This window comes from Tessaracoccus flavescens, from assembly GCF_001998865.1.
Classification (GTDB): Bacteria; Actinomycetota; Actinomycetes; order Propionibacteriales; family Propionibacteriaceae; genus Arachnia; species Arachnia flavescens.
Window position 1 is genome coordinate 1,424,844 of sequence record NZ_CP019607.1, and the last position, 461,373, is coordinate 1,886,216.

At 68.1% G+C, this 461,373-nt stretch carries 392 protein-coding genes, 4 tRNA genes, 29 pseudogenes, 4 CRISPR repeat arrays, 1 riboswitch and 1 other annotated feature (1 of these 431 cut by a window edge); of the genes and pseudogenes, 205 read left to right on the plus strand and 220 right to left on the minus strand.

Annotation, left to right across the window (positions count from 1 at the left end; translation table 11 throughout):
• Positions 1-230 precede the first annotated feature (230 nt).
• Positions 231-1,115 carry a pyruvate, water dikinase regulatory protein gene (locus tag BW733_RS06915; RefSeq protein ID WP_077349131.1) on the minus strand — a complete coding sequence of 295 codons (885 nt, stop codon included), beginning with the start codon at positions 1,113-1,115 and terminating at the stop codon, positions 231-233.
• 55 nt (positions 1,116-1,170) lie between these two features.
• On the minus strand, positions 1,171-1,305 hold the full coding sequence (locus BW733_RS19765) for a hypothetical protein (RefSeq protein ID WP_257787460.1): 135 nt from the start codon (positions 1,303-1,305) through the stop codon (positions 1,171-1,173).
• A 57-nt stretch (positions 1,306-1,362) separates the two neighbouring features.
• Between BW733_RS19765 and BW733_RS06920 the strand changes: the two genes are divergently transcribed.
• Positions 1,363-1,794 (plus strand): MFS transporter, encoded by a 432-nt coding sequence (locus BW733_RS06920; RefSeq protein WP_237268328.1) that lies wholly within the window; start codon positions 1,363-1,365, stop codon positions 1,792-1,794.
• A 54-nt stretch (positions 1,795-1,848) separates the two neighbouring features.
• Positions 1,849-2,247 carry an SRPBCC family protein gene (locus BW733_RS06925; RefSeq protein WP_077349134.1) on the plus strand — a complete coding sequence of 133 codons (399 nt, stop codon included), beginning with the start codon at positions 1,849-1,851 and terminating at the stop codon, positions 2,245-2,247.
• Positions 2,248-2,250: 3 nt separating this feature from the next.
• Here the strand turns inward: BW733_RS06925 and BW733_RS06930 are convergent, their stop codons facing one another.
• The 8 genes from BW733_RS06930 to BW733_RS06970 form a co-directional block, all read right to left on the minus strand.
• A complete protein-coding gene (locus BW733_RS06930) occupies positions 2,251-3,624 on the minus strand; it encodes an outer membrane protein assembly factor BamB family protein (RefSeq protein ID WP_077349136.1) in 1,374 nt (457 codons plus the stop codon).
• A 107-nt stretch (positions 3,625-3,731) separates the two neighbouring features.
• Positions 3,732-5,054, minus strand: coding sequence for an outer membrane protein assembly factor BamB family protein (locus BW733_RS06935; RefSeq protein WP_077349138.1), 1,323 nt, complete (start codon positions 5,052-5,054; stop codon positions 3,732-3,734).
• Positions 5,047-6,423: an outer membrane protein assembly factor BamB family protein gene (locus BW733_RS06940; protein ID WP_077349140.1), complete on the minus strand. Its 1,377-nt coding sequence runs from the start codon at positions 6,421-6,423 to the stop codon at positions 5,047-5,049. Before BW733_RS06940 ends, BW733_RS06935 begins: the two co-directional genes overlap by 8 nt.
• A gap of 22 nt (positions 6,424-6,445) precedes the next feature.
• Complete coding sequence (locus tag BW733_RS06945; RefSeq protein WP_161490163.1) at positions 6,446-7,063, minus strand: outer membrane protein assembly factor BamB family protein; 618 nt, start codon at positions 7,061-7,063, stop codon at positions 6,446-6,448.
• A gap of 842 nt (positions 7,064-7,905) precedes the next feature.
• Entirely contained in the window at positions 7,906-9,246 is a 1,341-nt protein-coding gene (locus tag BW733_RS06955) for an outer membrane protein assembly factor BamB family protein (RefSeq protein WP_077349146.1), read from the minus strand.
• 43 nt (positions 9,247-9,289) lie between these two features.
• Positions 9,290-10,504: a multiple monosaccharide ABC transporter permease gene (gene mmsB, locus BW733_RS06960; protein ID WP_077349148.1), complete on the minus strand. Its 1,215-nt coding sequence runs from the start codon at positions 10,502-10,504 to the stop codon at positions 9,290-9,292.
• Positions 10,501-12,252, minus strand: coding sequence for an ATP-binding cassette domain-containing protein (locus BW733_RS19285; protein WP_237268329.1), 1,752 nt, complete (start codon positions 12,250-12,252; stop codon positions 10,501-10,503). The genes mmsB and BW733_RS19285 overlap by 4 nt, the downstream gene beginning before the upstream one ends.
• Positions 12,253-12,284: 32 nt before the next feature.
• The gene (locus BW733_RS06970; RefSeq protein ID WP_077349150.1) at positions 12,285-13,445 is read right to left on the minus strand and encodes a substrate-binding domain-containing protein; all 1,161 of its coding nucleotides are present in this window, start codon (positions 13,443-13,445) and stop codon (positions 12,285-12,287) included.
• Between the two features lie 309 nt (positions 13,446-13,754).
• Here BW733_RS06970 and BW733_RS06975 point away from each other — a divergent pair, with 309 nt between their 5' ends.
• Positions 13,755-16,220 (plus strand): sodium-translocating pyrophosphatase, encoded by a 2,466-nt coding sequence (locus tag BW733_RS06975; RefSeq protein WP_077349152.1) that lies wholly within the window; start codon positions 13,755-13,757, stop codon positions 16,218-16,220.
• 117 nt (positions 16,221-16,337) lie between these two features.
• Here BW733_RS06975 and BW733_RS06980 read toward each other — a convergent pair whose 3' ends face one another.
• The 4 genes from BW733_RS06980 to BW733_RS06995 form a co-directional block, all read right to left on the minus strand.
• On the minus strand, positions 16,338-17,519 hold the full coding sequence (locus BW733_RS06980; protein WP_077349154.1) for a M23 family metallopeptidase: 1,182 nt from the start codon (positions 17,517-17,519) through the stop codon (positions 16,338-16,340).
• Between the two features lie 223 nt (positions 17,520-17,742).
• Positions 17,743-18,114: an FKBP-type peptidyl-prolyl cis-trans isomerase gene (locus tag BW733_RS06985; RefSeq protein WP_077352799.1), complete on the minus strand. Its 372-nt coding sequence runs from the start codon at positions 18,112-18,114 to the stop codon at positions 17,743-17,745.
• Between the two features lie 19 nt (positions 18,115-18,133).
• Positions 18,134-19,426 (minus strand): glycosyltransferase 87 family protein, encoded by a 1,293-nt coding sequence (locus BW733_RS06990; RefSeq protein WP_161490164.1) that lies wholly within the window; start codon positions 19,424-19,426, stop codon positions 18,134-18,136.
• A gap of 84 nt (positions 19,427-19,510) precedes the next feature.
• The gene (locus BW733_RS06995; RefSeq protein WP_161490165.1) at positions 19,511-20,050 is read right to left on the minus strand and encodes a P-loop nucleotide/nucleoside kinase family protein; all 540 of its coding nucleotides are present in this window, start codon (positions 20,048-20,050) and stop codon (positions 19,511-19,513) included.
• Between the two features lie 75 nt (positions 20,051-20,125).
• Here BW733_RS06995 and BW733_RS07000 point away from each other — a divergent pair, with 75 nt between their 5' ends.
• Positions 20,126-21,253, plus strand: coding sequence for a lipid II:glycine glycyltransferase FemX (locus BW733_RS07000; RefSeq protein WP_077349158.1), 1,128 nt, complete (start codon positions 20,126-20,128; stop codon positions 21,251-21,253).
• 4 nt (positions 21,254-21,257) lie between these two features.
• Positions 21,258-22,280 carry an alanine racemase gene (locus BW733_RS07005; RefSeq protein ID WP_077349159.1) on the plus strand — a complete coding sequence of 341 codons (1,023 nt, stop codon included), beginning with the start codon at positions 21,258-21,260 and terminating at the stop codon, positions 22,278-22,280.
• A gap of 161 nt (positions 22,281-22,441) precedes the next feature.
• Here BW733_RS07005 and BW733_RS07010 read toward each other — a convergent pair whose 3' ends face one another.
• From BW733_RS07010 to BW733_RS07030, 5 genes are all read right to left on the minus strand, one after another.
• Entirely contained in the window at positions 22,442-22,984 is a 543-nt protein-coding gene (locus BW733_RS07010) for a DinB family protein (RefSeq protein ID WP_077349161.1), read from the minus strand.
• Between the two features lie 71 nt (positions 22,985-23,055).
• Entirely contained in the window at positions 23,056-23,412 is a 357-nt protein-coding gene (locus tag BW733_RS07015) for a hypothetical protein (RefSeq protein WP_077349163.1), read from the minus strand.
• Between the two features lie 10 nt (positions 23,413-23,422).
• Positions 23,423-24,832 carry a glycosyltransferase family 87 protein gene (locus tag BW733_RS07020; RefSeq protein WP_077349165.1) on the minus strand — a complete coding sequence of 470 codons (1,410 nt, stop codon included), beginning with the start codon at positions 24,830-24,832 and terminating at the stop codon, positions 23,423-23,425.
• A gap of 60 nt (positions 24,833-24,892) precedes the next feature.
• Complete coding sequence (locus BW733_RS07025; RefSeq protein WP_077349167.1) at positions 24,893-27,265, minus strand: transglycosylase domain-containing protein; 2,373 nt, start codon at positions 27,263-27,265, stop codon at positions 24,893-24,895.
• Between the two features lie 503 nt (positions 27,266-27,768).
• Positions 27,769-28,158 (minus strand): nuclear transport factor 2 family protein, encoded by a 390-nt coding sequence (locus tag BW733_RS07030; protein ID WP_077349169.1) that lies wholly within the window; start codon positions 28,156-28,158, stop codon positions 27,769-27,771.
• Between the two features lie 216 nt (positions 28,159-28,374).
• On the opposite strand from BW733_RS07030, the gene BW733_RS07035 reads away from it, so the two are divergent.
• Positions 28,375-28,671, plus strand: a complete 297-nt coding sequence (locus BW733_RS07035; protein ID WP_202970302.1) for a winged helix-turn-helix transcriptional regulator — start codon at positions 28,375-28,377, stop codon at positions 28,669-28,671.
• Positions 28,672-28,678: 7 nt separating this feature from the next.
• Here BW733_RS07035 and BW733_RS07040 read toward each other — a convergent pair whose 3' ends face one another.
• A complete protein-coding gene (locus BW733_RS07040) occupies positions 28,679-29,554 on the minus strand; it encodes a mechanosensitive ion channel family protein (RefSeq protein ID WP_077349172.1) in 876 nt (291 codons plus the stop codon).
• Between the two features lie 187 nt (positions 29,555-29,741).
• Here BW733_RS07040 and BW733_RS07045 point away from each other — a divergent pair, with 187 nt between their 5' ends.
• Positions 29,742-31,148 (plus strand): CCA tRNA nucleotidyltransferase, encoded by a 1,407-nt coding sequence (locus BW733_RS07045; RefSeq protein ID WP_077352803.1) that lies wholly within the window; start codon positions 29,742-29,744, stop codon positions 31,146-31,148.
• A gap of 194 nt (positions 31,149-31,342) precedes the next feature.
• Here BW733_RS07045 and BW733_RS07050 read toward each other — a convergent pair.
• Together BW733_RS07050 and BW733_RS07055 are read right to left on the minus strand one after the other, a co-directional pair.
• A pseudogene (locus BW733_RS07050) lies at positions 31,343-32,973 on the minus strand (IS1182 family transposase).
• Positions 32,974-33,080: 107 nt separating this feature from the next.
• Complete coding sequence (locus BW733_RS07055; protein WP_161490166.1) at positions 33,081-34,715, minus strand: serine/threonine-protein kinase; 1,635 nt, start codon at positions 34,713-34,715, stop codon at positions 33,081-33,083.
• 107 nt (positions 34,716-34,822) lie between these two features.
• Here BW733_RS07055 and BW733_RS07060 point away from each other — a divergent pair, with 107 nt between their 5' ends.
• The 3 genes from BW733_RS07060 (at position 34,823) to BW733_RS07070 (ending at position 38,383) form a co-directional block, all read left to right on the plus strand.
• Positions 34,823-35,269, plus strand: coding sequence for a MarR family winged helix-turn-helix transcriptional regulator (locus BW733_RS07060; protein ID WP_077349176.1), 447 nt, complete (start codon positions 34,823-34,825; stop codon positions 35,267-35,269).
• Positions 35,270-37,339, plus strand: coding sequence for an MDR family MFS transporter (locus tag BW733_RS07065; RefSeq protein WP_077349178.1), 2,070 nt, complete (start codon positions 35,270-35,272; stop codon positions 37,337-37,339).
• A gap of 99 nt (positions 37,340-37,438) precedes the next feature.
• Entirely contained in the window at positions 37,439-38,383 is a 945-nt protein-coding gene (locus tag BW733_RS07070) for a 1-phosphofructokinase family hexose kinase (RefSeq protein ID WP_077349180.1), read from the plus strand.
• A 30-nt stretch (positions 38,384-38,413) separates the two neighbouring features.
• Here the strand turns inward: BW733_RS07070 and BW733_RS07075 are convergent, their stop codons facing one another.
• Positions 38,414-39,517 (minus strand): VanZ family protein, encoded by a 1,104-nt coding sequence (locus BW733_RS07075; protein ID WP_077349182.1) that lies wholly within the window; start codon positions 39,515-39,517, stop codon positions 38,414-38,416.
• A gap of 282 nt (positions 39,518-39,799) precedes the next feature.
• Here BW733_RS07075 and BW733_RS07080 point away from each other — a divergent pair, with 282 nt between their 5' ends.
• Positions 39,800-40,246, plus strand: coding sequence for a hypothetical protein (locus BW733_RS07080; RefSeq protein ID WP_152024600.1), 447 nt, complete (start codon positions 39,800-39,802; stop codon positions 40,244-40,246).
• Here the strand turns inward: BW733_RS07080 and BW733_RS19290 are convergent.
• The 4 genes and pseudogenes from BW733_RS19290 to BW733_RS20065 form a co-directional block, all read right to left on the minus strand.
• Positions 40,233-40,799 carry a Dyp-type peroxidase gene (locus BW733_RS19290; RefSeq protein ID WP_237268330.1) on the minus strand — a complete coding sequence of 189 codons (567 nt, stop codon included), beginning with the start codon at positions 40,797-40,799 and terminating at the stop codon, positions 40,233-40,235. The genes BW733_RS07080 and BW733_RS19290 overlap by 14 nt on opposite strands.
• A 128-nt stretch (positions 40,800-40,927) precedes the next feature.
• Positions 40,928-41,500, minus strand: a pseudogene (locus BW733_RS19295) (Dyp-type peroxidase); the annotation flags it as partial.
• Positions 41,497-41,880 (minus strand): imelysin family protein, encoded by a 384-nt coding sequence (locus tag BW733_RS20060; protein WP_152024823.1) that lies wholly within the window; start codon positions 41,878-41,880, stop codon positions 41,497-41,499. The pseudogene BW733_RS19295 and the gene BW733_RS20060, both read right to left, overlap by 4 nt.
• A pseudogene (locus BW733_RS20065) lies at positions 41,847-42,211 on the minus strand (FTR1 family protein); the annotation flags it as partial. The pseudogene BW733_RS20065 and the gene BW733_RS20060, both read right to left, overlap by 34 nt.
• 236 nt (positions 42,212-42,447) lie before the next feature.
• Here BW733_RS20065 and BW733_RS07100 point away from each other — a divergent pair.
• Together BW733_RS07100 and murJ are read left to right on the plus strand one after the other, a co-directional pair.
• Complete coding sequence (locus tag BW733_RS07100; RefSeq protein ID WP_077349186.1) at positions 42,448-44,352, plus strand: DUF6049 family protein; 1,905 nt, start codon at positions 42,448-42,450, stop codon at positions 44,350-44,352.
• Positions 44,333-47,962, plus strand: a complete 3,630-nt coding sequence (gene murJ / locus BW733_RS07105; protein WP_152024601.1) for a murein biosynthesis integral membrane protein MurJ — start codon at positions 44,333-44,335, stop codon at positions 47,960-47,962. Before BW733_RS07100 ends, murJ begins: the two co-directional genes overlap by 20 nt.
• 46 nt (positions 47,963-48,008) lie before the next feature.
• On the opposite strand, the gene BW733_RS07110 is transcribed toward murJ, so the two are convergent.
• On the minus strand, positions 48,009-48,404 hold the full coding sequence (locus BW733_RS07110; RefSeq protein WP_077349190.1) for an NINE protein: 396 nt from the start codon (positions 48,402-48,404) through the stop codon (positions 48,009-48,011).
• 83 nt (positions 48,405-48,487) lie between these two features.
• Between BW733_RS07110 and BW733_RS07115 the strand changes: the two genes are divergently transcribed.
• Both BW733_RS07115 and BW733_RS07120 read left to right on the plus strand, forming a co-directional pair.
• Entirely contained in the window at positions 48,488-49,219 is a 732-nt protein-coding gene (locus BW733_RS07115; protein WP_161490167.1) for an FMN-binding negative transcriptional regulator, read from the plus strand.
• Positions 49,219-49,461: a hypothetical protein gene (locus BW733_RS07120; RefSeq protein ID WP_077349194.1), complete on the plus strand. Its 243-nt coding sequence runs from the start codon at positions 49,219-49,221 to the stop codon at positions 49,459-49,461. Before BW733_RS07115 ends, BW733_RS07120 begins: the two co-directional genes overlap by 1 nt.
• 3 nt (positions 49,462-49,464) lie before the next feature.
• Here BW733_RS07120 and BW733_RS19870 read toward each other — a convergent pair whose 3' ends face one another.
• Positions 49,465-51,630, minus strand: a complete 2,166-nt coding sequence (locus BW733_RS19870; RefSeq protein WP_077349196.1) for an ATP-dependent DNA ligase — start codon at positions 51,628-51,630, stop codon at positions 49,465-49,467.
• A gap of 79 nt (positions 51,631-51,709) precedes the next feature.
• Between BW733_RS19870 and BW733_RS07130 the strand changes: the two genes are divergently transcribed.
• A complete protein-coding gene (locus BW733_RS07130) occupies positions 51,710-52,249 on the plus strand; it encodes a putative immunity protein (protein WP_077352807.1) in 540 nt (179 codons plus the stop codon).
• Here the strand turns inward: BW733_RS07130 and BW733_RS07135 are convergent.
• Entirely contained in the window at positions 52,226-52,822 is a 597-nt protein-coding gene (locus tag BW733_RS07135) for a TetR/AcrR family transcriptional regulator (protein ID WP_077349198.1), read from the minus strand. The genes BW733_RS07130 and BW733_RS07135 overlap by 24 nt on opposite strands.
• 55 nt (positions 52,823-52,877) lie before the next feature.
• On the opposite strand from BW733_RS07135, the gene BW733_RS07140 reads away from it, so the two are divergent.
• Together BW733_RS07140 and BW733_RS07145 are read left to right on the plus strand one after the other, a co-directional pair.
• Entirely contained in the window at positions 52,878-53,558 is a 681-nt protein-coding gene (locus BW733_RS07140; protein WP_161490168.1) for an ATP-binding cassette domain-containing protein, read from the plus strand.
• Positions 53,551-55,695: a YhgE/Pip domain-containing protein gene (locus BW733_RS07145; RefSeq protein WP_077349202.1), complete on the plus strand. Its 2,145-nt coding sequence runs from the start codon at positions 53,551-53,553 to the stop codon at positions 55,693-55,695. The genes BW733_RS07140 and BW733_RS07145 overlap by 8 nt, the downstream gene beginning before the upstream one ends.
• A gap of 346 nt (positions 55,696-56,041) precedes the next feature.
• Here the strand turns inward: BW733_RS07145 and glpK are convergent, their stop codons facing one another.
• From glpK to BW733_RS07160, 4 genes are all read right to left on the minus strand, one after another.
• Entirely contained in the window at positions 56,042-57,562 is a 1,521-nt protein-coding gene (gene glpK / locus BW733_RS07150) for a glycerol kinase GlpK (RefSeq protein WP_077349204.1), read from the minus strand.
• Positions 57,563-57,598: 36 nt separating this feature from the next.
• Positions 57,599-58,360 (minus strand): MIP/aquaporin family protein, encoded by a 762-nt coding sequence (locus tag BW733_RS07155; RefSeq protein ID WP_077349206.1) that lies wholly within the window; start codon positions 58,358-58,360, stop codon positions 57,599-57,601.
• A gap of 483 nt (positions 58,361-58,843) precedes the next feature.
• Positions 58,844-58,915 (minus strand) — tRNA-Arg (locus BW733_RS17805).
• Positions 58,916-58,941: 26 nt separating this feature from the next.
• Positions 58,942-59,014 (minus strand) — tRNA-Thr (locus BW733_RS07160).
• Between the two features lie 154 nt (positions 59,015-59,168).
• Here BW733_RS07160 and BW733_RS19770 point away from each other — a divergent pair.
• From BW733_RS19770 to istB (BW733_RS07185), 6 genes are all read left to right on the plus strand, one after another.
• Complete coding sequence (locus tag BW733_RS19770; protein ID WP_257787461.1) at positions 59,169-59,294, plus strand: hypothetical protein; 126 nt, start codon at positions 59,169-59,171, stop codon at positions 59,292-59,294.
• Positions 59,295-59,485: 191 nt separating this feature from the next.
• Positions 59,486-59,770 carry a hypothetical protein gene (locus BW733_RS07165; protein ID WP_077349207.1) on the plus strand — a complete coding sequence of 95 codons (285 nt, stop codon included), beginning with the start codon at positions 59,486-59,488 and terminating at the stop codon, positions 59,768-59,770.
• The gene (locus BW733_RS07170; protein WP_077349209.1) at positions 59,767-60,180 is read left to right on the plus strand and encodes a hypothetical protein; all 414 of its coding nucleotides are present in this window, start codon (positions 59,767-59,769) and stop codon (positions 60,178-60,180) included. The genes BW733_RS07165 and BW733_RS07170 overlap by 4 nt, the downstream gene beginning before the upstream one ends.
• Before the next feature lie 13 nt (positions 60,181-60,193).
• Positions 60,194-60,919 (plus strand): CPBP family intramembrane glutamic endopeptidase, encoded by a 726-nt coding sequence (locus tag BW733_RS07175; RefSeq protein ID WP_152024603.1) that lies wholly within the window; start codon positions 60,194-60,196, stop codon positions 60,917-60,919.
• 538 nt (positions 60,920-61,457) lie between these two features.
• Positions 61,458-62,765 carry an IS21 family transposase gene (istA, locus tag BW733_RS07180; RefSeq protein WP_202970152.1) on the plus strand — a complete coding sequence of 436 codons (1,308 nt, stop codon included), beginning with the start codon at positions 61,458-61,460 and terminating at the stop codon, positions 62,763-62,765.
• Positions 62,762-63,568 carry an IS21-like element helper ATPase IstB gene (istB, locus tag BW733_RS07185; RefSeq protein ID WP_077348793.1) on the plus strand — a complete coding sequence of 269 codons (807 nt, stop codon included), beginning with the start codon at positions 62,762-62,764 and terminating at the stop codon, positions 63,566-63,568. The genes istA (BW733_RS07180) and istB (BW733_RS07185) overlap by 4 nt, the downstream gene beginning before the upstream one ends.
• A 205-nt stretch (positions 63,569-63,773) precedes the next feature.
• On the opposite strand, the gene BW733_RS07190 is transcribed toward istB (BW733_RS07185), so the two are convergent.
• From BW733_RS07190 to BW733_RS07200, 3 genes are read right to left on the minus strand one after another with little or no spacing between them, the layout of a single operon-like run.
• Complete coding sequence (locus BW733_RS07190; RefSeq protein ID WP_152024604.1) at positions 63,774-64,655, minus strand: hypothetical protein; 882 nt, start codon at positions 64,653-64,655, stop codon at positions 63,774-63,776.
• Positions 64,655-65,884 carry a hypothetical protein gene (locus BW733_RS18570; RefSeq protein ID WP_077349215.1) on the minus strand — a complete coding sequence of 410 codons (1,230 nt, stop codon included), beginning with the start codon at positions 65,882-65,884 and terminating at the stop codon, positions 64,655-64,657. The genes BW733_RS07190 and BW733_RS18570 overlap by 1 nt, the downstream gene beginning before the upstream one ends.
• Positions 65,881-66,654 carry a hypothetical protein gene (locus tag BW733_RS07200; RefSeq protein ID WP_077349217.1) on the minus strand — a complete coding sequence of 258 codons (774 nt, stop codon included), beginning with the start codon at positions 66,652-66,654 and terminating at the stop codon, positions 65,881-65,883. Before BW733_RS07200 ends, BW733_RS18570 begins: the two co-directional genes overlap by 4 nt.
• Before the next feature lie 213 nt (positions 66,655-66,867).
• Between BW733_RS07200 and BW733_RS07205 the strand changes: the two genes are divergently transcribed.
• Both BW733_RS07205 and BW733_RS07210 read left to right on the plus strand, forming a co-directional pair.
• Positions 66,868-67,566: a hypothetical protein gene (locus BW733_RS07205; protein WP_152024605.1), complete on the plus strand. Its 699-nt coding sequence runs from the start codon at positions 66,868-66,870 to the stop codon at positions 67,564-67,566.
• 68 nt (positions 67,567-67,634) lie between these two features.
• On the plus strand, positions 67,635-68,333 hold the full coding sequence (locus tag BW733_RS07210) for a hypothetical protein (RefSeq protein ID WP_152024606.1): 699 nt from the start codon (positions 67,635-67,637) through the stop codon (positions 68,331-68,333).
• 4 nt (positions 68,334-68,337) lie between these two features.
• Here BW733_RS07210 and BW733_RS07215 read toward each other — a convergent pair whose 3' ends face one another.
• The 5 genes from BW733_RS07215 to BW733_RS07235 form a co-directional block, all read right to left on the minus strand.
• Entirely contained in the window at positions 68,338-69,129 is a 792-nt protein-coding gene (locus BW733_RS07215; RefSeq protein ID WP_077349223.1) for a hypothetical protein, read from the minus strand.
• Positions 69,130-69,131: 2 nt separating this feature from the next.
• Positions 69,132-70,466 (minus strand): hypothetical protein, encoded by a 1,335-nt coding sequence (locus BW733_RS18575; protein ID WP_077349225.1) that lies wholly within the window; start codon positions 70,464-70,466, stop codon positions 69,132-69,134.
• The gene (locus BW733_RS07225; RefSeq protein ID WP_077349227.1) at positions 70,463-71,284 is read right to left on the minus strand and encodes a hypothetical protein; all 822 of its coding nucleotides are present in this window, start codon (positions 71,282-71,284) and stop codon (positions 70,463-70,465) included. Before BW733_RS07225 ends, BW733_RS18575 begins: the two co-directional genes overlap by 4 nt.
• A gap of 77 nt (positions 71,285-71,361) precedes the next feature.
• Positions 71,362-73,890, minus strand: a complete 2,529-nt coding sequence (locus BW733_RS07230) for a YhgE/Pip domain-containing protein (RefSeq protein ID WP_077349229.1) — start codon at positions 73,888-73,890, stop codon at positions 71,362-71,364.
• Entirely contained in the window at positions 73,887-76,562 is a 2,676-nt protein-coding gene (locus BW733_RS07235) for an MMPL family transporter (protein WP_237268332.1), read from the minus strand. Before BW733_RS07235 ends, BW733_RS07230 begins: the two co-directional genes overlap by 4 nt.
• Before the next feature lie 119 nt (positions 76,563-76,681).
• On the opposite strand from BW733_RS07235, the gene BW733_RS07240 reads away from it, so the two are divergent.
• Positions 76,682-77,278 carry a TetR/AcrR family transcriptional regulator gene (locus BW733_RS07240; protein ID WP_161490169.1) on the plus strand — a complete coding sequence of 199 codons (597 nt, stop codon included), beginning with the start codon at positions 76,682-76,684 and terminating at the stop codon, positions 77,276-77,278.
• Positions 77,279-77,314: 36 nt separating this feature from the next.
• On the opposite strand, the gene BW733_RS07245 is transcribed toward BW733_RS07240, so the two are convergent.
• Positions 77,315-77,938 carry an MBL fold metallo-hydrolase gene (locus BW733_RS07245; RefSeq protein ID WP_077349235.1) on the minus strand — a complete coding sequence of 208 codons (624 nt, stop codon included), beginning with the start codon at positions 77,936-77,938 and terminating at the stop codon, positions 77,315-77,317.
• Positions 77,939-78,059: 121 nt separating this feature from the next.
• On the opposite strand from BW733_RS07245, the gene galE reads away from it, so the two are divergent.
• The 3 genes from galE to BW733_RS07260 all read left to right on the plus strand — a co-directional run bounded on the left by galE (position 78,060) and on the right by BW733_RS07260 (position 81,438).
• Positions 78,060-79,049, plus strand: coding sequence for a UDP-glucose 4-epimerase GalE (gene galE / locus BW733_RS07250; RefSeq protein ID WP_077349236.1), 990 nt, complete (start codon positions 78,060-78,062; stop codon positions 79,047-79,049).
• Between the two features lie 530 nt (positions 79,050-79,579).
• A complete protein-coding gene (locus tag BW733_RS07255) occupies positions 79,580-80,791 on the plus strand; it encodes a sensor histidine kinase (protein ID WP_077349238.1) in 1,212 nt (403 codons plus the stop codon).
• Complete coding sequence (locus tag BW733_RS07260) at positions 80,788-81,438, plus strand: response regulator transcription factor (protein WP_077349240.1); 651 nt, start codon at positions 80,788-80,790, stop codon at positions 81,436-81,438. The genes BW733_RS07255 and BW733_RS07260 overlap by 4 nt, the downstream gene beginning before the upstream one ends.
• Before the next feature lie 94 nt (positions 81,439-81,532).
• Here the strand turns inward: BW733_RS07260 and BW733_RS07265 are convergent, their stop codons facing one another.
• Entirely contained in the window at positions 81,533-82,903 is a 1,371-nt protein-coding gene (locus tag BW733_RS07265) for an MFS transporter (protein WP_077349242.1), read from the minus strand.
• Positions 82,904-82,906: 3 nt separating this feature from the next.
• On the minus strand, positions 82,907-84,124 hold the full coding sequence (locus tag BW733_RS07270) for a TerC family protein (RefSeq protein WP_237268333.1): 1,218 nt from the start codon (positions 84,122-84,124) through the stop codon (positions 82,907-82,909).
• A 179-nt stretch (positions 84,125-84,303) separates the two neighbouring features.
• Here BW733_RS07270 and BW733_RS07275 point away from each other — a divergent pair, with 179 nt between their 5' ends.
• Positions 84,304-86,184, plus strand: a complete 1,881-nt coding sequence (locus BW733_RS07275; protein ID WP_077349244.1) for a penicillin-binding transpeptidase domain-containing protein — start codon at positions 84,304-84,306, stop codon at positions 86,182-86,184.
• A gap of 9 nt (positions 86,185-86,193) precedes the next feature.
• Here the strand turns inward: BW733_RS07275 and BW733_RS07280 are convergent, their stop codons facing one another.
• The 9 genes from BW733_RS07280 to BW733_RS07320 all read right to left on the minus strand — a co-directional run bounded on the left by BW733_RS07280 (position 86,194) and on the right by BW733_RS07320 (position 92,958).
• The gene (locus BW733_RS07280) at positions 86,194-86,961 is read right to left on the minus strand and encodes a polyphosphate polymerase domain-containing protein (RefSeq protein ID WP_077349246.1); all 768 of its coding nucleotides are present in this window, start codon (positions 86,959-86,961) and stop codon (positions 86,194-86,196) included.
• Positions 86,958-87,605, minus strand: a complete 648-nt coding sequence (locus BW733_RS07285) for a DUF4956 domain-containing protein (RefSeq protein WP_077349247.1) — start codon at positions 87,603-87,605, stop codon at positions 86,958-86,960. The genes BW733_RS07280 and BW733_RS07285 overlap by 4 nt, the downstream gene beginning before the upstream one ends.
• 88 nt (positions 87,606-87,693) lie before the next feature.
• Positions 87,694-88,281, minus strand: coding sequence for a TetR/AcrR family transcriptional regulator (locus tag BW733_RS07290; RefSeq protein ID WP_077349249.1), 588 nt, complete (start codon positions 88,279-88,281; stop codon positions 87,694-87,696).
• A complete protein-coding gene (locus tag BW733_RS07295) occupies positions 88,278-89,927 on the minus strand; it encodes an ATP-binding cassette domain-containing protein (protein ID WP_077349251.1) in 1,650 nt (549 codons plus the stop codon). Before BW733_RS07295 ends, BW733_RS07290 begins: the two co-directional genes overlap by 4 nt.
• Entirely contained in the window at positions 89,927-90,964 is a 1,038-nt protein-coding gene (locus BW733_RS07300) for an ABC transporter permease (protein ID WP_077349253.1), read from the minus strand. The genes BW733_RS07295 and BW733_RS07300 overlap by 1 nt, the downstream gene beginning before the upstream one ends.
• Before the next feature lie 271 nt (positions 90,965-91,235).
• Entirely contained in the window at positions 91,236-91,601 is a 366-nt protein-coding gene (locus BW733_RS07305) for a hypothetical protein (RefSeq protein ID WP_077349255.1), read from the minus strand.
• Positions 91,602-91,788: 187 nt separating this feature from the next.
• Positions 91,789-92,226, minus strand: a complete 438-nt coding sequence (locus BW733_RS07310; RefSeq protein WP_077349257.1) for a hypothetical protein — start codon at positions 92,224-92,226, stop codon at positions 91,789-91,791.
• Positions 92,227-92,252: 26 nt separating this feature from the next.
• Entirely contained in the window at positions 92,253-92,648 is a 396-nt protein-coding gene (locus BW733_RS07315; protein ID WP_077349259.1) for a DMT family transporter, read from the minus strand.
• Between the two features lie 85 nt (positions 92,649-92,733).
• Positions 92,734-92,958: a DMT family transporter gene (locus BW733_RS07320; RefSeq protein ID WP_237268334.1), complete on the minus strand. Its 225-nt coding sequence runs from the start codon at positions 92,956-92,958 to the stop codon at positions 92,734-92,736.
• 26 nt (positions 92,959-92,984) lie between these two features.
• Positions 92,985-93,043, minus strand: a riboswitch (guanidine-III (ykkC-III) riboswitch).
• A 78-nt stretch (positions 93,044-93,121) separates the two neighbouring features.
• On the opposite strand from BW733_RS07320, the gene BW733_RS07325 reads away from it, so the two are divergent.
• The 4 genes from BW733_RS07325 to BW733_RS07340 all read left to right on the plus strand — a co-directional run bounded on the left by BW733_RS07325 (position 93,122) and on the right by BW733_RS07340 (position 97,337).
• Positions 93,122-94,153, plus strand: coding sequence for an LLM class flavin-dependent oxidoreductase (locus BW733_RS07325; RefSeq protein ID WP_077349261.1), 1,032 nt, complete (start codon positions 93,122-93,124; stop codon positions 94,151-94,153).
• A gap of 157 nt (positions 94,154-94,310) precedes the next feature.
• Positions 94,311-95,981, plus strand: coding sequence for a DUF885 domain-containing protein (locus tag BW733_RS07330; RefSeq protein ID WP_077349262.1), 1,671 nt, complete (start codon positions 94,311-94,313; stop codon positions 95,979-95,981).
• A 251-nt stretch (positions 95,982-96,232) separates the two neighbouring features.
• Positions 96,233-96,463 (plus strand): hypothetical protein, encoded by a 231-nt coding sequence (locus BW733_RS07335; RefSeq protein ID WP_152024609.1) that lies wholly within the window; start codon positions 96,233-96,235, stop codon positions 96,461-96,463.
• 115 nt (positions 96,464-96,578) lie between these two features.
• A complete protein-coding gene (locus BW733_RS07340) occupies positions 96,579-97,337 on the plus strand; it encodes an extensin family protein (RefSeq protein ID WP_077349266.1) in 759 nt (252 codons plus the stop codon).
• Positions 97,338-97,667: 330 nt separating this feature from the next.
• Here BW733_RS07340 and BW733_RS07345 read toward each other — a convergent pair whose 3' ends face one another.
• The 6 genes from BW733_RS07345 to BW733_RS07370 form a co-directional block, all read right to left on the minus strand.
• Positions 97,668-98,504 (minus strand): acyltransferase domain-containing protein, encoded by an 837-nt coding sequence (locus BW733_RS07345; RefSeq protein ID WP_077349268.1) that lies wholly within the window; start codon positions 98,502-98,504, stop codon positions 97,668-97,670.
• Between the two features lie 121 nt (positions 98,505-98,625).
• The gene (locus BW733_RS07350; protein ID WP_077349270.1) at positions 98,626-99,129 is read right to left on the minus strand and encodes a flavodoxin domain-containing protein; all 504 of its coding nucleotides are present in this window, start codon (positions 99,127-99,129) and stop codon (positions 98,626-98,628) included.
• Between the two features lie 315 nt (positions 99,130-99,444).
• On the minus strand, positions 99,445-100,047 hold the full coding sequence (locus BW733_RS07355) for a DsbA family protein (RefSeq protein WP_077349271.1): 603 nt from the start codon (positions 100,045-100,047) through the stop codon (positions 99,445-99,447).
• 268 nt (positions 100,048-100,315) lie between these two features.
• The gene (locus tag BW733_RS07360; protein ID WP_077348636.1) at positions 100,316-101,947 is read right to left on the minus strand and encodes an IS1182 family transposase; all 1,632 of its coding nucleotides are present in this window, start codon (positions 101,945-101,947) and stop codon (positions 100,316-100,318) included.
• Between the two features lie 64 nt (positions 101,948-102,011).
• Positions 102,012-103,253 (minus strand): dicarboxylate/amino acid:cation symporter, encoded by a 1,242-nt coding sequence (locus tag BW733_RS07365; protein WP_077349273.1) that lies wholly within the window; start codon positions 103,251-103,253, stop codon positions 102,012-102,014.
• Positions 103,254-103,885: 632 nt separating this feature from the next.
• Positions 103,886-104,674 carry a fructosamine kinase family protein gene (locus BW733_RS07370; protein WP_077349275.1) on the minus strand — a complete coding sequence of 263 codons (789 nt, stop codon included), beginning with the start codon at positions 104,672-104,674 and terminating at the stop codon, positions 103,886-103,888.
• Positions 104,675-104,790: 116 nt separating this feature from the next.
• On the opposite strand from BW733_RS07370, the gene BW733_RS07375 reads away from it, so the two are divergent.
• The 3 genes from BW733_RS07375 (at position 104,791) to BW733_RS07385 (ending at position 107,729) form a co-directional block, all read left to right on the plus strand.
• Entirely contained in the window at positions 104,791-105,735 is a 945-nt protein-coding gene (locus tag BW733_RS07375) for a Sir2 family NAD-dependent protein deacetylase (protein ID WP_077349277.1), read from the plus strand.
• 159 nt (positions 105,736-105,894) lie between these two features.
• Complete coding sequence (locus tag BW733_RS07380) at positions 105,895-107,046, plus strand: DUF808 domain-containing protein (protein ID WP_077349279.1); 1,152 nt, start codon at positions 105,895-105,897, stop codon at positions 107,044-107,046.
• Between the two features lie 113 nt (positions 107,047-107,159).
• Entirely contained in the window at positions 107,160-107,729 is a 570-nt protein-coding gene (locus BW733_RS07385) for a hypothetical protein (RefSeq protein ID WP_152024610.1), read from the plus strand.
• Positions 107,730-107,789: 60 nt separating this feature from the next.
• On the opposite strand, the gene BW733_RS07390 is transcribed toward BW733_RS07385, so the two are convergent.
• On the minus strand, positions 107,790-108,365 hold the full coding sequence (locus BW733_RS07390) for an NADPH-dependent F420 reductase (protein WP_077349283.1): 576 nt from the start codon (positions 108,363-108,365) through the stop codon (positions 107,790-107,792).
• Positions 108,366-108,443: 78 nt separating this feature from the next.
• On the opposite strand from BW733_RS07390, the gene BW733_RS07395 reads away from it, so the two are divergent.
• Positions 108,444-108,938 (plus strand): MarR family winged helix-turn-helix transcriptional regulator, encoded by a 495-nt coding sequence (locus BW733_RS07395; RefSeq protein ID WP_202970303.1) that lies wholly within the window; start codon positions 108,444-108,446, stop codon positions 108,936-108,938.
• Between the two features lie 145 nt (positions 108,939-109,083).
• Here the strand turns inward: BW733_RS07395 and BW733_RS07400 are convergent, their stop codons facing one another.
• The 3 genes from BW733_RS07400 to BW733_RS07410 are packed head-to-tail and all read right to left on the minus strand — an operon-like array spanning position 109,084 to position 110,662.
• On the minus strand, positions 109,084-109,398 hold the full coding sequence (locus tag BW733_RS07400; protein ID WP_077349285.1) for an AzlD domain-containing protein: 315 nt from the start codon (positions 109,396-109,398) through the stop codon (positions 109,084-109,086).
• On the minus strand, positions 109,395-110,096 hold the full coding sequence (locus tag BW733_RS07405; protein WP_077349287.1) for an AzlC family ABC transporter permease: 702 nt from the start codon (positions 110,094-110,096) through the stop codon (positions 109,395-109,397). Before BW733_RS07405 ends, BW733_RS07400 begins: the two co-directional genes overlap by 4 nt.
• Positions 110,093-110,662 (minus strand): helix-turn-helix domain-containing protein, encoded by a 570-nt coding sequence (locus BW733_RS07410; protein ID WP_077349289.1) that lies wholly within the window; start codon positions 110,660-110,662, stop codon positions 110,093-110,095. Before BW733_RS07410 ends, BW733_RS07405 begins: the two co-directional genes overlap by 4 nt.
• A gap of 185 nt (positions 110,663-110,847) precedes the next feature.
• Between BW733_RS07410 and BW733_RS07415 the strand changes: the two genes are divergently transcribed.
• Complete coding sequence (locus BW733_RS07415) at positions 110,848-111,186, plus strand: MazG-like family protein (RefSeq protein WP_077349291.1); 339 nt, start codon at positions 110,848-110,850, stop codon at positions 111,184-111,186.
• A gap of 262 nt (positions 111,187-111,448) precedes the next feature.
• Positions 111,449-112,026: a CRISPR direct-repeat array (repeat unit 29 nt; unit sequence GGGCTCACCCCCGCGTGGCGGGGACGGAC).
• Positions 112,027-112,117: 91 nt separating this feature from the next.
• Positions 112,118-112,939: a CRISPR direct-repeat array (repeat unit 29 nt; unit sequence GGGCTCACCCCCGCGTGGCGGGGACGGAC).
• A 96-nt stretch (positions 112,940-113,035) separates the two neighbouring features.
• Here the strand turns inward: BW733_RS07415 and istB (BW733_RS20070) are convergent.
• The 10 genes and pseudogenes from istB (BW733_RS20070) to cas3 all read right to left on the minus strand — a co-directional run bounded on the left by istB (BW733_RS20070) (position 113,036) and on the right by cas3 (position 131,729).
• A pseudogene (gene istB / locus BW733_RS20070) lies at positions 113,036-113,805 on the minus strand (IS21-like element helper ATPase IstB).
• Positions 113,805-115,058: an IS21 family transposase gene (gene istA / locus BW733_RS07425; RefSeq protein WP_077349293.1), complete on the minus strand. Its 1,254-nt coding sequence runs from the start codon at positions 115,056-115,058 to the stop codon at positions 113,805-113,807. Before istA (BW733_RS07425) ends, istB (BW733_RS20070) begins: the two are co-directional and overlap by 1 nt.
• 64 nt (positions 115,059-115,122) lie before the next feature.
• Positions 115,123-117,530: direct repeats of the CRISPR family, unit length 29 nt; unit sequence GGGCTCACCCCCGCGTGGCGGGGACGGAC.
• Positions 117,531-117,614: 84 nt separating this feature from the next.
• Positions 117,615-122,892: a CRISPR direct-repeat array (repeat unit 29 nt; unit sequence GGGCTCACCCCCGCGTGGCGGGGACGGAC).
• Between the two features lie 56 nt (positions 122,893-122,948).
• The gene (cas2e, locus tag BW733_RS07430; RefSeq protein WP_077349295.1) at positions 122,949-123,287 is read right to left on the minus strand and encodes a type I-E CRISPR-associated endoribonuclease Cas2e; all 339 of its coding nucleotides are present in this window, start codon (positions 123,285-123,287) and stop codon (positions 122,949-122,951) included.
• The gene (cas1e, locus tag BW733_RS07435; protein ID WP_077349297.1) at positions 123,281-124,228 is read right to left on the minus strand and encodes a type I-E CRISPR-associated endonuclease Cas1e; all 948 of its coding nucleotides are present in this window, start codon (positions 124,226-124,228) and stop codon (positions 123,281-123,283) included. Before cas1e ends, cas2e begins: the two co-directional genes overlap by 7 nt.
• 4 nt (positions 124,229-124,232) lie before the next feature.
• Positions 124,233-124,907, minus strand: coding sequence for a type I-E CRISPR-associated protein Cas6/Cse3/CasE (gene cas6e, locus BW733_RS07440; protein WP_077349299.1), 675 nt, complete (start codon positions 124,905-124,907; stop codon positions 124,233-124,235).
• Positions 124,907-125,593, minus strand: a complete 687-nt coding sequence (gene cas5e, locus BW733_RS07445) for a type I-E CRISPR-associated protein Cas5/CasD (protein ID WP_077349301.1) — start codon at positions 125,591-125,593, stop codon at positions 124,907-124,909. The genes cas6e and cas5e overlap by 1 nt, the downstream gene beginning before the upstream one ends.
• On the minus strand, positions 125,590-126,714 hold the full coding sequence (cas7e, locus tag BW733_RS07450) for a type I-E CRISPR-associated protein Cas7/Cse4/CasC (RefSeq protein ID WP_077349303.1): 1,125 nt from the start codon (positions 126,712-126,714) through the stop codon (positions 125,590-125,592). Before cas7e ends, cas5e begins: the two co-directional genes overlap by 4 nt.
• Entirely contained in the window at positions 126,711-127,355 is a 645-nt protein-coding gene (gene casB, locus BW733_RS07455; RefSeq protein WP_237268335.1) for a type I-E CRISPR-associated protein Cse2/CasB, read from the minus strand. Before casB ends, cas7e begins: the two co-directional genes overlap by 4 nt.
• Complete coding sequence (casA, locus tag BW733_RS07460; RefSeq protein ID WP_077349305.1) at positions 127,348-128,967, minus strand: type I-E CRISPR-associated protein Cse1/CasA; 1,620 nt, start codon at positions 128,965-128,967, stop codon at positions 127,348-127,350. The genes casB and casA overlap by 8 nt, the downstream gene beginning before the upstream one ends.
• A complete protein-coding gene (gene cas3 / locus BW733_RS07465) occupies positions 128,964-131,729 on the minus strand; it encodes a CRISPR-associated helicase Cas3' (RefSeq protein ID WP_335755091.1) in 2,766 nt (921 codons plus the stop codon). The genes casA and cas3 overlap by 4 nt, the downstream gene beginning before the upstream one ends.
• Before the next feature lie 335 nt (positions 131,730-132,064).
• On the opposite strand from cas3, the gene BW733_RS19305 reads away from it, so the two are divergent.
• From BW733_RS19305 to BW733_RS07485, 5 genes and pseudogenes are all read left to right on the plus strand, one after another.
• On the plus strand, positions 132,065-132,289 hold the full coding sequence (locus BW733_RS19305; protein WP_237268336.1) for a succinate dehydrogenase/fumarate reductase transmembrane subunit: 225 nt from the start codon (positions 132,065-132,067) through the stop codon (positions 132,287-132,289).
• 6 nt (positions 132,290-132,295) lie between these two features.
• A complete protein-coding gene (locus BW733_RS07470; RefSeq protein ID WP_237268337.1) occupies positions 132,296-132,817 on the plus strand; it encodes a succinate dehydrogenase/fumarate reductase transmembrane subunit in 522 nt (173 codons plus the stop codon).
• Positions 132,814-134,864 (plus strand): annotated as a pseudogene (locus BW733_RS07475) (fumarate reductase/succinate dehydrogenase flavoprotein subunit). The gene BW733_RS07470 and the pseudogene BW733_RS07475 overlap by 4 nt, the downstream one beginning before the upstream one ends.
• Entirely contained in the window at positions 134,861-135,607 is a 747-nt protein-coding gene (locus BW733_RS07480) for a succinate dehydrogenase/fumarate reductase iron-sulfur subunit (protein WP_077349307.1), read from the plus strand. Before BW733_RS07475 ends, BW733_RS07480 begins: the two are co-directional and overlap by 4 nt.
• 115 nt (positions 135,608-135,722) lie before the next feature.
• Complete coding sequence (locus BW733_RS07485) at positions 135,723-136,544, plus strand: hypothetical protein (protein ID WP_152024611.1); 822 nt, start codon at positions 135,723-135,725, stop codon at positions 136,542-136,544.
• Between the two features lie 803 nt (positions 136,545-137,347).
• Here the strand turns inward: BW733_RS07485 and BW733_RS07490 are convergent.
• A complete protein-coding gene (locus tag BW733_RS07490; RefSeq protein ID WP_161490170.1) occupies positions 137,348-137,686 on the minus strand; it encodes a hypothetical protein in 339 nt (112 codons plus the stop codon).
• Between the two features lie 42 nt (positions 137,687-137,728).
• Between BW733_RS07490 and BW733_RS07495 the strand changes: the two genes are divergently transcribed.
• A complete protein-coding gene (locus BW733_RS07495) occupies positions 137,729-138,238 on the plus strand; it encodes a flavin reductase family protein (protein ID WP_161490171.1) in 510 nt (169 codons plus the stop codon).
• Here the strand turns inward: BW733_RS07495 and BW733_RS07500 are convergent.
• The 3 genes from BW733_RS07500 to BW733_RS07510 all read right to left on the minus strand — a co-directional run bounded on the left by BW733_RS07500 (position 138,210) and on the right by BW733_RS07510 (position 146,557).
• Positions 138,210-139,100 (minus strand): class C sortase, encoded by an 891-nt coding sequence (locus BW733_RS07500; RefSeq protein ID WP_237268338.1) that lies wholly within the window; start codon positions 139,098-139,100, stop codon positions 138,210-138,212. The genes BW733_RS07495 and BW733_RS07500 overlap by 29 nt on opposite strands.
• A gap of 129 nt (positions 139,101-139,229) precedes the next feature.
• On the minus strand, positions 139,230-140,660 hold the full coding sequence (locus BW733_RS07505) for a SpaH/EbpB family LPXTG-anchored major pilin (protein WP_077349317.1): 1,431 nt from the start codon (positions 140,658-140,660) through the stop codon (positions 139,230-139,232).
• A 68-nt stretch (positions 140,661-140,728) separates the two neighbouring features.
• Positions 140,729-146,557 carry a SpaA isopeptide-forming pilin-related protein gene (locus BW733_RS07510; RefSeq protein WP_077349319.1) on the minus strand — a complete coding sequence of 1,943 codons (5,829 nt, stop codon included), beginning with the start codon at positions 146,555-146,557 and terminating at the stop codon, positions 140,729-140,731.
• Between the two features lie 602 nt (positions 146,558-147,159).
• Here BW733_RS07510 and BW733_RS07515 point away from each other — a divergent pair.
• Positions 147,160-148,677, plus strand: a complete 1,518-nt coding sequence (locus tag BW733_RS07515; RefSeq protein ID WP_152024613.1) for an IS1634 family transposase — start codon at positions 147,160-147,162, stop codon at positions 148,675-148,677.
• Between the two features lie 210 nt (positions 148,678-148,887).
• Here BW733_RS07515 and BW733_RS17820 read toward each other — a convergent pair whose 3' ends face one another.
• The 5 genes and pseudogenes from BW733_RS17820 to BW733_RS07535 form a co-directional block, all read right to left on the minus strand.
• Positions 148,888-149,712: a hypothetical protein gene (locus tag BW733_RS17820; protein ID WP_152024614.1), complete on the minus strand. Its 825-nt coding sequence runs from the start codon at positions 149,710-149,712 to the stop codon at positions 148,888-148,890.
• 33 nt (positions 149,713-149,745) lie between these two features.
• The gene (locus BW733_RS07520; RefSeq protein ID WP_077349321.1) at positions 149,746-149,925 is read right to left on the minus strand and encodes a hypothetical protein; all 180 of its coding nucleotides are present in this window, start codon (positions 149,923-149,925) and stop codon (positions 149,746-149,748) included.
• Between the two features lie 454 nt (positions 149,926-150,379).
• Positions 150,380-151,630 (minus strand): ISL3 family transposase, encoded by a 1,251-nt coding sequence (locus BW733_RS07525; protein WP_202970304.1) that lies wholly within the window; start codon positions 151,628-151,630, stop codon positions 150,380-150,382.
• Between the two features lie 222 nt (positions 151,631-151,852).
• Positions 151,853-152,023, minus strand: a pseudogene (locus BW733_RS07530) (IS1380 family transposase); the annotation flags it as partial.
• Positions 152,024-152,217: 194 nt separating this feature from the next.
• Positions 152,218-152,294 (minus strand) — tRNA-Ile (locus tag BW733_RS07535).
• Positions 152,295-152,456: 162 nt separating this feature from the next.
• On the opposite strand from BW733_RS07535, the gene BW733_RS07540 reads away from it, so the two are divergent.
• Complete coding sequence (locus tag BW733_RS07540; RefSeq protein ID WP_152024495.1) at positions 152,457-153,713, plus strand: integrase catalytic domain-containing protein; 1,257 nt, start codon at positions 152,457-152,459, stop codon at positions 153,711-153,713.
• 121 nt (positions 153,714-153,834) lie between these two features.
• Here the strand turns inward: BW733_RS07540 and BW733_RS18580 are convergent, their stop codons facing one another.
• From BW733_RS18580 to gyrB, 5 genes are all read right to left on the minus strand, one after another.
• Positions 153,835-156,579: a hypothetical protein gene (locus BW733_RS18580; protein ID WP_077349325.1), complete on the minus strand. Its 2,745-nt coding sequence runs from the start codon at positions 156,577-156,579 to the stop codon at positions 153,835-153,837.
• On the minus strand, positions 156,576-157,445 hold the full coding sequence (locus BW733_RS07550; protein ID WP_077349327.1) for a hypothetical protein: 870 nt from the start codon (positions 157,443-157,445) through the stop codon (positions 156,576-156,578). Before BW733_RS07550 ends, BW733_RS18580 begins: the two co-directional genes overlap by 4 nt.
• Positions 157,446-157,613: 168 nt before the next feature.
• Positions 157,614-158,405 carry a DUF3566 domain-containing protein gene (locus BW733_RS07555; protein ID WP_077349329.1) on the minus strand — a complete coding sequence of 264 codons (792 nt, stop codon included), beginning with the start codon at positions 158,403-158,405 and terminating at the stop codon, positions 157,614-157,616.
• Positions 158,398-161,028: a DNA gyrase subunit A gene (gyrA, locus tag BW733_RS07560; protein ID WP_077349331.1), complete on the minus strand. Its 2,631-nt coding sequence runs from the start codon at positions 161,026-161,028 to the stop codon at positions 158,398-158,400. The genes BW733_RS07555 and gyrA overlap by 8 nt, the downstream gene beginning before the upstream one ends.
• Before the next feature lie 52 nt (positions 161,029-161,080).
• Positions 161,081-163,087 (minus strand): DNA topoisomerase (ATP-hydrolyzing) subunit B, encoded by a 2,007-nt coding sequence (gene gyrB, locus BW733_RS07565; RefSeq protein WP_237268383.1) that lies wholly within the window; start codon positions 163,085-163,087, stop codon positions 161,081-161,083.
• A 323-nt stretch (positions 163,088-163,410) separates the two neighbouring features.
• Here gyrB and BW733_RS07570 point away from each other — a divergent pair, with 323 nt between their 5' ends.
• Entirely contained in the window at positions 163,411-163,881 is a 471-nt protein-coding gene (locus BW733_RS07570) for a hypothetical protein (protein WP_152024616.1), read from the plus strand.
• 57 nt (positions 163,882-163,938) lie between these two features.
• On the plus strand, positions 163,939-164,670 hold the full coding sequence (locus BW733_RS07575) for a sulfite exporter TauE/SafE family protein (RefSeq protein ID WP_077349337.1): 732 nt from the start codon (positions 163,939-163,941) through the stop codon (positions 164,668-164,670).
• 183 nt (positions 164,671-164,853) lie between these two features.
• Here the strand turns inward: BW733_RS07575 and BW733_RS07580 are convergent, their stop codons facing one another.
• Positions 164,854-165,090, minus strand: coding sequence for a hypothetical protein (locus BW733_RS07580; protein ID WP_152024617.1), 237 nt, complete (start codon positions 165,088-165,090; stop codon positions 164,854-164,856).
• A 413-nt stretch (positions 165,091-165,503) separates the two neighbouring features.
• On the opposite strand from BW733_RS07580, the gene BW733_RS07585 reads away from it, so the two are divergent.
• Positions 165,504-166,154, plus strand: a complete 651-nt coding sequence (locus BW733_RS07585; protein WP_202970305.1) for a DUF2461 domain-containing protein — start codon at positions 165,504-165,506, stop codon at positions 166,152-166,154.
• A 3-nt stretch (positions 166,155-166,157) separates the two neighbouring features.
• On the opposite strand, the gene BW733_RS18900 is transcribed toward BW733_RS07585, so the two are convergent.
• The 12 genes and pseudogenes from BW733_RS18900 to BW733_RS07645 all read right to left on the minus strand — a co-directional run bounded on the left by BW733_RS18900 (position 166,158) and on the right by BW733_RS07645 (position 180,543).
• Positions 166,158-167,309, minus strand: a complete 1,152-nt coding sequence (locus BW733_RS18900) for a M23 family metallopeptidase (protein ID WP_202970306.1) — start codon at positions 167,307-167,309, stop codon at positions 166,158-166,160.
• 146 nt (positions 167,310-167,455) lie between these two features.
• Positions 167,456-168,085 (minus strand): SIMPL domain-containing protein, encoded by a 630-nt coding sequence (locus BW733_RS07595; protein WP_077349341.1) that lies wholly within the window; start codon positions 168,083-168,085, stop codon positions 167,456-167,458.
• Between the two features lie 441 nt (positions 168,086-168,526).
• Positions 168,527-169,057 (minus strand): DciA family protein, encoded by a 531-nt coding sequence (locus BW733_RS07600; protein WP_077349343.1) that lies wholly within the window; start codon positions 169,055-169,057, stop codon positions 168,527-168,529.
• A gap of 608 nt (positions 169,058-169,665) precedes the next feature.
• Positions 169,666-170,814, minus strand: a complete 1,149-nt coding sequence (recF, locus tag BW733_RS07605; RefSeq protein ID WP_077349345.1) for a DNA replication/repair protein RecF — start codon at positions 170,812-170,814, stop codon at positions 169,666-169,668.
• Positions 170,815-170,820: 6 nt separating this feature from the next.
• Positions 170,821-171,699, minus strand: a complete 879-nt coding sequence (gnd, locus tag BW733_RS07610; protein ID WP_077349347.1) for a phosphogluconate dehydrogenase (NAD(+)-dependent, decarboxylating) — start codon at positions 171,697-171,699, stop codon at positions 170,821-170,823.
• 78 nt (positions 171,700-171,777) lie between these two features.
• Positions 171,778-172,938: a DNA polymerase III subunit beta gene (dnaN, locus tag BW733_RS07615; RefSeq protein WP_077349349.1), complete on the minus strand. Its 1,161-nt coding sequence runs from the start codon at positions 172,936-172,938 to the stop codon at positions 171,778-171,780.
• Between the two features lie 400 nt (positions 172,939-173,338).
• Positions 173,339-175,903 (minus strand): ABC transporter permease, encoded by a 2,565-nt coding sequence (locus BW733_RS07620; RefSeq protein ID WP_077349351.1) that lies wholly within the window; start codon positions 175,901-175,903, stop codon positions 173,339-173,341.
• Between the two features lie 267 nt (positions 175,904-176,170).
• Positions 176,171-176,905 (minus strand): annotated as a pseudogene (locus tag BW733_RS17835) (ABC transporter ATP-binding protein); the annotation flags it as partial.
• Positions 176,906-176,937: 32 nt separating this feature from the next.
• The gene (locus BW733_RS07630; RefSeq protein WP_077349353.1) at positions 176,938-178,635 is read right to left on the minus strand and encodes a glycosyltransferase family protein; all 1,698 of its coding nucleotides are present in this window, start codon (positions 178,633-178,635) and stop codon (positions 176,938-176,940) included.
• Positions 178,632-179,780 (minus strand): glycosyltransferase family 4 protein, encoded by a 1,149-nt coding sequence (locus BW733_RS07635; protein WP_077349355.1) that lies wholly within the window; start codon positions 179,778-179,780, stop codon positions 178,632-178,634. The genes BW733_RS07630 and BW733_RS07635 overlap by 4 nt, the downstream gene beginning before the upstream one ends.
• Entirely contained in the window at positions 179,777-180,124 is a 348-nt protein-coding gene (locus BW733_RS07640; RefSeq protein WP_077349357.1) for a hypothetical protein, read from the minus strand. Before BW733_RS07640 ends, BW733_RS07635 begins: the two co-directional genes overlap by 4 nt.
• A 23-nt stretch (positions 180,125-180,147) precedes the next feature.
• Positions 180,148-180,543 (minus strand): VOC family protein, encoded by a 396-nt coding sequence (locus BW733_RS07645; protein ID WP_077349359.1) that lies wholly within the window; start codon positions 180,541-180,543, stop codon positions 180,148-180,150.
• Positions 180,544-180,862: 319 nt separating this feature from the next.
• Between BW733_RS07645 and BW733_RS07650 the strand changes: the two genes are divergently transcribed.
• Positions 180,863-181,636 (plus strand): hypothetical protein, encoded by a 774-nt coding sequence (locus tag BW733_RS07650; protein WP_077349361.1) that lies wholly within the window; start codon positions 180,863-180,865, stop codon positions 181,634-181,636.
• The gene (locus BW733_RS07655; protein ID WP_077349363.1) at positions 181,633-182,013 is read left to right on the plus strand and encodes a methyltransferase domain-containing protein; all 381 of its coding nucleotides are present in this window, start codon (positions 181,633-181,635) and stop codon (positions 182,011-182,013) included. The genes BW733_RS07650 and BW733_RS07655 overlap by 4 nt, the downstream gene beginning before the upstream one ends.
• 220 nt (positions 182,014-182,233) lie before the next feature.
• Here the strand turns inward: BW733_RS07655 and dnaA are convergent, their stop codons facing one another.
• Positions 182,234-183,604, minus strand: coding sequence for a chromosomal replication initiator protein DnaA (gene dnaA, locus BW733_RS07660; protein WP_077349365.1), 1,371 nt, complete (start codon positions 183,602-183,604; stop codon positions 182,234-182,236).
• A 345-nt stretch (positions 183,605-183,949) separates the two neighbouring features.
• Between dnaA and rpmH the strand changes: the two genes are divergently transcribed.
• Genes rpmH through rsmG form a run of 6 tightly spaced genes read left to right on the plus strand, consistent with a single transcriptional unit; the run spans position 183,950 to position 187,000 of the window.
• Complete coding sequence (gene rpmH, locus BW733_RS07665) at positions 183,950-184,087, plus strand: 50S ribosomal protein L34 (protein WP_077349367.1); 138 nt, start codon at positions 183,950-183,952, stop codon at positions 184,085-184,087.
• Between the two features lie 14 nt (positions 184,088-184,101).
• The gene (rnpA, locus tag BW733_RS07670; RefSeq protein WP_077349369.1) at positions 184,102-184,449 is read left to right on the plus strand and encodes a ribonuclease P protein component; all 348 of its coding nucleotides are present in this window, start codon (positions 184,102-184,104) and stop codon (positions 184,447-184,449) included.
• A 1-nt stretch (position 184,450) separates the two neighbouring features.
• Entirely contained in the window at positions 184,451-184,744 is a 294-nt protein-coding gene (gene yidD, locus BW733_RS07675) for a membrane protein insertion efficiency factor YidD (protein WP_077349371.1), read from the plus strand.
• A complete protein-coding gene (yidC, locus tag BW733_RS07680) occupies positions 184,745-185,869 on the plus strand; it encodes a membrane protein insertase YidC (protein ID WP_077349373.1) in 1,125 nt (374 codons plus the stop codon).
• A gap of 34 nt (positions 185,870-185,903) precedes the next feature.
• Entirely contained in the window at positions 185,904-186,374 is a 471-nt protein-coding gene (locus BW733_RS07685; RefSeq protein WP_077349375.1) for a Jag family protein, read from the plus strand.
• A gap of 35 nt (positions 186,375-186,409) precedes the next feature.
• Entirely contained in the window at positions 186,410-187,000 is a 591-nt protein-coding gene (gene rsmG, locus BW733_RS07690; protein ID WP_077352827.1) for a 16S rRNA (guanine(527)-N(7))-methyltransferase RsmG, read from the plus strand.
• A gap of 224 nt (positions 187,001-187,224) precedes the next feature.
• On the opposite strand, the gene BW733_RS07695 is transcribed toward rsmG, so the two are convergent.
• On the minus strand, positions 187,225-187,869 hold the full coding sequence (locus BW733_RS07695) for a winged helix-turn-helix transcriptional regulator (RefSeq protein ID WP_077349377.1): 645 nt from the start codon (positions 187,867-187,869) through the stop codon (positions 187,225-187,227).
• A gap of 110 nt (positions 187,870-187,979) precedes the next feature.
• Between BW733_RS07695 and BW733_RS18240 the strand changes: the two genes are divergently transcribed.
• A complete protein-coding gene (locus BW733_RS18240) occupies positions 187,980-188,153 on the plus strand; it encodes a hypothetical protein (RefSeq protein WP_161490173.1) in 174 nt (57 codons plus the stop codon).
• Between the two features lie 238 nt (positions 188,154-188,391).
• On the opposite strand, the gene BW733_RS07700 is transcribed toward BW733_RS18240, so the two are convergent.
• Together BW733_RS07700 and istA (BW733_RS07705) are read right to left on the minus strand one after the other, a co-directional pair.
• Positions 188,392-189,135, minus strand: coding sequence for an ATP-binding protein (locus BW733_RS07700; RefSeq protein ID WP_077347044.1), 744 nt, complete (start codon positions 189,133-189,135; stop codon positions 188,392-188,394).
• Positions 189,132-190,682, minus strand: a complete 1,551-nt coding sequence (gene istA / locus BW733_RS07705; RefSeq protein WP_077349379.1) for an IS21 family transposase — start codon at positions 190,680-190,682, stop codon at positions 189,132-189,134. Before istA (BW733_RS07705) ends, BW733_RS07700 begins: the two co-directional genes overlap by 4 nt.
• A gap of 213 nt (positions 190,683-190,895) precedes the next feature.
• Between istA (BW733_RS07705) and BW733_RS18905 the strand changes: the two genes are divergently transcribed.
• Together BW733_RS18905 and BW733_RS07710 are read left to right on the plus strand one after the other, a co-directional pair.
• Positions 190,896-191,189: a transposase gene (locus tag BW733_RS18905; RefSeq protein WP_202970307.1), complete on the plus strand. Its 294-nt coding sequence runs from the start codon at positions 190,896-190,898 to the stop codon at positions 191,187-191,189.
• A gap of 43 nt (positions 191,190-191,232) precedes the next feature.
• Positions 191,233-191,691 carry an IS5 family transposase gene (locus BW733_RS07710; protein WP_237268339.1) on the plus strand — a complete coding sequence of 153 codons (459 nt, stop codon included), beginning with the start codon at positions 191,233-191,235 and terminating at the stop codon, positions 191,689-191,691.
• 7 nt (positions 191,692-191,698) lie between these two features.
• Here BW733_RS07710 and BW733_RS20075 read toward each other — a convergent pair whose 3' ends face one another.
• On the minus strand, positions 191,699-192,037 hold the full coding sequence (locus BW733_RS20075; RefSeq protein WP_077349381.1) for an SH3 domain-containing protein: 339 nt from the start codon (positions 192,035-192,037) through the stop codon (positions 191,699-191,701).
• Between the two features lie 111 nt (positions 192,038-192,148).
• On the opposite strand from BW733_RS20075, the gene BW733_RS07720 reads away from it, so the two are divergent.
• From BW733_RS07720 to BW733_RS07735, 4 genes are all read left to right on the plus strand, one after another.
• A complete protein-coding gene (locus tag BW733_RS07720) occupies positions 192,149-192,463 on the plus strand; it encodes a dihydrofolate reductase family protein (RefSeq protein WP_161490174.1) in 315 nt (104 codons plus the stop codon).
• Between the two features lie 1,388 nt (positions 192,464-193,851).
• Positions 193,852-194,613, plus strand: coding sequence for a ParA family protein (locus BW733_RS07725; protein WP_418361332.1), 762 nt, complete (start codon positions 193,852-193,854; stop codon positions 194,611-194,613).
• Positions 194,610-195,503 carry a ParB/RepB/Spo0J family partition protein gene (locus tag BW733_RS07730; protein ID WP_237268385.1) on the plus strand — a complete coding sequence of 298 codons (894 nt, stop codon included), beginning with the start codon at positions 194,610-194,612 and terminating at the stop codon, positions 195,501-195,503. Before BW733_RS07725 ends, BW733_RS07730 begins: the two co-directional genes overlap by 4 nt.
• Before the next feature lie 64 nt (positions 195,504-195,567).
• On the plus strand, positions 195,568-195,954 hold the full coding sequence (locus BW733_RS07735) for a DUF3817 domain-containing protein (protein WP_418361333.1): 387 nt from the start codon (positions 195,568-195,570) through the stop codon (positions 195,952-195,954).
• Between the two features lie 354 nt (positions 195,955-196,308).
• On the opposite strand, the gene BW733_RS07740 is transcribed toward BW733_RS07735, so the two are convergent.
• The 10 genes from BW733_RS07740 to BW733_RS07785 form a co-directional block, all read right to left on the minus strand.
• Positions 196,309-197,091 carry an SURF1 family protein gene (locus BW733_RS07740; RefSeq protein WP_161490175.1) on the minus strand — a complete coding sequence of 261 codons (783 nt, stop codon included), beginning with the start codon at positions 197,089-197,091 and terminating at the stop codon, positions 196,309-196,311.
• A gap of 2 nt (positions 197,092-197,093) precedes the next feature.
• On the minus strand, positions 197,094-198,029 hold the full coding sequence (locus tag BW733_RS07745) for a D-alanine--D-alanine ligase family protein (protein ID WP_179947145.1): 936 nt from the start codon (positions 198,027-198,029) through the stop codon (positions 197,094-197,096).
• 16 nt (positions 198,030-198,045) lie between these two features.
• Positions 198,046-199,347 (minus strand): aminotransferase-like domain-containing protein, encoded by a 1,302-nt coding sequence (locus BW733_RS07750; RefSeq protein ID WP_237268340.1) that lies wholly within the window; start codon positions 199,345-199,347, stop codon positions 198,046-198,048.
• A 55-nt stretch (positions 199,348-199,402) separates the two neighbouring features.
• Positions 199,403-200,062 carry a hypothetical protein gene (locus BW733_RS07755; RefSeq protein ID WP_077349392.1) on the minus strand — a complete coding sequence of 220 codons (660 nt, stop codon included), beginning with the start codon at positions 200,060-200,062 and terminating at the stop codon, positions 199,403-199,405.
• Positions 200,062-200,331 carry a thioredoxin gene (trxA, locus tag BW733_RS07760; RefSeq protein WP_237268386.1) on the minus strand — a complete coding sequence of 90 codons (270 nt, stop codon included), beginning with the start codon at positions 200,329-200,331 and terminating at the stop codon, positions 200,062-200,064. The genes BW733_RS07755 and trxA overlap by 1 nt, the downstream gene beginning before the upstream one ends.
• A 142-nt stretch (positions 200,332-200,473) precedes the next feature.
• Positions 200,474-201,409, minus strand: a complete 936-nt coding sequence (gene trxB / locus BW733_RS07765) for a thioredoxin-disulfide reductase (RefSeq protein ID WP_077349396.1) — start codon at positions 201,407-201,409, stop codon at positions 200,474-200,476.
• Positions 201,410-201,745: 336 nt separating this feature from the next.
• Positions 201,746-202,690, minus strand: coding sequence for an enoyl-CoA hydratase/isomerase family protein (locus tag BW733_RS07770; RefSeq protein WP_202970309.1), 945 nt, complete (start codon positions 202,688-202,690; stop codon positions 201,746-201,748).
• A 180-nt stretch (positions 202,691-202,870) separates the two neighbouring features.
• Positions 202,871-206,737: a phosphodiester glycosidase family protein gene (locus BW733_RS07775; RefSeq protein WP_077349400.1), complete on the minus strand. Its 3,867-nt coding sequence runs from the start codon at positions 206,735-206,737 to the stop codon at positions 202,871-202,873.
• 172 nt (positions 206,738-206,909) lie between these two features.
• A complete protein-coding gene (locus BW733_RS07780; protein ID WP_077349402.1) occupies positions 206,910-207,884 on the minus strand; it encodes a sugar-binding transcriptional regulator in 975 nt (324 codons plus the stop codon).
• A gap of 106 nt (positions 207,885-207,990) precedes the next feature.
• Positions 207,991-208,626 carry a cysteine hydrolase family protein gene (locus BW733_RS07785; RefSeq protein ID WP_077349404.1) on the minus strand — a complete coding sequence of 212 codons (636 nt, stop codon included), beginning with the start codon at positions 208,624-208,626 and terminating at the stop codon, positions 207,991-207,993.
• 23 nt (positions 208,627-208,649) lie between these two features.
• On the opposite strand from BW733_RS07785, the gene BW733_RS07790 reads away from it, so the two are divergent.
• Positions 208,650-209,234, plus strand: a complete 585-nt coding sequence (locus tag BW733_RS07790; RefSeq protein ID WP_077349406.1) for a TetR/AcrR family transcriptional regulator — start codon at positions 208,650-208,652, stop codon at positions 209,232-209,234.
• A 499-nt stretch (positions 209,235-209,733) separates the two neighbouring features.
• Positions 209,734-211,452 carry a glycerol-3-phosphate dehydrogenase/oxidase gene (locus BW733_RS07795; RefSeq protein ID WP_077349408.1) on the plus strand — a complete coding sequence of 573 codons (1,719 nt, stop codon included), beginning with the start codon at positions 209,734-209,736 and terminating at the stop codon, positions 211,450-211,452.
• A 139-nt stretch (positions 211,453-211,591) separates the two neighbouring features.
• On the opposite strand, the gene BW733_RS07800 is transcribed toward BW733_RS07795, so the two are convergent.
• Both BW733_RS07800 and BW733_RS19775 read right to left on the minus strand, forming a co-directional pair.
• Positions 211,592-212,584 carry a hypothetical protein gene (locus BW733_RS07800; RefSeq protein WP_152024619.1) on the minus strand — a complete coding sequence of 331 codons (993 nt, stop codon included), beginning with the start codon at positions 212,582-212,584 and terminating at the stop codon, positions 211,592-211,594.
• Positions 212,577-212,705 (minus strand): hypothetical protein, encoded by a 129-nt coding sequence (locus tag BW733_RS19775; RefSeq protein ID WP_257787462.1) that lies wholly within the window; start codon positions 212,703-212,705, stop codon positions 212,577-212,579. The genes BW733_RS07800 and BW733_RS19775 overlap by 8 nt, the downstream gene beginning before the upstream one ends.
• Before the next feature lie 56 nt (positions 212,706-212,761).
• Here BW733_RS19775 and BW733_RS07805 point away from each other — a divergent pair, with 56 nt between their 5' ends.
• Positions 212,762-213,130 (plus strand): hypothetical protein, encoded by a 369-nt coding sequence (locus BW733_RS07805; protein WP_077349412.1) that lies wholly within the window; start codon positions 212,762-212,764, stop codon positions 213,128-213,130.
• Between the two features lie 7 nt (positions 213,131-213,137).
• Here the strand turns inward: BW733_RS07805 and BW733_RS07810 are convergent, their stop codons facing one another.
• The 5 genes from BW733_RS07810 to BW733_RS07830 form a co-directional block, all read right to left on the minus strand.
• Positions 213,138-213,863 carry a hypothetical protein gene (locus BW733_RS07810; protein WP_077349414.1) on the minus strand — a complete coding sequence of 242 codons (726 nt, stop codon included), beginning with the start codon at positions 213,861-213,863 and terminating at the stop codon, positions 213,138-213,140.
• Between the two features lie 129 nt (positions 213,864-213,992).
• Positions 213,993-214,322, minus strand: a complete 330-nt coding sequence (locus BW733_RS07815) for a type III secretion system chaperone family protein (protein WP_077349416.1) — start codon at positions 214,320-214,322, stop codon at positions 213,993-213,995.
• Positions 214,323-214,361: 39 nt separating this feature from the next.
• Positions 214,362-216,137, minus strand: coding sequence for a hypothetical protein (locus BW733_RS07820; protein WP_077349418.1), 1,776 nt, complete (start codon positions 216,135-216,137; stop codon positions 214,362-214,364).
• Positions 216,138-216,175: 38 nt separating this feature from the next.
• Entirely contained in the window at positions 216,176-216,619 is a 444-nt protein-coding gene (locus BW733_RS07825) for a type III secretion system chaperone family protein (RefSeq protein WP_077349420.1), read from the minus strand.
• 85 nt (positions 216,620-216,704) lie between these two features.
• Positions 216,705-217,283 carry an LURP-one-related/scramblase family protein gene (locus BW733_RS07830; RefSeq protein ID WP_077349422.1) on the minus strand — a complete coding sequence of 193 codons (579 nt, stop codon included), beginning with the start codon at positions 217,281-217,283 and terminating at the stop codon, positions 216,705-216,707.
• 139 nt (positions 217,284-217,422) lie between these two features.
• Between BW733_RS07830 and BW733_RS07835 the strand changes: the two genes are divergently transcribed.
• A tRNA-Ala gene (locus BW733_RS07835) sits at positions 217,423-217,495 on the plus strand.
• A gap of 176 nt (positions 217,496-217,671) precedes the next feature.
• Here BW733_RS07835 and BW733_RS07840 read toward each other — a convergent pair.
• Both BW733_RS07840 and BW733_RS07845 read right to left on the minus strand, forming a co-directional pair.
• On the minus strand, positions 217,672-219,417 hold the full coding sequence (locus tag BW733_RS07840) for a transposase (protein ID WP_077349424.1): 1,746 nt from the start codon (positions 219,415-219,417) through the stop codon (positions 217,672-217,674).
• A complete protein-coding gene (locus tag BW733_RS07845; RefSeq protein ID WP_077349426.1) occupies positions 219,414-220,373 on the minus strand; it encodes a hypothetical protein in 960 nt (319 codons plus the stop codon). The genes BW733_RS07840 and BW733_RS07845 overlap by 4 nt, the downstream gene beginning before the upstream one ends.
• Positions 220,374-220,480: 107 nt before the next feature.
• On the opposite strand from BW733_RS07845, the gene BW733_RS07850 reads away from it, so the two are divergent.
• The gene (locus BW733_RS07850; protein ID WP_077349428.1) at positions 220,481-220,813 is read left to right on the plus strand and encodes a hypothetical protein; all 333 of its coding nucleotides are present in this window, start codon (positions 220,481-220,483) and stop codon (positions 220,811-220,813) included.
• Positions 220,814-220,863: 50 nt separating this feature from the next.
• On the opposite strand, the gene BW733_RS07855 is transcribed toward BW733_RS07850, so the two are convergent.
• The 3 genes and pseudogenes from BW733_RS07855 to BW733_RS07865 form a co-directional block, all read right to left on the minus strand.
• Positions 220,864-221,109, minus strand: coding sequence for a type IV toxin-antitoxin system AbiEi family antitoxin domain-containing protein (locus BW733_RS07855; RefSeq protein WP_077349430.1), 246 nt, complete (start codon positions 221,107-221,109; stop codon positions 220,864-220,866).
• Positions 221,106-221,672 (minus strand): hypothetical protein, encoded by a 567-nt coding sequence (locus BW733_RS07860; protein ID WP_077349432.1) that lies wholly within the window; start codon positions 221,670-221,672, stop codon positions 221,106-221,108. Before BW733_RS07860 ends, BW733_RS07855 begins: the two co-directional genes overlap by 4 nt.
• Before the next feature lie 275 nt (positions 221,673-221,947).
• Positions 221,948-223,259 (minus strand): annotated as a pseudogene (locus tag BW733_RS07865) (ISL3 family transposase).
• Between the two features lie 295 nt (positions 223,260-223,554).
• Here BW733_RS07865 and BW733_RS07870 point away from each other — a divergent pair.
• On the plus strand, positions 223,555-223,743 hold the full coding sequence (locus BW733_RS07870; RefSeq protein ID WP_077349434.1) for a hypothetical protein: 189 nt from the start codon (positions 223,555-223,557) through the stop codon (positions 223,741-223,743).
• Between the two features lie 18 nt (positions 223,744-223,761).
• Here BW733_RS07870 and BW733_RS18480 read toward each other — a convergent pair whose 3' ends face one another.
• Both BW733_RS18480 and BW733_RS07875 read right to left on the minus strand, forming a co-directional pair.
• Positions 223,762-223,923, minus strand: coding sequence for a hypothetical protein (locus BW733_RS18480; RefSeq protein ID WP_169836072.1), 162 nt, complete (start codon positions 223,921-223,923; stop codon positions 223,762-223,764).
• Positions 223,924-224,010: 87 nt separating this feature from the next.
• Positions 224,011-225,171 carry a hypothetical protein gene (locus tag BW733_RS07875; protein WP_077349436.1) on the minus strand — a complete coding sequence of 387 codons (1,161 nt, stop codon included), beginning with the start codon at positions 225,169-225,171 and terminating at the stop codon, positions 224,011-224,013.
• Between the two features lie 412 nt (positions 225,172-225,583).
• Between BW733_RS07875 and BW733_RS20235 the strand changes: the two genes are divergently transcribed.
• The 3 genes from BW733_RS20235 (at position 225,584) to BW733_RS07885 (ending at position 226,779) form a co-directional block, all read left to right on the plus strand.
• Entirely contained in the window at positions 225,584-225,748 is a 165-nt protein-coding gene (locus tag BW733_RS20235) for a hypothetical protein (protein ID WP_503487616.1), read from the plus strand.
• Positions 225,741-226,484, plus strand: a complete 744-nt coding sequence (locus BW733_RS07880; protein ID WP_077349438.1) for a site-specific integrase — start codon at positions 225,741-225,743, stop codon at positions 226,482-226,484. Before BW733_RS20235 ends, BW733_RS07880 begins: the two co-directional genes overlap by 8 nt.
• Positions 226,485-226,557: 73 nt before the next feature.
• Positions 226,558-226,779 carry a tyrosine-type recombinase/integrase gene (locus BW733_RS07885; protein WP_161490176.1) on the plus strand — a complete coding sequence of 74 codons (222 nt, stop codon included), beginning with the start codon at positions 226,558-226,560 and terminating at the stop codon, positions 226,777-226,779.
• A gap of 279 nt (positions 226,780-227,058) precedes the next feature.
• On the opposite strand, the gene BW733_RS07890 is transcribed toward BW733_RS07885, so the two are convergent.
• On the minus strand, positions 227,059-228,309 hold the full coding sequence (locus BW733_RS07890; protein WP_077349442.1) for an ATP-binding protein: 1,251 nt from the start codon (positions 228,307-228,309) through the stop codon (positions 227,059-227,061).
• A gap of 193 nt (positions 228,310-228,502) precedes the next feature.
• On the opposite strand from BW733_RS07890, the gene BW733_RS20080 reads away from it, so the two are divergent.
• The gene (locus tag BW733_RS20080; protein WP_077349444.1) at positions 228,503-228,733 is read left to right on the plus strand and encodes a helix-turn-helix domain-containing protein; all 231 of its coding nucleotides are present in this window, start codon (positions 228,503-228,505) and stop codon (positions 228,731-228,733) included.
• A gap of 125 nt (positions 228,734-228,858) precedes the next feature.
• Here BW733_RS20080 and BW733_RS07900 read toward each other — a convergent pair whose 3' ends face one another.
• Positions 228,859-229,416: a type IV toxin-antitoxin system AbiEi family antitoxin domain-containing protein gene (locus BW733_RS07900; RefSeq protein WP_077349446.1), complete on the minus strand. Its 558-nt coding sequence runs from the start codon at positions 229,414-229,416 to the stop codon at positions 228,859-228,861.
• Between the two features lie 124 nt (positions 229,417-229,540).
• Positions 229,541-230,296 carry a hypothetical protein gene (locus BW733_RS17840; RefSeq protein ID WP_152024620.1) on the minus strand — a complete coding sequence of 252 codons (756 nt, stop codon included), beginning with the start codon at positions 230,294-230,296 and terminating at the stop codon, positions 229,541-229,543.
• Between the two features lie 104 nt (positions 230,297-230,400).
• Between BW733_RS17840 and BW733_RS07910 the strand changes: the two genes are divergently transcribed.
• From BW733_RS07910 to BW733_RS07930, 5 genes and pseudogenes are all read left to right on the plus strand, one after another.
• A complete protein-coding gene (locus BW733_RS07910; RefSeq protein WP_077352833.1) occupies positions 230,401-231,390 on the plus strand; it encodes an IS481 family transposase in 990 nt (329 codons plus the stop codon).
• Between the two features lie 439 nt (positions 231,391-231,829).
• On the plus strand, positions 231,830-233,188 hold the full coding sequence (locus BW733_RS07915) for an IS256 family transposase (protein ID WP_152024621.1): 1,359 nt from the start codon (positions 231,830-231,832) through the stop codon (positions 233,186-233,188).
• Positions 233,189-233,292: 104 nt separating this feature from the next.
• Positions 233,293-233,493 (plus strand): annotated as a pseudogene (locus tag BW733_RS07920) (transposase); the annotation flags it as partial.
• Positions 233,490-233,681, plus strand: a complete 192-nt coding sequence (locus BW733_RS07925; protein ID WP_077349454.1) for a hypothetical protein — start codon at positions 233,490-233,492, stop codon at positions 233,679-233,681. The pseudogene BW733_RS07920 and the gene BW733_RS07925, both read left to right, overlap by 4 nt.
• 181 nt (positions 233,682-233,862) lie before the next feature.
• Positions 233,863-234,477 (plus strand): sulfatase/phosphatase domain-containing protein, encoded by a 615-nt coding sequence (locus BW733_RS07930; RefSeq protein ID WP_077349456.1) that lies wholly within the window; start codon positions 233,863-233,865, stop codon positions 234,475-234,477.
• 11 nt (positions 234,478-234,488) lie between these two features.
• Here the strand turns inward: BW733_RS07930 and BW733_RS07935 are convergent, their stop codons facing one another.
• A complete protein-coding gene (locus BW733_RS07935) occupies positions 234,489-236,978 on the minus strand; it encodes an alpha-L-fucosidase (protein ID WP_077349458.1) in 2,490 nt (829 codons plus the stop codon).
• 196 nt (positions 236,979-237,174) lie between these two features.
• Here BW733_RS07935 and BW733_RS07940 point away from each other — a divergent pair, with 196 nt between their 5' ends.
• The 4 genes from BW733_RS07940 to BW733_RS07955 all read left to right on the plus strand — a co-directional run bounded on the left by BW733_RS07940 (position 237,175) and on the right by BW733_RS07955 (position 242,459).
• Complete coding sequence (locus BW733_RS07940) at positions 237,175-238,092, plus strand: carbohydrate ABC transporter permease (RefSeq protein WP_077349460.1); 918 nt, start codon at positions 237,175-237,177, stop codon at positions 238,090-238,092.
• Complete coding sequence (locus BW733_RS07945) at positions 238,089-239,096, plus strand: ABC transporter permease (RefSeq protein ID WP_237268341.1); 1,008 nt, start codon at positions 238,089-238,091, stop codon at positions 239,094-239,096. Before BW733_RS07940 ends, BW733_RS07945 begins: the two co-directional genes overlap by 4 nt.
• 55 nt (positions 239,097-239,151) lie before the next feature.
• Positions 239,152-240,906 carry an extracellular solute-binding protein gene (locus BW733_RS07950; protein WP_161490177.1) on the plus strand — a complete coding sequence of 585 codons (1,755 nt, stop codon included), beginning with the start codon at positions 239,152-239,154 and terminating at the stop codon, positions 240,904-240,906.
• Between the two features lie 92 nt (positions 240,907-240,998).
• Positions 240,999-242,459, plus strand: coding sequence for a sulfatase family protein (locus BW733_RS07955; protein ID WP_077349464.1), 1,461 nt, complete (start codon positions 240,999-241,001; stop codon positions 242,457-242,459).
• 12 nt (positions 242,460-242,471) lie between these two features.
• Here BW733_RS07955 and BW733_RS07960 read toward each other — a convergent pair whose 3' ends face one another.
• The 5 genes and pseudogenes from BW733_RS07960 to BW733_RS07985 form a co-directional block, all read right to left on the minus strand.
• Positions 242,472-244,670, minus strand: coding sequence for an alpha-1,3-galactosidase-related protein (locus BW733_RS07960; protein WP_077349466.1), 2,199 nt, complete (start codon positions 244,668-244,670; stop codon positions 242,472-242,474).
• Positions 244,667-247,354 carry a glycosyl hydrolase family 95 catalytic domain-containing protein gene (locus tag BW733_RS07965; RefSeq protein WP_077349468.1) on the minus strand — a complete coding sequence of 896 codons (2,688 nt, stop codon included), beginning with the start codon at positions 247,352-247,354 and terminating at the stop codon, positions 244,667-244,669. The genes BW733_RS07960 and BW733_RS07965 overlap by 4 nt, the downstream gene beginning before the upstream one ends.
• Positions 247,355-247,380: 26 nt before the next feature.
• Complete coding sequence (locus tag BW733_RS07970; RefSeq protein WP_237268342.1) at positions 247,381-250,224, minus strand: glycoside hydrolase family 2 TIM barrel-domain containing protein; 2,844 nt, start codon at positions 250,222-250,224, stop codon at positions 247,381-247,383.
• Positions 250,225-250,599: 375 nt separating this feature from the next.
• Positions 250,600-252,390 carry a beta-N-acetylhexosaminidase gene (locus BW733_RS07975; RefSeq protein ID WP_077349472.1) on the minus strand — a complete coding sequence of 597 codons (1,791 nt, stop codon included), beginning with the start codon at positions 252,388-252,390 and terminating at the stop codon, positions 250,600-250,602.
• A 510-nt stretch (positions 252,391-252,900) separates the two neighbouring features.
• Positions 252,901-254,091: pseudogene (locus tag BW733_RS07985) on the minus strand (Gfo/Idh/MocA family protein); the annotation flags it as partial.
• A 391-nt stretch (positions 254,092-254,482) separates the two neighbouring features.
• Here BW733_RS07985 and BW733_RS07990 point away from each other — a divergent pair.
• Complete coding sequence (locus tag BW733_RS07990; RefSeq protein WP_077349478.1) at positions 254,483-254,728, plus strand: helix-turn-helix domain-containing protein; 246 nt, start codon at positions 254,483-254,485, stop codon at positions 254,726-254,728.
• Positions 254,729-254,785: 57 nt separating this feature from the next.
• On the opposite strand, the gene BW733_RS07995 is transcribed toward BW733_RS07990, so the two are convergent.
• Both BW733_RS07995 and BW733_RS08000 read right to left on the minus strand, forming a co-directional pair.
• Positions 254,786-256,636 carry a tyrosine-type recombinase/integrase gene (locus tag BW733_RS07995; RefSeq protein WP_077349480.1) on the minus strand — a complete coding sequence of 617 codons (1,851 nt, stop codon included), beginning with the start codon at positions 256,634-256,636 and terminating at the stop codon, positions 254,786-254,788.
• Positions 256,633-257,721: a tyrosine-type recombinase/integrase gene (locus tag BW733_RS08000; protein ID WP_202970311.1), complete on the minus strand. Its 1,089-nt coding sequence runs from the start codon at positions 257,719-257,721 to the stop codon at positions 256,633-256,635. The genes BW733_RS07995 and BW733_RS08000 overlap by 4 nt, the downstream gene beginning before the upstream one ends.
• Positions 257,722-257,746: 25 nt before the next feature.
• Positions 257,747-257,876: a sequence feature (AL1L pseudoknot), on the plus strand.
• Here BW733_RS08000 and BW733_RS08005 point away from each other — a divergent pair.
• Positions 257,787-258,218: an IS3 family transposase gene (locus BW733_RS08005; protein ID WP_152024623.1), complete on the plus strand. Its 432-nt coding sequence runs from the start codon at positions 257,787-257,789 to the stop codon at positions 258,216-258,218. It overlaps the preceding feature by 90 nt.
• Before the next feature lie 21 nt (positions 258,219-258,239).
• Here BW733_RS08005 and BW733_RS08010 read toward each other — a convergent pair.
• The 6 genes and pseudogenes from BW733_RS08010 to BW733_RS08025 form a co-directional block, all read right to left on the minus strand.
• Positions 258,240-258,455, minus strand: a pseudogene (locus tag BW733_RS08010) (IS3 family transposase); the annotation flags it as partial.
• Between the two features lie 48 nt (positions 258,456-258,503).
• Positions 258,504-258,785, minus strand: coding sequence for a hypothetical protein (locus tag BW733_RS18910; protein ID WP_202970312.1), 282 nt, complete (start codon positions 258,783-258,785; stop codon positions 258,504-258,506).
• Complete coding sequence (locus BW733_RS08015) at positions 258,782-260,371, minus strand: tyrosine-type recombinase/integrase (protein WP_202970313.1); 1,590 nt, start codon at positions 260,369-260,371, stop codon at positions 258,782-258,784. The genes BW733_RS18910 and BW733_RS08015 overlap by 4 nt, the downstream gene beginning before the upstream one ends.
• A 22-nt stretch (positions 260,372-260,393) precedes the next feature.
• Positions 260,394-261,152 (minus strand): tyrosine-type recombinase/integrase, encoded by a 759-nt coding sequence (locus BW733_RS08020; protein WP_237268343.1) that lies wholly within the window; start codon positions 261,150-261,152, stop codon positions 260,394-260,396.
• Between the two features lie 6 nt (positions 261,153-261,158).
• Positions 261,159-261,485, minus strand: a pseudogene (locus BW733_RS20085) (site-specific integrase); the annotation flags it as partial.
• A 98-nt stretch (positions 261,486-261,583) separates the two neighbouring features.
• Positions 261,584-261,871, minus strand: a pseudogene (locus BW733_RS08025) (DDE-type integrase/transposase/recombinase); the annotation flags it as partial.
• 106 nt (positions 261,872-261,977) lie between these two features.
• Here BW733_RS08025 and BW733_RS08030 point away from each other — a divergent pair.
• The 8 genes and pseudogenes from BW733_RS08030 to BW733_RS08055 all read left to right on the plus strand — a co-directional run bounded on the left by BW733_RS08030 (position 261,978) and on the right by BW733_RS08055 (position 268,828).
• Positions 261,978-263,222, plus strand: coding sequence for an IS256 family transposase (locus tag BW733_RS08030; RefSeq protein WP_077349486.1), 1,245 nt, complete (start codon positions 261,978-261,980; stop codon positions 263,220-263,222).
• Positions 263,219-263,410, plus strand: coding sequence for a hypothetical protein (locus tag BW733_RS08035; protein ID WP_077349454.1), 192 nt, complete (start codon positions 263,219-263,221; stop codon positions 263,408-263,410). Before BW733_RS08030 ends, BW733_RS08035 begins: the two co-directional genes overlap by 4 nt.
• A 750-nt stretch (positions 263,411-264,160) precedes the next feature.
• Positions 264,161-265,081: a reverse transcriptase domain-containing protein gene (locus tag BW733_RS19700; protein ID WP_202970315.1), complete on the plus strand. Its 921-nt coding sequence runs from the start codon at positions 264,161-264,163 to the stop codon at positions 265,079-265,081.
• Positions 265,035-265,673, plus strand: a complete 639-nt coding sequence (locus tag BW733_RS19705; protein ID WP_202970316.1) for a group II intron maturase-specific domain-containing protein — start codon at positions 265,035-265,037, stop codon at positions 265,671-265,673. Before BW733_RS19700 ends, BW733_RS19705 begins: the two co-directional genes overlap by 47 nt.
• Before the next feature lie 152 nt (positions 265,674-265,825).
• Positions 265,826-266,475: pseudogene (locus BW733_RS08045) on the plus strand (transposase); the annotation flags it as partial.
• Positions 266,476-266,672: 197 nt separating this feature from the next.
• Positions 266,673-267,506: pseudogene (locus BW733_RS20090) on the plus strand (IS110 family RNA-guided transposase); the annotation flags it as partial.
• Between the two features lie 122 nt (positions 267,507-267,628).
• On the plus strand, positions 267,629-267,934 hold the full coding sequence (locus BW733_RS19325; RefSeq protein ID WP_237268135.1) for a helix-turn-helix domain-containing protein: 306 nt from the start codon (positions 267,629-267,631) through the stop codon (positions 267,932-267,934).
• Positions 267,935-268,333: 399 nt separating this feature from the next.
• Positions 268,334-268,828 carry a TetR/AcrR family transcriptional regulator gene (locus BW733_RS08055; RefSeq protein WP_237268345.1) on the plus strand — a complete coding sequence of 165 codons (495 nt, stop codon included), beginning with the start codon at positions 268,334-268,336 and terminating at the stop codon, positions 268,826-268,828.
• 93 nt (positions 268,829-268,921) lie between these two features.
• Here BW733_RS08055 and BW733_RS08060 read toward each other — a convergent pair whose 3' ends face one another.
• Positions 268,922-269,512: a dihydrofolate reductase family protein gene (locus BW733_RS08060; RefSeq protein ID WP_077349490.1), complete on the minus strand. Its 591-nt coding sequence runs from the start codon at positions 269,510-269,512 to the stop codon at positions 268,922-268,924.
• A 49-nt stretch (positions 269,513-269,561) separates the two neighbouring features.
• Between BW733_RS08060 and BW733_RS08065 the strand changes: the two genes are divergently transcribed.
• From BW733_RS08065 to BW733_RS08115, 11 genes are all read left to right on the plus strand, one after another.
• The gene (locus BW733_RS08065) at positions 269,562-270,476 is read left to right on the plus strand and encodes an AraC family transcriptional regulator (RefSeq protein ID WP_152024624.1); all 915 of its coding nucleotides are present in this window, start codon (positions 269,562-269,564) and stop codon (positions 270,474-270,476) included.
• Positions 270,477-270,901: 425 nt separating this feature from the next.
• Positions 270,902-271,375 (plus strand): hypothetical protein, encoded by a 474-nt coding sequence (locus tag BW733_RS08070; protein WP_077349494.1) that lies wholly within the window; start codon positions 270,902-270,904, stop codon positions 271,373-271,375.
• Positions 271,368-272,048 carry a hypothetical protein gene (locus tag BW733_RS08075; protein ID WP_077349496.1) on the plus strand — a complete coding sequence of 227 codons (681 nt, stop codon included), beginning with the start codon at positions 271,368-271,370 and terminating at the stop codon, positions 272,046-272,048. Before BW733_RS08070 ends, BW733_RS08075 begins: the two co-directional genes overlap by 8 nt.
• A complete protein-coding gene (locus BW733_RS08080; protein WP_077349498.1) occupies positions 272,045-272,845 on the plus strand; it encodes an ABC transporter ATP-binding protein in 801 nt (266 codons plus the stop codon). Before BW733_RS08075 ends, BW733_RS08080 begins: the two co-directional genes overlap by 4 nt.
• On the plus strand, positions 272,842-273,597 hold the full coding sequence (locus tag BW733_RS08085) for an ABC transporter permease (protein ID WP_077349500.1): 756 nt from the start codon (positions 272,842-272,844) through the stop codon (positions 273,595-273,597). The genes BW733_RS08080 and BW733_RS08085 overlap by 4 nt, the downstream gene beginning before the upstream one ends.
• A 147-nt stretch (positions 273,598-273,744) precedes the next feature.
• Positions 273,745-274,815 carry a sensor histidine kinase gene (locus BW733_RS08090; protein WP_077349502.1) on the plus strand — a complete coding sequence of 357 codons (1,071 nt, stop codon included), beginning with the start codon at positions 273,745-273,747 and terminating at the stop codon, positions 274,813-274,815.
• On the plus strand, positions 274,812-275,426 hold the full coding sequence (locus tag BW733_RS08095; RefSeq protein ID WP_077349504.1) for a response regulator transcription factor: 615 nt from the start codon (positions 274,812-274,814) through the stop codon (positions 275,424-275,426). The genes BW733_RS08090 and BW733_RS08095 overlap by 4 nt, the downstream gene beginning before the upstream one ends.
• Positions 275,427-275,575: 149 nt before the next feature.
• Positions 275,576-276,109: a hypothetical protein gene (locus BW733_RS08100; RefSeq protein ID WP_152024625.1), complete on the plus strand. Its 534-nt coding sequence runs from the start codon at positions 275,576-275,578 to the stop codon at positions 276,107-276,109.
• A gap of 201 nt (positions 276,110-276,310) precedes the next feature.
• Complete coding sequence (locus tag BW733_RS08105) at positions 276,311-276,877, plus strand: class I SAM-dependent methyltransferase (protein WP_237268347.1); 567 nt, start codon at positions 276,311-276,313, stop codon at positions 276,875-276,877.
• Positions 276,878-276,885: 8 nt separating this feature from the next.
• Entirely contained in the window at positions 276,886-277,320 is a 435-nt protein-coding gene (locus BW733_RS08110) for an NUDIX hydrolase (RefSeq protein WP_161490179.1), read from the plus strand.
• 120 nt (positions 277,321-277,440) lie between these two features.
• Positions 277,441-277,863 (plus strand): CYTH domain-containing protein, encoded by a 423-nt coding sequence (locus tag BW733_RS08115; RefSeq protein ID WP_152024626.1) that lies wholly within the window; start codon positions 277,441-277,443, stop codon positions 277,861-277,863.
• Between the two features lie 294 nt (positions 277,864-278,157).
• Here BW733_RS08115 and BW733_RS08120 read toward each other — a convergent pair whose 3' ends face one another.
• On the minus strand, positions 278,158-279,078 hold the full coding sequence (locus BW733_RS08120; RefSeq protein WP_077349514.1) for a phosphotransferase enzyme family protein: 921 nt from the start codon (positions 279,076-279,078) through the stop codon (positions 278,158-278,160).
• A 186-nt stretch (positions 279,079-279,264) separates the two neighbouring features.
• On the opposite strand from BW733_RS08120, the gene BW733_RS08125 reads away from it, so the two are divergent.
• Positions 279,265-279,651 (plus strand): hypothetical protein, encoded by a 387-nt coding sequence (locus tag BW733_RS08125; protein ID WP_077349516.1) that lies wholly within the window; start codon positions 279,265-279,267, stop codon positions 279,649-279,651.
• A 111-nt stretch (positions 279,652-279,762) separates the two neighbouring features.
• Here the strand turns inward: BW733_RS08125 and BW733_RS08130 are convergent, their stop codons facing one another.
• The 3 genes and pseudogenes from BW733_RS08130 to BW733_RS08135 form a co-directional block, all read right to left on the minus strand.
• Positions 279,763-280,509, minus strand: coding sequence for a tetratricopeptide repeat protein (locus BW733_RS08130; RefSeq protein ID WP_237268348.1), 747 nt, complete (start codon positions 280,507-280,509; stop codon positions 279,763-279,765).
• A gap of 147 nt (positions 280,510-280,656) precedes the next feature.
• Positions 280,657-280,767 (minus strand): annotated as a pseudogene (locus BW733_RS20095) (DUF4236 domain-containing protein); the annotation flags it as partial.
• A gap of 41 nt (positions 280,768-280,808) precedes the next feature.
• Positions 280,809-281,093: a helix-turn-helix domain-containing protein gene (locus tag BW733_RS08135; RefSeq protein WP_077349520.1), complete on the minus strand. Its 285-nt coding sequence runs from the start codon at positions 281,091-281,093 to the stop codon at positions 280,809-280,811.
• Between the two features lie 186 nt (positions 281,094-281,279).
• On the opposite strand from BW733_RS08135, the gene BW733_RS08140 reads away from it, so the two are divergent.
• Entirely contained in the window at positions 281,280-283,391 is a 2,112-nt protein-coding gene (locus BW733_RS08140) for a hypothetical protein (RefSeq protein ID WP_161490180.1), read from the plus strand.
• Between the two features lie 449 nt (positions 283,392-283,840).
• Here the strand turns inward: BW733_RS08140 and BW733_RS08145 are convergent, their stop codons facing one another.
• Positions 283,841-284,608, minus strand: coding sequence for a hypothetical protein (locus BW733_RS08145; protein ID WP_077349524.1), 768 nt, complete (start codon positions 284,606-284,608; stop codon positions 283,841-283,843).
• A 149-nt stretch (positions 284,609-284,757) separates the two neighbouring features.
• Here BW733_RS08145 and BW733_RS08150 point away from each other — a divergent pair, with 149 nt between their 5' ends.
• The 6 genes from BW733_RS08150 to BW733_RS08175 all read left to right on the plus strand — a co-directional run bounded on the left by BW733_RS08150 (position 284,758) and on the right by BW733_RS08175 (position 295,020).
• Complete coding sequence (locus BW733_RS08150; RefSeq protein WP_077349526.1) at positions 284,758-286,236, plus strand: DUF3375 domain-containing protein; 1,479 nt, start codon at positions 284,758-284,760, stop codon at positions 286,234-286,236.
• Entirely contained in the window at positions 286,229-287,110 is an 882-nt protein-coding gene (locus BW733_RS08155) for a DUF4194 domain-containing protein (protein ID WP_077349528.1), read from the plus strand. Before BW733_RS08150 ends, BW733_RS08155 begins: the two co-directional genes overlap by 8 nt.
• A gap of 2 nt (positions 287,111-287,112) precedes the next feature.
• Positions 287,113-290,460, plus strand: coding sequence for an ATP-binding protein (locus BW733_RS08160; RefSeq protein WP_237268389.1), 3,348 nt, complete (start codon positions 287,113-287,115; stop codon positions 290,458-290,460).
• Positions 290,461-290,709: 249 nt separating this feature from the next.
• Positions 290,710-290,934 (plus strand): hypothetical protein, encoded by a 225-nt coding sequence (locus BW733_RS08165; RefSeq protein ID WP_077349532.1) that lies wholly within the window; start codon positions 290,710-290,712, stop codon positions 290,932-290,934.
• A 226-nt stretch (positions 290,935-291,160) separates the two neighbouring features.
• The gene (locus BW733_RS08170; protein ID WP_077349534.1) at positions 291,161-291,676 is read left to right on the plus strand and encodes a P-loop nucleotide/nucleoside kinase family protein; all 516 of its coding nucleotides are present in this window, start codon (positions 291,161-291,163) and stop codon (positions 291,674-291,676) included.
• A gap of 104 nt (positions 291,677-291,780) precedes the next feature.
• Positions 291,781-295,020 (plus strand): hypothetical protein, encoded by a 3,240-nt coding sequence (locus tag BW733_RS08175; protein WP_077349536.1) that lies wholly within the window; start codon positions 291,781-291,783, stop codon positions 295,018-295,020.
• A gap of 262 nt (positions 295,021-295,282) precedes the next feature.
• On the opposite strand, the gene iolG is transcribed toward BW733_RS08175, so the two are convergent.
• The 3 genes from iolG to BW733_RS08190 all read right to left on the minus strand — a co-directional run bounded on the left by iolG (position 295,283) and on the right by BW733_RS08190 (position 298,597).
• Positions 295,283-296,278: an inositol 2-dehydrogenase gene (gene iolG / locus BW733_RS08180; protein WP_077349538.1), complete on the minus strand. Its 996-nt coding sequence runs from the start codon at positions 296,276-296,278 to the stop codon at positions 295,283-295,285.
• A gap of 35 nt (positions 296,279-296,313) precedes the next feature.
• Positions 296,314-297,393, minus strand: coding sequence for a transaldolase family protein (locus tag BW733_RS08185; RefSeq protein WP_077349540.1), 1,080 nt, complete (start codon positions 297,391-297,393; stop codon positions 296,314-296,316).
• Positions 297,394-297,853: 460 nt separating this feature from the next.
• The gene (locus BW733_RS08190; protein WP_077349542.1) at positions 297,854-298,597 is read right to left on the minus strand and encodes a GntR family transcriptional regulator; all 744 of its coding nucleotides are present in this window, start codon (positions 298,595-298,597) and stop codon (positions 297,854-297,856) included.
• A 161-nt stretch (positions 298,598-298,758) separates the two neighbouring features.
• Between BW733_RS08190 and iolC the strand changes: the two genes are divergently transcribed.
• From iolC to BW733_RS08240, 10 genes are all read left to right on the plus strand, one after another.
• Positions 298,759-299,763: a 5-dehydro-2-deoxygluconokinase gene (gene iolC / locus BW733_RS08195; protein ID WP_077349544.1), complete on the plus strand. Its 1,005-nt coding sequence runs from the start codon at positions 298,759-298,761 to the stop codon at positions 299,761-299,763.
• Positions 299,760-300,626, plus strand: a complete 867-nt coding sequence (locus BW733_RS08200; protein ID WP_077349546.1) for a Cgl0159 family (beta/alpha)8-fold protein — start codon at positions 299,760-299,762, stop codon at positions 300,624-300,626. Before iolC ends, BW733_RS08200 begins: the two co-directional genes overlap by 4 nt.
• A complete protein-coding gene (iolB, locus tag BW733_RS08205) occupies positions 300,623-301,525 on the plus strand; it encodes a 5-deoxy-glucuronate isomerase (RefSeq protein WP_077349548.1) in 903 nt (300 codons plus the stop codon). Before BW733_RS08200 ends, iolB begins: the two co-directional genes overlap by 4 nt.
• Complete coding sequence (gene iolD, locus BW733_RS08210) at positions 301,509-303,389, plus strand: 3D-(3,5/4)-trihydroxycyclohexane-1,2-dione acylhydrolase (decyclizing) (RefSeq protein WP_418361334.1); 1,881 nt, start codon at positions 301,509-301,511, stop codon at positions 303,387-303,389. Before iolB ends, iolD begins: the two co-directional genes overlap by 17 nt.
• A 50-nt stretch (positions 303,390-303,439) precedes the next feature.
• A complete protein-coding gene (locus BW733_RS08215) occupies positions 303,440-304,300 on the plus strand; it encodes a sugar phosphate isomerase/epimerase family protein (RefSeq protein ID WP_077349552.1) in 861 nt (286 codons plus the stop codon).
• Between the two features lie 733 nt (positions 304,301-305,033).
• Positions 305,034-306,014, plus strand: a complete 981-nt coding sequence (locus tag BW733_RS08220) for a sugar ABC transporter substrate-binding protein (RefSeq protein WP_161490181.1) — start codon at positions 305,034-305,036, stop codon at positions 306,012-306,014.
• Positions 306,015-306,094: 80 nt separating this feature from the next.
• Complete coding sequence (locus BW733_RS08225) at positions 306,095-307,597, plus strand: sugar ABC transporter ATP-binding protein (protein WP_077349556.1); 1,503 nt, start codon at positions 306,095-306,097, stop codon at positions 307,595-307,597.
• The gene (locus BW733_RS08230; RefSeq protein WP_077349558.1) at positions 307,591-308,595 is read left to right on the plus strand and encodes an ABC transporter permease; all 1,005 of its coding nucleotides are present in this window, start codon (positions 307,591-307,593) and stop codon (positions 308,593-308,595) included. Before BW733_RS08225 ends, BW733_RS08230 begins: the two co-directional genes overlap by 7 nt.
• 61 nt (positions 308,596-308,656) lie before the next feature.
• The gene (locus tag BW733_RS08235; RefSeq protein ID WP_077349560.1) at positions 308,657-309,667 is read left to right on the plus strand and encodes a Gfo/Idh/MocA family protein; all 1,011 of its coding nucleotides are present in this window, start codon (positions 308,657-308,659) and stop codon (positions 309,665-309,667) included.
• A gap of 20 nt (positions 309,668-309,687) precedes the next feature.
• Positions 309,688-310,653: a sugar phosphate isomerase/epimerase family protein gene (locus tag BW733_RS08240; protein WP_077349562.1), complete on the plus strand. Its 966-nt coding sequence runs from the start codon at positions 309,688-309,690 to the stop codon at positions 310,651-310,653.
• A gap of 56 nt (positions 310,654-310,709) precedes the next feature.
• Here BW733_RS08240 and BW733_RS08245 read toward each other — a convergent pair whose 3' ends face one another.
• Positions 310,710-311,738 (minus strand): Gfo/Idh/MocA family protein, encoded by a 1,029-nt coding sequence (locus tag BW733_RS08245; protein ID WP_077349564.1) that lies wholly within the window; start codon positions 311,736-311,738, stop codon positions 310,710-310,712.
• A gap of 71 nt (positions 311,739-311,809) precedes the next feature.
• On the opposite strand from BW733_RS08245, the gene BW733_RS08250 reads away from it, so the two are divergent.
• Both BW733_RS08250 and BW733_RS08255 read left to right on the plus strand, forming a co-directional pair.
• Positions 311,810-312,481: an MFS transporter gene (locus BW733_RS08250; protein WP_077349566.1), complete on the plus strand. Its 672-nt coding sequence runs from the start codon at positions 311,810-311,812 to the stop codon at positions 312,479-312,481.
• A gap of 113 nt (positions 312,482-312,594) precedes the next feature.
• Positions 312,595-314,094 (plus strand): CoA-acylating methylmalonate-semialdehyde dehydrogenase, encoded by a 1,500-nt coding sequence (locus BW733_RS08255; protein WP_077349568.1) that lies wholly within the window; start codon positions 312,595-312,597, stop codon positions 314,092-314,094.
• A 109-nt stretch (positions 314,095-314,203) separates the two neighbouring features.
• Here BW733_RS08255 and BW733_RS08260 read toward each other — a convergent pair whose 3' ends face one another.
• Together BW733_RS08260 and BW733_RS08265 are read right to left on the minus strand one after the other, a co-directional pair.
• Positions 314,204-314,998, minus strand: a complete 795-nt coding sequence (locus BW733_RS08260) for a hypothetical protein (protein ID WP_077349570.1) — start codon at positions 314,996-314,998, stop codon at positions 314,204-314,206.
• The gene (locus BW733_RS08265) at positions 314,995-315,717 is read right to left on the minus strand and encodes an ABC transporter ATP-binding protein (RefSeq protein WP_077349572.1); all 723 of its coding nucleotides are present in this window, start codon (positions 315,715-315,717) and stop codon (positions 314,995-314,997) included. The genes BW733_RS08260 and BW733_RS08265 overlap by 4 nt, the downstream gene beginning before the upstream one ends.
• 161 nt (positions 315,718-315,878) lie before the next feature.
• Here BW733_RS08265 and BW733_RS08270 point away from each other — a divergent pair, with 161 nt between their 5' ends.
• Positions 315,879-317,078, plus strand: a complete 1,200-nt coding sequence (locus tag BW733_RS08270; protein ID WP_077349574.1) for a sensor histidine kinase — start codon at positions 315,879-315,881, stop codon at positions 317,076-317,078.
• Positions 317,072-317,725 (plus strand): response regulator, encoded by a 654-nt coding sequence (locus BW733_RS08275; protein WP_335755092.1) that lies wholly within the window; start codon positions 317,072-317,074, stop codon positions 317,723-317,725. The genes BW733_RS08270 and BW733_RS08275 overlap by 7 nt, the downstream gene beginning before the upstream one ends.
• Positions 317,726-317,734: 9 nt before the next feature.
• Here the strand turns inward: BW733_RS08275 and BW733_RS08280 are convergent, their stop codons facing one another.
• From BW733_RS08280 to BW733_RS08290, 3 genes are all read right to left on the minus strand, one after another.
• Entirely contained in the window at positions 317,735-317,914 is a 180-nt protein-coding gene (locus BW733_RS08280) for a hypothetical protein (RefSeq protein WP_152024628.1), read from the minus strand.
• A 95-nt stretch (positions 317,915-318,009) separates the two neighbouring features.
• Positions 318,010-318,324: a hypothetical protein gene (locus tag BW733_RS08285; protein ID WP_077349578.1), complete on the minus strand. Its 315-nt coding sequence runs from the start codon at positions 318,322-318,324 to the stop codon at positions 318,010-318,012.
• A 45-nt stretch (positions 318,325-318,369) separates the two neighbouring features.
• Positions 318,370-318,597, minus strand: a complete 228-nt coding sequence (locus BW733_RS08290) for a hypothetical protein (RefSeq protein WP_152024629.1) — start codon at positions 318,595-318,597, stop codon at positions 318,370-318,372.
• Between the two features lie 12 nt (positions 318,598-318,609).
• On the opposite strand from BW733_RS08290, the gene BW733_RS18245 reads away from it, so the two are divergent.
• The 4 genes from BW733_RS18245 (at position 318,610) to BW733_RS08305 (ending at position 320,980) form a co-directional block, all read left to right on the plus strand.
• A complete protein-coding gene (locus tag BW733_RS18245) occupies positions 318,610-318,771 on the plus strand; it encodes a hypothetical protein (protein ID WP_161490182.1) in 162 nt (53 codons plus the stop codon).
• Positions 318,772-318,842: 71 nt separating this feature from the next.
• Positions 318,843-319,457: a DUF998 domain-containing protein gene (locus BW733_RS08295; RefSeq protein ID WP_077349582.1), complete on the plus strand. Its 615-nt coding sequence runs from the start codon at positions 318,843-318,845 to the stop codon at positions 319,455-319,457.
• 23 nt (positions 319,458-319,480) lie between these two features.
• Complete coding sequence (lgt, locus tag BW733_RS08300) at positions 319,481-320,476, plus strand: prolipoprotein diacylglyceryl transferase (RefSeq protein WP_237268349.1); 996 nt, start codon at positions 319,481-319,483, stop codon at positions 320,474-320,476.
• A gap of 33 nt (positions 320,477-320,509) precedes the next feature.
• Complete coding sequence (locus tag BW733_RS08305) at positions 320,510-320,980, plus strand: thiol-disulfide oxidoreductase DCC family protein (RefSeq protein ID WP_077349584.1); 471 nt, start codon at positions 320,510-320,512, stop codon at positions 320,978-320,980.
• 2 nt (positions 320,981-320,982) lie between these two features.
• Here the strand turns inward: BW733_RS08305 and BW733_RS08310 are convergent, their stop codons facing one another.
• Positions 320,983-322,173, minus strand: coding sequence for an ROK family protein (locus BW733_RS08310; protein WP_077349586.1), 1,191 nt, complete (start codon positions 322,171-322,173; stop codon positions 320,983-320,985).
• A 110-nt stretch (positions 322,174-322,283) separates the two neighbouring features.
• Here BW733_RS08310 and xylA point away from each other — a divergent pair, with 110 nt between their 5' ends.
• A complete protein-coding gene (xylA, locus tag BW733_RS08315; protein ID WP_077349588.1) occupies positions 322,284-323,459 on the plus strand; it encodes a xylose isomerase in 1,176 nt (391 codons plus the stop codon).
• A gap of 107 nt (positions 323,460-323,566) precedes the next feature.
• Positions 323,567-324,256 (plus strand): hypothetical protein, encoded by a 690-nt coding sequence (locus BW733_RS08320; protein ID WP_077349590.1) that lies wholly within the window; start codon positions 323,567-323,569, stop codon positions 324,254-324,256.
• A gap of 13 nt (positions 324,257-324,269) precedes the next feature.
• Here the strand turns inward: BW733_RS08320 and BW733_RS08325 are convergent, their stop codons facing one another.
• The 3 genes from BW733_RS08325 to BW733_RS08335 all read right to left on the minus strand — a co-directional run bounded on the left by BW733_RS08325 (position 324,270) and on the right by BW733_RS08335 (position 326,469).
• Positions 324,270-324,623 carry an MGMT family protein gene (locus BW733_RS08325; RefSeq protein WP_077349592.1) on the minus strand — a complete coding sequence of 118 codons (354 nt, stop codon included), beginning with the start codon at positions 324,621-324,623 and terminating at the stop codon, positions 324,270-324,272.
• Positions 324,624-324,626: 3 nt separating this feature from the next.
• On the minus strand, positions 324,627-325,370 hold the full coding sequence (locus BW733_RS08330) for an SIR2 family NAD-dependent protein deacylase (protein ID WP_077349594.1): 744 nt from the start codon (positions 325,368-325,370) through the stop codon (positions 324,627-324,629).
• A gap of 133 nt (positions 325,371-325,503) precedes the next feature.
• Positions 325,504-326,469 carry a cation diffusion facilitator family transporter gene (locus BW733_RS08335; protein WP_077349596.1) on the minus strand — a complete coding sequence of 322 codons (966 nt, stop codon included), beginning with the start codon at positions 326,467-326,469 and terminating at the stop codon, positions 325,504-325,506.
• Between the two features lie 150 nt (positions 326,470-326,619).
• On the opposite strand from BW733_RS08335, the gene BW733_RS08340 reads away from it, so the two are divergent.
• From BW733_RS08340 to BW733_RS08350, 3 genes are read left to right on the plus strand one after another with little or no spacing between them, the layout of a single operon-like run.
• A complete protein-coding gene (locus tag BW733_RS08340) occupies positions 326,620-326,910 on the plus strand; it encodes a FeoA family protein (RefSeq protein WP_077349598.1) in 291 nt (96 codons plus the stop codon).
• Complete coding sequence (gene feoB, locus BW733_RS08345; protein ID WP_077349600.1) at positions 326,907-328,832, plus strand: ferrous iron transporter B; 1,926 nt, start codon at positions 326,907-326,909, stop codon at positions 328,830-328,832. The genes BW733_RS08340 and feoB overlap by 4 nt, the downstream gene beginning before the upstream one ends.
• On the plus strand, positions 328,829-329,380 hold the full coding sequence (locus tag BW733_RS08350) for a NifU family protein (protein WP_161490183.1): 552 nt from the start codon (positions 328,829-328,831) through the stop codon (positions 329,378-329,380). Before feoB ends, BW733_RS08350 begins: the two co-directional genes overlap by 4 nt.
• 435 nt (positions 329,381-329,815) lie before the next feature.
• On the opposite strand, the pseudogene BW733_RS08355 reads toward BW733_RS08350, so the two are convergent.
• The 7 genes and pseudogenes from BW733_RS08355 to BW733_RS08385 all read right to left on the minus strand — a co-directional run bounded on the left by BW733_RS08355 (position 329,816) and on the right by BW733_RS08385 (position 340,711).
• A pseudogene (locus tag BW733_RS08355) lies at positions 329,816-331,071 on the minus strand (IS3 family transposase).
• A gap of 69 nt (positions 331,072-331,140) precedes the next feature.
• Positions 331,141-331,305: pseudogene (locus BW733_RS08360) on the minus strand (transposase); the annotation flags it as partial.
• Between the two features lie 3 nt (positions 331,306-331,308).
• Positions 331,309-332,646: an ISL3 family transposase gene (locus BW733_RS08365; protein WP_202970205.1), complete on the minus strand. Its 1,338-nt coding sequence runs from the start codon at positions 332,644-332,646 to the stop codon at positions 331,309-331,311.
• A gap of 121 nt (positions 332,647-332,767) precedes the next feature.
• Positions 332,768-333,025: pseudogene (locus BW733_RS17850) on the minus strand (IS256 family transposase); the annotation flags it as partial.
• Between the two features lie 166 nt (positions 333,026-333,191).
• Complete coding sequence (locus BW733_RS08375; protein ID WP_161490184.1) at positions 333,192-333,512, minus strand: transposase; 321 nt, start codon at positions 333,510-333,512, stop codon at positions 333,192-333,194.
• 172 nt (positions 333,513-333,684) lie between these two features.
• Entirely contained in the window at positions 333,685-334,509 is an 825-nt protein-coding gene (locus tag BW733_RS08380) for a hypothetical protein (RefSeq protein ID WP_152024630.1), read from the minus strand.
• Positions 334,510-334,516: 7 nt separating this feature from the next.
• Positions 334,517-340,711, minus strand: a complete 6,195-nt coding sequence (locus BW733_RS08385) for an RHS repeat domain-containing protein (protein ID WP_077349612.1) — start codon at positions 340,709-340,711, stop codon at positions 334,517-334,519.
• 159 nt (positions 340,712-340,870) lie between these two features.
• On the opposite strand from BW733_RS08385, the gene BW733_RS08390 reads away from it, so the two are divergent.
• Complete coding sequence (locus BW733_RS08390; RefSeq protein WP_077349614.1) at positions 340,871-343,510, plus strand: hypothetical protein; 2,640 nt, start codon at positions 340,871-340,873, stop codon at positions 343,508-343,510.
• Between the two features lie 137 nt (positions 343,511-343,647).
• Here BW733_RS08390 and BW733_RS08395 read toward each other — a convergent pair.
• Positions 343,648-344,959: pseudogene (locus BW733_RS08395) on the minus strand (ISL3 family transposase).
• Between the two features lie 170 nt (positions 344,960-345,129).
• Here BW733_RS08395 and BW733_RS08400 point away from each other — a divergent pair.
• The gene (locus BW733_RS08400; protein WP_077349616.1) at positions 345,130-345,432 is read left to right on the plus strand and encodes a hypothetical protein; all 303 of its coding nucleotides are present in this window, start codon (positions 345,130-345,132) and stop codon (positions 345,430-345,432) included.
• 335 nt (positions 345,433-345,767) lie between these two features.
• Here BW733_RS08400 and BW733_RS19710 read toward each other — a convergent pair whose 3' ends face one another.
• From BW733_RS19710 to BW733_RS08410, 3 genes and pseudogenes are all read right to left on the minus strand, one after another.
• Entirely contained in the window at positions 345,768-346,445 is a 678-nt protein-coding gene (locus tag BW733_RS19710) for an MFS transporter (protein WP_202970320.1), read from the minus strand.
• A gap of 136 nt (positions 346,446-346,581) precedes the next feature.
• Positions 346,582-346,842: pseudogene (locus tag BW733_RS20100) on the minus strand (MFS transporter); the annotation flags it as partial.
• A gap of 118 nt (positions 346,843-346,960) precedes the next feature.
• Positions 346,961-348,205 carry a YibE/F family protein gene (locus BW733_RS08410; RefSeq protein WP_077349618.1) on the minus strand — a complete coding sequence of 415 codons (1,245 nt, stop codon included), beginning with the start codon at positions 348,203-348,205 and terminating at the stop codon, positions 346,961-346,963.
• A 96-nt stretch (positions 348,206-348,301) separates the two neighbouring features.
• On the opposite strand from BW733_RS08410, the gene BW733_RS08415 reads away from it, so the two are divergent.
• Both BW733_RS08415 and BW733_RS08420 read left to right on the plus strand, forming a co-directional pair.
• The gene (locus BW733_RS08415; RefSeq protein WP_077349620.1) at positions 348,302-348,490 is read left to right on the plus strand and encodes a DUF6767 domain-containing protein; all 189 of its coding nucleotides are present in this window, start codon (positions 348,302-348,304) and stop codon (positions 348,488-348,490) included.
• A 29-nt stretch (positions 348,491-348,519) separates the two neighbouring features.
• Entirely contained in the window at positions 348,520-349,413 is an 894-nt protein-coding gene (locus tag BW733_RS08420; protein ID WP_152024631.1) for a rhomboid family intramembrane serine protease, read from the plus strand.
• Between the two features lie 2 nt (positions 349,414-349,415).
• Here the strand turns inward: BW733_RS08420 and BW733_RS08425 are convergent, their stop codons facing one another.
• Complete coding sequence (locus tag BW733_RS08425; RefSeq protein WP_077349622.1) at positions 349,416-350,807, minus strand: TIGR01777 family oxidoreductase; 1,392 nt, start codon at positions 350,805-350,807, stop codon at positions 349,416-349,418.
• 250 nt (positions 350,808-351,057) lie between these two features.
• On the opposite strand from BW733_RS08425, the gene BW733_RS08430 reads away from it, so the two are divergent.
• The 12 genes from BW733_RS08430 (at position 351,058) to BW733_RS08485 (ending at position 369,538) form a co-directional block, all read left to right on the plus strand.
• Positions 351,058-352,176 (plus strand): M23 family metallopeptidase, encoded by a 1,119-nt coding sequence (locus BW733_RS08430; protein WP_152024632.1) that lies wholly within the window; start codon positions 351,058-351,060, stop codon positions 352,174-352,176.
• Positions 352,177-352,251: 75 nt separating this feature from the next.
• Positions 352,252-352,698 carry a hypothetical protein gene (locus tag BW733_RS08435; RefSeq protein WP_077349626.1) on the plus strand — a complete coding sequence of 149 codons (447 nt, stop codon included), beginning with the start codon at positions 352,252-352,254 and terminating at the stop codon, positions 352,696-352,698.
• Positions 352,695-355,415, plus strand: coding sequence for a vWA domain-containing protein (locus BW733_RS08440; RefSeq protein WP_161490185.1), 2,721 nt, complete (start codon positions 352,695-352,697; stop codon positions 355,413-355,415). Before BW733_RS08435 ends, BW733_RS08440 begins: the two co-directional genes overlap by 4 nt.
• A gap of 33 nt (positions 355,416-355,448) precedes the next feature.
• Positions 355,449-358,931, plus strand: a complete 3,483-nt coding sequence (locus BW733_RS08445) for a tubulin-like doman-containing protein (protein ID WP_077349630.1) — start codon at positions 355,449-355,451, stop codon at positions 358,929-358,931.
• Positions 358,912-361,542, plus strand: a complete 2,631-nt coding sequence (locus BW733_RS08450; protein WP_077349631.1) for a hypothetical protein — start codon at positions 358,912-358,914, stop codon at positions 361,540-361,542. The genes BW733_RS08445 and BW733_RS08450 overlap by 20 nt, the downstream gene beginning before the upstream one ends.
• Positions 361,543-361,551: 9 nt before the next feature.
• Positions 361,552-362,334 (plus strand): hypothetical protein, encoded by a 783-nt coding sequence (locus BW733_RS08455; protein WP_077349633.1) that lies wholly within the window; start codon positions 361,552-361,554, stop codon positions 362,332-362,334.
• Positions 362,331-364,523: a SaeA-related protein gene (locus BW733_RS08460; protein WP_152024634.1), complete on the plus strand. Its 2,193-nt coding sequence runs from the start codon at positions 362,331-362,333 to the stop codon at positions 364,521-364,523. Before BW733_RS08455 ends, BW733_RS08460 begins: the two co-directional genes overlap by 4 nt.
• Complete coding sequence (locus BW733_RS08465; RefSeq protein WP_077349637.1) at positions 364,523-365,893, plus strand: GAP1-N2 domain-containing protein; 1,371 nt, start codon at positions 364,523-364,525, stop codon at positions 365,891-365,893. Before BW733_RS08460 ends, BW733_RS08465 begins: the two co-directional genes overlap by 1 nt.
• Positions 365,893-366,912, plus strand: a complete 1,020-nt coding sequence (locus BW733_RS08470) for a hypothetical protein (protein ID WP_077349639.1) — start codon at positions 365,893-365,895, stop codon at positions 366,910-366,912. Before BW733_RS08465 ends, BW733_RS08470 begins: the two co-directional genes overlap by 1 nt.
• Positions 366,909-367,880, plus strand: coding sequence for a TRAFAC clade GTPase domain-containing protein (locus BW733_RS08475; RefSeq protein WP_077349641.1), 972 nt, complete (start codon positions 366,909-366,911; stop codon positions 367,878-367,880). The genes BW733_RS08470 and BW733_RS08475 overlap by 4 nt, the downstream gene beginning before the upstream one ends.
• Entirely contained in the window at positions 367,880-368,449 is a 570-nt protein-coding gene (locus BW733_RS08480; protein ID WP_077349643.1) for a TerD family protein, read from the plus strand. Before BW733_RS08475 ends, BW733_RS08480 begins: the two co-directional genes overlap by 1 nt.
• Before the next feature lie 69 nt (positions 368,450-368,518).
• A complete protein-coding gene (locus tag BW733_RS08485) occupies positions 368,519-369,538 on the plus strand; it encodes a lactonase family protein (protein WP_161490186.1) in 1,020 nt (339 codons plus the stop codon).
• Between the two features lie 188 nt (positions 369,539-369,726).
• Here the strand turns inward: BW733_RS08485 and BW733_RS08490 are convergent, their stop codons facing one another.
• The 5 genes from BW733_RS08490 to arsD form a co-directional block, all read right to left on the minus strand.
• The gene (locus BW733_RS08490) at positions 369,727-372,063 is read right to left on the minus strand and encodes a hypothetical protein (protein WP_077349647.1); all 2,337 of its coding nucleotides are present in this window, start codon (positions 372,061-372,063) and stop codon (positions 369,727-369,729) included.
• Positions 372,064-372,278: 215 nt separating this feature from the next.
• Complete coding sequence (locus BW733_RS08495; protein ID WP_077349649.1) at positions 372,279-372,677, minus strand: hypothetical protein; 399 nt, start codon at positions 372,675-372,677, stop codon at positions 372,279-372,281.
• Between the two features lie 37 nt (positions 372,678-372,714).
• Positions 372,715-373,110, minus strand: a complete 396-nt coding sequence (locus BW733_RS08500) for a VOC family protein (RefSeq protein WP_077349651.1) — start codon at positions 373,108-373,110, stop codon at positions 372,715-372,717.
• A 465-nt stretch (positions 373,111-373,575) separates the two neighbouring features.
• Positions 373,576-375,318, minus strand: a complete 1,743-nt coding sequence (gene arsA / locus BW733_RS08505) for an arsenical pump-driving ATPase (RefSeq protein ID WP_269466376.1) — start codon at positions 375,316-375,318, stop codon at positions 373,576-373,578.
• A gap of 18 nt (positions 375,319-375,336) precedes the next feature.
• The gene (arsD, locus tag BW733_RS18935) at positions 375,337-376,263 is read right to left on the minus strand and encodes an arsenite efflux transporter metallochaperone ArsD (RefSeq protein WP_202970321.1); all 927 of its coding nucleotides are present in this window, start codon (positions 376,261-376,263) and stop codon (positions 375,337-375,339) included.
• Between the two features lie 6 nt (positions 376,264-376,269).
• Between arsD and BW733_RS08515 the strand changes: the two genes are divergently transcribed.
• The 9 genes from BW733_RS08515 (at position 376,270) to BW733_RS08550 (ending at position 383,433) form a co-directional block, all read left to right on the plus strand.
• Positions 376,270-376,641 (plus strand): ArsR/SmtB family transcription factor, encoded by a 372-nt coding sequence (locus tag BW733_RS08515; RefSeq protein ID WP_077352847.1) that lies wholly within the window; start codon positions 376,270-376,272, stop codon positions 376,639-376,641.
• 62 nt (positions 376,642-376,703) lie between these two features.
• Positions 376,704-377,363: an arsenate reductase/protein-tyrosine-phosphatase family protein gene (locus BW733_RS08520; RefSeq protein WP_077349657.1), complete on the plus strand. Its 660-nt coding sequence runs from the start codon at positions 376,704-376,706 to the stop codon at positions 377,361-377,363.
• Positions 377,360-377,515 (plus strand): hypothetical protein, encoded by a 156-nt coding sequence (locus BW733_RS18250; protein ID WP_161490187.1) that lies wholly within the window; start codon positions 377,360-377,362, stop codon positions 377,513-377,515. The genes BW733_RS08520 and BW733_RS18250 overlap by 4 nt, the downstream gene beginning before the upstream one ends.
• A 47-nt stretch (positions 377,516-377,562) precedes the next feature.
• Positions 377,563-378,816: an IS21 family transposase gene (istA, locus tag BW733_RS08525; RefSeq protein WP_077349659.1), complete on the plus strand. Its 1,254-nt coding sequence runs from the start codon at positions 377,563-377,565 to the stop codon at positions 378,814-378,816.
• On the plus strand, positions 378,816-379,586 hold the full coding sequence (istB, locus tag BW733_RS08530; RefSeq protein ID WP_077349661.1) for an IS21-like element helper ATPase IstB: 771 nt from the start codon (positions 378,816-378,818) through the stop codon (positions 379,584-379,586). Before istA (BW733_RS08525) ends, istB (BW733_RS08530) begins: the two co-directional genes overlap by 1 nt.
• 71 nt (positions 379,587-379,657) lie before the next feature.
• Positions 379,658-380,182: an arsenate reductase ArsC gene (locus tag BW733_RS18940; protein WP_237268122.1), complete on the plus strand. Its 525-nt coding sequence runs from the start codon at positions 379,658-379,660 to the stop codon at positions 380,180-380,182.
• A 395-nt stretch (positions 380,183-380,577) separates the two neighbouring features.
• Positions 380,578-381,516, plus strand: coding sequence for a tyrosine-type recombinase/integrase (locus BW733_RS08540; RefSeq protein ID WP_077347052.1), 939 nt, complete (start codon positions 380,578-380,580; stop codon positions 381,514-381,516).
• Positions 381,513-382,448, plus strand: coding sequence for a tyrosine-type recombinase/integrase (locus BW733_RS08545; protein WP_152024508.1), 936 nt, complete (start codon positions 381,513-381,515; stop codon positions 382,446-382,448). The genes BW733_RS08540 and BW733_RS08545 overlap by 4 nt, the downstream gene beginning before the upstream one ends.
• On the plus strand, positions 382,441-383,433 hold the full coding sequence (locus BW733_RS08550; RefSeq protein WP_077348568.1) for a tyrosine-type recombinase/integrase: 993 nt from the start codon (positions 382,441-382,443) through the stop codon (positions 383,431-383,433). Before BW733_RS08545 ends, BW733_RS08550 begins: the two co-directional genes overlap by 8 nt.
• A 68-nt stretch (positions 383,434-383,501) precedes the next feature.
• Here BW733_RS08550 and BW733_RS08555 read toward each other — a convergent pair.
• Positions 383,502-384,810, minus strand: a pseudogene (locus tag BW733_RS08555) (ISL3 family transposase).
• A 156-nt stretch (positions 384,811-384,966) separates the two neighbouring features.
• Between BW733_RS08555 and BW733_RS08560 the strand changes: the two are divergent.
• From BW733_RS08560 to BW733_RS19335, 5 genes and pseudogenes are all read left to right on the plus strand, one after another.
• Positions 384,967-385,359 (plus strand): DUF6578 domain-containing protein, encoded by a 393-nt coding sequence (locus BW733_RS08560; protein ID WP_077349665.1) that lies wholly within the window; start codon positions 384,967-384,969, stop codon positions 385,357-385,359.
• Between the two features lie 221 nt (positions 385,360-385,580).
• A complete protein-coding gene (locus BW733_RS08565; RefSeq protein ID WP_077349667.1) occupies positions 385,581-387,431 on the plus strand; it encodes an ABC transporter transmembrane domain-containing protein in 1,851 nt (616 codons plus the stop codon).
• Entirely contained in the window at positions 387,428-389,356 is a 1,929-nt protein-coding gene (locus BW733_RS08570) for an ABC transporter ATP-binding protein (RefSeq protein ID WP_077349669.1), read from the plus strand. The genes BW733_RS08565 and BW733_RS08570 overlap by 4 nt, the downstream gene beginning before the upstream one ends.
• An 81-nt stretch (positions 389,357-389,437) precedes the next feature.
• Positions 389,438-389,827: pseudogene (locus BW733_RS20105) on the plus strand (ThuA domain-containing protein); the annotation flags it as partial.
• 160 nt (positions 389,828-389,987) lie between these two features.
• Positions 389,988-390,428 carry a Gfo/Idh/MocA family protein gene (locus tag BW733_RS19335; protein WP_237268123.1) on the plus strand — a complete coding sequence of 147 codons (441 nt, stop codon included), beginning with the start codon at positions 389,988-389,990 and terminating at the stop codon, positions 390,426-390,428.
• Between the two features lie 124 nt (positions 390,429-390,552).
• Here the strand turns inward: BW733_RS19335 and BW733_RS08580 are convergent, their stop codons facing one another.
• Positions 390,553-390,978, minus strand: coding sequence for a CBS domain-containing protein (locus BW733_RS08580; RefSeq protein ID WP_202970147.1), 426 nt, complete (start codon positions 390,976-390,978; stop codon positions 390,553-390,555).
• Positions 390,979-391,121: 143 nt separating this feature from the next.
• On the opposite strand from BW733_RS08580, the gene BW733_RS08585 reads away from it, so the two are divergent.
• The gene (locus BW733_RS08585; protein WP_077349676.1) at positions 391,122-391,694 is read left to right on the plus strand and encodes a hypothetical protein; all 573 of its coding nucleotides are present in this window, start codon (positions 391,122-391,124) and stop codon (positions 391,692-391,694) included.
• Between the two features lie 10 nt (positions 391,695-391,704).
• On the opposite strand, the gene BW733_RS08590 is transcribed toward BW733_RS08585, so the two are convergent.
• A complete protein-coding gene (locus BW733_RS08590; protein ID WP_077352848.1) occupies positions 391,705-392,064 on the minus strand; it encodes a VOC family protein in 360 nt (119 codons plus the stop codon).
• 280 nt (positions 392,065-392,344) lie between these two features.
• On the opposite strand from BW733_RS08590, the gene BW733_RS08595 reads away from it, so the two are divergent.
• The 5 genes from BW733_RS08595 to BW733_RS08615 all read left to right on the plus strand — a co-directional run bounded on the left by BW733_RS08595 (position 392,345) and on the right by BW733_RS08615 (position 395,299).
• Positions 392,345-392,623: a hypothetical protein gene (locus BW733_RS08595; RefSeq protein WP_077349678.1), complete on the plus strand. Its 279-nt coding sequence runs from the start codon at positions 392,345-392,347 to the stop codon at positions 392,621-392,623.
• A 121-nt stretch (positions 392,624-392,744) separates the two neighbouring features.
• A complete protein-coding gene (locus tag BW733_RS08600) occupies positions 392,745-393,356 on the plus strand; it encodes a hypothetical protein (protein WP_077349680.1) in 612 nt (203 codons plus the stop codon).
• A 6-nt stretch (positions 393,357-393,362) separates the two neighbouring features.
• On the plus strand, positions 393,363-393,815 hold the full coding sequence (locus BW733_RS08605) for an ATP-binding protein (protein ID WP_077349682.1): 453 nt from the start codon (positions 393,363-393,365) through the stop codon (positions 393,813-393,815).
• On the plus strand, positions 393,812-394,591 hold the full coding sequence (locus tag BW733_RS08610; RefSeq protein WP_077349684.1) for a hypothetical protein: 780 nt from the start codon (positions 393,812-393,814) through the stop codon (positions 394,589-394,591). The genes BW733_RS08605 and BW733_RS08610 overlap by 4 nt, the downstream gene beginning before the upstream one ends.
• A gap of 21 nt (positions 394,592-394,612) precedes the next feature.
• The gene (locus BW733_RS08615) at positions 394,613-395,299 is read left to right on the plus strand and encodes a class I SAM-dependent methyltransferase (RefSeq protein WP_077349686.1); all 687 of its coding nucleotides are present in this window, start codon (positions 394,613-394,615) and stop codon (positions 395,297-395,299) included.
• A 75-nt stretch (positions 395,300-395,374) separates the two neighbouring features.
• Here BW733_RS08615 and BW733_RS19340 read toward each other — a convergent pair whose 3' ends face one another.
• The gene (locus BW733_RS19340) at positions 395,375-395,542 is read right to left on the minus strand and encodes a hypothetical protein (RefSeq protein ID WP_237268124.1); all 168 of its coding nucleotides are present in this window, start codon (positions 395,540-395,542) and stop codon (positions 395,375-395,377) included.
• Here BW733_RS19340 and BW733_RS19875 point away from each other — a divergent pair.
• A pseudogene (locus tag BW733_RS19875) lies at positions 395,513-395,623 on the plus strand (SAM-dependent methyltransferase); the annotation flags it as partial. The gene BW733_RS19340 and the pseudogene BW733_RS19875 sit on opposite strands and share 30 nt — an antisense overlap.
• A 118-nt stretch (positions 395,624-395,741) precedes the next feature.
• Complete coding sequence (locus tag BW733_RS19345) at positions 395,742-396,068, plus strand: hypothetical protein (RefSeq protein WP_237268125.1); 327 nt, start codon at positions 395,742-395,744, stop codon at positions 396,066-396,068.
• Between the two features lie 124 nt (positions 396,069-396,192).
• On the opposite strand, the gene srmL is transcribed toward BW733_RS19345, so the two are convergent.
• Positions 396,193-397,311 (minus strand): PheS-related mystery ligase SrmL, encoded by a 1,119-nt coding sequence (srmL, locus tag BW733_RS08625; RefSeq protein WP_077349688.1) that lies wholly within the window; start codon positions 397,309-397,311, stop codon positions 396,193-396,195.
• A 208-nt stretch (positions 397,312-397,519) separates the two neighbouring features.
• Between srmL and BW733_RS08635 the strand changes: the two genes are divergently transcribed.
• Positions 397,520-398,089, plus strand: coding sequence for a hypothetical protein (locus BW733_RS08635; protein WP_152024635.1), 570 nt, complete (start codon positions 397,520-397,522; stop codon positions 398,087-398,089).
• Here BW733_RS08635 and BW733_RS08640 read toward each other — a convergent pair.
• The 3 genes from BW733_RS08640 to BW733_RS08650 are packed head-to-tail and all read right to left on the minus strand — an operon-like array spanning position 398,053 to position 401,345.
• The gene (locus BW733_RS08640) at positions 398,053-398,538 is read right to left on the minus strand and encodes a dihydrofolate reductase family protein (RefSeq protein WP_077349694.1); all 486 of its coding nucleotides are present in this window, start codon (positions 398,536-398,538) and stop codon (positions 398,053-398,055) included. The two genes, BW733_RS08635 and BW733_RS08640, sit on opposite strands and share 37 nt — an antisense overlap.
• The gene (locus BW733_RS08645; RefSeq protein ID WP_077349696.1) at positions 398,474-398,815 is read right to left on the minus strand and encodes a hypothetical protein; all 342 of its coding nucleotides are present in this window, start codon (positions 398,813-398,815) and stop codon (positions 398,474-398,476) included. Before BW733_RS08645 ends, BW733_RS08640 begins: the two co-directional genes overlap by 65 nt.
• 52 nt (positions 398,816-398,867) lie before the next feature.
• Entirely contained in the window at positions 398,868-401,345 is a 2,478-nt protein-coding gene (locus BW733_RS08650) for a phosphoketolase family protein (protein ID WP_152024636.1), read from the minus strand.
• A 199-nt stretch (positions 401,346-401,544) separates the two neighbouring features.
• Here BW733_RS08650 and BW733_RS08655 point away from each other — a divergent pair, with 199 nt between their 5' ends.
• Positions 401,545-402,270 (plus strand): hypothetical protein, encoded by a 726-nt coding sequence (locus BW733_RS08655; RefSeq protein ID WP_077349699.1) that lies wholly within the window; start codon positions 401,545-401,547, stop codon positions 402,268-402,270.
• A 20-nt stretch (positions 402,271-402,290) separates the two neighbouring features.
• On the opposite strand, the gene BW733_RS08660 is transcribed toward BW733_RS08655, so the two are convergent.
• On the minus strand, positions 402,291-403,205 hold the full coding sequence (locus tag BW733_RS08660) for an Ltp family lipoprotein (RefSeq protein ID WP_077349701.1): 915 nt from the start codon (positions 403,203-403,205) through the stop codon (positions 402,291-402,293).
• 315 nt (positions 403,206-403,520) lie between these two features.
• Here BW733_RS08660 and BW733_RS08665 point away from each other — a divergent pair, with 315 nt between their 5' ends.
• The 10 genes from BW733_RS08665 to BW733_RS08710 all read left to right on the plus strand — a co-directional run bounded on the left by BW733_RS08665 (position 403,521) and on the right by BW733_RS08710 (position 411,769).
• Complete coding sequence (locus tag BW733_RS08665) at positions 403,521-404,729, plus strand: IS110 family RNA-guided transposase (protein ID WP_202970148.1); 1,209 nt, start codon at positions 403,521-403,523, stop codon at positions 404,727-404,729.
• 59 nt (positions 404,730-404,788) lie between these two features.
• Positions 404,789-405,676, plus strand: a complete 888-nt coding sequence (locus BW733_RS08670; RefSeq protein ID WP_077349703.1) for a GNAT family N-acetyltransferase — start codon at positions 404,789-404,791, stop codon at positions 405,674-405,676.
• A gap of 268 nt (positions 405,677-405,944) precedes the next feature.
• Positions 405,945-406,148, plus strand: coding sequence for a cold-shock protein (locus tag BW733_RS08675; RefSeq protein ID WP_077349705.1), 204 nt, complete (start codon positions 405,945-405,947; stop codon positions 406,146-406,148).
• A 179-nt stretch (positions 406,149-406,327) separates the two neighbouring features.
• The gene (locus tag BW733_RS08680) at positions 406,328-407,422 is read left to right on the plus strand and encodes a fatty acid desaturase family protein (RefSeq protein WP_077349707.1); all 1,095 of its coding nucleotides are present in this window, start codon (positions 406,328-406,330) and stop codon (positions 407,420-407,422) included.
• A gap of 43 nt (positions 407,423-407,465) precedes the next feature.
• Positions 407,466-408,173, plus strand: a complete 708-nt coding sequence (locus BW733_RS08685; RefSeq protein WP_077349709.1) for a methyltransferase domain-containing protein — start codon at positions 407,466-407,468, stop codon at positions 408,171-408,173.
• A 79-nt stretch (positions 408,174-408,252) separates the two neighbouring features.
• On the plus strand, positions 408,253-408,771 hold the full coding sequence (locus BW733_RS08690) for a hypothetical protein (protein WP_077349711.1): 519 nt from the start codon (positions 408,253-408,255) through the stop codon (positions 408,769-408,771).
• Complete coding sequence (locus tag BW733_RS08695; RefSeq protein ID WP_077349713.1) at positions 408,768-409,322, plus strand: hypothetical protein; 555 nt, start codon at positions 408,768-408,770, stop codon at positions 409,320-409,322. The genes BW733_RS08690 and BW733_RS08695 overlap by 4 nt, the downstream gene beginning before the upstream one ends.
• On the plus strand, positions 409,319-409,624 hold the full coding sequence (locus tag BW733_RS08700) for a hypothetical protein (protein WP_077349715.1): 306 nt from the start codon (positions 409,319-409,321) through the stop codon (positions 409,622-409,624). Before BW733_RS08695 ends, BW733_RS08700 begins: the two co-directional genes overlap by 4 nt.
• 1 nt (position 409,625) lies before the next feature.
• Entirely contained in the window at positions 409,626-410,717 is a 1,092-nt protein-coding gene (locus BW733_RS08705) for a hypothetical protein (RefSeq protein WP_077349717.1), read from the plus strand.
• A 146-nt stretch (positions 410,718-410,863) separates the two neighbouring features.
• A complete protein-coding gene (locus tag BW733_RS08710) occupies positions 410,864-411,769 on the plus strand; it encodes a hypothetical protein (RefSeq protein ID WP_077349719.1) in 906 nt (301 codons plus the stop codon).
• A 389-nt stretch (positions 411,770-412,158) separates the two neighbouring features.
• On the opposite strand, the gene BW733_RS08720 is transcribed toward BW733_RS08710, so the two are convergent.
• Entirely contained in the window at positions 412,159-413,277 is a 1,119-nt protein-coding gene (locus BW733_RS08720) for an alpha/beta hydrolase (RefSeq protein ID WP_202970149.1), read from the minus strand.
• Positions 413,274-414,956, minus strand: a complete 1,683-nt coding sequence (locus tag BW733_RS08725) for a nuclease-related domain-containing DEAD/DEAH box helicase (RefSeq protein WP_077349721.1) — start codon at positions 414,954-414,956, stop codon at positions 413,274-413,276. The genes BW733_RS08720 and BW733_RS08725 overlap by 4 nt, the downstream gene beginning before the upstream one ends.
• A 287-nt stretch (positions 414,957-415,243) precedes the next feature.
• On the opposite strand from BW733_RS08725, the gene BW733_RS08730 reads away from it, so the two are divergent.
• Positions 415,244-415,669, plus strand: coding sequence for an OsmC family peroxiredoxin (locus BW733_RS08730; RefSeq protein WP_077349723.1), 426 nt, complete (start codon positions 415,244-415,246; stop codon positions 415,667-415,669).
• Positions 415,670-415,745: 76 nt separating this feature from the next.
• On the opposite strand, the gene BW733_RS08735 is transcribed toward BW733_RS08730, so the two are convergent.
• Positions 415,746-416,738 carry a hypothetical protein gene (locus BW733_RS08735; RefSeq protein ID WP_152024637.1) on the minus strand — a complete coding sequence of 331 codons (993 nt, stop codon included), beginning with the start codon at positions 416,736-416,738 and terminating at the stop codon, positions 415,746-415,748.
• A gap of 103 nt (positions 416,739-416,841) precedes the next feature.
• Between BW733_RS08735 and rpmG the strand changes: the two genes are divergently transcribed.
• Both rpmG and rpsN read left to right on the plus strand, forming a co-directional pair.
• Positions 416,842-416,979, plus strand: a complete 138-nt coding sequence (gene rpmG, locus BW733_RS08740) for a 50S ribosomal protein L33 (protein ID WP_077349727.1) — start codon at positions 416,842-416,844, stop codon at positions 416,977-416,979.
• Positions 416,979-417,278: a 30S ribosomal protein S14 gene (gene rpsN / locus BW733_RS08745; RefSeq protein WP_077349729.1), complete on the plus strand. Its 300-nt coding sequence runs from the start codon at positions 416,979-416,981 to the stop codon at positions 417,276-417,278. The genes rpmG and rpsN overlap by 1 nt, the downstream gene beginning before the upstream one ends.
• 15 nt (positions 417,279-417,293) lie before the next feature.
• Here rpsN and BW733_RS08750 read toward each other — a convergent pair whose 3' ends face one another.
• The 5 genes from BW733_RS08750 to BW733_RS08770 all read right to left on the minus strand — a co-directional run bounded on the left by BW733_RS08750 (position 417,294) and on the right by BW733_RS08770 (position 425,868).
• Entirely contained in the window at positions 417,294-418,247 is a 954-nt protein-coding gene (locus tag BW733_RS08750; protein ID WP_077349731.1) for a DNA double-strand break repair nuclease NurA, read from the minus strand.
• A complete protein-coding gene (locus BW733_RS08755) occupies positions 418,247-421,540 on the minus strand; it encodes an AAA family ATPase (RefSeq protein WP_077349733.1) in 3,294 nt (1,097 codons plus the stop codon). The genes BW733_RS08750 and BW733_RS08755 overlap by 1 nt, the downstream gene beginning before the upstream one ends.
• Positions 421,540-422,694 (minus strand): exonuclease SbcCD subunit D, encoded by a 1,155-nt coding sequence (locus BW733_RS08760; RefSeq protein ID WP_077349735.1) that lies wholly within the window; start codon positions 422,692-422,694, stop codon positions 421,540-421,542. The genes BW733_RS08755 and BW733_RS08760 overlap by 1 nt, the downstream gene beginning before the upstream one ends.
• Positions 422,695-422,702: 8 nt before the next feature.
• Complete coding sequence (locus BW733_RS08765; protein WP_077349737.1) at positions 422,703-424,412, minus strand: ATP-binding protein; 1,710 nt, start codon at positions 424,410-424,412, stop codon at positions 422,703-422,705.
• 88 nt (positions 424,413-424,500) lie between these two features.
• Complete coding sequence (locus BW733_RS08770) at positions 424,501-425,868, minus strand: restriction endonuclease (RefSeq protein WP_237268126.1); 1,368 nt, start codon at positions 425,866-425,868, stop codon at positions 424,501-424,503.
• A gap of 63 nt (positions 425,869-425,931) precedes the next feature.
• On the opposite strand from BW733_RS08770, the gene BW733_RS19350 reads away from it, so the two are divergent.
• On the plus strand, positions 425,932-426,309 hold the full coding sequence (locus BW733_RS19350) for a response regulator transcription factor (RefSeq protein WP_237268127.1): 378 nt from the start codon (positions 425,932-425,934) through the stop codon (positions 426,307-426,309).
• A gap of 442 nt (positions 426,310-426,751) precedes the next feature.
• On the opposite strand, the gene BW733_RS18255 is transcribed toward BW733_RS19350, so the two are convergent.
• On the minus strand, positions 426,752-427,738 hold the full coding sequence (locus tag BW733_RS18255) for a CAP domain-containing protein (RefSeq protein WP_161490189.1): 987 nt from the start codon (positions 427,736-427,738) through the stop codon (positions 426,752-426,754).
• 771 nt (positions 427,739-428,509) lie between these two features.
• Between BW733_RS18255 and BW733_RS08785 the strand changes: the two genes are divergently transcribed.
• The 4 genes from BW733_RS08785 to BW733_RS08800 all read left to right on the plus strand — a co-directional run bounded on the left by BW733_RS08785 (position 428,510) and on the right by BW733_RS08800 (position 431,394).
• Complete coding sequence (locus BW733_RS08785; protein ID WP_077349745.1) at positions 428,510-428,689, plus strand: hypothetical protein; 180 nt, start codon at positions 428,510-428,512, stop codon at positions 428,687-428,689.
• A 326-nt stretch (positions 428,690-429,015) separates the two neighbouring features.
• Positions 429,016-429,927: a hypothetical protein gene (locus BW733_RS08790; RefSeq protein ID WP_077349747.1), complete on the plus strand. Its 912-nt coding sequence runs from the start codon at positions 429,016-429,018 to the stop codon at positions 429,925-429,927.
• The gene (locus BW733_RS08795) at positions 429,911-430,699 is read left to right on the plus strand and encodes a ferritin family protein (protein WP_077349749.1); all 789 of its coding nucleotides are present in this window, start codon (positions 429,911-429,913) and stop codon (positions 430,697-430,699) included. The genes BW733_RS08790 and BW733_RS08795 overlap by 17 nt, the downstream gene beginning before the upstream one ends.
• Positions 430,700-430,833: 134 nt before the next feature.
• Positions 430,834-431,394, plus strand: a complete 561-nt coding sequence (locus BW733_RS08800) for an LURP-one-related family protein (RefSeq protein WP_077349751.1) — start codon at positions 430,834-430,836, stop codon at positions 431,392-431,394.
• 71 nt (positions 431,395-431,465) lie between these two features.
• Here BW733_RS08800 and BW733_RS18945 read toward each other — a convergent pair whose 3' ends face one another.
• From BW733_RS18945 to BW733_RS08810, 4 genes and pseudogenes are all read right to left on the minus strand, one after another.
• A complete protein-coding gene (locus BW733_RS18945) occupies positions 431,466-431,636 on the minus strand; it encodes an HAD family hydrolase (RefSeq protein ID WP_202970151.1) in 171 nt (56 codons plus the stop codon).
• Between the two features lie 67 nt (positions 431,637-431,703).
• Positions 431,704-431,970, minus strand: a pseudogene (locus tag BW733_RS19720) (HAD family hydrolase); the annotation flags it as partial.
• The gene (locus BW733_RS19725; protein ID WP_250638005.1) at positions 431,886-432,137 is read right to left on the minus strand and encodes an HAD family hydrolase; all 252 of its coding nucleotides are present in this window, start codon (positions 432,135-432,137) and stop codon (positions 431,886-431,888) included. The pseudogene BW733_RS19720 and the gene BW733_RS19725, both read right to left, overlap by 85 nt.
• 35 nt (positions 432,138-432,172) lie before the next feature.
• The gene (locus BW733_RS08810; protein WP_077349753.1) at positions 432,173-432,817 is read right to left on the minus strand and encodes a DUF1707 domain-containing protein; all 645 of its coding nucleotides are present in this window, start codon (positions 432,815-432,817) and stop codon (positions 432,173-432,175) included.
• Positions 432,818-432,915: 98 nt separating this feature from the next.
• Here BW733_RS08810 and BW733_RS08815 point away from each other — a divergent pair, with 98 nt between their 5' ends.
• Together BW733_RS08815 and BW733_RS08820 are read left to right on the plus strand one after the other, a co-directional pair.
• The gene (locus BW733_RS08815; protein ID WP_077349755.1) at positions 432,916-434,256 is read left to right on the plus strand and encodes a threonine/serine exporter family protein; all 1,341 of its coding nucleotides are present in this window, start codon (positions 432,916-432,918) and stop codon (positions 434,254-434,256) included.
• Between the two features lie 198 nt (positions 434,257-434,454).
• A pseudogene (locus BW733_RS08820) lies at positions 434,455-435,000 on the plus strand (helix-turn-helix domain-containing protein); the annotation flags it as partial.
• Positions 435,001-435,059: 59 nt separating this feature from the next.
• Here BW733_RS08820 and BW733_RS08825 read toward each other — a convergent pair.
• Positions 435,060-436,418 carry an IS256 family transposase gene (locus BW733_RS08825; protein WP_152024621.1) on the minus strand — a complete coding sequence of 453 codons (1,359 nt, stop codon included), beginning with the start codon at positions 436,416-436,418 and terminating at the stop codon, positions 435,060-435,062.
• 39 nt (positions 436,419-436,457) lie between these two features.
• Between BW733_RS08825 and BW733_RS08830 the strand changes: the two are divergent.
• Positions 436,458-437,174, plus strand: a pseudogene (locus BW733_RS08830) (ISL3 family transposase); the annotation flags it as partial.
• Positions 437,175-437,276: 102 nt separating this feature from the next.
• On the opposite strand, the gene BW733_RS08835 reads toward BW733_RS08830, so the two are convergent.
• From BW733_RS08835 to BW733_RS08860, 6 genes are all read right to left on the minus strand, one after another.
• Positions 437,277-439,541, minus strand: coding sequence for an exo-beta-d-1,3/1,6-glucosidase (locus BW733_RS08835; RefSeq protein WP_237268128.1), 2,265 nt, complete (start codon positions 439,539-439,541; stop codon positions 437,277-437,279).
• Positions 439,538-440,554 (minus strand): ABC transporter permease, encoded by a 1,017-nt coding sequence (locus BW733_RS08840; RefSeq protein WP_077349761.1) that lies wholly within the window; start codon positions 440,552-440,554, stop codon positions 439,538-439,540. Before BW733_RS08840 ends, BW733_RS08835 begins: the two co-directional genes overlap by 4 nt.
• 3 nt (positions 440,555-440,557) lie before the next feature.
• Entirely contained in the window at positions 440,558-441,637 is a 1,080-nt protein-coding gene (locus tag BW733_RS08845; RefSeq protein WP_077349763.1) for an ABC transporter permease, read from the minus strand.
• On the minus strand, positions 441,634-442,440 hold the full coding sequence (locus tag BW733_RS08850) for an ABC transporter ATP-binding protein (RefSeq protein ID WP_077349765.1): 807 nt from the start codon (positions 442,438-442,440) through the stop codon (positions 441,634-441,636). Before BW733_RS08850 ends, BW733_RS08845 begins: the two co-directional genes overlap by 4 nt.
• Positions 442,437-443,261 (minus strand): ABC transporter ATP-binding protein, encoded by an 825-nt coding sequence (locus BW733_RS08855; RefSeq protein WP_077352852.1) that lies wholly within the window; start codon positions 443,259-443,261, stop codon positions 442,437-442,439. Before BW733_RS08855 ends, BW733_RS08850 begins: the two co-directional genes overlap by 4 nt.
• Before the next feature lie 87 nt (positions 443,262-443,348).
• On the minus strand, positions 443,349-445,028 hold the full coding sequence (locus BW733_RS08860) for an ABC transporter substrate-binding protein (protein ID WP_202970359.1): 1,680 nt from the start codon (positions 445,026-445,028) through the stop codon (positions 443,349-443,351).
• Between the two features lie 225 nt (positions 445,029-445,253).
• Between BW733_RS08860 and BW733_RS08865 the strand changes: the two genes are divergently transcribed.
• On the plus strand, positions 445,254-445,880 hold the full coding sequence (locus tag BW733_RS08865; RefSeq protein WP_077349769.1) for a TetR/AcrR family transcriptional regulator: 627 nt from the start codon (positions 445,254-445,256) through the stop codon (positions 445,878-445,880).
• Between the two features lies 1 nt (position 445,881).
• Here BW733_RS08865 and BW733_RS18595 read toward each other — a convergent pair whose 3' ends face one another.
• Entirely contained in the window at positions 445,882-446,100 is a 219-nt protein-coding gene (locus BW733_RS18595) for a hypothetical protein (protein WP_179947108.1), read from the minus strand.
• A 108-nt stretch (positions 446,101-446,208) separates the two neighbouring features.
• Between BW733_RS18595 and istA (BW733_RS08875) the strand changes: the two genes are divergently transcribed.
• Entirely contained in the window at positions 446,209-447,516 is a 1,308-nt protein-coding gene (istA, locus tag BW733_RS08875) for an IS21 family transposase (RefSeq protein WP_202970152.1), read from the plus strand.
• The gene (gene istB / locus BW733_RS08880; RefSeq protein WP_077348793.1) at positions 447,513-448,319 is read left to right on the plus strand and encodes an IS21-like element helper ATPase IstB; all 807 of its coding nucleotides are present in this window, start codon (positions 447,513-447,515) and stop codon (positions 448,317-448,319) included. Before istA (BW733_RS08875) ends, istB (BW733_RS08880) begins: the two co-directional genes overlap by 4 nt.
• On the opposite strand, the gene BW733_RS08885 is transcribed toward istB (BW733_RS08880), so the two are convergent.
• The 6 genes from BW733_RS08885 to BW733_RS08910 form a co-directional block, all read right to left on the minus strand.
• The gene (locus BW733_RS08885) at positions 448,316-448,876 is read right to left on the minus strand and encodes a DUF6596 domain-containing protein (protein WP_152024640.1); all 561 of its coding nucleotides are present in this window, start codon (positions 448,874-448,876) and stop codon (positions 448,316-448,318) included. The two genes, istB (BW733_RS08880) and BW733_RS08885, sit on opposite strands and share 4 nt — an antisense overlap.
• 121 nt (positions 448,877-448,997) lie before the next feature.
• Positions 448,998-451,466, minus strand: a complete 2,469-nt coding sequence (locus BW733_RS08890; protein ID WP_237268391.1) for a mannosyltransferase family protein — start codon at positions 451,464-451,466, stop codon at positions 448,998-449,000.
• A gap of 50 nt (positions 451,467-451,516) precedes the next feature.
• Positions 451,517-452,047 carry a hypothetical protein gene (locus BW733_RS08895; RefSeq protein WP_077349775.1) on the minus strand — a complete coding sequence of 177 codons (531 nt, stop codon included), beginning with the start codon at positions 452,045-452,047 and terminating at the stop codon, positions 451,517-451,519.
• 136 nt (positions 452,048-452,183) lie between these two features.
• Positions 452,184-453,101 carry a C40 family peptidase gene (locus BW733_RS08900; RefSeq protein ID WP_077349777.1) on the minus strand — a complete coding sequence of 306 codons (918 nt, stop codon included), beginning with the start codon at positions 453,099-453,101 and terminating at the stop codon, positions 452,184-452,186.
• A gap of 371 nt (positions 453,102-453,472) precedes the next feature.
• Positions 453,473-454,960, minus strand: a complete 1,488-nt coding sequence (locus BW733_RS08905; protein ID WP_077349779.1) for a DEAD/DEAH box helicase — start codon at positions 454,958-454,960, stop codon at positions 453,473-453,475.
• A 343-nt stretch (positions 454,961-455,303) separates the two neighbouring features.
• The gene (locus tag BW733_RS08910; protein ID WP_077349781.1) at positions 455,304-456,530 is read right to left on the minus strand and encodes an alpha/beta fold hydrolase; all 1,227 of its coding nucleotides are present in this window, start codon (positions 456,528-456,530) and stop codon (positions 455,304-455,306) included.
• A 195-nt stretch (positions 456,531-456,725) separates the two neighbouring features.
• Between BW733_RS08910 and BW733_RS08915 the strand changes: the two genes are divergently transcribed.
• Positions 456,726-458,756: a S9 family peptidase gene (locus tag BW733_RS08915; protein WP_077349783.1), complete on the plus strand. Its 2,031-nt coding sequence runs from the start codon at positions 456,726-456,728 to the stop codon at positions 458,754-458,756.
• 87 nt (positions 458,757-458,843) lie between these two features.
• Here BW733_RS08915 and BW733_RS08920 read toward each other — a convergent pair whose 3' ends face one another.
• Positions 458,844-459,170, minus strand: coding sequence for a YciI family protein (locus tag BW733_RS08920; protein ID WP_077349785.1), 327 nt, complete (start codon positions 459,168-459,170; stop codon positions 458,844-458,846).
• A gap of 219 nt (positions 459,171-459,389) precedes the next feature.
• Between BW733_RS08920 and BW733_RS19355 the strand changes: the two are divergent.
• The 3 genes and pseudogenes from BW733_RS19355 to BW733_RS08930 all read left to right on the plus strand — a co-directional run.
• Positions 459,390-460,208 (plus strand): annotated as a pseudogene (locus BW733_RS19355) (FAD-binding protein); the annotation flags it as partial.
• Positions 460,121-461,065, plus strand: a pseudogene (locus BW733_RS19360) (FAD-binding protein); the annotation flags it as partial. The pseudogenes BW733_RS19355 and BW733_RS19360, both read left to right, overlap by 88 nt.
• Positions 461,066-461,096: 31 nt before the next feature.
• On the plus strand, positions 461,097-461,373 hold the start of the coding sequence (locus BW733_RS08930; protein ID WP_077349787.1) for a TSUP family transporter. 551 nt of this gene lie beyond the right edge of the window; 277 of the gene's 828 nt are visible here — the first part of the coding sequence; the start codon lies at positions 461,097-461,099; its stop codon lies off the right edge, out of view.

Here is a 461,373-nt window from a genome sequence, read left to right on the forward strand (position 1 = left end):
AGGCCCACGTCGTCGAGCACTGACGCCCGTTGACGGTGCGCTTGCCCGGGGTGATGTAGACATCGACCTGGGCGTCTGCGGTCTGGGTCAGCGGACCCGTCGTAGCCACCGCGCGAGCGCCGTTGCCGCGGCCAGTTTGGCAAAGAGTTTCTTCCTGGCCGCATGCTAGGGGAAACACCACTTCCCCGGGCGACAAACTTTCGTTAATGTCCATTGTCAGCGGGCGTTTTTCAGCGCGGGCTCCAGGCATCGCCGGGCCGTACGACGCCGGGTGGCCTGCGCAGCCGCGCTCCGACGTTCTTGGCCCGCTCGTCGACGATGTCGATGATCCGCGCGGCGGCCTCTTCGAGGGCGACCCCAGTGGTGTCGATGATGGGCGCCTTGAGCCGCCGCTGGATCCTCGCCACCTCGTCCAGTTCGTCATAGATCTTGACCAGGTCGGCATACCCGTCCTTTGTGCCGAATCCGCCCATGCCCCGCACCCGCTCGCCGCGGATCCGCAGCAGTCGCTCGGCGTCCATGGTGAGCCCGACGATGCGCCACTGGTCGATGGCGAACAGTTCCTCTGGCGGGGCGATGCCCGGCACGAGCGGCACGTTGACCGCCTTGTACCCGAGATAGCCCAGGTAGATCGACAGTGGGGTCTTGCCCGAGCGCGACGGCCCGACCAGGCAGATGTCAGCCTCGTGCAGCGCTCCGGGCATGGCCCCGTCGTCGTTGCGCACGGCGAAGTCGATGGCCGACATCCGCACGAAGTACTCGGCCTCCACGCCCAGCGGTCGCATGGGGACCTGGTCGGACTCGAGCCCGCTGATCTGCTCGAGGGCGTGCATCGCGTCGGTCATCAGGTCGGCGAACGGGATCTGCTCGTCGCGGCAGAAGTTCTTGACCAGGTCTGCGAGTTCCTCGTTGACCAGCGTGAAGAACACCGCGATGGGGGCCTCCGAGTCGCGCACCGCCTCGAGGGCCTGGATCAGCGCCGTTGTCGTGTTCATCTTGCGGTGCCGGATGATGGTGAACTCGCGGGTCGGGAACTGCGTGACGGCGGCGCGGGCGATGCGCGCTGCCGTCTCACCTGTCGAGTCGGCGATGACGTGGATCTCCAGGGCGGACATGGCCCAACTGTAGGCGGGCGCGACCCCGGCCGTCTGGGCGCCTCGGATCGACGACTCAGAGCGGAGCGGCCACGAGCAGCACCTCGGTGATCTCGATGTCGATCGGTTCGATCCTCGCCGCCGCGGCAGGCGCACCCGTCACCCGGCGGTTCGGGGCCAGGACGACGGCAGCCGTCGGGTCGCTGATCATCGCCGCAGCACCGAGGCGGGCGCGGCCCTCGGCGCCGCAGGACTTGGCTACACCCTCGTGCTGCTCAGCCAGTTCATCGGACGGATACTCGGCGACCCGATGACGGACCGCTGGGGCCGGGGTCCGGTCGCCCGGCTCGGTGGAGTCCTGATCGCCGTCGCCGCATTGTGCGTCGTGCTCGTCCCCGGGATGGTGGCGCCCTTCATCGGCTTCGCCCTGATGGGTTGCGGCAGCGCGACCCTCGTGCCTGCCGCCTTCGCGGCAGCCGGCCGGCTGCCGGGGCTCGCGCACGGCTCGGGGATCGCGCTGGTCGGCTGGCTGATGCGGCTCGGGTTCCTCTTCACCTCACCCCTGATCGGGGTCACCTCCGACGCGTTCGGCCTGCGCACCGCAATGCTCTTGCCTGTGTTCAGCGGGCTGGCTGCGGCCGTCATCGCGCACCTCGTCTGGAGGGTCAAAACACCTTCGACGGTCGCCGTCGAAGGCTAGGCTGGAGCCCAGGGCCCAACGATGTCGCCCGCAGTACCCAGGAGGTGCACAAGCATGGAAGCAACCATGGAGGAGACCGGGGAAACCACAGGCTTGGAGGTGTCGCTCACAGTCCACAAGCAACTCAGAGACGTGTGGGCGGCGCTCATGACACCGGAGGGCAACGAGGCCCTGCTCGGTGAGGGAGGACGGCTGGGGTCGAAGGGTGACGACTGGCGCTCGGCCGACGGCGCCTACGGCGTCACCCGAAGCTTCCATCCGATGGAACAGATCCGGTTCTCCTGGCATGCCGATGACGACTCGCCACGCACGGTCGTCGATCTCCAACTCCACGACGAGGACGGTCGTACCAGGCTCGACCTCAGCCAGGACCATCTGCCGACGGAAGCCGATCTGGACGCGCTCTCTTCCCACTGGGAGGACGTGCTCGCACGGATCGCCGACCTGGGCTGAGCCTCATCCCCAGACGGTGAGCGTTCCGTCCGGGCCGTAGGTGGCGAGCCTCGGCCCCAGCCGCATCAGGCTCCAGGAGTCCTGCTGGTCGTGCCACTGCCAGACCAGCTCTCCACTGCCAGGGTCGATGCCCGCCACCTCGAACGTCGGGTCCGGGTCGGTCGGCTCGTACATCCGCGTCACGAGCAGGTCGGTCGCGACCATGACGTCGAGGACGGGCGCCGGGGTGCGGGTGTGCCACAACTCGCGCCCGGTGGTGAGGTCGATTCCGGCGAGCCAGGCGTCCGCATAGTCGGCGGTCGTGGTGCCGAGCTCCGGGAAGATCGTCTGGGCGCCCTGGTACAGGATGAGGTGGTTGTCCCGGATGATCAGGTCGGTGTAGACCATCCGGATCTGCGCCGACCACTGCGTGCGCCCTGTGTACGGGTCGAGCCGGTACAGCTGACCCATCGACTCGGCCAGCAGCACCTCGAGGCTTCCGATGACGTAGGCCGCCCCCGGCGCGACCCGCCAGAGCCGCCTACCCGTCTCCAGGTCGTGTCCGACCATCTCCTTCTCGGAGGTGTAGATGGCGACGTCACGGGCGATCACGAACCGGTCGGTCTGCGTCGACCATGCTGGCCGCTCACCGGTCCAGGCGTCGAGCGCGAGCGCGTAACTGGCCGAGCCGCGCCACCCGTCGGAGGTCCGCGCGAGCAGCAGACCGTCGCGCTCAACCACCTCGGCCTCGCGCAGCGCGAGGGAGACTGCGGCGGTGAACGGCACCTCTGTGGTCCAGGTGACGGCGCCCGGGTCGGGACGCGACAGCCGGCTGATGCGCAGCCGGTCGCCGTCCGGCACCGCGAGGATCAGCGTCCCGCGGCTGCTTGAACCGAACCACGCGCGCTGATCCGGGAGGGTGAACCGGTGGCGCTCCTCCCCTGAAAGTCGGTCGAGCACCCTGACGCTTGCACCGACCTTGAGGCTCACCCAGGGTGTGCCCGGCAGGTCGCACACCTCCACCTGGCCGACCTCGCCGTCGACGCTCTTTCGCCACAGTTCGCGGCCGCCCGCGGCGGAGAGTGCGCGCACCCTCGCCCGACCCGTCACGGCCTGGCGGGTGGAGATCAGGATCAGGGAGTCGCCGACCGCCGTGGCCGATTCGTCGCTGCGGAGCTCGACGCTCCACGCGGCGTCGGGTGCGGCACCGAGTCCGACGAGATCGGTGCCCGCCTCGGAGGTGGGGGCAGTGACCACAAGGTACCCGGCGAAGAAGGCGGCGAGGAGGGTGACGGCCGTGACGATGAGCCCGGTGTGACGCTCAAGCCAGCCGGGTTCGGGAACCCGCCTCGTCGGTTCCGCGAGTTCCAGCACCTCATCATCGAACGTGCCACCCATAGTTCAGGCTACGACTTTTGGCCGCCTGACAGAAGGGTTCGGGCTCAGCGGTACACGCGCAACCCGCCGTCGGCGACCGCGACCAATCGGCCACCGACCACGGACGGCTAGCCATCGGGCTCAAGGTCCCACCTGATCGAGCCCGTCATCAGATCGAGCGCGGAGACGCTCGACCGGCCGAACCCCTCGTCGAGAAACCTGCTGAGCAGGACCTGCTCCTCACCAAATGCGCTCCAGGTGAGCTGCCCGGTACCGAGGGATGCCGTCCACAGGACGGCGCCGTCTGCCGGATCGATCCGGGAGAGCTGCAGGTCGATGGTCATCCGGTTCGACGGCGACTGGCTAAGGGCGAGCACGACGTCGCCGAAGGTCCGCACCTCCGCGACGGGGTGCGGGGTCTCGCCCGTCCACAGCTCACGGCCCGTCCTCGGATCCAGCCGGGTGATCGGCGAGACGAGGTCGCCCTCCCCGGGGTCAAGGAAGGCGAAGTCCGGGTCGGGCACCGCGTAGAGGGCGTCGCCGCTTGTCACGACGAGTTCGCGCTCGACCTGCCTTGTCCACAGCCGCCTGCCACTGCCGAGATCGACGCCAGCGACATCGCTGCCGTCACGACCAACGGCGACATTGCCGACGAAGTTCATCTGCCGCAGCGAGGTCGACCATTCGGGGCGGGTGCCGTCATCGAACTCGAGCACGAAACCGAAGCCTCCTGCGGCGTCGGGATACCAGAGGAGGCCGCGGTACTCGATGAGGGGGTTGCCGGTCGGAATGGCCGGCACGTCGTCCTCGCGGAGTTCTGCGGTCCAGACCCGATCGAAGACGTCCCCGCCGCGCAGCCGGCTGATGCTGGTCGTGCGCCCGTCGGGGGTGCCCTCCGGTGCGGCGAGGAAGAGGTCTCCCGCGTCCGAGCTGAGGAGCCGGGCCTGGGTCACGGTGTCTCCCGTGGAGGGGGGCAGGTCCAACGTCGCGACGCTCACCCCATCGCCGCGGTCCACCAGGCGGGCGCTCGTGTCGTCGGTGAACAGCAGGAAGTCGGTCCCGGGGAGGTCCTCGACCCATGCCCACGGCTCCGTGGCGAGATCACTGCGCCACACCTCCGTGCCGTCGTGGAGGCTCAGACAGCGCACCGACAGATCGACGTCCTCCCGCTCGAAGGCGACGATCCGTCCCTCCCCGCACCGCTCGAACGACAGGCGGGGTACGCCCGGGGCACTGTCGAGCCGCCAGGCGACTGTCGGCTCCTCCGGCAGCCCGACGACCTCCGGCTCGGGCTGCCGCTCGGGCCAGACAAAGACGGCGACGAGGGCTGCGGCGACCGCGAGCACGATGGCGGCCAGCCACCCGGACTGGCGCCGTCCCCATCCGCCCCCAGCCGGGGGCTGTTCCCCGGAGTCGAGGTCGACGGCGTCCAAGGGCGCGAGTTCAGCCATAGATCTCCAGCCCTTCCTCGGCGATACCCACCAGGTGGCCGAGCCAGACGAACAGGTAGCTCTGCGACCCCGCGAGGCGCCACCGCTCGGCACCGGTGCGCGGGTCGAGGGCCGTGGCCGTCGAGGCCCCGATACCGTCCTCCTCGTCACCCGGAGGGCCGACCATCGTGACGACGACCTGGCCTTCCCCCAGGTAGGCGCCCGTCACCGCACCGCCAACCTCGGCCTGACGCGTCCACAGCGCCCTCCCGTCGGCCGGGTCGACCGCGGTGACCGCCGACAGTCGACCGTCAGGCCACAGGTTGGCTCCCTCGTGGCTGAACGCGAGGATGACGTCGTCGAAGATCTTCAGCTGGGCGGCGACGTGCGGAAGCTCGACGCTCCACACCTCGCGACCGGAGCGGGGGTCGAGCCGGGTCAGCGAGCCAGGGGTGTCGCTGTCGATGGCGCCGGCGATCGCGTCGTGCAGGTAGAGGCCGTCGTCGCTGCCAACCGCAGCCTGACCTGAGGACGGCCGGTTCCAGAGCTCGCGACCACTTCCCAGGTCGTGGGCGCGCAGGCCGTCCGGTGAACCCCCGGCGACGACGTTTCCCGCGAAGGTCATGTTGCGCAACTGCCGGGCCCATTCGGGGATCTCGGCGTCGGAGTCGCGGACCGCAAGGCCGAAACCGCCGCCGTAGCCCGTCTCGGACAGCCGCAGATACCCGCGATGTTCGACGATCTCCGACGGCAGGGCGTCCAGGTCGACGTCGGCGCCCTCCAGCATCGTGGTCCACTTCACGTCGGCTGTGTCGTGGTCGGTGAGCCGACTGAGTTCGACGATCTGCCCGTCAGAACCCGGCCGCCTCGTCCCGATCATCAGCACTCCTGAGTCCGCGGCGAGGATGGCGGGCGGCTGGCCAGAGGCGTCGAACGGTAACGAGATCAGCCGCTCTCCCGAGCCGGCGTCCAGAAGTGTGATCCGGTCGGCCACCACGCGCACGTGGCTGCGTCCGACCGGCTCGACGAAGGCCTCCACGCCGGGCAGAGTCTCGACGGTGGCCTCCCAGCCGCGCGCGTCACCGAGGAGCGGGCTGCATTCGAGCCGCACTGCCAGGTGCTCGGTGTGCTGGGTCAACAGGCCGTCTTCGCCGCAGCCGGCGACCATCGAACCTACGGGCATGACGCGCTCCACGACGCTCGGCCTGGTCAGGAGGCCTTCGACCTCGGGCGAGACAGCCGGCTTCGGCCAGACGAGGACCGCGATCAGCGCCGCGAGGACGATCAGCGCCGCGCAACTGACGAGCAGGGTGTGGCGGACGCTCCAACCCCGGGCGCGCGCCGGTTCCGCGTCCTGCGCGGCGTCCAGATCGACGAAGTCGTCACCCATGACCGAATGCTAGGCCGACCGGTCATCCGTACACCGTGAAAGCGCCTTCACCGCTCACCACGAGACGGTGCCCGACGACCGTCGGCTCGCCAGGAAGCCTGGTGTCCCAGAGGCTCTTCCCGGTCTCAAGGTCCAGCCCCGCGAGGCGCGTCCCCCCTCCATCGGCGGGGTTGTACACGACAAGCACCTGTCCCTCACCGAACAGCAGCTCGCTGAGGGAACCCCCGATCTCGCTCGTCCACCGCACGGCACCGTCGCCGCGCTCAAGGAGCGTGAGGACCGGGGACGAGCCCTCGGCCTGGCCGGCGACCAGGACGCAGTCGTCGAACGGCTCGACCGTGCCGACGGGCTGAGGAAGGGTGACGCTCCACACCTCCCGGCCGGAGCGCGGATCGAGGCGGGTGACGACCCCACCGGGTTCGGGTTCCGCGGGCTGCGGCTCGGCCGTGAGATAGAGCGTCTTCGAGTCGGGCACGATCCCCTGCGTCCGCGCGTCGCGCTCCCACAGGGTCCGGCCCGAGGTGAGGTCGACGGCGCGCACCCCGGTCCCGGAGTGGCCGACCGCGACCCCGTCCACGTGGACCAGGTTCCGGAGCCCTCGGCTCCATCCGGGAACCTGCCCGTCGGTCGCGCGCACCACGTCGGAGGCCCCTGTGCTCCAGGCTCCATCCGGCTCGGGGATCCACAGGAGCCGCCATACTCGCTGATGGCCGCACCGTCGAGCAGCGAGCCGCCGCGTTCAAGCTCGGCCGTCCATTCGGCATCGGCGGGGTCGGTGCCCCGCAGCCTGCTCAACCGGACCGGGCCGGGACGGTCCTTATCCCCGATCTCTGCCCAGAACAGGGTGCCGGTGTCGGACGCGACCAGCGCAGGCAGCGGCGGCGGCTCGCTCTTCTGACCGGGTGGAACGCACGGCCACGACTCCGCGGGGCAGCGTTCGAAGTTGCTGACCAGGTCGCCGGTGCCCCGGTCGAGGAGCCGGTCGGGTCTGCCGTCAGCAACGCGGATGTAGGGGGTGCCGACCAGCTCCGTGACCGTCGGGTCCTGGGGCAGTTTCTCCGTCGCCCACACCACGTGCCCGTCCTCCAGGTCCAGGCAGCCGACCCAGTTGCTGCGCAGCGTGTGGGCGCACCAACACGCCCGCGTTCCCGCAACCGCCAGCCGCCCAGAGGTCCTCGTCCGTGGTCGGCAACTGCCAGGCGACGACCGGCCCACCCTGCAGGCCTACGACCTCGGCGACCGGGGCGGCCTTCGGCCGGAGGACGAGGTAGGCGCCCGCCACGGCGAGGACGACCGCCACACCCACCACCGCGAGGCTCTGCCAACGCGGCCACGACCGCAAAGGCCTACCCGACGGTGGTGCGTCGAGATCGACGACTGCGTCGTCGCCGGTTGCGTGTCCGCCCATGTCACCAGGGTATTGCCTGACTTCGCGCAGGGCTCTCCGGGCCGGCATCCAGCGGCGGCCATGCGGCCCGGGACCTACCTGTAGACCACGAACCCGTCGTTGTCGTCGGTCACGAGCCGACCCCCGATGACGAACGGGTAGCCCTCGGGGTCGAGCTCCCATCTCGTCTCACCGGTCGCGAGATCGAGCGCGATCACACGCATGTCCTCGCCCCAGTCACCTCCGGTCGGCATCATGACGAGGACCTGCTCCTCGCCCCATTTCAGATCGGAGAGCCACTCCCCCTCGAACTCGCGGGTCCAGCGCGCCGCACCCGTTCCGGGATCGACCGCGGTGAGGTGGAAGGGGACGTGGGTCGTCTCCCGGCCCGCCTGATCGATCGCCAGCACGACATCTAGGAAGGTCTCGACTGCGCCAACGGGGTGCGGGAACGTGGCGTTCCAGATCTCCCTCCCGGTGTGCGAGTCGAGCCGGACCAGCTTTCCCTCGACCGGGCCCCATCGCGGGTCCACCTCGCTGCTGTCCGGGCTCTGGGTCGCGAAGAGGGCGTCTCCGGAGGCCACCGGCTCCTCCCGCCACTCGTCACGCTCCCACAGGGTGCGGCCGCTGCCCACACTGACCGCCCTGAGGCCGGTACCCGAGCTGCCGATGACGACGCCGTCCAACAGGACCATGTCGTGCAGTTGCCTTGACCACTCGGGGATCGTCCCGTCCTCGAGATCGACTGCGAGGGAGAATCCCTGCGCGAGGGGGATACTCGCCCCGCAGAACCAGGCGAGGCCATGGCTCTCGATCGGGCTCCCTACGGCGAGCCAGCCCGCGACCACGTTGCCGAACTGGACGTCCCAGACGCGGTCGTCGGGGTCGGTCCCATTGAGTCTGCTGAGGTGCCACTCAGGCTCCAGCTCGCCCCAGGTGGGCTCGGCGTAGAAGAGTGTCCCCTTGTCGGAGGCGACAAGGACCGGGCGGTCGTCCCCCAGCGGATCGAAGTCGATGCGATCGACGAGCTCTCCATTCCGGGCGTCGAGCAGCCGGACGGTGCGCTCGCCCTGCAGCGTCAGATATCTGGTTCCGGGCAGCGTCGCGACCCATCCGAACCCTCCATCGAGCTCATAGGTCGACTCCCACCTCATCCTCCCGTCCTCAAGCCCGAGGCAGGCGACCACGACGAAGCCCTCGCCGCTCTCGTCGCTCGTGAGCAGGCCCCGATCTCCGCACGTCCCTGCCGGGTAGGCGGCACCGGCCAGAGTCCAGGCCGGCACGGGCGTCTGCCGCAGGCCGAAAACCTCCGGCACGGGACGGGGTTCCGGCCAGGCGAGGACGGCGACGACGAGCGTCAGGCTGTTGCGCCGGCTCCACCCCTTGAACGGGGCAGATGACGGCGCGGCATCGAGGTCGATGAGCCGCTCGCCCATGGCCGCATGCTATCTACGACATCCACCCCGACGGGTGCGATGCTCAGCTGCCTGCAGAGCGGTTCTTGTTCATCAGGTCGAAGGCCACGGCCAGCACGAGGACGAGGCCCTTGATGATGAACTGCCAGGACGGATCGACGCCCATGATCGACAGGCCCATGTTGAGCACGCCCATGATCAACGCGCCGATGATGGCCCCCGACACCCGCCCGATGCCGCCCGTGACCGCCGCGCCGCCGATGAAACAGGCGGCGATCGCGTCGAGCTCGTAGTTCTGTCCGGCCGCCGCCGTCGCGGCACCGGCACGCGAGGTGACGACGATCGCGGCGAGCGCGCACAGCACGCCCATGTTCACGAACAGCCAGAAGTTGACCTTGCGGGTGTTGATGCCCGAGAGCTTCGCCGCGGCGAGGTTGCCGCCGATCGCGTAGATGTGGCGGCCGAAGACCGTGTTGCCCATCAGCCAGGCGTACAGGAAGATGATCAGCCCCACGATGACCAGCACGTAGGGAAGGCCGAGCGCGCTGCGGGCGATCCAGTAGGTCGCCAGACCGATCAGCACGGTCAGGCCGATCAGCTTGACCAGCAGCAGCGGAAACGGTTCGACCTCGAGGCCGCGCCTGTGGTTCCTCGCGCGCCGCGTGAGGGTGCTGAGGATCAGGCCGGCAATGCCGACGATGCCGACGATCAGGGTGAAGGCGTCCAGGTCACCGACGAACCCGGTGAGGCCCGCCACGCCGCCGTTGGAGATCGACAGGAACTGCGAGTCGAAGCCGGCGCGCGTGTAGCCGACCAGCACGAGTGCGACACCGCGGAAGATCAACATGCCACCGAGGGTCACGATGAATGCGGGTACCCCGACGAAGGCGACCCAGAACCCCTGCCAGGCGCCGATCAGGGCGCCGACGGCGAGGCCGACCAGGATGGCCAGCCACGGGTTGAGCCCGAAGTCTGCCATCAGCACGCCGATCACGCCGCCGACAGCAGCGACGACCGAGCCGACCGACAGGTCGATGTGCCCGGCCACGATGATCATCAGCATGCCGACGGCGAGGATGAGCACGTAGGCGTTCTGCTGGACGAGGCTCGTCACGTTGTTCGGCTGCAGCAGCCGCCCACCGGTCATGATCTGGAACAGCAGCACGATCAGGACGAGCGCGCCCATGATGCCGTACTGGCGCATCCCCGAGCCGAGCCCGCTCCAGACCCTCGGGCCCTTCGTCTCGGCGACCGCCTCCGGAGTCGTGGTGGTAGTCATGCGCGCGGTGCCTCCAAAGTCATAAGTTCCATGAGCGACTCCTGTGTCGCCTCTTCTCGCGGCAGCTGGCCGGTGATCCGTCCCTCGCTCAGCGCGTAGATCCGGTCACACACCCCCAGGAGCTCTGGCAGCTCCGAGGAGATGACGATGACGCCGCGGCCGCTCGCGGCGAGTTCGTTGATGATCTGGTAGATCTCGTACTTGGCGCCGACGTCGATGCCGCGGGTGGGCTCGTCGAGGATCAGCACCTCAGGGTCGGAGAACATCCACTTGCTCAGCACGACCTTCTGCTGGTTGCCGCCCGACAGGTTGCGCGCCGGCTGCTGGATCGATGACGAGCGGATCCGCATCTTGTCGCGGTACTCGTGGGCGACGACGTCCTCGCGGTTCTTGTCGATCACGCCCTTGTTGCTCAACTTGCCGAGCGCGGCGGCAGAGATGTTGTGCCGGATCTCCGCGATCAGGTTGAGCCCGAACTTCTTGCGGTCCTCGCTCACGTAGGCGACGCCGTTGGCGATCGCCTTCTGAACGGTTCCGGTGTCGATCTCGACGCCGTTCTTGAGCACGCGACCCGTGATCCGCGAGCCGTACTGGTGGCCGAAGACGCTCATGGCGAGCTCGGTGCGTCCTGCGCCCATCAGCCCTGCGATGCCGACGACCTCGCCGGCGCTGACGGTGAGCGAGGCGTCGTCGACGATCACCCGGTGGGTGTCCTCGGGGTGGTGGACCGTCCAGTTCTCGATCCGCAGCAGCTCTTCGCCGATGTGCGGGTCGCGCGGCGGGAACCGGTGGTCGAGCGGTCGGCCGACCATGGAGCGGATGAGCCGCTGTTCCGTGACGGGTTCGTCTGGTGCGGCGACACTGGCGCCTGGCGCATCGGAGATCGCCTCGAGCTCCTCGTCGACCGAGTCGAGGACGCTGCCGATCCGGCCGAGTTCCTCTCCCCCATCCACGACGCCGTCTTGACCCGCTTCCGGCTCCGGTTCGGCCCTCGTCGGCTCGGGAGAGGCGACCGGGGTAGCGACGGGTTCGGGGATCGGGGCAGCCTCGCGGCGGGCACCCGGCTGGTTGTCGAGCGTCTCGACGACGGAGCCGTCGCGGATGACGGTGATCGCGTCCGCGATGGCCATGATCTCGTTGAGCTTGTGGGAGATGATGATCTGCGTCACCCCCTCGGCCTTGAGCGATCGCATCAGGCCGAGCAGGTGGGCGGAGTCCTCGTCGTTGAGGGCGGCGGTCGGCTCGTCGAGGATGAGCAGGTGCACGTTCTTCGAGAGCGCCTTGGCGATCTCGACCAGTTGCTGCTTGCCGACGCCGATGTCGAGCACCCTGGTCTCCGGGCGTTCCCTCAGGCCGACGCGCTGCAGCAGGGCCTTCGCCTCGGACATGGTGGTGCGCCAGTCGATCACGCCACCCTTTGACCGCTCGTTGCCGAGGAAGATGTTCTCCCCGATGGAGAGGTACGGGGAGAGGCCCAGTTCCTGGTGGATGATCACGATGCCGTCCGCCTCGCTGTCACGAAGCGACCTGAACCGTGCCTCCCTCCCCTCGTAGACGATCTCGCCCTCATAGGTGCCGTGCGGGTAGAGCCCGGAGAGGACATTCATGAGCGTTGACTTGCCTGCGCCGTTCTCGCCGCAGATGGCATGGATCTCCCCGGGCATGACCGTCATGGTCACGTCGCTGAGAGCGCGCACCGGGCCGAACGTCTTTCCGATGCCGCGCATCTCCAGGATGGGTTCGCTCACGTGTTGCTCCTGTCCTCTCCGGGCTCAGTGACTCAGAGGCCGAGGTCTTCTGCCTTGTAGAAGCCCGAGTCGACGAGCGCGGTCTTGACGGTGTCCTTGGTGACGACCTCCGGCTCGACCAGGTAGGTGGGCACGACGAGCTTGCCGTTGTCGTAGGTCTCGGTGTCGTTGACCTCGACCTCTTCACCCTTGATGATCTGCTCGACCATCTTGGCCACCTGCTCGCCTAGCTTGCGGGTGTCCTTCCACACCGTCATCGACTGCTTGCCCTCGAGCATGGCCTTGGTGTTGGCGAGGTCGGCGTCCTGGCCGGTGAGCAGCGGCCAGTCGGTGCCGACCTTGTAGCCCGCACCGTCGAGGGCCTGCTGGATGCCGAGCGCGAGCGAGTCGTTGGGCGACAGGACGATGTTGACCTTCTTGCCGCTGTAGAACGAGTTGAGTCGGTTCTCCATCTCGGCCTGCGCCTTGGCGGACTCCCAGCCGGGGATGCCGATCGACTGCCACTCCTCGTTCGACTTGGGCGCCTTGCCCGACGGCACGGTGAACTCGCCGCTGGTGACCTTCTCGCCGATCTTGTCCCACGCACCGGAGAAGAAGAACTTGGCGTTGTTATCGTCGGGAGACCCGGCGAAGGGCTCGAGGTTGATCGAGCCGTCTGCGCCCTTGTACTGGTCGATGTTGTCGAGGATGAACTGCCCCTGGAGCTGGCCGACCTTGTAGTTGTCGAAGGTGGCGTAGTAGTTGACGTTCTCGGAGCCGTTGATCAGGCGGTCGTAGGCGATGACGGTCGCGCCCTGCGACTTGGCCTGGTCGAGGACGGGGCCGAGCGCCGTGCCGTCGATCGAGGCGATGACGAGCACCTTCGCGCCGTCATTGAGCATGTTCTGCAGCTGGTTGTTCTGCTGGTCCTGCTTGTTGTCCGCGTACTGCAGGCTCGTCTTGAAGCCTGCGGCGGTCAGCAGTTCGACGAGGTGCGAGCCGTCGCGGTTCCAACGCTCGAGGCTCTTGGTCGGCATCGCGATGCCGATCAGTTCCCCACCCGTGGCGGCGCTCTCGGTGGAGGCGGGCTCGGTGCCGGCGTCCGTTGCGGCCGCAGTGGTGGCCGTCTCACGCTCGGCGCTGCAGGCGCTGAGCATGCCGACGGCGGCTGCAGCAGAGGAGAACGCGAGCAGGCTACGACGCGAAATATCCATGACGAAGGTCCCTTCTGTGCGGCTCCATCGCCGCACCCTTTGGCACGAGCCGCGCACCGTTGCGGGGCCCGCCAGGTTTTGTTGTCTACTAATACTTAGCCCTCTTCGCGGGCCCACGTCAAGTTCATGGGCCCCCTGGGAGATAACGATTTCGACACAATGTGCCGACAAGCACCGGGGTTGGACCAGCCACGGCGGGTCGCGCGAGGGATGCCCGACCCCCCCGGACTTGCTCAATACGACGACGCGTAGTATGACGAGCGACGGCAACGACGCCGTCGTGACCTGATTTCAGGAGAAGTGGTCGCCATGGACGCAACGCGCTCCCGACGCATCAACCCAGGCGCCGCCATCGGTGCGGTCGCCCTGCTACTGCTCACAGGCTGCTCGGGAGGGGGTGGCGGCACGTCGCACGTGGGCGGCGAAGCCAACCTCCAACTGCCCGATCTCGGCAGCGTCACCTTCCTCGGCATGCCAGGTGACGTACTGCTCGGCCTCGGCCTGATCGTCTGTGCGCTCGGCCTCGGCTTCGGCATGATGACCTACACCCAGCTCCGCAGGATGCCCGCACACGCCGCGATGCGCGAGATCTCCGAACTCATCTACACCACCTGCAAGGCCTACCTGAAGCAGCAGGGCCGGTTCCTCCTCGTCCTCTGGGGCTTCATCGCGGCGATCATCGTCCTGTACTACCTGTCGCTTGGCTTCGGGGTCGGCAAGACCGCCGTCGTGATCGGCTTCTCCCTGATCGGCATGGCCGGTTCCTACGCGGTCGCCTGGTACGGCATCCGCGTCAACACCCTCGCCAACTCCCGCACCGCGCACGCAGCGATCGGCGGGAAGCCGTATCCCCTCCATGACATTCCGCTGCGCTCCGGGATGAGCATTGGCATGGTGCTGATCTCCGTCGAGCTGGCGATGATGCTGATCATCATGGTGTTCCTGCCCGGCGAGATCGCCGGTGCCTGCTTCATCGGCTTCGCGATCGGTGAGTCGCTCGGTGCCTCCGCACTGCGCATCGCGGGCGGCATCTTCACCAAGATCGCCGACATCGGCGCCGACCTGATGAAGATCGTCTTCCACATCAAGGAGGACGACGCGCGCAACCCGGGCGTCATCGCCGACTGCACCGGCGACAACGCGGGCGACTCGGTCGGCCCCTCGGCCGACGGTTTCGAGACCTATGGCGTCACCGGCGTCGCGCTGATCACCTTCATCCTGCTCGGAGTGCCCGAGCAGACGATGCAGATCCAGCTGCTCGTGTGGCTCTTCGTGATCCGCGCCGTCATGGTGATCGCCTCCGGGATCTCCTACTTCGTCAACTCCGCCATCACCCGGTCGCGGTTCAGCTCCGCCGACGACATGGACTTCGAGAAGCCCCTCACCTCGCTGGTGTGGATCACCTCCGTCGTGTGCATCGCGTCCACGTTCCTGACCTCCGCCCTGCTGATCAGCGACATGCCCGACGGCATGTGGTGGAAGCTCTCGCTGATCGTGTCCTGCGGCACCCTCGCCGGTGCCCTCATCCCCGAACTGGTGAAGGTCTTCACCTCGGTGAAGTCGCGCCACACGCGCGAGGTCGTCGTCTCGTCGAACAAGGGCGGACCGTCGCTCGACATCCTTTCCGGCCTCGTCGCGGGCAACTTCTCGGCTTACTGGCTCGGCATGGCGATCACCGCCCTGATGGCGGTCGCGTACTGGATGTCGACGCGGGGGCTCGGCGAGTTCATGCTCGCCCCCGCCGTCTTCGCGTTCGGCCTTGTCGCCTTCGGCTTCCTCGGCATGGGTCCGGTGACGATCGCCGTCGACAGCTACGGGCCGGTCACGGACAACGCCCAGTCGGTGTTCGAGCTCTCGACCATCGAGGAGGCGGGCGCCGAGGACGAGCTGGAGCAGGAGTTCGGCCACAAGCCCGACTTCGAGAAGGCCAAGTACCTCCTCGAGGCCAACGACGGCGCGGGCAACACCTTCAAGGCCACCGCGAAGCCGGTGCTGATCGGCACCGCAGTCGTCGGCGCCACCACGATGATCTTCTCGATCATGATGGGGCTGACCGGCGGCCTCCAGCACGACGTGGAGAACCTGTCGCTCCTGCACGCCCCGTTCCTGCTCGGCCTGCTTGTCGGCGGCGCGGTGATCTACTGGTTCACCGGGGCGTCCATCCAGGCCGTGACCACGGGCGCCTACCGGGCGGTCGAGTTCATCGGCGAGAACATCGATCTGAACAGCGACGCCAAGCGGGCGAGCGACGCCGACTCGTCGAAGGTGGTCGAGATCTGCACGCGCTACGCGCAGAAGGGCATGTTCAACATCTTCCTCGGTGTGTTCTTCGCCACCCTCGCGTTCGCCTTCGTGGAGCCGTTCTTCTTCATCGGCTACCTGATCGCGATGGCGCTGTTCGGCCTGTACCAGGCGATCTTCATGGCCAACGCGGGAGGCGCGTGGGACAACGCCAAGAAGCTGGTCGAGGTCGATCTGGCCGCGAAGTCGACGCCGCTGCACGAGGCGACGATCGTCGGCGACACGGTCGGCGATCCCTACAAGGACACCTCCTCGGTGGCGCTGAACCCCGTGATCAAGTTCACCACCCTGTTTGGCCTGCTCGCCGTCGAGTTGGCAGTGCTCCTGCAGAGCGAGGTCGGCGGTTGGCTGACCGGAAGCCTCGCCGCGGTCTTCCTGATCGCCTCGATGGTGTTCGTCTACCGCTCGTTCTACTCGATGCGCATCGACGAGAAGCTCGAGGACATCACGATCGAGGTCGTGAAGGCCTCCTGACCCTTGACGCCGGCGCCCCACAGACCCGTGGGGCGCCGGTTCCATGTCTGGGCATGGAGACGCCCCGCGACCCAGGGGGAGAGGTGGTCGCGGGGCGTCGGTCCTGCCGGGCCGGACTCAGAGAGTCAGCCCGAGGCTGTTCAGGAACGCGGCCGGGTTGGACGCCGAGTAGACGTCACCGGGACGCACGCCCGGCTTGTAGTACTCGAAGTGCAGGTGGGCGCCGAAGGCGCGGCCGGTCTCACCGACCTTGCCGATCTGCTGTCCTGCGGTGACCTTCGTCCCTGGCGCGACGGTCTTGGCGCTGAGGTGCGCGTAGAGCGTGTGCGAACCGTCCTCGGCCTGGATGACGACGTGCGTGCCTGCCCAACCGCCTGCGCTCGAGGCGACGATGGTTCCCGAGACGACCGCGTAGACGGGGGTTCCGGTGGGGGCGGAGAAGTCGAGCCCGGTGTGGTAGCGCGACCAGGATCCGGTGGCTCCGAAGCCTGCGCTGTTGCGGTAGGTCCCCTTCGCGAGCGGGAGCGAGGCCCCGTCGACCGCGAGGTTGCTGGAGGTCGCCGCGACCGTCTGGTCGGCAGCCGCATCGGAGGCAGCGCGACGCGGGGTCGAGTCCGACGACCCGGAGGAGTCACCGTCGTAGTTGCGCGAGGAGCGCTTGGGCGTGTAGTCCGACGAGTCATAGGAGCGGTCGGAGTCGCCGGAGTACCTGTGGGAGCTCTTCTTCGTGGAGCTCTTCTTGGTGGAGGTCGACTTCTCGGGGGTCGACTTCTCGGAGGTCGAGCTCGTGGTGGTTTCCTTCGACGAGGTGGCCTGCTCGGTGGAGGTGCTCTCCTGCGTAGGCGCGGGGGTCGGGGTGGGCTCAGGGGTTGCCTCGACGGTGAGCTCGTCGACCGAACCGATGGGCTCGTCCGGGGTCGAGGGCTGCTCGTACTCCCAGTCGCCGTCGGAACCCGAATCGCCGGACCCCTCGTCAGAACCGTTGTCCGAGCCCGAGCCATTGTCCGAACCGGAACCGTTGTCCGAACCGGAACCGTTGTCCGAGCCGGAGCCGTTGTTCCCGGAGTCCGAACCCGAACCGGAGTCGGAGCCCGAGTCGTTGGAGTCGCCCGATGAGCTGCCGGTCTGGACAGTCGTGACGGGGGCGGTGTCGTCCGCCGAGGCGGTTCCGACGCCGAGTCCGGCCAGACCGATGGTGGCTGCAGCCAGGCTCACAGTTGCCTTGCGCCACCAGGTGCCCTGCTCGTTCGGCGCGGTGTAGCCGAGAGCACGACGGGGGTGGATGGAGTGGTTCTTCACTGTGGTCTCCTTGGATTGAGTGCTCCTACAGTCTGAGAGTTTCTCAGGGAAAACTCAAACTTCTTGAGCGCTTCCCACAGGATTCCACCCACAGCAGACGACCACTATCGCTCAGAACACGCTCACCTTTACCTGAAATCCTCTCAGGTTCCTCACAGGTTCACCGTCGACTGGAGGGCATGGAAAAGGGCCGTGCCCTCAGGCACGGCCCTTGAGTCTCGGCTCAGTTGAGGCCGACGAGGTCACACACGAAGATCAGGGTCTCGCCGGGGCCGATGACGCCACCGGCACCGCGATCGCCGTAGGCGAGGTGGGACGGGATGGTGAGCTGACGGCGACCGCCGACCTTCATCCCCTGGATTCCCTGGTCCCAGCCCTGGATGACCCGGCCGCCGCCGAGCGGGAAGGACAGCGGTGCGCCACGGTTCCAGGAGGAATCGAACTCCTCGCCGGAGCTGAAGGCCACACCCACGTAGTGGACGTGCGCGACGTCGCCGGCCTTGGCCTCTGCGCCGTCGCCCTCGACGATGTCGGTGATGACAAGGTCAGCCGGGGGCTCGCCGCCCGGGAAGTCGACCTCTGGCTTCTCGTTCATGTTGGTCATGGTGCCGAGCCTACCCGGCCGCGACCTCCGGGTCAGGCCGACGTCGGGGCCAGCACGCCGCCAGGAACAGCGTGGCGAGCGCGAGCAGGGCCCACAGCGTCTGAGCGTTACCGAGCACCTGCTGCCACGGTGTCCACTGGACCACGCCGTCGTCGACGATCGGCTGTTCCCAGATGATCCGCGAGTAGAAGACCCACACGCCGAGCGCTGCGACCGCTCCCCCGACCCAGGCGACAGGGGCCGGTTCCGTGCGCCACAGGAACGCGAGCACGAGGATGGCGGGGACGCACCAGACCCAGTGGTGCGACCAGGACACCGGCGAGGCGAGCAGCGAGTACAGGCCCATCGTCACGATGGCCGCCGCCTCGAGGCCAACGGCGGAGAGTCGCCACATCAGCCAGAGCAGGCTGAGCCCGAGCACTGCGCAGGAGGCGAACCAGACGATGCTCGCGGTGGTGTCGTCGAGGATCAGGCGCTGGACGAGGCCGTTGATGGACTGGTTGGCAAGGTAGGCCAGGTTGCCGATCCGGTCGGTCGAGACGATGGTCTCGGTCCAGTAGGTGACCGAGTCACGCCACGTGACGGCGAACCCGATCGCGGTGTAGACGAGTGCTGAGGCGATCCCGACGAGCATCGCCCGCCACTGCTTCCGGACCAGGAAGTAGGCGAGGAACACCGCCGGGGTGAGCTTGATCGCCAGCGCGAGGCCGACGAGGCAGCCCTGCCATTTCCGGCCACGCAGGGCGATCAGATCGATCACCACGAGGGCCATCAGCACGTTGTTGATCTGCCCGAACCAGATGGTCTCGCGCATCGGTCCGATCCACATCGTCGCGCCGGTGAGCGCGACGGCGAACCAGGCGGCGCGGCTCCCGGTGAGCCCGCTCACCTCCTTCGACACCACCCACACCCCTACCGCGAAGGCGACGATCGAGACGACGGTGAACAGCGCGGAGGCGACCTTGAGCGGCATCAGCGCGAGCGGCGCAAACAGAATCGCGGCGATCGGCGGATAGGTGAACGGCAGGTTGGCGCCCAGCTCGATGTCGGGCAGTCGTCCATAGAGGTCGCCGCCCTGCAGCAGCACCTGTCCTCCGAGCCGGTAGACGTCGAGGTCGGTGCGGTAGACGTTGGCACCCCGCTTCGCCATCCAGAACTCCTCGAGTCCCGGCACCCCGTAGAGCAGCAGGAACGCCCCCACCCCGACCGAGGCGAGCGCGAGGATCCGGAAGGCCCAGTTGTCCAGGACCCGTCCCGCGATCTCGGCGACACGGGCCCGGGCCGGGTGCGGCGAGGTCTCCATGGCGGCCATTGTGTCACTGCCAGGAGGGGCACCGCTTCTGCGATCAGACCGCGTCAAACCGCCCGGTGGACACCGAGGCCCGATTCACGCGGCGGTCGGGGGCTCAGCCGGGTCCAGCGCGGCAAGCGCCGCAGCCAGGACATCCACCGGCGCCGCCGAGGTGTCCAGCACGGCGTGCTGGCCCTCCCATGGCTCGAAGGCCCGGGCCCTGGCCTCCACCTCGGTCCAGTCGGGCTCCGGCACGTGGGCCAGACCGCGGTCGCGGCCGTTGAGTCGCTCCCGATGTTCGTCGAGGTCGGCGAGGACGAGCAGGAGCGTGATCAGCTGCGCCCCGGTCGCCTCGGCTGCCCGCTGCCAGGTCTCACGCGCGGGCGACGAGTCGTTGACCGCGTCCACCACGACGGTGTGCCCCAGCGCCAGGTTCTCCTCCGCCACCGCCCGAGCGGCCTCGTAGGCCGCGACGCCCGTCGTCCAGTCGGCGGGGAGCCCGGCGCCGAGGAGGGCGTCCTCGACGAGGTCGACGCTGACCCGAACCGCCCGCAGAGTCGACCCGAGACCGTCCGCGAGCGTCGTCTTCCCCACGCCCGGCAGCCCGGACACCACGATCAGCCTCGACCCGTCCATCCCCGAGACGCTACGACATCGCGGTCGCACACGCCGAAATGATCCCCGGCCGGGCCCGCCCGGTAGCCTGTTGCTGTGAGCATCACCTGTCGTCCCATCTCCGCCGAGGAACATCTCGGCTTCATCGACCAGCGCGGATCGGCCTCGTTCCTGCAGACGCCGGCCTGGGCGCGCGTGAAGTCCGAATGGCGTGGTAAGTCCGTCGGCTTCTTCGACGGCGACCAGCTGACCGGCGTCGGTCTCGTGCTCTACCGGCAGCTGCCGAAGCTGAAGCGCTACCTGGCCTACCTTCCAGAGGGGCCGGTGCTCGACTGGTCCCGCAGTGACCTCGGCGAGCACCTCTCCGCCCTTGTCGCCCACGCGAAGAAGCGGCGCGCCTTCGCGGTCCGGATCGGACCGGCCATCGTCCAGCGGCGGTGGTCGCCCGCCACCATCAAGGCCGCGATCGCCGATGAGAGCATCACGCGTCTCTCCGAGATGACGCCGGATGAGACCGTCCTGGTCGCCACGCGTGCCCGCAACGAGCTGATCCATGCCGGCTGGGTGACCGACGAGACGGGCCACGGCTTCGCGGCCGGCCAGCCGATGTTCAACTTCCAGCTCCCGCTGCGCCACCCCGACGGCACGCAGAAGTCCGAGGATGAGCTCCTCAAGGGCATGAACCAGCTGTGGCGGCGCAACATCAAGAAGGCCACCAAGGAGGGCGTCACCGTCCGAACGGGCACGCGCGCCGAGCTGGCCGACTTCCATCGGATCTATCTCGAGACGGCCGAGCGCGACGGCTTCACCGGCCGTTCGCTTGGGTACTTCGAGAAGATGTGGGACGAGCTGAACGCCGAGCGCCCCGACCGGATGAAGCTGTACCTCTCCGAACACGAGGGCGATCTGGTGGCGGCCACGACGATGGTGCAGGTCGGTGAGCATGCCTGGTACTCCTATGGCGCCTCCACCAACGCCAAGCGTGAGGTTCGCGGCTCGAACGCCATCCAGTGGCAGATGATCCGCGACGCGAACGCGGCGGGCTGCGCCGTCTACGACCTGCGCGGCATCACGGAAGGGGTCGGGGCCGACGACCCGGAGATCGGGCTGATCCAGTTCAAGGTCGGCACGGGAGGCGAGGCTGTCGCCTACCTCGGCGAATGGGACTACGCGATCAACAAGCCCCTGCACTTCGCCTTCAACCTCTACCTGAAGCGGCGGTGACCCGATGCCCCTCACGCTGACCATCGACCGCGAACGCTGGACCTCGCACCAGAGGGATCTGCTGGGCGAGGTGCCCGGACTTGTCCCCGTCGCGAAGGGCAACGGCTACGGCTTCGGCCTCGCGCAGCTCGCCGGGCAGGCCCAGGTGCTCGGTCTCGGCACGATCGCCGTCGGCATCGCCCAGGAGGTCGACCTCGTCCGCGCAGGGGGCTGGACCGGCGACGTCGTCGTCCTGAACCCGTGGCGTCCGTTCGACGAGCTCGCCACCGCGCAGCTGGTCGACCCGTCCGTCATCGTGACCATCTCGCGGGTGGAGGACCTGAAGGCGTTGGCCGAGCAGCATCCGGGCACGCGGGTGATCGTCGAGATCGAGACGTCGATGCACCGTCACGGCCTCGAACCGGGTCAGATCAACCCCGACGACCTCGACCGCCTGCGCTTCGAGGGCTGGACGATCCACCTTCCCGCGACGGGTTCGCTCGCCGAGGCGCGTCGGCTCGCGCGGGCCGGCCTCGCCGTGCGGCCCGGACCGATCTGGGTGTCCCACCTGAGCGTCGCCGACTACAGGGCCCTCCACGACGAGCTCGATGTCGAGACCCACATGCGGGTGGGCACCCGGCTGTGGCTCGGCGACAAGGGCGCCTACCGGACCACCGCGACGGTGCTCGACGTGCACCCGATCGCCAAGGGCGCCGCTCTCGGCTACCACCAGCACAAGGCACCGAAGGACGGCCACCTCCTGATCGTCTCCGGCGGCACGGCGCACGGGGTCGCGATGGCGGCCCCCGTCCCGCAGCGGTCGCTGCGCCAGCGAGGCGTGACGATCGCCCAGGGCGTGCTCGACGCGGTCGGCCGGACGTTGTCGCCCTACGAGGTGGCAGGCAGGAAGCGCGACTTCGCGGAGCCCCCGCACATGCACTCGTCGATGATCTTCATGCCGGGCGAGGCCCGAGTGAAGGTGGGCGACGAGATCCCGGTGACCACACGGATGACGACGGTCACCACCGACGAGATCCGCTGGGCCTGACCCACCGTTCCTCGTGCGGTCCGCCCTGAAGCAGCGGCGCCGCCGTCCGCGATCCCGGCCACAGCCCTCAGGCGGGTCTGCGGTCGTGGCCAGAACCTTTCGACGAGGCCTCGCGTGACTGCGTCGAGCGGAGGCTGCTCAAGGAACACAGAGGGGTCGCCTCACTCCCCCGTGAGGCCGTCGATGCTCTCGCGCAGCAGGTCGGCGTGGCCGGCGTGACGGGCGTACTCCTCGACCATGTGGGTGAGGATCCAGCGCAGGCTGTAACGACGACCCTCAGGCCCGTGGACGGCCTCCATGGCGCCCGGCTGGTACTCGATCAGCCCATTGACGAGGGTGCGTGAGCGGTCCATCGCCGTGCGCCACAGCGCGCGCAGTTCGTCGCCGCCGTCGTGGGCGGCGCTGTTCCAGTCGAAGTCCTCATCAGCGTCCCAGTCGGCGCTGTTGAACGGCTCGATCGGCTCGCCGCGGCCGATGGTGTGGTTGAACCAGTAGTCCTCCACGAAGGCGAGGTGCTTGAGCATCCCGCCGAGCGTCATCGAGGTAGGGGGAAGGCTGTGGCGAAGCTGGGCGTCGGTCAGGCCGTCGGTCTTCCAGGCGATGGTCCCGCGCAGCCACTCAAGGAACCCGAGCAGCGTCGCCGCCTCTCCTGCCGAGGCAGGGGGCTCGGGTCGGCCCTGTTCGTCAATCATGATCTCGGACATGTTCCGACGCTAGCGCCACCGCAGCCGCGCGCGCAGGACCTGCGTGGGAATCCCGACGAAGCCAGCAGACTTCAGCGGACGAAGCGTCCCCAGCGCACGGAACCGTGCGCGAAGACCACCCGTCGTTGGCCTGCCTGCCACAGACCTGCCCAGTCGAACCGTGGCTCCGCCTCACCGAGCTCGTCGATGTCTGGCCACTCCAATTCCCCGCAGTCGGTGTCGCCGCAACCGCACCCACCCCACACCACGAGCGCGCCCGACTCCACCTCGCTCCGGGCCACCTCGGGGTCGATCTCGTCGAACAGCAGCTCCATGGCGGTGCCGTCCGGGGTGCTGATGATGTCGTCGGCGTTGCGCTGTCCGGGGACGAGGGCTGCCCGCCACTGCACGTACGGGTTGGCACGCGCGTCGGCGACGAGCTCGGCCATCGTGCGGCGGCTAGCCGGTCGCCTGCGGTGCGACGCCATGGTCCGTTAGGAGGTCGGTCTCGGCCGGCGCGGCCACCGGCGCCAGCACGTCGCCGTCATTGAGCACTCCGCCGAGCGGATCGGGCGCGTCGGGTGAGCGGAGGGCATCGCGGGCGGGACGGACGATGTCCAGCATGGACTCGACGAGGATCCAGGCCTGGACTCCTGCCCGCAGCGCAATGGCAAGCCAGTACAGCAGGTACGGGCCCGACTGGTTGGTGGTCAGCGCCCCTCCGAGCCAGCCCCAGATCGCCAGGTAGTAGCCGACCTCGGCGACGGTCAGCGCGATCAGTTCAGGCGGGAACGGACGCGCGAGGATGGCCGCGACCAGCACCCACAGCGACGCCTGAGGCGGATAGGCGGGGCCGAGGATGGTGGCGGCGAGGATCACGACGGCGACCAACGACCCGATCCTCGGGCGCTTGCCAGAGACGTACAGCCAGGCGATCAGGATGCCGAGGAAGGCGACGAGCAGGAGAAACGCTAGCGAGCCCGTGTCGCGGGTCGGCGCCCCCAGCAGCGAGGCGAGGTACCAGATGGAGCCGTACCCCGTCTGCTTGTTGATCTCCTGGTGGTAGAAGGCGTAGACGGCGTCGAAGTTGTCGATCAGCAGCGGGAGGTGGACGAGCGTGAAGGTGGCCACGGAGGTGAGCCCGAACCTGAGCGCCGTCCGCCACCCGGAACGCAGCCCGCAGGCGACGGTGATGGCGAGCACGACGGCGATCGGCATGGTGCCCGCACTCGCGGCGAGGCCGAGGATGATCGCCGACTCGAAGACGCGGCCGCGGGCGAACTGGACGAGGCCGAGCAGGGTGAACGCGATCGGCACCAGGTCCCAGGAGATCAGCCCGGACGCGAGCACGATCGGCGAGGCGGCGAGCAGCATGCCGTCCCACGATGGCCTGCCCACTCGCGCGTCGCGGCCCAGGTAGGACATGGCGAGGGAGGCGATCACGAAGCAGATGAACAGCCCGACGGTGGTGAGGGCCAGGAAGGTGAGGCTCGAGTCGATCTGGGCCTGCAGGTCGGCGCTGCGCGTGACCGGCGCGTTGAAGATGCCGGAGGAGACCTTCCTCGTGAGCAGGATGATGACGGCGATGAGGGGCGAGAACAGCAGCGAGTCCGCGCCGAGGGGCGAGCGGCCCTGGCCGAACCCCTGGCTGAGGAAGGTCGTCTGGATGTCCGAGTAGCAGACCCGGATGTAGGCGTTGACCGCGTTGGCTGCGTCGGTCTGGACGCAGGGGATGTGGCGCAGGAAGAGGATGACGAACAGCACGCTCGCCGCGAGCACGATCGTGGGTCGCGGGTCGAACCAGGCGCCCCGAGGGCGCGCATGTCGGCCCATGGGGCCGCCGAGGCGGGGCAGCATCGCGTTGTCCACGCGCCTCACTGTAGCCGCAGCCACGGCGAAACCCGTCGTGGCTGCCACCACTGTGAGCGACTACGGAGCAGCCGTCTCTCCGCCGGAGGAGTCCCCACCGTTGCCCTGGTTGCCTCCGCCGCTGTTGCCACCCCCGGAGGTATTGCCACCCCCGGAGTTGTCGCCCTGCTCAGGGGGCGGTGCCTGGGTGGTCGGGGCCTTCGTCGGCTCGACCGGTTCGGAGGTGTTGGGCGGAGGCGTGGTCGCCTCCTTGGTGGGTTCCTTGGATGGCTGCTTCGACGGCTGCTTTGAGGGCTCCTTCGTCGGCTCGGTCGACTCCTGCGTGGGAGGCGGTGTCGATGCAGGAGCGCTCGTCGGCGCCTCGGTTGCCGTCGGCGAACTGGAGGGCTCGGGGCTCGGCTCGTCGGACTTCTCCGGGTCCTCGGTCTCGTCGCGAGCAGGACGCTGGCTCTCGTCGGTGGTGTCGCCCTTGTCCGCCTTGATCGGCTTCGGCTCGTCGAACTCCTCGACCGGCATGCCTGCAGAGGCGAGCTCCATGAAGTCGACCCAGGTCATGAGTGGGTAGGTCGATCCGAAGAAGGTGGAGTCCTGCGGCCGCTTGTAGTCCTCAAGGTCCTCGGTACCGCCATCGCCTGCGACGAACATCACGGCCGTTGAGATCTGCTTGGTGTAGCCGACGAACCAGGCCGACGTGATGGCGCCGTTGAAGTCGTTGGTGCCGGTCTTTCCTGCGACGGGACGCTCGAGCCGTTCGGCGCGGCGTCCGGTGCCCTCCTCGACCACCGAGGTGAGCGAGTCGGTGACGTTCGCGGCGACATTGCTGTCGATGGTCTGCTCGTTGGCAGGCTTGGCCTCGTAGAGCACCTCGCCCTTCGAGTTCAGCACCTGCTTGACGATGTGCACCTCGTTGCGCTGGCCGGAGTTGGCGAGCGTCGCGTAGGAGTTGGCCATGTTGTTGGGGCTGACCTCCGCGAAGCCGAGGGCGACGCGGTTGATCGGGTCCCATGCCTTGTCCTTCAGCGTCGGGGCGCCTGCGTCGTTCGCGGCCTTCATCACCTGGTTGGGGCCGTCCTCCATCTGCTGGGTCATGTCCACGAAAGCAGTGTTGATCGAGTCGGCGGTCGCCTTGCGCAGGGTGACTGCGCCGTACTGGCGCCGGAACTCGTTGCGGATAGGGGTGTCGTCGCCCTCAGGGGTGAACGTGTTTCCGTTGAACACCGACTTGAGGGAGAACCCGTTGCGCAGGCCTGCGATGGTGGCGAACGTCTTGAACGTGGAGGCAGCGGGGCGCGGGGTCGTCGCCCAGTTGCGGCTGTTGGCGACGTAGTCGGCGCCTCCGTACTGGGCGAGCACGCCTCCGGTTGCGGTGTCGACGGAGGAGATCGCGACGTGCAGGTCGGCCGGGTCGGGATTACCCTCGGCGTTCTCCGCCGCCTCCGCGGTGTACTTCTGCGCCGTCTGGATCGCGGCGGTCTGCATGTTCTTGTCGAGAGTGGTGACGACCTTGAGCCCGCCACCGTGGATCTCGGCCTCGGTGAACCCCTTTGCGGCCAGTTCGTCCTCGATCTGCTTGATCAGGTAGCCCTTCGGGCCGCCGTAACGGTTGTTGATCGGCACCTCGGGGAACTCCGGCAGCTGCGGCTTCGCCTCGTCGTACTGGGCCTGGGTGATGGCCCCCATCTCGAGCATGCCCGACAGCACGTAGGTGTAGCGGCCGTAGAGGCGGTCGAGCTTCTCCTGGCCACCGGACGGGTTGAACCCGGCCGGGTTGTTGAGGATGGCTGCGAGCGCGGCCGTCTCGGCGACGGTGAGCTCGCTGGCAGGCTTCAGGAAGTACGACTTCGCAGCGGCCTGGATGCCGTAGGCACCGCGGCCGAAGTAGATCGTGTTCAGGTAGCCCTCGAGGATCTGCTCCTTGCTCATCTCACGACCCATCTTGGTGGCGAGGAGGAGCTCCTTGATCTTGCGCTGCATGGTCTGGTCGGACTCGAGGTACAGGATCTTGATGTACTGCTGGGTGATGGTCGAGCCGCCCTGGACCTCACCGCCGGTGGCGATGGACCAGGCGCTTCGCGCGATTCCCGTCACGGAGAACCCGGGGTCCTCCCAGAAGCTGCGGTTCTCGGCCGCGATGACGGCGTCCTTCGCAAGCTGCGGCATCTCGTCGTAGGTGAGGCTGACGCGGTTCTGCACGGCGAGCGAGCCGAGCTGGTTGTTGCCGTCCTGGTAGTAGAGGAACGTCGTGTTCGTCTGGAAGTCGCTGTGCGCGTCCGGCAGTCGGGTGTCGTTGTAGAGGTACAGCATGGTGCCTGCACCGCCCAGCCCGAGCACGATGAACAGGATGAGGAGGGTGACGCCTATGCGTCTCCAGATCCTGCGGGCGCGCGACTTCGTCTTCTTGCCGCGTTTCGCCTTTGCGCCAGATTTAGCCATGTTCTACCTCGACCGTCTTCGACCCTCGTTCCGGGTGGGGCCCGGGACCGACGGGTGCCTTCTTCGTGTGGTCTTCCCCACCTGCCGCCGATTGGCGTGCCGTCGGCACCGCATGAGCCGGGTCGGGGCGGAGGTTTCCGCCGGGGCGACGCGGATCGAGTGGCTCGACCGGGGTTCCTGAGTCGCGGGATGAACACCCGTGGGACGCCGCGAACCGCCGGAGTTCACCCGGGGGTGCAGCGCGCCGACGACCGTCCCGCGCTCGGACCACATGCATCCAGACTACGATGCGACGTCAAAAAACCTGTCCTCCGCGGTCGTGCGGGGGTCGGCCCCGGTCGTCAACGAGGCCGGTCGCCGTCCCGCCGTGGTCGCTGATCGCCATCGTCTGGGCCCTGCCGCGGAGGGGGGTGGATCCCGAAGGTCGCGGCGCTGACCGGGTGGCTCCCGTTCCAGGCGCGCACGAGCAGGAACCCGAAGAGAGCAAGACCGGCGCGGCCCACTCAGGCAGCGTTCCAGAAGCCGTCCTCGGCCGCCTGGTCCTCGCTGATCAGCCAGATCTTGCGGATCAGGCCGTCCTCCACATTGAAGATGTCAGCGCCGTGCTGATCGAGGGGCTCCACGCCCGGGCGCTGGGCGCTGAACCGGATGGTCGTGACAACCAGGTCCCCCGCCGGGGCGACGTTGTCGGTCGCGAGCGCGAAGGGGCCCCGCTGAGCTCCATGAAGCGGCCGAGGTGGGCAAGGATCGCGTCCGGGCCGACGTGGTCCCCGGAGGACGTTGGCGCCCGGCTGGTGCCACACCGCATCCTCCGCGAGGACCGCGCGCACGCCTTCCAGGTCGCCTGTCGCCATCGCAGCGCCGTAGCTGGCCACCGTGTCCATCGCAGTCATCTGGTTTCCCCTGTCTGGTAGTTGTGCTTGCCCTTCGAAGCTATCCGGGGGCAGGGTGGTTACCTCAACGTGACCTGGGGTGAAGCCGGCTTCCGCACCTTCGGCAGACACCACGGAAGGTGGGCGCGTGGCCGACTTCAACGTGTTTCAGCGAGCTGCCCTTCGCGCGCCTCGCCTGCCCGGATCGCGAACCAGCGGACGGCGATGCTCGTCGTCATGCCTAATGACGGACCGCGCAGGTTCGGCGAGGTGCACCGCGCGGTAGAGGGGATCAGCAAGAAGGTGCTGACCGACACCTTGCGGGCGCTGGAACGCGACGGGATGGTCGAACGCTCGACCGATGGTGAAGGCGTCGTGCGCCATGGGCTCACCGACCTGGGACGCACCCTGCATGAGCCCCTGCAGGCGCTGCGGGTGTGGGCCGAGTCGCACGTCGAGGACGTGCACGCGGCACAGGACCGCTACGACGAGCCGGTCGACGATGCGATCCTGCGATCCGTCCAGACCACCTGAGGTCCGGTCAGAGCGTTGGCGCACCTCCGGGGAGGATCGGACCGCGGATGCCCGCCTCCGCGAGCGCCCGCTGGGCGCGCTCGCGGACCGCGCGGGTCGGCCCCCACTGCTGATCCGGCCCGGTCTTGAGGCTGATCTGCATGGTCATCGTCCCGCCCGACGTGGAGCCGACGCCGAGCACGTTCGGGTTCTCGAGCAGCTTGGTCGACCATTCGGGCTCCTCGGCCATGCTGCCGACCGCCTTGCGCAGCACCGCCTGCACCTTCTCCGGGTCCTCGTCGATGGCGACGGGGATGTCGATCGTCGCGGTGGAGAAGCCCTGCGAGACGTTGCCGAGGGTGAGCACCTCTCCGTTGCGGACGTACCAGACGGTTCCCGTCGGATCGCGCAGCTTCGTGACCCGCAGGGTGACCTCCTGGACGGTGCCGGTGAGGTCGCCGACCTTGATCAGGTCGCCCACCCCGAACTGGTCCTCGGTGAGCATGAAGATGCCGGAGAGGTAGTCCTTCACCAGCGACTGGGCCCCGAAGCCGAGGGCGACGCCGCCGACACCCGCCGACGCGATGAGCGGGCCCATCGGGACGCCGAAGATGGCGAGCACCGTGAGCAGCGTGATCACGACGAGCACGACATCGACGACGTTGCGCAGCAGCGAGCCGAGCGTCGCGATTCGCTGCTTCTGCCGCTGCGAGGCCAATCCGCCCGCCCGGGTGAGGATCTGCCTGGCCCGTGAGCCGAGCTCAGCGTCAGGCTCGCGGGTGTTCTGCTTGGCCGTGAGCACGCGCACCGACCGCTTGATCACGAAGACGAGCACGAGGCGCAGCACCAGCGCGACCAGCACCACGATCCCCGCCATCAGGAGCTTCTCCCAGAGATCTTCCATGGGCCAAGCCTGCCAGCCCCGACCTCCGCCGCGCTGGAGGGCCCGCGCGTGAGGCTCGGTGGGCGGACGAAGGCGACCTCCGCACCGGGGCGGGCGTCGACCCGCAGCCGGAGCGAGTCGGTCGATCGCACCGCTCCCGGTAGACTTGTCCCCCGTGCCAAGCCTGACCCAAGCCCAGACCAACGCGATGCAGGAACTCCTGCGCATCGCGCCAGTCATCGACGACCTTGGCAACCTCTTCTCCGACGCCGGGCACGAGATCTACCTGGTGGGCGGTTCCGTGCGCGACGCCCTGCTCGGCGTCCTCGGGCACGATCTCGACTTCACCACCTCGGCCTCGCCCGATCAGACCGAGGCCCTGCTGAAGCAGTTCACCCCGACCACCTGGGCGATCGGCAAGGAGTTCGGCACCATCGGGGCGCTCAAGCGCTCCGAGGGCAACGACTGGCAGATCGAGGTCACCACCTTCCGCGCCGACGTCTACCGCAGCGAGTCCCGCAAGCCGGAGGTCGCCTTCGGCGACAACATCGACGGCGACCTGGTGCGTCGCGACTTCACGGTCAACGCGATGGCCATCAACATCGCCACGCGCGCCTTCGTCGACCCCTACGGCGGCCTCGACGACCTGGCCGACGGCATCCTGCGCACGCCGTCGACGCCCGAGATCAGCTTTTCCGACGATCCCCTGCGCATGCTGCGCGCCGCCCGCTTCGCCGCCCGGCTCGGCTTCTCGGTCGAACCCGGCGTCGTCCAGGCGATGAAGGAGATGGCCGAGCGGATCGACATCGTCTCCGTCGAGCGGATCCAGGCCGAACTGACCGGCCTGCTGCTGACCGACTCGCCGCGCGAGGGTATCGACCTGCTCGTGCGCACCGGGCTGGCCGACCGGTTCCTCCCCGAGCTGCCCGCGCTGCAGCTCGAGGTCGACGAGCACGCCCGCCACAAGGACGTCTACGAGCACTCCCTGACCGTGCTCGACCAGGCCATCGAGCTGGAGAAGGCACGCGGCCACGAGCCGGACATCGTCAACCGGCTCGCGGCCCTGCTGCACGACATCGGCAAGCCGGCCACGAGGCGCTTCGAGGGTCCGAAGGTGACGTTCCACCACCATGACGTGGTCGGCGCGAAGCTGGTCACCAAGCGGCTCAAGGCCCTCTCGTACCCGACTCACGTCGTGAAGTCGGTGGCGAAGCTGATCGATCTGCACCTGCGCTTCCACGGCTACTCCGACGGCGGGTGGAGCGACGCGGCCGTCCGTCGCTACGTGCGCGACGCGGGCGACGAACTCGAGCGGCTGCACATCCTGACGCGTGCCGACTGCACCACGCGCAACCGTCAGCGCGCGACGCGGCTGCGTCGCGCCTACGAGGAGCTGGAGTGGCGGATCGACGAGCTCGCCGCCCAGGAGGAGCTCAACTCGCTTCGCCCCCATCTGGACGGGACCCAGATCATGGAGGTGCTCGACCTCAAGCCGGGCCGAGAGGTGGGCCAGGCTTACGCCTTCCTGCTCGAACACCGCACCGAACACGGCCCGATCCCCGAGGACGAGGCGGTCGACCTGCTGCGCGCCTGGTGGGCCGAGCGCAACGGCTAGGAGGGCGCTGAACAAGGTGTGATCTGAGGCGGGTATGGCGTGAGGGGGGCGGGCGGAGCGCCGCCAAGGCCGTCTTTGCGGCAGTGAGGTCAGCACCCTGGGGTGCGACAGTCGGGGTCGTTCCGCCCGCCTGAGGCCATCCTGCGCTCGATCGGGGCGGCGTGGCAAGGGCCCAGCGGCCCCCGGTCCCACCCTCAGGCGATGGCCCAGGTCCCGTCCTGGACGGTGAGCCCGAGGTTGAGGAGGCGTCGCAGGTTGAGACCGGCGGCGCGGTGGTGCAGCCAGGCGTCGTTCTTGGCCACGCCCCGGTAGGGCACGCGGCGTGCTCCGCGCGTGAGCCAGGCGATGGAGCGTTCGACCATCGGCCGGTGCCGTCGGTAGACGGCCTGGAAGTCCGGGTCGGTGGCTCGTTCGCGGTGCTGTCGTTGGAGCTGGTGGTGCTCACCCAGGGTGACCTTGCGGCCACGTTCGGCGGTGGTGCACCGCTGCCGCAGCGGACAGCCGGCGCACGCGGCGCCGAAGGTCACCTTGCCCTTGGCACTGACGCCGCGGGTGAGCCCGGCCGGGCAGGTCAACGTCCCGGCGACCGGGTCGTGGATGAAGTCGTCCAGGGTGAACCCGCCCTCGACAGCCGGCCGCAGCGGCCAGGGTTTGAGGACCGGTTCCCACTTGCGGGCATCGAGCGTGGCCAGCATGTCACCGGAGGCGTAGGCGGAGTCGCCGAGCACCTGCACCGGCGCGTCAGGGGTGGCGGTGAGGGTGGAGTCGGTGGTGACCAGGTCGGCACCCACCGCGGCGTCGGAGTGCTCGGCCCCGTTGGTCTTCGTCAGCTTCACATCGTCATCAGCCCGGTGTCCGGCTCGACGACGACATGGGCCTTGAACCCGTCCTGACGCCGTTCGCGGGTCTTGTGCGCGTGCCGGGCATCGGGGTCGACGGTGGAGATCATCCGGTCCGGCGCGGTCTTGCGGGCGATGCGCCACCGCCCGTCGGTGCCGTCGGAACCCTCCGCCGGCTCGACGTCCTGCCCGGCGACCAACGCCAGCAGCGCGAGGGCCTCGGCCGGTTTCCCACCCGCCTCGGACAGCAGCGCCAGGCCGTCCGGGTCGCCGTGCTCGTCGTGGTGGGCGGCGTCGAGAGCGGCCAGCAGGGCCAGGGCGTCGCCCACCAGTGCGCTCACCAGCTCGGTCCGGGCGGCCTCGTCCTCCCAGGCGATCCGCGGCTTGCCAGCGACCGTGTAGTCACCGCCGGTGACCTCGGCCAACCGGGTGCACTCCTGGACCACCAGTGCGTGCGCGCCCGGCACGTCGCGGCCGACCCGGCGGATCGAGGCGATCAGCTGGGTGACCGTGTCCTGCCGGGCGACCGCGTCGTCGAGCACCGTGGAGTCCAACGCCCGCCGCGTCTTGCCCGACAGGACACCGGTAGCCATGACGACCTCGCGGACCGCCTCGAAGATCCGGTCCGGACGTTCGCTGGCGGCCAGCCGCTTACGCCAGTACGTCAACGTCGAAGGGTGGAACCCGGCCCCGTCGACCGCGTACCCGCACGCGGCCTTCCAGCGCAGGTCGAACGTGAGCGCCTCGACCGCTTCCCTGTCAGAGTGCCCGTACAAGGACTGCAGCACCAGCACCGAGGCGATGACCTCTGGCGGGATCGAGGGCCGACCCCGCCCCGAGGGAAACAGGTCGGCGAACAGCTCCGGCGGGAACAACCGCAACCGGTGCTCGGCCAGGAACGCGAACACGCTCCCCGGCACCAACAGATGTCCCGCCAACGCCTCCACGTCCAACAGCTCCCGCTGCCGATCAGCCTCACCCTGCATGAAACAAGGATCGCAAGCCCACCCCGATCAGCACCCCGCGACGCGCGGGTTATTCAGCACCGTCCTAGGGCCACACCGCGTCCTTGCCGTGACCCACCGATGCGGGCTCAGCGGCGGAAGGACCCCGTCGTGGTCGACTCCGGGGTCGACGCAAGGCAGTGGAACAACCGGCTTCCGCCCTCGAAGGAGGCCTCGCTCGGAGGCAGCACCTGAATGTCGAAAGTGTCGGCAGGCAGGCCGGTGTAGGTCCCGAGGTTGGCGTAGGTGCACGCCTCGATGACCGCCGGGTCGTTGGCCACGTCGTCGATGTTTGCCGAGGCGATGTCGTCGTCGAGCGAGCCGTACGCGAACGCCTCCCAGGCGTGTTCCTCCGAGCAGTCGACCTGGTTCGCGGTGTAGAACCCGCTGATCGTGACGAGGCCACCGAAACAGGTCGGGGTGGACGGTACGAGCACCCCCTCTGGGAGGCTCGGGTCCAGCGGGCTCGGCTCCGACTCGGTCGGCGCCGGGGGCTCGAGCTCAGACTCCTCGGGCGAGAGTTCGGGCGACTTGGGCGTGCTGTCGACCGGCGTGGTGTCCGAGACGGGTGGCGTGTCGGCGGCGTTGGTGCCTCCGAGGAGCTGCGCGGTGGCGAAGACGCCACCACCGACGGCGACGAGCGCAAGGGCCCCGACGACGACCGGCCACGCCCGACGTGGGCGGGTCGCGCCGTCGATCGAGGCGGCGAATGGCTGCGGAGCACTCCCCGGCGAACTCAGCGGGGCGTTGGGCGTCGGAGGGAGCGGCGGACCGCCACCGGAGCCGGGGGTCGGCGTCGCCGCGGGAAACTTCTGCCTCTGCAGCTGCCCGGGGGTGAGGCGGGTCACCTCCGAACCGGCAAGCACGTTGTGCGGCCGCCCCAACTGGCCGCGCAGCTCGAGCAGTGCGGAGTTGAGTTCGGAGCCGTCCGCGAAACGCAGCTCGGCCTGCGGCGCGGTGGCCCGCCAGATGATGCTGAGCAGCGGGTCGGAGCCCTGGATGTGCGGGGCGGCAGGCAGCGGGCGGTACAGCGTCTGGATGATCTCGGCGACGGTCTGCGGAGAGCCGTCCTCCTGATGCCGTGGCGCGACGCCGGTCAGCACCGAGTAGAGGGTGGCGCCGAGCGCCCAGACGTCGGCGCGCTTGGACGGCTTGGCCTGCTCGAAGGCCTCGGGCGCGGCGTAGGCAGGGGTGAGGGCCTCGAGCGTGACGGAGACCTCCCCCTCGGCGGGGAGGGCGGCGAGGCCGAAGTCTCCGAGGCGTGGGGTGCCGTACGGGTCGATCAGGATGTTCGACGGCTTGATGTCGCGGTGCAGGATGCCCTTCTCATGGGCCGCGGCGAGGGCGCTGGAGATGGCGATGCCCAGCTCGACCACATCGGGGGCTGGCATCGGGCCGCTCCGCTTCACCAGTTGCCCCACCGACCCGTTGTCGCACAGTTCCATCACGAGATAGGGGCGGTTGTCGCGCGTCGTGCCCGCATCGATCAGCGAGACGACGTGCGGATGAGAGGAGATCAGCGCCGAGGCGGTGGACTCCCGCAGGAAGCGTCGCTGGTTGCGTTCGTCGTCGAGGACCCGGGAGTCGATCTTGATCGCGACCTCACGGTCGAGCGAGATCTGCCGTGCGCGATAGACGGTGGCGAACCCGCCCTTGCCGATCGCGGCGCCCAACTCGAAGCCAGGAACGAGGCCCTCGGGCCCGTGCTGAACTCGGTTGGACATGGTGCTCCTGAGGCGTCGGTGTTGTGAGGCGAGTGTATCGGCCGCCCAGTCCTCCACCATCTGGTTGAGTCTTCATCAAACCCGGTGAAGAGATATATGCTTGCACCATGCAAATAAACCAGGGTCTGTCTGAAGAGCTGTTCCGGCTCTTCTCCAACCTCGGTCAGGCGGCACACCAGACGTCGGCGAAGGCCCTCGCGAGCCCCATCCAGTTCACGCTCATGGTCACCCTCGCCGACCGGCCCCGCCGCGGAAGCGATCTCGTCGAGGTCGTCGGACTCGACCAGTCGACGATCTCGCGCCGGATCGCCGGACTGTGCGACGCCGGCCTCGCGGAACGGATCCCCGACCCGGTCGACGGCCGTGCCCAGTTGACGCGGCTCACCCCGGCGGGCCTTCAGCTCATCGAGGCCGAACGCGCCCGCCGCGTCCGCACCGTCACCGACGCACTCGACGACTGGTCGGACGGTGACCGCGCCGACCTCTCCCGCCTGCTTTCACAGCTCAATTCCTCGCTCGAGGCTCGCCGCGGCCTCGGCCTCCAAGGAGACTAGATGTCTGAACCAACCGAGACCTTTCGTCTCTCACCCGAGTCGAAACGCGTCTTCATCGGCCTGATCATCGGCATGTTCGCGGCGTCGATCAGCCAGACGATCGTCGGCCCGGCGATGCCCCGCATCGTCGCCGAACTGGGCGGCATGGAGCACTACTCGTGGGTCGCGACCGCGGCAATGCTCATGTCGGCCGTGGTCGTCCCCATCGCGGGAAAGCTCTCCGACCAGTACGGGCGCCGTCCGTTCTTCCTCGCCGGCCTGATCATCTTCATGATCGGGTCGCTGCTTTCGGGTCTTTCCGCGAACTTCTGGATGCTCGTCGCCGGGCGCGCCATCCAGGGCATGGGCATGGGCACGATCATGCCGCTGTCGCAGACCATCATCGGCGACATCATTCCGGCCCGTCAGCGCGGCAAGTACCAGGGCATCATGGGCGCCGTCTTCGGCCTGACCTCGGTCGCCGGCCCGCTCGCAGGCGGCGTGATCACCGACAACCTCGGTTGGCGCTGGCTGTTCTTCATCGCTCTGCCGGTCGGCATCGCAGCGTTCATCCTGGTCGCCCTGTTCCTGCACCCGCCGCACACCCCACGCGACGCGAAGGTCGACGTCGCAGGCATGGTGACGCTCAGCGCCGCGCTCGTCGCGATCCTGCTGGCCACCAGCTGGGGAGGCACCACCTACCCGTGGGCCTCGCCGATGATCATCGGCCTGTACGTCGTGGGTGCGTTGCTGCTCGCGCTGTTCATCTTCATCGAGACGAGAGCCGAGGAGCCGGTGCTCCCGCTGCGTCTGTTCCGCTCGTCGATCTTCACCCTCACCAACATCGCGGTGTTCGCCTTCGCGATGCTGATGTTCGGCGCCATCATTTACATCCCCGTCTACGCGCAGGGTGCGCTCGGCGTCAACGCGACCAGCTCGGGCCTGATCCTGATGCCGCTGATGATCACGTTCGTGGTGCTCGGCATCGTGACCGGCCAGGTCGTGACCCGCACCGGCCGCTACAAGGAACTGATGCTCGCCGGCATCGTGATCATGGGCGTCGGCGTGGCCTTCCTGACCCGGCTCAACCACACCTCGACCCCGTGGCAGCTGTCGCTCGCGATGGTGATCCTCGGCACCGGCATGGGCATGGTCTCGCAGCAGTACGTCCTGGTGATCCAGAACGCCTCCACCAGGCGGGACCTCGGGGTGGCGACGGCGTCGACCCAGTTCTTCCGCAACGTCGGTTCGACCGTCGGCGTTGCGCTGATGGGCACCGTGATGAACTCCGGTCTGCAGCAGGCGATCGCCTCCCATCTCCCCGAGGGCGCGGGCTGGGCGCGGCCGGAGGGCGGGCTCGACGCCGGCTCCGTGCTCGACCCGACGGCGCTCAGCGGGCTGCCTCCCGTGGTGGCCGACGCGGTGCGTCAAGGCATCGCCGACCAGCTGCACTGGGTGTTCCTGCTCCTGTACCCGCTGCTGGCGATCCAGTTCATCGCGACGTTCTTCATCAAGGTCCTTCCCCTGCGCGAGACGCTCGACGACCCCGGGCGCGAGATGCTCGACTCGATGGCCCAGACCGCCGCCCATGAGGGCGACGTGGTGCCGGTGTTCCACTCCTCCAGCACCACAGGCGCCAGGTCACGCGAGCGCGTCATGGGCTACCGGTTCCATCTGATGGCGGAGCAGTCCGAACAGCCGCAGCACACCATGCTTCGCCGCGCCGTCGAGGAGATCGGCTCCGGCGACCTGGTCCGCGGGCAACGGCTGCTCCACATCGCGGGCGACATGCTCGTCACGGAGGATCCGGAGATCGCAGCCGACCGCGAGAAGTACGCGGCCGAGGTCGCCTCGAGGGTCAAGGGCGGATCGATCCTGTCGCCCGACCTGCGGATCGACCTCGCCACCGTCTTGTCCGACGTCGACCGCAGCGCCGTCGTGGGGAGCGTCGAGCCGACGGTGGCCGAGCAGCACGTGGCGGTCGACGTGAGCCGCCTCCAGGAGGCCGCGACCGACCTCGCGGTCGCGTTCCTCGCCGACATCTCAGGCCGGAGCGGTCGGCTCAACCGCACGGACGACGAGCGGGTCTGATCGACCACCCGAGGCCATGATGGCGGCATCGCGCTCAGGCGCGGTGCCGCCGTCGGCGTCCCCCGTCCGCTGCCGAAGCGCCACGGATAGGGTTGCCTCATGCGAACCCTGCGGACCGTGACCATGAACACCGGCTACGACGACTACTACAGCGTCAGCGGCCTCAGCTGGGGCGGCCGCGGCACCCAGCACAGGTTCGTGAGCGTCTGCTCGGGCAAGGGGATCAGCTGCGCGAGGACCGCGACCGCGCTGGCCATCCCCCACGTGGCCTACGGACTGATCGGGGAGCACGACCACGACGACTTCTCCAGGCGGCTCGCGGACGAGCACATCGAGCACCGCCTGTTCCGCGTTCCGGGCACCGCGCGCCACAACCTCACCCTCGTCGACGCCACGGGCGAGAAGGTGGCGGCCCACTTCATGGCGTCCGGTTACAGCTTCGACTCGCCCATGGTGGTCGCCCCCATGGTCGAGACGGTGCTCGCCGAGACCCGCCCGGGCGACATCGTGACGTTGAACGGTTCGACGTCAAAGGGGCTCGCGTCGCAGACCTGGGCCGCGCTCGCCGCCGGCCTGATCGAGCGAGGCGCAGACGTCATCGTCGACGCCCAGAACGAGGCCCTCATGGATGCGCTGGAGGTGCGTGGCGTGCTCGCCTTCAAGCCGAACGACGACGAGATCATGGCGATCCCCGCCGTCGCGGAGGCATACGACCATGTCGGCGCGGCCCTCGACCTGTTCCGCTCCGCCGGGGTGAGGATCCCGCTGGTGTCGCTGGGCGCGGACGGCGTGCAGTACCTCGACGAGTCCGGGAAGCGGATCCATGCGACGTGCCGCGTCGAGGCACCGATCCAGTCGGTGATGGCCGGCGACGCGTTCGTCGCGGGCTTCGTGTGGGGCGTGATGAGCAGCCAGGACCAGCAGGAGTGGGTGCGCCACGGGCTCGCCGCCGCAGCCGCCCACGTCGCAGGTCTCACCGGTGACGGCCTCCTCGCCCGCGCGAAGGCCAACCTCTCCGAGGTGCGGTTCGAGCCGGTGGGCTGACCCGGTAGGCCGGAGGGCACGGTTGGGGCTTCAGTCGCGCTCCGACGCCGAGCGGGAATCGATCAGCTCGCCTCCGGAGGACCACAGCGAGAGTCCCTTGGCCGAGCGCTCCACGAGGACGCCGACGACGCAGGCGATCGCCAGGCCGGTCCCGCTGAAGTCGACCATCCGGTCGAGGGTTCCGGTCCCCGGCAGCTCGGATAGCAGGACGAGCACGCCCCAGCCCCCGAAGCCGAGCAGGAACCGCGGGACGATGCCCCATCCGATCCCTCCCGGCCAGGTCGGGCGGAGCCAGACCGCACGCTGGCCGAGCGACTCGCGGCCCCTACGGAACGCGAGCAGGGCCGCGAGGACAACGGCGGTCGCGATGAAGCGGTCCCACGCACCCTCGGTCTGCGTCTCGTCGCTGAACACGAACGTCGAGATCACGCGCCAGATGGTCAGGCACAGCGAGGGGAGCACGATGAGAAGGCTCGCGTCGATCACCATCCCGACCAGTCGGCGGGTCCGGGTCACGGGGCGCGGACGGCGGCGGGTGCGGGCCGACTCATCCGGGTCGGGAAGGAAGAACAGCACGACGGGGGCGGCGACCGCGCCGATCAACGCCCCGGCCGAGTTCAGGATCAGGTCGTCGACGTCGCCCACGCGGTAGCGACAGGGGAACAGTCCGAAGCCGCCCGTGGTCTGGGTCGCCTCGATGAAGGCGGAAAGGGCGACGCCGCTGAGGAAGGAGAACACGATCCCGCGCCCGAAGAAGCGACGCATGAGGGCTCCCCAGGGGATGAAGAGCAGCACGTTGAACGCCACCTGCAGGAAGACGAAGCTCGTCAGCAGGGCCCGCGCCCCGTGCTGGGCGTGGTACTCGATCAGGTCGCCGACGAAGGCGAACGGTGTGAGGTTCCGGCCTGGCACGGGGTGGGTCGAGCACCACTCCTGCGTGGGGATCGGCAGCAGCGTGTAGGCGATCAACGCCACGCCGTAGACGGAGACCATGGCCGCGCCGATCAGGCGGATGAAGCGGATCTGACCGTGACTGCGCGACTCCCACACGAGGATGGGCACGATGAGCGCCGCGAAGGCCAACACCCCGAACAGCACCCCCACGAAGGCGGGCCAGGTCCACGCATCAATCACGCCACCCGAGTATTCCGTCTCCGGAGCACCCGCTCAATGCCGGGTGCGACACGCGCCCGCACCGGACACCCTCGTCGCAGAGGGTAGCGACCCGGGTCGCAGGCAGCCTGTGCAAGGCTGTGACCAGGCACGATGCCCAGGAGGTGCACGATGGACGGATCGCCGCCCACCCGCGATGGGTGGCGCTCGACACCGCGTGACGGTGCGAGGCTTGGCGCGACCGGGCATGGCCGGTGGGGGGTGGCTGCCGTCTTGGGGGCGTCAGCGGTCGTCTGCTGGTCCGTGCTGGCGATGCTGCAGGTGCTGATTCTGAACCCCCTCGCCGCCATGCCGGGCTGGACCCTCGCCGAGATCGGCGACGGGGTCCGCGCCGCAGGCGACTCCATGGGGACGCCGGCGAGCGTCGTCATGCTCGGCTTGCCGATCGTGGCGGCGCTCGTCGTGTGCTGCGTGTTCGCCGCCGGGCGGATCAGCGTCCGCCAGATGGTGAACTCGCTGCTCGGCGTGCTAGCGGCATCCGGCCTGATCTACCTCTGGGCGTCGGCCGGGCCGGCCATCGCGATGGCGGACGCCTTCGGGATCAGCGGCGGCGACCACACGGGCTGGGGCTGGACGCTGCCGGCCGTCAGCGCGGCGGCCCTCCTCATGCTGATCGCAGGCGAGGTGAGGTGGTGGCGGGGTTCAGCGGTGCGGACCCGCCGCCCCGGACGACCGGCTACCGCCCGCTGAAGAGCGCCTGCCCGACGTACTCGCCCTCGGCGACGCCGGGTGGTACAGCCCAGAGCCCTGAGCCGACGTGCTGCAGGTACTCCATCATCAGGTCGTTGCGGCTGAGCTTGGACTGCATCGGGATGTAATGGGTGCGCGGGTCGGTGACGAACGCGATGAAGAACAGTCCGGCAGAGAGCCGGCCGAGCGAGTCGTTGCCGTCGACGTAGTTGTAGCCGCGTCTGAGCAGGTGCACGCCGTCGTTGTGGTCGGGGTGGGCGATGGCGACGTGCGAGGCGGCGTCGACGATGGGCACACCGCCGCGGCCCTCGAGCCGGAAGTCGGGCTGGTCGAACTCAGTGCCGCCCGACAGGGGAGCACCCTCGCGCTTGGTGCGCCCGACGATGTTCTCCTGCTCGCGCATCGGGGCGCGGTCCCAGGTCTCGACCTGCATCCTGATCTTGCGGGCGACCAGGTACGACCCACCGGTGAGCCAAGCGGCGTTCGGGTCGGCGCCTTCGGGCACCCACACGTGCCTGTCGACCAACTCCGTCTGTTCGCCCCGCACCCCCATGGTCCCGTCCTTGAAGTGAACAGGTTGCGCGGGGTCGACTGGCTGACGCTCGTCGAGGACGTGCGGCCGAAGCCGAGCTGCGACCAGCGCAGGCTTGCGCGCCCGAACGCGATCCGCGTGAGGTTGCGCACCGCGTGCACTGCGACCTGCGGGTCGTTGGCGCAGGCCTGGATGCAGAGATCACCGTCGGAGAGGGCCGGATCGAGGTTGTCTGCGACGAAGTGCGGCAGCCGCTCGAGCGCCGCCGGACGCCTCGAGGCGATCCCGAACCGGTCGTTGCCTGAGGCGTCCTCGAAGAGCGTCGGCCCGAAGCCGAACGTGATGGTCAGGCCCGTAGGCGGAAGGTCATAGGCCTCCCCCGTGTCCTCGGGCGGGGCGTCGTAGCTGCCGGACATGGCGTCCAGCTCTCCTGCCGATCCGCCCTGGGTCATTCGCGCGGCGGCGACGGTCCACTCGGTGAGCAGGCCGATCAGGCCTTCGCGGTCGAGCCCGTCCGCGACGTCGAGGGCGGCGAAGTGCATCCGGTCCTGGGCAGGCGTGACGATCCCCGCCTGGTGCGGGCCGTGGTAGGGGTAGGCGTCGGAGGCCTCGGGCTCCGCGTCCTCTTGCCGCGAGCCGGCCGTGGCGAGGACGAGCGCGCCCGCTGCGGCGCCGCCCACCCCTCCCGCTCCGAACAGCCCGCGGCGGCTGAGGTCGCTCATGACAGGATCGCGCCGGACATCTTCGACAGAGGCTCGGAGAGCGCGTTGACTGCGTCGGCGAGCTGCTTGACATCCTCGTCGCTGAGCTTGTCGTAGGTGACGAAGCCCTCGCCTTCGCGGTGCTTGTCCAGCAGGCTCTGCAGCTTCGTGAACGCCTCCTCGATCTGCTTGTCCAGCGCCTCGTCCTTGCGCTGCAGGAGCGGACGAAAGCCCTCCCACTCGACCTTGGCGCCGTCGACGTTCGCCTGGAAGTCCCACAGGTCGGCTGGGCGGTCGCGCCCGAGTCGCGGGCGGCCGCCTTGGACGCTGCCCAGATGAACAGTGCGGTCTCGAGCCCTTCGCGGCCGACGGCGAGGAGGGCGACGACGACGAGCGGCCAGGGTCGCGTGGCCTCGTCGAGGCGCCGCGCAGGCTCCTGCTGAGGCCGCGGGCCGCGGTCGCCATCCAGAGGATCATCCAGGTGACGAACGCGACCGCGACGATCGAGAGAGTGCCGCCGATGAACTCCTGGGCCTCGAAGGTGAGGCCCTTGGGGCCGTAGGTCAGGACCGCCCCGAAGAGCAGGGAGATGCCGACGGCGACGCCGACCCCGGTCCAGATGTAGCGCAGGTCGCTGTGGCGGTCGGACTTCACCAGGTAGGCGATGAGGATACTGACGATCGGCGCGGCTTCCAGACCTTCTCGGAGCCCAATCAGAAAATTAGCCAACATCGGTATTGCCTTTATTCATCGGTAAGGTGCACCTAAAGACCTCCGACGGGGTGCAAAGTCAATCCGTGGCGCTCACGAGTCCGTTCCGCGGTCGGTTTCGCCGTGACCAGGGACGTCGTCGCTCCGGGGTCGGGCTTCAGGGCCGAACCGGCTCGACCGGCACACACCATCGCTTCCGCCGGCCCGCTGAAGCCCACGGAAACGCGGCCATTATCCGGGCCGTCTACGATGGGAGGGTGATCGTCCGACGGGTGCTGCGCGCCATGCTTGCGGCGCTGCTGGTGGCGCTGGTGGCCGTGACGACCCCTCTCACCGCCTCCGCCAAGCAGGAGTACCTGGACGTCAGGATCACGTCTGTCTCCACTCCCGTGCTTGATCTCAGCGATCCCGACCAGGTGATCGAGCTCAAGGGAACGTTGACCAACACCTCCACGGTCCCAATCAGCTATCTGGTCGTCCACTTCTGGCGCGACGCGAGCGAGATCAGGTCCACGGAGCAGTTGGCGGAGGCGAATGAGAACGTCCCGCTCGGGGCCCGGCTCTTCAACGAGTCGCTCGGCAACCTCGACATCATCACGCGGGAGGAGGCCTTCGGCCCGGGCGAGCGCGCCGACTTCACCGTCCGCACGACCGTCGCCCAACTCGCCGACGAGTCACCCGAGCTGACCCGCGACCAGGCGGCGTACCTCCTCGGCGTGCATGTGCGCGGCATCCCCCAGGACGGCCCCAACCAGGTGGTCGGCCGCGACCAGCTCGCCCTGGCCGCCACGACGGATCCCGTCACCTCGTCCGCGGTCGTCGCCCTGACGGCCACCCCCACGTGGCTTGCGGACGGCAGCTTCGTCGATGACTCGTTGGCCGGTGAACTCGACGGCCGCCTCGACACCCTGCTGACCAGCGCGGAACGGCCGTCGGTCCAGTCGGCGATCGACCCGGCCCTCTACGCGGCGGCCAGACGGCTCGCCGAGCCACACACGGTCGCGGGCGAGGACAGGCCGGGCAACGGCATCGCGCTGCGCTGGGTCGCCCGGGTAGACAAGCTCGCCTCGGAGGGCCGCCTGTGGCGCCTGCCCTTCGGCAACCCCGACCTTGCCCGGGCCGACGCGACCGGACAACTGCAGCAGGCGCTAGCGTGGAGCCGCGACGCGCGCGGCGACATCCTCGACGACCTCGACTCGGTGGTCATCCTCAACCCGGGCGTCAGCGAGTCGCTCGTCGCGAAGCTCGGCGAGTTCGACACGGTCATCGTCCGCGACGCGACGGGCGCGAAGCCGGGCCCGCCCCGGCTCCTTGGTGCCGCTCCGGAGGATCCGCTCGCCGCGGAGCCCGCCGGGATCCGGCTCGCGGGCCGCATCGCGGACGAGTTCCTCGCCGCCAGGGCGCCGCTCTACGTGATCGAGTCGGCCGATGACGCCGAGATCGACGCCGAGCTGGGCGCGTGGCGCACCCACGTCGTCCCGACGGCCACCCCGGCCGAGCCCGTCCGCTGGGAGCCTGGCAAGGAGCCGGCCGCCTGGAACGAGGTCTCGGCGGCCCTGCGCAGGGCGGCGGAGGACGCTGAACTGCTGGGCGACCTGACCGGAGGTGAAGTCGCCAGCCTCAGCCCGGTGGCCGCCTACGCCTTCTCCATGGGCTTCCCCACCCAGTCGGCCGCGGTGTCCTACATCACGCAGGCCTCCCCCGCTCACGTCGACCTGGACAAGATCACCCTCAAGGCCGTGTCGTCGGTGGTGATGGGTGACAGGGCGAACCAGTTCCCCGCCACGCTGACCAACGGGCTCACGGTTCCGGTCACCGTCGGCGTCCGGTTCACCTCGGACGCCCCGCAGCGAATCCGCGTGCCAGACCTCGAGCCGCAGGTGATCCCCCCGGGCGAGTCGATCACCGTGAACATCACCCCGGAAGCCACGGCCAACGGCGTCGCGCTCGTGCAGGCCCAACCCGTGACCGCCGGAGGGGTCGCCCTCGGAAAGAGCACCACAATCGAGATCACTGCGACCGACTTTGGGCGCGTCGGCTGGATCATCATCCTCGTCTCGGGTGCAGTACTCCTAGGAGGGACGGCGTGGCGGATCCGCGCAGTGCGGCGCGAACGCGGCAAGGCCTCCGAGAAGGAAGACATTGAGCGAGCAAGTCAGTAGTACCCGCAAACTCGTCTCCGCGAGCGCCCTGATGGCCTCGGGGACGCTGATCTCGCGAGTCCTCGGCATGGTCCGCGTCGTCCTGATCGTCATCATCCTCGGCTCGTCCACCCGGCAGGCCGACATGTTCGAGCTGGCCAACACCGTCCCGAACGCCATCTACATCCTGTTCGCGGGCGGCGCCCTCAACACGGTCCTCGTGCCCCAGATCGTGCGGGCGATCAAGAAGGATCCGGACGGCGGCGAGGCCTACACCAACCGGATCATGACGGCCTTCATGCTGATCGTGGCCGCGGTAGCGGTGCTCATCACCGCGGCCGCCCCGATCGTGACGTCGATCTACTCGTCGAGCGCGTGGCGGACCCCGGAGCTCAGCTCCCAGTACGCCTCCCTCGTCGCGCTCGCCTACCTGACGCTTCCGCAGATCTTCTTCTACGGGGCCTTCTTCCTGCTCGGCCAGGTCCTCAACGCGCGCGACAAGTTCGGCCCCATGATGTGGGCCCCCATCGCCAACAACGTGGTCTCGATCCTCGTGCTCGGCCTCTACTTCGTCATCTGGGGCAACGACGGCGACACCTCACTCGCCTTCACAACGGGCCAGATCTGGGTGCTCGGCGCCGGCTCGACGCTCGGCATCGCCGTCCAGACGGCCATGCTGTTCCCCTATCTGCGCAAGGTCGGCTTCACGTTCCGGCCCCGGTTCGACCTGAAGGGGACCGGCCTCGGCAAGACGTTCAAGCTGGCGATCTGGACCATCGGCTTCGTCGCCGTCAACCAGCTGGCCCTGATCGTCGTCCAGCGGCTTGCGACCTCCGCGACGGCCGGCGGATCCGGTGCAGGCCTGCAGGTCTACAACAACGCCCACCTGTTGTGGATCCTTCCGCACTCGCTGATCACGGTGTCGCTCGCGACCGCGATGCTGCCGAACGCCTCACGCCTGGCGGCGGCAGGCGACCGGGAGGGCGTGGCGGCCGAGTTCACCAAGACGACGCGGCTCGCGCTGATCATCATCGTCCCCGCGACCGTCGTCTTCCTCGCGCTCGCCGGCCCGATCTCGGGCATCCTCTTCGGCCACGGGCCCAACGGGCAGGCAGACGCCGCACTCATCGCGTGGACGCTGATGGCCTTCGCCGTCGGACTGATCCCGTTCACGGTGCAGTTCGTCTGCCTGCGCACCTACTACGCGCTCGAGGACACCCGCACCCCGTTCCTGCTGCAGGTGCTGATCGCCGGGCTCAACGCGCTGGGCGCCGTCCTGCTCGTCCAGTTCGTCGACTCGCCCCGCTGGGTGGCCCCAGCGCTCGGCCTTGCCTACTCGTTCGCCTACCTGGTCGGCGTTCTCGTCTCCTGGCAGCTGCTGCGCCGTCGAGTCCCCGGCCTCAACGGCGGAAGACTGATCCTGCACATCGTGCGTCTCGCGATCGGCTCGGCGGCGGGAGGCGTGGCGGCCTACCACCTCGCGAAGTGGCTGACCGCGCTGATCCCGAACCAGTTCCTCGGCGAGATCGTGGCGTGCGTCGTTGGCGGCCTCGTCGTCCTCGGCGCCTACCTCTTCGTCGGCAAACTGCTGAAGGTCCGTGAGCTGAACAGCCTTGGCGACCTCGTCCGCAGCAGGCTCGGCCGCGGGAAGGGCACCCCTGCGGTCGCGGCGGCCGAGTCCGCAGACGACCAGGTCACGATGATGCTTCCCGCGATCTACGACGACCGGCCCACGCGCATCTCGCCCGTCGTCGACGACATCGGCCCCCTGGACGACGGCGGCCCGGCGACGATCATCCGCAACCGCCCGCCGATCAGCAGACACACCTTCGATGAGCCAGCCCAGGAGGCCAGCATGGACGACGACATCTTCCGCCGCCCGAGCAGGGCCGAGGAGACCGAAGACGAGGAGGTCGAGGACAGCCTCGCCGATGCCGCCGACGGCGTCGAAGACTCCGGCTGGCAGGACGAGCCGACCTCTGCGGAGCAGACCACCGGTCGCATCGATCTCGACTCCCTGTTCCGGGAGGAGGCGAGCCGCGGCATCGCCACGGTCGGCACGCTGCTCAGCACCCGCTACGAACTGATCCAACTGCTGGCGGGGCGGCATGGGACCGAGACCTGGCGCGCCCACGACCAGGTGCTCTCCCGCGACGTCGTCGTCCACGTGATCGCCCCCGGCGATGAGCGCATCTCCGAGTTGATGATGGCAGCCCGCAAGGGTGCGGTCGCCACGGACTCGCGCTTCCTCAGGGTGCTCGACGCCGACGAGATCACCGATCCCGATCAGGGAATCGGGGCCTACGTCGTCGCGGAGTACACCACGGGCCGCTCGCTCTCCGCGCTGCTCGCGAAGGGCCCGTTGAGTGCCATCGAGGCGGCATACGTCGTGCGCGAACTGGCGGACGCGCTGGTCGGGGTGCACGCTCAGGGCCTCTTCCACGAGCAGCTCAATCCCGAGAACGTGATCATCACCAGCTCCGGGGCCGTGCGACTCGTCGGCTTCGGCGTCGAGGCGACGCTTGCCGGGCACGAGGAGGGCGGCAACGCCTGGGCCTGGCGGGAACGCGCAGACGTCGTCGGTCTCGGCAAGCTGTTGTACGCCGCCCTTGTCAGGCATTGGCCCGACGGCGCAGCCTACGGCCTGCCAGCCGCCCCGATCGTCGCTGGGGAGCCCGCGGCCCCCTACACGGTGCAGGCGGGCATCTCGCCCGCCCTCGACCGGATCTGCGTGACCACGATCACCGAGCGTGGGGCCATGTCCGAGCGTCGGATCACGACCGCCTCGCAGCTCGTCAACGAGCTGACCCAGGTGCTCGGCACCGCCGACGCCTCGGCCGATCTCGAGCAGCGCGTCCGCTCGCGGCGCACCGACGAGGACCAGCCTGTAGCCCGCGTCGCCCCGGCGGCGGTGACGGCGACCCAGCCCGCGCGCGCCATGGATCTGGAACCAGAGACGGTGGTCGTCGAGCCGAGGCCGCAGCCCTCGCCCGGGCAGCCGCCCGCCGAGCGGGCGCAGCGTTCCCGCCCGGTGCTGTGGGTGCTGCTCGCGCTCGCGGTGATCGCCCTGGTGGTGTCGCTGATCATCGTCGGCGTCAACAGCGCGCGGGAGAACAGCGCTCAGGAGCCGCCGACCCCGGCCAACGGCCCCAGCACGACGGCCAGCCCCACCGCGTCCGCGATCACCATCGTCGGGGCCCGGGACTTCGACCCGGAGACCGACGGAGGCAACGGCGAGGAACTGCCCGAGCTGGTCGGCAACGTCTTCGACGGGGATCCGGCGACGTCGTGGAAGACGATGTCGTACAAGAACCGGCCGAACCTCGGCGGGCTGAAGCCCGGCGTCGGCGTCATCCTCGACCTGGGTGAGCCGCGCACCGTCACGGCGGCCGAGCTGACCCTCACCGGCGGGGCGACGAGCATCGAACTGCGCGTCCCGAGCGGGGACGAGCCGTCGATGCGCACGGAGGCGGACTGGATGCTGGTGGGCGCGAACGAGGCCGCCACCGGCACCGTCTCCGTCCCGCTGACGGCACCGACCGAGACCCGCTACCTGATGGTGTACTTCACGAACCTGCCGCCGGTCGGCGACCGGTTCATCGGCGAACTCAACGAGGTAAAGCTCAGCTGACGCGACGACGCCGCCGTGGCTGGCACGGCGGCGTCGAGGGTATGGTTCAGCGGAGCGCGCGGCCCTCGGCGTCCGGCAGCTTGCGCGTGGCGATCAGGATGATGTCGATCAGTGCCCAGACCCCGAAGCCACCCATGGTGATCAGCTTCAGGAAGCCGAGGCCGATCTGGCCGAGGTAGAACCTGTCGACGCCCAGCGTGCCGAGCACGATGCTCAGCACGAGCGCCACCGTCCAGTCGCGCGTGGAGAACAGCCCCGGCATCTGGCCTGCGGGGAAGTAGTTGCCTCCGTTGACGTCGCGGATCATCGTGTCGGCGCGCAGCGCCCCGCTGTTGGCCATGCCGGCGAGCGCCTGTACCGGGTAGGGACCGTGCTCCTGCCCGTAGGCGGCAACATAGAACATTCCAGGGACCGGCACCTGACCGTACATGTCGTAAGTCATGGATCGATTTTACGGCGTGGCCCCCGAGCAGACATCGGCGCCCGGTCGTATCCGACCCTGACTCCCGGCCTAAGGTGAGGGGCGTGAACGACCCGTTGAGCTACGTCTACTGTCCGCCGAGCCAGAGGGTGGACGCCGACGCGTGTCGCGGGCTGCTCGACCGGGTCGGGGCAGCACTGTGGATCACCCCGATGCCGGACGGCGTGCCGAGCGCGACACACCTGCCGACCCTCTGGCGCGGAGACCGTCTGATCGCCCACGCCTCCGACCACAACCAGCAGTTCGCCACGCTCACCGACGGGGTCGCCTGTCGGGTCGTGGTGCAGGGAGACGGGGCCTATGTCAGCCCGCGGTGGTACCCGAGCATCCAGCCGAGGAGCGAGGGCGGCGCCGCGCGGGGGCGGGCTGAGGGACGCGCCGTCGGCACGTGGAACTACGAGCAGGCCCAGTTCGCTGGGGTGCTGCGCGTCCACCACGACCGCGACCGGTTGCGCGAGGAGGTCACCCAGCTCGGCCACACGCACGACGACCGGCGCATCGCTGAGGGCTGCCCCGCCGATGCCGGGCGAGGAGCCTGGCGCACCGACGAGCTGCCGCCGGACTTCTTCGACGCCATGCTGCGCGGCATCGTCGGGCTCGAACTGGAGATCACCGACGTCGTCGGACGCTTCAAGCTGGCCCAGAACAGGACCCAACTGGACCGCGACGGCGTCATCGACGGCCTCACCGAGCGGGGACGCCCCAACGACCTGTCGGTCGCCGGATCGATGCGTGCCGCCACCCCGCTGTACGACCCGTCGGACACATCCGACTGATGTCGGGTCCGAGCGAGTGGGAGACGCGCACCCACGTCTGGGCCCATCCAGTTGACACTGATCATCTGGCCGAGGTTCGCTCGTGCACTCCCCCGTCGGCGCTGCACGCCGTGCTGGAGGTGCTGGCCCATGCGGACGAGGAGGCCGCCTCCCGCGGAGCCCGAGGCTCCGTCGTGGTGACGCTGGCGGAGGCGGCAGCGGGGTTCGCGCACCTGGGCGTGGAGATCCTCGACCGGCCGTGAGGATCAGTCGAGACCCGCGACCAGGACCTTCGAGAGGTCGTAGCTGACCGGTTCCTCCAACTGTTCGTAGGTGCAGGAACCGGGCTCGCGGTCGTCGCGCCAACGCACGAACTGGGCCGTGTGACGGAACCGGTCGCCCTCCATGTGGTCGTAGCGCACCTCGACGACACGCTCCGGGCGGAGGGGAACGAAGGAGAGGTCCTTCTTCGCGTTCCAGCGGGAGTGCGCCGCCGACGTCGGGGTACGCGGGATCGACTGGTCGCGGTTGTCGGGCAGCGTCTCCTCGGGTTTCGCCCAAGCCCACGGATGTCCGTCGAAGTCGGTGACGAGCGGCTGCAGTTCCTCGAAGAGCTCCCGACGCCTCGCCATCGGGAAGGCGCCGATGACACCGACGGAGTTGAGCGAGCCGTCCTCGGTGTAGAGGCCGAGCAGGAGCGAACCGATGGCGTCCGTCTCGTCCTTGTACAGCCGGTAGCCGGCCACGACGCAGTCGGCCGTGCGTTCGTGCTTGAGCTTGTACATCACGCGCTTGTCCTCAACGTACGGCTCGTCGAGCGGCTTGGCGATGACGCCGTCGAGTCCCGCCCCCTCGAACTGGCTGAACCAGTCCATCGCGACGTCCTCGTCGTGGGTGGCCTGTGTGAGGTAGATCGGCGGCCTGGCGTCGCGCAGGGCGAGTTCGAGCGCACCGCGTCGTTCGCGGAAGGGCTTCTCAGTGAAGTTGTCCTGCCCGAGCGCGAGCAGGTCGAAGGCGACGAAGCTGGCCGGCGTCGCCTCGCTGAGCTTCTTGATCCGGGACGCGGCGGGGTGGATCCGTTGCTGCAGCGCGTCGAAGTTGAGCCGGTCGCCCGTCTCGGGGTCGATCATGATGATCTCGCCGTCGATGACGCTGTGGTCGGGGAAGTTCGCGATCACGGCCTCGACCAGCTCGGGGAAGTACCTGGTCATCGGGCGCGAGTTGCGCGACCCGATCTCCACCATGTCACCGGAGCGCCAGATGATGGAGCGGAAGCCGTCCCATTTCGGCTCAAACAAGAAGTCGCCCTCAGGCAGCTTCTTGACCGGCTTGGCCAGCATCGGACCGTACGGCGGCGCGATGGCGGTGCCCCACTCCGCGTCGCGCTCGGCCTTGGGAGCCATGTAGTCCTCGTCGGCCCGATCGGCCTTGCGCTTGCTCGGTGGCACGCGCGGCGGCTCTCCCGGCATCTTGGGGTAGTCGGGCGGGAAGTTCAGTTCGCCGAGGCCTCGGTCGAGATCGGCCTGCCACAGCGCGAGCGCGCCCGCGATGTCGCCCACATGCTCGTCCATGTCCGCCCAGGGGCAGGGTCGGCTCTCCAGGAGGGCGGGCACCGTGCGGACGGTGAACTCGCGCGGGTCCGCGTCGGGCAGTTCGTCCCAGGTGAGCGGGGTCGACACGGGTGCCCCTGGGAGCGGGCGGGGCGAGTAGGCGCCGGCGATCGTCCGGTCGCGGTTCGCCTGGTTGAAGTCGACGAAGACGCGCTCGCCGCGTTCCTCCTTCCACCACGACGTGGTGACGAGGTCCGGCATCCGGCGCTCCAGTTCGCGGGCGATGCCGATCACCGCGTGCCGCACGTCCTGGAACTCGTGGTCGGGCCGGATCCTCGCGTAGACGTGGATCCCACGGTTGCCGGAGGTCTTCGCGTAGGCGGTCAACCCGTTCTCGGCCATCACCTTCCGGAGCTCGAGCGCGGCAGTGACGGCATCGCGGAAGTCGCGTCCGGGCTGCGGGTCGAGGTCGATGCGGAACTCGTCCGGGTTGTCGAGGTTGGCGGTGCGCACGGGCCAGGGATGGAACGTGATGGTGCCCATCTGCGCGGCCCAGGCCAGCTCCGCCGGTTCGTCGAAGACGAGCTGCTCGTGGCGCCTGCGCGACGGGTAGGTGCACATCACGGCCCGCAGATAGTCCGGGGCACCGCGCGGTGGACGCTTGGAGAAGAACTCCTCGCCCTCGATCCCGTCGGGGAACCGCTGCAGAGTCATGGGGCGGTCACCGTTGATGGCGAGGAACGGGTCGGCGACCGACAGCAGATATTCGGCGAGGCCCTGTTTCGTGATCGGGTCGTCGCCTGGCCACAGGACCTTGTCGGGGCTGCTGAGTTTCACGGAGCGCGGTTCGGGTCCGGGCACCTCGAGGATCAGATCGGCCATGAGAGCAAACGTAACCGGAACCGGGTACCAGGTGAGCAGGAATGCCCCGCGCCGCGCCGTGCGTGGCAGTGTGTCGTCCATGGCGACACATCCACCGATCGAGCTCAGCATCGCCGAACTGCGCGGCGTCAGCGCGTTCGCCTTGCGGTGCGCCGAGGGCGTGCTGCCCATTTTCGCGGAGGCCTTTCCCGACGATGAGCGTCCGGCGCTTGCGATCCTCGCGGGCCACCGCTTCGCCGACGGCGGCACCCGCGACACGGCACTGCGCAAGGCCGCGATGGATGCGTGGAGGGCGGGCACCGCCGCGAAGGACGAGCCTCGGGCATCGCATGCGGGGTTCTCGGCGTCGATGGCGGCGTCGGCCGCGTTCCTGCACCCCTACGCCGAGGCACATCAGGTGCGTCACATCCTCGGTTCGGGTGGACACGCCGTCGCGGCCCTTGAGCTGGACGGCGCTGTGGTCGACGAGTCGATCGACTGGGTCGTCTCGCTCGCAGACGACGTGATGCGCAGCGTGCTCTCACGCCAGCCTCCCGCACCGGAGAAGGGCGGTCGGGTCGGCGAGCTGATCCGGCGGCTGGACTCGGCGCTGCGCTCAGCTGACGCCGAGGCCCCTTAGCAGGACGCGGACCCGGGCGCTGAGCGCGGCCTGACGGTCGCCGGTGCCCCTTCCCACGACGTCGCGCAGCAGTTCGCTGACCAGCGCCGAGAAGACCCACCTGGCCGCCTCATCGAGGCCCATGCCCTCTAGCCTCGCCTCGTGGGGCCGCAGCGTCTCCGCGATCCGGTCCACCACCTGGTCCACGAGTTCGAGCGACTCGCGTCGCTGCGGCCCGTCGTCACCGAAGAGCACCTCGCGCAGGAACGGCGCCGCGTTGTCGGGTTGGCTCTCTGCCAGCTCGACGATCGGCTTGAGCAGGTGCAGCACCTTGTCCTCCAGCGCCGGGCCGACATCGTCCTGGGATTCGGCGACGAGAGGGCGGAGGTGTTCGTTGATCACCATCAGGAGCAGCTCCGGCTTGCTGCTGGCGTAGCGGAAGAGCGTCCCCTCGGCGACGTCTGCGGAGCGCGCGACCTGCTGGGTGGTCGTCCCGGCATAGCCGTTGGCCGCGAAGAGTTCGGCCGCGGCTCGAGAGATGGCGAGGCGTTTTGCGGCCTTGTTCCGGTCGCGCCTGCCCATGGGCGGTTGCATGGCAACATCATAGCTTCTTTTTTGAGGACACTCAGTTTTGAGTAGACTCAGCTTTGTGGACGAACCTCAGCACGCACAACCAACCCCCGTCGAGGAGCCTCTCGCGACCGCGAGGGGGCTCAGCCTGCAGGGCCCGAAGGGTCCCGTCTTCGGCCCGCTCGACCTGGACCTCCCCCGCGGCGCGGCCATTGCCCTCGCGGGGAAGGCGGGGTCGGGCAAGTCCGCCCTGCTGCTCGCCCTCACCGGTCGGATGCGGGGCGTGACCGGAGAACTGAGCGTCGACGGGCACGACGCGATCCGCCACTCGAGGCAGGTCAGGAAGATCACCTCGGTGGCGCGGATCGACGATCTGGTCGAGCCCGAGGACTCGTTGTCGCTCGAGGACTGCATCACCGAGCGCACTCTCGCCGATGCGGCGCCCGCACGTGCACGGCTGGCCAACTATCTGCACGTCGCTCTGTTGCTCGGCCTGGATGAGCCCCGCTCGACCGCCTATGGTCAGTTGTCGCCGTCCGACCAGGTCCGCGCGGCGGTGGCCCTCGCGTCGATCCGGCCGGCCCCGATGATCGTGCTCGACGACATCGACCGCGAGACCACGCTCGCCGAGCAGGAGATCCTCTGGAACGGGTTGGTCAAGCTCGCGGCCGAGGGCGTGACCGTCATCGCGTCCACCTCTGAGCGGGCCGCCGTCCCGCTGGAGGTCACCACGATCGAGATGGAGGCCCTCCATGCCTAGCCCGAGCAACCCGTTGGCCCTCGCCCGCTACGAGCTCAAGCGCTTCAGGGGCCCGCTCCCGCGCCTGGCGCTGGTGTTCATCCTCCTGATCCCGCTGCTGTACGGCTGCATCTACCTCGCGGGCAACTGGGACCCGTACGGCAGGCTCGACAACGTTCCGGTCGCCGTCGTCAACCATGACGTGCCCACGACGGTCAACGACGAGGAGGTGCATGCGGGACAGGACTTCGTCGACAGCCTTCACCGCACCGGCACCTTCGACTTCATCGACACCGACTCCGACGACGCGCAGCAGGGCCTTGAGGAGGGGCGCTACTACCTGGTGATCTCTGTGCCGGAGTCGTTCTCCACCGACCTGGTCAGCGGCCAGGGGGACGACCCGACCCGCGCGCAGATCATGCTGCAGCGCAACGACGCCAACGGCTTCGTGATCGGCACGATCACGAACTCGGCACAGACGTCGATCGCGAAGGCCATCGATGAGACCGCGGTCAGCAGCTACTTCGAGGCCGTGTTCGCCAATCTGGCCAAGATCAGGGAGGGCCTGGTCGATGCCTCAGACGGCGCGGCCCAGCTCGACGCCGGCCTGAAGGACGCCCATGAAGGGAGCAAGCAGCTGCGTTCCGGCGCCGCAGATGCGCGGGCAGGCGCTGACAAGCTGGCCACCGGTGCGGAGAAGCTCGCCACTGGCGCGGCGAACGCGGCGGACGGCAGCGGGCAGCTGGTCGACGGGCTGGGACAGCTCGACGACGGGGCGGCAAGGCTGGCCGACGGCTCACGCCAGGTGGCCGACGGGACCCAGCAGCTCGCAGACACCCTCGATCCGGTCCTCACGGTGGCCGCCGAGCGTCTCCCGGAGGCCCAGCAGAGGCTGACCGCCGCGGCAGATGCCACGGCCGACCTGACCGCCATCGCGGCTGACGGGACGGGCACCGTCGCCACGACCAGCGCGTCGATCTCCTCCGAGGTGGACGCACTGCTCGCCGCCCACCCGGAGCTGGCCGACGATCCGGCGTTCACCCGGATCCAGACGCACACCACCAACCTCGCCGAGGCGACCGGGACGATCGCTGATCGGGCAGGCACCATCGCAGGCGCCGTCGCCGACGCGGACGAGGCGATTCGCAACACGGGCGATCTCTCGACGAAGGCCACCGAGGCGAAGACGAAGATCGACGCGCTCAACGACGGAGCCCAGCAGGTCGCCTCCGGCGCCGCCGATCTGAGCGAAGGCACCGGCGACGCGCTGAGCGGGGCGACCACGCTCGACAAGGGGCTCGGCGAGTTGTCCTCGGGCGCGGCCGAACTCTCCACCGGCGCGGGGACCCTGGCCACCGGCCTGCACACGCTGTCCGACGGCACCGTCACCCTCGACGACGGGATCGCCCAGCTCTCCGAGGGCGCCACGCAACTGTCGGCCGGGCTCGCCGACGGCGTCAAGCAGATCCCGGTACTCACCGAGGATCAGGAGGCGGAGGCGGTGCACGTCCTGTCGGCGCCGGTGGATGTGTCGATGGAGGTCGACAACCCGGCGCACGTCTACGGCCGCGGCCTCGCCCCGATGTTCTTCTCGATCGCCCTGTGGGTGCTCGGCATCTCGGCGTTCTTCATCGTCCGCCCGATCACCGGCCGGATGCTTGCCGCGCGTGGCAGCGACCTGCGGATCGGGGTGACGGCATGGGCCCCGCTGGGCTTCATCTCGGTCGTGGCCGGTTGGCTGATGCTCGCCGCGGCCTGGATCGGGCTGGGGCTCGACCCGGTGCACCCGTGGCTGATCATCCTGCTGGTGACGGTCGTCGCGCTCGCCTTCTCGGCGGTGGCGCATCTGATGCGGACCTGGCTCGGGTTTGTGGCGACGGCCGCGATGCTTGTGCTGCTGATCATCCAGCTCACCTCGGCAGGCGGAACGTATCCGCCGGAGTTGCTGCCGCCCTTCTTCTCCGCGATCAGCCACTTCGTCCCGATGAGCTACTCGATCGACGCGTTCCGGATCGCGATCTCGGGCGGCCTGATGTCGAAGTTCACGCGCGACCTCTCGCTCCTGCTGATCCTGTTCGTCTCGTGCATGGCCCTGCTCGTGCTCGTGGTGAACCGCAAGCGCCGGTTCGGCGTCAAGGACCTGCACCCGCCGCTATGACCCGACACGGGCGGCTCCGCGTCACTCGGCCGCCCGCCGCGGCGCCTACCCCGTTCCTTGGGCAGGGCCGGACCTGCGCCGCCCGTTCCCTGAGCAGCCGCCCCGCGAAACGGCGGCGCCCGTCGTCGAAAGGCCCCGACGGTCGTCCGCTGTCATGGCCACAACCCTTCACATCGTCTGCGGCCGTGGCCAGAACCTTTCAACGACGCCTCGCACGACTACGTCGGGCAGAGGCTGCTCAAGGAACGGGAGGAGTCGGCCGCAGGCAGCGTCAACCAGCCCAGGGCGAAAAGGGCGCCGGCACAAAGCCGACGCCCCTTCCGGAAACGAACTCAGAGGATGAACCTCACTCGACGACGTCTTCGTCGACCCAGTCGAAGGTCCGCGTGACGGCCTTCTTCCAGTTCCTGAACAGACGATCGGCCTCGGCGCGGTCCATGTCCGGGGTCCAACGCTTCGACTCTGCCCAGTTGTCGATGACGTCCTGCTCGCCCTCCCAGTAGCCGACTGCGATGCCGGCTGCGTAGGCGGCGCCCAGGGCGGTCGTCTCGGCGACGACGGGGCGAACCACGTCGACGTCCAGCACATCAGCCTGGAACTGCATCAGCAGGTTGTTGGCGGTCATGCCGCCGTCGACCTTGAGCTCTGCCAGCTTCACGCCCGAGTCGGCCTCCATGGCTTCCAGCACCTCGCGCGTCTGGTAGGCGGTGGCCTCCAGGACGGCGCGGGCGATGTGGCCACGGTTGACGTAACGGGTGAGGCCGACGAGCGCGCCACGGGCGTCGGAGCGCCAGTAGGGAGCGAAGAGGCCGGAGAACGCGGGCACGAAGTACGCGCCACCGTTGTCCTCGACCGTCGCGGCGAGCTGCTCGACCTCGGGAGCCGAGGAGATCATCTTCAGGTTGTCGCGCAGCCACTGAACCAGCGAGCCGGTGACGGCGATCGAGCCCTCGAGGGCGTAGATGGCCGGCTTGTCGCCGATCTTGTAGCAGACGGTGGTGAGCAGGCCGTTCTTCGAGGGAACGATGTCCTCGCCGGTGTTCATCAGCATGAAGTTGCCGGTGCCGTAGGTGTTCTTCGCCATGCCCGACTCGAAGCAGGCCTGGCCGAAGGTCGCGGCCTGCTGGTCGCCGAGGATGCCTGCGATCGGGACGCCGGGGAGCATGCCCTGGGCGCGGCCCTCACCGTAGACCTCTGCCGAGCTCTTGATCTCGGGGAGCATCGACATCGGGATGGTCATGTCGGCGGCGATCTCAGGATCCCAGTCCAGGGTCTTGAGGTCCATCAGCATGGTGCGCGACGCGTTGGTCACGTCGGTGATGTGGATGCCACCGCTGACGCCACCGGTCATGTTCCACACGACCCAGGTGTCCATGGTGCCCATGACGAGATTGCCTGCGTCGGCCTTCTCGCGTGCGCCCTCGACGTTGTCGAGGATCCACTTGACCTTCGGGCCACAGAAGTAGGTCGCCAGCGGGAGGCCGACGCGGTCCTTGTAGCGGTCCTGGCCGATCTCGCCGCCGAGTTCCTCGACGATCTTGCCGGTGCGGGTGTCCTGCCAGACGATGGCGTTGTAGACGGGCTCACCGGTCGTCTTGTCCCACACGACGGTGGTCTCGCGCTGGTTGGTGATGCCGACCGCTGCGATGTCGTTGTGGTTCAGTTCGGCTGCGCTGAGGGCTTCGGCCACGACGTTGCGGACGTTCGCCCACACCTCGACCGGGTCGTGCTCGACCCAGCCTGCACGCGGGAAGATCTGCTCGTGCTCCTTCTGGCCGGTGGCGACGATGGTGCCCTTGTGATCGAAGATGATCGCACGAGAGCTGGTCGTGCCCTGGTCAACTGCGAGTACGTACTTGTCAGACATGTACTAACACTTCCTTGGGTGTTTGATTTGTGCGGGTCAGGGGAGAAGGACGTTGGACAGGAGACCGGCGAGAACGCCACCGATGATCGGGCCGACGACCGGAACCCACGAGTAGCCCCAGTCGGAGCCGCCCTTGCCCTTGATGGGAAGGATGAAGTGGGCGATGCGGGGGCCGAGGTCACGCGCGGGGTTGATGGCGTAACCGGTGGGGCCACCGAGGCTGGCGCCGATGCCGACGATCAGCAGGGCGACGCCCAGGGCGCCGAGCCAGCCAAGGTTCGCGGGCTCGACCGTGGTGTTGCCTGCGAATTTGCCGGAGGAGAGGACGACGAAGACCAGCACGAAGGTGGCGATGATCTCAGTGACGAGGTTCCACGCGTAGCTGCGGATGGCGGGGCCGGTGGCGAAGACGCCCAGCTTGGTGGCCTGGTCCTGCTCCACATCGAAGTGGTCCTTGTAGGCCAGCCAGCAGAGCGCAGCGCCGATGATGGCGCCGAGCATCTGGGCGGCGATGTAGACGAGGATCGAGGCGACACCGACGGCGATGCCGGGCACGAACTCCTTGGCGCCGGACGAGGCGATGCCGATCGTCACGGCGGGGTTCAGGTGACCGCCGGACTTGTAGGACACCAGGACGCCTGCGAAGACCGCGAGACCCCAGCCCCAGTTAACGAAGAGGAATCCGGTGCCGTTGCCCTTGGTCTTAGCGAGTGCGGTGTTAGCGACGACACCACAGCCCAAGAGGATAAGCATCGCGGTGCCCACGACCTCCGAGAGGAAGATGACTCCCAACGACATAGTTGAAGCTCCATTCCTGACAGCTTTGTCAGCTCAGCGCCGAAGAGACGCGTGTGCGGACGACCTTCTGTCGCCCTGCCTCCAAGAGAACCGCTACTGTGCACGTCCTTGCAAGTGTGCTGCACGTTCGTGCAGGCGCCATCTGCAACGGTGCACCTTGACCCGCGGGTCAATTCGCTTCAACTACCCGGGCCGGGCAATGCTCATCGGTGAAGGTCCCAGTCAGAGCCGCGTCGCCGTCGCAGATCGCGGCGGGCCAGGCCTGACGAGCGAAAGCACCCGAGGAGGGCCCTTGCGGCGGCAGCACAGGATGCTCGGCGAAGACGCCCGCAATCGGCCCCATCGAGCCCGTGCCGACAGGCGCCACCCCGGTCAACGGAAGGCAGCCTCCTGACGGGGGTTGGACGCGCACCACCGCATCGACGACCAAGGCTCGGCCACAGAGAACTCCGGCAAGGGGCAGCTCCGCATGTCGTCGTCGAGCACCCTGGGCCGGACTCGAACCGGCACCCGACCGCATAGAAGGCGGCTACACATCCTTCGTGCTTCCAGGGCATAGGAGAGCCGCAACTCTTCCTACGAACCCTCGACCGGGTTCGAACCGGTTACCTGCCGCTTACAAGGCGGCTGCTCTGCCAAGTGAGCTACGAGGGCGGGGTCCCCCGCCACCGGGTGTGGGTGACGAGGGTCCTCGGTGTGTGACTAAGGAGACCGAGGACACCTTCATGGTGTGCGGCACGGCAGGGACTGATCCGAGCCCTGCACCACCGACGAGGACCTCGGGCGTACCGATCCCACCACCCCGGTGGTGTGGCACTACGGCGGCCAGGGAGCCGAACTGGCCTGGAAGAACGGCGAACCGTTCCTCCGTGACGTGGACGACCCGCCGTGCGAATGCACCGACGACGAGTACGAGGCACGATTCTTCGGCTGATCCTAGTATCGCTCATTGTCAGTGGGCATTTGAGAGTTTCTCCACCTTCTTGTTGGCTGTGGCTAGAGGCTGGGCCCATGAGAACACGAACCAGGCTCGCAGTAGCCCTCATCACCCCGTTCCTTCTAGCCGCCAGCGCATGCTCCTCAGTCGAAGTGGCCCCACCCATCACCAGCTGTAAGGATTACCGCGTGAACTCGTCCTACGGCCGGTTCGCCATCCAGCAGGCAGGCAAGGGGCAGGCCATTCAGTGGGGTGCGTACCCCAACGCCACCTACAGCGGCACCTACTACACGGCCGTCGTTCGTGCCGACGGCACCAAGATCGATTCCAAGTCACAGAACTACGCCCCACACGGCAGCGTCGGCGCAGACAAGGCCAAGAAGTACAGCGGTAAGATCCTGCAAATCAGCGGCAACGTCACGAAGGGCAAAGACACGGTGCTCGTCTACAACATGCAGTGCAGAATCCTGTGAACGAACCTCGAAGGGGGATTGAGCTCGGGCGGGTGATTGAACTCGCCCGAGCCGATCTCGCGCGCCACCACATGAGCCTCGAAATTGGGCTGTTCGACCTGCGTTCCCGCCGATGGCTTACCGGAGGTGGGGCCGATCCGGAGGGCTTCCCGACAGACGGGTACGTTCTCGCCTTGGGAGCCAACGAGACGCTGCTCTTGGCCTCCACGCCCGCTGATGTGCTCACCGAGGAAATTGTCTCCCTGATCCAGGACCGGGTTATTGACGAGACCGGCCGGCCATGGCCGACAGTGCAGGTGGACGGAGAGACACCAGCAGTGCTCGAGCCACGTCTGGTCGACGGTACACTCGTGTGGATGAGCCACGGCACACCTGTAGCGCGGCTGGGTCAACTTGCACCGGAGGCCTGACCAAAAGGCAGCCTTGGCTGCGAGAGGCTGGATCACCGGCGTCTTTCTGGCGCTGATGATCGTCGCGGTTCACCACGGCTGGTATCTCACCCTCGCAGCCGCGCTTGTGGCGATCATTGCCGCGCGGGAGCGTGCCACTCGCATAGGCCTTGGTGTCCTGGGCATGCTCCTCATCTTCGGGGTGCCGTGGATCATCGCTCCGTGTCTGGCCGGCGCGGTCTGGGTTATCTGGTGGGTTCGGTCTAGTCCCGTGAAGGTGTCAGCTTTGCGTCCCCGCTGGCGGAGCGGGACGATTCTGCTGATTCTCTGCTGTGGCGCGATTTCCGGCGTCCTGGCAGCGCAGGTCTCCCTGGTTCAGTATCGGGACAATCCGATCCAAATCGATACGGTCCAGCCCAGCCCGGTAGCCCTCTGGCTAGGGATCGTCGTGCTGTCGTTGGCCAACGCCTTCGGTGAAGAAGTGCTCTGGCGCGAGATGCTGGCCCGCGAGATTCGTGGCCTTCGAGCGGTTTCGGCAGCGCTGCTGATGTTCGTTTCATTCGGTCTGGCTCACTGGTACGGGCTCCCCGCAGGGCTGATCGGGGCGGTCCTCTCTGGCGTGTACTCCGTAGCCTTGTTCTGGCTTCGCTCGAAACACGGGCCGTTCGCCAGCATGCTCGCGCACTTCGTGACTGACACAGTGCTGTTTGCGGGCATGGCTCCCGCCCTTCTGTTCACGGGCTGGTACTCGGGCACCTAGCCTTCCGCGCCTTCTCAGGACGCCCCTGTGTTGGTTCCGGTCGAAGCAGACGGGCTTCCAGGTGCGACGGGCAATCCTGGGTGATGGTGGCGGCACCTGCTGTTCGGCCAGGGTGGCCGGATCGGTGGCGAGGTCAGCGCGGAGCGCGTGAGCCTGCATCGGTCCGCTCCCCGTTTCGTCGTAGCGGGTCCGTAGCTCCAGTGCTCCTCTCCTGGGAGTCGTCTGAGCCTGCGAAGTGCTCCCATCCTGGGAGTCGTCTGAGCCTGCGAAGTACTCCCATCCTGGGAGTCGTCTGAGCCTGCGAAGTACTCCCATCCTGGGAGTCGTCTGAGCCTGCGAAGTACTCCCACAGGGGCTCGAACCCTGGACCCGCTGGTTAAGTGACGGCGCTCACTGAAATTCCCCAGTTCTGCTCATCGAAATTCCTCACCCTGGGTCGCTCCGCCGCATGAGGCGGGCCCTCCCCGAGACTGGTGGTCTCTGACCACACACCACCTCGAGGAAGGCCCTTGTTCTTATGCTCTCAGAAAGGAGCAGCGTGGATATCCACGCTCTGAAACGGCAGGGGATGACGATCAGCGAGATCGCCCGCCGCACCAACCATGACCGCAAGACGATCCGCGCGTACTTGAACGGGGACCGGGTCCCGGGGCGGCGGCAACGCGCCGTGCCGGACTCGTTCGAGGCGTTCGTCGACTACGTTAGCGCGCGCCTATCGGAGGACCCGCATTTGTGGGCGGCGACGTTGCTCGACGAGCTGCGCCCGCTGGGCTACGCGGGGTCGTATCCGACGTTGACCCGACAGATCCGTGACCGCGGGCTGCGGCCGGCCTGCGCCGCCTGCGCGCACGTCACGAAGCGTCCGAACGCGGTCATCGAGCATCCGCCGGGTGAGGAGACCCAGTTCGACTGGCTCGAGCTGCCCGATGCGCCCACGCACTGGGGGTTCCCGACGAAGAAGGCGTTCCTGCTGGTCGGCTCGCTGGCCCACTCGGGGGTTTGGCGGGCGGTGCTCGCCCCGTCGATGGATCTGCCGCACCTGTTGGCCGCGATGAGCACCTTGCTGCGTCTGCTGGGTGGGCTCACTCGCGTGTGGCGCTTCGATCGGATGCGCACCGTGCTGGACCCGGTCACGGGGGATCTGACGGCGATGTTCGCCGGGTTCGCGAAGCACCACGGCGTCCAGGTGGTCGCCTGCCGGCCCCGCTCCGGCAACCGCAAGGGCGTGGTCGAGAAGAATAACCACACCGCCGCGCAACGCTGGTGGCGGACTCTGCCCGACGAACTCACCCTCGAGCAGGCCCAGGCCGGTGTCGAGGCGTTCGCCCGCCGACAAGACCAGCGACGCCGGGAAGACGTGTCCGGGTGGAGCACCGCGAAGGCGATGTTCGCCGCCGAACGGCTCCGAGCGTTGCCACCGACGGTGTTCCCGGTGATCCTCACCGAGGAACGCACCGCCACCCGGCAGGCGCTGATCGACTGGCGCGGCAACCGGTATTCCGTCCCACCCGAACTCGCTGCCGGGAAGGTCGTCGTCCATCACCGCCACGGCAGCGACACCATCGACATCGCCACCCTCTCCGGCGCGGTCCTCGCCCGACACCGAGTCGCCGAACCGGGCCTGGGGGTCACGATCCGCGACACCGGACACGTCACCGCCCTCGAAACGATCGCCCTCGCCTCGGCACCGCCGGGACGCTCCCACCGCCGCAAGGAACGCATCCCACCCGGCGCCACCGCCCTGCGCGCCGCCGCCGTGCTCACCGGCGCCGCGGAACCGCTCTCGACCGTGATCAGCCTGGCCGCCTACGAGCAGGCCGCGAAGAACAGGAACACCCTCCCATGACCACCACCACGAACACCGCCGCCAGCGTCTACCAACAGCTGCGCAACCACCTCACCGACCTGAAACTCGCCGACGCCGCCGACGCCCTCCCGAAGGTGCTCGACCAAGCCCAAACCGAGGGCTGGAGCCTCACCCACACCCTCGAGCACCTACTGCGCATCGAGGTCACCGCCACCGAAGCCCGACGCCTCGCCGGCCGGTTCCGTTTCGCGAACCTCCCCACCGGCGCCACCCTCGACGACTTCGACCTCGACCACGCCTCCGGCATCGACCGAAACCTGCTCACCGAACTCGGCACCTGCCGCTACCTCGACACCGCCACCAACATCCTCCTCATCGGCTCACCCGGCGTCGGGAAGACCCACATCGCCACCGGCCTCGGGCACGCCGCCGTCACCGCCGGCTACCGCGTCTACTTCACCTCCGCCGCCGACCTCGCCGCCCGCTGCCACCGCGCCGCGATCGAAGGCAAGTGGTCCACCATGATGCGTTTCTTCGCCGGTCCGACCCTGCTCATCATCGACGAGCTTGGCTACCTCCCGCTGCCCGGCGAGGCCGCCTCAGCCTTGTTCCAGGTCATCAACCAGCGCTACCTGAAGACCTCGATCGTGATCACCACGAACCGGCCGGTCGGAGCCTGGGGCGAGATCCTCGGCGACACCACCGTCGCCGCCGCCATGCTCGACCGGCTCCTCCACCGCTCCGTCGTCATCACCCTCGACGGCCCCTCCTACCGACTCCGCAACCACCACGCCGCAGCCGACGAACTACGCCGCGCCACAACCGGCACCAACCTGCGCTAACCTAACCCCGCGACCTGAGGAACTTCGACGAGCAACTCTGGGGAAATTCGCTGAGCACCGTCAGGTTAAGAGCCAGGTGCTCTACCGACTGAGCTATAGGGGCTCTTCGGAATCAAGGGTGTACCTGTCGCTCAGTTCACCGGTCCACGGGGGATCGCGCCTGCGGATCCGCGAGCCGCCCCACCGTGCAAGACTCTGGGACCCGTCAGCGGGGGGCGCCGCCTCCTCCTGCGCCGGGCACATTGTTCGTCTGGCTGGGATTAACCCCATGTTGCGACCCGCCGGAAGGCCACCCTTCGGGAGTCAGCAGCGCGGGCGAGTTGCGGGTCGCGGCGATCTGCGACTGCAACTCGTCCGAGGCGGCCGCGAGGTCGGGGTTGTTCGTGGCCTTCGCAATCTCGTCGAGCAGCCGCGCGAGGATCTTCGTGGCCTTTACGGTGCGGGAGTACAGGCCGCCCCCCGTGGCCGTCGCGGCCATGGTGTCCACCGTCGCGCGACGGATGGCCTGCCTGCACTCGAGGAAGATGGCGCGGTTGAAGCAGGCGATCGCTCCGAGGGCGTTGGCCACGGCAGAGGCCACACCCGAGAGCTCAGTGCTCGCCCCGGCCTGCACCTTGCTCGCGTTGCCGTAGCTCTCGGCCGACTTGCCGGTCCAGCCCTCGAGCTTCGAGACGCCGTTGATCTCGACGGTGAAGCCACCGATGGTCGACGAGGCCGACTCCCAGGTGGCCGCATCCCGCTCGAGCGCCGCCGGCACGTGTGCCGCCTTGTCACCCAACTGGTTGATCGCCTCCGCGATCTCCCGCAGCGCCTTGTCGCAGGCGGCCTTGATCATCGCGCCGGAGTCGAAGAAGGGCTTGAACATCTGTTCGACGATGGTGCCCGAGAGCTTGGCCTGGAGGAAGTGGAGCCTGCGCCGCTCGGCGTCCTTCTTGTCGAGGCGGTAGGCCGTCCCGACGGCCTCCATCAGTCCGGAGAGTTGATCGACCACCTCCTCGAACTCCGTGGTGGCCCGGAGGTCGAGCTCCGCCTTTGCCGCATACTGCTTGATCGCTCCTACGACCGCGTCGGCCTGCATGGCAAGCATCACTGCACCTCCTGGACGAAGAAGACGTTCTGCTCTTCCACATAGTTGTAGTCCTTGGCCGCACTCGTCAGCCGATCACCGACGGCGGTGAACTCGGTGCCGGCCTTCGACGACCATTCGGCGCTCATGGTCGACAACTCGGTGACCCCGAGATCCGGGATGAGCCCGTAGTCCTGGGCGACGGGGGCGGCAGATGAGGTCTTCGTGGCCTCCCCGCTCAGCGCGTACCAGGTCTGTGCCGCCTTGGTGAGTTGCTCGGGTGTGACTTCGTAGTCGCCGGGCGGCTCCGGCTTCTCGCCGGGGGGTTCCTGCTTCTCGCCAGGAGGTTCCGTGGGTGGCTCGCCCGGAGGGTCGCTCTGTTCGCCCGGAGGATCCGCGGGTCCCGGCGGATCGGTGGGTCCAGGGGGATCCGTGGGACCAGGGGGGTCCGTGGGTCCAGGGGGATCGGTCGGTTCGCCCGGAGGATCCGTGGGGATCGTCGGGGGTTCCGTGGGGGTCGTCGGAGGCTGCACCGGGTTGATCGGGTCGAGAGGATCGCCAGGATTGGTCGGGTCACCCGGATTGGTCGGATCGCCAGGATTGGTCGGGCCACCCGGATTGCCGCCCTTGTCACCACCGGCCCCGTTGATCTCGTCCCAGTCGGAGATGCCGTCACCGTCCGAGTCGCGGTTGCGCAACTCCTCCTCGCTGCCAGGTACGTAATCGGGGACGCCGTCGCCGTCGAGATCGGTGCCCGAGCCGGACGTCGCGGTGCCCAGTCCCGCCGCGGCGGGGCCACCGAGCCCTCCGCCGCCGAGGCCACCACCAAGGCCACCACCGCCCAGTCCGCCGCCGAGCCCGGCGGGGACGCCTGCTCCAGCTCCAGTCGGCACCGCCGGGGCACCTCCCGCCGGAGCCATCGGTGCTGCGCCGAGCGGCATGCCTCCCCCGATGCCTGCTGCCGCCGGACCACCCGGACCGCCAGCAGCCGCACCGGCCCCGAGGCCGCCTCCCGCGCCCGCGCCTGCGGAGCCGCCACCCTGGCCGCCGCCCATGCCCATCATCGGAGGCATCATGCCTCCCTGACCTGCGCCGGCGCCGCCCTTACCGCCCGAGGCGTTGGGGTTGATCATCGCCTCGCGCAGGTCGGCGTCGCCCAACTCGTCCTCGCTGTCCTCGCGGATTCCGCTGAAGCGGCTCTCGGCCGCCCGGCGCTCCAGTTCGGCCCAGGCCTGTTCTGACTCGCTCATCGGTAGTCCCTCCGTGGGTTGATCATCGCCCGGTAGGCGGCGTGCAGCAGGGCACGCTCCTCCATCAGGTCATCGAGTTCTGCGTTGGTGCGGTCGACGGGGAGGTGGCGCGCGTAGGCGTCTGCCGCCGCCGCGACCACGTGGGTGGAGATCGCGCCGACGTGGTTGTCGTCGAGCCAGTCCTCGTCGAAGTCGACCGACTCGGCAAGGCCCTCGTCGTTCAGCGTGACGGTGACTCCTTGGGAACGGCCGGTGGCGAGGGGCCGAGACTCCGGGTCGTCGTGCTCGGCGCGCGCGATGGCGCGTTCGATCCGCCCGTTCTGTTCGTCGAAGAGCTGGGAGAACGCGATCAGGGTGCGGTTGGACAGTCGAGGGAGCTGGTTGAACTCCACCAGGGCCTCGCGGTCGAGCGTACGCAGCGTCTCGGCCACATCGGGCCCGGTGTCGACCGGGTCGTCGAGCGAGGCGAGCCGCACCGTCGACGGCGCCAGCGCCTCACGGAAGTGATTCTCAAGGGTGTCCTCGCCCGTGATCTTGTGGAACCAGACCGGGCTCACCCTGACCCTTGTGATGCGGTCGTTCTCGACCCACACCCGAACGATCCGGTCGCTGTCCGCGAAACCGCCCGCGTGTTCGTCAGCCGCCTCATCGCCGGCCTCTTCCGCGCTGTACCTGGGCGCGGCGAGCGGATCGAACTCGTCGGCATCTGCCGCGACGTGCCCAGCGGGCGGTACCGACTCGTCGTCGATGTCGAATGCTCCGTGCGTCATGATCACCCTTCGCCGACCAACAGTTAAGCAAACGGAAGGGTCAGCCTCCCCATGCCTGGCGATCGTTATCCACAGTCAGAGGCGATCCCATGTCCTGAAGCCGGTCGAGCGCCTACGCTGTCACGGGGAAGCGGCAGATCCGTCCGTCCGGCCTTGCGAGCCGGTAGCGGTCGGCACGTATCCGCGAGCTGACAGCGGAAGAAAGAGGTGACCATGACGAACCAACCATGGAGCAGCGGCCAGCCTCAGGGGCAACCCGGCTGGCGGCAGGGCCAGTCTCCCAACCCCGGCCCTCCGCAGCCCCGCTGGCAGCAGGCCCCCGGCCAAACCCAGGGATTCTCCGGCCCGGGCGGGCAGCCGCCTCGCGGAGGCAGCAAGCTTCCACTTGTCATCGGCGCCATCGTCCTGCTGGCCGCCATCGTGGCCGTCGCCGCATTCTTCCTCACCAGGCCCGGTGAGGGGCCGACGGCCAGCGTATCCCCGTCCACGTCGGCCACAGCTGCGTCTCCCGAGGAGTCGACGGGCCCGACAGATGAGCCGAACGGCGGCGACATCAGGGAGTTCACCTTCGACGACGCCCCGCAAGAGGTCAACGGCTGGGCTGCCCAATCTGTGCCAGAGGGCCACTCGGGCATGTTCTACGCGAAGGACGGGGCGATGGACGAGGCCGGGCTGGACCTCATGATCAACGTCATCAATGCTGACCTCCCGTTCGATGTGGCCGTCTCGGACCTCGAGGCTGTCAGGGAGTCGGCAGCGGGCCGGGTCAGGTGCGGAGTCGAGGGGGTCCTCGGCCAGGTGTGTTACGTGGAGACCAACCAGTTCGGGGTCCTGGCCGTCTCGCCGACCGCTGAGGCACCGGACGAGGACGTGTCAGCTGTCGCAGAGGCCATCGCGGAGCTTCACCCGTAGCCGCCAGCGGTGAACTCGCTGCAGGTCGGCCGTAGTCTCGTAAGCTGACCACGAAGAAAGAGGTGACCATGACGAACCAACCGTGGAACAGCGGCCAGCCTCAGGGGCAGCCCGGCTGGCAGCAGAGCCAGCCTCAGAGCCCCGGCCCTCCGCAGCCCGGCTGGCAGCAGCACCCCGTTCAACCGCAGGGATTCTCCGGCCCGGGCGGGCAGCCGCCTCAGGGAGGCAGCAAGCTTCCACTTGTCATCGGCGCCATCATCCTGGTGGTCGCCATCGTGGCCGTCGCCGCATTCTTCCTCACCAGGCCCGGTGACGAGCCGACTGCAAGCGGGACACCCACCACCTCGGCCACAGCGTCCTCGCCGGACGAGTCGACCGGCCCGACAGACGAGCCGAACGGCGGCGACATCAGGGAGTTCACCTTCGACGACGCCCCACAAGACGTCAACGGGTGGAAGGCCCAGCCGGTCCTCGAAGGCATGAAGGGCACCTACTACCTCAGGGACGGCGTGGCCTCGGGAGGAAGAGCACAGATCGGTGTCAGACCCTTCTCGACGAGCCTCGAGCTCGCGGCCAGCGAGTTCACCGACCCACACGAATCCTCCGACGGACGGGTCATCTGCGGCGAGAGCGAACTCACCGGCAAGGCCTGCTACGTGGACACCGCAGACTTCGGAGTCCTGTCCGCCTCGACCGCGGACGGGGACGTGGTCACACTTGAGGACATTCAGGCCATCGCCGACGCCATCGCCTCCGCACACCCGTGACAGATCAGGAGTGCGGCCAGGACTCGCTCACCCGGTTCCTGGCAGCCTGAACGTTGGCCTCCAGCGAGTCGATCGCAGCCTGGGAAGTCTGCAGGTTCAGGTGTTCGTTCATCACCTTGGTCAGCGCGGCGAGTTCGTGCGCCGCCCTGAAGGTGCAGGCATAGGACCCGGGCAGACCGATCGGGGCACCCTTGATCCGCAGCCTGGTGGTGAGGATCTCTTCGGCCAACTGTTCCATGATCTGCTCGTTCAGGTCGGCCACCAACCGGATCGATCCGGGCATAGATTCGGTGCCAGAGCTGAGCTTGGTCGCGGCGGACGTCTGCACCTGGGTCATGGAGCCGTAGCCTGACGAGGCCTGCCCGGACCAGCCCGGGATGGCCTTCAACTGGCTGATGAGTTCCGGGACCTGGGACACGGCCGACTTGACCTCGACCCACGTCCCCTCGCCTGCCTCCAACTCGGGAACGGCCCGGCTCGCGGTCTGCTCGGCTTCGGTCAGGGTGCTCGCCTGGGCCTGGAGCGTCTTGAGGTTGTGCTCACGCGCCTGCTCGCCGACCACCTCGGCCATCTGCAGCGCGGCCTTGAGCGCCGGAGTGACGGTCGCGATGGCGGGCGCCAGCTTCATCGCGGCGGCATCCTTCTGGTACGCCTTGTGCACGGCGTCCTGCAGCGCGTAGTGCAGGTGCATCACCTTGTACTCGCTCCGGCTGGCCTTCTGTCGCGCCTTGCTTGCCGCCTTGACCTTTGCGACGATCTGCTTCGCCATCGCGATGATGGCCTCGATCGGGTTCATCGTCATACCTTCCTGGCTTCGGCGGTACTGAAGTCTTCGGCAGCGGTGTAGCCGTCGGCGATGCTGTAGAGCTTGTCCGAGATGACCCCGAACTCGCTGCTGGCCGACGTGGACTGGCTGGTCACGTCACCGCCGAGGCTCGCGACCGAGTTGGTCTTGATCAGACCCATGTCCGTTGGCACCTGGGTGGTGGACACCTTGCCGACCGAGTCACTGAGCGATGCCCACTGCTTGGCGATCTCACGGAGCTGGTCAGGGGTGACGGTGTAGCCGACCTTTTCTCCACCACCCGTTCCGCCGGTGTCGGTGTCACTGCCGCCGGTGCGGTCCCCGCCCGTGTTACCTGTGTCCCTGCCACCAGGGTCCCTGGAGCCGTCGTCACCGATCGGGTTTGTCGTCGGGTCCTGGGGAAGCCAAGGCTGGGTGGGAGTGTCCTTGGGTGGGTTCGTCGGCGGGTACGTGGGCGGATTGGTCGGCGGATTGGTGGGTGGGTTCGTCGGCGGGTACGTGGGCGGATTGGTCGGCGGATACGTGGGCGGATTCGTCGGCGGATACGTGGGCGGATTCGCCGGCGGATACGTGGGCGGATTCGTCGGCGGATACGTGGGAGGGGTCCACGGATTGGTCGGCGGCTCCGCCGGGGGGTACCCCGGGGGAATCTCGGGGCCGTCGTTGTCCCACGGCAGCGGATCCGTGCCGTAGCGACCGTTGTCGTCGCCGCCGGGACCGCCCCCGTTGTCCCCCCCGGGGTCGCTTCCTAGGCGGCCGCCGTTGTCGCGGAGCCACTCGTCGTAGTCGGAGATCCCGTCTCCGTCAGAGTCGACGTCCTTGCGCATGTAGGTGTCGGGGATACCGTCACCGTCTGTGTCGACCATCGGCAGATCCGATCCACCTGCAGCCATCGGACCGCCGCCAAGGCCACCGAGCCCACCGAGCCCGCCAGTCGACCCTCCCGGGCCGCCGGTCCCGAGACCGTTCGGCCCACCGAGCGCCCCGGTCGTGCCGAGCGCAGCGGTATTGGCAGCGGCCGGGGCCGCGCCCGACCGCAGGGCCGACCCACCGAGGGCAGATGCCGCATTCGGGTCAACGCCGGGTGCCATGCCGCCAGCGACCCCTGGCTTCCCGGCGGCGCCTCCTGCGCCACCCATCATCGGAGGCATCATGCCTCCCTGGCCGCCCTTGTTGCCGCCCTTGGATCCGGAGGCGTTCGGCTGGATGGCCGCCTCACGCAGCGCGTTCGGATCCACCTCGTCGTCGCTGTCTGCGCGGATGCCGCTGAAGGTGCTCTCCGCGGCTCGGCGTTGAAGTTCTTCCCATGCCGATTCGGCGTCGTTCATCGCTGGTCCTTCCTCGGGTTAAGGATTGCTGTCAAGACTGTCGAGAGGAGCCTCTGCTCCTGGTCGAGGCTTTCGAGGGCCTCGTTCGGCTGCCTGGGCACGTACTTCTCATGCGCGCGATCGGCAGCGTGCTGGACGTGGGTGACGAGGGAGCCGACCTGGGCCTGGTCGAGCCACTGCTCGTCGAAGTCGACCTCCGACGTGTTTCCCCACTCGTCGACGGTGACCGTGACGCCCTGGGAGCGACCGGAGAAACTCCGCGGCGCCCATGCGCTCTGCTCTGCCTCGACCGCCGCCTCGTACTGCTGGCCCAACTCTTCTGCCACCGCCCCGACAGCCTCGATCGTGTCGAGGGTGAACGGTAGCGACTCGAAGATGGCGCGCACCTCGTCTGGGAGCGCGGCCAGGTCCTCCATCGGACCAGCCGGTTCCGACTGTTCGGCATCACGCTCCTGCGCCGCCCGGTCGAGGCTCGCCATCATCAGGGCCTCGCGGAAGTGGTTATGCAGGCTGTCCTTCGGGCCGAGTTTGGTGAACCAGACCGGGCTGATCCGGTTCTTCACCAGTCGGCCGTCCTCGAGCCAGACGCGGACGAGCCGGTCCTCGTCGGAGAAACCGCCGTCGCCCTCATCCTCTTCCTCGGGCTCCTCGGTCTGCCCGGAGGAGTAGGCCGGAGCGGCGAGGGGATCCTCTTCCTCGGCGGCGGGCTCGGCGGAACGACGCGGCGGCGCAGGCGCGATCTCCTCGACCTCGTCGCCTTCAGCGAAGGACGCGGCAGGCACCGCCTCGTCGTCCGGATCGAACGCTCCGTGCGACATCAACACCCCCTGGAGTGGAACAGCATTCCCGGCCATTAAATCAGCCGATGGGGTCCCTTCCAGGGGTGTTGCGTCGTCTAGGCGGCCGTCGTGACGGCGCGGCGGAACTGGTCGGCCGTGATCCGGCGGCGAAGCGCGATCGACAGATACGACGCTGTCGCGGCGATCACGAACATCAGCACCGACACCGTCGCGATGCCGACCTCACCGCTTCCGCCCGCCAGCCAGGTGCGCACGAGGGTGAACCCGTTCTGCAGTGGCGACACCACGCCGAGCGGGGCGAGCCAGCCGAGCGCGGACGAGAGGCCGAGCGCGACGGTGACCACGAGCAGGAGCATGGAGATCCCGCGACCCACGTTTCCGAGCCAGCCTGCGAGCGCGTGGTTGGCCAGGACGAACGATGTGGCGAAGGCCACGAGCAGCGCGATCAACGCGATGGTCTGGCCGACCCCGAGGTCAAGCACGATGCCCCCGACGAGCCCGAGCACGAGGCCCTGGCCTGCGACGATCGCGGCGGGCAGCCACACCGTCCGCGCCCACATCGCGAGGCTCGAGGCCCGCGAGGTGACGATGTCGCGCGGGACGGGGTGGGCGAAGATGAAGCTCGCGAGGGCACCGAGCCACAGTCCGGCAACCAGCAGCAGTGACACCAGCGGGATCTGGCCGGACGAGATCAGCGAGTCAGAGCGCTCGATCGGCGAGGAGACGACCTTCGACAGTTTCTCGCGGTCGTCCTGTGTGTAGGTCGGCACCTGGTCGGCACCCTTGGACAGTTCCGAGGCGAAGGTGCTGACGCCGTCATCGAGCTTGTCGACGCCGGCCGAGAGCTCGACGAGCCCGTCGGTGAGTTCCAAGGTGCCGTCGGCGGCGGTCCCAACGCCTTCGACGTACTGTCCGACGCCGTCGACGTAGGTCTGGGCGCCTTCACGCAGTTCGCCGACACCGGAGTCCAGCTCGACGGTGCCGTCGGCCAGTTCACCGACGCCGGAGTTGAGCTCGCTGACGCCGTCGGCCAGCTGCCGGGCTCCAGTGGAGAGCTGGTTCACGCCGGCAGGAAGCGCGGTGATCTGGTCGTTGAACTGGTTGACGCCGTCGAGCAGCTGGGTGGCGCCGTCCGCGAGGGCGGGTGCGCCCTCGACGAGCGGGGCCGCCTGCGTCTCGAGTTTCTCGACGCCCGTCCGCAGCTCCTGCAGGCCGGCCACGAGCTCGCCCTTCTGTGTCTCGGCCTCCTTGGCGATGGCCGTCTCGAGGGTCCCGACCCCGGCGGCAAGCTGCTCTGCTCCGCCGAGGAGCGTCACGCCGTTCCGCTCGGTGTTGATGGCAGCGCTCGCTGTGCCCGTCCCGGCCTTGAAGCCCTCCGCGAAGGCGACGTCACCCGTGGCCTGTGCACCTGCCTCGAAGCCGGCCCGCATGGCGTCGCAGATGTCGTCTGGTTTCTGCTCTGGGCACGAGAACTCGGCGATGACGCCCTGCGCGACGGCAGCTCCGCCTCCCGCGGCCTCACCTGGGAGCGGGGTTGTGCCGCTCGCGTATCCCTGCATCGCCTTGTCAATGCCCGCGATGCCGTCTCGGAGACCCTCGGCCCCCTTGGTGAGCTGGTCCAGTCCCCCGAGGTCCTGACCCTCTGCGGGTGCCTGGACCCTTGCGATGAACTGGTCGATCCCGCCCTTGACCTGGCTCACTGCGCCGATGGCCTGTGCAGCACCGTCCGCGAAGGCCGGCACCTGGCTGAGCAACTGGTCGGCACCGTCGGCGAGCTGGCCGACGCCCGCGACGAGCTGAGGCGTCTGGTCGGCAAACTGCTGCACGCCGTCTGCCAACTGGTCGGCGCCGGTGTTCAGCTGCGACACGCCGGTGCGCAACTCCGCCGTACCCGATGCCAGTTCCGAGGTGCCTGCCTTGAGTTCGGTGATCCCGTCGACGAGTTGGGTTCCGCCCTCGGCCAGCTTGGGGCCGTTCTCCTTCAGCTTGGCCATGCCGTCGCTCAGCTGCGTCGCGCCCTGGGTGGCCTCCTTCGTCCCCTCGGCGAGCTGCCCGGACCCGTCGCTGAGCTGGTTGGCTCCGTCGACGATGGTGCTGAACTGGTCACCGACGGTGTTGAACCCGACGTAGATGCCGTCCAGGTAGGAGCCGGTGAGGGTCGAGTTGATGGTGTCGACCGCGATGTTGGAGATCTGCTGGGCCAGTTGGGCATCGGTCACCGGCGAGTTGTCGCTGACCTGGACGTTGATCGTCGCCTGCTCGGCGGTGGCGGCGTCGTTGGCCGAGAAGGAGGTGGCCGCGGCCGAGAAGCCCTTCGGGATGGTGACGACGGCGGAGTACTGGCCGGACTTGAGCCCCGCGGCGGCGCTCGGCGCATCAGCGAGGGTCCAGGAGATGTTCTCTCCGTCCTTGTCGATCATGGCTGCCGCCAGCTGGCGACCCATGGGCACCAGCTGTCCCTCGACCGTGACCGCCTCGTCGAGGTTGACCACGGCGGCCTTGACGTCCGACTCGGACGACCAGGCGAGGCCGATCAGCGCGGCGACGGCGAGCAGCGGGACAAGGGCGAGGGCCACGAGGCTGGCCCACCCGAACTTGCGGCGGGGGCTTGCTGTGGGGTTCATGCGTTGCTCTCCTCGAAGGTCGGGGCGGCGTAGACGCCGTCCACCTGGAAGCTGCCCAGATGCTCCTCGCTGACGGCGCACAGGACGACGGCGCCGGAGCCGGTGGTGCGGGCGATGAGGTCGTCGAGGGCCTCGCGGGCCTCGTCGGTGTCGATCCGTTCGATGGTGTCGACGAACACGACGGTGCCCGCCTGCGTGGCGCGCAGGGCGGCGACGGGGTCGTCGACCGTCGCGAGGTCGACGTAGCTGACGCGGCGGCGGACCCGGCTCGCGCCCTCAGGGAGGAGGGCGCCTGCGACGCGGGCCTTTCCTCCGGTGGTCTCGAGTCGGCCGGACAGCGCGAGCGCCGTGCCGGTGCGGGCCCCGATGGGGCCGACCAGGCCGACGACATTGCCCGGAACGAGCCGCAGGTTGATGGGCGCAACCACGTCCTCGACCTCGAGTCCGTCGGCGAAGACCACCGAGTCATCGCCCGGCCAGTCACGCAGCGACACCTCCCGGGTCAGGACCTCGCCCTCGACGTCGAACGTCGGCAGCAGCTTGTCGAGCCAACGCGGCAGCCACCAGGCACGCTCCCCGAGCAGCGTCATGACGGCGGGAACCAGCGTCATCCGCACCAGGAACGCGTCGACGGCGACGCCGACCGCGAGGGCAAGGGCAATGGCCTTGATGGCGCCCATCCCCTCCGGGACGAAGAACGCGAACACCGAGAACATGATGATGGCGGCGGCGGCAACGACGGGGCCGGAGGCGACGAAGCCGGTACGGATCGCCTCGACCGGCGACTTCCCGTGCACGTACTCCTCACGGATCCGGCTGACCAGGAACACCTCGTAGTCCATCGCGAGCCCGAAGAGGATGCCCATCAGCAGGATCGGAAGGAAGGAGATCACCGGCATCGGCTTCTCCAGGTTCGCAATCTCCTTGAACCAGCCGTAGTTGAACACCAGCGTCGTCACACCGAAGGCGGAGCCGACGCTGAGCAGATAGCCGAGCGTCGCCTTAACCGGCACCCACACCGATCTGAACACGGCGGCGAGCAGCACGAGCGACAGCCCTACGACCAGCAGGCCGAACGGCAGCAGGGCTGCGGTGAGCCGCTCAGAGACGTCGATCTGGATCGGGGTCGAGCCGGTGACGTTGGTCGACACGCCATACTTCTCGACCCACTCGTCGTGCTTGTCGTTGAGCGCGCGCACGAGGTCGGCTGTGGCGGGATCGTCAGGGCCCGTGGTCGGCGTGAGCTGGATCATGCCCGTGTCGGCGTTGGGGTTGGGCACCGCGACGGGGACCATGGCCACGCCCGGCATCTCCTCGATGTCGGTCTTCAGCGACTCGAGCAGCCCGAGCGGATCGGTCGAGCCGATGATGTCGGCCGTGACGATGATCGGGCCGTTCATGCCTGGCCCGAACTCCTCGGCGAGGAGGTCGTAGGCGACCCGCGCAGGGGTGCCCTGGTGCTGCTGGCCGGCGTTGGGCAGCGCGACCTGGAGGCCGAGCGTCGGGATGGTCAGCCCGACGAGCGCGGCGACGACGACCACGATCGTGATGATGGGGTGGGTAGTGGTGACCCCCACCCACCAGGCGAAGATGCCCTTGCGTTCCTTCTTCTGCGCGCCATCCTCGGAGTCGGCCCTGGCCTTGCGCGGCTTGCGGGGCTTCGGACGCATCCGTTCGCCGAGCAGGCCCATCAGGGCGGGCAGGAAGGTGAGCGCGATGATGACGGCCAAGGCGACGGTGATCGCCGCGAAGAGGCCCATCACCGTCAGGAACGGGATGTTGGCAACGCCGAGCCCGATCAGGGCGATGAACACGGTCAGGCCGGCGAAGACGACCGCCGAGCCCGACGTACCGACGGCGCGGCCCGCGGACTCCTCCGGGTCGAGCCCGTCGCGGAGCTGGTCGCGGTGGCGCGACAGGATGAACAGCGCGTAGTCGATGCCGACGGCGAGCCCGAGCATCACCGAGAGCAGCGGCGTCGTTGAGTTGATGTCGAACAGCCGCGTCATCAGCAGCATGAGCGCCATGGCGATGCCGACGCCGGTGATCGCCGTCAGGAGAGGCAGTCCCGCGGCGACGAGCGATCCGAGCAGCACGGCGAGCACGATCAGGGCGACCACCAGGCCGATCGCCTCGATGATGGTGAGGGCAGGCAGTTCGATGTTGTAGGCCTCACCGCCCATGCTGACCTGCGCGCCTTCCGGCAACCGCTCCTCGAGGTCCTCAGCGACCTGCGTCAGCGGGGCGAGGTCGTCCATGGTCGGCGTCTCCTCGAAGTCGAGGGAAAGCTGCACGATGGCCGCCTCCCCCGAGTCGGAGATGAGCCCGCTCACGTACTCGTTCCACGGGGACGTGGCCGCCAACACCATGTCGAGGTCGTCGAATTCGGCGATCGCGTCCTCCACCTCGGGGCGGAACTCCTCGATGTCCTGCCCGTCGGGTGCGACGACGATCGCCATGGCCGAGAGGGCGGCTCCCTCGGGGAAGGTCATGCGCAGGCGATCGAGCGCCTCCTGCGAGCGGGAGGCCGGGATCTCGAAGGCATTGTTGAACGAGCCCATGAAAGCGACTGCCGCGCCGCCGAGACCGATCAGGAGCGCAAGCCAGATACCGATGACGGTCTTCCTGCGTCGGTAACACCAGCGCCCGAGGGCGTAGAGCCATGCTGACATGCGGGTCGGATCCTCCCGGTAATGCACTGATTTCAGTCCAAGGCTAAACCAATACAGTGATGTATCCAAACCAATCATGTATCGGATACACTGGCGCATCAAATCTCTTGGAGGGTGGCATGGCACGGACGGTGCGCGAGACGGCTCGACGGCGAGCGACGCGGGCGAAGATCGTCGAAGCGGCGCTCGAGGAGTTCGGCCGCAACGGCATCGACGCCACGTCGGTCGAGCAGCTCTGCGAGGCGGCGGGCTTCACCCGCGGAGCCTTCTACTCCAACTTCGACACCAAGAATGACGTCTGCGCAGCGGTCGCCCGCTACATCGCAGATGAGTATGTCGAGGCCTGTCGCTCCGCGTTGGCCTCCGCGACGAACGACACCGACATCGGCGAGCTGCTCGGCAGGCTGTTCAGTGCGGGCGCGTTCAGCCCCGAGCGTCAGCGGACCATGGTCGAGCTCCAGCTCCGGGCCAGCCGCGAGCCTGCGCTCAGCGAGCGGCTCGCCCTCGCCCGTGAGGAGACCTGGCCGCTGATTGTCGAGGTCGTCGATCACGGCGCCGCGCAGGCCGACTGCACCTTCGCGATGGACACCCACGACCTGCTGCGCCTGTGCGAGGCCCTGTTCTTCTCCCCGCTGCTGACCGCCGACGGATCGAACCTGCGCCTGATGTCGCGGGTGCTCGAGGCGCTCGCCGTCGAGAACCACCCCGTCGGCTGACACGTGGGCGGCCGGCGCGCCGTCGACCGCCCGCGACTACCAGCCTCGGGCGATCCACTCGTCGAGGTGCGGCGCCTCCGCACCGATGGTGGTCGACGGGCCGTGCCCGGTGTTGACGACTGTCTCCGGCGGGAGGGTGAGCAGGCGCGTCCGGATCGACTCGACGATCCGCGGGAAGTCGGAGTAGTCCCAGCGCGTGGCGCCGGGACCGCCCTCGAAGAGGGTGTCTCCGCTGAAGACCGCGCCGAGGTCGGGGCCTACGAACACTGTCGAACCCGGCGTGTGGCCAGGGGTGTGGCGCACCTCGAGCCTCGCTCCCCCGGCCTCGAAGACCTGGCCGTCCGCCAACGGCCCGAAACCAACCCCTGGGTGGCTCTGCTCCCACAGGAACGCATCGGCCGGGTTGAGCAGGAACGGGGCGTCGACGAGGCGGGCGAAGTCGATCACCGCACGGACGTGGTCCCAGTGGCCGTGGGTGAGCAGGATCTGGCGGACCTTCCGGTTCCCCACCGCCTCCGCCACCGCCTCGGCGTCGTGTGCGGGATCGATCACGATCACCTCGCGGTCGTCGCCGACGATCCACACGTTGTTCTGGTGCACCGGGGGCCCGTCCGGGTCCGAGTTCCCGGCCGTGACGAGGTGATCGATGCGCGCTTCCATGGGTGTCTCCCTTGCTCGGTTCCGTCCCAGCTTGCCATGCGCGCTCGCACGGACCGCACACCGCTGCGAAGGCGGGTGTCACCGGTTCTAGGATGGTGCCTCAACCTCAGGAAGGATGCACATGCTCATCTTGATCACGGGCGGCGCCGGCTACATCGGTAGCACCGTCGCGTCTGCCTGCGAGGATGCGGGACACCAGGTCGTCATTCTCGACGACTTCTCCACAGGCCGTCGCGAGTTCATCGGCGATCGCAAGCTGTACGAGGGCGACATCGCCGACGCGGCACTGCTGGACAGGATTTTCACCGAGCAGAAGATCGACGCGGTCGTGCACTGCGCCGCGAAGATCGTCGTCCCCGAGTCGGTCGAGGACCCGCTCGGCTACTACGAGAACAACGTCGCCAAGACGGTGACGCTGCTCGAGGGCCTGAAGCGCAACGGCGTTGAGCGCTTCCTGTTCTCCTCCTCCGCGTCGATCTACGCCCCCGACGAGAACTTCGTGGTCACCGAGCAGTCGCCGCTGAGCCCCGGCTCCCCCTACGCGCGCACCAAGTTCATGTCCGAGATGGTGCTCGAGGACTTCACGAAGGCCTCCGACGTGCGCGTCCTGTCGCTTCGCTACTTCAACCCGATCGGCACCGACCCGAAGCTGCGCTCCGGCCAGCAGCTCGAGCACCCCACCCACGTGCTCGCCAAGCTGCTCGAGGCCTGGTCGAAGGGCGAGACCTTCACGGTCACCGGCGTCGACTGGCCGACGCGCGACGGCTCGGGCATCCGTGACTTCATCCACGTCTGGGACCTGGCCCGCGCACATGTCGCGGCGCTCGAGGGCTTCGACAAGGCGACCGCCGAGGACCATTACCAGGTGTTCAACATCGGCACCGGCACCGGCGTCACCGTCAAGGAACTCGCCGCATCCTTCGAGGCGATCACCGGCGACCCGCTGAAGGTGCAGTTCGGCCCCGCCCGCCCGGGCGACGTGGCCGGCGTCTACACAGTCTCGTCCAAGGCGAAGGACATCCTCGGCTGGGAGGCACAGCTCTCCGAGCAGGACGCCGTCCGCGACGCGATCGCGTGGCTGCCGGTCCGCAAGGAGATGCTGGGCTACTGACCCGGATAACGACGTACGGCCGCTCCTCATGGGGCGGCCGTTTTCGTGTGCGCGCCTCGGCGGGACTGCCGAGACAGGCTCATCGTCGGATCGGGGCGCCCCGGACGTGGTGCCGGGGCCGCCTTCGGGTCGACGAAAGGTCAGTCGGTCGCCTCGGACCACAGCTCGCGACGGCGGGAGGCCCTGCTGCGATCGACAAGGCTGGTCGCCGTGAAGACCAGCGTCAACAACGTCATGCACCAGAACAGTTTGCGGATCATGCCTGCAATCTAGGAGACGGGAAGGTCGATGCGGAAGGCGGGGCGCGAAGGATCAGACTTTGGTGCACAACATCTGGTCAATGGTTGCCCCGGGTCTGACCGGGTGATCCAGGAAACCCACCTAGTCTCGGACCCGTGCAACGAGTGATGGGTGGTGTCCCTGTGGGTGGATCAGGTTGGCGACGGTGTCCTCGTGCTTGGTCGTTCGACGACCGGCGGGCATCGGCTCGACGCCGCGCCACGGGGACCCGGGGCTAGGCTGACGCCATCATGAAGGAGACTCGCTGGTCGCGGGAGAGCCGCACCCTGCTGCATGACGCCGCCCTCGCAGGCGTCATGGCCGTCGCGACCCTCACCCCCGTCGCATTCATCCCCGAACAGGGCTACATGACGGCCGCAAGCTGGTGGTCGCTGCTGATGTGCGCGGCGCTGATCCTGCGCCGCATCGCCCCCCTCGTCTCGCTCGGCGTGGTCACCGTCGCCGGCGCAGGCATGGTGTTCATGCTCACCGCCCCCATGCCCGCGCTGCTCTGCGTACCCATCGTCGTCTACAGCGTCGGGCGCTACCGGCGCATCTCCGGCCTGCTCCCCGTGATCCCCTTCGGCATCGTCGGCTCGCTCGCCGGCCCCATCTCCTGGACGAGGGACCTCGCGGCCGACTACCGGTTCCTCGGCACCTCGGTGCTGGTGCTGCTGTGCGCGGCGGTCGTGGCGCTCGCCTATCTCAGCGGCCGCTACATGCGCGAGCGGGTTCTCAACGCGACCCTCGACCGGGAGATCGTCACGGAACGGTTCACCGCAGCGCAGCGGCAGAGCGAGCAGGAGTCGCAGTTGGCGATGGGCCGCGCACGTGCGGAGGTCGCGCAGGAGCTGCACGACGTGCTCGCCCACTCCCTCTCGGTGATCGTCGTCCAGGCCGAGGGCGCGAAGGCGCTGACCGCGAAGCGGCCGGAGGCTGCGACGCAGGCGCTCGGCGTCATCGCCGACACCGGTCGCAAGTCGATCGACGAGGTACGTCGGATCGTTGCCCTGATGCGCGGCGACACGGAGAGCCCACGGTTCGGCCCCGCCCCGACCCTCAGCCAGATCCCCGAGCTGGTCGCGGCCGCCGACGACCGAATCAGCCTCGACATCGCAGGCGAGACGCCGATCGTCCCCGAGTCGCTCGGCCTGACGGCCTACCGCATCGTGCAGGAGGCGACCACCAACTTCCTCAAGCACGCGGGCCCGACCGCCACCGCCACCGTGAGCGTCCGGTATCTCGCAGACGAGATCGATATCGTGGTGCGCGACGACGGCATCGGCGCCCTGTCGAACTGCGACGGGCGGGGCTCCGGGCTCGCAGGCATGCGGGAGCGCGTCGCCGCGATGGGTGGCACCCTGCACGCAGGGCCGCGCGCCGGCGGCGGATACGAAGTCAAGGCTCAGCTTCCGATGCCGAGCCGCCTGGGTAAGAGCTGGCTGAAGGAGGCCTCACGATGATCAAGGTGTTGCTGGCGGACGACCAGTCGCTGGTGCGCAGCGGGTTCCGCATGTTGATCGACTCCGCGGACGACATGGAGACGGTCGGCGAGGTCGACAACGGCCGCGACGCCGTCGCCGTCGTGAAGACGCGGCCGGTCGACGTCGTGTTGATGGACATCCGGATGCCTGTGATGGACGGCACGGAGGCCACCCGCATGATCGCCGAACTGGGCATCGACACGAAGGTCCTGGTGCTGACCACCTTCGACCTCGACGAGTACGTCTTCGCCGCGCTGCGCAACGGCGCAAGCGGGTTCCTGTTGAAGGACGCCCTCCCCGACGAGCTGCTCGGCGCGATCCGCTCGGTCGCGGCCGGCGACGCGGTGGTCGCGCCGTCGACCACCAAGCGGCTGCTGACCCACTTCGCCGACCTGCTGCCGAAGGCGACGCAGGAGCGGGGCAAGCGACTGGAGGCGCTCACCGAGCGGGAGCGTGAGGTGCTGGAGGAGGTCGCGCGGGGCGCGAACAACCAGGAGATCTCGCAGCGCCTCTACATGGCAGAGGGCACAGTGAAGACTCACATCGGCCGCCTGCTCAGCAAGCTGGACGCGCGCGACCGGGTCGGCCTCGTGCTGATCGCGCTCGAGGAGGGCGTCGGCGACTGAGCCTGGCGTGCAGAAACCTACGGTGAGCGCGATCGGTGCCTATAGTGGCACGAGTCTCGCTCACCATAGATCTGTGCACGGAACCGGCTGCTGATCAGGCCGGCAGTGGGGAGTCTCCTGCCCCGGCAGGGGCGGTGAGGCTCTCGGTCCCCTCCTCGAATGTCGAGGCCCCGAGGCGACGGCGGGCCGATGCCATGGCGAAGGCGCAGGCCGCGTAGGCGACAGCGATGCCGATGAAGGCTGCGACCGAGAGGCCGGAGGCAGGAAGCACGAAGGCCGCCACGACGCCCGCGAGGACGAAGGCCCCGTTGAAGGCCATGTCGTAGAAGGTGAAGACGCGACCCTTGTACTGGTCGTCGACGTGCGCCTGGACGATGGTGTCGACGCAGATCTTGAACGACTGCACCGCGAGCCCGATCAGGAAGCTGATCACGAACAGGCCGAGCTTCCAGGTCGTGAAGGCCGACACGAGCGACACGACGGCGGCGCCGATCTGCAGGCCGACGGCGGTTCGGCCGAGGCCGAAGCGTCGGGCGAGCACGGGCACGAGCGGCGCGGCGAGGATGAAGCCCGCGCCGGTGGCCACGCCCCAGATGCTGAGGTCCGCGAGGGCCGCGTCAGGATCGCTGACCGGGTGCCACAGGTGCCGGGCGGCGAGGATGACGGCGACGCTCAGCAGGCCGAACAGCAGCCTGGTCACCCCCATCAGCGCCAGCGCGACGATCGCCGTCGGCCGGGTGCGAAGGTGACGGCCAGCCTCAGCGAGGCCGCGCGCGACGTCTCGGGCACCGGTCGGCTCCGCCTCGTCCGCCTCGTCTGCAGAGGGGCCGAGCGCGTCGCGGGAGAACCCGCGGCAGATCAGCACCGAGCCGACGAAGCCGGCGGCGGCGATCAGGAAGACGAGCGAGTTGGCCTTGTCCGCGCCGAGCAGGTCGCCGAAGCCGAACCGGACGGCGAAGCCGATCACGGCACCGAGCACGACTCCGAGCGGTCCGACCGTCGGGACGATCGAGGACGCCGTCAGAAACTCGTCCCGCTCGACGGTGTGCTGCAGCCCCGCGGAGAGGCCGGCCAGCATGAAGCGGTTGATGCTCATCGCGACCAGCAGCGCCCCGAAGAGCACGATGGCCCAGGCTCCGGTGGTGAGCCCGGAGAAGATGATCACGCCGATGATCGTCGCAAGCACCGCGCGGGCGATGTCCGAGTACAGGGCGACGTCGCGCCTCGACCACCGGTCAAGCAGCGGCGAGACGAACGGCCCGATGACGGTGAACGGCAGCAGCGTCAGCGCGAGCACTCCCGCGATGGCCCAGGCGTCGGGTTGAGACTGGGGTGAGAAGAGGATGTAGGAGGCCATCCCCACCTGGAGGGTGCCGTCGGCGGCCTGGCTGAGGACGCGCAGCGTCAGCAGGCGCCGGAAGGGCGCGTGCCGCCAGAGCCGCCGGACGGCGGAGATGACCCCCATGGATCAGTCGTTGCTCTCGATGGACTCCTTGTGGGCGCGGCGGGCCTGCTCGACCTCCCAGGTCGTGCCCGTCTCGTCCATGAGCTCGGAGATCTTCTTCTCGTCGAACTTCATCAGCGCCGTCTCCGCGGCCTCCATCTTCTCGTAGTGGTGCTCACGGTCGGCCGCCTCGCCGTGGTACTCCACGTTGTTGTAGGCGTGCGCGTGACGGTGCAGCGTCTTGACCGCGGAGAGCATCTTGCCCTTCGGCGAGACGAGCGAGGCGATGACGGTGATCGCGAGCACACCGACGATGACACCGAGCGAGGTGTACGGGTCGAAGGTGTAGACGTTGATCGGCTCGCCGCCGTTGATCCACGAGAACTGGTTGGTGTGCATGGCCTCGAGGATCAGCTTGACGCCGATGAAGCCGAGGATGATGGCAAGGCCGTACTTGAGGTAGATCAGGCGGTCGAGGAGGCCGTCGATCAGGAAGAACAGCTGGCGCAGGCCCATCAGCGAGAACGCCGTCGCGGTGAACACGATGTACACGTTGTCTGTGACGCCGTAGATGGCGGGGATGGAGTCGAGCGCGAAGAGGATGTCGGTGCCGCCGATGGCGATCATGACCAGCAGCATCGGGGTGAGGACGCGCTTGCCGTTCTCGACCGTGAACAGCTTGTCGCCGTCGTAGTGGTCGGTGGTGCGGAGGAAGCGCTTCGCGAGCTTGATGACGAAGTTGTTCGCCTCGTCGTCGTCTTCCTTCTCCGGGGCGAGCAGGCGGCCGGCCGTGATGATCAGGATCAGGCCGAACACGTAGAAGGCCCACGTGAAGTTGTCGATGATGGCCATGCCGAGGAAGATGAACCCGGCGCGGGCGAACAGCGCGAAGACGATGCCGAAGAGCAGCACCTTCTGCTGGTCGGCACGGGGCACGGCGAAGCTCGACATGATCACGACGAACACGAAGAGGTTGTCGACGGAGAGGGCCTTCTCGAGGATGTAGCCCTGGAAGTAGTCGACGCCCATGCCGTGGCCGCCGACGACCCACAAGCCGATGCCGAAGACGATCGCGAGACCGACGTAGATGCCCGACCAGATGGCGGCCTCGCGCAGGGTCGGCTCGTGCGCCTTGCGCACATGGAAGAAGAAGTCGAACGCGAGAAGGCCTCCGATCACCACGATGGTGATCAGCCACACATTCAGCGAGACGTTCGTCGTCAGAAGGGCAGACGTGAACAAGGATTGCTCCTGTCAGGGCGGGGATAACGGGGTGTCTGCCACCGGTACCCTTCAGGGCCAACGTCGATGACCCGATCCAGAATACCTTTCAGAACTGGGTTCACCAATCCCGCCGAGCCTCTCCGCGGGGCCGTCAGGGCTGGCGGGTACCCTGTTGCGCAGGACCTGAGGAGGCTTCCATGCGACGGATTCTGGCCGCAATCTTCGCCGCGACACTGCTCGTGGTGGGCTGCACCCCAGACGGTGACGCGCCGACACCATCGCCGTCCGTTTCACCGAAAACCGATCTGCCGCCGGTCGACGCCGACCTGAAGCAGGTCGTCGACGCGCTCAACGCGAAGGACCTCTCGAAGCTGGCCAACGTCGCCGACCCGAAGGCCGCACAGGAGGACTTCACCACCATCTTCGCCGGGATGGACGACATCTATCCCGAGGTCAAGAGCGACGCCGTCACCTACGGGGAGAACGAGGCCGTCGCGAAGCTGAACTACACCTACAAGTTCGGCATGCACGGGTGGACCTACACGACGGAGGCGAAGTTCACCTACGCCGACGACAAGTGGAGCTTCGCCTGGGCGCCGAGCGCCGTCCATCCCGAGCTGACCGAGCAGACGCGCCTGCGGCACATCCAGCAGGAGGCCAAGCGCGGCTCCATCAACGACAACACCGGGCTCGCCATCGTCGAGGAACGTTCCCTCTTCGAGGTCGGCCTCGACAAGGCGTCGATCCCGGAGGCCGAATGGGCAGGCGCCGCGAAGGCGCTCGCCACCGCCCTGAAGATCGACGAGCCCGCCTTCCAGAAGAAGGTCGCAGACAACGGCCCGAAGGCGTTCGTGGTGGGCGCGACCGTCCGCCAGGAGGCCATCCCCGCCGCGGTGGTCGACATCAAGGGGGCACACGTCAACGAGGTGAGCGCCGTCGTCGGCCCAACCGACACCTTCGCGGCACCGCTGCTCGGCACGGTCGGCCAGCCGACCCAGAAGATGATCGACGAGTCGAAGGGCGAGCTGTCCTCCATCGACCGGGTCGGGCTGAGCGGGCTGCAGTCGCGCTACGACAAGGACCTGCGCGGAGTCCCCGGGGCACGGATCGAACTGGTCGGCCGCAAGGGCGTCGAGCCCGCGCCCCAGGTGAAGGTGCTCGCCCAGCAGGATCCGAGCATCGGCAAGGAGATCACGCTCAGCCTCGACCGCGATCTCCAGACGAAGGCCGAGTCGGTGCTTGCCGGGCAGGCGGGCATCGCGACGCTCGTCGTGCTCGACGTCAAGACCGGCGGCCTCCTTGCGGCCGCCCAGTCGCCAGCTGCGGGCAGCTTCCCGCACGCCACCTACGGCAAGTACGCGCCAGGCTCCACCTTCAAGGCCGTCTCTGCGCTCGCGATGCTGCGCGCCGGCTCGACGGCCTCGACCACGGTGCAGTGCCCGGCCAACCTCAAGGTCGGCAGCTACACCTTCGGCAACTACTCCGGCTACCCGTCCAACGGGCTGGGCTCCGTGAGCCTCACCGATGCCTTCAAGTACTCCTGCAACACCGCCTTCGTCGGCGCCGCGGGCACCGTGACGGGCGAGTCCCTGAAGGCGTCCGGCGGTTCGCTCGGCGTCGGCACCGACTACGACGCGGGCTTCACGTCCTACTTCGGCACCATCGAGCCCGGCAACTCGATCGATCTGGCCGCCTCGATGATCGGCCAGGGGCAGGTGACCATGTCGCCGCTCGCCATGGCCTCGGTCGCCGGTTCGGTCGCCTCCGGCAAGACGATGATCCCCTGGCTCGTCGAGGGCAAGCAGGCCACCTCGACGGCGGCCCCCCTCGCCGCGGCGGAGGCCCAGCAGCTCCAGACGATGATGAAGGCCACCGTCGATTCCGGAACCGGCAAGTCTCTCCAGTCGATCATGACCGGCGCGAAGTCGGGCACCGCCGAGTGGGGCAAGACCGGCGCCCAGCAGACGCACGCCTGGATGATCGCCTATAACGAGAACTACGCGGTCTCTGCCTTCGTCGAGGTCGGCGACTCGGGCGGCACGACGGCCGCGCCGCTCATCGTCCAGCTGTTCAGCTGAACCTGGCCCTCACGCGACGGGGCGCAGGTAGCGGTTCAGCACCCGGTGCCACCGGTTTGCAGGCGCACCGTGGGTCAGCGCGATCCCTGCGCAGTACTTGCTGACGGCGATGTCGCGCTGGGCGTAGCGATGCAGGATGTGGTCGGCCACGCTCGGGGTGCCCGCCGCCTTGGTCTCCACGAGCACCCTCCCCCGCGGGACTGAGGTGGTCGTGTGACGTGACTCGAAGCCGAGATCGACGTCGCAGGTGAGCCGGAGTCCCGCGTCGGCGTGCACGAAGGTCACCCTCCAGTAGCGGCTGACCAGGCTGGGGCGCAGCGAGGCCGCGTCGGGTTCGCCGTCGAGCAGGTCGTCGATGAACATCCGGCCGCCCGAACCGAGCCGGAACAGCTCGGTGGGTGACCAGTCGGTGCGGTGCTTGACCGTCTCGCCCCGTCCTCCCTTCTCCTTGACCTCCAGCATGGTGAGGTCGCTGTCCACGTAGCGGCGGGTCCGCACCTTGTGCCGGAGCCTGCGGCCCTGCACGTGGTCGCGGTAGAACTGGAGCCGAGGCGTGTCGAAGTAGACCGACTCGTAGCCGAACACCCGCAGGCCGTCGATCTCCAACGCCCTGAGCCCGGTGCCCAGGTCGTCCAGCACGTGGCCGAGCAGGCCGATGGGGAGCAGGTACTTCTTGTCGATGCGGGTCTGCAGAGCCGCCTGGTCGGTGGTCTCGGCGAGGCTGATCGGCTCGAAACGCGAGGCGAGCTCGGCAAGCACGGTCCTGTCGCAGCTCATCGGATCGCCATCGTCGGGGAGGGGACCGGCGAGGGCATCGGCTGATGCTGCATCGGCGGGAAGGGCTGCTGGGGTCCGAACGGCTGCGGACGGTCGGTCGGCCGGTACCAGACCTCGAGCACCGTCAGGTCACGGACCAGGTCGAGCTCACGGACGTCGAGTCGGCGCACCTGGCCCCCCACGCGTTCTGCGACGACCCGCTCGAGCTCGTCACGGTCGAGGATGGCGACGTCCAACGTCATGATGAGCGAGCGGCTGCCGCGGGTGAAGTGGGGCGAGTCGGCGACGGCGATGACGGCGAGCAGCACCGCGCTGAACGTGGGCGTCACCCACCAGGCTCCCGGGGCGAGGCCACCGATGAGGCCGAGCGCGAGGGCGCCGAAGTAGTAGGCCACCTCAGCCTGGCTGATCGGGTCGGACCGGAGCCGGATGATCGACAACACCCCGAACAGTCCCAGCCCGAGTCCTGCGCCCGCTCCCGCGGAGCCCAGCGCGGCGGCGACCACCATCACGCCGACGTTGAGCGTCAGGAACGCGAACATCAGGTCGCGGCGACGATGGCGTCGGTAGTAGAGCGGGATCGCGAGGATCGCGATGGCGATCAGGTCGGTTGCGATGGCGATGAGGCTGGTCGTGGTGAACATCGGGAAACTCCTTCTTCTATGCCGAAGAAGCTTGTCGCCCGCGCGTTGAGTGCCGATGAGGCTCAGATGAGAGACCTCTTACCCGGCTTCAGCGCCCGGGAAGCCCGAGGTCGCCGTGCAGATAGTGCTCGAGCACCAGGGCCAGGACGCGGATGAGTTCGTCCCGGCTGGCGTTCTTCGCCCCCGGCAGCTGCAGCCGGTGGCGGGTGATGACAAGGCCGACGATCTGGGAGGCGATCAGCGCGACGCGCAGGTCGTGGTGGTCATCGCGGGCCGAGGCCGTCACCCAGCGCAGGATCGTCCTGCCGAGCAGCTCGCGCAGCAGGGCAGCCGCCTGATCGTTGTTGAGCGCGGCACGGATCGCGCCGAGCCCGAGGGTCCGCCGCTGCCTGCTCTCCCACAGGTCGAGCGCGAGGGTGATCACCTCGCGACCGTCGCGCACCGGCCGGTCCACGGGGATCACCGCGCCGAACTCGCGCCTGACGACCTCGTCAAAGAGGGCATCCTTGCTCGCGAAGAAGCGGTAGATCAGCGCGGGGTCGACCCCGGCACGCTGGGCGATCCTGCGCATCGAGGCGTGTTCGAGCTGCCCATCGAGGAAGGTCTCGGTTGCGGCGTCGAGGATGTCCTCGCGGGTCGTCGTCGGGCCGGGCCTGCGCCCGGTGTGGCCGGTCATCGGAGCATCGCCATCCTCTCGTCAAGGGTGGCGGCGGCGCTGCCGACCCGTGCCTGCAGGTCCCCGAGCGCCGCCCGCACCGCAGGCTCGTCATCGACGAGCACCCGGGCGGTCGTGCCTGCCAGGCTGACCGGGAGGCCGGCGGCCGAGAGCCGGTCGAAAGCCGCCTGCCAGTCGCCAGTCTCGACCATGACGACCTGTGCACCGCCCAGGATGTCGGCCATCGACCCCTGTGCCGCGACCAGACCGTCGACCATGAGGACGAGCCTGTCACACTGGGCCGCCTCGCTCATGTTGTGGGTGGTCACCAGCACGCCGACGCCCCGTTCCGCCTGGGCGCCTACCGCGTCCCACAGGCTGGCGGCCTCGGTGGCGGAGACGCCGGAGGTCGGTTCGTCGAGGATCAGGAGCTCGGGTCGGTGCGCGGTGGCGATGTCGAACGCGACGCGCCGCTGCTCACCGAGGGGTACCCGCTCGATCAGGCGGTCGTCGTCGAGGTCAGGAGGGGTCGACCCGTAAGCGGCGGCCGAGAAGGCGGCGTTCTCGTCGACGGTCAGGTCGCGGTAGAGCCCCATGCCCTGCGGCACATAGCCGAGCCTGGCGCGGTTCCGGCGGGACGGCGAATCGCCGAAGAGTTCGGTGGTCCCGGATGTCGGGGAGACGATGCCGAGCAGACAGCGCATCAGCGTCGTCTTGCCCGCCCCGTTCGCGCCGAGCAGGCCGACGATCTCCCCCGGCCGGACTTCCAGGTCGACCCCGGACACGGCGTCGACGTCGCCGAACCGCTTCCCCACAGAGCGGGCCTCCACCAGTGGTGGCGCTCCGGTCGCGGGCCTGACCGGCCCGCTCTCGGCCGTCGAGGATGTCGACCGGGGCGAGGCGGCGATCACGACATCGTGCAGATCGGGGCGGATCGTTGCGGCGCCGGGCGGTGCCGTCTCGGCCCAGTGGTGGAAGCGCCGCCCGCGCCGCCAGGTACGTGCCTCCGAGGGGGCGGCGTCGACCCAGAACCGACCCGGTGCCGCGTCGATGAGTTCTGCGGGTGCACCGGCGAGCAGCACCCGTCCCTCGTGCAGGACGGTGACCGTCGCGGCCCGCTCCGCCTCGTCCAGGTAGGTCGTGGCCGTCAGCACGGCCGCTCCCTCGGCCGCCGCGTGCGAGATCAGCGACCAGAGCTCGACCCTGCTGACCGGATCGACGCCGGTGGTGGGCTCGTCGAGGAGCAGCAGCTCGGGCTGTGCGAGCAGCGCCATGATCACCCCGAGCTTGCGCCGCATGCCCCCGGAAAGCTGGGAGGCGAGTCGATCCCGGGCGGCCGTGAGGTCGGCCCGCTCGATCAGCTCCGTGATCCTGCCCGGGGCCTTCACCTTCGCGACCCGCGCGGCGAAGTCGAGGTTCTGCGTGACGGTGAGGTTCGTCCAGGAACCCGCGGTCGCGGGCAGCAGCGCGCGGCCCCTCCCGCTCGGCGCGTTGACGGTGCCGGAGGTTGGACGCACGAGTCCTGCGAGGCTGCGGAGCAGGGTGGACTTCCCGGCGCCGTCGCCACCGACCACCGTCGTCACGACCCCGGGAGGCACCCCGATCGAGACGCCGTCGAGGGCGGTCACCCCGTCAAGCACGACCGTCAGGTCTTCTGCCCCGAACATCAGGCGGCCTTCGCATGCCGCGGACTCCGGGCGCGGGTTCTGCGGGGCGCGATCATCGCGCGGAAGCGCAGCGTCGACGCGGTCAGCACGAACAGGGCCATCGCCGCGAGGACGACGATGCTCGGCCACGCCTGTGCGATCCCGGCCCCGCGGAGCAGGACCCCGTGCGAGACATTGATGAAATAGGTCAGCGGAAGCAGTTGCCCGATCCAGCGGATCGCCCATGGCATGGCCTCGAGCGGGAAGATCATCCCCGAAAGCAGGATCTGCGGGAGCATGAAGAACAGGGCGGTCTGCATGGCCTGGCCGGCGGTCGAGGAGATCGTCGAGGAGAGGATGCCGAGGCCGAGCACGACGCACAGGAATGCGACGGCGCCCAGCGCGAACACCCAGATCGGCCCGTTGAACGGGACCCCGAACAGCCAGATGCCAAGCAGGGTGATGATCGTGATGTCGATCAGGGCGATCGTGAAGTACGGGGCGATCTTGCCGAGGATGACCGCCGAAGGCCGGATCGGCATCACGGCCAACTGTTCGAGCGTGCCGGACTCCTTCTCCCGGACCAGTCCGAGCGAGGTGATCATGGTGCCGATCAGGGCCATGACCAGCCCGATGATGGCCGGGACGATCACCCAGGAGGTCTCGAGGTCAGGGTTGAACAGCACCTCCGACTCGAGCGCCCCTCCGCTGCGTCCGATCGCGAGCTGCGCCGACTGGGAGACGAACAGTGCCGAGCCGTCGAGATAGACCTTCACGGGCCGCTGCGAGCTGTCGACCACGGCGTCCACGCGGTTCTCGCGCAGCATGGTCTCCGGGTCGTCGCCCTCGACGTCGTCGCGCACGTCGAACAGTTCGGGCAGCGTGTCCGAGACCTGCTGGGCGTGCTCGCCGATGACCGCCGTGGGGATGTCGTCGACCTGGAAGTTCGCGGCGTACCCGAAGAGCAACAGCAGGACGATCGGCATCATCACCGCCATCGCAAGCGTGCGGCGGTCGCGTCCCAGCTCCCGGAACTCCTTGATGATCATGGCTCGCATGGCACTCAGGGTCCACCCGCTTCCACAACAAGTCAACGACCGTTGACTTCTGGCTCAGGGCGCGCAGGCCAGGCCCGCTCCGCGGGTCAACGGTGTTGACTTCCCCGGCTGGCCTCCTGGTGACCACGGCATCCGACGGGTCTCGCTGTCCCGGAGAGTTCTTGCGATGACGCCCGGGGGCATCCCGTCGGCGCCCGAAGGGCCGGAGCGCGTCCGTTGAGTCAGCTCGGGGTGCAGGCCCGCGGTCCAGTGGTGGTAACGCGGCCTCCGCTCAGTAAGGCTGGCCGGGGTTACCGGGGTAGCCGGCGGGAGGATAGGGCTGGCCCGGGTAGGCGGGCCGATCGTCCTCGCCGCGGTAGCCGGGTCGGCCGATGATGAGCACGAGGCCGAGCAGGACGGCGTTGACCATGCCGAGGAGCCCCAACACGAACGAGGGGCCTGCGTACCCGAGGCTCGCGAACAGCTGCGGCGCGAAGATGCCCAGGAACGTGCCGACGGTCGAGGTGATCGTCCAGATCGCGAGCAGAACCCGCGCCACCCCACGGCTGCGGACGATCGCGACGACGAAGAGGGCAACGAACACCACCTTGGTGAGGATCGTCGGCAGCAGGTTCAGCCATTCCGTGTTCAGGTGCATGGAGGCAACCTAACACCGGGTGCGGCCACCATCGCCCGCCAATGGAGGGCAGGTCGACGCGGTCAGGCTCGGGTGTCTGCGAAAGCTTTGGTTGCCTCATGCGTCTGGACGGCCGCGGCCAGTGGCTGGACGGCGGCCAGCAGGCACAACGGCCCCGCAGCGATCTGCGGGGCCGAAGAGGCGGGGTTCAGGGGCGGACGTCGCCTCGATCATCGGGGACGCCGTACGGATCGCCCGCCGAGCCGAAGGAGCGTGGCTGTTCGTAGAAGCCGTAGGGCTGGTCCCCGTACCGACCGGGCTGCGCGAGGCCGGGGTGGTTCTGCTGCCCGTACACCGTCGGCGCTCCCGGGTAGCGCGGCCGGTCGTCCTCCCCGTGGTACCCGGGACGCCCGAGGATCAGGGCCATCGCCAGCAGGACGGTGCCGATGAAGTTGACGCCGAAGCTGATGATCCCGAAGCCGGAGATGCCGATTCCGCCGACCAGTTGCGGGGCGAGGATGTTGATCACCGTTGCGATCGCCGAGACGACGACCCAGACCGCGAGCAGGATCCGCGAGATGCCCCGGCTCCGGATCACCCCGACTACGAAGAGCGCGAGATAGACGACCTGCAGAACGATGAACATGCCCGTGAACCTAGCACCCGATCCGCTCAGGCGGACGGCTCCTCGCCCGCAGCCGGCTCGGGGTCGGGCTCCTTTGAGTCGAGCTGTTTGAGCCCGATCACACAGCCGAGGATGCCGGCCAGGAACAGGGCCCTGAGCCAGGACATGCCCTCGGCGCGGATCGCCACGGAGTACCCGACGGTGAGCACCGTGCCGACGCTGGTCCAGACGGCATAGGCCGTTCCGGTCGGGATGTGCGCCATGGCGAGCGACAGGCCGGCGAGCGAGGCGATCGTCGCCACGAGGAAGATCACGGTGGGCACCGGCTCGGAGAAGCTCTTGCTCGCCGACAGGGCGTTGGCCCACACGGCCTCGAGGACGGCACTGATCAGCAGCACCGGCCAGGCGAGGCTGCGGGGGATGACGTGCCTGGTGCCACTCATGCCAGCACCTTCAGCCCGACGACGCAGGTCACGATGCCCGCGAGGAGCACAACCTTGACCACACTCGCCTTCTCGGTGCCGGTGATCATGCCCACAGGACGGTCAGCGACGCTCCGGTCGCCGTCCAGACCGCATAGGCGGTGCCGGTGGGGAGGGTGTGCAGGGCGATGCCCAGTCCGCCGAGGCTTCCGATGGCGGCGATCACGATGATGATCGTCGGCACGAGTTTCCTGAATCCGTTGGAGCGTCCGAGCGCCGTGGCCCACACGGCCTCCAGCACGCCCGACGCAATGAGGATGACCCAATCCATTCGAAGACAGTTCTCCTGGTTCAGAGGTTGGCCAGTCTTGTCTTCACCGGGTACTGATCCGTCGTCCGGGGCGGGTCGCCGAGGCCGAGTTTATCAAATCGGGACATGGATGGCCGGGGAAGCTACACTGATAGTTGAGAGTTCAATTGCTTAGGAGCTGGCCATGGACGTGCAATTCGGCATCGACACCTTCGGCGACATCACCGCTGACACCAACGGCGACCTGCTGCCCGGCGACGCCGTCGTGCGCAACGTCATCGAGGAGGCGGTCCTCGCGGACAGCCTCGGGCTCGACGTGATCGGGGTCGGCGAGCATCACCGCAACGACTTTGCCATCTCGTCGCCTGAGATGGTGCTCGCCGCGATCGGCGCGCGGACCGAGCGGATCAAGCTCGCGACCGCCGTCACTGTGCTCTCCTCCGACGATCCGGTCCGCGTCTTCGAGCGCTTCTCCACGCTGGACGCGATCAGCGGTGGCCGCGCGGAGGCGGTCGTCGGGCGCGGCTCGTTCATCGAGTCGTTCCCGCTGTTCGGCTACGACCTGCAGGACTACGAGGACCTGTTCGAGGAGAAGCTCGAGCTGTTCGCGAAGCTGATCCAGGGCGAGCGGATCACCTGGAAGGGCAAGCTGACCCAGGACCTCCTCGACGTCGAGCTGTACCCGAAGCTGGCCGACGGCCCGCTGAAGACGTGGGTCGCCGTCGGCGGCTCCCCCCAGTCGGTGGTGCGCGCCGCGTCCTACGGGCTGCCCCTGATGCTGGCGATCATCGGCGGCCCCGTCGAGCGGTTCGCCCCGTTCGCCGAGCTGCACCGTCGGGCCCTCGAGGAGTTCGGCAAGGAGCCGCAGCCGATCGGCTACCACACCTACGGCCACATCGCGCCGACCGACGACCAGGCCAGGGAGCGGCTGTACACGCCGTGGCTCGAGCAGTCCCGCAGGATCGGGGCCGAGCGCGGCTGGGGCCGGATGGACCGGTCGCACTTCGAGCAGGAGGCCGACCACGGCTCGATGGTCGTCGGCTCCCCCGAGACGGCGGCGCGCAAGATCGCCGCAGGCGTGAAGGCGCTTGGCGCTGAGCGGTACCAGCTCAAGGTCTCGACCGGTCGCCTGTCGCACGAGGCGCTGCTCGAGACGATCCACCTGTACGCGACCGAGGTCGTCCCGCTCGTCAGGGACATGCTCTCCGAGGACTGACCCGAGGTGCGGCGGCGCCCAGGCTGCTCAAGGAACGGAGACGGGACGCCTCGCACGACTCCGTCGGCGGAGGCTGCTCAAGGAACGAAAAGCGCGGTCCTCGCCGTCGGCATCGACCCGCTGACGCCGGCCGTGCCACCGGTGCTAGCGTCGAGACATGACTGAGACCCCGGCGCGCAGCGCCACTCCCCTGGACAGGATCGCCGACGACTACGTCGACACGATCGCCTCGCTCAGCCCCATGACGGCGACCCAGCTCGGCCTGCCTGGCGACGAGCGCGCCATCGACGACTACTCCCCTGAGGGTCGTGACGCCATCGCCGAGGCCACGCGCAAGACCCTCCGCGAGGTCGAGGCAGCCGAGACCGTCGACGCCGTGGACGAGGTGACGAAGGCCGCCATGATCGAGCGGCTCTCCCTCGACCTCGAACTGCACGACGCGGGCGAGAGCTACGCGGAGCTGAACAACCTCGCCTCGCCGCTGCAGTCGATCCGCGCGATCTTCGACCTCATGCCCACCGCAACCGAGGACGACTGGGCCACCATCGCCGCACGCATGGACGCCGTCCCCGTCGGGGTCGACGGCTACATCGAGTCGCTGCGCAAGGCTGCCGCCGACGCCGACGGCCCGTTCCCCGCACGCCGTCAGATCGACATCGGCATCGACCAGGCCCGCGAACTGGCTGGCCCCGACGGCTTCTGGGCCGCCTTCGCCGCCTCGGCCGAGGTGCCTGACTCGCTCGCGGCCGACCTCACCCGCGGTTCCGACGCCGCCCGGGCCGCGTACAAGCGGCTCGCCGTCGCGCTCAGCGAGCTGCACGACCGCGCCCCGGAGAAGGACGCGGTGGGCCGCGAGCGCTACCAGCGCTTCTCGCGCAGCTTCCTCGGCGCCGCCGTCGACCTCGATGAGACCTACGAATGGGGCCGTGAGGAGCTGGCGAAGATCCTCGCCGAACAGGACGACATCGCGCACCAGCTCTACGGCGACGGCACCACGACGCCGGAGGCGATCGCGAAGCTCGACGCCGACATCACGCGTCAACTGCACGGCACCGACGCGCTGCAGCGGTGGATGCAGGAGACCTCCGACGCCGCGATCGAGGCGCTCGCCGGGCGCCATTTCGACATCCCCGAGGAGCTGCGCCGCCTCGAGTGCCGCATCGCACCCACGCAGGACGGCGGCATCTACTACACCGGCCCGTCGGCCGACTTCTCGCGACCGGGACGCATGTGGTGGTCGGTGCCGCCGGGCGTCGAGACCTTCTCCACCTGGCAGGAGAAGACCACCGTCTTCCACGAGGGCATCCCAGGCCACCACCTGCAGATCGGCCAGGCCGTCTACCGGGCGAAGGACCTGAACAAGTGGCGCAGCCTGCTGTGCTGGGTCTCGGGCCACGGCGAGGGTTGGGCGCTGTACGCGGAGCGGCTGATGGCCGACCTCGGCTTCCAGGACGATCCGGGCGACCGGATGGGCATGCTCGACTCGCAGCGCCTGCGCGCCGCCCGCGTCGTGCTCGACATCGGTGTGCACCTCGGCAAGGACTTACCCGACGGCGGGGGCACCTGGAACGCCGACAACGCCTGGGCGTTCCTCCAGGACAACGTGGCCATGCAGTCCGACTTCCTCCGCTTCGAGCTCGACCGCTACCTCGGCTGGCCGGGCCAGGCGCCGTCCTACAAGGTCGGCCAGCGGCTCTGGGAACAGGCCCGCGACGAGACGGCAGCCCGCGCGGGTGACGCGTTCGACATGAAGACCTTCCACCGCAAGGCGCTCGATCTCGGCTCCGTCGGACTCGACGTGCTCAAGGAGGCGCTGCGCACCGCCTGAACCTCGCCCCTCGACGGCCGCCCTGCTCAGCGGGGCGGCCGTCGTCGTGCAATGGGCATGCGCACTTGTCGGATGGCGGATGACCGCCGTCGGGGCGCGACCTAGGGTGATCGCGATGGCGCAACCACCGGGAAACCCGGCCCGAACTGACCCCGGGCATTGGAGCCCGTATGTCGAGCGTCCACAACAGACCCCGCCGCGCACTGACCGTCGCCGCGTGCGCGAGCCTCGCTCTCGGCCTTGGGGCGGTCATGCCCACGGCCCAGGCGGCCCCGAATGACGCGCCGCTAGGGATCACCGGTTCCTGGACCGATGCCTCCGGACGCGCATGGCGCACGGAGTGCGACCCCGCCCTGACCGGACGCAACGGCTGCCGCACCTATGCCGAGGCCGACGTGATCGCGGCCGTCACCGTCAACGGGGTGCGCGGCTACCGCTGGGAGACCAGGATGGCGCTGAACAACATCGTCCGCTTCCGCTGATCCGACGCTGAGGCCCTGGGCCGCCCGATCGTGGCCCAGTGTCTCGTGCCGCGGCGGCAAGAGCGGAGCGGGGTCGCACGACCCTCGACTGCACGGACCGGTAGCGTCTGATTCCATGAATTCCGGTTCACGGTTCTCGCGACGGCTGCTGCTCGGCGGCGGCCTCGTCCTGGCCGCCTCGCCGCTCACGGCCTGCTCGGGCGGCGGCGACCCATTGCCCAAGGAGTGCCGCACGCCGGAGGACCTGACCCAGATGGCAACGCTGGCCGGAGCGCCGCTCGTCTACGCGGACAACGGTAGGGAGCAGTCGTTCGACTGTGACCCGAAGTTCGTCGAACTGCTCGAGAGTTGGGCAGGTGGGTGGGTGGCCGCCGCCGGATTCGGCCCACTCGTAAAGGTCTCGACGTTCGGTGCCTATGTCGACAAGTGTCCGTCGTGGCACGCCGCGGGCCCCGCGTTCGACATCGCGGAACTGGTGCACGAGAACGGCCAGGTGTCGTGCCACTACGACCAGTGGGGCGACGATCCGCAGCGCCTGCGCGCCTACTGGAAGCTGGCCGCTTCGCTTTCCACCCGCTTCACCTACACGCTCGGCTACCCGTACAACGCGGCCCACCACAACCATCTGCACGTCGACAACGGCGTCAACGGGTACGGCGCGACCCGGTTCGACCAGCGCTCCAACGCGCAGACCTGTGTCGTGCAGGGGGCCCTGCTGCACATCTTCGGCCGCGACGTGGAGATCACGGGCGACTACGATCGGCGCACGCGCGACGCCGTCAGCTCGGTGCAGGAGGACCTGGGGCTCCGGGAGAAGCTGACCAGCGAGGAGGGCTGGCGGGCCTTCCTCGACGCCGCCGTCGCCGAGGGCTGAGCCGCGGTGGGACACCGTCCTGGACGAAGTGCGACCTCAGGCTCGGCAGTCGGGCCAGGTCGCGATTCCTGATCTCGCTGCTCGAGTGCACCGGCTGCCTGTCCCGCGCACCTTGGTGAAGACGGCAGGCGTGCACAGATCTACGAGGAGCGCGACGCGTGCCACCATCGGCACGAACCGCGATCACGGTAGAACTGTGCACGCGCTCGCCACCTCCAGGCGGGATGACGAGGCTGTCGAAGGCCTGGAAGTCGAGGGGGTTGGTGATGTCGAGGTGTCTCGCCGATGGTCGGCGCCGACGACCACGACCCAGGTCGCTCGTCAGCGACGTCACCCGTCCAGGGGCAGCTCGCCCGGCTGGATGGTGACTCCACCGTCCCTCAGTTGGGCGACGATGGCCCGCTGCAGCGACGAGGTCTGGGGCAGGCCGTCCAACTCGACCGTCTCTGCGTTCCTCGTCTCGCGGTGGAACCCGAAGTACAGCGCGTCGCGGGTGCCGTCGCCCGGCTCGCCGTAGGGCTCGAACCGTGCCGCGAACCTCGCCACGTTCGACGTCTCTGGAAGCCTCGCGTTGACGCCGGGGTCGAGCAGCCAGGAGACGCAGGTGAACCGGGTGATCTCGAACTCGCCATAAGCCCGGAGCGCTACCCTCCTCGCCAGCTCGAGCGACTCGTCGACCAGTTTGGGGGTGAGCGGGCCCGACTCCGGGATGTGGACGCCGAGCGCACGGTCGTACGGTTCCAGCGTGTACTGCAGGCGGCCGAGCCACACCAGCGAGCCGCTGAAGTTCGTCGGGACCCACGGTCGGCCTCCGAAGCCGAAGCGGCCGTGGACGAGCCGGTACACGTGGACCTGCTGCCCGAGGTCGGCGACCGAGCGCCACGCCGTCTCGTCATCGAGCCCGCGGCGCACGAGCTCGGCCTGCACGGCTGGTGCCACGCGGATGAGCGCGACGAGCAGCGGGAAGTCGGTGCCGAGGCGATGCTCGACCGTGGGGCCCTCGACGGGGTTGAAGCGACGTTCCACCCTTGCGATGTTGGAGCGGAGCACGCCCTCGAGACGTTCCACCTCGGCAAGGTCGGCCGTGGTCAGTCGGTCGAGGCCGTCGAGGACGGCGGCCGCATCGTCGGGTCGGAAGCCGAGGCGTTCGAGGGTGGTGAGATCCATGCCGACGATCCTTCCATCCCCAAGCGCCGGCCTGAGGCCGCCTCGCGGAGTCGGGCAGAGGCTGGGTGCTGAGCGCCGCCTCAAGGGGACGAGGGGCGGCGCTCATGCGCCCGGTCTCGGGTCAGGCCTGCGAGCCGACCAGCAGGGGGAGGAGGTCGCGGGCCCAGGCCTTCGCTGCGGCGGCGTCGACGTGGTCCTGCGCCTTCTGGCCGGTTGCCTTGGCGAACAGCTTCGAGAACCAGCCGACCTTCGCCGGGACGTAGCGTCCGCCGAACGTCGCGCTGGCTTTCGCGCCGCATCGTGTGACAGCGCCGTCGTTGTAGGCGAGCGCGGCGTCGCGCTTCTCAGGGTCGGCGGCGTTCAGGCACGTGTTGAAGAGGGCGACGGCCGTTGCCTTCAGCTCCGCCTGGTTCGCCTTGAGCCACGCGGTCGCCTCGGGGTAGAAGGCCGAGGCGTTGATGCCGCTGCCGACGACCACGAGGTCGGCGCCGTCGATCGGCGGCTGCTGTTCCAGGTTGGCGAGGCGGACGTCGTGGCCGACGGCCCGCAGAACACCGGCGACTTCCTCGGCCACGTCACGGGCGGCACCCGTCCTCGTCGCGTATCCGATCAGCACAGTTCCCATGGATGGGACGATATCTTGGTGCCAATGGGTGCCTGACGGCGGGGTTCGCTAGCAAGGCAGCCCGGGCTCCCTGACGCGGGTGACTGGCGGGCACAGACCTACGGTGGGCGAGACCTGTGCCAATACAGGCACGTGCCACGCTCCTGGCAGATGTATGCACATCCCGACCCGGGATGCCTCGTGCCACACGCGGGCCCGCGGGCACGACCTCACCGGGGCGCGACCTCCGCGTGGGGTCGCGGCGAGCGGACGACCGCGGGTGCGCGTCGCTCCGAGGCCGCGTCGGGCCGACCGACGGCCGACCCGACGGACGGATCAGTCGAAGATGGGATCGACGGTGCGTGAGCGCTTGAGCTCGAAGAAGCCCGGGTAGGCGCTGACCTTGACGACGCCGTCGAACAGGTTTCCAGCCTCCTCGCCCTTCGGCGCGGGAGAGATGACCGGGCCGAAGAGGCTCATCCCGTTGACGCGGATCACGGGGGTGCCGACCTCGTCACCGACCGGATCCATGCCCTCGTGGTGCGAACGGCGCAGGTCCTCGTCGATCGCGTCGGTCTGGGCGATGTCGATGATGTCGGCATCGGCTCCGACCGCGTCCAACGCGTCGCGCACCACGTCCACGCTGACGCTCTGGCCGCCGGGATGGAGGCGCGTGCCGATCTCGGTGTAGAACTCCCGAAGCTTCTCGGAGCCGTGGCGCTGCTCGACCAGCAGGGCGGCGCGGGCCGGCGTCCAGCCGTTGTCCATGAGGTCGCGGTAGCCCTGAGGCAGTTCGCGGCCCTCGTTGAGCACGGAGAGGCTCATCACGTGGAAGGTGGTGTGCACGTCGCGCACCTTCTCCACCTCGAGCATCCAGCGCGACGCCATCCACGCCCAGGGGCACATCGGATCAAACCAGAAGTCAACGTTCGTCGTCATGGACCCATCTCAGCACACAGGGACAACGGGCCGCCGGTTTCGTCCGCCGGCGACCCGCGACCCCTGAGGGCTAGGAGGGCGCTGAACAAGGTGTGATCTGAGGCGGGTATGGCGTGAGGGGGGCGGGCGGAGCGCCGCCAAGGCCGTCTTTGCGGCAGTGAGGTCAGCACCCTGGGGTGCGACAGTCGGGGTCGTTCCGCCCGCCTGAGGCCATCCTGCGCTCGATCGGGGCGGCGTGGCAAGGGCCCAGCGGCCCCCGGTCCCACCCTCAGGCGATGGCCCAGGTCCCGTCCTGGACGGTGAGCCCGAGGTTGAGGAGGCGTCGCAGGTTGAGACCGGCGGCGCGGTGGTGCAGCCAGGCGTCGTTCTTGGCCACGCCCCGGTAGGGCACGCGGCGTGCTCCGCGCGTGAGCCAGGCGATGGAGCGTTCGACCATCGGCCGGTGCCGTCGGTAGACGGCCTGGAAGTCCGGGTCGGTGGCTCGTTCGCGGTGCTGTCGTTGGAGCTGGTGGTGCTCACCCAGGGTGACCTTGCGGCCACGTTCGGCGGTGGTGCACCGCTGCCGCAGCGGACAGCCGGCGCACGCGGCGCCGAAGGTCACCTTGCCCTTGGCACTGACGCCGCGGGTGAGCCCGGCCGGGCAGGTCAACGTCCCGGCGACCGGGTCGTGGATGAAGTCGTCCAGGGTGAACCCGCCCTCGACAGCCGGCCGCAGCGGCCAGGGTTTGAGGACCGGTTCCCACTTGCGGGCATCGAGCGTGGCCAGCATGTCACCGGAGGCGTAGGCGGAGTCGCCGAGCACCTGCACCGGCGCGTCAGGGGTGGCGGTGAGGGTGGAGTCGGTGGTGACCAGGTCGGCACCCACCGCGGCGTCGGAGTGCTCGGCCCCGTTGGTCTTCGTCAGCTTCACCATCGTCATCAGCCCGGTGTCCGGCTCGACGACGACATGGGCCTTGAACCCGTCCTGACGCCGTTCGCGGGTCTTGTGCGCGTGCCGGGCATCGGGGTCGACGGTGGAGATCATCCGGTCCGGCGCGGTCTTGCGGGCGATGCGCCACCGCCCGTCGGTGCCGTCGGAACCCTCCGCCGGCTCGACGTCCTGCCCGGCGACCAACGCCAGCAGCGCGAGGGCCTCGGCCGGTTTCCCACCCGCCTCGGACAGCAGCGCCAGGCCGTCCGGGTCGCCGTGCTCGTCGTGGTGGGCGGCGTCGAGAGCGGCCAGCAGGGCCAGGGCGTCGCCCACCAGTGCGCTCACCAGCTCGGTCCGGGCGGCCTCGTCCTCCCAGGCGATCCGCGGCTTGCCAGCGACCGTGTAGTCACCGCCGGTGACCTCGGCCAACCGGGTGCACTCCTGGACCACCAGTGCGTGCGCGCCCGGCACGTCGCGGCCGACCCGGCGGATCGAGGCGATCAGCTGGGTGACCGTGTCCTGCCGGGCGACCGCGTCGTCGAGCACCGTGGAGTCCAACGCCCGCCGCGTCTTGCCCGACAGGACACCGGTAGCCATGACGACCTCGCGGACCGCCTCGAAGATCCGGTCCGGACGTTCGCTGGCGGCCAGCCGCTTACGCCAGTACGTCAACGTCGAAGGGTGGAACCCGGCCCCGTCGACCGCGTACCCGCACGCGGCCTTCCAGCGCAGGTCGAACGTGAGCGCCTCGACCGCTTCCCTGTCAGAGTGCCCGTACAAGGACTGCAGCACCAGCACCGAGGCGATGACCTCTGGCGGGATCGAGGGCCGACCCCGCCCCGAGGGAAACAGGTCGGCGAACAGCTCCGGCGGGAACAACCGCAACCGGTGCTCGGCCAGGAACGCGAACACGCTCCCCGGCACCAACAGATGTCCCGCCAACGCCTCCACGTCCAACAGCTCCCGCTGCCGATCAGCCTCACCCTGCATGAAACAAGGATCGCAAGCCCACCCCGATCAGCACCCCGCGACGCGCGGGTTATTCAGCACCGTCCTAGACGCGCTCCTCGACGGTGGCCGCCTCGGTGGCCAGCTCGTTCTGGCCCTTCGAGCGGTTGATCAGCTTGTCCATGATGGCCGCGATCGCGCCGTCTCCGGTGACATTCGTCGCGGTGCCGAACGAGTCGATCGCGATGTAGGTGGCGATCAAGAGGCCGACCTGGGCCTCGTTGAACCCGAGCATCGAGCTGAGCAGGCCGGCGGCCGTCATGATCGCGCCGCCGGGGACGCCGGGAGCGGCGACCATCATGATGCCGAGCATGAAGATGAAGCCGATCATCAGGCCCCAGTTGATCTCGATGCCGAAGAGCATCATCACCGCGATGGAGAAGCACGTGATCTTGATCATGGAGCCGGCCAGGTGGATGGTGGCGCACAGCGGGACGGTGAACGCGGCGACGGGCTGGCTGACGCCCATCTTGATCGCCTGGCGCAGCGTGACCGGGATCGTCGCCGCTGAGGAGGAGGTGCCGAGCGCCGTCGCGTAGGCGGGGAGCATGGTGCCGAGCATCTTGATCGGGTTCTTCCCGGTGAACAGTCCGGCGACGGTGAACTGCAGCAGCAGCATGATCCAGGTCAGTATGAACACGAACACGACGACGCCGAGGAAGGTGGCGATGACGGTGGCCACCTGGCCGCCCTGGGTCATGTTGAGGAAGATGCCGAAGATGTAGATCGGCAGCAGCGGAATGATGATCTTGGTGATCATCCAGTTCACCAGGTCACGGAACTCGATGAAGCCGCGGCGCAGCACGTTGCCGTCGATCACCGTCAGCGCGACGCCGATCACGAAGGCGAGCACAACGGCGCTGGTCACGCCGAACAGGGGTGGGATCTCCAACGAGAAGTAGGGAGTCAGCAGCGACTCCTCCGGGTTGGTCAGCGCGTCGGGCCGCTCCGCAGGGAGGACCCGCGGGAGGATCGCCATCGACGCCGTCAGGCCCATCAGGCCCGCGATCACCGTCGAGAGGTAGGCCACTGCGGCCGTGATCGCAAGCCACTTGCCCGCGCCGCGACCGAGGTCGGCGATCGCCGGGGCGATCAACCCGACGATGATCAGCGGGATGGCGAAACCGAGGAACTGCCCGAAGAGGCCGTTGAAGGTGACGAAGACGCTCGTCAGCCAGTCGGGGAAGAACAACCCGCACACCACGCCGAGCGCGATGGCGATGACGATGAGGAGGAGCAGACTGGGGCGTCGGCTCCGCGTTGAGGATGGTTGCGGCGCTGCGGTCATGAGGGCACCGTAGCGCTGCGCTCGCGTACGCGCGCGAAAGGGGTCGGGAAACCTGGCCGGAAGGTGGGAAGCCCCTTGCGGCCGGCTTCCCCGGCCTCCAGCCGCCCCGACTGGAAATGTGGGAGAGAAGCCGGGACGACTGGAGGGCTGGGGTGGGGCGCCGGATCGCCGTTGGCGCTCCGTTTCCCACATCGCGGAGCGTTGCGTCATCGCCCCACCGGCTGACCCTTCGGTGACCCTCGTGGATGTCGAGCCGGTTCGAGAGTCCCACCGGCGGCACGTCGTGGCGATCCCCCGCACAGGGTCACCGGGCCTGCGGTCGGCGAGGCGCGCCTCCGCTGAGCGGGATTCCACTGTCATTCCTCGAGAAGCCCCCGCCGACCTCGAGCAAGGCGTCGTCCCATCCGTTGCTTCGGCACCCCGCCGACCAAGCCGCGCAGAGCATCACCTCCGTTCCGTGAGCAGCCTCCGCCGACGAAGTCGCGCGAGGCGTCGTCGAAAGACCCCAGCCACGACCACAGATCCCTCTCCCGTTCCTTGAGCAGCCTCGGCCGACGAAGTCGCGCCAGGCGTCGTCGAAAGGGCCCTGCTCAAGGAACGGGGAAGACGCGGGGCGACCCTGCCGCCACTGCTCAGCGGAGAAGGTCCCGGGCGGTGCGCAGCGCGTCGCCCACGTAGCCCCCGCCGAACAGTACGGCGTGGACCAGCACCATGTGGAACTGGTGCAACCGCACCCTCCCGCGCCACCCGTCGGCAAGGGGGCTGACCTCCGCGTAGCCCGCGAGGGTCGCTTCGAGGTGCGACGAGCCGAACAGCCCCAGCTCGGCCAGGTCAGTCTCTGCGTGTCCACCGTTGGCGCACGGGTCGATCAGGGTGCCGACGACCCGGTCCCCTCCATCGGCCCAGACGACGTTGCCGCCCCAGAGATCGCCGTGGATCCGCGCCACCTCGCCGCAGAGTCCGGGCTGGGGTGAGTCGAAGCGTCCGGTCGCGACGACGTCGCAGGCACGGTGCAGCAGCGCCCTGTCGTCGGCGTCGAGGGAGCGCGCCAGGTCGACATAGGGCCGCAGCCGACCCTCCGCGTAGTAGCTGCTGAAGTCGTCCCAGACGGGCTCGACCGCTGCCGGCGTCGGAAGATTCGCCGTCGCAAGATCGGCGGGATCCATGCCCGGCGGCGCCTCGCCCCACCAGCTGGCTCCGGCCGCGTGCGTGCGCGCAAGACGTCGGCCGAACTCTGCGGCGTCCTCCCGGCTCGGTGCACCCGGGTCGAGCAGCACCGTCTCGAGCCACGTGTCGCCGACCTCGACCAGCTCCGCCACGGCGGCTCCACCGTCAGGCTCGGCCTCGGCCAACCAGTGCAGGCTGGCCGCCTCGGTGGAGATGGCCCGCCGTGATCCGGTCTTCCTGAACCTCTGCTGCATTCCTCCACAATTGCGCACGACCGGCCCGGTTCCAGCACGAGGCCCGATGATCGGCGGCGATCGCTGCTCGGGCGGCCATGGCGCTGTCTATCCTGGCTGTCGTGGAAGGAGGGCCGATGAGCAACGCGCCAGGCGACGTCGGCGGCTGGTTCCGCACGGCCCGCGAGGACGCCGTCGTGATGGCCGACACCTCTGCCTGGGGACCGGGCGAGGGCGCGTTCGGCCGGATCTCGCACGATGACGACGTCACGGCCGCCTTCGAACTCTTCCGCGGCCGACCGACGATGGTGCTCACGGGGGCGGGCATGTCCACCGACTCCGGCCTGCCCGACTACCGGGGCAGGAATGCGGTGCCGCGTTCGCCGATGACGTTCCAGGAGTTCGTCTCCTCCGATCTCAGCCGGCGCCGCTACTGGGCGCGCAGCACCGTCGGATGGCGGGCCTTCGGCCAGGCGCGACCCAACGCAGGCCACCGAGCCCTCGCGGAGCTCGGTCGGCTGACCCCGCTGACCGGGGTGGTCACCCAGAACGTCGACGGGCTGCATCAGCGCGCCGGGTCGAGCCCGGTCGTCGACCTGCACGGCACCCTCGACCGGGTCGCCTGCCTGTGCTGCGGGCGCTTGTTCTCGCGCTCTGATCTGCAGGAGCGGCTGCTGGAGATCAACCCGCGGTTCTCCCGCGAGCTCGACTCGCTCGCGATCGACGCCCGCACCGCCCCCGACGGCGACGCCGAGGTCGACCGCACCTCCGACTTCGACTATCCCGACTGCCCCGCCTGCGACGGGATGCTGAAGCCCGATGTCGTCTTCTTCGGCGAGAACGCGCACCGGGAGACGGTGGTGCGTGCCAACCACCTGCTCGACACGGCGGACGTGCTTGTCGTGCTCGGCACGAGCCTGACGGTGATGAGCGGGTTGCGTTTCCTGCGCCGCTCGGCGCGCGAGGGTCGCGAGATCATCATCGTCAACGACGGCCTCACCCGCGGCGATGACCTTGCCACGCTCCGACTGCACGGTCGGCTCGAACCGGTGCTCTCGCGCTGGGTCGAGTTGGCGCGCTGACGACGTCGCGTCGGCCGACGGCGCGGGGGTCGCGCATCGAGCCTTCCGGCGCTCCTGCGGAGGGCGAGCCCACTCGGGCGCACCGGATACCGGCGATGATGAGGCATGAGCCAGTTCAGCCCGTAGAATTTGCCCGTTCCACCCCTGAGAAAGGCACCCATGGCCGGCGGACTTGCAGCACTCCTTGACGACATCGCGGCGATCGCGCGCGCCACCGCTTCCTCGGTGGACGACATCGCGGCCGCGGCCGGACGGGCATCGACGAAGGCCGTGGGCGTTGTCGTCGACGACGCGGCCGTGACCCCCCAGTACATGCAGGGCTTCACGCCCGCCCGCGAACTGCCGGTGATCTGGCGCATAGCGAAGGGCTCGCTGCTGAACAAGGCGATCATCCTGCCTGTGATCCTGCTGCTGAGCCAGTTCCTGCCCTGGGCGCTCACGCCGCTGCTGATGTGCGGCGGCCTCTACCTCTCTTACGAGGGCGCGGAGAAGATCTGGGAGGCGGTCAGCGGACACAGCAAGTCGCAGGAGGCACCCGCCGTCGTCAAGGGCGCCGACCATGAGAACACCATGGTCAAGAGCGCCATCACCACCGACTTCATCCTGTCTGCCGAGATCATGGTGATCTCCCTGAACGAGCTGACCGACCTCGGCTTCTGGTTGCGCGCAGGTGCGCTGGTGATCGTCGCCATCGCCATCACCGCGCTGGTCTACGGCGTCGTGGCGGGCATCGTGAAGATGGACGACGTCGGCCTCAAGCTCTCGACGCGCGAGAACACCCGCAAGCTCGGCCAGGGCCTGGTGAAGGCCATGCCGATCGTGCTCAAGGTGCTGGGTGTCGTCGGCACGGCGGCGATGCTGTGGGTGGGCGGCCACATCCTGCTCGTCGGCATGGACGACCTCGGGTTCCATCCCATCTACGATTTCGTGCACCATCTCGAGGTCGCCGCCGCCGGCGCGGCGGGCGGCTTCGTCGGCTGGCTCGTCAACACCTTCTTCTCGGCGGTCCTCGGCCTCGTCGTCGGCGCGATCGCCGTCGTGGTCATGCATCTTCTTCCGTTCGGGAAGAAGCACGACGACGTCGAGCATCCGAAGGCCGCTGACGTGCCCGTCGAGCCGTCGAGCGGGGTGCCGGGACGCCCGTCGCCCACCCTGGCGGCGCCGGTCTCCGGTTCGTCGAAGCCCGATCCTCTTCGCCCGGAGCCAAGTGCCTCGGAGGCGGGGGCCCGCACCGTCGTGGCCGACGAGCAGGCCGCGGCGGAGCCGATCGTCAGCGAGATCGCCGACGACCTCCGCGACGACAGGCACTGACCCGCTCCTCCTGCGACGGCCCCATCCGTTGGGGCGGCCGTCGACGGTTCCGGCTCAAGGACCGTCCGCAGACGATGCTGGCCGGCGACCGTTGTCTCGTTTACGCTGACGCCATGACGACTCCCCACGACAACGGCCAGTACGGGCAGCCCGGACAGGGCTACCAGGGTTACGCACCCGCGCCGCAGGGCCCTCCCGAGCAGTGGCAGGGCGGCTACGCACCCGCTTCGCAGGCTGCGCCGGGCCAGTGGCAGGGCGGCAACGCTCCTGCGCCGATGCAACACGGACCCGGCCTGCCTGCAGGCATGGGCGTGCTGCGCTTCATCATGCCGGGCAACGTCATGACCAGCTCGATGGTCGCGCCCACCGTCACGCTCAACGGTCAGCGCCTCCACGTCACGAGCGGCTCAGGCACCTTCGACTTCCCCGTCCCGGCGGGCACCCACCGCCTGCACGCGCACGGCCAGTGGATGAAGCGCTACGGCGACGCCGACATCGACTTCAGCATCCAGCCGGGCCAGATGGTCGAGGTCTACTACGCGGCGCCGCTGCACCAGTTCGCAAGTAAGGGGAACATCGGCTTCACCCCGCAGAAGAAGCCTGGCCTGCTCGGCCTGCTCCTCATGTTGGGGATTCCGCTCCTGCTCGTGTTCCTGATGATCCTGGTGCCGCTTTTCCTCTGAGTAGACGCGTCGACGCCCGCTCCCCCCAAGTGAGCGGGCGTCGTCGTGTCTGCGGGTCGGTCAGGCGACGACGGCGAAGCCGCCGGTCCAACCGATCTGCTCGGAACCGGCGAGCACGAGCTGGGTGAAGCCGATGGCCTCGAGCTCGCGGGCCCGCTTCAGGGATCCGACGTCCAGCGCGTTCAGGCCGGCGGCCTTCACGAAGGACACGACGCCCTGCTTGGCGTCGGCGTCGTCACCGGCCACCAGCACGGTGGTGGTGTTCTCGCCGACCTTGCCGGTGCCCAGCGTCGCGGCGAAGTTGGTGTTGAAGGCCTTGACGACCTTCGCCCGGGGAAGCTTCGCGGCGAGCTCGGCCGCGGCGGACCCGTCGGCAGGGACGACGAGGCCGTCGAAAGTCTGGAAGTCGAGGGGGTTGGTGATGTCGACGACGACCTTGCCCGCCAGCTCGTCACCGCGCTGGGCAACGATCTCGCCGAGTGCGCCGTAGGGGACGGCCAGGACGACGATCTCCCCGGTGACCGCGGTGGAGGCGTCGCTGCGAGTCAGGATCTCCACGGTGTTGCCGCCCTTGGTGACGAGCTCCGAGATGGCCTTGCCCATGTTGCCGCCGCCGATGATGGTGACCTTGCTCATGTTCTCTCCTCATCCGTTGTTGCTACAACTATCCTACACGGGTTACTTGTAGAGTCAAGCATTGGATAGAATCGTTGGATGACGAAGTGGCTGAATGACCAGGAGATGCAGGCGTGGGTTCGCCTTGCATCGGTAATCGAGCTGGTACCAGGGGTGCTCGAGACCCAGTTGAAGCGCGACTCCGGCCTTTCTCACTTCGAGTACTGGGTCCTCGCCATGCTGTCTGAGGCGCCCGAGCGGACGCTGCGGATGTCTTCGCTCGCCAGCCGGACCCGCGGCACGCTCCCCCGGCTCTCGCACGTCGTGAGCCGCTTGGAGAAGCGTGGCCTCGTCGAGCGGTTCCCCGATCCGAGCGACGCGCGGGCCACAAATGCGCGGCTCACCGACGCGGGCTGGGACGTCGTCGTCGACGCGGCCCCCGGTCACGTGACGACGGTGCGCGAGTCGATCATCGACGCGCTGACCCCGGAGCAGCTCGACCAGTTGACGGCCATCGGCGACGCGATCCTCGAGCGTGTCGCCCCGGACGCCCTTCGGGTCCTGGCCACGCAGCAGGTCGCGTCTGTGCGATGAGCACTTTTCCGGGTTCGTTCATCCTGCCAACGATCCCACCAGCCTCCTGACGCAACGAGTCCGGAAAAGTCCTCCTGCCATCGCGCGACCCACGCCGCCGAGCGGGGTGCGGGTGCCGTCCGTCGGCGTGAGGACGGGAGCAGCCTCAGGCGGCCCAGCCGAGGGCGCGAAGCAGCGCGGCCGTCAAGGCACCAAGCAGGACGACCACGATGAAGGGCGCCCGCAGCCATAGCGCGACGGCGGCCACAGCCACCGCCGCTAGCCGGGCGTCTACCGTCAAGGCGGAGCCGGAGGCGAACGTCTGCGTCACGACAAGGGCGGCGAGCAGGCCGACGGTGACTCCCCCTGCCGTCTCGGCGACGCGTGGGTTGTCCAACGCCTTGGGCGAGATGAGATAGCCGACCAGCTTCTGGGCGAAGCAGGCCAGCGCCGCGACCCCGACCCAGATCCACAGCGTCATGCGCGGGCCGCCTTCGCGCTTCTGTGCTGGCACCAGGCGACGACTGCCGCAGCGGCACCCGCGGCGAGGATCGGCAGGCCGGCCGGGGCCAGCGGGACGAGGACCACCGCGACGACGGCGGCGACCACGCCGATCGCCTGCGCCCGCCGCTCCCGCAAACGTGGCCAGAGGAGGGCGACGAACGCGGCAGCGGCGGCTCCGTCCAGCCCCCACCGTCGGGGATCGCCGAGGACGTCGCCGAGCAGCGCTCCTCCCAGGGTTGCGAGGTTCCAGAAGACGAATACGCCGACGCCCGCCGCCCAGAACCCCGCACGCCTGGATGCGGCGTCGGGTTGGGCGAGCGACACCGCGACCGACTCGTCGATCGTCACCTGCGCGGCGGCGAGTCGACGCGGACCGCGCAGCTGGAGCATGGGCGCCATCTGGAGGCTGTAGAGCGTGTTTCGCACGCCGAGCAGGAGCGCCGTCGCTGCTGCGGCACCACCGGCTCCCCCACCGCCGATGACGCCGATGAAGGCGAACTGGCTGCCCCCGGTGAACATGAGCAGGCTGAGCACACACGTCTGCCAGACGTCGAGCCCGCTGGCCACCGACAGGGCGCCGAACGAGATGCCGTAGGCACCTGTGGCGATGCCGACCCAGAGCCCTTGCCGGACGGCCGCCCTCACCTCGGGTCGCGCGGCGGTGTCGGTGCTCATGCGCCCGGATGCTCCATCATGAGCACGATCCAGCTTCCCGGCTCGAGGGCCTCCGCTGTGTGTGCGACGTCGCCTGCGAATGTGACGTAGTCGCCCGGCAGCAGGTCGACCTGCTGCCCCGCGGGACCGATCCGCACGGAGCCGGCTGACACGACGACGTGCTCCACCGTTCCGCGGGTGTGCGGCTCGGACAGGCGGGGACTCCCGGGCTCGAGGCTGACGACGTACAGGTCGCGCCGCTCGTGGCCCCCCGGCGCGAGGAGGGCCGCCGCGTAGTTGGACTCCTCGGCCCGGATCGCGGGCCGCTCGCCCGCGCGGACGACCCGCAGCGGGTTCCTTGGCGCGGCCACGAGCCGGGCGAACGGGATCTCGAGGGCCACCGCAACGGCCCAGAGCGTCTCGACCGACGGGTTGCCCTGACCGGCCTCGAGCTGGGACAGCGTCGACTTCGAGATCCCAGCGAGTCGCGCCACCGCGCTGAGCGACAGGTCGGCACGCGCGCGCTCGGCGCGCAGGTTCGCAGCGATGAGGTCGACCGGACCTCCGGTAGGCGACGAATCGGTCACGCGTTCTTTCTAGCACGCATTCGTTCGTTGAATCGAACGTTTCGACCGGTGGACGGCGTCGCTCAGCCAGGCCTCTCTTGGGCTCCGTGCACGCGACGGCCAGCCCTGGCGACAGGCCGTGCACGCCGGCCCGTCCACCCACTCCCGACATGCCCCTGCACGACAGACAGCGGTAGCCTCGCAGCATGACTTCCCCTACGCCCGCGGAGATCTCCGCCGACCTCGCCACCGTCAGCCGTTGGATCGACGAGGGGAACGCGGGCCGCAACTTGGAGGCCGCGACCTGGGCGCGGCTGGCGAAGATCAGCGAGGAGGCGGGCGAGGTCATCGCGGCCTACATCGGCGTCACGGGCCAGAACCCGCGCAAGGGCGTCAGCCACACCATGGACGACGTCCAGGAGGAGCTGCTCGACGTCGCAATCACTGCCCTCGCCGCGCTCGAGCACATCCGCGGCCATGACTGCCGCTCGATGGATCTCCTGGTCGACAAGATCGTCCGGACGAAGGCGCGCGCCGGGCTCTGAGTCACAGCAATCGGTTCTCCGGGTCTCCCGGTCCGGCCAGAGATCGCTGGGCGTGATCCGTGCGGCGGGCCTCGCCTTGGAGGTGATGGGCGCTGATCACCAGCCCCCGCCCAGTGGCGCGGGACCGCCGGTGTCCGAGAGAGGACTTGAACCTCTGTGCGCCGGATCGCCGGTGTGACCGAGACGACGCTCGTGGATCGGCAGACACGCAGGATCTGGTCTTCACTCTGTGGCTGGAGCACTTCGTTTAGGAGTCGCAAAGCGGCTCACCCCCGCGTGGCGGGGACGGACCGGACCTGCCTGTGTGCTCGGGCGCGCAGGGCGGGCTCACCCCCGCGTGGCGGGGACGGACTGTAGGCGTGCTCGGCTGCCCACACTTCCTCGGGGCTCACCCCCGCGTGGCGGGGACGGACGCCTTCTTCGCAGCGTCGGTCAGGGCGGCGATGGGCTCACCCCCGCGTGGCGGGGACGGACTCGTACAGGATCGACGCGGCACGAACCGCGTCGGGCTCACCCCCGCGTGGCGGGGACGGACGTCGTCACTGGCGCGGCCGGCAGGCTGGTCGAGGGCTCACCCCCGCGTGGCGGGGACGGACGAGCCGATGCCCCACTTCCACCGCGCAGACCAGGGCTCACCCCCGCGTGGCGGGGACGGACAGCTCGACGAGTTCAGGGATCCTCGAGTACACGGGCTCACCCCCGCGTGGCGGGGACGGACAGCTCGACGAGTTCAGGGATCCTCGAGTACACGGGCTCACCCCCGCGTGGCGGGGACGGACTGATTCTCGCCGCTTTGATTCTTGGCACGCTGGGCTCACCCCCGCGTGGCGGGGACGGACCTCACCGATCCCGCCGAGGAGCCGGTCAACCTGGGCTCACCCCGCGTGGCGGGGACGGACTCGAGGTCGGGCCGGTAGATGCTGAGCCGGTAGGGCTCACCCCCGCGTGGCGGGGACGGACTCTCCGTGAGGTCGCTCATCGGTCCTCCTTGGGGGCTCACCCCCGCGTGGCGGGGACGGACCTCGGGCGGCTATTCGGAAGACTCTACAGAAAGGGCTCACCCCCGCGTGGCGGGGACGGACCATCGCACCTGGACCCTATGACGACTGCGAGGGGGCTCACCCCCGCGTGGCGGGGACGGACCTGATTCTTGCTGCTTTGATTCTTGGCACGCTGGGCTCACCCCCGCGTGGCGGGGACGGACTGGAACGCCGCCCCGTTCGGAGCCTTGTACAGGGGCTCACCCCCGCGTGGCGGGGACGGACAACTGGCCCGCGTCGCCCGTCGCCCGATAGATGGGCTCACCCCCGCGTGGCGGGGACGGACGCCTACGCCGACCTAGCCGGGGAGCAGTGGGCGGGCTCACCCCCGCGTGGCGGGGACGGACTCGGTGGTCGGGATGCTCGGGGCCGTTTGCGCGGGCTCACCCCCGCGTGGCGGGGACGGACTTGAGTGCCATGAGTTCGTCCTCCTCGGACTGGGGCTCACCCCCCCGTGGCGGTGACGGACGAGTGGGACCGCTGGCCAGACGGCTGGCCTGCGGGCTCACCCCCGCGTGGCGGGGACGGACACGCGTCGCCGACTTGGGCGGACGCCATGGCCGGGCTCACCCCCGCGTGGCGGGGACGGACCCCGTGGTGGCCCTGTGGAACAACGGGGGGCTGGGCTCACCCCCGCGTGGCGGGGACGGACCGCCAGGCGGTCGCGGCACCATCCCGGATGAGGGGCTCACCCCCGCGTGGCGGGGACGGACGTGATGGACCAGACGGGCTGTCAACGCCGGGCCAAAACTGACCCCCCCTCTGCTGATTGAAAATTGACCCCTCTCGGTGGGTTTCTTGTTGGTTGGCTACTTGGTTTGCTGGTTGATGGTGTCGCGGTGTGCGCGGGTTCGGTAGGAGTCGCCGTCCAGGCCGATGACGTGGGCGTGGTGGACGAGCCGGTCGATGGTGGCTGCTGCGACGACATCGTCGCCGAGGGTCTCGCCCCAGCGGCTGAAGGGCAGGTTCGAGGTCACGATGATCGATCCGGTCTCGTAGCGGGAGGCGACGAGTTGGAAGAACAACGCCGCCGCGGCCGCGTCCAACGGCAGGTATCCAACTTCGTCGATGATGAGCAGTCGATAGCGGTTCAGCCGTCGTAGTTCTCGCTCGAGACCGCCCTTGGCATGGGCTTGGGCCAGCCGGTGGATCCAGCCGGTCGCGGAGTCGAACAACACCAGGTAGGACGCTTCCGCGGCCTTCATCGCGACGGCGATTGCGAGGTGGGTCTTCCCGGTCCCGGCGGCCCCAGCAGGACCACGTTCTCCCGCTTGGCGATGAAGGTGCCAGTTGCCAGGTGCGCGATCACGTCGCGCGTGGCGGCGGGGATGTGGTCGAAGACGAAGTCCTGCATGGTCTTGACCTGCGGGAAGTGGGCTGCCGAGATCCGCATCCTGGTCCCGTTGGCGGTGCGGGAGGCGACCTGCCGGCCCAGGACGGCGGCGAGGTATTCCTCGTGGGACCAGCCGGCCTCCCGTGCCTGGTCACCCAGCGTGGTGAAGGTCTCAGTGATCACCGGGGTCTTCAGCTCCCGCGCCAGGAACGCGATCTCGGCTGCGACGTCCTTGCCGGTGGTCATCACGCCACCTCCTTCACCGACAGCGCGGTGGCAGTGTTCAGGTTGAACAACTCGTCGTAGTCACTCAGCGACCGCATCCCGACCTGATGGCTTGGTTCCACCCTCCCGGTGGTCGGGGTGTTGCGGGACTGGAAGGCTGCGCGCAAATGCTTGGCGGCCGCGACATGGGCTGGGTCGGTGATCGTGCATCGCAGGTCCCAGCATCGCCCATGCTCGGCCACCACGGTCCCGGCGCAGCTGACCGTGACGTGCTCCAGATCGCAGGTGATGTCGACGAAGCGTCCGATGGCGGCCGGGTCCACGGAGTAGTCGTTGCCCATCACCCGGACGTAGTAGTCCCGCCCCAGCCTGATCCGGTCGGTGAACCCGACCGTAGGTGGCACTGGTGGCAGCGCGGTCATCGCCGCCACTTCGGCTGCCAACCGTGCCGCGGGAGCAGCGCCGGTGCGGCGCAGCAGCCGCTGGTTCGCCCGCGGCAGCCAAGCCGCGAGTTGGGTGTTGAACTCGGACGGGGACCCGAACTCCCGACCCGGGAGGAACGACGTCTGCAGGTACCCGTTGGCGCGTTCCACCACCCCCTTGGCCTCCGGATCCCGGGGCCTGGTCTGGAAGATGCGGGTCCCCAACGTCCCAGCGAACGCCCGCGCAGCCACTGTGAGGCGGCGATGCTGACCGATACCGGACTCGTTGTCCCAGACCAGCGTCTTCGGCACTCCACCGAAGCTGCCAGACAGAAGCTGCCACATCCCCGCCAGCAGATCCCCAGTGGTCCGGGACGGCAGCAACACCGCGGCGATGAACCCCGACCACGCCGCCACCATGGTCAGCACCGGCGGCGCGGTCCAAACATCCGCAGCGACCCGCACGATCTTGGGTGGGAACCACAGATCACACTGCACGATCTCCCCAGGCTGGTACTCGGTCCGGTCGGCCGGATCCGGCGGCGCGAACAACGGCCGCAACTCAGCGACCCTCGCCCGCAGCACCGACCCTGATCGAGTCCACCCGATCCGCTCCGCGATCACCGTCGCCGGCATCGTCGGCGTCCTCGACAGCAACGCCCGAATCTGCGGCTCGAACGCATCCACCGCCGACCCCACCGGAGCACGCTCATACTTCGGCGGCCCATCCGAGGACAACGCCGCCCGCACCGTGTTCCGCGCCACCCCCAACTGGCGGGCGATCGCCTTGATCGCCATCTTCTCCGACTTGTGGAGCCGTCTAATCTCGGCCCAATCCTCCACGCTGATCACTCCCTCACTCTGACCGAGGGGGTCAACTTTCGCTCGGCACCTGGGGGTCAGTATTCATGCGGCATCGACAACCCCCGCGTGGCGGGGACGGACCTTGACGAAACCCTCGATTTCCCCGACGACCCGGGCTCACCCCCGCGTGGCGGGGACGGACAGTCTCCGCCGGCGGTGGTGCGGCGGGTGAAGGGGCTCACCCCCGCGTGGCGGGGACGGACTCGCGGCCCTCGAAGTGGTACTGGTTCGAGACGGGCTCACCCCCGCGTGGCGGGGACGGACTCGGGAGAGGTTGCCGGGGTCGAAGCCCATGCGGGCTCACCCCCGCGTGGCGGGGACGGACTCGCCGCTGTACGTGTCGAAGGTTCTCGGCGAGGGCTCACCCCCGCGTGGCGGGGACGGACTCGAGCGAGCCTGCCTACTGTCGGTTCTCGTGGGCTCACCCCCGCGTGGCGGGGACGGACTCGAGCGAGCCTGCCTACTGTCGGTTCTCGTGGGCTCACCCCCGCGTGGCGGGGACGGACTCGACCGCGGCGTTACCGGTCGCCTTGACGTGGGGCTCACCCCCGCGTGGCGGGGACGGACGGCCACTGGGTCAATCACTACGGCCTGGAGTGGGGCTCACCCCCGCGTGGCGGGGACGGACGGTAGGGGCCGCGTAGCGGCGGGGGTGGCGGCGGGCTCACCCCCGCGTGGCGGGGACGGACCAGCGGCTCCTCTCCGCGCTCAGTCCAGTAGGCGGGCTCACCCCCGCGTGGCGGGGACGGACGCTAGACACCCTACTGGTCCAGTTACCGAGCGGGGCTCACCCCCGCGTGGCGGGGACGGACCACGTGCCCAGCCTGCCCGCCATCCCCGGCGTGGGCTCACCCCCGCGTGGCGGGGACGGACTCCGGCCAGGTGCTCTCCAACGAGGCCGCGTTGGGCTCACCCCCGCGTGGCGGGGACGGACTACAGGGTGCCCAGCGCCACGGGCAGCGCGGTGGGCTCACCCCCGCGTGGCGGGGACGGACTCGGAGATCGCGCAGGTGCTCGGCTGGTCCAGGGGCTCACCCCCGCGTGGCGGGGACGGACTCCTGGACCGACTCGTCTGCGATTGCGGCTCGGGGCTCACCCCCGCGTGGCGGGGACGGACCGGGGGTCCGAAGCTGTTACCTGATCTACAAGGGGCTCACCCCCGCGTGGCGGGGACGGACGCCAGGGTCAGGATGTATTCCAGCTTGACGGCGGGCTCACCCCCGCGTGGCGGGGACGGACAAGGTCTTGCCCCAGTAGGAGTTCTTGAGGACGGGCTCACCCCCGCGTGGCGGGGACGGACATATTGAGTGTCTGCACCAGCGAACGCCAAAAGGGCTCACCCCCGCGTGGCGGGGACGGACCACTGCCTACGTAGGATTGCGGCGCTCTCAGCGGGCTCACCCCCGCGTGGCGGGGACGGACCCGCAGCCGGTCACGATCCCCGACCTCGACCAGGGCTCACCCCCGCGTGGCGGGGACGGACTGGCGGGGCCAGCTGCCAAGCAGCGCCCAACGGGGCTCACCCCCGCGTGGCGGGGACGGACGCAAGGTCGGGGATCTCCGGGGCTACGCAGTTGGGCTCACCCCCGCGTGGCGGGGACGGACTGTCCCTGCTCTGTCCAGCCACCTTGTCGCATGGGCTCACCCCCGCGTGGCGGGGACGGACAGCCGGAGGCAGACCGGCACGGATGGACGCTCGGGCTCACCCCCGCGTGGCGGGGACGGACGCACCGAACCGGCGGCAGGTCAGCGCGAGGGCGGGCTCACCCCCGCGTGGCGGGGACGGACCCTCGGTCGATAGCCGTAAGCACAACGCGCGCGGGCTCACCCCCGCGTGGCGGGGACGGACAGGACACACATGGAGCGCATGACGGGCGCTGAGGGCTCACCCCCGCGTGGCGGGGACGGACCTGATCTGATCCCACAGGTCGGCGGCGTAGGCGGGCTCACCCCCGCGTGGCGGGGACGGACACATCGCGTCGAACAGCGCGATCGTGTGGGATGGGCTCACCCCCGCGTGGCGGGGACGGACAGCCGACATGCCCGCGAGCCAAACGTCGAACAGGGCTCACCCCCGCGTGGCGGGGACGGACACGCCACCGATACGGCACGTCATCCCGAGCGGGGGCTCACCCCCGCGTGGCGGGGACGGACGCCTTGTCCGGCATTGCGTTGGCGGCGAGGGCGGGCTCACCCCCGCGTGGCGGGGACGGACGTGGGCCTGCTGGTGCTCGACACCCTCGTGCTGGGCTCACCCCCGCGTGGCGGGGACGGACCAGGCGGCGCGCCACCGCCCGCTCGATGGACTCGGCTCACCCCCGCGTGGCGGGGACGGACCGCGCCACCTGGTACCGCACCAAGGCCCAAGGCGGCTCACCCCCGCGTGGCGGGGACGGACCGACTCGACCATCCGGCCCTCGCCAACGTGCCGGGCTCACCCCCGCGTGGCGGGGACGGACGCGGCCTTCCACTGGAACGACGCGCCCTCCGAGCCCGCGTGGCGGGGACGGACCGACTCGACCATCCGGCCCTCGCCAACGTGCCGGGCTCACCCCCGCGTGGCGGGGACGGACCGACGCCGCGCCCGTCGTCGCCCAGGTCTCCGCGGGCTCACCCCCGCGTGGCGGGGACGGACTGCTGCCGCTGCTCCTGCTCGGCCTGCGCACGCGGCTCACCCCCGCGTGGCGGGGACGGACCCGAGCAGGGTGGCGGCCTCGGCCTGGGTGAGGGGCTCACCCCCGCGTGGCGGGGACGGACGCGTGCTCTGATGTCGAGGGCGCGGCGTCGCAGGGCTCACCCCCGCGTGGCGGGGACGGACGCCGTCGTCCTCCACCGGGACAAGCTGCCGAAGGGCTCACCCCCGCGTGGCGGGGACGGACGGACGACTCCACCGAGGACGAGCAGACGGTGACGGGCTCACCCCCGCGTGGCGGGGACGGACACCAGACTGTCCTCCATATAGTTCGTCGAATAGGGCTCACCCCCGCGTGGCGGGGACGGACTCTGGCGTGTCGATGGACACGCTTGTGCAGCGGGGCTCACCCCCGCGTGGCGGGGACGGACCGCTGGGCGATGTCGGCGGGGTCGGGGTAGGCGGGCTCACCCCCGCGTGGCGGGGACGGACGGCATGGGTACGTCCTTGAGGATCGTGTCGGCGGGCTCACCCCCGCGTGGCGGGGACGGACCCACCGCCGAAACCCTAGACCGCATCTGGGGGCGGCTCACCCCCGCGTGGCGGGGACGGACGCCCAAGAAGTCGCTCCCGCCCAGTTGGTCGGGGGCTCACCCCCGCGTGGCGGGGACGGACGCGGGGGGCACCGGATCAATCGAGAAAACGACGGGCTCACCCCCGCGTGGCGGGGACGGACAGCGTCGCCGACGACTGGACCGAGCAGGCCGAGGGCTCACCCCCGCGTGGCGGGGACGGACCCGTTGGCGAAGTGCGGGATCTCGCCCGTGCGGGGCTCACCCCCGCGTGGCGGGGACGGACTCACCCTCGCCCAGGCCACCAAGTCGGTCACGGGGCTCACCCCCGCGTGGCGGGGACGGACTCTCCTCATGGAGGTCGGCGCATGACCGTCGAGGGCTCACCCCCGCGTGGCGGGGACGGACGTCCGCCGGCTGATGATGTACGCGGTGAAGGTGGGCTCACCCCCGCGTGGCGGGGACGGACTCGGCCACCTCGCGACTCTTGCTGATCTGCTCGGGCTCACCCCCGCGTGGCGGGGACGGACGCGGGCGGCATGGTCGCCGATGCAGCGGACGAGGGCTCACCCCCGCGTGGCGGGGACGGACGGCTCGGCTCACGCTTCGCGAAGTTCCAAAACGGGCTCACCCCCGCGTGGCGGGGACGGACACTGACCGGCGGCCGGCCCCCGACATCATCGAGGGCTCACCCCCGCGTGGCGGGGACGGACGGGTGCAACCCGTGGTCGACGGCCGGATGGGGGGGCTCACCCCCGCGTGGCGGGGACGGACCGCGTCATGCCTTCGGTCGTATGCCGGAGGCCGGGCTCACCCCCGCGTGGCGGGGACGGACTCGCGGGCACGGTTGAACCCGTCGCGGATCGCGGGCTCACCCCCGCGTGGCGGGGACGGACGTCTGCGCCGACCGCCCGGCGGCCGCGAGCCTGGGCTCACCCCCGCGTGGCGGGGACGGACTACGCCGCCGAGGTCGCGGAGTACGTCGAGCGGGGCTCACCCCCGCGTGGCGGGGACGGACCCCGTGGACGGCTCTGTGCGGGTCGCGATCGGGGGCTCACCCCCGCGTGGCGGGGACGGACTTCCAGGCGGTTGCGGCACCGTCCCGGATCAGGGGCTCACCCCCGCGTGGCGGGGACGGACCGCGAGTTCGTGACGAACGCGCAGGCGACCTCGGGCTCACCCCCGCGTGGCGGGGACGGACTCCGCCGCTGGCTCGCCGCCCACGATGCCGAGGGGCTCACCCCCGCGTGGCGGGGACGGACCAGCCTTCGCCGGTTGCCCGAGCTGGCGGTGAGGGCTCACCCCCGCGTGGCGGGGACGGACCCGTCTGACAGGCATATTCGCCTATCAGGCGGGGGCTCACCCCCGCGTGGCGGGGACGGACGATGCAGCGGCCGCAGTTCGTCGAGCCTGTGAGGGCTCACCCCCGCGTGGCGGGGACGGACACCCGCCTCGCCTGGCGCGACGACTCCCAGATCGGCTCACCCCCGCGTGGCGGGGACGGACTCGTTGGCCATCACCTCAGAGTCAAGGCCCATGGGCTCACCCCCGCGTGGCGGGGACGGACTTCGACAAGCTCGACCGCGAGCAGTTCGCCGCGGGCTCACCCCCGCGTGGCGGGGACGGACGTCGCCGTCAACGGTGCCGCGATCGACCCGAAGGGCTCACCCCCGCGTGGCGGGGACGGACGGTGCGGCGCAGGTCGTGGATCGTGAGGGTTGGGGCTCACCCCCGCGTGGCGGGGACGGACGGCGAATATGCCTGTCAGACGGGTTTTTGCGCGGGCTCACCCCCGCGTGGCGGGGACGGACTCCAACGCTGCGCGGAACGCGTACTCGGCCTCGGGCTCACCCCCGCGTGGCGGGGACGGACACGAGTTCGACCACCTTTTCGTAACCCAGTTCGGGCTCACCCCCGCGTGGCGGGGACGGACCCATGCGCCGCCTCGCCACAGCGGCGGGATGAGGGCTCACCCCCGCGTGGCGGGGACGGACTCACGCCGAGGGTGTGCACCTCGAGGTTGTCGGGGCTCACCCCCGCGTGGCGGGGACGGACAGTCCTCGACCGTTAGGCGAGCGATGCGGTGGGGGCTCACCCCCGCGTGGCGGGGACGGACGCGCGCGTGCCCAGAGGGGCGACGACGTGCAAGGGCTCACCCCCGCGTGGCGGGGACGGACGACACGGGGTCGGCCCACTCGTCGACCGGGTTGGGCTCACCCCCGCGTGGCGGGGACGGACCGTACGATCCTGCGCACCGAGGTGAGTGCGGAGGGCTCACCCCCGCGTGGCGGGGACGGACCTCACCAAGGCGAGTGCTGGCGAGATGGGCAAGGGCTCACCCCCGCGTGGCGGGGACGGACCACAGATTGCGGGACATGTGGGCGTCCAGTTCGGGCTCACCCCCGCGTGGCGGGGACGGACTCACCGTCGCGGATGCTGACGCACCAGTCGGAGGGCTCACCCCCGCGTGGCGGGGACGGACTACAGCGTGCCCGGCTGGCCCTGAGCCATCGGGGGCTCACCCCCGCGTGGCGGGGACGGACGGCGCGGTAGCCGCGCTTCGGTGCGGTCATGGGGGCTCACCCCCGCGTGGCGGGGACGGACCGCGTCTCCTTGTGGGTGATAATGAGCGAGCAGGGCTCACCCCCGCGTGGCGGGGACGGACATGGGACGCGCTCGACGTGCTCTTCATTGGTGGGGCTCACCCCCGCGTGGCGGGGACGGACTCAGCGCACCATCGCACGCCGTCGGGCAGGCGGGGCTCACCCCCGCGTGGCGGGGACGGACTTCTCGTCCATCGGCAACGCGATTGACATCGAGGGCTCACCCCCGCGTGGCGGGGACGGACCACCTGCCCCCACATGGCCCAGTGGTGGCCCGTGGGCTCACCCCCGCGTGGCGGGGACGGACCTCGCGCAACACACGCCACGACAGGGCCGAGACGGCTCACCCCCGCGTGGCGGGGACGGACATCGCCCGTGTGATCGGCGTGCCGAGCTACTGGGGCTCACCCCCGCGTGGCGGGGACGGACAGCACACCATCGTCAGGGCCGGGGGCCAGCGGGGGCTCACCCCCGCGTGGCGGGGACGGACCCGCAGCAGTCGCAGTTCGGCAGTGTCGCCCCGGGCTCACCCCCGCGTGGCGGGGACGGACTACAGCGTGCCCGGCTGGCCCTGAGCCATCGGGGGCTCACCCCCGCGTGGCGGGGACGGACACCGGCATCTTCTCGCAGCTGCGCGATGAAGCGGGCTCACCCCCGCGTGGCGGGGACGGACCGCTCGCATCGGCACCCATCGCGACCTCCTACGGGCTCACCCCCGCGTGGCGGGGACGGACCGCACCGCCGCCAAGCGCGAGCGGGCCAATCGGGGCTCACCCCCGCGTGGCGGGGACGGACCGCCACCCAGGCGCCGACGCTGCGGCCACGCAGGGCTCACCCCCGCGTGGCGGGGACGGACTCCAGCCAGAGCTTCCCGGCCTGCTGGTAGGCGGGCTCACCCCCGCGTGGCGGGGACGGACAGGAGGGGGCGCGAGACGCCTTCAGCGACTGGGGGCTCACCCCCGCGTGGCGGGGACGGACTCGCCGCTGTACGTGTCGAAGGTGCTCGGCGAGGGCTCACCCCCGCGTGGCGGGGACGGACGAATCTTCTGGTCACGCCGGGGTTCCTTTCGCGGGCTCACCCCCGCGTGGCGGGGACGGACCTCCCGGTGGTGAGCCATGCCCGCAGTCGGCGGGGCTCACCCCCGCGTGGCGGGGACGGACGCGTCCACGAGTCCGAGGTGCGCGTCGAGGGCGGGCTCACCCCCGCGTGGCGGGGACGGACCTGTTGGCGAGTGCGTTGCCGCCGAGGGTGTAGGGCTCACCCCCGCGTGGCGGGGACGGACCTGCGCGGCGACCTCGAGAAGCTCGGCGGCGCGGGCTCACCCCCGCGTGGCGGGGACGGACTCGCCGCTGGCACAGTTCTCCAGCTTCGCCGAGGGCTCACCCCCGCGTGGCGGGGACGGACGCTTGGATAGCCGGCAGCGCCGCGGTGATCGCGGGCTCACCCCCGCGTGGCGGGGACGGACCCTGAGCCTGAATGACCCCGCCACCCGCGTTTGGGCTCACCCCCGCGTGGCGGGGACGGACTCAGGGCCCCAGACTAGCGCGGGGCCCTGACAGGGCTCACCCCCGCGTGGCGGGGACGGACAGGCGTGAGTCGCCGGGCGGCGGTGCGTAGCTGGGCTCACCCCCGCGTGGCGGGGACGGGGGCCGTGTGCCCTAAGTGCTTCCTGACCCGCTCGGGCTCACCCCCGCGTGGCGGGGACGGACTCCTTCGCGGGGACCGTGCCCTGGTACATGGGCGGCTCACCCCCGCGTGGCGGGGACGGACTTTGGCGATACTCTCGCGGACGCCCCTGCGGTCGGCTCACCCCCGCGTGGCGGGGACGGACTTCGGGGTGGGCGTGCCGGGCACGAGCTCGGGCGGCTCACCCCCGCGTGGCGGGGACGGACTCGCGCTTGGTCTTCTCAACAGACATGAGGGGGGGCTCACCCCCGCGTGGCGGGGACGGACCCGCCGACTATGCGGGTGCCCGCCTCGCCGAGGGGCTCACCCCCGCGTGGCGGGGACGGACAGCACCTGACTTGGGAAAACGCCCCAAGAGCGGACAGTGCAAGCCCTCTAGCTACCTTAGCGTCGAGATCGACGAACACGCGAGGCGCTACTCCAGCCACGACGCATGGGGTTCTTCATTCCACCCTCCTGGCGCCGCATCAACGAGACTCCATCAACGTCGACTACCTCCCACGCGTGGTTATGGACCTTGAAGCCAAGACGCTGCTCCCCACTCGTTCCGAAGATCATGATGGCCCGCCCGTCCTTGCACATCTCCAAGACCCTGAGCCATAGATGATCGCGAATTCGCACCGTGAGATATCCGACGAAGACACCTGGGCTCACCTCGAGAAGCCAGCGAGTGAGGTGCCCACGCAGACCCTCTGGACAGTTCGACAGCACGATGACTACCAATCGGGTTCATCTCCCCAGCTTCGGCCAGCCAGGACGCTGTCTCCGCTCTCGTCCCAGAGTTCGAGGATGTCCCAGCCATAGCCCTCGTCCGGGTCTCCCGACGCCGCGAGCACGGTGTGAATGTCACGAACGCAGCGCGTCAGCAGCCGGCGAGCATGAATCTCGTCCCGCATGGCCCGGCGAGTCTCACCAGGAAGGTCATCACCGGCCGCGGCAGCTATCTCAAAGGCGACCGGAACGGCGATCTCGGTCTTGTACAAGTCAGCGATGTCGTACACGAAGGACCGGTCCTGCCCGTTGTGGACGAATCCCAGCCCCGGGACGAGCCCGAGTGCCACGATCACAGCGTGGGTCACCCCATATAGACATGACGTTGCCGCGGTCAACGCCTGATTGACCGGATCTGATGCCTCGAAGTCTGTGGGCTTGTAGCTGCGCTTGTCCCACGCGACGCCGAAGTCCTCGGCCGCATCGCGGTACGCCTGGCGGACCCGACTTCCCTCCCGCCCGCGCAACTGTTTCATAGTGGCCCGGGCGACCGACTCGTCTGGGAAGCGCAGTTCGTACATGCGGCGGGCGACCTTGAGCCGCTCATCACGACTCACGGACGCAGCGGCCTGCAGTTCCAGGAGCCGAGTTCGTCGCGCCAAGGGTCTGCCGTGTGCGTAGTAGCGGACGCCGTGCTCTCCGACCCAGACCGCGGTGGAGCCGCTGTCGGCGAGCAACATCATGGCTTGATGGGTGATGTTCGTTCCGGGCCCGAGGAGGAGAGCACCGATCATGGCGGCCGGAATATGGATCACGCCCTTGTCGCTGGTCGAGGTAATGGCGTTCGACTCGCGATGGATCTGGCAGCGTTCAAGGTAGATGAAGCTGAGCCGATCCTGGGCACGAGCAAGTTCCTGCACCTCTGCAGGCCGCGACCCAGGAACCGGCTTCATGCCCCTACCCCTGACGATTCGGTGGCGCCAAGGTCATGAGTCCACACCCGTACCCCTTCGCTGGCCCAACGCCCATAACAAGGGCTGCTCGGAGCCGCTCCGGATCGACAACGTTCACGCATCCGTCGAGCTGCGCGATGGACAACGTCACCGGTTTACTCGCCGCGCCCCGCGTGAACCGCACCGTCTCACGCCTCGTGACGGCCACGGATGGTTCGCCCGCCGCATCTGACGGGAACTCCACCCCGAGGGCCGCGTGCCGTTCGACGAGCCAGTGGCGCTGTTGGGCTGCAGTGACATGTGCGACCCTCCGGCCCCTGGCGCCGGGCTCGTCACGAACGGACCTGACGGGGTTCGCCGTCAGACGGAATCGCCACGTTTGCCCTGGCGCCAGACGCCCAAGGAATCCGTCATAGCTGGCCGTGCGCGCCGGGGCACCCGTCGTCCATCCGGCCTGCTCGTTGAGAGCAGTGAAGTCGGGGCGTAGACCACTCACGAGTAGCAGCTTGATCGCATGGCTCGCGCTAGCGTCGAGCCGCCAGAGCGCACGCGACTCGCCGTCACTCGACTGTCCCGGCGGGAAGCAGCCAAGCACCGCTGCGTGCAATCGCTCGCGTGAGGCCAGCAGGTGGCGGGCCGTTCGGCGCCCTGAATTGATGTCGAACTCACTGAGGAACATCAGCTATCTCCAAGTGCAGAGAGCCAGTCAGGCTCATCGGTGCCCACATCGTTGGGCAGCTGGACAACTGACGAGGAGACGTTCCGCCAGCCGTACTCCCGGCGCGAGGGGTCGAAGCTCAGGGGGACGTCCCTGATCCCCTCGCCGGGGGTGTCCGGCGAGGCGTCGAGGTGGAGATCCAGGGTGGCAAGGGTTGGCATGCGTTTCCGATGCCATAGGGCGGCCTGCCATGGCTCGGCGGCCAAGACATCGTCGAGGTCGCCCTGCCGCAGCCCGAGCGCTAGTCGTCCATCGACGGGGCACGAGCGGCGCCCGAGGTAGAGGGGAAACTCGGGGCGTTCCACCGCCGACAGGAGACCCTGCAGTAAGGCGTCATCACCTTGGATGCCCGCAACGAAGACCGCGTCCGAGAGGTAATAGCGGTGCGACAGCGGCATCGAGTTGCCCGCCCGGTCATGGGCGGTGTGAAAATCTCGCACCACCGTTCCCGGCTGATCAGTCCGTACGCCAAACCGCAGGTGAAGGAGATCTTCGATGCTATCGGTTCGCCGACGTCCTTGCGCTGCGGCGAGGAGCCCAAGCACGCCAGACTTCGTCGGCTCCTGCCTCGTGGAGCGCACCGTGAATCGGCTGGAATCACCCCACGATTGGAGTGGTCCGGCCAACCGGAGGAGGAGCACCGTCACGAGGACGCCTGATCCCCGAGCACCTCGGCCACGTCCGCGCGAGATCGGTCGATCAGTTCACGCAGCGTGACCACCTCACCCAGATCATCCAAGGCGTTGCCCGCATTTCCGGTTCGGGTCACGAGCGAGACGACCGCCGGATCAAGGAAGCTGCCCTCAACCTCGCCGACGTACTTCGCGAGCGCGTCGGCCGACGGGCGCACATACCCTCCGTCTGCCTCGACCGGCGCCTCGAAGGCGCCTGCGTAGCTCACGGAGCGACCCTCGCGAAGTTGCACGAGGACCGCATCCGGCAGCGTGTTGTTGCCAAAGGTGTTCTGCTTCCCGGTCGGCATCGACACGATGAAGCCCTGCACGAACGCCGCCGCAGCCTCGGCCGTGAGCGCGACGTCACCGAGGTTGTGCAGCAGCTCGGTTAGGCTGATTGTCGCGAACCGGTACAGCGTGGACGAGTTGAACTCGATGGTTCCGATCATTCCGGCCCCAGCGTCGTCCTCGTCGAGCTTGTAGTCGTCAACCGCAGTGAAATAGTCGGCCTCTGTCTCGGCCGCATGGGTGCTGATGGCGTGGGCTACCTGCACGGCCGAGTCGACGTTGAGGTCCTTCGAGTCGGCGACCATCCGACCGAAGAGGCTGACGTCGACGCCGTGGTCGGTGTCGGCCGCCAGAGCTGCCTCCCGCTTCGTGACGGGACCCTCGGCCGTCGCCGCCAACTCTGCTAGGCGATCAAGCTGATGCCTGCTGAAGAAGATCAGGTATTGGGACCGCTCGACCTTCTCGGGCTCGCCCTTCTTCACTCTAGGCTTTTCGGTCTTGAGCCCCAGGGCGTTGACGACCTTGACCGCCCGCGCGACCATCTCGTCTTCGGCGAGATCGAGGTTCATCTCCTTCATGCGCTCGACAAGGAGCTCGATCACGCGCAGGGTCCTCACGCCACGCTTCTCCAAGTCGACGAATTGGTCGAAGCTCGCCCGGACGGCCTTCTTCCACGCCTGGCTGCTTACTCGGGCGCGGCGCACCCCTCCGTAGAGGGCGCTCTTCGGCGCACCCGTGTCGTCACGGTTGACGTTGCTCGGCGGGACGCTCTGCAGGACGTGGATGTCGAGGTAGTACGCGGTCACGGGTTCTCTCCTTCGGGAACTGCGGTTGCTTCGGTTGGCTCTGTTGTGGGCTTGTGGAGGTGGAGTTGGCGCCCCCAGCGGAGACGCACGACGTCGGACTTCTTGGTCTCGAGCAGCCAGAGGTCTGAGGCGAGTCGGCCGTAGTCCAAAGGGATCGACTCGGCACGCATGAGCCCGACCAGCGCCCGAAGGCATGACAGTCGAGCCGATCGGGTCTGTGCCCGGACCAGGGCGTGAAACCGCGACAGTACGCCCGGATCCGGCGTCGCATCTGCGGATCGTGCGCGTGCCAGGTCCCGCACGGCCTGACCCAGCCCAACGCCTTGGCGGTGCATCGGTTCACCCTTCGACTGTTGATGGATCGCGTACATCACGAGCGTGGCGTGAGCGGCCGCCTCACCGATGCTGGGGGCGTCACCGACTCCCCGCACGGATTCAGGCAAGCCGTCGAACGTCACCTGCCACAGGGCAGCATCTGCGCCGGGAGCCGCCGCGTCGGCCCTACGAAGCTGCGCCAGCGTGCGCTGGGACCACTCATCACGAGGGGATCGCGTGTAGCCGGCCTGCAGCTTCGCAACCTGCGCCCCCACCAACCTGCCCGTCTCCGACCAAGGCTTGGTCTCCATCTTCTCGTCACTCATCCGATTCCTCCGTGTCGTGAGCTTCCGGCAGCGGCTTCGCCGCACCGTCCGCGCTGGTGTGCCCGCGAAGCTGGGATAGGAAGATGCTCCACGCCCGGGCCGTGTCCATGGTCTGTCCGCTGCCCCGGTCCAGGCGGCCGACGACGGCCGCGCGACCGCCATCTCGGCACAGGTCGCCGCCGAGCTGCGTAATTCGCTGGCGGACTGCCACCCCCCAGGCCGCCGCTCGCTCGGCAACATCCGAGTCGGCGGTCAGATCCCGCGCCCACCGACGGAAGAGCGGATCGAGTGCGTCATACGCGGCCGTGAAGGCCAGCTCGCGTCGCGGCGCCGGGTCGATCCCGGCGGCTCTGGCGAGGTTGGACGCGAGGTTGGCAACGTCGACGACGGCTTGCTGCGCCACTCCGGACGCCCCGATCGCGAGCCCAGCCAGCGACTCGTCATCGAGGAGCGCCACGGACACGAGCAGCGAATCGTCGACTGCAGCCGCCAGGCTCGACTCCTGGGGCCCGTACTCGAACCCGACCACCCTGACCGAAACCCGGGCGTCCGCGGGAAGGGCCCCGCCGTCCCTGAGCCGCGCCGACCAGTCGAAGAGTGCAGGCCGAATCGTCTTCCTGGTCGGTACGACGCGCTGCAGGAGAGGCTCGAGGCCCCGCCAGATCGACCTTCTCGGATCGTGCGTCCGGGGCATCCATGTGTCGTACTTCAGTTTCTTCGTCTGCGGCTCGCTGTAGCGCCAACTCGACATCGGCTCGAACCGCTGCAGATTCTGAGGCCCGATCTTGTCGCCGTTGCACACCAGCGCGTCGGCGACGCGGTCACCGTCCAGGATCAGGCGTGCGCGTCGCGTCTGCCACGTGTAGAGATCAGCCGTGCCGGTCGGCTCGGAATGGAGCCAACTCTCACCGGCATCATCCTGGTCGCGCTCCCACGGGACCGAGTCGTCGTCGTTCGACATCGGCAACACTAGATTGAGCAGCAGCGTCTCGTGAAGAGAGTGCCCCTCGGCCACCACGAGCCCGATGCGACCTGTGATCCCGGTCCCGATCGGATAGCCCCTACCGCCCTTCACGCGATCGTCACCGAGCGCGCCGGTCTTGATTCCGCTGATGTCACTGGAATGCAGCGCTACCAACCAGCGGGCTGCCTCGGCCAGGGACAGCGACCCGATGCCGGCCCCGTCGCGCGTCGTGAAGAACTTCGAGCCCGACGGCACCTCAGCGATGAGCTTGTCGAGGCCGGAGGTGGCACCCGTCTGTGTGCGAAGGTCAGCGACCTGGAAGAAGGGTCGATCGGCATCGAGCAGATCGAAGCGTTCCAGGTATTGCTCCAGGTAGGCGTCGATCTGGTCGAGCGGCAGACCGTTGGTCCACCACAGCCCCCAGAGCGTAACCGCCTCGTCGTCGTTCCGGACGTCATGGGTGGCACGGTAGGCGATGGCGAGCAGGAGTCGGAGAACCGCCATGTCCTGCATGGGAATCTCGCCGGCCAACCCGCTGAACTCGTCTGCGCGGCGAAAAGCATCCCGGATCGACACATCTTCGAGCATCCCGGTGCGCGTCCGGACCCTGATCCAGGGTTCCGCGATCAGATTGAATGACGCTGTCATGGACGTTCTACTCTCTGCTCCGACTCGACGATCAGTCCGTGGCTGAGATCATAGACAATGCGTCTCCCGACCAGTTCACCGACCCCTTCAGAAGACAAGGCCAGGGCTAGCTGCCCCTTGAGCCACGGCGAGGCCTGCCATGCGCTGACGTCGACCGCGGACTCCAACTCATCGATGACGCGGTCGACGATCCAGACCCCCGAGAGTGAATGTGGAAGCGACAGGGTGCACGCGGCGAGCGCTCGGGCAAGTGGGGCCTCGGGTGTCGAGTAGCCGATGGCCTTACCGGAATGGGGCCCGACTCCCTGCGGCAATCGATAGCCTTCTCCGTCTCGAACGATGACGATCACCTCAAGTGAGTCTTCGCTGTCTCTCACTTGCTGATAGCCATGTGAATCGTCGGGGTCGGCTGCGGGACCGCTGATCAGCGAGTTGAGGTTGCTCTTGCGCCGGGGATCGGCGAGCAAGAAATCTCCTGCCCGCTTGACCTTGGACGACTGCTCCAACGCCGCTCTCTTGGTCGCCTCGCGAGTGGCGGCCCGCCATGCTTCCGGAACTTCTGGCTTGGCGTCATAGGCGCGAGCCACCAACGTCGGGATGTCACGCGGGATCGCCACCGAACCGACGCCCTCCACGATCGCCGCGCTGCGCAGGAGTGCGTCCTGCCCATAGATGCGCCGAGCACCCACCGGGAACTCGGGAGGCTGCGTCGCCCAGTCATCGACCCCGCGAATGAGGCATTCAGGGTGCTCCAAGGCTGCAGGCCGGGTCCGGTCGTGACGATGCAGGCGGCCGATGCGCTGTAGTAGCAGGTCGACCGGTGCCAGGTCCGAGATCATGAGGTCGAAGTCGATGTCCAGCGATTGTTCAAGCACCTGGGTGCCGACCACCACGACCTTCTCCGGGCGCAGGTCGCTGGCTGGCCCGAGGCGACGGACCAGGTCTGCCTCTCGCGCGGCCCTGTGAGGCGCCAAGTAACGGCTGTGCAGCAGCAGCACCTCGCAGTCAAGGCTCCTCGACAGCGTGTCGAAGGCCTGCTGGGCTCGCGCCACCGTGTTGCAGATGACACCGACACAGCCACCCCCTGTGATGCGCACGTCAATCTCGGACGCAAGCCAGTTGAGCTCGTCGCCGACAGGCCGCAGCGCAACCTCGATGTCCCGCCCGGCGCTCGCGGTGCCCACCACGGACACTCCGCCCTGATCGACCACGTGGATGACGGGATAGGCGTCGGTCTGCGGAAGCGACACCCTCCCTGCACGTCCATCGGCGTAGGAACACAGCAACTCCTCGCGCTGCGCAGGGGGGAGCGTGGCAGACATGAGGATGACGGGGGTGCCATAACGCCCCAGCCACGTGAGCACGCGTTTCAAGTACGTCCGCATGTACGAATCTGCGGCGTGGACCTCGTCGATGATCACCACCTTGGTTGCGAGACCGAGATGACGTAGGACTACGTGTTTGGCCTTGAGTGCCGCGAAGAGCGCCTGATCGATGGTCCCGATGACGTGACTGGCAAGCATCCCCTTCTTGCGGCCGAGGAACCACGCATGCACAGTCGCAGCCGCCTCTCGCGCCCCCACTTCGTCGTCATAGATCGGGGGTCTCGACCGTGCCCATGGCATCAGGCCGGCAAATTCGTCGTTGAGGCCGGCCTTGCTGTGCGCGAGGTTGAGGCTCGTAACCCCACCGGATGGGACGTGGTCGAGCCAATCTCTCACGCGAGAGAACATGGGATTGGAGGTAGCCATGGTGGGCAGCCCGACAAAGACGCCACCCAAGCCGAACCGCTGCGCCAGGATTTCGGCTGCCAGCAGCGCCGCCTCGGTCTTGCCAGATCCCATGGGTGCCTCCAGAAGCACGAGCCCTGGCGTCGTCATCGCCGAGGCGACCCGCACCATCTCGCGTTGCATCGCGTTGAGGCCCGCTTCCGGACCCAGCCGAGGGAAGCGCTGCCGCAGCAGCTCGTCGGGAACAGCGTCCGCCTTGAACGGTGCCCACGCCGCGGGGAGGTTGAGCGTGGCCAGGGCCCTCTCTACCCGGTCCTCAGAGGGCGGTTCGTACGGGAAGAGAGACTCGTCGCTGGCGATCCAGTCGGCCATGATGACCAACCCACAGGTCAGAACCTGGACCTCGACCGGGATCGGCCCGGCGAGCCAGCACCCAAGCCAGGCGTCCGCACCGGTCTTGATGGCGAAGCCGTCCAGTATCTCGTCACGCACCTTGGCCCAACCGTTCGATTCCTCCACGAAGGCGTTGCGCGCATCAATGAAATCTTGGTCGCTGGGGTTGCTGCCATGGTGACCGCCGACGATGCCGCCGAGGTGCTGAGCCCGCAGTGGGTCGGCCGCATGGCGACGGATCAGCCAGTCGACCAGATGCACCTGCCCCAGCAGGCCGTGCCCCAATGGACGATTGACGTGGATAGGGACATCCAGACCCGCAGCCCGCATGGCCTCGGCAACATCTGATCTCCCAGCGGGATAGGCCTTGAATGCGAAATGCTGTGAGGCCTTGCCTACGTCGTGCGCCGACGCCAAGAAGCAAACGAATGCACGAGCACCGTCATTTCCGCCCAACGCTTCCGCGAAGAGCCGCCGCACATTGACGGGTTGCTGCGCCCACAGCGCATCCATCACGTCACCGGCGTCCTGCAGATGCTGGACCAGAGGAAGGTGGGACGTCTCGCTGCCTTGGAGCTTCCCCCAGCACGAGTAGGCGGCAGGGCTCCATGGAGACCTCACCCGGTCCACCTCAATCACGACCCGCCAGCGACGGGTGTTTGTCGGTGGCTGCCGCTACGTTCTTTGGCAACGGCTGATAGGCCGTCCTGCTGCGCAATGGGAATGGCATCCGAGCTAGCTGCATCATCGCAACCTCCTGACGAATAGGTTAGGCGAGATCAGACCCAACACCTTTAAGTTGGGGAGCTCGATGGAAGCCCCGCGGTGGTGGGGAGAGACGCCCAACCCGAACCAAACACGAGCTCACCTCCGCTGAGCGGAGCGAGAGAGGTCGAGCGTTGGCGATGCTACAGCGCGCACCCGGACAATTCTGGTCAGACCCACTCGGATATGGTCGAGCGAGGGAGGTTCCGATGAGCACCGACTACACGCCAGAGACGATCCAGGTTGGCCCGCCCCCCAAGACGTTGAGGCAACGACGCCCCCATCTGCTGCCCGGCTGGGTGCTCAAGGCGACCATGGCCGTCAGCGGCGCGCTCTGGGTCACGTTCGTCGCGATCCATCTCTTCGGCAACCTCAAGGTGTTCCAGGGAGCCGACGACTTCAACGGCTACGCCGCCTGGCTGCGAGCCGCCTGATATCCCTTGCTCCCCAAGGGCTTCGTCCTCTGGCTGCTGCGGATCGCGCTGATCGTCTCACTCGTCGCTCACGGGGGCAGCGCGGCGATCGTGTGGTGGCGCGCCCGCCGTGCCCGCGGCGGACACCGGGCCAAGCCGCGCGGGCTTCGCTCATGGGGCTCCTGGATGATGCCGCTGACGGGCGTCGTTCTCCTCGTCTTCCTGGTCGTCCACCTGTTCGACCTCACGATCGGCGCCGGGCCCGCCGCGACCCCGTCGTTCGAACACGCCGCGTCTGGCACGTCTCATGTCTACGAGAACCTGGTCGCCAGCTTCCAGCGACCGCTGATGGCCTGGTTCTACGTCGCGGTGATGCTGCTGCTGAGCCTGCACATCACCAAGGGCTTCACCACCATGGCCGCCGACCTGGGCGTGATAGGTAAGCGGTGGCGGGCAGCCATGGTCATCGTCGGGGGGATCTTGGCGATCGCCATCATGGTCGGCAACGCGGCAATCTCGATCCTGGTCCAGGTAGGAGTGGTCTCGTGAGGTGGCTCAACCTGCGCAGATCGGCGCCCATCGAGGCCCCGCTCGCCCCAGCCACACCAGCTGCCGCGGCCGAGGCCTGGGAGGCGCCGTCGAGCAGGGTGGACGGCGTCACCATCGGCCGCCGCCTCGACGGGAAGATTCCCCCGGGTGACCCCGCGACCGCATGGGATCGTCGACGGGCCGAGTCAAGCTCGTCAGCCCGCTCAACGGCAAGAAATTCACCGTCGTCGTGGTCGGCACCGGCCTCGCCGGCTCCGGCGCGGCGGCGGCGCTCGGCGAACTGCGCTTCTCGGTGCACGCCTTCACCTACCACGACTCCCCCAGGCGGGCGCACTCCGTCGCGGCACAGGGAGGCATCAACGCGGCGCGCGGCAGGAAGGTCGACGGCGACTCGCTGCGCCGGTTCGTGGTCGACACCGTCAAGGGTGGCGACTTCCGCGCCCGCGAGGCGGAGGCCTACCGGCTTGGCCAGGAGTCGATCCGCGTCATCGACCACATGAACGCTATGGGGGCGCCGTTCGCCCGCGAATACGGCGGAATGCTCGCCACCCGCTCCTTCGGCGGCGTCCAGGTCTCGCGCACCTACTACACGCGCGGCCAGACCGGACAACAGCTGCAGATCGCCGGAGCCCAGGCCCTGCAGCGGCAGGTGCATCTCGGCAACGTCGCTCTCCACGACCGCACGGAGATGCTCGACCTGATCGTCGACGACGGGGTGTGCCGGGGCGTCGTGGTGCGCGATCTCGTCTCGGGTCAGGTGTGGGCGCAGCCCGCGCACGCAGTCATCCTCGCCACCGGCGGCTACGGCTCGGTCTACTTCCATTCGACACTGGCGATGAACTCCAACGCGACCGCGGTGTGGCGCGCCGCCCGCTGCGGCGCCTACCTGTCGCACGCGTCGTTCGTGCAGTTCCATCCCACGGCGCTGCCCATCTCCTCGCACTGGCAGTCCAAGACGATCCTGATGTCGGAGTCGCTGCGCAACGACGGCCGGATCTGGGTGCCGAAGCGGCCCGGCGACGACCGCGCACCCGCCGACATCCCCGAGGATGAGCGCGACTACTACCTCGAGCGCAAGTATCCCTCGTTCGGGAACCTGTCGCCCCGCGACATCTCGTCTCGGGCGGCGAAGGAACGCATCGACGCGGGCCACGGCGTCGGGCCGCTGCACAACTCCGTCTACCTCGACTTCTCGGACGCGCTGAAGGCGCATGGCCGCGACGTCATCTCCTCTCGCTACGGGAACCTCTTCGACATGTACGCCCACGCCACCGGCGAGGACCCGTACACGGTGCCGATGCGGATCGCGCCGGGCGCGCACTTCACCATGGGCGGGCTGTGGTCCGACTACAATCAGATGACCTCGATCCCGGGGCTCTTCGTCGGCGGTGAGGCCAGCTGGGCGTACCACGGCGCCAACCGTCTTGGCGCGAACTCGCTGCTGTCGGCCTGCGTCGACGGCTGGTTCACCCTCCCGTTCTCGGTGCCGAACTACCTGGCCAACCATCTGGGTGAGCGGCTGCCCGACGGGTCGGACGCGTGCGTGCGCGACGCCGTCGGACGGGTGACGGCGCGCACTGCCGCGTTGCTCGACGTCGACGGCGACCTGGCACCATCGCACTTCCACCGCGAGCTGGGCGAGATCATGTACCGCGGCGTAGGGGTCGAGCGCACCGCGGCGGGCCTGCGCACGGCGATCGACGAGATCCGCGACCTGCGCCATCGGTTCTGGCGCCAGGTGCGCGTCCCCGGCGGGGGACGACAACTCAACCAGGCCCTCGAGAAAGCCGGACGCATCGCCGACTTCATGGAGCTGGCCGAGGTGATGGCCGTGGACGCCCTCGACCGCCAGGAGAGCTGCGGCGCCCACTTCCGCAGCGAATACCAGGACGAGGGCGAGGCGCGGCGCGACGACGACGCCTGGTCGTTCGCCTCGGCCTGGGAGACCCACGCCCCGCCGGACGCGGCGGACCACCTCACGTTCACCCGGCACGCCGAGCCGCTGCGCTTCGAGTCGGTGCCACTGGCCACGAGGAGCTACCGATGAGACTCACAGTGGAGATCTGGCGCCAGGCGGGCCCTGAGGCGCCGGGCGCCTTCGAAGCGCACCAGATCGACGGCGTGGACCCGCACCTCTCCGTCCTCGAGCTGCTCGACGCGCTCAACGAGCAGCTGATCGACTCCGGCCACGAGCCGTTCGCCTTCGAGTCCGACTGCCGAGAGGGCATCTGCGGCGCCTGTGGCGTCACCGTCGACGGCGACGTGCACGGACCGGAGGACAATGTGCCCAGCTGTCACCAGCGGCTCGTGCACTACGCGGACGGGTCGACCGTGCGGATCGAGCCGATGCGCTCGGCGGCGTTCCCAGTCTTGCGCGACCTGATCGTCGACCGAGGTGGGCTCGACGACGTGATCCGGGCAGGCGGCCACGTCGCCGTCGACGCCGGGACGGCCCCGGACGCCGATGCGATCCCGATCCCCACGCTGACGGCCGAGGAGTCGCTGGACTTCGCAGCCTGCATCGGCTGCGGAGCGTGCGTCGCCGCCTGCCCCAACGGCGCGGCCCATCTGTTCGCCGGGGCGAAGCTGACGCATCTGGCCATGCTTCCCATCCCGTCACAGGAACGCACGCGTCGGGCCCGCGCCATGGTGACCGAGTTGGAGGACCTGTTCGGCCCCTGCTCGCTGTACGGGGAGTGTGAGCGGGCCTGCCCTGCGGGGATCCCGCTGACGGCGATCGCCGCCGTCAACCACGAACGCTTCCTGGCGGGGATCCGTCGCCAACTCTGACCTGTCCGGGCAGGGGGTCGATGAGCAAGTTCTCACCCGACCCCCGGCACCCACCTTCGGACACGATCACCGCACGCTGGACCACCGCACCGGGGTGGCTGGCTACCATTCCCTCATGAACGGCGGCTCAATCCTGTATGGCGGCCAGACCCCTTCCCACACCGTGGTGAGCAGGGGGTGGGGAGCCGTGGTCGTGCGCAACGACACTGGCCTCGTCGAGGCGGTCTACCGTGCGCCGAACCCGCGCATTGCGAGCTACGCGGCCCGCAGCCAGTACCACGGGGGCATCGGGCTGCGGACCTGGGAGGAGTACACGGTCGGCCTCGGGTTGCCGTTCGCGGCCCTCATGCTCGCCGTCGTGCTCAACCTGCCTGCCGCGTCGCTGATGATCCCTGCGATCGCCGCATCGTTCGGCATCGTCTTCGCGGTCCGGGCGCTGGCCGGCAGGGCGTCCACCGCGCGGCTGTTGACGAGCGGCAAGGCAGTGACGAAGCTGGTCGTCTCGGGCAACGACGACCTGATCTCGGCCGCCATCAACCCCGTGATCGGGCTCGACTCCGACCCGAAGGGCGCAGCACAGCTGGTCAACGAGTTGCGAGACGTCTGGAAGGCCGCGGAGGCGAGCAGCGCGAACGAGAAGATCGGTGTGATCGCCGCGCTGCGGGAGACGGCCGCGAACTTCCCCACCACCGACGCGGGGGTCGATCAGGTGCGACGGGAGCTCGCCGGACTCCGCCGCTCTCTCTCCACCCTGGACGCCGCCCAGCGGGAGCTCGACGCCACCACCTCGACGGCGGATCTGGCCGACCCGCCAAAGCCGCCGCCCTCGCTCGGCCTGCTCCGGGCGGCATCGGAGTCGATCTCAGAGGACATCGAGGTCGTCCGCGAGGTCACAAACGAGCAGCGCGGCCGACGCACACCCGGCGCGGCTCCCTGAGGTGAGCGAGCGGCCGAGCGCGAGGCATGACCTGAGCCGAACGTCCGGCCGCTGCCGCGCACAAACCTAAGGTGAGTGCCACTCGCGCCAGTATTGGCACCGCCCGCGCTCCTTGTAGATCTGTGCACAAGGCTGGGAACCGCAGCGCCCGAAGTCGGGTCGGAACCGAAGACTCGGAGGTCGCGCGAGGCGCGCGACCGACCGCTGACGCGCACAAACCTACGGTGAGCGCGACTTGCGCCAGTATTGGCACCGCCCGCGCTCCTTGTAGATCTGTGCACGAGCCTGGGAACCGCAGCGCCCGAAGTCGGGTCGGAACCGAAGACTCGGAGGTCGCGCGAGACGTCGTCGCAGGAAGCCCGCCCCAGCCGAGACCCGGCCAGAGCGTCCCGATCCAAGCCCCGTTCCTTGAGCAGCCTCGGCCGACGAAGTCGCGCCAGGCGTCGTCGAAAGGCACCCCACACCTACAGCCAACCCCGGCCAAAGATCCTGGGGAACGTCACGGACCTTTCGACGACGGGCGCCGCCGCTCCGCGGGGCGGCCCTGCCCAAGGAACGAGGAACCGACCGACACCACCGCTCCACCGGGCAACCCCTACCCAAGGACCGAGGAACCGACCGACACCACCGCTCCACCGGGCAACCCCTACCCAAGGAACGGCGAACCGACCGACACCGCCGCTCCACGGGACGGCCCTGCTCATGGAACAGAAGCACCACCCCGCCCGACGAGGCTTCATCCGGGACGTCCACAGCCTCGGCTCCGCAGGACCGGCCCTGCTCAGGACCGGAGGGTCAGGCAATCAGCCCTTGGTGGCGAAGGTCTCAGGGGCGCTGCCGTGCAAGGCGATGTAGTGGCTCACCAGGTCGAACTCGCAGACCCGCTCTCCCTCGGCCAGACGCCGCAGATACGGCAGCAGCCAGATGCCCTCGGCCTGCTCGAAGACGCGTTGCCAGTCGTGATCCAACGCCTCGGTCAGGGGGAAGACGCCCCCGTGGTAGCCATGCGCGACGCCCTCCTCGAATGCCACAAAAGCAGGCAGCGGTTCGAGGCTCACCGCCACCCGGAACGGCACGACGAACGGATCCTGCCGCTGCCGGAAGAGGTCGTTGGCCGCGAGTTTCAGAAAGGCCCTGCCCATGACCGGAAGGCTAGCAACGCCGACGGCAGGCAGACTTGGACCATGACGATCCACAGCAGCCACCCCTTCCTTCCTCCGCCCGAGGACCGGAACCCTCTCCGCCGGCTGCGCGGGAGCCTTCCAGCCCCTGTGAGCATCTGGACCAGTTCGGACGGCGCGCGTCGCGATGGCTGGACCATCTCGTCGATGCTCGTCGCAGACGGCGACCCGGGAGAGCTGGTCGCGCTCGTGAACGAGGATGCCGACTGGTGGGACCTGTTCCGTACGACCGGCGTCGCGACGGTCAACGTGCTGGCACGCGGCCAGGACTGGATCTCCGAGGTGTTCGCCCGCGTCGCTCCCTCACCCGGTGGCGTCTTCCGCACCGGCGAATGGAACGACGACGACCACGGCCCGCGCCTGGTCGGTGCGTCAGCCTGGGTCTCGGTGAGGCTGGTCGACGCCGATCCCGGCCATGCGGGATGGGGCCTTCTCGTGCGCGCGACCATCGAGTCGATCGACCTCGCCGACGGCGTGGAGGCGCTCAGGCACCAGGGAGGTCTGTACGCGTGACCGTCTGGTCGATTCCTCGGCCCGCCTCGCGCCTGCCCCTCGCGTAGCCGCTCCACACGACGATCACCCCGAAGGCGAGGATCGCGGCACCGACCGCGACGGCCCACCAGGGGAAGCCGGGGATCTCCGGGTTTTCACCGGCCCGCTCCAGGTCGACGATGGGTGTCGGCGTGACGCGCTCCGCCGTCACGAGGTAGCGGTGGGTGTTGATGCCGAGCGGCGTACAGGTAACGAGCGTGACGAGATCCTCGCCGAAGCGCGGTACGAGGGCCTGGGTCTGCTCGGGCTCGATGGTCTGGGTCTCGATGACCCTGTAGGTGAGCACCTCACCGAACACCTCGATCGTGAAGGTCTCGCCGACCTTCACCTCGCCAAGGTCGTCGAACAAGGTCGCTGACGGGAGACCACGGTGTGCGGTGAGCACCGAGTGCTGCGACTCGCCACCGACCGGAAGTGAGGTTCCCTCGAGGTGGCCGACGCCCTTCTCGAGCGTCGCATCGGAGGTTCCGTGGTAGATCGGGAGGTCGACCTGGATCGACGGGATCCGGAGTCGGCCCATCATCCCCGAGCCGGCGTCGAGGATCGACCCGTAGGCGGGGCCTCCGGAGCGCGTCGCGTCCCCCGTGGGAACGTTGCTGCCGGGCGCGACGACGGCTCCGCCCGAGAGCGCCTCGTTGTACTGGTGGGCAAGGCCGATCTGCTCATGCAGCCGTGACTCCGGCTGCGCCTGGACGCTTGCGCCGATGTCCTCGATGATGAGTGACTGGTTGTACTGCGCGAACCAACTGGCCGCGCTGGGGTAGAGCATGACGAGCACCCCCATCAGTCCGACCAACGCCAGCCCGGCATTGGTCCAGGGCATACGCCAGCGTCGGCGTCGGTCGGGCGACTCCGGCAGGGGGGCAGGCCGAAGCATGGTGGGTGTGCTCACTGTCGCTCTCCAGCTGAGACGGGGAGGGCCGAAACGGCCCTCCCCGACATCAGTGTCCGATCAGCGAACCGTCTGACGGCGACGGACCGCGATGCCTGCAGCGATCGCGACGACGATCAGGGCGAGGCCGGTTCCGCCGAAGATGGCGGTTCCGACACCACCGGTCAGCGGAAGGCCGGGGCCCTGCTGCTTCGGGTTGGTGATGGTGACCTGGACGGCGTTGAGGCCGTCGGCGGTCACGGTCACCTTCGTCCATGCCGCGTCACCGGTGGGGGTGACGTAGCCGGCGGGGGCCTTGACCTCCTTGAGCCAGTAGTCCTGGGTCGTGTCGTCGTTGATGCCGACCCAGAGGCCGTCGACGCGGAGCTTGCCGTCGTCGCCCGTGGTGAGCGGCCCGGCGACCTGTGCCCCGTCCTTTGCGTCGTAGACCTCGAAGACGGCGCCCTTGAGCGTCTGCTGCTCGTTGGCCTTGTTGACCTTGGTCACCTCGATGGAGCCCCAGTTCACCCGCGGCTTGTCGGTGCTCTTCTGAGTGTCATTGACGTTGACGAAGGCCTGGTTCTCGAAGTACGGCGACTCGCCGAGTTCGTTGACCTGGGTGGTGTAGGTGACGACCACCTCGTCGGCGCCGACGAGGTCCTCGAGCGCGCCGGTGAAGGTGATCACGACCTCCTGTCCGGCGGTCGACGACCCTGCGGCCGGGGCGATCGTGTAGTCGGTCCCGGCGACAAGGGTGACGCCGTCGAGCTGCACCACGACGTTGGCCGTGTCGATCCCGAGCCGGTCGTCGAAGTCGTCGGAGATGATGAACGAGTCGAAGACGTCGCCGGTGGCCAGCGGCGGCACCGGGGCGGTGACGGTCCAGACGACGTCGTCACCGACGGCGAGCTGGTTGCCCGGGTCCGTGACGGTCTTGGTGGGGACGGTCTCATTCAGCTTGTTCTTCGGGTACACGTGGACGTCGTAGAGCCAGGTGTTGTCCGAGGGGAAGGGCACCGAGACGAGGAACGGCGCGACGGGCGAGACGATCGGGTTGTCGCCCGGGTCGGTCTCGGTGACGAGGTAGAGGCCGTACGCCAGGTCGGCAAAGTGCGCGACGCCGTCGGCACCGGTCACGACGCTCGTGCCCGTGCCGAGGCTGAACGGTGCAGCGCCGACGTTGGCCGGGGTGGCGGTGACGGCGAGATCCCAGCCCTCGCTCGTGGTCAGGTCGATCGGGTCCTGCGATGCGTGGCCGACGCGCTGGACGGTGAACTCCACGCCTTCAAGCGGGTCAGGCAGCGGGTCAAGCTGGGTGCCGTCGCCCGCGGTGCCCGCACCTGGGTCGCCCTTGTGCTTGTGCACATAGAGGTCCCCGGCGGTGCCGGTGATGTTGCCCGGGCTCGGTTCGTCGTCGGCATGGGCAGTGCCGACCCCCAGTAACCCTGCCGCCGCCAGAGCGAACGCCCCCACGCCCGCAGCGAGACGCCGAAGCGTTTTCGTCTCAAACATGCCAGTTCCTTCTTTCTCTGTTGCGGCCGGTGGGCCCGACAGGATCTTGGTGTGTGCCGCGTCGCGCATCATGCGCTCCGCGGGATGCGCAGCCGCCTTGCGCCATAGCCGAGGGCGGCGAGCAGGAGCACGAGTGCGCCCGCGAGGATGATCTGGTCTCGACCGATGCCACCGGTCAGCGGGAGGGCCGGGCCCTGGCGCTGGGTGTTCTCGATGGCGCCGAGGTCGATCTCGAGGCTGGCCTGGCCGCCGACACCGATGGTGAACTGACGCGGGGTCGGATCGAGCTGGTAGCCGGGCGGGGCCTTCGTCTCAACGAGGGTGTAACCGCCCCAGCCGAGGTCACCGATGAGGAAGCTCCCCGCGGCCGGATCCTGGTCGGGGCCGGTGCAGCCGGCCGCGAGGCAGTCGGTGACTGCGATCCCGGTCGGGTGCGACGGGCCGGTCAGCGTCCACTGCGACCCGGCCAGTGCATCGTCGGTGCCCTCGGCGACCTTCGTCCAGACGACCGTGCCGGAGATCCGGCTGTTCGGCTTGTCCCCGAGTTCGATCGCGGTGCCTGCGTTCTGCGCGGTCACCTCGACGGTGAAGTCGTCGATCTTCTCGAAGCCGGCCGGAACCGTCGTCTCGGACACGGTGTAGGTGCCCCAGGCGAGCCCGTCGATCAGGAACGCACCCACCGCCGGGTCGAGGTCCGGTCCGACGCAGCCGGCCGCTGTGCAGTCGGCGACCACGACCGAGAACCCGTCCGGGCCCGTGACCGTCCATCCGGAGCCGGCGAGCGGCTGATCGGTGCCCGCATCGGTCTTGGTCCACGAGAACGATCCGAGCTTGCGCGTGTTCGGCTTGTCTCCGAGTTCGATCGCGGTGCCTGCGTTCTGCGCCGTCACCTCGACGGTGAAGTCGTCGATCTTCTCGAAGCCGGCCGGAACCGTCGTCTCGGACACGGTGTAGGTGCCCCAAGGCAGCTCGGTGATCAGGAAGCCGCCGGCGGCGGGATCCTTGTCGGGTCCGGTGCAGTCGTCAGCGTTGGCGGCGACACAGTCGACCACCACGGCGGAGAATCCGCCAGGGCCGGTCACCGTCCATCCGGAACCGGCGAGCGGCTCGTCGGTGCTGTCGTCGGTCTTGGTCCACGAGAACGACCCGAGCTTGCGCGTGTTCGGCTTGTCTCCGACCGCGATCGTGGTGCCCGCCGTCTCGGAAGTGACGGTGACGTCGAACGCGGCGACCCCTTCGTAGCCGACCGGAATGGTGGTCTCGGTGACGTGATAGGTGCCCCAGGCCAAGCCGGTCAGCAGGAACTTCCCTGCGGCCGGGTCCTTGTCGGCCCCGGTGCAGTCTGCTGCGGTGGCGGCCACACAGTCGGCGACCGAAGCGGAGAAGCCGCCTGGTCCGGTGACGCTCCATGCCGAGCCGGCAAGCGCCTCGCCGGTGGTTTCGTCTGTCTTGGTCCACGCGAACGAGCCGGGCTTGCGCGTGTTCGGCAACTCGCCGAACGTGATCTCCGTTCCGGCGTTCTGCGCGGTGACCGTCACGGTGAACGGCTCGATCGCGACGAAGCCCTCGGGAACCTGGGACTCGGTGACGGTGTAGACGCCCCATGGCAGGGCGACGAGGCGGAACTTGCCGATGGCCGGGTCCTTGTCCGCCCCCGTGCACCCGGCCGACGAGTTGGCGACGCAGTCATCGACGGTGACGAGGAACCCGTCGGGCCCGGCGACGCTCCACCCCGAGCCGGCAAGCGCGCTGCCGGTCGTCTCGTCGGTCTTCGTCCACGAGAACGAGCCCAGCTTGCGGGTGTTCTCGACGGCACCAAGGTCGATCGGCTGAGAGACGGTGGCTGAGGTCACGCTGAAGTTCAGCGGTGCCGGATCACCCACGTAGCCTGCGGGCGCATCCTTCTCGGTCAGCGTGTAGGAACCCCATGCCAGGCCCGACAGCCGGAAGGCGCCGACGGCGGGATCCTGGTCGGTGAACGGATCGGTGCTGCACGGCCCGGCCGTGCAATCGGTGACCACGGTGTCGGCAGGGACTCCCGGCCCGGTCAGCGTCCAGGTGGAGCCTGCGAGGAGCGCCGCGGTGTCGGCGTCGGTCTTTGTCCAGGTGACGCCGCCCAGCTTGCGGACGTTCTCGAACGGCCCGAAGCTCTGGCTGGCACCCGCATTGGAGGCGTTGACCGTCACTGTGAACGAGGCCGAACCCGTGTAGCCCTGCGGGGCGAGCGCCTCGGAGATCTGGTAGGTGCCCCATCCGAGCCCGGTCAGCTCGAACTCACCCGCCGTCGGGTCCTGATCGAGGCCGGTGCAACCCGGGGCGGCACAGTCGGTGAAGACCGTGCCAGGAGCGGAGTGTCCCGGTCCGATGATCCGCCACTGCGACCCTCCGAGCAGGGAGTCGTCCGCGGCGTCGACCTTCGACCAGGTGACAGCCCCCGTCTTGCGCACGTTGACGTGGGCGCCACCCGCCACGATTGTTCCCGCCGAGGCGGCGTCGATGGTGAACGGGAAGCTGGCGCTGCCCGTGTATCCCTCTGGCGCCTTCGTCTCGCTGAGCGTGTAGCTACCCCATGGGAGACCCGTCAGGAGGAACGCTCCCGGCGCGGGGTCCTGGTCCTTGTACTGTCCGACGGCGCACGTTGCCTCGACGCAGTCGACGACGACCGTGCCTGCCGGGATGCCTGGGCCGGTGAGGCTCCATTCCGATCCCGCGAGGGCGTTGCCGTCCGCGTCGGTCTTCTTCCAGGCGACGGAGCCCTTCTTCCGGCTGTTGGGCTGGTTGCCCATGTCGACGGTGGTGCCGGCGTTGGCTGCGTTGACGACGAGGTTGAACGTCCCGCCGCCTTCGTAGCCCTGCGGCGCCTTGGACTCGACGAAGCTGTAGCTGCCCCAGGCGAGTCCGACGATGCGGAACGCGCCGGGCGCGGGGTCGTGGTCGTCGAAGGCTCCGGTGCCGCAGGTGGCGGTCACGCAGTCGGTGACGATCGTCCCGGCGGGCACGCCTGGCCCGGTGATGGTCCACTCGGACCCGGCCAGCGCGGCGTTGGAGTTGTCGGAGTCGACCTTCGTCCAGTTGACGGCACCCGTCTTGCGGACGTTGGCCTGGTCACCGAGCGCGACGTTGGTGCCGGCGTTCGCCTGGTCCACCGAGAACGTGAAGGTGAGTCCTCCGACGTATCCGGTGGGGGCGGTCGTCTCGGTGACCGTGTAGCTCCCCCACAGCAGCCCGCTGAGAGCGAACCTGCCAGCGACCGGATCCTTGTCCAGGCCAGAGCAGCCTGCAGCGACACAGTCGGTGATCACCGTGCCGGGTGCCGGATGCCCTGGGCCGACGATGGTCCAGGCCGAGCCTGGGAGCAGGTCACCGCTGGTGGCGTCGACCTTGTTCCACGAGACGGCGCCGAGCACGCGCTTGGTCGTGTTCGTCACGGTGACGAGCGGAAGGCTCGACTGCCCGGCCGTCACCGCGGCCGAGATCTGCGGACCACCGTCCCACTGGTAGGAGTGGTCGGCGGCGACCGGCCACACGGGACGGGTCTCGTTGAGGACGGAGCACGTCGCGCCGAGCGGAATCTGATCGCCTGGCGCCGAGGTCCAGGTCGCACCGGCGACGATCGGACCCCAGGTGCCGCTCCTGGTCTCCGAGCCGAGCGTGCAGCTCCACTGACCGCTGTACGTGTTGGCGGCATCTGCGGTGCTGCCTGTGGCAAGTGCCTTCGTCACCCGGAAGTTGCCGTAGACGCGCTGCACCCCGTTCGTCACGCTGACCGAACGGGTCTGCCCGTTGACGATCGTGACCGCGGCACCGACGGTGGGTGCGCTCCACTGCCACGAGCTGTTTGGGAGCCCGCCTGTCGGCTGGGTCTCCGTGACCGAGCAGGAGGCTCCTGCCGGGATCTGGTTGGCTGCCGGCGATCCGGCGGACGGAGTCAGCGTGGCCGCACCTGCACCGACGCGGGTCCAGGTGCCGGAAGCGACGGTCGATCCGGCGAGGGTGCAGGAGTAGGCGCCGCTGAAGGTGACGCCTGATCCGTAGTTCTGGGCGTTGGTGTCGCCGAGGACCTTTGTGATGCCGAGGGCACCGACGAGGCGCTCCTCGTTCTTGAAGGTGCACTTGACTTTCTCGCCGACGCCGACGTCGGTGATGCTCACGTTCTTGGAGCCGAGGTTGACGGTCGTGCCGCCCACGTCACAGGTGATGTCGGTGAGGCTCCAGTTCGGCCGGTTCTCGTTCTCGGTCAGGACGACGTTGGCCGCGCCGGTCGGGCTGGAGAACTTCAGCGTCCACACGGCCTGACCGTTGGCAGCGGTGTTCTGTGGCGTGCTCGGGGTCTGCGAGGCCGCGCCGGTCTGGCTGATCCCGAAGTTCCAGCCCGACGCGGGGGCGAAGGCGCCGCCGTAGGGCTTCGCCTGCTTCTCCACGGTGACGGTGGCCTCACACTTGAGGCCCTGGGCGAAGGTGCGCAGAACGTCCTCGAGCTGGCTCCAGCCCGCGGTGATGTAGTCGAACTCGTTGAGCGTGTGGCCCGCGGTGAACTTGGTGGGGCCGGCGATGGCCGCCAGGTTGTAGTCGGAAAGTCCGGATCCGATGCCGACCGTGATGATGCGTGCGCCCGTCTTCTTGATCGCGTTGGCGGAGAACACGGCGCGCTCGAGCTCACGGAAGGTGGTCGTGCTCCCGTCGCCGGTCTGGCTCGGGTTCGCGAAGGTCGGGTTGCCGTCGGTCAGGACGAACACGATGTCGTAGGAGTTGGCCTGCGAACCCTGAGCGGTCGCCCAGAGGCCCGCGTCCCAGTTCGTGCCACCGGTCGCGGTGAAGTTGGCCGTCTGGCCGTTGTTGATGGAGTACCAGCTCTTGACGGTGTTCGCGCCGGCTGTCGTCTGGACGCTCTGCAGGGCCGAGCGGTTCGTGACACCACCCGGGGTCCCGGTGGCGAAGCTGAACAGCGCGACCGACGACGGGGTGCCGACGAGCCCGTTGACGAGCGCCGTCGCGGCCTGGGCGAGGTTGTTCTCGTAGTTGCGGACCGAGCCGGAGGTGTCGAGCACGAGAGCGACCTTGGCGCCCGCGGAGCAGGACTGTGTGAGGAGCGGGTTCTTGACCCGGTTCGCGACCCGCTCGCCGCGGACGGTGTGGCCGCTGCCCGCGGCGGGGAGCGTGAGCGATCCGCCGCCGCTGGGCAGGGTGGCGTCGATCTGGTAGTTGCGGTTGGTGAACCCGCCCGAGGTTCCCGTCGTCAGCATGGTGAAGGGCTGGCCTAGGTTGGCCTCGGCGAGGCTGCCTACCGCCGGGGCCAGCTCCTTGATCACCACGTTGCGATCTCCGTCGGGGGGCGTCACGTTGGTGAAGACGCAGTCGCCCCGGTTGGCCGCGGTGATCTCACAGTCGGCGAAGGGCGTGGCCGCCGCGGCGTCGATGAACATGCCGAACCGCACTCCGGGGGTGTGCTCGATCGAGACGTCGCTCGAGCCTGTGCCGGTGCGGTAGGTGCCCTTCTTGACGGTGACGGTCCAGGTGACGCGGGCGACGGTGCCGCCATCGGGGCCGAGCGCCTTGGGTGCGACCGCCTGGTCCGTCTCCTCGGCAGCCGGAGCCACCGCCAACGGCTTCACGGCTGGCTTTGTCTCCTCCGAGCTGGGCTCGGTGGTGTGGGTCTCCGGCTCGGGGGAAGCGCTCGGGGTCTCACTCGATTCGGTCGTCGGCGACTCGGCGGGTGCCGGTCCAGGGACGGTGTCCGAGGGTTCCGGGGTGGGCTCTGTGCTGGCCCCCGGCTCCGTCTCGGTTGGAGTGGGTTGCGTGGCGAGCGTCTGCGTCTCGCTCGGCGTCGGCTCGGGCGTCGGCTCCGCGTTGGCGAGCCCCGCAGAGAACACGAGGGCCGCGCTCAGGATGGTGATCAATCCGATTCGGATCGGTCTGCCTGTCCTCGTCCGGCCCGCGTTACGCGGGCGCGAAGGCGCGTCAAGAAAACCGCTGGCTGCCATCGTATTTCCCCCAAGATTGGCTCCGGAGCCCCCTGCACCGGACCTAGCAGCGCTAGCAAAGCGCTTCAACACACACCTTGTCAATAGAAGAGGTGATTAATTCTGTGAATCGGCTGAGAATGATCGCGCCATTTCGAGCCAAATCGCGAAATGCCTGCGCATCTTACCTTGTCAACTCCACTTCACCGGTCACATAGGTCTGAGACGCCTGAGATTCACTGCTGCTGCGCGCATTCCGGTGGAAAGATTGTCAGCCGAGAGTTCCCTGGTCACAGCCCGGTCTTCAGCAAGGGGGCGGCTCGGGTCACCCCCCTGCGGGGGAGGTGGCCCAGGTCGCAGGTCTCGCGCGGACCCGGCGCTGAAGCCGCGGCGCCCGTCGTCTCCCGTTCCTTGAGCAGGGCCGCGCCTCGAACCTGAGTTCCACAACTGCTCCTGATCGCCGGGATTGAGTTGCTTGTCAGGGTGGGTTTGGGGGCCGGTTTTGGGGCACTAATCGGGGGGCTGGGTAGAGTGCGGGGGTGAGTCCGTTCGTGCGGAAGGTCAAGACCGCCTCGGGGGCGACGGCGGTCCAGATCGTCGAGAAGCGCAACGGCCGCCGCCGGATCTTGGAGCATGTCGGTTCGGCCCACGACGAGGCCGAGCTCGCGGTGCTACTCAGCGCCGCCCAGCAGCGTGTCCATGGCGTCCAGGACGACATGCTGCAGTTCGAACAGCCCGGGCGGGCACCTGCCGGGCCCGTGGTGGAACACACCTCCAGCGAGTTGCTGTGGCGGGTGCTGACCGACGCCTATGCGCGGCTGGGGTTCGACCAGATCGATGACGAGGTGTTCGCCTCGCTGGTGGCGGCGCGGATCATCGAGCCGACCTCGAAGCAAGACACGCTGCGGGTGCTGGGCGAGCTGGGTCTGCCGGTGCCGCACTTGAACACCCTCTACAACTGTCTGCGGCGGTGTGTGGAGCGTGACTACCGCAGCCGGGTCGCTACCGCCTGCTGGGCCCACGCGACCGCCCGGGGGCCGGTGGCGTTGGTGATGTACGACCTGACCACGCTGCATTTCGAGGTGACCAACGAGGACCGACTCCGGAAGGTCGGGATGAGCAAGGAACGCCGCGTCGACCCCCAGGTCACGGTCGGGTTGCTGGTCACCGCAGACGGGTTCCCGCTCGAGGTGGCGCTCTTTGAGGGCAACAAGGCAGAGACCAAGACCCTGATCCCGGTGATCGAGCAGTTCAAGACCCGCCACGGCATCAACGAGCTGGTCGTGGTCGCCGACGCCGGGATGCTGTCAGCCGACAACCTCAACGGCCTCGAAGACGCCGGATGCCGCTTCATCGTCGCCTCCCGCCAGTCGCACGTGCCCTACGACCTGGGCGACCACTTCGAACGCCACGGCAACTACACCCCCGATGACTCGACCATCGAGACCACCCGCGACATGGGTACCGGCCGGCAGCGGCGCACCCGCCGAGTGGTGTATCACTACTCCTTCAAGCGGCACAAGCGAGACGACAAGACCATCAACGCCCAGGTCGTCAAGGCCGAGAAGGTCGCCGACGGGCTGAGACCCGTCGCCCGGGACCGGTTCGTGACGGTCACCACCGACGTCGACGGGAAGAAGGCCGAGGTCAACTGGGATGTCATCGAACGGGCCAGGTTCTGCGCCGGGTTCAAGGGCTACGTCACCAACATCGGCGCCGACGTGATGGACGGCGCAGCGGTGGTGGCCACCTACCGGGACCTGTGGCACGTCGAGGAGTCCTTCCGGATGGCCAAGGGAGACCTCCAGGCCCGCCCGATCTTCCACCGCAAGCGCGAACCGATCGAGGCCCACCTCACCGTCGTGTTCGCCGCGCTCGCGGTCGCGCGCTACCTCCAAGACCAGACCGGCGTCAGCATCAAACGCCTCGTGCAGACACTGCGACCCCTCCGGGCCGTCATGATCACCATCGCCGGACAGCCCATCCAGGCCCAACCACGCCTCACCGCCGAAGCCGAAGCCATCCTCGCCAAGATCCCTCGCGGAGCGGGGCACTAAATCTCAGGCCTCAGTTGTGGAACTCAGGTCGAACGTGTCGCCCCGTCTACCGTGGTGCTTCTTCGTGGTGTTCTTCTAGATGCGGGGTGGGCGGCGGGCGGAATTCGACGGGCATCTCTTGGGCAATCCCGGTGCTCGAATCCGGGTTCGGCCAAAGAGTCGGCACTGACTCATCAACCCACTCAGTGTTAGCGGTGCCGGAGCTTTGGGTCAATCGTTGCTGCTGCTGATGGACACATCGCTAATCGGACTCCCGGAGGAAACGGCCTTAACGACATCGGAGGTGTCAATTACGTCTGGAAGCGGCTCGTATGAGTAGACGTAAACATCTCCGGTGGTGGTGAGTTCCTTCAAGCTTTCAGCATCCGCTCGGTCTGACTGTGACAAGGGGACTGAGGAAGCGGACGCGCTGGCCGGACTGGGAGATGCCGGTTGCCCTTCCTCGGGGTTGCCGGTTGAGGACCGATATGGGTTGACCTTGCCGGGATTAGTTAGGGAGTATGTGACCCACTTTGGGCATCGGACTGTACCCTTGCAGTAGCCCGTCACAACGCCGTATGTCGTTTGGTTGGTCGCTATTGGAACGACCACATTCTTTCCGGTAAGGCGGGACTTGTAGGTGTACGATTTCTGGTAGTAGGGGGCTACGGCGAGGGTCAGCTCTACCTGTGCTGTGACCTTGCACAACGGGTTGCACGTGATCTTTCCTGTCCAAGTTGCGAGGTTGTAGCGTTTACTGCCTGCCGATTGCTGTGTCGCGGACGGAGAAGCAGCGAGCACCTTCACGGCGTTGGCGTCCCAGATATTGTGTTTGTTCCATAGCTTGTCCCACCCGAAGCCAGCGTCTTGGTCACCATCGTAGAATCCGCGCCGTAGCGGGATGCCGACGCCAAGCCGTGCGTTGTGGGTCACGCTGATGACGGTTGCGGACGGGTATCCGGCGGGGGGTGGAGCGGCATCCGCTGGTGATGCAAGGGTCGCGACGGACAGGGACAAGGCCAGCGTTGCGATCACGAGGCGCGTGAGCTGAGGCATGTGGTTCCCCTTTCAAGGGTGTTAGGCTCAATATCACACACAGAAGGGTGCGCCGTGCGGGATTTCGAGGAACTGCTGGCGATTGTCCGTGGGGTGCGGGCGCTGGCGGATGATATTGCGTTTCACGGAGGTGCGGTCATCCGCGATGTGCAACTCCGTGGTGATGCGCAAGGTGAACCGTTCCTCCGGGTGGTCTATAGCCTCCCTGGACATGGCGCCCGCCTGGGGACCGAGTTGTACTTGCCTCGGGACGGCAGTGACCAAGAGATTCGGGACATCTTGGAGAGTTTTTTCTCTGAGATTGTCTACGAACCAAGTGACATGAGTAGGGGCTTGTGGGCTGATGGGGTTTGGTGGTGGTCGCCGGGAACCGTGCCACTTCCTCGCCTCGACCCGTAGTGATGCTGAAGGGGCCTGAACTAGCCTCGATCTTTCATGACGGGCCTGTGTGGGGCTGGTCGGCGCCGGTGGCGTCGAGGTTGTTCTGATTCTTGCAGGTGGGTGTGACAAGACTCCGCGTGACGTCTGCGGGGCGGGTTTCCAGGCCGAGAGCTTCGTGATTCAGAGGGTCGTGTGGAGGTCTGGGGGTCAGGTCGCGGGTGCCGGGAGGTTTCGGAGTCGGCCGATGCTGTCGATGATCAGCCCACTCCAGGGGGATTGCGGCTCTTCACACTTCCGGTGGGGGTGGCGGGGTGAGTCCGCCGCCGATGAGGAGCATGCGTAGCCGGTAGTTGTCTCGGTTGCGGAAGCCGCGGGCGATGCGGCGGTGGAGTTCGATGAGCCCGTTGATGCTCTCGGTGCCGCCGTTGCTGGCGCGGCCGGTGTCGAAGTAGGCCAGGAAGGCGTCCCTCCACTGCTTGAGGGTGCGGCCCAGCTTGGCGATCTCGGGGATGGGACACGTGGGGAAGCTGGCGACGACTTGTTCAGCGAGTTGGCGGCCTCGAGCGGGGTCGGGGTGGGCGTACGCGGCGCGAACACGTTGGGCGCACTGCCAGGCGATGTGGACGGCGTCGTGGCGCTCGTCGGCGGCGATGGCAGCGGCCAGGCGGGCCTGTTGCTTCTCGGTGAGCCGCTCGGCCGCGCAGCGCAGGATGTTCCGGATCCCGTACAGCGGGTCGCCGGCACGGCCACGGTGACCGTGGATCTCCTGCTGCACGCGGCGGCGAACCTCATCGACCGCCCGGCCGGCCAGGGCGACCACATGGAAAGCATCCAGGACAGCGGTGGCGTCGGCGAGTTTGTCGTCGATGGCGTTCTTGTAGCCGTGGAACGGGTCCAGGGTGGCGACCTCGACCCCAGCCTTGAACGCCGTGCCGCGTTGGTCGAGCCATGTCTTGTACACGGTCCCGGAGCGGCCGGGTACGAGGTCGAGCAGCCGGGCTCGGACGCGTCCGTCCTTGTCACGGGTCAGGTCGACCATGCCGGTGAGTTCCTTCGGGCCGCGCTTGCGGGGACTCACGTGGTGCCACAGGTGTTCGTCCACCCCGAGGGTGGTCACGCCGGCGAACCGGGCCTCGTCGTCGGCCAGCGTCGCCAGGATGGGTTGGATCGAGCCCCATACCGTCTTCCACGCCACCCCCAGCTGCCGCGCGAGTGCGTGGATGGAGGCGTGCTCGCGGCGGACCTGCTCGATCACCCACCGGCACGCCCGGGTGGTCAACAGCCCGCGCGGGCGGGCTATCTGCTCGTCCTGCTCGGTGAACACCCTGGTCGGGCACGCCGGCTCCAGGCACCGCCACGTGCGTTTGCGCCACCGCAGCCGGGTCGGCCGGGCGAAACACGGGATGTCCACCAGCGTGGTCGTGCGTCGGCCGCGACTCTCAGCGACCACCCCACACGTCGGGCAGCCCATCACCGTCGGCGCGGACTCCATCGTGACCACGAGCACGCCATGGCCGGTCTTGTCGACGTCGACCACGTGCAAGCCGTCCAGGCCGACCAGCAGGTCGCAATGGTCACAGTACGAAGGGGTCGTGGAAGCGCAGCAGCACCCCGTAGGCTCGGACACGTCGAGGCCTTCCGGTCAGGTTGAAGAGACGCTTCCAATCCTGAAGGCCTCGACCCCCAACCACCCTCACCCCGTGCTCTGGCGTGTCGCGCTCACCCCCACCTCAAGGTTGAAGAGCCGGGATTGCTCGGTGAGGTGGACGACGACGCGGCGGGCTCTTCTGGCGAGGGTCGCGGGGATGGTGTAGAGCCGGTAGCGCAGCCGTTTCGGTTCCCAGCGACGGGCTTCATGACCGGCCAGGGCCAGCATCCCGCTCCAGGCCTGCAACTCGGAGGCCAGCGCGACGATCTGGCACCAGATCCGACGAAGCGGCGGCGCCCGTCGTCGAAAGGCCCCGATGGTCTTCCGCGGTCATGGCCACAACCTTTCGACGACGCCACGCACGACCCCCGTCGGCGGAGGGTGCTAGAGGAAGGGGGCGGACCGGGCGCAGTGGACGATCCGACGGTGCGTGAACACGACGAAACCCGCGGGCAGAAGCCTGCGGGTTTCCCGGTTGGTGGGCCTAACTGGACTTGAACCAGTGACCTCTGCCTTATCAGGGCAGCGCTCTAACCGTCTGAGCTATAGGCCCGCTTACCGCTCGGAAACTCTAGCGCACCTGGTCGGCGATCGGCAAACCGGCGACGACACTCATACATAGTCCCCGCGAACGAAGGGGCCGTACCTCACATACTTTTCCCCGGGAAACAGTGACCGGCCACGATGGGGTGTGGAGGTTGGAGAGAAGCTGTCGATGGCAGCCCGAGTCGAGATCACGAAGAAGTACGCCAAGGCCTATGCCGCGGCCCCGAAGAAGGGCAAGTCCCAGATCCTCGACCACGTGGTCGAGATCACCGGCTGGAACCGTGACCATGCCCGCCAGCAGTTGGTGGCCCGGTTGAAACAGGCCCCGGGACGGGCCACCGCGACGGTCGCGGTGATCGATCGGCGCAAGACCAAGGCGTGTAAGTACTCCTACGACGCCAGGCTGATCCTGCAGCGGGTATGGGCGGCCTCGGGGGGCAGCTGCGGGCAGTACCTCGCCGCATCCATGAGCGATCTGATCGATGCGATGGAAGCCGAAGGCGAACTGGTGCCTAGCCAGGACCGTTACAGCGCCGAGGTCAGGGCCGAGCTGGAATCGATGTCGGCGGCCACGATCGACCGGTACCTCGCACCGGCGCGGGCGAAGGACCCGATCCGAGGAAAGACCGCCACCAAGCCCGGCAGCCTGCTACGAAACTCGATCACCGTGCGTAAAGCCGGTGACGAGGTCGAAGCCGAACCCGGGTTCTTCGAAGTCGACACCGTGGCCCACTGCGGCCCCACGCTGAAGGGCGAGTTCGCCCGCAGCGTGAACTTCACCGACATGCACACCGGCTGGAGCTTCACCTACTCCATCCGCAACAACGCCCACCTCCACATCCGGACCGCGTTCGACCACTTCATCGCCCAGGTCCCGTTCGCGGTCACCGGGATCGATTGTGACAACGGCTCGGAGTTCATCAACCACGACCTGATCGGCTGGGCCGGCCAACGAGAGGTGTTCTTCACCCGGTCGCGGCCTTACAAGAAAAACGATCAAGCCACCATCGAATCGAAGAACAACCACCTCGTGCGCCGCTACGGCTTCTACCACCGCTACGACACCGCCACCGAACTCGCGTTACTCAACCAGCTATGGCCGCTGGTCAACGACCGGCTCAACTTCTTCACCCCCACGAAGAAACCCGAAGGCTGGGCCACCGACACCGTAGGGCGCCGCAAACGCCTCTACGACAAGCCACGCTCCCCCTACCAGAGGCTCCTGGCCGCCGGGGTCCTCAACCCCGCCCAGGAAACAGAACTAGCCGCCTACAAGGCCACCCTCAAACCCGTCGCAATGCAACGACGCATCACCGAGATCCAACAGGAGCTCACCCGACTCGCAGGCCGAAAGACAGCCCGTCTCGAACAACACATCGCATGGAAGGCACCCGACCCCGCCGGCCTCAAAACCCGGGCCAGCTAACCCTTGTTTTCGCGGGGAAAAATATCTGAGGTAAGGCCTACCATTTCGCGGGGACTTGACAGTGAGGTACCACGACCGGATGCCCTCGGCTGAGGACGAGGTCATCCGGATCGTCGGCCGATCAGCGCAGCACCTCCCGGGTGGCGAGTCGGTCCCAGGCGTTGGCCCCGCGGTCGATGTCGCGAACGGGCTCGACCGTCTCGTCCACAACCGGGGGCGTCGGAACAGGCTGAACCGGGACCTGCTGGTGCGCAGGAGGCGTGGGAGGGGCCGCCTGGTCGATCGGTGAGGCCCCCTGGACCGGCGATCCGTCCTCGGAGAGCCCTGGCTCCGATGCTGGCTCCTGTGGGTAGTTGTCCTGGAGCGGCACGGTCTCGGGCAGTGGCTCGTCTCTACGGACGGGGCCGGGATCGCCCGGCAGCTCGCCGTCGACCGGCGCGTCCGGCCGCTGCACAGCGTGCTCCGACTCGATCGGCTGGGCGTCGACCGAGACGTCGACAGGCTGGCCCCCGATGTTCTGTCCGACCGGAACGCCCGGCTGGGACGGCGCGACGGGTGCAGGCGGCTGGGTCGGCGCGGGCTGCGCCGGTGCGGGAGCCGGGGCCTGGGCTCCCGGCTGCGCCGGGGCCGAGGCGGGCTGAGTGACGGGTGTCTGGGCCACAGGCGCCTGAGCCGCGGCCACGGGGCGCGAGTCCTCGCCCGATGCGCCGTGAGGGCCGTGGTCTACGGGCACCTGCGGCGGGCCGCCGTTCGGCCCATGTGCAGCGGGCTCCTGGCCCGGAACATCGGAGGGTCCCTCGGGCCGGGCCGCCTGGGCAGGGCCACGGGTGGCTTCGACGGCCGGGGCGCCTGGATCCTGCGGGTTCTCGCCCGGGGGAAGGCCGAGGTCGCGCATGACGTCGTCCAGCTTCACCGCACCGAAGGGGTTCTGGTCGGGTTCACGCTCCTCGGTGAGAGCGGCTTCGGTCTCCGCACCAGGCGCTGCTGCGGCTGCGTCTCCGGGCTGCTCGACCTCGACGGCGTCGGCAGAGCCTGCCTTGGCCTCCTGGTCGGGATCGACGACGGCGTCGCCTGGCTGGGCTCCGGCCTCTGACGGTCCTCCGGTGGAGGTGTCGGCTCCGGGATCGGCCACAGAGGGCGCACCCGGTGCCTTGTCGTTGAGCGCGGGATCCGTCTGAGGGGGCTCGCCCGGTGCCTCGTCGGTCGGCACCGGGTCGGTCGGAGCCGGATCGGCAGGCGCGGGGTCGGTCGGCACCGGATCCGTCGGAGCCGGATCGGCAGGCGCGGGGTCGGTCGGCACGGGGTCGGTCGGCACCGGATCCGTCGGAGCAGGCTCGCCCGGTGCCGGACCGGTAGGCGCGGGCTCAGTCGGGGCCGGATCGGCAGGCGCAGGCTCGGTCGGAGCAGGATCGGCAGGCGCAGGCTCGGTCGGAGCCGGATCGGCAGGCGCAGGCTCAGTCGGAGCAGGATCGGCAGGCACCGGATCCGTCGCCGCGGGCTCGGTCGGAGCCGGGTCAGTAGGCGCGGGCTCACCCGGAATCGGGCCCTTCGGTGCCGGTTCAGTCACCGGGGCGCCCCCCTTGGCGTGGTCGGGGTCGGCGGGCTCACCCGCTCCCTCGGTGGACGGGCCGCCCGCCTGCCCGGGAGCGGACTCCGTCGGCTCGACCGCCGGCCGCGGGTTAGCAGGGGCATCGCCATGCGTCGCGTCCGCCGCTGGGTCGAGCGGGGTCGCTTCGCCGCCCTCATCGGTGGAGCCCGTACCCGCCTGGCCGTCCGCCTTGTCGGCGGCGGCCGTCGCGTCCGGAGGTGGCGTCACAGGATCGCTCTGACCGTTGCCGGCCGAGGCGCCACCCTGGTTCCCCGGCTCCGGGGAACCCTGCCCCTTATCGGTCCCCTGGTGCCACGCGTCTCCTGTGCCCTGGCCAGGCTTGTCGCCCCCCTTGTCGGCGCTCTGCCCAGCAGACTTGTCGGATCCCTTGTCCGTGCCCTGTTGCTTGTCTTGGGACTTCTGCTCGTCCTTCTTGGCCTGGTCCTTCTTGTCTTTGTCGGCCGACTTGTCCTTGTCGGCCGAGCCCTTGCCGGAGGTGCCCGAGACGGCCTTCGGCCAGACGAAGCCTGCCCCTGACGTCTTGGTCAGCCCCTCGGCGACCTGGGAAGCGGAGGGCTGCCAGGTCCCCTCGCCGGAGATCCACTGGTTGAGCAGGAGATCGACGTTGTTGAGCAGAGCGACGCAGGCGGCCGCGTGGCCGAAGTAGGCGATCGGGGCTGACGACGTCTGGCCACGGACCGACTCCATCGCCTCGCTGAACACGAGGGCGCAGGCGTCGAAGATGTTGTTCTGGATCGCCCCGACGAGCAGGACCGACTCCGATGCCGTCTCCGCGAGGGCGCGGAGGTCCTGCATCGCCGTGATCTGCCTCGGCAGGACGGACAGGTGCGCCTCGGAAGCGCGGCCCTTCCAGTCCGGCTGGTCGGAGAGCCGTTCCGCGGTGGCGATCATCTCGGTCAGGCGCGCAGCCTGCTTGCGCCACGCGGTGCCGATGCCCACCATGCGTCGGGGCACCTCCGCCGACTTGGCGAGCGTCTCGAGCCTGGTGCGGATCACGACGGTGAGCCGGTCGAGCTCGGCGAGGATGACCCGGCCCTGTGCCTCGATCTCGGCGAAGATCGCGGGCACCTGGTACATGTTCATGGGCACCGCGCGCGCGAGGGCGAGATCGCGGTAGTCGGCCGCGACCGCCTGACGCAGGAGGCCCAGGAACTCGTTGGCGCGCTGCTGGACGACCGGGTGGAGGTCGCGCTCGGCCAGCGCCGTCAGCTTGTCGAGGACCTCGCGCTTGTCGACGTGGGACTGCTCCTGCTTCACTGCGCGCTCCTGACGCTCTGGGCCGCCTGGGTCTCCTGGTCGCGGTAGGCCTGGGCACCGAAGTTGAGCCCGGTGGCGATCTCGTCGAACTCCTTCGACGCGCCACCAGCCAGTTCCCGGATGCCCGCAGACACCTCTCCGTAGGGGCCAGCGGGCTGCTGAACCATGCCGAAGTCTTCGAGCGAGGCCTGCAGCTCACCTGCGACGGTGCTGATGTCGGCCATCTCGCCTGCGAGGCTCGACCACTCTCGAGCCACCTGCTCGACCTGGGCAGGGTCGATCGCGATGACGTCCGGGGTGGTCCCGACGGGCGCGCTCTCCCCTCCGCCTTCGGGTTCGTCCTTCTCGGTGGGCACGAGTTCACCGGCGGGCTGGGGCTCGGGAGGCGGCTCCACCTGGATGGCGCTTGCCGGAGCCTCCTCTGGCTCCTCGACCGGCAGCCCCGCGGCGGCCGGCCCGGAGGGGATGGGCGACGTGGGCAGCCCGCCACCGCCCCCAAGGCCTCCGACGGACGGGGTGGTGCCGCCGATCCCGGTCGAGGCCGCTGCCGGGCCTATCACTGGCGCGGCTCCCGCGCCTGCGGGCCCGCCGACGCGCGCGGCGATCCCGGCGTTCGCCGCCGTCGCCATGGAGGTGTTCATTCCGCCGGCGCCGGCGCCGGTCGCTCCCGCGCCACCACCTCCCATGCCCATCATCGGAGGCATCATGCCCGGGCCGTTCTGGCCCGCGCCGCCCCGCTCGGCCTCGCGCGGGTTGATCAGCGCCTCGTACACCTCGAGGTTGTCGATCTGGTCATCGGACTCCGCCTCGATGCCGACGAACCCGGTGCCGTGAGCGCGCTGCTCCTTCTGGCTGTACACGTCCATGCCTGCCCCTCCCCAGACGCACTACCTTCTGGGTTCGGACACTACCCTGCGCTCAGGGTCAGAAACCGGGGTTCACCAGCGCTTTCCGCCCGCACCTGGCCACCCGTCGAGCGGCACCGGGCCGATCGCGCGTCACGCGATCGGCCCGGCCAGATGTTCGAACGTGGCTCAGTCCTCGGCGAGGGTGACCTCCAGGCCGCCCATGACGGTGGCGGCCAGGTTGTAGAGGAAGGCGAACAGGGTGGCGACGGCCGTGATGATCACGACGTCGATCGCGGCGAGGACGGCGGCGAAACCGAGCACGCGCGAGGACGAGAGGTAGTCTTCGAGCCGGAATGAGTTCTCCGGGTTCTCGGCGTCGCCCAGGACGGTGTTGACAAGCGTGTTGACCGACTCCATCGCCCCGGAGCCGGCGAGCACCGACCAGATCACGAACGTCGCCACGACCAGCATGATGCCGAACGCGATCGAGAACAGGAACGTGGTCTTCATCACCGACCAGGGATCGATGCGCGAGAGGCGCAGCCGGGCCTTGCGGGTGCGGCGGCTGCGCGTATTCGGCGTGAGGGTCGCACTGTCGGGCTTGGCCTCGACCTTCTCGGTCGTCTTCGGCTCGGCCTTGACGACAGGCTTCGGGTCGGGGCGGGTCGCGGTGCTCGGGTGGGACGGCTTGTCCTCCTGCTCAGCGGTGCGAGCGGTGGCGGGCATCCCCGAGACGGGAACGGCCGCCCACTCCTTCGCGGTGTTGGCTGCGCGTTCGGAGACCGTGGACCTGGGCTTCGGCGCCTCGGCCGGGCCCTTGGCCGCCTGCGAGACCTGCGTGTCGTCGGACTTCGCGGCCGCCGACTTGGCGCTCACCTCCGCAGGCTCCGCCTTCTCGTCGTCCGTCTTGCGGTACGGAGAAAAGTCGAGGCCGGGCGATCCGTTACGTCCGGGCCAACGCGGTGAGTTCTCACTCATCGGTGTCCTCCTGCGGCTCGATCACCGTCTCGGCAACAATTTCGTCACCTACGGTACCCTCTTCGACCGTGTCTTCCCCGGCGGCGTTCTCAGTCGCCTCGGATTCGAGCTCCTCCAGAACCTTCGACTCGGGGTACAGGGCGATCGCACGGACGCTGTCCCCACCGCGGACACCGACGAACTTGACGCCCATCGTGTCGCGTCCCTTGACAGGGACATCCGAGACGGCGGAGCGGGTCACCTGGCCCGACATCTTGATCGCGATCACCTCGTCGCCCTCGGCGACGATCAGGCCGCCGACGAGCTGGCCGCGGCCCTCGCTCAGCTTCATGGCCTTGATGCCGAGACCGCCTCGACCCTGCTGGCGGTACTCGTCGATGACGGTGCGCTTGGCGAAGCCGCCGTCGGTGACGGTGAAGACGAACTGGTCCTCGTAGTCCTCGTCGGCCTTCAGGACCGAGAGCGAGAGCAGCTCGTCGCCGTCGCGGAACTTCATGCCGGTGACGCCGGAGGTGGCGCGGCCCATCGGGCGCAGCTGCGAGTCGTCGGCCTGGAACCGGATGGCCTGGGCCTTGCGCGAGATCAGCAGGACGTCGTCCTCAGAGCTGACCAGCGACGCGCCGATCAGTTCGTCATCCTCGTCACGGAAGTTGATCGCGATGACTCCCGCCTGGCGCGGCGAGTCGTAGGCCTTCAGCTCGGTCTTCTTGACGAGGCCCTTCTTCGTGGCGAGCAGCAGGTACGGGGCGTCCTCGTAGCTGTTGATCGTCAGCACCTGGGCGATCCGCTCGTCCGGCAGGAAGTTCATCAGCCCCGCGACGTGGCCGCCCTTGGCGTCACGACCGGCCTCCGGCAGCTGCCAGGCCTTCGTGCGGTAGACGCGGCCGTAGTTGGTGAAGAACAGGAGCCACTGGTGGTTCGTGGTGATGAAGAGGTGCTGCACCTCGTCGTCGGCCCGCAGCGAGGCGCCGCGCACACCCTTGCCGCCGCGCTTCTGCAGCCGGTACTGGTCGGCGCGGGTCCGCTTGGCGTAGCCGCCGTGCGTGATGGTGACGACGACATCCTCGTTGGGGATGAAGTCCTCCTCGGAGAAGTCGCCGTCGGCCGCGACGATGCGCGTGCGACGGTCGTCGCCGTACTTGTCGACGATCTCCTGCAGCTCCGTGGAGATGATGGTGCGCTGCCGGACCTCGTCGGCGAGGATGTCCTTGAGGTCGGCGATCCGGCGCTCGCGTTCGGCGAGCCGGTCGACGATCTTCTGGATCTCCATCGAGGCGAGACGACGCAGCTGCTGGTCGAGGATGTTGCGGGCCTGGAGCTCGTCGATGTCGAGCAGGTCCTGCAGCCCGAGGCTCGCCTCCTCGGCGGTGCGGCTCGCACGGATCAGCGCGATCACCTCGTCGAGCATGTTGAGGGCCTTTACCAGGCCGCGGTCGAGGTGCGCTGCGCGCTCCTCCTCGTCGAGCTGCCACTGGGTGCGGCGACGGATGACCTCGAGCTGGTGTTTGATCCACAGCGAGATGAACTGGTCGAGGCGCAGCGTGCGCGGCACCTCTTCGACGATGGCGAGCATGTTGCAGCCGAACGTGTCTTGCAGCGCGGTGTGCTTGTACAGGTTGTTCATCACGACGCGGGGCTGCGCGTCGCGCTTGAGCACGATGACGAGCCGCTGACCGGTTCGGGCAGAGGTGTCGTCGCGGATGTCGGCGATGCCGGTGAGGCGACCGGAGTTGACCAGGTCGGCGATCTTCTGGGCGAGGGTGTCCGGGTTGCACATGTAGGGCAACTCGGTGATCACCAGGAGCTGACGACCCTTGTTGTCCTCCTCCATGTCGATCACGGCGCGCATGGTGACCGAGCCGCGACCGGTGCGGTAGGCCTCCTCGATGCCGCCACGACCCACGATCAGTCCTCCGCCAGGGAAGTCGGGGCCCTGGATGCGCTGCATCGCTGCCTCGAGGAGTTCCTCGCGGCTGGCCTCGGGGTTCTCGAGCGCCCACTGGACGGCGTCGTTGACCTCGCGCAGGTTGTGCGTGGGGATGTTGGTGGCCATGCCGACGGCGATGCCCGTCGAGCCGTTGACCAGCAGGTTCGGGAAGCGGGCCGGCAGGACGACCGGCTCCTCCTCACGGTTGTCGTAGTTGGGGCGGAAGTCGACCGTGTTCTGCTCGATCTCGCGCACCATCTCGACCGCGAGCGGGGCCATCTTGCACTCGGTGTACCGCATGGCCGCGGCCTTGTCGTTGCCCTGCGAACCGAAGTTACCCTGGCCGGAGACGAGCGGGTAGCGCATCGCCCACGGCTGCGCGAGGCGCACGAGGGTGTCGTAGATCGCGGAGTCGCCGTGCGGGTGGTAGAGACCCATCACCTCACCCACGACGCGGGAACACTTGTTCCAGCCGCGGTCGGGGCGGTAGCCGCCGTCCCACATCGCGTAGAGCACCCGACGGTGCACCGGCTTCAGGCCGTCGCGCACGTCGGGCAGCGCTCGTCCGACGATGACGCTCATCGCGTAGTCGAGATACGAGTTCTGGATCTCGACCTGCAGGTCGATCGGATCGACGCGGCCGAGCCCTGGGGCCTCGATCTCGTCGGTGGTGGTGTCGTCCTTCTCGTCAGCCATGCTGAATAACCCTCAAATACCTAGTCAGTCGAAAGTGATCGTGGGAGTCGGCTCAGATGTCGAGGAACCGGACGTCCTTGGCGTTGCGCTGGATGAAGCTGCGGCGCTGCTCGACGTCCTCGCCCATCAGGATCGAGAACATCTGGTCGGCCATCGCGGCGTCATCGAGGGTGACCTGCAGCAGGATCCGGTTCTCCGGATCCATAGTGGTCTCCCAGAGATCGTCGGCGTTCATCTCGCCGAGGCCCTTGTAGCGCTGGATCGGGTTGACCTGCGGCAGCTTCTTGCCGGCCTCGAGGCCCGCGTTGCGCAGGGCGTCGCGCTCGGAGTCGCTGTAGGCCAGTTCGTGCGGCGCGTTCGACCAACGGAGCCGGAACAGCGGCGGCTGTGCGAGGAACACGTGACCGGCGTCGATCATCGGGCGCATGAAGCGGAACAGCAGGGTCAGCAGCAGCGTGCGGATGTGCGCGCCGTCGACATCGGCATCGGCCATCAGCACGAGCTTGTGGTAGCGCAGCTTGTCGACGTCGAAGTCCTCCTGCATGCCGGCGCCGAGGGCGTTGATGATCGCCTCGACCTCCTTGTTGGCGAGGATCTTGTCGATGCGTGCCTTCTCGACGTTGAGGATCTTTCCGCGGATCGGGAGGATCGCCTGCGTCTTCGGATCGCGGCCACCGCGGGCGGAGCCGCCCGCCGAGTCGCCCTCGACGATGAACAGTTCGCACTCGGCGGGGTTGGTCGACTGACAGTCGACGAGCTTGCCTGGGAGGCCGGAGCCGCCGAGCAGGCCCTTGCGGGAGCGGGCCATGTCGCGCGCCTTGCGGGCGGCGATGCGCGCCTGCGCGGCGGACTGCGACTTGCGGACGATCTCCTTGCCCTCGGCGGGGTTGCGCTCGAACCAGTCGCCGAGACGGTCGTTCATGACGCGCTGGACGAAGCTCTTCGCCTCGGTGTTGCCGAGCTTGGTCTTGGTCTGGCCCTCGAACTGCGGCTCGGCGACCTTGATCGACACGATGGCGGTGAGGCCCTCCCGGATGTCGTCACCCGAGACGCGGTCCTCGCGCTTCTTCATCAGGCCCCACGACTCGCCCCACCGGTTGACGGTGTTGGTGAGCGCGGCGCGGAAGCCCTCTTCGTGGGTGCCGCCCTCGTGGGTGTTGATGGTGTTGGCGAAGGTGTAGACCGAGCTGGAGTAGCTGGAGTTCCACTGCATGGCGATCTCGACGCCCATGCCGAGGTCGGGAGCGTGCGCCTCGACGTCGATCACCGTCGGGTGGATCGACTCCTTGCCAGCGGAGAGGTACTTCACGTAGTCCTTGAGGCCCTCCTCGTAGAAGAACTCGCTGTAGGGGGTGTCGGTCTCGCCCTCGTCGCCGGTGACGACCTGGTGCGCGGTGCGCAGGTCGATCAGCGAGAGCTTGAGGCCCTTGTTCAGGAAAGCCATCTCGCGAAAGCGGGTCGCGAGGGTGTCGTAGTTGTACTCGGTCGTCTCGAAGATGTCGGGCGACGCGTAGAAGGTGATCGTGGTGCCGGTCGTGTCCGTCTCCTCGAGCTGCTCGAGTTCGGTGACGGGCTCGCCGAGGTGGAAGGTCTGCTGGAAGTGGAAGCCGTCACGGAAGACGTCGACGATCAGCTTGTCGGAGAGGGCGTTGACCACGGAGGAGCCGACGCCGTGAAGGCCACCGGAGACCTTGTAGCCACCGTCGCCGAACTTGCCGCCGGCGTGGAGCACGGTCAGCACGAGGGTGACGGTCGGGATCTTCTCGACCGGGTGCTCCTTGACGGGGATGCCTCGCCCGTTGTCCTTGACCCGGACGCCGCCGTCGTCGAGCAGCTCGATCTCGATGGAGTCGCAGTAACCGGCGAGGGCCTCGTCGACGGAGTTGTCGACGATCTCCTGGACGAGGTGGTGCAGCCCTCTCTCACCCGTCGAACCGATGTACATACCGGGGCGCTTGCGCACAGCCTCAAGGCCCTCGAGGACCGAGATCTGATCTGCGTCGTAGCTGCCGGAGACGGTGATGTCTGCTGCGTCGAGCAGTCCCTCGATCTTCTCGATCGGGCCGAACTCCTCGTTATCCTGCACGTCTTCGGACACATTGCTCCTGACCACACACATTGGCGCCGGAGGGTACCGGCGCCATTGAACGAACCAATTCTACCCCTTCGCCCCAGCAAGTGCGGCATCTGAACGCCCTCGATGCCACCAAACGGCCAGATTCGCGTCTCTGACCGATTCGATGCTCGTTGGTGCGGTCCCCTATTCCCGGACGGTCCGTGGCTCTCAGAGCCGGGAAACGCTCCTCCGCTTGGACCAGTTGCGGACGACGGGACGACCAGGGCTCCCTCGCGACGACTGATCAGCACCGACATACTGGGGCGATGCGATGGCCATGGACGACAAAGCGCACCGGGGACGGGCGACCTGACACGGCTTCGTCAACGGCCGTGACCTTCACCGGCTTCGCTGAGCCCTCCCCGGACCTGTACGAGTTCCACACCGTCGATGGCAGTGTCATCTTTCTGCACGAGATGGAATGCCTCCGCGTCGCCTACGACCCGATCCACCTGTCGTTGGAACTGGTCTTCGAGTGCCTCGAGTCGGAGGTCATGGATCATCCGATGACGGTTCACCTCCTTTTCGAGGGGGCGCAGATCCTCCGTTGGCTCACATCTGGAGACTCGCTCCCCTCGCCGGACGGACGACCCTCGCAGGCTGGCGGCCAAGTCTCCGACCTGGGCCGGTGTGGCGACGTGTTCCACCTGTCGCTCCTTGACGTCGAGCTGGAGTTTTCCGCCCGGATCGTCACCTGCCGGGTCCGCCGGGGAATCGACGGCGAGGCGCACCACTGAGACCGTCACCCTCTGCTTGGTCGGCCGATACCCTGTGGTGCGGAGTGAGGTGACCAGATGGAATGGGTGCTGCTGATCGGGGCCGCGCTGCTGATCGGGGTGGCCAAGACGAGCTTCGGCGGCCTCGCCTCCCTGTCGGTCGCGATGCTCGCGCTCGCGATGCCGACCAAGGAGTCGACCGCCGCCGCGCTCCTGCTCCTGATCACGGGCGACGTGGTCGCCGTCCTGAGGTACAGGAAGGCGGCCGACTGGAAGCTCCTGCGCGGCCTCATCCCCGCGGTGGTCCCCGGACTCCTGCTCGGCGCCTGGTTCCTCTCCTGGGTGGACGATCTGGTGCTGAAGCGCTCGATCGGGGCGCTCCTGCTGCTGTTCGTGCTCATTCAGCTCGCCATGATGCTGTTCCGCAGGCCGCAGGAGGCCGAGGACGCTCCGCCGCACCGGGCGTTGACCGTCTCCGCCGGGGTGCTCGCCGGGTTCACCACGATGGCTGCCAACGCGGCCGGCCCGGTAATGGCCATCTATCTGCAGTTGGCGAAGGTCGAGAAGCTGAGGTTCCTCGGTACCGGCGCCTGGTACTTCCTGATCATCAACGTGGCAAAGACTCCGCTCACCGCCTCGCTCGGACTGTTCACCCCGTCCGTGCTGACGACGGCGGCGTTCCTCGTCCCCGTCGTCCTGGTGGGCACCCTGGTGGGGATCGCGTTCATCGGAAAGATCCCGCAGCGGACCTTCGACATCGTGACGCTGCTCACCTCCGTTATCGCGTCGGTCGCACTCATTGGCTCATAAGGCACACGCCACCCAATTCTGGGAATGCGGAATTGCGCCAGAACTCGGCCTTGAATTCTGCGCGTGACGTCTCGGATCAATTGTTCATGGCGCGATCAGGGGGTGTGAAATCTTCCTGTGAAATGCGGTGGATGTGCGGTGGTCCGCTGGGGACGCACGGGATGCGCGCCCCCAGCGGGCGGGTCAGCGGGGCGGGAGCCAGTGAAGCGACCTGAGTTCGCGGCTCGCGACCTCGTCGGCGGCATGAAGCCGCAGCATCTCTTCAGCGTGGCCCGTCCCCGGATGGACGGTGTGCTCGATCACCCAGATGCCGACCTTCAGCGCGATCCGGTCGCGCCAGCCGAGGCGGGCGAGTTCGGGCACGACGATCACGGTGTTCTCGGTTAATCGACTCACGGTGGGCCGGTGAGTGGTGTTCACGATGGTTCTTTCGACAGGCTCTGTGCCGCATGGGCACACTGCTTCCCCTCGCGACGTTGGTGCGTGGGGTTCAGACCCGGTGTCGGGTCTGGTGGCGCGACGACGCGCCGGTCAGGGCACGGCTGTGCCCATGAGGGTGGTGTGAGAACTGCGCTCGGCTTGAGACCAGCAGGTCAGGCGCGACGCGCGACGGAGGCCACTGTGGCGCTCTGCGCAAGCAGATTCGGCATCAGCACAATCTGGATCTGAATCATCTCTCTGGCCTCCTTTCCTGTCGTAAGGCGTGACCTACACTAATACGAATTCAGCGCGTTCGTCAACCTCAATTCCTGAGTTCGCGACAATTCCGGACAGGAGAATCCGACCGACTTCTGGCCGGGTCGAGGGATCTGACCCTCGCCAAGATTTGGTCGGTGGGCGGCGCTAATCTCGGTGGCGTGACCTCGCTCGAGAGCTTCCCGGTGCCCGCCATGTCCTTCTACCGCGACCTGGAGGAGGACAACTCACGCGAGTGGTGGCTCGCGAACAAGGCCCGCTACGAGCGCGATGTGCGCGATCCGTTCCGCGCGGTGGCTGCCCTCCTGGCCGACGAGTTCGGCGAGGCGAAGCTTTTCCGGCCCAACCGCGACGTCAGGTTCAGCGCAGACAAGTCGCCCTACAAGACCCACCAGGGGCTCTTCGTGCAGGTGGCGCCCGCCTGCGGCTTCTACTGCGAGGTCAACTCGGCCGAGGCCATCGCCGTCGGCGGCTTCTATGAGGCGAGGTCGGAAGCCCTCGCAAGGGTGCGGGCAGGGATGGCCGACGACGAATCCGGGCCCGTGCTCGAGGCCCTCCTGTCGGAGCTGACCGGTGCCGGGTGGCTCAACTCAAGCGAGCAGTTGCGTACCGCTCCGCGCGGTTACACCAGGGACCATCCGCGAATCGAACTGCTGCGGTTCAAGACGCTGGGCGTCGAGCGCGAGATCGTCGCCGAAGGCGTGGACGAATTCGCCGCCGAAGTGGCGCAGGCGTGGCGCTCGGTGGCGGCGCTGATCGACTGGTTCGCCGTCCGGCTGCGCGACTGATGCTCAGGCGGTCGCGGTCGCCTCGGGCGCAGCGGCCGTGGTCGCCGGCGGTGAGGGCTGCGTCGTCGGCTCGGGTGCGGCCGAGGTCTTGGTCGGCTCCGGAGTGGGAGTCGTCACGGTTGGCGTGGGCGTCGGGCTCGGCTTCGGCGTGGGTGTCGCGCTCGGCGTCGGCCTCGGCTTCGGCGTGGGTGTGGGTGTGGGTGTCGCGCTCGGCGTCGGCTTGGACGTCGGGCTCGGCTTCGGCGTGGGTGTGGGCGTGGGTGCCGCGCTCGGCGTCGGCTTGGGCGTCGCGCTCGGCGACGGTGTCGGGCTCGACGATGGAGACGGCGGCGTAGACGGAGAGGGACTCTGGATCGGCGACGGGGACGGACTCGGGGACGACGTCGGGCTGTTCGAAGGCACCGCGTAGGCCATCTTGCTCAGGTCGACGACGACCGGGTCGCCGTTGAGCCACGGCTCGGGGTCGGTGAACTGGCCATCGGCGATCACCTCGAAGTGCATGTGGCACCCGGTGGAGTATCCGGTGCTGCCGACGCGGCCGATGCCGTCGAGGGGCTGGACCTTCTGCCCGACGCTCACGCCGATGGACGACAGGTGGTTGTAGGTGGTGACCACACGGTGGCCGGCGAGCATGCCGTGGTCGATCTTGACCTGGATGCCGTTGCCGCCGGCCCAGCCGGTGCGCACGACGGTGCCGGCTGCCGCGGCGCCGACCGGGGTGCCACACGGAACTCCCCAGTCCAGGCCGGTGTGGAGCTTCCACACCTTGAGCACCGGGTGGAAACGCATGCCGAACTCGGAGCTGGTGCGTCCGTTCACGGGACGGGTGAGCAGCGCGTCGGGGTTGGCCTTGCCGATCGGCTTGACCTTCTCCTTGGTGATCGTCTTCGGGGCCGTCGGGAGGGGCACGGGGACCTCGCTCTGGCCAGCCACCTCGGGGGTGGCGGCGCTGAGCGGGTCGTACTCGGTGACGTAGGTGGCGTCGCGCGGCAGGTCGACGTTGCGGGCGACCGGCGCGACCGGGGCGGTCGAGGTCGGCGAGGGAGAGCCCTCCGGAACCGCCTCGACGGTGGTCAGCGGATCGGTCACGACCATACTGACCAGACCGCAGGCAACGAGCGCCGACAGCACGGAGCCGAGCGCGCGCAGCTTCATCCTCTACCCTTCCCGGAAAATCGACCCTCCCATGGAAACACCAGTGGGGTTCAAAGGGAAGGGCCCAAGCCAGCATCGGTTACACGCTCTCGGCGTGTCGTGAGCGATCACCCAGTACGGGTGTTGACTGCAGAGGCTGATCGGGTTCAGTCCGTCGAGAACTTCACGCTCAGAGTGGCGGACACCTCGACGTCTTCCGGATCCAGGTCAAAACTAGGCGCGCTGTCTGCCATGAACGCCGACTTCCCGCGGGCCATGGCGAAGGAGGGGGTCCCGTTGTCCTCGATGGACTCCACGACCGGGTTGGCCCGTCCAGCCGCGCCTGCGATCCACTCGGCACGCTCGAGTGCGTCGCCGAACGCCCCGGCGAGTACCTCGGGCTGCAGCCGGGCGAGGGTCTCGTCGAAGAGTCGCCAGTCGAGGTGGCCCACCTGCGCGCCCTCCTTGGTGGCGAGTTCGCCGAGGAAGGGTCCGACGCGGGAGAGGTCGCTGATCCGTACCGAGCCGCGGACCTGCGCCACGTGCTGCGGGGTGTTCGGCTGGCCCTGATCGTCGTACGGAATCGTCGTCCACGTGCGCAGGCTGGTGAGCTTCGCATCGCTCCCGCCGTCATCGGCGGTCACCTCGTCGAGCTTCGCGCGCACCTGCTCGGCCACCTCGGCGGTGTCGGCCACGACCTTGTCACGGTCGGGCCCCATGAACCCGACGGTGAGGGTGACGACAACGCACTCTGCTGGCAGGGTCACGGACCTGGTGCCGACCACGGAGATGTTCATGCGTCAATGGTAGGTGGGGCGATCCCGAGTGTGCGGCACCGGAGGCGCGCAACTGCACCCCGTCGGCAGGACCGACCAGGGCATCGGGGTAGCTGCGTGCCAGCCAGCTGCGATTCCGAGCCAGCTCGTCATGGATCGCTGCCCATATCGGGAGCCTCACCGAGAGGCCGATCCCTCCCGGCGCTGACACCAGCCTTCTCGAGGTCGGGCTCCGGGAGACCCGCCCGACCTTCCGCCGCGCCGACCAAGGCGCGGGGTTCCAGGCCTCGTCACCCGCATCAGCACACGCCGATCGTCGGGTTGGAGGCACCCTGCCCACACGTCGATTCTGGTCAGACCCAATCTGGAATTACTAGCGAGCGGCCAGTAATCGGGTCGAGCGATCGGCCACGGACGAAAGGTCACCACTGTGACGAGCACCCTTGTTCTCGGCGGAGCGCGTCAGCCGTAGGTGTCGCGTGGGCCGCGGCCCTGGACCGAGCGCGGGCCCTTGCGCCAACTCGGGGCCTGCGGCCCGCGGAACTGGACGCGAAGCACGGTCTGCTCGCCGAGCGCCTTGTTCAGGCGCGCCACCAACTTCGACGCCGTGTAGCGCATCGCCTGGGCCCACGCCGTCGAGTCGCAGTCGACGATCAGCAGACCGTCCTCGTAGTGCACGGGCTTGGAGTGTTCGGCGTTGGACTCCCCCACCAGATCGGGCCAGCGGCGCAGCACCGTCGACAGGCCGATCCTCCGCTTCCAGCCCTGCTGCGAGACGACGGCGTCGAGCACGGCGCCGACCAGCTGCGGGTCGCGTTCGTCAGGGTGAGCGCTCGAGCGCTGCTGCTCGGTCACCCTCACCCGCCGCTTCGGCTGCTTTTTCATCGGGGCCGGTTCGGGGAGCACGAACCCGTACTCCGAGGCCTCGACGGCGGCCCGCGCGATCTCGGACGCGAGCTCGAGCCCGGTCGGATCGTGCGGGGTTTCGGTCATGGTCTCGAGGATAGTCCGGGCCCTCGACGCCGGTCACCCACCCGCCCACGAGAGCGAGAACGCCAGTCTCGTCCCATGGCCTCGTTCTTCCCGCCGTCCGCCGTCATGACCGGGAAGACGACCCGACAGCGGCGCCCAGGGCCGAACCTCACGCTGACCGCACACCACCACTCGAGGACTGCGGGTCGTCGCGCTGCTGCTCGCGCAGGGTGCCGGGCGGCTGATCCGCAGGTCGGAGGACAGGGGCATGGTCGCCGTGGGTAACTCGACGCCCTTCTGCTCGAAGACGGTCTCGGGTCGACCTCTCCCCCCGGCATGCCCACGATGGGTTGGTCGCGGGCCGCCGAACTGACCGGCCCGAAGGAGCGCAGTTGAAGGTCCGGGAGCAAGCGCACAGCTGCCCGATCGGATTCCAGTTCCCTGCGCCGGGACGGTTGACGCGGCAGGGTGAAGACTCCTCCAGCTCCGGGTACCCGAGGCCGAGGCACTCGTATCGCCTGGGGATGGATGGCGGCCGCCCGCTGATGACCTCCGTGTCCCACTCAGCGTGCGGAAGAGAGCCCGCCGGTACCGTCAGTGAAGGCGGTAGCCGGGCGTGACCTTCCGGTTCACTCGGCGAGTTCGACTGTCCCAGCCTCGACGCGGAACCGCCGCTCGGACGGAAAGTCCGGCACATCGGCCCCTACCGCTGCCGTGATCAGCACCTGCTCGGCATCGGCGATGGCGGAGGCGAGGCGCTCGCGACGCGAGGCGTCGAGTTCGGCGAACACGTCATCGAGGACGAGCACGGGTTCGGTCCCGTCGTCGCGGACGAGGGTGAACCCACCCAGCCGCAGCGCCAGGGCGAGCGACCAACTCTCACCGTGCGAGGCGTACCCCTTGGCGGGAAGCTCACCGATGGTGAGCTCGATGTCATCGCGCTGCGGGCCGACCAGCGTGACGCCGCGCTGCAGCTCGTCCCGCCGCAGCCTCTCCATCGCCGAAAGCAGTCGGTTCGCCAACTCCGCCCGCACGTCCGGGGCGGAACTGACGTCGTCCAGGTCGAGGATCGTCTTGTACGACGCCGAGACCTGGTTGTTGACCGGTGCGATCGTCTCGTACGCCTGCTGGGCGTGCGGGAGGACATCGGCGAGCGTGTCGAGGCGGGCGTGCAGCAGCTCGGCCCCGATCGCGGCGAGCTGGTCGTTCCAGACGGCCAGCGTCACCTCCTCGTCACCACCAGAAGGTGTGTGCGAGCGGCCCGACATCGACTTGAGCAGAGCGTTTCGCTGCTTCAGGACCCGGTCCAGGTCCTGCCTCACACCGGCCATCCGCGGCCAGCGGGTCACCACGAGCGAGTCGAGCCAGCCGCGTCGGTCGGACGGATCTCCGCGCACGATCGCAAGGTCCACCGGAGAGAACACGACAGTGCGCAGCGCGCCGATCAGGTCGCGCGGCCGACCAAGGGGTGCACGGTTCAGCCGGGCGACGTTCGAGCGACCGTTCGCGATCTCCAGCTCAAGCGAGATCACCCGCGGATCGTCGGCGGAGGCCTGCACCTTCGCGCGCACGATCGCCGAGTCGGCCCCTGCCCGGATCAGCGGCGCGGTGGCCGCGACCCGGTGCGACGTCATGGTCGACAGGTACTCGACGGCCTCGACGAGGTTGGTCTTGCCCTGGCCGTTCTGCCCGACGAACACCGTCACCCCGGAGGTGAGTTCCAGCGCCGCCTGCTGGTAGTTGCGGAAGTCGGTGAGCGCCAGCTCGGTGACGAACAGCTTGCGTCAGTCCTTCGACACCTGGACGGCGTGGCCGCCGAACTGGTTGCGCATCGCGGCGACCATCTTCATGGCGGGCGAGTCCTCCTGGCGCGATACGAAACGTGCGAAGAGGCTGGCCGCGATGGTCGGGACGGGGACGGCGAGGTCGACGGCGGCGTTGACCGTCCAGCGACCCTCACCCGAGTCCTCGGCGTAGCCCTCGATCTCGTCGAGGTGCGGGTCGGCCTCGAGGGCGCGGACCATCAGGTCGAGCAGCCACGAGCGGATGACGGTGCCCTCGCGCCACGACTCGAAGATGGCGGGCACGTTGGTCACGATCGGGGCCGCCTCGAGGAGCTCCCAACCCTCGGCGTAGGCCTGCATCAGGCCGTACTCGACCCCGTTGTGCACCATCTTGGCGAAGTGGCCCGCACCGTGGGACCCGGCGTGCACGAAGCCGAACTCGCCCTCGGGCTTGAGCGCCTCGAAGACGGGCATGGCGATGGCGACGGCCTCTTCAGGTCCGCCGACCATCAGCGCGTAGCCGTTCTCGAGACCCCACACGCCGCCGGAGGTACCGACGTCGAGGAACTCGATCCCAGCATCGGCCAGGTACTCGGCGTGCTTTGCGTCGTGGGTCCACTTGGAGTTGCCGCCGTCGATGATGATGTCACCGGGGCTGAGCAGGGGCTTCAGAGTGCGGATCAGCGGGTCGACGACGTCGATCGGCACCATCAGCCAGATGACGCGGGGGCCCTCCAGTTGGCTGACCAGGTCGGCCTCGTCACGCGCGTCGGAGATGTCCGGATTGTGGTCGAGCCCGACGACCTCCACGCCGTTGCGCCGCAACCTCTCGCGCATGTTGCCGCCCATCTTCCCCAGACCGATCAGACCGATGCGCATGCTTGCTCCTTGAGAGACGATTCTTCGACTGAAACGCTACCGCCTCCGACAAGCGTCGAAGGCGGTCCGTGCGGGAGATCAGCTGGGCAGACGCATCAACATGATCACGTGGCGGTAGTCGGTGAGCGGATCGCCGTCGATGCTGCCGAGCCCCATGATCAGGCAGGGCTTGCCCGGCAGGGTGAAGGAGAAGTGCGCGTAGGGCGCGTCGACCGCGGTCAGCGCGTCGAGCAGGTAGTGCGGGTTGAAGCCCGCGTCGGTGATCGACTTCTCGTCGCCGACAACCTCGATCTCGGCCTCGAGCGCCTCGGAGGCCTGCGCCTGGTCGCCGGTGGCGGCCTCCAGCGCGATGTGGTCGTCGTTGATGCGCATCCGCAGCGGGGTGTTGCGCTCGGCGACGAGCGAGACTCGCTTGACTGCGGCGAGCAGGTCGGAGGTGTTGACCCGCACGGAGACGGTCGCCTGGACGTCCATCAGGTGGCGCACCTTCGGGAACGCCTGGCTGAGTAGACGGGTGGTCGCCTCACGGCTGCCGAGCGATCCCTCGCCGACGAAACCGGCCAGCCCCTCGCCCTCGGCCTCGGTGGTGGAGAGCGCGACGGTGACCGTCTCGCCTGAGGTCATCGACTTGGCGGTGTCAGCGAGCACCTTGCCGGGGATGAGGACGTTGGCCTCGACGTCGGGGTTGTTCGGGTTCCAGGTGAGCTCCTTGAGCGCCATGCGGTAGCGGTCGGTGGCGAGCAGCGAGAGCGACTCGCCGTTGATCTCCAGCTTGATGCCGGTGAAGACGTTGAGCAGCTCGTCGCGGCCAGCGGCGACGAACACCTGGCCGACGGCCTTCTCGAACGCGGAGGCCTCGACCTGCCCGGTCTCGGTCGGCATGTCGGGCAGCGTCGGGTACTCGTCGACGGGGAGGGTCTGCAGCGTGAACCGAGCCTGGCCGCAGGTCAGCTCGACCTTCGAGTGGTCGGAGACCATCTCGACGGGCTTGTTGGGCAGCGACCGGGCGATCTCCGAGAGGAGGCGACCCGAAACGAGGACCGTGCCCTCGTCGGAGACGGTGGCGGGGAGCTTGACCTTCGCCGATGTGGTTGAGTCGAAGCTGCTGAGCGTCAGCCCGTCGCCATCTGTCTCCAGCAGCATGCCGGCGAGGATCGGTGCGGTGGGACGGTTGGGGAGGCTGCGGGCCACCCAGGCCACGCCGTCGGCCAACGCGTCGCGCTCAACTCGGATCTTCACGAAGCTCCCCTTTGATTTCGTTGTGCAAAAAGCTCGTCGCCAGCATCATAGCTGGGCTGTCGCGCCGATCGCTTGTCTAGGTGATCGAATCTACCTCAACCACAACATATGGGGGTCCGGCGAGCGTGCTGAGCGTCTGCCGACTCCCGTTTTTTGAGCAGGCTCCCGCGAAGCGGCGGCGCCGTCGGCTTCCCGTTCCTTGAGCAGGGCCGCCCGCAGTCCTGGCCCAGCTCCTCATGCGGTCAGCCGTCGTGGCCGGGACCTTGCGACGACGCCTCGCGCGACTACGTCGGCGGAGGCTGCTCAAGGAACGGATGGGACGACGCCTCGCCCCACGTCAGCGGACGCTACTCACGCGACGCGAGTGCGCGCGACTGCTCAAGGAACGAGGGCCCCGACGTCACTGCGTCACGATTGAGTCGAGGACGTTGAGCCGGGCCGCCCGGCGGGCGGGCAGCGCGGCGGCCAGCACGCCGAAGAGGGCGGCGAGGGCGACGAAGACGGCCAACTGCCAGCCAGGCACGACAAGGGTGTCGATCCCCTGGTCGCCGAGCAGCGACACGAGGGCACAACCGAAGACGATGCCAAGCAGAACACCGAGCAGGGCGCCGAGGATCGCGACGATCACCGACTCCAGCGTCACCATCAGGCGAAGCTGCCTGCGGGTCATGCCGACGGCGCGCAGCAGGCCGACCTCGCGGGTGCGTTCCATGACCGACAGGCCGAGGGTGTTGACGATGCCGAGCACCGAGATGACGACGGCGAGCGCCAGAAGCGCGTAGATGACGGCGAAGAGTTGGCCAAACTGGTCGATCCGCGCCTGGACGTACTCGTGCACGTCCGAGACGGTGACCGTCGGCTGGTCGGAGACGCTCTCCTGCAGGCCGTCGCGGACCGCCTCGCTGTCGGCACCGTCGGCCGCAAAGACCACGACGTTGTTGACGAGGGCGGTGTCGGCGACCTGTCCGTAGGCCTCCATCGGCACGATGACCTGACCGGTCTGAAACGCCGTGTTCCAGTTGTGCACCCCGGTGATCAGCACCTCGACGGAACCCTTTGGGCCGGTCAGGTCGAGCAGTTGGCCGATGGCCAGGCCGTGCTCGGTCGCGTAGTCGGTGGCGACGACGGCGGGCAGCACTCCCCCGTCGGCCTCGAGGGTGCCGGCGATCAGGTCGAGGCTGGTGCCCTTCTCGAGCCCGTCCTTCGTGGTGCCGAAGATGCTGACCGGCTCGTCCTGGCCCTTGACCTGTGCCGCGGAGTTGAAGTAGCCGTAGACCTCGCTCACGCCGTCGACCGAGCGCATCTCGTCGATCACCTTCGCATCGAACGGCTGGAGGCTGACGGGGGCGATCAGGAAGTCGCCATGCTGGTTCTCGGCGAGCCGGTCCCCGAGGGAGGTCGTGGTGCTGGAGGCGAGGATCGCGACGGTGGTGACGAGGGCGAGCCCGATCATGAGCGTCGCGGCGGTCGCCGCCGTGCGGCGGGGCTGGCGGACGGCGTTGAGTTGCGAGAGCTTTCCCACCTCGCCGAACATCGCGGTGAACGCCTTGCCGAAGAGCCACACGAGCGGGGCACCGATCACGGCAGCGGCCAGCACCATCCCGATCAGCAGCATCGCGGCCGACACCCCGAACCAGACGAGCGGCTGCGGCACATTGAGCCAGGTGGCGCACACGATGCCCGCGACGCCGAGCTCGACGAGGACGACACCGACCATCGGCAGACCGCCCACCTTCTCCGGCCCGGACTGCACGGCCGCGGCCAACGCCTCGACCGGCCTCGTGCGGGAGGCGCGCCGCGCCGGCAGGTAGGCGGCGATCATCGTGATCACGATGCCGATCGCGTACGACGAGACCACCGCCTGCCAGCTGAGGGAGGGCGAGACGGGCCCGAGGTCAAGGCCGACGGCCCGCAGCCCGACGAGGATCCCCCACGTCAGTGCATAGCCTGCTGCCAGCCCGAGGCTCGCTCCGAGGACGCCGATGATCAGGGCCTCGAGCAGGACGGAGTTGCGCACCTGCGAGCGCTTGGCCCCGATCGCACGCAGCAGGGCCAGCTCGCGGGCCCTCTGAGCGACCAGGATCGAGAAGGTGTTCAGGATCAGTAGCGTCGCCACGAGCAGGGCGATCCCGGCGAAGACGAGCAGGAAGATGTTGATGAAACCCAGCCCGACGTCGAGCTGTTCCTCGATGGTGGAGGCCAGCTCGTCCCCCGTCTCCGCCGTGAATCCTGCCGGCAGGACGTCGCGGATCGCGGACGCGACCTTGCCTGCGTCGGCGTCGGGCGTGGTCTGGACCCAGGCGGCGTAGAACCCGTCCTGCCCCTCCTGGACGAGTTCCTGGATCCGCTCGAGCGTGAAGAACAGATAGCTGGCCCCCGCCGTCGACCCTGCCCCGTAGGTTCCGGTGCCGACGAGGGTGAGGTTCTGGATCCCGTCGACAGGGGTTGAGACCTGCACCGTGTCTCCGACGACGTAGCCGCCGCGTTCGACCGTCGCCGGGTCCATCACGACCTCGTCGTCAGCCTCGGGCGCGCGGCCCTCCACGATCCGGGCGCCGGTGAGGCCACCTGCGGCCGGGGTGTCGTGCCAGTTCATCGCGATGCCGGGCGCGCCGGGGAAGGAAAGCAGGTCGCCGTCCTTGTCGAGCGGGAAGACCTGCATGCTCGAGACCATGCCGACGGCTTTCTGCACGCCGTCGACGGCGGAGATCTCATCGATCTGCGCCGGCGTCAGCAGCGGAAGGTCACCGGGGGTGGTCGGCTGGGTTCCGACGATCCCGCCAGCCTCGGAGCTGACGTTGACGTCGGCAAGCGATCCCTTGATGATCTGGTCGAAGCTGGATCGCAGCAGGTCGGTGAACATCAGCGAGCCGCACACGAACGCGACGCCGAGCACGATCGACAGGGCGCTCAGGACGAGGCGGACCTTCCGGGCCCAGAGCGACTTCAGCGTTGCGCGCAGCATCGGTCAGTCCAGGGCGGCGCGTCGGGCGACGGAGCGTTCGACTGTCGGTTCTTCCTCGTCGTCGGGTTCGCCGCGGTGTGAAGGAGCATGGCCCCCGTCGCGGTAGACGGCCGACCTGTCGGCCTGCGGCTCGAAGGCGGTGGGCTCGGCCTGGTCCGCGGGCTCCTGTGCCTTGGCGGACACCTCCGGTGCGCCTTCGCTGGTCGCCGATGCCTCGTCGGCCTCTGATGCGGGAGCGCGGAACGGTTCGTCGTGCGCCTTGTCGTGCCTGGGATAGATCCGGGCCATCGCCTGCAGGAGTTCCTCCTGGCTCGCGCCGCGTAGCTCGTCGACGATGCGGCCGTCGGAGAGGAAGACGGCCCGGTCGGCGTAGCTGGCGGCGTGCGCGTCGTGGGTGACCATCACGACGGTCTGCCCAAACTCGTCGACGCTGCGGCGCAGGAAGCCGAGCACCTCGGCGGCCGAGGTGGAGTCCAGGTTTCCGGTCGGCTCGTCGCCGAAGACGATGTCGGGCCGGTTCATCAGGGCGCGGGCACAGGCGACGCGCTGCTGCTGGCCTCCGGAGAGCTCGGAGGGCTTGTGGGTGAGCCGGTCACCGAGGCCGAGGACGTCGACGACCTGGTTGAACCACGCCTCGTCGATCTTGTGCCCTGCGATGGCGAGCGGGAGGACGATGTTCTCGCGGGCGCTGAGCGTCGGCACCAGGTTGAACGCCTGGAAGATGAAGCCGATCCGGTCGCGCCGCAGCACGGTCAGTGGCGTGTCGGCGAGGCTTGAGACGGCCGTGTCTGCGATCCACACCTCGCCGTCGGTGGGGGTGTCGAGCGCCGCCATCAGGTGCATCAGGGTGGACTTTCCCGAACCCGACGGCCCCATGATCGCGGTGAACTCTCCCTTGACGATCTCGAAGTCGACCCGGTCGAGCGCCGTGACAAGGGCAGATCCCGACCCGTAGATCTTGGTGAGGCCCTTGGCCCGCGCTGCGATGCTCACGCTCCCCACGGTAGCAGCGCGCCACCTCGCATCCGGGCTGGTCAGCGCCGGAAGCTGTGGTCGCCCAGTTCGGTGATCAGGTCGAGCAGGATCCGGCTGCTCGACTCGCGGGAGAAGCGGCGTGCCCGGTCGGGGTCGTCGTGACGCTGCGGCGTGTACCCGTCCAGGAACCTGCCGATGGACTCCTCGTCGTCGTGCACCCAGTACACGCCCTCGACCCCGTCGAGCATCGGATGCAACGCCGAGTCCTCGACGGTGCCGTGGTGCAGCAGGATCAGGTCGAGGCCGGCGAGGAGGTAGTCGAACACCTTCGTCGGGGTCTCGATGCCGCTCTCGGTGACGTAGGCGACTCCGGCGTCGAGTCCCGCGAGCGTGCTGAGCACCGTGTCGCGGTCGACCCGGCCATGGTTGACGACCCGCGCCCCGTGGGTCTGCGCGATCGGGAGGCCGAGGTGGTGCAGCTCGATGTCGCGACCCTGTAGGGAGCGCAGGAGCGGGTCGATCGGCGTCTGCGCGAAGACCTGGCCGGCGTGACCGAGCCTCACGCCGTCGGAGGAGGGACGACCGGTCGTCCCCGGCGCGACCGTTGAGCGCTCGTCGAAGCCGTTGGGGATCACGACGATGCGGGTGTCCGGCTCGGCCTTGACGACGAGCCGTCGCGTCACCTCGTTGACGGTGGTGACGACGTCGGCCTCCATGTTCCAGCCCCGCTCGGAGTCGACGGCGTCGGCGCGGGCCTCGTCGGAGAGGCTGGCCCGCGGATTGAGCGCGAACGGGTCGCGGTAGTCGACGACGGTGCGCGCATACCAGCGCCGCTTGGCGTAGCGGGCGAAGTCGAAGTAGGCGAACGGATTGCCGCTGAGCACGACGACGTCGTAGTGATCGTCGCGGGCGTCGAAGTACTTCTCGAGCTGCCAGGTCCAGAAGCCTGCGATGTGCGCCGACGGTGAGTAGGCGCGTTCGCGGTAGCCCGCGAGGGTCTGCACGGCCCACGACTCGAGGGCGCCGGTGCCGGAGGTGAGGGCGGCAGCGCCGAGGTCCGGCACGACGTGCAGCCGCTCCGGCGGGTCGGGCCATTCGGTGGCTGTGACCAGGTCGACGCTGACCCTGCCTTCGGAGAGCTGGGCGAGCTGTTCGAACCAGTAGTTGACCCGCTGCACGCCTACTGTGGCGGCCGGACCCGAGTAGTAGCCGACGAGCAGCACCCGGGTGACGCCGTCCTCACGGGTCAGCGCCTCCGGTGCCGGGCGCTCGGGAAGCGGCACGAGAGGTGTGTCGGGAAGCTCGCGGATCGCGACGGGCCACCGCGAGGTGAACGCGTCCAGGTCCTCGGCCTTCGGCACGAAGAAGCCAGCAGCGGAGGTCAGCAGCGCAATGGCGCCTGGGCTCCCGATCGGGAACTGGTGATCGAGCCAGACGCCGAACGGCCAGCCGCGCGAGGCGCCTGCCCACAGAGCGAGGTCCATGGCGTAGCCGTTGGGCTCGACGATGGGCATCGGACGGTGGATGTGCTTGGTCAGCCAGTTCAGCACGTTGTTCCACAACGGCTGGCTCGCCCCCTCGAGGGAGCCTCGCTCGATGCGCAGGCTGGGCTCCGGCATGGCGACGGTCTGCTTGGGATCGAGCCCGGCGAAGCGCAGCAGCTGCCCGTCGCGCAGGATCACCTTCCAGCCGCGGCGGCTCGCTGCTTCGGCGATGGCCGGGTCGTCGGAGAAGACGACGGGGGTGTGGTACCTCATGCGGTGCGCTCCCGGATCAGGTCGAGTTCGCGGGCGATGGTCGCGTCATACCCGCACTGGCGGCGCACCCGGTCGGCCGCGGCAGCCGAGAGGGCTGGCATTTCTTCGGGATGGTCGACGATCCACGAGATGGCCTCGGCGAAAGCGATCGGATCGTCGGGGCGGGGAAGCAGCGAACTCGCGTCGTCGGTGAACTCGGGGATCGCGGCGACCGGGTTGGTGATGGTGACCATGCCGCTCGACATCGCCTCGCCGAGCATCACGCCCTGGGTGTCGAAGCGGGTCGGGCAGAGGTAGACGCCGTGGTCGAAGTGCTCGGCCGCCATCTCGACCGGAGTCGAGTAGCGCTCCTCGATCCGGACGTTGGCGAACCCGCGCAGGCCTGACGTCTCGGTGGCGAACAGCGGTCCGAAGCCGCGCACGGTGATGCTCAGCCGGTCGAAACCGGGTCGGTGGGCGAGGTGTTCCAGGGCGCGCAGGGCGATGTCGTTGCCGTAGTTGCGCACGGTGAATCCGCGCATCAGCAGCAGCTTCGTCGCCTCGTCAGGGCGACGGACGCGGGCCCTGAAGAGCTCGGTGTCGATGTGGTTGGGGATGACGTGGGAGACGCGGGAGTCCACTCCGACGTCGAAGTGGGCGAGGTCCCGCTGGAACGCGGAGACGAACACGACCGCCGCCTCGCCGTCGTCGAAGAGTCGGCCGGCCGCCCTGAACCGGCCGGCGTTGAGCTGGCGGCGCTGCTGGGTGATGGCGGACAGTTCCCTTGACGTGTGGTTGCTGGCCAGGCGTCGGTAGTCGCGCAGTTCGTAGCCGTGGAACCACACGGCGAGCCTCGCGGAGGGAACCTCGTCGAGCAGGTTGTCGATGACGCCCGGGTCGGGCGAGTGGGCGAGCACCGCGCACCTGGCGCCCGCAGCGTCCTTCAGCAGCGGCGTGAGCCCGGAGGCCGGAATGCTCAGGAGGTCGACGGCGTCGACCTCGTGGCGGGCGGGCTCGGTTCCGGAGAGGTCGATCACCGCGCCGCGAAGGCCTGCGCGCTGGTAGGCCTGCACCCGGGTGCGGACGAACTCTCCGCCGTTGCGCCATCCGCGTGGGTAGCGGGGCGTGACCAGGACGTAGTCGAGGTCGGTGAAGTCGGGGGTCATGACGACGAGCGCACCTGCCGGACAACCTTGCCGGCCGTGCGGCGGGCCTTGCGCACGGCACGCTCAGCCAGACCGGGCGGCGGGGGTGGCGGCGCGGCTGGTCTCGCCTTCAACGACGCGTTCTCGGCGGTGAGCCGCTGCACCTCGTCACGAAGCTCCTTCGCCTCGACGATGACGGCCTCGAGTTCCTGTTCGCGGACGCTGAGCCGCTTGGCAAGGGCCTGGAGTTCGCCGTCCGTCTCTGCGGCGCTCGCCGCCATGCGGGTCATGTCCTCGCGGGTCTTCTCGAGCTCGCGCTGGAGCAGGAGCCGGAGACGCTCGTTGTCGTCGGCGGAGTCGCTCATGGCTGGCAGTCTATCCATCGCGATCAGGCGGCCGACTCGTCGGGCTGGTGAACCCCGAACACGTTTCCGTCGGGATCGAGGAAGTATCCCTGCCACGCCATCCCGGGCAGCGCGGTCTTCGGCACCGCCACCTCTCCCCCGTTACCGAGGATGGTCTCGGCGACCGCATCGAAGCTCTCCACCCCCATGGCCAGCACCGCAGCGCTGACGGGATTGTCGTCGACGACCGGTACGCGTCGCTGCACAAGCGCACCGTTGATGCCTGGTTCCTCGTCCTGGCCGGTCACGATGGCGAAGTACGGCTGACCGGCGTACTCGCTGAAGTCCTGATAACCCCAGCCGAACACGGCGGAGTAGAAGTCACGGGCCCGGTCGAGGTCGTCGACGTGGAGCTCGAAGTGGATGGGTCGGGAGGCCATGGACGCCACCTTTCGTCGCGTCCATCGTGCCAGAGGCCAACGAGGGGCAGAGGTTTCCCACACACGTGACTTGTAGTCCCTTGAAGTAATTACATCTTCTTCTTACTCATAACCCCTGTGGATCCTGTGGATAACCGACATCGAGCGTAGTCGATCGGGAGATGGACGTGTTGACCGGCTGTGGATGGAACCAGAACTACACGGGGAGGATTTGTGGAGAGTCTCGGGGCGGAAAGTTATCCACAGGTGGTTCCCCAGGCGTGGACACAGGGTTGTGCCCAGCCTCTGACCTACGATTCGAGGGCCGAGAGCAGCCCACATGGCACAGCGTGAGAGCATCCACCCAGCCGGCGAGAACCAGCGGACCCCGAAGCCGGACCGTGAACCTCCGGGTCCGGCAGACGCGGTTGCGTTCGCGATCCTGACCTTGGTCGGCTTGTGCATCGCGATCGTCGCGACGACGGTCGTCGACCCCACCGCCGCCGACGGGGCATGGACCATGGTGGCTATCATCGCGGTGCCTGCGACGGTCGTGGCCGGCGCGATCCAGATCCTGACCTACCGGCTCTCGCTCAACCGCTCGACCTCCAAGTCCGTCTGGCTCTGGCCTTTCGCGGTGCTCCCGGTGGTGCTCATGGCGGTGATGTGGTTCGCGGTCAGGGGGACCCCGGACTACTACGCCGACGGCGGCAGCGTGCTCGGCGCGTGGGCGATGATGCTGCTTCCGCTGCTGATGGGCATGCTGCTGGGGCCGATCGTCTGGTTCTTCGTCCTGTTCCCCCTCGGCTTCCTGATCAGTGCCCTCGTTGGGCGTCTGCGCGGCGACAAGGGTGACAGTGTGCTCGTTCCGCTGATCTGGTTGGGCATCACGGCGTGCATCCTCCTGCTGACCTTCGGCGGCGACTTCGCGGGAAGGCGGCCAGGCATCTTCGCGCTGATCCCCGCCCTGACTGGCCTCCCGTTGGGATACGAGGTCCAGGTGCCGTGGATGCTGTGGGTGGTGCGGGGCTTCGCTCTCCTGTGCATCGGGCTGGCCGTGTGGGGCTGGTTGCGTCGGCGGGCCGTAGCGAGGGCAGCGGGGGCGGATTCATGACCTCCGACGCCTACGACATCGTCGCCCGGGCCTACGCCGACACCTTTCCCGACCTCAGGGCCGAGGAACCAGAGGAGATCGCGTTGATCGACCAGTTCGCCGCGCTGGCGGGCGTCGACGCGCTCGCCCTGGATGCCGGATGCGGTGCCGGCCGTGTGTCCTCCCATCTGCGCGGCCGGGGGCTGCGCGTGATCGGGGTGGACCTCTCCTCCGGCATGCTCGCGATGGCCCTGCGCGACCAGCCGTGGCTGCCGACCGCCGTCGCGACCGGTGGCGAAGCTTCTGGTGGGCTCTCACGTCTCTTCACGTGGTCTGCGGTCGTGGTGGGGGCCTTTCGTCGACGCCTCGCGCGACTTCGTGGTTACTGCGTTCCTTGAGCAGGGTTGGCCCCGCGGAGCGGCGGCGCCCGTCGCCGAAAGGTACTGATGCTGGTCTGGAGTCTTGGCCAGAGCCTTCATGCGGTCCGCGGTCGGTTCGGATGTCGCGGGTTCAAGTCTTGTTGTTCACCCGGGGCATCTCGTGAGCTGCCACCGCGTGCTGATGTCGACCCGCCGGATGAACCGCCCCGAAGAAACGCCGGCGAAGATCCGGCCGGGGTCAGGACTGCTTGATCTGGTTGGTCAGCTCGGTGACCTGGTTGTACAGTGCGCGGTCCTCGCCGATCTTCTCGCTGATCTTGCGGACCGCGTGCAGCACCGTCGAGTGGTCGCGGCCGCCGAACTTGCCGCCGATCTTCGGCAGCGACAGATCCGTCAGCTCGCGACACAGGTACATCGCGACCTGGCGTGCCTGGGCGATGGTCTGCACGCGGCTCGAGCCGGTCAGATCGTCCATCGTGATCCCGAAGTAGCGGGCTGAGGCGTCCATGATCGTCTGCGCGTCGACCGGGGCCGCGTCGTCGGGCATGAGGTCGTTGAGGACCTCCTCGGCAAGCGTGACCGTCATCTCCTGCTGATTGAGGCTTGCCAGCGCGGCGACGCGGGTCAGGGCGCCCTCGAGTTCTCGGATGTTGGTCGGGATCCTCGAGGCGATCAACTCCAGCACCTGGGTGCCCGCTGTGAGGCGCTGCGAGGCGACCTTCTTGCGGAGGATCGCGATGCGGGTCTCGAGGTCGGGCGGCTGGATGTCGGTCATCAGGCCCCACTCGAAGCGGGACCGCAGCCGAGGCTCCAGCGCCTCCAGCAGCTTCGGGGGCCGGTCGGAGGTCATCACGATCTGCTTTTGCGCGTTGTGCAGCGTGTTGAACGTGTGGAAGAACTCCTCCTGGGTCTGGATCTTCGATTCCAGGAACTGGATGTCGTCGACCAGGAGGACGTCGACGTCGCGGTAGGAGCTGCGGAACTCGGCCGTGCGGTTCGACGAGATCGCGTTGATGAAGTCGTTGGTGAGCTCCTCCGTCGAGACGTACTTGACCCGGAGCTGCTCGTAGTAGTTGCTGACGTAGTGCCCGATGGCGTGCAGCAGGTGCGTCTTGCCAAGCCCGGAGGGGCCGTAGATCATCAGCGGGTTGTACGACTTCCCCGGCGTCTCGGCGACAGCTGCGGCGGCGGCGTGGGCGAAGCGGTTCGAGGAACCTGCGACGAAGGACTCGAAGGTGTAGCGCGGATTGAGTCGCACTTCCTGAGGCTTGGAGCGCGGAAGCATCGGCTGGGGCGGCAGATCCGCAGGCGGTGCCGGATCCTCGACCGGCTCCTCGAGCACCACGTCGGGGTTGATCATCACCGCGAGATGGGTGGGTTGTCCACAGGCGTCGCTCAGCCTGTCCTCGATCTGTGCACGAAGCCTGGTCTCGACCCGTTCACGCGTCGTCTCGTCCGCGACCGCGAGCATCAGGGTGCTGCCGTGCATCTCGAGCGGACGGGTGCGGCGCAGCCAGGCGCGGGAAGACATCTCCGCTGTGGCGATGACCTCTTCCCAGAGGTTCGCCAGGTCCGGCGTCGGTGATTCGCTCACCCCACCCACTTTCATGGCGGAACCGGTTAGTCCGCCTCGTCACTCGTCCACATAGTTGTCCACAAGAGGGTATAACTCTCCCTCAAGGTCTGCACCCTCGCAGGGTCTGTGGATAACCGGCGAGACAGAACAACGAAACTAGTGCTCTTCGCTCAGGTTCGCAAGGCGATTTCTCGGAATCGTCGGTGTGTCGACTGGACTACACGACTGTAATTTGCTTAGTCGCTTGGCTGGACCACTGTTGGTTTGGCTAACAGGGCTCTGGGCACGTATCGTTGACCAGTCGCCATCTTTCGGTGGCCACTTCCCCCTGCCCATCCGGGCAGTTGCCAACACTTCGACTTTAGAGGGAGTAATCCCATGAGCAAGCGCACGTTCCAGCCGAGCAACCGTCGCCGCAGCCGCACCCACGGCTTCCGCACCCGTATGCGTACCCGCGCCGGCCGCGCGATCCTGAGCGCCCGTCGTCGTAAGGGTCGCGTCGAGCTCTCCGCGTAAGGACCAGGGCGTCCGTGCTGCCGGGTCCACGCCGTCTCAAGCGGCCAAGTGATTTCGGTACCGCTGTACGGCGTGGGTCTCGAGCCGCGACGCCGACAGTGGTGGTGCACGTGCGCCGGAACCACCTTCAAGATCCACCCGAGTTCACCCGGGTGGGTTTTGTTGTCTCCAAGAAGGTGGGCAACGCCGTGACACGCAACCGCGTGAAGCGTCGTCTACGCCACCTCGCCGTCCCCCTTGATGCACCGTTCGTGACCGACGTCGTCGTCCGGGCCCTCCCCGCTGCCGCCACCGAGCCGCAGCGCCTCGGGGAGGACCTGCGCGTCGCGTGGGAGCGGGCGTTCGCCAAGGCCGGAGCCTGAGATGCTGAAGTATCCGCTGATCTGGTTCGTCAAGGGATGGCGTCGGTTCATCTCGCCGATGTACGGGGACGTATGCAAGTTCCATCCGACGTGTTCGGCCTACGGGCTGACCGCGCTGGAGACCCATGGCGCCGTCAAGGGCGTCGGGCTGATTTCCAGGCGCCTGGCCCGCTGCCACCCGTGGTCAATGGGTGGCGTGGACTATGTGCCGGGCACGCCGGAGGCGGCTGCCTGGGCCCAACAGAATCAAGATGTTTCCCGGGACCAGGCGTCCCACTCGATTGAGGTGTCTTAAGTGATCGATCTGTTCGTGTCGCTGAATCTCTGGGACGGCTTCATGAGCGTGCTGTCCTCGATGATGCAGCCGCTCTACTGGGCAGTCTCGGGCCTGCTGGTGTTCTTCCACTGGGTCTTCACCCCGCTGCTCGGTGCAGACTCGGGATGGAACTGGGCGCTGGCCATCGTCATGCTGACGGTGACCATCCGTACCCTGCTGATCCCGCTGTTCGTCAAGCAGATCAACTCGGCTCGCAACATGCAGCTCATGCAGCCGAAGGTCGCGGAGCTGCAGAAGAAGTACGGCCACGACCGCGAGAAGCTCGGCCAGGAGACGATGAAGCTCTACCAGGAGGAGGGCGTCAACCCGATGGCCTCCTGCCTACCGCTGCTCATCCAGATGCCGATCTTCATCGCGCTGTTCCGCGTGCTGCAGGGCGTCGCGGACGGCCACATCCGCGGCACCTGGCTGAAGAACGCCCCCGAACTGGTCGACTCGCTGCAGAACGCCACCATCTTCGGCGCTCGGATCGCTGGCACCGTCTTCCCGATCACCCCCTTCGGTGCGACGCAGGTCGTCGGCATCATCCTGGTGATCGCCATGGTCGGAACCTTCTTCGTCACCCAGCTCCAGCTGCAGCGCAAGAACATGCCGCCGGAGGCGCTGACCGGCCAGGCCGCGCAGATGCAGAAGATGATGCTGTACTTCTTCCCGATCATCTACGCCGTGTCCGCCGTCGTCGTCCCGATCGGCGTGCTGCTCTACTGGCTCACCTCGAACCTGTGGACCATGGGCCAGCAGGGCCTCCTGATCCGCAACAACCCCGCCCCCAACACCCCGGCCTACATCGACTGGGAGGAGCGGATGCTCGCCAAGGGAAGGGACCCGGAGGCGATCGTCCTGGAGCGGGCGGCCAAGCGCCGCAAGAACAAGACGAAGGAGCCGCTCACCTCGCGCCTGCAGAAGGCCGCGGAGGGTGCAGGCACCTCATCCACCAGCACCGCAGAGACGGAGACCGAGGCGCCCAAGATCGTGCGCCAGCAGGTCACCCGCCAGACGGTCCGCACGACCGAGGATGGCCGACGCATCGTGACGCGGCAGTCGCCGAAGTCGCAGCCGCGGTCGTCGCGCAAGAAGAAGTAAGCCACGCCTTCGGGCACGAGGAGAGGAACCTCCCATGTCGAATCATGAGTCAGAGGCCAGCCTGCTGGCCGAAGGCGACCTCGTCGCCGACTACCTCGAGGAGCTGCTGGACATCGCCGACCTCGACGGTGACATCGAGAACTCGGTGCAGGATGGCCGCGCGTTCATCGTCATCGACACCGACGACGAGCGCCTCGTCGGCAAGGACGGGGAGGTCCTCGACGCCCTCCAGGAGCTGTCGCGCCTCGTCGTGATGACCGAGAACGGGCACCGTTCGCGCCTGATGGTCGACGTGGCCGGCTACCGCGCGAAGCGCCGCGCCGAGCTCGTCGTAATGGCGAAGGACGCGATCGCCGAGGTCCAGGAGACCGGCGAGCAGGTGCGCCTCGCTCCCCTGAATGCCTATGAGCGCAAGATCGTCCACGACGAGGTCGCCGCTGCCGGTCTGGTCAGCGAATCCGAGGGCGAGCCGCCGACGCGGCGCGTTGTGGTGAGCAAGCAGTGACGACCGGGTCGTCCACGGAGGCCGCGGCAGAGGAGATCCTCACCGCGGCCTTTCCGCATGCCGCCGAGGAACTGCGCAACTACGCGGGGATCCTCGGTACGCGCGGGATCGAATGGGGACTCATGGGGCCCCGTGAGGGTGACAAGCTGTGGCAGCGCCACATCGCCAACTCGCTCGCGCTTGTCGACGTGATCAGCACCGGCGCCGAGGTAGCTGACGTGGGAAGTGGCGCGGGCCTGCCGGGCCTCCCCGTCGCCATCGCGCGGCCCGATCTGCGCGTCACGCTGATCGAGCCCCTGCTGCGCCGCGCCAACTTCCTCAAGGAGGCCGTCGACGAGCTCGGCCTCGGCGACCGGGTCACCGTCCTGCGCAGCCGCGCTGAGGACACCAGGCAGCACTTCGACGTGGTGATCTGCCGCGCCGTCGCCCCGCTCGACCGGCTGCTCAAGTGGACCACTCCCCTGTTCGTGCCTGGCGGGATGCTGGCCGCCCTGAAGGGCGAGTCGGCCGAGGACGAGATCCGCGCCGCGGGCAACGTCCTGCGCAACGCCGGACTGAGCGCCGAGGTGCTCGAGCTCCGCGCGGCCCCCGGCGTCGAGCCGACCCGCGCCGTCAGGGTCGGCTGACCCGGCTGGTGCACTTGGTGCGATGAGCACTTTTCCGGGTTCGTTCGGCGTTGCTGGGTGTCGTCTGGAGTGGATGCGTCGGGGGCAACATCGAGTCCGGATTAGTGCTCAAGGTTTCCAGGGTGCCGTGTGGGGGTGATGAGCACTTTCCGGGTTCGTTTCGCTGTGCCGCAGAGGGCGGACCCCTGCCTCAGTGACTCGAGTGGTAACCCCGTGAGCGAGGGTCAGTCCAGACGGAAGACCGAGGCGAAGTCATCGAGGGCGGACGGGTCCCCGTCGACGCGGACGACCCCCTCCGCGACAGCCTCCTCTGGCGTGAGGTCTCCGTCGATCAGGCGCTTGATCTGAGGCGTGGCGTGCAGCACCGAGGCCGGCGTTGCTGCCCCACCGACGGTGACGTCGAGGTCGGCGCCCCGGATCGTGACCGTGAGCACGATGTCGCCCATGACGAGCCCTAGCTCTCGATCCATCCCGGCGGCGCGCTCTGGCCGGAAGGTCGTGCGTAGCGCCATGGCGAGCGACTCGGCTGTGACGACCTCGCCGTCGCGTGGACCTCCCATGCGCGAGCTACCCCAACGGCCGAGCTCCACCAGGGTCGGCTCGAGCGCCAGTCCGTCATCGGTCAGGGTGTAGGCCGTCCCGCGCCGCGGTGTGTGCACCGGAACGCGGGTGATCAGGCCGGCCGTCTCCAACTCTTTCAAGCGGTTGGTGAGAACACTGGTAGGGATGCCGACCAGGGACGCCTCGAGGTCGGCGAACCTGTGTGGGCCGGAGAGCAGGTCCCGGACGATGAGTAGTCCCCATCGCTCGCCCAGCAACTCCAGGGCACGAGAGAGTCCGCAGTACTGTCCGTAACCCCTGGCCGCCATGCATTGAGCCTACCAAAAGACTTTGCTTGACAAACAAGACTTCGCAAAGCAAAGTGTAAATCGTCAGACCGAACCCCCGGTCTCATGACGACGAGACGAAGGACCTCATCATGCGAAAGATCACTGCCCACCTGTTCGCGTCCGTAGACGGCGTCGTTGACGACCCGTCCGTGTTCCAGTTCGACTCCTTCGGCGAGCGCGAGGGCGAGCTGATGGGTCGGGCCTTGTCCGGGGTCACGGGGGCGGTGCTCGGCCGCGTCATCTACGAGCAGTGGGCCGACTAGGGTGTGTCTCCCATATGGTCGGCGGGACTCGCGGGATGCTGAACGGATGAGATCGACGGGCTCGCGGTTTCGGGTGTTCACGGATGCGCAGTGGGAGCGGATCGAGCCGTTGCTGCCCTCGTGAGTATTCGAGCCTGACGGGACCACTGGATATTGCCTCTGGGAGCCATCGATATTGACGTTGGGGGCCGCCGGTGGCGCTGGTGGGGGCCGGGGCCGTCCACCAGCGCCGGGCTGGTCACTTCGTGGCGGTGTGTTCTCTCATGTTGTGGGTGCCGGTGTCGATCCAGATGGTGTTGTGGACGATGCGGTCCATGATGGCGTCGGCGTGGACTCCTCCGCCGAGGCGCTGGTGCCAGTCCTTCTTCGCGTATTGGGTGCAGAAGACGGTGGAGGTGGTGTCGTAGCGGCGCTCGAGGAGCTCCAGGAGCATGCTGCGCATGCTTTCGTCGGGTGGGTCGAGGAGCCATTCATCGATCACGAGCAGGGTGAAGGCCGCGTACTTGCGGAGGAACTTCATCTGCCCCTGTGGCTTGTCCTTGGCGAGATGCCAGGCTTCGGCGAGGTCGGGCATTCGGATGTAGTGGGCCCGGATCCGGTGGAGGCAGGCTTGTTTCGCCAGGGCGCAGCCGAGGTAGGATTTCCCGGAGCCGGTGAAGCCTTGGAACACGACGTTGTGGGAGCGTTCGATGAACGAACAGGTCGCCAGCTGCGAGATCACGCCCCTGTCCAGACCGCGTTCCTCGACGAGGTCGATCCTGCGCAGGTCCGCTGTGGGATAGCGCAGCCCAGCGCGGCGGATGAGGCCGTCGACTTTGGAGTGGGTGAAGGCTGAGTGTGCCTCGTCCACGATGATCCGGATCCGTTCCTCGAACCCGAGACCGAGCACCAAGGCCTCGTCCTGGGTCTGGATGGCCTCCAGCAGCGGGGTGGCGCCCATCTCGCGGAGTTTGCGTTTGGTCTCGACGTCCAAGCTGCTCATCGGCTGCTCCGCTCTGCGTAGTAGTCGGCGCCGCGGACGTAGCCACCGGCATCAACGGGCTCTGGGATGGGCTGCTTGTCTTGCCCGGTGTCCAGGATCGGTCTGAGGTGGACGTAGCGAGGCGACCTGACCCCTGCGGCCAGAGCCAGCTGGCAGGCGTCCTCCACCCGGTCGGCGGAGAACCGACGCGACAGCCGCAACACCGCCAACGCCGGGTCCAGGCCCTGCTCATCAATCGCCACGGATTCGAAGATCCGGTCGATGACCGTCTGCGCTGCCGGCCCGACCCTGGCCGCCCATTCCCGGACCCGGGCGGCGTCCCAGGGCTGATACTTCTCACCGGTGGGAAGGTCGGCCTCGGCTGTGCGCCAGCCCCCGGCGGATCCCTCCGGCAGCAGCAGGTGGCTGCTCAACCGCTGAGACCCGGCGAAGACTTCCAAGACCCGGTCAGTGATCCGCAGGTCGACCTTAGATCCAATGTGGAGATAAGGCACCGAGTAGTGGTTCTTCTCCCAGACCACGTGCCCGCTGCGTCCGACGCGGCGCCCATAGGCCCAGCGGCTGATCTCGTAGGCGACCTGGGGCAACGGTCGCAGCAGCGGCTGCTCCTCAATCGTGAACACACTCGCCCGTGAGCCGGGACGCTTCTGGAACGGCTCAGCGTTGTAAGCCTCGACCCGGCCCTCGATCGCGGCGGCCAGTTCGGGCAGCGACGTGAACACCTCGTCCCTGAGGGCAGCGATCACCCAGGTCGCAACATGAGCCACGGTGTTCTCGACCGAGGCCTTGTCCTTGGGTTTCCTCACGCGTCCGGGCAGCACCGCCGCCGAGTAGTGCGCAGCCATCTCCCGATACGAGTCGTTCAACACGACCTCACCCTCCCGGGGATGCTTCACCACCCCGGTCTTCAAGTTGTCCGGCACGATCCTGGGCACCGACCCGCTGAAGGCGGTGAACATGGCCACGTGTGCCCGCAGCCACGTGTCCTGCTTCATGTCCAGCGCGGGATAGACGAACGCGAACCGGCTGAACGGCAAACACGCCACGAACAGATAGACCTTCGAAACCTCCCCGGTGGCCGGGTTCGTCAGTTCCATCGTCGGCCCGGACCAGTCGACCTCGACGCTCTGCCCGGCCTTGTGACCCACCCTCGAAGCCGCACCGGTGACCAGGACGTGGCGCTGGTAGGTCTTGCAGAACCGGTCATAGCCCATCGCCGGCACCCGCTCCGCGGCGCACGAGTCGGCGTATTCGCCGTGGAGCAGTTTCAGCGTGACCCCGACCCTGGCCATCTCCCTGTGGACCTGGTCCCAGTCCGGGGAAGCGAACACCGTGTCGTGCTCACCCCGCCCCGGGAACAACAGGCGATAGACCTCGTCGTTGCTGCGCTGGGAGACGTCGTCCCACGACACCCCCGCGGTGTCGGCGGCCTCGAACACCGCCATCACGGACTTGCGCGACATCTGCTGCGACGCGGCAATCGCCCGCCCCGACAAGCCCTCGGCGCGAAGCCGCAACACCAGCTTCGCCCTGATCTTTCGTACCATCGAAGAATCTCCTTCCGCCGCGTGCCCTATACACACGGCGGAAGGAGCCTAGAATCCAGCGGCCCCCAACCACACCACTGCCGGCCCCCAACGAGACGATCACCACCGCCAGCCAGTGGCCCCCAAACACACGATCAACGGCCCCCAGCGACCGCTGATATTCACTCGAACTCCGGCCGTCGCGGTCACCCGTTTGGTGATAACCGGCGGGTCGTGGAGGGCATCGCGTATCGGTTCCGTACCGGGATTCCGTGGCGTGATCTTCCCCGCGAGCAGTTCGGTCCGTGGCAGACGGTATGGAAGCGGCACCGCCGATATGCCGGTGATGGCACGTGGGATCGAGTGTTGACGCAGATCCTTGCCGGGGCCGATGCCGCCGGGAAGATCGACTGGGCCGTATCGATCGATGCGACGATCGCGCGTGCCCATCAGCACGCGACGAACACCACACGCCCTGAGCAAGACACAGGGGGCGGGATCGAATCACAAGAACCTGCCCTGGCATGAGGTTGAACCGGCTGGTCACGGTATCGGCCGCTCCCGCGGCGGGTTGACCACGAAGATCCATCAGGCCGTCGACGGGCATGGCCGCCCGCTCGCGATGATCATCACCGGCGGGCAGCGCAACGACGGCGCGATGCTGACCGAGGTGCTCGCCCAGATCCACGTTCCCCGACTCGGCCGTGGCCGGCCACGCACACGCCCGGATGCTGTGCTTGCGGACCGCGCTTATGCGACCGGCGTGATTCGCGGCGAGCTGCGACGACGGGCCATCAAGGCGGTGATCCCCGACAAGCGCGACCAGGCCGCCGCCCGCAAACGTCGCGGCAGCCGAGGAGGCCGCCCGCCCGCGCACGATGCCGAGGCATACAAGGGAAGGAACGTCGTCGAACGGTTCTTCGCCCTCGCCAAGCAATGGCGCGGCATCGCCACCCGCTACGACAAACTCGCGATCACCTACCGCGCCGGCATCACCCTCTGCGCCATCCTCACCTGGCTACGCGTATGACGATCGGTCACGCAACAGTAAGGACGCGGTGCGGGATCCATCCCTCACGGCCACCAGAGTTCCGACACCAGGACCAGCCGCTCTCGGCATCGTCCTCAATGACATCGACGCTCTCGCCCGCGACAGCCGGCAGCTCAGTCGTGTCGTATGCGACGCGACAGGTGCCGACGGAGCCGTCGATATCGAGGTGACGCCCGGGCACCCATCCCGTCCCCCGTGATGCTGTCACGAATATGAAAGCGGGCCACTCCGTGTCCCAATCTCCGACCTGAACAACATCCCCGGGCTTGATCGCCAACGGTGCGCGGTCTGGGATTTCATGATCAGCAGTCAACACGTATCGCACAACGTCGATTCTCCCATCAGCACAGGGCCCTCACCGCCTATGGGAGACACACCCTAGTGGCCGAAGCACAACGACGACTTCGGGCTGGTCATCAACCCGTTCGAGAAGTTCGTGCCCTCCACCACCCTGGAGGGGCCACTCGCCTGGGAGAACTCAAAGCTGATCGAGGGAGATCTCCTCGATTTCGTGCGCGAACTGCGGGGGCAGGACGGCGGCGACGTCATCGTCTGCGGCATCTCGGTGATCGCCCAGCTGCTGGACGCCGATCTTCTGGACGCTCTGACCTTGACGGTGCACCCGGTGTTCGTGGGCAAGGGTCGCCGCATCTTCGATGCGCTGGAGGCTCCCTTGCGCCTCGAACTTCTGGAAAGCGAGAGCACTTCCCTCGGCAACGCCTTCCTGACCTATCGTCGCCGACAGGGCTGAATGGGATAGCCGGTGCTCAGGACGGGCGACGAGCCCGATTTCAGGCGTCTTCCTGACGGTCGGATCACGGTGTCTGAGCCGTCCGGTGCCGGAATCCCAGAGGTTCGGCTGTGGCGCCAGCTGAGCCGGCGGGCTGAAGGACCTCCCCAAGTAAGCTGTCGGGCGATTGCGCGACCCACTCCGTGGTCTCCCTGACCACCGCAGGTCGCCCTCCTCGCTCCCCCTTTCCGGCAAGTCACAACCGAACCATGCCTTCGGTCTGGATGGCGACCATTCCGAGGCTGGTTGCCGGGTGCGGGGAGCCTGGCAGGTCGCGGCATTCTTCGCAAGAGGCGGTTTTGGCTGTGAGTTGTGTCACGCTTCCCGGAGGCTGCGCTTGGGACCAGCCCCTCAAGGAGCCGTCAGTAGATCCTGCGCGCTTCCAGTAGGTGCCTAGGGTCAGGGGGCGCAGTTCAAAGTCTGTCGAGGAAACGTTCTCTAGGTCGAGCCTGAATTCGACCCGCAGCCGCAGGTTGTGAGGCTCCAGGGGTCGGTTGGCCGGACCAGGCCTATGGGATCACTGACGGTCGGTGTAGTCGTGACGTTCCACGTGGAACCCATCGAGAAACCTGCATGTCGATAAAACTGTAGGCCGACATACCTTTTTACCAATGTGCGGTTCCGGTGAGGTGATCCGGCGTGTGGAGCGTCAGGGCGCGCGTGTGACGGCCCGAACTTAGCGCCCGGGTCCGAGACGCGGGTGGGTGTATCACTGAGCGCGGGCAGACCTTAGGCTCCCTATCCCTGGTGCTCCTGGTCCGGGCCAGCGTCAGATGGTTAAGGAAGACGTGTTGGCGGCCTCCCTGATGGGCAGGCCGGCTACAAGCAGGCCGACCTCCGCCACTGCTTGGCCGCGCCCCCGGGCACCCACCTTCTCCAGCGTGCTCATCGCTCTGTCTCGCTCACGGACTCAACGCAGGCACTGCACGAAAGTAGATGCTGCCGCGCTTCCACCAGCGACCAGGAGACGGCGATACCCACTGGTGACGGCCGCAGCGAGACTGCTGTCGCCGGAGAATTGCGGTTGTGGATGGCGAACACATCGTTAGCCTCATGGCGTACTTGAGGGATTGGCGCTACCGCTTCGTGTCGCGTGCGCGTTGTTCGGTAGAGTTTCAGACGACCACGAGGAGGGTTCAATGGCGTTGTTCTTTCGGAAGCGGAAGCCTCGTATCGACGAGGAGGAGCCGTGGAAGGACCACAGCAGCGTTTCACGTGAAACGCTAGGTCAGCCCAGGCGTGCGGCGTCGGAGTCCAGCGTTGAGGACGAGTACGGCGATGAGATCATCGAGCCGAGCACCCTCAACCGCGTGCAACTCCCCCGACCCAAGCAACCACGCATCATCGTGGTGGCCAACCAGAAGGGCGGCGTGGGCAAGACCACCACGACGGTGAACATCGCCACCGCGCTGGCCCTCGGCGGACTGAATGTCCTGGTCGTCGACAACGACCCTCAGGGCAATGCATCGACCGCACTGGGCGTCGATCACTCCCCCGGTACGAAGGGCACCTACGAGGTGCTCATGGACCGCGTCGGGATCATCGAATATGCTCAGCCCTCGCCGCACTCTCCGAACCTCCACGTGCTCCCGGCGGCGATCGACCTTTCCGCGGCCGAGCTGGAGTTGGTCAACGAGCGCGGTCGCGAGCACCGGATGCGCGACGCCATCATCACCTATATCGAGGAGTCCGGCGTCGACTACGTCTTCTTCGATTGCCCGCCCTCGTTGGGCCTGCTCACGTTGAACGCCCTCGTTGCGGCGACCGAGATCCTCGTGCCGATCCAAGCCGAGTACTACGCCCTAGAGGGCGTCACGCAGCTGATGCGGACGATCAACCGTGTGAAGGGCAACTTGAACGACGACCTGGAGTTGAGCACCATCCTGCTCACCATGTTCGACTCACGAACGAACCTCTCCCGTGAGGTCGCCGACGAGGTGCGGAAGCACTTCAGTGAGCAGACACTGAACAACGAGATCCCGCGATCGGTGAAGATCGCGGAAGCGCCAAGCTTTGGACTGCCGGTGATCACGTATCAACCCAAGTCAATCGGCGCCCTTGCGTACCAGGCCGCCGCCGAAGAGATCGCCAACCGTGGAGCGGAGGACTGAGCGTGGCAACCAAGCAGAGTGGACTCGGACGAGGTCTAGGCGACCTTTTCGCGCGGACGGACGAGGATGAGAGCCAGCCACTGAAGGACGGCTCGACCTTCGCCGAGATCCGGGTGGAGCAGATCGTTCCGAACCCGCATCAGCCGCGAACCGTCTTTGATGAGGACGATCTCGAGGAGTTGTCGGCCTCCATTGCGGAGTTCGGCGTGCTCCAGCCCGTCGTGGTGCGGAAGGCCGGTCGGAACAAGTTTGAGCTGATCATGGGGGAACGCAGGCTGCGCGCCTCCAAGATGGCCGGAAGGGCATCCATTCCGGCCATCGTGCGCGGTACGGAGGACAGCGCCCTGCTCCGCGATGCGCTGCTGGAGAACCTGCACCGTGCGAACCTCAACCCCATTGAGGAGGCACAGGCCTACAGCCAGCTGCTGTCGGACTTCGAGTGCACCAAGGAGGAACTCTCCTCGAAGCTCCATCGCTCGCGCCCACAGGTGTCCAACACCCTGCGGCTGCTGAACCTTTCGCCGAGGGTACAGGCGAAGGTGGCGGCGGGCGTGCTGAGCGCCGGCCATGCGCGGGCGCTGCTCGGGCTCGAGTCTGCCGAAGCGCAGGAACACCTGGCGGATCGCATTGTCGCCGAGGGCCTTTCCGTGCGCTCGACCGAGGAGATCGTGGCGCTGGGCAGGGGAGGAGGGGAACGGAAGAGCTCTGTGCAGCGGGGGCCACGGCTCCCGAGTGACCGCGAGCGCGAGATCTCTTCGCAGTTGAGTGACCACTTCGACACCCGCGTGAAGGTCAACATCGGTCGGAACAAGGGCAAGATCACCATCGAGTTCGCCTCCGGCGACGATCTGGACCGCATCATGGCGATTCTGGATGGCAAAACCATCTAACGACTTACCCACATAACAATACACCGATATATCGACAAATAGATTTGATGTGGAACGAGGGACTGTGACCGAGGAAGTACGTAGTCAGGAGCCGATCGTCGACCGTGAGGACATTCCTGGCGTCCGCTCCGCGTTGCTGAGGTACCGAGTGATGGCCTATGTGGTGGGCATCCTGCTGGTCGTGCTGATCTGCGTGGGACTCCCGCTCAAGTACATCTGGAGTGTGGACAAGGTCGTCGTCTGGACCGGTATCCCGCACGGCTGGCTGTACATGATCCTCCTGATCACGGCCTACGACCTCGGACGCCGAGTCGGATGGTCGATCAAGTGGTTCATCGCGATCATGCTGGCGGGCACGGTCCCGTTCCTGTCCTTCGTGGCGGAGCACTTCGCGACGAAGAACGTCCGGGCAACGCTGGCTCGCTCGGAGGCTGTCGCCGAGCAGGCCTGACCTCGTCGGGAGCAGGAAGGCGTCGTCGTCGCTGGGCCCTCGCCAGCGCCCCTCGCCCGGAGCCCCTGTCGTGGCTCGCGTCGACGTGCCGCCCTCGCCTCGCCTGCTCCTTGGGGGCGTAGCGCCTCGGCCGGTGGGCTCGTTGTTCCTTCGCGCCGACAACAGGGCCACTCGGCGCGGACCGTAGCGCCGGTCACCGAGGAGTTGTGCTGGTTGTCTGCGGTCGTGGCCAGGACCTTTCGACGACGCCTCGCGCGACTTCGTCGGCGGAGGCTGCTCAAGGAACGGGTGGGGACCTCTCGCACGGCTCCGTGGACTGCTCCAGGAACGCCCAACGAGAGGTGCGTCTCCGGATCAGCCGGTCGACGACACCTGGTCGACCGGAGACGACGGCGTGTCTCCCGAGGGGTCATTCGACGGGTCGGTCTCGTTTTCGCGGGCGACCCGCACCTGCTTCTTCGCCTCGTCCTTGGCGAAGCCACGGGCCGCGTAGATCCCGAAGGCGATCGCGCCAGCCGCGAAGACCCACCACTGGAGGGCGTAGCCGCGGTGCGTGGCCGACCCCTCAGCTTCCGGCAGTTCCAGCGGCGCCTGTCCGAGGCCCTGCGCCGCCGAGTCGCCCTCGGCGAGCGTGACGTAGCCGGCGATCAGCGGGGAGGGCCAGGTCTGGGCCAGCTCCTGCACCCGCAGGGTCGCGTAGTCGGCGATGTCGGTCGACGAGCCGTCGTAGGGCTTGTCGGGGGCCAGGAAGATGCCCTCGACGTCCTGGGGCCCCTCCGGTGCGGCGGGAACCTCTTCGCCCTTGGGGACGGTGCCCCGCACGACGGTGACATGTCGACCGTCGTCGAGGCGGAAGGCGGTCGCCACGCGGTAGGGGGAGGCGTCGCCGACCAGTGCCTGATGATCCCGCTCGTATTCGCCCCTGAAGGTCACCCGGTGCCCGTAGACATCGGCGACCGTCCCATCGGCGGCGACGCTCTCGGCCAGGGCGACCGGCGGCTCCGCGGCCCGCTCGGCCGACACGTCGCGCGTCGACTCCTCGTATGAGCTCATCTGCCAGAGCCCGAGCCACATCATCGCGACGGCGACCACGACGCCCGCCGCGATGGCGAGGGTCTGCTTGGTGCGCAGCGACATGGTCATGAGGCCGCGAGGTCGACGAGAGCGGCGAAGACCTCGCCCAGCTCCCGGCCCGAGGCCTCGATCGCCAGGGGAGCGAGCGACGTCTCGGTCATGCCGGGTGCGACGTTGCCCTCGAAGAAGACGGGTACGCCGTCGCGCACGATCATGTCGACCCGCGAGATGTGCCGCAGCCCGAGCGCCTCGTGCACCGCGACGGCGAGCGCACCGGCTGCCGCGAGCACGTCGTCGTCCAGTTGGGCGGGGGCGACGAAGCGGGTGGTGCCTGCCGTGTAGCGCGACTCGTAGTCGTAGACGCCGGACTCAGGACGGATCTCCACCGCGGGAAGCGCGACGGGACCGTCGCCCTCGTCCAGCACGGTGACGGCGATCTCGGTCCCTTCCAGGTACGACTCGATGACGGCGACCGGCCCGTAGGCGTAGGCGGCGACGAGGGCGCTCGGCAGCTCGGAGGCCGACGAGACCTTCGTCACGCCGAGGGCCGACCCGCTGCGCGACGGCTTCACCATCAGGGGGTAGCCGAGCTGGGAGCCGATCGACTCCATCAGGGCCGGCGCGCCAAGCTCGCGGAAGATGTCGTGGGGCAGCGCGATCTGGCGCGGGGCGTTCAGGCCGACGGCGCGCACGACCGACGTGGCGATCGACTTGTCGAAGGTCAGCCGAGACGAGGCTCCGTTGGCGCCCACGAAGGGGACGCCGAGCACCTCGAGCACCTCGCGCAGCGCGCCGTCCTCGCCGAGGCCTCCGTGCAGCATGGGGACGGCGACGGCGTCGGGGGTGTCACGCAACAACTGGACGAGGTCTCCGTTGACGTCGGTCTCGATCACGTCGCGACCGACGTCGCGCAGGGCCTGGGCCACACGTCGACCCGAGCGCAGCGACACGTCACGTTCGTGGCTCAGCCCTCCGGCGATCACGATGACGGTCATAACCAATCCACTCCTTGTCGGCTCAGCTGAGGTTCGGGCCGGGCCCGGGGGCGCGGCGAAGATGGGTCGGGGAGACGTGCACGCCGAATATGCTCATCACCTCGAGCTCGTTGCGGATCACGTCTGCGAAGCGTTGCACGCCGAGCCGGATGCGATCCGCTGTGGGGAAACAGTACGACAGCCGCACATTGCGTGCCCCACCGCCGTCGGCGTAGAAGGCCGCCCCCGGCACGAAGGCGACCCGGGCGTCGACCCCGCGGGGGAGCATGGCCTGCGAGTCGATGCCCTCGGGGAGCGTGACCCAGACGAAGAATCCGCCCGCGGGCTTCGTCCAGGTGGCCCCGTCAGGCATGTGTTCGGCGAGCTCCTCGAGCATCGCGTCGCGTCGCTCGCGGTACATGTCCTTGAAGACGGTGATCTGGTGCTTCCAGTCGTGGTTTGACAAGTAGTTGGAGACCGCGAACTGGCTGAACACGGGCGGGCACAGCGTGGCCGACTCCTGCGCGAGGACGAGCTTCTCGCGGACAGCGTGGGGTGCGAGCACCCAGCCGACGCGAAAGCCGGGGGCGAAGGTCTTGGAGAACGATCCTAGGTAGATCACGTTCTGGTCGAGCGAGCGCATCGCGGGCACCGGGTCGGCGTCGAGCGACAGGAGGCCGTAGGGGTTGTCCTCGACGAGGAGGATCTGCTCGGCCTCGCACACCTCCAGCACCTGGCGACGGCGCTCGAGCGGCTGCGTGACGCCGGAGGGGTTGCTGTAGTTGGGGATCGTGTAGAGGAACTTGATCCGCTTGCCCTCGGCCTTTAGCCGTCGGGAGGTCTCGCGAAGGGCTTCCGGGTCGAGCCCGTCGTCGTCTCCGGCGACGTGGACGACCTCGGCCTGGTAGCTGAGGAAGGTGCCGAGCGCGCCGACGTACGACGGCGACTCCGCGAGAATGACGTCGCCAGGGTCGCAGAAGATGCGGGTGACGAGATCGAGGCCCTGCTGGGATCCAGCGGTGATGACGATGTCGTCCGGGTGCGCCTGGATGCCCTCGAGCGCCATGACGTCGAGGATCTGCTCGCGCAGCTGCAGCTCGCCCTGGCCGGAGCCGTACTGCATGACCTGGGTGCCGTTCTCAGCGACCATCTGCCCCATGGACGAGGCGATGGACTCGAGGGGAAGGTCTTTGATGTTGGGCATGCCGCCTGCCAGGGACACGATCTCCGGTCGGTTGGCGACGGCGAACAGGGCTCGGACTGCGGAGACCCGCATGCCCTTGGTGCGCTCTGCGTAGCTGTCGACGAACCGGTCGAACCGGGTGTCGTGTCGTTGGTCACTCACGTGCGTTGCCTTGTCTGGGACGGCCTGCCTGGTGCCGCCACCTTACTCCCGCGGCTCAGGGCGTGACGGCCTGCTCAAAGTCGGTGAGGAGACCGCGGATCTCCTCCTCTTCCTGCTCGGAGAGCGCGGCCACCATGAGGCCGGTGCCCCGGACGATGGTTCCGCAGGCGAGGGTGTCGGTGTCGATGGCCTTGCCGCACAGGACCTGAGGATCGGGGCTGGCTGACGCCGTCGGGCTTGCGCTCGGCGACCCCGTCGGAGTGGGGGTCGGCCTGGCGCTCGCCTCGACGCCCGCGTCGCTCATGAAGGTCTCGAGGTCGGACTGGGGCCACACCATCATGAAGAGCAGCGAGGCGGTGCCGTCGGAGTAGTTGGCACTGACCTGGCGGAGGCTCTCGGCCGATGCGGCAGGGTCGGCGCTGCTGACCTCACCGCGGACGTAGTCGCCCACCTGGATCGGCGCCTCCATCTTCAACTCCGGCGACGGAGTGGGGGAGGGGGTCGGCTCAGGGCGCCGGAATCCGCCACCGAGCGCGATGCCGATCACCAGCGCTGCGATGCTGAGGGCGGCGAGCAGGGCGAGGCCGCCCCACTTCACCGCGGAGGGGAGGGGAGGTTTCGGCCCGTCGCCCGAGCGGTCCACGGCCTTCCAGTCGGAGGTCGTGGGTTCCTGTCCGGGTTCTTCCGGCGCGGCGCGCCCGGGCCGATCGCTCATCACCGCAGCTCGTCGATCGCCTTCTTGAGGGCGTTCTTGGTCTTGCCGCCGGACAGCGACTTGGCCACGCGTCCGCCCTGGAAGAACTGGAGCGTCGGCAGGGAGAGGATGCCCTGATCGGCGGCGAGGTTCGGGTTCGAGTTGGTGTCGACCTTCACGAACTTGACGTCGCCGTACTCGTTCGACAGCTCCTCGATGATCGGGGAGAGCTGCTTGCACGGGGAGCACCAGTCTGCCCAGTAGTCCACGACGACAAGGCCGCCGGCCATCAGCACCTCGTCGGTGAACGTCTTCTCGGTCGCATCGGTGACTGCCACGGTTGTTTCTCCTTCGTCTGGGTAGTCGAGTTTATCTCCGCCGTCATGACACGGCCAGGAAGCCGACCCCGGTGGGTCGGCGAAAGGGTGAGGATCAGTCCTCGAGGTCCATCAGGTAGCGCTCAGCGTCCAGGGCTGCGGAGCAGCCGGAGCCGGCGGCCGTGACGGCCTGGCGGTAACTGTGGTCGACCAGGTCGCCGCAGGCAAAGACGCCCGGCAGGTTGGTGGCGGTGGTGCGGCCCTCGACCAGGACGTAGCCCTCGGCGTCGGTGTGCACCTGGTCCTTGACCAGCTCGGAGCGGGGTTCGTGGCCGATGGCGATGAACACGCCGTTGACCTCGACGTCGCTGTGCGTCCCGTCGACGGTGTTGCGCAGGGTCAGCGAGCTGACGGAGTTCTCGCCGTTGATCGAGTCGACGGCGGAGTTCCAGGCGAACTCGATCTTCGGATCGCGCTTGGCCCGCTCGGCCATGATCTTGGAGGCGCGCAGCTCGTCGCGCCGGTGCACCACGACGACCTTGGTGCCGAAGCGGCTGAGGAAGGTGGCCTCCTCCATGGCGGAGTCGCCGCCGCCGATGACGGCGATCGGCTTGTCGCGGAAGAAGGCGCCATCGCAGGTGGCGCACCAGGAAACGCCACGACCCGAGAGACGCTCCTCGTCAGCGAGCCCGAGCTTGCGGTAGGCGGAGCCCATGGCGAGGATGACGGCCTTCGCGTGGTACTCGACGTCGTCGGAGTCACGCACGATCTTGACCTCCCCGTCCAGCTGGACGGAGGTGACGTCATCGGAGATGAGGACGGCGCCGAAGCGCTCGGCCTGGGCGCGCATGCTGGCCATCAGTTCAGGGCCGTCGATGCCCTCAGGGAAGCCGGGATAGTTCTCGACCTCAGTGGTGTTCATCAGGGCGCCACCCGACTCGAGCGCGCTCTCAAAGATGACGGGCTTCAGGTTCGCGCGTGCGGCGTAGATGGCGGCGGTGTAGCCGGCCGGGCCGGAGCCGATGATGATGACATCGTGGATCGTGGTCATGGGTTCCTCTCGGTGACTCGCCCCAATAGTAGATCGTGGCGAAAGACGCGCGCACACCCGTCGGAGCGTCGCGCGGGGGCCACCGCTCGGGCGGCGGCGTCGGCCCGCCCGAGGAGTGTGGTCACCGTGTGGCGGATCGGATCGCCGCGACCCCGGCCCACAGCCCCACACCGGCGGTGGCGACGGCCGAGACGAAGCCCCACACGACGTCGAGGGTGAACTCGCCTGCGAACAGCGCGCGCTCGCCCCGCTGCTCGACGGCCTCGAGGACCGCTGAGCGGGAGAAACGAATGGGCCACCGATCGCGTGGATCGGCGGCCCCTCATCGAGCTCGGGTCAGCGCTGCCAGCTGGACCGGTACGAGAAGACCTTGTCGACCTCCTCGACCGGCACCTCCTCGAGGGTGGCGTAGCGCCAGTGCGGGTCGTTGTCCTTGTCGATCAGCAGGGCGCGGACGCCCTCGACGAAGTCGCCCATCGGCAGCACGCCCTCGGCGAGCCGGAGATCCTGGTCGAGTACCTCGCTGAGCTGGAGCTTCTGCGCGCGGATCAGGGCGCGCAGCGTCACGAACACCGCGAAGGGGGAGCGGGCACGCAGGTCGCGCCCGGCCTGGCGGGCGTTCTCGTCGGGGTGCGACTCGAGCGCCTTGACGATCTCGACCGGATCGTCGGAGGCGTAGCACTCTTCGATCCAGGTGTTGGAGCCGTCGAAGAGGGGGGCGGGAAGCGGGCCGTCTGCCGACTCGTCGGCCAGGTTCAGCAGCAGGGCGTCGCCTCCGGTGAAGGTGGCCGACGTCATCGCGATGTGGCGGCCGACGGCGCCAGCGCGCGAGAGCTGGTACATGATGCCGACGTCGGGGAAGAAGCCGATCTTGGTCTCGGGCATGGCCATGACGGTGTCGGAGTAGACGATCCGACGGTCGGCGTGGCCGCCGAGGCCGAGGCCGCCGCCCATGGTGATGCCGCGCATGTAGCTGGTGACGGGCTTGGGGTAGTTGGCGATCATCATGTCGAGCGCGTACTCGGTCTCGAGGAAGTGCAGCCACGGGCCGCCGTCGGCGACGAGTCCTGCGAGCGTCCTGACGTCGGCGCCGGCGCAGAAGCCACGCTCGCCGTTTCCTGCGATCTCCACAGCCGTGACGGTGTCGTCCTTGCTCCACGTGGCGAGCGCCTCGTACATGGCGTTCATCATGGAGTCGTCGAGCGCGTTGATCGCGTTGGGCCGATTCAGGGTGATCCGGGCGATGCCGTCGGTCACATCGGTCACGAGATATTCGGACATGGGCGCCAGCTTAACCGCGCGATGCCGTTGATCCATACCCGGGTGGAACGGCTGAACGATCGTGTGGAGTGAACGGGCCCTGACTGCGCACTCTTGCGCGACCCGCCGCCCGGCGGCGCCGACCGAGCCGACGGGGGCCGGGCGCAAAGCCCGGCCCCCGAGTGGACCTGCGGTGGACGATCAGCGGTTGAACAGCACGATCGAGTTGAACAGCTCCTGCTTCTTCCACGCGTACCCGCCGTCCCCATCCGGGGAAAGGACGGAGGCCTCGACGTAGTTGCGGCACGCCCCACGTCCCGTGCGAGCAGTGTCGCACTCGGTCCGCCAGGTGCGTCCCCCGCTCCTCCAGCTGCCTGCCGTGCCGAGGGGGTTCGAGGCCCACAGCGACCGGTCGGACTTCAGGTAGGTCAGGTTGTTGAACGCCCACCCGCTCACCTGCGCGAAGCCGGCGCTCGTCTGCTTGATCTGCGTGGCCCAGATGTTGGTGTAGCAGCGGGTGGTGCTCGAGTACGGCTCGCACACCGTCAGCCACTCGCGTCCGTTGACCGAGTGGTAGCCAGGGGTCGTGTACACGTCGACCGGGCCCGGTCGGGTGGTCGGCACTGCAGACGGTTCAGACGTGGCGGACGGCTTGGACGACGGCGAGGCCGACGGGGTGGGGGTCGGGGACGGGGAGGGCGCCGCGACCGTCACCTTTGCCGACGCCGTCTTGTCGTTGACGCTCAGCCGAAGCTCGGCCTCACCCCCACGCAGCGCGGTAATGGTCCTCGTGGCCGGGTCGAAGGCGGCGACCGCCGTCGACGGGGCGTCAGCGGCCGACCCGACGAACAGGTTCGTCGACCCCGACCAGGCAAGGCTCGAGGGCCATGCGACGTCGAACGTGCGGTCGCCGTCCTGGGTCACGGCAGCGGTTGCCTGTCCCGAGTCCCCGACGCTGAGGTCGGCCGGAGCGGTGAGCGTGAGCTCATCGACGCGGGTGTTGACCTCGACCCGGAGCCAGTCGGCCGTCGTCGACGACCCGTCCGTCAGACCCGAGGAAGGATCGATCCCGAGCATCGTCCAGCCGGTGAAGCCGCCATTCTGAGGGGTCGAGGCCGGGCCCTTGCCGGAGTTCCCGTTGACGACGTAGGGCACGCCGTCGACCCGGGAGACGTCGAACGCGCCGACGTGGCCGGCGACAAGCGCGATGGACTTGCCCGAGTCGGCCCGGAACTTCTGCAGCCACGAGTCGATCATGTCGGCCTCGTTGCGGTCGGAGAGCTGGCTGCCCTTCGTCGGGAGCGGGTCGTTGGTCGGCATGTGGCTGAGTACGACGACACCCGTGATCGACGGATCGGCCTTCGCCGCGACCAGTTGGTCCTGGAGGAGTTCGATCTGCGAGAAGTCTGAGGCCAGCTTCCCGGTCGCCGAGTTGAGCCTGATGAACCTCGTGTCCTGGACGTCGAAGACGCCGGTCGCGGCACCGAAGGCCGCCTCGAAGTTGGTGATCGCGCCGCCCATGATCTCGTGGTTTCCTGGCACGTAGTAGTAGGGGAAGTCGGCGCCGGCCAGTTCCTCGTCGAGGATCCTCTTCGCGAGTTGGAAGTCCTCGGGTGAGGCCTCGTCGACGAGGTCGCCGTTGATCACCATGACGTCCGGCTCCTTGGCGACGATCTCGCGCAGCGCCTCTCGTGCTCCCAGGACCGCTCCGGACTCCGGGTCACGGGCGACGAACTGCGCGTCCGACATCACGGCGACCCTCAGCGGGGAGTCGTCGGTGGCACCGGTCTCGACGACGAGCGGATCGGTCGCCTTCTCGATGGTCGGCGCGACGATGCCCTCGGGAGGGAGGAACGCCTGGATCTGCGAGAACACGAGCTGGCCCTTGTACTGCTTGACCGCGGTGGTCTCGAGGGCGCGGATCCGTTCGAGCTTGATGGGGAACTCGAAGGTCTCTGGCACCTTGAAGTCGATCCGCTGCCAGCCCTCGTAGTTGGCGTAGACCGAGCCGTCGGCGCCGTCGAGCCAGGAACGCACGTTGTTGGCCTGGAGGACCTGGAGGCGAAGCAGCGAGCCGTTGCCGTCTCCCTTGATCCACACGGAGAGCTTCTGCGGGCGGCCGGGGATCTCGATGCCGGTGCCCGGCGCGACGGCGTACTGGCCGCGGGTGGCGGTCGACTGGGTGAAGTCGTAGGCGATCTTGAGGCCGCCGCTTCCCCCGTAGCCCTCGGTGATGGTCACGGAGCCGCCGGGGGCCCTGTCGTTGGCGGAGTACCAGCCGCCGATGTCGGAGAAGTCGTCGATCACCTTCAGCTCGAGCGGGACGGAGACGGCGACCTCGGTGCGCTTTCCCTCGGCCTCGAACGCGATGGTCGCGGTGCCCTCGCTCGCCGTCGCGACGATGTCGAACGAGCCGTCGGCCAGGGGCTCGACCTCGAAAGCGCCGGGGTTGGGGTTGTTGACGGTGAGGTCCGCGGGGTCGATCGGTGCCGTGTACCCGTCGGCATCCGCCCCGGTGATCCTGATCTTTGCGGTGCTGCCCTTCGCCTCGAGGTTGAGGACGGTTGCGCTGGCCGTTATCCGGTCGAGGTCGCCGAGGACGAGGACGTCGAGGCCGCCGTCGGAGCCCTGGGCGGTGATGGTCGAAGTGCCTCGGGCGACGCCGGTGACGACGCCGTCGGCGACAAGGGCGACCCCAGGCCGGCTGGTCTCCCACGTGGTGGGCGTTGCCTTCACCGATGAGAGGGTCTCGTCGTGGCCCTTTGCGACCATGGTGCGGCGCAGGCCCGGGAACACCCGAGCGGAGTCGTCAGCCGTGTTCGCGGTCGAGACGGTGAAGCCCGTGAGCTTCCCGGATCCGGGCTGCGAGAGGAAGAGGCCCAGCCCGTTGGCGTCGTTGCGCTCGTAGCCGTCGGAGGGCAGGCTCTGGACGGTGGTGGTGGGGTCGCCGGGGAGGCGCGTGTTGAGCTGGGACGAGCCTCCGCCGTCGAGGTTGAGGGCGTCGTCAGCCCCGAGGTCGAGCATCAGTTTGCCGAGTTCGGTCAGCGGCATGCCCACGCTGACCGCCTGTCGGCCGTCGATGACGACGAAGTACGCCGTGTCTCCGTCCTCGTCGAAGCCGACCGCGGTGCGCGGGTTGCGCAAGACGTTGTATTCGGACTGGTTGGTGGTGATCCTGCCGTCGACGAGCAGCGGCATCTCGTCGGTGGGCTGGCCGCCGACCGCGACCCTGAGGTCCTCGGCCTCCTGGTTGAGCGAGTAGGCCACCGTGACGGTGTCGCCGACGGCGACCTTCCGCAGCGCGTCGGAGTTGGCGCCGGGGCGCGCGACGATCGACGTCGAGCCTTCGGGCAGGCGACCGCTTCCGGGCGTGGAACTGACCGACGTGACGACGCCGTCCGCGCCGACGATGACTTCCGAGCCGCGCTCTCCGGGAGCGAGGATCCGGGCGCGGGTGTAGTCGCCCCACGCGGAGGTGTAGAGCGAGATGCCGCCCACGGGGGCGTCGGAGAGGTTGAGGCCAGAGACCCTCAGTTGTCCGGACGGGAGGGTGACGGTCCCGGTCAGGAACACCTGGGCGACACGACCGAGGCCCGCATCGTCGAACCCGATGACGGTGTTGCGGCCGGGGCTGCCGGACTTGAGCAGCCCTTCGGTCTCGGAGATGGCCACCCCGACGGGTGCGTAGGAGTTGTTGATGTCGAAGAAGTCTCCGTTGATGCCGGCCAGCGCGCCCGCCTCGTCTGCGAACTCGGTGACCGTTCCCCGGCCGGCGACGGCATCGGGGCCGAGGTAGCCGGCCTTGACAGTCGAGTCGCTGAGGTTGGCGCGCAGGACGTTGACCTGCATCCAGCCGGCGGAGCTCAGCCGCTCGAACTTCACGTGGTCGAGTCCGGGGGCGAGCACGGTGTGCTGCACGTCGTTGACGATCGCAGACCCGTGCGCATCGAGGACCATGCCGTCGATCTCGGTGGGGTCGTCGTACGCATTGGCAGGCAGGACCGGTCCGACAAGGGCGAGACCAAGCAGGCCTGTGGCCACCAGTCTCCGGGGCGCGTTGATTCGCATGTGTTCCTCACACTGGGAAGTGCCCGCGATTGCGGACGCCGTGAGGCTACGAAGGGAATGTGAACGCTCACCGGCGGCGCGGTGAACCGCCAGTGACGCACCGGTGAGATTGGTTCACCGGGTGGCGGTGAGGCTGTCACGGACGGTTAGGCCCGCCTGCACCGGGTTCCGCTCAGCCGAGCCGGATACCCGGCTTCATCCTCGTCAGGACGGCGCGCGCCGTCTCCTGGTCGATCACCAGGTCGGTGGCCACCCTGGCGCGGAGGGCGCCGAGGATCGGGGCCGTCTTCGCCAGGCCGGTCACGACACAGATCCGGCGCGGCACCCGCTGCAGCTCGACCGGGGTCATGCCGGTGGCCCGACGGTTGAGCTGGATGTCGCGGAAGGTGCCGTCCTCGCGCAGCATCACCGTGCACACGTCGCCGACGACCCCCTGTTCGCGCAGTAGCCGCAGGTCGGTCTCGCCGAGATAGTTCGACGCGTAGACGTGCGACTGGAGCTCGGAGTGGAGGCCTCCGACGCCGAACAGCGCGACGCGGCAGTTGGCCCGCACGCTCAGGATGTGCTGCGTGCTCTGCTCGCGCCACATGGCGTCGCGCGTGGTCGGGTCGTCGAAGAAGGCTGGGAGGGCGAGCAGTTGCTCCTGGCCGTTGAACGCCTCCGCGAAGCGGTGCAGGATGCTGCCGACATAGGGCAGGCCGGTCGTCTGGTGGTTGGCCCCGCCGTTGAGGCCTATCACGGTGACGCCGTTGAGGTCGCGGGGGCGCAGGTGGGCCGCGATGGCGGAGGTCGTCGTGCCCCAGGCCACGCCGAGCACGTCGCCGTCCTGGACCGTCTCGGAGAGCAGGTCGGCGGCGGTGCGGGCCACCTGGTCGAGGCGGAAGACGCTGCTCGCGCCCGGCCGGACCTGGACGATGTGGGCGGTGACGTTGAAGAAGCGGTGGAAGAGGTCGGCGATTCTGCCGAGGGGGCGCTCCGGGTCGACGATGTTGACGCGCACCAGTCCGCGGTCGCGCGCCTCCTTCAGAAGCCGCGAGACCGTCGAGCGCGAAACGTTGAGATGATGTGCGATCGCGTCCATCGTCTCGCCCTGCACGTAGTACATGCGGGCGACGGTCAACAGAGACTCACTGCTCTTGTCGGCCATGGGGGTACCTCCTACCCCCGACATCCTACGGGTGCGCTCGGGAGCAGGCCGTGGCGGCGCCTCAAACGGACACTGCCCCGCGAACCGCGAGGCCGTGCCGTACCGGTCAGTAACCGCGCGACGAGTCGGCGAGGGCATCCTCGCTTGTCAGGGCGGAGGTGAACTCCTCGGTCGTCATCGGCTTGGAGAACATCGGGTAGTCGTAGGTGATCGCGTTGGCGTGCTCCTCAGGCGAGGTCGCCCCGACGGCGTCGGTGAGCGTGATCACCTCGAACCCCTTCTCATAGGCGCTGCGCATCGTCGATTCGACGCAGCAGTTGGTGAGGAAGCCGGCGAGCACGACCGTCTCGATGCCCTTTGAACGCAGCACGAAGTCGAGGTTCGTCGAGCCGAACGCGTCGAGACCACGTTTACCCTCGATCACGATGTCGCCGTCGACGGGGGTGAGCTCCTCGCAGATCTCGGCTCCCCAGCCGCCCCGCACGAACGAGGTCGACGAGACGACGCCGGCAAGGATGCCGTAGGGATGGCTGGTGATCTCGCCGTAGCCGGGGGCGAACGAGATGGGCACGTGCAGGACGCTTCCGCCGGCCTTTCGCACGGCGTCGGCGGCCGCAACGGCGTGATCGACGGTGTCGCTCTGTTCCATGACGCTCTTGACGGCATCATGGAGGGTTCCGCCTGGGGTGGTGAAGTCGTTCTGGAACTCGATCAGGACAAGGGCTGTGTTCTCCGGTTTCATGGTGCTCCTTTGCACGCGGGTGGATGCCGCCAACTCTAGGCTCCGGCATCCTTCCGGTCGAGGCCCGTGAGCGCATCAACAGCGCGTCCGCCGCCCTCGTTGGCGAGCGGGGTGCCAGCGCGCTCACCCATCGCCAGGTCGACGCCCGCGCCGGCCTTCCGATCGGCTCGACGTCCAACTACTTCCGGACGAAGGCCGCGTTGCTCAAAGGCGCCATCGAGGGCGTGATCACCAGGGAGTCGCCCCTGCTCGAGGTCGCCAGGTCGGTCGACACCCGCGATGAGCTACAGGCAGGGCTGCTCGGGTACGTGCGGGCGGTCACCGGCGAGGAGATGCAGGCGGTGAAGGCGGCGCGAATCGCCCTCTTCCTCGAGGGCCGCCACGACCCGGAGCTGCGGGCATGGGTGGCTGAGGCACGTCGCGGCTACGCAGTCGTCCTTTCGGAGGCCCTCGAGCGGCTCGGCGCGAACGCGCCGGATGCCGGCGCGACGGCCTTGATGGCAGTGGTGGAGGGCTCGATAGTGGCCATCACCTGTACCCCGGCAGAGGATCCGTCTCCCGGGATCTCCGTGGTCCCGGACGGCATCTTCCGCCAGTCAGGCGACTGATCCTCCACGGGTCCCGATCTCGCCCTTTGGGCTGATTCCGTCGAGGACCGTTGTGCAACTACGCTTGCAGTTGCCGCTGGCTAGGGGTTGATCTTTCCAGCTACCCACCGGCAAGATGGCATTTCGTCATGACAAGGGCTCAGGGGTTCTGCTGTCAACCCCCGCGCAGTACGCCGGGAGGCCATGGTCGTGACGGCGCATCGCGGCGGCACATCGCGGCCCCGGACAATCTCCCCGGGGAGGCGGCCGACACGGTGCGGCGAGCTACTCGTGAGGCTCGCGATGCTTGTCACTGCCGGATTGGCAGCTCGACTGGGGGCGAGGTCGGCGCAACGGACGTTGACTCGGTAGTGCGGGGCGGTGCCGTCATGGGCCCGCCCCGTCTTCGCGCGCGTGCAAGGAGTCCGTGTTTGTCAAGTCGGTCCGTGCACGAATGTGCACAACGGTTGCACGAAACGTGCAGGGGTACGAATCTGGTTGTAGAGCAAAGGAGCAACCAATGACGACCACTGCCTTGACGCAGGAGCAGCGCGCAGAGTCGCTGCAAGCGATGTCCACCGAAACCTTCGACGTGCTCGTGATCGGAGGTGGCGTCACCGGAGCCGGCATCGCGCTCGACGCGGCCTCCCGCGGACTCAGCACCGCCGTCATCGAGTGCCAGGACTGGGCCTCGGGCACCTCGTCGCGATCCTCGCGCCTCGTCCACGGCGGACTCCGCTACCTGTACAACCTCGACTTCAAGCTCGTCGCCGAGGCGCTGAAGGAGCGCGGTCGACTGCTGACCGTCATCGCCCCCCACCTGGTCGAGGCCCAGCCCTTCCTGTGGCCGCTGAAGACCCCCGTGATCGAGCGCGCCTACTCCGCGGTCGGCGTCGGAATGTACGACGCCCTGGCCGTGATCGGAGCAGGCAAGAAGACGGTCCCGATCCAGAAGCACCACTCCAAGAAGGGCGCCCTCAAGCGCTTCCCCGAGGTGAAGCCTGACGCGCTCTGTGGCGCGATCGAGTTCTACGACGCCCGCGTCGACGACGCCCGCCTCGTGATCACCCTGATCCGCACCGCGCTGAAGTACGGCGCCCAGGCGGCAAGCCGCCTCAAGGTCACCGCGATCCTCAAGGACTCGAAGGGCCACGCGAGCGGCGTTGAGGCGAAAGACCTGGAGACCGGCGAGAAGCTGACCATCAAGGCGAAGCGGATCATCAACGCCACCGGCGTGTGGACCGAGGAGACCCAGGACATGGCCGGCGGCACCGGCGGCCTGAAGGTCCTCGCCTCGAAGGGCATCCACATCGTGATCCCGCGCGAGCGCCTCAAGGCCAAGACCGGCCTGTTCCTGCGCACCGAGAAGTCCGTGCTGTTCATCATCCCGTGGCAGCACTACTGGGTGATCGGCACCACCGACACCGCGTGGCACGAGCAGCTCAAGCACCCCGTCCCGACGTCCGAGGACATCGACTACCTGCTCTCTCACGCCAACGAGGTGCTCGACCCGCCCCTGACCCGCGACGACATCATCGGCACCTACGCCGGCCTGCGGCCCCTGCTGCAGCCGAAGGTGCTCGACGAGTCCAAGTCGACGAAGGTCTCCCGCGAGCACACCGTCTCCGAGGTCATCCCGGGCATGGTCGCGATCGCAGGCGGCAAGCTCACCACCTACCGCGTGATGGCGGAGGACGCGGTCGACTTCGCGCTCGGCAAGAAGCTCGCCGAGGAGAAGCCGTCGGTCACGTTCGACCTCCCCCTCATGGGTGCTGACGGCTTCGAGGCCGCCGCGAACCAGGCCGAGCGTCTCGGCGCGAAGTACGGCTTCGACGCCGACCGCATGCACCACCTGGTGCGCCGCTACGGTTCCGAACTGCCCGAGCTGCTCGCCACCATCGATGACGACCCGACGCTCGGCGAGCCGCTGAAGCACGCTCCGCAGTTCCTGCGTGCCGAGGTGTACCGGGCGTGCACCGTCGAGGGTGCGATGCACCTCGAGGACATCTTCGTCGCCCGCGTCCGGCTCAACTCGGAGGCGCGTGACCGTGGTGGGGCGGAGGTCGACGAGATCGCCGACATCGCCGCTGCCGCGCTGGGCTGGGACGCCGCGCGCACCGAGAAGGAGAAGAAGAACTACCGCGAGCGCATCGCCGCTGAACTTGCGGCAGAGGAGCAGACGAGTGACGCCGCTGCCTCCGCTGCCCGCATGGAAGCTCCTGACATCGTCAGCTGCTGAGCTTGCGGCAGAGGAGCAGACGAGTGACGCCGCTGCCTCCGCTGCCCGCATGGAAGCTCCTGACATCGTCAGCTGAGCTTCGCTCCTGAGATGGACCGCCGCCCTCGTCCGTGGGGCGGCGGTTCCATGTTTGTCGGGATCAGGTGCGCCGCAGATCGTCGACGACCCGCGTCGTCGCGGCCGCAGGGAGCGCCGTCAGGAGGAGCCAGACGGCGACTGGTTGCTCGAGGTAGACGTTCAGGTCACCGAGCAACCCGTAGGCTGCGCGCCCGTCCGAATAACCGATCGCATAGGCAGCCCAGACGAGCGCGGACACGCCTGCGCCGAGCACCCAGAACCGCCAGCCGCGCAACCGGAGAAAGGCATCGCCGAAACGGGTCACCTCTCTACGTCCCGCGACCTGGAAGAACACCATCCACAGCAGGTAGTGCATCGCCTGCATCAAGCCGAACACGACCAGGAACCGCAGCCCGAGGGCAGGGTCGGCGCCTGGCGGCGAGGCGCTGGCAAGCAGGACGGTCGGGTTGCCGAACCTGGTCACGACGGTCGGAGGGGTCGGCCCGATGAGCGGGTCGAGCCAGCCGGACAGGACCGCGGCCGGGATCGCGCTTGCCCACACCAGGTTCGCCCCGACGAAGGCGAGGCGGGCGCCGGGATGCAGCCGTCGCGCCCAGTCCCACAGGAAGATCACCGGAACGACGTTGTGTCCGTGGGTGAGGAAGAGCCAGTACCAGGGCAGCTCCAGCAGTGAGACGGCGGCGAGTGCCACGACCGCGGCGAGCCCCAGGACGCGTCGCCGCGCGTCAAGGCCCTTCCACAGGGCCCAGCCCACGACGGCGCACCCACCGATCAACTCCAGGTAGCGGCCGGGGGTCGGGACGAGGGCGGCGCCGATCCGCACCAGCACCATCGCCGCGACGAGCAGGGCGAGGGTGCCTCCGGTGGAGCCGCCGAGCGCGGGCAGCGAGCGTCCGAGGATGTAGCGCGTCGCGAGGACGACATGCAGGGGTCCGAGCACGACCACCGCGAGGGAGGCCAGCGCGAACGGCTGGGTTACGGCGAGGGCCGTCAGCAGCAGCGCGGACCCGACCAGGAACACGCACGCGGCGACAGGGCCCCGGGCGTCAGGCACCCGGCGGGCGCCGCCGGAAGGCCCACAGGGCGAGCCCGACCAGGATCAGCGCGATCACCACGATGACGATGACGGTCAGGGGTGAGCCGGCATCAAAGGAGCCGGGGACGTCGAGGGGCATGCCGCCATCGTAGATTCCGGCCAGGTCGGCGGTGCGCTCCGCGATACTCTCGTCCGGTGCTGGACTGGCTGGTCGCCTATCTCCTGACGTGCGCGGTGGAGATCCCGCTCGTCGTGGCCCTGGTGCGTCGGCTCGGCTGGGCGCCCGGGAGCGCACGCCCGCTCGCCGAGACGGTGGCGATCGCATGGGCGCTCCAGCTGACGCACCCGCTCCTGTGGCTCGTCGGCACGCCGGACGTGGCCCGGCTCGTCGCCGCGGAGGTCGCGGTCACCGTCGTCGAGGGGACCGCTCTGGCGGCCTGGGCGACCGGACCGTGTGGCGCCGACCGGTCCCGAAAGACGTGGGACCGGGCGATGCTGGTCGCCGTCGTCGCGAACGGATCGTCGCTGGCGCTCGGCCTTCTGCTGCGCCTTCTCCTCGCCTGAGCCTGCCTCAGATGTAGTCGGTGGGCGGCTGGCCAGGGTACTGAGGACGCCTTCCGTGCTCCGGTGCTGAGGGCTGCGGAGCCGGGGACGGCGAGGGGCGGGCACCGGTGTTCCAGGCGCCCTGCTGCTGGAACGGTGCCTGGTGCGGGAACTGGGGCCGGTTCTGGGGCCACCCTTGCGGGGCGGGCGCTGCGGGGGTCGGCTTGCGCCGTGAACGGAGCGCGGTGACGAGGGAGATGATCGCCGACCCGGCGAGATGGGCCGCGGCACCGAGCCCGAAGATCACCAGCAACGACTCGATCCGTCGGTCCTTCATCTCCCAGCGCCACTGATCCTGCTCCAGCGCGACGGCGGCGTCGTGCGTCGTCTGTGCGACCCGGAGCCGCTCGAGCAGTTCCGAGTTCTGGTGGCCGATGATCTCCAGTTGGTCGTTGGTGAGCCAGCCGTTGACCACCTGCTGCTGCGGGGCTCCCTTGGCGAGCTTCTCGTTGCTGTCGGCCATCGAACGCGCCTCGGCCAGGGCCTCGTAGTAGTTGATCCCCGAGTTGATGGCGGGGGCCGCCTCCGCCTCCGGGAAGGGTGGAAATGGCCGCGTGATCACGAGCACGACCGCGGCCGTGACGGCCAGCCAGACGATGAGGCGGTAGACGGGAAGGGCGATCCCGGAACGGGGCTCGGACATGGGGTGCTCCTGGTTGCGACGGTGCAGGCTGAGGCCGATCGTAGCCACCATGTCTGGATCCTCTCGTGCGGGGAGAGGGGAGCGCGTCCGTGCATCGTCGGGTGGGGCAGTGATGTGCGGCGTCGGACGTGGCACGCGGTCAGTGGTGGGTTCTGACGCCGAGCGCCTCTGGGCGTCTTCCTACCGGTTGTAGGCCGCGGGCTCTGCGTCCGGGTACTGCGCGTCGAGTTCGTTGAAGTACGCCAGCGCCGAGGACAGGGCGTTGGTGATGTGCAGGGTGAGCTGGTCGTCTGTCGCTCCGTGCTGGAAGTCGCCCGGGTGCCTGGTGGAGACGCGCAGTCCGCCGTCGCCCTGTTCGACGGAGATATGCGGATAGAGCCTGCTGGCGTGGACGTCGTTTGCGCTCGGCCTCTGCTGCCCCTTTCCTCGCCTGAGGCCCTGCCTCAGACGTAGTCGGTGGGTGGTTGGCCCGGGGACTGGGGACGGCGTGCGGGGTCGTTCGTGGGGCATCTACCCAGGAGCGGTTGGCTTCAGGTAACCGTCCGAGCGTCAGGACCGCGCCACTCGCAAGATCGACTCGCGGACCTCGGTGACGATGCGGGCGACGATGCCCCGGAGTGGGCCCGGGACGGTGAACCTGTCGGTGCCGGTGCTCCGAAGCAGCCCGATCGTGGCCAACTCACGCAGGTGTTCGATGCCGACCTGGCGGAATGGTTCCAGCAACTCGCGCGAGGGGACGGAACCATGGGCGAGAAGCAGTTGGGTTCCGGGTAGCTCGGCGAGTTCCGCGGCGAGCGCCTGCCCGCCTTCGATGTCCTCGAGGAGTGTGGACATGAGCAGTTCGAGGGCGCTCATCGTCATGGTGAGAGTCGCGATGTGATCGTCCAGCCCGTAGCCACCCAAGGCGAGCACCCCCAGGTCAACGACGAAGCCCGCCCGCAGGTCGGCCTCGTTGAACGCGCCAGATTCTGCCTCGTCGCCGGGCAGCACGCGGGTGCCCTTGACCTCGATCAGGCGGCTGTCCAGCAGTGCTTCCCACCATATGGCCAGCGTGGGGATCTCAGTCATGCTGCGAACGCGGAGGATGTGGTCGGTGGGGCGGTGAGACCGGCTGTTCACGCCTTTCGCTGCGATACCGATGAAACCCGCGACCCGCTCGATGTCGGCACGACGCAGCGATCCTTTGTCAGTGAGTGGTTGTCCCTTCCCGATCCAGTCGAGGAGCGGTCCGATGCCCTTCACGACGGGCAGGTCGGTGACAGCGACCGTCTCCTCGTCGGTCCCGGACGGCGACATCGCGAGATACAGCAGTTCCCCCAGTTCATCACCCAGGAGATTCGTGACGGTCGCATTGGCGACTGTCCACAAGTCTGTGGCCACTCCAAGCGAAATCCGGAAGCGCGTGTAGGCCTCAAGCGTGTAGAGGTAGGCGTCGACGTCCAGTTCATCCTCGAGTTCCAGTACCCGATCGACGATGGATGCCATGTGCGTCGGCTTCCTGAGGTCGAGCTTTGCCTCACCGGCGAGATCGATCAGGTCCCGAAAGGCGATCATGGCCCCGTCCAAGGCCTCGGATGGCGTGCCCTCTTTCTCAAGGAAGCCCTGGAAGCCCTTGACCATGCGTCGTGCCGACGAGGACAGTCGCGGCGAAGCAGGCTGCCTGCGTAGCCCGGCCCGGTGGGCTCCCAGGATCCGCGAGGCCATGGACTCAATGCTGACTCCCTCGTCCTCGGCGGCCGCGATGAGGTAGGAACAGACAGCTAGCGCAGCCCCGTGCAGCACGGCCTTGCCCGCATGAACGCGGATCAGGACGGTGGTGCCGTTGAAGGCCTCGCCGGCGCGCGCGAACTTGAGTGCGTCCTGCGCTGCGGCGTAGGCCGCCTTGTCGGGGTACCACTCGGCGATGAACTCGAGCTGGCGTCGATTGAGGCACCAGGAGTCGAGCAGCCCGAGCGAGACGCCGATCACCTGAGCCACCGTCGGCAGCCCCGGTAGGGGATCGGAGGGCACAACGGTCAGGAACTGCTGGGCCGCTTCGGCTCCCTCGAGACTGAACACCCTCGTGAATTCGGAGAGCACCGCGAGTGCCAGCTCCCGGTCCGGACCAACCGGTGTGCTGAGTTCGAGGTTGTGACGTTCAACAGCCAGGCCCAACGCTTCGTTGGCCCTGTCGAGGTCGAGGTCAGGATCGTCGAAGTCAACGCCCTCAGCGAGGAGCAGCGGCATGAGCTGTTCCAGCATCTGCTCTGCCTGTCCAGGTCGGTGGACGATACCTGCCGCCTTCATGGCCGCCTGCACCTCAGGGTCTGCGAACGGATCGTTCATGATGCAATTCTACGAGGCCGGGCCTCGCGTCGAGCTGGCTACCGGTTGTAGGCCGCGGGCTCTGCGTTCGGATACTGCGCGTCGAGCTCGTTGAAGTAGGCGAGCGCCGAGGACAGGGCGTTGGTGATGTGCAGGGTGAGCTGGTCGTCTGTCGCTCCGTGCTGGAAGTCGCCGGGGTGCCTGGTGGAGACGCGCAGCCCGCCGTCGCCCTGTTCGACGGAGATGTGCGGATAGAGCCGGCTGGCGTGGACGTCGTTGGCTCCGAGCAGGATCTTCTCGAACTCGGTGTTGGGCACGATCCGGCCCCACGAGCCGAGGACCTGCAGGATGTCGCCCTCTCCCAGGAGGTAGATGTAGAACGCGTTGCCGTCCCAGATGGAGAGGAGGTCGCCGTCGCTGTCGACGGTGTAGCCGGCGCCCATGCGGTCAAGCGTGGCGAGCACGCGCTCGTGGGTGAGGGGTGTGACGCGGTTCGAGGCCATGACCCAACCCTAGGTGGGGGCGGATCAGGTCTGCCAGCTGCTGCGACACGCGCACACCAACCCCCCAACCCTAGGTGGGGGCGGATCAGGTGCTGCTGCCGCTGCCCTTCATCCGGATCAGGTCGAGCGCGACCGCGGTGCCGAGGATGAGCAGCCGGCTCGGCCTGTTGACCCGCGGGTCGATCGACAGCACGTAGCGGCTGTGCCCCATGAACGCCCGGCTGAACCCGGCCCACTCCTTGGTGACGCGAGCGACCTCGAAGCCGTTGTCGAGGATCTGGTAGTCGTAGTCGAAGAACCCGCCCTCGAAGCTGAGCAGGGTTCCGTCGACGCTCTGCGCCTCCACGACGGTGCGGAAGAACGTCAGCTTCTGCCTGACGGTGCCGACGGGGTTGCCGACCGGGTCGCTCAGCTCGTAGGTGTCCATGCCCCAGTTGTGCACGTCGTTGAGCCCGAGCAGGGGCGAGCCGTCGGCCTCGTAGAGTGCGAACACGCGCGGGCCGGCGAGGAACCGCGACATCCCGGAGTCCAGGCCCGCGAACTGCCCGACGACGCCGCCGTTGGCGTCGAGGATCTCGAAGTCGTTGGCCATGAACGAGGTGATCTGCTGCAGCACGAGGACGTCGTGGTCGAGGATGCTGGTCGGATATGGCTGTTCATCCATGCGGTTCAGTATGAACCGGCCGTAGGTCGGCGGGCGGCGCGGAGGAGTGCTGCGGGCCGGGATCGCCGTCGGAGGAGGGTGGGTCGCGCCCGGCGTTTGTGGGATCTCGCGGCTCCTGCCCTATACTCATCGTCGTCTCGGGGCATTAACTCAATTGGTAGAGTGCCACCTTTGCAAGGTGGAAGTTAGGGGTTCGAGTCCCCTATGCTCCACGGCGGGTGTCACAAAGAATGTGGCCCCATCGAAGCAGTAAATGGCTGGCCAGAGGTCCATCGGGGCCTCTGGCCAGACCTATCTCACTACTTCTGTACCTCGGCAGCCGGGCTGGGCCTCCGCGCGGCCTGTTTCGAGGGCCCTTCGCCGCTCGAAGACGCCATCGCCGTGGGTGCTACTTCGTCTGGACGCTTCTCTTGCCGGGGGACTTGGCTGTCCGCTTCACCGTGACCCAGGGCGTCGTCGTGGGCCCGGTGCGCTCAGAACCGGGTGGTGCCTGAGCGCGTCGCGGCCTGGTGAACTTGCGTTGGCGGTGCAGCGCCTTGGTGGGCCGTGCCTGAGGCAGGGGCTCGATCAGGGCGTCATCTGCGATCTGGGGCGGAGTGCCCACGTCGTAGCCATAGCGCGTCATCAGCAAGGAGGCGTTGACCGCAGCGAGGATGAACGACAGCAGGATGCCGTTGCGCTCAGTGCCCCGCACACGGGTCGAGTGTCGCATCAGTCGGGCGTGGTGCGTCTTGACGCAGGCGTTGGTCGACTCCACGGCGGAGCGGCGACCGTAGGACGCCTTCCACTTCGTGGTGCCGTAGAGCAGCCGCTGACGGAGGTTGAGCAGGTCGTCGGGACCGAGCGTCACCGTCGTGCCGCACGAACAGGAGGTTCCCCTGACACATTGCGTCGTCGGATAGCGGGAGGGATCGAGACGCATCGACTTGGAGTGGTTGGCGCAACGCATCGTGCCTGAGAGCACGGGGTCTCGGTAACGCTGTGTGCCCCGCTCGTAGTTCGGCGCTCCCATGGGAGTGAAGGCGTGGTACTTGCGCCGGTCGTACTGCTCGGCCAAGAGTGCCTTGGCTTCGGCGCTCATGCCGAGTGCATAGCCGCCCAAGGTCCGCAGGTCAGCGGGCAGGGTGTCCTTGTACAGGCCACCGTCCACGAAGACCGTGCCGGGAATGGGGCCTGGCCTCCGGGTGCGCTGGTTCTTGTGGAGATCAAGGACCTGCTCGACGCCCCGGGACCACACCTCGCGTGCCCACTGCTCGGTGTCGAGGTAGGTGTATCCACGGTCGACCAGGACCGTGGTGGGTTTGCGGTCGGCAGCGATCATGGCGTCGATGAGCGCCAGCCCACCCTCCGCCTTGTAGGTGCCAGCAGGGAAGAGGGATGCGCCCCGGATCAGTCCCGGTCTAGCCTGCCCGCCGACCTCGGGAACATCCACCGAGAGGTGCAGGTCCCACCCGCAGAAGACACCCTTGCGGTTCCGGTTCTTCCCTGCCCGGTATCCGTCACGGGCGTCGGGGTCGACGGTGTGCTGATGCCGCCCGTCAGCACCTTGAAGGGGCCAGCCCGGCTCGTTCTTGGGTGCGTCGCCTTCCAGCGCGTCCAACTCGGGCAGGGAGTCTTCGGGGATGTCGGCCTTCATGAGATGCTTCCACGACCGTCTCCGGGCATGGGCCTCGTAGTCGGTGGAGTCCACAGCCTGAGCGTCAGTCTGGGCGATCTGGGGCGGGATGAAGTCGCTGGCCAGGGAGGTCATGAACTCCGCCAGACCCATCCCCAAGCGGGCGTCGGTGACTTCGCCCGTCCCCTCGTCGATGCGTTCCTTCATGGCAGTGCTCAGTTCGGTAACCGCCTGCTCGATAAGGGCGTAGGACCACAATCGTTCGATCCCGAGCACCTCCCGTTGAGCCGGGGTGAGTCGAACGACCACCTGCGCGGCATCAGAGAGCAGGAGTTCCCCGAAACCTTCGAGGGCCGCGATCTGGAGCACGGTGAAGAGGGCCTCATAGGTGTAGGACCGCTTGCGTCCTCGGTGAGCGGTCATGTCCTGTTGGCACTGCTGGGTCACCCGCGAGGCTCGGACGATGGCCAGCGCGCGATTGAACGTCGAGGTGTCGACGGGTCCGGTACGCCACCTCATCGACGCACCAGCCCGGCAGCCGCGAACAGGTATTCGTCGTGCTCGATGCGCTGTGCCACGTAGGGAGCGATGACTTCCAGCGACTTGGAGGACACGGTGCCCGCGATGGTCATGAACTCACTGATCCGCAGGTTCTGGGCGAGGACGTCTGCCATCCAGGTCGTCCGGAGCCGCGCAGGGCGGAAGGCCAGCCACTCGGGCCACTGCACGTTCTGGCGCAGTGCCCCCAGCGGGTCCTTGGCCGTCTCCTTGTGCACCCCGACCAAGGGCTCCTCCGGGTAGCGGTCGCACAGGTCGAGCAGGTGCTCGACGTACTGGCTGCGTACGGGCACCACTCGGTCCTCCAGGAGGATCACGACCAGTCGTGGGTCCTGGGGATGCGCCTTGACCGTCTCGGCGGTAACAGCCAGCATCTCGCCGGGCTTCACACCCGCACCCAGGCCCAGCGTCAGCATCGCCGTGGCCACGCGCTCGCGGTGGTCCGTGGCCTGAGACTTCGCTGCGGCCCAGAGCGCCTCCACCTCCTCGGCACCGTAGGGCGGCTGGATCGTGTGGTTGGTGGCGAACGGCTTGGGCGGCGGAGGCCAAGGGGCCTTCTTGGTGCAAGCCGCACCGACACGACGGAGATAGCCACGGCGCGTCGATTGGGTCTCGGTGGCCAGGTGCCTCAGCGCCGTCGCGCAGTATCGCTCAACGTAGTCGGGCACGAAGATGCTCTCCAGGTCGAGAGAGAGCCCCTCGCGGTGAGCCCACGCCAGGAAGTGGGCCACAGTGCCCAGACAGTGGTGAGCCGAGGCCACCGATACGTAGTCAGCCGCCCTGGAGGCCGTGATCGCGACCGGGCGCACGATCTCCCAGACCTCGGCAGGCATAAGGTGCGCAGCCGGGCGATAGTTGGCGAACACGCCTTCGGGGGTCGTCACGACGACGCCTCCGATGACGCGATGCTTGGGCACGGCCTACCTCCGTTGTGTTTTTGGGGCCTATAAGACCCATCGGCACAACTATAGTAAGGAACCCCGACAATCCTGGAATCGAGAGCGGCTGGCTCTAGGCTGAGGACATGCCCAGGTCCGGAGGAGACGCCGCCCCGCGTGAGTACGTCGCGCGTGGTCAGTGGCCCACGGGCAGGCTCCGCAAGGACGCTCCCGCCAGCGCGGTCTACGCGCAGGAGTTCGTGAACCGGCTGCTGAAGGCGTTGGAGGCCAGGGGCAATCCGTCGCTGCGCAGCATCGAGCGTGAGGCCAGGGTGAGCAGGCGGACCGTGGAGCGGGTGCTCGCAGGTGAGGTGCTGCCGGACTTCGGAGCCCTTGCCCGCTTGGAGCAGTGGCTGGAGGCCGACCTGTGGCCGGGGCAGGACCTGAGGGAACACGGACGCACGGATCACCCATCCTGATCCTCTCGCGGTCAGGTGGTCGATCTCGCGCGCCCAGATTGGGCGCGCGGTCATCGGGGCCGACGCCCCCGCATCGTGTCGGTGGGCTGGTAGATGCCCCGTCGCACCGTGCGCAGTTCGCCGCGCGCCACGAGCCGGGTGATGGCGTCCTGGACCTGCTTGGGGGTCACGTGAGGGTGGTCTCGCTGGACAGCCTGGACGGCTTTGTAGGTTGGGAACTCGGTGCTGTCCCCCAGGAGGTCGCGGAGCAGTTGGGTGAGGTTCGGGACTCCCGCTGCCCGGAGGCGCTCGTTCATGCACCCGGCGTCGTCTTGGGCACCGGGTCAGGGCCGATCAGTGAGCGCACCCGCCCCCAGTTCGCCGTCCCTGCCCGGCGCTGCTGCCGTGCCGCCAGTTGCTGGGTCCAGTCGAGCCGGGCCACGTCAGTCCGCACGCGCTCTTCGAGTTCGGGAACTTCCTTCATTGCTGCCTCCAGGGTGTCGGTCGATGGACCGACTCTGTTGGAGGCAAGGGAAGATTTCGGCATTCGACCAGGAACCTGGTCCTTGTGTAGCACCTGCTCCACAAGCGCAAGGAGATGGCCCCGGAAGTGCTCTCCGGTGAGGGGGCTCGCCTCGATCCCGGCGATCTCATCGGCTTGGGCCCAGCGAGCGCCTTGCGAGGTCAATCGGAGTGTCTCGCGAGCCATCCCTGCCGAACGGGCCACTAGGTCATAGCCCCGCCGACGCTGCCCGGGCAGGTTCTCACCCGCCGCCTGCGCGAGTACCTCGTCGTTGCCCAGGGCCGACTCGACCGCGTAGGTCAGGGCCATCTGGATCACATCCGCCAGATCAAGAGGGACGAACCGAGCGGAGAGCACGCCGTTGATCCACTCGTCCCAGTTCCGGGCCCGGTGGCGCTCGCGTGGGGCTGGCCGATCTCTCTCTATGGGAGCAACGTAGCGGAGGAGGAGGTGATGGGTGAGCCTGGCCGGCGATCTGAAACACGCCGATCCGCGTACTCATGCCGAATCATTTTCTCGGACTCCCTCGGCTCGCAAAGCGGCAATCCAGGTTGGAGGAATCGCTTAGTGAAGCACCATCGAAAGACAAGCGCGAGCCCATTCCTGGCTGGAAAGAGCGTCAAACTGGCTCTTCACAATGCAGGGTGTAGGTGGGGTTTGAATCCTCCGGTTTCGAGGAGGCTTCTGGCTATGTAGTGGGTCAGGTTCCTAAATCCCAAGGCGATCCCGCGGAGGTGTTCGAGGCGTCCGTTGATCGCTTCGGTTGGGCCGTTGCTGGTGCCTGGGCGGTCGAAGAAGGCGAGCACGTCGGCCGCCCGTCGGTGGAGGGTCCGGCCCAGGCTGACGAGCTCGACGAGGTCTCTCGGGACGCCGGTGCTGACCGAGTCGATCACGCCTTGAAGGAGGAACCGTCCAAGTTGCTTGTCGGGATTCCGGTAAGCCACGACGAGTCGTTGGTAGATACTCCATGTCGCGTAGACCTCGGTGTGCTGTTCGTCGGCGAACAGTGCCTCCAGTCGGGCGACTTGCTTGTCGGTGAGTAGATCGACGCCGGTGAGCAGGGTGCGGCGGGCGCGGTAGAGCGGGTCACCGGCGCGGCCAGCCCCGATGCCCGCAGGTGTCTTGCTGGACGCGCTGGCGGCAGCGGGTGAGCGCTTCGCCGGCGAGCCGGACGACGTGGAACGGGTCCATCACCGTGGTGGCGTTGCCGAGTTCCTCGACCGCCGCGGTCTTGTAGCCGGTGAATCCGTCCATCGCGACGACCTCGATCCCCTTGCGCCAGGCTCGGGGGCGGGCGGCGAGCCACGTCTTGAACACCTGTTTCGAGCGTCCCTCGACCATGTCCAACAAGCGCGCCGGACCGGTGCCGTCCCTGGTGGGGGTGAGGTCGATGATCACGGTGACGTATTTCTCACCACGGCGGGTATGGCGCCAGCAATGCTCGTCGACCCCGATCACCTTGACCCCGTCGAACCGGGCCAGGTCGCTGATGAGGACGCGCTGTCCTTCTGCCAGCACGGCGTCGTTGGCGGTGTTCCACGCGACGTCGAGACCGGCGGCGATCCTGGACATGCTCAGGTGTTGGACCACAAGTCCTTCCAGTCCCCAACGCAGCGCCGCGCGCGACAGCTTCGAACGCGGCTCGGCTGCGGCACTGGTGTCTTGACGCCACACCCGCCCGCACTCGATGCACCGATAGCGCCGGAGCCGCACGTGCAGCACGGTAGGGCGCCACCCCAGCGGGACATGCGACAAGAGTCGCACCACCGAGCCCCGGATGAGGCCCTGGCCGCCGCAGTCTCGGCACCAGTCGTCGGCGTCGACCGGGCGGCAGGCCAGGATCGCACGGTCGGGTTCGATGCGCTGGCCGGTGACTTCCAACCCGAGGCCGTCGAGACGGCAGAAACTAGTCAGATCAGGGCACGTGAAGGTAGCGTCGGACACGTCGAGGTCTTCCAGATGGGGAGCGTGAGAACTTCCATCTTCGGAGGGCCTCGACCCCTTCAGCCAGCCGCCACGCCGCAACCCCGAACAGCGCTACCTACACCCTCGATTGTGAAGAGCCGTATTTCCAAGGCTGTTCTGGCATGGTCCCCCTCTTCCAAGTGCCCTCAGCCTCCTGACCCAGCGGCGTTCACTACCGAAGGTGCGAGCGAGCAGGTGGATCGGTGGATCGGACACGTGTCCGCCTACTCTCGATAGCACCGACAAGCACAAGCCCGATCTCGGAGGGACCGTCATGACCCAGCACAACCCCAAGGACACCCTCCAAGCCGACCTGGAGGCGCTGGCTGAGGTCTTCGAGGCCGAGGACCGAGAAGACCGCCGCCGCGAGGCCCAGCGCCGTCGTGACGGCCTTCCCGAGCCCAAGCGGGACATCCGCACGTTCGACGGCTTTGCAGACGGCGGGGCGGCTCCCCGCGACTGACCGCCTGGTCCCGGGCCGCTACCTCTTCGTGACCCACGCCTCCTCCAGAAGCACGCTTGCAAGCGCGTACTCGCAACGGTCCCGGTCGAGATCGGGGACGAGGTGGGTGAGGTCCTGCGTGGCGCGCTCCGCTGCCCCGAAGACGGCGGAGATCAGGGTCTGCTGGTTGGTCGCTCTCATGCGCCTGGACTGTAGCCAGGCTGACCGACAACTTCAGCCACTCCAGCCGACGTTCCCTTGCTTTAACCGCCATCTAGGGTGTGCGCTTCATGCCCAGTCGGGAGGAGACTCCCACGGAAGCGACCAGCCGTCTGATGTGAACCCTTCTGGCGGAACTGAAGCGGCCCAGTAGCGCTCGAAGAACGCCTCGTCCTCCCATCGCAATGCGATGCCAAGCACCCAGCCCGAGATGGTCTTTCGCCAGTACATGACCTCTGCGCCATCAGACCGTACGGCTTGGTGAACTCCGTGCGATCCGGGCAGGCCACGCTTGATGAAGTCCCTCTCCCGATACACGCCACCCACGAGATCATCGCGGAAGTGTCCGCGCTGTCGGTGATGCCCCATGGCCGAGTTGCTCAGCAGGCGCAGCACTTCGCGCGTCTCAAAGAACTCCCGATCATCGACCCGTTTGCCGTCACCATTCACAGAATCGCTCCCAGCGTTCTCCGCTTGACGCTCGGCCTTTCGCTGATCCACGAGTTCATGTGCCTTGGGTAGAGCCCACTCAACGAGAGCGTCCATCACCGACCAGGTCTTGGCTGAGTTCACCCGGGTGTCGTAGGCCAACTCCCGCCCGTGCGCGACCCCGTGCCGGGAAAGACTTCCCGCTGCCTGGGTCTGCCTCACGTCCTCACCGTAGGTCGCTTGCAGCGCCGCCAGCCCAGCCTCGATGCTGACGAGGCGTTGTGGGTCCACCAGATCGGCTTTCGCGCTGCCCTTCGTGAAGAACTTCTTGCCCGAGGTCACGTCCATGACGATCCCCTCCAACTGCGCCTGGAGCAGCGGGATTGAGGCGTCGTAGCGACCCGCCTCGTGATGTCCCTTGGCTAGCCACAGCAGACGCGCACGATGCTCGAACAAGAGGCGCAACTCAGGGTCGGGCACCCCCATGACCCGAACGCGGTTGCAGACCCGCTTTGTCCGCCAGGCTCCTTCGCCCTCCCACTGGTCCGAGAGGAGGTCGTCAGCCTCACTACCGCGTCCCTCCCTGACTAGACCCACGGCTCGTTCAAGCGCGTCGGTCTGCATGGCCATGACCGCCCACCCGCGCGGCACGAGTGTCGTCAGCGACGCCTCGATGCCTTCGACGGTCCTGCGGTACTCAGCCCCCTCTGTGGCCAGCCGCTTCCAGTCAGCCTCAATGCCCACTCCGAGCCGAGACATCCACTCTGTGGAGTCGCTGTTGTGGATGGCAGCGTTGATCATGGCGCGGGTGCCTCCGGAGGGGTCGACAGCGCCCCACACCTGATTACGTACGGCTCGGGAGGCGGCATCGGAGTTGGTCACGACCCCATCGTGTCAGGAGGATCAGACACTCCGCTTCCCCCGGTCGGCGGGCGATGTCTCTGAGCGGGTGCCCCTGTGGACAGCCCCCACCCCAGCGCCTGTACGGTTTCCGGAAACTACCGCGTACGTCCTCCCACCGGAGGGGATGCGTAGCCCCCTGTCTGCGCATTGACTGTGACACCCACGGCCTAACTCCCTAGTCAAACGCCCTTGAGTAGGGAGTTTGTATGTTTCAGGTTGGACTCAAGTGCCCTCAGAGGGACCGAAAAGGACTCGCTAACAGCACGTTCACAGCACGCGCGGCACGGCTCGGCGCGGGGTTCTAAGGGTCATGAGACGTGGATTTGGTTGGGTCCGGAAGCTGCCCAGCAACAGGTACCAGGCTTCCTTCCCTCATCCCCTGACGCCAGGGGAGAGGATCAAGGCACCCTCGACGTTTTCGCACAAGGGCGACGCTGAGCATTGGCTCAGGATGCAGGAGCGGGCCATTGAGTGAGAGAGGGGAGTGGCTTTCCCCCGAGGAAGTCGAGGCCCGACGGCCGAAGCTGCGAACGCTTCAGGAGACCTATGACCGGTTCCTGGCCCAGCGCCCGCGGCCGCTGGCCCTGTCCACGCTTACCGCGTATGAGCAGGACTGGCGGCTGCGGATCGTTCCCCACTGGGGCGCCGAGCGTGACGTGAAGACCATCACCCACGACGACGTGTGGCAATGGCGCCAGGGCCCGCTGGGTGCTGAGCGACGCCGTGATCGGTCGACGTTGGCCTTGTTCAGCGAGTTGCTGGCGAAGGCGGCGCATTGGGGATGGATCGACAAGAACCCCGCCGCCGGCGTGGGCATCCCGCGACAGACGAAGGCGATGGAGCAGCGTCACGTGTTCGACCTGGACGATGTACGATGCTATCTGCAGGCCGCCGAACCCCAGCACGTGGCGATGTTGGCCACGGTGGCATTGGGCGGGTTGAGATCGGGTGAAGTCCGAGGTCTGCGGCGGATGGACCTCGACCTCGAGGGGCGGCGGATCCTCGTGCGCCAGGCGATCGAGCATGGCAAGGACGGCGATGCCTACCGCGTGGGTGTGAAGGTTCCCAAGACGTCGGCCTGCATCCGCTCGCTGCCCATGTCGTCCACCTTGGTGACGATCCTGCAGGATCACCTGGCGCTGCATCCACGGTCGCCGGAGCAGCTCGTGTTCACCGTCGCGGATGGCAAGCCGATGGGGCCGGCGGCATAACAGGGCGCTGGCCAACATGGGGTTGCGGACCCCGGAGGCGGAGCGGCGCCGATTGTGGCGGAAGGGTCTTCCTGTGCCGAAGGAGGACCACATCACGCTGCACGATCTGCGTGCTTCGTACGCCGCGTGGCTCTTCAGCGAGGGATACACGATCGCGGAAGTCATGCTGCTGCTGGGGTGGAGCGACTCGCGGATGGCGCTTGAGGTCTATAGCCGCGTCTTTCCACGACGAGTCGAGAGCGTCGGCCCCAAGCAGGATGAAGCCCTCAAGGGCCTTACAGTGGTCGTGGCCTGAAACATGGCCGCGCACCAGCGTGAATCACCGCTCCTAGCTAGATCTGGAGGGCCGGCTGCGCCGACACGCGCCCGGATGAATCAATACGTATCCAGATGAGTCGATCTGAGGACGGATTGTTTCACCAGGTCTTGGGGTGTCCCACGGGGACGTTTGGGGGGCCGGGGCGGGGCAGTCATCGCCGCGGACCTCCGGTGTGTCGTGACGGACGTCGTAGTGTTCGGGCCGCGGCCGGGAGATGGCTGATCGACGTGCGGCCGACGGCGTGGCGTGGGTCGTTCAGGTGGTCGACTGCCAGAGTGCGGCTGCGGGGAGTCCGTAGAGGCGGTTGGCGAACTGGTAGCCGGTGTCCGACATGCCGACGACGACGCCTGCAAGGAACCGGTCGCCGAGTTTTTCCTTGAGGAATCGCAGGCCTGCGAAGTGTTCCGCCCGATAGGTCGAGGAGGCCTTGACTTCGATGGCGATGATCCGTCCGTCGTCGAGTTCTAGGACGAGGTCCACTTCTACGCCGTCGCGATCGCGGAAGTGGAACATTTGGTAGTCGCTTTCACTCCAGGATTGTTGTTTGAGCAGCTCGCTGGCGATGAACGCTTCGAAGAGGCCCCCGATGGAGTCCGAGGTGAGTGGCAGGAGTTGTTGCTCGGTCTGCCGATTCAGCCGGAGGGCGAGCGCCGAGTCGCTGACGAACGCTTTCTGTCGACCTATCTCGCGTTTGGTCAGGTTGGGAGTCCATGGGGGAAGTTCATCGACCAGGTACAGCGAGCGCAGGACGTCGAGGTAGGCGGTGATGGTGTTGGGAGGGATGTCGGCACCGTCGGCGATGCGGGCCTTGACCAGTTCTCCGCCTTGATTCGCGGCCAGCAGCGACATCACTGAGCGCAACCGTCGGGTCTGGCCGCCGGATGGAAGCAGTGTCGCGTCACGTTCCAGGACGCGGTCGAGGTAGCTGTCGAGCCAGGCGTGTCGTAGCTGCGGGCGGAGTCCGCGGGTGTCGGGGTAGCCGCCCTGGGCGATGGCTGCGACGTAGTTGCCCCGGGTCCATGGGGTGGAGAACCGATGGGGTTGTGTCCGGACCCGGAGGGAGGTGACGAAGTCTTCCGGGTGGCCGGCCAGTTCTCCCTGGCTCAATCCGCGCAGGCGGAGGGTGGCTGCCCGGCCGGCCAGGCTGTCGGTGCGACCTTTGACCGTGAGCAGGTCGGCCGATCCGGTGAGTAGGAACCGGCCGGGCTGCCGGTTGCGGTCAATGCTGGCTTTGATCGCGAGCAAGAGTTCGGGTTCGCGTTGCACCTCGTCGATGACCAGTATTCCGTCGGGGCATTGCTCAACGAACGCGGTCTCGTCGGCGACGGCGGCGTCTCGGGTGCGCCGATCATCGAGTGTGACCACGACGGCGTTGCGTCCCTCGACCAGCTGCCGGGCAAGCGTGCTCTTGCCGACCTGGCGGGAGCCTTGGATGACCACTGCCGGGAACGCTGACAGCAGGTCGCGGCCGACTGCGACGGTCTTGCGCGGGAGGAGAAGGTCCATGGCGCGACCCTAGCCGCACATCGGCGATATTGCGGCCTTGGATCCGTAGATTCGCGATCACGCTTTCGTACTTTCGCGAAGCTCGGCCTCCGCCTGTCCCAGTCCAATCGAAGAACCGCCGCAGTCAGATGGCCCCTCTCACGCTGGGTGTCGGTCGTGGGGGTTCATAGGGGTATGAACGAGAGGATCCTTGATGAGCACTCGTAACACCTCAGCCCCTACACCGAAGGCGGGCGCGCGACGGTGGGCCTCCCTGAATGAAGCTGCTGAGTACCTTCGTGCTCATCCCAAGACCTTGGCCCGACGCTTCAGCGACGGTTTGTTGATTCGGTACCGGGTGGGACGCCGGGTGATGGTCGACTTGGATGAATTGGACGAGCTCGTGGTCGCGAGCGCTGGCGGCCTCAAGACACTGACCGGTTGACTGTTGCCCTGGCGTGGCGAGCGCGGCGCTCGGGCTCGGTCTCAGGTGGCCGCTTGACGACGTGACCTGACGGACGGAGCGACAGACCGATGCCGCGGTGGTCCTCAAGGGCTGACTGATGGGCGTCATGTCAGCGTCTCCAAGGCCGCGATGAGGGGACCCTGCGAGCGGGGGAGTTGCCTCGCGAGTGCGATGAGGCGGTTGGGCTCGCCTCCGCGGCGGAGCCACTCTTTGAGGGCCTCGAGAGGGAGTTCGTAACCGATCGTGCCCCTCAGCCGGAAAGCGTCGACGATGGATCGCTCGGGGGTGTAGAGCCCGATCGTCTGGTCAGTGCCGGGGATGGGGACCTCTTTGCGTCCCAGATCGAAGGTTGCCGTGTGGAAGCGGTGCCAGCTGATTGCTGAGGTGCCAGCTGGGATGCGTGCTTCTCGGTGGATGGCCACATTAAGCGTGGCGGGGATTTCGTCGGTGAGGTCATGGAGGGCCAAGGCAGAGGTCAGACAGATCGTGGCTTCTGGGCGCCGGCTGGCGGCTTCGATCCATTCCCAGTCCGCGGTGTTGGCGTCGGCGGGCAGGTAGATTCCACGTGCGATGCGTTCCAGTTTGCCGTCGCGGGCGGCACGGTGGAGGGTGCTTCGGGACATCCCCTGCTGCCGCGCGGTGGCGGGTGTGAGTGGTGCCATGCCCCCGGTGCCCTCCTTGTCTGAAACAAAACGTATCCCGATAAGTCTATCTGAAGACGGTTTGTTTCACCACGTCCAGGGGTGCCCCACGGCAAAGTGTGGGCGCTCTGACGGGGCGGGGCGGTCATCGCCGGGGACTTCCGGTGGCTCGTGACGGACCGCGTAGGTGTTCGGGCCGCGGTCGGAAGGGCGGCTGATCTGTGCGTGGCTCGACGGCGTTGGTGCCCGCCGGTGCGGCATTGGGCGTGTGCTGATTGATCCGCCAGTAGAGGGCGGCCGCGGGTCGTTCTGCGGGTAGTGGTCCCTCAGCGAGCGCTCTTGCTACGAGGGCCCAAGTCGGGGTCCCAGAATCTTCGAGGAGGGCGAGGTGTCTGGCCAGCCCGGGGACACCAGGGTCGTGGTCGAGTCCCTGACCGAGGGCCCGCAGTTGCGCGATGTCGAGGCTCGGCGTCGCGGTGAGGAGGTCCCTGTCGAGCTGGTCCTGGTAGTGCCGCGCGGCCCCGGCCTGCGCCCGACCTCCTGTGGGGTGGCGGTCCTCGGGCGCGACGTCGGTGGCGGCTCGCCACACCGCCACATCGCCGAGCAGTCGGTCTGGGAGTGCCGTGTCGCTGGGTGCCCAGCTTGGGGGCGGGGCCTGCAGCGTGTCGAGGCGTACCTGGTTGGCGAGGTTGGTCACGTGCTGGGCGCGTGCTGTGAGGTAGGGACCCCAGCGTGCGTCGTCGGCTATGGAGGCTGGGATGCGGGGGAGCCACGGGAGGGGGCCGCCGGTGGGGTCGGGGATGAGTGTGGCCAGGAGGGCTGCAGGGTCGGCGATGTCGTCGAAGCGGTGACCCGCGGCGACCTCACACAACTTTTCGAGCAGGCTAGCTGTACTGACCACGGAGGTTAGGTACATGGGGATCGGCGGGTTGGCTGGACAAGGGTGAAGACCCCCGATGGGGTGTGGAACTACCACAGAACCGCACCACCAAAACAGAGGTCTTCATGTCCCACACTAACGCTGTCTTGACTCCGACGGGTCGTCTCCGTCTCGCCAGGCTCGTGGTCGACGACGGCTGGGTCCTGCGACGGGCGGCTGAACGCTTCGGTGTCTCGGTCACCACCGCCCGTCGTTGGTCCGAGCGCTACCGCCTCCACGGCCGCGCCGGGATGGTCGACAGGTCATCGCGGCCCCGTTCCAACCCCAACCAGCTGCCGCAGCGCACCGAACGACGCATCGTGGGGTTGCGGGTCACCCACCGGTGGGGGCCGGCGCGGATCGCCTACCGGCTCGGCCTGAACCCGTCGACCGTGCACAAGGTCTTGCGCCGCTACGGTTGTCCACCGTTGCGTTGGGTCGACCCGGCAACTGGATGCCGGATCAAGACCTCACGAGCAGACAAACGCCACTACCAGCATCCGGCCCCGGGCGATCTGGTCCATGTCGACATCAAGAAGTTGGGACGGATCCCAGACGGTGGCGGCCACCGCGCTCTGGGCCGCGCTGGCGGGGTCCGCAACAAGGTCGCTACCGAAGCGAACCGCCGGCCCGGCTACGCCTTCCTCCACAACGCCGTTGATGACCATTCCAGACTCGCCTACAGTGAGATCCTCACCGATGAGCGCAAGGACACCGCCGCAGGGTTCTGGAAGCGAGCCAACGCCTGGTTCAACTCCATGGGAATCACCGTTAATCGAGTCCTGACCGACAACGGCTCCTGCTGCCGCTCAAACGCCTTCAAGACCGCTCTCGGTGAGGACATCAGCCACAAACGCACTCGACCGTATCGGCCACAGACCAACGGTAAGGTCGAACGGTTCAACCGCACCATGCTCGAGGAATGGGCCTACGCCCGGCCCTACAAGTCAGAAACCGAACGCGTCGAGGCCTTCCCCGAGTGGCTGCACCATTACAATCACCACCGAGGCCACACCTCACTCAAGGGCCAACCGCCAGCCGCGCGTGTGCCCAACCTCTCCGGGCAGAACAGCTAGCGCCGTCGGTGGCCGCGAGGAGCCGTTGCCGCAGAGTTGGCCAGGCGTTGGTGTCGGTGAGGCCGGGTGCGACGTCGTCGGCTCGGTGGTCGAGGTTCTCCAGCTTGGGGGCGTGGCGGTGTTCGAGGGCGATGGTTAGGGCGTCGCGGTATCGGTTGACTGCGTCAGCGAGCCGTACGGTCGGGTCGTGGGCGTGCGCGATGTCGCTGGTGGCGGAGCGGGCGGCGCCGTCGCGGGCTAGGACGGTTTCGAGGATCTAGTGGCTCGGCGGTGAGGTCATTTTACGTTTGCGGTCGATTTTGGTGAGGATTTCCTCTGGTGTCTTGGTCCAGATGAATGGGTGCTCGCGGGTGTTCCAACCGTTGATGAAGCCCCGGTGTCGGAGGGTGTCAGATGGTTTGTGTAAGGGGTGGCTCCTGATTAGGAAGCAGACACACTGATGTCCATGATTGATAAGCAGTCTCGTGATGAACGGCGCCGTGCTCAGAGGGCGGGCGTGGAGGCGTTGGAGGCCTCTGGAGCGTTGGATGATCTCTATGCCCGTATCGATGTCGGCGAGGTCCAGTTCGATGGCAGGGATGGCCTGATCCAGCAGTTGATCAAGGCCGGCCTTGAACGCGGACTCCAGGCCGAACTGAGCGAGCACCTCGGATACGACAAGGGCGATCCCGATGCGGCGGCGTTCCCGAACTCACGTAACGGCTCCTCAGCCAAGACGGTGGCCACCAGCGTCGGTGACGTGGATCTGGCGATCCCCAGGGACCGTGACGGGACCTTCACCCCGATGCTGGTCCCGAAGGGCTCCCGCCGGGTCGGCGGGTTGGATGACATGATCGTGTCCCTTTATGCGGGCGGGATGACGGTTCGCGATATCGAGCATCATCTGGTCTCCACGGTCGGCACTGAGATCAGCCGGGAGACGATCTCCAAGATCACTGACGAGGTCGCCGATGAGGTCCTGGCCTGGCAGCAGCGCCCGTTGGACTCGTTCTATCCGGTGATCTACCTCGACGCGATCATGGTGAAGATCCGCGACGGGGCCCATGTCCGGAACAAGGCCGCCCATATCGCTGTCGGGGTCGACATGGACGGCATCAAGCACGTGTTGGGGATCTGGATCCAGGCCACCGAGGGTGCCCGTTTCTGGGCCGGGGTCTGCGCGCAGCTCGCGAACCGGGGCGTCAAGGACGTGCTGATCGTGTGTGTCGATGGGCTCAGCGGGTTCCCCGAAGCGGTCGAGGCCACCTGGCCCGAATCGACGGTCCAGACCTGCGTGGTCCACCTGATCCGCGCGGCGATGCGGTTCGTGTCCTACAAGGACCGCAAGGCCATGGCGGCGGCGTTGAAGCCGATCTACCAGGCCGTCGACGCGGACGCCGCCAGAGCCGCTCTGGACGCGTTCGCGGCCTCGGAGCTTGGGAAGGCGAATCCCCACTCGATCCGCGTGTTCGAGGATGCCTGGACGAAGTTCGTGCCGTTCCTGGCGTTCCCGCCGATGCTGCGTCGCGTGATCTACACCACCAACGCGATCGAGTCGTTGAACTACCAACTGCGCAAGGTCACCAAGAACCGGGGCCACTTCCCCTCCGACGATGCCGCGGTCAAACTCCTCTGGCTGGCGATCTGCAACATCGAGGACAAGAGGGCACGTGACCGGGCCAAGGAACGCGGCCGAGGCCGAGGCGAGAAACGCGTCGCCGAGGGACGCCTCGTCGAAGGACAAATCACCACGAACTGGAAACAGGCCCTGGCCCAACTCGCCATCGCTTACCCCGACCGCATCAACCCCTACCTCTAAACCACCCCCGGAGACCACCACTTACACAAACAACTTGACAAGCTCCGGTGTCAACGCCGGGCCAAAACTGACCCCCCTGTGCTGATTGAAAATTGACCCTGTCCCGCACCGACGTCGTAGGCATCTTCCCCGACCGCGACGCCATCCTCCGCCTCGTCGGCGCCGTCCTCGCCGAACAACACGACGAATGGGCCGAAGGCCGCCGCTACCTCGCCCTCGACGTCCTCACCCGAGCCCGCACCAAGACCCCCGCCGACCCGCAGGCCGCCGCCACGGCCCTGCCCGAACTGGAGCCCGCAGCATGACCCGACTCACCGACATCTACGGACCCGGCCACTCCCAGGCCGCCCTCGCCGCCGGCCACGAAACCGGCTGGTGGGACGAACACGGCGTCCCCGCCCCCTGGCCCGAGGACCTCCTCGATCCCAACAACGGCTGGCGCCCAGGCACCGGCCTGCCCGTCACCCTCGAACCCGGCCAACCACCCTTCTGACCGCCCCAAACGAAGGATCAGCCGTTACACCACCTCCAGGGACTTGACCGACCTGGCGGAGTTCCGCGTGGACTTCCGAGCCGAGGGCAGCTTCGGGGTGCAGCATCCCGACGTCCGTCGTCGCGCGATGGCCGGGTAGAACGGCTCCATCACCCACATTGACTTCTAGGTCAACCGCCTCATGGAGGTGCTGAGCGATCTCGGACTCCGCGAGAACACGGCGGTGCTCTTCGTCTCCGACCACGGCGACATGATGGGCGACCCCCATTTCTACCGCAGGACGGTCGGGTACGAGGGCAGCGCCCGCGTGCCGTTCCTCGTCCGCCTGCCCGGGGGCCGAGCGGTTCGTCCGAGGGTGGATGAGGTGGTCGAGTTACGAGACATCATGCCCACGGTCCTCGACATCGCTGGGGTGCCCATCCCTGCAGGCGTTGACGGCGTCAGCGTGCTGCCGCTGATGCAGGACGCAGAAGTGACGTGGCGCTCGGAAATCCACGGTGAACACGTCGCGGAGGTCTTAAGCAACCAGTCGATGCATTGGGTCACAGACGGCAGGAGGAAGTTCATCTGGTTCTCCGGCTCCGGCATGGAGCAGTTCTTCGACCTGGACGGCGATCCCACGGAATCGCGGAACCTGATCCACCAGCCGGACCGGTTCGAAGAGGTCGCGGGCTGGAGGAACAGGCTCGTGGCGCATCTGGATGGCTGGGAGGAGGGGTTCGTCAGCGACGGCAGACTCGTCGCCGACCGGCCGGTCCAGACCGAGATGTCGTGGGTCCGGGCACTGCTGGGCTGAGGCGTCGGGGCTCAGGCCACAGTCCAGCCGTGCTCCCTCTTGGACGCGAACCTTTCTTCGAGCGATCTGCCTCCCACGGTGGGGGCGGCACCCTGCCCCCAGGACTCCACGCGGATAGGTTGATCAGGCGTGCCGTATCCCCAAAGCACGACGTCGGCGTCGGGGGTGTCGGTGCCGGAGCGGAACCGCAGCACGGCGCCGGTTGCCAGTTCCACGTCCCGGAGCTGCTCCATCGAGGCGATCGGACGTTCAACCGAGCCGTCTCCCGCGTGGCTCACCGATCCGTCGATGTGGACCTCCCGTGCCTTGCCCGGGTCTGATGCCAACTGCTCCCACAGGTGGATCGCCGCAATCGTGTAGCTGCCGCGCGACGATGTCACGCGGACCCGCCAGCGTTGGGCCGTCACGGGCTCGTCGAGTGTGACGATGCGGTGCGCCCCGATGGTGCCCCCCCGTGCCACCTCGCGCCAGCCGTCCCCCTCATCGCACTCCACGATGAACAGGCGCACCGTCTGTCCTGCCCCGAGGATCTCCTCGCTCAGCCCGACGCGGCTGATCTGTCTGGGCTCGCCGAGGTCGAGTTCGATCCAGGGGTGCTCGTCGGCCGTGAAGGAGTGGCCTTTCCTGAGGTTGCCGTTGGTCATCGTCGCGACCACGGAGCCCTCCACGATGGCGTCGCGACCCAACGCGTGGTCCAGCGTGAATGCCTTGCGCCGCTCCGCCGCGAAGCCCTCCACGCTCGCCACCACGTCGGCGGAGAACTGTCCCGAGTCGGTTGGGGGCACGTTCAACAGCGTCACCGAATTGCGACCGTACGTCTGTTCGTAGTGCCGCAGCAACGTCAGTGGGGCCTTGGGGACGTCGTCGGGGTGCGCGAACCACCCGGCAGTGATGCGCATGTCGGACTCCGTCGGCCACCAGTGCAGCCTGTCAGCGCCGCCCGAGCGGGCGGCGTCGACGAGTTGCTGGTCGGATCCGAGATCCGCGGAGAAGTGACCCTGCTGGACCGGCGAGATGGCCCCCCCGTCGCCGGCGTCGGTGATCGCGACGCTGGCCCATTCGTCCTGGCGTGCCACCCCGCTCTCGTTGCCGACCCAGCGGATGTCGCGCCCTCCGACGGCGATGTTGGCGCCCGGCTGGAGTTGGTGGATCATGTCGTAGAACGCGGCGTGGTCGTAGTGTTCGGTAGCGCCTGTGTTGCCTTGGGCGCCATCGAACCAGACCTCGTGCACAGTGCCGTACTCGGTGAGGATCTCGTAGAGGGTGTTGAGGAAAAGCGCGCCGTAGTCGGTGGCATGGTACTCGAACGTCTGCAACTCCTGACCGGCCCGGTCGTCGTCGGCCGTGAGCGTGGGGATGGTCCGAGGACTGCGCTGCGACCCGTTGCCGAACGTGCCCTGCAACTCCGCGTTGGAGTCGGCGGGGGACAGGTAGAAGCCCACCTTCATGCCGTAGCGATGGGCCGCTTCGACGAACAGGCGCGCGATGTCGCCGCCACCGGAGGCCCAGGAGCTCGCCTTTACGGAGTGGTCGGTGTATCGGCTCGGCCACAGGCAGAAGCCGTCATGGTGCTTGAGCGTGATCACTGTGGTGCGGAAGCCCGCGTCGCGCAGCACCCTTACCCAGGCGTCGGGGTCGATGTCGGAGGGGAGGAACCGGCCCGGGTCCTCGGTGCCGTGGCCCCACTCCTGGTCGTAGAACGTGTTGATGCCGAAGTGGATGAAGGCGGTCAGACCCTCCTGTTGCCAGACGGCCTGCTCGGGTGTCGGTCTCAGCAGTGATGCCTTGTGGATGATGGCGGCGGGGGAGTCGCTCGGGCTCACGTTCTGGTAGTTGGCCGGGTGGAGTCCGGCAAGGTCGGCGGCCTCCGTGGCAGTGAGCTCGGTCTCGACGTCGATGACCGGAGTCGTAGGTTGCCAGCGCCACTCGGAGGACGCGACGGCCACGCGTACACCGTGGACCTCGCCGACGAGCCCTGAAGCGCCCTCGAAGTCGCTGCCGAAGCTGAACAGCGCCTGATCCGAAACCGGGCCGAACTCCAGGTACCCCATGTCCCGGCCGTCGAGACGGGCCTCCATCTGCACGGAACCTTCGTCGCTCCGGATCCGCACCGACAGCGTGTGGTGGGTATCGACGCCGAACACGTCCTCGCCGCCGGGCCAGCCGTGCCATTCGCCGCGGGCCCAGAGCATCAGGTTCAGGTGATGCACACCCAGCGTCACTCCGGAGCTTGTGATCAGGACCGCAGGGCTGACCGTCGGCTGGTCAAGTGCGAAGCGCAGTTCAACGGTCGAACCCTCGGGCTGCGCAGCGGCAGGCTCAAAAAGCAGACCCCCGTCGCCGGCCAGCCTCACGCCGGACACGGACTGCTCCTCGGCTCCGGTGATGGGGCGCAGCGTGCCCCGCATCACCTCCCCGGCCTGGGTGGTGTATTGCTTGCCCTTCACCAGCGAACCGGCGAACTCCACCTGCAACAGGTCCGGCTGTTCCCATCTTTCCATCTCGGCTCTTTCGGTTTTGGGGCTTCCTCGGCCTCATTTGTAGCGACTATAGTGGGCCGTGGCGAGACGTCACACCACTTGTGTTAGCGTTAGCACCCTTGGCCGCAGGCCTCGCCGGGACGACCGAAGTTGTGAGTCCCGAAGAACGATCGATGACGGTGGGTCAAGGACCAGCCCCGCCGGGAGAGGAGTCGAGTTGGCCGCCAAGAGCCGAACGGCAAACCGCATCACCGAGACCAGAGGGGACAAGCGCCTCAACATCACGCTTCTGGTAGTCCTCGGGGCATTCTCGGTGTCAGTGTTGTACCCGCTGATCTACGTCATGAGCGCGTCCCTGTCGGAGACGTCGGCGGTCACCTCTGGCGAGGTCTGGCTGTTCCCAATCGGATTCTCGACGAACGCGTACACGGCGGTCTTCGAGTCGCCGCTGCTGTTTCGTAGCATCCTGAACTCGTTGTTTTACGCCGGGATGGTGATCGCCATCGGCACGTTCGCGACGATGGCGGGGGGCTACGCGCTGTCGCGGCGCGACCTGCCTGGCAGGAACCTCCTCACGTTCGCGTTCATGATCACCATGCTGTTCAGCGGCGGCATGATTCCCACCTACTTGGTCGTGCGCGATCTCGGGCTGCTCAACACCGTGTGGTCCATGATCCTTCCGGGCGCGGTCAGCGTGTGGCAGTTGATCATCTCGCGTGCGTTCTTCTCCCAGACCATCCCGCATGAGCTCTTGGAGAGCGCCAAGATGGACGGCGCCTCCGACTTCACGTTCTTCTTCAAGGTCGTGTTGCCGCTCTCGGTGCCAGTCATTGCCGTCAACATGCTGCTCTACGGCGTCACCACCTGGAACGCCTTCTTTAACGGCCTGATCTACTTGACCGACGAGGAGTTGTACCCGCTGCAGCTGGCCATGCGAAACATCCTCGTCCAGAACACCTTCGACCCGGCGAAGATGGCGGGCGTGGACCCGACGAAGATCGCCGAGATGCAGGCCATCGCCGGCAAGCTCAAGTACGCGCTGATCGTGATCGCGTCGATCCCGCCGCTGTTGGCATACCCGTTCGTCCAGAAGCACTTCGTCAAGGGCATGATGATCGGCTCGGTGAAGGGATGACCCAGATGTTAAACACCAACGACGGCACCGCATCCACGGACAGCGCGCACAAGGGAGGAGCCGCCTCCGAGAGCACCATCCGGAGCAACAGGCCGGTTCCCCTCCTGAAGCGGATGGCCAGAAGCTGGCAGCTGTACGTCCTGTTGTTGCCGAGCCTGATCTGGCTCGTCGTGTTTGCCTACCTGCCGATGTACGGCCTGCAGATCGCCTTCAGGGAGTTCAACCCCATGCAGGGCATCATCGACAGCCCATGGGTGGGCCTTGCCCAGTTCGAGAGGTTCTTCGAGTCCAACAACTTCGTGCCGCTGTTGTGGAACACGATCGCGCTGGCGCTCTACGAACTGATCGCGGGATTCCCGATTCCGATCGTCCTGGCACTCGCACTGAACGCCCTTCGCCAGAAGTACCTCAGCCGTTCAGTGCAGCTGATCACCTATGCACCGAACTTCCTGTCCGTGGTCGTCGTGGTCGGCATCCTCATGATGATCCTGGACCCCCAGATCGGCGTGGTGCACCAAGTGCTCGGCGCGCTCGGAATCGATGCGCCGCAGTTCCTCACGGATCCGGGATGGTTCCGCCACGTCTTCGTCTGGTCCGGCATCTGGCAGACCGCCGGGTTCTCCGCCATCATGTACCTCGCCGCTCTCAGTTCCGTACCCCCGGAACTCCACGAGGCTGCCAAGGTCGACGGCGCGTCCCTGTTCCGCCGCATGGTCCACATCGACCTGCCCTCGATCATGCCCATCGCCGTGATCCTCCTGATCCTCAGCGTCGGCAACATTCTCAACACCGGTTTCGAGAAGGTCCTGCTCCTGCAGAACCCCCTGAACCTCACCGTGTCGCAGGTGATCGACACCTACGTCTACGAGGTGGGCCTGAAGTCACCCATACCCCAGTTCAGTTATGCCACGGCGATCGGGCTGTTCAAGTCAATCGTCGGCCTCATCCTGCTGTTGGCGGTCAACTTCTTCGCCAACAAGACCACCAAGAGCGGTCTCTTCTGAGTCAGCACACCCAGCCTGCTCCCAAGTCTGTATCCCAACGAAAGGTTTGAAGTCCATGACCGAGCACATTCTGCCCAAGGCGGCAGTATCCAGGCGCTCCCTCCTGACGGGCGGGCTTGGCGTCACAGCCATGGTCGGCCTGTCCGCCTGTGGTTCAGGCAGCTCCAACACCCCCACCGCCGGAGCGCCCACTGGTGGTGGTTACGTCCCGGGGAGCGCACAACTGAAGGTCGAACTCGGCAAGGAGTTGACCGGTGTCCTCTATCCCGACGGCTACGTCGGGCCCAGGGCCCGCGCTGCCGAGAAGTTCGCCGACGGCCAGACCACATACAGGGTCGTCACGCGTAGCTTCGTCGGTCAGGACGTCGCCGGCGACAACACCTTCTCCAAGCATCTGGAGAACGCCACCGGTGTCAAGGTCAAGTATGAAATCGTTCCAGCGGGCGACGACGGCGCGCCCAAGTTGAACGCCATGATGTCCTCGGGTGACCTTCCCGATGCGTTCATGACGGGTGCTCCGTGGATGGGCGGCTTCACACGCTCACAGCTCTGGACCTACGGGCAGCAGGGGATGTTCATCGCCTTGGACGAACTGATCGACCAGTACGCCCCCGAGCTGGTGAACCTCTTCAGTCAGTTCCCGGAATTGCGCAAGGTCATGACCGCCCCCGACGGGAAGATGTATGCGTTCCCATCGATCAACCAGTGCTACCACTGCTCCTCGAGCGGGCAGCGCACCTGGATCCACACCCCCTCGGCCGAGGCCGTCGGCGCCACGGGGGAGAGCGCCTCCACCCTTGAGGAGTTCGAGGCCTTGCTCAGGGAGTTCAAGGCCATGGGCATGATCCCCATGAGCGGTTACATCGAGTTCCCCCCGATGTCGCTCATCGAGGCGGCATACCTCAACGTCGGCGATGATCGGCTGCGGCGCAAGGACGGCCAGATCTCGTACACCCCGATCGAGGAGGGGTGGCGCGAGGCGATGATCACGACGAACCGGCTGGTCAAGGAGGGGTTGTTGGACCCCAACGGTTTCAGCCAGACCATCGACCAGTTCAAGCGGCTGGCCATGGACCCGGCGGGCACGCGGGTGGCCGTCCTGCCCGGTCAGTCCCAGGGCGAGTTCGCCGAGATCAACTTCAGCGACCCGAACGCGAGGTTCCGCGAGTTCCAGCCGCTGAAGCCCTTCACCGGGCCCGATGGCGATGCCCACGTCGCGTGGGGCTACAATCCCGGTCACAACGTGGGTCTGGTCCTGACCAGCAAGACGCGCAACCCAGAGGAACTCATCCGTTGGGCCGACTACCAGACGGGCCTTGTCTCGACGCTCAGCATGCGTCTGGGCGAACTCGACGAGCACTGGGGCTGGGCGGTCGAGGGCGACACGGGCATTGACGACCGCCAGGCTGTCTACAAGAAGACGGGGACCCCCAGCGACGAAAACGATGCCTGGTGGGAGATGGGTCCGTACAACCTCGTGATGGACGTCCGACACGGGGAGTCCGTCGACGACAACACCTCGATCGAGCCCAACCTGTACCGCGCCGGCAAGATGTACGAGCCCTTCGCCGCACCGGAGGAGGAGTATTTCCTGGAGCCGTTCTTCACGATCGAGCAGGCCGCCCAGGTGGGCGAGTTGAAGGTGAACCTCGACAATGCGTTCAAACAGGGCCGGGCCAACCTCGCCCTCGGCAACGCAGACCCGGCCAACGACAAGGACTGGGAGAACTACGTGAACTCGCTGAAGGGTGCAGGTCTCGACCGCTATCTCGAGATCCTCAAGGCCGCGGACGACGCCACCAACGGCTGATCCGGCACGCACTCACCCTGCACCCACAGGCGCCACGCGGGCGTCTGTGGGTGCTAACACTTCCAACGCCGACCGCGTCACAAGGAGTCACCGTGTCCACCGCCACCGCCAGGCCCAACCTGCTGTTCGTGATGTCCGACGACCATGCGGCCCACGCGATCAGCGCCTACGGCAGCGCGGTGAACCAGACACCCAACATCGATCGGATTGCCCAGGAGGGTGCGCGTCTCGACAGGGTGTTCTGCACCAACTCAATCTGCACGCCGTCGAGAGCGACCATCCTCACCGGCACCTACAGCCACGTCAACGGCGCCTGCTCCATCTACTCGGAGCTGGACTACCGGGTGCCGCCGTACTCCCAGGTGCTGCGGGCTGCGGGGTACCAGACCGCGATCTTCGGGAAGTGGCACCTGGGCGTCTCGCCGCAGGCCAGACCTCGGGGGTTCGATGACTGGCGCATCTTTCCTGGTCAGGGGGCCTACGTGGACCCCGTCATGTACGGTCCGGACGGCGAGGGTGTTGTCGAGGGCTATGCCACCGACATCATCACCGACCTGAGCCTCGAGTGGCTCCAGGTCAGGAACCGGGACCGGCCCTTCTGCCTCATGGTGCACCACAAGGCTCCGCACCGCCCATGGGTGCCGCATGAGCGACACCGGGACCTCTACCCCGCCGGCTCGATCCCCGAGCCTCTGACCATGTGGGACGACCACAGCGGTCGTGCAAGCGTTGTGCAAGCGGTTCGGATGACGATCGCCGACGACCTGACCGATGCCGACATCAAGGAGACCGTTCCGGCGGAGTTGTTGGGAGCCGAGAACACACGGGAGCGGGCAGCGTGGAAGTACCAGCGCTACATGCGTGATTACCTGCAGACCGTCCAGGCCGTCGACGACGGGGTCGGCCGACTTCTCGACTGGCTCGATGCTGAAGGCTTGGCCGAGAACACCATCGTGGTCTACACCTCGGACCAAGGCTTCTTCCTCGGAGACCACGGCTGGTTCGACAAGCGCCTGATGTACGAGCAGTCCCTTGGCATGCCGCTGGTCATCAGGTGGCCCGCGGAGATCACCGCCGGAACCCGGTGCCAGGAGATGATCACCAACGTGGACTTCGCGGCCACGTTCCTGGACATGTGCGGGCTGGACCCCGACGTTGCGCTGCCCCACCAGCAGGGCCGGAGCTTCCGTGTCCTCCTTCGGGGAACGGACGTGCCCGACTGGCCATCAGCTGTCTACTACCGCTACTGGGAGCACGACGACCCGGAGCACCTCGCCCCAGCGCACTACGGCGTCCGCAGCGAGGACTTCAAGTACATCGTCTACTACAACGACGGACTGGGGACGCCCGGGTCGTCCGAGCGGGTCCTGCCGACCGAGTACGAACTGTTCGACCTCCGCAGGGATCCCGCCGAACTGCACAACGTCGTCGATGACCCGGACTACGCCGCCGTGAGGCTGGAGCTGGAGGCGGAGTTGGGCCGGCTGCAGGACAAGTACGCAGACGAGCCATACCAGGGACCGCAGACCCCGCGTCTGCACTGGAGCACCTGAGACCGGGCGGGGTCAGGAAGCACGGAGCAACACACAGCGGTAAAGCCGCTTCGAGACGCCAACGGGAGCCTCGACCTCACACTCCACCACCGTCGCCCCGGACTCCAGGGTCACGGCCAGCCAGCCGTCGGCGTCGGGCTCGACGGGGATGCCGTGGACTGCCAACCGCACCGGGTGGCCGTCGACGGGCTTGAACCTGATGCGGATCCGGGCCAGGTCGTCGGGCACCCGGACCACGACGCTGTCCGCGGGCCAGGGAAGCGGTGGCACCGACAGACCTTCCGTTTCCACCGACTCCAGCGCTGCGAGGGGGGCCTGCGGGGGCTCCAGCCGGACGAAGCCCTCGACGATCAGGTCATCGGCCGCCATGGCATGGTAGGTCAACTCCTGGTTCACGCCCTGACCAGTGGCGTTACCGCGGAACTGCACTGCTGTGCAACCGCGAACGATCGCGAGCGGGCCGGAGGGGGTGGGCTCCCCCAGCGGATCAGGCCCGTAGCGGACGATCGTGTTGCCGGTGAAACTGATCCCCGAGACGGATCTGGCGTCCAGGACGGGGATGTCGGCCGACAGGAAGACGTTGTCCCGAATCACGATGCCTGAGTGCGCCGCCTTGGACGGGTCCTCGCCGGCCGCCGTGGGCTCCACGAGGATCTCGGCCTTGGCCCTGGTCGAGGTGGCGGGCCTGACGAAGACGTTGTTCCGGATCACCAGGTCCCGCACCACACTGGACTCGTACCACTGGGAGGCGTCTGCGGAGACGTAGATGGAGGCCATCTCGACGCGCTCGAAGCGGTTGTCTTCGATGACCACGGAGCCTCGGGTGGTCACGAGCATGCCCCGGGTGGCGATGGATTGGAAGCGGTTGCGACGCACCGCCACCGCCGGGTTGTAGGTGAGGTTCTCTGCGACGACTCGGCCGGGAATGGCCGCGTCGGGAAGTGGCTCGTCGAAGGTCAGGTTGACGTTCTCCAGATCAACGGAGTGGTCCTGTCCTGAGGGGCCGTGCACGTCAATGACGGTGCCAGCCCAGGGCAGGTCCAGCATCGTGTCGCGGTCCACGAGCGCCACTGTGTCGCCGGGGTGGAACAGTGGGAACCCGCTGGTTTCGTGGTGCATGAATCTGAACGTAGCGACGGGACCGTCGACCGCCACCAGCTGGACGTAGGTGTTGTGGATGTTGATGGCGTCGTCGTGAGAGAACCCGAAGTCGTTGTCCTCTATCACGACGGTGCCTTTGTCTCCGGAGATCTGCACCAGGTCCGCGAACCCGACGGTCGTACGCCTGGACCCCGCGGGCGCGCGGAAACGCACCCCCCGCACGGTGACGGAGTCTGTCATCTGTGCGATCATCCCAAATCCGTGGAGGTAGCCGATGTCCATGTCGGCTATGACCGAGTCCTTCGCCTCCCAGAGGAGAGCGCCGGGCGTGTCGCGCATGGTGCGACGGAGCTGGAAGACCGTACCCAACGCGCTCGGGGAGCCGCCCTCGCCGTAGGTGTGGCGCAGCACACCGGGCGCGATCTCGCGCACCGAGACCAGACCGCTGCGCAGCGGGTTGGGCAAGTCCAGCATGGTGCCGCCGTGGGCCCTCCCCGTTTGCAGGTCGGTGATCTGCATGAAGTCGTAGCCGAGGTCGGGCAGCGGTACGTCCAGGGGTTCTGGGCGGTGGTAGACCCAGTGGGGCTGACCCGAGGAGCTGTCCTCGGACAGCCAGGTGACCTCCGTGCCGCAGATCTGGTAGCGGTACCCCGCGGGCACGAGCAGGTCGTGGTGGTCTGGGCCTGAGTGGATCACGGTCAGGTCGATCGCGCGGGGCGTGACCCAGTCCACTGCGAAGCCCCGGATGGAGGCGCGGCGGGTGCGGATCATCGCGAACAGTGTCTGCTGCCCGTGCATCACCAAGGTGGCGCCTTCGCCGTCAATGGTCACGTCGCACAAGTCCTCCAGCAGGACGGCGATCCGCTTGTGGCGGTGCTCTTCGCGGCTGCCGACAGTGTTGGACACGTAGAACTCCCGCACCGGGGCATGGTCCGGGTGGACGTGGTAGACGCCCGGCGGGACGACCACGCGCTTGGGGCCGGGAACGGAGCGGGCGTGTTCGAGCGCTCGTGCGAGGGCTGGCGTGAGGTCTCCCGGATCCAGCGAGAAATCCGAGACGTCGATGAGTGTCTCATCCGGGTGGCTCGCCTCATCCAAGGGACGGTTCACCTGGCTATCCGCTTCTGACGGCGTGACTGTTCTGCCGGGGCCACGGCCATCTCCCGGACGCTCGGCTGGTGCGACGTCACCACGCCGTTGACACTCACGTCCACCGGGGTGTCGCTTGCGCCGCGGTCCGCGACGACGTCGAAGTCCACCACCTTGCCGTCGCGCCAGCGGCAGTTGACCTGGTAGCCGCCTCGGGCGCGCAGGCCGGTGAAGGAGCCGGTGGCCCAGGCCTGGGGCAGGGCTGGTAGGAGATCGATGGTCCCGTCGTGGCTCTGGAGCAGCATTTCACTGATCGCCCCGGTGATGCCGCAGTTCCCGTCCAGCTGGAAGGGTGGGTGGCTGGTGAACAGGTTGTCGAGGGTGTTGAAGGTCAACAACCCTCGCAGCATGGTGCGGGCGCGTTCGGCGTCGCCGAGCCTGGCGAACAGGGCGGCGCGCCAAGGCCAGGTCCAGGAGCGGCGGCTGTCTCCGGTGACGGTGGCTGCGGTGAACGGCTCTCCGTCTATCTCGCCGGACCGGGCCTTGAGGGATACCAGCGCGGCGGTGGCGAATTCACGGTCTGCGCGAGTGATCTGCCGGCCGGGGTAGACGGCGAACAGGTGGGAGGTGTGGCGGTGGAAGTTGTGGGGATCGTCGCGGTCGTCCTGCCATTCCTGCAGTTGGCCCCAGCTCCCGACCTTGTTCGGCGCGAGGCGCTGTTGCAGACCGGCGACGATGTCCTGGTACTGGCGGTCGACGTCGAGGGCCCGGGCGCAGTCGAGATAATTCTGGAACAGGTCCCAGACGATCTGCTGGTCGTACATGACGCCGTCCTCGCGGGGCCCGTGCTCGGGGGACCAGCCGTCGGGGGAGTAGAGCAGACCGTCGTCATGCTCGACGAGGCGATCCTCCCAGAACTCGCAGATCTCCTTGACCACCGGGTAGATGGTCCCGCGCAGGAGGTCGGCGTCCTGGTTGAAGGCCCAGTGCTCGTAGAGGTGCTGGGCGTACCAAGCGCTGGCGACCTTATTCCACTCCCACGAGTTGCCGCCGAAGATTGACTGGCTGGTGCGAGTGGTCCAGCCGCGGACGTCCTCGCCAAAGGCGTTGCGGGTGGCCACTCGCGACGGCACGGCCACTTCCTTGACGAACTCCACCAACGAGCGGTGACTCTCCGGCAGGTCGGTGGTCTCCGCAGCCCAGTAGTTCATCTGGATGTTGATGTTGGTGTGGTAGTCAGCCCCCCAGATGGGCTCATTGCTGTCGTTCCAGAGCCCCTGCAGGTTCGCGGGGAGGCCATCGGCGCGGGATGCGGAGAACGTGAGATATCGGCCGTAGTCGAACAGCAGCTGCTCGAGCGACGGATCCTCCGCCCCGTCGGCGTAGCGCCGGAGCCGCGCATCGACGGGCAACGCCAGGACTGCGGGATCAGTGGCACCCCAGTCCACCGCCACTCCGTCCATCAGCGACTTCACCCGGTCCACATGGTCAGACCGCAGCCGCTCGTGACCGAGAGACTCGGCGGCCGCGACGGCCACAGCCGGGTCCGGGACGGCGCCGGTCCGCCAATCGGCGGAAGCGTCCAGCTTGTAGTCAGTGCGAGCGTCCAGCACCAGCGTCACCTGGCTGCAGCCCTCGAACCGCAAGGAGCTGCCATCCCGCGCCAGAGAACCACCGACCGGCAGGACACGCAGCTCGGCCCCGAACCGCAGGTCATTGGCCAGCACCGACGCGAACCGTAGCGCAGCCTCGGACTCGTCGACCTCGACGTCAACGCCCTCCTGAGCCGAGGTGAGGGCGACGGTGCCGGAGAGTCGTTCACCGGTGTAGTGCACGACGACGACGTCGGCGTCCCGGCTGGCGAAAGCCTCCCGGGTCACCGGGCCCGTCACGCCAGAAAAGCTCGTGGTGTGCACCCCCCGCTCCAGGTCCAGGACCCGGCGATAATCCACCACCGGGGTGAGGGTGCGGCTGTCCATGCCGTCAGCAATAAGGAACACCCCCGCGAGCGAAATCGCTTGGCCAGGGGTGAAACTCATCCGGTAGGACGAGTACGCGCGGCCCGCGTCCACGGGGAAGGTGTGGGAATCCCCGCGCCCGGCGAAGCTAGTCCCGGATTGGGTGTCAAGCGTGTCCCAGCTGAGGCCGTCCACAGTCGCTTCAAGGCTCCACCCCATGGGATCGCCGCCGGGGCGAAGCGAGGAGACCACACCGTATGCGGTGACGGCGCCCGGTCTCACCAGATCGGCCTGCCACACCACCGGCTCACCGTTCCCGGTGGCTTCCCAATCAGTCTCGCGGTCGCCGTCGGCGGTGAACTCGATGCCCGCGGAGTGCCCGCTGGGGGAGTGGAGGTAGAGGTGCTCGGGCTCCGATGACCCCAGAATGGGCTCCTCGCCGAACGAGACCACGACGTCCCCGAAGTTGAGATACGAACCGAAGCCGGTGACGCTGAGGTCGTAGCCGCTTTCGGGCTGACCGGCCAGCGCGTTGTCGTAGCCGTTCAGGCCACCCCAGAGGCTCTGCTCGTTGAACTGGATGCGATCGACGAAGGGACCGCCGAACAGCATCGCTCCGAGTCGGCCGTTGCCGATCGGCAGCGCCTGCGTCTCCCAGTCCTGCGCTGGCAGCCGGTACCACAGCGCCCTTCGCCACAGGGCCGGCTGTCCTGGGATAATTTGCTGCTCTGGGTGTGCTTCGCGCATCGGGGCGTCCTTCACGGGTTGGGTTCTCAAAGGCTCGGGCGGGGCTCTCCAGTGCGGAACTCGAGTGCCCATTGCGCCATCCTGGGCCGAAGCATGTACTCGGGGCGTACGTCTGGGCCGCAGGAGCGCGACCCGAGGCCCTGCTGCTGCACGTCCAGCCACAGATAAGTGGCCTTGGACGGCGGCAACTCGTGGGGGTGGCGGGCCTCAGCAACCTCAGGGACCGAGTGAGCCCGGAGCGTGAAGCCTGGCCGCTCCCCACCGGCCTTGAACGCGCGCATTTCGAGTCCCAGCTCCGGCAGGCGCAACTCGCGCATCCCACCCCGGTGACCGCTCTCCTGCGGAACCGCATACTGGGTGATGAGGTCCTCGATCGCTGACTCGTAGCGGCCGACGCGGGCTGCGATAGCGGAGTCGGCGTAGTTGTCGGAGGGTCCCGTGCCGAACCAGGCCGCCTGCGTGAGACCCGCTGGCAGGTCGAACCGCAGTCCGATACGCGCCCAAGTGCCTGGCCAATTCTCGGAGGGGACGGCGGTGGCGCTCATGCGGAGGCCCTCCTCGCCCAGACTCCACGTCAGTTCGACGGTAACAGCCTGACTGATGGCGGCAGGGGCGTAGCGATGGCGCACCGTGAGCAGCCCTGGGCCGGCGGTAACCGAGATGACGCGACGGTGGAGCCTGTCCAGGCCGACTTGGCGCCATTGCTCATCCCATGACGGTGCGGGCTTGCCGCCGTTCGGGTGGGTGGAGGGCTCTGCGTCGACGTAGGAGGGGAAGGCGGACAACGAGTCATTCTCGGTTGGTGCGCGGAACAGTTCCAGATGCGGTCCCGCCATCTGAACCGATCCCAACTGGATCAGGTCGCCCGAGACCGCGTCGAAACGCGCGTCGCCCAACACCCATGCACCCTCGACCAGATCGGGTGTCTCGCCCACGGCGGCGCGCCCGAGGGGAGTGGGGTTGTCCTGCAGCAATTGCTGCGTGCTGCTGACGACGTGACCGGCGACCGCCCACGGCTCGTCCCGAGCCGAAACACATTCGAAGGTGCGCCACAGTTCACCTTGGTCCGGACGAGTGAACCCAGGGAGGGGGACGGTGCGTTGTTCCCCGGCAGGGACCGGCGGCACGTCCAGCTTCCCGGAGGCTACCTCCCTGCCATCGAGCTCATCCCGCCAGCGGAACCGAAGGTCTGCCGTGTCCCCGGCGTGTCGTCTGTTGTCCACTTCCAGCCGCCCGTCCTTCACGCGGAGCTTGATGGGAGTCACCACGGCCGCGTACTCGGTCAGCATGGGTGTGGGAGTGAAGTCCGAGAGCACCATTCCGTCGCAGACGAACGATCCGTCGTGGAGTTCCTCGCCGAAGTCGCCTCCGTAGCCGTAGAACTCCTGACCATTTTGGGTGGAGGTCCGCAATCCGTGATCGCGCCACTCCCACACGAAACCGCCGTGCCATTGCGGGAGCGTGTCGAACAGCTCCTCGTAATCGGCGACAGCGCCCGCGCCGTTGCCCATGGCGTGGAGGTACTCACACAGAATCATGGGACGCTGCGCCAGCTTTGCCGTGCGGCCTGGAGTAGCAATGTCATTTTGGCCCAAGCCGGCGGACATCGCCCGCAGTTGTTCGAGCGTTGAGTACATGCGCGAGACGATGTCGCTGTAGCGGCCTTCGTAGTCTGACTCGTAATGCACCGGCCGTTCGGGATCGCGTGCTTTCAGCCAAGCAGCCATCGCAGCCAGGTTTTCTCCGCTGCCCGACTCGTTGCCGAGCGACCAGCTCACTATGCAGGGATGGTTCTTGTCCCGCTCGAACTGACGCTCGACCCTGTCGAGATAGGAGTCTCGCCACAGTGGATCGTCCGAGGGGTTGCCCACCCAGTTGTCGTAGACGAAACCATGGGTCTCGAGATCGCCTTCGTTGATGACCCAGAATCCCAGCTCGTCGGCAAGGTCGAAGAACTCGGGGTGAGGGGGGTAGTGGGAGGTGCGGATGGCATTGATGTTGGATCGCTTCATCAAGAGCATCGCTTCGCGGGTCTGCTCGCGGTCGAACACGCGCCCGTGATCCGGGTCATACTCGTGCTTGTTCACCCCCCGGAGTCGGAGCTTGCGGCCGTTCACCCGCCACTCGTGGCCGACGATCTCCACGCGGCGGAACCCGACCCTGAGGTCAAGTGTTTCGACGGCGTTCGTGACCTCTGCCCGGTACAGACGAGGCACGTCGGCGCTCCACGGCTCCACCGGCCCGACGTCGATGGGCCCCACTTCCCGGGAACTGGCGAAAGTCTGCTCCACGCCCAGCTCTTCCAACCGGACCGTGATGGGGAAGGCAGACTCGGTGGCTCGGACTTCAGGCAGGAGGCGACCCCGCTCAGCCACGGTGTCATAGTCTGCCCTCAGCCACACATCCTCGATCCCGTGCTCGGGGCGGGAGATGAGGGTGACCGCCCGGAAGATACCGGGGAGCCACCACTGGTCCTGGTTCTCCAGGTAAGTGGCGGCGGACCACTGATGCACCCGCACGTGCAGCACGTTCCTGCCGGGCCGCGCCTCGCTTGTGATGTCCAGCTCCTGCGCCAGCCGGCTTCCCCTGACCACACCCACACGGGTCCCGTTCAGGGAGGCGATCGCGACGGACTCGACACCATCGAAGCGCAGGTACAACTGATGGTCCAGCATCTCGTCGGAGAGCTCGAAGGTGACGCGGTAGTCGCCGGTGGGGTTGTCGTCCGGGACGTGGGGCGCATCCATCGGGAAGGGATACGACACGTTGGTGTAGATGGGTTGGCCCCATTCGGGGCGGCCCTGCAACACCCAGTGGGCCGGCACCTCGATGTCATCCCAGGCGGAGTCGTCAAACTCGACCGCCGCCACACCTTCTCCCGGCGCCGGTGGCCGCGGGGAGAAGCGGAACCGCCACGTTCCGCTCAGGTCAAGCTGGGGCGCGGTGGTGGCGACCCTCGCGCGCGGAGGAACCCGACGCCCGGACCCTGGACTCAACGAAATGATCTCTGACATCGCCATGACTCTCTTCTCATCACCTTGAGTGGACCGGCAGCCAGACGGGTCTGCCAGCCGCGTTGCGGGAACCGTAACCGTACCATCGGGGGAACGGCGCCGAGCAGCGGACCGACCCTCGGCGGCCTTGCTGTGCTGGCTCTGGTGAGCCGCGGCGCCCCGGGTGCCGGCAGCTTACCGAACAGCCGTCTTGCCGAACCCAGCAGCACCGCTTTCGTGACGGTCGCTCCCCTAGTAATTCGCCAGATCGGCGATTTGGGCGGCAGTGAGCGCCGGCCCGTGACCGTCTGGCCGCCGCCGTCTGCCCTCGCCACCGCGCTGCCAGGGGTGTGGACCCTCGAGCGGGCGGTGGTTGACGCCAGCGGCCTCCAGCCGTCGCAGGTGCGCGCGCAGTCGGGGTTCCAGTTCCGATGGCTCCACAGGTCCGCTCCAAGCCACCTCTGCAAGGACGCAGGTCCGGGGGAAGGCCATGTACTCCACCTCGGCGGGCGTGGTCATGAACTCCGTCCACACCTGGCCCTGGATCCCGAGCAGGTTCGGCAGGTGCTCATCGGCCACCCCGGCCACGGGGTCGAAGGAGGCCACGTCCTGCCAGCTGGACGGGGCCGGCTGGGCGAACGGTTCGTCGGGTGAGTCGGACTGGTAGTAGTCGAAGTAGTAGGGGACGTTCGACGCCATCACCACCTGGTGTCCGGCCGCCAGCGCCCGTCGGCCGGGTTCCCGACCGTGCCAAGACATGACGACCGCTTCCGGCATGTCGCCGTGGTCGACGATCTCATCCCAGCCAACAGTAGTGCGGCCACGCTGCGCCAGCCAGTCGCGCAGGTGCTCGGTGAACCAGGGCTGCAGCCCCTCCACCCCGGCAAGACCACGTTCCCGCACCAGGCGGGCAGCGTCGTCGCTGCGCTCCCACTGCGCCGTGGGGCACTCGTCGCCACCGATGTGGATCCAGGGCGAGTCGAAGACGTCCAGCAACTCGGTGAAGACGTCCTCCACCATCGCCATCGTCTCGTCGCTGAGGTGCAGCACCTCCTCGAACACCCCGGGCCCTGTCGGCACCTCGGCGCCCTCGGCGCCCTCACCGAACTCCGGGTATGCCGCCAGCAATGCCCTGGTGTGGCCCGGCACGTCGATCTCCGGAACGATCGTAACCCCGCGCCGCTTCGCGTACGCGTTCAGCGCCCGTAGCTGGTCCTGGGTGTAGAAGCCACCGTGCGGGGTGCCGTCACCGGGGCTGCCGGGGACGAACACCGTCTCGGCCCGGGTGGCACCCACCGTGGTCAACCTCGGGTACTTGCGGACCTCGAACCGCCACCCTTGGTCTTCGTTCAGGTGGAGGTGGAAGCGGTTGAGCTTGTGCATCGCGAGCAGGTCAACGAACCGGTACAGAAAGGGCAGCGGCATGAAGTGCCGGGCCACGTCCAGATGCATCCCCCGCCAACCGAACTTGGGATCATCCACGATCCGCACGTGCGGCACCGCCAATTCCCCACCAGGCAGGGGGGCGAGACCGTGGGCCCAGTCCGGCATCAGTTGCCGCAGGGTCCCAAGTGCCGCGACGAGGCCGTCCCGGTCCGCGGCGTCTACGGTGATGCCGTCACTGCCGCAAACCAGCGTGTAGCTCGACGGCACACCCTCGGCCTCGCTGAGCCTGAGCAGCGCCCCCTCCTCAGCCGGCACCAGCCACAACCCAGTCCCGCCGGCCAGCAGATCGGCTGCGGTCTCAACCCAGTCGCCGGGGCCCGAGACCGTCAGCCGAGCCGGGAGAACGAGAGCGCCCTCACCGAACTCGACACTGCGTGGTTGCGGGACCAGTAGTGGTCGGGTCAGGGCTGCGTCGTGGTTCGTTGCTGTGGCGTGAGGCACCGATGCTCCTGCGGCTTGTGGGGGCGTCGCAAACGCCGCTGGCTTACGTGTGACCTTACAACCCCGGGGGGCAGTGTCAAGGCGGCGATGAGCCTCGCTGGTGGCGGTGCCACCCCACATGCTCGGGAACTCGCTGGGCGCCTTGGACAGAGGCATTAGGGCCACACTCCGTGGCCGATGATGCCCAGTCGGAATATGGCCCAGATCTCAGCGCCAGCCGACCAGTCAGGATTCGAAGTAGCGCCAGCTGGCGGCGCGCTACAGCGGACCCTGGGCCCCAGACGTGCGGAGTAATCCTCCCACGCCGCGCTGCTGCGCGGCGGCCAGCCTTGCTCCGCGAAACCGGAGTCGGAGTAGCCGCATCATGTTCAGGTCCGCCTCATCCTGGATGGTCTCGCACCAGACCGCCGCTTCAACCCCGATGACACCGTCGAAGTCGACCTCGGGCACTGCATCTGGAAACTCCCAGCTCACGGTGTCCGCGGCGGGCGCGGGTGACTTCGAAGGCTAGCCGAATACCTTGGGGAGGAAGGGGCAAGTGGTGTCCATCCGCGGGTCGAGGTAACCGAACGCCATGGGGCCCTGTGCTGGGGGCAGGTCCGGTGAGCGTAGCTGCGGCACCTCCGCACACCGTGCACATCGCCGTCTCGAGCGCCCCAGCTTGCACTACTTCGGGTCATGCTCGCCTCGCACTTGATGATTGAGGAAGTACGCCACCAGATCCTCCGGAAGCTGCGGGAGATCCCGGGGCGTGGAGCCGTCTCGGATGGACTCGGTCGCCTGGATGGCGGTGGCCGCGGCGTACCAAGCACCCAGGGGGGACGTGTCAGTGGGTCGTCCTGTGCGGACGAACTCAAGGAACTCGGTCATTGTGAGCATGTCGGCGTCGTGGTGGCCGTGGGCATCGCCGCTGATGGGATAGCGGGCGTCACCGTCCGGGTTGTATTGCGAGCGGCGGTTCCACAAGGTGATGTGGCCACCTTCCCCGTCGCCGAAGTTCTCGATGCGGCCCTCGGTGCCAATGACGGTGTAGTTGCGCCAGTAATCCGGTGTGTAGTGGCACTGCTGATACGACACGTACGCGCCGGAGGCCATCTTGGCGGAGAACATGGAGAGGTCCTCGACGTCGACCACGGGGTTGAGCCCCTTCTGCGTCAGCGGCGGCCAGTTGTCCACGTTGTACCATTCCCACATCAGCTTGCCGCTGCGGTCCTGTCGATCCGTGATGTCGCCGTAGACGGTCAACCCACCCATCCCCACGACGCGGGTGGCGTGCGAATCCGCCAGCCAGTTCATCACGTCGATGTCGTGCGCTGCCTTCTGCAGCAGCAGCCCGTTGCTATAGCGACGGTCCGCATGCCAGTCCTTGAAGTAGTAGTCGCCGCCTTCGCCCACGAAGTGCCGGCACCAGATGGCCTTGACCGCGCCGATCTCCCCACGTCGGATGATGTCACGCATGGTGCGCACGACGCTCATGTGCCTCATGTTGTGGCCGACGTAGAGACGGGTGCCCGTGTCGTAGGCCGTCTGTAAGATGCGCGTGGCGCCGTCGAGTTCAATGGCCATCGGCTTTTCCAGATACACGGGGATCCCTGCGTCGAGAAGTCGGCACGTGATCTCGGCGTGGGTGTCATCTGGGGAGGTCACCACGGCCGCATCCAAGCCGACGGCGATGAAGGCGTCGAGGTTGTCGGTGATCACAACGCCCGCAGGGTCGATACGAGTCCAGCCGCGAAGGCGGGCCTCGGTCTCGGGACGCGGGTCACATGCCGCGACCACCTGCGCATCGTTGTGCGGCAGTTCAGCGTGGGCGAGGATGGTGGAGCGGGCGCCCACACCCACCACGCCGACCCTGAGTGTTGCAGGGGAGGGCGCTGCGTCTTCGGCAACCGTGCCGACGCCGGTGGGCTCTGTGGTCATGATTGGTTCGATCTCCTTCGGGTTCGCTGGGTGGAACGCCCCTGATGCCGATCAGCCTAGTTTGGGCTCGTGCCAAATGCGAATGTCCAGAGAGACTCACATGTGGTTCTTGGGTAGCAGCTGACTCTTCGGTGGCTGAATGATGCCGCGCACCTCCCGCGGGGGGCACGACGTCGCAGCCCAGACGAGCCGATCAGTCGGGCCGACGCGCGGATCGCTGCGGATCGTGAAGCGTCTGGGATTCATGCCGCTGCTTATCTGGGCTGGCCCTCGGTGAGGGGTGAACCGCCCCGGGTGGAGGGTCTGATTCCACGGAAGGATGACGACCATGCCAGCACCGAGGAAGTATCCGCAGGAGTTGCGGGACCGCTCGATCCGTCTGGTTCTTGAGGCGCTGAGGGAGGACCAGGCGCTGTCGGTGAACCAGGCGGTGATCCGGATCGGGCAGCGTGTCGGGGTGAACCCGGACACGCTGCGCGGCTGGGTGAAGCAGTCGCGTATCGACGCGGGCGATGTACCGGGGACCACTACCGGTGACGCGGCCAGTCAGAGCGTTGGAGCAGGAGGTGCGTGAGTTGAAGAGCGCCAACGAGATTCTGCTCGCGGCCTCGTCTTATGTGGGTGATCGCTGTCAAGCGGTGGCTTGATCGAGGCCTTCGAGGAGGTTGGTGTAGATCTCGGCGCGGCGGGTTTGGCCTTTGGCGCAGGCGTCGTCTCGTTGGGCGATGAGGGTGGGCCGGTGCTGCTGGGTGGTGAAGAACATGGGGCAGGTTTCGCAGATCGTTTCGTAGCGGCAATCGAGCTCGACGGGCCGGCGGCAGTAGCCGTTGCCCAAGAGTCGTTTGTTGACCTCCGCATGCAGGGCGGTCATGGCTGGCCCGGCGGCCTCGGCGGGCAGGACGGGGATGGCGGGCTCAGCATCTTGGTAGAGGGCTTCGATCTTGCTGGTGACTTGGAAGTACTGGTCGGCGACGGTGCGGTCACCGATGCGGGCGTAGACCATCGTCATCGACAAGTCGGCGTGGCCCAGTAGCGCGGCGATCGCTTCGAGGCTCATGCCGCGGTTGATGGCTTGGGTGGCAAGGGTGTGGCGCAGTTGGTGGGGGTGGACGTGGCCGATGCCCGCGGCAGTGGCGGCTTTCTGGACGGCTTTGTCGACGCGGGTTGGTGGAATGGGTCGTCCGCGTTCGAGCAGGAGCAGGTCGCTGGCCTGCCAGGACGGGCGGTGGGCGATCCAGGCGTCGATGAGGGTTTTGAGGGCCGGGTCGAGGGGGATGTAGCGGTCGGTGTGGAGTTTCCCGACCGGGGTGCGAAGCCAGTAGCCGGTGCCGATCTGGACGACGGCGTTGATGCGTAGTCCGAGTAGTTCGCCGCGTCGCATGCCGGTGTGGGCCAGGATCTGGATCATCAACCGGTCGAGTTCGTCGGGTAGCTGTGCGGCGGCGGTCATGAACGCGGCAGCACGGGCATCGTCGAGGAACTTGGGCAGTGGCTTGTCCAAGCGTGGACGGTCTTCGCGGAAGACCAGAGCGCCGGTGGGCAGGTCGGGATAGCTCCATTCGGTGATACGGGTGAAGAAGGTATGCAGGTGACCCATCCGCATGCCCAACGTGGTCTTTGACAACCCGGTCTGGCCGCGGTAGCCGGGTCGTTGATCAAGCCAGGAGCGGTAGTCCTCGATGTGGCAGCGCTGCAGGTCGGCGATGCGATTGACCTCGGGGTGGTGGGCGATGAGGTATCCGGCGAATTGCCGCAGGGTGGTCTCGAACAGTGTCACTGATGAGGGCCGTAGTGAGGCGTGGCATTGCTGCAGGTAGCGGCGCATCGTGGCAGCCATCACCGGAACATGGGTGGTGATCTGTTCCCAGTCGACCTCGGCGGCGCTGCGCGTCGCCCATGGCCGGCGGACAGCCGGTTGCGGTGCTTGCCCGCGGTGGAACATCACCGCATCCAGCCCGAACAGTGGCGTCGACAACCATCGGGGCGGCGCGCTCGCTCGGGAGGCCATCACGGCATCGAAGTAGCTGGTGCGCGCCTGCTGGTAGGTCTGTGTGGTCAGGGCATCAGGGCTGGTGCCGGCGATCACGCAGATGCGCGCCAGATGGGACCACATGCGTCGGCTTTGTGCCGTGGTGAAGCCCAGCTCGAGGGCTTGGGTGGTGAATCTGTCGCGCTGCTCGGGATAGGCGTCAGCGATGTAGATGCCCCAGTGGCAGCATGACTGGGAGACGAAGTCCGGGATGACCGGCAGGCTGCTGGCGATGGCGGCGTGAGCAGCGAACGACATCACCTCGGTGCGGACCTGGCGGCGTTGCTCGACGCTGGCGTGGTTCCAGCCGTCGAGATCACCGAACAGCCGACCGAAGCGCTGTGCCGCCAAGCGACGGCCCTTCGCCGACGCTGAGCTGGAAGCAGCCGCAATGTAGGAGGCCGTCACCTCCTCAAGAGCCGGACTGGTGCTGGTAGGGGCAACAGCGGTCATGGACGGGGCCCTTCCTCGATGGGTGGGTAGACGTCGCTCAACACCTGCATGGCGTCGCGGTACTGGTCAGCGAGCCAGTCGTTGGACAAGTGGAGGTAGATGCGGGTGGTCTCCAGGTTGGCGTGGCCGGCCTGGGCCTGAATCGCCTCCAAGGCCATGCCCGCCTCCCTCAGCCGGGTGAAGCATGTGTGACGCAGTTCGTGGCAGGTCGCGTGTCGCAACCCCGCGCGACCTCGGGCCCCAGCAAGGACTTCGTCCAGCCCTGCTGCGCTCAACGGCATGCCGCGGCGGGGTCCCTTCAACACCACGAACACCAACCCGGTGTCACACTCCTGGGGACGCTCGGTGGTCAGGTAGGCGGCCAGGTGGGTGAAGAACGCGTCGACGACCGGGACGATACGTTCGTGGCCGCCCTTGCCCTGGTGGACGAAGACCCGTCCATCGCCCAGCTGGATGTCGGCCAGACGCAGGCCCAGCACCTCACAGCGTCGCAGTCCGGCGTGCAGCATCAGCGTGACCATCGCCCGGTCCCGCTCGGTGCGCAACGCGCCCATCAACGCGACCGCCTCGCCCGGCGACAGCACCTGCGGCAGCCGTTTTGGAGCACGGACCAGCGGCGAGCCCCGCAACGACCGCGACCGGGGCGTCATCGACCGAGGAACCGGCTGCCGCTCACACACACCGCGGGCCAGCAGGTAGTCGAACAGCGAGGTGACCGTGGCCAGGCGGCGTTTGATCGTGGACGCCGCCAGGCCCTGCTCGCCGTCGACCAACCGGACCACGTTGCCGCCATGGCGAGGTTCACGCTGCTGCTCGATGAAAGCCAACACATCCGCCGTGCCCACCCCAACCGGTGGCTTGCCCACCACCGTGAAGAAGACCTTCAAGTCGAAGGCCTGCGCCAACACCGAATTGGGTCGCAGACGCGCCGCGGTGAACCTCAGATACTCGTCCACCCACTGCTCACCCAACCTGGGTGGCTGCCCCTCCACGAAGACCAGCTGTGGCACGAACCCATCCATCACTGGCCCCCAGCCACTCGAAGACACCACCATCGTCACCGCCGCATCGACGGCCTGCTTCATCGGGGTCCAGATCACCTACATATCAAGCCTTTCTTTGCGCGGGAGCTCGACCCGCGACTGCCGTGGTGATCAGTTTCATCGCCGATCACAAGCTGAGGTTCGGGGTCGAGCCGATCTGCCGGGTGCTCACTGGGCATGGCTGCAAGATCGCCCCTTCTACCTACTACGCGGCCAGAGACCGGATGCCGTCGAAGCGGGCACGCTCCGATGAGACGGTGTGGGAGCGTATCGAGGTGCTACAGGCCGACCGGTCCAAGGGCCGAGGGGTGGCCGGCTACCGCAAGATGTGGCATCTGCTGAAACGAGAGGGCCTCCAGGTGGCGCGGTGCACGGTGTCGCGGCTGATGCGCGAGCACGGAATGCAGGGCGCCCGCAAGGGACGGCGATTCGCCACCACCCACCCCGATCATGCCTCCGCGCGGCCACCGGATCTCGTGCACCGCGACTTCTCCGCCCCGGCACCCAACCGGTTGTGGATCGTCGATTGGGTCCGCTGAAGGTTTGGTTGACCTCCGGGTTTATGCCGCCAGTGTAGCGGCTGGGTTCATGATGAGTTCGAACTCGATGGGGGTGAGTTTCCCGAGTCGGCGTTGACGGCGTTTGCGGTGGTACTTGCCCTCGATCCAGGACACGATGGCCAGGCGCAGTTCCTCTCGTGTGCCCCAGGATCGACGGTCGAGGACGTTCTTCTGCAGTAGCGCGAAGAACGACTCCATCGCGGCGTTGTCACCGCATTAACCGGCTAATCAGGGCTGATTCTGGTGGGGATGGGCGCTGGCAGGTTATCCGGCGTTCGGGCGTGTCGCGGCGGTGTCGATGAGGTTGTTGAGCCGGGTGATGAGTTTGAGGTGGCGTTCGGTTTCGCTGTCCCATCCGCGGTGTTGCGCGTCGTCGGCCAGGGCGGCGGCGGTGTCGCGTTGCCGGGTCAGGGCGGGGATGTCTTGGATCGTGGTGTGGAAGCTCGGGCAGTGCTCGCAGATGTTGGCGTAGGTGCAGGCCTGTTGTGCGGGGGCGCGGAGGCAGTACCCGCTCGCGAGGGCGGTTTTGATCGTCGGGCCGGTCATCCATGTTGCGGCGGGCTCGGCGGTGCGGTGTTGGCGGGTTGGGGTAGTGCGCCGATGCGGTTCTTGGCCAGGTCGAGGGCGCGTTCGTATTCGGCGCGGATGGTGGTGTCGAAGAGGTGGCCGTAGCGCAGGCTCATCTCGGCGGAGACGTGTCCCAGGATCGACATCAGTGCTTGTAGGGAAACCCCGGCGTTGACCAATGCAGTGGCGTAGGTGTGACGGAGCTGATGGGGGGTGACATGCCCGATCCCTGCCGAGGTCGCCGCGCGCCGCAGCTCATGGCGCAGGACGTTGGCGGATAGACGGCGGCCGTGGGCGGTGAACAAGAATTGTGCGGGTTGCCCGGTGCGTGGGTGCGGGATCGCCCGGCCAGGGCTACGCAGCGCGATGATTCTGTCGATGATCTCGAGTGCTTCGTCGTCGATTGGGACCATGCGTTCGGTGTCGAGTTTTCCCAGCGGGACCTTGAGCCAGGATCCGGCGTGGGGGGTGTCGATGACGGCATCAAGTTCGAGGTCGAGGAGTTCTCCGATGCGGAGCCCGCAAGCGCGTTGCAGCAGGAGAGCATCAGCGGCCAACCGGTTTTCGGAGGCGGTGAGTTCTTCGGTGAGGCGACGGTCGGTGTCTGGGGGCAGGAACCTGGGCAGTGGCTGAGGCAACCGGGGGTTGTCGGAGGAGTAGAACAGTTTCCGGGTCGGGGCTTCGGGCCATTCCCACTCGGTGATGTCCGCCAGAAAGTTGGCCGCGGCCAAGATCCGGCGGGCCTGGTCAGCGACGGTGACCAACGCCCCGGTAGTGGAGTTGAGGGTGTGAGGCAGGGACACCAGCCAAGGTTCGATGTGATCGCAGCGCGTCAATTCCGACGGGATCAGTTCAGGATCGATGGCGGTGATGAAGGTGGCGAAGTGCTTCAGTCGGGTGGCCAGGCAGGAGACTGTCTTGGGTTTGCAGGTCACAGTTTTGCGTTGCAGGTATCGCACCAGGATCGAATGCATCGGCTCCGGAATGCCCTCGAGGCGACGGGTAAAGGGCCAAGGTTGCTGGCAGGGCTCGGGCAGGGCGGGCAGAATTCCCATGTGGAACAGCACCGTTTTCGTTGCTGTCGCCGCGGCGCGGTAGTGCTTCCAAGTCCTGCCCGTGGCGTGTTGACGCCGGACGCCAGCGGCGGTGAGGGCGTCGAAGTCGGCATAGGTGGTCTGTGACAGCGGCCTGCCGGTGGCAAACAACACCCGAGCCATGACTTGGGAGGCCATCGCGGAGGCAACGCGCTCGCTGTAGCCGCAACCGCGGGCGGCTTCGATGAACGCCTCAAGGTCTGCCCCGATGGCGGTGTCTTCGACGTCGCGCCAGAGCGAGGAGAACTTCCGGTTCACCATGTAGTCCCAGCCCGGGTGCAACCGTCCGGTGACCAGCAGGAACGTGATGAATGGACGGGTAGCGCAACCTGCGGAGAGTTGGACCTGAAGTGCCTCGTCGGCCCAGTTCTGGGGCTGGGGCCAGCGACGCATGAACACTCTGGCTGCTTGGGTGAAGGAGACATTGCCCCGACCGGTTCGGTGTTGGTGGGTGAGGTAGGCGGCCACCACCTGCTTGGGGGTTTCGGAGGGGTCAGGGACGGTTGAGGCGTTGACGGGTGCGAGCGGCATCGTATTGGGCCTTCACGTGAGTCGGTGCGAGGTGGATGTAGCGGGCGGTGGTGTCGACGTGGGCGTGCCCCAGCAGGGCCTGCATGACTGCCAGGTCAACCCCGGCCTCCGCCAAGGCGGTGCCGAAGGTGTGACGCAAAGCATGTGGGGCGCCGGCAACGATCCCGGTGATGCTGCGGTGGTAACGGAAGATGCTGCGCAACCCAGCTGCCGTCAGTGGTTGCCCGCGGGTGGGGCCCTTCGCGCTGAGGAACAACACAGGTGATGAGGATTCGGGCCGGTCTGTCAGGAGGTAGGAGGCGATCATCGCGGCCAGGTCCTCGTCAAGGGGGACGCGACGGTCTTTGCCGCCCTTGCCGTGGACACTCAACCACCGGCCGCCGATATCGACGTCGGTGACCGCCAGGGCCAGGACCTCGCAGGAACGAAGCCCGCAGTAGAGCATCAACCCCGCAATGGACAGGTCCCGGCTGCAACGCAGCGACCCCAACAGCGTGGCGGTCTCCTCAACGCTCAACGCCCGAGGCAGGCGTCTGGGGGTGCGCAGCCGTAGCCGGGATCGTGGTGCCGGGCGTCGGCGGGTATGGGCCAGCATGCCGGTGCGTTCCCCGGCGGCGAACCATGAAGACGGTTTGCCCTTCGGGATCGGCGAACGTGAGCCGGGATTCCGCATCGCCAAGAACTCGAACATCCCGGCGACCGCAGCCAGCCGCAGGTTCACCGACGCCGGCGAGAGCCTGTCAGTGGGTCGCCCATCAAGGTCGACCACGTTTGGCCCAGGCCGTCCCGGGATCCTCTCCTGGCGACACGCAGCCAAGAAGCCAAGCACGTCCTCTGTGACGACATCATCAACCCTCAGCCGGGTGTGGTGGAGCCAACGGTGGAACGCCAACAGCCCGTAGCCGTAGGTGCGTACCGTCCGCGGTGAATAGTTCCGATCCGCGAGATACCCCAAGTACGCATTGGCTTGCGCCACCAAGCAGGGGTCGCTGTCACACCTGAGTCGCCACCACGGGCCCTCGCGTTCAAGAAGGAGAACATCGTTGTCGTCCATACCTCATGCCTACGCCAAACCGCCCACGAAATCCAGCATGCCTGACCCAACCCTCAGGCCCCTGACTACTACGAATGACCTGATTAGCCGGTTAACAGGCATGCCCCCACGCGGCCCATGGAGCCAGTCAGGCCGTGGCGTTTGAGGGCCTTCAGGAAGCGTCTGGAGCGGAATTGGGACCCTCGGTCGGAATGCACGATCACCCCGGCAGGCCGGCCTCGGTGGGCCACTGCCATCTCAAGCGCGTTGACGGCGATCCGGGCCTTCATCCGCGAGTCGATCGAGTAGCCGACGATCCGGTTGGAGAACACGTCCTTGATCGCACACAGATACACCTTGCCCTCGCGGGTGCGGTGCTCGGTGATATCGGTCAGCCACACCTGGTTAGCGGTTCGTGTGATCGTCCCCCGGCATGTCGTGGGGACGTGAGCGCGGCCACCGCGTGATCCTTCGAGTGAACCTGTCACAGCACTCTCGAAAGGAACCATCACGATGACCGCTCCTCATATTGTCGATCCCGCGCGCCTGTTGGGCCAAGCGTTGGGCGACGCGTCGCCCGATCTGATGCGTCACCTGCTCGCTACGGTGATCAACGCCTTGTTGTCCGCGGAGGCCGACGCCGTGTGCGGCGCCGAGTGGGGCCAGCAGTCGGCGGACCGGGTGACCCAACGCAACGGGTACCGGCACCGCGAGCTGGACACCCGGGTCGGCACCGTCGACGTCGCGATCCCGAAGCTGCGCTCGGGGTCCTACTTCCCCGAGTGGCTGCTCGAGCGCCGTAAGCGGGCCGAGTCGGCGCTGATCAGTGTGGTCGCGACCTGTTACCTGTTGGGGGTGTCGACCCGCCGGATGGACAAGCTGGTCCAGACGTTGGGGATCACCTCGTTGTCGAAGTCGCAGGTGTCGCGGATGGCCGCCGACCTCGACACCCAGGTGACCGCGTTCCGCACCCGGCCACTCGCGGATTCGGGGCCGTTCACGTTCGTGGCCGCGGACGCGTTGACGATGAAGGTCCAGGACGGCCGCGTGGTGAACGCCGCCGTGCTGGTCGCCACCGGCGTGAACGCCGACGGCCACCGGGAGGTCCTCGGGATCAAGGTCGCCACCAGCGAGACCCGGCAGGCGTGGAACACGTTCTTCGCTGACCTGGTCGCCCGTGGTCTACAAGGGGTGATGCTCGTCACCTCGGACGCCCACGCCGGCCTGGTCGACGCCATCGCAGCGAACCTGCCCGGCGCCACCTGGCAACGCTGCAGAACGCACTACGCCGCCAACTTGATGGACGTGTGCCCCAAGAGCGCCTGGGGGGCCGTCAAGGCCCTGCTGCACAGCGTGTACGACCAACCCGACGCCAAGGCCGTCCACGCCCAGTACGACAAGATGCTCGACACCCTCACCGGCAAGCTCCCCGCCGTCGTCGCCCACCTCGACGCCGCCCGCGCCGACGTCCTCGCGTTCACCAGCTTCCCCAAGGAGGTCTGGCGCCAGATCTGGTCCAACAACCCCAACGAACGCCTCAACCGGGAGATCCGCCGCCGCACCGACGTCGTAGGCATCTTCCCCGACCGCGACGCCATCCTCCGCCTCGTCGGCGCCGTCCTCGCCGAACAACACGACGAATGGGCCGAAGGCCGCCGCTACCTCGCCCTCGACGTCCTCACCCGAGCCCGCACCAAGACCCCCGCCGACCCGCAGGCCGCCGCCACGGCCCTGCCCGAACTGGAGCCCGCAGCATGACCCGACTCACCGACATCTACGGACCCGGCCACTCCCAGGCCGCCCTCGCCGCCGGCCACGAAACCGGCTGGTGGGACGAACACGGCGTCCCCGCCCCCTGGCCCGAGGACCTCCTCGATCCCAACAACGGCTGGCGCCCAGGCACCGGCCTGCCCGTCACCCTCGAACCCGGCCAACCACCCTTCTGACCGCCCCAAACGAAGGATCAGCCGTTACACCACCTCCAGGGGGCACTACTCCGCGTCGGGGTGAAAGCGTCGGCCCCAAGCAAGATGAGCCCTCAAGGGCCTCACGGTGGTGGCCTGAGGCTGGCCCCCGTCCTCGCGTTGGGCGTGCCTGACTGGGGTTCATAGGGTGTGAACGAGAGGATCCTCGATGAGCACGTGGTGCGCCACGAGGCGCTGTTGTATCGGATGGAGGTGGGAGACCTGCATTGGTTGGCCGTCGTAGCGGCCAGGTGAAGCTGACGGCAGCCTGTCCTGGGGGAACGCCTGGGGTGGGTGGGAGCAGCCGTGACAAAGTCAGGACGGTCCGGTACTGCCGGATGGGCCGTGTCTGGTGAGCAAGACGGGAAGGTGTACGAGAGGAACCGGTGTCGTAAAGCCTCTTGATCGTCGCCCAGCTCTAACCCGGTGGATCGGGGCTGGTTTGCGGTGCGTAACCGCTTGTCGGGGCCGTCGTTGATGGTCGTGGCGGGTGGGGAACTGTCGGAACGGTGGTATGTGTCGGGTCCGGCAGGTCGTGGTGAAGGTCTACGGCGTAGCCACGACGATGCCGCAGGGGCAAAGCCGGACACCTCGCCCGTCAACCGAACAACAGTGAACGTGGGAACCATCCGCATTCCGCTCCCCGCTTCTTGGGGATAGGTGCGTTGCCTGCCGAAGGGTGTGGGTGGGGCGGAGCCGTCGTAGTACTCCGAGGCCGGGAAAGCCGGTCACATGGGGAAGGGCGGCAGTGAGAGAAAGCAGAAGAAGGTGAATGTAATGTCCGAAGACGCGCCGGTGAATGTCGGCGCCTCCGGGTGGCCCAGCGATGCCCGGGCCTATCTGGGGGTACGGAGGATGCAGACCAAGCTGCATGGTTGGGCGGCCACCGATGGTGGCCGCCGGTTCGATGACCTGTGGAACCTTGTGTGTGATCCGGCGTTCTTGACGATGGCGTGGGAACGCGTCGCTGGGAACAAGGGGTCCAAGACTCCCGGGGTGGACCGTGTCACCGTGGCACGGATCAGTTCCGGGGTCGGGGTGGAGGAGTTCCTGCGAAACATTCGAGCCCAGTTGAGGGCTGGAGAGTTCAGGCCGGTGCCGGTGCGGCAGGTGATGATCCCCAAGGCCAGCGGCAAGCTGCGCAAGTTGGGCATCCCAACCGTGACCGACCGGGTGGTGCAGGCAGCTTTGAAGCTGGTGCTGGAACCCATCTTCGAGGCCGACTTCAAGTCGTGCTCCTACGGGTTCAGACCCAACCGGCGCGCGCAGGACGCGGTCGCCGAGATCCACCACTTCGCGAGCAAATCGTACGAGTGGGTGCTGGAGGCCGACATTGAGGCGTGTTTCGACATGATCGACCACACCGCCTTGATGGACCGGCTCCGGTGCAGGATCGGTGACAAGCGGGTGCTCGCGCTGGTCAAGGCGTTCCTGAAAGCCGGCGTGCTCACCACGGTGGGCACGACCGAAGGGACGATCACCGGCACCCCACAGGGCGGGATCTTGTCCCCGCTGCTGGCCAACATCGCCCTATCAGTCCTCGATGACGAGTTCGCTCGCCGCTGGGACCATGAGATGGGCACGGCCGGAAAGCGGGCCTGGCGCCGTGACCACGGCAAAGGCGTCCTACCGGCTGATCCGTTACGCCGATGACTTCGTCATCGTCGTGAAGGGCAGCCAAGAACACGCCGAGCAGTTGCGTCACGAGGTGGCAGAAGTACTCGCCCCGATGGGGTTACGGCTGTCACCGGAGAAGACCCGCGTGGTCCACATCGACCACGGGTTCGACTTCCTCGGCTTCCACATCCGACGGATGCGGAGACGAGGCAGCAACAAGTGGTACGTCTACACCCTGCCCGCGAAGAAGGCCATCGCCTCGATCAAACAGCGGGTGAAGACCATGACCTACAGGCACACCCTGCACCAGGACCCGGGATACCTCATGGACTATCTCGGGCGGGTGCTGCGGGGATGGGCGAACTACTTCCGACACGCGGTGGCCAAAGCGACCTTCGCCGCGATCGACTCCTACACGTGGGAGCGGATCACGGCATGGCTACGCAAGAAGCACCGCCGACTCGGATGGCCAGAACTCCGCCGCAGGTACTGCCTGCCCGGAACCTGGCGCCTCGCTCACAACGGGAAACGGTTCACCGGCGCCGCCAGCGTCCCGGTGACCAGGTACCGCTACCGCGGCTACCACATCCCTACCCCCTGGGACCGGCCAGCTGTCACCACCAGCTGAACCAGCCCTCTCTCATGGAGAGCCGGATGCGGTGAAAGTCGCACGTCCGGTTCGGCGGGCGGCCTGGGGAAACGGACCGGGAGCAATCCCGACACCGCGCCCCAGGCCGACCCAACTGACAGCTCTGCCCGAACGTCGAAGGCCGGGGCCCGGCCGATCTGATCGCCCGCGGCCTGGCCGGCGTCAGACTCGTCACCAGTGACTCCCACGCCGGGCTGGTCGAAGCCGTCGCGGCGAACCTGCCCGGCGCCATCTAACAGCGCTGCAGCACCCACTACGCCGCCAACGTCATGGCCGTCACCCCTAAGCTAAGCTAAGACGATGTGGCCCGCGGTCGATGCTGCATTGCGTCTACGACCAACCCGACGCCGCATCCGTCCACGCCCAGTTCGATCGGCTGCTGGACTACACCGGCGAGAAGCTCCCCGCCGTCGCCGAACACCTCGACGCCGCCCGAGCCGACGTGCTCGCCTTCACCGGCTTCCCCAAGGACGTCTGGACCCAGATCTGGTCCAACAACCCTGCCGAACGCCTCAACAGGCAGATCGGGCCGCACCGACTTCGTCGGGATCTTCCCCACCCGGGAAGCCATCATCCGCCTCGTCGGCGCAGTCTTGGTCGAGCAGACCGACGAGTGGGCCGAAGGTCGCCGCTACCTCGGACTCGAGATCGCACCCGCTGCCGACTCAGCAACGTCCCCGGCACCAAGGTCGAGGAGGTGACCGAACCCCTCGCCCTCACCGCCTCAACGAAGGAACCCCGCTACACAGAGATGATGGATTCGGCTCCGGCGCCGGCGTGACCCGAAATTACACGGACGCCGTTCGCGGCTGTCTTTTTGTGGATCTGTCCGTCGACGCCGGGGTCGCTGCGGGCCGGGCGGGCACATGACTTGATAGGAGCCTGACTGGAAAGTCGTCTCACCTTTGTGCTGTCTGCACTCACCCGACCCGCGGTGACGTTCATCACCATTGGAAGGGAATCCCGTCAATGACGAGCATGACACTCGACCCGCCGCTGACCAACCCGTTGCCACCAGGCTCCGAGTTGGTCGCCGGGGTCGACACGCACAAGAACACGCATCACGTCGCGATCCTCGATCTCGTGGGCCGACCTGTCGCGGACCGAGAGTTCCGTGCCGACGGTCGCGGTTACGCGCAGATCGTCGCGTTCCTCCACGCGCACGGTGATGTCGTCCGTATCGGGGTGGAGGGAACGGGGTCGTACGGGGCTGGCCTCGCACGCGCGCTGACCACGGCGGGGCTGAGCGTCATCGAAGTCGCGCGACAGGACCGGCAAGCCCGCCGTCGTCGCGGCAAGTCCGACCCCCTCGACGCCCACCAGGCAGCGGTCGCTGTCCTCGCAGGAACGGACACCGCGATCCCAAAGTCTGGTGATGGCGCGGTCGAGTCGATGCGGATCCTCCTCGCAGAGCGGCGCTCGGCGGCCAAGGCCAGAGCGCAAGTGATGAACCAGATCCACGCGCTGCTGATCACCGCACCCGAGCTCGTGCGACAGGCGTTCCGCGCTCTCAGCGGGCAGCGTCTGGTCAACACGCTCGCCAAGACTCGGCCCGGAACAATCACGTCCCCCGATCCCGCGGTCGTCGCCCGGCAGACACTGCGACGGTTCGCGGTCCGACACCTCACGATGCAAGCCGAGATCGACCTGATAGAACAACAGTTGGAGATGCTCGTCCGGCAGGTCAACCCCACGCTGCTGTCCCTGAGCGGAGTCGGTCCTGTCACCGCAGCGACGCTCCTGGTCGCCGCGGGCGACAACCCCGAGCGGCTCGGAACCCGCGCCAGCTTCGCCGCTCTCGCCGGTGTCGCCCCGATCCCCGCCTCCTCCGGACAACGCACACGGCATCGACTCTCTCGCGGCGGGACCGGCACGCGAACGCCGCGCTGCACCGGATTGTGCTGTTGCGCATGCGGCATCGCGAGCCTCGGACGATGGCCTACTTCGAGAGGCGTCGTTCGGAGCAACTCACCGACCGTGACATCATGCGCTGCCTCAAACGACACGTCGCGAACGAGATCTATGCCGCTCTGCTCAATCCCGCCACCGACAATCCCGTCGGGCGCGAACTCCGAGCACGCCGACAAGCGAAAGGCATCCCGATCAGCGTTCTCGCCGCCACTCTCGGCGTCCCCTACCAGCGGCTCCGACGACTCGAGATCGGCACTCGCGCCGACCCTGAACTCGAGGCCCGAGCGACCGCCATCCTGGAGCAGATCAGCCCGCCACTGGCCGCTTGACAGCAATAGGAGCATCCACTCCATGGGACTCACCCCCGAGCGGTCCGAGTACCGACGCGTCGTCGGCTTCCCATTCGCCAGTTCCTTCGGCATAACTCCATCCTCGTTTCCAAGGTCAGGAGCCTCCAACAAACTCAGGGCGCTTCCGGCTGAGGCGCCGAGCGCGCCTAATCCGTTGAGGCACATCGCGGTCAGACACACGTTGCCCGAGCCCGTGTTACGCTAGTCCGTACAGTCCTATACGAGTTATCGAGGGGCGGGATCGGCGTGAGCAGCAGTCCGAGGGACGACGCACCAGACCAAGCCAGGGTCGCCAACCAGCGCGCAGACGCGCAACGGAACCGCGCCTCAATCCTCGTCGCCGCACCCAGGGCGCTGCGACGAAACCCCGAAGCTTCCGTGGCCGAAATCGCCGCTGAAGCCGGCCTCGGACGGATGACCGTCTACGGGCATTTCAAGACCCGTGCCGAACTCATCGATGCCGCCGTGATCGAGAGCCTGGGACGCGGCGAGGACATCCTGGCCCAGGTGCCGCTGGACGGACCACCCGCCGAGGCGTTCGGCAGGCTCATCGAGTCCAGCTGGACGCTTCTCAACGAGGCCCGTGGCCTGCTGGCCGCAGCGCAGAAAGAGCTGCCGTCCGAGCGAGTGCGGGAGCTGCACGCGAAGGCGGAAGCACGAGTACGCGGCATCCTTGAGCGAGGGCAGCAAGAAGGAGTGTTCCGCACCGATCTCCCCATACATTGGCTGCTTACGACGACGCATGTGGTGATGAACGCTGCCGCTGACGAGGTGGTTGCCGGCCTCGTGACCAGTGAGGACGCCTCTCGCCTCATCATCGCCGTCCTCCAACCAGCGATCGCGGCCGCTCCGGGTCGTGAACAGCAGCGCTGACGCGGGCAGAAGCTCGACCAAGATGACCGACCTGGAGTCACCGATGAGAACCCTTCGCTATTCGGACAATGTCACGCTTGACGGCTGCTGCCGTTACTGGTTCGACCCAATGTCGTACGAGAGGGCGACACTCCCCCTGGATGTCGTCGAGCAGCTGGTGAGGGTCAGCGAGCGTGGCGGGTCGAGGTCTCCGAAGAGCCGCTTGCCGGAGCCCAGGAGTAGTGGATGGATGAACAGCCGCAGCGAATCCAGCAGGCCCTCATTCAGCAGGGATCGGACCAGAACGCCACTGCCGAGGATGGCGATATCTCCGTCACCGGTCAGCTTCAGGGTGCGCACAGCCTGGAGAACATCACCCTCGAGCGCAGAAGTCTGCTGCCAATCGAAGGCAGACACTGTGGTGGTCGCGACATACTTGGGAGTCGAGTTCAGGTGAGCGGCCATCGGGTTGTCGTCGGGCACATACGGCCAGTAGGCGGACATCTTCTCGTAGGTCTTCCTGCCGAAGAGATAGGCGGTCGTTCCGTCCAGCCCCCCCGAACTGGTCGACGAGTGGATGTCTGCGGCGTACGGCGCGCCCCAGCCGCCGTGATCAAATCCGCCCTCGCGGTCCTCGTCCGGCGAGCCCAGACCTTGCATGACTCCATCGACCGAGAGAAACTCGATCGCGATCAACTTGCGCATGATGCACTCCTTTCGCAGTCCAGGATTCCCTGGGTGAGACGGCTGCGTCTTGAATTTTTCTGACCGGATGCGGCCCATCGGCAACTACATGAGCACGTCAACGGAATCCTCAGGCCCAGTCCTGACCCGACATCGCGTCCGCCCCGAGTTCGCCGGGCTGGTGGCAGGCATCGTCGGCTTCCAGGAATGGACGAATCGCCCGGTGATCCGTCGTCAGGTGGCCGGGAGTCTGATGCCGCTGGTGCTGTCGTCCGGCCCCACCCTCGACGTGGTCGGCCTTTCCCACGGACGCGGCATCGGTCGCCATGCGTCGTTCATCGCGGGGCTCATGCCTGGCTACGCCACCACCCGCTTTGACGGGGCGCAGGAGTGCGTCCAGATCTATCTCACGCCGTTGGGCGTCGTCACTCTGCTGGGTACGCCCGGTCGCGAGCTGGCCGAAGCCGTGGTCGGAGTTGCCGACGCGGCCCCCGCTTTCGACGACAGCTTCCAGGACCGGCTTTGGGCCACGCCGACCTGGCCTGGACGATTCGACCTGATCGATCGCAAGCTGCTCGCCCTGCTGTCCCGCGGCCATCGCCTGGAGCCGTTCGTCAGCTGGATGTGGCAGCAGATTGAAGCAACCGGCGGCCGGGCCCGGATCGGCGAGCTGATCGGCCAGACCGGGTGGAGTGAGCGCCACGCTATCTCCCGGTTCACCGAGCAGATCGGCCTGGGTCCGAAAATGGCTGCCCGCGTCGTACGTTTCGAGCGCGCCCACGAGGCGCTCCGCCATGACTCCAGTACGAATGTCGCAGCGCGATTCGGCTTCTCCGACCAGAGCCACCTGATCCGCGAGGTCCGCCGGTTTGCCGGAGTGCCCCCCACCACACTGAACCAAACCAACCCGCCGACCGCGCATAGCGCCGTAGGGCGGGCCCCGAGTCCCGAATCGTCAGGCCCTGCGGCGTGTCACGAGCGGTAGGGCTGGCCGCCCAGTTGCGGCGAAGATTGTCGCGCGTGGTGACGACGCGCCTTCGTTCTGTTCCCGGGACAAATCCTGGCCGCAGCCATCCTCGCGATCGCGACGGCGGCATGGTTCCCGCTCCTCCGCATCAACCGACACCTTGCAGCGGAGGAAACTCAGCTTTCCCTGAAGGAGCGGGAATCGGTCGATGCCCGACGTCAGCAACTCTCCAGATCCCGACGCTCACGTATGATCTAGTACACACATATACGAGTTGCGCCACCCAGAACTGATCAGCGGCGTGGCGGGCGTTGCGCGCTCAAGGCACCAAGTCGAATGGAGGGCGAGATGGGTCATTGAGCGACAAGGGATCCCGTGGTCGGCCTCATAGCTGCCGTCACCCCGGGGTTGACAATCGAACCCCGGGGTGAGACGCTATCACCATGGAGCGTAATCCCAGGGGTGACAAACTGCAGCCTGGCCCGGCGAGTTCAACGGCGGATCAGTGGACGCGCGTCCTGGCGCATCGCCGGAAGGACGCTCCCACCACGGTCGCGGCCGTGATCGAGCGGTTCGAAGCTGCCGGAGTCACCCCGGATCAGGTTGCGTCCCACCTCGAAGACGGCGGCGACCGGCTCTATGCGGCGGCAGCGTCCGCGGCTGAGGGCTGGGCGGCTGGGTTCGGCGGGGAGCGGGCTGTCGCTCTGCTGGCCGCTGAGGTCAGCGCGCTGATGTCGCACCTGGTTGCCCGGGCCGCGAGCGTCCGCTCGGTGTGCGTCGAGGCGCTGCTGGACGAGTTCAGCGCGGTGACCGTCGCCGGCGCGCTCGGTGTGGCTCGACAGAAGGTCTACGAGCTCGCCCGGCCGAGCGTGGATCCCGCTTACCTCACGACAACACCTTGGAGACACCATGAATGACCTGCACGAGGCAGTGACCCTGCCCGATCCGGCCGTGAAACGGCTGCTACACCCCACCGACCTGCCCGAGGCGCGCAAGCTCTACCTGCGCGGCTGGTGGTTCGGACGACTCTGCTCCCTGCCCATCGTCGTTGCGCTCGGCGCGGTGGTGTGGGCGCTCACCGGCAACCTGTTCGCCGCTCTGGCAGCGCCGATCAGCACCTTCACGGTCGGCTTCGCAGCGAGCCGCTGGCACCAGGCTCGCGCTTGGGACTTCATCCCCAGGAAACGACAAGACTCCAACGGCGCCGACCCGTGGCAGCTGGTCGCGGCCGCTCTGGACGCCGTCGCGCTGCTCGTCACGGCGGGCGCAATTACCCTGACGATCACCGCCGCGCCGATCCCGCCAGGAATCGTTGCCTACGCGGTTGGCTCCGGGCTCGGGGTCGCGGCGCTGCAGATGGCGGAGATCGTCCTGGCGGCCCGCAATCGACAGAACAGATCGATTGCGTCCCAAGTGATCCTGCTGGCCGCGGTGATCGCCGCGTCCGTGCTGGGCGCCGTGCTCGGCGGCGTCGCCTGGGGCCCAGGCGCGTACGCACTGACTGCCGCTGGCTTTGTGACGTTGCTGCTCGCTTACGCGCTGTGGTCGTCGCTCTTCGCCCAGCGCGGCAGGCAGGACAAAGAGCGATGAACCCCGGCACGCAGAGCCTCGCGGATGAACCACCAGGCCAGGCCTCGGTCGCCGTGACCGTCCGCGAGCTGCGTAAGACATTTCCGGGAGTGGTGGCTGTCGATGAGGTCAGCTTCTCCGTCCGGGTCGGGGAGGTGTTCTGCCTGCTCGGTCCCAACGGTGCAGGCAAGACCACCACAGTGGAATGCCTCGCCGGAGCGCTCACCCCCGACGCAGGCCGGATCGAGGTGCTTGGCCTCGATCCGGCAAGGGCGCGCGCTCAGGTGCGTGAGCTCGTGGGCTATCAGTTGCAGGCGTCGGTCCTGCCCGCCGCGCTGCGGGTGGAAGAAGCGGTAGGACTGTTCGCCTCGTTCTATCCAGCGCCGATCGCGGTTGGAGAGTTGCTGCGTACGGTCGGGCTGGAGGATCAGCGGAAGCGGGCCTTCGGCAAACTCTCCGGCGGCGAGAAGCAGCGGCTCTCCATCGCCCTCGCGCTGGTCGGCTCACCGCGCATCGTCGTGCTGGACGAACTCACCACCGGCCTCGACCCGCAGGGACGACGCACCGTCTGGCACCTCATCGAGCAGATCAAAGCTCGTGGGGTCACCATCATCTTGGTCTCCCACTACCTCGACGAGGTGCAACGACTGGCTGACCGGCTCGCCATCATCGCCGCCGGGCGAACCCAGTTCGTCGGAACACCGGCGGAACTCCGCGCCGCCGCCGCGGTCAGGTCGGATGCCACGCAGACCCTTGAGGATGTCTACCTCACCTTCCTCGACACAATCGCCCCGAGCAACGCCGGGAGAGCAGCATGACTGCCCTCATAACTCTGACCGTGACCGAGGCACGGCTGTTCCTGCGCAATCCGACAAGCGTGTTCATGGCGCTGCTGCTGCCCTCGTTGCTCCTGCTGCTCCAAGGGTTCGCCATCCCGGGCACGATGGACCCCATCGGGAGTGACAACCCCGCCGTGGTGGGGTTGCGGGTGATCGACTTCTTCGTCCCGATGTCGATCACCGTCGCACTGTTGAGCGTCGCCGTCACCAACTACCCGTCCGCTATCGCGGCCTACCGCGATAGCGGCGTGCTCCGGCGCCTCGATGTCACGCCAGTGGGCCCGCACCGGGTGCTGTTAGCGCAGTGGTTGGTCAGCGGTGCCTCGTTCGTCGCGGCAATCCTCGTAACCGTTCTGCTCGCTCGGGCCGCTTTCGGCGCCTCCGCCCCACGAAGCGTTGCCCTTGTCGCCGCGGTCATCGGCATCGGGACCCTCGCCATGATGGCCGTGGGATCGCTGATCGCGGCGACCGCCGGGAATGCCCAGGTGGCGTACGGGGTCGGGATGCTGGTCTTCATGGCTTGTTTGTTCACCGCAGGTATGTGGACGCCCGGAACCATGATGACTCCGGCGATGCAGTTGATCACCGGCTTCACCCCGCTCGGCGCGATGAGCCAGGCGCTGACCTCTGCCTGGTACCAGGGAACCGCCGACATCGTCCCGTTCATCGTCATGTCCGTCTGGGCAGTGCTCTGCGGGCTCATCTCGGTGAGAACATTCCGATGGCGATAGGCCCGGCCAGCAGCCGAGATCTCAGTGAGTTCGCGGTTTTCGGTGCCCCGCTCACAGGACTTAGTCACCGAGTGGTCGGCTTGCCCCAGGACGTGGCGTCGGAGTCCAGCCTGCTGCAACGGCACCGGCTGAGACCTCGTCTGATCCGTGCTGGGCGTGCTGATGGCCTGTTTCGCCTGGGCGGTGATCATCCCGTGGTCGTTAACCGCGCCACCGACCGCGCTGCTCCGCACCCTTTATGTGGTTGGTCTCACCGGCTTCGGGGCTGCGCTGCTCTGGGTGCTCTGGTGTTCGGTGCGCCCCGACCTCACCAGCGGCCCCAAGTGGTTCGGGGCCGCACTGCTCGTGACGGTTTCATTGGCGCTGTGGGCGCCAGCGCACCTATGGGCGGAGCTCGCTCAGCGACCCTGGGCGTGGCTGGCCGGGTTCGCGATCGCCGCGTCCGCCCTGCTCGGCTGGCGCATGGCTGCAGCCGCCGGAGGGATACTCGCGGCCGCGACTCTGGTCGGTGGCCAGGTCTTTCACGCGTCGCTTGCGGTGGGCGTCCCGATCACACTCACGACGGCCGCCGCGGTCTGGGTGATGTGCCAAGCGCTGGTCTGGATGCTCCGGCTGTTGTGGGAGGCGCAGGCCGGCCGGGCGGCACAGGCAGACCTCGTGATCGCTCAGGAACGATTGCGACTCAGTCGCGAGCTTCACGATGTACTCGGGCATCGTCTCAGCATTATCGCCTTGAAAGCAGAACTCGCAGAGAATGACGAGATCCGCACGCTCGCCGCGGAAACGCTTCGGGACGCGCGTCAGGCCGTGCACGACCAATTGACCACCAACCTTCCCAGCCAGCTTCACACCGCTGAACTCGTGCTCTCCTCAGCTGGGATCAGAGTGTCCATCGACGCACCTCAGGACGTGATCAATCGGGCATCCCAGGCCTGTTCCGAGCTCATGGCCGCGGTGGCCCGGGAAGCCGTGACCAACCTGCTCCGCCACAGTGCGGCTACCCAGGTCGCGATCTCACTCACTACCGAAGGACCTCACCTGAGGCTGACTATCGCCAACGACGGCGTGTCCAGGCGCTGGGAGTCGTCAGACGGCACCGGGTTGGCGGGCCTCGCTGCACGCTGCGCCACGCAGGGCGCGAGCATGTCCATTGTCCAAAACGAGTCCTGGTTCGAACTCTGCGTCCGGTGCTCGGCTGAAGCCGCGGGTTCCCGATGACAACGCCGATCCGGGTTCTCCTGGCCGAGGACGACGAACTGATCCGGGTGGCCCTGGCGAGTCTCCTGGAACGCGAGCCGGACATTGCGGTGATCGGCTCCGTTCCAGACGGCAGACAAGCAGTCGAGCAAGCGCTACGGCATCGGCCAGCGGTCGCGGTCGTCGACCTGCAGATGCCCAAGCTCGACGGCATCAGCGTGATCAAGGAGCTGCGCAGCACCCTGCCCGAGTGCGCCGGCGTGATCCTCACCGGCCACGGACGCCCGTATCTGTTGCGCCAAGCGCTGCTGTCTGGCGCCCAAGGATTCCTCGCCAAGGGCGCGCCTGGCACCGCCCTTGCGGACGTGATCCGCCGCGTCCACGAAGGACAACGCTACGTGGACCCAGTTCTCGCCGCAGACGCCCTCACCATCCAGCCGAGCCCACTCACCCCTCGCGAGACCGAGGTGCTGTTAGCCGCGCAAGCGGATCGTCCGGTGCGCGATATAGCGCGCGGGTTGTTTCTCTCACCCGGCACGGTGCGCAACCACCTAGCGTCCATTGCCCAGAAACTCCATGCCGAGTCGAGAGCAGAAGCCCATCGAATCGCACGCGAGAACGGCTGGGTTTGACCGTGCGTGCCACCCAGGATCTTCGTGACAAACCCACGGGATCACCAGGCGCTCGTCGCACCCAGACTGAGGCTATGAACAACACCACACACCTCGACAGTCACCTCCACCAGCCCGCAGCCGGCCGGGTTGCACGGGGATTCCGACACGTGATCTCCCGCTGGCCGTCCGCGCTCGGCCTCCTGGCTCTGCTCGCCAACCTGGCCAGTGGAGCCGACCCCCACGTCACCGCCATGATCATCATCATCGCGGCCACCTGCTACCTCGGGGCGGCCGTCCTCGGCTCTCAGCGGAGCGTTTGGGTGATGGTAATCGTCGCCAGCGCCGCGGTTGTCCTCGCCAAACTCACCGGCCTGGACCCCACCGCCACACTGATCGTGATCGGCATCGGCCTGTCAGTCTTCGGGCTCATCAGCGCCGCCGGCACCCACCGCCGTGCCATCGTCGTACAGACCGTGGGCTTCCTCGGTTACACCGCCATCGCTCTGGCAGCGATGATGTCCGGAACCACCTGGACCATTGGTCTGGCCGCGATCGCCGCGATCGGCCACACCGCCTGGGACGTGGCGCACTTCGTCCGCAACAAAGTGGTAAGCCGCTCACTCGCCGAAGCCTGCTTCGTCCTCGATCTCGGGCTCGCCGTTGCGCTACTGGTGTCCGCCTGGTCCGGCCTGCCCCACTGAGCCGGAGGTACGCCAATGAGCAACAGTCCCGATCCGATGCACTTCAACGCAGTGGCGACTAGTTACGGCTCTGCCCGACCGCCCTACCCGGCTGCGCTGTGGAGAGATGTCCTAGCCACCGGCCTGGTCGAACCCGGACGACGGGCACTTGATCTCGGAGCCGGTAGCGGAGAGGCGACCAGCGAACTCCTTGCCCGCGGAATGGACGTGCTCGCGGTCGAGCCTGGCGAGAAGCTGGCGGCAATCCTTCAAGAGAGGTTCCCCACGGCCACTGTGGTGCGCTCGCGCGCTGAAGACATCCAACCGGAGACCGCGTCCTTCGACCTCGCTGTCGCAGCCACCTCAATCCACTGGCTGGACCTTGATGTCGTGCTGCCGCTCGTTCACACAGCACTCACTCCCGAAGCCAGGTTCCTGGTCTGGCGCAATGTCTTCGGTGACCCCGACGCGGAAGTCAGCCCATTCCGACACGAGCTCCAGCGCATCGTCGACCGCCGAGGTGCCACCCGAGAAGGGAACCCAGAGGACGCCGATCACACCGCGACGAAGATCGCCAGGACGTCTCTCTTCACCGTTGAGCAGGTGCACCGCTACCGCTGGTCGATCGAGCTGACCGCCGACCAGGTCCACACTCTGTTTGCGACTTTCAGCGACTGGTCGGAGTCTGAGGTGAGACAAGCATCCTCAATCGTCGAAGCACTCGGTGGCACCGTGACCGAGCACTACAGCTCCTGGCTGATCAATGCGCGCCCAAGTCCGAAAGAATGAGAGAGCACATGCATTTCACCGAGTACGACACACGTCTGGCAGCGTACGTGCTGCTCACGGATGAGCAGCGGCGAGTCTTGCTCACTTGGTTCCGGGGGGATGAACTTAATCCGCCCTGCTGGACGCTGCCCGGTGGGGGCATAGAGTTCGACGAACCGTTACGCGATGCTGCCATTCGAGAGACCTACGAGGAGACCGGTTACCACGTATCGGTGCAGCGGATACTCGCCGACTCCTACGAAACTGCGCCTGCCACAGCCGACACCAGGCCATTCCGAGCCCAGCGGTTCCTTTACGCCGGAACCATCATCGGCGGCAAGCTTGGCACCACCGAGACCGATGGTTCGACTGAGTTCGCATGCTGGATGCCGATTTCTGAGCTCCCTGCGCTGGAGTCACGCGGAACGATCGTCGACATGGCCATCAACGTGCTCTTGGGATGACAGTCCTCAGCGGGCGAGGCGGCATCAGGCGAGCAAAGGCGAGGTCATCCGGACCACCCACTGAAGTACGCCTTAGTCGAACGAGAACGCCGCTACGTCCTACGGCCGGTTCCCGATGTGGTGACCAGTACGCAGGACATCGTCGATCGATACGTCATCGGGACACGACTACGTCTCCGCGAAGTGCATGATGCGGATGGGACGGTCACCCAAAAGTTGAGCCACAAAGTCCGGTTGGACGCAGGCCCCCACGAGGTCGCGTGTACCAATCTGTACCTCAACAACCAGGAGTGGAACCTGCTCAGTTCGCTGCCTGCGCACACGCTCCGGAAGCGACGACACATCGCCCGATTCGGTGGAGCAACAGTCGCAATCGACCAGCGCGAGGACGGCAGCCTCGTTGCGGAGATTGACGACGGTGAGCAGACGCCCGCTGGCATTCCAGACTGGCTGGACACGCTGCAGGACCTAAGCAAGGACGAGGCCTGGACCGGAGCAGGACTCGCATTGGCAAGAGGCGACGCGCAGCCCGCAGCACGATGAGCTCGGCGGGCGGTCCGCCCATGATGGCTACCTGACCACCCACCTTGGACGCGGATCGGACCATCCTCGTTGCGATGGCCCGCCTGGCCTGTGCCGTTGAGCGAAGCGCGCGGTACCGGCCCGGCGGTGGATGAGCCGGTGGTTGCCGCGATCCTGCTCAGCCAGGCGATCTGGCTCTGATGATCGATGGCCCGCAGTATCCCGTCGCCACTGCGCAGGCAAACCTGGTGTCTGCTCTCACCCCAGCGGTGACGCGATGGACGCCTCACTCCAGGACGCGACGGCAGAGTCAAGTCAGCTCAATGCCGCAGCATGGTTATCCAGATACGCTGCGAGACCAGGGCGACGAAGAATCAGGGCCAAGTTGATCATGACGATCCTTCTGGCAATGAACAACTGACGGAGGCGTCCAGCGTCCAGATCCGGCCAAGCCGCGTGGCGTTGGTAGCCAGCCCGGAACAGCGCGGTGACCGTCTCGTCCAGCTTTCCCCGCGTGATGCCGTAGAGCGTGTTCGCAATGTCTTGCACCCGATGCCCCCACGCGAGGTCCTGACAGTCGATGACGGCAAGCCGACCATCCGTGAGCTGAAGGACGTTTCTAGGCGTGAGGTCGAAGTGCAACACCCGCGGGATCTCGTGCGCGGTCGACCAGATCTCGCGTAGGCACGCCTGAGCTTCGCTGAACCTTCGCCGAAAGAGCGCACGGTGTGCCGATGGTGCGGTGGAAAGCAGGTCGGGGGCGGCAAAGAGGATCGGGCGGCTGGCATCGAGAACACCTGGCGCGCGAGTAGCGTTGGGTGACACAGCACTGTGCAGTTGCGCACTCAGTTCGCCAAGCAGTTCGACCTGACCCGGTGTGAGCGGCCACTGAAAGCCGGTGCCGTCCATCCACGTGAAAAGCACGGCCTGGCGCTCCGCTCCGCGCTCTTCGGTGACGACGGCGCTGCCATCCAATGTCCGGATCATCTGTGGAGCGGCGAGTCCGGCCTCCCGAATCCGGTCTGTCCAGGCCTCCTCGGCCTGTGTCACATGTGGTTCATGGATGCGTTGTGGAGGGCCCACACGGAGCATGAACTCGCCCTGGTCGGCCAACACTCGATAGATGGTGTTGAACGATGACGTGACGTAACTGACCACGGCGTTCGTGAGCGCATGTCTGGCGATGACGTTCGATAGGATGCGATCCGCCGACCGTTGCTTCTCGGGCCGTGTCATCTGCTGATTCTACTCTCGCGTCGTCTTGTGCCTTCAGACCGACCCTACGGCTCTGGCGCCCGATTGTGGCTGTGTCAGGCCGCTCGAGGGATGAAAGCCGGGGCATCTGCGCTCCTGGCCCGCTTGGTGACACGACCTGACGGCAGACTGGCCCCTACCTGACCGCACAGTTGAGGGAGCTTCATCATGCTTTTCACCCGCACCGCCCATCCGGCATTCCTGGACGACACCGCCAACTTCCGGCCCACGGACAAGACCGAGATCTTCGAGAAGCTCGATGACGGCTACTTCGTCGTTGCCCTCGAGTACGTCCTCGAGCAGGGGGAGTCGCAGTACCCCCTGGAAGACGTCCTGGACGAGTTCCGGTGCCACATCGAGGCCGAGGAGGTCGACAAGCCGGAGAACCCGGCAGGCCGGGTCGACCTGTTCGCGAACTCTCGGTTGGAGCGTCTCGCGGGCGCCGTCGAGAAGCTGGTCGGTCGGCGCGCCTACAACGTCGAGTCTAAGGATGAGGACGGCGACACCTTCGTGTCGTTCGTGATCGACGACTCGGTCTCGGAGGCGAAGCTCTGAGCCGAACCTCGGACCTTGAGGGGCTGCCCCTGACGACGGCATCGGCGCCAGGGGCGGCCAGGCCTCACGCTGCACCGGACCGCGCCTGAGACGAACCGGTCGGCAGTCCCCCTAGCTGACCTCAGCCAAGGCTGCGGCGAGTCCTGGAAAGGCCGGATCGTCGGCGAGGATGCGTTCCAAGTCCTTTCGTGCCATTGCTCGCTTCCCCTCTCGGCGGTAAGTCTCTGCGCGGTGGGCAAGCGTGTTGTGCTTGATCGCCTGGGCTTGGCTGCGCCTCGCGAGAGACTGCTTGAACGCCTCGCGAGCGGCGTCGAAGTAGCCCTGCTCTGTGAATGCGACGCCACGCTGCGCCAGAAGGAACGACGTGAAGTCATCTTCGTTTGTGACCCCATTGGTCAGCTCGATCACCTCGGCGTGACGACCTGCTTCGTTGTAGAGCTCAGCCAGTGAAACCGCTGCTGGAAAGGTCGGATCCAATGACTCGATGGCTTCGATTGCGCCGGGGAGGTCGCCTTGAGCCTGCCGGAACTCAGCTAACGTGAGCCCGATCAGGTCTCGGTTCAGCGGCATCGTGACGTAGACCCCTGGAGCGATGCCAACTGTTCCGGTGCTTCTGCTCATATAGGTCTGCAGGAAGCGATCATCTTCAGGTCGGTAACCGGAGCGCCACACTTCCTCGAAGAGAGCGCCTGACTGTTCGGAGCCCGAGCCAGCGAACGCATCGAGGACCATGCAGGTGTGACGTGCTTCGGGGAACCGGCTCGCGATGCTCCCGAGCGAGCCGATGGCGCCGGTGGTGACTGCCCTGTAGAGCTCCTTCTCCCACTTTGGCGCCAGCATGCCCGGCTTGGCTGCCACGTGCGGGGGCTGGATGGGCGCGTCTGCACCCACCGATCTCGGTGCGCTGCTGGACCGTGGCGCACGTGAACCTCCACCGGACCTCTTCGAGTACGAGATTCCGGTCCCAGGGATTCCGACTGTCTGGGTCACTCCACCCTTAGAGTTGATGGTGACTCGGTTGCCCTTTGATCCCACGGAAGCGCTGAGGCCCTTTGTGGTGACTGTCATGCGCACACCGGGCATGACTTTGAAAGATTTGCGTACACGAAACCCCATGCCCCGAACCTAGCAGCCACCGTATGCCGCCGCAGCCGGACCTAGCCTTCGCTCTGAACTGATCGGGCAGGTTCAGGGGTCAACGGCGAGGGCGCATCGTCGTCCTCCCAGGTGGCGGTCAGCGAGATGCCGGTCGAGTGGGCCAGTTCGAGGATGCTCGCCAGCAGGATCGTCGTCTGCCCGCACTCGATGGCGCTGATCCTCGACTGAGTGACGCCGATCTCGTCGGCCAGTTCAGTCTGGGTCTTGCCGCGCGCGATGCGTGCCTGTTGGATGGCCAACCCGAAGTCGCCCGCTGCTCGCAGCAGTGGCGTCCTCGTGGTCATGTCGTCACCTATCAGGATTTCAGGACATACCGCGATTATCAAGTTTTCCAGATATCAGCTGAGTATCTGAATTTGTCGATATTGGTCGGGTCGGCGTTTCGTCGGCTCGGGAGTCTTCAAGTCGAGAAACTCAGCGGCCCGAGGGCCCACAATCGCCAAGGCCACCGCCGGATGGGACGATCCCGGATGTCCATCCCGCCTACCCGTCATGGACTCCACGCGTTTTCCTGGTTTGTCCGACAGATGTCGGCGGTCGTCTCTACGCTCGCCAATGTGAGGAAACCTGAAACTTTGGTGGATGAGCGGGCAGCGTCAAATGCGTTCCTGATGTCGCTAGCGGTCGAGCCCGACGGCCGTGACGTGATCGACGAAGCTGTCGCTCAGGTCGCTTCCTGGCTGCGTCACCGACCCAAGGCGTGGGATCCGAGGTTCGATGGCAATGGGTTCCAGACGGACCGCGAGAACAGCCGCGACTTGCTGACTCTTCACCACGAGTCGAAGACCGGCCGGGAGTTTCGGTTCCGCCTGACCGAGGAGACGCGGACGCAGGGAGTGTGGCGAACCCAGTTGACGGTTTCGGTTCCTCGTGCGGGAGACCCATGGCTGGCATTACAGGTGGCAAACAGTCACGGTCGGTGGGCGGCAGTGCCCCGGCTGGCGACCAATCTACTGGACACGCTCCGGACGCGCGACGGGCTCTCTTCCGTAACGTCAAAGCCGCTGATAGTGAGCCCTGGCAATGCCGAGGACTTCTTGGAACGCCTGACGGACCCGGAACGCCGCGGTCTCTACTTCGTCGCGGGATCTGACAAGGCGGGCATCGACTTCCGCGCCTTCGCCGCACAGGTCGGTCGATGGGTGACCCAGGTCCGAGGCCTCGGCCAGATGGCCGTGCTGACGCCCGAGGCCACGGCCTACGTGGCGGAGGCGCTGGGCCCATCGCATTCGATCGCACCCTGGACGATCCGCACCTTCCATGGCGACGTGGACCCGGCCGTCCGCTCTGACGGGTTCCGGCACAAGTGGCTGACAACAGATCGGCTTGTGCGCGAGCGGGACGACGTGATCCAGCAACTCCTCGGACGAATCGCCCGAAGGCATGCATCGCTGACTCCCCGGATCGAGGGGTATGCCGCTGTTGACCGGGTGCTCAGGCGGCTTGAGGACCAGACTCTGGTCGAGTCAATTACCAGCGTGCCCCTGGCGGATCCGGCGCATGTGAAGCCGCATCAGACGACGTCGACTGCGGACGCTGGGGCCGCCGGAGCGGAACCGATCGTCACTCCTGACACCGTCGAGTATCTACTCGAGCAGGCAGGGGCAACCTCGGTTCCGGAACCGCCCATCGATGTTCGTGACCGTTCCGACGAGGACAGCCGGGCCGTCGTTGATAGGGCTCCTGAGACGGACCCCACAGATCTGGCGCCACGGGAGCGTCAAGCGGCGCTCCAGGCCCAGCTCGCCCAGGCGCGAGCGGTTCTCGACGTTGTCAGAACCTCGCTCGGGCTGGACGACCTGACACCAGAGTCACTCACGGCTCTCGCCGCTAGGGCAGCACACGTCGACGCCGTGCAGGCGAATGTGTCGGTCTTCCAATCCCAACTTGCAGAGCGCGATTCGCGGGAAAGTGAGCTCGAGGCGCGGGTCTCGGCGCTGCAGGCTGCGTACGACAACACGCAACTCGACGCACGAGTCGCGGGCGACGCAGCCTCGCAACTGCGCGACGAGAACGCCTACCTGAAGCGTCGCTTGGCAGAGCTGAAGGACTTTGAAGCTGCCTACGGCGCAATCCCCAATGAGGCATACACCGTTTATCCCGATAGCTTCGCGGATCTGCTGGAGCGTTGTGGAGAGTTCGAGCAGGCCGGGGTGCTCTTCACCGGCAACGAGAACGAAGTGCTGGTTCTTGATGAGCACGACACACTCGGGAACGCCGTGCATGCTGCGTGGGATGGCTATCTCGCGCTCGCGGACTACCTGCGCGCTCGGTCGAGCGGACTCTGCAGCACAGGCGTGCGCGAGTACTTCCGAGAGACTCCCAACGGCTACCGATCCATGCCCACTAACAAGTTCGGTGGCAAGGAGACCAAGGCCACCATGGAGCGCTGGGGCGATCTCCGCGAGTTTCCCGTCCCGATCGAGGCTGACGCATCTGGCCACGCAGTGATGGAGGCCCATTTCAAGCTCGCGCCAATCGGCATGGTGTCGCCCCGCATGTACTTCCTCGACTGCTATGCGACCACCGGCAAGGTGTACGTCGGGTACATCGGAGCCCACCTCACGAACACGATGTCGTAGGTGCTGGTCCAGGCCACGCCTAGCGATTCTGAGGCTCCCGTCGCGGGTTGGACAGGGTGCTTGCGACTGACTGTCGCGATCCGTGAGACTCATTGACGTGGCCGAACTCTGCCTTGGCCTGATGAAGACCTCCTGCCAAGCTTCCGCTAGGTCCGATCAACTCAAGGCGGACAAGGTCAGAAGTCGAAAACAGTCTCTGGGTCGGCCATTGCTGCCCGGAGATTAGCTAGCCTCGATCCACCGATGGGGAGGCTTGCTGAGTTGGCGTCGTAACGCAGAAATGCCCCTCTGACCAGGAAGAATAGAGCTTGTCTAAGTTTAGGGCCGCTTGAACCGGCGACTGTTTGAGACGGTCGGGTGGCCTTGTCACGACGGTGCTGGACTTGCCTTCCAGTCCTGCGTGGCGGCAGCCAGCTTCAGGTGCGCATCCGCGAGCGCACGTCGCCGGGTCACTTCACGGCATCGGGCTCCCCAAGGTCCACGTCGATGTTGAGGACGCGCGTGGACGGCGTCGTCTGAGCAATGAGGACCGCCGCGCTCTCGGCCAAGCAGCGGGCAGACTTCAGGCGCAGGTCAGTGTCCTCGCCGCCGTGCATAGTTACGTGAGGGGCAATCGCGAACTCAATGGAGGCGCCGGTTTGTAGGTGCTTGACGATCTCCTTGTGGATCCGGCGGCTGGTGCGTTGACGGCTCTGGTCTGTCTTTGCGTTGCGGTAGTTGCTCGCACGACGGGCTAGGTTGACTGACTCGCCGATGTAGAGGGTGTGCACGCCGTCATCGTCGCGTCCAAAATCGAAGCGGTAGAGGCCGGGCACGCGCGGCAGCCGCGGGAACTTGGGTAGCCCCTCGGCATCCAGAGTGATCGGGCCAGCTTTCAGCCACTGGAAGGTGACCTGTACGTCAACGTACTCCAAGACTTGGAGCGCAGCGGGGTCGACCCTCGCCCTACCACTGCCACTCCTCGGACTCGCGGAGGTCAAGGCCTTACCCTGGCCGACGGAGAAGCCGAGGCGTTCGAGCAGGCGGCGGCTGCTCTGGGACTGGAAGCGACGTCGCTCGAGCCCGGTCGCGATTGCCATGACCTGCTTCACCGGCCAACGGACGCCGTCGACTTCAACCCAGTGCTCCTGGATCGATTCGGGTACGTGGCCAGCCAGCTTGCGACGGACGATGTCGGCGGTGAACTCGAAAGACCGACCGGCCAAGGTGAACTGCATGCTCCACTTTACAACGGTGGCTCGTCCCTCGACCGCCCTTGGGCGTGCGCCGATTGGTAGCGGGTAGGCCAAGAGCACCTGCCGATGGAGTTCCAGTCCTCACCGGCCGAATCGCCCACCCAGCCCCTCCACGCCTAAGCTAACTCCCGATGTCCAACACGCGTGCGGAGGCCGCCTACCGGCGTTCAGTCGCGGCCTTCAGGAACCCGATGCTCGACCTGCTCCACGGTCGATACGCCCCCTTCGTCGTCGCCGCGCTCTCGGTCGTGTTCACCCCCGACCGACCGACCGTCGCCGTCTCCGACGCCCACGCCGAGATCGGCGAGACCATCGACCAGCTCCGCGCCGCCGGCTATGACGACGACGAGCGACGACTCCCCTCAGGTACCGCCCGCGAGATCTGCCGACACTGGGTCAAGGTCGGCTGGCTCGTCCCGCAGATCGAGGACGACGTCGAGGTCTACCGGCTCTCCGCCCAGGCCGTCGGAGCGCTCGAGGTCGCTGGCCGCGCAGGCGGCGGCCGCACCCGCGTCACCAAGTCCCGCGTCCGCACCCTGCTCGAGTCCGTCGACCGGCTCAGCCTCGACGCCGACGACAACCCCGAGGTGCGCCTCGCCAAGCTCCGCAAGGAACGCGACGACCTCGACGCCGAGATCGCCCGCCTCGAGGGCGGCGGCCCCGTCGAACCGGCCGACGAGGAGCAGCTGCTCGAGGAGGCGGAGAACATCCTCCACCTCGCCCGCGAGCTGCCCGCCGACTTCTCCCGCGTCGCCGAGTCCATCAAGGCCATGCAGCGCGACGTCGTCACCGATCTGCGCCAGGACATCCGCCCCACCGGCGAGGTCCTGCGCGAGTACCTCCAACGCGGCCAGCACGTCATGCAGGCCACCCCCGAGGGCCGCGCGTTCGCGGGGGCGCTTCGCCTGATCGGCGAGCCCGAACACATCGACCAACTCTCCAACCAGCTCGCCGCCCTCATGGCCAAGCCGTTCGCCCGACTCCTCGACGACGAACAGCGCGCCGACCTGCGCGCCATCAGCCGCCGCGTCGAGCTCGGCGTCGAAGAGGTCCTGGCCGCGCAGCGCCGGGCAAGCCACGTCATCACCGCCCAGGTCCGCACCCACGACCCCATCCGCGACCGCCAGGTCGACGACCTCCTCCGCGACGTCATGGCCGGCCTCCAGACCTGGATGCAGACCTCCCGCCCCGGCGACCGCATCGACCCGCTGCGCAGCTTCCCCGTCGCCGACGTCGGCCACCTCCGCCAGTCGCTCAGCGACATCCGCCCACCCGGCGCGCCCGACCCGCTGCGTGACGGCGAGGACGACGACGTCGACTTCCTCGACGCCGACGAGCGCTCCTGGGGCGGCCCCCACTACGTCGAGCTCGAGAAGTACGTCGCCACCCTCGGCGACGACTTCGACCTGGCAAGCGCCTTCGAGGGCGGGTCCCGCGAGGTCCGCCGTCCCGTCGACCTGCTGGGCCTGCTCGAGATCGCCCACCGCAACGGCATGACGGAGGGCGACGACGTCTCCATCGTCGAGGCCCTCCGCCCCGACGGCACGAGCCGCCGCTTCGCTTTCGGCGCCGTCACCGCCCGCACCACCAAGGAGCACCCGCATGACTGACGAGGTCCAGACCGACGCCGTGGCCGACGAGGTCACCGGCTTCATCGCGCCCGTCGCCATGGAGAACGACCCCGGCGAACTCTTCGCAGGCGACCGCGGCGTCCTCGACCACGACATCCGCCGCGTCCTCGTCCGCCTCCTCCAGCGCCGCTTCGTGCTCAAGGACCGCAGCCGCGACGACTGGAAGGTCCTGCTCGACAACCAGCAGGTCATCGAGTCGCGCCTCAACGACCTGTTCGTCCGCCTCGAGATCGACCACGACCGCGGCGTCGCCTACAAGTCGCAGGTCCGATCCGACGAGATGGAGGTCCCCATCCTCCTGCGCGACGACGCCTACAGCCGCGCCGAGACCCTCGTCCTCGTGCACCTGCGCACCGTCTACCAGCGCGAATCCAGCGCGGGGGAGCAGTCGGCCCGCGTCGACGTCGAGGAGGTCGAGCAGACGGTGCTCACCTACTTCGCCGAATCCGACGGCAACACCGCCCGCCGCCAGAAGGCCATCCGCGGCGCCCTGCAGCGACTGCGCAACGAGGGCGTCATCGAGGAGGAATCCGAGGGCCGCTACCGGATCAGCTCCCTGGTCGAGATCGTGCTCAGCTCCGAGCGACTCCGCGAGCTCGCCGCCTGGCTCCGCGACACCGCCGAGACCCGCAACCGTCCCGTCGACGAGTCCCCCACCGACGCCGTCGACGACGAAGACTCCGAGGACGAGGATGACGAGCTCGGCCAGGTCGACGAGTCCGAGTTCGACGCCGGCGACCCCCTCGCCGAGCGCCCCGAGACGGATGACGAAGCCGAGGACGAGGCCGACGACGGCCCCGACCCCCGCACCCAGCCGCAGCTGGGCGACGACGAGGAAGGAGACACGCTGTGACCATGCTCGACACCCTCTTCGGGCTCATCCCCGCCGCCTCCCGCATGCAGCAGTGGGTCGCCGAGGACCTCCAACTGGTCAATTGGGGCGGCTACGACGGCTACCACCGCGTCCGCTTCGCCCCCACCGCCACCATGCTCTGTGGCGGCTCCGGCTCCGGCAAGTCCACCCTCATGGACGCCTACATCGCCCTGATGATGCCGCACACCACCCCGTTCAACGGCGCCTCCAACGGCGCGGTCACCGGCCGCCCCCGCGGCCAGGAGCAGCGCAACATCGTCTCCTACGGCCGCGGAAAGCTCGACGAGTCCCGCACCGACGAGGGCAGCACCAAGATGCGCGTCCTCCGCGGCGACGGCACCGACACCTGGACCGCCGTCGCCATGACCTGGGCCGACCACGACGGCGCCCGCTTCACCGCCGTGCGCGCCTGGTACATCCCGACGTCGGCTCGCATCCTCGACGACACCGTGCGGATCCGCGCCACCTTCGACGGCGACTTCGACCTGCGCCAGCTCCAGCAGGCCGCCACCCATCGGCTCAGCGACTCCTCCGTCCGCGCCACCGGCCTCGAGACGGTCGGCACCGACCGCGAGTTCTCCGCAAAGCTCCACGCCGCGCTCGGCATCGGCGCCGCCGGCTCCGGCAACAAGGCGATGAGCCTGCTCGCCCGCATCCAGGCAGGCCAGCAGATCACCACCGTCGACGACCTCTACAAGAAGATGGTCCTCGAGGAGCCCGAGACGCTTGCCACTGCCGACGCTGTCGTCGCCCACTTCGACGGCCTCGACTCCACCCGCAACCGGATGCTGACGGCGCGCCAGCAGGTCCGCGCCCTCGAACCCATCCGCGGCCTGAAGGCCAGGATCGTCGACGCCGCGGAACGCATGCGCCTGATCGGCGCCGTCGGCCACTTCAACGACCCCTCCTCCCTCGCCGCGCTCTGGCAGGCGAGCCGACGCCAGGACCTGCTTCACGACGTCGAGACCGAGCTGCGCGCCCGCAAGCTCGGCGCCGACCAGGCAGTCCGCGAGAAGCAGGAACTCGCCAAGGCTGCCGAGGCCGAGCGCGACGGCATGTCCGAGGTCCTGCGCACCTCCGGCGGTGACCAGCTCGACACCGCCCAGCGCGAGCTGCGCGACGTCGAACGCCGCGCCACCGAGGTCGAACGCCAGCGCGAACGCCTCGACGCCGCCCTCGCGACGCTGGGCGTCGAGATCAAGAGCGGCAAGCAGTTCGCCGCCCTCGCCGACCGTGCCCGCCTCGCGCTCGCCGACGGCGACTCCAAGTCCGGCGCCCGCGACGCCTACGCCGAGGCCCGAGCCGCCCGCACCGCCGCCGAGCGTGAGGTCGCTGAGCTTGAGGCCGAACGCCGTCGCACCCAGACCCGCAGCGACAACATCCCCGCCGCCCTGCACGAGTCGCGCGAGCTACTCGCCAAGGCCGCGGGGCTCAGCACCGACGACCTGCCGTTCGTCGGCGAGCTGATCGAGGTGCGCACCGAGTTCGAGCCGTGGCGCGAGGCGTTCAACCTGGCGCTCGGCGGCTTCGCGACGACGCTGCTGATCGACTCCGACCGGCTGCCGCTGTTCCGCACCGCCATCAACTCCGTCCGCACCCCCGTCCGGCTCCGCTACGAGGGCGTCCCCGTCGGGCAGCCGCTGTCGCCGCCGCGCGACGACCGCACCCTCCCCGGCCGGCTCGACTACAAGCCGTCGCCGTTCACCGGCTGGCTGCAGGACCGCCTCGTCGACCGCTTCTCCTTCGTCTGCGTCACCGCCCCCGAGGAGCTCAAGCGCCACTCGACCGCGCTGACCATGAGCGGCCAGATGTCGCAGGGAAGCCGCGGCGCGCACGGCGGCCACGGTCGCTCGAACGTGCTCGGCTTTTCCAACCAGCGCCGCCTGCTCGACCTCGCCGCCCAGATCGACGACGCCCGCTGGCGCCTGGGCGACGCCATCGACGCGCTCGACGCGGCCGCGAATTCGCTCGACGCGATCGACGCGCGCAACGCCGCCTACGGGGTCGTCGCGGACCTGACCTGGGACCAGGTCGACGTCGACGCACTCGAGGACGAGCGTCGCCGCTGGCACGGCGTCATCGAGGAGGTCACCACCGGGAACCCGACCATCGCCCGCATCCAGCAGCAGATCGCCAAGGCGCAGGAGAAGGTCACCGCGCTGCGGGAGGACATCGGTCGTGCCAAGCACGAACGCGACCGCCTCGCCGACAAGTGGGGCCAGGTGATGGAGGAGGTCGACGCCGCAGACGAGACCCTCGAGGCCGCCGGCGACGCAGGGATCGAGCTGACCGAGGAGCAGGCCGCTTACCTCGACCGCCAGTTCGACGTCCCCGACGGCGAACGTTCGACCTCCGCCTCCGACGAGCTGCGCCGCTTCGACGCGGCGCTGGAGAACGCCGCCCAGCGGCTGTCGGCCGACCAGCGCAACGCGCAGGAGACCCTGGGGGAGCAGCGCGAGACGCTGCGCCGCACCCTCGCCACGTTCCTCGACCGCTGGCCCAACCCGAACCTGCTCGCCGACCCGGATGGCGGCGTCGAGGACTTCGAACGGATCCTCGAGGACCTCGAGACCAGCGGCCTGCACGAGCTGGAGGCCGAGTGGCGCGACTCGCTGCTCAACCTGTCGGGCAACGACCTGACCAACCTCGACTCGACGCTCGGCCGGTCGCTGCGCGAGATCCGGGAGCGGATCGAGCCGATCAACCTGATCATGCAGGACCTGCCCTTCTACGACGACGACCACCGGCTGCAGATCGCCACGCGCGAGAACCAGTCGGTCGTGAGGTCGCGGTTCCGCAAGGAACTGCGCGACGTGCGGGCCCTGATCGAGGCGGCGTCGTCTGACGAGGAGCGCGAGGCGGCGTACACGCGGATGTCGAAGCTGATCGACCGGATCCGCCGCACCGCACCCGACTTCTCCGACCTGATCGACGTGCGCAACCACGTCCGGGTCAGCGCGGAGCGGGTCGACGCCGTCACGAAGAAGCACGTGGCGCTGTATGACCACATCGGCGAGAAGTCGGGCGGCGAGTCGCAGGAGCTGATCGCCTTCATCGTCGGCGCGGCCCTGCGCTACCAGCTGGGCGACGCGGGGTCGGAGCGCCCGCGTTACGCCCCGGTGTTCCTCGACGAGGCCCTGATCAAGGCCGACGCCCACTTCACCGCCCGCGCGATCGGCGCGTGGAGGGGGCTGGGCTTCCAGTTGATCATCGGCGCGCCGAACGACAAGTACAGCGCGATCGAGCCGCACGTGGACGTGGAGTACGACATCTTGAAGGACACCCAGGGTCGGTCGTGGGCGAAGCCCAAGGTGGGTTTGGCGGGCTGAGGTGGGCGCCCAGGTGAGGTTCCGAGTTCACGAATCACGATAGAGGCATCCTTCTTCGCCGGGTCCCTGCATGCGTCACCTCCACCGGCACGGTGGCTCTGCACAGCCCAGCAGCTGCTAGTCGCGTACTTTTGGTTACCGACTTGTCCTAAACAGGTTGACAACGTCCAAGATCCGCGAGAATCCGAGAAGCAGCACGCGCTCCGGAAGACCTGAGCGGGCAATCGCGACAGTAAGGTAAGGGGGCTGATGCCAACGATCGAGGGCCAGGTACGCGCCGCCAGCGAGGCCATCGAGAGGAACATCTCGATGATCACGGCCGACCGCGGGTTCTTGTCGAAGAACGTGCTGCAGTACCTCCGCGACCTTGTTGAAGCGATGATCGTTTGGGCGCACACCGGCGATCCGACGCAGCGCTTCACATATAAGACCCAGTTCGACCTGGCGCGAGACTTCGCGAAGGCGGCAGGCTAAGTATCGGCCACTGACGCGCTTTAACGCGATGCTGCAGGTCAGCGTGTCGCACTTCACGCTCGACGAGGATCCTTCTGAGCGACTCATGCTGAAGTAGGGACCCGCCGTGACCCGCAGCGTCGAGTTCCGCGACGAGCTGCCCACCACCCTCGTCGGCAAGATCGCCTACACCCAGCTCGAACAGGAGGAGACGGCGCAGCCGGCCGGGGCGTGACACGATGGCGGCATGTCGATCACCATCGTCTCCGGGCTGCCGGGCTCCGGAAAGAGCACCGTCGCGAGGGCGCTCGCCGAGCGTCGGGACCGCGGCGTCCACCTCGACACCGACGACGTCGGCGAGCGGTTCGTCGTGTCGGGCGCCGTCCTGCCCGGACAGGACCCGGGAGACGAGGCCGAGGCCCAGTTGGCCCTGCGGAGGCTGAACCTGGCCGACCTGGCGCGCAACTTCGCCGACGCCGGCTTCGACGTCGCGATCTCCGACGTCGTGCTGTGGCCCGCGCTGTGGGAGGAGTACGTGCGGCGGCTCGGGCCGTCGCTGCTGCTGGTGATCCTGACCCCGAGCCTCGAGGCCATCGCCGAGCGCGACGCGGGTCGCGCCAAACAGGTCGCCGCGCACTGGACCCACCTCAAGGCCGACCTCGACGCCTGGACCGAAGCCCCCGGTCTCCGCCTCGACACCACCGGCCAGAGGGTCGACGACACCGTCGCGGCGGTCGAAGGGTGGCTGTCGAGCGGGCGCTGACCTGCGGGGTGCGTCGACCCGTTGGGCCGCCACGGCGAGGCCTCCCGACGGGCCGCCAGGTCGACGGCCCCGGTGGCGGCCCGGCCGACGCCTAGGCTTGTCCCATGGAAGATTGGACGCTCGCCTCCTCGCTCGTGCGACGGTGGGCGCGGGCGCCGCTCGATCCGCAGGTCAACATCCCGGGGCTCGAGGCGCTGCTCGAGGAGGCCGGCTCCATCCGCGACCCGCGACTGCGCGGGGAGGTCGAGCAGCTTTTCCGGATCTCGCGCGCCTCCTTCCAGGACCCGGCGCCCCGACCGGAGCCCGCCCGAGGCGACGACGTGCTGACCGCCGTCAACCTGATCTCCCGCATGATGTGGGGCGCGCACGATGCGGGTGCCTCGCCGTCCGACGAAGGCATCTCCGCCCTCGCGGCCGAGCTCGACGACCTGGCCTCCGCGTCCGCGGAACTGGCCGCCCTCGACCTGACCGATCTCTGCCGCTCGCAGGCGATCGGCCGACTCGTCCGCTACGGATCGGACGGCGTCTCCCCGGCCAGGCTCGACCTGCTGCGCCGGCTCTTCGCGCTCGACCCGGCGACCGTCATGCCGCGCGCCTACCTGATGGCGCTGTCCCCGTTCGCCGAGTCGGTGGTGACCGCGGGACGCGCCGACCTCTGGCAGGAGATCGTCACCGACTTCCGCGCACGCGTCGGCGACCAGGTGCCGGGCGACATCCTGATGACGCTCGCCTCGCTCGCCCTCCCCGTCGTCAGTGACGACTCGCGCTGGTACCGCGCCGAACAGACCTGGGACCAGGCCGAACTCCTCCTCGACGACGCCCGCCGCGGCGTCGAGCCTCTTCCCGCCCCCTACACCGACCCACTCAGCGTCGACCTCGGCCTCGCCTACCTGCGCAACCGCGACCTCGACGAGAGGCCCTTCCTCGACGTCGTCACCGAGGTCTACGACCGGCTCTACGCCCGCGTGCAGACGGTGTCGCGCCCGGACCTGCTCACCCAGTTCGCGCTCTTCCTCGCCAGGCTGCGCGTCAACCCCAGGCACGCCGCGACAATCGCCCGCGACTGGGCCGACCGCGCCCTGCTCGACCAGACGGCCTCCCGCGACGACCAGGTCGAGGGCCTCGCCGAACGGTTCGACTCCGCCCTCGGCATCACCCGCGCCATGGAACTGGTGCTCAACCTCCGCGGAGGAGACGACGACCGCGTGATGGCCGTCGTCGACGCCGCCGCCCCTGACCAGCTGCCCTCCAGCCTCGAGTTGATCGTCGGCGAAGGAAGGAGCCCCGGCCTCGCCGAGCGACTCGACGCGGCGGGTCGCGCCAACGCCGACCCGCACCTCGGCACCGCGCTGCGCCTCACCGCCGCGGCCGTCCTCGCCAGGTCCGATCCGGCGGCGGGCACCGAGCGCTTCGGCGAGCTCGGAGGGCTCGGCAGCGGAGGCAGCGACGAGCCGGAGGACCTCGCCCGCTTCCGGTTCACCGTCTCCCAGGCCGTCATGCCCGAGTGGGAAAGCCCGCCGGAAGGGATTGAGCCCGTCGACGGCGTGCCCCTCGAGCTCTACTCGGATGACCCGTCGAAGCGGCTCTGGGCGGTCGAGAGCCAGTTCGGCGGCCCCGCCTTCATGAGCGCGCTTGCCCCGCTCGACATCTTCCGCGAGAACATCCCGGTCCTCGAGGAGCTCTACTCACGAGGCATCGCGGACATCGACGAGAACGTCGTCGAGGCGAGCGTCATCTTCGCCCGGCGCATCATCTACGGCTTCCAGCAGCACGACCTCCGCGACGAGTCGCTCACCTGGGCACGCCGCGTCGCCGCCGATCTGCAGCACGCGACAACGCCACGTGCGGTCCGCGCCAGGGTGCTCGCCCTGCACGACATCGTGCGCGAGGCCGAACGCCCCGAGGCCGAGCAGGCCGCGGGACTCATGCGCGAGCTCCTGCGCGACAACGACGCCGACTACGCCATCGTCGAGCGCGCCCTCCTGCTCCACACCACGCACGACTGGGAGGAGGACCTCGAGCCGAAGATGCGCACCTCCGAGGAGCTCATCCCGATGCTGATCGGGGCCATCGAGCACGACGAGTACGAGCAGCAGGACTGGTCGAGCCTCATCCGCGACCACGCCATGTGGCTGTTCCACCGCTACGCCGACGCCTCCAACTGGACCGACGCCGTCCGGGTGGCGGGCATCTTCCTGCAGTGGCCCGGCGACACGTTGGTCTATGAGCTCAACGGCGTCGAGTCCGTGATCCTCCGGCTCCAGGGCCACCTCGTCGGCATGGACCAGGTCACCGCGAACCTCGCCCACCGCCTGATCGACCAGGCCTGGGACCGGATCGGCGAACTCGGACAGCCGAGCGTCGCGCTCGTCGAGGCACGGGGAGCGGTCAACGCCGCCTCGGACCTGATCGAGCAGGACCCGGACGCCGGGTCGCTCGTCTATTGGGAGGCCCTTCCCCGCTACCGCCAGGCCATCGACGCCTACCTCGCCGACCGCGGAGACGAGCGCCGCCCGAACCTGCACGCCTCGCTCGCCCAGCACGCCTCCTCCGCCTTCACCCACGTCTGGGACCGCGACCACGAGTCACAGGCCCCCGCCGGGACGAAGTGGCTGCGCACGGCCAGGGCCATCGTCGCCTTCCTCCGTGCAGGCACCCAGGACCTGGAGGTGGACGTCGACCGCCACCTCGGCAGCATGGTGCAACTCGCCGCCCTTGGGCACGTGTTCCGGCCGCTCGACGACCGGGCACTGGTCGACGAACTGTACGAGAGGCTCGCCCCGCTCACCGATGTCGAGCGCGACGGGCAGCACCGCGTCGGGATCTTCCAGCTCCTCGCCGGGGTTGGTGGTCGGCTGGCCAGCCTCGAACGGGTGCAGGAGGTCGGCCAGGCGCTCGACGCCGAACGCAGGTCGGGCTCCAGGCGTCGGGCCGATCCTGGCCCACTGCTCGTGGCGCTCGCCGAGCTGCGCGCCGCCTACGACGAGTCCGGCAACCAGGGACTGGCCGACGGCCTGGTCGAATGGTCGCGCTGGCTGCTGTACCAGTCGATGCTCGACGACGCCGCCACCCCTCGGCAGCCCTACAACGCGTCGCCGAGGGCCGCCGCCTCGTATCTGGCGCTGCGCGTGCACGGGCTCGACCCCGACGGTGACGTCCAGGTCCGCGAGCTCGTCGAGTGGGCGACCCACGCCCACGGCTTCATGAGCAGCACCGACACGGAGAACCGCCGTCGCGTCTTCGACCTCCTCGCCCCGCTGGTCGACCCGTCGCGCGACGACGCCGAGACGTTCGCCAGACACCACCAGAAGGTGCAGCGGGGGAAGCTGTTCGGCCTGTTCTGAGTCGGCGGCCCCGGCTGGGGGCGGGAAGGCCTTCCCGCCACGAGGACGCCATGGATCGGGTGAGGAACTTGAGCACTATTCCGGGTTCGTTGGCATGAGAGGGCCTTGTCAACGGTCACTTCCGTAACGAGTCCGGATAAGACCCTTCTATGGATGTCAAGTGGTGTGGAGTGCGTGGGTGCTCAAGGCACACCCACCCGGACGCGAAGCCGCCGGGCACCCGGGGCAGGACCCGGGCACCCGGCGGTGCTTCTCCAGGTGGTCAGGCGTCCAGCCGGACCGTCCTTCCGCTGCGCGCCGACTCCTCGGCCGCCTGGGCGAGGACGAGGGCGGCGACGCCGTCGCTGACCGTCGGGGAGACGGGAGCTCCGGTGTTGATCGCGTCGATGAACGCCGTCAGCTCGTTGCTGTAGGCGTCCGCATACCTGGTCAGGAAGAAGTCCAGGTACGGCTGCTGCGATCCCGACGCCTCGGCGGTGTTGACCGACAGCGCAGTCGGCCGCAGGTTGTCCATGACGGCGGACCCGGCCGAGCCGTGCACCTCGAGGCGCTGGTCGTAGCCGGTGACGCAGCGACGGTTGTTCATCACCGTCGCGACCGCGCCGTCGGCCCCGCGCAGCATCACCACTGCGGCGTCGAAGTCGTCGACGTCGGCCAACTCGGGCAGGACCTTCTGGCCGAAGGCGCTCACCTCGACGATCTCGCCGAGGAAGAACCGCGCCTCGTCGAGGTCGTGGATCGTCATGTCCTTGAAGATGCCGCCGCAGACCGCGACGTACTCCGCGGGCGGCGGCGCAGGGTCACGGGCCACGATGACGACCTGCTCCAGGTCGCCGATCGAGCCGTCCTCGATGAGGTCCTTCGCGCGCCGGATCGACGGGTCATAGCGGCGCTGGAAGCCGACCATCACGGGCGGATGCTCGAAGGTCGCGAGCTCGGCGTCGAGAGCGCGTGCCTCCTCGACGTCCTTCGCGACCGGCTTCTCGACCAGCACAGCCTTGCCCGCGCGGGTCGCCGCCAGCACCTGGGGTGCGTGCAGGGGAGTGGGCGAGCCGATGATGACGGCGTCGACCTCCGGGTCGGCGAACAGGGCGTCGGCGTCCTTGTACACGCGGGCGCCGTGTACGGCCGCGAGGTCCTCTGCGGCGGTTCCCATCGGGTCGCACACCGCGACCAGTTGTGCCTGCGGATGCGCGGCCACGGCTGCGGCATGAACCTTGCCGATCCGTCCGGCACCGATGACGGCTACACGGAGCATGTGGGGTTCTCCTTTTTGAGTTGTGGGTCGTTGGGTCAGGGGGCCGGGACGATGATGTCGCGGACGAGGGCGTCGAGGTCTGCGTCGGCCTGGAGGAACTGGCGCAGCGTCTTGCGGGTGGGGCCGAAGTCCTCGAACTCCTCGACCGTCATGCCGTCGACGTCATAGGCGCGGCGGAAGTCCTCGATCTTGTTGAGCTCGTCCAGATACTCCTGGCGCACCGGCTCGTCGATCCGGGAGACGGCCTCGTAGTCGGAGGCGTTGATGATCTCCTGCCACTTGAACGGCGGGGAGACGACGAGGTCGCCGCCGACAAGCGCGGCCCAGTGGTAGACGTTGCGGAACGCGGCGGCAAGCACGCGCGAGCGGAAGCCGCGCTCCTGGAAGATCGCGTAGGCCTTCTTCATGGCGGCGATGCCTGCCCACTCGAGGGCGGACGGGTCGATGAAGATCTTGTCGCGGGCGACGACGTGCTTGAGCCAGTCGTCCAGGCGGCCGACCATGATCGTCACGACCGGGCCCATCTGCGAGATGTCGTGGCCCTCGGCCGCCCGGCGGTCGAGACCACGCTCGATCGCCTCGGCAGCGCGGACGGCCTGCGGCACCGAGAACGAGACGGTCACGTTGATGCTGACGCCGCGGTAGGTGGCGTCCTCGATCGCCTCGAGGCCGACCTTCGTGGCGGGGATCTTCACGACGATGTTCTCCGCGAGGCCGTCGAACTCGACGGCCTGGTCGGCCAGCGCCTTCGCGTCACGGTGGAAGCGCGGATCGGTCTGCACCGACAGGCGACCGTTGCGTCCCCTGTGCTCGTCGAAGATCGGCTTCAACAGCGCCGCGGCCTCGACGGAGAGGTCCTTGACCGCCTGCCAACCGATCTCCGACTCGCCCCAGGTCGGATTCTCGGCGGCGATCTGCTTGATCCGCGGAGCCCACTGGCCCAGCTCCGACTTGATGCAGGTGTAGGCGATGACCGGGTTGCACGTCGCGCCCACGCCGCCGAAGGAGATCGACTGGCGCAGTTCGTTCAGATCGGACGAGTCGTTCCAGAGCGCCGTCGGGGTGTTCTGGGCGGCCGTCAGCAGCGGCCCGGGCGTGTATTCGATGTCTGTCATCTGGAACTCCTGTGGGGGCGAGAGGGTAGGCGGCTTCTCTGCCGCCAGTCACGGAGAACAGTCAACCCCAATGTCTACCCAGCGTCAAGTTAATGTGCATACATACGCCGAGCTTCCTGGTCCGAAACGAACGCCGGGCTTGCCGAAGTTGTCACAACGAACGTAGTTGGATGGGCGGGTGTCGTCGCGCCAGACAGGGTCCGAAGACCTGGCAATGCGGGGCGGAATCGCCCGTTGTCTCTCCCCGTTCCTTGAGCGGGGCCCCCGGCGGAGCCGTGGCGCCCATCGTCGAAAGGTGCCGATATGCGGTCACGGCTGAGGGTCGTTTGCGGTCGTGGTCACGGCCTTTCGACGACGCCTCGCGCGACTCCGTCGACGGAGGCTGCTCAAGGAGCGGGGAAGACGCCTCGCGCGGCTCAGCCGAGCGGAGGCTCGAAAAGAACGGCCGACCCTGCGCAGACTAGGAGGTGAACAGCGAGAAGCGGAACGAGTACAGCGACGGGCGGTAGACGTGCTGACCGATCTCGACCGGACGGCCCTCGGCGGTGCGGCCGACGCGGTGCATGGTCAGCAGCGGGGAGCCCGCCTGCTCGCCCAACGTCGAGGCCTCCTCCGACGTGGCGCCGCGCGCGCCGATCTCCTGGGTCGCCGACGCGATGTCGATCCCGCGCTGATGCAGGCACTGATACAGGCCGGCCTCGCCCAACTCCTGCCACGACGGGGCGATGTCGAGCGGGATCAGGTTGGTCAGGATCGCCAGCGGGTGGTCGTCGGCGTACCGGAGGCGGCTGACGGCGAGCAGGCCGTCTTCAGGGCCCAGCCCGAGCTGCTCGGCCTCGGCGGCCGAGGCCTGGCGCACCAGGTAGCCCAGCACCTTCGTCGTCGGGACGAAGCCGGCCTCGCTGAGGTCCTCGTTGAGCGACGACAGCTTCATCGGACGGTGGACGTGTGGGGGAGTGACGCGGGTGCCGACGCCGCGGCGTCTCGTGAGCAGGCCCTTGTTCGCCAACTCCTGCAGGGCGCGGCGCGCGGTGGGTCGGGCGACGTCGAGGCGGTTCGCCATCGAGACCTCGTCCTCGATCATCGCCCCGGCGGGCAACTCCCCGGAAAGGATGGCCGCCTCAATCGGCTGGGCGATCTGTTCGTAGAGTGGTGTCGCGGAGGACCGGTCGATGATGATCGCTGGTGCGTACGTCTCCTCCATGGCGGCTCCTTCTGTGCGGGGGGCCAGGCCTCGTCGCGTGGACTTGTCCAAACCGATGTTGGCGGTGATCATACAACCCGAAAGGTCACTTTGTATGTGCGTACAAAGAGTTGACCGGGTGACATTTGGGCTGGCAGACTGGCCACGACGTAGGAGGTCCAATGGAGGGCGACCCGACAAGCTCCCTTCCCGATCCGGCGGCGCCTGAGGTGCTCGTCATCGGGCGGTGCAGCGTGGACGTCTACCCCCTCGAAGTCGGCGTGAAGCTCGAGGACGTCGAGACCTTCGGCAAGTTCCTCGGCGGATCCGCGACCAACGTCGCCGTCGCAGCCGCCCGCTATGGACACCAGGTGACAGCCCTGACGGGGGTGGGTAACGACCCGTTCGGCAGGTTCGTCATCTCCGAACTGGAGCGGTTCGGTGTCGATGCCTCCCAGGTCGTGGTCAACGACCGCTTCAACACGCCCGTCACGTTCTGCGAGATCTTCCCTCCCGACAACTTCCCGCTCTACTTCTACCGACAGCCCACCACACCTGACCTCGAGATCGGCCCCGGTGACCTCCCCGTCGACCTCGACCGCTACCGGATCATCTGGCTGACCGGAACCGGCCTCGCCCACGAACCGTCGCGTTCGGCCCACCACGCCGTCGTCGCCGCGGCCACCGGGTCGACCATCGTGCTCGACCTCGACTACCGCGAGCGCTTCTGGGCCGACGAGAACGTCCCGCGGCGCGCCATGGGCGATGTGCTCCCGCACGTCGACGTCGCGATCGGCAACCTCGAGGAGTGCCGGATCGCCACCGGCGAGACCGACCCCGAGCGGGCAGCCGACGCGCTGCTCGACATGGGCGTCAGGGCCGCCATCGTGAAGCAGGGCCCGGTCGGCACCCTCGTGAAGTCGCGCACCGAGCGGGCGTTCATGCCCGCGCTTCCCGTCGAGGTGGTCAACGGCCTCGGCGCGGGGGACGCCTTCGGGGGAGCGGTGTGTCACGGGCTGCTCGAGGGCTGGCCGCTGCATCGGATCGTCGAGTTCGCCTCGGCGGCCGGCGCCATCGCCACGATGCACATCGAATGCGCATCCATCATGCCGACGTCACGGGAGGTCGAGGAGATGCTTGCCAGGTACCCCGAGGTCACCTCGGCGCTGGAGGTCTGGTCGCGATGAGCCACGTCGAACGCCTCGCCGAGCTCCGCTTCCACCGGCCCGACGCCGTCGCCGCGGCCCTCGCCTCCCGTAGACCAGGCACCCTGCCCTCCGACGGTCGCCGCGCGCTGTTCGTCGCCGCAGACCACCCTGGACGCGGAGCGCTCGCCGCCGCGGGAGACGCCCTCGCCATGGCCGACCGTGAGGACTACCTCGCCCGCTGCATCACGGCCCTGTCGCGCCCGGGCGTGACCGGCTTCCTCGGCACCCCCGACGTGGTCGAGGACCTTGCCCTGCTCGGCGCGCTCGACGGCAAGGTCGTGCTCGGCTCCATGAACCGCTCCGGCCTCGCCGGCTCGAACTTCGAGGTCGACGACCGGATCACCGCCTACGACCCCGACGGCATCGTCGCCGCGGGCATCGACGGCGGGAAGCTGCTCCTGCGGATCGACCTCGACGACCCCCGCACCCCCTCCGTGCTCGAACGGGCGGGCAGGGCGGTCAGCCAGTTGGCCGCGGCTGGCAGGTCGGCCGTCATCGAGCCCTTCCTCTCCTACCCGAGCCCCGAAGGCCTGGTCAACGACCTGTCCGAGGAGGCGGTCATCCGCTCGGTCACCATCGCCTCGGCCCTCGGCAACACCTCCGCCCGCACCTGGCTGAAGATCCCCTGCACCGCCGACCTCGAGCGCGCCGTCGCCGCCACCTCCCTTCCCTGCCTGCTGCTCGGCGGCGAGGTGCCGAAGGATCCGGAACAGACGCTGTCGATGTGGCGCTCCGCGATGCGGCTGCCCAACGTGCACGGCCTCGTGCTCGGCCGTTCCCTGCTGTTCCCCCGCGACGGTGACGTCGCGGCAAACGTCGATCGAATCGTGGAGGTTCTGTGAGCGACAACGACACCTACGTCATCCGCGCCGGCTCGACGGCGCACGACCAGTTCGAGACCGACGTCGACGCCGCGCGCGCCGGGTGGGAGTGGAGTTCCATCCGCGTGCTCAACCTGCCCGCAGGCGGGGTTGAAACGATCGACACCGGCGAGGAGGAGATCCTCGTGCTCCCGCTCAGCGGCGGCTGCACCGTCGAGGTCGACGGGCAGAGCATCACCCTCGACGGCCGCCCGGAGGTCTGGACGGCGATCACCGACTACCTGTACGTCCCGCGCCGCACCACCATCACCGTGCGCAGCGAGGACGGCGGACACTTCGCCCTCCCCGGGTCGAAGGCCACCACGGACAAGCCGCTTCGCCACTGCCCGGTCACCGAGGTCGGCACCGGCCTGCGCGGAACGGGCAACTGCTCCCGCCAGGTCAACAACTACGCGCTCGGCAATCCCGTCGAGACGTCGCACCTGCTCGTCTGCGAGGTCCTGACCCCGGGCGGCAACTGGTCGAGCTACCCGCCGCACAAGCACGACGAGCACACCGACGTCGAGCGCGTGCTCGAGGAGATCTACTACTACGAGGTCCGTCCCGGCCGCGGCGACACCACCGGCATGGCGCTGCAGCGGATCTACCCCTCGCCTGCCGGCGACATCGACGTCTGCGCGGAGCTCCACTCCGGCGACGTCGTGATCATGCCCCACGGTTACCACGGCCCGTCCGTCGCGGCGCCCGGCTACGACCTCTACTACCTCAACGTCATGGCAGGCCCTGCCGAGGACTCGACCTGGCTGATGACAGACGACCCCCACCACACGTGGATCCGCGACACCTGGGACGACTCCCCGGTCGACCCGCGGCTCCCCATGACCCCCCTCAACCAGACCAGGAGTGACATCCATGAGTGAGACCGTGCGACTCACCGTCGGGCAGGCGATCATCCGCTTCCTCGTCAACCAGTTCGTCGAAGCGGACGGCGAATCCAAGCGCCTCATCGCCGGCGCCATGGGCATCTTCGGCCACGGCAACGTCGCAGGCATCGGCCAGGCGCTGCTCCAGAACGAGCTCGACCCGACCCCCGACGGCGGAGAGATGCCCTACATCATGCCCCGCAACGAGCAGGGCATGGTCAACGCGGCCGCGGCCTTCGCGAAGGCGACCAACCGGCAGCAGACGTGGATGTGCACCTCGTCCATCGGCCCCGGCGCGCTGAACATGGTCACCGGCGCCGCCGTCGCGACAAGCAACCGGCTGCCCGTGCTGCTGTTCCCCTCCGACCAGTTCGCCACCCGTAACCCCGACCCGGTGCTGCAGCAGATCGAGGACCCGAAGTCGCTGCTGACGGCGGCCACCGACTGCTTCCGCCCCGTTTCGGCCTTCTTCGACCGGATCACCCGACCCGAGCAGCTGATCCCCTCCCTGATGGCAGGACTTCGCGTCCTGACCGACCCGGCAGACACCGGGGCCGTGACGATCGCGCTGCCGCAGGACGTGCAGGCCGAGGCCTATGACTTCCCCGTCGAGTTCTTCAAGCCGCGCACCTGGCGGATCCGCCGTCCCGCCCCCGAACCCCTCGCGATCGAGCGGGCCGCCGCGATGATCCGCGAGGCGAAGCGCCCGCTCGTCATCTCCGGCGGCGGCACCATCTACTCGCTCGCCTCCGAGGAACTGCGGGCCTTCGCGTCCGCGACCGGCATCCCCGTCTCCGACACCCAGGCGGGCAAGGGCGCGATCAACTTCGACCACGAGTGCTCCGTCGGCGGCGTCGGCTCGACCGGCGCGGCGTCGGCCAACGCGCTTGCCGACACCGCGGACCTGGTGATCGGCATCGGCACCCGTTACTCCGACTTCACCACCGCCTCGCACACCCAGTTCAAGGACCCGGACGTCCGGTTCATCAACATCAACGTCCTCGCCTTCGACGCGGCCAAGCACGCAGCCGAGATGGTCGTCGCCGACGCCCGGGAGGCCCTCGTGGCGCTCACCGCCGCCGTCGAGGGACACCGCGTCGACCAGTCCTACACCGACGAGATCGCCCGCCTCCGCGACGAGTGGGAGAAGGCCACCGACGAGTGCTACCACGTCGCCAACCAGCCGCTGCCCGCCCAGACCGAGGTGTTCGGCGCGCTCAACGAGCTGATGGACGACAACGACGTGATGATCAACGCCGCCGGCTCCATGCCGGGCGACCTGCAGTGCCTGTGGCGCGCGGGCAACCCGCAGCAGTACCACGTCGAGTACGCCTTCTCCTGCATGGGCTACGAGATCCCGGCGGCGCTCGGCGTGAAGCTCGCGCTGCCCGACTCGGAGGTCGTGGCCATCGTCGGCGACGGCACCTACCAGATGCTTCCCATGGAGCTGGCCACGATCGTCCAGGAGGGCATCAAGGTCATCTTCGTGCTGCTGCAGAACTACGGCTTCGCCTCGATCGGCGCACTGTCCGAGTCGCGAGGCTCGCAGCGTTTCGGCACGAAGTACCGCGGCGACCGGGGAGAGATCCTGCCCGTCGACATCGCCGCCAACGCCGAGTCGTGGGGGCTGAAGGTGCTGCGCGTCTCATCGATCGACGACTTCAAGCAGGCCTACGCCGAGGCGAAGGGCCTCGACGTCCCCGTCATGATCTACATCGAGACCGACCTGATGGGCCCCAACCCGCCCGGATCGAGCTGGTGGGACGTGCCCGTCTCGCAGGTCTCGCGCCTCGAGTCGACCCAGCAGGCCTACGCCGAGTACGAGCGCGACCGCGCAGGCCAGCGCCACTACCTGAACTGAACCGGGACGCCGACGAAGGCGCCCATCCAGAAGAAACCAAGGAGAACCACATGAAGATCGCAGGTGCGCCCATCAGCTGGGGCGTGTGCGAGGTCCCCGACTGGGGCTACCAAATGTCGCCCGAACGGGTGCTGACGGAGATGAAGCAGATCGGCCTCACCGCCACCGAGTTCGGCCCCCAGGGCTGGCTCCCGGTCGACGCCCAGGAGCGCGCCGCCGTCGTCGAAAAGTTCGGCCTCAGGCCGGTCGGCTCGTTCTTCCTCGCCGTCATGCACGATCCGGGTTTCGACCCGATCCCACAGGTCGAGCAGGAACTGAAGGCCTTCGAGGCAGCAGGCGGCGAGTTCCTCGTCCTCGCCGCCGACTCGGGCCGCGACGGCTACGACGACCGCCCCGAGCTTGACGAGGAGGGCTGGGCCACGCTGTTTTCCAACCTCTCCCGCATCACCGAGGTCTGCGCGGCGAAGGGCGTCACCGCCTGCATCCATCCGCACTGGGGGACCATGGTCCAAAACGTCGACGAGGTGGAGCGCGTGCTCGACAACTCGACGGTCGGCCTGTGCCTCGACACGGGCCACCTGACCGCAGGCGGCGCCGATGTCGTTGAACTGGTCAGGAGGTACGCCGACCGCGTCGACATCGTGCACGCCAAGGACGTCGACAAGGCGATGGCCGAGAAGCTCCTGCCCGGCGAGATCTCCTGGAGCGAGGGCATCAAGGGCGGCATGTTCACCCCGATCGGTCAGGGCGACATCGACTTCCCGACCATCGTCGGCCTGCTGAACGAGGCCGGCTTCGACGGCTACTGGGTGCTCGAGCAGGACATCATGCTCGACGAGGAGCCCCCGGCCGACGGCGGCCCGGTCGCCAACGCAAAGGCGAGCTTCGACGCGCTGGCCGCCCTGGCCTGACCCACGCGGTCGCGGGCGGAGCCGAGGGAGGCGCCGCCCGCGCCACGTTCCCGCGACCGACCCGGTCGCGGTCTGTGGTGACCCAGACCCGGCGGCCCGCACCCCTCCTCCGCGTAGCATCCCTGCATGGCTGACTACGATCCCGACGCCGCCTTCGCGGAGGGCCTCGACCGCGCCGACCACGAATCGTGGACCGTCCTGTTCGACGGCTGAGGCGTCCCTCCGTTCCTTGAGCAGCCTCCGCCGACGGAGTCGCGAGGCGTCGACGAAAGGTCCTGGCCACGGCCGCCGAACGTCCACCGGGCTGTGGCCGCGTCCGCAGGCGACCATGGATGCCTTTCGACGACGGGCGCCGCCGCTTCACGGGGCCGGCGCTGCTCAAGGAAAGGGAAGACGCCTCCGGTCAGGCCCGATGCGCTCCGGTGGCGCGGCCCAGATGCGCCCTGCCATGATGAGGTCGCAACCGCGCGCCATCCGCCAAGGTGACATGGGGGCACGACGGCGACCACCGGCCTGCACGGATTCACGCCAAGCGACCCAGCGGCCCCTGGATCCTCCTCTGCAGACCCGGCCGCCGCCACCGCAGATGACAACGCTTTTCACGGTGGTCGCCCCGAGGTGGGTTGACAAAGAAATCATATGTATTGACAAGCATCGCCGACTCCATAACAATGGCGTCATTGGGTACGACTGTCATTGGCGACGCGACCCGTGAGACTCGATGGAGGAATCGATGAAGAAGACTCTCCTGGCTGGCCTGATGTCGGCAGCCGTACTGCTCTCCGCCTGCAGCATGGGCGCGAGCGAGCCTGGATCGGGCGGCTCCGAGGCGGCCGGCGGCGACGCCGGCGGCAAGGTGAAGGTCGGCGTGATCCTGAAGACGCTGTCCAGCGAGTACTGGAGCTACGTCGCGGCAGGCGCCAAGGCCGCCGAGAAGGACCTCGACGTCACCGTCCAGCTCCAGGGCCCAGCGTCCGAGACCGCCTACGACGAGCAGAACGCGATGATCGAGACCATGCTCGCCGACAACTCGATCCAGGCGCTCGTCATCTCCCCGCTGCAGCCCGACTCGGTCGTGTCGGTGCTCGGTGACACCGAGAAGCCCATCCTGTTCGTCGACACCGACGCCCCCTACGACAAGAAGGTCAGCTACATCGGCACCGGTAACGAGACCGCCGCGAAGTCCGGTGGCGAGTACGCCGCCGAGATCGCGGGCGAGGGCGCCGAGGCAGTGTGGATCGGCGGCGTCAAGGGCAACACCACCTCCGACGACCGCGAGGCGGGCTTCACCGCAGGCCTCGAGTCCGGCGGCGTGAAGGTCACGGTCCGGCAGTACGCCGAGGGCCTCGGCGACAAGGCGGCCTCCGTCATGGAGAACGTGCTGACCTCCAACCCGAACATCTCCGTCGTCGTCGCCAACAACGACGACATGGCCGCGGGCGCGGCTCGCGCCGTCAAGGCGGCAGGCAAGGACATGATCATCGTCGGCTTCGACGGCATCAAGGCCGGCGTGCAGAACGTCATCGACGGCACCGTCACCGCCACCGTCGCGCAGGACCCGTTCGGCATGGGCTACAAGGCGGTCGAGGCGGCGGTCAAGACGGCCAAGGGCGAGGAGGTCGAGGACTTCATCGACACCGGCTCCACCGTCATCACCTCCGAGAACGCCGAGGAGTACCTGGCGAAGCTCGAAGAGCAGCTGGCCGGCGCCTGATCGGCACGTCCGACTCGTGAGGGGAGGGCTCCACCAGGGAGCCGTCCTTCTCGATCAGTGGCAACTCTAGGCAGGTACACATGACCGCAGTCGTTGAACTCCGCAACGTCACCAAACGCTTCCCCGGCGTCGTCGCCCTGCGCGACATGGGGCTCTCCATCGAACCGGGGGAGATCCACGGCCTGATCGGCGAGAACGGGGCAGGCAAGTCGACGCTGATCAAGGTCCTCACGGGGGTCTACATCCCCGAGGAGGGGGAGGTTCTCGTCGACGGTACGGCGCACCGCTTCACGACGCCGCGCCAGTCGCAGGACGCGGGCATCGCGTGCGTCTACCAGGAGCTGAACATCGTCCCGCAGCTCTCGCTCACCGACAACATCTTCATGAACCAGTTCATCAAGCGGGGTCGGCTGCTCGACTACTCGGCGATGCACGCGAAGGCCGAGGAACTGCTCACCTCGATGGGCATCAACGTCGACGTCACGCAGCCGGCGGGCATCTTCGGCATGGGCGTGCTCCAGATGGTCGAGATCGCGAAGGCGCTCCTGACCGGGGCGAAGGTCATCATCATGGACGAGCCCACCTCCAGCCTCGGCGAGAGCGAGGTGGAGCAGCTGATCAAGGTCGTGCGCGACCTGAAGGCCAAGGGTGTGGCCATCCTCTTCGTCTCACACAAACTGGAGGAGCTGTTCATCCTGTGCGACCGCGTGACGGTCATGCGCGACGGTCAGCACATCGTCACCGAGGACATCGAGAACCTCGACAACGACAAGCTCATCCGCGCCATGGTCGGCCGCAGCGTCGAGAAGCAGTTCCCGAAGCTGGAGACCACCCAGGGCGACGTCGCCATCGAGTTCCGCGACGTCACCTCGGTCGGCACGATCAAGAACGTCTGCTTCAAGGCCCACTACGGGGAGATCCTCGGGTTCTCCGGCCTCGTCGGCGCGGGCCGCACCGAGACCATGCGGGCCCTCTTCGGCGACCTGCCGATCGACAGCGGCGAGATCCTGCTCAACGGCAAGCCGGTGCGGATCACCTCCCCGCAGCGCGCCGTCGAGAAGGGCATCGCCTTCCTGACGGAGGACCGCAAGGGCCAGGGGCTCGTGCTGAACCAGTCCATCGCCACCAACCTGATCCTCTCCTCGCTGAAGAAGGTCGAGCGTGGACCGCTGCTCGACCGGGCGCGGGTCAAGGAGGTGTGCGACGCCTCGATCGCATCCATGCGGATCAAGACCCCGGACGCCGAGAACCAGGTGTCCAAGCTCTCTGGCGGCAATCAGCAGAAGGTCGTCATCGGCAAGTGGATCAACTCCGAGGCCGAAATCTATCTCTTCGACGAGCCGACGCGAGGCATCGATGTCGGCGCAAAGGTCGAGGTTTACAACATCATGAACAGGCTTGCCAGCGAAGGCAAATGCATCATCATGGTCAGCTCCGAGCTTCCCGAGGTACTCGGGATGAGCGACCGCGTCATCGTCATGCGCGGTGGCGAGGTCATGGCTGAGATCCGGCGCGACGAGCCGGACTTCAACGAGGACGACATCATGAAGGCCGCCTGGGGAGAACGGAAGACAACATGCTGAAAAACCCACGCGTTGCCGCGATCGTACGGACGCTCGCCCCGCTGCTCGCCCTCGCGATCCTGGTGATCGTGATGTCGGCGATCAGTCCGGAGTTCCGCACCGTCAACAACGGCATGAACATCCTGCGCCAGACCGCGGTCAACGGTTTCCTCTCCGCAGGCATGCTCGTGGTCCTGATCACCGCGGGCATCGACCTGTCGGTCGGAGCAAACGCCATCCTCAGCGCCTGCATCATGGGCATGCTGATGACCACCTTCGGCGTGACCAACCCGATCATCCTGCTCGTCGCGGCCCTCATCGTCGGCACCATGGTCGGCATCGTCAACGGCCTGCTGCTGACCAAGCTGAAGCTGCCACACCCGTTCGTCTCGACGTTAGGCATGAAGTTCGTGCTGGCAGGCCTCGCGCTGTTCGTCGTCAGCACCCGCACCATCTCCGGCTTCCCCGACGCGGTCACCTGGCTCGGCTCGGTCGACTTCCTGCGCGGCGGCGGCTTCAACGGCATCCCCGGATCGTTCGTCGCGCTGCTGATCACCTTCGTGCTTCTGCACATCCTGCTCACCCGCACCGCGCTCGGCCGCTCCATCTACGCGGTCGGCGGCAACCCCGAGGCGACCCGCCTCTCCGGCATCAACACCGACCGGGTGCTGACCTTCGTCTACGGCCTCTCCGGCTTCGTCTGCGCCATCGCGGGCATCGTCATCGTCGGCCGCTCCGGCGTGGCGAACCCGTCCGCGGCCATGGGCGGCAACTACGAGACCGACGCCATCGCGGCCTGCATCATCGGCGGCGCCTCGTTCACCGGTGGAAAGGGCACCGTGTGGGGCACCCTGATCGGCTGCCTCATCATCGCGGTCATCCGCAACGGCCTGACCATCCTGAACGCACAGTCCGACGTGCAGTTCATGGTGATCGGCGCCGTCATCATCGTCGCGGTCTTCATCGACGTGCGACGCACCATGTCCGAGGAGAAGCGCCGCCGCCTCGCGGCCGCCTGATCCGCCTCGAACCACTCGGGGGCCGGCCGCTCTGGCCGGCCCCCTTCACCTTGGAGCAACCATGAACGACATCCTCCGCGTCGGCGTCATCGGCACCGGCGTCATGGGACGCGACCACGCCCGCCTGCTCGCCACCGAGATCTCCGGCGCAAGGCTGACCGCCATCGCCGACGTCAACCTCGACGGCGCTCGCGAGGTGGCCGAGCGCCACGGCGTCGGGGCCGTCTTCTCCGACGGCTCAGAGCTGATGGCATCGGGCCTCGTCGACGCCGTCGTCATCGCCTCCCCCGACCACCTGCACGCCGGGACCACCCTCGCCGCGATCGACGCCGGGCTCGCCGTCCTCTGCGAGAAGCCGCTCGCCCCGACCGTCGAGGAGGCCGAGGAGGTCGCAGCAAAGCACGCGAGCCTCGAGCGTCCCCTCGTCAGCGTCGGCTTCATGCGCCGCTTCGACCCCGGCTACGTCGCACTGCGTCGTCGCCTGGACGCTGGCGCGCACGGGCGGCTGCTGATGTCGCACTCCGTGCACCGCAACGTCGAGGCCTACCCAGGAAGCCCGTCGAGCGCCACGATCACCAACTCGGCGGTGCACGAGATCGACATCCTGCCCTGGCTGACGAGGACCCCGATCGCGGAGGTGCTCTGGACTGCGGGGCGCAGCACCTCGCTGCTCGACGAACGGCTCGACCCGCAGCTGCTCCTGCTGCGCGACGAGGCGAGCGTGCTGCACACCGTGTCGATGCAGGTGCACGCGCAGTACGGCTACGACGTGCGCTGCGAGCTGGTCTGCGAGCGCGGCTCGGTCGAGCTGCCGAACCCGCCCGCCCTCAACGACGACGAGCCGCTGATCGTGAGCTCGGGGCTGACCAGGTCCGCCGCCTACGCCGCCGACTGGAGGCCGCGGTTCGAGACGGCCTACCGGCGCGAGCTGACCGCCTGGGTGCGGGCCTGCCTCGCGGGCACCGTCCCGGAGGAGGCGGCCACGATCGACGAGTCGCTGCGCACCACGAAGATCGCCCACGCGCTCGTCGCCTCGATGAACGACGGCGGCTGGGTCGCCGTCCCGCGCTGACCCACCCCCAAGGAGCCACCATGCGCATCGCCCTGCTGACCGACTCGCTCGGCCACCTCCCGTTCGAGCGGATGCTCGACGCCGCTGCCGGGCTCGGCCTGAGCGATCTCGAGTTCGCCACCGGCGGCTGGTCGGAGGCGCCCCATCTGGACGCGGAGCGGATGCTCTCCGATCGCGACTGGCGGGACGCCTTCCTCGGCGCCCTGCGCGAGCGCGGCCTCAGCGTCGGCGCGCTCAACGCCAACGGCAACCAGCTGCACCCCGTGATCGGCAGGGACGTCGACGCCGTCGTGCGGCGCACCGTCGAACTGGCGAAGGAGCTTCAGGTCCCGACCGTCGTCCTGATGTCCGGCCTTCCCGGCGGCGCGCCAGGCGACACGACGCCGAACTGGATCACCACGTCCTGGCCCCCGGAGACCCAGGCCATCCTCGACTACCAGTGGAACGACGTCGCGCTGCCGTACTGGCGCGACCTCGCGAGCTTCGCGCGTGACCGGGGCGTGCGGCTTGCCGTCGAGATGCACGGCCAACAGCTCGTCTACAACGCCTCGACGCTGCTGCGGCTGCGCGAGGAGGTCGGCGACGTCGTCGGCGCGAACCTCGACCCGTCGCACCCGATGTGGATGGGCGTCGACCCGCGTCAGCTCGCCCGAGAACTCGACGGTGCCATCCACCACGTGCACATGAAGGACGTCCGGATCCAGCCGTCGGTGGCCAAGGTGAACGGGGTACTCGACACTCAGCCGCCGGAGCGGGCGAGGGACCGCGCCTGGAACTACGTCACGCTCGGCATGGGGCATCCCGGCGGGCAGCAGTTCTGGGGCCAGTTCCTCTCCGACCTGCGCGTGGCCGGCTACGACGGCCTGCTCAGCATCGAGCACGAGGACGTGACCCAGGACGCGGTGGAGGGCGTGACCCAGTCGGTCGCGCTCGTGCGCTCGGTGCTCCTCGACGGCCCGCCGAGCTGGCGTCCCGCCGACGTGTGAGTCGTGAGCCCGGGGCGGCCTTTCTCGATCCCTTCGCCGCCCCCGGGTCTCATCCCTCAGAGTTCGGCCACTCGGACCGCCCGCCGTTCGAGGCTCGAGCGGCGGCAGGTAAGCGCGATCCGCAGCGCCTCGACGGCGTCGGCCGCGGAACAGGCGCCCGGGAGTCCCTGCGCGGGGTGGCGCAGGAAGTGGTCGAGTTCGCGCTCGTAGCAGGGGCGGAAGCGTTCGATGAAGTCGTACCAGGGCTCGTCCGGCGGGAAGTCGACGCCCGGCTCGGTGGAGCGGAAGGGGACCTTCGCGTCGAGGCCGACGTTTGCGGAACCGTCGGTGCCCATCAGGTCGAGCCGCACCTCGTGCCCCTGACCGTTGTAGCGGGAGACGTGCGCCGTGCCGACGGTCCCGTCGTCGAGGGTGAGGATGGTGACCGCGTCGGAGAGGTCGTCGTGCTCGGCGAACTCCTTCATCCCGCGCGCCGAACCGGTCGTGTAGACCTCGACGACCTCGCGCCCGGTGACCCACCGGATGATGTCGAAGTCGTGCACCCCCGCGTCGAGGAAGATGCCGCCCGAGTCGGGGATGTAGTCGGGTGTCGGAGGCACATGGTCGCCGGTGACGGCGTGGAACCGGCGCAGCTCTCCGAGCTCCCCGGACGCGAGCAGATCGCGGGCCGCGGAGTAGCCGGCGTCGAAGCGACGCTGGAACCCGATGTGGTGGGGGACGCCCGCGTCCTCGAGCGCGCGCTGCGCGGCCCTCGCCTCGTCGAGGTCGAGCCCGATCGGCTTCTCGCAGAACACCGGAAGCCCAGCCTCGGCGCAGCGGATCAGCAGGTCGGCGTGGGTGGCGGTGCTTGTGGCGATCGCGACGGCGTCGATGCCGAGCGGGTTGGTCTCGTCGAAGATCGCCTCGACCGTCGCCCAGTCGCAGCCGAGGCGTCCGGCGAGGGCCTCGGCGCGTTCAGGCGTCGACCCGGCAAGCACCAGGCGCTCGACGAGGGGGTGGGCGAGCAGCAGGGCCGCGTGCATCTCCCCGATCCGGCCCACGCCGATCAGGGCGACGGTGCCTGGGGCTGGCTCGGTGCTGCTCATGCGACTCCTTTGTCATGACATTTTCCAGACAGGCTAGGCGGCGTGATTTTCGGCTGTCAACCGGGGCCTGGGTGTCGCTCGGGCAGACGGGTGGGGCCGACGCGGCGACCGTCGGCCCCGCGGAGGCTCATGGCTGGCTGCGGCGGATCGTCATATTCAACGGATCGATCCAGTCGGCGATGGCGCTGATGGTCCCCGCCGCGGCCGCCGCTCTCTACGCCTGGGCCGCGAGCGCGTCGGAGAGCAGCACGCTCGCCCTCGTGCCGATCTTCTTCATCGACGTGATCACGGCGGCACTCGGGATCGGACTGCTCGCCCTCGTGCACGTCCCGACGCTGCGCCGCGGAGCCGAACAGCCAGTCGGCTACTTCGCCGACCTCGTCGACGGGGCGCGCTACATCGTGCGACACGCCTTCGTGCGGTGGGTGCTGTTCGTGCTCGCCGTGATCTTCGTGCTGATGGTCGCGCCGTCGAACCTCACCCCGCTGATGCTCGTGCGGTCCTTCCCCGGGGCCACCGAGGCGCAGGACGTCGCCGACATGGGCATCCTCGAGGTCAGCTTCAGCGTCGGCAAGCTGCTCGGCTGGCTCATCGTCGGGGCATGGGGCGGCGGGAAGCACCGGATCAGGCTGATCGCGTGCTCGTCCCTGCTGTTCGGCGCTGGCTCCGCTGTTGACCGGCGCCACCTGGGCTCAACTCCCGTCCACCTCGCCGATCCGTCGCGGCCCCCGTGCGGGGGTTGAGCGCCCTCAGGCGGCGTGCTATTGTCTATACAAAGCAACACGATGACGTGGCTTGGCGGCGACCCGCCCAGACGGTCGCGCGGCCGCGAGGCATCTGAAGGAAGGCAGCGCACATGACGCAGACCATCGCCCACTGGATCGGTGGAGCATCCTACGAGGGAACCCCGACCGCCCGGATCCCGGTGGAGAACCCGGCCACCGGAAAGGTCGAGGCTGAACTGCTGGCCGCGAGCCGGGCCGACCTGGACCACGCCGTCGAGGTCGCGCGGGCCGCCCAGAAGGAATGGGCCCAGACCTCCCTCGCCAAGCGCACCGCCATCATGTTCAAGATGCGCGAACTCGTGCTCGCGAACCAGGATGCGCTTGCCAAGTCGATCGTGGCCGAACACGGCAAGGACTACGGCGACGCCATCGGAGAGATCCAGCGTGGCCGCGAGACGCTCGACTTCGCCTGCGGGATCAACGCGGCGCTGAAGGGCGAGTACTCCTCCGACATCGCCTCCGGCGTCGACATCCACACCGTGCTGCAGCCCGTCGGCGTGGTCGCCGGCATCTGCCCCTTCAACTTCCCGGTCATGGTGCCGATGTGGATGCACCCCGTCGCGCTCGCCACGGGCAACGCGTTCATCCTGAAGCCGGCCAGCCCGACGCCGACCGCCTCGCTCCTGATCGCCGACCTCTACAAGCAGGCCGGCCTCCCCGACGGCCTGTTCAACGTCGTGTCGGGCAACCGTGACATCGTGACGGGCATCCTCGAGCACCCGGGCATCGACGCGATCTCCTTCGTCGGCTCCACCCCGGTCGCCCACATCATCCAGGACACCGGCGTCACCCATGGCAAGCGCGTCCAGGCGCTCGGTGGCGCGAACAACCACGCCATCGTGATGCCCGACTCCGACCTCGACTTCGCCGCCCAGCACATCGCGGCAGCCGCCTTCGGCGCCGCTGGCGAGCGCTGCATGGCGCTGCCCGTCGTGGTCGCCGTCGGCGGCATCGGCCCGCAGCTCGCGGAGAAGGTCAAGGCCTTCGGCGAGAAGATCAAGGTCGGCAACGGCCTCGACGAGGGCGTCAACATGGGCCCGGTCATCTCCAAGGCCGCGAAGGAGCGCATCGTCGGCCTGATCGACGACGCCGAGAAGCGCGGCGCCACCGTCGTGCTCGATGGACGCGGCCTCACCGTCGACGGACACGAGGACGGCTTCTGGGTCGGCCCGACCATCCTCGACGACGTCCCGCTGGACGCCCCCGCCTACTACGAGGAGATTTTCGGCCCCGTCCTGACGATCGTGCACGCCGACAGCTACGACGAGGCGATCGGCACCGTCAACGGCTCCGAGTTCGGCAACGGCTCGGCCATCTTCACCAACGACGGCGGCACCGCCCGCCGCTTCACGCTCGACGTGGAGGCGGGCATGGTGGGCGTCAACGTGCCGATCCCGACGCCCGTGGCCTACTACTCCTTCGGCGGCTGGAAGGAGTCGCTGCTCGGCGACCTGCACATCCACGGCCCTGAGGGCGTGAAGTTCTACACCAAGCTGAAGGCGATCACGAGCCGCTGGCCCTCCGAGAGCGGCCTGCACGCGGCGACCATGTCGTTCCAGCGCCAGGAGTGATCCTGGGCGCTCTCCGCACCGGACTCGGGCAGGCCTTCTGGCCTGCCCTTGTTCGTTTCAGGGCCGCCGGCTCCCGAAGGAACCGGCGGCCCGGCCGCGAAAGGTGCAGCTACTTCGCCTCGGTGCGCAGCGTGCGCCACCAGCCGAGGGCGATCGGGAGCACGACCCACAGCGCGAGGGCCGTAGCGGCCTGGCCGTACTGGGTCGCGGTCATCGGGGTGAACAGCATCGACCAGGTCTCACCGCTGATCCATTTGCCGATCGTGCCGATGGTGCCGGGGATCATCGACAGCGTCGTGGTGATCGTCGGGATGACGAAGTAGGCGACGATCGCGGTGGGCGAGTTCATCAGGAGCATGCCGAAGCCCGCGCCCATGGCCATCGAGATGACGAAGCCGATCAGGGTCGGCGTGAGTGCGGTCGCCTCGAAGGCCCACACGAGCGTGCCGCTGCCGATCGCGGAGGCGAGCAGCGCCGAGGCCGCCGACAGGGCGAGGCAGAGGAGTGCTCCGGCGATCGTGACGAGGGCGATGGCGAGCAGCTTCGCGCCGATCACCCTTCCGCGTCTGGGCTCGAGGGTGAACGTGGTCAGCGACGTGCGCTGGCTCCACTCCTGGGTGAAAGCGAGGATCGCCACCACGGGCAGCAGCACGGTCACGGGCGCCGAGACGAGGCTCACCGGGCCGTACCAGGGGAGCTGTCGGTCGTCGAGGGACAAGCTGAGCCACAGCCCGGCCGCGGCGACGGCGCTCACGACGGAGAGCACGAGCAGCCAGAGGCCAGCGCGGGTGTCGACGAGCTTGCGGAGCTCCACGCGGGCAAGCCGGAGCAGGCCGACCGACGAGGCGACCTCGACGGGAGGGAGCATGGCGGCGGGACGGATGGTCGGGGTGGTGGTGGTCATGCTGCGATCCCTTCGCGCGAGGTGGACATGGTGGAGGTGAGGAAGAGGGTCTCCAGGTCGGTTCCTTCGGCCAGGAGCTCCTCCATCGCGGCGTCGACGACGATCCGGCCGTTGCCGATCATCACGATGCGGTCGGCGACCTGCTGCACCTCGTGCAGCAGGTGCGAGCTGAGCAGCACGGTGCCGCCTGCGTCGGCGAACACGCGCAGCAGCGAGCGCATCCAGTGGATCCCCTGCGGGTCGAGCCCGTTGGCCGGCTCATCGAGGATCAGCACCTCTGGGTTGCCGAGCAGGGCGTGTCCGATGCCGAGCCGCTGGCGCATGCCGAGCGAGTAGGTGCCGACGCGCTTGCGCGACTCGCGCTGCGTCAGGCCGACCTGCTCCAGCACCTGGTCGACGCGCGAACGGGGGACCCCGAGCGTCATGGCGCCCAGCGTCAGCACCTCCCGGCCGGTGCGCCCTGCGTGCTGCGCGGAGGCGTCAAGCAGGACCCCGACCCGGGCGGCCGGGTTGGGCAGGTCGGTGTAGTCGCCGCCGAGCACGCGTACCGAGCCGGAGGTCGCATGGGTGAGGCCGACCGCGACGCGCATGGTGGTGGACTTGCCTGCCCCGTTGGGGCCGAGGAAGCCGGTGACGGTGCCCGCGGGGGCGGTGAAGGTGATGTCGTCGACGGCGATGAGGGAGCCGTATCGCTTGGTCAGGTTCTGGACTGTGATCATGGCTCCAGCCTTCTGGAGCCACCCGGGTGTCCGCGACGGGAGAGGGTCGCCTTCGCGCCGGACGTTGGTAGCGACGGCGGGAGAGGCGAATCGACTTTGGTCGGAAGACCGACGACCTCTGGCCCGGACGCCGTGAGCGGAGCGCCCCTAGGCTGGCAGACATGCCCGACGCCACCCATCCCCGTGCCCCCGGACAGGGGGCGTGGCCTGTGGTGTGGCGCTACGGTCTCGCCATCCTCTGGTGGGTGCTGATCGCCGGCCTCTACGCGTTCGTCTCGTTCGCGGGCGATCCCAGGCCGCCGCAGCCGATCGTGGTCATCGACCTCGTCCTCGGGGCGGCCGCCATCTGGGGAATGCGGTTCAGGCACCGGTGGCCCCGCGGCCTCGCCGTCGTCACCACCCTGCTCGGCGTGCTGTCGACGAGCAGTTTCTTCGCCGCGCTCTGGGCCTTCGCGCATCTGGCCACGCGACGTCGGTGGCAGGAGATCGTGGGCTACGGGGCGTTCGTCGTCATCTCCGGCACCGTCTTGTCCCAGGTCAACATCTCGGGGTTGGCCGCCCAGTCCGCCCCGCTGACCCTTCGCGACCTGCTGGTCGGGACAGCCGGATCCGTTGTCGTCGTCGCCCTCGTCGCGGCGATCGGGTCCTACGTCGGCGCCCGACGTGACCTGCTGCGGGCGCTGCACGACCGCGCCGAGGAGGCGGAGCGCCGCCAGGAGACCCGCGTGCTCCAGGGGCAGGCCGAGGAACGCAACCGGATCGCCCGCGAGATGCACGACGTGCTCGCCCACCGTATCTCGCTGGTGAGCATGCACGCCGGGGTGCTCGCCTACCGCGACGATCTGCCGCCCGAGCAGGTGCGCGAGATCGCGGGCGTCATCCAGGACAACGCGCGCCAGTCCATGACCGAGCTGCGCGCCATCCTCGGCTCGCTGCGCCAGGACGAGGAACAAGGTGACGGGCAGCCCGAGGCGCCACAGCCAGGGTTCAACCAGGTCGGTGCCCTGATCTCGGACGCTCACCGGGCCGGTCAGCGGCTCGAGGTCTCCCAGGAGATCCAGCACCCCGAGCTGATGCCGACGCTCGTGGGCAGGCACATCTACCGGGTGGTTCAGGAACTGGTCACCAACGCCCGCAAACACGCACCGGGGGCGAAGGTCTGGCTCGAGCTCATCGGAGCGCCGGGCGAAGGGGTACACATCACCTCGCGCAATCCCCTCCAACTGGGGGACGCCGAGCTGCCGGGCGCAGGCGTCGGCCTGATCGGCCTGCGGGAACGCGCGAGCGTGCTGGGTGGCACGATGCACTCAGGCGTCAATGAGGAAGGACAGTTCGAAGTGAAGGTGTGGTTCCCGTGGTGACAAGGATCGCGATCATCGACGACGACGCGCTCGTCCGCGCAGGGTTGAGGCTGATCCTGGGCGCCGACCCCGACCTCGAGGTCGTCGCCGAGGGTGCCGACGGGGCGGAGGCGGTCGACCTCGTGCGCCAACACCGTCCCGACCTGGTGCTGATGGACATCCGGATGCCGCAGGTCAACGGCCTCGTCGCGACCGAGCGGATCCTCGTGCTGCCCGACCCGCCGAAGGTGATCATCCTCACCACCTTCGACGCCGACGACCTGGTGCTGCGCGCCCTCAGCGTCGGCGCCTCGGGATTCCTGCTCAAGGACACCTCTCCCGAACGGATGCTCGAGGACATCCGCAAGGTCGCCGACGGCGAGCAGACGCTGAGCCCATCGGTGGTGGCCCAGGTGATCGCCGTCGCCACCAACCGGACCGAGCTGAGCCGTCGCGACGACGCCCGCGCCGCGCTCGACTCGCTCAGCGAACGCGAACGCGAGATCGCGCTGGCCATCGGGCTCGGGAAAACCAACGCGGAGATCGCGGGCACCCAATACCTGAGCATCGCCACGGTGAAGTCCCACGTCACCCGCATCCTCGACAAGCTCGGCGCAAGCAACCGCGTCCAGGTCGCCATCGTCGTGCACGACGCAGACCTCGACTGATCCGGGCCGCTAACGCCGTGCGAAGTCGGGGGTCGACTCCCGGCCGAGGAGGCTGCTCTGCGCCCACGCCATCAGCCCGCCCAGGCGCGGCAGGGTGTCCATGAGCCGGAAGCCGAGCGGGATCGGTCGCCCGCTGATCCGTCCGGCGAGGGCGGGCTCGATCAGCGTGGTGTGTTCCAGGTCCTGCATGCGCCGGATCATCCCGGTCGGGCGCCTGCGCCTCCGCTCGACGCGCATCTCCCCGACCGGGTAGTGACCGTCGGCCCGCGGCGGGTGGTTGAGCCTCAGGCGACGCGGTGCAGCGGCGCGGCCACCAGGCCAACCAGCGAGATCATCGCATCGGCCATCGCGACGGGGCCAAGGCCCGGCGTCACGGTGCCGTGGACGGCGGGGGAGGTGAGCGACCATCCCGTCGGCGAGGACGGGCTCCTGACCAGCACGACGGCAGCACCGCCCGCAAGGCGGAGGAACACGCGGGGACGCTCGCCGTCGATGGTGAGCGCCGTGGCCAGATCAGGGCGGCGGCCGATGACGGCGTCGCGCACGGCATAGACGGTTCGCAGGTCTGCGAGGCCGGTGTCTTCGATCGTTGTCGTCATGGAACAACCACACACGCCACCTCTGACAATTTCGGTCGGCCTCCGTCAGACTTGGACCATGAGCGCACCGACCAGGCCCCGCACCTCGCGGCAGGAGAACCTCGCGCTGCTGCTCGGCGGCATCGGCTTCGCCGTCGGCGGGGTGATCGCCCTGTTCGTGCTCCGGCCGCAGTCACCGATCTTCGGGCGCGGCTCCGCCGGCGAGCTCGGTGCCTTCGTCGCGTTCTTCTCGGCCGCGGTGTCGTTCGTGGTGGCGATGCGGATCGCAGGCATGGAGTCCAGGCCGTGGCTCGGCCGGATGTCCACCTGCGTCGGGCGCTCGACCAGTTCGGCCTGTCAGTGGTGCACGCCGCGTTCGCCTTCTACGGCACCACCGCCATCCACGCCGTCTTCAGCGGGCCTTCCGCACCCTCGAACTCGACCGCTACGCCGGGTCGTTCACCGTAGGGCTGGTCTGTGCCATCTGCGCCTACGCCTCCGCCTCGAGCGCCACGTCACTGACCACGGAGTCGCTCTCGGTGCTCGTCGCCCTCTTCCTCGTCGCCGGCTCGCTCGCCTCCGCGCTGAGCGCTTCGGACGAGCAGTGGTGGCAGCAGCACTTCTCGGCCCTCGGCGCCGCCTCCGACCGCTCGGGCATCCTGTTCAACTTCACCCTGATCCTGACCGGGGTCGTCCTCACGGCGCTCGCCGACTTCCTCACCCACGACCTGCAACTCTGGGCCGAGCACCACGGGGAGCCGCACTGGAAGGTCACCTTCGTGCGGGTCGGCCTGATCGCGCTGGGTGCGCTGCTCGGCATGGTCGCAGTGATACCTGTGAACCTGAGCATGTTCTGGCACAACATGGTCACCTACGCGGCGATCGGGGTGTTCGCCGTCTTGCTCGTCGCCGTCCCGATCCTGTTGCGACGGCTGCCCGGCGGGTTCCTTGCGGTCACGGCAGCGGTCGTCGCGTTGATCGCGGGAGTCGTCTGGCTGCACCTCGGGGTCGGCTACCTCAACATCACGGCCTTCGAGATGGGCGCGGTAAGCACCGTTTTCGTGTGGCTCGTCCTGTTCATCCGGACCGTGACGGCGGCGATCTCCGAGATTCCCGAGACGTCTACCGCAGAGGTCGAGGTCGCGGCGCCCTAGCCCTGGCATGGCAAGCTTGTCCCGTGACGACCCTGGTGCTCACCTTTCCCGACTTCAATCCCGTGGCGATCGACCTCTTCGGACTGAAGATCCACTGGTACGCGATCATGTACCTGATCGCGTTCGCCCTCGGCTACGTCCTGATGGTGCGCCGCCTGCGTCACCAGCCGTACCGCTCCATCACCACCCCCGAGCCGTGGACGCGCACCGACGTCGAGGACGTCCTGCTCGCCGCCATCGCGGGCGTGATGATCGGCGGCCGCCTCGGCTTCTGCCTCTTCTACCAACCCTCCCGCTACCTGGCCAATCCCCTCGACATCCTCAAGGTGTGGGACGGGGGGATGAGCTTCCACGGCGGCGCGATCGGCGTGGCGCTGGGACTCGCCTGGTACGCGTGGCGCAAGAAGCGCCCGTTCCTCCAGGTCACCGACTTCCTCGTGCCTGCCGCCCCGATCGGGCTGGCGGCGGGCCGCTTCGGCAACTTCATCAACGGCGAACTGTGGGGCCGCGAGGCGCCTGCCAGCCTTCCCTGGGCGATGATCTTCCCGACCGGCGGCGACATCCCCAGGCATCCGTCGCAGCTCTACCAGATGCTGCTCGAGGGGATCCTCCTGTTCGTGCTGCTCTGGTTCTACGCACGTAAGCCTCGCTACCGCGGTCAGGTCTCCGGCGCCTTCCTCGCCGGGTACGGGCTCTTCCGGTTCATCGCCGAGTTCTGGCGGGAGCCCGACTCCTACCTCGGCCTGCTCGGCATGGGGCTCAGCATGGGCCAGTGGCTCTCGATCCCGATGATCCTCGCAGGCGTCATCCTCTGGACGTGGTCGCGCACCCGAGCGATCAGCGACGTCGAGGCCGGTGTGGACAACCCGGGGGATAACTCCGCCGACGACGCGTCTACTGCGGACGTTGTACCGGAAGCCGAGATGGCTTCGCACGACGCTGCTCAGGCGGAAAAGACTGCAGATGAAGGGGCGCAGGCCGACCAGGACCCCGCGGATGACGGGCCTGCAGAGAAATGAGCCTTCAGTTGTCCACAGATCTCCGGAAGAGCCATGCCTGAGCTACCGGACCCCGACGTCAAAGCCTTTCTGACAAGCCAGTTCGGCGACTCGGCCGAGACGGCCGCGCCTGGGGACAACCCTGTGGAGACGCCAGAGCGCGCCCTTCCGCTCGTGCTGTTCGACGGCAGCTGCGGATTCTGCGGCACGGCCGTGCGCATCCTCCGCGGAAGGTGGTTCAAGGCGCGGGTCGAGGCGGTCCCCTTCCAGCGCGTCGACCTGTCTGTCCACAACCTGACTGTGGATAAGTGCGAGGAGACGCTGCACGTGGTGGACGGCAGCGAGGTGTTCACGGGAGGCGAAGCGATCGCCAGGATCCTGCGGAGCTCGCGGTTGCCCTGGCCAGTGGTGGGCGCGGTGCTCAGACTGCCTGGCCTCCGCTGGTTGACCGGGAAGGTCTACGCCGTGGTCGCGAGGAACCGGCACAAGCTGCCGGGCGGGACCCCGGCCTGCGAGATGCCCTGAGCTCAGCGCTCCACGAGCGGCGCGATCCAGCCGGCCGGGTCGGTCAGCACGCCCGACTGGGCGGCCAGGCCCGCTCCCTTCGCCGAACGCAGCGGCGCCTCCGAGACGGTCTCGACCTCGATCCCTGAGTGCCGCGCCCACATCACGCGGACGCCCAGTTCGTCGCCCAGTGGGCCGCTCAGCCACGGCTCAAGAACGCCGAGGTGGCCGCCGAGGCGCACCGTCGAGACGTCGAGCAGGTTGAGGGCGGCGCCAAGCGCGATGCCGAGCGAGCGGGCCGCGTGCTCGATGGCGGCAAGCGTCCTCGGATCGCCAGAGGCGGCAGCCTCGACCAGCGCGTCCATCGTCGGCTGGCCCGCGGCGGCGAGCAGGAAGCGGGCGCCCGCCACCGTCTCCAGGCAGCCGTTGGCTCCGCAGCCGCACAGCGCCCCGTCGGGATCGACGCAGACGTGGCCGAGTTCGCCCGCCCAGCCGTGCCGTCCGGTCATCAGCCGCCCGTCGAGCGCGACGGCCGAGCCGATGCCGACCTCGCCGGTGACGTAGAGGAAGGAGCCGCCCGGATCCTCGCGGATCACCGTGAGGGCCGAGCAGTCGATGTCATTGGCGGCGTGCAGGTCGATCCGCCCGCCGTTGAAGGTGAAGTCCCACAGAGCCGGCGGCTCGGCACCCTCCCAGCCGAGGTTCGGGGCGCGCAGCACGCGGCGTCCGTCGCGGTCGAGCAGGCCGGGCAGCGCGAGGACTGCACCGGAGACCCGGACGTCCTCGCCCGCCTCCTCGCGCAGGGCCTCCTCCGCGAGCGCGGCAAGCGCCGTCATCGCCTCGGCAGGCGTCATCGCCACCACGTCGACGTCGCGCTGGGCGACCGAGCGCACCTCGCCCCGCAGGTCGACGACGGTCGCGACCAGCCGCTCGACGTTGACCTCGAGGCCGAGCGAGATCACCGTCCCGCCACGCAGGCCGAGCGGGACCGCTGGTCGGCCGCGGGCTCCCGCCACCGTCTCGCCCTCCTCAACCAACTGACCGATCACCAGGTCGTCGACCAGCCGTGAAACGGTGGAGCGGGTCATGCCGAGTTGGTGGGCGATGTCGGCGCGCGAGATCGAGCCGCTGTTGGCGACGATCCTGCCCAGCACCAACGCTAGGTTCGCCGAACGCACCGACGACTGGGTCATTCCCGCATCCTGCGTGGTCATCGCTCTCCTTAACCGAGGCCAGTGCGGTTGACATTAACCGCTTCCGGTATAAGTATTATAGAGAAACTAATTGGGACGCAGTAGTCCCGAAACCGTGAGAGAGGCAACGCATGCGCACTCCGACCCCTGAAGACAAGTTCTCCTTCGGTCTCTGGACCGTCGGATGGACCGGCACCGACCCCTTCGGCACCTCAACGCGCCCCGCGCTCGACCCGTGGGAATACGCTGACAAGCTGGCCGAACTGGGGGCATGGGGCATCACCTTCCACGACAACGACGTCTTCCCGTTCGACGCCACCCCTGAGGTGCGCCGCGACCGGATCGCGCAGCTGCGCGACGTCGCAGACAAGTCGGGCCTGACCATCGAGATGGTCACCACCAACACCTTCACCCATCCGCTCTTCAAGGACGGTGGCCTCACCGCAAACGACCGCAGCGTGCGCCGCTTCGGCCTGCGCAAGGTGCTCGACGCCGTCGACATCGCCGCCGACTGCGGAGCCTCCACGTTCGTCATGTGGGGCGGCCGCGAGGGTGCCGAGTACGACTCGTCGAAGGACCTCTACGCCGCGCTCGAGCGCTACAAGGAGGGCCTCGACACCGTCGCCGGCTACATCAAGTCGCAGGGCTACGACCTGAAGATCGGCCTCGAGCCGAAGCCGAACGAGCCGCGCGGTGACATCTTCCTGCCGTCGATCGGCCACGCGCTCGCGCTGATCGCCGACCTCGACCACGGCGACATCGTCGGGCTCAACCCCGAGGTCGGCCACGAGCAGATGGCCAACCTGAACTACACCCACGGCATCGCCCAGGCGCTGTTCAGCAACAAGCTGTTCCACATCGACCTCAACGGCCAGAAGGGCCTCAAGTACGACCAGGACCTCGTCTTCGGACACGGCGACCTGCTCAGCGCCTTCTTCACCGTCGACCTGCTGGTCAACGGCTTCCCGTACTCGCCCAACGCCCCGCGCTACGACGGCCCGGTCCACTTCGACTACAAGCCGTCGCGCACCGAGGGCATGCAGGGCATCTGGGACTCCGCCAAGGCAAACATGGAGACCTACCTGATGCTCGCCGACAAGGCCCGCGCCTTCCGCGCGGACCCCGAGGTCGACAAGCTGATGAAGGAGAACGCCGTCGACCAGCTGGCGATCCCGACCATCGCCGAGGGCGAGTCGCTCGAGGACTTCCGCAGCAACGTCGAGGAGTTCGACGCCGACGCCGCAGGTGCCCGCGAGTACCGTTTCGTCGAGCTGTACCAGGCCGCGCTGCGTCACCTGATCGGCTGACCCACCCTCCGACGGGCCGGCTCATCGCATGACGATGGGTCGGCCCCGTCGCGCATGTCCACCGGTGTCAGCGGCGCATCCCTGGGGACCAGAGGCATACTAACGCCGTGGAATGGTTGCTCGCGGCGCCGCCCCTGCTGGGGCTCGGGCTTGTCATGGGCTTCTCGCCCACCCTGTACGGCTTCTCGCTGCATGCGCTGGCCGCGGGGCGCGCCGGGGCGGTGCGGTGGATGAGCATGGGCCTGCTCGCGGCGTCGACGCTGCTGGTCGTGCTGTTCCAGTTCGTCGATCCCCAGAATCTGATGAGGGTGCTCAAGGGGCGCATCGACGCGTTCCTGCTCACCCGCTGGGTCGACCTCGGGGCCGCCGTTCTGCTCGGCGTGTGCGGGGTCGTCCTGCTCGTGCTCGACCGCAACGACCGCACCCGACCGCCCAAGGGGCACCGGCCGACACCGGTGACACACCAGGGACGGCGGGCGTTCGGGTTCGGATTCGCCAACACCCTGATCGGGTTCAGCGGCGTCGCGACGATGTACGTCGTCGGCCGCGTCGCCTCAGGCGTGAGCCCCCACCTCTGGCTCAGGGCGCTTGCCTACCTCGTCTTCGTCATCGCGCTCGTCGGGCCGTACCTGCTCGCAGCCTGGGCGTGGGTCCGCTATCCGAGGTTCGCCGAGAAGGCGACCGCAGGCTACGAGCGGCTCCTGCACCGCGATCTCCGGACCCCGATCGCGATCCTGATCCTCGTCGTCGCACTGGCGTTCGCCCTGACCGGGCTGTGGCCGCGGTCGGTCGCCTAGCCAGGGGCTCAGGTCACTCGAGGGAGTCGACGGCCGCGGCGTAGCGCTCCGCCAGGTCGTCCAGGTCGGCGCGGTGGTCGTAGATCCGGCAGCCGTGCTCGCCTGCGGCGATCCCCTCCTCGGCCCACCGCTCGCGCGCGGCGACCATCAGGTGCTCGGGGAGCCTGCCGTCGCGGTTGACGACCCGCCACCAGGTCACGTCGGAGCCGAACTGGGACATCACGGAGCCGACCACCCGCGCCGTCGTGCCGACGATCCCCGCGAGGTCCCCGTAGCTGACCACCGAGCCGGACGGGATCTGCTCGACCGCCCTCAGCACCCGCTCGGCCAGCAGGTCGAACGAGCCCTCACGCGGTGCCGGATGCACGGCTCAGTCCACCTCGACGCCGAGGACACCGGGGAGCACGTCGTCGATCCTGCCCCGGACCACCTCGTCGGCGATGTCGTCGAAGGGCGTCTCGGAGTCGTTGACGATGACGGCATAGGCCCCGTGGTCCTTCGCGAGCGGGAAGAGGCCCGCGACGGGGTAGACGCCAAGCGTGGTGCCGACGGCGACGATCGCGTCGCAGTCCTCGACGGCGTTGACCGCGGCCTCGAGCACGTCGGCGTCGAGCACCTCCTCGAAGAGGATCACCGTCGCGCGGGTGATGCCTCCGCACTTCGGGCAGCGGGGGTCCTCCTCGCCCGCCTCGACCCGGGCGACCATCTCCTCCATCGGCCCGGTGCTCCCGCACAGCTCGCAGCGCCACGTCCGCATCGACCCGTGGACCTCGAGCACCGCCTCCTCGCTGGTCCCTGCGACCTGTTGCAGCCCGTCGGTGTTCTGGGTGACGACGGCGCGCAGCCTCCCGTCGGCCTCCAGCCGGGTGATCGCGCGGTGGGCACGGGTCGGCTTGGCGGCCCAGACGGCAGGATCGCTGCGACGGCGCCATGCCGACTTCCGCACGTCCTCGTCGCGCAGGTACCAGGAGAGCGTGGAGACGAGCTCGGCGTAGGGGTCGCGCGTCCACAGGCCCTCCGGCCCGCGGAAGTCGGGGATCCCCGCCGCGGTCGACAGGCCGGCGCCGGCGAGGATCACGATCCGGCGTGCCTCTGCGAGTGACGAGATGCTCATGCCCCAAACCTAGTCGCGGTCGACGCTGGGCGAGGGGAGCGAGATGAGCACTTTTCCGGGTTCGTTGCGCGCCAGGCGGGGTGGTAACGATGCCAACGCAAACGAGTCCCGGAAAGTGCTCATCGCGACAGCCCTACTCAGGTCCCCTGGCGAGGTCCGAGATCAGGGAGGCGGTGCTGCTGGTGGGCGGGTCGAAGGTCAGGGACGGCTCGTCGTCGACCGACAGCGACAGCACGACCGCCTCGATCAACTCGTGTTCGGCGATCTGACGCTCGATGTCGCGGAGCCGACGCGCGACGTCGTGCTCGGCGTCGTCGCCGGTCAGGTCGACCTCGGCGACCAGGAACAGGCGGTTGGGCCCCACGTACTCGATGTGCAGGTAGGTGACCCGCGAGACGCCGGGGGAGTTGAGCAGGGCGAGGCCCGCCGCGTCGCGCAGTTCCTTCGACACGGCCGTCCCGACGAGGAACGCGAGGTTGCGCTGGATCAGCACGATCGCGACGATCCCCAGCAGCACGCCGACGGCGATCGAGCCGATCGCGTCCCAGTAGGCGAAGCCGGTCACCTGGTGCATCAGGATCGCCCCGGCGGCGAGCGCGAGGCCGATCAGCGCGGCCGCGTCCTCGAAGAAGACTGCGCGCAGCGTCGTGTCCGAGGTGTCGAGCACGTAGTCGAAGGTGCGGCGGCCGCGGCGACGGGCCAGCTTGCGCGACCGCAGCAGCGCCTGGGTGAAGGAGGCCCCCTCGAGGATGAAGGCGATGCCGAGCACGATGTAGGCGATGGTCGGGCTCTCCACGGGTGCAGGGTTGTTCAGCTCCTGGATGCCGTGCGTGATCGACACGATCGAGCCGGCCGTGAAGATGCCGAACGCGGCGATCAGCGACCAGACGAAGCTGCTGCGCCCGTACCCGAACGGGTGCTTGACGTCCTTCTCCCGGGCGCCCGAGCGGTCGGCGACGATCAGGAAGATCTCGTTTCCCGCGTCGGCCCAGGAGTGGGCAGCCTCGGCGACCATGGCGGCCGATCCCGTGATCACGGCGGCGATCGACTTCGCGATGGCGACGAGGATGTTGGCGACAAAGGCGATGACGACGGTCATGGCGGCTCCTCTCCTGCTGGCTCAGCGTATTGCCTGCAGGCGACGGCGGGGCATGGATCGACGGGCGCGTCGCCGCTGGACCTCCCGCCACAGAAGCCTTACCTAACCCCACCTCCAGGCAATAGAGAAGCCGGTGTTAGCGTAATTTTCATGAGTCTCGTCGATCGCTTCGCCCGCCGTCGCTGCAGCACCGCCGAGGCTCTCGCACGGACCGCCACCCGACCGCTCGACGTCCTCCCGACGGGAGAGGCCGCCCCCATCCTCGGGTTCGACCGCGATGACGTCGTCACGAGGCGCCTCTTCGACCTCGGCTTCACGCCGGGGGAGTCGGTCGAGAGGCTCCGGCGCGCCCCGCTCGGTGACCCACTCATGTTCCGGGTCGGAGGCATCGAGATCGTGCTGCGCCGCGCCGAGGCCCGTCGCATCCTGGTCGCGGCATGAGCCACTGCGCCCCGGAGAGCACCGCGACCCTGCCAGGAGCTGCCCGGATCGCCCTTGTCGGCAGCCCCAACGCGGGAAAGACGACCCTGTTCAACGCCATGACCGGACTCCGCGCGAAGACCGGCAACTACCCCGGCGTCACCGTCGCCCGCTACGAGGGGCGCGTCGATACCTCAGGCGGCCCACTCGTCCTCGAGGACCTGCCGGGCACCTACTCACTCGACCCGATCAGTCCCGACGAACACATCGTCACCGAGGTCCTGGACGGCGCAGACGACCTGGCTGGCGTCATGGTCGTGGTCGACGCCACCAACCTGCGGCGCGGGCTGGGCCTGATCGCCCAGATCCAGCAGGCAGGCGTGCCGACCACCGTCGTGCTCACCTTCCTCGACGAGCTGCTGCGCCGCGGCGGCAATATCGACGCCCAGGCGCTCGCAAGGGCGCTCGGGGTCAACGTGGTGCCCGTCGTGGCAGGCGACCGGCGCGGGGTCGAGGCCCTCCGCGGCAAGCTCGGCGAGACCGCGGCCTGGCCCGCCCCACCGGTCGCACCGCCCGTCGAGCCCGAGGAGAGCGTCGCGTGGGCCCGCTCGATCCTCGCGGCAGCCCACTTCCGCGCCCCGGAACCCGACTCCCGCACCGGCCGCGTCGACGCCGTGCTGCTGCATCCCGTGTGGGGGACGCTGGTCTTCTTCGCGACGATGTTCGCGTTCTTCCAGACGATCTTCGTGGTCGCCGCCCCCTTCCAGGGCTGGATCGAGCAGGCCTTCGCCTGGCTCGGCGACGTCGCCCGCGCCGCGATCCCCGTCGACTGGCTCGCCGCCTTCGTGGCAGACGCGCTGCTCGGCGGCGTCGGAGGGGTGCTCGTCTTCCTCCCGCAGATCGCGCTGCTGTTCGTCCTGATCTCGCTGCTCGAGGGCACCGGCTACCTCTCCCGCGCCGCCTACCTGATGGACAAGGTGATGGCCAGCGCAGGCCTCGAGGGTCGCGCCTTCGTCGCGCTGCTCAGCTCGGTGGCCTGCGCGATCCCGGGGATCATGGCCACACGGACCCTTCCCTCCGCCAAGGACCGGCTCGCGACGATGATGGCCGCCCCCCTGATGACCTGCTCCGCGCGGCTGCCCGTCTACGTGATGCTGATCGGCATGCTCGTCCCCGCTGAGGCGGGCTGGGGGCCGGTCAAGGCGCAGGGGCTGATCATGTTCGGCCTGTACCTGCTCGGTGCGGTCGCTGCGATGACGGCGGCCTGGGTGTTCAAGCGCTTCCTCGGCCGCTCCGGCACCCAGCTCCCGTTCTACATGGAGATGCCCTCGTACCGATTGCCGCGCCTGCGCACGGTCGCGTTCTCCGTGATCGACGCCTGCAAGGCCTTCCTGAAGAAGGTCACCTCGATCATCCTGCTCACCACCGTCGTGCTGTGGGCGCTGCTCAACCTCCCGCTGCGAGGGGAGGCCGAGCTCACCGAGGCCGGCGTCGACCCGACCGACAGCGTCGCCGTCACCGCCTACACGCTGGACAACTCGGCCGCCGCCTGGCTCGGCCACGCCGTCTCCCCGGTCTTCGAGCCGCTCGGCTTCGACTGGCGCGTCAACGTCGGCGTGATCTCGTCGCTCGCCGCCCGCGAGGTCTTCGTCTCGACGATGGGCCTGGTCGCCTCCGCGTCCGACCCGGAGAACCCCGCGGAGGCGCTCGCGACGATGACCCACGGCTCGGGGCCTCACGAGGGCGAGCCGGTGTTCACCCCACCGACGATCGCCGCGCTGCTGATCTTCTTCGTCTTCGCCATGCAGTGCATGTCGACGCTCGGCGTGATCAGGCGCGAGACCGGAACGTGGTGGTGGCCGTTGATCGCCTTCACCTATCTTGGAGTGGCGGCCTGGCTGATGGCCTTCCTCGCCCACTCGATCGTGGAGGTGTTGCTGTGAAGCGCGCGATCCATCCCCAGGCTGTCGCCGACGAGCCGCTCGCGGTGCGCTGGGTCACCGACGTCGACCTGCCCGTCGGCCGCGTGCTGGCCGCCCCCGGCACGGTCGGCCCACTGCTCGAGTTCGGCGTGTTGACAAAGCTCTTCGTCGAGCCCGACGGGGTGTGGGCCTGGCTGAGTCCCGCGCAGAGCTGGGCCGAGCACGGCCCCCGCATCCGAGACGCCATCGCAAAGGCGGTCGACCTCGACGGCTGGCAGATCGAGGAAGGCTCGGCGGAACTGCTCGGCCTGATCGCCCGCGAGGTGCTCGACGGCGAACTCAAGAGCTACGTCGACTCCCACGGCGGCCACATCACCGTCGCCGATACCACCGAAGACACCCTCACGCTTAACTTCGAGGGGGCCTGCGAGGACTGCCCCGCGGCCGCCTCCACGCTGCACGACCGGATCGAGGCTGCGGTGAAGCGCCGCTATCCGGGGCTGAAGCGGATCGAGCGCAGCGGCGGCCCGCAGCGCGGACGGGGTTTCCTCGGGCTGCCCCGCCGCTGAGTCCGGGTCAGCTACCCCGGACGAGCAGGGAGCCGACCACCACGACGGCGACGGCGCCCATCGCGACGAGGGCCGCACCGCCGAAGCCGATCCACCCGAGCACGACTCCCGCACCCTCTGCCGGTCACGGCTGCTGACAGGGGACAAACCCGCGTCCCTTCGGTGTCCCCGATGGGACGCATGCGCGTCCTCAACGAGACACCCGCGCGTCTAGTTGTACTGATCGGACAGGTTGGTTGAGTGGGTGTGATCTGTGATCTGACACGAAGGGAGGGCCCCCGCTGGTTGGGTGGGACTTGCGAGTTACCAACCACCAGAAAGGGTCCTCTTGTTTCACACACTACCGCTGCCTTGGCTCCTCGCGCTCGTCTTCGGGTCGCTCAGCTTGTCGTGGATAACGGGGCCTTGCCCTCGGTTCTTGGACACGGGGGTTGATTACGCGGCTTCGGTGAGCGTAGCAGCGTTGAGGGATTCGTAGGCGACTGGTGACTGGTAGCCGCACCATGAGTGGCGTCGGCGGGTGTTGTACCTGACGAGCCAGCGGAACACTTCCCGGCGGCAGGTGTCGGCGTCGGGCCAGCAGGCGGCGTCCTGGAGGACCTCGCGTTTCAGGGTTGCGTTGAACGACTCGGCGAGCGCGTTGTCCGCGGACGTGGCGACGGCGCCCATCGACTGGGTCACGCCGAGCCGTTCGCAGAGCCCGGCGTAGTCGCGGCTCGTGTAGACCGCGCCGTGGTCGGAGTGGAACACGGCCCCGTCCAGCGTCCCGCGGGTCGCGAGAGCGGCATTGAGCGCGTCCTCGACCAGGCTGGTGCGCATGTGGTCCGCGACCTGCCAGCCGACCAGCCGGCGGCTGTGGCAGTCGATCACGGTGGCCAGGTACAGGTTGCTGCCATCGGCCAACGGCAGGTAGGTGATATCGCCGACGTAGCGCTGATTCGGCGCCTCCGCGGTGAAATCCCGACCCACCAGATCCGGGACCCGCCGATGGGTCTGCTCGGGAATGGTGGTGCGGACCCTGCGTCGCTTCTGATAGCCGCGGATGTCGTGCTCGCGCATCACCCTGGCGACCTTCTTGTGGTTGACCCGCTGCCCGGCGGGCCGCTGGTCGTTGAGTTCCGCGGTCGCCCGCGGAGCCCCGATCGTGGTGTCCGCGGTGTGGATACCGCGGATCTCGGCCGCCAACGCGTCATCAGCGGCCGCTCTGGCCTGCCTCGCGGGCGCGGCGGCCCGCCAGGCGTAGGACGAGGATCGTTCGATCTCGACAAGCTCACACAACCGCTTCACCTCGAAGGCGTCCTGGTGGTCGGCGACGAACTGGAAGCGGTTCACCAGCGCGTCTCCCCGGCGAAATACTTGGCCGCCGATCGGAGGATATCGCGCTCGGTGGCAAGCTTCGCCGTCTCGGTCTCCAACTCGACCACCCTCGCCCGAAGCCTGACCAGCTCCTGCTCCGCAGTCTCGTCAGCGTCCGTCGGCGGCGTGGACGACTTCGGCTACAACGGGCTCCTGGTCGGCGTGCCATCAGCGGCAGTCTTCCTCCCCGTGCCGTACAGGTCGAGCCAGTGACGCAACGTCCCCCGCTCGACCCCCAGATCGGCAGCGATGCCACGCACCGTCGCCCCCGGCGTGGACTCGTACAAGTCGACAGCCTGTCGACGGAACTCATCAGAGAAGTTCTTTCGTGCCATAGTTCCTGATCATCTCGCTTCCCCAGCAAATGCTGGATTCAGCGTGTCCAAGAACAAGGGTCAGGGCCCCCCGCCCGCATAAAGGGACACGATCATGTCATCCAAGCCGCCGACCCGGCGGGAGCCCTTCGGGACCAGCATCGGGGTGAAGGTCCCGTCACGGTCCCTGGGGATCGCCAGATCCACGTCACCGACGCTGGTGGACACCGTCTTGGCTGAGGAGCCGTTACGGGCTCTTCATACCTGCGGTGGGTCGAGGTTGAGTCCGCCGCCGATGAGGAGCATGCGTAGTCGGTAGTTCTCGCGGTTGCGGAAGCCTCTGGCGATGCGTCGGTGGAGCTCGATGAGCCCGTTGATGCTCTCGGTGCCGCCATTGGATGCGCGGCCGGTGTCGAAGTAGGCCAGGAAGGCGTCTTTCCACTGTCTGAGGGTGCGGCCGAGTCGGGCGATCTCGGGGATCGGGCAGGAGGGGAACCCGTCGACGACTTGCTCGGCAATCTGGCGGCCCTTGGCTGGGTCGGGGTGGGCGTAGGCGGCTCGAACCTTCTGGGCGCACTGCCAGGCGACGTGGACGGCGTCGTGGCGGTCATCGGCGGCGATCGCCGCGGCGAGGCGGGCGTGTTGCTTGTCTGTGAGCCGTTCGGCCGCGCAACGCAGGATGTTACGGATCCCGTAGAGCGGGTCGCCGGAACGACCCCGGTGGCCGTGGATCTCCTGCTGCACGCGGCGGCGGACCTCATCTACGGCCCGGCTGGCCAGAGCGACCACATGAAACGCATCAAGGACGGCGGTGGCGTCGGCGAGCTTGTCGTCGATGGCGTTCTTGTAGCCGCGAAACGGGTCCAGGGTGGCGACCTCGACCCCGGCCTTGAACCCCTTCCCGCGCTGGTCGAGCCACGTCTTGTACACGGTGCCCGAACGTCCCGGCACCAGATCGAGCAGCCGGGCATGGACGCGTCCGTCCTTGTCACGAGTGAGGTCGACCATGCCGGTGAGCTCCTTGGGGCCACGCTTGCGGGGGCTCACGTGGTGCCACAGGTGCTCATCCACCCCAAGCGTGGTCACGCCGGCGAACCGGGACTCATCAGCGGCGGCACGCTGCAGGATCGGCTCGATGCTGGTCCACACAGTCCGCCACGTGGTGGCCAACTGCCGAGCCAGCCCGGCGATGCTGGCGTGCTCGCGTCGGACCTGCTCGGTCGCCCAGCGACACGCCCGGGTGGTGAGCATCGCGCGTGGCTTGGCGATCTGTTCGTCCTGCTCGGTGAACACCCCTACGGGACAGGACGGCTCGGGACACGTCCACGTGCGTTTGCGCCAACGCACGCGTGTCGGGGCTCCGAAGCAGGGGATGTCGACCAAGGTGACCGTCCGTCGGCCATGGCTGCGGGCTACCACCCCGCAGGTCGGGCAGCCCATCATCGCTGGTGGGGACTCGACCTCGACCACCAGCCCGGCAGGTCGCCGGTCCACTCCGATGACGTGCACGCCGGGCAAGCCGACCAGACGGTCACAGTTGTCGCAGTAGGCGTCGTCATGGGGGCAGCGCGCAGCACACGTCGTAGGCTCAGACACAGTCGGGGTCCTCGGTGGATAAGAAGCTTGGTAACTCCTGATCCTGAGGGCCCCGACCCCTACCTCAGCCCACCCCGCTCACCCGGCGTGTCGCCCCCGACCCACCGCAAGTACGAAGAGCCCCGTTACGTGAGTTCGGGAACGCCGCCGCATCGGGATCGCCCTTGTCGTATCCGAGGTGCTCGCTCAGTTCGGCCTGGAGTCCGCGTTCAAGGCCGGCCTTGATCAACTGCTGGATCAGGCCATCCCTGCCGTCGAACTGGACCTCGCCGGCATCGATGCGCGCATAGAGATCATCCAACGCTCCAGAGGCCTCCAACGCCTCCACGCCCGCCCTCTGAGCACGGCGCCGTTCATCACGAGACTGCTTATCAATCATGGACATCAGTGTGTCTGCTTCCTAATCAGGAGCCACCCCTTACACAAACCATCTGACACCCTCGCTGGGAGCGATCTGCACGCCTGCTTCCCGCAGGACCCGGCAGATCGGCTCGACTCCGAGTTCACGGCCCTCCACGATGCCGCGACCGGCACCTCACGGGCCCCTACCTGATCTTGCGGTCGAGCTCCGCGGCTGCGAAAAAAGCTGCGCTTGTCTTCAGGATCTCGTTGGCTCGGCGCAGTTCCCGGACCTCGCGTTCCAACTCGTTGATCCGGGTCTGATCGTCGGTGGTGATCCCTGGACGGAGCCCGTCGTCGACCTCGCCGTGACGGACCCAGTTGCGGAGTGCTTCGGGGTGGATCCCCAGCTGGTCAGCGACACGCTTGATCGCGCCACGACTCGTCTCGGGGTCCTTCCTCGCATCCAACGCCATCCGCGTGGCCCGCTGCTGCAGCTCGACGCTGTACTTCCTCGGTGGTGCCATAACTCTCATCCTTCACTGGTTTGAGAGCCTCCACCAGACCCGGGGCGATTCACTCTCGGTTTCTTTGTGTTAGTGGGTAATGGCTAATTGACGCCTAGCCGGTAATGGCTAATCGACGCCTAGGCGCACCACTTACACAAAGTTCCGGACAGACCCGCCACCGAAGAGGAACTCATTTGATCGGCCGAATTAGGTCCCCCTGCAATACATACGGCGAAGGGATAATCGAAATCCCGAGCCGGCTGGAAGTAAGTGCAATCATTGCGCTCCCGAACCAAAATCCCAAAGGCCCATCGGAGAACCTCTCCACTCGCGTGAGCCTTCTATCAGACAGCGAGCGCAGGATCCGCGGCGAATCGTACAACGGTGCCGTTGATGAGTCCTCGCCGCCTGGCCTCGAACCCAGCAGATCGACCATCTCAAACGGATTCTCAGTCGACGCAAACTCGCTCGTGGACCCATCTGTCCAATCGAAGAGAACACCACGGGCGATTGGAACTCCACTCGACGGGTCCATCACGAGTCGCCGACGCATCCCAGACAGCTTCTTCCCCACAAGAGAGCCGCACTCCGGCACCTCGACGCTGCTACCAAGGAACGACGAATAGAGGGTGGGTTGATTCGCGGGCGGGACATGGAGCATCAAATCGTCTGCATTCAGTTCGACATCGAGATAAATGTCACTTCCGAAACGAAGGCATACCCCACCGAGATCGCCATAAGAGTAACTCTCCTGTACCTCCTCAAGCCTCTCCCCAACTAGAGTGTTGAGAAGGTCATCCGAGGAGACTCGAAACGAATAGAAGCCGGGATCCAGACCGTAGTCCGGAAACTTCGAGTCCACCCGAATCCCATCTGGCGTCGGGACGAACACCAGATCACGTCCGTCATCGAACGACAGGGCCAAGTCGTCCGCGCCCCCAACTCCCTCGTCAAAACTGTACGCACGTTGCACAGATCGGCAAGTGCGTCCAATGAACGATCGCACGTAGTCCATGCTTACCCTACCTAACATAGAAACTGACAGCCTTGGCCCAATGACCATTGTACTTCGTCGGAAACATGCTGATATACTCGCCGCTCGTCTTCACCCACAGGAGATCGTCTCCCTTCCGCATCATGATCACGGGGTCGTTTTGTCCCCTAATGGTCCCGACTCTGATCTCGTCCGGATCCGTGTAGACATCGTCAATCCTATCCCGGTACCACTGCTGGTCCACGGGATTGTGGTGAGATCTAACACGCACTCCGTCCGTATAGTTCTTGATGTGCTTCTTTGCATGTTTCCGGTATTGCGTCGGATTGAACGACAAGTCTGGCATGGCAGCGAGGGCTTGCGAAGCCAAATACCCCGCCGCCTCTGATGATGCGACCGATGTGACCGTGGGTATTCCCCCACTGAAGACTAGGAGGGTTTCTGCTGATTTGGAGTAGTAAAGTGCGAGGACGAACAAGGCCCCAGCCGAGGCGGTCTGGACCGGCGACCCCAGGACCGTGGGAAGATCAGGACTATTAACAGATGGGACAACCAGTGGCACCGGGGTTGGGGTCGCAGTTGGTGTTGGGGCCGCAGTTGGTTTGTCCTTCCCGCCGCCGGAGCTCGACTTGCTGGTGTACCTGTGCTCGGTGCGGGTCGACCCCTTCCTGTAGTAACCCGTACTCTCCTTGGCGACATAGCGTGTGGAGGTACGGGTGGTCGTCTCCCTGGTGGGCAGCGTGACGGGGTTGGTCGTAACGCTGGTGACGAGCCAGGGCGAGTCGGGGTTCTGGTGATACAGACGAGGGTTCAGCCCGGTCGGGTCGCTGCTGTTGATGGGATCACCGGCTGTGTAGGAGTAGCCGTTCAGCGTGTTCGCAACGTAGGGTGACATGATTGGGTCTACCGACAGGAAGCGGCCGTTCTTGGGGTTGTAGACACGGGCCCCCATCTGAACGTAGCCCGTGGACGCATCGGTTGCTTTGTCGAGGTAGGTGTGGTCGGTTTGCCATGCGCCAATGGTGGCGATGTGGTTGCCGAACGGGTCGAGCATGCGCCACGCGGTCTGGTTAAGGTCTGCCCAGTTGACGGCCACGGTGCCTGTTCCCAGGTGGTCGCTGTCGAGGGCTTGGAGCACTGTCGCTCCAATGCGTTGGGCGACGGTCTCGCCCGCGTGGCTGTAGAAACGGGTGCCCGTCTTTGTGCTGGTGCCGGTCAGCCTCAACTCGCCGGCCGGCGTGTAGATGGTTGTGCCTGCCGGGTCCTTGCGGACGAGGATATTACCGTCGGCGTCGCGAATGTAGCTGGTCGTCTTCGTGCCGTTGGCGACGGTGACGAGTTTGCCTTGGGCGTCCCAGGTCAGGTTCTCGGTGACGCTGCCGGTGACAGTCTTGGTGGTGTTGCCGGCGGCGTCATAGGTGTAGTTGCTGGTGGTCGTGGTCGAGCCCGTCACACTGACATCGCTGGCGACTGCGTGCTTGGGGCCTGTCGTGGCGAGTGTGGACGTGGTGGTTGTGGTGGCTGCTGGGAGCTCGACGACCTTGTTGCGGACCAGTTTGGTGCGCACACCGGCGTCGTTGTAGGTCCATTGATGCCAGATAGGCAGCACGCCGCCAGTGGTCTTGTTCGTGCTGGTCGGGTTGGCCTTGCACGAGTCCGTGGATGTCCATCCCTCGGTGAGCCGCATGCGCGTGTCGTAGCGATAACACATCGTTCTGACGCCAGCTGGGTTCGAGTAGTTCATCGACGTCGAGGCTTTGGTGATCAGGCCAGCCGAGTTGCGCGTGTACGCGTTGAACTGCACCTGCGGGCGGTTCGAGTTGGCATTGAACGCTGTCGAGTCGATTGCCAGCGTCTCGGAATTGTAGACGTAGGCCTTGCTCAGCGAGTCGCCCTCGTGTCCCACTCTGTTGCTGACCAGGCCGAGCGCGTTGTAGGAGGTCTTGGTTACGTACTGCTTTGCTCCGACCACAGAGTAGGGCTGACCTTGCGATGTATATGTGCGGGTGAGCGTCTCGGCAGGCAAGCCCCCCAGCGCCGGTAGCGCCTCAGTCGCGGTCTGGCCTACGGAGTTGTAGGTGGTGGTCTTGGAGTATGTGCCAGCAAGAGTCCCCTGGCTCGCTGGGATGATCGTCGACATCCCAGTGGGTCTCGCGTAGGTGTCGTAGCCGTTCACCTTCTGCACATAGGCGTTGGCGGTGTCGCCGTTGGCGTAGCTGCGTGATTCCGTCAGAAGCCCGGGTCGCAGTGTGTCGTAGGTCCAGGTCGCGATGGTCTTGTCGCCTACGCCGCCCACGACCTTCGTGGTACGGCCAAGGGCGTCATAGGTGAACTTGAGCGTGCCGGCGGAACCGCGGGCGTCCACCGAGGTGAGTTTCTGGCCGAGGTGGTTGTAGGTGGTGGTGGACGTGCCTGTGTCGGGGTCGACGGCCTTGGTGCGATTGCCGGCCAGATCATAGGTGTAGGCCCAGACGGCACCGGTTGGGTCGGTGAGTCCTGTCTGCTGTCCTACGGCGTCTGTGGTGAATTTGGTGGTCTTGTAGGTGCCGCCGGAGAAGGTTGCACCGCTGATGGTGGGGGCTGTGACGTAGTCGCGCTTCTCAAGGGTCTGCCCGAGGGCGTTAACCACTATTGAGTTGATTCCGAAACCGCCCGGGGGGACAACAAGTGTCTGGTTGCCTGTGTAGAGGGTCTTTGTTCGGCGGGTCTCTGTGGTGCCCTTGTATGAGACGGCGTCGGTGATGCGGCCGGCTCCGTCGTAGTAGTTCTGGGTGCGCGAGTCAATCGCCGACTCGGTGGTCAACACAGGGGTCCCGGAGGGGGCACCTGTGGTGTACCAGTGGTTCCAGGTCTTGGCGACCTGGCCATTCGAGTTGTAGAAGGCGTTGTCGACGATGCGACCGCCTCCAACAGCATCAGCCTGGGTCTGGATCTGTTGACCGAACGCGTCATAGATGGCGATGGTGGTGGTCTGCGTTGCAGTGGTACCGGAGATCTGTGTGGTGGTCTTGGTTGTGGTTGTCTCGGGTGCGGTTCGGCTGATGGTGTAGCTGTAGGTCCGCGTTGCGGGGCCGGTCTTGGGGAAGCCAGGTTCCCAGACCGCAGTGATGCGGCCGAGGGCATCGTAGGTGGCCTCGGTGCTCTGCCCCGAGACACCTGTCTCCTTGATTGACTGCCCGTCGATGTTGTAGGCGGTGGAAGCTGATTGGCCGAGCGGATTCGTGGTGGTCACCGTCTCGATGGGTCCACCTGACGTTGGTGAGTAGTTCGTCTTGGACACGCGTCCCGTGGTGTCGCTGGCTGACGTGTAGGCTGTGCTGGAGATGATGCGCCCGGCTGCGTCATAGGACGCAACAGCGCGAGCCCACTCGGTAGCCGAGACGGCGGTCTCTGTGCGGGTGGCGCTGCCGGGGCCGGTCACCTGTCCGAGTGTGGTTGAGCCGTCGTAGAAGATCCGTGCCCCGCGTAGCTGTGTTCCGGTTTCGGCGCATGTTCCGGCGGTGGTGGTCACCTCTGCGGGAAGGGCGAGGATGTTCCTCGCGGTGTTCTGGGCGTAGCTGGTCCGAACGCAGCTCGAATCAGCGTTGCTCCCCGTTGTGCTGACCGCGGTCGGTCTACCGAGCGCGTCCAGCGTGGAAGTGATCGTGCTGGTCAGATTCCCGCCAGTGGTGATCGGGGTGATGGTGCGCTGGGTGGTGACTCCGATCACGTTGGAGGTGAGGGCCGAGATTCCGGTACGGGCGCGGGTCGCCGTTGCGGGCTTGATCTCATAGGTGGTGAGCGACTTTGCCAGCGGGTTCGCAAGATCCGTGTGTGAGAGGAAGGTCTGCGTCTCGTAGGCTGCGCCGGCCAGTAGGTCGAAGTCGACGATGTTCTCGCCCAGCGAGTTCTGTCGCGTTACCGATGCTGTTCCGCTCTCTGTCTTTCCGCTGTGCAGGCCTCGGAGGTAGTAGGTGCGCGTCACGTTGAGCTTGTCCGCAGTGCCGTTGGTGGTGTTGGCGGGGTCTCCGAAGAGGGTGTCGACGTACTGGTAGCCGCGGAACTGGCCCCAGGAGCGATCCTTGGCCTTGGTCAGCTCGTTGTCGTCGTAGCGCCAGGCCGGTGTGCCGCCGTAGTTGTAGCGGTAGCGCTGCGCGGGTGAGTTGCCAGCCAGGTCGAAGATATCGATGTTGGAGACGAGATACTTGTGGAAGAAATCGATCGACGGCTCACTGGCACCCGGCGTGGTCCACTTCACAGGGAAACACCGCCGCGTATTGGCTGACAGGTCGCCGGTGGGCAGACTGGTAGGCGAGCAATCCTGCGGGGTGTAGGTGACCTGCGTCTGCAGCCCCACTTCGTCGCGGATCTCACGCAGGCGCATCATCGGCATGGTGTCGCCCACGACCCGGTTCTCGTTCATGATGTGGGTGAACTCGATCGGGTCGCGCGTGATGGCTTCTCCAGTGGTGGAGTAGCTCGTGTGTGTGATCGAACTCAGCCACAGTGATGTGTCGACTGCGCTGGGGAAGCTATGACCCAAGGCGTAGGAGTCACGTGTCAGCCAGGTCCCTCCGCTGGTCAGGATCTGCGTGTAGATCTTGGTGATGCGTCGCTGGTTCCAGAACGTGGGCGATCCCACCATGCAGGTCCCGGTGACTTCGCACTTCAGATCGCGCGGTGTGTCGGGCCAGCGTCCCTTGTTGTTGGTGGTGAACAGCGACGGGTCGCAGGCGAAGTCGGCCGTGGGCATGCACCGCTCAGCGTGCTCGAACACGACGCGCGCTCCAACCGGAGACCCATAGATCGAGTTGTTCTCGTTACGAAGGCCGTAGTCAATACGCAGCGGGATGCCACCGCGCGTGTACTGCATCCGCGACGATCCTTCGTAGTAGTTCATCTCCTTGTTGTAGTAGTAGGCCATGGCATTGCCGTAGGTGTCCTCGGCGTAGTCCAGATTCCAACGCCAGCCCTGGACACACTTCGACGACTCAAAGTCGGCGGAGTTGTAGCAGGGATCCCCGGCAGCAGCGCCGTAGACGGGGACGCTCCAGGTCGACTGCGTCAGAGCCTGATCGGTGCGCCCAGGGAGCGCCTCTCGCCCGAAGAAGTACTGCATGCCGTCGGGGGTGGTCAGCTTCCAATGCTCGCCGTTGAGAACTCCATTGGGAGCACCGGTGAGCTTCTCGATCCGCGTGCCGTCGTCCTTCTTCAACTTGAACACGCCGGTGGCGTCATCGCGGACGATCTCGGCGGATCGATCCCCGAAGTTGAGGAACAGTGCCTCGCCTGCCCAGCACAGATCGCCCTCCCCTGGCTTCGGGTGCTCGGGGTGCGAGTCGCAGGTGACGTAGCGGCGCTCGATGAAGCCTGCCTCGTAGCCCCAGCCCTGACCGATCAGGCCGGCCTGGTTGTTGGTCGTGCGGACCCGACCATCCACAGTCGACGAGTTGTAGGACAGGCCAACGGTGGGTGCGATCGCCCCCTGCAGCGCCAGATCAGGAACAGCGAGCGGGTAGGACCAGCTGAACTCGCCGGTCGAGCCACCCGTGGACCAGGTCGAAGACGGCGCGAGCGGCTGCGCGGCGTAGCTGCCGTTCTCCCCGGACTCTGCCGCGGCCACAGCCATCAACGTGCTCGCACCCGACAGCCCCGACACACTCAGAGTCTTCTCGGCAGTCGGTGCCGCATCGAGGACCGCGACCGGCTTGGAACACTGCGGAGCATCAGGTGTGGTCGCATAACAGGCAGGCAACTCCACCAGCCGTGCCCTGTCGATGTCGGCCAGCAGGCCAGCGTCCTCGAGAGCTTCGAGATCAACCTCGATATCGGTCTCGGCCGTCTCGGAAGTGACCTCGAACGCCAGCGCGACCTGTGAATCCGGAACCGCCCCGTCGTCAAGGACATTGATCTCAGCCGCTTCGACGCCCTTCACGCTGATCGGGGTCTCATCGGCCTGGAGCCACTCGCCCGGCTCGCCCGTCACCTCAATGGCGACCGGCTCGATGGGCACCCGCTCAACCACCGGCACAGACTTGTCCGAGCCGCCGCCCTTCGCCTGGGCCTCGGCAGGCATCTCCTCGGCAGGCAATGGCTCCCACTCCTGCACCTCGGGTTTCCAATCCTCAGGGGGTTGCGGATCGGCCATCGCACGACCAGCGCTCAGGCCGGAGGAGATGAGTGCCAGCGATAAAGCGCCAACAGTAAGTCGTTTGAAAGTCCGCGAGGTCGCGCGAGCAGCCATGGGGGGGGGTTCCGATCCAAGAGAGCTGTTGTCAGCACACAACGTACAAACCCTGCTGTGAACTTGCTGTGAAAACGGCAAAACTTGTGCACAAAAGTTCTACGCTCACGATCGACGAACCTGTCGTCACCGTTTCCTGCCCTGTTCACTGGAGCCCTCATGACCCGACCCCTCCGCTTGTGGTGCGCCTCCCTGCTCACCACCGCACTTCTGTGCAGCACGCTCGCCGCACAACCAGCCCACGCTGACCCCACACCTCCGGAGACACCGCCAGTCCCCGCCACAACGGACGCCCCACCAGCCGAAGCGCTAGAAGCTTCCGAGGAAGCCGCAGCGACTGGCCAGCCAGTCGAGATCGTCGAGTGGGCCGACGAGTACACCCGCACCGTCGCGAACCCCGACGGAACCTTCACACTCGAGACCACCCGCGAGGCGAATCGGATCAAGGAGGGCGAACAGTGGGTTCCTATCGACACAACGATCAGCTCGGACAGTGACGGCCGCCTTCGCCCCGAAGCTACAGTCCTGGATGTGAGCTTCTCCGCCGGCGGTGACCGCGCCCTGGCCACCACCACCGCAGATGGGCACGACCTCAGCTTGGAGACCCCCTTTGAGCTGACAACTCCCAGCATCCACGAGAACGTCATCACCTACCCCGACGTCATGCCCGATGTCGATCTTGTCGTCAGCGTCGAGGCCGAGAGCTACTCGCATGTCCTCGTCGTGAAGAACCGTGAGGCCGCCCAGAACCCCGAACTAACTTCACTCGACTTCACCGTCCACACTGACTTGGACTGCCAGCTCTCCGAAGACGGCTCTGCCGTGGCGACCGATGCGGAAGGAGAAGAGATCTTCGCGGCAAGCCCTCCGGTGATGTGGGACTCGACCAGTTCACCCCAAAGCGGAGACACGCCCACGGCAACGACGGCCGGTGACAACCTCACCGCTGTCACCATCGAAGCAGCCGAGGCCCCACAAGCCCGCAGCAGCACAACCACCCTACCCGACGGGTTTACCCTCACCCCTCCAACCGAGGCTCTGGTCGGCCCTGATGTTGAGTATCCCGTCTACATCGATCCCACTTGGTACTCCACCAGCAACTACTTCACGGTCGTCCGCTCCGGCACCACCAGCTACGCCACCGGCGACGACCTCCGGGTCGGCTACTGCAACTGGACCGGATGCAGCCCCGCCTACCTTGCGCGCAGCTACTTCCGCTTCGACGTCTCTGTGTTCAACACCGTCGCAGGCGGCACCCGAGCCAAGGTCACCAAAGCCGTCGTCACCCTCACCCAGACTCACGCCGCCAGCGCTGGGGCAACCCCGGTCATCCTGACGCGCACAACGGGGAGCTTCGGGCCATGGACGGCATACCCTGGGCCGCTCGGAAGCAATCTCTCCACGGCATCCACTTCCGCGACCGGCCCCTACGAAATCAACCTCGACGCCACCGCGTACGTCGACTCCACCGTCTACCAGCAACTCGACTTCGTCGGATTCGGACTCAGAGCATCCAACGAAGCAGACCCATACCAATGGAAGAAATTCGCAAACAACCCTAAACTCACCGTTACCTACGCCTACCCGCCCGCCGTGCCAGCAGCAGCCACCGTCTCGACCCCCTACGGCCTGACCTGCACTGGCGCAGGAATCCCATCCAGCACCGTCAAGATCTCAGCCTCCACCAGGATCTACGGCCCCACATTGCCCAACCTCGTCTACACCTTCGCCATCTACAATCAAGGCGGCAGCGTCCTTGCCACGCCACTCAAGGAAAGCGGCTCGGTTCCCAGCGGGCAGACCGCAAGCGTGACCGTCACCCTTCCTGACGGTAAGTACTACGTCCGGGTCAAGGCCCGCCCAGTCATCACCGATGGAGCCGCTTTCGAGTCTGCCTACTCGGAGCACACACTCTTCGCCATCGAGACAGCAACCCCGCCCGTACCTGAAGTCTGGTCAACCACCCACCCACAAGGCCAGATAAACACGAGTGGCGTAAACCTCGGCGCTAACTTCACCGACAACGTGGCAAGAGCCGACGGATCCCCCAACGGGTCCATCACCCTGAAGTCCGCCAACGCAGCAGGCTTCCTCTACACCTGGGACGGCGGAAAGACCCCGGACTTCGACGGTTGCACTAAGCCAAAGACCGGCTACATCGCTGCCACCAACGGCCAAGCAACACTGCCAATCCTCGTAAGCCGACCCAAGGGCAACAACTCACTCAAGGTCAAAGCAGTCAACCTCATCGGCCACGCTTCTGCAGAAGCCCCCACCTACAACTTCGTCATCAACAATGCAGGGGTCATCGTCCACTCCGTCGAAGCGGAATCGGTTCTTACCACCACCAACACGCAGGCAACCAGCGCCAAAGCCTCCGGCGGCAAAGTCACCAACGTTACCTTGAACGCCGACCAAAAGGCAACACTCAACTTCACCCCGAGCGGGGTCCCCGGCGGGCCGCAATACTGGGAAGTCCAGTTCGACATGACCGCCAGCGCAGGCAAGACCATCCGATACCAAGTCGACGGCGAGGTCATGATGAACGACGACCCGATCCACGCAGACTGGAGCGCGAACTGCACTGAAGCCACCACTGTCGGAACAAACTCCCTCGCTTACCCGAAACTTGAGCCAAAGATCTGCTGGTCCGACCCCACCTACGGCGGCACCCAATCAAGACGGATCCTCATGACAACAGGTCAAACATCGACGATCTCCCTCGTCGCTCAAGCCAACGGCACTGCAATCAGCCTGGACAAGATTCGCTTCATCTACGTGCCGCCGCAGGGCAGCTAAGCTAAGGGACAACTCTTTCCGGCCTATGGAGCCCCGTCACGCCCCAACCAGGCATGACGGGGCCCAACCGCGTCAGGGCCGTACCGGGAACCAGTCACGGGTCGATGGAAACCGTGTCCCAGCCGTTTGACGGCTCTTCACAATGCAGGGTGTAGGTGGGGTTTGAATCCTCCGGTTTCGAGGAGGCTTCTGGCTATGTAGTGGGTCAGGTTCCTAAATCCCAAGGCGATCCCGCGGAGGTGTTCGAGGCGTCCGTTGATCGCTTCGGTTGGGCCGTTGCTGGTGCCTGGGCGGTCGAAGAAGGCGAGCACGTCGGCCGCCCGTCGGTGGAGGGTCCGGCCCAGGCTGACGAGCTCGACGAGGTCTCTCGGGACGCCGGTGCTGACCGAGTCGATCACGCCTTGAAGGAGGAACCGTCCAAGTTGCTTGTCGGGATTCCGGTAAGCCACGACGAGTCGTTGGTAGATACTCCATGTCGCGTAGACCTCGGTGTGCTGTTCGTCGGCGAACAGTGCCTCCAGTCGGGCGACTTGCTTGTCGGTGAGTAGATCGACGCCGGTGAGCAGGGTGCGGCGGGCGCGGTAGAGCGGGTCACCGGCGCGGCCAGCCCCGATGCCCGCAGGTGTCTTGCTGGACGCGCTGGCGGCAGCGGGTGAGCGCTTCGCCGGCGAGCCGGACGACGTGGAACGGGTCCATCACCGTGGTGGCGTTGCCGAGTTCCTCGACCGCCGCGGTCTTGTAGCCGGTGAATCCGTCCATCGCGACGACCTCGATCCCCTTGCGCCAGGCTCGGGGGCGGGCGGCGAGCCACGTCTTGAACACCTGTTTCGAGCGTCCCTCGACCATGTCCAACAAGCGCGCCGGACCGGTGCCGTCCCTGGTGGGGGTGAGGTCGATGATCACGGTGACGTATTTCTCACCACGGCGGGTATGGCGCCAGCAATGCTCGTCGACCCCGATCACCTTGACCCCGTCGAACCGGGCCAGGTCGCTGATGAGGACGCGCTGTCCTTCTGCCAGCACGGCGTCGTTGGCGGTGTTCCACGCGACGTCGAGACCGGCGGCGATCCTGGACATGCTCAGGTGTTGGACCACAAGTCCTTCCAGTCCCCAACGCAGCGCCGCGCGCGACAGCTTCGAACGCGGCTCGGCTGCGGCACTGGTGTCTTGACGCCACACCCGCCCGCACTCGATGCACCGATAGCGCCGGAGCCGCACGTGCAGCACGGTAGGGCGCCACCCCAGCGGGACATGCGACAAGAGTCGCACCACCGAGCCCCGGATGAGGCCCTGGCCGCCGCAGTCTCGGCACCAGTCGTCGGCGTCGACCGGGCGGCAGGCCAGGATCGCACGGTCGGGTTCGATGCGCTGGCCGGTGACTTCCAACCCGAGGCCGTCGAGACGGCAGAAACTAGTCAGATCAGGGCACGTGAAGGTAGCGTCGGACACGTCGAGGTCTTCCAGATGGGGAGCGTGAGAACTTCCATCTTCGGAGGGCCTCGACCCCTTCAGCCAGCCGCCACGCCGCAACCCCGAACAGCGCTACCTACACCCTCGATTGTGAAGAGCCCCCAAAGGGGGTCCCTTCGGGACCCCAATATTGGGAAGTCCAGTACGACATGACCTCGACAGCCGGCAAGGCCATCAAGTACGAGGTCGACGGCGAGGTCATGATGAACGATGACGAGATCCACGCAACCTGGGGTGCGAACTGCACCGAAGCCACCATCGTCGGAACGGACTCTCTCGCGTATCCGAAACTCGAACCGAAGATCTGCTGGTCAGACAACGGCACCATTCAATCAAGAAAGATCCTCATGACAACGGGCCAAGCCTCGACCATCTCCCTTGTCGCGCAAGCCAACGGCACAGCAATCAGTTTGGACAAGATCCGCTTCATCTACGTGCCGCCAAGCCCGTAAGACACACCGATCCTACGTGCAGAGCCCCGTCACGCCCGAAGGCTTGACGGGGCTCTACCGCATCCGGACAGTCCACGATCCACTCACGAGTCGATGGGAGCGGTGCGCCTACCCCCTGGCCAAAAGTTAATGCCTGCAATGTAGCAGGCACCCGGGAGCAGCCTGTCCGCGGCGGGATCTGCTGTGAATCATGGACTGTAGCAGGTGCACATTTATAGCCTGACAAGCGCTTTTACCGCTTGTTGACAGAACCAGCAGGACCTGCGATGCAGAGACACCGCATCACAGGAGGCCCCAATGTCCACCCTCTCCCCCACCGCCCATCGCTGGAGCACCTACGGTGAGACGGCAGGCTTCCCCGGGGCTCTGCTAGTTGCCACGTGGGCCATGACACAACTCCCCGAAGGGCCGCTGGATTCGGTCGCCACGGTTGCTCCCACGAGGTTCATCGTCAGGTCGCTGCGGCCCTGGCGCTGGGTCCGCAGCGAAGGGGCCGACGACTCTGTCAGCAGGGCGGCGCCCGCCACCGTCGAGGCGCTCCAGCCGAGGCCGAGCAGGATCAGCGAGGCGCCGACCAGCAGCACCGACGACTGCCCGACCACGGCGAGCGCGAGCGACGCCACGAGAATCGCCTGGCCGAGCAGCACCGTCTGCACCCGGCCGAGCCGGTCCGAAAGCGCCCCGAACACCGGGGAGAGGGCGTACATGCCCGAGATGTGCAGGCTGATGGTCAGCCCCACCACCTTCAGCTCGGCGCCGTGGTGCATCAGGTGCACGGGTGTCATCGCCATCACCGAGACCATCACGGCGTGCGTCGCGGCGATCGCCAGCACCGCGAACCGGGCCCGGACGGGTCGGTCCTCGGCCGGTCGGACGCCGGGGGCCGACGGCTTGGTGGCGGTGAGGTGCTGGGCGAGCAGCAACGGATCGGGGCGCAGCCAGATCAGGTACATCGCCATGCCTGCCAGCTGGGCCACGACGGTGAACAGATAGGGCCCCGTCAGGCTCGGCATGCCGACCAGCCTGCCGAGCGCCTCGCCGGGGCCGACCAGATTGGGCCGAGCACCGCGCCGATCGTGGTCGCCCAACCACGAGCGACAGGTCGCGTCCGCGGGTGTCGTCCGTTGCGAGGTCGGCGGCGGCGAACCGCGACTGGAGGTTGGCCGCCTGCCCGGCGCCGATCAGCACGAACGCCGTCAGGAGCAGCGCGAAGATGTCGAAGTGACGGGCCGCGACCACCAGCGCGACCCCGACCAGCGCGATCAGCATGCCGGTGGCGAGGGCGGGCCGTCGTCCGCATGCCTGGGCGAGCCGGGCAAGCGGCACCGCGAAGGCCGCCGCGCCCAACGTCACGGCCGCCGTGGCGAGGCCGGTGAGGTCGTCGCGGCCGGAGACCTCGCCCGCGAGCACCGCTCCGAGTGAGATCGTCGCGCCGAACGCGATGCCGCCGAGGATCTGGCCGAGCGAGAGGATCAGCAGCGTGCGACGGCGGATCCCTGCGAGCCGCGCGGGTCGGTCTCGGCCGGGCTCATGCCTCGGTCGGCTCGGGCGCGGGCTCGGGGTCGTCCCCGTGCCGCGGGCCTTCGGCCAGCACCTTCGCGGGGCCGACTGTCATCGCGGCGATACCGGTCGTGATCGGCACCGAGAGGATCAGGCCGATCGCCGAGGCGAAGGTGCGCACCCCCTCACCGGCGAACATCTCCATGGTGAAGAGGGACGACGGTTCACGGGAGATGAAGTACAGCATCAGCAGCACGGTGAGTGCCGAGCCTGCGTAGGCGAAGACGATGGTGTAGATGGTCGACGCGATGTGGTCGCGCCCGATCCGCATCCCGGCGGCGAAGACCTTCATCCTCGTCCACTGGGGTGCCGCCGCCCTCAGCTCCCAGACGGCGGAGGCCTGTGTGATGGTGACGTCGTTGAGCACGCCGAGGCCGCCGATGATGATGCCGACCATCAGCAGATCCTGGAAGTTGATCGCGGGGGCGAGTTGGGCGAGGTCGTACTCGTTCTCGTCGGCGAACCCGGACAGCCTCGCCGCCTGGACGGCGACCGCGCCGAGCGCGGTGGTCACCGCGAGCCCGAGCAGCGTCCCGGCTAGCGCAGCCGAGGTGCGGATCGACACCCCGTGCGCGACGTAGAGGACGATGAACATGATCGCCGTCGACCCGGCAAGCGCCACCGCCATGCCAGGCTTGCCCGCGATGATCGCCGGCAGCATGAAGCCGAGCAGGATCCAGGCCGCGACGCCGAGGCCGACCAGCGCCATCAGCCCACGCAGCCGCGCGACGGCGAGCACCGCGACGACGAAGAGCACGGCGAGCGTGATCAGCACGGGCAGCCGGTTGACGCCGTTGAACGAGTAGTGGATGCCGTCTCCGGTGTCGACGCGCACCACCTCGATGTCGTCGCCGACGCGCAGGCCGCTGTGCACGTTGGCGCCGGTGAGTTCCATGGTCGCCTGCTGCCCCTCGTCGAGGCCGGAGGTGACGTCGAAGGTGACGGTGATGCAGGCGGCCTTGCCCGACGGCGTCTCGATGGTCGACTCGCACCCGTCCACGAGAGTCGCGATCGTCGCGTCCTCGTAGGTGACCCCGGGGGCCTCGGTGATCTTGGTCAGGGCGCCGTCCATCTCGGCGGCCGAGGGCCACAGCCAGATCAGGCCCGCGACGGCGAGCACGCCGAACAGCGCGAGCAGCCCGAGCAGGTAGGTGCGGGCGCGCTGCCCGATCTCGACCACCCCGTGGCTGCCGTGCGAATGTCCGTGACCCATGAGGTCAACCTACCGCCGACACCCGCCGATCCCCGCCTCGGCGCCACGCATCGTCAATTGGGTACTACATCGCGTAGGGGTAGAGTCGAACCCGACATGACTACGACGACGACTCCCCGCAAGGACACGCGCCGCAAGCCGGACCCGAAGTGCCCACTCCGCCCGGGTGAGCCGTGCACGCTGTGCCAGGCGAGCGTCACCGGGCCGCAGGACTGCGGTCTTGTCTACCTGATCATGGACGACCCGGAGGCCCGCGAGGCCTGGGCGGCGTCCCGGCGTCGCTGAGCCCTTCCCGCTCCCGGTATCCTCCACCCATGGACGACGCGCCAACCTGTTACCGCCACCCGAACCAGCCGACCCGGATCACGTGCCAACGCTGCGACCGTCCGATCTGCCCGCAGTGCATGGTGCCCGGCTCCGTCGGTTTCCAGTGCCCGGAGTGCGTCAGCCGGGGCATGAAGGAGACGCGGCAGCGTGAACTCCCGTACGGCGGCACCCGCACCGCCAACCCGCGCACGACGTCGATCGTGCTGATCGCGATCAACCTGATCGTGTGGGTCGCCGTACTGCTGACCGGCGGGCATAACAGCCGCCTCGTCGACTACCTCGCGATGTCCCCCTACGCGTCCTGCCAGGGGCCTGACGGGTACTACATGCTCGACCGGGCCCAGTGCATGAGCGCCAACTTCCAGTGGGCCGACGGCGTAGGCACCGGATCCTTCTGGCAGGTGATCACGTCCGGGTTCACCCACATCGACGTGTTGCACCTGCTGTTCAACATGCTGGTGATCTGGATGCTGGGCGGCAATCTCGAGGCGATCCTCGGCCGCGCCCGGTTCCTGGCGATCTACTTCACGGCCATGATCGGCGGCTCCGCTGCCGTCATGTGGCTGAGCGACAGTTACGTCCCCGTCGTCGGTGCCTCCGGCGCGATCTACGGCCTGCTCGGCGCGCTGCTCCTGCTCGCCATCCGGCACAAGGGAGACGTGCGCAACATCCTGATCTGGCTTGCGATCAACGTCGTGTTCTCGTTCTCTGTCGCCAACATCTCCTGGCAGGGCCACCTCGGCGGGTTCGTCGCGGGCGCCGCGGCGACCGCGGTGATCGTCTTCCTCCCGAAGGACAGGCGCAACCTGCAGTGGCCGCTTGTCGCCCTGATCGCGCTGCTGGGCATCGCAGCGATCGTGGTGCGGGCGTTGACCTTCTGACCTCACCCCTTCTGGAGGACGTGGCGCAGCCCGTCGGTCAGCGTCGTCTGCCCGAACCGGAATTCGGAGCCGATCAGCTTCGCGGCGCTGACCCTCTGGTCGGTGTCGATCAGCTGGTCGTAGCCCTCCGAGCCGAGCAGCAGCTTCGGTCCGAAGGACGGCGTTGGCAGCACCGCCGGACGGTGCAGCACCGAGCCGAGCGTGGAGGCGAACTCCCCCTGCGTTACGGGGTTGGGAGCGACGGCGGGGATCGGGCCACCCAGGGCCGGTCTGAAGGCGGTGTGGACGTAGGCGCGCACAAGGTCGTCGAGGGTGATCCAGCTCAGCCACTTGTCGGCCGAGGTCATCCGACCGCCAGCGCCGACGAGGTACAGCGGTAGTTGCGGCAGGAGCGCCCCGCCGCCTGCGCTCAACACGATCCCTGTGCGCAGGAACGCCGTCCTCGCTCCCACGCGGTTGGCAGGGGCGGCGGCGCGCTCCCATGCCTCGACCACGTCGGCCAGGAAACCCGTGCCGCGGGTGGAGGCCTCATCGAGGAGTTCGCCGGGACGGCGGGCGCCGTAGTAGCCGACGGCCGAGGCTTGGACGAGCGTCGCGTCCGGCGCATGCCGGGCGATGCCCTCGGCGAGGGTGGTGGTGGCGTCGACCCGTGAGCTGAGGATCTCGGCCTTGCGGGCTTCGGTGAACCGCCCGCCGATCGTCTCGCCTGACAGGTTGACCACGACGGAGGCGTGGTCGAAAGCGCGGGAGGGCACGTGCAGCGACCGCGGGTCCCAGCGGAGCTCGTCTTGACCGTGTGGCTCAGACCTGACCAGCCGCACCACCCGGTGTCCGGCCGTGGTGAACAGGGCGGCGAGCTGTCGGCCGATCATCCCTGAGGCCCCGGCCATCAGCACGGTCGTGGGGGCGGCGTCGAGCCGGTGCAGCAGCTCGAGATCGTCGCGCAGCTGCTGCTCGCGGAAACGGAACAGTGCCCGAAGCTTCGACTCGACCAGGCGGGTCGGCACGGCGCGCGGGAGGTTCCAGGTCACGGTGTCGGTGAGCACCGTCGAGCCGTCCGGACCGTCGGCGAAGTGGTGCTCGTGGCGCCAGGAGAGGAACGGCCCGGAGACCTGTTCGTCGACGAACTCGACCCCAGGGATCAGCGCGACGTGGCGGACCCGCCACGCGACGCCGAGCGGCTTTCCTCCCGGGCCGGGAAGGAGGCCGGCGACGATGGGGGAGGAGATGCGCAACTCGAGCTCGGAGCCGGGATTGATGCCGTCGGTCGGGCCGCTCACGATCGTCGCCATCCCGGGAGGGGTCAGGCGGACGAAGCCGCCCGGTCGCGTGTGCCAGTCGAAGACGACCTCGCGCGGAAGTGGGTAGGTGGACGTGTGGGTGAACCTTGGCATCCTTGCTCCTCCGGCCGGTCTGTCGAGCGTAGCGCGCGGCAAGGAGGGCAGGTGGGCAACTGCGGGCGCAGATTCTTTCTGCACGAGGGCTCGACCCTTCGACGGTGCTCTGACCAGCGGGGACGGGAAACTACACCCGTCGAACTCTCAACCAGCGACTGAGAGATCTTCAGGAGATGTTAGGAATGTCCTCAGGATTCGTTTACCTTTGCATGGCCAGGCTGGCAAAACGCTCGAGGGGAAGACGAACGTGAAGAAGGCTCTTGGCGCGGTGTTCGCCGCGCTCCTGATCGGCGCAGTCAACGTCGTCGGTTCGCCCACCGCTGACGCGGCCGAGTTGCCCGACTTTCCGATGGCGCTGCCCGTCGGATGGGGCCTGACGGTCCAGGCCGGCGGCACCCACACCTTCAGCTCGGGCGTGCGCAGCTCGGTCGATCTCGGCGCCTCGGGCGGAGTCTCGGTCCCGGTCGTCGCGGCCGCCGACGGTGTGGTGAGCGAGGTCAAGGCCGGCTGCCAGGTCATCGTGACCCACGACGACGGCTGGCAGACGAAGTACTTCCACCTGAAGAACGTGGCCGCCGTCAAGGTCGGCCAGAAGATCAGCGCAGGCACCAAGCTCGGCATGACCGGCATGCCCGGATCCGAGACCTGCGGCCGCGGCAGCTTCCGCCACGTCCACTTCACCCTCCTGAAGAGCGGCAAGGAGATGCCCATCGACGGGCTCTCCCTCGGCGGCTACACCATCCACAGCACCGGCGGCTCCTACTGCGGCTACTGGACCCGCGACTCCGACGGCGCCGTCGTGGCCGACGCCCGACGCTCCTGCTACGCGGTGCCGAAGGTGACCAACACCCTGCTCCATCCCGCCGACCTCTCGGCCGCCGGAGCAGGCAACACCGAGGTCTCCCGCGACGAGCAGCGCCCCGAGATCTCCGCGACCGACACGATCGACGCCGCCGCCCTCTACGTCACCGAGGGCCAGCATTCCGTCGGTGGCCGCGCCTGGCGGACCACGTGCGAGCCCTACTCCGCGACCAAGCGGTGCCGCACCGAGATCTGGGCGACGACCGTCAAGACCGATGGCGGCAGCCATGAGCGCTCCGAGGGATGGGTCTTCAACAACCTGACCTACGTCGAGTCCCCGCGCGAGATGTGGAAGGGCAACCCGCTCGGCGCCACCGGCGAGTGGACGGCCGAGGACGGCCGCAAGTGGCGCACCGAGTGCGACACCGCCGCCACCGGGAGCAACGGCTGCCGCAGCTACACCTGGGCCACCTCCATCAGCGCGAAGGCACGCCCGAGCGGCGGCTATGACTTCGTCACCACGAACGACTGGATGTTCAACAACATCGTCCGCTTCACGAAGTAGTACCCGACCCGGAGTCAACCCTGGGACCTGCTGGACCCGCCTGCCCTGAACACCCGAGCGGCTACATTTGAAGCCATGAATTGGGCCCAGCCAGGACAGGGGGCCTCCTCCGGCCAAGGCGCACCGCCCGACGGCTGGTCGAATCCCCCCACCCGCTATGACGAGCGGCAGGTCAGCGACGGCTTCGGCGGCGGAGGCCAGATCGAGATCGTCACCCCGAACAAGCCGCCGATGCTGTGGCTCGGGATCGGCCTCGTGCTGATCGTCGCCGCCTTCATCGTCGCGCTGATCGGCCAGACCGCGACGACCGGGCTGATCGGCTGGGTGCTCGCCGGCCCCCTCGCGATCGGGGCGATGGCCATGTTCGTCACCGCGGACGCAAAGCGCCGCGAGTCGGGCTGGTACGCGCCATCCGACCTCGCCGAATGGGGCCGCCGGATCCTGATCATCGCCGCGCTGGTCGCCGTCGCACTGTGCGCCTGGTTCATCGCGAACGACGTCGCCCGCGGGATGTGGCGATGAGGGGCTGGAAGGCGGCGCTCGGTGCCGCCGTCGCGGGCGTGGTCGCCGGGCTCTCCGGCTTCATCGCACCCACCGCAGAGGCCCAGGACCCCGACCTCGCCCCGGTCGAGCGCTTCGCCTCGTGCGTCAACGGTGGCGGCCAGGGCAACGTCCTGATGCTCTTCGACACCTCCGGCTCGCTCTACAACACCGATCGCGACGGCGGACGGGTCAAGGCCGCGAAGGCCACCGTCGACCGGCTCGCCGAGTCGCTGACCGCCGTCCAGGGGGCCCAGGTCGACCTGGCGGTCGCAGGCTTCGGCACCAGCTACTCCCGCACCCTCGACTGGACCCCGCTCAACCCGGAGACGACGGGAACGATCAACGCCGACCTCGCCCGGTACGCGTCGAAGATCGACGGCGTCGACACCGACTACTGGTCGGCCATGGACGGCGCCCGCAAGGAGTTCTCCTCCCGCAACCAGGAGCAGACCACCCCCTGCAACCTGCTGATGTGGTTCTCCGACGGCGAGTTCGCCCTCAACCAGAGGGCCAACGACGCCGAGGTGCAGAAGTGGGGCGGCCTGAAGCCGTGGGTGCCAGAGAATCAGTTGCGCACCGAGGCCGACGTCACCGCCGCCGTGGAGGCGGGCCGTAACGACCTGTGCCGCCCCGGCGGGCTCGCCGATCAGCTGCGCTCGCTCGACATCATCACCATCGGCATCGGGCTCGCGGTCGATGCGCCGCCGGAGAGCTTCGACCTGATGAAGGGCGTCAGCACCGGAGAGGGAACCGCCTGCGGCGAGCTCACCGAGCCGAAGCCCGGCGAGTTCATCATGGCCACCGACGTCGACGACCTGATCTACAACTTCGTCACCGCGCTCGAACCGGACGGCAACGGCGACGAGACCCCGACCTGCGTGGACGCCGAGTGCCCCGAGGGCACCCGCACCTTCGTGCTTGACGGCTCGATCGGCGCGGTCAACGCCACCGCGAAGGCGCCCCTCGACGGCACCCGGATCTACCTGAAGACCCGCACCGGCGAGAGCATCGAGCTGACCCAGGGCAACGGCGACCAGGACCTGGGCGGCTCCAAGCTGACCTGGGAGTGGGTGACCCCGCGGGTGCTCACCTTCGACCTGACCCGCGAGAGCCAGGAGAACTGGGCAGGCCCGTGGGGCATCGTGTTCGTGGCCGAGGAGCAGAGCGAGGAGCTCGCCAAGTCGTCGATCACCCTCAAGGGCGACATCTCCCCGACGCTGGTCAACCGCGACGAACTCGACCTGCGCGTCGGCGAGGATCCGGTCGACCTGCGGCTCGGCGCCGTCGACCGCAACGGCGAACGGATCGACCCCGAGACCCTCTCCCCGGAGACCACCCTCTCGGTGAAGCTGATCAGCGGGGGAGAGACGACCGATCTCGCCTCGGGCCTCGCGAAGGCCGACATCGAGCAGCCGGTGCAGCTCGACCTCGACGGGATCAACCCTGGCATCGCCGAACTGGTGCTGACCCTCGACGTCACCACCCAGTCGTGGCAGCAGGGCACCGAGACGATTCCCGGCACCCGGCTCGAGCCGCGGCACGCGTCGATCCCGCTGACCATCGCCCCGCCTGCCGACTTCCCGTCGATCCCCGACCGGATCAGCTTCGGCCACACCGAGAAGGAGGACCCGGTCACCGTCAAGGTCCCCCTCGACGGTGAGGGCTGCGCCTGGCTCGCAGGAGAGACGCGCTTCACCGGCTACCCCGACGGCCTCGACGGCGCGACGCTCACCTCGCCTGCCACCGGCCAGGACAACTGCGCCTCCGGAGATCTAGAGCTGACTCTCGACCCCGGCGGCCTGGGCAACGGGTCCTTCACCGGCACCACCCAGGTGATGCTCGCGGCGAAGGATTCCACCGCCGAACCGGTCGCCGCCGAGTTGGCCTTCGATCTCTCCCAGTCGCGCCCGGCCTCGCAGCCCATCCTGTGGACCACCCTGATCGGGGTCACGCTGCTCGGCATCGCGATCCCCGTCGGCATCCTCTACCTGGTCAAGTTCCTGACCGCGAAGATCCCCGGCAACGCGGTGCTCGCGGGTAGCACCTCCGGCCCCGTCGACGACGCCCACTCCTTCACCGACAACGGTGTGCCGTTGAGCGTGGCGAACCTCCAGGTGGCCCACCTCACCACCAACCGCCGCGAGGTCAACGTGGCGGGTAAGACGTTGAAGGCGAAGATGGGCGCCGCCATCACCGAGCCGGGCTACGTCGTGGTCGAGACGCCCGGCGCATCGGCTGGGGGCAAGACGTCGCTGCAGTCGGTCGGAGGAAACGCGAAGCTTCCGCTCGCGGTCCAGGGCAACTGGATGGTCGCGCTCGACCCGCAGCGTCCGGTCAGCGGACCCGTCGAGGTGACGGTGTTCACCGCCCCAGGCGCCCCCGGCTTCGCGGAACTGCTGGAAGACGTCCGCGCCAATCTCCGCACCGCGGTCGCAAAGCTGCGCGAGGGCATGCCGCCCGAGAGCTCGGGCCCAGGCAACGACCCCTGGTCGACACCGCAGGCCTCGGGTGCGTCGGCGCCGGATCCGTGGGCCAACCCCGGCGGAAACCGACAGGCACCGCCCGCGAGGCCCGCCAACCCGCAGCAGCCCCCGTCGGGCCCTCCGTCGGGACAGTTCCAGAACCCACCCCAGAACGACCCGTGGGCCAACCCACCAGGAGGACAGCGTCCCTCCAGCGGCCCCAGCTCGTGGTAGCCCACATCAGACAAGGTAACGAGGAGATTTTCAGTGCGTAGGTTCCTGATCGTTGGCTGCGGTGGCTCCGGTGGCCGCACCGTCCGGCTCCTGATCGACCAGCTGCGCGCCGACCTGCGCGCCCGCGGCATCAGCGAGCTGCCCGACGCGTGGCAGTTCGTCCACATCGACGTCCCCGTCGACCCGGACAAGGGCCCCGCCCCGCTCGGCAGCATCCGCGACCTCGGCGGCCAGTACGTGTCGTTCTCCTCGCCGACGAACACCTACCTCGCCACCGCGAACGCCGTGGAGGCGCAGCTCGGTGCGAAGGGCAACAACTTCGCGCCGCTGATGGGCTGGGCCCCGCGTGACAGGGAGACGGCCAACGGCATCCCCGTCAACAACGGCGCAGGCCAGTACCGCGCCGTCGGCCGCATGCTGACGCTGCCGCGGCTCGGCACCCTGCACGAGACGATGGTCACGGCGCAGGCCAGGGCGGTCGCGCCGAACGCCTGGGGCGCGATCCCGCGCAAGGAGCAGACCAGCAACGTCATCATCCCGATCGTGCTCGGCTCGATGGCGGGCGGCTCCGGCGCCTCGATGTTCCTCGACGTGTGCCGCGTGCTCGGTTCGCTGCCCGGCGTGAAGCCGCAGAACATCGGCGCGTTCCTGTTCACCGCGGACGTGTTCGCCGAGCTGCCCTCTGGCCTGCGCGCCAACGTGGAGGGCAACGCCATGGGCGCCCTCCCGGAGATTCTCGGCGCGATCACCCGGCTCTCCGAGCCGTTCGACCGCGAGACCTACCAGCGCCTCGGCATCCCGTTCACCTCCGGAAACCCTCCGTTCGGCCGGGTGTTCCCGATCGGGCGACGCATCGGCGGCGACGGCGCCTACTTCGGTGACGGCTCGGCCGACGGCGTCTACCGCGGCATCGCCCGCGCCCTCGCGGGAACCATGCTGTCCGAGGCCGCCACGAGCCAGTACGTCGACTTCATGCTCGGCAACCCGCAGCCGCTCGACTCGATGACCCAGAAGTTCGGCTGGCGCGCCGACCGTCGCGCCCTCCCCTTCGGGTCGCTCGGTTTCGCGAGTCTCTCGCTCGGCCGCGACCGCTACCTCGACTACGCGGCCCAGCGGCTGTCGCGCAACGCCTCCGACCACCTCGTCGAGGGGCACCTCAACTCGTCGAGCCAGCTTCCTGGCAACGACCAGCTGCGCATGCTGATGGACAACCAGTGGGGCGCCTCCCTCAACGCGATGGGGCTTCCCCAGCCGGGCCAGCAGGTGCCCGACTGGTTCCAGTCGGTCGCCTTCCCGCGCCCGCACTGGGAGGCGGCGGCCCGCGAGGCGGCCGCCCCGGCGACGGCCATGATGGGCAACTCCGGTTCGGCCCCTGCGGCGCAGTGGGTCTCCACCGTCGCCTCCTCGGTCGGCGCGCTGCGCGACCAGGCCCGCTACCAGCTGCAGCACTCGGCCTACGCCTGGGGCGAGCAGTGGGCCTACCAGCTCGAGGCGGCGACCAAGCACGAGTTCCTCCGCGTCACCTCCGAGTTCGGCCTCCCCTACGCACGCGAGCTGATGAGCCGGGTGCGGATGCACGCCGACCAGATCATCGGGCAGCTCGCCCAGGCAGGCCAGACGGCCGACGGTGCCGACCCGGTCACGCTCGACGCGTCGGTCGGCCAGCAGGCGCAGGCGCTCGGTAAGAAGACCATCGACATCACGCACCCGCTCGGGCAGTTGACCGCCCACGCGCTGCAGTCGTCGATGGAGAACGTGCTGCGCCGCGAGGGCGCCCGGGTCGCCGCGGGCGTGCTGCGCGCCTACGCCACCGACGTGCTCAGCGGCTTGGAGAAGGCCGCCAACGATGCGCTGCGCACGCTTGAGGTCGAGCGGGCGAAGGATTCCGGCGGCGCGGGCCTCGCCCAGCTCAACTCGGCCATCTACGCCGACTGGCCGGACGAGACCGACCGTGTCCCGCTGCGCTTCAACCACGCCGAGAACGAGATCCTGCTGACCACGGCCGACGACTTCCCGGCGCAGTTCCGCAGCGACGTCGTCGCCTCCGCGGGCGGCGGGGTCGACTATGGCCAGGGGCTCGGGAAACTCCGCGCCGAGGCCGTGTCGGGGCACTGGGCGACGACCGGCTCGAAGGTCTCCCAGGACGTGCTGCAGCAGGTCAGCCACTGGCGCCCGGGCGTCCTGCCGAACCGGGCCAACGACGGAACGCCGACGCCCGAGGCCAAGCCCGTCTACTCGCTGCTGATGAACTCGACCGACCTGCTCGCCCGCTCGACGCTGCGGCTCGCCGCCGTCGGTGACGTGTTCGCCACCTTCGCGGGCGCCTCCATCTCCGACTACCTCGACGACCCGTCGGTGACGGCGATCGACCGGTCGCAGCGTCACGAGGGCTTCGCCGCGAAGCTGCTCGAGACCATGGAGAAGGCGCGCCCCGTTGTCGGCGTCGACATCCCGATGGCCAAGCGGCTGCACAACACCGACATCCGCTACGTGTACTCCTTCTCGGAGATCCCGCTGGAGGCGACCCACCCGGTCGCCGAGCAGGTCGCAACCCAACTCGGCGCGAAGCCGGAGCTGGAGGTGACGTCCGTCGAGAACTTCAAGCGGGCCCTCACCGGCGCGCTGTCGACGGCGGGGAAGGTCAACGTGTTCGGCTCGTACCAGAAGGTCTCGCCGATGTGTTACACCTCGCTGCTCGAGCCGATCAACGCCCGCTGGGCGATGTCGCCGGTCAGCGCGCAGCGCGACCTGTGGCAGTGGAAGCGCACCCGCCCGCTCTACGCGGCGCTCGCCATGTCGCCGGACGAGGCTCAGACGATCGTCGCGGGCTGGTACCTCGGCCGCCTGATCGGCCTCGTGCGCCAGGACGCCTACGGCATCGCCGAGGTCCGCACCCCGCGCGGCTGGGTCCGCTTCGGCGAGCTGCTCAGCTCTGAGGAGACCTCGATCCGCACCCCGCACGACGTCCTCGCGGGCGTGTTGATGAGCCACACCCGTGCCTTCGTCGCCTGCGTCGGCGACCCCGACCTGACCCCGCTCGCGCCGTACGAGGCGTTGCGTCAGCTGGTCGACGGTGCCGACTCCAACGAGCAGTCGAAGCCGGACGAGACGATCAACGGCACGCAGCTGCTGCGCGCCGCGTTCTACGACCGGCCGCTCACCGTCGGGGGAGTCACCCTCGAGGGCGACGGCTCCTCGCAGGTGCTGACCTCCGTCGCGGCGGGGGCGACCCCGGCCGAGACCGCGGCGGCACGGGTCGAGGCCACGCTGGCCTGGATCGAGGGGCTCAAGGCGATGCTCGCGGGCGAGTGGGGCGCCCGCGACGCCAGCGGGCGTGCGGACGAGGCGGCGATCCGCTCTCTGCACCTCAAGCTCGACGTCGACGGGATGCGCCGGATGTCGCTGTTCTCCGAGCTGGCGCCGATCGCGCTGCCTGCCCTCGACCGCCTCGCCCAGCTGGTGAAGGCGGCCGGTGTCGACGATCAGGGAGCCAAGCATGACGTGGTCTGGGTCTGACGTCGTCGTGATCGCGGCGCGACGGCCGGTCGCCGTCGCGTTGCAGGCGGTGCTGCACGACTGGATGGTGCAGGGGCTCGTCAACCCGTGCCGCATCGTCGACCTCGACTCGATGGTCGACGGGCAGCCCGCGATCCCGTCGACCGTGCTGGAGGCGGGTGCCGCCCGCACCGCGGCGCTGCAGCAGGACCTTGCGCACACCCGGGTCGGGATCATCCGGCTCGCCATCGTGGGCGTGGTCGACGAGGAGGAGACGGCGGTCAACCCGCGCCAGGCGGCGGCCGTGCTCGAGGCGATCAGGCAGACCGTTCCGAGCGCTCCCATCGTCCAGCTGAACGTGTCGGCGGGCAGCCCCGGGGCCGACTGGTCGACGAGGGCGCTGACGATCTTCGGTTGGCACAACCTGGCCGTCTCGCCAGAGGAGTCGGTCGCCCCGTCACAGGGCTCCGCCCCGCTCACCCGATCGCTGGACGATCCGCGCTGGCTGCTGCTGCTCACCGGCACCCTCTGCTCGCTGACGGGGCTGTGGCCCGGCCAGGAGCACGCCCCGTTCGACGACCGGCAGGCGCCGAGCGGCGGCCTCATCGTCCCGGTGCGCGCGTTCAGCCGGTCGCTGTCCTCCGGCTCGGTGCAGGACGCGCTCGCGCAGCGCCTCGTCTCCGTGCACGACCGCTATCCGACGCCCCGCGTCGACGCGAGTTACGCCCTCTCGATCGACGACGAGGCGTCCGCCGCCGTGAACATGGCCGAGCAGCTGCTCACCAAGCACGTCGACGTGATGCCCCGGGTCAGGCATCGCACCCCTCCGCCGGCCCCGCAGAAGGTGGGGGCTCTGGAGGCCATCAAGCAGTTCGTGTCCTTCGCGGGCAAGGCGCTGGCCAGCGCTCCGAGGAACGCGATCGACGCGCTCAACCGCTCCGTCTCCCAGGCCACGGCCAACGCCGTCCAGAACGCCGTCTTCGGCGGCGCCGACTCGGGCTTCGCCGTCGTCGTGCGCGGCGTGCGTGCCGACGGGTCGTCTGCCACGTGGGCGGAGTACGAGCAGTACCTCGACTCGGTCATCCGGCGCGCGGCGCAGGGCGGCGAGCTGCCCCCGGTCGCGCAGAAGCCGCAGCTGTGGCTGGACTTCATCGACGGCGGGATGACGCTGCTCGATGCGGGAAGCCGCTCCGCCGAGCTGCCGCCGCGCACGCTAGGCTCGCAGCGTGCCGTCATCACGACCACCGACCGTGTCTCCGCCGACCCGGCCGACACCTTCACCCTGCCGCCGAGCCTCGCCGCGTTCCTGCCGAACTGGCGGATCGAGGCCGGTGACGACATCGCCGTCGGGCGTCTCTTCGAGCGGCTCGACCATCTCGCGCAGAGCCAGCCGCACCTCGGCCAGGCCGTCAGTGCCGAACGCAACCGGCTCAGGGAGTGGGCCAACCGGGTCCGCGGCTCCTATGCGGGCCACATCGGTCGCCGGCTCGGCGATGCGCACCGCGCGACCATCGCCGAGGTGCAGGAGCTGACCGACCTCGCCGAACGCCTCTCGGCCGCCCCGCCCGCCCCGGACTCGATCCAGGAGGAGCAGGACGAGCTGGTCAGCCACGTGCGCGTGATGTCGGCCGTCTCGGTCTCCCTGATCGCCATCTTCATCGCGCTGACGGCCCTGTCGGTGCTCGGCTGGCCCTGGCTCGTGGTCGCCATCGTGGCCATCATCGGCGCCTGGGCAGGCGTCGGCTCGTGGCTGCACGTGAAGTCCTCGGCGAAGGTCTACGCCTATCTGAACAAGGTGCGCGCCTCGACCACCGAGCTCGACGACGCCACCCGGCACCGGATCGAGGCCCTGGAGGACCTGCGCCGGATCAGCCGCGCCTACCGCCAGTACCTCGACTGGTCGCGTGCTTTCGGTGCCTTCATCCACGCCCCGCTCGGACATGCCAGCGCCTCCGCGGAGCGCCAGCTCCACGTCGGCCAGGGCATGCCGCTGAACCTCGCGATCGGCGTCGCCGTTCCCGATGAGGAGGCCGTCGAGGACGTGGCCAACCGGTGGCGGGGCGAGCTGTTCCGCGTCGGCTGGCTCTCCGACGCCTGGCGCTCCTTCGTCACGGACCTGCCCGCCAGCCTCGGCAACCTGCGCCACCACCTGCAGCAGGACCCGAACCTGCTCGGCAACGACCCGGCCATCGACGGCGTGCCCGTCCTGACCCGCTGGTCGACGGCCCTGGCCGAGTCCGTCGACACGCGCCAGCTGCCGCAGGCCACGGGCAACCGGATCATCGAGCTGACCCGTACCGACGCGGAGGCCCGCGACCGGCTGCTCAGCCGGGTGCTCGTCCGCGACGGCAGGGGAACCCCAAGGGAGGTGTCGCGCACCGACTTCATCGAAGGCCTCGACCGCTCCGAGGTGCTCGGCTCCTTCCAGCCCGGGCTGTTCAACGCTGCCGGCGCCGTCGTCGACATCCGCCAGGTGCGCCACACCCTCTCGCAGGAGGACGCCACCGGCCTGGATGTCGCGCTCGTCGTTGTCCAACTCGGCGGTGCCTACGACCCGGCGAACCTCGCGGGCACGCAGCGCCCGCCCGAGGAACCGCAGTCGCTCCAGTCGTCGTCCGACACGTTCATCTAGGAGATCGCAATGTCTGAATGGCTGAACGCTGAGCTGTTCACCGCGGTGGTGATCTTCTACCTGATCAACGCCGTGCCTTCCGCGATGTTCGGCATCGCGCTCGCCCGTCGCGCCGGCCGACCCTGGTGGCACGGGGTGCTGCCCGCGTTCCTGCTGCCCTGGCTCGGCCTGCTGTTCCTCAGCGGCCAGCCCGCGGGTGAGCCGTACGTGACGGGCCCGGCCCGCTACTCGATGATCATGCTGTTCGTGGCAGGCCTCATGGTGGTGATCTCCATCTGGCAGCCGTGGGTCAGCGGCGACGGGCAGCTCGTGGGGGAGCCCGGCCGCTTCGAGTACTCGCCCAACCAGGTGATCTTCGTGGCGATCCTGGTCTGGCTGCTCGCCCTCTGTCTCCTGCTCGCCTCCGTCGGCCTGCTGTTCCGCGGCGGGTTGACCGTCGCCCTGTTGACGGCGATCATCGTCTCGACCATCGGGGGCCTGCTCGCCGCCACCTGGTACCTGTTCGGCCTTGCAGGCATCTTCCTGTCCGAGGCCCGGTTCGACGGCGCCCGCACCCAGCTCGACATCGAGGTCGGAAAGGGGGCCCTGATCGCCCTCGTGGCCCTCGTCGCGGCCTATGTCGCGATCCTGGTCGTGCCGTTCGGGGTGAAGGTCCGCGAGTCCCGGCCGGTGCTGCAGCAGCCCATGCCGCAACCCCAGTGGAACGGCCCGCAGCCACCGCAGCAGCAGTGGGGCGGGGCGCCCGTGCAGCCGAGGCCGCAGCGTCCGCAGGGACCGGGGGCGACCTGGTGAGCAGCGGAACCGAACGCTCAAGGGCCCTGATCGACGCGGCGCGCGCCCGCGGAGGGGAGGCGCTGTCCCAGCGCGACCTCGAGCTGTGGGGTCACCTGGACATCCGGCTCAAGGGCGTCGCCGAGCACATCCTGTGGGAGAACCGCACGGCCCTGCTCGCGGCGTTCGACGACCTGGTCACCGTCCTCGACGACACCCCTGCACCCGCCGCAAGGGCGGCGGAGCCGCGGCCCGCGCCGGAGCCCGCGCTCGACCAGCGGCCCGAGGCCCGCTTCCGGCGACTCATGCAGTGGCGGGAGGGGCACGACGACAAGGCTGCCCGCGAGATCAGCGACCAGGACCTTGCGCGCCTTGCCTCCAGCGGAGCCACCACCTCTGTGGAGGTCGAGCAGGCGGCCGCCAGGCTGAGCTCACACCCCGTCGTCGCACGGCACGCCAAGGCGATCTCGGTGGTGCTCGGAGGAAGGGCCGCCGAGGCTCCGGCCGCCGAGCCGGCCCCGGCCCCCGCCCCCGTGCAGGTGGCCGCTCCCGAGCCCGAGCCAGTCGACCCGTTCGCCCCCTTCGCCTGGGAACGCGTGTCCCAGTTCGCGCCCTTCTCCTGGAGCGAGGGAGGTGCCGAGGCCCACGGGCACCTGTCGGCCGAATACGACGACGGAACCGTCCGCCTCGCCTGGACCCCCGCCCCGACCGCGGCGCCGGTCACGCTGTACCGGATCGTCGAGTCGACCTCGAACTGGCCGAGCGGCGCGCCGGAGCTCGGCGGCCTCGTCGGGGTCACCCGCTCCACCTCCGGATCGGTGCCCATGCGCGGCAGCGGCCCCGTCACCTACCTCGCCGTCTGGGCCAACCAGGGCGACTCGATCCTGGACGCCAGCCACCGGCAGCCGGTGCTGGTCGGCGTCGGGCAGATCGTCTGGCCGCCCCGCGACCTCAGCGCCCAGGTGACAGCCAACCGCACCGTCGCCGCGCTGCTGACCGCCCCCGAGGGCAGCCGGGTCGAGGTGCAGCGCTTCCTCAAGGGCGCCACCGTCAGCTACGACATCAACCGCGAACTCGACAAGGAACTGGTCAGCTCGACCGGCTTCCGTGACCTCACCCCGCCGATGGGCGAGGACATCGTCTACGCGGCCTTCTGCGTCGCCGAGCTCGCCGACGGTTCCTCGATGGTGTCGACGCCCGCGACCGTCGAGGCGCGGGTCACGCCCGAGGTGCAGCAGATCCAGGTCCAGGTGCAGCGCTCGACCACGACGCCGGGCGCCTACGACATCTCCTGGCTGCGGCCGAGCCACGGCCGGGTGCTGCTGTTCGCCACGCCCGAGCGGCCGCCGGTCGGGCTGGAGAACGAGCCAAGGACCGCAGAGATCATCGAGGGCCAGGGCCTCACCCCGCAGTACCGGATCAACTATCCGCCGACCGACCTCGGCGGGCTGATGACGATCCGCGACTACGCGGTCGACGAGAGTTGGGTGCGCGCCCACTTCGTCGCAGTGCACTGGGTCTCCGACGAGTCGGTCTGGGTGGGGCCCGCGGTGTCGATGGTCACCCCGAAGGCGCCCGACTACGCGCAGATCGTGGAGCGGGTCGACGCGCAGGTGATCACCTTCGCGTGGCCCGAGGGGGTCACCGTCGTGCAGGCCTACCAGGGCCCGCGTGGCCAGAGCGTCGAGCCGGAGGGTTCCGAGCCGATCGCCCAGCTCACCCGCGACGACTACGTCCGGATGGGTGGCATGCGGATCACCCGCACCCTCCCGTCCAACGGCTGCGCGATCCACCTCTACGGCGTCGTCTACCTCGACGGCAGGCCGATGTACTCCGAGCCCGCCCCGCTCGACTATCCGGGCATGACGCGGCTCAAGTACCAGGTCGTCGGCTACGGCCCCGACGGCGCCCCTGCGCAGGGGGCGCGCCCCGCGTCGTACCGGATCTACGCGGAGGTCGACGACGACCTGCACGAGACGCCGCTCGCGGTGGTCGGGCAGCTCGGGCGGATCCCGCTCCACCCGCAGGACGGCCGGATGCTGAGCCAGCCGACGGTGTCGCTGCGGGCGGGCATCTCGACCTACGTCGCCGAGCTTCCCGCCGGGCAGACGCTGGCGTTCATCCGCTTGTTCGTGAACCTGCCCCCGGCCGAGACCGGCGCCGTCGCCGTCCTCGACCCGGCCGTCTACACGTTGGAGGTGGCCGTCTGATGCAGCAGCTCATCTACGGCAGTGCAGACCAGATCTCGGGCAGGCAGGTCGGCGGGTGGGGCGTGCTCCACGGGACGCCCGATCTGACCGCGGAGACCCAGCGGAGGCTGCTCGCGCTGACCAGCGTCGCCCTCCCCTCTACGCTGCCCCAGTTCCCCTCCGCGGAGCAGCTGGCGCAGCGGACGGTGCGATTCCGCCTCGACCCTTCGGAGGCCGAGTACGCGGCCTGCCGCAGCGTCGAGGCGGGCACCGACCACACCGGTCGACCTGGCAACGTCGTGTCGCACTGCGCGTTGATCCCGGCAGATGACCGCCTCCGCCCCGTCGACTGGTTCTTCTCACCCGGCTGGGCGATGCCGTACGGCCCGCGGCAGATCGCCGAGACCCGGCTCCCCGCCGAGCTGCCCGCCCCGTCCGGTTGGGCGGAGACGGCGGCCTGGCTGCGAGCCGACCCGGCCCGCACCGCGCGGATCCGGTGGATCGTCGACGTGGCGGCCACCGTCCTGCTCGACGCGCAGCGGCTGGTGCTGAAGTCGCCGACGGCCGAGGAGGCCGCACGGTGGGCCTCGGTGCTGAGCTGGCTCGTCGACGCCCAGGTGGCCGACCTGATCCGGATCCGGATCGGCGAGGACTCGCGCTCGACGGTCGAGCAGCTCGCCGTCGCCCCCGTGATCGTCGGCGTCACCGTCGACCTCGATCCGGCGACGCTGCGCGGGCTTCCCGTGATCGACACGTCCTGGCAGCTCGACGCCGAGGAGGCCATGAGCACCGGCCGCTGGCACCTGCCAACCGGTCAGAGCTTCAAGGCCTCGACCTTCACCGGGCTGGCCGGCGACCTCGTCTATGCGGACCCCGACGTCGCGCAGGCGGTGTTCACGAAGCGTGACGAGCTGATCGCCCGGTTCGTCCGGGAGGGCAACACGCTGGAGGTGGCGCACGAGACCCTCTTCCTGCAGGCCGCCTGGCTGACCACCCCAGGAGCGCAGGAGTTGGCTCGGGTCGAGCCGATCCGGCAGTTGCTCGCCGGCCTCGACGACGGCGTGCGTCGCTGGGACGAGTTCGCGGGGCTCGCGTCCGAGGTGGGCGAGCCCGTCCCGTCGGAGACCCCGGCCGATCAGGTCGACGTCTATTCGATGCCGACCCAGCCGATCGACCCGTGGCAGGTCGACGACGAACCCACCGGCATCGAGGCCGCGCTGATCGGTGCGGCCCGGCTCGGGGCCGCGGGCGTGGACGTCGAGGCGCTGATCGCCGAGGGTCGGATCGCGGACCGGATCGACGATCATCCCGAGGAGCTGCGCGCGTCGCTGCGGGACGTGGCCGCCGCGCTCCACCCGCTCGAAGACACCCTGCACGGAGAGGACCGCTGATGGCCGGAATCGTCCAACTCGCCCCCGGAGGCACGGCGAAGGCCCCCGCCGGGGCCGTGTCGATCAAGCTGAGCACCACTGCGCCCGCCCAGATCGTGCTGACCCGCGGCAACGGGGGGAGCGTCGAGCCGCAGTTCCGCGTCTCGGCCAACGAGGTCGTCGTCGTGCCAGGGGAGGAGCTGCTGATTGCGGCCAGGTCCTCGCTCGGCCAGCCCTTCGCCTCGGGCACCCGGATCGGCGTGTCCTTCCGCAGCCCAGGCGGCGCAGGAAGCGAGATCGTCCGGCCTGCGGCCGAGGTGGGCGGTCACCACTGCGTCTCGCTCGTGCGGCTCGCGGCCGACGGAACGCTCACCGACGTCATGGCAGACGGTCGCCGCGGAGACGACGGGGCCTGGTCGCGCGAGTGGCTGCGACCCGGCGCGTACGCGTTCCACGTCAACCATCAGGAGTCGAGCAACGCCGACACCCAGTGGGCGGTCGTGCTCGACGCGTCCGCCTCGATCATGGTCGAGGACCGACGCGAGCGCCTCGGGGCCTTCGTCGAGACCCTGATCGGGATCGCCGCGACCGGCCTCGGGAACCTGCCCGGCGCCGTCCTGCTCGCCACCGACCCCACCCGCGACAGCGTCGACGCGCTCGACGCGGACCGGATCGACTGGGACGCGGCGCTCGGGCACGATCCTGCGCCTTGGCCGCGCGTGACGCGTGCCGTCCGGGAGGCCGCACAGGGAGGCCGAAGCGTCGCCCTGCTGCTCGACGGCGTGCCCGTCGACTACCGGGAGCTCACGGCCTTCGCCGAGGAGTCGCGAACCCAGCTACTTGTGGTCGCCGTCGGGCGTTCCAGGCACGGGCTGCGCCCGGAGGATCGGCCCGCCCAGTTCTGGGACGAGGAGCTCGCGGCGCTCGACGAGCTGGCAGCCCTCGACACCGTCCGGCTCGTGTCGACGACGGACCTGGCCGGTGCGGTGGCCGACGCGGCCGGCCTGGCCGACGCGCTCTTCCCGAAGGTGGCCTCATGACGGTGTGCCCGCGCTGTTACGCGCACGTCGGGGTGAGCGGGGCGTGCGCCCAGTGCGGGTTCGACGTGCCCATCGAGTGGCTGACCTCGACGCAGCTCGGCATCGCCATCACCGGCGCCCGCACCGCGGGCAAGTCGGTGCTGATCGGCGTGATGATGGACCAGTTCGAGTACTTCCTCGGCCAGCAGCACCAGAGCTTCCTCACCCCGCTCGGCGACACGAAGGAACGCTTCGACCACAAGTACCGCGAGCCGCTGTACGAGCAGCGAAACCTGCTCAAGCCCACCCCTCCCGCCGAGCAGGAGGAGCTGGAGCCGCTGCTGTGGAGCTTCGAGTACGGCGGACAGCGGGTGTGCCTTTCGATCATGGACGCGGCCGGGGAGGACTTCGAGTCGCTCGCGCCGACCGACTCCCGGTTCCGCTATCTCGGCTTCGCCGACCTGATCGTCGCCCTCGTCGACCCGCTGAAGGTGCCTGGAGTCAGCGCCGTGCTCGAGGGCGTCGTCACCGTCCCCCGCGGCTCGGGTCACGACCTCGAGGTGATGCGCGCGGTCCTCGCGGCCCGCGCCGCGCACCGTCAGCAGGGCGGGCCCGACCAGGTGCTCGGCATCGTGTTGTCCAAGTTCGACGTGCTGCAGCGGATGCGCGAGCTGTCGGCCACCCCGTGGCAGTCGATCTTCAACCGGCCTGGCTCGACGCTGCAGCGCGACCCGTCGATGGTCAGCGCCTTCGACAACCGCGACGACGCCGACCTGCTGCAGCACGAGCTGCACGGCCTGCTCGGCCAGCTCGGGGCGTCGATGCTGCTCGCCGCGGCCTCCGACGCTCAGATCCCGTACCGCCTGTTCGCCACCTCGGCGCTCGGCTCCGAGCCGAACGCCTCGACGATCGGCCGCGGGGGGATCGTGCCGTTCCGTGTGCTTGATGTGCTGCAGGCGGGCCTGACCAAGAAGATCGGGGGCAACTGATGCCGAAGCGACTGCTGCAGGGCGCGGCCGTCAACCTCGTCGACGGCAACGAGGAGCCGGTGCGCCGGGTCCTGTTCGGGGCGACCTGGTCGAGCGTCGGCGTCGACGTCGACATGTGTGCGCTGCTGCTGACCCGCAGCGGGGCCGGTTACCGGGTGCCCTCCGAGCAGGACTTCCTCTACCGCAACCGGCGCACGACGCCGGACCGCAGTGCCTTCCTCACCTACCTGACGCCCGGGCAGTCGATCGGCCCCGACCGGGCGCAGATCATGCTCGACTTCGGCTCGATGAACCCTGAGGTGAGCCGGGTCGTGATCGCCATGTCGGCCCTGCGCCAGGGAGGGCTGCTGCGGGAGATGGGTACGTTGCGGACGCGGGCGATGGATCTGGCCACCGGCGAGACCATGTACGTCTACCAGCACGGCAACGCGGCAGCCCTCGACACGCAGTGCATCACGCTGTGGACGCTCGACCGCACGGGCAACCGCTGGCAGGCCCGCGTCTCGGCCACCCCCTATCCCGGCGGTCCGCCTGCGCTCGTGCGCGACTACGGGGCAAAGGCCTCGTAGCCCGCCGGTCGCGGCGTCGGGATCCACGGTACCGCGCCTGGTCCTCGCGTCCTTCCTAGGATGGGGGGCATGGCTGAACAGACACTGATCCTCGTCGGCAACGACAAGGGCGGAACCATCTCGACCCTTCGACTCGACGGCGAGAAGCTGTCCGAGGTGGCCGTGACGGAGGTGGGCGTCGGCTGCAGCACCTTCGCGATCGACCGTGATCGCGACCTCGTCTACTGCGCGGTCAAGGACCCGGAGCCTGCGATCGTGACGCTGAGCCTCGACCGTGCCACGGGGGAGCTGACCGAGATCGCCCGGCGACCTGTCGACGACCCGCTCGCCTACATCGGCATCACGCCCCACGCGCTGCTCGGGGCGTCGTACCACGGCGGCTGGGGCGCGAGCTGGCAGAGGGTTGACGGTGTCGTCGGCCCCGAGGTCACGCGCTTCGAGAACCGCAACGTCCACGCCGCGGTGCCCGATCCGCTGAACCGCAACGCCTACTTCACCTCGCTCGGTGACGACCTGATCGCGCAATTCTCGATCGGCACCGAGGGCGAGTTGATCGAGCTGTCCGAGCCGAAGGTGAAGCTCACACCGGGGATCGGACCGCGGCACCTGGTCCTGTCGGACGACGATCGGCACGCGTACCTGCTGACCGAGTTCACCGGCGAGGTGATCCGCTTCGACCGCAGCGAGGGCGGCCGGCTGAGCAGGGCCGAGGACGTGTGGTTCTACGACGGCTCCTCCGGCATCCAGAACAGCGCCTACGGCTGGGATCCGCGCAAGGACCACCAGATCTGGGGAGCCGACCTGGCCCTCGCGGGCGGGGGCAGGTGGCTGCTGTGCACCGAGCGGACCGAGTCGACCGTCGGCGCCGTCGAGCTGACGCCGAAGGGGCACCTGAGCGATCACGTCGTCCTGTCGAAGGTCGAGGCTCAACCGCGCAGCCTGACGGTCGCGCCCGGTGGCGACCTGGTCGTCGTGGTCGGCGAGCTGTCCGATCATGCCGGCCTCTACCGTCTGGAGACGGACGGCCGCCTGACCGAACTCGACCGGATCCACACCGGAAAGGGGCCGAACTGGGTGCGCTTCGCCTGACGTCGGGTCTGCATCCGACCTAGTCAGCGCTTAGTGTGGGCGCACGGAGGTGTGACCCATGATGACCCGACGATCCCCTGCCGCCGCCGCGGTGGCCCTCACGCTGCTGGCGGGCTGCTCCGGCACGAAGCTGACCGACCCCGACGGTCCGCAGAATTGGACTCTGCGGGCCGTCGCGCATCTCCGGGCTACGCGGTCTGATCGACGGCTTGAGCCGCCTGTCGACGGGTGCCGATCTCGGTGACGTCGTAGCGGTAGCCGAGGGGACTGGTCCAGACGAGCTGCCCCGGGGACGGTTGGTCGAGCACCCAGAAGCCGGCCGTCTTCGCGCGGTGCACCCCGCGCGACAGGGGAGCGAGGTTCCCGATCCGGGTCTGGTCTTTCGCGCCCGGTCGGTAGGGCTCGGTGTGGTCCAGGTCGACGCCGCTGGTCCGCCGTGTGGAGAACGGCAGGCCCGCCGAACCCGAGCCTGTGGTGCTTCGGTTGGAGAAGGGGAACGGCTCGGTCGGGAAGGCCAACTGAACCGCGCGACGCATCCTCGGTGTCGGCTCGTACCGGTCGGCGGGCGCCATGCGGGGCAGGTCGATGACCGGCTGCACGCGGACGTCGAGCGCGAGTTCGCCGAGGAGTTCGGCGAGCAGGGCGGTGGTGATGTGTCCGGCCCGCTCGACCCGGGCGGCACCGTCGAGGTGTCCGAGCGAGTCGGCCTTGAGGTGGACGTTCAGGTGCAGCACCGGGGCCGCCGGGGTTGGGACTCCGGTGTGGTTGGGTGGTCGTTGGTCGCCGTGGACCGGTGCTGCCGGGCATGGGGCTTCGGCTTGGTTTGGCGACCATAGTCCGCCGTGCACCTGCGCTGTGTGGCTGGGGGCCTGGGCATGGTTGGTCGACAGTTGCTCGGCCTCTACCGGCGCTGCCTGGCTGGGGATGTCGGCGGTGGGTGGCAGTTGCTTGCCCGGCACGGGTGCTTGCGGGGTTGGGATCCCCGGGTCTCTGGACGACAGCTGCCCGCCCTGCACCGACGCCTCGGCCGCAGCGGCGGTCACGTCGGATGAGCGTGGGGGCCGTGCGGGGCCGCGTGCGGGCAGAGTGCTCCCGTCGTCCGTGGGACCGGGCCTCGCGTTGCTCGCTCCGGACGGTTCGGCGACGGAGCCCGCCGCGGGCTCGGCCGGTTGGATTGGAGCCGAGGCGGGACCGCAGCCGGATACAGCGGCCTTGGCGGTTCCGGCATCAGTCGCAGAATCGGGCCAGCCACCGGCAACCTCGGACGGCGTGACCGCGGGCCGACCGGCATGCCTGGGCGTACCCGTCGGGTGGGCGGCGTTGGCCGGTTCGACCGTGGGACCCCTCGGCTCGAGCGGTCGGGCTGGAGCTGGGTCAGCCAAGCGAGGTCGTGCAGGCGCACTGCCACCCGGCTCAGCGTCGGGTCGGTGGCTTCGGGGCCCGTCCCGCCCGGTGGTCTCTAGGCCCCAGGCAGCTGGCGGCCGGGCTGGACGGGTGGGACGCTCGGCGGGACCCGTGGATTCTGGGCCGGTCGCGGTCGTGCGGACAGGCGAGCGCGGGGCGCTAGGTAGGTCTGGCAGCCCGGAGTGCATGAAGGGCTGGGGCGCCGCGCGGGCCGAACCCACGAAGACACTCGTGGTCGGTGGGTAGCAGTTCGGGCCCGCCGTCTGGTGGGACGGTGCCCCACTATCTGCCGGCACGGGGCCCAGCTCGGGAGGATTCGACGCGACCTGGGCCGGCGTGGCCGAGCAGCCGCAGGTTGGGTCCAACGGCAGGCCGGGTTGCGGGGCACCGTCCAGCAGGGAGGCCGCGAGCCGTGGATCGAGCGTCAGCGCCTTCGCGCGGCGCTGGCTGTGTGTCAGGGTCGGGTACCTGGCTTCGAGGAGCGCGGCGACCTGGTCGAGCCGGGACTCGAGGAGTTGGGCGTCGAGCACGTCGAGCCGGCCGGTGAGGTTCATCACCCCGTCGAACAGGCCCCAGGTCCAGACGCCACGATCGGCACGCGCCTTGCGTTCCTTCTCCGCCGCCAGCGCGGTGTCGGCCTGGATGATCAGCTTGTCGAGCAGGGTGAACGCGGCGCTCCACCCGAGGCCCTGTTGGCGACGCAGCCAGCGCGACGTGACCGGATCGGCAAGCGCCGGGTGCAGATCGCAGCAGCGGGCCGCCGCCTTGAGGGCGCGGGCGGCGTCGATCTCGAGGAGCTGGACCGCCTCGTACAGGCGCGGATGGCGGTACTTCAGGTTGATCGCGTCGGCCAGCCGACCGGTGGCCGCCGCGGGCGTGCAGCCGAGCAGCCCGGCGATTTCCAGGCGGAGGTGCTCCGAAACAGACGGTGTGCCCTCGCCGCCGACCCGGACGCGACGCTCGGCCAGGCTGTCGAGGAGGTCGGCCTCGTCGAGCCCGTACGTCTCGGCCAGGTCGCAGAGCGCGGCGATGACCTGGGCCTCACCTCGGCGGCGCGTCTCATCGCCGGCGATGAGCCGCTGCGCCGCCGCCCGCCCTTCGATCAGCGTCCTTGCCTCCATGATTCAACGCTACGGACAGGGTCTGACATTTTCTGCAGACAACGGGCCGCAGGCCGAAAAACTGTGGCGAGATTCGCATGGAGTTTCCAGGTCCCCGACGAGACGCCGTCGGTCCTTGCGGTTCGTCGGCCGTCCCCAGGGTGGGGATTCTGTGGACAACTCGCGTCCACAGGCCGCCCCCAACGCGGCGACGGTTGCAGACGGATCGGGGTGGGTCAGCCTTCGACGACCACGACGTACTGCTGCACAGGCCCCATGGGTTCGCACTCGTCCCTGTTCGGCACGAAGCACTCCTGCACCTCGAAGGTGGCCTTACCAGGGGCGACGCCGGTGAGGTTGGCGTAGGTGGGTTCCTCGCAGCCGCCCGGGTTGCAGTCGGCCGGGGGAGCCTCCCGGATCACCTCGAGGGTGGCCACGCCCGGCTCGGGCTCGGTCACGATGACCGGCGTCCGTCGCGCGCTCTGATTGGTGGTGCCGATCAGCACGCGCTCCGTCTCACCGACCCGGACGACGACCTCGAAGTCCTGCGGCTCAGGCGGGTCGGGCGGCGTCGGGGTGACCGACGTCGTGATCCCGAACAGGCTCAGCAAAAAGGCGATGAGAACGGACAACATGATTCAGGTTCTCACGCGAGGGGCTCAGGAACACCCCTCAGCCCTGGTAGATGTTGACCATCCACCCGATGCCGTAGCGGTCCATGCCGAGGCCGAACACGGCGCCCCACTGCTGCGGGGCGAGCGGCACACCGACGTTGCCTCCCTCGGACAGCTTCTCGAACCAGCCGGTGAGCAACTCCTTGTCTGTGCTGCCGAGCGAGATGTAGTTGCGGGTGCCGCCCCACGTTTCCTCGGCGCCCAGCATGGCGTCGGAGGCCAAGAACACGAAGTCGGGCGTAGTCAGCATGGCGTGCATCGTCCCGCTGGACGGCATCTCCTCGTCCATCTGCGCGTCCGAGAAGCTGACGACGCTGAGTTCCCCGCCGAAGATCGACTGGTAGAACTCCATCGCCTCGCGGGCGTCGGCTGCGAAGTTGAGGTACGGGTTCATCTGGACTGCCGTGGCTGCCTACTGTTTGTGGGGTCGTCGCAAGCGTAAGTCCGGCCCCGACAATCTCGGCCGGACGGGGATATCCACCCGCTCTCCACAAGTTATCCACAGGGTTGTGCACACCGGGGGATAAGTTACACACGTGTCGTTAGGTGATCCGGTCCCCGCGGCCGGCACGCTCCTGTGTCGAGCCGCAACCTACTTTGTACAAACGGGCCTCCATATGGGTGTCCAAAGTGCGTTGCTCCGCGGCTGTGTCCGGGTGCGGTTGGGGCTGGTGGCATGTCACGACGCACACCTCCTGAGGTGACCCGAGCAGGGGAACTCTGCACACGACAAGCAGCTGAGGCTCTGCGAAAGGCGCGGACGCTTTTCTTTCCTGCTGGCTGGTGAGGGAGCGTGTCACGCTTCTGCGGCTGAGTGGGCCGAGGCCAAGCGGCCAGCGCGATTCGGCAGGCCAGGGTGCTAATGGGTGGCGAGTCGGTGCAGCAAGGCAGGCTCCGTGGGTTCTTCGAGGAGGAGGGGGATGGTTGCGACTCGTGTGGCAAGCGTGTTGACGGTGGCGATGTGGGGTGCCTCTGCTTCGGCGCGTGCGGCGAGGAGCGGGTGCTGGGTGCCGGTCTGACTGATGGCCTGGTTGACGACCCATCCCCACGGAACAATGCCGGCTCGACGGAGGTCCGCGTCGAGGTCGGCTGCCTCCTGGACTGGGGTGGCGTCGGGTAGCGTGACGATGACGATCCGGGTCAGGTCGGGGTCTTGGAGCCGCATGAGCGGAGTCACGATCCTGGCATCGGGGCCCATGCCGCGGACGATCTCGCGGTGGTACGAGCCGGTGGCGTCCATGAGAAGGAGAGTGTGGCCGGTCGGTGCGGTGTCGATGACCACGAACTCTTCCTTTGCCCGAGAGACGAGGTGCGAGAACTCGCCGAACACGGCGACCTCCTCGGTGCAGGGTGAGCGAAGGTCCTCAAGGAGCTGTGCCTTGCCTGCCTCATCGAGGCGCGACCCCTTTGTTGCCAGTACCCGGTCGCGGTAGGCCCGGGTTGCCTCTTCGGGGTCGATGCGTGACGTGGTTAGGTTCTCGACGGCCTCCCCCAGGGACTGGTCGAGGCGGCCGGCTGGATCCGTGGTGGAGAGATGGACCCGCTTGCCCTTGTGTGCCAGCGCGAGGGCGATCGCGGCTGCAGCGGTGGTCTTGCCCACGCCCCCCTTGCCCATGCACATGACCAGGCCGTGATCGTCTTGGGCGAGCTCGTCGACCATGTCGGCAATCGACGACGTGGTCGAGCTCGGTGCCGATGGGGCCGCGAGGGGGTTGGGCGGGGCTGAGTTGGTGACGGCCAGGAGGGCGCGGATGTTGTCGAGTCCGACGATGCCGCTTGCCCGGAGCGGGATCTGGGACGTCCCCAGTGCCCTCAGAGCGAGGGGCATGTTGCCGATGGCCTGCTGCTCTCGTGCGATGACTGCCCGCGCAAGGGCGTCGTTCCCAGCCGCCTCGTCAAGCACGGCGTTGATCACCAGCCGCTGCTCGGTGATGCCGAGGGCAGCTAGTTCCTCTGCGGTTCGGGCAGCCTCGTCCAGCGACGCCTTCTGAGCTCGCGTCACCAGAACCAGCGCAGTGGCGGCGGGGTCGCTGAGCTTGGCCAGCGTCTGCGCGTACTGGGTTCTGGTCTTGTCCAGTCCGGACATCGGCCCGAGGCATGAGGCGTCTCCCTTGCCTTCGTCGAGGAAGGCGGTCCACTCCCCGGGGAGTTGGAGCAACCGGATCGTGTGGCCGGTGGGGGCGGTGTCAAAGACGACGTGGTCGTGTTCAGCGGTTCCTTGCACGTTGGTCAGCAGGTCGGTGAACTCGTTGAACGAGGCGATCTCGGTGGTGCAGGACCCCGAGAGTTGTTCGGTGATGCTGGCGAGTTCGGCCTCGGGAAGAAGCCCGCGGACCGGGCCGATGATCTTCTCGCGGTAGGCCTCGGCCGCCGCCTCCGGATCGATCTCGATTGCCGAGAGGCGATCCACCGCGGCGATCCTGGTGATCTGGTTGCCGATGGTCTGGTCCAGAACCTGGGCGACGTTGGACGCCGGATCGGTCGAGACAAGCAGTACCCTACGGCCGGAGTCGGCGAGGTTGACTGCAGTCGCGCAGGCGATCGAGGTCTTCCCGACCCCGCCCTTGCCGGTGAAGAACACGTACCGCGGAAGATCGCTCATGAAGGAGTAGCTCATTGCTCAGCAGCACCCCGTCGCGGCCGAGGTGGGAGTGCAGCGTGCGGTCTGCTGTGGAGCTACTGGCTCCGGACAGCACCCTGCTGCCTCGGTTCCTTCGCAACAAGAGTTGTCAGCCGCGAAGCCGAGGTCGTCAGCAAGACCCGCGAGCCTGCGAAGCTCGTCTCGATCGGGGTAGCGACCTGTTGCGACGGTCACCTGATCGACTAGGACCAACGGCAGACCCGCTGAGCCGGCAACGCGGAGGAAGTCGGAGGCGACTGGGTTCTCCGCAAAGGCGGTCGGGTTGTTGGCCAAGTTATGGCGGGCGATGTCGACGCCTTGTGCCTTGAGGTAGTCAAGGTCGGCTGTGAACGTCACCAGAGCCTCGTCCACGTCTGTGCCACACACCCCGGTGTTGCAGCACAGCGCTGGCTCGAACACTCGAATCTGAGGAGTTGCCGGGCCGAGGAGTTCGTCATGCAACGTCTCCACCCTGGCCGCGATGTCCGCTACGACCAGCCGCATCCGCTCCATCCCTTCGATGCCACGCTGCGACGGCTCGTCGGTGATCCATGTCTCGATCCGGCCACGCATACCCGCCACCGGCTCCACCACTGCCTCCGCGCCGAGCACCACGACCCGATCCACGCCCGCGACCTCCTCGGCGTTGATCAGGCGGGGCATCTCGCCTGCCATCGAGGCACCCCGTTCCGCCACCGCCATGGCAGCCTCCTCGTTAAGCGCCGAACCAGGCTTGGTGCCTGCCGAAGACACGCTCACGCCCCCCAGTTTCCGCATCAACGCTGCCGCGATCTGGGATTTTCCACCGTTCTTCACGCAGACGAACAGCACCGACGGCTGACCACTCATCACAACCTCCATGTATTGAAGCTCATCAATACGAGAAGCAAACCGGACATATCGAGAGATGTCAATATGGCTTACCATGGGGGCATGGTGACCACCGAGCAACTTCGCGAAGAGCCCGCACACTGCTGTCCGGATAACGGTGAGACGCTCCTTGACGGCGATAATGCGGCTGTGCTTGCGGACGTCTTCAAGGCGCTCGCCGACCCTACGCGGGTGCGCCTGCTGCGCTACCTGGCCGACTCGGCGAATGGGACCGTCTGCGCCTGCCACCTGCCGGACGCCCTGGGGATCACCCAGCCCACGCTCTCCTTCCATATGCGCAAACTCCATGACGCCGGCCTGGTTGAGCGCGAGCAGCGCGGACGCTGGGCCCACTGGTCGGTCAATGCGGCCGCGCTGGATCCGATCCGCTCTTTCTTGCGACTGGAGACTCCTACTGGATCTACATGCTGTTGACCCTTTCGGTACGCAGGTAGTTCAGTCAAGATTGAATCAAATCTGGCTAAAGGGAGATTACGATGGAGCTGGAACAGCGTGCGGAACTCTATGCGGCCCTCGGGGATGTCACCCGACTGAGACTGCTCGACGCCTTGGCGTGCGGCGACCTCACCCCGCGGGCCCTGGGGGAGGAACTGTCCCTGCCAGGCAATCTGCTCACCCACCACTTGGGCGTCCTCGAGGCCGCAGGGCTGATCCACCGTCGACGCTCAGATGCGGATCGCAGAAGCAGCTACATCCAGTTGGCCGACCGTGCCCGCCCGATGCTGTCGCCTCGCCTCCCAAGCCAACCTCCGCCGCGTGTGGCCTTCATCTGCACCCACAACTCGGCCAGATCGCAACTGGCCGCGGCCTTGTGGCGGCGGGCCAGCAACATCCCGTCCGTCTCCGCAGGAACCGAGCCGGCGACACGCGTGCATCCGGGAGCCATCCTGGCGGGGCGACGCGCAGGGGTGGATATCAGCGCTGCCACTCCCCAGTCGCTCGACGGCGTGCTGAGTAAGGAAGACCTGGTCGTGAGCGTCTGCGACAACGCAGGCCGGCAGCTCCCGGTTGACCACGTGCACTGGTCGCTACCTGACCCGGTGGCGGTCAACACCCGTGCAGCATTCGACGAGACTTGCGCCGAGCTCAACCAGCGAGTTCACGCCCTCGCCGACATCATCCAAGGAGAACCATGACCACCACCGAAGAACGCACCTGGGAGTCCCTCTGGCTCGACGAACGCCGCGCCCTCACCAACGCGGCCGAGCGCCTCGCGGCAGAGTTCGAACCACGTTCGGCCGCGAAACCATCGAACGCTTCCTCGCTGTCGATGCCGCATGAATACTGACCCCCAGGTGCCGAGCGAAAGTTGACCCCCTCGGTCAGAGTGAGGGAGTGATCAGCGTGGAGGATTGGGCCGAGATCAGACGGCTCCACAAGTCGGAGAAGATGGCGATCAAGGCGATCGCCCGCCAGTTGGGGGTGGCGCGGAACACGGTGCGGGCGGCGCTAGCATCGGATGGTCCCCCGAAGTATGAACGAGCTCCTGCGGGGTCGGTGGTGGATGCGTTCGAGCCACAGATCCGGGCGTTGCTGTCGAGGACGCCGACGATGCCGGCCACGGTGATCGCGGAGCGGATCGGGTGGACGCGGTCGGCATCGGTGCTGCGGGGCAAGGTCGCCGAGCTGCGGCCGTTGTTCGCGCCGCCGGACCCGGCCGACCGGACCGAGTACCAGCCTGGGGAGATCGTGCAGTGTGATCTGTGGTTCCCGCCCAGGATCGTGCGGGTCGCGCCAGATGTGTGGATGGCGCCGCCGGTGCTGACCATGGTGGCGGCGTGGTCGGGGTTCATCGCCGCGGTGCTGCTGCCGTCTCGGACCACGGGGGATCTGCTGGCGGGGATGTGGCAGCTTCTGTCTGGCAGCTTCGGTGGAGTGCCGAAGACGCTGGTGTGGGACAACGAGTCCGGTATCGGTCAGCATCGCCGCCTGACGGTGGCTGCGCGGGCGTTCGCTGGGACGTTGGGGACCCGCATCTTCCAGACCAGGCCCCGGGATCCGGAGGCCAAGGGGGTGGTGGAACGGGCCAACGGGTATCTGCAGACGTCGTTCCTCCCGGGTCGGGAGTTCGGGTCCCCGTCCGAGTTCAACACCCAACTCGCGGCTTGGCTGCCGCGGGCGAACCAGCGGCTGCTGCGCCGCACCGGCGCTGCTCCCGCGGCACGGTTGGCAGCCGAAGTGGCGGCGATGACCGCGCTGCCACCAGTGCCGCCTGCGGTCGGGTTCACCGACCGGATCAGGTTGGGGCGGGACTACTACGTGCGGGTGATGGGCAACGACTACTCCGTGGACCCGGCCGCCATCGGACGCTTCGTCGACATCACCTGCGATCTGGAGCACGTCACGGTCAGCTGCGCCGGGACCGTGGTGGCCGAGCATGGGCGGTGCTGGGACCTTCGGCGCACGATCACCGACCCAGCCCATGTCGCGGCCGCCAAGCAGCTGCGCGCAGCCTTCCAGTCCCGCAACACCCCGACCACCGGGAGGGTGGAGCCAAGCCATCAGGTCGGGATGCGGTCGCTGAGTGACTACGACGCACTGTTCAACCTGAACACTGCCACCGCGCTGTCGGTGAAGGAGGTGGCGTGATGACCACCGGCAAGGACGTCGCAGCCGAGATCGCGTTCCTGGCCCGGGAGTTGAAGACCCCGGTGATCACTGAGACCTTCACCTCCCTGGGTGACCAGGCACGGGAGGCCGGCTGGTCCCACGAGGAATACCTCGCCGCGGTCCTGGGCCGGCAGGTCGCCTCCCGCACCGCCAACGGCACCAGGATGAGGATTTCGGCAGCCCACTTCCCACAGGTCAAGACCATGCAGGACTTCGTCTTCGACCACATCCCCGCCACCACCCGCGACGTGGTCGCGCACCTGGCAACTGGCACCTTCATCGCGAAACGGGAGAACGTGGTCCTGCTGGGACCACCCGGGACCGGCAAAACCCACCTGGCGATCGCATTGGGCATCAAGGCCGCCGAAGCGTCCTACCCGGTGTTGTTCGACTCCGCGACCGGCTGGATCCACCGGCTGGCCCAAGCCCATGCCAAGGGCGGTCTCGAGCGAGAACTACGACGGCTGAACCGCTATCGACTGCTCATCATCGACGAAGTCGGATACCTGCCCCTGGACGCCGCCGCAGCAGCGTTGTTCTTCCAACTCGTCGCCTCCCGCTACGAGACCGGCTCGATCATCGTGACCTCGAACCTGCCCTTCAGCCGCTGGGGCGAGACCCTCGGCGACGACGTCGTCGCAGCCGCCACCATCGACCGGCTCGTCCACCACGCCCACGTCATCGGCCTGGACGGCGACTCCTACCGAACCCGCGCACACCGCGACACCATCAACCAGCAAACCAAGTAGCCAACCAACAAGAAACCCACCGAGAGGGGTCAATTTTCAATCAGCACAGGGGGGTCAGATTTGGCCCGGCGTTGACACTCGCAAGCTCCTACGATCAACTCGCAGCAACGGCAAAGGTCGTGCACTTCCTCCCCCTGCTCGCCGAGCGCTTCGCGCGGCAGCGACTCCAAGCGGTCGCCCGGCTCGACGATCACCACAACGACGGCAAAGCCGTCGTGCTGTTCCTCTGCACCCACAATGCCGGCCGTTCCCAGATGGCGCTCGGGTTCTTCGAAGCACTTGCAGGCGACACCGCCATCGCCTGGTCTGGGGGCTCCACACCGGCAGACAGCATCAACCCGATCGCCATCGGGGCAATGCAGGAGCGGGGGGTCGACATTTCGCGGGAGTTCCCCAAGCCCTGGACTGACGAGACGGTCAGGGCCGCTGACGTCGTCATCATCATGGGGTGTGGCGACGCCTGCCCAGTCTTCCCCGGAAAGCGCTACGAGAACTGGAACGTCGATGATCCCCATGCGATGAGCATCGACACCGTTCGACGCATCCGCGACGACATCGAACGCAGAGTCCGCACTCTCATTGCCGAGTTGGACTGATCGCAGCCACCGGGCCGCTCGGCAGGGCGGCTACTTTGTACGCCGCCGCAACGGGGCGGATCTGTACAAAGTGCTGAGCGTGAGGCTGCACAAACTAGGTCGCGACTCGACATCGCGAGGCCCACTCTCGGCTGGTCGTGGTGACTGTTGCAGCCCTGTTAAGAGGCTCTTCACAATGCAGGGTGTAGGTGGGGTTTGAATCCTCCGGTTTCGAGGAGGCTTCTGGCTATGGTATGTCGACCTCGGGGTTATGTTGACCGACGTCGTGGGGTGCCTGTTCCAGTGCGGGTTGGGGCCTGATCCGGTCAACATAACGATGAATGCTCGGGTCGGGGTTCGCTTGATCTGACCGGGCGATCGTTGGGATCGCCTGGCTTCGGGTCAGGAGGACCAAGATGGTGATTCATCGTGATCAGTGCCGCGCTGACGCGCGGGACGTGCTGGACGAGTTCGAAGCGTGGCTGCTGCGGGAACGGTCCACGCAAGAGGGCACCGCTGCTGCCTACACCGCCCGCGTCGCGGGGTTCGTGGAGTGGCTTCCCGCGCCGGTCGATCAGTCGCTGAAGACGCTGACTGCGGCGATGCTGACGCAGTGGGTGAACCTGGAAGCGGCACGCGGGCTGAAGGCATCGACCCTGAGCAAGCAGCTGGTGATGCTGCGCTCGTTCCTGCAGTTCTGCCACCGGTCAGGGCGGACCGGGCAGGACTTCTCCGGGGTCGTGCCTCACGCGGCGGCATGGCGGCTCTCGTCGATCCCTGACCCGGTCCCGTCCGGGACGATCGAGGCGTTGTTCGGCACTCTCGATCTGCGGTCGGCGAAGGGGATGCGCGACCGGGCGATCCTGATGTTGTTGACCGGTCTGGGCCTGCGGGCCTGCGAGATCGCCGGCCTGCGGCTGGGCGACATCGGTTGGCGCACCGGAACCCTGCGCATCCGTGGGAAGGGCGACAGGGTTGACGAGTTGCCGCTGCCCGAGGATGTCGGGCAGGCGTTGGAGGACTACGTGCTCCACGGCCGCGGAGGCCGGACTGCTGGCGAGGAAGTGTTCTGGACTGTGATCGACCCGGTCCAGCCGCTGACCGCGAACGGTGTCTGCGGGACAGTCCGGCAGATCTGCGTCAAGGCCGGGGTGGAGAAGTTCGGCCCGCACCGGCTGCGGCACACGTTCGCGACCGGGATGCTCGCCTCCGGGGCGACCCTGCAAGAGGTTCAAGGGCTGCTACGCCACGCTCACCTGCGCACGACCGCGATCTACACCAAGGTCGACAAGAACCGGCTGAGCGCACTGGTCACCGAGTGGCCGGCAACGGCATCGGGCAGGTGGTCACGATGAACGGCCTACGCGACCTCCTGGACGACTACCTGGCGACCCGGCGGGCACTCGGGTTCAAGCTGACCGCGCCGGGCAAGGCGCTGGACGGGTTCGTGGGCTGGATGGAAGAGGCTGGCGAGCCCACGATCCGTCGCGACCTGGTGATCGCCTGGGCGGCGCAGTTCTCTCGCGGCACGGTGCTGGAGCGGTTGAACTACGTCCGCCAGTTCGCCGAGCACGTCGCCTGGTTCGACCCCGCGACCGAGGTCCCGATCCTCGACGGGCGCCCCTATGGCGCTCATCGCCCTCGCCCGCTGATCTTCACCAGCGACCAGATCGACACGCTGCTCGCCGCGGCGGGGAGGCTGACCCCGCAGGTCCGGGCCGCGTCCTGGCAAACACTGCTCGGGCTGCTGACGGTGACCGGGATGCGGATCAGCGAGGCCCGGAACCTCAACGACGACGACATCACCACCGACGAGGACGCCGGTGATGGCAGCGGCTGGGCCAAGGTGACCGACACGAAGTTCGGCAAGTCCAGGCTCGTCCCGCTACACAAGTCCACGATGGACGCGATCCGCCGATACCAGCGGCTCCGGGATCGGACGTTCCCTACCCGGGCCACGACAGCGGTGTTCGTCGCCAGGCGGGGCACCCGGATCGCCCGCTCGACCGCGGGGAACACGTTCCGTGAGATCCGCGAGGCAGCCGGGCTGGCCGGCGGTCCGACCGGACCGGCGGCGAGGTTGCACGACTTCCGGCACACGTTCGCCACGACCACTCTGATCGAGCACATCCGTGTTGGTGGTGATGTCGATCAGATGATGCCGGTCCTGTCGGCGTTCCTCGGACACGTCGGCCCGGAAGCGACCTACTGGTATCTGTCGAACACCCCGGAACTGGCAGCGGCCCTCGTCGAGCGCATCCAAGCGAACGGGGCCGGCGATGAGTGACCTCGCGCCGCTGCTGCAACGGTTCTTCACCGACAAGCTCGACCGGCACCTGAACGCCAGCCCGCACACGAAAGCCGCCTACGCCGACACGTTCCGGCTCCTGCTGACCTACGCCCAGCAGGCCACCGGGATCGCCCCGTCGGCGTTGACCCTGGCCGATCTGGACGCGGACCTGATCGGCGGATTCCTCCAGCATCTGGAAACCGAGCGCGGGAACTCCGCCGCGACCCGCAACGCCCGCCGGGCCGCGCTGCGGTCGTTCTTCAGCTACGCCAGCTACCGGGCACCCGACGCGATCGCGACGATCAGCCAAGTCCTCGCGATCCCCGCGAAACGCACCAAGACCACCCTCGTGTCGTTCCTGACCGCTGCCGAGGCCGAAGCCCTCATCGCAGCCCCGGACACCGGCACCTGGTTGGGGCGCCGTGACCGGCTCCTGCTGCACCTGGGCATCCAAACCGGACTCCGCGTCAGCGAGCTGACCAGCCTGCGCGTCGACAGCATCCAGATCGGCCCGCACAGCCAGCTCGAATGCATCGGCAAGGGCCGCAAGCAACGCGTGATCCCACTCCAGAAGAACACCGTCCAACTCCTCAACGCCTGGTTCGGCGAGCTTCCACCCGTACCGGACGGGCCACTGTTCCCGACCCACGCCGGGACACCCCTGACCAGGGCCGCCGTTGGGAAGCTCGTTACCCGCCACGCCGCGACCGCGGCCGAGAGGTGTCCTTCGTTGACAGACAAGAACGTCACGCCGCACACGCTGCGGCACACTTGCGCAATGAGCCTGCTGCACGCCGGGATCGACACCGCGAGCATCGCGCTCTGGCTCGGGCACGCGAACATCCAGACCACGCAGATCTACCTCCACGCCGACCTCGAACTCAAACGACGAACCCTCGAACGCGTCCCCGCGCTCGACGAGCGGCCACCAGCCCGATACAAGGCATCCGACGCTCTCATCGCGTTCCTCAAGAACCGCTGACACTGCGATGGTTATGTTGACCGGCTCAGCCGTTCACGCCCGCCTGGCCACGGCGCTCACCGAGCCGGTCAACATAACCCACAGGCCGACATACCATCGCTTATGCGGAATTCCGCATAAGCGGTGTAGTGGGTCAGGTTCCTAAATCCCAAGGCGATCCCGCGGAGGTGTTCGAGGCGTCCGTTGATCGCTTCGGTTGGGCCGTTGCTGGTGCCTGGGCGGTCGAAGAAGGCGAGCACGTCGGCCGCCCGTCGGTGGAGGGTCCGGCCCAGGCTGACGAGCTCGACGAGGTCTCTCGGGACGCCGGTGCTGACCGAGTCGATCACGCCTTGAAGGAGGAACCGTCCAAGTTGCTTGTCGGGATTCCGGTAAGCCACGACGAGTCGTTGGTAGATACTCCATGTCGCGTAGACCTCGGTGTGCTGTTCGTCGGCGAACAGTGCCTCCAGTCGGGCGACTTGCTTGTCGGTGAGTAGATCGACGCCGGTGAGCAGGGTGCGGCGGGCGCGGTAGAGCGGGTCACCGGCGCGGCCAGCCCCGATGCCCGCAGGTGTCTTGCTGGACGCGCTGGCGGCAGCGGGTGAGCGCTTCGCCGGCGAGCCGGACGACGTGGAACGGGTCCATCACCGTGGTGGCGTTGCCGAGTTCCTCGACCGCCGCGGTCTTGTAGCCGGTGAATCCGTCCATCGCGACGACCTCGATCCCCTTGCGCCAGGCTCGGGGGCGGGCGGCGAGCCACGTCTTGAACACCTGTTTCGAGCGTCCCTCGACCATGTCCAACAAGCGCGCCGGACCGGTGCCGTCCCTGGTGGGGGTGAGGTCGATGATCACGGTGACGTATTTCTCACCACGGCGGGTATGGCGCCAGCAATGCTCGTCGACCCCGATCACCTTGACCCCGTCGAACCGGGCCAGGTCGCTGATGAGGACGCGCTGTCCTTCTGCCAGCACGGCGTCGTTGGCGGTGTTCCACGCGACGTCGAGACCGGCGGCGATCCTGGACATGCTCAGGTGTTGGACCACAAGTCCTTCCAGTCCCCAACGCAGCGCCGCGCGCGACAGCTTCGAACGCGGCTCGGCTGCGGCACTGGTGTCTTGACGCCACACCCGCCCGCACTCGATGCACCGATAGCGCCGGAGCCGCACGTGCAGCACGGTAGGGCGCCACCCCAGCGGGACATGCGACAAGAGTCGCACCACCGAGCCCCGGATGAGGCCCTGGCCGCCGCAGTCTCGGCACCAGTCGTCGGCGTCGACCGGGCGGCAGGCCAGGATCGCACGGTCGGGTTCGATGCGCTGGCCGGTGACTTCCAACCCGAGGCCGTCGAGACGGCAGAAACTAGTCAGATCAGGGCACGTGAAGGTAGCGTCGGACACGTCGAGGTCTTCCAGATGGGGAGCGTGAGAACTTCCATCTTCGGAGGGCCTCGACCCCTTCAGCCAGCCGCCACGCCGCAACCCCGAACAGCGCTACCTACACCCTCGATTGTGAAGAGCCTGTTAAGATGCCGCCCGAACGGGTAAGGAGTGCCCATGGGAGCAGTTGTCTGGTACGCCGACTGGCAGATGGAGTGCTGCGGTGAGCCGTTCGAACTGGGGGACCGGGTGACCTGGACCGTCGAGGAGGCCGACGACCGCGAATGGCTCCCGGCAGCGCTCGGCCCAGACCACGCAGCGACGGTCACCCATCTCGAGGAGCACCACGCGCAGGATGAGTCCCGACTCCTTACCCTGACCGGCTTCGTGACCAAGATCACCGGGGCCTGGTGCGCCTACGGGCCGCGACACGTCGGTGACGACACCAGTTACCCGACACCGGGCACCGAGCGGTTCGTCGACCTCTACGGATCCCACGACCTCGAGGGCCAGCCAGCGGCCGGCCAGTCCTTCAACGGCTGGCTCGTCGAGCTCGACACGGACGACTGAGCCGCCGACCGAGACGATTGACATCCGTCGAGCACGTCTCTACTGTTTCCCTGTCGTCGATTCGAAGGAGGTGCCTTGATGGATATCAACGTCGGCACCGGTGTCCTCGGTCGACTGCGCGCTCTCACAGCCTGATCGAAACGCGCCCCTGACGCCTTCCGCGTCCACCCCCTCCCAGACATTTTCGCGTCGACGACGCCGTCCCACTCAGGACTCTCCTCATGCATGCAGCACCTCGCGGGCGCTACGACTTTCCGCCTGCCATCACCGCCGACTCGCGCCCGGACGTCACCTCACCGAGCCGGTTCCTGTTCTGGCTGATCCGTTCCTACGGGTGGGTCGTGCCCGCCATGACGCTGTCCGCGGCCACGTGGCTCATCCCCGCCGCCTTCACGCCCTGGCTGCTTGGGCGCGCCATCGACACGGGCATCGAACACGGCATCGCAGGGGCGCTCGGCTGGGTGCTGGGGCTGCTCGGCGTCATCGTCATCGGAGTGATGGGCGGCATCGCCTTCCACACCTTCGCGGTGCGCATGTGGCTACTCGGCATCTACGGCATCCAGCGCAGGGTCTCGCGGCAGTCGGTCCACCTCGGCCACGTGCTGAACCGGCGCGTCCCGACCGGCGAGGTGCTGAGCGTCTCGTCGTCGGACAGCGACCAGTTCGGGGCGACCATCGAGTCGTTCGGCCACGCCATCGCGGCCGCGATCAGCTTCCTGCTCGCCTCGGTGCTCATGCTCACGACCTCGCCGACCCTCGGGATCGTCGTCCTCGTCGCCGTGCCGCTGCTGGTCGCGGCCTCGACGCCCGTGCTGCGCCCGCTCACAAGGGCGCAGGAGGCGGAGCGGACCGAGTCCTCGTCGCTGACCTCGCTTGCCACCGACATCGCCACCGGCCTGCGCATCCTGCGCGGAGTCGGCGGCGAGCGCACCTTCGCCGCGAACTACGAACGCCAGTCGCAGAAGGTGCGTCGCCTCGGTGTGCGCCTCGGCACCTGGCAGGCGGTCGTCGAGGCGATCAGCATCCTGCTGTCCGGGCTGCTGCTCGTGGCGCTGGTCTACCTGGGGTCGCTGCGACTCCTGGAGGGGACCCTCAGCGTCGGCGAGCTGATCAGCTTCTTCGGCTACGCCGTCTTCCTGATCTCGCCCATGCAGACCTTCTTCGACTTCGCGCAGAAGTGGGTCCAGGGCCTTGTCGCCGCAAGCAAGACGATGGCCCTCCTCGGCGCCGACGTGCCGTGGGCCCCAGCCAGTCAGACGCTGGGCGCCGCCCCCGTCCTGCACGACGAGGCCTCCGGGGTCTCGGTGCGCCCGGGCCGCATGCTCGGGGTGGTCTCGGCCGACCCCGACGCCTCGGCCGCGCTGGCCGACCGGCTCGGACGCTACCTCCCCGAGGCCGTCTCCGCGACCGCCGACGACGAGGACCTGTCGGGTCGCGCCAAGCGACGCGCCCGCAGGGAGCGGCTCGCCGACCGCAGGCGCCGTGCCGAGGAGGACGCCGAGGCCGCGGCACGGCCGTGGGGCGTCACGGCCGACGGCGTGGACTACTCCGTGCTCGACATCGAGGATCTGCGGGAACGCGTCGTCGTGTCGCACACGGGAGCCATGCTGTTCGCGGGCACGCTGCAAAGTGCGGTCGACCCGTGGGGAACCCACTCCAGGACGGACGCCGAGGAGGCGCTCCGGGTCGCCTCCGCCGAGGACATCTACGCGTCGCTTCCGGAGGGCTGGCAGGGGCGCATCGACGAGAAGGGTCGCGGCCTCTCCGGGGGCCAGCGGCAGCGGCTCATCCTGGCGCGCTCGCTGCTCCTCGACCCCGACGTCCTCGTGCTCGTGGAGCCCACCTCCGCGGTGGACGCCCACACCGAGGCACGCATCTCCGAGCGGCTGGCCGCCCACCGCGCCGGCCGCACCACCGTCGTGGTTACCGCCTCGCCCCTGCTGCTGCGCCGCTGCGACGAGATTGCGGTGCTCGTCGACGGCCGGGAGGTCGCCCGCGGCACCCACGACGAACTACACGACAATCCTGACTACCGCGGCGTCATCGCACGCGGGATGGAGGACTCGCCATGAGCGAACAACTGCTGAACCTCACCTCCGCCGACACGTGGCGCGAGGCCCCCGATGCGCCACGGATGCCCGAGGGGCTCGAGGTGCCGCGCGATGCCGGGCCAAGGCGTCGCCTCTCCGCGCTGCGACGCCGTCACGGGATCCGCGGTGCGACGGCACGAGCCGTCTACGCTGACGCCCGCGCGCCCAGGCAGGGCTTCCCGGTGGCGACCTCCGGACAGGCGGCCGGCTTCCTGCGCGACCTGCTGCACGGACGCAAGGGCCCGCTTGCGCTTGCGATCGTGCTGAACCTGGCCGGGGCCGGCGTCGGGTTGGTCGCCCCGCTCCTGCTCGGGCAGCTTGTCGACGAGGTCACCGCCGGCGCCCTCGACCGATCGAACGTGACCACGATGGCGGGTGTGATCACCGGCCTGATCGTGGCCCAGGCGGTGCTGACGTTCGGCGCCCGAAGGGCCTCGGCCGTGCTCGGCTACGACCTGCTCGCCGCCGCGCGCGAAGAGGTGGTGCGGATCGTGCTGCGCCTCCCTCTCGGTCACGTCGAGTCGTCCGGCTCGGGAGACCTGCTGACCCGGATCACCTCCGACGTCGGCAAGATGGCCACGGCCGCCCGCTGGGCGCTGCCCAACCTGATCGTCTCCGTGGTGCTGATCGGCGCGACGCTCACCGCCATGGTCGTGAACTCGTGGCTGCTCGCCCTCCCGATGCTCGGCACCGCGCTGATCATGACGTTCGGCGGGCGCTACTACCTGGCGAGGGCCACGGCCGGCTACATCACCGAGTCGGCGTCGTACTCCGTTATCAACTCGACCACCACGGAGACGGTGGAGGGCGCGAGGACGGTCGAGGCCCTTCGCCTCGGGCGGCAGAGGATCGCCCAGGTGGACGAGGACACGGAGGTCTCGGCGCAGGCTGAGCGCTACACCATGACGCTGCGCAACATGCTCTTCGCCATGGTCGACTCGTCCTTCCAGCTGCCTCTGGTCGGGGTCGTGCTGCTCGGCATCTGGGGACACTCCCAGGGATGGGTCAGCATCGGCCAGATCACGACGGCGGCGCTGTACGTCTCGCAGTTGCAGGGCCCCCTCGACCGGGTGATCGCGGTGCTCGACCACCTGCAGCTCGGGATCGTGGCCACCGCCCGTCTGATCGGTGTCGCCCAGCTGGACGACGACCGGACCCCCGGCGAGGCGCAGCCCGACGGCGTGAAACTCACCGGAAGCGACCTGCGGTTCGGCTACCGGGAGGGCATCGACGTCCTGCACGGCGTCGACGTCGATCTGCGTCCGGGGGAGCGCCTCGCCATCGTCGGCCCCTCGGGGTCGGGCAAGTCGACCCTCGGCCGACTGGTGGCGGGGATCAACCGCCCGCGGGTCGGCGACGTCACCGTCGGCGGCGTGGACGTGATGGACCTGCCGCTCGACCGGCTGCGCACCGAGGTGGCGCTCGTCACGCAGGAGCACCACGTGTTCGTCGGCACCGTCCGCGACAACGTCGTCCTCGCCCGCGAGACCAGCGCCTCCGACGCCGAGGTGCAGCAGGCGCTGGCCACGGTCGGCGCCTGGGGCTGGGTGTCGAAGCTGAACGGAGGGCTGAACGCGCAGCTCGGCCATGGGAAGACGTCACTCACGCCCGCCCAGGCCCAGCAGGTCGCGCTCGCCCGGCTGATCATCGCCGACCCGCACACCCTCGTCCTCGACGAGGCGACGTCGCTGATCGACCCGTCCTCGGCCCGCAACCTCGAGGGTGCGATGGCCGCGCTGCTGGACGGGCGTGCCGTCATCGCCATCGCCCACCGGCTGCACACCGCCCACGACGCGGACCGGATCGCGGTCGTCGACGACGGGCGCATCGTCGAGCTGGGGGCGCACAACGAGCTCCTCGAACTCGACGGTCAGTACGCCCACCTGTGGCGCACCTGGCGCGACTGAGCCCCGCGTGACCCTCCCCTGAGGGTCGCGCGGGTCTCCCGGCCCGACTGTCCGGGACACGAGCCGGTGGAGAGCACCGAGGTGTTGATCCCCTTCCTGGAGGCTGAGGGCTTCGACGTCAGGGTCGAGGGGGACACGGCCGTCTACGCCGACGCCGACTACATGCGTGGCGTCGACCTCGTGGTCCAGGTCAACACCATGACCACCATCGAGAAGGCGGAGCTCGAGGGCCTGATCGACGCGGTGAAGGCGGGCACCGGGCTGGCGGGGTGGCATCGCCGACAGCTACCGCAACGAGGCCGACTACCTGCACCTGATCGGCGGCCAGTTCGCCTCCACGCGGGCATCGAACCGTCGCTGCGCACCGGCGAACAGAGCGACAACTACCTGACCTACACCATCGAGCTCACTGACCTCGCAAGAACGCACCCGATCCTCGAGGGCATCGACGACTTCGAGTTGACCACCGAGCAGTACTGGGTGCTCAACGACGAGTACAACGACGTTCTCACCACCACGACGCAGGAGGTGCGGCCCTGGACGCCTGGAACCGTCACGTCACGGCGCCGGCCATCTGGACAAGGCAGTGGGGGAAGGGCCGCGTCTTCGTCTCGGCGCCCGGCCACGAACTGTGGCATCCCAACCCGTTCTTCTACTACCAGCCAGGAGGTGGACCCCTGTTCGACATGGGCCCTACTACCTGAGCAGCCTCGTCACCTTCTTCGGGCCGGCCGAGCTGGTCAGCGGCGCCTCGTCCCGCTCGCAGCGTCGACGCACGGCCGCGACAGGGCCGCGGGCGCTGAGCCCGATCGACGTCGGCGTCGACACCCACGTCACGGCGCTGCTCACGCATGCCTCAGGAGTGATCTCGACGGTGACCATGTCGTTCGAGGTCTGGGCCACGAGGGTGCCGCTGTTCGAGGTGTACGGAACCGGCGGGACGATCGCGGTCGCCGATCCGAACACGCTCGACGGCGTCACCAGCGTCGCCACCGCGGGCGAGCGCGAGTTCACCGAGGTGCGGCCGCTGGCCGGGCAGACGGGACGCTCGGCTACCACGTGCTCGAGGTGATGGAGGCCATCGCCGCGGCGGCCGGCGAGCGGCGCACGGTCGAGATCGAGTCGACGTGCGAGCGCCCGGAGCCGGTCGCGCTGAACTGAGAAGAGGCCGGTCCCTCCGGACCGACCTCTCCACCTCAGACTGACAAGTCAGTCCTTCGAGATCTCCTTGACGACCTAGCCCGTCTCGGCGGCGGCCAGGTCGCGAGCCACGTGGGCCTGGAGATGACGCCGACGAGGACCTCGCCGTCGACCACCGGTACGCGTCGGATCTGGTGGCGAGAGAGGGTCTCGGCGACGACGTCGGCCGAGTCGTCCTGGTTCACCGTCACCACGTTGCCGGTGGCGATCTCGCCCACCGTCGCGGTGTTGACGTCCAGCCCGGCCGCCATCCCCGACACGACGATGTCGCGGTCGGTGATGATGCCGACGAGGGAGTCGCCGTCGGCTACGGGCATCGAGCCGATCCCCAGTTCGGCGAGGCTGCGGGCAGCGTCGACGAGGGTCGCGCCAGCGGCAAGCGTCTGCGCGGGTGACGTCATCAGGCCCTTGGCGGTGGTCATCGTGTCCTCCGTGTGGTTGGTGTGTCCCTGAGCCCAACACATCTGGGCCGCTCCCGTGCCAGGAACGCCAAGTGCGGGGTCGGTCGAGGGGCGCTGCACCCGGCTCGGGTTACGCTCGGCCGACCCACGAAAGGAAGGCAGCCATGCCCTGGAGAATCGTCGTCGTCGCGGCCGCGATGCTGCTCGTCGGCTGCACCCCGTCGTCCCAGACTCCTCCGCCGACGCAGAGCGCCCCGACCAAGGCGGCGTCTCCCGATCCGGAACGTCTCGCCTACCTCGCCGAGGAGTGCGGGGCCACCTGGACGGAGCCTTCGGCCGACAACTCCTTCACCGCTGACGTCTCCGCGGCGTCAGAGGGGGAGGGCATGAGGCTCAGCGTCGAGGTCGATGTGTCGCTCGACTCGTCCCACGGCAGACACGAGGCGCACCTCAGGTGGTTGCAGGGATATGTGGGCGACGCGGACGACACTGTCGTGGGCATGGTCACCACCAACACGGCGGACGAGACGACGTCGAACTCCGCGACCGTCGAGATCACGCTGGGCGCCTGTCCGGGAGGCGGGCTCGACCTCGGCGATCCACTCGCGGACGGCACCTATGCGCTGCGGCTCTACGGGATCATCGACCCCACCGACCATGCCCACGCCCAGGCCGAGAACTGGGTGGCGGAACCACTCACCGTCACCGTCGCGGACGGCACGGCGCGGCTGGGTTGAACCGATGCCGTCAGGGCAGGCAGAGGCAGAACGGATGCCCGACCGGATCGAGGAAGACCCGGAAGCTGGTCCCCGGCTGGGTGGCAGCCTTCGTCGCGCCCAGCTCGAGCACTGCGGGCTCAGCGACGTCCAGGTCGTCGACGGTGACGTCGAGGTGCATCTGCTGAGGCCGGCCCTGGCCGGGCCAGTCGGGCGCGACGTAGTCGTCGACCTTCTGGAACTGGATGGCGTCACCGTAGTCGGCGCGGATAGAAGCCCAGTCGTCATCGTCCAGGGTCACCTCCCAGTCGAGCAGGGCCCCGTAAAAGCGGGCGAGGGCGGCCGGATCGGGGCAGTCGATGGCGACGATGGGAAAACGTGCGATTGCCATGCCCACACGCTACGACGTCGACCGAGGTCACACGCCCGTTCAGGGATCACCTGATCGGAGCGGATCACACGCTGTGGATGGCTCCCGAAATCCACCCGGCGTGTCGCGCGCGCCGAGTTGCCGGGCCGTCTTGTGCTGCGGGGCTGGTCGGAGACACGATGTCACTGAACCCACCTCCTGTGTGGTCGGTGCCTGATACCACGGCCGCGTCGGTTCGCACGCCGTCGCCTCGCGGCCCGGCGGGTGGCCGGTCGCCGCGCAGGGGCCCAACTCCGTCCTCTTGGTCACAGACTCGGGCGAGATCAGCACCCTTGCGGTGCTGCCCTCCGTCGAGGTGGTGCTGACAGCTAGGCTGGCGGTCAGGTTCGGCCTGCCCGCGTGCGCAGTCGGCGACACCTTCCGCATGGAGCCCGTGCCCACCGGAGTCGCGGGCGGACACGGAGGCCCCGTCTACGTCAGCGCAAGCCCGGCGGGTACCGGCGAGGAATCGATGGTGTGGCGGATCGACGTCGAGACGCGGGAGGTGACGCGGCTGCCCGTCCGTCGACCCGTGCGCTGAACCGCGCGTCACCCGCGGGTGACGACTGCGCCTGTCCCACCCGCGGGCGATGCCGGAGGCGGTAACGTACGACGATCAGCGGCCGTTCTGACAAGGCCGGTCAGCCTCACAGGGGGTCGTCGTGCCGAACAGGGTCAAGAGTGGTCTGGGTCTGGTCTTCGCGCTGGTGCTCGGCGCGGGACTGATGCTGCTGGCCATCCGCGTGGTGCCGAGCATGGTCGCTCTGAGCCACGAGTCCGAGAGCCGCAACACCCAGGTGATCGAGTCGGTCACCAAGAAGCAGGAGGTGGTCCTGCTCAGCCTCGGCATCCAGGGGATCGCGGAGCGCAGCGGCAGGAGCAGCTTCCTCGGCTTCGACATCCCGGGCAGCGAGCGCGCCGCGTTCATGCAGTACACGTTCAACGCGAAGGTCGGGCTGAACGGTGAGGACGTGCGGATCGTCGAGACCGGCGAGGGCGCCTACCGGGTCACCATCCCGACCTTCATCTTCATCGGCCACGACGACGTGACCTTCAGGCTGGTCGCGGAGGACAACGGCGTGCTGAGCTTCGTCACGCCCGAGGTGGACACGGTGGAGATGGTCAACAGCATCCTCGACGACGAGGCGCAGGACAAGTACGTCGACTCCAACCTCGAGACGCTCAAAGAACAGGCCGAGACCTTCTACGGCGGCATCATCCACGGCATCGACCCCGAGGCGCAGGTCGTCTACGACTTCGTCGGCGGGCGCTGAACCGCCGTGTCGCGCGTGCTGGTGACGGGCATGTCGGGGGCGGGGAAGACGACCCTGCTCGCCGAGCTGGCCGGTCGCGGACACCACACCGTCGACACCGACTACGACGGATGGGTGCTCCCAGACGGGACCTGGGACGAGGACCGGATGGGGCGGCTGCTCGCCGAACCGGCCGACGTCGTGGTGTCCGGGACGGTCGAGAACCAGGGCCGGTTCTACGACCGGTTCGAGCATGTCGTGCTGCTCACCGCGCCGCTGGAGGTGCTCCTTGAGCGGGTGACGTCGCGCACGACCAATCCCTACGGCTCAGCGGAGGGCGACCGTGCCCTGATCGAGCAACACGTCACGACGGTCGAGCCGCTGCTTCGGCAGACGGCGACGGCGGTGCTGGACGGTCGGCTCCCTGTGAGCGAGCTCGCCGACACCGTGGAAGAACTGCTCGCGCGAGACCTCCCGTGACCGATCGCGGCCTCGACGCCGAGGGGTTCATCCGACGCGAAGGCTCACCGTCGCGGGTACAGCCCCAGTTCGCGGAACTGGTGGCCGACTACGTCGCAGGATGCCGAGGCTCGCTCGGCGACCGGCTCGACGGCGTCTACCTGTACGGCAGCATCCCGCGCGGCGCGGCGAGGGTCGCCGTCTCCGACCTCGACGGCCAGGTGCTGTTCACCTCCGACCCCACCGACGACGATCTCCTCGCCCTGCGCGACCTGGAGCGGCGCCTGGCGGCTGCGCACCCCGTCGTGTCGGGGGTGGAGATCCTTGCCCATCGCCACAGCGACCTGACCACGCCCGAGCAGCGCCATGACGGTGGCTTCCATCTCCGTGTCCTCTGCACACCCTTCTGGGGAACCGACCGCGGCGCGGAGGTGCCGCGGCACCGGCCCGATATCGACCTCGCCCGCGGCGTGCAGGGCAACTGGCGCGCAGCGCTGGAGCGGTTCCGCTCCCGCGCCGCCGAACCCGGTGCGGATGCCAGGGCCCTGACCCGTTCCATCGGCCGCCGCCTCACGAGGATGGCCTTCACCTGGGTGATGCCCACATGGGGTGGCTGGACGAGTGATCCCGCCGTCATGGCCGGGGCCGTTGCCCAGGTCGAACCCGGCTGGTCGGTCCCGATGGCCGAGGCCGTCGAACTCGGCTGGGAGGGGCGCGCCGACCTGGCGTCGGCCCTTCGCGTGCTCGACGACTGGGGCGGCCGCCTGACCGAGGCCGGGGAGGCCCTCGGAGCCTGAACGGCTGTAGCGTTCACCACCATGAGCTCCGACTATGACGACTTCGCCGCCGAGTACGACGCGGAGAACGCAGCCAACCTGCTCAACGACCACTACGAGCGCCCCGCAATGCTGCGGCTCGCCGGAGACGTCACCGGACGGCGCATCCTCGACGCCGGATGCGGCTCCGGGCCGCTATCCGTGGCGCTGATCGAGCGCGGCGCCGTCGTGTCGGGTTTCGACGGCAGCCCCGCGATGGTCGACCTCGCCCGCAGACGACTCGGGCCCGACGTCGACCTGTGCGTCGCCGACCTCGGCGAACCGCTGCCCTACGCGGACGACTCCTTCGACGACGTGATCGCCTCGCTCGTGCTGCACTATCTGCGCGACTGGTCAGGCGCGCTCGCCGAGCTGCGACGGATCCTGCTGCCCGGCGGGCGTTTGCTGCTGTCGGTGAACCATCCGCTTGTCCAGCCGCTCAGCACTGGCGGCGGTTACTTCGGCGTCTCCGAGTTCCCGATCGAGGCCACCATCGCAGGTCGGGAGGTGACGCTCATGACGACGCACCGCCCGCTCCACGCCATGGTCGACGCGTTCCACGAGGCGGGCTTCCTGATCGAGGACATCGCCGAGCCGCCCATCGCGGACGACACCCCGGAGGAGCTCGTCCCCAACGGGACACGACGGTTCGTGTCCTTCATCTTCTTCGTGCTCCGCAACCCGGAGTAGTCCCCGGCTGCAAAGAGTGGAGGGATGATCGACCAGCAGCAACTCTGGGATGACGAGGCCGCCGCCGAGTACGACTCACCGGGCGAGGGGATGTTCGCCGATGACGTGCTCGGCCCGACTGTCGCCGCGCTCGCCGAGCTCGCCGACGGTGGGAGCGCCGTCGAGTTCGCAGTCGGCACCGGGCGCGTCGCGATCCCGCTGATCGCCGCCGGCGTGCCCGTCTCGGGGATCGAGCTGTCGCACGCGATGATCAGGCGGCTGAGGGAGAAGGTGGACGAGGCGACGCTTCCGGTCGTCCAGGGAGACATGACGTCAACCCTGGTCGGCGACGGTCACAGCCTCGCGTTCCTCGTGTTCAACACGATCTCCAACTTGCTCCCCCAGGCCGAACAGGTCGAGCTTCCGCAACGCGGCCCGGCACCTGCGGCAGGGTGGACGGTTCGTGGTCGAACTGTGGGTGCCGCAACTGCGGTCGCTGCCTCCGGGCCACGAGGCCACGGTCGAGGTGAGCGAGCCCGGCTATCTGCTGGTCGACACCTACGACACGCTCAACCAGCACGTCGTCTCGCACCACTTCCGGTTCGACACCGGCCTCGCGGAGCACGAGGCGAACCTCGGGCGCACGCCGCACCGCTACATCTGGCCGAGCGAACTCGACCTGATGGGTCAGCTCGCGGGGTTCGAGCTCGAGTCACGCTGGGCCGACTGGGACCGCAGCCCGTTCACCGCCGGGTCGCGCAGCCACGTGTCGGTCTACAGGCTCGGGTGAGGAGCATGCTGACCTTCCAGCCCCCACGGGTGCCAGGTTCGAGCAGGCCGGATTCACCGTCGACGGACACCTGGACGGCAGCCGTGACGGCTACCGGCAGGCCGTGATGCGCCGCTCGTTCTAGCTACACCAGCTCGGCCACCGGCCCCTCGTGCACCGCGAGGTAGATGCGGTTGCGCAGCTCGTTGGCCTGGTCCGCGGTGAGCGTGCGGTCGATCGGCCGCAACAGGATCCGCAGCAGCAGGTTCACCTGCCCTTCCACCGTCGCGAGCCGGGCCCGGGCCGCGGGCGGCAGGTCGCGGTGGGCCGTACGGCTGAGCACCTCGACCGACTCGACCACGTCCGCGTCCTCGCCCAGCGCCGAACGGATCCGGTCGCCGATCGTCTCCTCGTCCTGAGTCTCGTCGACCACGACCGAGATGTCGCGACGCGACTGCGGCAGCGGTGAGACGTGGCGCCAGGGCTCGAGGTCGAGCAGTTGGTCGGCGATCCTCGGATCCTTCGCGCGCAGGTACCGGATGTCGGGGATCGCCTTGCGCAGCATCAGCGCCCGCTCCAACCCCATGCCGAGCGCGAGCCCCGACCAGCGCGCCGGGTCGAGCCCCGAGCCGGACAGCACGCCTGGATGGATCAGGCCGCATTCGGCGAGCTCCAGCCACTGTCCGTTGTGTCGCACATCGATCTGCCGACCGCCGACGGTGTAGGGATGCTCGACCTCCGACACCCGCCACTCGGCTCCAGGAAGGACGGCCTCGACGAGCAGCGCGATCATCTCGAGCAGATCGGTCGCGGCTGTGGCGGGGGTGCTGCGGATCCGCCACAGGTCGACCTGGTGCGGCTCGCCGACGTGCGACCGGTCGACGACGTCGCGGCGGTAGGCCAGGCCTGGCACGACGATCAGCTCGTCCACGTCGTCGGACCGGCGATAGGCCTCGAGCGCGGTCGGAAGCTCGGCGCTGGTGTGGCTGCGCAGCATCACGGTCGGGCTGAGGTAGCGGGTGTAGCGGCGGGCGCGGGTGACGTCGTCGGGGGCGTAGCCGAGCCGGTCGTAGTTCTCCCGGACGGGAACGATCGGCGAGGACCGGACGGTACGGATGCTCGCTCCCCAGGCGGTGCTCAGGGCCTCGACGACGTGGTCGAGGAGCAGTTGGATGGCGTGCGGACCCTGCCGCGGGTCGGTCAGGTCGCGCAGGGCGAGGGCGCGTGCGATGGCGGCGCGGTCGAGGTAGGTGGGGTGTGACATGTCGATCTCCGAGGTGTGCTGGCGTGGATGGGAGGAGTGCTTCCCCCGGCCGTGCCTGCGGAGACCGATGAGCTACTGGCGCGCGTCGAGAACCCCGCGGCCGTTACCCGGCCGGGGGTGCAGAAATCGCTGCTGCCTGTGCATGGCCTCAGGGTACGCCTCCACGCCTGGCTGCGAAACCCTCCGGCGGGTCACTAGGCTGGCGTCCGTGAGCAACGTGAGCACCGGCCGGAGGTGGCGCAGGATGCTCGTCGCGCCCATCGCGGCCCTCTTCGGAACCTCGTGCGCCCTGCCCGGGCTGCTGGATCTCAATGGTCACGATGGGTTGGGCGGTACTGTGGACGGGCCGCCGAGCAGGATCACGATCGTGCCCGACGACTACCACGTGCCGTATGCGGGCACGGCCGAGGACGGTCGACTCTTCTTCCTGAGCGACGAGCTGTTCTCCCAGGATGCGGCCTACATCGGCCTGTTCCTCTGGCACCCGGATGGAACTTTCGACGAGGTTCGCGTCGAGGTCGTCGGGCGCTCCGGCGAGGTCCCTTCCGGGCAGGCGGTTCCTGCCGACGCGGATGATGCGCTCAGGGAGGTGCTCGACGTCGTGGGTGACTACACCCTCGAGCCGATCACCGTCGAGCCTTTCCTCCAGGAGGTGGATGGCGTCGAGTTCGGTTGGCGGACGGGTCAGTACGAGGACGGGACCCAGTACGTCAACGTCGAGCCCGGCGACTTCATCGCCTATTACGCGCCCTGGGACGGGCTCGAGTACGACACCTGAGGTTCAACCGCCGATCCGGTAGCGGGTGCGGACGGCGTCGCCGTCGGTGGCGACGTCGACGAGGACCAGCCGCAACGGTGTCTCGCGGCGGTCAGTTCCGGGCCGTCGAACATCGTCGGGGCACCGGCGCCGCCGACCAGGCCAGGGAGGGTCACCACGTCGATGTACTGGACGAGGCCCTGCCGGAGGAGCGACGCGTTCAGCGTGCCGCCCGAGTCGGCGACCACGCGCTTGATGCCCGACTCGCCGAGTGAGCGCAGGCCCTCCCTCAGGTCGACCCGCTCGTCGCCCACCACGAAGTAGCCGACCTCCAGGTCGCGCAGACGCTGCAGGTAGCCGGCGGGGGTCGATCGGCAGACCAGCACGTGCAGGATGCGCCGACCGTCACCGGTGTACTGCCAGTCGACCCGGCCCCTGCCGTCGGCAACCACGAACCAGCGCTGCGCCATGTGGGGGGAGGTGGTCGCGGTAGAGCTCGTCGTCCGGAAGCGACGGGGCGGGCCAGTCGGGTGCGATGGCGTCGATGTCCACGAGTGAGCCGCTGCCCTCGAGGATCGCGCCGGCGTCGAGCCGGTCCTGCCGGTCGGCGAACGGGGCGGACTCCGCGATGACACCCCAGCGCGCCCAGACGGCCGGGTCAAGCAGCCGCTGATGCCTGCCGAGCGAGATCCGTCCGTCCACGCTGGAGGTGGTGGTGAGGATGACCTCCGGAAGCTCTGCGCTCATTGTCCGAAACTAGCCGGTTCCCCCGACGCTCGGATCACCGGGTGCGGGTGGGTCACTCGTTGTCGCCTCCGGTGGAGACGGCGGCCTGCACCTGTGACTGGTCGACGGCGTCGCCCGCGTCGGGCCACACCCAGTCGCGCACCTCCGGGATGTCGTCTCCGTGCTGCCGGGCGTAGGCGCGGGCGTCGAGCCGCTTGTCGACCATCTCCTGGCGCAGGCCGGCGTACCGCGCGCCGAGGCCGGGGGTCCGGTCGATCACGTCGATGACCAGATGGAACCGGTCGAGGTCGTTGAGCATCACCATGTCGAACGGCGTCGTGGTGGTGCCCTCCTCCTTGTAGCCGCGCACGTGGAGGTTCGAGTGCCCCGTGCGTCGGTAGGTGAGCCGGTGGATCAGCCACGGATAGCCGTGGTAGGCGAAGATGATCGGCTTGTCGTCGGTGAAGATCGTGTCGAAGTCGCGGTGCGAAAGGCCGTGCGGATGTTCGTCCTCGTCCTGGAGGCGCATCAGGTCGACGATGTTGACCACCCGGACGCGCAGCTCCGGGATGCGGCGGCGCAGGATCTCGGCCGCGGCGAGGACCTCGATGGTCGGGATGTCGCCCGCGCAGGCCAGGACCACGTCGGGCTCGGTCCCCTCCTCCTCCGTGCCGGCCCAGTCCCAGATGCCCAGGCCGCGTGTGCAGTGCTTGACCGCCTCGTCCATCGTCAGCCAGTTCGGGTTCGGCTGCTTGCCTGCGACGACCACGTTCACGTACTGCCTACTGCGCAGGCAGTGGTCGAACGTCGAGAGCAGAGTGTTCGCGTCCGGGGGCAGGTAGACGCGCACGACGTCGGCCTTCTTATTCACGACGTGGTCGATGAAGCCAGGGTCCTGGTGTGAGAAGCCGTTGTGGTCCTGCCGCCACACGTGCGAGCTGAGCAGGTAGTTCAGGCTCGCGATCGGGCGGCGCCACTCCAGATGGTTGGTCACCTTCAGCCACTTGGCGTGCTGGTTGACCATCGAGTCGACGATGTGGATGAACGCCTCGTACGACGACATGAGCCCATGCCTGCCGGTCAGCAGATAGCCCTCGAGCCAGCCTTGGCACTGGTGCTCACTGAGCACCTCGACGACCTGGCCGACGCGCGCCAAGTGCTGGTCGACGTCGGGCGACTCGTACTCGGCCACCCACTGCTTGTCCGTCACGTCGTAGACCGACTGGAGACGGTTCGACGCCGTCTCGTCCGGGCCGAAGATGCGGAAGTTCGTCGGGTTGTCCTTGACCACGTCGCGCAGCCATCCGCCGAGCACCTTCGTCGCCTCGTCGATGCTCGCCCCAGGGGCAGGCACCTCGACGGCGTAGTCGCGGAAGTCGGGCAGCCGCAGGGCCTTGCGGATGATGCCCCCGTTGGCCTCGGGCCGCTCGCCGAGCCTCAGGCCCACCGGTGGGGTGGTGGCGTCCAGTTCAGCGACAGGGGCACCGTTCTCGTCGAACAGGTCGCCCACCTCGTACGACTCCAGCCAGGTCGCAAGGTCCTGCAGGTGCCCGTCGGTGTCGCGGGCGCTGGCCAGCGGCACCTGATGGCTGCGCCAGCTTCCCTCGGTCTTGTTGCCGTCGATCTCCTTCGGACCGGTCCAGCCCTTCGGCGTGCGCAGCACGATCATCGGCCATGCCGGGCGCTCGGCGGCGTCGGCGCCCTGTTCGGCCGCCACCGTGCGGATCTCGGCGATCTCGTCCATCACCTGATCGAGCAGTTCGGCGAAACGCCGGTGGAAGGCCTCGGGCTCCTCGTCGTCGAAGCCAGCCGTGAAGATGTGCGGATGGTGGCCGTAGCCCTTCATGAGGGCGACCAGTTCCTCCTCGGGGATGCGCGCCAACACCGTCGGGTTGGCGATCTTGAAGCCGTTGAGGTGCAGCACCGGCAGGACGACGCCGTCGGTGACGGGGTTGAGGAACTTGTTCGAATGCCAGGACGTGGCGAGCGGGCCGGTCTCGGCCTCCCCGTCGCCCACGACCGCGAACACGAGCAGGTCGGGGTTGTCGAAGGCGGCGCCATAGGCGTGCGACAGCGCGTAGCCGAGTTCGCCTCCCTCGTGGATCGACCCCGGCACCTCGGGCGCCACGTGCGACGGGATGCCGCCCGGGAACGAGAACTGCTTGAAGAGGCGCTGCAGGCCTGCCTCGTCGCGGGTGACCGCCGGGTAGACGTCGCTCCAGGTGCCGTCGAGGTAGCTGTTGGCGACGAGCCCCGGGCCCCCGTGGCCGGGGCCTGTGATGTAGAGCGCCGGTTGGCTGCGCTCGGCGATGATGCGATTGAGATGCGCGTACAGGAAGTTCAGGCCCGGTGTGGTTCCCCAGTGGCCGAGCAGGCGTGGCTTGACGTCGTCGCGTTCAAGGGGTCGGCGCAGCAGCGGGTTGTCGAGCAGGTAGATCTGTCCGACCGACAGGTAGTTGGCCGCGCGCCAGCGTGCGTGGATCCGGTCGAGGTCCTCGCTGGAGAGTTCGGGGGCGCCTGCGTCGGCGCGGGTCTGCCAGGTCAGGTTCATGGAAGGCTCCTTCGTCACCTCCATCCAAACACCCGTGCCTGACCGATGTGTGGCTTTCGGAATAGAGCCGGTTCGTGCCACCTCGGCCGGGTCAGGAACAGCAGGTCTGACCGATCTGGCCTGCCCCGCGAGCCGGTCCGACAGGTCAGCGCCCAGGAGGTCTAGCGTCGCTCAGGACGACACCTGGAAGGACGCGCGGATGCGACGCATCAAGGCCCTGTTACTGACCCTGATCACCCTGGGGGCGCTCGCCTGGGCTCCTCCGACCGCGAGCGCAGACGTGGACGTCTACGTCACTCCGGGCAACCACAACGTCAACGGCCGACAGTGGCGCACCACCTGCGAGAAGTACTCAGCCACCGACCGCTGCCGCACCGAGATCTGGGCGACCGTGATCGTGAAGAAGGACGGCGGCGGGTACGCCGTCACCAACGGCTGGCAGTTCAACAACCTCACCTACGCCGCCAGCGACTACACCCTGTGGATCGAGAACCCGCTCGCCACCCCGAGCGAGAGCTGGACGCAGGCCGGGAGGCAGTGGCGCACCGAATGCTTCACGTCGCTGACCGGACGAGGCTGCCGCTCCTGGATCAAGGCGACCGTCATCGAGACGTACACCAACGACGCGGGTAACTCTGCCTACCGCCAGGTCGACAAGTGGATCCTGAACAACATGGTCCGGTTCACCACCTCACCGATCGCGCCGTTCACCGTCGCCTCGTCGCTCACCTGCGTCAACAGCGCGGGCGGCCGCACCATCTCGATCGACGCCGTCGACCCCGACCGCAAGGGCTTCAGCCTCGCGTTCATCCTGGAGGACGAGAAGACCTCGCCCATGCAGCGTTACACCGGCACCCAGAAGGTGTCGTACCTCGACAAGGGCGCCACGTGCGCCGACGAGTGGTCGGGCGTCCAGTTCGGCTGAGCAGAACGCCCGACCGAGCGTCACAGACCGACCGAGGTCGCTCCATGCTCGGCCTGCTCGGAGGTGAACCCCTCGAACTCGAGCTGGTCGATCAGGCCTGAGCGGGAGAAGGCCGAGTAGTCCATGTAGGAGGCCGCCTTCTTGGCTGCCTGCGCCATCCAGTCGGCATCGACCGTGGCGACCCCGTGCGCGGCCTCCTCGGGAGTGAAGCCCTCGAACTCCAGTTGCTTGGCGAGCCCCGACTCGGAGAAGGCAGAGTACTCGAGGTAGTCCTCGGCCTTCGCCGCTGCCTGAGCCATCCAGTCGACCGTTACGGTGTCGACGGCGAACGTCGCGTCCTCGGTGCTGAAGCCCTCGAACTCGAGCTGGTCGATCAGACCGGTCCGGGAGAAGGCGGAGAACTCCAGGTAGGTCTCGGCCTTCCGCACGGCCTGGCTCTGCGACGTCGTGGCGTCGGCCGCGGCGTCGTCAGGGGTCGCCTGCTCGCTGGGGACCACCGCCTCGGCACTCGCCGGGGTGCTCGACTCGGAGGCCGGCTCCGAGGCGGCGACCTCCTCGACCACGGGCGTCGGTACAGCGGTCGGCTTCGTCGACGGAGCCGCCGTCGGCTTGTCGTTGACCACGTTCTGCTCGGCGGGGGTGCCCGAAGGAGACGCCGACTTTGCCGGTGCCGCCGCATCGTCGGAACCGCCGCTGAGAGCAGCGCCGAACCCGGCGACCACGAGCAGCGCGGCCGGGATGATCACCCGCTTCCTCGCGAACCACGGCCGGGCGGGCTTCGGGGCGCTCTGGCCGCCCACGAGGCCCTGCTGCTGCCACTGGGCGCCCTGCGCCGCCTGTGCTGGCGCCACGTGGTTCGTCCACTGGCGTCCGTCCCAGTACCGCTGGGATCCGTCGGGCTGGGGATACCAGCCCGCTGGGTGCTGCTGATTCATGCCGTCTCACTAAGGCTTGAAGGGGTACAGAGGGCACCGGTTCTCCAGTCGCGTCATCGTCCCTGGTGCGGGTGCCTGGGAATCACGGTACGGACAGCTACCGACATACATGATGGTAGGCGTCTTGGGGAGTCGTGACCCTGCCTCTGACTGGTGCCCTGCTGGGCTACCGACAAATTGATCCGTCCGGCTCTCCAAGGCATGGGTGACGACCGCCCGGCCATGACCTAATACGAGCCTGATCACGAGTCCGGTGTATGTCCTGTCTGACCAGACGGCCGTCACTCGACCCATCCCAGCGTTCAGGAGTAGGCCATGACCATCATGACAAATCCCGGCGACCATGTCGCCGGCATCGATTCACACAAGGACACCATCCACATCGCGGTGATCACCGCCACCGGCATCGAGGTCGCCGACCACGAGTTCGACACCACCACCGCGGGATACCGTCAGGCAGTGGCCTGGCTGGTCGCTCACGGCCCGATCACCGCTGTCGGCGTGGAAGGAACCTCCAGCTACGGGGTCGGGATCACCGCCACCTTGCGCCGCAACGGGATCGGTGTCGTCGAGGTCAACCGCACCCGCCCCGCCGAACGGCGCAAACAAGGCAAGACCGACCGGCTCGATGCCTACCGCGCTGCCCGGGCAGTCCTGTCCGGTGAGGCCACCACCGCCCCCAAGCACGACACCATCGAGCCCTTACGGGCGCTGGTGATCACCCGCCGCAGCGCGAACAAGGCCCTTCAGGCCTGCTGGCGTCAGATCAACAGTGTCCTGGTCAACGCCAGCCCCCGACTCCGCGACAAATACCGTGAACTGGGCCGCGACAAGCTTGTCGACCAGTTGGCCAGCACCCGCCCCGACCAGATCAAAGACCTCCACGACGCCACCAGCCTGCGTGCCCTGCGTAGCCTCGCCCGACGTCACCAGTTCCTCCGCGCAGAGCTCGATGACCTCGATACGCAACTCGACGAGCACACCACCGCCCGCAACCCAGGCCTGCGCGCTATCCACGGTATCGGCCCGGCACTGGCAGCGATCTTGCTGATCACCGCCGGTGACAACCCCGACCGGCTACGCAGCCAAGCATCCTTCGCTGCCCTCTGCGGCACCAGCCCCATCCCCGTCTCCTCCGGCAAAACCCAACGCCACCGCCTCTCCCGCGGAGGCGACCGGCAAGCCAACTGGGCACTGCACCAAGCGATCAAAGTCCGCATGTCCCAGGACCAACGTACCCGCGACTACCGCGACCGCCACCTCGCCACTGGCAAGACACTCGCAGCCGTCTACCGCAGCCTCAAACGCGCCCTCGTCAGAGAAGTCTTCAAAGCCCTCACGGGCCACTGCGAGATCCCCAACTACACCGACCTCAGACCAGCCCGACAAGCCAAGAACCTCACCCTCACCAACGCCGCCGAAGCCTGCCACACCTGGCCAGCACGCATCTCCGAAATAGAACTCGGCAAACGCCGAGACGACAACCTCGCCCACCGCTACCGCGAATGGCTCACCGCCGCTTGACACCACATAGGAGCATCAGTTTCGGTGCCCATGGCCCCGACTGGTGTTGAATCGGCCCCATGCGCATCACCATGACGACCCCCGCACCGGACGACGTGGTGTCACTTGCCGAGACGCTGGACGGCTGGCAGCTCGACGGTGGCCCTCTCCAACTGCACCCGGGTGACCTCGGCTGGTTCTCGATGCGCGGGATCGAGGCGACGGCGTCCGCGATGCGCGTCTGGCTGCGTGAAGGCCGACCGGTGGCCATCGGCCTGCTCGACGGCGACGATCTGCTCCGGCTCGGGATCGCGCCCCCGGCGCTCGACGACGGCGAGCTGGCGGCCGCGATCGCCAGGTCCGTTGCCGATCCGTCGCGCGGTGTCCTCCCTGCCGGCGTCGTCAGCGTCGAGGCACGGGGCGCCGACGCGCTCGCCGCGTGCCTCATCGGTGCGGGATGGGGCACGGGAGATCCCTGGGTCCCTCTCCACCGTGACCTGAGCGACCCTGTCGAGGCGACGCCGCTGCGGGTCGAGGTGGTCGAGGGCGATCTTGTGGAGCCCTGGTCCGAGGTCCACTTCTCGGCGTTCCGAGGTGGCGAGTTCACCGATGCGGTGCGCGGACGGATGGTGCATAACTGGCAGACGATGGCCGCCGGGCCGCTCTACGACCGTGCGCGCAGCCTCCTCGGCCGCGACGAGGCAGGCACGCCCGTCGCGGCCGCCGCCGTGTGGTCCGCAGGGCACGGCAGGCCAGGCCTGATCGAGCCCCTGGCCGTGCGCCGTGGCCAGCAGGGAAAGGGATTCGGCAGAGCGATGACACTCGCCTGCGCGTCTGTGCTGCGCGACCTCGGAGCCTCGAGTGCCACCGTCTGCGCCGAGGCGTCGAACCCGGCAGCAGTCGCGACCTACGCCTCGGCAGGCTTCACAGCCGCGCCGGAGGTGCCGGATCTCCGGCGCCACGCCTGACGGGCTGCTCGACGCCGAGACGACGCTGCCTGCGTGCAGCGGAGGGGTCTGCGTCGCTGGAAACAGCGTTGGCCGTTATCAGCCGAGAAGGGGCCGAAATGGGTCCTCCGGGGCGGGTGGAAGCAGGAAATTCCCCGCCCAGAGTCAACCTCCGTCGAAAACTCTGACCGCAAATGCCCTCCGAGCGCCTATACTCGCAGCGTCGGGTGCCCCCCGAGCGCACACCCGGTGCGCGGTCGGGTAGCCGGCACGAAGGAAAGCAAGAAACATGTCCACTGGCACCGTCAAATGGTTCAACTCCGACAAGGGCTACGGATTCATCGCTCCCGATGACGGTAGCGCCGATCTGTTCGCCCACTTCAGCGCGATTCAGGGCTCCGGCCGTCGCGATCTCACCGAAGGCCAGAAGGTCGAATTCGACACTGAGGCCGGGCAGAAGGGTCCTCAGGCGACGAACATTCGCGCCCTCTGATCTTGACTGACTGAACGAGGGGCGGGCCCATGCCCGCCCCTCGTCTTTTTTTCCGGGACCTCCCGGAAGGCGAGATGCAGGGCCCGGGTTGGTGGCACCCCGTAGGCTTCGAACAGGAATCGGCGATCCGCCTTTGCCGTGAGCGGGGCCGAAGGCCCTCGACAGACAGGGCCACCGACATGACCACCTCGCCGACACTCGACGCCAGGCCGTCCCCGTACGCGGACGCGACCACCTTCCCGCCGCTGATCAGGGCCTACACAGACCTGGCGCACGAGGTCCGGGAGTCCAACCTGCTGCGGCGTGCCCGCTGGTTCTACGTCCTGATCGGCGTCGCGCTGCTGCTCGGCCTCGGTGGTGCTGTCACCGGCTTCGTCCTCCTTGGCGCGAGCTGGTTCCAACTGCTGATCGCCGCAGCGCTCGGCATCCTCTTCACCCAGGTCGCGTTCATCGCCCACGAGGCCGGTCACAAGCAGGTGCTCGGCTCCGCCCCCGCCAATGACCGCCTCGCCCGGATCCTCGCGGGCACCATCGGGATGAGCTTCTCCTGGTGGGATTCCAAGCACACCAGGCACCACTCCAACCCCAACCGGGTGTCGAAGGATCCCGATGTCGCCGTCGACACCATCTCCTTCGTCGAGGAGGACGCCGCACAGGCCCGCGGGCTGCGCAGATGGATCACCAGGCGACAGGGCTGGCTGTTCTTTCCGCTGCTCACGCTGGAGGGGATCAACCTGCACGTCCAGAGCCTGCGCTACCTGTTCTCGCGGGGGAAGGTGAAGTCGCGTTGGCTGGAGATCACGCTGCTCTCGGCCCGCTTCTCCCTGATCCTCGTCCCGGTCTTCCTGTTCCTCCCGGTCGGCATGGCCTTCGCCTTCATAGGGGTGCAGCTCGCCGTGTTCGGGGTCTACATGGGGGCCTCCTTCGCGCCCAACCACAAGGGCATGCCGGTCATCGCGCCCGAGGCGAAGCTCGACTTCTTCTCCAAGCAGGTCCGGACCTCGCGCAACATCCGCGGCGGTTGGTGGGCCACGACGCTGATGGGTGGGCTGAACTATCAGATCGAGCATCACCTGTTCCCCAACATGCCGCGACCCCATCTCGCAAAGGCCAGGCGCCTCGTCCGCCAACATTGCCGCTCGCTGGATGTGCCCTACACCGAGACCTCGCTGTTCAGGTCGTACGGGATCGTGATCGCCTACCTGAACCGGGTCGGCCTTGCGGCCCGCGACCCGTTCGAGTGCCCCGTCACCGCCCAGCTGCGCAGGGCGTGACGAAAGCGCCACATATCTCGACGTCGAGATATGGCGTGGGGTCATGGACGCCTGGGACCCTGGCACGTACCTGAGCTACTCCGACGAGCGTGGCCGACCCTTCTTCGACCTGGTCGCTCGCGTGTCTGCCCGATGGCCGGGCACCGTCGTCGACCTCGGCTGCGGACCGGGAAACCTGACGCTGACGCTCGCAGAGCGCTGGCTCACCGCCCGGATCCAGGGGGTCGACTCCAGCGAGGCCATGATCCGGGCCGCCCGCGGGACCGACTGGGTGCGCTTCGCGGTCGGCGGCATCGAGGAGTGGGCCGCAGGGACTGACCGGGCCGACGTCGTCGTGGCCAACGCCTCCCTGCAGTGGGTCCCTGGACACCTCGAGCTCCTCGGTGCGCTCAAGGAGCGGGTGGCCGAGGGCGGCTGGTTGGCCTTCCAGGTCCTCGGGAACTTCGACGAGCCGAGCCATGCGATCCGGCGGGAACTCGCCGCGCTTCCCGAGTACGCCGCGCATGTCAACGGGGTCGCCGTCCCCTCCTCGCACGATCCACGGGACTACCACCGGGTTCTCGCCTCTGACGGCTGGCGGGTCGACGCCTGGGAGACGACCTACCTGCACGAACTCACCGGCGTGGATCCCGTCTTCGCGTGGGTCAGCGGCACCGGAGCGCGGCCGACCCCGTCCATGATTGCGGCCGCGTCAGGAGGGGTGAGCGGGCGCCAGTTGGTCACGTCGGGGTTTCCCATCGGTCAAGGCTAGGACGTTCTCCGCAGTCAGGGCTGAACCGCCTCCATGTAAGGCTAGGGGATCCGACGGACCATTGAGCAGGAGTGCAGACTTGCGTTTCGACGAAGCCCTATCCACCTGGCTCGACGACCCGAGCCGTGAGAACACTGCGACGCTGAGGACAGCGATCCAGGGCGCGCCCAACTACGTGACCTCCCCGGACTTCGAGCCGGCCGCGACGGCCGTCCAGACCGGCGACTACCGCAAGGCATTCGACGCGTTGATGGGCCTGATGCCCGCGGTCTTCCTCTCACCGCTTGCGCACAGCCTCCTGGCCAGGACGCTGCTCGGACTCGGGCAGGAGGACGACGCCTCCCGCGAGAAGGCGTTCGCACGGGCATCGCTCGTGACCATCGTCGACTCAGGAGATGGGTCGCTCGCCCGGCCGTGGATCGTGCTTCGGATCACAGACGAGTACGACGTGCTCGCATCGCTGGGCGAGAAGAGCAGCATGCAGGTGCCGCTCGAGGACGGCGGCCGACTGATCGACGCCATCACCACGAGGACCGGCAACACCTACCACTTCGAGCTCTGGCGACGGGGCGAGCGGGTGAAGGGGAGCGCCGCGTGAGCGGGGTGGCGACGTGGGTCGGGAGCCCCGATGGGCGGTATGAGGCTGAGCTGCTCGATGGCCGCCTCGTCCGGCTGAGGCTGCCCGGGGACCTGGTGGATCCTTCCAGGTCGGCCCAGCTGGAGGCAGAGCTCGTCTCGCTCCTGAACGAGGCGTCCAGTCGACATCTTGACGACCTGCTCGCTGACCGCGAGGAGAAGGACGACGTGCGGTACGCCGCGGAACGCATCGCCCGAGAGGCCCTCACGGAGGCGGCGCGGCTTCTCGGTGAGGCCGAGCCCGAGCCGTCTCCGGCGCCCGAGCTGCCGGAGGCCGAGGGAGTCGGAGTCGCGTGGCGAGACGGGTCCATCGCGGCGATCCGGATCGGGCACGGCCTTCTCACCGGGGGCGGCGCGCGTCTCGCGCAGGCCGTCATGGACGCTGTGAACGCTGGCCCCCCGCCCGAGGACCTCGAGGTCGAGGCCGACCTGTCCCAACTTGACCCCGAGACGGTGCGCGCGGAGTTGCAGCGCGTCGTCGCCGAGTACGAGCGAAGAGGAGCACGACGGTGACGAATCAGTTCGATCCGACGGCGTGGAACACCGGCGCCGACCTGTTGGACGCGGCGCGTGAGGCCTGGGAGACGAGCAGCTTTCAGGCTGTACAGTCCCAGCCCGTCTCGGGGAACGGGAGCGTCCCCGTGGATGCTCTCCTCGCCAAGAAGACGGCCGAGCTGAAGCTCAAGTGGTACGACCTCATCGGCGAGGTCGGCGTCGCGATGGGAAGCGACGTCTCCAAGATGCGCGCGACCGCAGCCAACTACGCGGCATCGGAGGAGCAGGCGGTCGCCGCGAACGAGAGATTCTGGGAGTGACATGAACTTCGTGATCTACTGGATGACCGGTGTCCGCAAGCCAGAGGTGAAGCCGGCCGAGATGCAGGCACTCTCCGACCTGTTCGAGGTGGTGAGATCGGCGGCCGTGACGGCCGACCAGCAGGTGCAGGGGGCCGTCGCCGTGACCCTCGCCTCGAACCAGGGAAACGCGACCGACGCGTTCAACGCCCACGCGACCGGGTCCGACTCCGCCAAGACGCAGCTGCTGAGGATCGCGGACGCGGCGAGCGCGACCAGGGACGCCCACAAGGCGGCGGGCACCCTCATCGAGTCGACCGTCACCAGCATGGACGCCGTCGCGACGATCGCCGCCCAGGACGTCATCAAGGCCCAGGCACTGCCCCTCGGCATCGGTGCGCCGATGGTGAAGCAGATCATCGCCAGGGCGAAAGCCGACCTCACCAAGATCAACGCCGCGGCCGCCGTGGCTGCGGTCGGCATCTACGCGGGGCTGGGGCTTCCCGACCCGATGTACCTCAGCCAGGACGACACACGGGGCTCGATTCCGCAGGAGATCGCCGACGTCTGGGCCGAGATGACCCCGGCCGAACGGAAGGAGTTCTACGAGGCAGTGGCCGAGGACGTCACGTCCGACTGGCCGCCGGACAAGGAGCGACCCGAGGTCCTCTTCTACTCCAACGCTGAGCCGCTGCCACCGGGTGCCGTCCGTCCGCCCGATCCCAAGGACGACTGGTCGGGCAACTACGGCGTGGCCACCGACGGGAAGATCTACATCAACTACGACATCATGGCCAGCGACGACACACCCGTGCAGCTGCACACCGTCGTGCACGAGATCCAACACGTCAACCAGGCCCATCTGCGAGACCAGTACGACGCGATGGTGGCCGCGGATCCGGACGTCATCGACGACATCCGTGCAGGACGCCGACCCGACCCGTTCATCGCCGAGGGCACCACGGTGGACGAGGTGGAGCGCTGGAAGACCCGGTACGAGGGAGGCGGCAGTCCGTACTACACCCACCAGCCGGTTGAGATCGACGCCCGCCGCTCCGGCACCGAGTACGTCGACTCCCTGACGCCCGAGCAGATCGAGGAGCTGCTCGAGTGAGGTTCCGCCGCCGGACCGTGCTTCTCGGTGGGATTCTTGGTGTTGTCGCGTGTACGCCGTCCGACCCAGGCTCGCCCAGCGTGGGGCCGTCGAGCACGGAACCGGAACCGAGCGCGGTGCCGAGTAAGAGTCCTCAAGGAGGAGACATGGGAGACCTCGCAACGCGGGCCGCGGGCGAACTGTTCGACCCCCAGGCCGAGCTGCTGGTCAACGACGGAAGGGTCGGTGCCGTCGGCAGCGGCGAGTTCGTCCTCTGGGACGCGAGCTCCGGCAACATCTCCGCGCGGGTGAAGGCCGAGGTCGGCGAGGTCGCCGCGCTCTGGGCGTGGGGAGGCGACCGGCTCGCGCTGCGCAGGCCGGGGGCGACCGCGGTCGCGATCCTGGACGAGCAGGGGGCCGAGGTGGAGACCGTCGAGTTCGACCCCCAGGTGAGCGCATTGGCCGTCAGTGCCGGGGGAGAGCGGATCATTGCGGCGCTGCCCGGAACCGTACGGCTGGTCGAACTCGGCCGCGACCAGTTCGTGGATCTGCCGGTCGAGGGTCTCGCGCCGGAAGGGCGGGTCACCGTCGCGTTCCTGGACGACGGGCGCAGCGTCATCGGCTCAGCGCAGGACCAGTGCCCTCCCCAGCTGTGGGAGGGAGACGAGCTCGACTGGAGCGCGGACGCGCCTGCCGACTACTGGCACCTGCGTCCCATCTCCTCTGGCTTCGTGACGGTCGAGGCGGAGGGGGATTCGTTCGCAGTCGTCGTCCGCGATCCCGACTTCATCGAGACGGCCCGGCACCCGCTCGGCTTCCGACCGACCGCGCTGCGGGCCTCGGACACGCACGCCGTCCTGACGATCGGAGACGGGCGCGCCTCGGATCGTCGGTCTGCGGTCGTCGTCCGCCTCGCCGACGGCGCAACCGTCCGCACCGACCCAGGGGAGGGAAGGGTGGTCAGCGTGAACCTGGTCGGCAGCGAGGTCCTCACCCTGACGGCGACCACCGGTGTCGCGGCCTTCGACGCGGACACCGGCAAGCAGTTGCGCGCCTTCGCCCTGCCCGACTGAATCGGAGCCTGGAGGGGCGTCCTGGCCGGCTGAGCCGCCAGGATGGTGGCATGGCCGCCGCTCTCGACCTGTTCACCGCGCGACGCGATCGTGCACGGCTCCGATGTCGTCATCGACCGACCCCGTGGCTCGGCGCATCCACGGTTCCCCGCCGTCATCTACCGCTCGACTACGGGTTCCTTGAGAGCACCAGCAGCGGCGACGGACAAGCCATCGATGTTTCGTCGGCACCGCTGTCGGGGCCGGCGTGTGCGGGGTCGCGGTGATCGCCGATCCGCCCAAGCGTGACTCGGAGATCACGATGCTGCTGGACTGCGCACCCGGTGAGGTTGAGGTCGCGCGGGCCTTTCTCCTCGACCTCAAGGTGGGGGTCGCGTTGCTGCCCAGGCCTACCTCGACTTCCTGAGCGATTCGAGGAACTGGCGCCCGCCTTCGGCGTCGACGTCCCTGCCGGTCAGCAGCCTCACCAACGCGGGAAGGCCGTCGTAGGCGAGGTCCGGATCGTCCGGGTTGAGGATCCGGTCGATCCACTGGTCGCGCGAGCGCAGCACGGCGGCGGTGAGGGAGCCAGTGGGGGCGTACGCCTCGAAGCCGTGGACGCCGCCAGGCAGGACGTGGAGCTCGCAGTCTCCGCCGTCGCGCCAGATGCCCGTGGCGAAGTCGACGTCCTCGTCGCGGAACGGATCGGCGCTGCCGACTGAGATGTGGATCGGCGGAAGGCCGCCCAGCCAGGTCGCGCGGGCGGGCGCGTCGTAGGGGGAGACGTCGTCGGTTCCGCGGGCGGCGCCGAGCAGGGCCGTCCAGCCGAACTCGTTGCTCTGCGCGCACCAGCCGGAGGCGACGTCGTACTGGCGGATGGAGGTGGAGTCGTTGCGGTCGTCGAGCATGGGGCACTCGAGCAGCACGCCCGCCGCCTGTGGGGCCTTGCGGTCACGGGCCAGGAGCGCGACCCCCGCCGCGAGGCAGCCTCCCGCGCTGCTTCCGGCCAGGATGAAGCGTTGAGGATCGAAGCCGAGGTCGGCGGCGTGCTCGAACGCCCAGGCGTAGGCCGCGTAGCAGTCCTCGACGGGGATCGGTGCCGGATTCTCGGGGGCGAGCCGGTATTCGGGGGTGACGAGCGTTCCTCCGTGCTTGAGGATCTGCTCGAGGTAGGGGCGGACGCCGGAGAAGCGGTTGCCGGTGATCATGCCTCCGCCGTGGATCCACATGATCGCCGGCCCGACGCCTGCCCCGATGCGGAAGACGCTCAGGGTGACCTCGGCGCCGTCGGCCGTGGGGACGGTCGCCTCGGTGTGGGTCAGTCCGTCGAGCCCGTCCAAGGCCGCCTCGGCGCTGTCTGCGAGGCCGGCGCGCATCGCTGGCAGCTGCTCGGCCGTCACCGGGTTCGGCGGGAGCGCATCCTCGACGACGGCGACGACGCGGTCGAGTGGGGGACGCGGCGTCTCGCCCCGCTCGTCGCGGCCCCGCTCGGCCTGGCGCATCGGGGGAAGGCCATGGGTGATGCTCACTGATTCTCCTGGGAGTTGGACTGACGGGCGAGTTCGCGTGCCACCTCACGACCCGCATGGCTGATGGCGTCGAGGTCGCCGACGACAACCAGCCGGTCGGTGGCGCGGGACAACCCGACGTAGATGCGCTCTTTGAAACGCTCGCGGGTCCCGTCTTCGTTGACGCACAGGACGACGGCCCGTCGTTCGAGGCCCTTGAAGCCCAGCACGTGGCCGTAGAAGAGGTCGTCCTCATGGAAGGTCGCCCAGTAGCCGGCCTGGTCGTAGCGGTCCTGGAGGCTCTTCTGCTCGGGGTGCCGCGCGCCGGTGGTCAGCAGCGCGATGCTTCCCGGCTCCCAACCCTCGTCGAGGAGGGCCTCGACCTGGTCGTCCGCGGCCTCGAGGGCGTCGTCCGGGCTCGCCTGGACGTGTTTGACCTCCGGGCCCTCGCCGCCCTGGAGCCGCATCCTGGAGGGGGCGAGGGGCCGGAAGACCTCGGCGATCTGCCTGGTGTTGCGCAGGTTGTGGTCGAGCATCAGCGGCACGAGCGGCACCGGCGGGTTGCCGAAGCGCTGGAAGAGTCGCTGGTTCTCGTCGGAGTAGAGGTAGAGGCCGCCGTCGTGCTGGTCGTGGAGGGCGGCGATGAGGGGGTGCCACCAGGATTCGGCGAAGTCCTGCGCCTCGTCGACGACGAAGGAGTCGAAGCGTTGTCCGGGCGGCAGTTCGGCGGCCTGCTCGGCCATCAGGCCGGGGAGGCGTTCCTCCCAGAAGGCGGAGTCGTCGCGCGAACCGGAGGCGATGCCCCAACTGTTGGCGAGGGCCTCGAAGGTTCCGACGAACGCGGGTCGCTGCTTGTACGGCCAGGCCGCGACCTCGCGTTTGAAGTGGCCGGCCAGGCCGACGGAGTAGCAGAGCAGGGCGACGCGTTGGGGTCTGCGGCCGTCGCGGCCCTGGGTGAGTTGGCGGGCCTGGGTCAGCGCGAGGACGGTCTTGCCGCTGCCGGCGCCGCCGCGGATCTCGACGCGGTTGAGCAGGCGGGTGACGCTGAGGATGAGGCCCTGCTCCTGGGTGAGGTGGTCGGCGCGTTCCTGGCGCTCGTCCGATGCGTCCTCCACGCTGCGGGCGGCGTGCACGGAGCGTCCGGTGAGGATCTCGACCAGCAGTTCGCAGTCGTCCTCGGACGGCGCTGGGCGATGGGTCTCGAAGCCGAGCGGGATGTCGGCGAGGCGTTCAGCGAGGGCTGCCTGGTCGTGTTTGTCGTGCACCATCCAGCGCGGGCAGTCGGGCAGGTCGAAGTCGTCGCCCAGCGTCGTGAACGGCGCGACGACGGAGTGGGCGTAGCGGATCCGGCCGCGCGAGCTCTGCGCCCAGCGCGGGTCGCTCTCGACGTAGCTCTGGATCGCGTAGCGCGTCTCGCGGGCCTGACCGACGGGGTCGATCGGTTCGTCGCGGCCGTCGCGCCACATGTACCACTGGCCCTCGCGGACGCTCAGGCCTGCACCCTTGACCTCGACGATGAGGACGCCGACGTCCGGCATGACGACGACGAGGTCGGCCTCGTGGTCCTTCGCCGAGTCGGTGAGCCGGTAGTTCGCGATCAGGGTGTCCTGGGGGCGGAGGGCGTCGCGCAGGCGGGCCCAGACGGCGCGCTCCGAGTCGGTCGGGAACTTCGGCTCGGCCGGTACCAGTCGCGGTGGCATGGCCCAACGCTAGTGGTCGGCGTGTGGTTGCGGGGAGGGTGAGGAGCAGTCTGTCCCCGTGGTCGACAGGACATCTTTCGCCCCCACACCGCAGCGTGGGGAGGCAGGGGGTGCCCGGGCCTCGAAAGCCAACTGGCCAATGTGGACCGGCGGATCCGTCGGACTTCGCCGCCGTGCGACCAACCCGCCCGGCTCAGCGAGCCGCCGCCATGTCGGCCCGCCGCTTTGCCTGCGAAGTTTGGCGCTCGTTCGTAGGGTGAAGGTGACCACTCAACTTTGGAGGAAGCATGTCTGTCAGCAGCAAGGCCACCACCACTTGGCGCGGTTCCCTCTTCGAGGGATCGGGCGAGGTCGCCTTCGACTCGTCCCACATCGGGACGTTCCCGATCAACTGGAAGGCCCGCAGCGAGGGCTCCGAGTCGACCACCACCCCTGAGGAGCTGATCGCGGCCGCGCACGCGTCGTGCTTCTCGATGGCGCTTTCCAAGGCGCTTGCCGACAACGGCACCCCGGCCGAGAAGCTCGAGACGACGGCATCGGTCGGCTTCAAGCCCGGCGTCGGCATCACCGGAAGCCACCTGACCCTCCACGCCGACGTCCCCGGGCTCAGCGACGAGGCGTTCCAGGAACTGGCAGCTGGGGCCAAGGCAAACTGCCCAGTGTCGCAGGCACTCGCCGGCATCGAGATCACCCTCGACGCGAAGCTGTCCTGACCCTCAACGCCTGACGGCCAGCACTCGGAAGGGTGCTGGCCGTCACTGGCTTGAGATGTGCTCGTGGGCTTCGGTCTTAGCGGATGGACCAGTTGCCATCGGCCATGAGTTCGATAATGGAGGGGCCGGCCAAGAATGGGCGGCTCGCCGAGTAGGCACCAATCTCGTTGACCAGGCCTCGGTAGTCTTCCGCCGTCTCTTGGGACACGATGAAGTTGCTCTCGCCATCGTGAGTGAGGGTAAAACTCCTGGCCGGACCGTAGTACCAGAGGATGTCGCTCCCCCTGCCACTCAAGCCTGATGCGGTCAGGGTGGGTGCGGCTGAGAGTGGCTTGACGACGAGCGTCCAGTGCCCGTCGGCCTCAACGTCAAGTTTGGTGGTGTCATCGTCATAGATTCCGACTGCGCCGGCACCACGCGTGGTGCCGATCTCGTTGATCACGTAATCCGTCACGCGGTTTCCACTGTCTAGTCCGTGAACCATGAAGTTACTCTCGCCACGATGTGTTCCGATCACGTAGAGCTCCGTGGCTCCCCTCGGCAGGGTGATCGTCTTCGGGCCCGTTCCGCTGTACGTCGCGTATACGTCGTTCGTGAACCGGACCATGTTATTGAATTGCCAGCCCTCCTGCTGCACGTACGTCGTGCCAGACGAGGATGCCTTTGCGGAGATCGCCGTTCCCCAGATGTACGAGCGGCACCCGTTGCGGCCTGTCGTCGGAGTATCGCATTGCGTGTACCACCTGCGACCGTCAGCGCTGGTCCACTCCGCGGTTTTTCCCAGGTTGTTGTTCGACCACTGGGTTCGTGGCGAAGCCTTGTAGGTGAGATTGTTGAACACCCACCCGTTGGTGCTGACGTAGCGGCCGTTCTTCAGGGAGATCTGGGTGGCGTAGATGTCGGTTCGGCAGCGGGTCACCGTCGAGGAGTACCTTTCGCATGCGGTGTTCCACTGGCGGCCGTTGACGTTGTGTTTGCCAGGCGTGATGTAGACGTCAATGTCTGCGTTGGCGGGCTGTGCCAGAAATGCCACAGCAGAGAGCGCGACCATGGCAGCAGAGGCTGCCACTCCAAGGAGTCGACGGGGTTTCATGCACGGAGCATAGGACAGCGCTCAGACCTTTCTCACGAATTGTCGCTCAGAAAGCCATGCGCAAATAGCTGGTTGAGGAGTGAAGCTCTGCTCCACCGCGGGCACCGGCTACACCTACGTCACCCGGAAGAACCGGCGGAACTCGCCGGACCGGCTGGCGCTTTCCAAGTACGACCCCGTCGTGCGCAGGCACGTCGAGTTCAAGGAGGCCCGCTGATGGCGAGCAAGGCGAAGATCGCGGCCAACCAGCGGCGCAAGGGCATCGTCGCGCGCTATGCGGCCCGGCGTGCGGAACTCAAGGAGCAGGTGCGCACCGGCACACCCGAGCAGCGGGAGGCCGCCCGGCGCGGGCTAAGCGCGCTTCCCCGCGATGCCAGCCCGGTGCGGGTCCGGAACCGGGACGCGATCGACGGTCGGCCGCGTGGCTACCTCCGCAAGGCAGGCGTGTCGAGGGTCCGCTTCCGCAAGCTCGCGCACGCAGGAGAACTGCCCGGGATCACCAAGTCGTCCTGGTGAGCCAGAGCCAGGACGTCATCTGGTCGCGGCGAGCAGCGCCCGGCGGAGCAGGGCCGGGTCGCCGAGGCGGTGGCGGAGCGTGCGTTCCAAGCCGCTGACCGGGTAGAGATTCTGTGGGGCCCGCGGGTCCTTGAACGGCTCGCTCGCGTACCTGGGCAGGACGGCCTGCGAGAGGTGGGCCAGTGCCGCGGCCTCCTCCTTGGACAGGTCGGCGGAGCATTCGACGCGGACGATGCCCGCCCACGGCGAGCCAGAGGCTCCGGGCAGCCGCAGGTACCAGGAGTAGCGCTCCCAGGTGGTCTCCAGCAGGAAGACGGGGGTGCGTTCGCCCGCCTGGAGTTGGCCGACGACGCGATTCAGTTCGGACGGCAGGTAGGCCGACTGGTGCGACTTGATCACGCCGATCGCGCGCGGCACCTTCGCCCGCCCGTGCAGGGGGCCGTCGATCACCAGCAGATCGTCCGCGTCGTCCGGGGAGACGGCGCGCGCATTGGCGGCGCAGATGATCTCCAACTCGGCCAGCTTCTGCTGGAGCGCGAGCGACAAGACGTCGAAGACCTGCCGGTTCGGATCGGGCTTGGCGTGCACGGCGCTCCAGGACCCGAGCCGGGTGGAGATGTTGTCGGCGTCGTCGGAGGTCGTGAGCATGGCCCTGCGCACCTCCGCGATCTCGACGGTCGCGCCCTTAGTCGTCGAGCGCACGACTCCCGCGGCGTACGAGGCGCACAGGCCCGGCTCGGCGTCTCCGCCCAGCTCGGGGCTGATCCATAGGCGCGCCTCGATCCGGCGCACCCCGTCGACGAAAAGGATCGTCGGAGGCGCCTTCACGCCGTTCGGTGCGATCGGTGACCACCTCTCGGCCGGGCGCTCCACCGTCGGGTCGAGCTGGTTGACCGACTCCGCGAGTTCCTCGACCTCCTCCAGGCTGGAGCCGTAGCTCGGTGCCCAGCCATCCACCATGAAGTGCATCAGCCCTCCCGCACGACGGTGGACGTCCGGGAGGTGCGGCTGACCGTGAACCTGGTGGGGATCCGCTCCGCCAGACCTTGGACGTGGGTGACCACGCCGACCAGCCGGTCGCCCTGGGCGAGCCGCTCGAGGGTCAGCGCGACCACTTCGAGACTGTCCGGGTCGAGCGATCCGAAGCCCTCATCGAGGAAGATCGAGTCGAGCTTTGCCGCGTTCGACGACATCGACGACAGTTCCGCCGACAGTGCGAGCGCGAGGGCGAGGCTCGCCTGGAACGTCTCGCCGCCCGAAAGGGTCCGGACGGAGCGCCGCGCCTCGGCGTCGGTGTGGTCGATCACATGGAACTCGCCCTTGTCGTGCGAGAGCGTGAACTGCCCACCCGAGAGCTCGAGCAACGAGGACGAGGCCGCCTCCACCAGGACGTCGAGCGCCGCCCCGGCGAGCCAGCGCTGGAACTTCTTCGCGCTCAGGTGATCGGCGAGCATCGACGCGACCTGACGGCGCTGCTCGGCCTCCGCGCGCTGTTCGTGAAGCCCCGCCAGCCGCTCAAGGTCACGGGTGATCGCCGCGTGCCGGTCCCGTGCCCGCGCCGACTCGGTGGCCACGGCTACCGCGGCCTGCGACGCGGACGACACCTCGAGTCCGCCGTCGAGGGCAGCCCCGGTCAGCGCCTGTTCGGCAGAGATGACAGCCGCGGCGGCCTCGGTGGCGGCCGTCTCGGCCTTCGCCAGCGTCTCGTCTGCGGAGGACCTCGCGGTCGCCGCCCACTTGGCCAGCGCCGCCCAGGCCGCGGGCAGATCCGACGTGTCGACGGCGGGGGCGCCGAGCGGGACCAGCGGCTCGCGCGTCTCCCGGAGCTGGGCGTCTGCCGTCGCGAGTTCGTCGCGCAGCGCCCGCTCGGCGGCGACCGCCGCGTCGCGCGCCCGCCCGGCCGCTCGCAGCCCGTCCAGGGCCGTCCGCTCCGCGCGCTCGAGCCCGCTGAGGATCTCCAGCGACGCGCCGACCTCCGCGGCATCCGGCGCCCCGTCCAGAAGCTGGGTCAACTGCTCCGAGCGTTCGTGCGCGCGAGACAGTGCTGCCTCCGCGCGCAGCAACGCGGACCTCGCCGCGTCGGCCGCAGCGGTGACGCGCGTGCGCTCGGCCGCGGCATCGCTCAGGGCCTTGTCTGCCGCGGATCGTGCTGCGGCAGTCGTCTCGCGGGTGGAGGTCGCCTCGGGAAGCGCGACGGTGTCCAGGTCGGCGAGCGCGGTCGACGCCCACGCAGTGAGCTCGTGCCATGACTCCTGGAGCGAGCCGGCTTCGGCGACCGGGGCACCGTAGGCCAGGACCGAGCCGCGCGCCTCGCGCAGGGCGGTGAGGGCGTCGCGGCGTTCCGCCTCGAGGGCCGAGGCCTGAGTGACGGCGGAGGAGTGGGCCGCGCGAGCCTCGGCCCGGGCCGCAGCCGCGGTCTCCGCGACGTCCCGCGCCTTGGCGATCTTCGCGAGCGCGCCGACCGCCGCCTCGCGCAACTGGGCCGGGTCGCCGCCGTCGGGTACCAGCGTTGAGAGCTGCGCCCTCGCATCGGCGAGGGCTCTCGCCTGGGCTGCGACCTCGGCCTCTGCGCGGGTCACGGCCTCCCGGGCGCTGCGCGCCGCGAGCTCGGCCTGGCGGAGCCTTCCGTCGGCTGCATCGGCCTCTGCCGCGTCGATCGGAGCGGGGAGGGTGGCGACGGTGGTCGTGCAGACCGGGCACTCGTGCCCGACCTCGAGGCTCGCGCGCAGCCCGGCCGCGGTGACGAGCAGGCGGGCCGCCTCGGCGTGAGCGCGCGCGGCGGTCACGTCGGCCTCGGAGGTCTGGGCCATGACGTGGGCGTCACCGAGAGCGGTCGCGGCGGTCGCCGAGCGACGCGTCAGATCCTCGATCCTCGCCTGGAGTGTGACGGCGCTCTCGAGCCGCGAGGCGTGTGCCGACAGCTCGGCAGGGTCGCCCGTTGCGCGGAGTGCGGCGCGGGCCGCGTCCTCTGCCGCCTCGGCCTCGGCGAGCGCGTCTGCCGCCGCGCCGACCGCGCTGCTGGCCCCGTCCAGCCGTTGCGCCAGATCGTCGAGCCCCTCCGGAGCCATGAGGGACGCGATGGCTTCGCGCCGGGCGATCAGGGCGGTCAGCGCGGCGTCGGCCGCCTCGACCTCGCGTGCCGCGGCTGCCTGGGCCGAGAACGCGGTCGACCACGCGGCCTCCGCGGAGAGCCTCGCCTCGTCGGCCAGCGTGACGCCCGATGCCGTCCGTTCAACGTCCGATTCGAGCGCCGGCAGCGAGCCGACGAGGGTGCCGAGCTCGGCCCACTGGTCGCGCATCCGCTCGAGCAGGCTGCGGTTGCCGCCGGCCTCGAGCGCCTCACGGGCCGCGCTGTAAGCCGCCTCGGCCTCCGCGGCGGCGACGCGTCGGCGTTCGGCCTCGTCTCGGACGGTGGCCGAGCGTTCAGCGAGGTCGTTGATGCCTTCGGGGATCTGCACCGCCTCGAGCCTGCGCACGTTTGCCGCTGCGGCTGTCGCGGACTCGCCGGCCCTACGGGCGCCGTCACGGGCACCGTCGACCTTGGCCCGGAGGCTCTCGATGCGCTCCGACAACAGACGTAGCTCCTCGACGCGGGCCGCGGCCTCGTCTGCGGACTCCTTCGTCGTGCCGCCCAGGTCGCCGATCCGGGCGCCGATGGCGACCAGTTCCGAGTCGGCGGCACTGCGCCGGGCGCCTGCCGCCCGCATCACGATGTCGTACTGATGGGCGCCCAGCAACTTAAGCAGGATGACCTGGCGTTCGCCCACCGTCGCGTTGAGGAACTCGGCGAACCGCCCCTGGGGCAGGACGACGGCCTTCGTGAAGTCGTCGAACGACAGGCCGAGCAGTTCCTCGACAGCCGGTGTGACGTCTCGCACCTCGGAGGCGAGGACGTCGACCTCGTCGCTCGTCGCGCTCGGCTTCAACGGGTCGTCGAAGCGCTCCAGAACGGCGGACTTCTGCTGGATGTTCTGCCCCACGCGTCGCACCTCGCGGGCGACCTGGAAGCGCTGATCTCCGACGTCGAAGACGAGCCGCACGGTCGCCTTCGTCGTCGTGGGGGCGAGCGCGTACTGCACCGAGTTGGCGCGACCCCACCGCGGCGCTGAGCCGTACAGCGCGAACACCATGGCGTCGATCACCGTCGACTTGCCCGCTCCCGTCGGGCCGACGAGCGCGAAGTAGTCGGCGCCGTCGAAGTCGACCGTCGTCTGGGAGCGGAAGGACGCGAACCCGTCCATCTCGAGCCGGACCGGGCGCATCAGTTCACCCCCGTCGTCTCGTCGAGCAGGTCGGAGAACAGCGCTGTCAGGCGCGGATCTTCGATGCCCACCTCATCGCAGTAGGCCGCGAAGAGGTCGCGCGGCGAGCGCGTGGTGTGCTGGGCTGTGTGGCGCTGCTCCGTCTGGGCAAAGTCGGGGTGGATCCGCACCTCCAAGGCGTTGGGTAGGGCGTCGAGCACCTCGTCGCGCAGGCCGGCCCGGGTGCGTTCCTCGACGATGACCCGCAGGTAGTCGTCTCCGTAGTCGGCGGAGGCGGCCTTCAGCAGTTCGACGGTGCCGGAGACGGTGCGCAGGCGCCGCCCGGCGGTGATCGGGATGTCGGTGACCTTGGCCGGTGTCGTCGGGGAGACCTCGACGAGGCAGACGACCGAGGTGTTCTCCTGTTCGCCGAAGTCGACGGCGAGCGGCGCACCCGAGTAGTGCACGGGGGCGGGGGCTGGGATCTGCTGGCGGCGATGGAGGTGGCCCAGCGCCACGTAGTGGGAGTTGATCGGGAACGACTGAGCGGAGACGTGGTACTCGAAGATCGACTGGGCCTCGCGCTCGCCACCACCCATCACCCCGCCGGTGCAGGTCAGGTGGGCCATCACGATGTTGACGGTGTCGGCCCGGAACGACTCGGCGAGCGCCGCGATGATGTCTCGGACGGACTGCTCATAGCGCCCGGCGTTCTCCGACGGGGTGCCGGTGACGATCTCCTCGGAGCCGACGATGTGGCGCCGGGAGACGAACGGGAGCAGGGCGACAACGGCCTCCTCGCCGGTCGAGCGGGCGGTGAATCGGTGCACGCCGCCCTCCTGGGCGGCGCGGACCTGACCCGTGTACTCGATGCCGGCGGCGGCCATCAGTTGGCGCAGCGCCTCGAAGCTGCGGGCATGGTCGTGGTTGCCCGCGATGACGACGACCTCGATGCCGGAGGTGGCCAGCTTCAGCAGGGCGGAGTTGACCAGCCGCTGCGCGTCGGCGCTGGGAGCGGCAGTGTCGTACAGGTCGCCCGCGATGAGGATCGCGTCGACCTCCTCGCGGAGGGCAACGTCGATGATCTCGGCCAGGACCGCGCGCTGTTCGTCGAGCCGGTTGCGGCCCTTGAGCGTCTTGCCGACGTGCCAGTCAGCGGTGTGCAGGAACTTCACGAGGCTCCTCAGAAGGGTGCCGGGTCGGCGTCTCGGGCCATGCGCGACATGATGCACGACGCGCCCGCCGACTCCGGGGCGGTCTCGGACTGGCGGGTCGCCCACGCCGGGAACGGGAACTCGACGGCGAGCGGGACGGGAAGCTCAGGCTGGGAGACGAACATCGCCCCTGGCTTCGCGAGGGTCGCGCGTTGGCGCTGCGAGGCGGGCAGGAAGCCGTACTCGGGGCGTCCGGCCTCTGCCGGGTCGAGCCTGCCGACGATCCGGATCGACGAGTTCGACACGATCCGGCGCTCCACCTCGGAGGCCGTCTGCTGGGCGCCGATCAGGATGATGCCCAGCGAGCGGCCGCGCTCGGCGATGTCGAGCAGCACCTCTTTGATGGGCGAGTTCCCCTCGCGCGGGGCGTGCTTGTTGAGCTCGTCCAGCATGGTGAACAGCAGCCCACCTGCGCCTGCGCGTTCCTTCGCCTCGGTCTCGGAGCGCAGCACCACGCCGACGACGAACCGCTGGGCGCGGTCGGGCAGGTTGTGCAGGTCGACGACGGTGACCCGGCTGTTCGCCGTCGACACCTGTCGCTTGTCCGCCCCGCCCGCAAGGTCGCCCCGGATGATTGGGCCGAGTGGCTTCAGGGAGGAGCGCAGCCGGCGGATGAAGGCGTTGACCGAGCCGGCCGTCGTGGCTGCGCCCGCCCAGTCGGCCTTCGTCGCGTCGTCCTGCAGCCGGTCGGCGATGAACTCGACCAGTTCCGCGTAGGTGCGGATCTGGGTGCCGCCGATCGACACGGCCCCGTCGGTGCCTGCTGCCTTCGCCTCGCGCCGCAGCTGGGCTGCGACCTGATGGATGACGAGCGTGTACTGGTTGCGGTCGTCCTCGGCGTCGGCGAAGACGTAGGGGAGCAGTTCCTTCTGGCAGAACTCGGCGAGCGTCCACCAGAAGGCGTCGACCCCACTGGTGCGGCCCGAGACGTGCGGTCGACCGGTCTGGTCGCCCGGCGTCGGTGGCGCGAAGAAGCGGACCGAGTCGAACGGGACGGCGGGGAGCCCGAGGCGGGCGTATTGCGCGCGCATCGTGTCGTCGAGCTTGACGTTCGGCTTGTCCAGGAACATCAGGTCCTCGCCCTTGACGGCGAAGATGAGGGCCTTCGCGGCGAGGGAGCGGTCGCCGAGTACGCCCGAGGAGAAGATCGAGTGGAGCAGGAACAGCGCGAAGCTGGTCTTGGTCGCCACCCCGGAGATGCCCGAGATCGACACGTGGGCGCCGCGGGTGCCGTCGAGGAAGTCGAGGTTGACGAACACAGGCTCCCCGTCGCGGCCGAGCCCGACGACGACCTTCTTGTCCATCGAGTCGAAGTAGAGGGCGCGGTCGCGGACGGCTCCGGTCGCGCGGCGTGCCGGGATGCCTGGCATGGGCGGCACGTAGACCTCCGGGTCGACCCGCGTCGTGGTCACCTCGGCCACCTCCTGGGTGTTGGCCGGGAGCACGCCGTCGGCGATCAGGAACGCGTCGGAGCCGAAGCTCGCACCCTCGTGACGGGCGACGACCTGGGTGACGACCCCCGACGTGCGCACCGGACCGACGCCGGGGACCTCCCGCTCGGTGGTGACGACGTCGTCGAGCTGCAGGTACGCATCCGGCCCGACGGCCACGCTGAACTTGAGGGGCGTCGAGTCGCTTGTGCCGGCAACGAGGCCGACCGAGTCGTCGTGGAGTGTCATGTGCCCTTCCGCGTCGGTGATGTGGCCACCGTAGCGCCGTCCACCGACAGACGGTGAAGCAGCCGGGCGGTCTCACCAGATGTCTGGCTCAGGAGGAGATGACCTGCTCGGGCCGCCGGTAGGTGATCTCGCCCTCGTACTCCGCCACTGTCGAGTCGAGCATCACGTCGAGATCGCCACCGTGGTTCGCCTGTGCCATGCGGCGGGCCGTCTCGGCGAGGATGCGACCGTTGATGAGCACAACCGGGTACTGGTCGTCGATGATCTCGATCTGGGCCTGCTTGGAGAAGGATCCGGTCGTCACGTAGACCCCGATCCAACCTCGCCGCAGCCGCGCGACCAGGCGGGCAACCTGTTCCGGCGAGATGGAGGAGTTCGGCTTGATGCACTTCGCCTGGCCGAGCACGACGACGGGGGTGCTCGCGGAGAGCGAACCCATGTCGATGCGACCGACGAAGTCCACGCCACCATCTCCCGACGGACGCGACAGCCAGCCCTGTTTGTAGCGCGCGCCCGACTCGCGGAGCACCTCCGCCGCGACGCGGGAGGCCAGGAGTTCGAACGCATGCTTGCGTCCGTCGTAGAAGCGGTACAGCTTGGCGAGCACATTGGCCTCGGCGGTCCCCGGGAGTGGTTGCTGGTCCGCGGATGTCTTCACCGGACTGGTGTGGACCCGTCGCCGGATCCCAGGGATCGCGACCCTTCCCTTGGCGATCCAGTCCTTCCATCGTTGCGGAGCATGCTTGAGTGACTCCTCTGCAGAGAGCAACGGATCGCGTCGGTCATCGAGCCAGCGGAGGTCGATTCCGTCCACTGTCAGGTCGGATACGACCGCGAGGTCAAGCGCGATGTTCGGGAAGCTCTTGCCGGTCGCCGGGTCGCGCTGCACGACGTGTTCCAGGCGCTCGATGATCGCGGCACCGCAGAACTCGACGTGTCCCTTTTGGATCTGCCGTCCGCCGCGGTGAACCGAGACCGATCGGAACAGGAGCAACGGTGGCGCGAGCAGCCGTTCCTCACGAGTGGTCCCTGCGTGGAGCCGCATGGCGTCCAGCAGCATGGCGTTGCCCCGCGTTGCTCCGGGCGCGCCCGTCGTTGTCGGCTTGTGGTCTCCGAAGTAGCGGACGTGCCCGTGGTCGAGGTCGAACTCGTCGTGCCAGGGGTTGGTCTCGTGGCCGGCCTTCCACGGGCTGGAACGGATGGCGATCAGGGATCGTCGCGGACCATCGCTCGCGACCGTGAGGGCAGGCGCGTTGATTCCAGCCTCGAGCATCACCTTGCGAATGTTCAGATGATCGGGGCTCATCAACCAGTGGTAGTTGGGGTAGCCGTCAAGCATCTGGTCGCTCTGGTTGGCGCCTTGGGCGTAGCGAAGCTCGTCGTGAACGAGGACGTAGCGCGGTCCTCCGAGCACGGGAGGCTGGCTCGGCCACAGCTCGTCGAACTCGTCGCCCACCGACCCTCCTTTGAAGCCTGTGCGTCGTGGTTGCAGGACCAGGGTAAGGCTCCGGAGGCGTATGTGGCAGGTGGGGCCGGAGCAGCCGGGTTCCTGATCAAGGATGCCGAGCCGGACGAGATCATCCGGGCCGTCCGCGCCGCACACCACGGGGGATCACTGCTGTCGCCCAGCGTCACGACCCGGGTGATCGGCACCTTCGCACGCCCCGGTGGGACGGCGCGCGTCGAGTCGAGACACCCTCGCCTCGACGACCTGACCGAGCGGGAACGCGAGGTCCTCGCCCTGATCGCGGAGGGACTGAACAACGACGAACTGGCCGCCCGCCTGGTGATCAGTAAGGCGACGGCGCGCACCCACGTCGGCAACATCCTCAGCAAGCTCGGGGCCCGCGACCGGGCCCAGCTTGTGGTGATCGCCTACCGTTCAGGCATCGTGTAGCCGCAGGCCGTCGTGGGTGAGGGGCGTGCACAGATCTACGGTGAGCGCGGTTCGTGCCGATGGTGGCGCCGGTCGCGTTCCTCGTAGGTTTGTGCCCGCGAACCGGCTGGTGATGGCCGACGGTGCTGGCGGCGGGTGCCTGCTGGGCGCGGCCCTCACGTGGGATGGGCCGTGGGTGAGAGACGTGCACAGATCTACGGTGAGCGCGGTTCGTGCCAATGGTGGCGCCGGTCGCGTTCCTCGTAGGTTTGTGCCCGCGAACCGGCTGGTGATGGCCGACGGTGCTGGCGCCGGGTGCGTGCTGGGCGCGGCCCTTCACGTGGGGTGGGTCATGGGCGGGAGACGTGCACAGATCTACCGTGAGCGCGGTTCGTGCCGATGGTGGCACCGATCGCGCTCCTCGTAGGTTTGTGCCCGGCACACGTGCTGCTGGGTGCGAAGGTCACTCGAAGATCACCATGTTGTTGAAGATCCAGCGGTCCTCGCTGCGGTGTCCGGACCCGGCGGCGACGACCACCGTCGTCCTCGTATAGGTGCGGCAGCCGTTACGCCCCGTCGCGGCGGTGTCGCACTCCGTCCGCCATGGCCTTCCGCCACTGGTCCAGGTGACGCTGACACCGACCTTTCCCTTTGCCGCGAGCGGGTTGCCCGCCCACAGACGGCGAGGCGAGGGGGCGTAGGTGAGGTTGTTGAACATCCAGCCGTCGCGCGTCACGTAGCGACCGCCGTCGCGCTGGGTCTGGCTGGCCCAGATCTCGGTGCGGCACCGCTTCGTCTGCGAGTACTTCTCGCACACGGTGCGCCACAGGCGGCCATTGATGTTGTGGGTGCCAGGGGTGAGGTAGACGTTGACGTTCGACTTGGGAACCGTCCGGGAGGCGAGCCATTCGGCCCCCGTCCGGTAGGTCGGCCCGGCGTCCTTGGGATCGGCGTAGAAGTTGGTGGTGGCGAAGAGCCAGTCGCTGTTGTCTGCGTAGGCGAAGCCGATGGCGATGGTGGTGTAGTTGCGGTTGAGCAGGTTGGTCCTGTGCCCAGACGAGTCCATCCAGCGACCGACCAGGTCTGCGGCCGTCTCGCCCCGGAACCCTCCGATCACATTCTCGGCCCAGTTGCTACCGCCGCGCCGGATGTCGTCGGCGTCGTTGTGCCAGATGGTGCCGTTGTCCGCCGCCGCCATCGTGTTGGTGAACGGCTGCGTCACGCGCAGCGAGATCGTCGGGCTGAAAACGAGCGCTGGCAGCCCGTGCTCGCGCCGCTGACGGTTGTGCTCGTCGAACAGGTCGGCGATCATCTGCGCGTTCTCCGACTGCACCCGGGCGGGAGCCCCGACGGCGTGCGCAGGCGACAGCATCAGGAAGGTGAGGAGGGATGCGATCGCGACGAGTACCCCCATACCCGCCATCGGTCGCCGGATCTGGGTGGTACCCATGTGCGTGCGCCTTCGGGGATGTCCGCACCCAACCTTTGGGCTGCGGACGTCTGCGGCCGCGGCATCGGCCGCGGTCTTTTCAGGTCCCCAAGGCGCCGCCTGCAGACCGCCCTGGACGAGCGGGCGACACCCGATGGCGGAAAAATAGCGCCCCAGAACCGCCCGCGCAACAGGTCCTGTCAGGCCAGGGGATGAACCGCGCGGGAGTGAGTGACTGGCCACCTGGACATCACGGAGGCAGGTGGCATCGACGTCGCGGAGTTGGAGCGTCACTGGCCGACCGGTCGGGCCTGGGCCGCTCACGCCGAACGCGCCGACAGCGGTGACGTCACCTTCCTCGTCGCCTGGGATGGTGGCGCACCCGTCGGCGCGGGGCTTGTCCGGCCACTGTGCAGGTCTACACCGCGGCCCTGGTGGCGCACCCGTCGGCGCGGGGCTTGTCCAGTGGGATGGGTGCGTCGGAGCCAAGGCGCGTCCGTCTTCCCGTCTGTGACTGAACGCAACCACCTCCACGCGCGTGAACAGCACAGGGCTCGCGGAGTCGGGAGCCGGCTGATTAGGAGCGGCGAGCGACGTGCAGCCCCGCGCGAAGGGGCTGTCGGGCCCGATGAACGGGTACACAGGACGAACCGGGGCCCACCCAGATCGGCGACTGAAAATGGAACTCGACGGCGAACGTCTGACTAGGGGTTTTAGGTCCAGCTCGGGCGGGTGGTCCGGCCGTTCTGGCCCGGGCATACCTTTGCCTCAAACACTCCCGAAAGGCCGGTCATGTTCACACTTCGACCCGCAGGCGTCGCGCTCGTAGGCTTCAGCTCGGCCCTGGTCCTCTTCATCGCGGGAGTCAACGTGTGGGGCTCCGAGTTGGCGCTCACGTGGCCGATCCTGCCGATCGCCGCCGGTGCGGGGATCGCCATCATCACGATCGACAAGCTGCGAGGCGAGCAGTAGCTACCACTCCGACGTCGCGTCGCGAGCGAGGATCAGCTCTCGTCAGTGCAGGCAGCGTGAGTCGTGACCAGTCGACGTCGACAATCCGGCGGCTCGGAGGCTCTATCTGCGCCTGGGCTACCGCCCGACGGGAGTGCTGAACGAATGCACCTATCGCTATCTGGGCCCGGACTGCAGGGAGCTGATCGCGTCGGAGACCTCCGAGATCCTGGTCAAGGAACTTCCCACCCGTCCAAGGGCATCGCGACCGTGGCCGACCGGGGCAGGGACCGCTAATCTAAGTTTCGAGCGTAAGCGTTGCGACTGGATCGAGCTTGGAGGCCCACGTGGCGACGAAGTCCCCGCAAACCGTCGCGGCGACACTGCCCGGCTACGCCGGAGGACGGCGCCATTCAGTGGCTGCTGGTTCCCTCACGCTGTTCACCGACTTCGACGTCGCCGCCTACACCCACGCCGCCCGCGGCCGGATCCCCGTCGACAAGACGTTGGTCGGAGAGCTGGCCGACGACCTGCGCGCCGACCTCGGCTTCCTCTGGCGCCTCGACAGCGCCGCCCTCTCCGAGACCCGAGCGCTGCTTGCCAGCTGGACCGGCAACGAGGGGCGGGTGACGGCGTTCGTCGCAACCTGGGCGTACGAGCGGCTGTGGCTCGCCCATGCGGTGCGTGACCTGCTGACCGCCGACGGTTCTGCGCTCCCCGAGCCGCTCCGCAGGGTCGACCTCCGCGCCAAGGCCCGCGGCTGGTACGTCGAGCGCGCACTGCCGATGATCGTTCCCGTCTGGACCTCGATCGTCGGCGAGAGCGTCACGGCCGGGCAGCTTGCCAGGCTCGCCGTCCAGGAGGCCTCGCTACAGGCCGCCTACGCCGCGCTGCTACCACGGCTGGACGGTGAGGCGCGCCGGGTCGTCGAGGTGATCGTTGAGCGGCGCGACGAGATGATCCGCTTCTTCCGCATGGAGTCCTCGGCCCGCATCTCGCGCTCCCCGCAGGAGGCGAGGATGGCGCGCTGGCACCTCGGCGAAGGCTGGCGGCCGTTCCGCGTCGTCGGCGTCGCCGATCCCGACGAGCGGCGCGCCCTCTCCTCGATTTTCCGATCCGGGGATCACCGCGCAAGACTTGACGAGGCCGACGCCGACCTGCGGCGCCTGCTGCTCGAACGCCCCACCGGATTCTGGGGTGCGGGCGCACCCACCCCCGGGCTGCTGTCGAGAAAGGAACGCCGTGGCGTTCGACCTTGAGAAGTACGCGGAGACCTCCGACCGCGTCCGGTGGGAGGACCTCGACCTCGATCTCTTCGAGGAACAACCCCTTGACGCGGAGACGCTGCGGTCGCTGCGCTACATGTGCGACGTCGAGTACCACACCTCGTGCTACCTGCGGGACCTGCTCGTCACCCGCTCGCATCGAGAGGACGAGGCAAGAGGGTTCATGACGACGTGGAACCGCGAGGAGTTCTGGCACGGCGAGGCGCTGTCGGCCGTCCTGAACCGCCACGGCATCGTCGTCGACTACGACGAACTCAAGGCAAAGCGGATCAAGCTGGGGTGGCAGCTCGCGCTCGGCCCGGTGAAGCAGGCGACCGGCTCCAACCTCGTCGGAGACGACTTCATCGCCGTGCACATGACCTGGGGCGCCGCGAACGAGCTCTCCGCCGTCGCCGCCTATCGACGCCTCGCCGCCATGAACGACCACCCCGTCCTCTCGCCCCTGCTCGAGCGGATCGCCAAGCAGGAGACCCGACACGTCGCGTTCTACACGACCCAGGGCCGCGCCAAGCTCGAGGAGTCCACGCGAGCGCAGAAGATCGTGCGGTGGGTGATGTCGAAGGTGTGGCGGCCGGTCGGCTCCGGGATCATGGACGACGCCGGGATCAGGCACGTGATGAATCACCTGTTCACCGGCCAGGGCGGCGAGCTGGACAAGCTCGACCAGCGCGTCCAGCGCTTCCCCGGCCTCGACGGCATCACGATCTTCCGCACCGCATTCGAGAAGATGGGCATCGTCCTGTGAGGGTGACCCCCGGTCGTTGATAGTCTCACGCGTCGAAATGTTGCCCTGAACCAGGCGGCCGACCCACCGGAGCGGGGCACGTGCGACACGACACCCGACGACGCCCAGGCGCCGCCGACCAGACGAGGAGCCACATGCAGCATCATCCGAAGTTCTACATAAAGCAGCGCATCACCATGATGGTCAACCGCTACGAGATCCGGGCCGCCAACCCCGACGGCAGCGAGGGTGCGCTCATTGCGCTCGCCCAGCAGAAGCGGATGGCGCTGAAGGAACAGGTCACCTTCTACGCGGACGAGGCGAAGACGCAGCCGCTGTTCTCCTTCAAGGCGCGCAAGGTGATGGACCTGAACTCGGGCTACGACATCACCGACCCTGATGGCAAGCCGATCGCGTTCTTCAAGAAGGACTTCGGCGCCTCGCTGCTCCGCTCGACCTTCCTCCTGGAGGGCCCGGGCTACGAGGGGAAGGGCCAGGAGGAGAACCAGGTCGTCGCGATCCTGCGCCGCTTCGTCGACTTGCCGTTCCTGCCGATCCACTTCGTCTACCACGACAACCAGGGCAACCAGCTGCTGCGCATCGAGCGTCAGTTCGCACTGCGCGACCGCTACACCGTCACCGTCCCGGACCCGAGGATCGACTACCGCGTCGCAGCTGCGCTCGGCGTCGCCATGGACGCCCTGATGGGTCGCTGAGTTTCCAGCCGTCGCCTGTCGGTCACGCACGAGCGGGCCGACGGACGACGACGGGCGTTCGCGACGCCGGATCAGGCAGGCAGGACCAGCCCAGGCAGGTCGTCCATCCGCGTGAACACCGCAGCGACGCCGAGTCCCAACAGCGCCTCCCCGGCGAGGTAGGTCGGGCCCTCGCCCGCGAAACCGAACACCGTCGAGCCCGCGGCGATGCCCGCCGCGACACCCGAGGCCGAGTCCTCCACGACCGGCCGCCGTCGCCGGATCGATGCCGAGCGTCCTCGCGGCGGCCAGGTAGACGTCAGGGGCGGGCTTGCTGCGCTCCCGTTCCATCCCGCTGAACACGTTGTCGCCGAACACGTCCGTCAGCCCGGCCATGGCCAGCTGCATCTCGATCTTTCCGCGGTCGGCGCCGGAGACGCAGGCGACGGGGAGACGCTCCGCGACCGTGCGGACCGCCTCGACCGCGCCCGGGACGGATTGCAGCCGTTCCCTCAGGGCGACGTCACGCCTGGCGCGGAAGGCGAGGATCCAGTCCTGGTCGATCCGGTGCCCCGTGTGGCGTAGATGACCTTCCACTCCTCGATGAACGAGCGGCCGACGAAGCGTCTGATCGCCTCCTCGTCCGAGATGTCCCAGCCGAGCTCCTGCAGCATCTCGCGCAGGACGGCGTTGGCGATCGGTTCGGAGTCGACCAGGACGCCGTCGCAGTCGAACAGGACGGCCGAGAAACGCGGAGTTGACACGGCTTGCACCTTAGCCGCTCAGACGCCGGTCGCGTTCAGCCGGCCAGGCCCGCCCTGCGGAGCTCGCGCGTCGTCGCATAGCGGGCGTTGAACGACGCGCCCGCCGAGCCGCGCACCACGATCCGGGGGAGGCCCGCCTGCGGCCGGGTCGGGATGGCGGTGCTCACCAAGCTCATCGCCGACGGGAACGAGGTCACGTCGACGCCCCACCCACGCGGCACGACCAGAGTGAGCCCGCCCAGCCACGACGAGGTCAGCGTCATGTCGATCACGGGACTCAGGGGACGCGCCTGCAGGAAGTCAAGCAGCACCGAACCTTGGGAGGCGACGACCTCGATGAACGGTGGGACGTCCCACTCCCCGCGGATCTGCCGCGTCTTCCACCAGTGCTCGCCCTCGAACAGCAGGGGGGTGTCCCAGCTCATGCCCGGAGCGCTGCTGACCGGCAGCAGATCGGAGACCGTCGCCTCGAGCGCTGCACCTGGCAGCAGGTCGTAGAGGACGCTCGCCAGGTCGTCGCGGGTGCTGGCCCTGAGCACGGCGTCGCTGCGTGCCTCCAGTTCCTCGAACCGGAGCCGCTCGTCTGCTGCCGCGTCGCGCAGCGCGGCGAGCGCGCGGTCGCGTTGGGCCGGGGTGATCCGGACGTGGCCGTCGGGCAGGGCGATGTCATCGGTCGGCATCTGACAGATCCTAGGCCGGAACGGGGTCGACAAGGCCCGATGCCGACGGCGTCCGGCCGGTTTCCTTCCGTGACATGGCGGATGAAAACATGGTGCCCATGTCTGACGGCCGCTCCACTCCCGAGGTCCGGGAACTCAACCTCATCCTCGATCTCGGGCTGAGGATCGGCGAGGTGCTGCTGTCCTCGGGCGGTGGTGCCGCGGACGTCACCGCGTCGATGCAGGTGGTGGCCCAGCACCTGGGTGTGCAGCGTCCCGAGGTCGACGTGACCTTCACCCAGCTGTCGATGAGCTACTCCTACGACCCCGAGGAGATGCCGATCACGCTGGTGCGGCGGGTCAAGCAGCGCGACATCGACTACGAGGACCTCACCCGGGTCAACCAGCTCGTTATCGACATCATGGCCGATCGGGTCGACCTGGCCGAGGCGCGCAGCCAGATGGCCTCGATCGTCTCGACCCCGCACTCGCTTCCACGCTGGGCGGTCACCGTCGCCAACGGCGCGATGTGTGGCGCCGTCGCCGTCTTCCTCGGCGGCGGCCCGATCGTCACCGCGATCGCGTTCGTCGCCGCCATGGTGATCGACCGGGTCCTCCTGCTGTTGTCGCGCCTGCGGCTTCCGGGCTTCTACGTGCAGGTCGCAGGCGGCACCATCGCGACGCTGTTCGCCGTCGCCGCGGCCGCGTCGGGGCTCAACGTCGACCCGAGCCTCGTCGTGACGGCCAACATCATCATGCTGCTGGCGGGGATCGGGTTCATGGGTGCGCTTCAGGACGCGCTGACCGGCTTCTACGTCACAGCCGCCGCCCGCATGATGGAGGCGCTGCTGGCCACGGCGGGCATCATCGCGGGGGTCAGCGGCGGGTTGGCCTTCGCCGGGCTGTTCGGCCTCGAGATCGGCTATCTCGAGCCTGGCCGTGCCGGCTGGGAGGAGATGCCGGTTCTTGCGCTGGGCGCCGCCGCCTGTGCCGCGGCCTTCGCCGTCGCCGTCTACGCACCGTGGAGGGTCGTCGTGCCGATCGCGGTGATCGCGCTCGTCGCTGCCTGCCTCGACCGCCTCATCGCGAACTTCGGGCTCGGGCGCCCCTGGGGTGCCGGTGCAGCCGCGCTGGGCATCGGCCTTGTCGCCTACGCCGTCGCCGGCCGGGTGAAGGTGCCGCCGCTGGTGATCGTCGTGCCTGCGATCGTGCCGTTGCTGCCCGGCCTGTCGATCTACCGGGGGCTCTCCCTGCTGACGCAGGGCACCGAGGCAAGCTCCGCGGCGGGCATGCTGGCGATGATGACGGCAGCCTCTGTCGCGATCGCCCTTGCCGCAGGGGTGATCCTCGGCGAATGGGTCGCGCAGCCGCTCAAGCGCGAGGCGCGACGTCTCGAGACCCGCCTCGCCGGCCCCCGCCTCGTCGGTCCCTTCCGCGCCCGGGGGCGTCGCAAGACCTGACAGGCGCTCCGTCGCGGGTGAGGGAAATGAGCACTTTTCCGGCTCTTGTTACCGATGTGTGGGTCGGGGGTGAGGGACACGCCGCTTCTGGCTAGGTTCTTGTTTGTCTAAGAACAGGACCTGAAAGCGAGAAGCGGCGTGCTTGGTTCCAGGGTATGTGCCCGGCTGGTTGGTGTCGAGAACACGGTCGTCGAAGCGATGGACTTCGATGAGGTATCGGGAGATCTGGTGGTGCGGGTCAGGCCGTTCAAGCGGTGCATGAACCGGTGCGGGATATGCGGGAGCCGGAGCCCTCGGTTCGACAGGGGCCGGGGACGTCGTCGGTGGCGCAGCCTGGACGCGGGAACTACTCGGGTGTTCCTTGAGGCCGACGCTCCGCGGGTGTCGTGTCCTGCCCACGGGGTGGTCGTCGCGCAGGTTCCGTGGGCTCGTCATGGAGCCGGTCACACCTGCGAGTTCGACGCGCAGGTCGCCTGGCTGGTCACGCAGTGCTCGAAACGTGGTGTCAGTGAGTTGATGCGGATTGCCTGGCACTCGGTTGGAGCGATCATTGAGAGGGTCTGGGAAGACACCGCGTCAACGTTTGACCGGTTCGCTGACCTGACCAGGATCGGTGTCGATGAGATCAGCTACAAACGCGGCCACAAGTACCTCACCGTGGTGGTCAACCACGACACCGGGCGCCTGGTCTGGGCCGCTCCTGGACGTGACAAAGCGACGCTGAACCAGTTCTTCGACGAGCTCGCCGCGTCCGGAGAGAGCTTGTCAAGTTGTTTGTGTAAGTGGTGGTCTCCGGGGGTGGTTTAGAGGTAGGGGTTGATGCGGTCGGGGTAAGCGATGGCGAGTTGGGCCAGGGCCTGTTTCCAGTTCGTGGTGATTTGTCCTTCGACGAGGCGTCCCTCGGCGACGCGTTTCTCGCCTCGGCCTCGGCCGCGTTCCTTGGCCCGGTCACGTGCCCTCTTGTCCTCGATGTTGCAGATCGCCAGCCAGAGGAGTTTGACCGCGGCATCGTCGGAGGGGAAGTGGCCCCGGTTCTTGGTGACCTTGCGCAGTTGGTAGTTCAACGACTCGATCGCGTTGGTGGTGTAGATCACGCGACGCAGCATCGGCGGGAACGCCAGGAACGGCACGAACTTCGTCCAGGCATCCTCGAACACGCGGATCGAGTGGGGATTCGCCTTCCCAAGCTCCGAGGCCGCGAACGCGTCCAGAGCGGCTCTGGCGGCGTCCGCGTCGACGGCCTGGTAGATCGGCTTCAACGCCGCCGCCATGGCCTTGCGGTCCTTGTAGGACACGAACCGCATCGCCGCGCGGATCAGGTGGACCACGCAGGTCTGGACCGTCGATTCGGGCCAGGTGGCCTCGACCGCTTCGGGGAACCCGCTGAGCCCATCGACACACACGATCAGCACGTCCTTGACGCCCCGGTTCGCGAGCTGCGCGCAGACCCCGGCCCAGAAACGGGCACCCTCGGTGGCCTGGATCCAGATCCCCAACACGTGCTTGATGCCGTCCATGTCGACCCCGACAGCGATATGGGCGGCCTTGTTCCGGACATGGGCCCCGTCGCGGATCTTCACCATGATCGCGTCGAGGTAGATCACCGGATAGAACGAGTCCAACGGGCGCTGCTGCCAGGCCAGGACCTCATCGGCGACCTCGTCAGTGATCTTGGAGATCGTCTCCCGGCTGATCTCAGTGCCGACCGTGGAGACCAGATGATGCTCGATATCGCGAACCGTCATCCCGCCCGCATAAAGGGACACGATCATGTCATCCAACCCGCCGACCCGGCGGGAGCCCTTCGGGACCAGCATCGGGGTGAAGGTCCCGTCACGGTCCCTGGGGATCGCCAGATCCACGTCACCGACGCTGGTGGCCACCGTCTTGGCTGAGGAGCCGTTACGTGAGTTCGGGAACGCCGCCGCATCGGGATCGCCCTTGTCGTATCCGAGGTGCTCGCTCAGTTCGGCCTGGAGTCCGCGTTCAAGGCCGGCCTTGATCAACTGCTGGATCAGGCCATCCCTGCCATCGAACTGGACCTCGCCGACATCGATACGGGCATAGAGATCATCCAACGCTCCAGAGGCCTCCAACGCCTCCACGCCCGCCCTCTGAGCACGGCGCCGTTCATCACGAGACTGCTTATCAATCATGGACATCAGTGTGTCTGCTTCCTAATCAGGAGCCACCCCTTACACAAACCATCTGACACCCTCTCCGGAGACGCTGCTGGCCAGGACCGGGTCGCGATGATCAGCCACGTGAGCGCTGACGGGGCGAACTGGATCAAATCAGTGATCCGGAACCGCTGCCCCAGGGCGGTGCTGTGTGCTGACCCGTTCCATGTCGTGAAATGGGTCACCGAGGCCCTCGACACGGTCCGCAGACAGGCCTGGAGCGCAGCGACCGGACGCCGCCGTCACGACCCTGAAACAGGGCAGCAGCCCCGCTCTGTCGGGCAGGCTCAACGCCTTCAGCATTCCCGGTTCTCGATCTGGAAGAACCCGGAGAACCTCACTGCTAACCAGCAGGTCCAACTCGACTGGATACGAACGTCTCACCCCACCCTGTTTCGGGCCTACCTGCTGAAAGAAGCCATGCGCACCTTGTTCAAACTCTCCCCCCAGGAAGCCCCGGCAGCGTTCGATCACTGGATCAGTTGGGCCCGCCGCTCACGCATCCCCGCGTTCGTCGACCTACAACGCCGGATCATGAAACACCGCGACGAGATCCTCGCCTCGATCACCCACGGTCTATCCAACGGACTGATCGAATCAGTCAACACCAAGATCCGACTGATCACCCGAATCGCGTTCGGCTTCCACGGACCCGAACCCCTCATCGCCCTCGCGATGCTGAACCTCGCAGGCCCCAAACCCAGCCTCCCAGGCCGCCCACGACCCACACATCCATGAATAGAGCCACTTTTCCGGACTCGATGCGGATCTGGGGCAGTGTGAACGCTGCCATGATCAACGAACCCGGACAAGTGCTCAAGTCTCCCTCCCGGCCACCGCTCAGGCGACGGTGAACGTCGCCCGGAGCAGACGCATCCGGTCGGACGACGGGCCCACCCGGAGCTCGAAGTCGCCAGGCTCGACGATCCGGTTTCCCCTCGCGTCGACGATGGTGCAGTCGGCGACCGGAACCTCCAGCTCGACCAGCCGCGACTCGCCGGGCGCCAGCTCCACCTGGCGGTAGGCCTTCAGCTCCTGGTCGGCCCAGCTGGCCGACGTGACGGTGTCGCTCACGTAGACCTGGACCGTCTCCAGCGCGGGGCGAGCACCGGAGTTGGTCACCCGCACGGTCGCCCGCACCACGTCGGACGGCGTGAGCTCGGCCTGCTCGATGCGCAGGTCCGAGTAGTCGACGCTCGTGTAGCTCAGCCCGTGCCCAAACGGCCACGCGGGTGCCTGGGTGAGGTCGGCGTAGCGGTCGCCGTGCTGGCCGCGAATCTGGTTGTAGTAGGTGGGCTGCTGGCCGACGTGCCGCGCGAACGACACGGGGAGCCGACCGCTCGGCTCCACGAGCCCGAGCGCGATCTCGGCCACCGCCTGACCGCCCTTCATGCCGGGGGAGGCAGCCCAGATGATCGCCGAGGCGCCCATCGCCGACGGCGGCAGCACAAGCGGCTTCGAGGCGAGCAGCACGACGACGAGCGGCTTGCCTGTCGCGGCCAGGGCGTCGAGCAGCGCGATCTGGCCGCCGACCAGCTCGAGGGTCGCCGTCGAACGACCCTCGCCGACCAGCTCGATCTGGTCCCCGAGGACCGCCACGACGTAGTCGGCCGCCTCGGCCTGGGCGAGCGCCTCCGCGATCAGGTCCTCGTCCGGCGCGCAGGGACGCACGACGGGGTGGCGCGGCTGACCGTCGGGGAAGAACGGGCCATCGGGGTGTTCCTCCAGCGTGACGATGTCGGCGCCGCGGGCGTGGGTGACCTGCCAGCCCTCTGGAACGTGGCGACGGAACCCGTCGACGACGGTGGTGATCATGTCGCGGGGATGGCCGTCGGGCAGCCAGCCTGCCTGGCCTGAGCTGCCTGCCCAGTCACCGAGCTGCGTCTGGGCGTCGTCGGCGAGTGGCCCGACCACGGCGACGGTCCGGACGGGGGCATCCTGAGCGTCGCCGTGGCCAAGTGGAAGGACGCCGTCGTTCTCGAGCAGGACGATCGCCCGACGGGTCAGTTCGACGTTGACGGCCTCGTGCTCGGGGGTGGCGATCTCGGTGGCGATCCGCTCTGCGTCGGGGCGGCGCGCGTTCTCGAACAGGCCGAGCTCGAACTTCACCCGCAGGATCCGGCCGACGGCGCGGTCGAGGTCGGACTCCTGCAGCAGTCCCGACTCGATCGCGTCGAGCGCACCCTGGAAGAAGCCGGGGGTGGTCATCACCATGTCGTTGCCTGCCTTGACGGCGGCGGCGGCCGCATGGGGGTAGTCCGGCTGGATCTGCTGCTCCCAGACCATCCGGCCGACGTTGTCCCAGTCGGTGATCAGCATGCCGCCGTAGCCCCACTCACCGCGGAGCACGTCGGTCAGCAGCCAGTCGTTGAGCGTGATCGGCACGCCGTCGGTGGTCTGGTAGCCGAGCATGAAGGTGCCGCATCCCTCGCGGGCGACCCGCTCGAACGGGGGAAGGAACCAGGAGCGCAGCTTCCGGTGGGAGAGGTCGGCCTCGCTGGCGTCGCGGCCGCCCTGCGTCTCGGAGTAGCCGGCGAAGTGTTTGGCCGTCGCGAGGATCGCCCGCTCATCGGTGAGCCCGTCGCCCTGGTAGCCGCGCACCATCGCCGAGGCGAGTTCGCCGATCAGGAACGGATCCTCGCCGAACGTCTCGTCCACCCGTCCCCAGCGCAGGTCGCGAGTGATGCAGAGCACGGGGGAGAAGGTCCAGTGGATGCCGGTCGCCGCCACCTCGACGGCGGTCACGCGGGCTGCCCGCTCGATGAGGGCGGGATCCCAGGACGCGGCCATGCCGAGCTGGGTGGGGAAGATCGTCGCGCCCTCCCAGAACGAGTGCCCGTGGATGCAGTCCTCGCCGACGAGCAGCGGGATCCGCAGCCTGGTCTGGTCGGTCAGTTCGTGGGCCCTCAGCACCCGCTCGGGTGAGGTGTGCAGGATCGACCCGACGTGGCGTTCGAGCACGAGCTGCTCGAGGTCGTCGCGGGCGTCGAGCTGCATCATCTGCCCGACCTTCTCCTCCCGGGTCATCCGGGCAAGCAGGTCGGCCACACGCTCGGTGACTGGGAGGGTGGCGTCGAGGTAGCTATCGACGTGCTGGGTGGTCACTTCTGTTCTTCCTTCTTCAAGGCCACGGGGCGGACCGCCGTGACTGCAGAGTTGGCATTGACGCCCTGCTTGCGCAGTGCCCGTGCACGTTCACCCGCCGAACGCAGGCGGGGGTTGACGTACTCGTCGATGCCGAAGTTGATGAGCGAGAGCGCGACGCCGATGGCGGCGATGCACAGGCCCGGGGGCAGGTACCACCACCACTGGTTCTGCCGGAACGCGCCCTGCGCGGCGGCCCAGTTGAGGATGGTGCCCCAGTTGTAGGTGGTCACCGGGATGACGCCGATGTACGAGAGCGTGGTGAGGCTCAGGATGGCCGCGGTGACGGTGCCGACGAAGCTGGCCGCGATCAGGGCCATCAGGTTCGGCAGCATCTCGACGGCGATGATCCGACGCAGCGGCTCGCCGTTGGCCCGCGCGGCCTGGACGAAGTCGCGGTTGCGCAGCGACATTGTCTGGGCACGCAGGACGCGCGCGCCCCATGCCCAGCCGATGATGCCGAGCACCGCGGCGACGACCCACAGCGGCGGGTCCTCGAACATGGTGGCCACGATGATGATCAGGGGCAGCCCCGGGATCACGAGGAACACATTGGTCAGGGCCGAGAGGGCCTCGCTCTTCCAACCGCTGATGTATCCGGAGATGACACCGACGGTGATCGCGATGACGGTGGCGATCGCGGCGGCGAGGAAGCCGACCACGATCACGCCACGGGTGCCGAAGATCACCTGGCTGAACACGTCTTCACCGAGGTGGGTGGTGCCGAGCCAGTGTTCGGCCGAAGGCGGCTGCAGCCTGGCCTTCGGGTCGACCGCGGTGGGAGAGGCGGGCGCGATGACGTCGGCGAAGATCGCCACGAGGATGAAGACGCCGAGGATCACAAGGCCGGCGATGGACTTGCCGTTGCGGAACATGGCGAACGCGGAGCCGAGCTTCGTGAGGAAGCCCTGCTCGTCGGGGGTGTCGCGGGGTGGAGCGACGACGGGGTTCTCGAGGGCAGCGGGAGTTGTCATGGCTCAGGCCTCCGTCTGGCGCGTGCGCGGGTCGAGGAACGCGTAGGCGACGTCGGCGAAAATGTTGGCGACCAGCACCGAGATCGTGATCACCAGGAACACGCCCTGCATCAGCGCGTAGTCCTTTCCGTTCGTCGCGTCGAGCAGCAACTTGCCGATGCCCGGATAGCTGAAGACCATCTCCATCACGATCGTTCCGCCGACGATGAAGCCGAGCGAGAGCGCGAAGCTCTGGATCTGGGGGAGCACCGCGTTGCGGGCGGCGTACCTCCACAGCACCCGCCGGTCGGGCATGCCCTTGGCCTGCGCGACGGTGATGTAGTCCTCGTCGAGGACGGTCAGCATCATGTTGCGCATGCCGAGCATCCAGCCGCCGAGTGAGGCGATCACGATGGTCAGGGCGGGCAGGGTGCCGTGCCGGATCACCTGCCCGATGAACTCGAGCGAGAGCTCAGGGCTCATGCCGACGCCGTAGGCCTTGCCGATCGGGAACCACTTGAGGTTCACCGAGAACACGGCGATCGCGAGCAGTCCGAGCCAGAAGTAGGGGATGGTGCTCAGGAAAGTGGTGATGGGGATCATCACGTCGAGGCGGCTGCCCCGGCGCCATCCGATGAGCGCGCCACCCACGGTGCCGAGGGTGAACGAGACGATGGTGGCGAAGCCGACGAGACCCACCGTCCACGGAAGGGCCCCCGCGATGACCTCCCCGACCGGGCGCAGGCCGTGCAGGAGCGAGACGCCGAGGTCCCCGCGCAGCAGGTGCGACCAGTAGTCGAGGTACTGCTGGGACAGAGTCCGGTCGGTGTCGAGGCCGAGCAGGGCGCGCAGCGCGTCCGCAGCCTCAGGAGAGACATTGCGGTTGCGGGAGAGGTAGGCGTCGACGGCGTCGCCCTTCATCATCCGGGGCAGGAAGAAGTTGATCGTGATCGCGGCCCACAGGGTGAACAGATAGAAGAGGGCGCGGCTGCCGAGGAAGCGCCACGGGATGCGCGAGCGGCCCTTCACGGCCTTCGTCGCGGTGGTGCCGACCTCGAGCGCATCTGGCTGTGGATCGGTCAACGTTGGCTGGACGGCGCTCATCGCGCTCCTCCGTTCTTGGCCAGGGCGGCGAAGTGCGCCTCCGGGTCTGGCGAGGCGGCGCGCAGTTCGCGGGTATAGGGGTCCTGGGGGTTGAGGATGACGTCGTCGGCCGGGCCGTGCTCCACGATCCTGCCCTGGTTGAGCACGATGATCTCGTCACTGAAGTGGCGGGCCGTCGCGAGGTCGTGGGTGATGTAGAGCACGCCGAGCGCCTCTTCGCGCTGCAGGTCGGCGAGCAGGTTGAGCACTCCGAGCCGGATTGACACGTCGAGCATGGAGACGGGCTCGTCGGCGACGAGCAGCTTCGGCCGTGAGGCAAGGGCCCGCGCGATGGCGACCCGCTGGCGCTGGCCCCCCGAGAGCTCGTGCGGTCGGCGGTCGATCACGGTCTTCGGGTCGAGCCGCACGCGCTCGAGCAGACGGCGCACTTCGGCGTCGGTCTCGGCCTTCGGCACCACGTTGTGCAGCCGGAGCGGCCGTTCGATGTGGTAGCGGATCGAGTGGTACGGGTTCAGCGAGGCGAATGGGTCTTGGAAGACCATGCGGAGCTGATGCCGGTAGGCGCGCAGTTCCCGTCCGCGTCGGGGGATGGGGGAGCCGTTGAGCAGCACCTCGCCGGAGGTGGCCCGTTCGAGCTGGGTGAGGATCTTCGCGATCGTCGACTTGCCGCTGCCGGACTGGCCGACAAGGCCGATGGTCTGCCCGGAGGAAAGCGTGAAGCTCACGTCGTCGAGCGCCTTGAGCGTTCCCGCGCCGCGCACGTTGTAGATCTTGGTGACATTGACGAACTCGAGAGTGCTCATCGCACCAGCACCCCCTTCTCGCCGGTCAGCCGGGGGAACGAGGACAGCAGCGTCCGGGTGTACTCGTCACGCGGGTCGTTCCAGATCCGTTCGGCCGTGGCCAGCTCGACGATCTCGCCGTCCTTCATGATCGCGATCCGGTCGCTGATCTCGAGCAGCAGGGGCAGATCGTGGGTGATGAAGATGACGGAGAAGCCGAACTGGCGCCGCAGCTGGGAGATCTGGCGCAGGATCTCGCGCTGCACGAGGACGTCGAGGGCGGTGGTCGGCTCGTCCATGACCATCAGCTGCGGCCGCAGCGCCAGCGCCATGGCGATCATGACGCGCTGCCGCATTCCTCCCGACAGTTCGTGGGGATAGGAGCGGATCCGCTGCTCGCCGACCTTGACCAGCTCAAGCAGTTCCTTGACCTCGGCAAGACGCTGCCTGCGGTTCATCTCGGGCCGGTGCACCTCGAACACGTCCTCGAGCTGCCTGCCGATCTGGACGACCGGGTTCAGCGCATTCATGGCGCCCTGGAAGACCATCGAGATCTTGTCCCAGCGGAACCGGCGCATCTCCTCGGCGTCGAGGGAGTTCACGTCGATCGCCTCGCCGGAGGCGTCGTTGAACAGGACCGAGCCGCTCGTGATGACGGCCGGGGGCTTCAGCAGGCGCTGGATGCCGTAGGCGAGGGTGGTCTTGCCGCAGCCGCTCTCGCCAGCGAGGCCGAGAATCTCGCCGCGGTGCAGGTCGAGGCTGACGTTCTTGACCGCCTCGACGGGCGGGTCGACGTCGTAGACGACGGAGAAGTCTTGTACGGACAGGAGCGTTTCACTCATCACACGGGTGTCGCTTTCGTGCAGCGGATGCACCGGGGGTGGACGCACGCAGGCGCATCTACCCCCGGGTACGTGTTCCGTTGGGGACTAGGCCGTTGCCAGCTTGGTGAGAACGAGGACGATGCCCGGCTGCGTCGGGTCACCCGAGGCGTACTGGTCCTCCTCGGACGGCCAGCCGACGTAGTTGCGGGTGTTGAACTCGCCGAGCAGCGGGTGGGCGCCGAGCGGGATCGCGGGCACGTTCTCGACGAACCCGGTCTGCATTGTCTTGAGGGCCTCCTTGCGCTCATCTTCATTGGCGGCGTTGGCGTAGGTGTTGAGCGCCTCGGTCACGGCCGGGTCGTCGAAGCGACCGAAGTTGAACTGGGCCTTGTTGTCGACGATCCACTTGGGATCCATCGTCGAGGTGTAGAGGCCGTAGGCGTTGCCCGTGTCCTCGAGCCAGTGGATGATCGCCTGGAAGCTGCCCTCCTGGCGCGCGGCGTCCCAGCCACCCCAGTCGGGCTGGTCGACCTTGACCTCGATGCCGAGGGCCGACTTCAGTTCCTCAGCGAGCAGCGCCTGCTCGGTGTTCCAGTCGCTCCAACCAGCGGGGACGGAGATGGAGAAGGACACCGCCTCGCCATCGGGATCGATGAGCTTCTCGTCCTTCCAGGTGTAGCCGGCGTCGGTCAGGATCTGCTTGGCCTTGTCGACATCGACGGAGTAGTTCTTGTCCGCGTACTCGGGGAGGATCTCGTCCTTGAGCAGGTCGCCGAGGCCGGTCACGTTCCAGATCGCCTCTGAGGCGCCCTCACGGGCGATGTCGACGTAGGCGTTGCGGTCGATCGTCCAGGCGAGCGCCTCGCGCAGCGCCTTGTTGTTGAACGGCTTGGTCTGCAGGTTCATGAAGAGCGTGCCCGCGCCGGCGGTGGGGGACACGAGGAACTTGTTGTTCTCATCGGCGGCCAGGTAGCTGTCCTGGATCTGGGGCAGGAAGGCCTGCGCCCAGTCGGCCTCGCCGGAGACGAGCGCCGTCGTCAGGGCGGCGTTGTCGCCGTAGGAGACGTAGTTGAGCTCGGGGACGGCCAGCTCGCCGCCCCAGTACTCGGGGTTGGCGGTGAGGGTGACCGACTCGGTCGACCAGTTCGACAGGACGTAGGGGCCGGTGCCGACGGCCTGGCCCTCTTCGGTCAGCGGGTCGGTGTTCGGGTCGGCGATGTTCTCCCAGATGTGCTTTGGCACGATCGGGTGGTGCAGCACGCGGGCCTGGGAGGTGAACTTGGAGTTGCCGAAGGTGATCACGACCTTGTCGCCGTCGGCCTTGACCTCCTTGATGTTGTGGGCCGAGGTGTCGTTCAGCTTTCCGGTGCGGACCATGTCGAAGCTGAAGATCACGTCGTCGGCGGTGAAGTCGGTGCCGTCGCTCCACTTGACGCCCTTGCGCGGGACGACGGTGAGCTGCGTGTAGTCCTCGTTCCACTCGACCGACTCGGCGAGCCACGGGGTGGTGCCGAGATCGCCCGTCGGGTTGACGAGGGCGAGCGGCTCGAAGATGACCTTGCCGTAGGCGTACTTGGAGGCCGACGAGTCGCCCAGGTAGGGGTTGTGGGACTCCGTCGTGATCGCGCCGTCAGGCTTGGCGATGGTCAGGGCCGCCGTGCCGACACCGCCACCGGCGGTCTCTCCACCGCTGGCATTCGAGGTCGGCTGGTTGCTTGGGGCGGGATCCTCTCCGGTCCCACACCCGGCCAGGGTGAATACCGCCGCTGTCGCGACGGCGATCAGGTCTTCAGCTTCATTGCTGCTCCTACGTTGAGGCCCGGGTCGCTTGTGACGGGCCGCCGATCTTGTCGCACTGTTCTGGTGAAGGTGCTGGGGCTATTCTTACTGGCGAGTAAGTAAGTAGCAACCCCCTGGGCGAGAATCGTTGCCGTTTCGTGATGCAGTAAGCTCGCCAGCGCCGTCAAGGCGTGGTCAAGGGGTACCGGTGCGAAGAGGCAGAGTGTACGCATGAGGAAGAAGACTGGGGCGAGGCCCGAGACGCTCGTGCGGCGAAACGAGATCCTCCGGGCCGCAACCGACGTGTTCGGCAGCAAGGGTTCGGTCAACGGAACCCTCGCCGAGATCGCCGACCAGGTGGGCATGACGCACGCGGGCATCCTGCACCACTTCGGCTCGAAGACCCAACTGCTGCTCGAGGTGCTGACCTACCGCGACAAGACCGACGTCGAGCACTTCACCGAGCAGCACATCCCCGGCGGCATCGACCTGTTCCGGCACCTCGTCAACACGGCCATCGCCAACGCGGAAAGAGCCGGCATCGTCCAGGCCTTCGTCGTCCTCTCCGGAGAGTCGGTGACGGCCGAGCACCCCGCTCGCGACTACTTCGCCCATCGCTACGCGACGCTCCGCGAGGAGATCGTCGAGGCCTTCACACAGGTGTGTGAGGAGCGTGGGATCACGGACCCGGGCCCCGTCAGGCACGCCGCCGCGAGCATCCTCGCCGTCATGGACGGCCTGCAGGTGCAGTGGCTGCACGATCCTTCCGCGGTCGACCTTGCGGAGTCGACGCGCTTCGCCATCGAGGCGATCGTCTCCGCGACGCTGCACCCCGCGGCGAGCGACCTGGCCGAGTGAGTCAGACGGGGTCCGCGCGGCGCCGCAGGAGCTCGATCTCGGCCAGGTTCTGCGTCAGGTCTGCTGCCCGCAGGAACTCTGCGCGTGCCTCGTCGCGCCTGCCGAGCCGGGCGGGGAAATCCGCCCTGACGGCCAGCTCGTAGTGGTCCTGGGCGTCGGTGTCGGTCTCGGTGACGGCGCTCACTGAAATTCCCCAGTTCTGCTCATCGAAATTCCTCACCCTGGGTCGCTCCGCCGCATGAGGCGGGCCCTCCCCGAGACTGGTGGTCTCTGACCACACACCACCTCGAGGAAGGCCCTTGTTCTTATGCTCTCAGAAAGGAGCAGCGTGGATATCCACGCTCTGAAACGGCAGGGGATGACGATCAGCGAGATCGCCCGCCGCACCAACCATGACCGCAAGACGATCCGCGCGTACTTGAACGGGGACCGGGTCCCGGGGCGGCGGCAACGCGCCGTGCCGGACTCGTTCGAGGCGTTCGTCGACTACGTGAGCGCGCGCCTATCGGAGGACCCGCATTTGTGGGCGGCGACGTTGCTCGACGAGCTGCGCCCGCTGGGCTACGCGGGGTCGTATCCGACGTTGACCCGACAGATCCGTGACCGCGGGCTGCGGCCGGCCTGCGCCGCCTGCGCGCACGTCACGAAGCGTCCGAACGCGGTCATCGAGCATCCGCCGGGTGAGGAGACCCAGTTCGACTGGCTCGAGCTGCCCGATGCGCCCACGCACTGGGGGTTCCCGACGAAGAAGGCGTTCCTGCTGGTCGGCTCGCTGGCCCACTCGGGGGTTTGGCGGGCGGTGCTCGCCCCGTCGATGGATCTGCCGCACCTGTTGGCCGCGATGAGCACCTTGCTGCGTCTGCTGGGTGGGCTCACTCGCGTGTGGCGCTTCGATCGGATGCGCACCGTGCTGGACCCGGTCACGGGGGATCTGACGGCGATGTTCGCCGGGTTCGCGAAGCACCACGGCGTCCAGGTGGTCGCCTGCCGGCCCCGCTCCGGCAACCGCAAGGGCGTGGTCGAGAAGAATAACCACACCGCCGCGCAACGCTGGTGGCGGACTCTGCCCGACGAACTCACCCTCGAGCAGGCCCAGGCCGGTGTCGAGGCGTTCGCCCGCCGACAAGACCAGCGACGCCGGGAAGACGTGTCCGGGTGGAGCACCGCGAAGGCGATGTTCGCCGCCGAACGGCTCCGAGCGTTGCCACCGACGGTGTTCCCGGTGATCCTCACCGAGGAACGCACCGCCACCCGGCAGGCGCTGATCGACTGGCGCGGCAACCGGTATTCCGTCCCACCCGAACTCGCTGCCGGGAAGGTCGTCGTCCATCACCGCCACGGCAGCGACACCATCGACATCGCCACCCTCTCCGGCGCGGTCCTCGCCCGACACCGAGTCGCCGAACCGGGCCTGGGGGTCACGATCCGCGACACCGGACACGTCACCGCCCTCGAAACGATCGCCCTCGCCTCGGCACCGCCGGGACGCTCCCACCGCCGCAAGGAACGCATCCCACCCGGCGCCACCGCCCTGCGCGCCGCCGCCGTGCTCACCGGCGCCGCGGAACCGCTCTCGACCGTGATCAGCCTGGCCGCCTACGAGCAGGCCGCGAAGAACAGGAACACCCTCCCATGACCACCACCACGAACACCGCCGCCAGCGTCTACCAACAGCTGCGCAACCACCTCACCGACCTGAAACTCGCCGACGCCGCCGACGCCCTCCCGAAGGTGCTCGACCAAGCCCAAACCGAGGGCTGGAGCCTCACCCACACCCTCGAGCACCTACTGCGCATCGAGGTCACCGCCACCGAAGCCCGACGCCTCGCCGGCCGGTTCCGTTTCGCGAACCTCCCCACCGGCGCCACCCTCGACGACTTCGACCTCGACCACGCCTCCGGCATCGACCGAAACCTGCTCACCGAACTCGGCACCTGCCGCTACCTCGACACCGCCACCAACATCCTCCTCATCGGCTCACCCGGCGTCGGGAAGACCCACATCGCCACCGGCCTCGGGCACGCCGCCGTCACCGCCGGCTACCGCGTCTACTTCACCTCCGCCGCCGACCTCGCCGCCCGCTGCCACCGCGCCGCGATCGAAGGCAAGTGGTCCACCATGATGCGTTTCTTCGCCGGTCCGACCCTGCTCATCATCGACGAGCTTGGCTACCTCCCGCTGCCCGGCGAGGCCGCCTCAGCCTTGTTCCAGGTCATCAACCAGCGCTACCTGAAGACCTCGATCGTGATCACCACGAACCGGCCGGTCGGAGCCTGGGGCGAGATCCTCGGCGACACCACCGTCGCCGCCGCCATGCTCGACCGGCTCCTCCACCGCTCCGTCGTCATCACCCTCGACGGCCCCTCCTACCGACTCCGCAACCACCACGCCGCAGCCGACGAACTACGCCGCGCCACAACCGGCACCAACCTGCGCTAACCTAACCCCGCGACCTGAGGAACTTCGACGAGCAACTCTGGGGAAATTCGCTGAGCACCGTCATCGGCGAGCGCCGCCTCAGGACCGTGCAGGTGTCCGACCGCGACGATCCTCGCCCTGCGCGCCGCGTCGCTCGGCTCGGCCGCGATCAACTGGTCGTAGAGGGTCAGGATCTGGGCCCAGTCGGTGTCCTCGTCGCGCTCGGCATCGCAGTGCACGGCCTGGATCGCAGCCTGATACTGGAACGGCCCCGGACGGTTGGCGGCCAGCAGCGCGCGGACAAGATCGTGCCCCTCGGCGATCATCGTCGCGTCCCAGAGGCTGCGGTCCTGCTCGGGAAGCGGGACGAGTCGACCGCCCTGTCCGATCCGCGCCGGTCGGCGGGCCTGGAGGAGCGGCAGCAGCGCGAGCAGGCCGGTCGCCTCGAGATGGTCCGGGACGTGCCGCACCACCACCCGGGCGAGACGCAGAGCCTCCTGGCTGAGGTCGAAGCGGCTGAGCTCGCCTGCCGTCGTGACGTAGCCCTCGTTGTAGATCGCGTAGATCACGGTCAGCACCACGTCGATCCGGTCGCGGACCCGCTCCGGCGCCGGAAGCCCGATCCGGGCGTCGCGGCGGGGATCGCGGGATTCGACATCGTGCAGGCAATATTCTGAAGAATTCCTCGGGCCGGCCGGATCAGAAGAACCAGGCGCCCCTGGTGTAGGCGACGACGCCTACGGTGGCGAGCGCCGTCATGGTCAGCACGGTGTAGGTGTGGGCCCGCTCCCGCTTGCCCACGAGCGCGGCGATCATGAACGCGAACGGGAAGAACGCCAGCGCGAGTCGTGGGGTGCTGTAGTACCAGGCGTTGCTCAGCCCGATGATCAGGGTCGCGCCGATGTAGACGGCGTAGCCGAGGTAGCCGCGCCACATCACCCACACCATCAGCGCCAGCGAGAGGGCCGCGAAGACGATCTCCACCCGCCACGTGAACACGATGTTGGCCCCGTAGTCGCCGGCCCAGGTGTTCCACGTTGTGAGGAACCCGTCTGTAAAGCCCGTGAAGTCGCGACCCCAACCCTCCTTCTGCACCTGCATGAAGATCCAGAACGAGCCGCGTTCGCGCTGCAGGTAGAGCCCGTAGATCCAGAACGGCAGCGAGGCCGCCACCATGGCGACGACGGCCGAGGCGAGCCGCCTCCAGTGCGGCCAGGCCCGACGGGCAAGCTCGACCGCGACCCCGAGCAGCACGAAGAGGCCGACCGTACGGGTGCCCACGGCGATCGCCGTGAACAGCGCGGCAGGCCAGGCCCGCCCCCTCTGTGCGTAGTAGAAGGCGGGGACCGCGCCGGCCAGGAACAACGCCTCGGAGTAGGGCGCGACAAGGAAGACCCCGGTCGGGAACAGCAACAGGTAGACGATGGAGCGGTCGCCGTCGAACCCGTGCAGCTGGGCGAGTCGGTAGAGGTACGCCGAGGCGACGAACGTGCTGACGAACGAGACCAGGATTCCCGCGTGCAGCGGCTCGATGCCTGGGGCGGAGACGACCCGGACGGCGAGGGGGAAAAAGGGGAAGAAGGCGGGCGCGTTGCCGCCCACCACCTCGGGGCCGTAGCCCGACTCCGCGATGGACAGGAAATGCAGCGCGTCCCAGCGCGCCCAAGCATCCCAGCCGAACTTCGGCTTCACCTGGTCGGTGGTCATCAACCACTCGATGCAGTAGGCGGCAAGCACCAAGGCGAACCTGGACACGAACGTCGCGATGGCCGCCGCGATCAGAGGCGCCCGCCAGCGCCCGAGGAACGACTTCCCGGCAGGGACCGGGGCCGGACGCGCCGGCGCCGGGCGAGGCGCCACGGCGTGCAGTTCGCCGCCGAGCGGATCCGACCAGACGGAGCCGAACCGGTCGCGCTCGGGGTGCAGCACGTCCCACAGCACGCGGGCCAGGAGGTAGATCTCGACGGCGGCCCGCGCCAGGATGGCGAGCCAGTACAGCCAGTAGTGGCCCGACTGGGTGCTGGTGAGCGCGCCGTCGAGCCAGCCCCAGAGCGCGAACGCGTAGAGGAGCTGGGTGATCGTCACCGCGACCAGCTCGGCCCGGTACGGCCGCGCGATAACCACCGCGAACAGCACCCACAGGCCGGTCTGCGGCGTGAACGCCGGGGCAACGACGATCACCGCGAGCACGACGAGCGCGATCAGCGCGCCGACCCGCGGCCGTCTGCCCGTGACGCGCAGGAGGCCGAAGAGGCAGCCGAGCCCGACGATCAGCGCCGAGAATCCCAGCGACCCGGCGTGCGGCTGGTCGAAACCCCACAGCTTCGCCAGGTACCAGAGCGAGCCGAACCCGGGAGAGGCGCCGGCCTGCGACCGGTAGAAGTCCCAGAGCCTTCCGAAATCCTTGAGGATCAACGGGAGTTGGACGACCACGAACACGGCGAGCCAGACCAGGCCGAACCGGAGCGCGCGCAGCGTGCCTCCGCGGAGTCCGATCGCGACTACGAGGCCGATGCTGACCGCGATCGGCATCGTGCCCGTGCACGACGCGATTGCCAGCACGATGGCGGCGAGGAGGCTGCGTCGGGTCGAGAACAGGGCGAGGCCGACCCCTGCGAGGGCGAGCGGGATCAGTTCCCAGCTGATCAGCCCGACGCTCAGCACGATGGGCGAGAGTGCGATCAGGAAGGCGTCAGAGGACCATCCCCACGGATTCGCGAGCCGAGGTCGCTGGCCTGCGGTGCGCGCGGCGCCGGAGGGACGCCGTCCGAAGATGGCGACCGCGAAGATCAGGGTGAGGAAGCAGACGAACAGCCCCACCGCGGTGAGGGAGTAGAACGTGAGGCTCGCCTCGACCTGGGCCTCCGGGGTCGCGCTGCGGGTGACGGGCGCGCCGAGCACCGAGGAGGTGACCCGAGAGGTGAACCAGATGATCACCGCGAGCAGCGGCGGATAGGTCAGCTCGTCCGCGGTGGTGGGGACGTTGCCCGTCCCTATCGACTGGGCGAGGAAGTTCGTCTGGATGTCGCTGTAGCAGGCGTACAGGAAGCGGTCGAACGTGCCGGGAACCGGTTGTACGCAGGGGACGCTGCGGAGGAAGAGCACCAGGAACAGCAGGCTGCCCCCGAGCAGGGCGGCGCTCAGCGGCGAGACGGAGCGGCGCAGCATCGAGTTCACGCCGTCACGCTAGCCGAAGCAGGTGGTCGCAGCGGCGCCGATCACGTCCCGTGTGCCGGGTAGAGGCCCTCCAAGAGTTCCTCCAGTTCGGTGATGGAGCCGTCCTCCGGGTCGTCGATCAGCGCCATTCCTCGCTCGAGTGCCGACCGGACATGGCACGCCACCTCGTCCGGGGTGAGGTCGCAGGCGGTCGGATCGACCTCGACGGTGGCGAGGGAGCCGATCAGATAGTGCAGATGCACGGGACCGTCGTCGATCGTCGTGACGCCCTCGAGGCAGGGAGCGGCGGCGCAAGGCTCAAGGTCGCGAAGCGCGTCGTCGGTGTAGGCGCGTAGCCGCTCGAGGAGCGCATCGCGGTGCGGATCGGACGGTTGATCCGGGTGCGGCGCGAGCACATCGGAGGCGATCGCCTCGTCGTGCGCGGTGCGGATGGCGTCGGCGAGCCGCGGGAGGGCTTCGGGGTCGAGCAGGCAGGCGTCGACGCGGACGCTCTCCACCCGGTCGTCGCGAATCCGGATCGAGACCCTCCGCGGGCCCGGCCGCTCGACGAGACCCTCGGCGTCGATCAGCATGGTGCCTCCGTCCGGTGCTCGTAGCGGTCGCCCCCGAAGAGACCCTGGCTTGCAGTTCTACACCGTAGCCGGCTCATCCGGGGCGGAAACGGCATGACGCCCCGACCAGGGGTCGGGGCGTCGGCGTGTCGCTCGCTCAGCTGTTGACCACGCGGACCGCGGCCTTGAGCGGCATGGAGTTCACGGAGGTGACCCGGACGCCGGTGCGCGGGTTGGCCGCGTCGACGATCTGGCCGCCACCGATGTAGATGCCGACGTGGCTGATGGGCGAGTAGTAGAAGACCAGGTCACCAGGCTTCAGGGCGCTGGTGGAGACCTTCTTGCCTGCCGAGACCTGGCTGCCGGAGGTGCGGGGCAGCGTGATGCCGATCTGCTTGTAGGCGTAGCTCGTGAGGCCGGAGCAGTCGAAGGAGCTCGGGCCCGCCGAGGCGTGACGGTAGCTGCTGCCGACCTTGCTGAGGGCGGCAGTGACGACCTTGTCGGCCTTCGAGTTCTCGACCGGCATGTTGGGGATGTCGGGGGAGGAGGCCGGGATCTTGGTGACGGCGGGAACCGACGAGCTGGAGAACTGCACCATGTTGTTGAAGACCCACTTGGTGCTCTGCCTGAACTTGCCGGAGGCCGACTCGACGACGCTGGTCAGGGAGTAGGAACGGCAGCCGTTCTTGCCGGTGGCTGCGGTGTCGCACTCGGTCTTCCACTTGCGTCCGTCGTTTGCGGTCCAGGAACCCGTCTTCCCCAACGGGTTCTTGGACCAGGAGCTGCGGGCGGAAGGAAGGTAGGTCATGTTGTTGAAGACCCAGCCGTTGGTGGCGACGTAGCTGCCGCCGACCTTCGCGACCTTTGTACCCCAGATGTCGGTGGTGCAGCGCACGACGGTGGTGGAGTACTTCTCACAGTCGGTCTGCCAGTAGCGGCCGTTGACCAGGTGGTCACCGGGCTGCGTGTAGACGGTGGTCGCATTGGTCTGCGCCTTCGCCTCTCCCAGGGGGACAATGCCGAGGACCACGCCCAGGAGGGCGGTGACCAGCACGATGGTGGTGCGTTTCAACATGAGGTTGCCTGTTCCTTGTGAGTCGTGGGCTGAAGAAACCTAACACCGCAACCTGAGAAATCCAAAGCATTGTCTCAGGATTGATGCGGTTTGCACGGTAAATGCTGTGGTGATGGCGTGTCGGAGGGCCCGGTTGTCTCAGGAAACACTCAGGAAGTTCAGGGTGCCCGGGAGTTGGCACCGGTCGGCGTCGAGGCCGTAAAAGTCCTTGTCAGGGGCGAACCGATCACATCTGCGTCGCAAGCCGGTGCTGGCGGGGAGTGTCCTGGCGGGCGGCTCGACCCCGCGCCGATGCCATGCCCTGGGCGAAATCATGAAAGAAAGCGAGACGGGCGGCCTCGGCCGCCCGTCTCATGGGTTGTGTCTCGGTGTCAGCGACCGCGACGGCGCTGCGCGCTGAAGCCCGCCACGCCTTTGTTGCTGCCTGAGGAGGCGGCGCCGGAGCGGCCTCGGCCTCCGGAGCGTGCCCCGGACTCCTGCCTCGGCCTGCGGGTTCCTCCGTCGCGCGGGGTGCCGCTGCGGGCGCCGTCGCGAGGACCCGAGTCGCGACCGCCGCCGCGAGGGGCTCCGTCGCGCGGGCTGTCCTTCGCCGGGCCACGGCGGGGGCGACGAGCCCCGCCGCGCTGCTTCGGCTGCTGCGCCTCCTGCTGGGGCCGGTTGGGGTGCGCCGCCGCATCGGCCTGCTCGGGGCTCAGGTAGACCCTTTCGCCCGGGGCGAGGTCGACGATCAGCTGGTCGCCCGCCCTCGTCGACGCGATGGTCGGCGAGATCTTGGCCGCGCGCATCAGCGAGCGGACCTCTCCGGTCTGGTCGGGGGTGGCCAGCGTCAGCACGGTGCCCGCCTTGCCCGCGCGGGCGGTTCGGCCGGAGCGGTGCAGGTAGGCCTTGTGCTCCGCGGGCGGGTCGGCATGGACGACGAGCTCGACGTCGTCGACGTGGATGCCGCGGGCGGCGATGTCGGTGGCGACGAGGGTCTGGACGGCGCCGGAGTGGAAGGCGTCGAGGTTACGGGTGCGGGCGTTCTGCGCGAGGTTGCCGTGCAGATCGACCGCGGGAACGCCCAGCTGGACGAGCTGACGCGCGAGCTTCTTGGCGCCGTGCTTGGTGCGGGTGAACATGATCGTCTTGCCCGGGGCGGCGGCGAGGTCGGCCAGGATCCGTATCCGGTCGGCCTTGTCGACCTTGAGTACGTGGTGGTCCATCTTGGCGACGGGCGACTGGGCCGAGTCGGCCTCGTGGGTCACGGGATTGTGCAGGTACGCCTTGACGAGCACTCCGACACCCTGGTCGAGGGTGGCCGAGAACAGCATCCGCTGACCGGTCTGGGGCGTCTTGTCGAGAATGCGGCGGACCATGGGCAGGAAGCCCATGTCTGCCATGTGGTCGGCCTCGTCGATGATCGTGATGGTGACCGCGGACAGGTCGACCGCGCCCTGGCCCATCAGGTCCAGCAGGCGGCCGGGGCACGCGACGAGCACGTCGACGCCCTTGGCAAGAGCGCGGACCTGGGGGTTCTGGTTCACGCCGCCGAAGACGGTGACGTGGCTGAGCCCGGCCGTCTTGGCGAGCGGGATCAGCGACTCCTCGATCTGCGAGGCGAGCTCACGGGTCGGGGCGAGGATGAGGGAGCGGGCCTTCTTCGGCGGGGCCTGGCGACCGCCTGCGAGGCGCGCGACGAGGGGGAGCAGGAAGGCGAAGGTCTTTCCCGAGCCGGTGCGGCCGCGGCCGAGGACGTCACGTCCGGCCAGCGAGTCGGGGAGGGTGGCCTCCTGGATGGGCGTCGGGGTGGTGATGCCACGCGCCTGGAGGGCGGTGACGAGGGAGGTGGGCACGCCGAGGCGCGCGAAATTCGAAGACAAAGGGTTCCTCTGGTCGGTGTCTTGCGCTCTGCGCCGTTGGCATTCAACCCCGGAGTGGGTCGTCGGGCGCGGGCTGGCGGAGCCTCCAACTGAGCTGGGACCGGCTCCGATCACCGGGGATCCGCTGCAAGACTGGGCGGACCACAGGCCCCATTCTAGTGTGAACGTTCAACTAGCCGTTAATCGTGGCTTGTCGCCGTGCAGGAGCGACGGGCTCCCAGCCGCCTCGGGTGGGGGTGTGATGAGCACTTTTCCGGGTGCGTTCTGGATTGGAACGCTCAAGAGGGCGTTGGTGCGCAACGAGTCCGGAAAAGTGCTCAAGGTGCCACCTGACAACGGTTTGTCAGCGCACGGCGCGACCGGCCGCGAGGTCGAAGAGGTGGGGGAGGACGTCGCCGGAGCGCAGCCCGCTGTGCTCGTGGATGCTGGTGACATACGTCTTGACGTCGGGCAGCAGCGCGGCCGTCTCCATCGAGTACTCGACCGGGACGTACAGGTCGTTGTAGTAGACGGCGGCTGCACCCTTCGCGCCGGAGGCCTCGAGGGCGGCCTCGTCGTAGAGACGGGGCCACTCGACGGCGGCGATCCGGTCCACGACGTCGGCCCAAGGCTGGAATGCGGGAACGGTCTCGGCCCACTCCCGCCGAACGTGTTCGCCCGTCAGCAGCGTCGGGTCCTGCTTGAAGTCGTCGGGCTCGACGCGCTCGGCCGCCCAGTTCGTGGCATGGCCGTCTGCGTAGCAGGACTCGTGGATGACGTAGTAGAGCGGGTTCCTGCCGCCGAACGGGAGCGCGTCGGCGAGGTCGTAGCGGAAGGCGTTGGTGGCAGGATCCTTGGCGAGCAGCGCCCACAGGCTCTGCCAGCCGTCGTCGGAGCCGAGCAGCGAGCCGAGCGACCGGATCCGCGACACGGAGACGACCTCACCCGAGGGCAGCACGATGTCGCCCGCGGCCGCCAGGTCGACGAGCCGGCGCACAGCGTCGCGCTGCTCGGGGAAGCGGCGATAGTACGCCTTCGAGGCCGCGCGGAGCTTGTCGTAGGAGAGGGCGTAGGCCTCGTCCGGGGTGTGGCCGACGGCGCTGAGTCCCCCGGTGAAGAAGACGGTGTCGAGCGAGTCGGCATGCGTGCTCAGGTAGCTCAGCGTGGTGAAGCCGCCGAACGACTGGCCGAGCGTGCTCCAGGTCTTCGCGCCGAGATGCTCCCGCAGCGCCTCGGCGTCGCGCACGATCGAGTCGGCGCGCAGGTGCGTGAGCCGCTCGACGAGCTCGTCGGTTCCCCGCTCGAGATCGGCGTCCCCGATCGGCGTCGACCTTCCGGTTCCCCGCTGATCGAGGAGGACGACGCGGTACCGCTCGAGCGCGGTGTCGAGCCACGACGGGGAAGACGGGCTGTGTAACGGTGTCGGAGCCTCGTGGCCCGGGCCTCCCTGCAGGAAGGTGATATAGGGGAGCTTCTCGCCGCCCTCGCGGGTGACGACCGCCGCGTGCACGTCGATGGTGCGCCCGTCATCGGGATTTTCCCAGTCAAGGGGAACGGTGAGGGTGTGGTCCTCGATGGCCAGATCCTGCATGCGTCGGCTGCTCACGGGTCGAGCCTAGCTGGCGCTGCGATCCGCACCGGTGCGGGCTCCGCGCAGGTCGGGAGACGGCCCGGACGGGCGGAGGCGCGCGCCCGCGCGGGAGCATCCTTGGCCGGAGCGTCGCGACCCCGACCATCTGGCAGGAGAGGGGCGTGGGGGAAGCGTCGACAGTGGCAAGGTGGAGCCATGACCGATGCTGAGAAATCACCCTGGTTCGACCTTGAGACCTACGTCACGACGCCGCGGCTGACGGGACTCGTGCTGAGCCATGACGGCACGACCCTGATGGCCGCCGTGCAGGGTCCCGACGCGGACAAGACCGCCTACACGACCTCCCTCTGGAGCGTCGACCCGCGCGGCGAGCGCCGGGCCGTCCGCAAGACCCGTTCCGTCAAGGGAGAGGCCGCGGCCGCCTTCCTGCGCGACGGATCGCTCGTGTTCACCTCCAAGCGCGACATCCCCACCGAGGGCGACGACGCCCCCAAGGACTCCACCAGCGCTCTGTGGTGCCTGCCTGGTGACGGCGGCGAGGCCTATGTGCTCGCCCGCCGCGACGGCGGCTGGGGAACGGTGCTCACCAACGCCGACACCGACGACGTGATCCTCGGCGTGCTGATGCACGACGGCGTCGATGACGACGAGGCCGATGCAGCCAAGCGCGAGACCAGGTCGAAGAAGAAGGTCAGCGCGATCCTCCATGACGGCTACCCGGTGCGCTACTGGGACCACGACCTGGGCGCCGAGCACCTGCGTCTTCGCCGAGCCACCGTCTCGGGTGAGGGCGACGACCACCGTCTCGAAGACCTCAAGGACCTGACCGGAGACGTCGGCGACGCGATCGAGGCGGTCACCGTCTCGCGCAACGGGGCCACCCTCGTCGCCGCCTGGGAGGAGCACCTTCCCCAGGGCATCACCGTCGGAAGGCTGGCGCGGATCGACCCGGCCACCGGCGAGCGCACCGTGATCGCGACCGCGGAGGATGCCGAGTTCGGCGGAGCCGTGGTCAGCGACGACGGCCGCTACGTCCTCGCGGTGCGCCATCGCATCTCCTCGCCGACGCAATCTGTTGACTCCAAGCTGTGGCTGATCGACCTCGAGACCGGCGAGGGCCGCGTCGTGGCCGACGACTGGGACCGCTGGGGCCACCCCGTCGCGATCTCGCCCGACAACACGACGGGCTATGTCGTGGCCGACGAGGACGGCGCCGCCCCCGTCTTCTCCGTCGACCTCGGCAGCGGAGAGGTGCGTCGGCTCACCCAGGAGGGAGCCCACTCGTCCGTGCTGCGTAGCCCCGACGGCGCGACGCTCTACGCGCTGCGCTCCTCGTACGCGAACCCCGGCGACATCGTCGCCATCGATGTCGCGTCGGCGACCAGCCGCGTGCTGCCCTCGCCCGTGTCCTACCCGGAGCTGCCTGGCCGGGTCGAACGCGTCGAGACGCAGGCCTCCGACGGCACCCGCGTCCCCGGCTGGCTGATCCTGCCGGAGGGCGCCTCCGAGGCGGACCCGGCGCCGCTGACGCTGTGGGTGCACGGCGGTCCGCTCGGCTCGTGGAATGCGTGGTCGTGGCGCTGGTGCCCGTGGCTGCTCGTTTCCCGCGGCCAGGCCGTCCTGCTTCCCGACCCGGCGCTGTCGACCGGCTACGGCCTCGACTACATCCAGCGGGGCTGGGGCCAGTGGGGGGCCGAGCCCTACACCGACATCATGGCGCTCACCGACGCCGTCGAGGCGCGCGGCGACATCCGCGACGACGCCTCGGTGATGATGGGCGGCTCCTTCGGCGGGTACATGGCCAACTGGATCGCCACCCACACCGACCGCTTCGCGGGCATCGTGTCCCACGCGTCGCTGTGGAACCTGACCAGCTTCGGCCCGACCACCGACGCCGCCTGGTACTGGAAGCGCGAGCTCAGCCCCGAGATGCTGGAGGCCAACTCCCCGCACACCTTGGCGGAGGAGATCGTCACCCCGATGCTCGTCATCCACGGCGACAAGGACTACCGCGTCCCGATCGGTGAGGGGCTGGCCCTCTGGTGGGCGCTCAACGAGCACTACGACGGTGACCTCGACAAGTTCCCGCACAGGTTCCTCTACTTCCCCGACGAGAACCACTGGATCCTCACCCCGCAGCATGCGATCGTCTGGTACGAGACGGTGCTGGCCTTCGCCGACGGCGTGCGCGCCGGTGAGCCGATGCGCCGCCCGGAACTGCTCTGATCCGCACCGTCACGTCGTGACGCAGCACGCAGCGGCCGCCCAGCAGGGATACTGCAGGGCGGCCGCTTCGGGTCTGTCAGGCGGCGGTCAGGCCTCGATCTCGCGGACCTCCAGGTAGCCGCCCTGCTCGTTGATCGGGTTGCGCTGCGCAACGGCCAGCGCCTCGTCCATCGAGTCGATCTCGATCACGTAGACGCCGACGAGGGACGACTTCGGCTCTGCATCGGCCGCGTGGTCGTGGGTGTTGCCGAGCGTGACGGTGGCGTCCGGGTCGACGACGGCGCAGGCGAACCTGAGGATCCCCTCGGTGGTGATCTGCTGGCCGTAGGCGTCGTGCGCCTCGACGTCCTTGCCCTCGTCGCGCGTGGGGTCGGGCGCGGTGGGGCCGTACATCGAGATGAGGTACTTGGGCATGTGCGTCTCCTTGTCGAGTCGTCTGCAGTGGACGACTCCAGTCTTGCCGCAGTCGGCGCCGCGCGCAGGCGGCGGGAAAGATCCGCCAGGCACGCGCTGCGCAGCACCCCGAGTGTGGCTCCGGTTCGGGCTGACGCGAGCTTCGGCTTCGGCGAGAATGGCGGCGTGGCCGGTGGGGCCGCGGTCAAGGAGGACCAGTTGGACATCGACGCCGCCGTCGTGATCGTCGGGGCGGGGCTCGCCGGACTCGTCGCCGCAACCGAGGCCTGCGCCGGGGGCCGCAACCGCGTGCTGATCCTCGATCAGGAGAACGAACACAACCTGGGCGGACAGGCGTTCTGGTCGCTCGGCGGGATCTTCCTGGTCGACAGCCCCGAGCAGCGGCGGATGGGGATCCGAGATTCGCCCGAGTTGGCCTGGCAGGACTGGCAGGGCTCAGCGCAGTTCGACCGGCTCGACGACGAGGACAGCTGGGCTTCGCGCTGGGCGCGGGCCTACGTCGAGTGGGCGGCCGACGGGAAGCGCGCGTACCTGCGCTCCCGCGGCTGGCATGCGGTGCCGTTCGTCGGCTGGGCCGAACGCGGTGCCGGATCCGCCCTGGGCCACGGCAACTCCGTGCCCCGCTTCCACATCACCTGGGGCACGGGTCCGCGGATCGTCGAGCTGTTCGCCGATGCCGTCGAGGAGGACAGGCGCGCCGGCCATCTCGAGCTGCGGTTCCGGCACCGGGTGGATGAGCTGATCGTGGAGGACGGCGCCGTCGTCGGGGTGCGCGGGTCGGTGCTCGCCCCGGACGACTCGCCCCGCGGGGTGTCATCGTCGCGCGAGGTGGTCGACGGTTTCGAGCTCAGGGCGGGCAGCGTCGTGGTCACCTCCGGAGGAATCGGCCACAATCACGAGCTGATGCGGCGCAACTGGCCCACAGACCGGGTCGGGCCGGCGCCGTCGCACCTGATCAGCGGCGTCCCCGCCCACGTCGACGGCAGGATGTTGGAGATCACCGAACGGGCGGGCGGGCGCATCGTCAACCGCGACCGGATGTGGGCCTACACCGAGGGCGTGCACAACTGGGACCCCGTCTGGCCCCACCATGGGACCCCGTCTGGCCCCACCATGCGATCCGGATTCTGCCCGGACCGTCGTCGATGTGGTTCGACGCCAACGACGAGCGTCTGCGCGGCATGTCCGGGGTGCCCGGCGCCGACTCGATCGGAGCCATGACGCAGATTCTCGCCACCGGGCACGACTACTCGTGGTTCGTGCTGACGCAGTCGATCATCGAGAAGGAGTTCGCGCTCTCGGGCTCGGAACAGAACCCCGACCTCACGGGGCGCGACGTCGGCTACCTGGTGCGGACGCGGCTCGCGAAGGGCGCGCCCGGCCCGGTCGAGGCGTTCAAGGAGCACGGCGTCGACTTCGTGGTCGCCGACACGCTGCCAGAACTCGTCGCGAAGATGAACGAGATCAGCCGCGGCCCGGAGCTCGACGCCTCGGCGATCGAGGCGCAGATCGTCGCACGCGACCGCGAGCTGGACAACCCCTTCTCGAAGGACATCCAGGCGATGGTGATCCACAACGCCAGGAAGTCGGCCACTGACAAGCTGATCCGGGTCGCCAGGCCGCACCGGATCCTCGACCCGGCACACGGCCCGCTGATCGGGGTCCGGCTCAACATCTTGTCGCGCAAGACCCTGGGTGGGCTGCAGACCAACCTCGACTCGCAGGTGCTCGGCGCAGACGGCGAGCCGGTCCCTGGGCTGTATGCCGCGGGCGAGGTCGCCGGCTTCGGGGGCGGGGGAGTGCACGGCTACAACGCGCTCGAGGGCACGTTCCTTGGCGGATGCATCTTCTCCGGTCGGGCCGCGGGCCTGGCGCTCTCCGGCCGCCGTCCCTAGCCGCCGGGCGACGGTGGCGTAGATTGACGCCATGCTCCTGCTCGACGCCTGGCTCCCCGACGGGGTCGGACTCGAGACGATCGCGCTGCTCGTGCTCGCCGCCTTCGCGGCGGGCTGGATCGACGCAGTGGTCGGCGGCGGGGGTCTGATCCAGCTGCCTGCGCTCCTGCTGGTTCCCCAGCTCGCGCCCGTCCAGGCTCTTGCCACCAACAAGCTCGCCTCCATCGCGGGCACCGCGACGAGCAGTCTCACCTATTACCGACGGGTCAAACCCGACCTCAGGACCGCGCTCCCCATGGCGGGACTCG

What these genes read in the sequence shown, in the direction of transcription:
- BW733_RS08030 (WP_077349486.1), top strand. Translation starts at nt 261,978, where the DNA reads ATGACCGCTCCTCATATTGTCGATCCCGCGCGCCTGTTGGGCCAAGCG.
- gnd (WP_077349347.1), bottom strand. Translation starts at nt 171,699, where the DNA reads ATGCGCATCGGTCTGATCGGTCTGGGGAAGATGGGCGGCAACATGCGC.
- BW733_RS07330 (WP_077349262.1), top strand. Translation starts at nt 94,311, where the DNA reads ATGACTGAGACCCCGGCGCGCAGCGCCACTCCCCTGGACAGGATCGCC.
- BW733_RS07040 (WP_077349172.1), bottom strand. Translation starts at nt 29,554, where the DNA reads ATGGAAGATCTCTGGGAGAAGCTCCTGATGGCGGGGATCGTGGTGCTG.
- BW733_RS07235 (WP_237268332.1), bottom strand. Translation starts at nt 76,562, where the DNA reads ATGTCAGCATGGCTCTACGCCCTCGGGCGCTGGTGTTACCGACGCAGG.
- BW733_RS08165 (WP_077349532.1), top strand. Translation starts at nt 290,710, where the DNA reads ATGCCAACGATCGAGGGCCAGGTACGCGCCGCCAGCGAGGCCATCGAG.
- BW733_RS07540 (WP_152024495.1), top strand. Translation starts at nt 152,457, where the DNA reads ATGGCAGCCCGAGTCGAGATCACGAAGAAGTACGCCAAGGCCTATGCC.
- BW733_RS07005 (WP_077349159.1), top strand. Translation starts at nt 21,258, where the DNA reads ATGCCCCTCACGCTGACCATCGACCGCGAACGCTGGACCTCGCACCAG.
- BW733_RS07755 (WP_077349392.1), bottom strand. Translation starts at nt 200,062, where the DNA reads ATGAGCGATCGGCCCGGGCGCGCCGCGCCGGAAGAACCCGGACAGGAA.
- BW733_RS19325 (WP_237268135.1), top strand. Translation starts at nt 267,629, where the DNA reads ATGGCCTACTTCGAGAGGCGTCGTTCGGAGCAACTCACCGACCGTGAC.
- BW733_RS08450 (WP_077349631.1), top strand. Translation starts at nt 358,912, where the DNA reads ATGACGTGGTCTGGGTCTGACGTCGTCGTGATCGCGGCGCGACGGCCG.
- BW733_RS08035 (WP_077349454.1), top strand. Translation starts at nt 263,219, where the DNA reads ATGACCCGACTCACCGACATCTACGGACCCGGCCACTCCCAGGCCGCC.
- BW733_RS19290 (WP_237268330.1), bottom strand. Translation starts at nt 40,799, where the DNA reads ATGGGGGTGCGGGGCGAACAGACGGAGTTGGTCGACAGGCACGTGTGG.
- BW733_RS08480 (WP_077349643.1), top strand. Translation starts at nt 367,880, where the DNA reads ATGCCGAAGCGACTGCTGCAGGGCGCGGCCGTCAACCTCGTCGACGGC.
- BW733_RS08285 (WP_077349578.1), bottom strand. Translation starts at nt 318,324, where the DNA reads ATGACGACAACGATCGAAGACACCGGCCTCGCAGACCTGCGAACCGTC.
- BW733_RS06995 (WP_161490165.1), bottom strand. Translation starts at nt 20,050, where the DNA reads ATGGACGGGTCGAGGCTGATCGTGGTGTCCGGGCTGCCGGGCGTGGGG.
- BW733_RS08170 (WP_077349534.1), top strand. Translation starts at nt 291,161, where the DNA reads ATGTCGATCACCATCGTCTCCGGGCTGCCGGGCTCCGGAAAGAGCACC.
- BW733_RS07490 (WP_161490170.1), bottom strand. Translation starts at nt 137,686, where the DNA reads ATGGGCAGGGCCTTTCTGAAACTCGCGGCCAACGACCTCTTCCGGCAG.
- BW733_RS07640 (WP_077349357.1), bottom strand. Translation starts at nt 180,124, where the DNA reads ATGAGCGACTCCGCCGACGACAACGAGCGTCTCCGGCTCCTGCTCCAG.
- BW733_RS07775 (WP_077349400.1), bottom strand. Translation starts at nt 206,737, where the DNA reads ATGCGAATCAACGCGCCCCGGAGACTGGTGGCCACAGGCCTGCTTGGT.
- BW733_RS08145 (WP_077349524.1), bottom strand. Translation starts at nt 284,608, where the DNA reads ATGCAGTTCACCTTGGCCGGTCGGTCTTTCGAGTTCACCGCCGACATC.
- BW733_RS07965 (WP_077349468.1), bottom strand. Translation starts at nt 247,354, where the DNA reads ATGCGCGAAGCACACCCAGAGCAGCAAATTATCCCAGGACAGCCGGCC.
- BW733_RS08415 (WP_077349620.1), top strand. Translation starts at nt 348,302, where the DNA reads ATGACTACGACGACGACTCCCCGCAAGGACACGCGCCGCAAGCCGGAC.
- BW733_RS08110 (WP_161490179.1), top strand. Translation starts at nt 276,886, where the DNA reads ATGCATTTCACCGAGTACGACACACGTCTGGCAGCGTACGTGCTGCTC.
- BW733_RS08765 (WP_077349737.1), bottom strand. Translation starts at nt 424,412, where the DNA reads ATGACACTCCACGACGACTCGGTCGGCCTCGTTGCCGGCACAAGCGAC.
- BW733_RS06985 (WP_077352799.1), bottom strand. Translation starts at nt 18,114, where the DNA reads ATGAACGAGAAGCCAGAGGTCGACTTCCCGGGCGGCGAGCCCCCGGCT.
- istB (WP_077348793.1), top strand. Translation starts at nt 447,513, where the DNA reads ATGACCACCACCACGAACACCGCCGCCAGCGTCTACCAACAGCTGCGC.
- BW733_RS07600 (WP_077349343.1), bottom strand. Translation starts at nt 169,057, where the DNA reads ATGACCGAAACCCCGCACGATCCGACCGGGCTCGAGCTCGCGTCCGAG.
- iolG (WP_077349538.1), bottom strand. Translation starts at nt 296,278, where the DNA reads ATGCTCCGTGTAGCCGTCATCGGTGCCGGACGGATCGGCAAGGTTCAT.
- BW733_RS07500 (WP_237268338.1), bottom strand. Translation starts at nt 139,100, where the DNA reads ATGCCCTGGACCAATGCCGGGCTGGCGTTGGTCGGACTGATGGGGGTG.
- BW733_RS07650 (WP_077349361.1), top strand. Translation starts at nt 180,863, where the DNA reads ATGGCACAGCGTGAGAGCATCCACCCAGCCGGCGAGAACCAGCGGACC.
- BW733_RS06970 (WP_077349150.1), bottom strand. Translation starts at nt 13,445, where the DNA reads ATGGATATTTCGCGTCGTAGCCTGCTCGCGTTCTCCTCTGCTGCAGCC.
- BW733_RS07295 (WP_077349251.1), bottom strand. Translation starts at nt 89,927, where the DNA reads ATGTTCGGGGCAGAAGACCTGACGGTCGTGCTTGACGGGGTGACCGCC.
- BW733_RS07830 (WP_077349422.1), bottom strand. Translation starts at nt 217,283, where the DNA reads ATGGATGAACAGCCATATCCGACCAGCATCCTCGACCACGACGTCCTC.
- BW733_RS08390 (WP_077349614.1), top strand. Translation starts at nt 340,871, where the DNA reads ATGACCCGACCCCTCCGCTTGTGGTGCGCCTCCCTGCTCACCACCGCA.
- dnaA (WP_077349365.1), bottom strand. Translation starts at nt 183,604, where the DNA reads ATGAAAGTGGGTGGGGTGAGCGAATCACCGACGCCGGACCTGGCGAAC.
- BW733_RS07900 (WP_077349446.1), bottom strand. Translation starts at nt 229,416, where the DNA reads ATGGCACCACTCACACCCGCCACCGCGCGGCAGCAGGGGATGTCCCGA.
- BW733_RS07915 (WP_152024621.1), top strand. Translation starts at nt 231,830, where the DNA reads ATGTCCATGATTGATAAGCAGTCTCGTGATGAACGGCGCCGTGCTCAG.
- BW733_RS08435 (WP_077349626.1), top strand. Translation starts at nt 352,252, where the DNA reads ATGAATTGGGCCCAGCCAGGACAGGGGGCCTCCTCCGGCCAAGGCGCA.
- BW733_RS08280 (WP_152024628.1), bottom strand. Translation starts at nt 317,914, where the DNA reads ATGCAGGACCTGGAACACACCACGCTGATCGAGCCCGCCCTCGCCGGA.
- istB (WP_077348793.1), top strand. Translation starts at nt 62,762, where the DNA reads ATGACCACCACCACGAACACCGCCGCCAGCGTCTACCAACAGCTGCGC.
- BW733_RS18255 (WP_161490189.1), bottom strand. Translation starts at nt 427,738, where the DNA reads ATGGGTACCACCCAGATCCGGCGACCGATGGCGGGTATGGGGGTACTC.
- BW733_RS08730 (WP_077349723.1), top strand. Translation starts at nt 415,244, where the DNA reads ATGTCTGTCAGCAGCAAGGCCACCACCACTTGGCGCGGTTCCCTCTTC.
- xylA (WP_077349588.1), top strand. Translation starts at nt 322,284, where the DNA reads ATGCGCACTCCGACCCCTGAAGACAAGTTCTCCTTCGGTCTCTGGACC.
- BW733_RS08920 (WP_077349785.1), bottom strand. Translation starts at nt 459,170, where the DNA reads ATGCCCAAGTACCTCATCTCGATGTACGGCCCCACCGCGCCCGACCCC.
- BW733_RS08440 (WP_161490185.1), top strand. Translation starts at nt 352,695, where the DNA reads ATGAGGGGCTGGAAGGCGGCGCTCGGTGCCGCCGTCGCGGGCGTGGTC.
- BW733_RS08520 (WP_077349657.1), top strand. Translation starts at nt 376,704, where the DNA reads ATGGAGCTGGAACAGCGTGCGGAACTCTATGCGGCCCTCGGGGATGTC.
- BW733_RS07485 (WP_152024611.1), top strand. Translation starts at nt 135,723, where the DNA reads ATGAACGGCGGCTCAATCCTGTATGGCGGCCAGACCCCTTCCCACACC.
- BW733_RS18575 (WP_077349225.1), bottom strand. Translation starts at nt 70,466, where the DNA reads ATGAACGACGCCGAATCGGCATGGGAAGAACTTCAACGCCGAGCCGCG.
- galE (WP_077349236.1), top strand. Translation starts at nt 78,060, where the DNA reads ATGCTCATCTTGATCACGGGCGGCGCCGGCTACATCGGTAGCACCGTC.
- BW733_RS07200 (WP_077349217.1), bottom strand. Translation starts at nt 66,654, where the DNA reads ATGACGCACGGAGCATTCGACATCGACGACGAGTCGGTACCGCCCGCT.
- BW733_RS08425 (WP_077349622.1), bottom strand. Translation starts at nt 350,807, where the DNA reads ATGCCAAGGTTCACCCACACGTCCACCTACCCACTTCCGCGCGAGGTC.
- iolC (WP_077349544.1), top strand. Translation starts at nt 298,759, where the DNA reads ATGGAGGGCGACCCGACAAGCTCCCTTCCCGATCCGGCGGCGCCTGAG.
- BW733_RS08580 (WP_202970147.1), bottom strand. Translation starts at nt 390,978, where the DNA reads ATGACCACCGCCAAGGGCCTGATGACGTCACCCGCGCAGACGCTTGCC.
- BW733_RS07275 (WP_077349244.1), top strand. Translation starts at nt 84,304, where the DNA reads ATGCGACGGATTCTGGCCGCAATCTTCGCCGCGACACTGCTCGTGGTG.
- BW733_RS08175 (WP_077349536.1), top strand. Translation starts at nt 291,781, where the DNA reads ATGGAAGATTGGACGCTCGCCTCCTCGCTCGTGCGACGGTGGGCGCGG.
- yidD (WP_077349371.1), top strand. Translation starts at nt 184,451, where the DNA reads ATGCTGAAGTATCCGCTGATCTGGTTCGTCAAGGGATGGCGTCGGTTC.
- feoB (WP_077349600.1), top strand. Translation starts at nt 326,907, where the DNA reads ATGAGCCACTGCGCCCCGGAGAGCACCGCGACCCTGCCAGGAGCTGCC.
- BW733_RS08650 (WP_152024636.1), bottom strand. Translation starts at nt 401,345, where the DNA reads ATGAACCTGACCTGGCAGACCCGCGCCGACGCAGGCGCCCCCGAACTC.
- BW733_RS08290 (WP_152024629.1), bottom strand. Translation starts at nt 318,597, where the DNA reads ATGCCTGCGATCCGCATCGCCACCACGAACGACACCGCGGCCGAGAAG.
- BW733_RS08385 (WP_077349612.1), bottom strand. Translation starts at nt 340,711, where the DNA reads ATGGCTGCTCGCGCGACCTCGCGGACTTTCAAACGACTTACTGTTGGC.
- BW733_RS08725 (WP_077349721.1), bottom strand. Translation starts at nt 414,956, where the DNA reads ATGCCACCGCGACTGGTACCGGCCGAGCCGAAGTTCCCGACCGACTCG.
- BW733_RS20235 (WP_503487616.1), top strand. Translation starts at nt 225,584, where the DNA reads ATGAGACGTGGATTTGGTTGGGTCCGGAAGCTGCCCAGCAACAGGTAC.
- BW733_RS08655 (WP_077349699.1), top strand. Translation starts at nt 401,545, where the DNA reads ATGCGACGCATCAAGGCCCTGTTACTGACCCTGATCACCCTGGGGGCG.
- BW733_RS08840 (WP_077349761.1), bottom strand. Translation starts at nt 440,554, where the DNA reads ATGACAACTCCCGCTGCCCTCGAGAACCCCGTCGTCGCTCCACCCCGC.
- trxA (WP_237268386.1), bottom strand. Translation starts at nt 200,331, where the DNA reads ATGGCCGGCGGCCTTGTCGTCGTGGACTACTGGGCAGACTGGTGCTCC.
- BW733_RS07595 (WP_077349341.1), bottom strand. Translation starts at nt 168,085, where the DNA reads ATGAACATCTCCGTGGTCGGCACCAGGTCCGTGACCCTGCCAGCAGAG.
- BW733_RS07995 (WP_077349480.1), bottom strand. Translation starts at nt 256,636, where the DNA reads ATGACCGCTGTTGCCCCTACCAGCACCAGTCCGGCTCTTGAGGAGGTG.
- BW733_RS07700 (WP_077347044.1), bottom strand. Translation starts at nt 189,135, where the DNA reads ATGAGCAGCTTGGACGTCGAGACCAAACGCAAACTCCGCGAGATGGGC.
- BW733_RS07390 (WP_077349283.1), bottom strand. Translation starts at nt 108,365, where the DNA reads ATGAGCAAGGTCACCATCATCGGCGGCGGCAACATGGGCAAGGCCATC.
- BW733_RS08340 (WP_077349598.1), top strand. Translation starts at nt 326,620, where the DNA reads ATGAGTCTCGTCGATCGCTTCGCCCGCCGTCGCTGCAGCACCGCCGAG.
- BW733_RS08105 (WP_237268347.1), top strand. Translation starts at nt 276,311, where the DNA reads ATGGACGTGCTCGCGGTCGAGCCTGGCGAGAAGCTGGCGGCAATCCTT.
- BW733_RS08810 (WP_077349753.1), bottom strand. Translation starts at nt 432,817, where the DNA reads ATGCCGACCGATGACATCGCCCTGCCCGACGGCCACGTCCGGATCACC.
- BW733_RS08485 (WP_161490186.1), top strand. Translation starts at nt 368,519, where the DNA reads ATGGCTGAACAGACACTGATCCTCGTCGGCAACGACAAGGGCGGAACC.
- mmsB (WP_077349148.1), bottom strand. Translation starts at nt 10,504, where the DNA reads ATGACTACCACCACGACTCCGGAGGCGGTCGCCGAGACGAAGGGCCCG.
- BW733_RS07635 (WP_077349355.1), bottom strand. Translation starts at nt 179,780, where the DNA reads ATGACCCCCGACTTCACCGACCTCGACTACGTCCTGGTCACGCCCCGC.
- BW733_RS08845 (WP_077349763.1), bottom strand. Translation starts at nt 441,637, where the DNA reads ATGAGCGCCGTCCAGCCAACGTTGACCGATCCACAGCCAGATGCGCTC.
- BW733_RS07120 (WP_077349194.1), top strand. Translation starts at nt 49,219, where the DNA reads ATGTCGGGTCCGAGCGAGTGGGAGACGCGCACCCACGTCTGGGCCCAT.
- BW733_RS07695 (WP_077349377.1), bottom strand. Translation starts at nt 187,869, where the DNA reads ATGGCGGCCAGGGGTTACGGACAGTACTGCGGACTCTCTCGTGCCCTG.
- BW733_RS08815 (WP_077349755.1), top strand. Translation starts at nt 432,916, where the DNA reads ATGTCTGACGGCCGCTCCACTCCCGAGGTCCGGGAACTCAACCTCATC.
- BW733_RS07785 (WP_077349404.1), bottom strand. Translation starts at nt 208,626, where the DNA reads ATGAAACCGGAGAACACAGCCCTTGTCCTGATCGAGTTCCAGAACGAC.
- BW733_RS07875 (WP_077349436.1), bottom strand. Translation starts at nt 225,171, where the DNA reads ATGATCAACGCTGCCATCCACAACAGCGACTCCACAGAGTGGATGTCT.
- BW733_RS07405 (WP_077349287.1), bottom strand. Translation starts at nt 110,096, where the DNA reads ATGAGCACCGACACCGCCGCGCGACCCGAGGTGAGGGCGGCCGTCCGG.
- BW733_RS07030 (WP_077349169.1), bottom strand. Translation starts at nt 28,158, where the DNA reads ATGACTGCGATGGACACGGTGGCCAGCTACGGCGCTGCGATGGCGACA.
- BW733_RS07325 (WP_077349261.1), top strand. Translation starts at nt 93,122, where the DNA reads ATGGACGTGCAATTCGGCATCGACACCTTCGGCGACATCACCGCTGAC.
- BW733_RS08240 (WP_077349562.1), top strand. Translation starts at nt 309,688, where the DNA reads ATGCGCATCGCCCTGCTGACCGACTCGCTCGGCCACCTCCCGTTCGAG.
- BW733_RS07380 (WP_077349279.1), top strand. Translation starts at nt 105,895, where the DNA reads ATGGCCGGCGGACTTGCAGCACTCCTTGACGACATCGCGGCGATCGCG.
- BW733_RS08075 (WP_077349496.1), top strand. Translation starts at nt 271,368, where the DNA reads ATGAATGACCTGCACGAGGCAGTGACCCTGCCCGATCCGGCCGTGAAA.
- BW733_RS08200 (WP_077349546.1), top strand. Translation starts at nt 299,760, where the DNA reads ATGAGCCACGTCGAACGCCTCGCCGAGCTCCGCTTCCACCGGCCCGAC.
- BW733_RS08640 (WP_077349694.1), bottom strand. Translation starts at nt 398,538, where the DNA reads ATGGCGCAGCGCTGGTTCGTGGTTGCCGACGGCAGGGGCCGGGTCGAC.
- BW733_RS08455 (WP_077349633.1), top strand. Translation starts at nt 361,552, where the DNA reads ATGTCTGAATGGCTGAACGCTGAGCTGTTCACCGCGGTGGTGATCTTC.
- BW733_RS17820 (WP_152024614.1), bottom strand. Translation starts at nt 149,712, where the DNA reads ATGCCTCAGCTCACGCGCCTCGTGATCGCAACGCTGGCCTTGTCCCTG.
- BW733_RS07815 (WP_077349416.1), bottom strand. Translation starts at nt 214,322, where the DNA reads ATGCCCCACGAACGACCCCGCACGCCGTCCCCAGTCCCCGGGCCAACC.
- BW733_RS07505 (WP_077349317.1), bottom strand. Translation starts at nt 140,660, where the DNA reads ATGTTTGAGACGAAAACGCTTCGGCGTCTCGCTGCGGGCGTGGGGGCG.
- BW733_RS08515 (WP_077352847.1), top strand. Translation starts at nt 376,270, where the DNA reads ATGGTGACCACCGAGCAACTTCGCGAAGAGCCCGCACACTGCTGTCCG.
- BW733_RS06975 (WP_077349152.1), top strand. Translation starts at nt 13,755, where the DNA reads ATGGACGCAACGCGCTCCCGACGCATCAACCCAGGCGCCGCCATCGGT.
- BW733_RS07855 (WP_077349430.1), bottom strand. Translation starts at nt 221,109, where the DNA reads ATGAACGAGCGCCTCCGGGCAGCGGGAGTCCCGAACCTCACCCAACTG.
- BW733_RS07035 (WP_202970302.1), top strand. Translation starts at nt 28,375, where the DNA reads ATGCCTAATGACGGACCGCGCAGGTTCGGCGAGGTGCACCGCGCGGTA.
- BW733_RS08420 (WP_152024631.1), top strand. Translation starts at nt 348,520, where the DNA reads ATGGACGACGCGCCAACCTGTTACCGCCACCCGAACCAGCCGACCCGG.
- BW733_RS08140 (WP_161490180.1), top strand. Translation starts at nt 281,280, where the DNA reads ATGTCCATCCCGCCTACCCGTCATGGACTCCACGCGTTTTCCTGGTTT.
- BW733_RS07010 (WP_077349161.1), bottom strand. Translation starts at nt 22,984, where the DNA reads ATGTCCGAGATCATGATTGACGAACAGGGCCGACCCGAGCCCCCTGCC.
- BW733_RS08190 (WP_077349542.1), bottom strand. Translation starts at nt 298,597, where the DNA reads ATGGAGGAGACGTACGCACCAGCGATCATCATCGACCGGTCCTCCGCG.
- srmL (WP_077349688.1), bottom strand. Translation starts at nt 397,311, where the DNA reads ATGTCACACCCCACCTACCTCGACCGCGCCGCCATCGCACGCGCCCTC.
- arsA (WP_269466376.1), bottom strand. Translation starts at nt 375,318, where the DNA reads ATGAGCGATCTTCCGCGGTACGTGTTCTTCACCGGCAAGGGCGGGGTC.
- BW733_RS08225 (WP_077349556.1), top strand. Translation starts at nt 306,095, where the DNA reads ATGACCGCAGTCGTTGAACTCCGCAACGTCACCAAACGCTTCCCCGGC.
- BW733_RS07370 (WP_077349275.1), bottom strand. Translation starts at nt 104,674, where the DNA reads ATGCAGCAGAGGTTCAGGAAGACCGGATCACGGCGGGCCATCTCCACC.
- BW733_RS19870 (WP_077349196.1), bottom strand. Translation starts at nt 51,630, where the DNA reads ATGGCCGATCTGATCCTCGAGGTGCCCGGACCCGAACCGCGCTCCGTG.
- BW733_RS18480 (WP_169836072.1), bottom strand. Translation starts at nt 223,923, where the DNA reads ATGAGAGCGACCAACCAGCAGACCCTGATCTCCGCCGTCTTCGGGGCA.
- BW733_RS07840 (WP_077349424.1), bottom strand. Translation starts at nt 219,417, where the DNA reads ATGAGGTGGCGTACCGGACCCGTCGACACCTCGACGTTCAATCGCGCG.
- BW733_RS07360 (WP_077348636.1), bottom strand. Translation starts at nt 101,947, where the DNA reads ATGCAGGGTGAGGCTGATCGGCAGCGGGAGCTGTTGGACGTGGAGGCG.
- BW733_RS07375 (WP_077349277.1), top strand. Translation starts at nt 104,791, where the DNA reads ATGAGCAACGCGCCAGGCGACGTCGGCGGCTGGTTCCGCACGGCCCGC.
- BW733_RS08085 (WP_077349500.1), top strand. Translation starts at nt 272,842, where the DNA reads ATGACTGCCCTCATAACTCTGACCGTGACCGAGGCACGGCTGTTCCTG.
- BW733_RS08490 (WP_077349647.1), bottom strand. Translation starts at nt 372,063, where the DNA reads ATGGAGGCAAGGACGCTGATCGAAGGGCGGGCGGCGGCGCAGCGGCTC.
- BW733_RS07415 (WP_077349291.1), top strand. Translation starts at nt 110,848, where the DNA reads ATGACTTCCCCTACGCCCGCGGAGATCTCCGCCGACCTCGCCACCGTC.
- BW733_RS18570 (WP_077349215.1), bottom strand. Translation starts at nt 65,884, where the DNA reads ATGAGCGAGTCAGAACAGGCCTGGGCCGAACTGGAGCGCCGGGCGGCC.
- BW733_RS08855 (WP_077352852.1), bottom strand. Translation starts at nt 443,261, where the DNA reads ATGAGTGAAACGCTCCTGTCCGTACAAGACTTCTCCGTCGTCTACGAC.
- BW733_RS08565 (WP_077349667.1), top strand. Translation starts at nt 385,581, where the DNA reads ATGCATGCAGCACCTCGCGGGCGCTACGACTTTCCGCCTGCCATCACC.
- BW733_RS07395 (WP_202970303.1), top strand. Translation starts at nt 108,444, where the DNA reads ATGACGAAGTGGCTGAATGACCAGGAGATGCAGGCGTGGGTTCGCCTT.
- BW733_RS18240 (WP_161490173.1), top strand. Translation starts at nt 187,980, where the DNA reads ATGCGAAAGATCACTGCCCACCTGTTCGCGTCCGTAGACGGCGTCGTT.
- BW733_RS07825 (WP_077349420.1), bottom strand. Translation starts at nt 216,619, where the DNA reads ATGGCCTCGAACCGCGTCACACCCCTCACCCACGAGCGCGTGCTCGCC.
- BW733_RS08330 (WP_077349594.1), bottom strand. Translation starts at nt 325,370, where the DNA reads ATGAGCATCTCGTCACTCGCAGAGGCACGCCGGATCGTGATCCTCGCC.
- glpK (WP_077349204.1), bottom strand. Translation starts at nt 57,562, where the DNA reads ATGTCTGACAAGTACGTACTCGCAGTTGACCAGGGCACGACCAGCTCT.
- BW733_RS07135 (WP_077349198.1), bottom strand. Translation starts at nt 52,822, where the DNA reads ATGCAACCGCCCATGGGCAGGCGCGACCGGAACAAGGCCGCAAAACGC.
- BW733_RS07285 (WP_077349247.1), bottom strand. Translation starts at nt 87,605, where the DNA reads ATGTTCACCACGACCAGCCTCATCGCCATCGCAACCGACCTGATCGCC.
- BW733_RS08495 (WP_077349649.1), bottom strand. Translation starts at nt 372,677, where the DNA reads ATGTTGTCCGTTCTCATCGCCTTTTTGCTGAGCCTGTTCGGGATCACG.
- BW733_RS07945 (WP_237268341.1), top strand. Translation starts at nt 238,089, where the DNA reads ATGACCCAGATGTTAAACACCAACGACGGCACCGCATCCACGGACAGC.
- BW733_RS07950 (WP_161490177.1), top strand. Translation starts at nt 239,152, where the DNA reads ATGACCGAGCACATTCTGCCCAAGGCGGCAGTATCCAGGCGCTCCCTC.
- BW733_RS07215 (WP_077349223.1), bottom strand. Translation starts at nt 69,129, where the DNA reads ATGAACCCGATCGAGGCCATCATCGCGATGGCGAAGCAGATCGTCGCA.
- BW733_RS19710 (WP_202970320.1), bottom strand. Translation starts at nt 346,445, where the DNA reads ATGCCGAGCCTGACGGGGCCCTATCTGTTCACCGTCGTGGCCCAGCTG.
- rpmH (WP_077349367.1), top strand. Translation starts at nt 183,950, where the DNA reads ATGAGCAAGCGCACGTTCCAGCCGAGCAACCGTCGCCGCAGCCGCACC.
- BW733_RS08335 (WP_077349596.1), bottom strand. Translation starts at nt 326,469, where the DNA reads ATGACCGTCGTCATCGCCTTTGTCGCCAACATCCTCGTCGCCATCGCG.
- BW733_RS08155 (WP_077349528.1), top strand. Translation starts at nt 286,229, where the DNA reads ATGACTGACGAGGTCCAGACCGACGCCGTGGCCGACGAGGTCACCGGC.
- BW733_RS08915 (WP_077349783.1), top strand. Translation starts at nt 456,726, where the DNA reads ATGACCGATGCTGAGAAATCACCCTGGTTCGACCTTGAGACCTACGTC.
- BW733_RS07400 (WP_077349285.1), bottom strand. Translation starts at nt 109,398, where the DNA reads ATGACGCTGTGGATCTGGGTCGGGGTCGCGGCGCTGGCCTGCTTCGCC.
- BW733_RS08545 (WP_152024508.1), top strand. Translation starts at nt 381,513, where the DNA reads ATGAACGGCCTACGCGACCTCCTGGACGACTACCTGGCGACCCGGCGG.
- BW733_RS08475 (WP_077349641.1), top strand. Translation starts at nt 366,909, where the DNA reads ATGACGGTGTGCCCGCGCTGTTACGCGCACGTCGGGGTGAGCGGGGCG.
- BW733_RS07060 (WP_077349176.1), top strand. Translation starts at nt 34,823, where the DNA reads ATGCAAATAAACCAGGGTCTGTCTGAAGAGCTGTTCCGGCTCTTCTCC.
- BW733_RS07225 (WP_077349227.1), bottom strand. Translation starts at nt 71,284, where the DNA reads ATGTCGCACGGAGCGTTCGATCCGGACGACGAGGCGGTGCCTGCCGCG.
- BW733_RS06925 (WP_077349134.1), top strand. Translation starts at nt 1,849, where the DNA reads ATGGAAGCAACCATGGAGGAGACCGGGGAAACCACAGGCTTGGAGGTG.
- BW733_RS07305 (WP_077349255.1), bottom strand. Translation starts at nt 91,601, where the DNA reads ATGCACCTGAACACGGAATGGCTGAACCTGCTGCCGACGATCCTCACC.
- BW733_RS07495 (WP_161490171.1), top strand. Translation starts at nt 137,729, where the DNA reads ATGACGATCCACAGCAGCCACCCCTTCCTTCCTCCGCCCGAGGACCGG.
- cas1e (WP_077349297.1), bottom strand. Translation starts at nt 124,228, where the DNA reads ATGAAGCCGGTTCCTGGGTCGCGGCCTGCAGAGGTGCAGGAACTTGCT.
- BW733_RS08850 (WP_077349765.1), bottom strand. Translation starts at nt 442,440, where the DNA reads ATGAGCACTCTCGAGTTCGTCAATGTCACCAAGATCTACAACGTGCGC.
- BW733_RS19305 (WP_237268336.1), top strand. Translation starts at nt 132,065, where the DNA reads ATGAGCACCGACTACACGCCAGAGACGATCCAGGTTGGCCCGCCCCCC.
- BW733_RS08660 (WP_077349701.1), bottom strand. Translation starts at nt 403,205, where the DNA reads ATGAATCAGCAGCACCCAGCGGGCTGGTATCCCCAGCCCGACGGATCC.
- rpsN (WP_077349729.1), top strand. Translation starts at nt 416,979, where the DNA reads ATGGCGAGCAAGGCGAAGATCGCGGCCAACCAGCGGCGCAAGGGCATC.
- BW733_RS06930 (WP_077349136.1), bottom strand. Translation starts at nt 3,624, where the DNA reads ATGGGTGGCACGTTCGATGATGAGGTGCTGGAACTCGCGGAACCGACG.
- BW733_RS19700 (WP_202970315.1), top strand. Translation starts at nt 264,161, where the DNA reads ATGGGGAAGGGCGGCAGTGAGAGAAAGCAGAAGAAGGTGAATGTAATG.
- BW733_RS08230 (WP_077349558.1), top strand. Translation starts at nt 307,591, where the DNA reads ATGCTGAAAAACCCACGCGTTGCCGCGATCGTACGGACGCTCGCCCCG.
- casA (WP_077349305.1), bottom strand. Translation starts at nt 128,967, where the DNA reads ATGACAGCGTCATTCAATCTGATCGCGGAACCCTGGATCAGGGTCCGG.
- BW733_RS07385 (WP_152024610.1), top strand. Translation starts at nt 107,160, where the DNA reads ATGACGACTCCCCACGACAACGGCCAGTACGGGCAGCCCGGACAGGGC.
- BW733_RS07015 (WP_077349163.1), bottom strand. Translation starts at nt 23,412, where the DNA reads ATGGCCGAGCTCGTCGCCGACGCGCGTGCCAACCCGTACGTGCAGTGG.
- BW733_RS08560 (WP_077349665.1), top strand. Translation starts at nt 384,967, where the DNA reads ATGGGAGCAGTTGTCTGGTACGCCGACTGGCAGATGGAGTGCTGCGGT.
- BW733_RS08750 (WP_077349731.1), bottom strand. Translation starts at nt 418,247, where the DNA reads ATGCACTTCATGGTGGATGGCTGGGCACCGAGCTACGGCTCCAGCCTG.
- BW733_RS07155 (WP_077349206.1), bottom strand. Translation starts at nt 58,360, where the DNA reads ATGTCGTTGGGAGTCATCTTCCTCTCGGAGGTCGTGGGCACCGCGATG.
- BW733_RS07210 (WP_152024606.1), top strand. Translation starts at nt 67,635, where the DNA reads ATGACGAACCAACCGTGGAACAGCGGCCAGCCTCAGGGGCAGCCCGGC.
- BW733_RS07365 (WP_077349273.1), bottom strand. Translation starts at nt 103,253, where the DNA reads ATGACCGCAGCGCCGCAACCATCCTCAACGCGGAGCCGACGCCCCAGT.
- BW733_RS08380 (WP_152024630.1), bottom strand. Translation starts at nt 334,509, where the DNA reads ATGGACTACGTGCGATCGTTCATTGGACGCACTTGCCGATCTGTGCAA.
- BW733_RS08825 (WP_152024621.1), bottom strand. Translation starts at nt 436,418, where the DNA reads ATGTCCATGATTGATAAGCAGTCTCGTGATGAACGGCGCCGTGCTCAG.
- BW733_RS08260 (WP_077349570.1), bottom strand. Translation starts at nt 314,998, where the DNA reads ATGACCACCACCACCCCGACCATCCGTCCCGCCGCCATGCTCCCTCCC.
- BW733_RS08895 (WP_077349775.1), bottom strand. Translation starts at nt 452,047, where the DNA reads ATGCTGATCGACGCCGAGGGTCTCGTCGAGCGGCCGGGCCCGCGGAGG.
- BW733_RS06990 (WP_161490164.1), bottom strand. Translation starts at nt 19,426, where the DNA reads ATGGAGACCTCGCCGCACCCGGCCCGGGCCCGTGTCGCCGAGATCGCG.
- BW733_RS08500 (WP_077349651.1), bottom strand. Translation starts at nt 373,110, where the DNA reads ATGAACCCGTACCTCAACTTCGCAGCCGACGCCCGCGAGGCGATGGAG.
- BW733_RS07045 (WP_077352803.1), top strand. Translation starts at nt 29,742, where the DNA reads ATGCAGGAACTCCTGCGCATCGCGCCAGTCATCGACGACCTTGGCAAC.
- cas6e (WP_077349299.1), bottom strand. Translation starts at nt 124,907, where the DNA reads ATGTTCCTCAGTGAGTTCGACATCAATTCAGGGCGCCGAACGGCCCGC.
- BW733_RS08060 (WP_077349490.1), bottom strand. Translation starts at nt 269,512, where the DNA reads ATGCGCAAGTTGATCGCGATCGAGTTTCTCTCGGTCGATGGAGTCATG.
- BW733_RS07910 (WP_077352833.1), top strand. Translation starts at nt 230,401, where the DNA reads ATGTCCCACACTAACGCTGTCTTGACTCCGACGGGTCGTCTCCGTCTC.
- BW733_RS08465 (WP_077349637.1), top strand. Translation starts at nt 364,523, where the DNA reads ATGCAGCAGCTCATCTACGGCAGTGCAGACCAGATCTCGGGCAGGCAG.
- BW733_RS07070 (WP_077349180.1), top strand. Translation starts at nt 37,439, where the DNA reads ATGCGAACCCTGCGGACCGTGACCATGAACACCGGCTACGACGACTAC.
- BW733_RS08570 (WP_077349669.1), top strand. Translation starts at nt 387,428, where the DNA reads ATGAGCGAACAACTGCTGAACCTCACCTCCGCCGACACGTGGCGCGAG.
- BW733_RS18910 (WP_202970312.1), bottom strand. Translation starts at nt 258,785, where the DNA reads ATGACCGGCCCGACGATCAAAACCGCCCTCGCGAGCGGGTACTGCCTC.
- BW733_RS07025 (WP_077349167.1), bottom strand. Translation starts at nt 27,265, where the DNA reads ATGGCTAAATCTGGCGCAAAGGCGAAACGCGGCAAGAAGACGAAGTCG.
- BW733_RS07290 (WP_077349249.1), bottom strand. Translation starts at nt 88,281, where the DNA reads ATGACCGGCCACACCGGGCGCAGGCCCGGCCCGACGACGACCCGCGAG.
- BW733_RS07740 (WP_161490175.1), bottom strand. Translation starts at nt 197,091, where the DNA reads ATGTCGCTGCGCACCAAGCAGACCCTCGCCATCGCGGCGGGCGTCGTG.
- BW733_RS07310 (WP_077349257.1), bottom strand. Translation starts at nt 92,226, where the DNA reads ATGTTCATCGTTCTGCAGGTCGTCTATCTCGCGCTCTTCGTAGTCGGG.
- BW733_RS08215 (WP_077349552.1), top strand. Translation starts at nt 303,440, where the DNA reads ATGAAGATCGCAGGTGCGCCCATCAGCTGGGGCGTGTGCGAGGTCCCC.
- BW733_RS07810 (WP_077349414.1), bottom strand. Translation starts at nt 213,863, where the DNA reads ATGGTGGCTACGATCGGCCTCAGCCTGCACCGTCGCAACCAGGAGCAC.
- arsD (WP_202970321.1), bottom strand. Translation starts at nt 376,263, where the DNA reads ATGGTAAGCCATATTGACATCTCTCGATATGTCCGGTTTGCTTCTCGT.
- BW733_RS08590 (WP_077352848.1), bottom strand. Translation starts at nt 392,064, where the DNA reads ATGGCAATCGCACGTTTTCCCATCGTCGCCATCGACTGCCCCGATCCG.
- BW733_RS07260 (WP_077349240.1), top strand. Translation starts at nt 80,788, where the DNA reads ATGATCAAGGTGTTGCTGGCGGACGACCAGTCGCTGGTGCGCAGCGGG.
- gyrA (WP_077349331.1), bottom strand. Translation starts at nt 161,028, where the DNA reads ATGGCTGACGAGAAGGACGACACCACCACCGACGAGATCGAGGCCCCA.
- BW733_RS08910 (WP_077349781.1), bottom strand. Translation starts at nt 456,530, where the DNA reads ATGCAGGATCTGGCCATCGAGGACCACACCCTCACCGTTCCCCTTGAC.
- BW733_RS06915 (WP_077349131.1), bottom strand. Translation starts at nt 1,115, where the DNA reads ATGTCCGCCCTGGAGATCCACGTCATCGCCGACTCGACAGGTGAGACG.
- BW733_RS07975 (WP_077349472.1), bottom strand. Translation starts at nt 252,390, where the DNA reads ATGCCTCTGTCCAAGGCGCCCAGCGAGTTCCCGAGCATGTGGGGTGGC.
- BW733_RS07550 (WP_077349327.1), bottom strand. Translation starts at nt 157,445, where the DNA reads ATGGACGTGTACAGCCAGAAGGAGCAGCGCGCTCACGGCACCGGGTTC.
- trxB (WP_077349396.1), bottom strand. Translation starts at nt 201,409, where the DNA reads ATGACCACGATCCACGATGTCATCATCATCGGCTCCGGCCCGGCCGGC.
- BW733_RS07255 (WP_077349238.1), top strand. Translation starts at nt 79,580, where the DNA reads ATGAAGGAGACTCGCTGGTCGCGGGAGAGCCGCACCCTGCTGCATGAC.
- BW733_RS07820 (WP_077349418.1), bottom strand. Translation starts at nt 216,137, where the DNA reads ATGAACGATCCGTTCGCAGACCCTGAGGTGCAGGCGGCCATGAAGGCG.
- BW733_RS07850 (WP_077349428.1), top strand. Translation starts at nt 220,481, where the DNA reads ATGCCCAGGTCCGGAGGAGACGCCGCCCCGCGTGAGTACGTCGCGCGT.
- BW733_RS06940 (WP_077349140.1), bottom strand. Translation starts at nt 6,423, where the DNA reads ATGGGTGACGACTTCGTCGATCTGGACGCCGCGCAGGACGCGGAACCG.
- BW733_RS08220 (WP_161490181.1), top strand. Translation starts at nt 305,034, where the DNA reads ATGAAGAAGACTCTCCTGGCTGGCCTGATGTCGGCAGCCGTACTGCTC.
- BW733_RS19765 (WP_257787460.1), bottom strand. Translation starts at nt 1,305, where the DNA reads ATGATCAGCGACCCGACGGCTGCCGTCGTCCTGGCCCCGAACCGCCGG.
- BW733_RS08800 (WP_077349751.1), top strand. Translation starts at nt 430,834, where the DNA reads ATGCAGCATCATCCGAAGTTCTACATAAAGCAGCGCATCACCATGATG.
- BW733_RS08245 (WP_077349564.1), bottom strand. Translation starts at nt 311,738, where the DNA reads ATGAGCAGCACCGAGCCAGCCCCAGGCACCGTCGCCCTGATCGGCGTG.
- BW733_RS08095 (WP_077349504.1), top strand. Translation starts at nt 274,812, where the DNA reads ATGACAACGCCGATCCGGGTTCTCCTGGCCGAGGACGACGAACTGATC.
- BW733_RS07110 (WP_077349190.1), bottom strand. Translation starts at nt 48,404, where the DNA reads ATGACTTACGACATGTACGGTCAGGTGCCGGTCCCTGGAATGTTCTAT.
- BW733_RS07795 (WP_077349408.1), top strand. Translation starts at nt 209,734, where the DNA reads ATGACGACCACTGCCTTGACGCAGGAGCAGCGCGCAGAGTCGCTGCAA.
- BW733_RS07055 (WP_161490166.1), bottom strand. Translation starts at nt 34,715, where the DNA reads ATGTCCAACCGAGTTCAGCACGGGCCCGAGGGCCTCGTTCCTGGCTTC.
- BW733_RS08410 (WP_077349618.1), bottom strand. Translation starts at nt 348,205, where the DNA reads ATGGGTCACGGACATTCGCACGGCAGCCACGGGGTGGTCGAGATCGGG.
- BW733_RS08150 (WP_077349526.1), top strand. Translation starts at nt 284,758, where the DNA reads ATGTCCAACACGCGTGCGGAGGCCGCCTACCGGCGTTCAGTCGCGGCC.
- BW733_RS08685 (WP_077349709.1), top strand. Translation starts at nt 407,466, where the DNA reads ATGGACGCCTGGGACCCTGGCACGTACCTGAGCTACTCCGACGAGCGT.
- BW733_RS07265 (WP_077349242.1), bottom strand. Translation starts at nt 82,903, where the DNA reads ATGGGGGTCATCTCCGCCGTCCGGCGGCTCTGGCGGCACGCGCCCTTC.
- BW733_RS08310 (WP_077349586.1), bottom strand. Translation starts at nt 322,173, where the DNA reads ATGACCACGCAGGATGCGGGAATGACCCAGTCGTCGGTGCGTTCGGCG.
- BW733_RS07570 (WP_152024616.1), top strand. Translation starts at nt 163,411, where the DNA reads ATGCGATGGCCATGGACGACAAAGCGCACCGGGGACGGGCGACCTGAC.
- BW733_RS08270 (WP_077349574.1), top strand. Translation starts at nt 315,879, where the DNA reads ATGCCCGACGCCACCCATCCCCGTGCCCCCGGACAGGGGGCGTGGCCT.
- BW733_RS08665 (WP_202970148.1), top strand. Translation starts at nt 403,521, where the DNA reads ATGACCATCATGACAAATCCCGGCGACCATGTCGCCGGCATCGATTCA.
- BW733_RS20080 (WP_077349444.1), top strand. Translation starts at nt 228,503, where the DNA reads ATGAGCACTCGTAACACCTCAGCCCCTACACCGAAGGCGGGCGCGCGA.
- BW733_RS08080 (WP_077349498.1), top strand. Translation starts at nt 272,045, where the DNA reads ATGAACCCCGGCACGCAGAGCCTCGCGGATGAACCACCAGGCCAGGCC.
- BW733_RS07890 (WP_077349442.1), bottom strand. Translation starts at nt 228,309, where the DNA reads ATGGACCTTCTCCTCCCGCGCAAGACCGTCGCAGTCGGCCGCGACCTG.
- BW733_RS06935 (WP_077349138.1), bottom strand. Translation starts at nt 5,054, where the DNA reads ATGGCTGAACTCGCGCCCTTGGACGCCGTCGACCTCGACTCCGGGGAA.
- BW733_RS08000 (WP_202970311.1), bottom strand. Translation starts at nt 257,721, where the DNA reads ATGAAGCAGGCCGTCGATGCGGCGGTGACGATGGTGGTGTCTTCGAGT.
- BW733_RS07350 (WP_077349270.1), bottom strand. Translation starts at nt 99,129, where the DNA reads ATGGGAACTGTGCTGATCGGATACGCGACGAGGACGGGTGCCGCCCGT.
- BW733_RS18900 (WP_202970306.1), bottom strand. Translation starts at nt 167,309, where the DNA reads ATGAAGCTGCGCGCGCTCGGCTCCGTGCTGTCGGCGCTCGTTGCCTGC.
- BW733_RS08615 (WP_077349686.1), top strand. Translation starts at nt 394,613, where the DNA reads ATGAGCTCCGACTATGACGACTTCGCCGCCGAGTACGACGCGGAGAAC.
- BW733_RS18250 (WP_161490187.1), top strand. Translation starts at nt 377,360, where the DNA reads ATGACCACCACCGAAGAACGCACCTGGGAGTCCCTCTGGCTCGACGAA.
- BW733_RS06955 (WP_077349146.1), bottom strand. Translation starts at nt 9,246, where the DNA reads ATGGGCGAGCGGCTCATCGACCTCGATGCCGCGCCGTCATCTGCCCCG.
- istA (WP_077349379.1), bottom strand. Translation starts at nt 190,682, where the DNA reads ATGGTACGAAAGATCAGGGCGAAGCTGGTGTTGCGGCTTCGCGCCGAG.
- BW733_RS08585 (WP_077349676.1), top strand. Translation starts at nt 391,122, where the DNA reads ATGCCCTGGAGAATCGTCGTCGTCGCGGCCGCGATGCTGCTCGTCGGC.
- BW733_RS08900 (WP_077349777.1), bottom strand. Translation starts at nt 453,101, where the DNA reads ATGTTGAAACGCACCACCATCGTGCTGGTCACCGCCCTCCTGGGCGTG.
- BW733_RS08400 (WP_077349616.1), top strand. Translation starts at nt 345,130, where the DNA reads ATGACCTCGACAGCCGGCAAGGCCATCAAGTACGAGGTCGACGGCGAG.
- BW733_RS08135 (WP_077349520.1), bottom strand. Translation starts at nt 281,093, where the DNA reads ATGACCACGAGGACGCCACTGCTGCGAGCAGCGGGCGACTTCGGGTTG.
- BW733_RS08755 (WP_077349733.1), bottom strand. Translation starts at nt 421,540, where the DNA reads ATGCGCCCGGTCCGGCTCGAGATGGACGGGTTCGCGTCCTTCCGCTCC.
- BW733_RS08705 (WP_077349717.1), top strand. Translation starts at nt 409,626, where the DNA reads ATGAACTTCGTGATCTACTGGATGACCGGTGTCCGCAAGCCAGAGGTG.
- BW733_RS07190 (WP_152024604.1), bottom strand. Translation starts at nt 64,655, where the DNA reads ATGCTTGCCATGCAGGCCGACGCGGTCGTAGGAGCGATCAAGCAGTAT.
- BW733_RS07620 (WP_077349351.1), bottom strand. Translation starts at nt 175,903, where the DNA reads ATGCTGCGCGCAACGCTGAAGTCGCTCTGGGCCCGGAAGGTCCGCCTC.
- BW733_RS07935 (WP_077349458.1), bottom strand. Translation starts at nt 236,978, where the DNA reads ATGGAAAGATGGGAACAGCCGGACCTGTTGCAGGTGGAGTTCGCCGGT.
- BW733_RS08645 (WP_077349696.1), bottom strand. Translation starts at nt 398,815, where the DNA reads ATGAGCGCAGAGCTTCCGGAGGTCATCCTCACCACCACCTCCAGCGTG.
- BW733_RS07655 (WP_077349363.1), top strand. Translation starts at nt 181,633, where the DNA reads ATGACCTCCGACGCCTACGACATCGTCGCCCGGGCCTACGCCGACACC.
- BW733_RS08235 (WP_077349560.1), top strand. Translation starts at nt 308,657, where the DNA reads ATGAACGACATCCTCCGCGTCGGCGTCATCGGCACCGGCGTCATGGGA.
- BW733_RS08890 (WP_237268391.1), bottom strand. Translation starts at nt 451,466, where the DNA reads ATGCTGCGCCGCTCCGTCTCGCCGCTGAGCGCCGCCCTGCTCGGGGGC.
- BW733_RS08470 (WP_077349639.1), top strand. Translation starts at nt 365,893, where the DNA reads ATGGCCGGAATCGTCCAACTCGCCCCCGGAGGCACGGCGAAGGCCCCC.
- BW733_RS07790 (WP_077349406.1), top strand. Translation starts at nt 208,650, where the DNA reads ATGCCGCCAACTCTAGGCTCCGGCATCCTTCCGGTCGAGGCCCGTGAG.
- BW733_RS07205 (WP_152024605.1), top strand. Translation starts at nt 66,868, where the DNA reads ATGACGAACCAACCATGGAGCAGCGGCCAGCCTCAGGGGCAACCCGGC.
- BW733_RS07870 (WP_077349434.1), top strand. Translation starts at nt 223,555, where the DNA reads ATGACCCAGCACAACCCCAAGGACACCCTCCAAGCCGACCTGGAGGCG.
- BW733_RS07300 (WP_077349253.1), bottom strand. Translation starts at nt 90,964, where the DNA reads ATGCGAGCCATGATCATCAAGGAGTTCCGGGAGCTGGGACGCGACCGC.
- BW733_RS08550 (WP_077348568.1), top strand. Translation starts at nt 382,441, where the DNA reads ATGAGTGACCTCGCGCCGCTGCTGCAACGGTTCTTCACCGACAAGCTC.
- BW733_RS07770 (WP_202970309.1), bottom strand. Translation starts at nt 202,690, where the DNA reads ATGTCCGAATATCTCGTGACCGATGTGACCGACGGCATCGCCCGGATC.
- BW733_RS08160 (WP_237268389.1), top strand. Translation starts at nt 287,113, where the DNA reads ATGCTCGACACCCTCTTCGGGCTCATCCCCGCCGCCTCCCGCATGCAG.
- BW733_RS07315 (WP_077349259.1), bottom strand. Translation starts at nt 92,648, where the DNA reads ATGAGTGGCACCAGGCACGTCATCCCCCGCAGCCTCGCCTGGCCGGTG.
- BW733_RS08710 (WP_077349719.1), top strand. Translation starts at nt 410,864, where the DNA reads ATGGGAGACCTCGCAACGCGGGCCGCGGGCGAACTGTTCGACCCCCAG.
- BW733_RS08120 (WP_077349514.1), bottom strand. Translation starts at nt 279,078, where the DNA reads ATGACACGGCCCGAGAAGCAACGGTCGGCGGATCGCATCCTATCGAAC.
- BW733_RS08070 (WP_077349494.1), top strand. Translation starts at nt 270,902, where the DNA reads ATGGAGCGTAATCCCAGGGGTGACAAACTGCAGCCTGGCCCGGCGAGT.
- BW733_RS07575 (WP_077349337.1), top strand. Translation starts at nt 163,939, where the DNA reads ATGGAATGGGTGCTGCTGATCGGGGCCGCGCTGCTGATCGGGGTGGCC.
- istB (WP_077349661.1), top strand. Translation starts at nt 378,816, where the DNA reads ATGACCACCGGCAAGGACGTCGCAGCCGAGATCGCGTTCCTGGCCCGG.
- BW733_RS19775 (WP_257787462.1), bottom strand. Translation starts at nt 212,705, where the DNA reads ATGCCCCTCGACGTCCCCGGCTCCTTTGATGCCGGCTCACCCCTGACC.
- BW733_RS08670 (WP_077349703.1), top strand. Translation starts at nt 404,789, where the DNA reads ATGCGCATCACCATGACGACCCCCGCACCGGACGACGTGGTGTCACTT.
- BW733_RS07555 (WP_077349329.1), bottom strand. Translation starts at nt 158,405, where the DNA reads ATGAGTGAGAACTCACCGCGTTGGCCCGGACGTAACGGATCGCCCGGC.
- BW733_RS07630 (WP_077349353.1), bottom strand. Translation starts at nt 178,635, where the DNA reads ATGAGGTACCACACCCCCGTCGTCTTCTCCGACGACCCGGCCATCGCC.
- BW733_RS08680 (WP_077349707.1), top strand. Translation starts at nt 406,328, where the DNA reads ATGACCACCTCGCCGACACTCGACGCCAGGCCGTCCCCGTACGCGGAC.
- casB (WP_237268335.1), bottom strand. Translation starts at nt 127,355, where the DNA reads ATGAGTGACGAGAAGATGGAGACCAAGCCTTGGTCGGAGACGGGCAGG.
- BW733_RS07320 (WP_237268334.1), bottom strand. Translation starts at nt 92,958, where the DNA reads ATGGATTGGGTCATCCTCATTGCGTCGGGCGTGCTGGAGGCCGTGTGG.
- BW733_RS07230 (WP_077349229.1), bottom strand. Translation starts at nt 73,890, where the DNA reads ATGAACCCCACAGCAAGCCCCCGCCGCAAGTTCGGGTGGGCCAGCCTC.
- BW733_RS08125 (WP_077349516.1), top strand. Translation starts at nt 279,265, where the DNA reads ATGCTTTTCACCCGCACCGCCCATCCGGCATTCCTGGACGACACCGCC.
- BW733_RS08375 (WP_161490184.1), bottom strand. Translation starts at nt 333,512, where the DNA reads ATGGCACCACCGAGGAAGTACAGCGTCGAGCTGCAGCAGCGGGCCACG.
- BW733_RS07065 (WP_077349178.1), top strand. Translation starts at nt 35,270, where the DNA reads ATGTCTGAACCAACCGAGACCTTTCGTCTCTCACCCGAGTCGAAACGC.
- BW733_RS08865 (WP_077349769.1), top strand. Translation starts at nt 445,254, where the DNA reads ATGAGGAAGAAGACTGGGGCGAGGCCCGAGACGCTCGTGCGGCGAAAC.
- BW733_RS08540 (WP_077347052.1), top strand. Translation starts at nt 380,578, where the DNA reads ATGGTGATTCATCGTGATCAGTGCCGCGCTGACGCGCGGGACGTGCTG.
- BW733_RS07930 (WP_077349456.1), top strand. Translation starts at nt 233,863, where the DNA reads ATGGAGGTGCTGAGCGATCTCGGACTCCGCGAGAACACGGCGGTGCTC.
- BW733_RS07245 (WP_077349235.1), bottom strand. Translation starts at nt 77,938, where the DNA reads ATGGAAGCGCGCATCGATCACCTCGTCACGGCCGGGAACTCGGACCCG.
- BW733_RS07335 (WP_152024609.1), top strand. Translation starts at nt 96,233, where the DNA reads ATGCCCACGGCCCAGGCGGCCCCGAATGACGCGCCGCTAGGGATCACC.
- BW733_RS08265 (WP_077349572.1), bottom strand. Translation starts at nt 315,717, where the DNA reads ATGATCACAGTCCAGAACCTGACCAAGCGATACGGCTCCCTCATCGCC.
- BW733_RS07280 (WP_077349246.1), bottom strand. Translation starts at nt 86,961, where the DNA reads ATGAGCTGCGACAGGACCGTGCTTGCCGAGCTCGCCTCGCGTTTCGAG.
- BW733_RS07145 (WP_077349202.1), top strand. Translation starts at nt 53,551, where the DNA reads ATGCCTAGCCCGAGCAACCCGTTGGCCCTCGCCCGCTACGAGCTCAAG.
- BW733_RS07355 (WP_077349271.1), bottom strand. Translation starts at nt 100,047, where the DNA reads ATGACGACGAACGTTGACTTCTGGTTTGATCCGATGTGCCCCTGGGCG.
- BW733_RS07240 (WP_161490169.1), top strand. Translation starts at nt 76,682, where the DNA reads ATGGCACGGACGGTGCGCGAGACGGCTCGACGGCGAGCGACGCGGGCG.
- BW733_RS08255 (WP_077349568.1), top strand. Translation starts at nt 312,595, where the DNA reads ATGACGCAGACCATCGCCCACTGGATCGGTGGAGCATCCTACGAGGGA.
- BW733_RS07345 (WP_077349268.1), bottom strand. Translation starts at nt 98,504, where the DNA reads ATGGATCTCACCACCCTCGAACGCCTCGGCTTCCGACCCGACGATGCG.
- BW733_RS08305 (WP_077349584.1), top strand. Translation starts at nt 320,510, where the DNA reads ATGCCTGAGCTACCGGACCCCGACGTCAAAGCCTTTCTGACAAGCCAG.
- BW733_RS08185 (WP_077349540.1), bottom strand. Translation starts at nt 297,393, where the DNA reads ATGACAGACATCGAATACACGCCCGGGCCGCTGCTGACGGCCGCCCAG.
- BW733_RS08785 (WP_077349745.1), top strand. Translation starts at nt 428,510, where the DNA reads ATGTTCACACTTCGACCCGCAGGCGTCGCGCTCGTAGGCTTCAGCTCG.
- BW733_RS07340 (WP_077349266.1), top strand. Translation starts at nt 96,579, where the DNA reads ATGAATTCCGGTTCACGGTTCTCGCGACGGCTGCTGCTCGGCGGCGGC.
- BW733_RS07480 (WP_077349307.1), top strand. Translation starts at nt 134,861, where the DNA reads ATGAGACTCACAGTGGAGATCTGGCGCCAGGCGGGCCCTGAGGCGCCG.
- BW733_RS07685 (WP_077349375.1), top strand. Translation starts at nt 185,904, where the DNA reads ATGTCGAATCATGAGTCAGAGGCCAGCCTGCTGGCCGAAGGCGACCTC.
- BW733_RS07520 (WP_077349321.1), bottom strand. Translation starts at nt 149,925, where the DNA reads ATGTCCAGGGAGGCTATAGACCACCCGGAGGAACGGTTCACCTTGCGC.
- BW733_RS07780 (WP_077349402.1), bottom strand. Translation starts at nt 207,884, where the DNA reads ATGGCCGACAAGAGCAGTGAGTCTCTGTTGACCGTCGCCCGCATGTAC.
- BW733_RS07130 (WP_077352807.1), top strand. Translation starts at nt 51,710, where the DNA reads ATGGCGACACATCCACCGATCGAGCTCAGCATCGCCGAACTGCGCGGC.
- BW733_RS07925 (WP_077349454.1), top strand. Translation starts at nt 233,490, where the DNA reads ATGACCCGACTCACCGACATCTACGGACCCGGCCACTCCCAGGCCGCC.
- BW733_RS08675 (WP_077349705.1), top strand. Translation starts at nt 405,945, where the DNA reads ATGTCCACTGGCACCGTCAAATGGTTCAACTCCGACAAGGGCTACGGA.
- BW733_RS07990 (WP_077349478.1), top strand. Translation starts at nt 254,483, where the DNA reads ATGCCAGCACCGAGGAAGTATCCGCAGGAGTTGCGGGACCGCTCGATC.
- BW733_RS07645 (WP_077349359.1), bottom strand. Translation starts at nt 180,543, where the DNA reads ATGGCCTCCCGACCCATCCACTTCGAGCTCCACGTCGACGACCTCGAC.